Below are 447,365 nucleotides of genomic sequence, written 5' to 3' on the forward strand. Positions count from 1 at the left end.
TCTAACGAAACGATTGTTCGCGGTCCAAGCCCGAAGCCGGAGGACGCGCCGTCGGGCTCATCCACCAGTAGCGCGCGCAACTCGAACTCTTGCGTGCCCAGGCGGATCCTGTCGCCCACCGATAGCGCGAGCCGATCCACCAGAAGCGGCGCGATGACCGCGCCGGGCAGGTCGCGGACCTCCAACGCCTCGGATATCGGCATCGGCGGATCCAATCCGACCGTGCCATAGATCGGCCAGGCGGCGTCCACCCCGCGCACCTGCGTCAGGCCCCGCTCTACCTCGTCGCGGTCGACCACGACCATGGAGCGGAAATCGACCGTTTCCGAGACGACGTCGGCCATCGCCGCCATGAAGGCGCGCTCATCATCGTCGGCGAAACGGTAGGTGAAGGTGACCTCCGCGTCGCCGCCCAGGATCACCGCGCCCTCGCGCGCCAATCCTTCCTCGATCGATACGCGGACGGAGCCCACGGCCGCAATCGCCGCCACACCCAAAGCGAGGCAGGCCAGAAATACCCGAAAGCCACGCAGCCCGCCGCGCAGACCTGCGCGCATTTCTCGCCGTGCGATGCGCCAGGCGATCATGCGATGCGCCCGTCGCGCAGGCGGACCTCTCGGTCGCAGCGCGCGGCCAGTTCCGGGGAATGGGTGACGAGGATCAGTGTTGCGCCATGGCGGTCGCGCAGCGCCATCAGCAGATCCATGATCTGCGCGCCGGTGGACCCGTCCAGATTACCCGTCGGCTCATCGGCCAGAAGAATATCGGGGCGGGTTGCAGAGGCGCGGGCCAAGGCGACGCGCTGTTGCTCGCCGCCCGACATCTGCGCGGGGTAGTGCCCGGCGCGGGCAGCCAGGCCCATGGCGTCCAGCTCCGCCTCTGCGCGGTCAAAGGCATCGGCGACACCGGCCAGCTCCAACGGGGTGGCGACATTTTCCAGGGCGGTCATTGTCGGGATCAGGTGGAAGGATTGGAACACCACCCCCATATGCTGACGACGAAACCGGGCCAGCTGATCCTCGGACATCGCGGTCATGTCGCGGCCCATCGCCGTGACCGAGCCGCCACTGGCCCGTTCCAACCCGCCCATCACCATGAGGAGTGACGATTTGCCAGACCCGGACGGCCCCGTGAGCGCCAGCGTTTCACCGCGTTGCACCTCCAACGTGATCCCGTGCAGGATGTCGACACGGCCCGCGTTGCCGTCAAGCGACAGCGTCGCGTCGGAAAAAGATAGGAGTGCCGCCATGTCTAAACTCTTCCGTTCACTTCTAGGGTCATATGGGGCCTTGGCGCGCCTCGGCAAGGTGGCGCTGTTTGCCGGTTTCGCAGCCCCGGCGCTGGCGGACGAAACGACGATCCTGGCCCTTGGCGACAGTCTGACGGCGGGCTACGGCTTGGTGCAGGAAGAAGGCTTCGTGCCGCAGCTGGAGGGGTGGCTGGAAGGGCAGGGGCACGCCGTCACGTTGATCAACGCGGGCGTCTCTGGGGACACCACGGCGGGCGGTCTGGCGCGGGTGGAATGGAGCCTGACGCCCGAGGTCGACGCGATCATCGTGGCGCTTGGCGGCAACGATTTCCTGCGGGGGATTGACCCGGCGGTGAGCCGCGCGAACCTCGACGGCATCCTGCAGGTTGCCCGCGATGCGGATCTGGAGGTGTTGCTGGTGGGTATTGTGGCCTCGGGCAATTACGGGCCTGACTATCAGCAGGAATTCAACGGGATGTACCCGGACCTGGCGCAAACCTACGGGACTTTGTTGGAACGTGACTTCTTCAACGGCTTCCGCGCCTCGGTGGACGCGGGCGCGGACGTGTCCGAGTTTATGCAGCGCGACGGCATTCACCCGAATGCCGCCGGGGTTGCATTGATTGTCGAAGATTTAGGGCCTCAGGTAGCAGCGCTGATTGAGCGCGTCGGAAGCGAATAAAACCGAACGCAAAAATTGACAAAACGAACACGAGGTGAGAAGAGGCGCGCAGTCTGAGCGCGCAACAGGAACCGGATCATGGACGAGCCCTACGACCTTTTCGTGATTGGCGGCGGCATCAACGGATGCGGCATCGCCCGCGATGCGGCGGGGCGCGGCCTAAGCGTGGCCCTGGCCGAGATGGGGGACCTTGCCGGCGCCACTTCCAGCGCGTCGACAAAGCTTTTCCACGGCGGCCTGCGGTACCTGGAATACTTCGAGTTCAAGCTGGTGCGCCACGCCCTGGAAGAGCGTGAGACCTTGCTGCGCGCCATGCCCCATATCAGCTGGCCGATGCGCTTCGTGCTACCGCTCTCCAAGGACATGCGGTTCGACAATACGACACCGACCTCAAAAATCCTGGGCACGGTGATGCCCTGGATGAAGGGGCGGCGGCCCAACTGGCTGATCCGTCTGGGGCTGTTTTTGTACGACAATCTGGGTGGGCGGAAGATCCTGCCCGGCACGAAGGGTGTCAGCCTTGACGGCACGCCTGAGGGCGCGCCGCTGCAGGATCGCTTCACCAAGGCCTATGAGTACTCCGATTGCTGGGTCGAGGACGCGCGCCTTGTGGTGCTGAACGCCCGCGACGCCGAGATGCGCGGCGCCAAGGTGATGGTGCGCACACGCGTGGTCTCCGCGCAGCGGGACGGAGAGCAGTGGCGCATCGAGCTGGAGGGTGAAGGCGCGGGCACGATCTACGCGCGCGCCCTGGTAAACGCGGGCGGGCCCTGGGTTGCCGATATCGTGCGCAACGTGGCGCGGCAGAACTCCAGCGAGGGGGTGCGGCTGGTGCGTGGGTCGCACATCGTGACGCGCAAGCTTTACGATCACGACAAGTGCTACTTTTTTCAGGGCACCGACGGGCGGATCATCTTCGCGATCCCCTATGAGACGGACTATACCCTCATTGGCACCACCGACGCCGAGCACACCGCTGACCCGCGCGAGGCCGCCTGCACGCCGCAGGAACGGGACTACCTGCTGCGGTTTGCCAACGATTACTTCAAGGAAACCCTGACGGCCGAGGATGTTGTGTGGACCTACTCGGGCGTGCGGCCGCTCTATGACGACGGGGCAAAGTCAGCCACAGCGGCGACGCGCGACTATGTGCTGTCCCTTGATGACGCCGGCGCGCCGATGCTGAACGTCTTTGGCGGCAAGATCACCACCTACCGCGTGCTGGCCCAGGACGCCTGGGACAAGATCGCACGCTTCTTCCCGGAGGCTTCGGGCCATTGGACGGCGGGCGTGCCCTTGCCCGGCGGCAATTTCCCGGTGGATGGCGTGGACAAGCTGATCGCGGATCTCAAGACAGCCTATCCGTTCTTGGGCGACAGATGGGCCAAACGCCTGATCCGCGCCTACGGCACCGAGGCGTCCGACCTTCTGGGCATGGCAAAATCGCCCGAAGAACTGGGCCGCGACTTCGGGGCCACCTTGACGGAGGCCGAAGTGCGTTGGCTGATGGTCCACGAATATGCCCGGACAGCGGCAGATGTGGTCTGGCGCCGCTCGAAACTTGGCCTCAAACTGAGCGCTGATCAGATCGCGGAGATCGACGCCTTCATGGCCGCATCTTAGGGAGAGATGAGATGACACAAATCCTCGCCATTGACCAAGGCACCACCTCGACGCGCGCCATCGTGTTTGATGGGGATTTGCGGCCCAAGGCCAGCGCCCAGAAAGAGTTTACGCAACATTTCCCGGCGTCGGGCTGGGTGGAGCATGACCCGGAGGAGATCTGGGAGACGGTGCTGGAGACCTGCCGTGGGGCGCTGGACCAGGGCGGCGACGTCGCCGCCATCGGCATCACCAACCAGCGAGAGACGGTGGTGGTTTGGGACCGCGCGACCGGCGCGCCGGTCTATAACGCGATTGTCTGGCAGGATCGCCGCACCGCCGCGCTTTGTGCGGATCTCAAGGCAGCGGGCCATGAGGATATGGTGCGCGACAAGACGGGCCTGCTGCTCGACCCGTACTTCAGCGGCACGAAGCTGGCCTGGGTGTTGGATAACGTTGAGGGTGCCCGCGCGAAGGCGGAGGCCGGGGAACTGGCGTTTGGCACCATCGACAGCTTCCTGATCTGGCGCATGACCGAGGGCAAGCGCCACGTGACCGACGCCACAAACGCCGCGCGCACGTTGCTTTACAACATCCGCGAGGGGCGGTGGGATGAGGACATTCTCGCGCTCCTCAACATCCCCGCAAACATGCTGCCTGAGGTCCTCGATTGCGCCGCCGACTTTGGCGAGACGACGCTCTTTGGTGCGCCGCTGCCGATCCTCGGCGTGGCGGGTGACCAACAGGCTGCCACGGTCGGGCAGGCCTGCTTCCAGCCTGGCATGTTGAAATCCACCTACGGCACCGGGTGCTTTGCGCTGCTGAACACCGGCGACACGCTGGTGACCTCGCAAAACTGGATGTTGGGCACGATTGCCTATCAATTCGACGGCACGCCGACCTATGCGCTGGAAGGCTCCATCTTCATCGCCGGTGCGGTGGTGCAATGGCTGCGGGACGGGCTGAAGATCATTGACGACGCACCACAAAGCGCGGGGCTGGCAGAGGCGGCGGATCCGACCCAAAGCTTGTACCTCGTGCCTGCCTTCACGGGCCTCGGCGCGCCCTATTGGGACCCGGACGCGCGCGGGGCGATCTACGGGCTGACGCGGAACTCTGGCCCGGCGGAAATCGCAAAGGCCGCCTTGGAAAGCGTCGGTTTTCAGACGCGGGATCTGCTGGAGGCGATGGCTGCCGATTACCCCGGCGACACTGGCAACGTGCGGGTGGACGGTGGCATGACGGCCAGCGATTGGACGATGCAGTTCCTTTCCGACATCCTCGGCGCGCAGGTAGACCGCCCGCAGGTGCTGGAGACGACGGCGGTGGGGGCCGCTTGGATTGCCGGACAGCGGGCCGGGATCTACGCGGATCAGGCGGGTTTCGCGGCGTCTTGGGCCTTGGACAAGACCTATGCGCCGCAGATGGATGCCGCCACGCGCGATGCGCGCTATGCGGGCTGGAAGGACGCTGTCGCCCGGACATTGTCCGACCGTGGATAAGCCGCCGCTTGCCCCCTTGAGGCTCGCGATGGCGCAGATGTGCTCTGCCGATACCCATGCCGCCAACATCGCAACGGTGACGGCGCTGGCCGCGAATTCGGCGGGGCAGGGGGCCAAGGTGCTGGCCCTGCCTGAGGTGGCGGGCCTGATGAACGCCAACCGCAAGGTGGCGCTGACGCAGGTGGTGGATGCAGCCGATGACCCGTTCATCGCCGCCTGTCAGGAGATTGCGGCCAAGCATGGGCTATGGATTCACACCGGATCGACGCCCGTTCTGGCCCCGGACGGTCGGTTCCTGAACCATTCCACCTTGATTGACGCGGGCGGCGCCATCAGAGCCGAATACGACAAGGTCCACCTCTTCGATGTCCAGATCGAGGGGCAAGCCCCCATCGGCGAGTCCAAACGCTATGCGCCGGGCGACGCGCTGGTCCTGGCCGATACGCCGTGGGGCGGGTTCGGGATGACGATCTGTTATGACCTGCGGTTTCCCTATCTTTATCGGACCCTTGGGCAGGCGGGTGCGTCCGTGATCTTCATCCCGTCGGCCTTCACGGTCGCCACGGGGCGGGCCCATTGGGAAACGCTGTTGCGCGCCCGCGCGATTGAGACCGGGGCTTTCGTGATCGCGGCCGCTCAATCCGGCAGTCACGCCGATGGTCGCGAGACCTATGGCCATGGGCTGGTCGTCGACCCCTGGGGCCAGGTGTTGGCGGATATGGGTGAGGGGGCGCCGAAGATGGCGCTTGTCGATCTGGATCTTTCGCTGGTGGGCAAAGCCCGCGCGCAGATCCCGGCGCTGGCAACGGGGCGCGACGTGCCGCTTAAACGGATGTGATCAGCCCGGCCTCATGGGCCTTCAGGCTGAGCCGCGCGGAAACATAGCTTTCGCGGCCCTTTTCTGTCCCCAACTCTGGGAATGCGTGTAGCAGATCGCCAAAGATCTCCCGCGCTTCGCGGTTCTGCACCATATCGCCGGGCTGGAAGCTTTCGGTCCAGGCGTTGTCGACGCGGATCACCTCATGGGCGTCGCACATGAGGTGAATGTAAGTGACGCGCTCGCAGGTCTTGGCGACCTCGACGCCGGGCAGATGGGTAAGGTGTTTGGCACGGACCAGCACTTGATCCGTGGCAAAAAGCAACTCGGCCTGCACGCCCTCAAATAGCATCCGATGCTGGGGCGAGACCTCCATATCGCGGTTCGGCACGCCCTTGCCCAAGGCGCTCTTGCGGATGCGGATCGGGCGCAGATGTGGCGCTTTGGCAAGGTCCACCTGCGTCAGGGTCTTCTTGCCGATCCAGCGGATCGACTGGAGGCCATTATCACGGGTCTGGATCAGGTCGCCGACGCGCAGATCTTCCACCTTGAAGGTCCCCCGCTCGGTCGCGACACGGCTGCCGGGCGTGAAGCAGGGGATCACCGTTTCGATATTCGAGAAGGTCAGCGTGGTGCCGTCACTGAACGTGACGGTGCCGTTTTCGGGGTTCAGACCATCGTAGATGATGATCGCGCCTTCATCGCCCAGGAACAGCGTATCGTTGTCGTCGCCGCCCTCTCCGCCGTCGATCACATCGCCCGAGCCGCCGAAGATCCAGTCGGCATCTGCGCCGCCCACCAAAGTGTCGCTGCCCTGACCGCCGATCAGGCTGTCCTGGCCCGTGCCGCCCTGGATGCTGTCATCGCCTTCGCCGCCGAAAAGCGTGTCATTGTCGGCGCCACCGTCAAGGCTGTCGTTGCCCTCTTCGCCATAGATGACGTCCGCGCCTGCGCCGCCTTCGATGGTATCGTCGTTGCCGGTGTTGATGAACGTCGTGGGGTCGATGGTCAGGTCGTTGGTGGAGACGACGGCAAAATTGTCGAACGCGTAGCTTTCGTCCGTCGCTGCCTGGTCGAGGGTAGAGCCGAAGCCCAGGTCCAGCGTCTCGGGCGCGTTTTCCACCTCGATCCGCACGCGGAAGCTTTGGTCCGTGGTCCAGCTTTCGCCGCTCCAATACCCGTTCTGCGCGGCATCGCCCAGGGATGTGAGCGAGACCGTGTAGGTGACACCGCCAATCGTAACGGTGTTCGTGCCGCCCACGGCGGTGTTGGGAAAGAAAGCCTGGCTGAAGATCTCTTGCCCGTTGGCATAGATCTGGAATTCCTCGTTATCCCAGCTGTCGATGCGGTGGAAATCGAACTCGATCACCGCGTCGTCGTAGGTGGGGTCAAAGGTCAGTGTCCGCTGGGCCTCGATATCCGTGGCCGAGGACGTGCCTTGAATGCGCCCGAGGACCGAGCCGAAGAACGGGTCGGTGTTGTCCGTGGGCGCGCCACCCCAGCCGCCGTCATTGCCGCCGTCGAAATCATCGGCATAGACAAGCGCGCCGTTGGCAGGCGTGCCGGTGCCGCCGTCACCGAAAAGCGTATCCGCACCGCTGCCGCCGACGATGCTGTCCGCCCCGTCGTTGCCCACCAGCGTCTGATCCGCGCCCGAGGCGCCTGCGTCGATGGTGTCGTCCTGGGCCGTGCCATCCACCCGCTCGATATTGGTGAATTCGACGCTGTCGGCTGATCCGGTGTCCGAAACGTCGCCCTGTTCGTCGCCGTCAAACAGCACGTCGATGCCCGTTGACATCTGGCTGAAGTCGAGCGTGTCGAGGTCATCGCCGTCCTCGCCGCCGTCCACGGTGTCGGTGCCGAAGCCGTCGGTGAATTGGAACAGGTCCTCTTCCGCGCCGCCAGACAGGCTGTCGTCCCCCGCGCCGCCGTCGATGGTGTCTGCCCCGAAATCGCCCGAGATCGTGTCGTCGCCCAAGCCGCCAAACAGGCTGTCGGCGCCGGTGCTGGTGAAAACCTGCGTGCTCGCGTCGGCGGGTGCCTCATAGACCTGAAGGATATCGCCGGTGGCGGGATCCAGCAGAACCCAGTTGGTTTGGGTGGTCGACGGCGTGGTGAAATCGCTGCCCGCGGGGATCGTGATGACAGGCACGGCAACGCCGGAAGCGTCGATCTGCGCCAATTCTACCGCGTGGGGCGCGTCGTTCTGGAATGTGACAGAGGTCGCCGTGCCGCCGGTGCCCGAGGCGATATCGAGCGGGTCGACCGCCAGTTGGTCGCCAAAGATCTGATCATTGCCCGCACCGCCATCGATGGTGTCGCCGCCCTGGCCGCCATACAGGATATCGTCGTCCGTCTCAGACGCCGTGTAGTGGACGTCTGTCAGATAGACGACCTGCCCGGTGGTGCCGCCGTTCTCGTAGATCACCTCGAACCGGGTGATGGGACCTGCGATCTCCACCAGGACCGAGCCGCCGACCTCGTTGGGATTGTCATCGCCCGCGCCGGTCACGGTCTGTCCGCTGACCACGTCGCCGATTGTTTCGGGCGTCAGCGTCACGGGCACCAGATTGCCGTTCGCATCATAGGCGTTGACGGTCAGGATATCTTCCCAACCGCCCGCGTCCACATCGTTGATGCGGAAGGACACGTTGGTCAATTCGACGTCGGCGGCGAAATCCAGCGTCGCCACATCCGCGCCGCCACTACCCCCAAGCGCCAGCCCTGATGTGGCCGAGAACGGGTCCGCACCTTCCACATATTGCGTGGTATTCGTGATCGCGGATTGGTTCAGCGCGCCGTCATTGGTGATGGTGACGCTGATGTTGGCGACGCCCGTGTCCTGGGTCATCCCGCCCGAGATATCGGTGCCGTCGCCCTCTGCGATCCAGCTGAAATTCTCGGTGGCCGAGTTCAGGGGGCCACTGGGACCGCCGGTGATGCTGTCGTCAGCCTCACCGCCATAGACCGTGTCGTCGCCGAAGCCCGCCTCGATCACATCCTCATCGCCGGTCGTGCCCGCGGTGCCGTCGTTGTTGTCGACCTGTTCCAGGTTCGGATCGACGTAATTGGCGTCGATCAGATCGTTGCCGAGGGTGCCGTCCACCACGCCATCGGGGCCGCCGTTGACGGTCAGCGTCTCGATCCCGGTGAAGGTGGCGGTGGTGCCGTCGTTGAAGACGACCGTGCCGTTTTCCGGGTTCAGCGGGTCAAAGATGACCTCGGCCACGTCATTGACGATCAACTCGTCATTTGTGTCCGTGCCGCCCTCGCCCCCGATCACGACATCACCGCCGCCTGCGGTGATGATATCGTTGCCGTTGCCGCCGTTCAGCGTGTCGGCCCCTTCGCCGCCGATCAGGACGTCAAAGCCACTGCCGCCGTCCAGGCTGTCATCGCCCGCGCCACCCTCCAGCGTGTCGGCGCCGCTACCGCCCTCTAGCGTGTCGTTGCCGTCGCCGCCCTCCAGGCTGTCACGGCCCGCGCCGCCGTCAATGCTGTCCTGCCCATCGCCGCCGTCCAGCGTATCGCGGCCCGACCCGCCCAGAAGCGTGTCATTGCCCGAGCCGCCATCGAGCACGTCATTGTTGTTGCCGCCATCCAGCAGGTCATTGCCGAAACCGCCGGTGATCGTGTCGTTACCCGCTTCGCCGAACAGCTCGTCGTCGTCCGTGGGCACGGCGTCGAACTGGATGTCGCCCACCAATCCAAGTTGAGCGTCAGTCCCGGCGTTGGCGTAGATGATCTCGATATTCGCGACGGGGCCCGCGATTTCGACCAGCACAGAGCCCAGGGGATCGTTGTAGCCCGTGGCCCCGGGCCCGGCGGTCACGGTATTGCCATCCACGGTATCGTTGCCCGCGGTTGTCAGAACAACGGGGATCAGGTTGCCCGCGGCGTCATAGGCGTTGATCGTGAAGACGTCTTGCCAACCCGCTTGGTCGATGTCGTGCAGGCGGAAGGCGACATTCTCGACCTCATTGGCAAAGCCCGAGCCGCCGACGGCGGAGAAATCGATATCAACCGTCCAGACATCGGCGCTGCCGTCGCCGCGAATGGCCAGGTTTGAATTGGCGTTGAAGGTCTCGCCCGTGGCCAGATAGGTCGGATCGGTCTCGACCTGAGCGGTCGTGCCGCCGCCGTTATTGGTGAAGCTGACGGCCACATCGATGCCGCCGGTGTTCTGGGTGAAACCCCCGGCCAGATTGGTGCCATCGCCGCCCTGGGCGTTCCAGTTGAGGTCCAGCGCTGTGGGGGTCAGGGATGGTGCGCCACCGTCAATAGCATCGTTGCCACCGCCACCGGTAATGGTGTCGTTGCCCGCAAATCCGGTGATGTCATCGGCGCTGCCTGTGCCGGTCAGACCATTGTCTGTCCCGTCGCCGTTGATCGTTGCCATTACTTACCACTCGTCTCGGCTCTGCGGCCGATTGCTCTTACCCGGTCAATTTAGAGCGAATGCATGACGAAATTGAGGCAAAGAAGCGCAGAATGTGGCAGAAATGTGGCGCGGGAATAAAAGCCTTTGATCAATGGGTTACGCGGTGTTTCGGTTGTCCTCCAGGACAAGGTCCGAGGCCTTTTCGCCGATCATGATGGCAGGCGCGTTGGTGTTGCCGGACACAATCTCGGGCATGATCGAGCAATCGGCGATGCGCAGCCCGCTGATCCCATGGACCCGAAGACGCGCGTCCACGACGGCGTCCGCACCCTGGCCCATCTTGCAGGTGCCGGTGGGGTGGTAGATGGAGGCCGTGTTGTTGCGCGCCCAATCCAGCGTCGCCTCATAATCATCCATGTCGAGGCTGGCGTGGGGCCGAAACTCCTCGCTGATTTTGGAGGTCAGCGGCGCATGGCGCGCGATCTTGCGCGCGATGTTGACGCCCGCCACGACGGTCCGGCAATCAGTCTCGGTCGACAGGTAGTTGGGGATGATCTTCGGGTACTGCCGGGGGTCTTTACTGGCCAGGCGGATCTCACCCTTGCTTTCGGGGCGCAGCTGACACACGGACATGGTGAAGGCACTGAACTTGTCCGCGCCCTTGCCGGGGTTCTCGGCCGACAGCGGCTGGACGTGGAACTGGATATCGGGCGTTTCCAGATCATCGCGAGTGCGCATGAACCCAGTCGCCAGGCTGGCGGCCATGGTCATCGGACCAGCCCGGAACATCATGTATTTTAAGCCAATTCTGGCCTGACCGATGAGGCTGGAGACCTCATCATTCAACGTCGGCTCATTGCATTTGTAGACCAGCCGCGCCTGCAGGTGATCCTGCATGTTCTTGCCCACGCCGTGGAGGTCCTGGACCACCTCAATGCCGTGTTCGGACAGCTGCGCGGCCTCGCCGATGCCGGAGGTCATCAGCAGTTGCGGCGAGTTGATCGCGCCGCCGCACAGGATCACCTCACGGCCCGCCTTGACGATGACCTGGTTGCCAGAGCGGTCGGTATAGGCCACGCCGGTGGCTTTTTTACCGTCCAGCGTCACCCGGTCCACTTGTGCATGGGTGATGATCTTCAGGTTCTCGCGGGAGCGCGCCGGGTTCAGGTAGGCCACCGCTGAACTGCACCGACGCCCATTGCGCGAGGTCAGCTGGAAATAGCCCACCCCTTCCTGCGTTGCGCCGTTGTAATCGGGGTTGAACGGGTAGCCCGCGGCCTGCGCGGCGGCGACCCAGGCGTCGGTGATGGGCCGTTGGATGCGCATGTTGGAGACCGAGAGCGGGCCTTCGTCGCCATGGAATTCATCGGCGCCACGCTCGTTATGCTCGGCGCGTTTGAACAGGGGCAGCACGTCGTCCCAGCCCCATCCGGTGTTTCCCATCTGCCGCCAGCGGTCATAATCCTCGGCCTGACCGCGCACGTAAAGCAACCCGTTCAGCGAAGATGAGCCGCCCAACACCTTGCCGCGCGGCCATTCGATGGACCGGCCATTGAGGCCGGGATCAGGCTCGGTCTTGTAGCACCAATCAACCTTTGGATTATGAATGGTCTTGAAGTAACCTACGGGAATGTGGATCCATGGATTCCAGTCGCGACCCCCGGCTTCGAGCAAAATGACAGAGTTCCGCGAATCGGCTGATAGCCGATTTGCCAACACACAGCCGGCCGATCCGGCGCCGACAATCACGTAATCCGCTGATACTTCGGTCATAGTTGCACGTCCTTGGTCACTTTTTCAGCATTGGAAAGATTTCACTTGCCTCCTAGACCATAAGTTGACCAAGATTGAGACCACAAGTATCAATTTTGCGCATTATTGGGAGGTAAGCGAAAATGAAAATGAACGCATCCAAAGCCCTGGCACAGATCTCACGCCGAGATCTGATGAAGCTGACAGGCACGTATGGCGTTTCGTCCGTTGTTATGGGCGCCGCCACATTGACCGGTGCGGTCACCCTGCCGCGTTTGGCACATGCTGTGGAATCCACGTATGATCGCCGCTACGGCACCGAAGCTCAGTACGAGCTGAAGTTGGGCGCCGCTGGTTTCAACCAGCGCAACCTGCTGATCGAGCGTGCCGGTGTTCTTGAGTTCGCCCGCGACCTCGAAGAGCGTACCGATGGCGCGATCCGCATCGAGTTCATCGGCGACAACGCAATCTGTGGTCAGCTGAACTGCCTTGAGCGTGCTCAGCTGGGTGTTGTGGACTTCTATTCCGCATCCACACAGAACTCTGCCGGTTCCGCACCGTACCTGAACGTGCTGGACTACGCCTACATGTTCCGCTCGCGTGCGGACCAGTACCACTTCCTCTACAGCCCTGAGTCCCAGACGCTTCTGCGCGATCCGCTGGAGCGGATGCACGGCGTTAAGTTCCTGTTCAGCCACGCAGAACTGCGCGGCCTGCAGATGGGCTCCACCTTCGCAGAGCGTGACACGGTCACCCAACTGGAAGAGCTGTTCGGCACACGTAACCGTGTGACGGGGACGCAGCTTGGCCGTATCGCCATGAACCTGATGAACCTCAACCCGACGCCCATCGCGTGGGAAGAGACCCTCGACGGTCTGCGTCAGGGTCTTGTTGACGGTGCAGAAACCTGGGCCTCCGCTGTGGCATACGCCAACATGAGCCCGGTGGTCAGCCAGTCGGTCGACCTGAAGTTCTTCTGCGGTACCGAGCACACCGGCATGAACGCGGAACTCTTCGACAGCATGTCCGGCGAGTTGCAGGACGCGATCATGGAATCCGCGTATCTCACGCAGGTTCACGTGCAAGCGGCCAACGAAGCGGCCCTGGTCAACACCGTGGGCTTCACCGATCCGCCGATGCCCGGCACGATCTTCGCCGAGAACGACGTCCGTGTCGCCAAGCTCGCCGAAGACCAGATCCAGATCGCTCGTGAGATGTGTGCGCCTGAGTACAATCCTGAGCCCTGGGCCGAATGGCGCGAGCGTCTCAACAACTGGCAGGGTGGCGCAGACACCTACCAGGAGATCTACGACGTTGCACGTCAGATCCCTGCTGATACGCTGGCCGAGAACGTTGAGCCCCGTCGTTGGTGGCGCGGCTAATCCCTTTGGGATTTTAGGAAAACGGATGACGGCGGGCCTTCGGGCTCGCCGCATCTGCTCTGACAGGCGGGGCACGCGACTGACCTCGTCCAACATAACTTCATAAGCCGGGGAGGGGCCGATGGGAGAGATTTTCACCGGTATGGGTGCGATCCTTGCTGCGTTAGCCGATGGCGATGCATGGACGATCCGAAGTGCAGTCAACACAGAAGGCGCGTGGGGCTTGGCCCTAATTGCCATGTTGTTAGGCGGCTTCATCATCATGATGGTCTACCGCTATGTTCCATTCATTGAACGCAATCTTGAACCGACCGTCATGGTGGTCTCGTACCTGACCATTGGCGGCATTATCTTTTTTGGCGTGATCCAGCGGTTCGTGCCGGGCATGCTGGGGATGGACTTTTCCAATACGCCGCAGTGGCTTCAGCCCTGGCCTTGGACTACGACGCTTCCGCCCTTCCTGTTCCTGGTGATGACCTGGGTCGGGTGCAGCTATAACGTGAAGCTGCGCACGCACCTGTCGTTCAGCGAATTCCGCACCAACATGCCGCGCCCCGTTCAGATGGTCCTGCTCAGCGTCGATGCGCTACTGTGGATGGGCTTCTCTTGGGTCGTGCTTGTGACCGGCACGCGCCTGGCCGTGAACGCGGCCTCCAACTTCCAGATCGTGCCCGGCACCGATGGCCTCATGCAGTGGTGGTTCATCCTCGCGGTGCCCATGTCCTTCGTCTTCCTGATCGCCCGCGTGATGGAAAACTGGTCGCGCGACTTCAGCAATTTCCGCTCGGGCAACAAACTGATCGAGCAAGCCGTGATCGGAGGTGACACATGACCGACGGTACAATCATCACCCTCATCTCGCTTGGCGTGACAGGGTTGTTCATGCTGGGTGTCCCGGTGTTTCTTGTCATCGGCTACTGGGTCATCGGCATGTCCTTTGTCCTCGGCCTGCCGCTGGACAATATCGCCGCCGCGCTGAGCCGCGTCTTCACCGACGGTTTCGCCCTTCTGGCCATGCCGCTCTTCATCCTGACGGGGGACCTGATCAACCGATCCGGCATCGCCCGGCGCCTAACCGACTACGCCTATGCCTGTTTGGGCTGGATCCGGGGCGGCCTGGCCATGGCGGCCCTTGGCGCTTGCGGCCTCTTCGCGGCCATCTCGGGCTCCAACTCGGCCACGACAGCCACCATCGGCTCCATGCTCCACCCAGAGATGGTCAAAGGTGGCTTTGATGAACGCTTCTCGGCAGCCACCGCTGCTGCGGGTGGTACGGTGGGTATCATTATCCCGCCGTCGATCATCTTCATCGTCTACGGCTTCTTGATGAACCTGCCGATCTCGGACCTCTTCGTGGCGGGCATCATCCCCGGCTCGTTGATGGTGCTTGCGATGATGACCGCGTGTTTCATCGTCTGCTTCCGCAACAAATGGGGCTACATCATCGACCTCAATATCTTGCGGGTGATGAAAACCGGCGTCGGCGCCTGGCTTGGCTTCTTCGCCATCGGCCTTGTGCTTTGGGGCATCTACACCGGCAAGTTCTCTCCGACAGAGGCAGCTGGCGTGACCGTGGGCTTCTGTGTCTTCGTGGGCTTTGCCTGCCTTGCCATCACGAAGATCGTCAGCCTGTCCAACCCCGGGTTTGAGACCCGCGAAGATCGTCCGGTGGACGAGCGGAGCTTCGGTGGCATGTTGGTCGTCGGGGGCTTCAGCCCGATCGAACTGCCCTCCATCACAATGCGCTCGGCGCAGATCACCGGCATCCTTGCGCCGCTGATCGCCGTGTCCGTGGTGATGCAGCAGGTCCTCTCGGACCTCGGTGCCCAGGAAATCCTGACCGAGTTCGTGACCTCGATGGGCGGCTACTACGCGGTGCTCTTTACCGCCATGGCCATCGTGTTCGTCTTCGGTATGGTCCTGGAATCGCTTCCGGTTACGATCATTCTTGCGCCAATCTTGGCCCCCATCGCCCATGATGTGGGCGTAGAGCCGCTGCAATTCGCGGTGGTCTTCCTGGTGGGTGCCTCTATCGGGTTCATTACGCCACCCTACGGCTTGAACCTATACGTGGCGTCAGGGGTGACAGGGGTGCCATACTTCAAGCTCCTGCGATACACATGGGGTTACCTGTTCGCACTGATCTCGATCTGGATCATTGTGGCACTTGTGCCGTCGCTCTCGACGATGCTACTGCCGGATCTCTAAGGGAGGCCCCGATGGACGGAGACCGTCCACGCGACACAATACCGACCAACCTCCGGCTCCTGATGGTGCTGGAGGAGGTCGCACGTGTGGGGATCCCCGTTACGCCGACCGAGGTGAATGCCACCCTGGAACTGCCCAAACCCACGATCCACCGCCTCTTTGCGACGCTGGAGGAAGAGGGGTTTTTGCAACGCGACATGGACGGGCGGACCTATTCGCCCGGCCCCCGGATGCGGGTCCTTGCGGCCTCGACCCTGTCGTCGCTGCGCATCCGCACCGCCCGCCAGGCGATCCTGCGCCGCCTCAGCCGCGAGATCGGCGAGACCTGCAACATCGCCCTGCCGGACCGCGACAGCATGTTGTATCTGGAGCGCGTGGAAACCGAATGGCCCCTGCGCATTCAACTGCCCCAGGGCACCCGCGTGCCCTTCCACGCGACCGCGTCGGGCAAGATGTACCTCAGCACGCTGGCGCCCAACCATTTGCAACGCTACCTTAATGCGGCGTCGCTTACCGGGCACACGGAAAACACGATCACGGATCGCGCAATGTTGATGGCCGAGTTGGAAGAGGTGACCCGAAGCGGCTACGCCCTGGACCGGGAAGAGTTCATGTCCGACATGATCGCCCTTGCCGTGCCGATCATGGAGGCCAATGACCGCCTCATGGCGACGCTGTCGTTCCATGCGCCCACGCAGCGCTTCGACGTGGCGCGGGCGGTCACCTATGTCGACGCCCTCCGCGACGCATCGCGCGAGTTGTCGCTTCTGGTCGCCGCAGACGCGGGCGCCTGACGTTGCCTCAAAGCCCTGCCCAATCCTGACACTTATAGCCAACAGCACTGCGCGACTACGGAGACCCCTCAAACCTGGGGTTTGAGGCTTTGCCCGCGACGGGAGAGGAGCGCTCTCAAACGGCGCACCAAATATGACGGCCCCCGGATCAAGACGTAGACACCGCTCAGAGAGGCGGGCAGGGGCCAGGCCACGACGTCCTCCTGGCAGATCAAATGCGCCTTCAACGCCCATATCCCAGTCCACGGCGATGCATAGAGATGGCGCATTTCCAACATGTCGAAGATGAACCTCAGGTCGCCCCAGAACCGTTTGGGCTCAACCAGCGGGCGATCAATGCGCCCGACAGAGTAGCGATAAAGCGCCTGGGCTCGGGGCGACATCTCCGGGGCGTAGTCGGTTCCCAGGAACGTGTCGCAAAGCTTCAGGGCGGCGGTCACCGAATTGCGCTCGGGCGTGGTGGCGACCGCCTCCAGGATGCGCGCGCGCCTCTCAGGGCCAAGCTGGTGCAGGAACGCCGCCAATTCCGCCAGCCATTTCAACCGCATCCAATGGTGCGAGCTTCCATGCACACAGAGGTACAGCACCGTCTGCTCGTCGCCCATCGTTTGCATCTCGGTCGCGCCGACGACGGTGACGGTCTGGCGCTCAAGACGGCTCTCGATCCCGTTCAGCAAGGCCTTGGTATTCGTCAGGCGCCAATGCAGTTCCACCAGAGTGCCGGACGGCCCGATAAGCGACAGATCCTTGCAATAACGGATCACCGCGCGGGCCTGTTTCTGCGTGAACGGCAAGCCATCGCCGGATCTGCGATAGCCCTTCTCCTGAAGCGCGAAAATCGCCTGCACTGCCTCCGCTTCAACGACAAGAACGTCCAGGTCGCGGCTGAATTTCCGGGCGACGCTTCCAAAAGCGATCTGCCCCAGCACCGGACCCTTGATGTGCACCGGTGTGATCCCCGCCGCGACGAGCGTCTTGTCGACGGCGATGCATTCCTGGGTCAGCTGCAAGGCGTGCAACGTCTGCGCCTTCGCCATACCCGAGACCCACTCGCAAAACGCCTCGGGCACATTGCTCTGGCCCCGAACCGCCCCGTGGACCAAGGCGACGACACGGTGGCGCATCACGGCGTCGCGCACTTCGTCCCAATCCGCGACCCCTTCGGCCGCGTGGCGCACGGCTTCCCGGGCATCGGCATCGATGGGCCAGCGGCAGCAGGCCGCCACAAACCGGGTCGTGTCACGCATGGGATTTCCCTTTCACGCCAGACAAGCGCGGTGCCGAAACTTGGCTTAGCCGCTGGTTTTAAACGACATTCACCAAGCAGAATGATGTGCGCTATATGCTGTCGATGTTTTGCGCTCTATTCAAGCCGCCTCTACGACTTTCGCCCCAACGGTTGGAGAGGTTTCTGCGGTGGCCCAAGGTGCGCTCACGGGCGCGCCCACCAGCACCCGCATTTCGCCGCAATCGGCCTCCGTTTCAAGCCCAGGGTCTATCCTCCGACAGGCACGCATTCAACGCAGTGCCCTGCGGTCGCGACGGCCAACGCACCCATTCTGGAAGGGATTTCGCCCTCGGCCAGCTGCGCCCTTGTGCTGCGTCCAGAACTTTGTTAGCCGCAGCCGTCGTGAGGTTGCGGTTCACCCGCAGAAGCGCTCCAGGCGAATTAGGCATTACAGGACGCTGCTTTCTTTCGGCTTCAAAAGTATTGAGTGGTCACGATGCCCATCAAAAGTCAGCAAGTTGCACGCGCATCCAAGGGGCCAAGGGCCAAAGGGTCGAACGCCCGGCGGCTCGAAAGTGGCAAAGGGTAAGGCGATGTCGGACCTGCTCGTCGATTACAAACCAAATGATATCTTGAAAAGGGTAGGCTCTTGAAAGTCTTTAAATTGCTGAACATGTTTGGATTTGATGCCCGCAAAATGGGTAAATCCATTGCGGCCCTCCCAAGGTTCTATTCCGACTACAAGCATCTGAAGACTGCCCTGGCAGAGCAGGACGGCGGCCTCGAAATCGAGCGGTTCTACCCCGTCCTCATGGAAAGCGCCGAGCCCTCGGGGGAGGCGACGGGGCACTACTTCCATCAAGACCTCTTGGTCGCCCAGAAAGTGTTTGCGTCAGACGCCGCGCGGGTCGTTGACATCGGCTCGCGTGTGGATGGATTTGTGGCCCATGTGGCGGCATTTCGGAAGATCGAAGTCGTCGATTTCCGCGCGCTCGAATCCGGCCATGACAACATAGCCTTTCTGCAATGTGACGTGATGGAAGAGGGGGCGACGAGCCAACTCGGAGAGTCCGATCTTGTCACCTGCCTGCACGTGTTGGAGCATTTTGGACTGGGGCGCTACGGCGATCCGATTGCAGCCGACGGACACCTTCGCGGCCTGCGCAATCTGGAGCGTATGGTGGCGGACGGTGGCAGGCTTATCCTGAGCGTCCCCATTGGCCGCGAACGCATCGAGTTCAACGCCCACCGGATCTTCGCCAGCGGCACCATGCCGTCGCTGATCTCGGACGCCTTCACCTTGACCGACTTCTCCTATGTCGATGACCGGGGCGATCTGCACACCAGCGTGGACCTCGTCGCGCAAAAGGACAAGCTGGATGCGATGCACTTTGGCTGTGGCATCTACGATTTCCGAAAGGCCTAGCGACCAAAGCGCGCGACCGTTACCTCACGCACACCGGTACGCCCCATGATGGCCCACCCCGCAACGCCCTGAACGGCACATAGCAGTCAGAAAGATTTGATTAGGATGCTTCTCAAAACGCCAGACACCGCGCATGCAGGTGTGGCCCGTGGGCATTGCGCAGGGTTGGGTGGTATAGAACCGGAGCACGGCATCGCTCCCGCCAGGTCAGTGACCCCGCGCGCGGTGCGGCGCCGGATGAGCGATCAGGGTGGTGATCGTGGTTGATGCCAATGCGCGCCCGGATGCGATGACAGAGCTGCCGCAAACCGGGTCGTACCCCTATCATTGCCCTATTCTCAGTCGGCCTGATCTTGGCGTGCTGCGCGCTCCGGGGCCGGGGCTGGGGAACTTGCTTTTCCCAATCGCGCGCGCGTTGACGGGGCAACAGGAGCAAGGTGGGACATTCGTTTTCCCAACCATGCGGCAGATCAAGATCGGGACACTCCTCCGTTCTGAGCGCGACAAACGCACATACGGAGAGATCTTTCGCCGCCGAACCCTGCGCGAAGCCGCCCATTGGGCAAAATCGCAAACCCTGCCGAAAGCGGCTGAGGAAAGCGCATCGCCCACCGCCAAAGCCATCGGCTACACCGGGATGGCGCAACAGTTCCACAGCTTGCCCGACGATTGCACCGTCATCCGGGATTTCCTGATCCGCGCCTCGCGCCACCCCGTCACCGACGCGCGGTACGACATCGCCATTCACTTCCGGAAGGGCGACTTCCAGCCGCCCAAAGAGGGGCACGCCCGCCAAAGCGTGCAACTGCCCGTCAGCTGGTATCTTTCGGCGTACCGCAAGGCCTGCGACTGGCTGGGGAACGACCGGCCCAGTGTCATCTTGTTCACCGACGGTGACCCCCAGGCGACAGCGGCAGAATTGGGCATCGAAAACATCGCGTTCGAGCCGCCCGGCAATGCGCTGACGTCCCTTCTGGCGATGTCCCAGTCGCGCGTGTTGATCCCCTCGCGGTCCACGTTTTCGCTTTGGGCACAGTACCTGGGCCAAAGCACGACCTTCTGGCCCGAGGGGTTTGACCTGAAGGCGTTCAAGCGCGTCGATCCCGCCGCCGATCTCTGGGTCTGACCGATCATGGGGGGCCTGGTCACACGACTAACCGCGCCATTGCGGAAGTTCTCCGCCCGCTTTTCCTATTTTGGTGTCTTGTCGCTGGCCGAAAGCCTTGTGCTGGTGGTCAGCTACTTCGTGGCGCTTCGGATGCTCATCCAGCACTCCGGCATCGAATATGCGGGCCTCTGGTCCCTGACCATGGGTTTCGTGACGCTCATTCGGGTCCTGGACCTGACCGGTGCCACCGGTTTGGCGCGGATGGTAGCGCTGAAACGCGATGATCCGCGTCAGGCGGCAGAATACATCGATACGCTCAGCCTGATCGTCCTGGTGTTCTATTCTCTATTTGTGATTGCCAGCTATGTCCCGCTGCACCGCTTCTTTGAATCGTTTCTGGAACCCGCAATGCAGGCCGAAGGCCTGGCTGTCTTTGCCGTGGCGATGATCGCGCTGCCGATCAACCTGGTGAACGCGGCGCAGATCAGTGCCGTTGATGGGATTGGGCGGGCGGACATGCGCGCCATCATCAACATGGCATCGATGGTCTTGTTCCTGTTTCTGACGTGGATATTGCTGCCGCAATACGGGATCCTGGGGATGGCCTATGCGCAGATCTCGCAGTTTGCCGTGGCGCTTCTGGCCTCCCGGATCTTTCTGGCAAGGTCGGTGTCGGCACTCTCATTCCTGCCCTTGGCACTCTCCAAGACCGCCGCTGGCGAGACTCTGCGCTACGGCGCGAAACTGCAGCTGTCTGCCATTCCGATGGCGATTTTTGATCCGGTCGCGCGGGTGCTTTTGGGGCGTGTCGCAGGGCTCGAATTTCTGGCCCACTACGACATCGCCTACAAATTGGCGGGGTACACGCGCAACCTGGTCCGGGCCTACCTCACCCCGATGCTGCCCCAGTTTTCGCGCCTCTCCGTGACCGATGAAGAGGCGGGGCGGCAGTTGCTGTCTGAAACCAGCGTTTCCATCGCCCGCGTTGTCTCGGTCCTGTTCGTGGCGTTGATCGCGGCTAGCCCGCTCTTCAGCCTCTTCATGTTTTCCGAGATCTCGTATGAGTTCATTCTGTTCACCGCAGCCCTGTCGCTGGGTTGGGGATTGACCACATTCGGCCTTGTCACACAGCTTTACGCCCGCGCCTGCAACGTCCTGCGGTGGAGCATCATGGGCCAATGGGCCATGCTGGCGCTGTTCGTGCCCGCCATCTTCGCGACCTCCGCGTATCTGGACGACATCTACCTGCCAATCGCCCTGTCGATCGTCGTTTTGGCGGGCCACGCGTTCGCGTTTTTCGGTGAAGTGCGCAGCCTCAAGCTTGCGCCGTTTGCGTCGTCCAAATCCTTGCTGCCCTGGGCGGCAGGGTTTATCGGTATGGCTCTCGTTGTGATCGTGGTCACGTTGATGCAACTGGCGGACTGAGGGGCAGGCCCATGACAGATGCGCAGATCAATGACGCCGCCGCGACGCCTGCCGCCAGATCTGTCCACGTTCTGCAACCCGCTATCCCGACCTACCGCTACGACTTCTTCGACCGCCTGGCAGAGGCTTATGCGGGGCGCTTCTTTGTCCACGCGTCACAGCAAGACCTCGGCGCGCTGACGGAAAATGGGATTGAACGCGCTTGGGTGCGGCAACTCGGGCCGATCGGCCGGCTTCTGCCGGGCGTGACATGGCAGGCGGGGGCCGTTGGCCTGCCGCTCAAACGCCATGATGTGTTGATCCTGTCGGGCGCGCCGCGCACCCTCAGCAACATCGTGCTCATGCTGCGGGCCCGGATGATGGGGGTTCATGTCATCTGGTGGGGCCACTACCTGAGCCCGGGCAGCCCGTTCTGGCGAAGGACGCTGCGCATCGCCTTGATGCGGCTCGCCCACGGCGCGCTGTTCTACACCGATGATGAGATCACGGCCTATCGTCAAAGCCCGGCCGGGCGCCGCGATAGGCGGGCGATTCATGCCTTGAACAACGGGCTGAACACCGACCCCATCAACGCACACCGCCTTGCCTATGGCGCCGCCGACCGTCCCAAAGATCTGCTGTTCATCGGTCGCCTGACCGAGAAGTCGGGCATAAAACTGGCCATCGAGGCTCTGGCCAACCCGAGCCTTTCCGACGTGCGCCTTCAGGTCATCGGCTCCGGCGAGCTGGAGGCCTCCGCAAGGGAGCAGGCCGAAAGCCTGGGTCTTGGCGACAGGATCATATGGAACGGCGCGCTTGTGGACGAGGCGCAGATCGCCGCCATCGCGAACCAATGCCGGGCCTTCGTCTATCCCGGTGCCGTGGGCCTCAGCCTGATCCACGCCATGGCCTACGGGCTACCGTCGATTTTGCACGGCAACACCCTTGGCCACATGCCGGAAATCGCAGCTTTCAAAGACGGCGTGACCGGCCGGGCGTTTGATCCCGGTGATCCGGCCTCCCTTGCGTCAGTGACGGGCGATTTGATCAATGATGCCGCGCAGTTGGATCTTTTTGCGACATCGGCGCTGAGCATCATTGAACGCAGCCATAATTCGGCGGACATGGTGGCGCGGTTCAAGGATGCCGTTTCCGCCTTCCCCTGACCCGGACGTGCGATTGACGCAGGCTTAAGCCGCCGTGCTTTGCGACATCTTCGCAAATCGCTGTTGCCGTGCCTCGCGATCTTGGAACCGTGCCAGCGCGAAGGCGACCGCCGTCAAGGCAAACAATTTGTCCGCCCCCCAGATGCTGCCTGAAAACTGTGCCGCAATGAAGGCTTGGACAAACGCAGCCGACAACAAGATGTGCCGGTCCGAAAGCTTGGTGGCCAAAACAACAAACAGGTTGAAGAATATGTAAACGCACAGGGCCAAACCAAACACGCCCATCGCCATGCCTGCCTCGATGAAGACGTTGTGCGGCCAGAAGCCCATGCCGAATTCCGGATCAAGGAAATACTTCCCGATCAACGGCGCCTCCATCATGTCGTTGATGCCGGAAATCTGAAGCTGCAACCGGATTAGGACGGACGCATCCAGATCGCCTGTCACGCCTTGGAGCCGCTCAAACACCAGGTTGTCGCGTGGGATCATAAGGGCGGCCACCAGCATCACGGGCAACATCTGAGCCAGCCGTTTCTTGTTTGAAACCGTGATCCAGAGGACCCCGAAGATGAAGGCAACCAGGGGCCCGCGTGAGCCTGCATTCAGAAGAATGGGGATCGACAGGACAACGATCAACAACGCGGCAAACTTATAGCGCAGCCCCGATTGGCTCAGCGCCAGATAGATCCCGACAAGCGACGCTGTTGCAGCCAGGTGCCCCAGGGAAATTGGGTTCAAGGCGACCAAGGACGCTCTCTCACCAACTCCGGTGATGATCGCCCCCCTGGCGACCAATAGATAGTATCCGGCGACCAACCCCAAAGAGACCCAGTAAAGCCGCATTGCGAAGTCGCGCTCGGAAAACCGCTCGTCAATCGCAAGGGCCACCGCAAGCGTCGGGATCAGCGTAGCCAGTAAGAAGAAGGTCAGCGCTTGAGCTGCGTCGGGATGCAACGCGAACAGATGGTCGTAAAACAACCGGCATAGGTAAAGCGCGAGAAACACGCCGAGCGACAGGCGCAATGAGCCTCGAAGGGGCGATAACATGCCCGAGCAAATCAGGGAAACCGCGAGCAGCACGACAAATGCGCGGTAAGGTCCCGTGATGGCCGTGGAGTCCACGCCCGCAAAATTGACAAGCATGGCCGCGGCCGGGTAGCCCGCCAAGATCAACACCAGCAGCCACGTGACCGCCTTTGACCGTGCTGATCTGATCTGGATCTTCATCGCAATCCTCAACTGAACTCACCAGATGGCTGTTGAGGCCATGGGGCGCGCCGACAAACGGGCTTCCTCTGTACGGAAACTCGGCAGATCGGGCCACAAGGGGGTTTAAGCACTTCGGGTTGGGGCTGTCAAAAGGGCTCCACGAAGCATCGGGCATTACTCGTCAGGGTTTGCCATGGCATGGGTTGGCAGAGATGGCCCTCGGACCCCAGCGCGGCTTGGGTGGCTAAGGGTGAACCACGCACAGGCAAGACCGCTTGGGCGTCAAGATCCGCGTTAGATACGCCATGTCTTCCGGGTCATCCGAGGCCCCATGAGTAGTCTTGCGCCGACGCTTCAATTAGTCCGGTTCCGCTATTGCGCGCATTGGACCTCATGGCTAAACGTCTGTTCGGCAAATGACATAGTTTTATGAGCGGTTTTCCAACATGGCGACAGTACAAAAATACCTTCCCGAGGGTCTCTACAAACGCTTGCAGCGCGTAAAACACCTTCGCGAATGGGCGGGGCGGGGCTATTCCGAGCACGCGCCTCAGTTCGTCAAGGAAGGCCTGTTCATGCGCCACGGCGTGCCCAACGCCACCTGGATCGAGACCGGGACTTTTCTGGGCACAACGACCCGTTTCCTGTCCCAGCGCGCGCCCAAGGTTTACACGATTGAACCAAGCGATCTCTATTACCGTCGCGCGCTTGAGACGTTCAAAGGCCAGAACGTCGAGGTGATCAACGCCCCCAGCGAAGACGCGCTTCCCAAGCTGTTGCCAGAGCTGACGGGGCCGCTCAACTTCTGGCTCGATGGCCACTACTCGGCAGGCGAGACCTACAAGGGCGAAATCGAGTGCCCGGTGGAACCTGAACTGACGGCCATCGCGGCGAACCTTGATCATCTGGATGCCGTGTCGATCCTGATCGACGACGTGCGCCTCTTCTTCCGGGACGAGACGACGCACGAGGATTACCCCTCGCTGGATTACCTGGTCGACTGGTCGCGCGAGAACGGGTTCGAGTGGCGGATCGAGCATGATATCTTCATCATGAAGCGGATTGTTGGCTCTTCGAGCAATCAACAATAGGGCTGGCCCTCGTGAAGATCGCACTGATCACCGGTGACCTCAGCAACAAGGGCGCGGGCGTCAAGGAAGTTGTGGAAGGGCTTTCGTCGGCCCTGGCCGGCCATGGTCACACGGTCGAGGTTTTCGGCATTGCGACACCCGCCTGGGACGCCGGAGACGACAAGAAATGGACCGGTGCGAAAGCCAATGCCTTCCGCGTCATGGGCCCCACAAGCCTTGGCTACGTTCCCGACATGGCACAGCGCCTGCGAGCGTTTGATCCTGATGTCGTGCATGTTCACGGCATTTGGCAGTATCCCTCATACGTCGCCCTGAAATGGCACCGCGCCACGGATCGTCCGCTGTTTTCCAGCCCGCACGGTATGCTGCATCCGCGCGCCCTGGCGCAGGCGTCGTTGAAAAAAGCCCTGGTGCGCCGCCTTTATGTGGATGCTCTGCTCAGGGCCTCCTCCTCTGTGATCGCCGCCACGTCTGAGGAAGCCGCCCATTGTCGGGACTTCGGGGTGGCGGGCGCGGTGGTCGAATTCCCCAATGGGGTAATCCTGCCCGACACGAAAAACGTTCAAGCCCTGGACGCACCCTGGTCCGGGGCGCTTGATGCCCAGGATCCGGTGATGCTGTTTCTGGGGCGTTTCCATCCCACCAAGAACCTCGATACGCTTCTGGATGTCTGGAAAGACTTGCACGGCGCCGGACATTTGCAGGGCTGGCAGCTCGCCATTGCGGGCTGGGGCGACGACGCGGCAGAGGCCAACGTCCGGGCACGCGTGGACGCCTTCACCGCGGCGGGCGCGCGGGTCGCGTTTATCGGCCCCCTGTTTGGGGCCGCGAAACAAGCCGCGTTCCACCATGCCGCCGGGTTCATCCTGCCGTCCCTGAACGAGTCGTTCCCAATCACACCACTGGAGGCTTGGGGCGCACGCCGTCCCACCTTGCTAAGCACGGCCTGCAACCTGGATTTTGCGGTCTCCGAAGGGGCCGCTTTTGAGATTGGGACCACCCGGGAAGCGCTTGCCACCGACCTGCAACGGTTCTTCGCCCTGGGACGTGCAGAACACGGGGCGATGGGACAACGCGCCTTTGACCTGGTGCGCCGCGATTTCAGTTGGCCTGTCGTGGCAAAAATGTATGAAGACGCCTATGAGCAACCCCGGGCCCGAAGCCGCGCGGCGGGATCGGGCTCAGAACACGCTACGGAGCAAAATCAATGACTGTGATCCTCGGGCTGAACGCCTTTCATCCAGATGCCTCCGCTTGCCTTTTGATCGATGGCAAACTGGTGGGTGCTGTGGCGGAAGAACGCCTTGGCGCCCGCAACAAGCACACGATGGCCTTCCCCGAGAATGCGATCCGCTGGCTGTTGGAGCAGTCGAACGTGCGCCTGCGGGACGTGACCGATGTGGCCATTGCGCGCGATACCTCTGCCAACCGCGCGGCCAAGGCGGCGCACCTTTTGCGCAACGCCAAATCGGCGGTGTCGACGGTGCAAAGCTTCCTCAATCGCGGCGCGGATACCCGGAAGACGCTCAATAATCTGGCCGAGATCTGCGGCGAGGATCCCGCTCTGGTCCGTTACGAGGTGCATAACGTCGAACACCACCTCGCCCATATCGCCAGCGCCTACTACACCTCTCCGTTCGAGACTGAGACAGCGGGCCTCTCCTATGACGGCTCCGGCGATTTCGCCAGCCTGATGGCCGCGCGCTGCGAAGGGACCGACATCCAGGTCCTCGACCGGGTCACGCTTCCCAGCAGCCTGGGGCATTTTTATACCGCGATGTGCCAGTTCATCGGGTTTGAGCTGTTTGGCGAAGAATACAAGGTCATGGGCCTGGCCCCCTACGGCACTGATGCCTATTCGGACGAGCTGTCGAAGGTTATCGAGCTGGACCCCAGCGGCTGGTTCAGCCTCAACCCCAAGATGGTCGATGTGGCCAACGGCCTCTCGGGCGCGGATTTCTCCGACAACGGCGCGATGCGGATGGGGCGGATCTACACCGAGGCGATGGAACGCCTTCTGGGGCCGGCCCGGCAAAACGGCACGCCCGTCACACAACGCGAGATGGACATCGCGCGCTCCACCCAGGTGCGGTTCGAGCAAGCCGCAGGGCGCTGTATCGAAAAACTGGGCGAACTGGTGCCGCTCACCAATCTGGCGATGGCGGGCGGATGTGCCCTCAACGGGGTGATGAACGCCCGCATCCGGCGCGATTTCCCGGTGGAAAACGTGTATCTGCAATGCGCCGCCTCCGATGACGGCACCGCCATCGGCGCCGCGTTCCATTGCTGGCACGCCAAGCACAAGCGCACCGAGCGGTTCGAGATGAAGCACGGCTTCTGGGGCCCGGAATACGGCGATCACGACATTCAGGCCGCGTTGGAGCAATTCGGCCTATCCTACCGCAAATGCGCCTCCGAGAAGGAGCTGCTGGATGCGACGGCCGACTACATCGTCGGCGGCGCGGTGCTGGGGTGGTATCAAGGGCGCAGCGAATGGGGCCCCCGGGCGCTTGGCAACCGCTCGATCCTGGCAAATCCCGCGATTGCCGACATGAAGGACACGATCAACACCAAGATCAAAAAGCGCGAGTCGTTCCGCCCCTTCGCCCCCTCGCTCCTGCGCGAGGAGGTGGGCCGCTTCTTTGAACAGGACATCGAAAGCCCGTTCATGATGCATGTGGTCAAGTTCAAGGAGGAATGGCGCAAGACCTTCCCCGCCGTCACCCATGTCGACGGCACCGGGCGGCTTCAATCGGTCGAGGAAGAGAACAACCCGCTCTACTACCGCCTGCTCCATGCGCTCAAGGCGCGCACCGGCTACGGCATCGTGCTCAACACCAGCTTCAACGAGAATGAACCGGTCGTCGACCGCCCCGAACAGGCTATCGCCTGCTTCAACCGCACCGATATGGATGTGCTCGTGCTGGGCCGATACATCGTCACCAAGCCCGAGTTCGACGCCGCGGCCCTGCACACGCCCGCCGCGCAATGAAGATATCGGTCGTCATGGCAGCTTACAATTCGGAGGCCACGATTGCGCGGTCGGTCCAGTCCTTTCTGGACCAGGACCATCCCGACAAGGAATTGTTGGTGGCCGACGGCGCGTCCCGGGACCGCACCGTTGCCATCGTGTCGGACATGGCGGACGGCGCGGTGTCGGTTGTAAGTGAGCCGGACGCCGGCATCTACGACGCGATCAACAAGGGCATCGGACGGGCGACGGGCAACATCGTGGGCCTGCTTCACTCCAACGACGTGTTCTCCAACCGCAGCATCCTGTCGCGCATCGCCTCGGCGTTTGACGGCAGCGATCTGGACGCCGTCTATGCGGATGTCGAGTTCTTTCCGGCCAACGACTTTGGCAAAAGCATTCGCCGTTACCGCTCGGGCAAGTTCTCGCCCGGTGTTCTGGGCCATGGTGTCATGCCCGCCCATCCGACCCTGTTCCTGCGACGCAATGTGTTTGAGCGTTTCGGGATGTATGACACCAGCTACAAGATCGCCGGTGATTTCGAATTTGTCGCGCGCATCTTCAAGGACAACGATTTGAAGTATCAGTATTTCGATGAAGTATGGACCCGGATGCAGGCGGGCGGCGCCAGCACGGCGGGGATCCGCGCCAAGATCGCGCTGAACACGGAAACCCTGCGGGCCTGCCGCGATCTGGGCATCGACAGCAGCTTTTCCAAGCTGATGGTCAAATACCTGAGGAAACTGCCCGAGTTTCTTCCGGCGGGGCTGCGGTGATCCCATGACAGATATCTGCATCATCGGCGGCAGCGGCTTTATCGGCAGTGCCATATCCCATCGGTTGGAGGGCATGGGCACGCCGTTCTCCATCGTGGATCAGCGTCCCAGCCCGTTTTATCCTAACCATCACACGCTGGCCGACATCACCAAACCTGACACGATCGCGGGGCAGGTGAAGGGCTCCTGCATCATTCATCTTGCCGCCGTGCACCGTGATGATGTCAGGCCCTTGTCCCGCTATGACGAGGTCAACGTCGAAGGCACCCGCGCGCTCTGCCGCGAGGCAGAAGCCGCCGGGATCCAGCGGATCGTCTTCGCTAGCTCTGTCGCCGTGTACGGCTTTGCCGAACCCGGCACGGACGAAACCGGGGCCGTCGCCCCGTTCAACGATTATGGCCGCACCAAAGCCGAGGGCGAGGTCGTCCTGAAAGAGTGGCAGGCAGCCGACCCGGAACGTCGCAGCCTAACCATCATCCGGCCCACGGTCGTGTTCGGCCCGGGCAACCGCGGCAATGTCTACGGCCTCTTGCGCCAGATTGCGTCGGGGCGCTTTGTGATGATCGGCGCTGGCAAGAACCGGAAATCGATGGCCTATGTGGAAAACGTCGCCGACTTCTTCCTTTACTTTACCGACGCCGAACCCGGCGTGCGCATCTACAATTACATTGATGGCCCGGACATGCAGGTGGACGATCTTGTGCGCCTGACGCGCCGTGAGGTTCTGGGCCGCGACAATGTCGGGCTGCGGCTGCCCAAACCGGTCGGCGTGCTGGCAGGCTGGATGGCGGACGGTCTGCGCGCCGTGACCGGGATGCGCTTTCCCATCAGTCGGATTCGTGTGAAGAAGTTCACCGAAAACACCGCGTTCACGACAGCGCTGTCTAATGAGCACAATTTCGTACCCAAGGTCTCGCTCGCGGATGGTCTGAAGGCGACCATCGACGCGGAATTTCTTAATCCCAAACCGGATCAGGTGACATTCGAGACTGAATGAAAACCGAAGAGGCGTAACGTTGAAAAAAGCACTTATCACCGGCATCACCGGGCAAGACGGCAGCTATCTGGCGGAATTTCTGCTGGAAAAAGGGTATGAGGTTCACGGCATCAAGCGCCGGGCCTCGTCGTTCAATACCCAGCGCATTGACCACATCTATCAGGACCCGCACCACCCCAACCCCAAGATCCGGCTGCACTACGGGGATTTGACCGACAGCTCCAACCTCACCCGCATTCTGTCCGAGGTGGAGCCTGACGAGGTCTATAACCTGGGCGCGCAAAGCCATGTGGCCGTCAGCTTCGAGGCGCCGGAATACACGGCGGACGTCGATGCCATGGGCACCCTGCGCCTTCTGGAAGCGATCCGGTTTCTGGGGCTAGAGAAGAAGACCCGCTTCTACCAGGCCTCCACCTCCGAGCTTTACGGCAAAGTGGTCGAGATCCCGCAATCCGAGACGACGCCCTTCTACCCGCGCAGCCCCTATGCCGTCGCCAAGCTCTATGCCTATTGGATGTGCGTGAACTACCGCGAGGCCTACGGTATCTACGCCTGCAATGGGATCCTGTTTAACCACGAAAGCCCACGTCGGGGGGAAACCTTCGTGACGCGCAAGATTACACGCGGCATGGCCAACATCGCCCTGGGGCTCGAATCGTGTTTGTTCATGGGCAACATCGATGCCTTGCGCGATTGGGGCCATGCGAAAGACTACGTGCGGATGCAGTGGATGATGCTGCAACAAGACGCGCCCGAGGATTTCGTGATCGCCACCGGCGTCCAGTATTCGGTGCGCGAGTTCATCACCTGGTCCGCGCGCGAGTTGGGCATCGAGCTGGCGTTTTCCGGCGAGGGGGTGGAAGAGATCGCGACCGTGACCTCCGTCACCGGCGACACTGCGCCCAATGTCTCAGTCGGCGATGTGATCGTGCGGATCGACCCCCGTTATTTCCGCCCCACCGAGGTGGAGACGCTTTTGGGCGATCCCTCGAAAGCGAAGACGCAGCTCGGTTGGGTGCCCGAGATCACCGCGCAACAGATGTGTGCCGAAATGGTGTCCGAGGATCTCAACGCCGCCAAGCGTCACGCGCTGCTGAACAAGCATGGCCTGGGCCTTGCGGTGTCTGTCGAAGGATAACGCCATGACCCGGATCTACATCGCAGGACATCGGGGTATGGTCGGCGGCGCGATTGTGCGACGGCTGGAGGCGCGCCGCGACGCGGGCGAAGCCCTCAGCCTTCTGACGCGCACCCATGCGGAACTGGACCTGACCAATCAAAGCGCCGTGCACGCCTTCTTTCAGGCCGAAAAGCCAGACATTGTAATCCTCGCTGCAGCCAAGGTCGGCGGAATTCAGGCCAACAACACGCTGCCCGCTGACTTCATCTATGAAAATCTGATGATCGAATGCAACGTCATCCATCAGGCGTTCTCGGCGGGTGTCACGCGGCTTTTGCAGCTTGGATCGTCGTGCATCTACCCCCGCGCGGCACCGCAACCGATGGGCGAGGACGCGCTTCTGACGGGCGTGTTGGAGCCCACGAATGAGCCCTACGCCATCGCCAAGATCGCCGGCATCAAACTGTGCGAAAGCTACAACCGGCAGCATGGCACCGATTACCGCAGTGTCATGCCCACCAATCTTTATGGGCCCGGCGACAACTTCCACCCCGAACACAGCCACGTCCTGCCCGCCCTGATCCGCCGCTTCCACGAAGCTGCGGAAGAGGGACGCGAAGAGGTGGTGATCTGGGGCTCTGGCACGCCAAAGCGTGAGTTCCTGCATGTCGATGACATGGCAGAGGCCAGTCTTTTTGTGCTCGACCTGCCCTATGACACCTACGCGGCCAACACGGAACCGATGCTGAGCCATATCAACGTGGGCTCGGGCACAGACGTCTCGATCCTGGAGCTGGCGCAGATGGTGGCCGAGGCCACGGGCTACTCGGGCCGCATCTCGACCGACCCCTCCAAGCCCGACGGCACCCCGCGAAAACTGATGAATGTCGGCCGTTTGGACCGCATGGGATGGCGCGCGCGTATAGGCTTGCGTGACGGCATTGAGGATGCGTACCGTTGGTATTTGGCCAACCGTGACACGGCCCGCGTCTAACTCGTATTTGACTGGAGAACGCCTTGACACAAGACATCCACCCCCTTTTGTTGTGCGGCGGATCTGGCACCCGGCTCTGGCCGTTGTCGCGCAAGAGCTTCCCAAAGCAGTTCGCGCGTTTTGCCGGGGATCACAGTCTGTTCCAGGCCTCGGCGCTGCGCTTGGCGGGGCCGGGATTTGCGGCCCCCATGGTCATCACAGGCTCCGATTACCGCTTCGTTGTCACCGAACAGCTGGCCGGCGTCGAAATCGCGCCCGCCACCATCCTGATCGAGCCGGAAGCCCGCAACACCGCGCCTGCCATTTGCGCCGCAGCCGTCGCCCTGCACGAGCGCGCGCCAGACGCCTTGATGCTGGTCGCGCCGTCCGATCATGTGATCCCCGACACAGAGGCCTTCCGCGCCGCCATTGCCGCCGCCGCCCCCATGGCGACGGAGGGCCGGATCGTCACCTTCGGGATCCGCCCGGACCGCGCCGAGACGGGCTATGGCTGGTTGGAATTGTCGCAGGTCGTCGACGGCACGAGCGAGGCCCGCCCGCAACCGCTTGAGGCCTTCGTCGAAAAGCCAGACGCCGTCACGGTGCAAGAGCTGTTCAACAGCGGCAAACACCTCTGGAACGCGGGCATTTTCCTGTTCTCGACCAAAGCGATCCTGGCCGCGTTCGAGGCCCACGCGCCCGAGATGCTGGCCATTGTGCGCACCGCTTTGAAGGAGGGCACGCAAGACCTCGGCTTCACCCGTCTCGCGCCCGAGCCCTGGGCGACGATAAGTGACCTGTCGATTGACTACGCCGTGATGGAGAAGGCCGACAACCTCTCGGTCATGCCCTACAACGGCGCTTGGTCCGACCTGGGCGGCTGGGAGGCGGTCTGGCGCGAGTCCCAGCCCGACGCCAACGGGATCGCAAGCCAAGGGCCCGCGACGGCAATCGATTGCTCCAACGTGCTGTTGCGCGCGGAATCCGAGGATCAGCAGCTTGTCGCCATCGGCCTCGAAAACATCGTTGCCGTCGCCATGCCCGACGCCGTTCTGATCGCGGACAAAGACCGCGCCCAGGACGTGAAGCTCGCTGTCAGCACCCTCAAGGCCCAGGGCGTGTCCCAGGCCGAGACATTGCCGCGCGATTTCCGCCCCTGGGGCTGGTTCGAAAGCCTGGTGATCGGCACGCGGTTTCAGGTCAAACGCATCCACGTCAATCCCGGCGCCGCGCTCAGCCTGCAAAGCCACCACCACCGCTCCGAGCATTGGATTGTGGTGGAGGGGACCGCCCGCGTCACCATCGGCGAAACGGTGCAACTGGTGACCGAGAACCAATCCGTCTACGTCCCGCTGGGGGCCGTGCACCGCATGGAAAACCCCGGCAAGGTGCCCATGGTCCTGATCGAGGTTCAGACCGGCAGCTACCTCGGCGAAGACGACATTGTCCGTTACGAGGATATATACGCCCGTGGCTGAGCCAAAGCGCATCTTGTTGGTGGGCAGCACCGGGCATGTTGGGCGAATGGTGTTGCATCACTGGAAGGCCATGCCGCCCCCAGGGGTGGAGGTCATCGCACAACACCGCGACCCAAACCGCGACGATGGCCTGTTCTGGCCCCTGTCTGAGCCCACGGACAGCGCCCTCGCCGCCCAGGATTTCGACGCGATCATCTGCCTTGCGGGTGTGACACCGGGCCCCGGTGCCGACCTGTCGCAAAACGCTCGCCTGGCCGAGGTTGTCCTTGAAGCCGCGCATCAGGCTGGCATCCCCCGGGTGATCCTCGCCTCCTCCTCCGCTGTCTACGGGGCAGGCGATGGCACCCCTTTTGCCGAGACGGACGCCACCGCCCCGGTCAACGCCTATGGCGAGGCCAAGATCGCCATGGAAGCGGCCTGCACGCCGTGGCGCACTGCGGGGCTAGAGGTCTGCTGCCTGCGGATCGGCAACGTGGCGGGTGCCGATGCCCTGCTTCTCAACGTGGCGCGTGCCCAAGATGGCGCGCCGCTGGCAATCGATTGCTTTGAAGACGGGCGCGGCCCGGTCCGCTCCTACATCGGCGCTGGAACCCTCGCGCGCGTGCTGGCGGATCTGGCGACGCACCCCGCACCTCTCCCTCCCATTCTGAACGTGGCCGAGCCTGGATTTGTGTTCATGGAGGATCTGGCCCGCGCCGCCGATCATCCCTTCGCCTACCGGCCTGCGCAAAAGGGGGCTTTCCAGCGCATCACGCTGGAATGCAGCCGCCTTGAGGCCCTGCACGCCTTTGACCCGGCCCCCGCGGACGCCGCGCGGATGGTCGAACAATGGAAAGAAACATTGCCCCAATGACACCTGCCAAACGCCTTCTAGATCTGATCTGCGCCATCGGTTTGTCGATCATTCTCGCGCCGGTTGTCATCATTGTGGCCCTCTTGATCCTAGTGCTCGATGGGCGGCCGGTTTTCTATATCTCCGAACGCATGAAAACCCCGACTGAGGGTTTCAGGCTGGTCAAGTTTCGCACCATGAAAACCGTCGCGGAAGACAGCGGCGTGTCAGGCGGCGATAAATCCGACCGCATCACCCGCACCGGTGAGGCGCTGCGCCGAAGCCGGTTGGACGAGGTGCCGCAACTGTGGAACGTGCTACGCGGCGATATCAGCTTCATCGGCCCGCGCCCGCCCCTCCGTCAATATGTCGAACGGTTTCCTGAGATCTACGGCAAAGTACTGAAGTCGCGCCCCGGCGTCTCTGGCCTCGCGTCGATTTACTTCCACGCCCACGAGGAACATCTGTTGGCCCGGACCAGCAGCCGGGAAGAAACCGACAGGATCTATTCGCGCGCCTGCATCCCGCGCAAGGCGCGGATCGACTTGATTTACCAGGAAAGGCGGAACGTCTGCATGGATATCTCGCTGATGCTCAAGTCCGTTATCAAGCGGCTTCGGTAGCCTGCAGATGCGCTTTGGCAGCGGCATCCGTCCCGCGCGTCCAAATCATGGACCGGGGGCGGTGACGCCGATGCCCGCGAACATGACCGATGCCGCACTGACTGACCAAACTCTATAGGACCACGTGCCAACATGACCCTTACCTGCTTCAAAGCCTACGACGTCCGTGGCCGCCTTGGCATCGACCTTGATGAAGACATCGCCTACCGCATCGGTCGCGCGTTCGGGCAGGCCCTTGGCGCGCGCTCGGTGGTGCTGGGGCGAGACGTCCGCGCCTCGTCCGAGGTCTTGGCCGGACGCGTCGCGCAGGGTCTGGTCGATGAGGGCTGCGATGTCCTCGATCTGGGGCTGTCGGGCACGGAAGAGATGTATTTTGCCACAACCCATTTCGGCGCGGATGGGGGCATCTGTGTGACCGCCTCCCACAATCCGATGGATTACAACGGCATGAAGATGGTGCGCGCGGGCTCCGCGCCGCTCGATGCCGCCACGGGGCTCGCCAAGGTCAAGACGATTGCCGAGCGAAACGCCTTCGCGCCGGTGGCGGCGAAAGGCACCGTCAGCGATGTCGCGACGCAGGCCCGTGCGGCCTACGTGGAATGTATCGTGGGGTTTGCGGATATTGACGCGCTCAAGCCGTTGAAAATCCTCGTTAACGCAGGCCATGGCACGGCGGGGCCCACTTTTGATGCCATCGCGGCACGGCTCGACGCGGTCGGGGCGCCGCTCACGTTTGAAAGGCTGTTCCACACTCCCGATGGCACGTTCCCGCAAGGCATTCCCAACCCGCTCCTGCCCGAGAACCGCCCCGCAACCGCCGCAGCCGTCCTGGCCGCCGGCGCGGATTTCGGCGTCGCCTGGGACGGTGACTTCGATCGCTGTTTCTTCTTCGATCACACCGGCGCGTTTATCGACGGGGAATACGTCGTCGGCCTTCTGGCCGACGCCTTCCTGGCCAAGGACCCCGACGCCACGATCATCCATGACCCGCGGATCATCTGGAACACGCGCGATATCGTCGAAAAGGCAGGCGGGCGCGCCGTCCAGGCCCGCACCGGGCACGCGTTCATTAAACAAGCGATGCGCAACGAGAACGCCGTTTACGGTGGCGAGATGTCGGCCCATCACTACTTCCGCGATTTTGTCAGCTGCGACAGCGGCATGATCCCCTGGGTCCTGATGGCCGAGCTCGTCAGCCGCCACGGGTCCCTGGCCGATCTGATCGCCGACCGCAAAGCGGCGTTCCCGTCATCGGGCGAAATCAACTTCGTCCTCGACGACCCTCATGCCGCAATCTCTCGGGTCCGTTCGGTGTTCGAGCCTCAAGCGACAGCCATCGACGAAATGGACGGCCTGGGGTTCGACCTCGGCGAGTGGCGCTTCAACCTGCGAAGCTCCAACACCGAACCCGTCGTGCGCCTCAACGTCGAAGCCCGCGGCAACGCCGAGCTTGTGGCAACAGGCGTCGAGCAGGTGAAATTCCATCTGCTCGGATGAAGACCGCGTCCTAGGACCGCCACCATAAGAACACCGCTCATGTCGCCGCGAGCCCCCGGGGCGTGCCATCGAAGGCCTATGGCTCACGCGCCGAAAGACTTAGCCAGCGCAGAGAACCACAAAGACAAAGCCCCATCATAGGCGCGTCATCACTAAGGAAAACTGGCTGGGGTGGTAGCAGCCATATACTATTCCACAGTTTTCCAGGTCGTTCCTCGTAACCCTTGTTTTTAAAGGAGTATACTGCCACTCTATTCCATGGGTATCCACGGGGTTCCACCTGATAATGTGGGTCGGAATGTGGGATGAAATCTATGCTTAGGAGTGTCTGCCATGCCTGGTAAAGCGAAAGGCCAATCACACAAGGCCAACCAGCTTTCAGCTCAATTTGTGAAATCGGTAAAAGAGCCGGGGCGCTACACTGACGGGAACGGATTGTTCCTCCAAGTCGATGCCAGCGGTGCAAAGCGTTGGGCACAGCGCATCGTGGTGCGAGGCAAGCGCCGTGACATAGGCATGGGACCGTTTTCCGTTGATCCGACTAAAGCGCCCGGTATCACGCTTGCGCAGGCTCGAGAGCGTGCAGTCTCCAACAGGACCACAGCGCGCGCCGGGGGCGATCCGCTCGCCTACAAGAAGCGGCTCGACTGGACATTCGAAGTGGCGGCTGAATTTTTCGACAAAGAGAAGGCATCCGGCAGCCTCAACGAGAAGAACCGGAAGCAGTGGCGCGCCGCTCTGGAGCGCCATGCGATGCCGATAATTGGTGACCTGAACGTGCGCGATATTGAAACCTCAGACGTTGAGCGCGTCCTTCGCCCGATCTGGGAGAGTCACACCGAGACCGCATCGCGCTTGCGCGCGCGTATCGAGGCCATACTCGGCTATGCCAAAGCCAAGGGCGCCAGATCAGGCGAGAACCCGGCCCGCTGGAAAGAGAACCTTGAAGCCATGTTCTCCGCACCCGGCAAAGTGGCGAAGAAGGTAAACCGCCCAGCAGTCGCATTGACCGACATAGCCCGGTGGTGGTTTGCGCTGGGAGAGCGGGAGGGGACTGCTGCGCGCGCCCTCCAATTTCAGGCACTGACTGGCAGCCGTTCCGGCGAGGTCAGGGGCATGACGTGGGATGAGGTCGACGTGAAGTTGGGGCTCTGGACCGTGCCCGCCGATCGAATGAAAGCGAACCGGGAGCACCGCGTTCCGCTGTCCGCGCCAGCGCTTGCAATCCTTGAGAGCCTGCCGCGCATGTCGTCGCCCCACGTATTCCCGGCCCCACAAGGCGGGATGCTCTCCGATATGAGCCTCAGCGCGGTCATGCGACGTATGCAGCGGGCGGAGGAGAAGGCGGGGTTGGCCGGGTTCCTTGACCCCACAAGCAAGCGCCCAGCAGTCCCCCACGGACTGCGCTCGACCTTCCGCCAATGGACGGCCGAGCAGGGCTACGCGCGCGACATGGCGGAAATTGCGCTGGCCCACCGAGTCGGGAGCGACGTCGAGCGGGCCTATCAGCGGAGCGACATGCTTGAGCGTCGGCGTCGTATGATGGCCGATTGGGCGGCGTTTCTTCGCGGTGAAGTACGAGGGCAGGTTGTGCCATTGCGGGCCTGACAATACCGTCGTTTTGCATGTTGGTGCATGCTTGTGCATGATGATTTTTCTTGACAGCCAGTAAAACAACGGCCCATCGGCGGCTCAATACGGCACTTTATGGCATGTGGTGCATGGAGCGCGGCTGTGAAGCGACCCTAGCCTAATCTCACGTCCAATCCCGGGCGTTGAATTAGGAGTAATCAATATGGATAACCCCGAGCGACTTCTTCGCCGCCGTGAGGTTGAAGGTCTGATTGGCCTGAAGCGATCAAAACTCTATCAGATGATACGCGAAGGCCTGTTTCCAGCTCCGGTCAAATTGACCGAGCGAGCAGTTGCATGGCGCGCCTCTGACGTTTCCGCATGGATCAATTCACGCGAGGTCGCGTGATCCATGCTAGGAAATAGAAACGCCCCCAGCGTCGGTGAGAACGGCGCGTGGGGGCGGGGGTGCTTTCCTGTCGGGACCGGCATTCCCAATGTATCCGAAAACCGAAATCCTGCCAACGCTATCGCGCTCAATACAATCTCCGGCGAGACGCACTCGCTGTCAGGCCCGGCGGCGAAACTTGTGTGCTGGCTGGCGCAGGCTGGCCCGGAAAGACCGCAGCTAACCGGAGCCGATCTGGAGCTCGCTGAATTGCTGGCTGCTGATGCCATACCACTGCAATTCAGCCCGGTTGACGCTAAAAGCAGGGCGCATGCTTGGCTGGACCCCACGCGAATTGCCGAGGTACAAAATGGGACGTGACAAACGCAACGAGCGGGCGCAGGAGCATTGGACCAAGCTCGCGCGCCCGATGATGGAAACCGACGCTTGGCGCGCGCTTTCTCCCGTAGCTCAGGCCCTCTATCCGTGGCTAAAGCTTGAGTGGCGCGGCCCAAAGGCCAACAACAACGGCAAGATCCGCCTCAGCGTGAGGCAGGCTGCCGATGCGCTGGGAGTCACCCGAAATACCGCGGGGCGCGCTTTCCACGATCTTCAGGCCAAGGGCTTCATCGTTGTTCGAGAGCGCGCCCGCCTCGGAATAGGTGGCAATGCCTCAGGTCCATCCTACGAACTGACAGAACTGTCCACGCCGCACAGCAAAAAGGCAGACGGGCAGAAGCTCTACAAGCTCTGGAAGCCCGGCGATGACTATCCCATTCACAAGGGCGCAGTGCACAATCCAAGAGGGAAACGAAATCGTAATCCTGTCATTGAATTGGTGACGCCCTGTCACCAATACGGTGACGCATGACATGGACACTGTCACCAAAGTAGTGACGCCCTGTCACCAAGACGGTGACGCTTCAGGCCAGTTTGAAGTGTGCAACCGTCACCATAATAGTGACATCCTTACCTACCACCTATCCCCCGGATCAACGGCAACGAAGCAAAGCCCAGCTTCTACCAATCCAATGAAGTGAGAAGGCGACACGACTTGATCAGGCTTCGATGCCGTAGAAAATCGTTACGATCCGCTTGCCTAGGCTGACGCGCGTGTTGATTTCACCACCACCCTTCATGACTGTCGCTTTTTTACACCTTGTTTCTTTGCCGAGGCGTTTGAGAAAACTCTCGCTCGACTGTGCGAACCGTCGACCATTGCATAGGCATTGGGCTTGGCTGGTGGCATGTTAGTAGTGGCTCGGCGCCAATCTGGCTACGTATTACCGTACCCTAGGATCGTACTTTGTTCGGTATGGGTGGGAGTTTGAGTGGCGCTAGTGTTCGACATCCTACAAAAGAGCCCCGATGGAAGCAGTGTATCCAACAGGCGCCCAACATCGCAAAGTAAACTGCTAGATGACGGCTTGGAGCCCTTCTCCGATCTTCGTGTTTGGCGCAGCATTCGACACCAAGGGCGGGAAGCGGACATTCGCTGCAACGCCGCAGTATTAGTACCCCGAGCTGGCAAGCAGGCTTCGTTTCCAAAGAACGGGGCGGCCCGGTTCTCTTGATACTGAATTATCAGAGTTGGAACTGTCGTCCCTACTGATACCGTTACGATTGCTCTTGATGAGAACGTGAAGGACTGTTGCTACGCTAACCAAGGCACGGTCCAGAAAAGCAGGGTCTCGGCAGGTTTCCTCGGAACTGAAAGCGTACGACCTGCGTTTTGTTCTAATGAACAGGTCTTTCTCCTCCGCACGAATTGGCAACTTGGCGATCGTCGTCTTGGTTGTCCTGATGGTTTTTGTTATTCTGGACCAGGCGCAGGGGCTTTTTGCGCCGATCATCAGCGCGATTGTGCTGGGCATCGTCCTGGCCCCGTTTTGCAACATGCTGGAGCGATGGCGCATTCCGAGTGCCGCAGCCGCCATGATGATCATGGCGGTCTTTTTGTGTGCCGTCGCGCTGACCTATCTGATCGTGGAGCCAACGATCAGCGAGGCCATCCGCAACGCGCCGATCATATGGTCCGAGATGCGAACCCTGTTCGAAAGCCTGCGCGGGGCGGTGGAGGGCGTGCAGGAGCTGCAAGAGACCGTCGCGGATGCCCTCACAGACGGTGAGGATCCGGAGGCTGACTCGGCTGCGGTGCCGGTGCCGAACCTGCTCGATGCTTTGTCTTACGGTCCAACGGTGCTGGGTGGCGTGCTCATATTCATCGGTACGCTCTATTTCTTTCTTGCGACACGCCGCGATGTGTATGCGCGCGTCGCCCGCTTCATGCCGCTCATAACCGAGACACTTCTGCACGATGCGGAGGTCCGGGTGTCGCGTTATTTCCTGTCTATTGCGCTGGTGAACGCGGGCTTCGGTATTGCGGTGATGATCGTGATGTCACTGCTGGGAATGCCGCAGCCGATCATGTGGGGGCTGGCCGCATTCCTCTTGAACTTCGTCTTGTACCTCGGACCCGGCTTGATTGCGCTGTCCCTTTTGCTGGTTGGCGTGATCACGTTCGACGGCGCGATGTCCGTCGTGCCGATGGCGGCGTTCATCTTCCTTAACATGATCGAGTCGCAATTCGTGACGCCCACGTTTGTGGGCCGTCAAATGGCGCTGAACCCGTTGATGGTGTTCTTGTCGCTGGTCTTCTGGCTGTGGCTTTGGGGTCCGATTGGCGGGTTGGTCGCGATCCCCCTGTTGGTGTGGTTGCGCTTCATCGTGTCGGGCGGGAACGACGATAACGTGCCTGAACCCGCCCCCTTGGATGAGGCGGCCTAGCTGCATTGGGGCGCGCGCCGCTCTTGACGGTTGACCTTCGCCTGTATCCCGCGCCACCGACGCGTGACCTTGCCGAGGTGACAGGCATCAAAGCGTGCAACGAGCTGAGGCGTGCCCCTGCGAAACCCAAAGAATAGCATTCAGTCAATTGGGCAACCGTTCGGTCTTCTAAATGACGGCGCACGCTGCTCCATCATCATACAAAAAGGCCCCCATCCGCGCTTGGGATGGGGGCCAGATCTTTGTTTGCCTTTGGTCAGCGTCAGGCCGCCTCGTCCACCTTGTCATCGGACGTCAGCGTTTCCTTCACGCGTTTCTGCCCCTCGGCCACGGCTTCTTCGGCGGCTGCCTTGAGCTTGGCCTTCTCGGCCTGAAACACGCGGTCCGCTTCGTCAAAGAGGCGGTCACGATGGGCGCCGATGGTCCGATCTTCCACCTGCGTGCGCGGCAGCATCATGGCCAGCGCCGCACCGGCGGCCAAGGCGAGGCCACCGACGAGCAGTGGATTGTCATGCGCCGTAGTGCGGGCGACCTGGGCGGCACGCGCGGCCTCTGCCTCGGCGCGCGCGTGAACGGCGATCGCCGCTTCTCGGGCCTGGCGAATGCGGTCCTTGGCGCCATCGGGCAGGCCGTCCAGACCGTCTTCGATCCGGGCGCGCAGGCTGTCGGCGGTGTCATACAGCCGCTCTTTTGCGGCGTCCAAGCGGGGGGTGGTGTGGGTGTCGTCAGTCATGGAGAGGTCTCCTTTCAGAATGCTATGGGGTTGATCGGCCTTGATGGCATCATCTGCCGCCGCCACACGGGCGTCGAAGCCCGCCATCGGCGGCGTCGGTTGCCGCAGCCCACCGACCGTTGGGTGAATGGTGTCGTCGTAGGCGGCGCGCGGGCCAGCGCTGCGCGTGGCGGCTTTCAGCGCCATCCAGGCGAGGCCGGCACCGGTTACGGCCAGCGGACCGGGATTGCGCCGCGCTGTCTTTACGGCGCCTTCGCCGGCTTGGCCCAGAAGGCCGCTGGCGCGGGCAACCAGTTCTGCGGGGGCGAACTGCGCCTCCAACTGGGTCAGCTGTGCGCGCAGGGCGTCGCGTTCCGCTTGCAACTCAGTCTCGATTTGCTTGGGGCTAGGCATTGATCTGTTCCTTCATCAGGGCAACGTCTTGCTTGACGTTGGCGATGCTGCGACTGGGCATCAGGTGCTTTGGCTTCAGGTCGTGGATCCCTTTGGCCGCAAGGATTGCTGCGACCAGGGCGGTGCCAGCACCAACGGCCAGCGCAGCCCAATGAACCGCCCACCCAATTGAGACGAGCGCGGCAACGCCAGCAGCGGCAAGGGCACCCAAGCCAACGAGGCCAAGCACAACGGCACCGACGAGAAGGCCAATGGCTACCCCGGCGCGGGACAGGTTCTCGCCGACCTCGGCTTTGGCCAAAGCCGCCTCCTTGCGCAGAATGCGGCCAATCTGGCTGACTACATCGGTCACAAGCTGAGCCGTGTTCCGCCCCGTGTTCTGATCGGGGTACATTACGAGTACCCCCACCGGCGGGCGTTCTGGTCCGGATAGGCGGCCTGGTTTTCCGGAACGCTTGGGTAATTGTGCCGGTCCGGCGCGGTAGCAGTGGCGCCCGCGCGCTCAGACGCTTTCATGGCGCGTGCCGCGAGGAAGCCAAGGGCGGCGGCGCCACCAAAGAACACCAGCGGGTTGCGGCGCGCGAAGTGCGTCACGTCCTGCTGGATGTTGGACAGATCCATGTCGCGCACGGCGGAGGCGGCGTGGGCAAGATTGTCGCCCAAGTACTTCACGGCATCCGAGGCAAGGTCATTGCCCTCGAACGCGGTGCTTGCTTCGCGGAAATTGTCGGCCTGTTCGGCAACGCGGCTGGCGACCTTTTCCTTGGCCGCTTCCGCCTTGACGGACGCGTTCGCTTTGGCAGTTTCCGCCACCTCTTTTGCGGTGTCTTTGGCCGTCTCGGCCACCTTTGACGCTGTCGAGCGTGTCATTGTCAAACTCCTTCGGTTTCGCGGCAGACTGCGCGGGCTTTTTGGACAAAGGTCCCCCGGGCAGGTCCGGCGGGGCCGTACCTGCGACGCGTCTCATCTGCTTGTGCTTGCTTGTGGTAGGGCAACGGCTGGCGCGCCCGAAGGTTCCATCATTTCGCGCCTGGACACCGCTTTTTTCGGCTAGACCATTTCATCAGGGACAAACGGCAAGGGCTTGGCCAAACGCGCCTGCGCCTCGGGGTCGAAAGGTAGCAAAAAGTGGTGCCTGTCCTGAGGTGGCGTATCGCGGGCCTGCGTGAGCAGGCTGTTGATCTGGTCAACCACCACGCGCGGTTCTACCGTGAGATCAGGGGCATCGCCTCCAAGCCAATGTTTGAGCACCCGCGGCCAGAGCGGCGCAACATGTGCCGGGTTCGTCAAGTGCAAGCCCGCTTCGGTATCCCACCGAAAACTGCGTCCATTGAGATTGGCAGAGGACAGGATCGCCTCGTCTTGGCCAAAGAGGGACAGCTTGGAGTGGACGTAGATCAAGGGCGCGCCATGCACGACGGCTGCGTCCGGCTCATCGGTCGCGGGCCGGGTTTGCGCAGGGCAGGCCAGCGCCAGTCGGTCACCCAGACCATCGCGCAAGATCTCCAGGGCCTCCATCTGGACCTGTGCGCCGAATTGGGCGTCTTCGGCCTCGTTCCCCTCAAACGCCACATCTTCCGGCGCGGCGGGGAGGACAAGGATACAGGCCAGCGCGTCATGCTTTGCGGCCCCATCGACCAGCGTCTTGGCCAACGGCTTGTGGCGGAAGAATTGCGTTTCCAGGTAGATCAGGCCCTGGCACCGGGCGACGGCATCCAGATGAGCTTGCTCTAGCTCATTCACCAGGGGCTTGGGCGCGATGTGGGTCAAATCCTGCGCGCGCTTGGTCGACAGCGTGCGCAAGAAGCCCGGTGCCGGGGGTGGGGCCTCCTTTACCGCCTCGGTCACGGCCTGAAAGCTGGCCAGATGCGCGGCAGCGGCGCGGACGACCGGGCCGCGGGCGACGGCTTGAATGTCCTGCCAAGTGCCGATGGCGGGCTGATCGTGGTCGAGCGTATCGTAGCGGCGATCGTTCAGGTCCAGCCCACCGATGTAGAGCGTTTCATCATCAATGACCGCCAGCTTTTGGTGGTGTGTCGCCGGCACCATCGGCAGATCGTCTTTTGGCTCAACGCCGTGCAGGCCGGGTGTCAGCGGGTCAACTTCGGTCTGATCCAGGACCTCTGCCGTTTTGGAATGCAACACGCGCCTGGGCACATAGCCGACACGGGCGGGATGCATCGCGATGGTAAAGCGCAACTGCGCGCCGGTCGACAATTCGTCAAGCGCCGCCAACTGCCGTGCGCTCTGCCAGGATCGGCGGTGATCTTCGGTGGCGATGATCGGATCGAAGTCACTGACCGTTATGTCGATTTCCACGCCCCTGTTCAGAAGGTGCAATAAAAGGTCGAACCAGGTCGCGCCGATTGCCCGCGCCTCATCGCTGTGCAGGGTGGTTTTGGGGTCGAACACGCGGAAACATCCGCAAATCCGCTTCTTCGCCGACAGGCACAGCTTTTCGAAGGCCGGAAAGGCCTCGCTTGCCGTGAAGTGAACCTCTAACTCACTAATCGGGTTCGGATCGGAGTGCTGCGTTGGTTTCATGGCCCATCACGCTGTCGTTGCTGAAACGTCGTCGTCATCTGGGTGCGGTGCGGCGAAGGCGGTGAACGTGGCTTCGAACCGGAAATTCGCCTCATCCTGCGACACGTCCGCCACGCCGCCAAGTTGCGCCACGAAGGCTTCCACCAATCGGGCCCCCAAGCCCGTTCCGTCATTGGCGATCTCGTCCTGCACCGCGCGACCGAGCGTGTTCTCGACGATCAGGCTGATCTTGCGATCCTCGTCTGCCGTCAACCGTACCGAGATTTTGGGCGGTGTGCCGGTCTCAGGCGCGCCGAGGTATTTGATGGCGTTTGTTACCGTCTCATTGGCCAACAGCGCCAAGGGCACGGCCTGATCGGGATCAAGATTGACCGCATCAAGCTCCAACGATGTCACGACACCTTTGCCCTGAGGAATGCCCGCACTGAAGGAGGCCTGGACGACCTCACTCAGCAATTTGTCACCACGCACCTGCGCCATTGTCGTCCCGGTATAAAGCGCCTTGTGGATGGTCGACAGGCTCATCACGCGGTCCTGGACACGGCGCAGCACACGGCGCGCATCGCCATCTGGCACACTGCGGATCTGCATGTTCAGGATGGACGCGATCAGTTGCAGATTGTTTTTCACTCGGTGATGCACTTCGCGCAGCAAAAGCTCTTTCTCTTCGAGGCTTTCAGCAAGCTCAGCCCGATCACCCAACATCCGGTCGATCATCCGGTTGTAGGTCCCCGCGATCTGCTGGAACTCGGCTGGCGGGTTGTCGAGCATGGCGAACCCGGACCCCGGGTCATCGAAGGAGAATGCCCCCATCCGATGCCGAATTTCGCGTAGGTGTTGCAGCACCAGACGATCCAGCGCCAGAAAGCCGATCCCGAAGGCCACGATCCACATCAGAACCGGGAATAGCGGCGTGAGGGTGCCAAAGATAGGCACGGAATAATTCTGGATGGACCCATTCCAAAGGCCCACCACGTAGACGCGATCTTCGATCAACGGAACCAGCGCTGCCAACCGCTCCGATCCGTCTTGATGCAGAATGTTGAATGTCAGGCCGCGCGGCGAAAACGCCAGCGTTTCCGGTTCAAGGTTGAGGGCCTCAAAGATGCCGGCGTTGGCAATCCCAGTGCTGGCCGACAGGACCTGCCCAGTCTCGCTGATAAGGGCGAGGTCGACTTCCTCCACCTGCGAAGCCAGCAAAGTGTCCGTCAGGCTGTGCGGCAACGCAACCGACGCGGCGCCCAGAAATTCCTGTGTTTCAGGGTCAAAGATCGGCGACACGACGGTTAACATCGATTGCTCGCCCGTCTGTGCATCAAATCCAATTGTGACCGTCGGCGACGGCCGTTCGATGTAGTCCTGCCATATGGGGTCGTTGGAAAGATCCAACTGCTCACCTGTGGACGAACACAGCGTCAGGCCATCCGCGTTCATGAAGCTCGCAAGGGCATAGGCCTGGGCGCGGTCCACGAACCGCTGCATGATGCGTTCACATAGGGCGGGGTCGTCTGCGGCCTCAACCGCGCTTGCGCCCAAGGCTGACGCCGCACCGTGGGCGCGCCGCAGCAAAGCGCGCTCGGTGCTGGCCGCCTGTGCTGTCCGCGCGAGGATATTTTGCTGCTCAAGCGTTTGAGCGTCGCGGACAACGGCGGCTGTCTGAACAACGGCGATCAATCCAAGTGGCAAAATGGCGAGGCTAAGAAATAGCGCCAACCGCGCCTTGAGCGAGGTGACGCTACGCCATGCGCGTGCGATTGGCCTCATGCAGCAGCTGGTCCCGAGATGACCGCGACCGTCGCCGCATCTGTCAGCTCCAGGGCGTCATCTTCGTCAAGCTCAAGTATCTCGATCAAGCGTTTGCGGGCCCGGTTCACGCGGCTCTTGATCGTCCCCACGGCACAGTCACACATGTCCGCCGCCTCCTCGTAGGAAAAGCCGGATGCGCCGACCAGAAGGAGCGCTTCACGCTGTTCATCTTGCAACTCTGCGAAGGCCACGGCGAAGTCCTTCATCGCAAGCCGACCATCATGGGCCGGTTTTTCCGACAGCTGCGCCGTCATGGCGCCGTCGACGTCCGCGACCTCTCGCTTCACCTTGCGGCGCGAGGAATAGAACGTGTTGCGCAGGATGGTGAACAGCCAGGCCCGCATGTTGGTGCCGGCCTGAAACTTGTCGATGTTCGACCATGCTTTGACGACAGTGTCCTGTACCAGGTCATCGGCGGCCGCGTGATTGCGTGTGAGCGAACGGGCAAAAGCCCGCAGCGACGTGAGATGCTCAACAATCTCGTCGCGGGGATCATTTGCCATCTTTTGCGGTCCCTTCTTTTGCCTTGAGTTGGGCAATCAGATCGAGGAACCGATCGGGCAATTCGTCCTTCATCGCGTCGTCATAGACACGTTTGAGGTTTTCATCGATCTGCTGCTCCACTCTGGATTTCTTACTGTTTGAGGCCATGTCTCACCGGTACCGAAAAAATTGTCGTCTGGGTGGGAACCAATCAGTGCGGAAAAAGTTCCCAATAAAATGTGCACGAGGAGAAGTTAGCATGGGATCTACCGAAAACACGCGCGATCTGAGCACTGATTTGATGGAAGATCTGCCGTTCCTGCGCCGCTATGCGCGGGCGCTGACAGGGGCGCAAGACACGGGTGACCGTTATGCCATGGCCACGCTAGAGGCGATTGTTGCCGACCCGTCCAGCGTTGCGGATGATCCGACGTCGAAGATCGGCCTGTTTCGGATATTCCACGGTATTTGGTCCAGCTCGGGCGCGCCCAGTGCAGAGGATGGTGAGACGACCGATCTTTTGGAGGAACGCGCCCAAAGGCGGCTTGCGAAACTGACCGCCAACACGCGCGAGGCGCTTTTGTTGCACACGGTTGAGGGCTTCGGGTTTGAGGCCATCGCTCGGATCATGGACGCCTCACAGGCAGAGGCGGAAGAGCTGGTATCGCGCGCCATGGCCGAGATGGGCGATATGGTTGCCGGTGACGTTCTGATCATTGAGGATGAGGGCATCATCGCGATGGATCTGAAATCCATCGTCACCGACATGGGCCACACCGTCACCGACGTGGCACGCACCCGCGACGACGCGATTGCCAAAGGCAAAGCGAAGGTGCCCGATCTGATCCTCGCGGACATTCAACTGGCAGACAAATCCTCCGGTATTGACGCTGTGAATGCGTTGTTGGCAGATCTCGGGGACCGTCCCGTTATCTTCATCACCGCCTTCCCCGAGCGGCTTTTGACGGGCGAGCGTCCGGAACCTGCGTTCCTGATCACCAAACCATATTCCGAGGATCAGGTTCGCGCAGCCGTCAGCCAAGCCATGTTCTTCGCCACGACCGAACGCATGGGCGTGGACGCTTAAATTCCCCGCTGCTCATCATAAAAAAAGCCCCGGCCAATTGGTCGGGGCTTTTTTGTTTGTGGGTACCGTCCATCAATCGGCGGCGATGGCGCGTAACATCCAGGCGGCTTCCTCGTGGAACGCGCTGCGCTCGGTTGCCAAATCTTCCGTCACCGGGTCCTTGTGGCTTCCCGACAATTCGACCAGAGCATGCAGGCGATGGGCCAGCTTCTCGTGATCGCTTGCGAGATCTTCCATCATCTCCCGGGCGGATGGCATCTTGTCCAAATCCTCAACCCGCGAGCGCTTCATGATGTCGTTCATGCGCATCGGAGCCAGCTCGCCGAGGGCGCGGATACGCTCGGCCAGCTCGTCGGCGGCGGCAAACATGTTCTCGTAATGCTCGTCCGTCAGCTTGTGGATCGAGTAGAACGCAGGGCCGGTCACGTTCCAGTGGTAGGCGTGCGTTTTGAACGTCATGCGGTAGGTATCGGCCAGAACATCGGCAAGCCCTTCGGCAACGGCGACCTTGTCGCGCACGCCCGTGGAAACGGCGTCGGCTTTAGGGATGACTTTCAATGTGTCAGACATAATGGTCTCCTTTCTCTCCCCCACACAACCCGCCAAAGACACCAAGGTTCCGCAGATTTTTCGTGGAACCATAAGCGCTTCGTGCGCGTTTCCTGCGGAAGCAAAGGACACTACGATGCGCGAAGAGATGGCCGTTCGCGAGGCAACCCGCCTCAGTTCCAAACTGATCTACGAGGTGATCCGCCGCGACGGCGAGGAAGAGTTGGAGCGCCCGACGCGCTCACTGATCTGGTCCGGGGTCGCCGCAGGCATCCTGATCTCCTTCTCGGTTTTGGGGGAAGCGATTTTTCGAACCTACCTGCCGGACGCACCCTGGCGTTTCCTGGTAGAAAACCTCGGGTACAGCTTCGGGTTCCTCCTCGTGATCCTCGGCCGAATGCAGTTGTTCACCGAGAACACGATCACCACCATTCTGCCGCTTGTTGCGGAACGGTCCGGCACCTGTCTGGCCGCCGTTGCCCGGCTCTGGAGCATTGTTCTGGTGGCCAACATCATCGGTGGGTTTATCGCGGCGGCCTTCATGACCCAGACCAGTGGAATTGCGCCGGAACTTCTTGCAACCATCAATGATCTGTCGCACCACGCGACCGGTTTCGCGGCCTCCGAAGGCTTTCTGCGCGCCATCCCCGCCGGCATACTTGTCGCCTCTATCGTCTGGATGATGCCGGGGCAGAATGGCGGCGAAGTTCTGCTGATCGTGATCTTCACCTGGCTGATCGCGGCAGGCGATTTCACGCATATCATCGCAGGCTCGGTCGAGATGTGGGTCTTGGTCCTGCAAGGCGAACTCACGGCTCAACCGGCGGTGTTCGGCTTCTTCCTCCCGGTTTTGGCGGGCAACATTGTAGGCGGTACGCTGGTCTTCGCGCTGCTCGCGTGGGGACAAGTCAAAGCCGAGGTTGAAGAGGAAGAATAAGACGGCCGCTGAAGGAACGAGAAGCGGCGGCGGGCGTTAGACTTTTGAACCAGAAGGAGAAGACACATGTCCGCACCGGATACCAACCTTGACCGTCAAGCCCGCAGGCACAAACCATCGCTGTGGGGCATTGCCATGGCCGTTGGGGCAGCTGCCCTGTTCGCCATCACCGCGCTGCTTGTGGAGGGCGTTCCTGCCGACGAACAGGCGGCAGGAATCCCGGAAGCAAGCGCCACAACGCAATAGGCAATGCATGAAAAAAGGGCTGCCCCGAGATGTCGGAGCAGCCCTTCTTCACGTCTTCGCGGTGCCGGTCAGATCAACGGGCGTCGCGCGGGGCGGTCAATCTCGATCATCGCAAGCTCTTCCATCTTCTCGCGATCGTGGAGACCCAGTTTTCCGTCCTCAAGCGACAAGATCTGTTTGTCCCGCAGTTTCATCAACGTCTTGTTGGTATGGACGAGCGACAACCCCAACGCATCTGCCAGATCCTGCTGGCGAAACGGGAACGGGCAATGGTCGCCGTTGGTCAGCCCAAGGTCATCACACCGCGCGTAGAAGCGCAGCAATCCCCAACACATCCGCTCCATCGCGCTCATCTGGCCGACCGAGGCCAAGGCCTCCCCCAGAAAATGTTCGTCCATCGCGGATAGCCAGGTGAGGTCAAACGCCCGTTCGGGCTCGGATTTAAACAGGTTCCACAGCTCTGCCCGGTCAAAGACACACAGCACCATTGGTGTGGTCGCCTCTACCGAATGCTTCATCTCACCCATGACACCGGCCTGCAGGCCCAGAAATGCGCCGGGCAACGCGAAGTTCACAACCTGCCTTCGCCCGTTCGGCAAAAGCTTGTAGCGCAGGCCCATGCCTTTCAGAACGGTGAACAATTGCGGGCTATTGGAGCCTTCCATCAAAAGGGTCGTACCGGGATCGACCTTCAACTCGCCCACCTTGAAGCGGCGCATGAAGGTAATCTCGTCCCCGTTAAGCGTATCGTAGACATCCCGTTTACGAAGCGGGCAATTTGCACAATCAGTAACCATGTCTCTTTTCGTCGTTGCTATGTCCTAGTTTAATGCACGACACGTGAAATCGTTCCAAATGGCGCGATGGAGATTTGCCCCACCACACCCGACGAATTGCGCGATCCACCTTCGGGGCAGGCGAACGCGCCCTGCATCATCATCCACTCCAACGTGTTGGTGGCTGAGGATCTGCGCGACATTCTGATGAATGCGGGCGCCCAGAACGTGGTGGTGTACACTGATTTTGCGGACGTCACCGAAGATCGGGCCACGGTGGTCTTTGCCTCGGGCGGTCTTGAACGCACGCTGAGCGCACCGCAGTTCGACGCGTGGGCCCTGAACGGCACCCCGGTTGTGTTGCTCGACGACGGACATAGATCCGAAGCCGCGTCGCAGCATGGTCTGCACCTTCTCAATGAGCCCTTCCGGACCGAGGACGTTATCGCCCTGTTAACCGATTTGCGGGTTTTCTGAGATATTATTGGAACCGATTGCCGGAACAGGGGTTGTGGGTGTGTAACTGATAAGGAGACACGCCATGCTACGCTGGGCCGTCACATTTCTAGTCATTGCGCTGATCGCCGCGCTCTTCGGTTTCGGAGGGATCGCTGGTGCATCCGCAGGGATCGCACAGATCCTGTTCTTCGTGTTCATCGTCCTGTTCGTCATTTCGCTGTTGGCGCGGGCCGTAAGTGGCCGAAGCTGACGCCGTCTGCACCGCGCGGTGCGCTAAAAGGGGTGAACGGTCTGACCTCGTGACCGTTCACCCCTTTTCTTTATCCAATTGAATTTATTTGTAAAAAAACTCGGAACCCTCTGCGCGCCCGGCCGTTGAACGGACAGAAGCAAAGGAGATTGAGATATGAGAACCGGAACCATTTTCGCCGTCGCCATCGCTGCAATCGTCGCTGTTGTCGGCATCTACATGGTCGACATCGACCAGACCGAACAAGGCGCGTTGCCCGACGTGAGCGTTGAAGGCGGCAACCTGCCGGAATTCGAAGCCGAGGTCGGCTCGGTCGAAATCATCGAAGAGACCGTGACCGTACCGGGCATCGAAATCACCCCGCCCGAGAACGACGAAATCGCATCTAACTGACGCGACATTGCATCAAGCCACAGCCACACACCAAGGAGAGACGCTATGAACCGCGACCAAATCGAAGGCAAATGGACCGAAATCAAAGGCAAGCTCCGCGAAAGCTACGGAGACCTCACCGACGACGACCTGGAAGCCGCCAAGGGCGATCGGGAACAGATCGAAGGCGTCCTGCAGCAAAAGCTGGGCCAGTCGAAAGCCGAGGTGCGTGAGACGGTCGACAAGCTGCTGAGCAGCATCTGACAGTGCCAAGCCGTCAAAAGATTAAGGGTCCTCCTCGCGAGGGCCTTTTTTGCGTGCACGTTTGCAAGGGGATGGTTGCACAGAGGGCATGTTTACCTTCGGATCCGGGCACTTTGGTGTTGATCCGTGAAGGTAGTCCGTTAGCTGGCATCAATTACCCTTCATATCGGACGAAGAGCACTGGCTGAGAAAAGAGAGACGCCCGAAGTTACAGTGTCGAGGATCTTGGCAAGTCGGGTCTCTGCGCGGCCAAAGCCCGACAATTGCTAAAGCGGGGCGTCAGATCGACGTAAGTAAAGACCAAGCTTCCCTGAAACATGGCTAAGCGGCCGGCGATGAGTCTTCGAGTGGCCTCGGACACCGCGCGGGCAAGCCCCGCGCTAGGTTCATGTGACGCCCAAACGCGCCGCACCGAGCACCGCTCTTTTGGTCGAAGGCTTCGGCGAGATATATGACCCAAGGCCACTTAGCAGCCCGTCCCACTATCCCAATGGAATGAACTTGCAGTGCTGATGTGATGGGACATTTGGAACCCGACGTATGACCTGCCGTGTCAGGTGATAAGGCAATCTGGTCTCCCTTCATGCTGTTGCAAGGTTGCTCTATTCACATCACGAGTGCGGACTTCGCCGCAGCGACGATGGCTAACACTGCCGACGGCAAGCAGGTCATTGAATGGCTGGAAGAAGGTGAAAGCGAAGACGCCGTGATGGCAGCGAATGCCTCCTTTGACTCTCCGAACTGCAGCAAAGAGATCTCCAACGGGATGCCCGCAATGGGCCGCACTCGATCAGTCAGGGGACTGTCCCCGTCCGATACTGCGCCGTCGCCCAGGTCCCCCTAGAACCCACTGTACCCGCGCTTTACATCGCTGCGAGCCGTGCCTTGACGCGATCCGATAGCCACTTGCAATGATTGTTGGAGGCGGTAATTCTCCATCATGGTGGAACACGATGACAATATCTTAAACACGCTTCCCTCCCGGCTTAAGGACGCCCGCAAAGCCAAGGGCTTGTCGCTGGACGCTATTTCGAACCTCAGCGGCGTATCCCGTTCGATGATAAGCCAGATCGAGCGTGGCGAAAGCAGCCCTACAATTGCGACGCTCTGGAACCTTACCAAAGCCTTGAATGTTGATTTCGCGGGGCTGCTTGATGGAGCGGACACTGGCGACAAGATAGATATTCTGAAGGCCGCCGAAGTCCCGACCATTGATAACATGGGAGAAGGGTGCCGTATCGCGATCCTTTCGCCGCCGGAAGAGGCTGGTGGGCACGAGGTCTACGACATCTCCTTTGAGGCGTCGGGGGTGCTGGCCAGCCAACCGCATACACACGGCTCAATTGAGCAATTGACGGTTCTTGAGGGCCGTGTGCGGATCAAGTCCGGCTCTGCCCATTCGGAGGCGAATGCGGGCGATACTGCACGTTATGCAGCTGACGTGACCCATGAGATCGCGGCCATTGACGGACCCGCCCGCATTTTCCTCATAGTTAAGGCCTCCCCATGACGACTTAACGGACGCGCATTCGCTATAATGAAATTCATGATTGCGGAATGATTTCCGTTATGACAGATATGGGGTGCTCAAGGAGTCACCTCATGCCCAACACGTTTCTTACCGACATTTCGCAAACCCTGACCGACATTGAAGGCGAAGGCCTTTACAAACGGGAACGGCACATCACGTCACCGCAGTCTGGCACTGTGCGCGTACAGGACCGGGATCTGATCAATCTTTGCGCCAACAATTACCTAGGACTTGCGGACCATCCCGCCCTCATTAACGCGGCGAAAACGGCGATGGAGACCCAAGGGCTTGGTATGGCGAGCGTCCGTTTCATTTGCGGGACGCAAGTTGGGCACCGGGCCTTGGAGCAAAGGCTTGCGAGCTTCTTGGGCAAGGACGACAGCATCCTGTTTGCAGCCTGTTTTGACGCCAATGGCGGGTTGTTTGAACCGCTGCTGGGGCCCGACGATGCCATCATTTCTGACAGTCTAAACCATGCGTCGATCATCGACGGCATTCGGTTGTGTAAGGCGAAACGGTATCGCTACGCCAACAACGATATGACCGACCTTGAGGCGAAGCTGAAAGAGGCAAAAGCAAGCGGCGCGCGTCATGTGATGATTGCGACAGACGGTGTGTTTTCGATGGATGGCACTTTGGCCAATTTGGTGGCTGTCCGTAGTTTGGCAGATGCTTACGGCGCGGTTGTCATGGTCGATGATTGCCATGCAACCGGCTTCATGGGGCCGCGCGGGGCGGGCACGCCGGATCATTTCGGCGTCGATGTTGATATTCTGACGGGTACTTTGGGCAAGGCGCTTGGAGGTGCCATCGGTGGATATATCGCAGGGCCGCAACCTGTGATTGACTTGCTGCGGCAACGCGCGCGTCCCTACCTGTTCTCGAACTCTCTGCCGCCAGCGATCGTTGCTGCGGGCCTGGAGGCCATCTCACTGGTAGAAAATGGCCCGGACCTGCGCAAACAGCTGTTTGAAAATGCTGCATACTGGCGGGCCGGATTGACCAAACTCGGGTTTGACCTGCTGCCGGGGGAACACCCGATTGTTCCAATCATGCTCGGCGAGGCGCAATTGGCCCAAGACATGGCCGCGCGGCTGTTCGACGAAGGTGTCTTTGTTTCAGGGTTCTTCTTTCCGGTAGTGCCACATGGTCAGGCCCGCATTCGCACGCAGATGAATGCCGACCTTACGAAGGCCGATTTGGATTGTGCGCTCGCCACCTTTGGAACGGTCGGGCGTGAATTGGGGGTGATCCAATGACACCGAACACAATGAAAGCGCTGGCCAAAACGAAGCCGGAAGTAGGGCTGTGGCAGATAGATGCGCCCGTCCCGGAAATTGGACCCAACGACGTTCTGATCCGTGTCCGGACAACAGGGATTTGTGGCACGGACATTCATATTTGGAACTGGGATGAATGGGCGAAGGCAACGGTACCAGTACCCATAATCACGGGCCACGAGTTCGCCGGTGATATCGTCGACATGGGCCGCAATGTGACCGGCCTGACCCTCGGTCAACGGTGTTCGGGCGAAGGACATCTTGTCGAAACCGACAGCCGCCAATCCCGCTCTGGCAAGTTCCACCTTGATCCCGGGACGCGCGGCATCGGAGTGAATGAACAAGGCGCATTTGCGCAATACCTCAGGCTTCCTGCCTTTAACGTGGTGCCTTTGCCCGACGATATCCCCGATGAGATTGGCGCGATCCTCGATCCACTTGGAAACGCCGTGCATACAGCTCTCAGCTTCGATCTACTGGGTGAAGACGTGTTAATCACAGGGGCCGGGCCCATCGGCATCATGGCCGCCGCCGTGGCGCGACACGCGGGCGCGCGGAACGTTGTCGTAACGGATATCAACGCGGATCGACTGGCGCTGGCGGAATACGTCGTGCCATGCCTGCGCGCGGTGAATGTGGCCGATGAAGATTTGAACGACGTCGTCCATGAGCTTGGCTTGCGGGAAGGTTTCGACGTCGGGCTGGAAATGTCTGGCAGCCAAGCTGCCCTGGACCAAATGGTCGAAGCTCTCGTGATGGGCGGTAAGATCGCGCTTTTGGGCATCCCGCCGGGGCAGTCCCCCGTTGACTGGAGCCGCATCGTGTTCAAGGCGATCACCATCAAAGGCGTCTACGGACGCGAGATGTTTGAAACCTGGTACAAAATGATCGCCATGCTTCAAAACGGCCTCGACGTTTCTCGTGTCATTACCCATCGCTTCGATGTGAGAGACTTTGAAATGGGTTTTGCCGAAATGAAGTCGGGGCGTTCTGGGAAAGTCGTTTTGGATTGGACGTCGAGCCAAAGCGGCTGTTGAAGGCCAGCGGCTGGAGGTAAGCTTCGTCCCGCATTTCGGATCCCGAAGCTCTTTCAGATTTCGCGATCGCCGCGAACGGAGGCTTTGACGGGCTGCGCTGCAGCATCGAAGGAATGAGCTGAACGGCAGCTTTGGGCCGCAAGCGCCAGTTGGACTGGGCGGATCGAAGGTCCGGAAAGTCCCGCATAACTGCCACTTAAACCTTGGTCCGCGCAACCGGGGCGGACCAGAGGCAAAATGGGAGATATTCGTCAGGTGGCGAACAAAAGTGAGTGAGTCTCATATCGCTCGCGCACGTTCGGTATAGCCAAAGGGTCGCCTCATAGCTGTTTCGATTGGCGCTCTTTTTCGTCAGCAAGTTCTGAAATGCGATGCTTAATCCAACGCCATCTTTGTCGCTCTGCGTGCCAAGCGAGCCCAAAGGCAGTTCCTCCGGCTATCGCCCCCGCCTGGGCTACGGTCCACCCTGCCGCGGGTTCCAATACCGCAATCATGGTTGCCCGTACCGCTCCAAACCCCAATGCAACGCGTGAGTTATCGGGTTTTTCTCAGATTTGGGAATTCCAAGCAGAGCGGCCTCTTTGGTAGCTTGATCGTAGTAGTCAGTCGGGTTTACCTAAGTTTGTGGTGTATGCGATTTGGAGCCGACCTGCACAGTCCTAGGCTGACTAATATAGCGGGCACGACGGTTTCGGGCTTCGACGCGCTCAAGCTGGCTCAGGGCTAGTTCGAGCGACTCTATTTGTGAGGCCATGAACTCAGACTTGCCGTTTGTATTTCGTTCCGTCGCGTCCAACAGTTGTAAAGCGATGGGCGTCAAAAACGTTCGATCTATCGAGTTAAGGCGGCCATCGAAGTCTGAACTAAGCTTCAAAAAAAATTCTTCCAAACCTCACGCGGGCAAACGTGGAGTATGAACCGAGTCGCCCAATTTTTGCCCCCGCCCCCCCCTGCGACAGACCGCCCCCCCTATTTGGAGTGGGGATCTAGTTTCCGCATGGAGCCGGGGCAGTGTTGGCCACCTAGGCAGCACTGGGTCAGGACGGCTGCGGGCTCTACGCGTCATCGCCAACCAGCCAATCGGGGCTCTGGCCAGATGCTCGTGTGTAACGGAGGAAGGCTGCTGTTGACGCTCCATCGGTATCGAGGAACGGGCGCGGCGCTAAAGAGTTCGTGCTTGCCTCAAATTGAGACAGGCGAGTCTCAATCAGTTTCAGGTCAATCTCTATGGTGTTATCCGTCTGCTGTGTGACCACCTCGCAAAAGCGGGGCAGAGAAACATGGGCAGAAGGTCGCACCGGCAATGTGATGTGGGTGGGAGTGTGGGTTGCTTGAAAAGACAATCCGTTTTTCCGTTTTGCATCAACAGCTTGCGGTAAATATTTGGCTGGGGTGGTAGGATTCGAACCTACGATACACGGTACCAAAAACCGATGCCTTACCGCTTGGCTACACCCCAACTGTGTCGGAGGGGATACGACGCGCGACGGCAGGGATCAAGACCTCGTTTGCGTTTTTCCCTTCCGGTTTTCCGCTATTCTTGCGGGGCTTCCCGGCGCAGCAGGTCGTCGTCCGGCAGGGCCTCTCTCTCGGTGTCGATGATCTCCTGCAAGGCGGCCGCCTCGTCAGTGCCAACGTCCTGCACCTCCACCTGGGCGGCAGGCGCTGTCGCGGCGGCGGGGGCGGTTTGCAACGCCCCGGGCAGCTCGGTTCCCAACAGCCTATAGGTGGGTTCCGGCAGGGTGATCCCTGCCTCCTCCAGCCGCGCCTTGACCACGCGGATGGCCTCGCCCTTGGCCATGCCGATGCCCGTCTCGTGCTGCTGGATCCACCCGGCCGCCGTGATGTCGATAGTCGAGGCCCCCAACCCCTCCACCCAAACACCAGGCCCCGGCGTCTCCAAAAGGAACGGCAGTTCCTTCAACGCCGCCAGGGTGATCCGCTGCGCCTCGGCGATGTCAGCGGCAGGGTCGACACCCACAAGGAACGTGAACCGCCGCTCATCGTTGCGCGTGTAATTGGTGATCTTCGACTTGAAGACCGTCGCGTTGGGAATGCGAATGTGGTTGCCGTCCAGGCTCAACAGGATCGTGGCGCGGCTCGTCAGGCGGATCACATGGCCCAGATCCCCCTCGATCTCCACCAGGTCCTTGGGCCTAAACGGCTGCCGGATCGACAGCATGATCGACGAAATAAAGTTCTCCACCGTGTCGCGCACCGCAAAACCAATCGCCAGGCCGACGATCCCCGCCGCCCCCAGGATCGTCCCCAGAAGCGCCGTCGCGTTCAGAAGATCCAGCGCCAGCACGACGCCCAACACCACGAAAACCAGCCGCACGATCTGGCGGTAAATGTCGGCAATGAACGCGTTGGGCGCGATGCGATCCCAAGGCCAGGACCGGCGCGCCAGCCAGAAGCCGAACAGCCACATCAGCACGCCCGCGGTCAGCGCCACCAGGATCAGCGGCGAAAACGCAATCGCCTGCACCGCACGTTCCCGCATCCGCTCAATCGCGGGGTTCAGCCGCTCCACCACATCGGTGCTTTCCGCGACCGTGTTCTCGATCGCGACAACGCCTTCAACGCGCGCCACCAATTCGTTCAGCGCGGTGATCCGGCCCGCATCCACTACCGTGCCGCGCAGCGTCACGATGCCGTTGGACACCGTCGCGCGCACATCGTCATAGCCCTCCAACTGGCCCAGGATGTCCATGATCCGGTCGCGCGTCGCAAAATCCTGCGCCCGGTCGCTTTCCACCGCAATCGTGCCATCGGGCTGCCCGCCCTCGGTCTGCGCCACGACAGGCCCGCACAGGGCAACTGCGAGGAGCGCAGCGAGGAGGGGTTGAAAAAACCGCCCCCTCATAGGCGCACCGGGTGCGCTTTCGCGACGGCGTCCAGCGCCATCAACGTCGCCAGAACCCCGGCCATATCCTCCAGGCGGATCATGTTGGGCCCGTCAGAGGGCGCGTTGTCCGGGTCCTCGTGGGTCTCCAGAAACACCCCCGCCACGCCCACGGCCACTGCCGCGCGGGCCAAGACGGGCGCGAATTCCCGCTGCCCGCCCGAGGATCGGCCAAGCCCGCCAGGTTGTGCCACAGCGTGCGTGGCGTCCATGATCACCGGGTAGCCGGTCTTGGCCATTTCCGGCAGGGACCGCATGTCGGCCACCAGCGCATTGTACCCAAACGACACGCCGCGCTCCGTGAGCAACAACCGCTCGTTGCCCGTGCTCGCCACCTTCTGGGCCACATTCGCCATGTCCCAGGGCGCCAGAAACTGGCCCTTCTTCACGTTGATCGCGGCGCCAGTTTCGCCCGCCGCCAACAGCAGGTCGGTCTGGCGGCAGAGGAACGCGGGGATTTGCAGGACATCGACAGCCTCGGCCACCGGCGCGCAATGCTCGGGCGCGTGGACGTCGGTCAGCACCGGGCAGCCGAATTCCTCGCGGACGTGCGCCAATATCTCCAGCCCCGCTGCCATGCCAAGCCCCCGCTTGCCGCCCAAAGACGTGCGGTTGGCCTTGTCATAGCTGCCTTTGAAGATGAATTGCGCGCCCGCGTCGGCGCAGACCTGCGCCATGTGCCCCGCGATCATGCGCGCATGATCCAGGCTCTCCAACTGGCACGGCCCCGCGATCACCAGCAAGGGCGCGGTGTTCGCGACGCTTAGGTCCCCAATCTCAACCGTCTTCATCACGCACACTCCCCGGGGCCAAAGCCCCGAGGTGGCGCAAGGATCAGGAGCTTACCTGTTCCCGCAAGATCGAGGCGGTCATCGATATCAGAAGGTAGATGCCAGAAAAGACGACAAGTGCAAGCAGCGTCTTCTCAAACGCCTTCGGATAGGCCGCCTCGTCCGGGGCAATCGGGAACACGCCCATGGAGATGTAAAGCGATTGGCGGTTGGCCTCGGACCGCGCCGATTCCATGCCCTGCATCGCCTCGGTCAGCATCAACTGCCGGGTTTCCAGGTCCGCCTGGGCGATCACCAGTTCCGATTGGATCCGCGCCAGCGAGACCTCTCCGTCGCCCTCATTGGTCAGGGACGACCGCAGGTCCGAGATCAATTGCTCATACCGCGCGATGGTTTCCTCGGCGACTTGCACGCGCGTGGGGTTGGGCCGGGGCGAGGCCTGGATTTCCGCCAACCGCAGGCGCTGTTCCACCAGTTGCATCTCGAAGGTGGCGATCTGGTTGAAGACCTGGTTCACCTCGGCCTCCGCTGACAGAACCCCGCGTTGTTCCTGCAACTCCAGCACCCGCATCTGCGCGGCAAGGGATCGTTCTTCGGCCTCCTGAAACGCCTCCCGCGCGCCGGCCATCTGGTCTTCCTCCAGCCGGGACGACATCTGGTCCACGCGCTCTTCGGCATAGGTGATCAGCGCTTCCGAGAAGGCTTGCGACGTCGCGGAATCGGCTGCCAGAACCTCCATCCGGATCAGGCCCTCGGTCGGATCATAGCCGATGGTGAGGTTGCGCAGGTAGGTCTTGTACATCTGCTCATCCGTGGCGTCGGGTGCCAATCGGACCAGCGGATCAATGTCGTCGCCCGAGAAATGCTCCCGAAAGCCCAGTTCCTCATCCAGCCGCAGCATCGCCTCGCGGCTTTCCAGGTAGCTTTGCACCGTGATCGACTCCTGCACGGTGGCAAAGCTGGTGCCCCCCAGAAGTCCCCCAAGCCCACTGCTCCCGGCCGAGGCTTCGGCCTTCTGGATCACGAACTCGGTGTTGGTGGCATAAAGCGGCGTGGCGACGGCGTAATAGTAATAGCTGACCAGCATCGTGGGCAGCAGCACGAACAGCGCCAGGCGGGTGGCCAGTTGGATCAGCTTGCGACGGCGCCGGTTGGCGATGTCGCGCTGCACGTTCATGATTTCAGTGGCGCGCGATTCCGCGGTATGGGCCACGCCCGCCGGGGGCGGCGGGGCGGCGGCTTGGGTGGCGGGCACCTGGGCCGTGGCGGCGCGCACGGGCAATGTGTTTCCCGCGCCTGCGGCCCCAACGGCCGCGGCAGCAGCACCGGGAGGGGCGGTGGCGTCCTTGTTCTCGTTGACGACCAGCTCCAGCATGTTGGATTGGCCAAACGGGTCCAGCCCGCGTTTGCGCAACTGGCGCACCGCGTCAAAGTCTGACGCCGGGGACAGCCCGTGTTTCTGTGCGGCGCGGCGCGCCATGCGCAGCTGCCTGCCGGTCAGCCCTTCGGACCGGATCGCGGCCAGCTCTGCCTCTACGGAAGTCTCGCCCCCAGCAGGCGCACTGGCCTGCGCGCGATCTGCGGCGGCAGAGCCCGGCAGGGCCATATCGCCAAACCCATCCTCCGAGACATTGGGCAGGCTGGTGTCTTCGACCTCCGGTCCCCGCGCCTGCCTGGGTCCAGGGGGCACAGCGGCAGGGGCCGCCGAGGCCGCCGCGCGCGCCTCCACCGCCTGCGCACCGCGCGTTTCACCGGTGGGCGCCACGCCGTCACTGCGGCGGATGCGGAACTTCCTAGCCTTGGGTTTCATAGTCATAAAGCTGCTTTGCCTCTTCCAGCGTGTCGAACTGATACAGTTTGCCATCCCTCAGAACAGCGGCGCGACGCGCAAATTTCTCTAGCGTTGTGGCCTGGTGCGACACGATGATCACCGTCGCGTTTTTCAGCCGCTCTGCCAGGATCCCGCCCGCGCGCCGGTTGAACTCGGCGTCTGTGGAACTCGGCATCCCTTCGTCAATCAGATAGATATCAAATTCCAGCGCCAAAAGGAGCGAGAAGTTGAACCGGGACCGCATCCCGGCAGAATAGGTCCCCACGGGCATGTCGAAGTATTCCTCGATCCCGCAGACCCAGCGGCAGAACGCCTCCACATAATCGGGGTCCAACCCGTAAAGCTGCGCAATATAGCGCGCGTTTTCCATCGCCGAGAGCTTGGTGATGATCCCGCCCATGAACCCCAGCGGAAACGAGATCCGCGCATTGCGCGTCACAATGCCCTCATCGGGCTTTTCCAGCCCGCACATCATCTTGATCAGGGTGGTCTTGCCGGTGCCGTTGGGCGCCAGAATGCCCATCGAGTACCCGATGTCCACGCGGAACGAGGCCCGGTCCAGGATCACCTTGCGGCGCTCCCCGGTCCAAAAGCTCTTCGATACTCCCGAAAACTCCAACATCTCTTACGCCGCCCAAAATTGCCTGCCAGCGCACCCCGTCTTACACGCGAGATGTCACCATATTGGAAACATACTATCCCATTGGGGCAGTATTATGTCCATTTTCCTTGTCAGTCACAGGGAATTTTCGATCAAATGGCGCAACTTCCGGTCAGACCGCCGTGAAGCGCCTGCCTAAATCTGCTGCTTTTGCACTTTCGTCACCCGTCCGGTGATCACCGCGATCAGGGCCGCCGCAAATGACAATAGCGCGCCCATCCGCGCGGCATCCTGGATCGGGCCCGGCTCGAACGCGACCGAGGTCACGAAAAGCGACACGGTAAAGCCGATCGCCGCCACGATCCCGATCACCAAAAGATCTACCATCCGCATTCCCAGGGGCAGGCCCAGGCCTAGGGGCCGCGCCGCGATCCAGCCGAAGACGAAGATACCCAAAGGCTTGCCGATCAACAGGCCCGCCAGCACCAGCCAGGTGGCCTCTCCCATGGCCGAAAACGCGACGCCCGCGTTCATCAGGCCAAACAACCCCAACGTGATCGCCACAGGGAATTTCAGCGCCCGCCCCATGGTGTTGAGCAGATCGTGCAAATGCACCTCCGCCGCCGAGAAGATGCCGAAGGCGCGGTCTGCGTGGGGGATCGTCAGCACGATGGGCAACAGGCCCAGGGCCGGGTGCAACCCCGCCTCCTGAAAACCATACCAACAGGCGCAGCCCGCAAGCGCATAGGGCCAGAACGACAGTTTGCGCCGCACCCAGCTGGAGCGGCGGCGCAATTGATCGCCCCGGTCCAGGTAGCGCGGCAGCCAATTGGCCAGCACAAAGACCGCCACGGCGGCGCCCGCCGACAGCAACAGCCAGGACGGCGTCATCGCGGCCTCCGGGTAGAACACCGCCAGGATCAACAGGCCCGCCGCGTCATCGGCAATCGCCAGCAAAAGCAGGAACCGCACCGCCGGGTGCCCCGCGCCAAACACGATCCGCCCCACAACATAGGAAAACGCGATATCCGTGGCCGTGGGGATCGCCCATCCATTGGCGAGCGCGTCATAGGTGGAAGAGCCCAGAAAATACGCAAGGCCCAGGTAGACGGCGATGGGCCCCAGGATGCCCCCCAAGGTGGCAATCAGCGGCGTCGCGGCCTTCTTGCCCCGCAACGCGCCATTTTTCAGGATCACCGCCTCCCACACCTCTTTCGCGGCAATCGCGAAGAACAGGGCCATCAGAACGTCATTCACCAGATACTGCAGGGTCAGATCGCGCACCGCGCCCCCGGATCCATCGGCCACCAGCACGCCAATCGGCGCGTCCTGCCAGATCATGAACTCGGTGAAATACTGGTAGCTCTCGGCATCGACATTGGCCCAGACCACGGCAACAACCGCGCCCAGGACCAGAAGCACGGAATACCCGGTGATGAAATTCCAGACCGGATACATGGAAGCTCTCCCTTTGCCGTCCACCGGGTGATTACCCAATGGGCGGCAGGGCGTCCATGCCTCAGGCGATCACGCTCCAGACACTACCGGCAATGATCGCCCCTGCAAGGGCCAGGCCCAGGTACGCGACGAACACACGCGGCTTGACCAGCGCCCAGACCGCAACCGCGGCGGGGATCGAGCTGACGCCCCCGGCAATCATGAAGGACATGCCCGCGCCGGGGTTCATCCCCTGCTCGATCAGGCCGTTGACCAGGGGCACGGCGGCATAGCCGTTCAGATAGGCAGGCGCGCCGACAAGGGCACCGATGATGATCGGCCAAATCCCGTCGCCGCCGACAACCGTGGCGATCAGTGAGGCCGGCACATAGGCAATCAGCAGCGATTGCAGCAGATAGGCCAGCATCAACCACTTGGCGAGGAACACGAAGTTTTCCCAGGCGGCCTGCGCAAACAGGCTCCGACGCTCGGCCTCTTGCCAGAAGCGCCAGTTCAACGTGGCTTTCTTGGCCGAGCAGCAGCCCTTCGCGGCGGGCTTCTCGCGCAACGGGTCCGCGAAGACGGCGGATCTGGAGAACGCCATGACGGTGGCCCCGCCAAAGATGCCCAGGGCAATCGCCGCCACGGTCTTGGCGACAGCAAACTCAAAGCTGATCCCGCCCGAGGTGATGGCAAACATCGCCGGGTCCATCAACGGCGAGGCCAACCAGAACGCCATGACCGCGCTCAAGGGCGCACCTGCGGCCAGAAGGGCCGCGACGAAGGGGATCACTTCGCAGGAACAAAATGGCGACAAGCCGCCTGCCAGGGCGCCCACGACAATCATTCGCGCCTCGCGTCCGGCAAAGGCGCCGTCCAGCAGGCGCTCGGACCCGGTGGCTTTCATCACGCCGATGGCGGCAACGGCAAAGAGGATGAAGGGCAAGGTGCTGCTGAAGTGGTCCCAGGTTTCCGCCAGCGTGGGCGGCACCGCACTGCGATCAAAGAAGGCCAGGACGGCAAGGATCAGCACGAAGGTCAGGGCGACCTTGTCGACGCGCTGCCACAGTTGCGGGATCACACCCGGGGTCGGGGCAGGGGGCGGGGAAAGGGTTTGGTCAGCCATTTTAGTCTCCGGGGGCGCGGGCGTTTTCGCCGCTATTGCCGTTCTCGGCGGCATCGGCGCAGCATTCGGCCAGCAGGAAGCTGGACAGGTCTTCGATCATCGGGTGATTGACGTAGGACAGGATCCGCCGCCCCTCGCGTTTCTGGATCACCAGCCCCGCCGTCACCAATGGGCGCAGGTGATGGGTCAGGACCGATCCGGTCAGCCCAACGCGCTCACCCAAATCGCCCATCGCCAGCCCGCTCGGGCCCGCGCGCACCAGCGCCAGCACGATTGACAGGCGATGGGGCGAGCCGATGGCCGCAAAGGCGCTTGCGACGATGGGCACCTCTTCCTCCAGGGTCTGAGGCTCGTCGTAGTAGGTGTCGATGGGGGTGGGCTGTGCGTTCATGATGTTTCTATGTTTATAGAAATAACGAAATTGATGCAAGCCCTTTATTTCTTGGGTTTGCGGCGTATCTTGCGGGGCATGAGCACCCTGCGCAAGCTTGAGCAAGACCTTTCCGCCTGCCGGATCTGCGCCGACAGATTCGCCGCGACGGTGACCGGCCACATGCCCCGCCCGGTCACCTGGTTCGCCCCCGGCGCCCGCCTTTTGATCGCGGGCCAAGCCCCCGGCGCGAAGGTCCACGCCTCGGGCCAGCCCTTCACCGATCCCTCCGGCGACCGCCTGCGCGATTGGATGGGCGTGGACGGCGCGACCTTCTACGACCGCTCCCGCGTCGCGATCTTGCCGATGGCCTTCTGTTTTCCCGGCTACGATGCCAAGGGCTCGGATCTGCCGCCCCCCAAAATCTGCGCCCAGACCTGGCGCGCGCGGCTGATCGAGGCCCTGGGCGACGTCCGCCTGACCCTTCTGGTGGGCGGCTACGCCCAGGCCTGGCACCTGGGCGGCAAATCTACGGTCACAGACCGTGTCGCGGCCTGGCGCGACCATGCGCCCGCCGTCTTCCCCTTGCCTCACCCCTCCTGGCGCAATACCGCGTGGCTGAAACGAAACCCGTGGTTCGAGGAGGCACTTCTGCCCGTCCTGCGCGCCCGCGTGGCAGAGGTATTGGAAACGTGACCCCCCTGGACGAAGCCTTCACGGCGATGGAAAACGCCCCCGACGACGCGCAGGTTCGCCTGGCCTGGTTCGACCGCCTCGCAGCGTCTGAGATGTTTCTGCTGCTGGAGGGGGAGGCCGAGGGCGACCGGATCAAGCCCAAGATCTTCTCCGTCGATGGCGCGGATCTCGTGGTGGCCTTCGACCGCGAAGAACGCCTCGCCGCCTTCGCCGGTGACGTCGCGCCCTTCGTGGGCATGTCGGGCCGGGTGATGGCGGGGATGCTGTCGGATGCGGGGTTGGGTCTGGCGGTCAACCTGGGCACCGAGTTTGAAACGGTGCTGGAGCGTGAGGCCATCGGCTGGCTCTCCGGCACCCTCAGCCAGGCGCCCGAAACGGTCGAAGACCGCCCCGATGAAGTGCTGCCCCCCGACGGTCTGCCCGAGACGCTGCTGACCGCGCTCGACGCGCGCCTGGCGACAACCCACGGCCGCGCCTCGCTCGCCTATCTTTTGGCCACGCGTTTTGACGATGGCCGTCGCGGGCATCTTCTGGCTTTCGTCGAGGCGATGGATGGCACCGAGAGCGCGCTGGCGCAGCTGGTGGGCGACGCGCTGAGTTTCTCGGGCCTGGAGGCGGGGAGCCTCGATGTGGGATTTTTCCGCGCGTCCGACCCGATGTGCGCCACTTTTGCCAAGGTGGGGTTGCGGTTCGATCTGCCCCAGCTTGCCGATCCGATGGCGCCCGTGGCGCCGGGCAGTGACCCCGACAAGCCGCCGCGTTTGCGGTGAGGTCATGACTGAGGGGCCAGCCCCTCAGACACCCCGGGATATTTGAAGAACGGGGAAATAGGGGCTCTAGTAGCCCAAGGCCCGGTCGACGAGGTGGAGGAAGGGCGCGCCTGTCTCGCCGCGCCGGATGTTCTCGGCGATGACTTGCGAGGCCGTGTCGGGACGGGTTTCCGAGGCAATGTGCGGTGTCACGGTGACGCTTTTGTGGGCCCAGAAGGGGTGATCTTTGGGCAGGGGTTCCTGCCGGAAGACATCCAGGGTGGCGTGGGCGATGTGGCCCGTATCGAGCGCTTCGAGAAGCGCGTCGTCGTCGATCAGGGGGCCGCGACCGGGATTGATGATCACAGCACCTTTGGGGAGGTGCGCGAGGCTGCGCGCGTTCAGGATGTTTTCGGTGGCGGGCGTGTCGGGCAGCAGCAGGATCACGATCTGCGCGGTGGCGAGCGCATGGGGCAAGCCGTCTGTGCCATGGAACGTTTCAACGCCCGCAATCTCTTTGGCCGAGCGGGACCAGCCCGCCACCGGGAAACCGAGCCCTGTCAGCGCTAGGGCCACGGCCTCGCCCAAGGCGCCGAGGCCCAGGACCGTGATGCCGCGATGGCGCGCGAGCGGTGGCACCGCGCCGTTGCGCCAGATGCCGTCCTGGCCATGGATGTGGGCGTCCATGCCGAGGTGGTGGCGCATCGTGTGGCCGACGCACCATTCCACCATGCCTTCCGTCAGGCCCGCGTCCACCATGCGCGCGAGCGGGGCCTTGAGCGTTTCGTTATGTGTCACCTCCTCCACACCCGCCCAGAGGTTCAGGACCGCTTTCAGGCTTGTGTAGGGGGTGAAATCCTGCACGTCGGAATTGGGCGCGTAGACGATGTAGTCGACGTCGGCTGGATTGGCCTGGGTCGTGAGGCCCGCGTCGCTGACCCCTGCCTGGGCCAAGGCGCGGCGCAGGTGCGGCTCGTAGGTGACCCACCGCTCGGATTTGGCGGCGAAAAGGATCGTGGGGGCTGTCATGGGGGCTACCTAGCTCTGTGGACGTGGGCCGATTGCACCAGACCGAAGGCGGCCATCAGGACCAACATGGCCGACCCGCCGTAGCTGACCAGGGGCAAGGGCACGCCGACGACCGGGGCCAGGCCCATGACCATTGCCATGTTCAGTGCAAAGTAGAGGAAGAAGGTGACCGCCACGCCCATCACCAGAAGCGACGCGTAGCGGTCGCGAGCCATCATCGCGGTGGCGATGCAGAACACCAGGATCAACACGTAGAGCAGCAGCAGCGACGCCCCGCCGACAAAGCCGAATTCCTCGGCCAGGGTGGGGAAGATGAAGTCGGTGTGGCTTTCGGGCAGGAAGTCGCCCTGGATCTGGGTGCCCTGCATGAAGCCGCGCCCGGTCCAGCCGCCCGAGCCGAGGGCGATCTGGGACTGGGTGATGTGATAGCCGTCGCCAAGGGGGTCGGAGGACGGGTCGAGGAAGGTATCGATCCGCCCATATTGGTAGTCTGCCAGCAACTGCCACCCCGTGCCGCGGCTGACGAACACGGCGCTGATCGCGCCGATGCCCAGGCCGATAACGGACATGAAATAAAGCCAATGGGTGCCGGCCATGAACATGACCGCGCCGCCGCCCATGAGGATCAGGAGCGAGGTGCCGAGGTCTGGCTGGATGAAGGTCAGCCCCACGGGCAGGGCGATGATCAGGAGCGGAATGGCGACAAAGATCGGGTTGGATACCTTGCCCAGATCAAGCCAGTCGTAATAGGCCGCCAACATCATCACGACGGTGATTTTCGCCATCTCGGAGGGTTGCAACCGCATGAAACCCAGGTCGATCCAGCGCTGTGCGCCACCGCCGGTGGCGCCGAAAAACTCCACCCACAACAGCAGGATGATCGCCACGATATAGGCCAGCACCGACATGTTGCGCCAGAACCAGATCGGTACCATGGCGACGATCAGCATCAGCACGAAGCCCATGGCGAACCGCTGCATCTGGGTCTCGGCCCAGGGGCTGAAGGAACCGCCTGCCACCGAGTAGAGCATCAAGAACCCGACGGCGGCCACGGCGCAGATTAGCATCGCGAGCGCCCAGTTCAGCTGCAGGATCTTGCGCCACCCGGTGGGGGTGGATTTGACGTGGTATTCGAGAAAACTCATGCGCGCCGAGGCTCCCGGCCGGAAGGGACGGGGGGGGATTCGAGGATCGGCAGGCTTTCGTGCAGCCGTTGCATGTCGCGGCGCTGGCTGACGGGATAAAGCTCGGGCGGGGGCACGTCGCCCAGTTGGGCGCGCAAGAGCACGTCGCGGCCAATGGGCGCCGCCGCGACAGAGCCGCCGCCGCCATGTTCCACGATCACCGACACGGCGTAGCGCGGATTATCGTAGGGCGCGAAGCCGACAAAGAGCGCGTGGTCGCGCCGTTCCCAGGGTAGATCCGCGTTGCTGATCACGCCCGCCGCCCGTTCGGCGGCGGTGATGTTGCGCACCTGGCTGGTGCCGGTCTTACCCGCGATGGTGAACTCATCGCCCATGACGCGGCTGCGATAGGCGGTGCCGCGCGAATGGTTGTTGACCCGCCACATGCCATTGTGGATCAGCGCCAGATGGTCCGGATTGACGCCAAGATCAGGCGCGTCGCCGCGCCGTTGCGGCACGCCGTTGATCGACCGCACAAGCGATGGCTCCAGCGCCTTGCCCGAGGCAAGACGCGCGGTCATCACGGCGAGATGCAGGGGAGAGGAGAGCACGAAACCCTGCCCGATGGAGGCGTTCAGCGTGTCGCCGACGACCCAGTCCTGCTCGAACCGACGGCGCTTCCAGTCCATCGTGGGCGCAAGGCCCTGGGCGATGCTGGACAGGGGCAGATCGTGGCGCACGCCGCAGCCGAGGCGGATCGCCATGGCGGAGATATTCTCGATCCCGACCCTTTGGGCCAGCTCGTAATAATAGACGTCGCAGGATTGGCTGATGCTTTCGGCCAGGTTCATCCGCCCGTGCCCGCCCCGCCGCCAGCAGTGGAAGCGGCGGTTGCCGATCTCCATGTGGCCGGGGCAATTTACCGTCTCTTCCGGCGTGATGAAGCCGCCTTCGAGGGCGGCGAGGGCCACGACCATCTTGTAGGTCGATCCCGGCGGGTAGAGGCCCTGGGTCGATTTGTTGGCAAGCGGTCGGTAGGGGTCGTTCAGCAAGCCGTTGTAGATCGTGGACGACAAGGGCCGGGTGAAGATCGATGGGTCGTAGGTGGGGGCCGAGGCAAGCGCCAGGATCTCGCCGGTTTCGCAGTCCATTACCACCGCGCCCGCGCTTTCGCCCGTCAGCCGCGCCTCGACGTAGTTCTGCAGGCCCGCGTCGACGGTCAGCTGCACGTCGTCGCCCGCGATGGCGGGGTCGCGGTCCAGCTCGCGCATCACGCGGCCATTGGCGTTGACTTCGACCCGCTTGGTGCCGGCACGACCGCGCAGGTTATCCTCCAACCCTTCCTCGACGTTGAGAAGGCCGACTTGAAAGTCGGGGATGCTGAGGACCGGGTCACTATCGCCGGTGCGTTCGCGGTAGTTCTCGGGCACGTTGCGCACGTAGCCCACGACATGGGCGAAATCCGCGCCCATGGGATAGGCGCGCGACAGTCCGACCTCTGGGTTCACGCCGGGCAGGGCAGGGGCGTTGACGGCGACCGAGGACATTTCCTCCCAACTCATGCGGTCGGCGATGGTCACGGGCACCCAGGGGCGGACGGCAAAGATCTCTTCCCTGGTCCGCTCCAGCGCTGCCATGTCCAGCGTCACGATCTGGCTGAGGCGTTCCAGCACCGCGTCGACGTCGTCGGCATCTTCGCGCACGAAGGTGATCCGGTAGACCGGCTCATTGCCCGCCAGCAGCACGCCACCGCGGTCAAAGATCAGCCCGCGCTCGGGCGGGATCACGCGGATGGAGATGCGGTTGTCTTCGGCCAGCAGCCGGAAGTCATCGGCGCGTTCCACCTGCAGATACCGCATCCGCCCGGCCAATACCGCTGCCGTGCCCCCGAAGAGACCCCCGACAATCAGAGAGCGCCGCCCGATCTGGCGGGCGCTGTCTTCAATCTCTTTGGCGTTGCGTTTCATGGGCGGGGTGCAGACTCATAGGGCTTCAAGCTCGGTCGGGCCCAGTTTACGGACTCGGAACACGAATTTCGAGACGGCAACGACGACCGGATAGATCGCAATCGTCACAATCCCATGAGCCAAGGTAAGCCCGAGTGAATTGAGATCCACCAGCAGCATCCACAAGATCACCCTGTTGAGCAGGACCATGCCCATTATCAGGGCGGCAACCGTGCCCCATTCCACGAGAAACGGCAGCTCGGTCATCGTCAGGCGGCGGCGGCGCAGGCTTTCCGCGGCGATCAGCAGAAGCGCGGTCCAAAGGCCCGGCGGGCGCATGAACAGGAAATCGGCCAGAAGGAAGACGACCAGTAGCAGGCCAAGGGGCACCAGCGCGGGCTGACGGACCATCCAGGCGAAAGTCAGAAGGACCAGTAGATCGGGGCCGGGGATGCCGCCTGCGGCCAGGTTGAGGGGCAGCAGTTTCAGGGTGATCACACCGAGGCAGAGGCCCAGGAAGACCGCGCGATAGGTCCAGATATGGCGGGCGGACAGCGCGCTCATTCGGTTGCCACTGGGGCAGGTGCGCGGGCCGACTCCAGCGGGATCAGCCCGCCGTCCTCATCTAAACGCATGCCCTCAGGGGGCCAGGGAGGGCCGATCAGGTCTGCGGGGCTTTCCAGCGTGGTGCCGGGGTGGCTGCGCATCACCCGCATGAAGCTGAGGCGTTGCAGGTCGGCAGACAGCCGCCCCCGCATCCGCCCGTCCGAGGTGAAAACGACCTGGCCCACCAAGAGATCTGGCGGAAACAGGCCCCCGTCGCCGGAGGTCACGATGCGGTCGCCCGCCGCCACGTCCTGGGCGTCGTCGATGAAATCCAGCAGCGGCGTGCCGGTATTGTCGCCCATCAAAAGCGCCTGCTGCCCCGAGGGCAGGATCGTCACCGGTATGCGGCTGGCCGCATCGGTCAGGAGCAGGACGCGGCTGGTGCGGTCGCCCACGCCCGAGATCCGGCCCACGACGCCAAGCCCGTCCATCGTGGCCCATCCGTCAAGGATCCCGTCGCGCGCACCCACATTCAACAGGACCGAGCGGCGGAAGGGCGACCCGCTGTCGGCCAGCACGATGCCGGTCACAAACGTCAGCTCCGGGTCCAGCTGCACACGGTTCAGGTCCAAGAGGCGCGCGTTTTCCTGCTCCAACTGCAGCGCCGCCTCGCGCCAGGCGCGCATTTGCTGCAATTCTCGCCGAAGCTCCTGATTTTGCTCGAAAAGGCGCGCGTAGCTCTGGAAATCCTCGGCCATGCGGGCGATGCCGCTGACGGGCGCCATCACCCATTCCATATTGGGCACGTAACGGTCGATGACGGCGGCGCGGATACGCTCGACCCGGGGGTTGTCGATCCGCCAGACCAGCACAAGAGACAGCAAAAACAGCACGAGCACCGCCAACAGCAAGCGCCGGACGGGTCTGGAATAGCTGTCGTCGTAGTTGTCCCGTGCCATGTGGCACTCCCTGGGGCCCGTGCCTTCCGGCACAACGTGGGGGTTAGATTAGCTGTCGTAATCTATCGCATGGCGCAGGAGATTCTCATACTCCAATGCTTTGCCGGTGCCGAGCGCCACGCAGTTGAGGCTTTCGTCGGCCACGGAGATGGCGAGCCCGGTCTGTTCACGCAACGCCAGGTCCAGTTCCCCCAGCAGCGCGCCGCCCCCGGTAAGCATGACGCCCCGGTCCACGATGTCTGCCGCCAGATCAGGGGGCGTGGCTTCCAGCGCGCCCATGACGGCCTCGCAGATTTGCTGGACCGGCTCGGCCAGCGCTTCGGCCACCTGTGCCTGGGAAATCTCGGTTTCCTTGGGCACGCCGTTCAAAAGGTCACGGCCCCGGATGCGCATCGACGCGCCGCGCCCGTCATCGGGCATCCGCGCGGTGCCGATGGAGGTTTTGATCCGCTCCGCCGTGGCTTCCCCGATCAGCAGGTTATGCTGGCGGCGCAGATAGCTGATGATCGCGTCGTCCATCCGGTCACCACCCACGCGCACGGAGCGGGCGTAGACGATGTCGGCGAGCGACAGCACGGCCACCTCGGTCGTACCACCGCCGATGTCCACGACCATCGAGCCTGTGGGATCCGTGATCGGCATTCCCGCGCCGATGGCGGCTGCGATGGGCTCCGCGATCAGGCCCGCTTTGCGCGCACCCGCCCCCAGAACCGATTGGCGAATGGCGCGTTTCTCCACCGGCGTCGCACCATGGGGCACACAGACAATAATCTTGGGCTTGGTGAAGGTATGGCGAGAGTGGACCTTGGAGATGAAGTGTTTGATCATCTCTTCGGCGACATCAAAGTCTGCGATCACCCCGTCGCGCATGGGCCGGATGGCCTGAATGGAGCCGGGCGTCCGCCCGAGCATCAGCTTGGCATCTTCCCCGAACGCCAACGCTTTCTTGACGCCGTCCTTGACCTGATAGGCCACCACCGACGGCTCGTTCAGGATGACACCACGGCCCCGCACATAGACCAGCGTGTTCGCCGTCCCGAGGTCAATCGCCATGTCAGACGAGAAAAGGTTGCTAAAAAATCCGACCATGGGCGCGGTCCGTTCCATCGAAAATGTCGGAGCGCCCCCGTTGCGAGAGCGCCCACCAGAGACTCGGGGCATATAGCCCTTGCCCCCCCCGAGCCGCAAGGGGCCGGGCGCAGAGCCTTGGAAGGCTCTGCAAAGGGTTTTCGAAAACCCTTCCAGCGCAAGTCGTCAACTCACGTCCTTATAGCTGACCTCGCGCACGTCGCCGCCGGTCTTCTCGCGGCGCACGATCAGGCGGTTGAGCGCATTGACGTAGGCCTTCACGCTGGCCACGACCGTGTCGGTATCCGCCGACTGGCCCGTGGCAATCCGCCCGTCTTCCTCGACCCGCACCGTCACGGTCGCCTGGGCGTCCATGCCCTCGGTCACGGCGCTCACCTGGTAGAGCTGCAAGGCGGCCTCGTTGGGGTAGATCGCCTTCACGGCATTGAACGCGGCATCCACAGGGCCATCGCCCTGGGCGGTCGCCTGTTGGTCCGCGTCGCCCACGCGCAATGTCAGGTCTGCCGATTGCGGCGCCTCGGTCCCGCAGATCACCCGCAGGAATTTGACCTCCAGGTGCCCTTCGCCATCCGATCCCGCATCCGTCACCAGCGCGATCAGATCGTCATCGAAGACCTCTTTCTTGCGGTCCGCCAGCGCCTTGAACCGCACGAACAGGTCGTTGAGCTGATTGTCGGCCATGTCATAGCCCAGGTCTTTCAGCTTGCTCCGCAACGCCGCGCGGCCCGAGTGCTTGCCCATGACGATGTTCGTCTCGGACAGGCCCACATCTTCGGGCCGCATGATCTCGAACGTATCGGCGGATTTCAGCATGCCGTCCTGGTGTATGCCGGACTCATGGGCAAAGGCGTTCTTGCCCACGATGGCCTTGTTGGGCTGCACGTTGAAGCCCGAGACAGTCGCCACGCGGCGGCTGAGGTGCATGATCTTGGTCGAGTCGATCTGGGTGGTGTAGGGCATGATGTCATTGCGGACCTTCATGGCCATCACGACTTCTTCCAGCGCGGTGTTGCCCGCGCGTTCGCCCAAGCCGTTGATCGTGCACTCGATCTGCCGCGCGCCGCCTGCGACCGCAGCCAAAGAGTTCGCCGTCGCCATGCCCAGATCGTTGTGGCAATGGGTGGCAAAGATGATCTCATCGGCGCCGGGGACCTCGGCGATCAGGCGGCGGATCAGGTCTGCGCTTTCCACAGGCGCCGTGTAGCCGCAGGTGTCGGGGATGTTGATCGTCGTGGCGCCCGCCTTGATCGCGATTTCCACGGTGCGGGCCAGATACTCCCACTCCGTCCTTGTCGCATCCATCGGCGACCATTGGACGTTATCGCAGAGGTTGCGGGCATGGGTGACCGTCTCGTGGATGCGGTCGGCCATTTCGTCCATCGTCAGGTTCGGGATCGCCCGGTGCTGGGGCGAGGTGCCGATGAAGGTGTGGATGCGGGGGGATTTCGCGTGCTTCACGGCCTCCCACGCACGGTCGATGTCCTTGAAGTTGGCCCGCGCCAGCCCGCAGATCGTGGATTTCACGGCGTTCTTCGCGATCTCGCTCACCGCGGCGAAATCGCCTTCGGAAGCGATCGGGAAGCCTGCCTCGATGATATCCACGCCCATTTCATCGAGCAGCCCGGCGATCTCCAGCTTCTCATCATGGCTCATGGTCGCGCCCGGCGATTGCTCGCCATCGCGCAGGGTGGTGTCAAAAATCAATACACGGTTGTCAGAAGTCATATCGGGTGTCCTTAGCGTTGAGGTGTCTCCGGCGCGTTCTCTCCCCTGAGCGGTCGCGCCAAATGGCACGCTCAGAGGCGGCTAAGGAGGAGGAGACCAAGCAGCGCGGACGGCAGGCGTGCCGTCGAACATGCGATATGTGGGTGCGAGGTCATGGGGCATAAATGACCGAAGCGGACCCGTTTGAAAACCCCCAAATTGCGGCCGCACCGTTGACCGCGGCGGGCGCGCATCTACGTCGCCCTCCATGATTGAAGCATTGGTGATAGGCGCGTCCGGCGGGATCGGGCAGGCGATGGTGGCCGAGATGCGAGCGCGCGGCGGCAGTGTCACAGCGCTGTCTCGGTCCGGCGACGGGTTGGACGTGACCGATGCCGATTGCGTGGATCGCATCCTGGGCGGCCTAGACCGCACCTTCCAGACCGTTTTCGTTGCCACGGGTATCCTCGCCCCGCCCGGCGCGGTGCCGGAAAAGCAGCTTTCCGCCATCGACGCCCACACCATGGCCAATGTCTTCGCCGTCAACACCATGGGCACCGCCAATATCCTGCGCCACCTGCCGCGCCTGCTGCCGAAACAGGGCCGTTCAGTGACGGCGATCCTGACGGCGCGGGTCGGTTCCATCGGCGACAACCGGATCGGCGGCTGGCACAGCTACCGCGCCTCCAAGGCGGCGGCCAACATGCTGATCCGGGGCGCGTCGGTGGAACTCAAGCGCACCCACAAGGATGCCCTCGTCACCGCGATGCACCCCGGCACTGTCGCCACACCCTTCACGGCGGATTACGCCGCGACCCATAAGACCGTGCCCGCCTCGGACACTGCAAAAATGCTCTGTGACGTGATGGAGCGGCTGGATCACACCGGCGGATTTGTCGACTATTCAGGCGCGACGATCCCGTGGTGAAGCCTCGTATCGTCCTGATCCTGGGGGACCAGCTGTCGCCTGACATCGCCGCGCTGCGCGAGGCGGATAAAGCCCGTGACATCGTCCTGATGGCCGAGGTTGCGACGGAGGCGAGCTACGTCCCGCACCACCCCAAGAAGATCGCCTTCCTCTTCGCCGCCATGCGCAAATTCGCCGAGACCCTGCGCGCCGACGGATGGAACGTCCACTACACCAGGCTGGATGACGCGGAAAACGCGGGCTCCATCCCCGGCGAACTTCTGCGCCGCTGCGAGGAGGCGTCAGCCGAGGAGGTGCTGGCCACCGAGCCCGGCGAGTTCCGTCTGATCGCGGCGCTCGAAGACATGCCGATCCCCGTCCACCAATTCCCGGACGACCGGTTCCTCTGCTCCCACGCCGAGTTTGCCGACTGGGCCGAGGGCCGCAAAGAGCTGCGGATGGAGTGGTTCTACCGAGAGATGCGCCGCAAGACCGGCCTCTTGATGGACGGCGACAAGCCAGAGGGTGGCAAGTGGAACTACGACCACGACAACCGCAAGCCGCCGCCGGGCGGCGTGGACGCGGCGCCGATGCATTTTACGCCGGACGAGACGACGGAAGAGGTGCTGTCCCTCGTGGCGTCCCGGTTCGACAATAACTTCGGCGACCTGACGCCTTTCTGGTTCGCCACCGACAGCGGCCAAGCGCGCCGCGCGCTGGCCCATTGGGTCAAGACGGCCCTGCCGAATTTCGGCGATTTCCAGGATGCGATGATGAAGGGGGAACGCTTCCTCTATCACTCGATCATCTCCATGTACCTCAATGCCGGTCTTCTGGGCTGGCGCGAGGTTTGTGACGCGGCGGAACAGGCATACAAAAACGGCCACGCCCCGCTGAACGCCGTGGAGGGCTTCATCCGCCAGATCATCGGCTGGCGCGAATACATGCGCGGGATCTATTTCCTGGAGGGGCCGGAATACACGTCGCGCAACACGTTGGACCACACACGCAAGCTCCCGGATTTCTATTGGTCCGGCGACACGGACATGTTGTGCCTGTCCGAGGCCATCACCCAGACGCGGGAAGAGGCCTACGCCCACCACATTCAGCGCCTGATGGTCACGGGCAACTTCGCGCTTCTGGCGGGCATCGACCCGCATGAGGTGCACGAATGGTATCTGGCCGTCTATGCCGATGCCTACGAATGGGTCGAGGCGCCCAACGTCATCGGCATGAGCCAGTTTGCCGATGGCGGGGTGGTTGGCTCCAAGCCCTACGTCTCGGGCGGCAACTACATCAACAAGATGTCGGACTACTGCAAATCCTGCGCCTATTCGGTGAAGGAGAAAACCGGCGAGGGGGCCTGCCCGTTCAACGCGCTCTACTGGCATTTTCTGATGCGTCACGAGGATCGCTTTGCGAAGAACCCCCGCATGGCGCAGATGTACCGGACCTTTGCGCGGATGGATGAAGCCAAGCGCGCCGAAACGCTGGCGAGCGCCGAGGCCTTTCTGGAAAAGTTGGACAGCGGCGCGCGGGTCTAGGGCTCGGTTTCGAAAGACCCTGCAATCTGCTATGGGGGGATGGACTTCCGCATGGCGAAAAGGTCCAGCCCGTGGCGCAGAGTGAAAACAAAACACAGGCCACCGACGCCGATGTGACTGCCTTTCTGGAGGCCGTCGAACACCCGACGCGGCGCGCCGACGGCCTGGCCTTGGACGCGCTGTTCCAACGTGTGAGCGGGTTCAGACCGCGGATGTGGGGCCCGTCGTTGGTGGGTTACGGGCGGTACGACTACACCTATAAATCGGGTCGTCGTGGATCTTTTCTGGCCACGGGGTTCAGTCCGCGCAAGGCCAACCTGTCGATCCATATCATGCCGGGCTACGCGGACTATGGAGAGATGCTGGCGCGTTTGGGGAAGCACAAGAAAGCGGTCTCGTGCCTCTATGTGAACAAACTGGCGGATATTGATTTGGCGGTGCTGGAAGAGATCATCCGCTCTGGTTTGCGCGACCTGGATGTGCTTTGGCCGGTGCATCCGGAATAGGCTTCCTCCGTGACGGCGCCTTTCGTCCACCGGGCTGTCACCGATGCCAGTCCTTTTCGGCCCGGTCATCTAACCCGATACGCTCCCCGCGTCTTTCCCGCTGGCGCACGCTCCTTGCGCGCCCGACCCGACACTCCTAGACGGCCGTCACCGGCACCGCGCCGTCCATCGCCGCGCCGCGCGGGGCCAACCCGCTCATGCCACTTCCCAGGATGCTCCCGGGCAGCACGATCCGAAACCGCGCCCCCGGCATGTCGTCGTCCGCGTCGGCGGGCACGACTTCGAAGGTGCCGCCCCGGCTGTTGACCAGTTTCGCGATGGCGCTGAGCCCGAAGCCATGGACGCCCTTGCGCGCCTCGCCCTTCTTGGTCAGGTCCTGCAAGGTCATGCCGTCGGGCAGGCCGGGGCCATCATCGGCCACTTCGATCATCAGCATGCCGCGCGCGCGATCCTCGGACACCTGAACCGTGATGTGGTGCTCGCAAAACCGGGCCGCATTCGACATCAGGTTGCGTACCCCCATCTGCACCATCACCTCATCGCATTCGACATGGGTCTGGGGCAGATCAATCGCCAGATGCATTTCCGGGTCCACCATCGCGGCGATGTCGCCGCAGAGGCGCCCCAGGTCGATCGCTTTGCGCACCTCTTCCCCGGTCTCCAACGTGCGCGCGCGCTCCAGAGTGGCAGAGATCTGCGCCAGCGCCTCCGCGGCCGTGTTGGACACCAATTGCAACAGGTCCGCCTTACCGTCGCCCATATCCTCAAAATCCTCAAGGATCAGGTCAATCAGACTGGACACGGTGGCCAGGGGCCCGCGCGCATCATGGGCGGCCATCGTCGAGAACAGGCGCAATTCGTCAAACCGTTCCGTCATGTCGGCCAGCGCATTGGCGGCGGCAAATTCACGGTCCTTGGCTTCGGTAAGCGTCGAGGCGACCCCCAAAACGACGTTGCCATCGAAACCCGCGGGCTTCGACAGCGTGGTTTGCCACCAGGTTTCCCGCCCATCCAGCATCAGGCATTCTTCATACGAAAAGGGCGTGTCCGTCCGCAAACACTGGCGATAATTGGCGTCCAGTCGCTCGGCCATGCGGGTCGGAAAGATCTCTGTCGCGATGCGTCCGGGGAAGATCGAGGTCGGCATATCGGCGACGCGCCCGAGGGCTGCATTGGCATGCACATACTCCAGTCGGTCGTCAGGCAGCAGGATCAGCACGAACATCGGCAGGTCGATGCCGTCCGTCCAGCGGATCAACCGCTCCATGGCGCGGTCTGCTTCGGTACTCTGGATCATCGACATACTCGCTACATTGCAATTCAGCCCCACGGGCAGCTTTACGCGCGTAGCATTAACAAGGTGTTGCGATGGGTGATAAATGCGCGGGCGATTAGTCCCACCACTGGTCCACGGCGGCGATGTCGTCATCGGACCAGCCGAAATGATGGGCAAATTCATGCACCAACACATGGGTGACCAACTCGGCGAGGGTCACATTGCCCCGGTCCACCCATTCATCGAGGATCGCGCGCCGAAACAGCCAGATCGTGTCCGGCCGCTCAGGCATGTCCATCACCGATTTCTGGGTCATCGGGATGCCGTCATAAAGGCCGGTCAGCTCGTAAGGGTCCTCCATCCCCAGATCCGCCAACATCTCGGGCTCCGCCACATCCTCCACCCGGATCACGACGTCGCGCGCAGGCCCGGCCCAGGGGTCGCCCAGGGCGTCGCGCGCGGCATAGGCCAGGGCTTCCATCTCGGCCAGATCGGGGGCGGTTTTATCAGCGTGCATGCCCCCGATATGGACAAAAGCGGGCGCACATGAAAGAGGAAGAGCCGCTTCCCCTCGAAAGGCCTCGCCCCATGTCCGCGCCTACAAACGTCGTCACCCGCTTCGCCCCGTCGCCCACTGGTTTTCTGCACGTCGGCAACCTGCGCACGGCGTTGTTCAACTTTCTGATCGCCAAGAAGGCGGGCGGGCAGTTCATTCTGCGGCTCGACGACACGGACCCGGAACGCTCGACCCAGGAATTCGCCGATGCGATCCAGGAGGATATGGAATGGCTGGGTCTGACCTGGGCCCGGATCGAGCGTCAGTCCGACCGGTTTGACCGCTACGCCGCCGCTGCCGATGAGTTGCGCGCCAAGGGGCGGTTCTATGAGGCGTGGGAGACGCCGACCGAACTGGACCTGAAGCGCAAGAAACAGCTGAACATGCACCAACCGCCGGTCTACGACCGGGCGGCTTTGGCCTTGTCCGACGGCGAAAAGGCCAAGTTGCGCGCCGAGCGGGGGCAGGGCGTGTGGCGCTTCAAGCTGGATCATGCGCGGATCGAATGGACCGACGGCATTCTGGGCGATCTGTCGATTGACGCGGCCTCGGTCAGTGACCCGGTGCTGATCCGGGCCGACGGGCAGGTGCTTTATACCATCGCCTCCGTCGTCGATGACACGGATATGGGCGTGACCCATGTGGTGCGCGGGTCGGACCATGTGACCAATACGGCGACCCAGATCCAGATCATGGATGCCCTGGGCAAGGACGCGCCGTCCTTTGCGCACCACTCGCTTCTGACGGGACCGCAGGGCGAGGCGCTGTCCAAACGGCTTGGCACCCTGGCGCTGCGCGACCTGCGCGCGGCGGGGATGGAGCCGATGGCGCTGCTGTCGCATATGGCGCGGATCGGGTCTTCGCAGCCGGTGGAATTGGCGGGATCGGTCGAAGAGCTGGCCGAGGGGTTCGACCTGGGCCACTTCGGCTCTGCGCCAACGAAGTTCGATGTCGAAGACCTGTGGCCGCTGACCGCGAGCGTCTTGCACGCCACCCCCTATGACGCAGTGGCCGAGGAGGTCACGGCTTTGGGGGTCCCTGCGGGCATCGCGCCCGCGTTCTGGGAGGTCGCGCGCGCCAACATTGGCAAGCGCGCGGAGACTGCCGATTGGTGGGCCTTGTTCCGGGACGGGGCCGAGGCGTTGGTGGCCGATGAGGACCGGGACTTCGTGGCGGAAGCCTTCGCGATGCTGCCCGAGTTGCCCTACGACGAGACGACGTGGAGCGCCTGGACCTCTGCCGTGAAAGAGGCCACGGGCCGCAAGGGACGCGGGTTGTTCATGCCGTTGCGCAAGGCTGTGACGGGACGGGAAAAGGGGCCTGAAATGGCTGATGTCATGCGCCTGATGCAGGTGAAGCCGTCGCTCTGATCCCCGCCCGGGTGCGCACCTTCAGGCCTCGGGTGTTTCGCCGCGTCCTCGGCCTTTGGCCTGCGCGCGCACGCGACCAGGCGCCCTCGGCCAGGGCCGATGGCGCGGGTGTGCTTTGACTGCGAGGTGAAGCTGTTCTTCGGGCGGCGTGATCGGCGCGGGGTTTGCGGATTGCGCCTGCGGGCGGGATCGTGACAGTGTCTTGGGATGGCAAACTCGCAAGCGGTCTTCCTCGAAGGGTCCCTCTTCAAGCATATTTCGGTGATGTCGCTGACCTCGTCTGTCGGGCTGATGGCGGTGTTCCTGGTCGATTTTGTCGACATGATCTTCATCTCGATGCTCGGCAAAGAGGAGCTTGCGGCGGCCATCGGATATGCGGGCGCCATCCTGTTCTTCACCTCGTCTTTCGGGATCGGCATGGCGATTGCCGGCGGTGCCCTCGTGGCCCGCGCGTTGGGGGCGGGGGATGAGGCGCTGGCCCGTCGTCGTGCGGGCACGACGCTGTTTTACGGCATCCTCTTCGGCAGCATTTTCGCCGCTGTCGTCTGGTTCAATCTGCCTGCACTGGTGGCGCTGCTTGGCGCCAGTGACGCCACCCAGGACCTTGCGGTAAGCTACCTGCGGATCATCATCCCCTCTCTGCCGCTGCTTCTTGTGGGCATGGTCGGCGGCGCGATCCTGCGCGCCCATGGCGACGCGCGGCGCGCGATGATGGCGACTATCATCGGCGGGCTGGTCAATGCCGTGCTCGACCCGATCCTGATCTTCGGCCTGAACCTGGAGCTGACGGGTGCCGCCATCGCTTCGGTCTGTGCGCGGATGGCGATTGCGGCGGTCGCCCTGATCCCGATCTTCCGCCACCACGGCGGCCTGGCGCGGCCCGCCCTGCCGGATCTTCGGTTGGACCTGTCGCCCATCGTGGCGTTGGCCGCCCCCGCGATCCTCACCCAATTGGCGACCCCTGTGGGGCAAGCCTTCGTCACCCGCTCCATGGCTCAATACGGGGAAGAGGCCGTGGCGGGCATGGCGATCATCGGGCGTCTGACGCCCGTGGCTTTCGGGGTGCTCTTTGCGCTGTCGGGCGCCGTTGGCCCCATCGTCGGGCAGAACTTCGGGGCGGGCAAACAGGACCGGGTGAAACGCACGTATTATGAGGCGATGCTGTTTACCGGCCTTGTCGTCGTGATCGTCAGCGCGGTGCTGTTCTTCCTGCGCGAGCCCATCGCGGCGCTGTTCACCGCCACGGGGGATGCCCGCGCATTGGTTTTCCTGTTCTGCGGGCCGCTGGCGCTGGCGTTCTTTTTCAACGGTATGATCTTTGTGTCCAACGCCAGCTTCAACAACATCGGCTATCCCTACACCTCGACCTGGGTGAACTGGGGCCGCCATACGATTGGCACCATCGTGCCGGTCCTGATCTTCTCGGCTTGGTTGGGGGCAGAAGGCGTGCTGATCGGGCAGGCCGCAGGCGGTGTGGTCTTCGGCGTGCTGTCGTTCGTGCTGGTGCGCCGGATCATGGCAACCGCGGCAGCGGCACCGGCGGATGAGCCCTTCGCCCGCCACGCAAGGCTTATGGCCCTGTTCCACCGGCACAGATAAAAACTCGGAACCAAATGCGCCCTGGCTAGTTGTCTTTGCAACGCAACCACTCAGGGAGACCCCCAATGGAATATGGCATCTTCGGCCTGCTCGTTCTGATCGCGAACATCTACGCGATCTTCAAAACCTGGACCTCTGCCGCCTCGACGCTGGCGAAAGTGATCTGGACTGTCGTGATCCTCGTCTTGCCGATCCTGGGCTTCATCGCCTGGTTGGTCGCAGGCCCCAAGGGCGGCAACACGATCAACGTGTGACGCCCGCGCCCCTCGACACCAAAGGCCACCCCTCGGGGTGGCCTTTTTCGTTTAGTGGATGGCTTCATGGAGCGCCGGATCAGGCGTAGACCGTGCCCCAGCGCTCGATCAGAGCCTGTTGCATGCGCTTTGCAGCGCGGTTGTAGGTGCGCGTGCCGGTGGGGCGTTCTCGCTGATCCTCGGGGATCGCTTCGCGCCGGTCCAGATCGGCGCTGAAGATGGTGAAGGCCAGATCGCGCCCGGTCGGCGTGCGGGCAAAACCTGCGAGGGTCGAGACGAAATTCAACGTGCCGGTTTTGGCGACTACCTCGATGGGGTGGCCCTCGATCACATTGCCGTCGCGGTCGCGCATCGGGATGTCTTTCATCAGGTCGCGCAGCGCGCTGCCCGGCCCGGCGGCGACGAGGGCATGGGTCATGTCCTGCGGCCGGATGCGGCTGCCGACGCCAAGGCCGGAATGATCGACGAAGGTGGCGTTGCGCGCGCCCAGGGTCTCGGCCATCCACGCGGTCATCGCGGCCCCTGATTCGGGCAGGCTCGTGGCCCGCTCACCGGCGGCCTGGGTGGCCATGAGGCCCACGACTTCCGCCGTTAGGTTAGTCGACCAACGCATCATCCCGCGCAGGATTTCGTCCAGCGGATCGGAGACATTTTCGGCCAGAACCAGCGCCGTGTCCGGCGCGCTCAGCGCGTAGCTTGGCGAGGCCAGGCGCACGCCATGTTCGCCCATCAATGTCTGGAAGACCTCGGCCATGTAAGCGGCGGGGCGACGCACCGGAAGCCAGCGCGATCCGGCTTCGCCCAGGGCGCCGCGCGCGACGGTCCAGGCGTCGTGGCTGTCGGCATCAGAATAGGTGTAAACCGGTGTCGTCCGCTCGGCCACGCGCATCCGCGCGACCTGCACCGCAGGGCGCAAGGAGGCAGAGCGCGCGTCCATGGAAATCGTGTAATCCTCGCCCACCCGTTCCCATTCAAAATGGACGCGGTTGAAGTTGAGGTTCAGCGCAGAGATTGCCGGATTGTACCCCACATGGGGTAGCTGGCTGGGATCAATCTGCCAGATCTCGGGGAGGGCGCCTGTGGCCACCATGAACCGGCCTGTCACTTCGCGCAGGCCCATGTTGACCAGATCATCGGCCATTGCGGCCAGGGCGTCGGTGTCGAAAATCGGGTCGCCCGAGCCCACCAGCCAGAGGTCCCCATCAAGCCGTCCGTCGGCCAGAACCCCGTCCGAGACAAGCCGGGTGCGGAACCGGTAATTTGGCCCCAGACGGTCCAGCGCATAGGCGCAGCTGACCGCCTTGGCGACCGAGGCGGGGGGCAGGGGGTAGAGGGGGTTCACGACCTCCAACATCTCTCCGGTGACGGCGTCTGCGACGGCAAAGCCGATGCGCCCGCCCAGGCCTGCATCCCGGATAATCTCGGCGGCCTCGGGGATGGTGCGCAGCAGGAATCCCGTTGGCCGCAACAGCGGGCGCAACGACCGCTCTGGCGCCGCAGCCCACGCCCCGGGGGCGGTGCTTGCAAGAAGCCCGCTCAGGAAGATCCGTCTGGAAATCATGTCGTCATTTCACTTGGCAGCTGCGCACAGATTACCTTGAGGCAGGGGGGACGCTCAACCCCCCGTGGCGACACGATTTTGTGCAAGAGGGGGCAGGGTTTCCCTGCTTGACGAAGCAGGGTAGGCGGGACGGCGATGGACAAGAACACGCTTCGCGCATTGCCCCTGATGCTATTGGCCATGGCCCTGATCCCGGCGGGGGACACGGCAGGAAAACTGCTTACTTCCGGTCTGGATACGGGCGGACAGGGCGTCTCGCCCCTCTTTGTCGCGTGGAGCCGCTTTGCCCTCGGCGCGCTGATGATCGCGCCTTTCGTGTTTCGAATCGTCTCACCGCGCCTCTTCGCCGATTGGCGCATCTGGCTGCGTGCGCTGTTGCTGGTCGGCGGCATCACGTCGATCCTGACAGCACTCGCATCCGAGCCCATCGCCAACGTCTTCGCGGCCTTTTTTGTCGGGCCCATACTCTCTTGGCTCCTGTCTGTATGGCTCCTGCGCGAGCCGTTTTCGGCCCTGCGCTTCGGCCTGATCTGCCTCGGGTTCGTTGGGGTGATCCTTGTCGTCAAACCGGGCTTTGGCATGACCATGGGCATGGGATTTGCGGTGCTGGCGGGGCTTTTTTATGGCTGTTACCTGGTGATGAGCCGGTGGATCGCCAACGTGGCAAGGCCGCGGGCGATGTTGCTCTCGCAACTGGTCATCGGCGCGCTTGTCTTGGCACCTTTCGGGATCGCGGCGATGCCGCCGCTCAGCGCGCCCGTGGCCTCACTGGCCTCGGTGTCGGCTGCCTGTTCGATGTTGGGCAACCTGCTTTTGATCATTGCCTACCGCCGGGCGCATGCCAGCCGCATGGCTTCTTTCGTCTACACGCAATTGATCTGGGCCACGCTATTTGGCGCGCTGATCTTCGGCGCGTTTCCCGACGGCGTGGCACTTGCCGGTATTGCCTTGGTCCTGGTGTCTGGATTTGCGTCGCTTTGCGTTCGGGCACGCTAATGGACGCCTGACTAACCCCACTCGCCCCTGGCCCGGATCTCTGAACTCGACACATCCAGCATCGGCACGTTCAGGAAACACCACGCCGGTGCCTCGGCCCGCCCTAGTAGACGCGCGGCGCTTGCGGGCATCTTGGCGTTGCGAAACCTCTGCGCGGCCACCGAGGTGCGGGCCGAGATCCTCTGGCCCGGGCGCGCCAGAACACCCACGGGCACGTTCTCCATGATCCATTCCCAGCGCTGCCAATGGTGAAACTGCGCCAGGTTGTCGGCACCCATCAGCCAGACAAACCGCACGCCGGGGTAAAGCCTCTGTAGCCGCTCGATCGTCTGCGCGGTGTAGCGCGTGCCCAGATGCGCCTCGATATCGGTGACGTCGACCCGCGCGTGGCGGACCAATGCGCGCGCGGCCATCATCCGCCGCTCCAACGCCGCGGGGCCGCGCGTTTTCAGGGGGTTACCGGGGGACACCAACCACCAAACGCGGTCCAGCCCGAACCGTTTCAACGCTTCCCGGCTCACATGCACGTGGCCCCTGTGCGGTGGATCAAACGACCCCCCGAACAGGCCAATGGTTTGGCCCGGCAGTGCAAATGGCAGCCTGTGACGCAACGCCGTTCCTCCCTTGTTCGGGGCTTTGATGGGCGCGAGGGGGCGGTCTGTCAATCATACATCCCGCGCCTTGAACGCCCGCGCCAGCCCTGCGGATCGCGCCAAATTTAGCGAAATCCGCGCCATAAAACCCTGCGGGACAGCGCGCGCGTTAACCCGGCCTTGGCAGAGGGCAACTAGCCTTGCCGAGAGATAACAGGGCGGATGTGATGATGAGTATGACGGGGTCATTCCCCTCGGTTTTGGCATGGCTCGACCCGGCGGCTCTGACGGGCGTGCGCACGTTCCTGTTGATGGAGATCGCCCTGGCGATCTTGCTGATGCTGCTGATGGTCGTGCTGTGGGCCAAGACGCGCGCGTCCAAATCCGCGCTGGAAGCTTTGTCGGTTGCCCAAAAGAACCTTGAAGACGTCTCCGCCCAGGAAGCGATCCTGCGCGCGGTCGCCCAAAACGCCAACGATGGTTTGGTCTATCAGGACATGGAGGCACGGATCCTATGGGCCAACCCGGCCTATTGCCGGATCATGGGGCGTTCTTTGGAAGAAGTGCTGGGACGGCGCCCACAGGAGTTCTGCTTCCCGCCCGACATGAAGCCCCATGAGGATGACATTGCGAACTTCCGTTTCGATCCAGATAGTTATGAGTTCTACAACCTCGTGCGCCGTCCCAACATGCGCAAGAATGGAGAGCTGTTCTGGCACGAGTTCAACCTCTCCACTGTCGAACCCCGCAAGGGCGAGAAACGGGTGATCCTGGTGTCGCGCGACGTCACCAACCAGGTCAAACGGGAGGAAGAGTTGGAGCGTGCCCGCGCCGATCTGCACCACGCCGCCCACCACGATGCCCTGACGGGTCTTCACAATCGGACCGCTTTTCTGGCGGCCTGCGACGCCGTCTTGCGCCGACCCAACCCCGCAGACCGGGCTATCGGTCTGCTCTACATCGACCTTGATCACTTCAAGGCTGTAAACGACACCCATGGGCACTCGGCGGGGGATTGCATCCTGGTCCATGTGGCCGCCGCGATCCGCGCCTGTGCGCGGCAATCGGACCTGTCGTGCCGGATGGGGGGCGATGAATTCGTCGTGGCCTGCCCTGGCATCACGGATTTCGACCGGTTGCAACACATCGCCGACGGGCTGATAGAACGCATCTGCACCCCGCTCGATTGGGGCGATACGACCGTGGAATGCGGCGCCTCCATCGGTATCGCGTTAAGCGATGGGCAGGAAACCACGGCGGCTGACCTGATCCGCTCTGCCGACTTCGCCCTTTACGAGGCGAAAAGGCCAGGCTCGCCCCGCGTGGCCCGCTACGACGCAACGCTGCACAGTCGTCAGGAAGCTGAAAACGCCCTGATGGAAGAGTTTGTCGAAACCCTCGACACGGATGGGATCAATTTCGTCTATCAGCCCATCCTGGATGGTCGCTCGGGCAAGATTTACGCGTTCGAGACGCTGGCGCGATGGAACCGAACTTGTGGAGAGGTTGTCTCTCCCGATGTTTTCCTGCGCTACGCCTCGCGCCTCAACCGCATGGCCGACATCGACTTTGCCGCGATCCGCGCGACCACGTCGCTGGTCTCTGAGCTGCGCGGGCAGGATTTCACCATCCGCGGCGCGTTCAACACCTCATCCGAGGCGCTGGCGCATCCGGAGTTCATGCGCCGCCTGGATTATGAGGCGCATCTGGCCGGGCTCGACACGAAATCCCTCGTGGCAGAAGTGTTGGAGACGACGTTCTTTGGCGCCGATACCACCGACAGCGTCGCCGCCGCCCGCATTCAGGAACTGCGCGAAAAGGGTTTCGCCGTCTACCTCGATGACTTCGGCGTCGGCTATGCGGGCCTGTCGCACCTCAGCCAGTTGGAAGTCAGCGGCGTGAAACTGGACCGCTCGCTGATCGCAAATGTCACCCACGATCGTTCCGCGCGGATCATCACCACCTCGATCCTGCGCCTGTGCGACGAACTCGGGGTCAGCACCTTGGCAGAAGGTGTCGAAACGGCCGAACAGGCGGACTTCCTGCTGGACCATGGCTGCTTCCGCCTGCAGGGCTTCGGCGTCGCCCGCCCCATGGCGCGGGAGGCCCTGATCTCGATGATTGCCGAAGGCGCGCCCATCGTCATCCCGCCCGAGACCCAGGTTCGCGCGCTCAGCGCCTGACCCGGGCCCAACCCTTCGATTGCCGATCCCGCCGCGCCCCTCTAAAGAAGGGCGCAACAGCGATCTTTCAGACGGAGTGGACCCATGGCCGCCTATCAATACGTGTACCACATGGACGGTGTGTCCAAGACCTACCCCGGTGGCAAGAAGTGCTTCGAAAACATCCGCCTCAGCTTCCTGCCCGGCGTGAAAATCGGCGTCGTCGGCGTGAACGGCGCCGGTAAATCGACGCTGATGAAGATCATGGCGGGCCTCGACAAGGATTTCACCGGCGAGGCCTGGGCGGCTGAGGGGGCAAAGGTCGGCTACCTCCCGCAGGAGCCGCAGTTGGACGAAAGCCTGTCGGTGCGTGAAAACGTCATGCTCGGCGTGGCCGAGAAGAAGGGCAAGTTGGATCGTTTCAACGAGCTGGCGATGAACTATTCGGATGAGACCGCCGATGAGATGGCCGCGTTGCAGGACGAGATCGACGCCAACAACCTTTGGGACCTCGACAGCCAGATCGACGTCGCGATGGAAGCGCTCCGCTGCCCCCCCGATGACGCGCCGGTGGCGACCCTCTCGGGCGGCGAACGCCGCCGCGTGGCACTGTGCAAACTACTTCTCGAAGCGCCTGAAATGCTGCTCCTCGACGAGCCCACCAACCACCTGGATGCCGAGACCATCGCCTGGCTTCAGCAGCACTTGATCGACTACAAAGGCACCATCCTGATCGTCACCCACGACCGTTATTTCCTTGACGATATCACCTCCTGGATCCTGGAACTCGACCGCGGCCGCGGCATCCCCTACGAGGGCAATTACTCCGCCTGGCTGGAGCAGAAGGCCAAACGGCTGGAGCAGGAAGCCCGCGAAGACAAGACCCGCCAGAAGACGCTGGAACGGGAATTGGAGTGGATCCGCCAGGGCGCCAAAGCCCGTCAGGCCAAGCAAAAGGCCCGGATCAACGCCTATGAGGACCTCGCCGGGAAATCCGAGCGTGAGAAGCTGTCGCGTGCGACCATCATCATCCCCAATGGCGAACGCCTCGGCCAGAAGGTGATCGAGATTGAGAACCTCAAAAAGGGCTACGGCGACAAGCTGCTGATCGAAGACCTCTCCTTCGCACTGCCCCCCGGCGGCATCGTCGGCGTCATCGGCCCCAACGGCGCGGGCAAATCCACCTTCTTCCGCATGCTCACGGGCCAGGAACAGCCCGACGAGGGCACGCTCGAATACGGCGACACAGTGCAGCTGGCCTACGTCGACCAATCCCGCGACGCGCTGGAAGGCGACACGACGGTGTGGGAAGAGATTTCCGGCGGCGCCGAGATCATCGAACTGGGCGACGCGAGCATGAACTCCCGCGCCTACTGCTCGGCGTTCAACTTCAAGGGGGGCGACCAGCAAAAGAAGGTCGGCCAGCTCTCGGGCGGCGAACGCAACCGCGTCCATATGGCGAAGCTGTTGAAGTCGGGCGGCAATGTTCTTCTCTTGGACGAACCGACCAACGACCTCGACGTCGAAACCCTCCGCGCCCTGGAAGACGCGCTCACGGATTTTGCTGGCTGCGCCGTGGTGATCAGCCACGACCGCTTCTTCCTCGACCGCATCTGCACGCACATCCTGGCGTTCGAAGGCGAGGCCCATGTGGAATGGTTCGAAGGCGACTTCTCGGCCTATGAGGAGGACAAGAAGCGCAGGTTAGGGCCAGACGCGTTGGAGCCCAAGCGGTTGAAGCACAAGAAGTTTGTGCGGTGAAGCCAGTCGCGCGACAACGCTTTTCTGAAGGGGCGCGCGCACTTAAATTGGCGTCAAATGTCGATGGCTATGCTTGTCCCATATGCTTGATGGTCTTTGAGGAGGCGGCGTTGGCAAGCGGTTATCTTACGATTGACCACGTTCCTCCCAGAGCTTCGGGCGGCAGATTAGAAGTTCTTACCTGCAAAGTATGCAACAACTTTGCTGGGACTGCTTATGAAGCTGATCAGAATGAAGCGCGCAAGGCCGAGAATTTTCTCCGCACCTTCGGCGCGGGTGGCGAAACGGAACGGCGATCTGTTTCGCTAGTAAGCGAATGTGGAAAACTCAACGCGACGCTGCACAAATCCGCTGAAGGGGTAATCCATTTGGCCCCTTCATCTGGCCACAACCCGCACGGTCCCGACCAGATCGTAGAGTGGATTGACGAATCTTGCATGGCAGGAAAGCAAATCTCTATCGACATCCCGCTGAACTACCGTAAAGCGCGTGTGAAGCAAGCGGAGCTGAAAACCGTGTTTCTTCTTTTCTTTGCAAAGTTTGGATACACCTTTGTCGCGCATCCGTACTTCGATCACATCCGAAGTGTTCTACGGATGAAAGCGTCCGAAGAGACAGAGGTTCCTATTGCCTACTTGAATGCATCAGATGAACAGGTGCCTGATATCCTAGGCTATCTGGACAAATGTTGGGCTTTAGCGCCGGTGAACGGGCGAACGTGTATGATGCCATTGAGCAAAGACGCTTGGCGAAAAGCGGAGAATGTTGGCGCTGTAGAATTCGATGAAACATTCAGTTCATATTCCATGCCTAGGAGGATTGAGGCGTTGATGGATCATCATGCAAAGTCGCCGATGTTGAGCTATCGGCGAATCGACTCACGCCCGACTTCCCCTTGATTTCCACCCCCATCTGCGCCATATGCACCCTGCGACCGTTACCGCACCTCGTCCGCTGTCTCCTCTACCAAGGCCTCAGTCTCGATCTGCTACCCAACTGACGCCATACCGCCGCAGGCACGCGGGCGGGAATACATGACTTAGGAGACACACGATGGCCAATGGCACCGTGAAATGGTTCAACTCTACTAAAGGCTTCGGCTTTATCGCACCCGAGACGGGCGGCAAGGACGTGTTTGTGCACATCTCTGCTGTTGAGCGTTCTGGTCTGACCGGCCTCGCCGACAACCAGAAGGTGACCTACGACCTCGAAGCTGGCCGTGATGGCCGCGAGAGTGCCGTGAACCTGAAGGCAGTCTAAGAGACGCTTCAGCGATCTGCTGACAAGACGATGGCGCGCCCGGTTACGGACGCGCCTTTTTTTGTGGCCCGGTGAGAGGTCATGATTCTTGGGATGCCGGGTGGTATGTGATTGGACCCCCCGTGATCTTCCGAGGGCGATAGGAGGGCGGTTTGAGCTCCCCTGATCCGCACGTTTTGCACCCATCGGCCAAGTGCCGCCTATCTCAACACCCCCGGGGCGAATTTCCGCCAAGGCGCTGAAAAAGGGCGGGAAAGCCGGAAAGCTATCGGATATCAGCGCGGCGATTTTGTGTGACAGGGGGTGAAATGGCCACGTTGGGCTTACCCCGTCCCACGAAGCCCCAAAGGATAGACCATGACCCGCCCCGCCCAAACTCGCCGTCAACCCTCGCCCATTCCCGGCAAGCCCGCGCCCGCTCCATTTCGGTTCACTGATTGGGCGTCGATCTAAGCTGTCAAGACCGGGGACCATCCGCTGACGCGGGCCCCGGGAAGCAGTAGGGTCGAGGCATCACAGGAGAAAACAGATGCCCCCGCGCCAAGCCAAACACACCCAACGCAAGCCCCGCCCGCAGCCGTTTCGGTTTACCGATTGGGCCGCAATATAACGGGTTCGGCCCCTAAAGGTGCCGATCCGTGATCTTTCCCCGCGACCCCAACGTGGCCCCGGTCCATCTAGGGCGGGACCCCAACGCCTCGGGGTCAGAAACGGATGGAGATCACTAATGCCACGGCGGAAATCATCGCCATCCACAGTGTCGCGATCATCGCGATGCGGCCGAAGACCAGCCACTCGCGCACGTCTTCATCATCGGTCAACGCCTCGATTCTCGTGCCTTTGGCCATGGATTGAACCCGGTCGCGCATTTTGTCTTCAAAGCTTGCCATATCACCTCTCCACAAACGTCGTCCCTGAGGACATTAGCGTATCGGGCCGGGCATTCCACCGCTTTGCGCCTTATTTCGCGTTGCCAGCGGCGCATTCTCCACTAACCTCAGGGTCAATCGTCCTGAAAGGAGCTTTCTCCCCATGCGTTCAATCGTGACCAAACTGGCCTCTGTTTTCACCGCAACATGGGTGAGCCTGGCCTCCGCGGCGCAGGCGCAGGATGCGCGGGAAATGGAATTCGTGCAGGGGCTGATGGAGTCCATGAACCAGCTTTCGGTGCGTTTCAACCGCGAGGTTTGCGGGTTTGTCCTGCAGGATGCGGAGGGAAATTACTCCTCCACGAAGGCGTCCTGGGGCGGCGAGGCGAGCTGTGCGTCGATGCCGTTGGAGCCCGGTCAAAGAGCGGTCTCGTCCTGGCACACCCATGCGGCCTGGGGGCTGGGGTATGACGGCGAAGTGCCGTCCATTCAGGACGTGGAGGGCGACATGCGGTTCGGCGTGAATGGCTGGGTCGGCACGCCCGGCGGGCGGCTGTGGTTCGTGGATGGGACGACCGGCACGATGACCCAGGCCTGCGGGCGCGGGTGCTTGCCGGAGGACCCCAATTTCTTCCCGGAAGAACATGGGCCGGTGGCCGAGACCTATACGCTGGACGGGCTCTACACCCGCTTTGGGCGGTCGCGTTAGACCGCCTGCTCAAGCTTGAGCAAGGGCCTAAGCACCTGAAAACGCAACATAAAGCATTTTCATTAATGTTTCATTAACCACAAACAAGCCCCAAAACCCGGCCCCGCGGCCTCACTCTGCCGCTTCCATGTAATCATCCAGCGGCGGGCAGGTGCAGATCAGGTTTCTGTCGCCCGCCACATTGTCCACGCGGTTGACGGGCGGCCAGTATTTGTCGACCCGGAAGGCCCCCGGCGGGAAACACCCCTGTTCGCGCGTGTAGGCGCGGTCCCAATCGCGGACGAGGTCCTCCATCGTATGGGGGGCGTGGTGCAACGGGCTGTCGACAGCCGCGATCTGGCCACCTTCGACCTCCGCGATCTCGGCGCGGATCGCCTGCATGGCGGTGATGAAACGGTCCAACTCGGCCTTTGTCTCGGACTCCGTGGGCTCCACCATCAAGGTGCCGGCCACGGGCCAGCTCATGGTGGGGGCGTGGAAGCCGTGGTCCATCAGACGCTTGGCGATGTCATCCACGGTGATCCCGGCCTCTGCAAAGGGGCGGGTGTCTAGGATGCATTCGTGGGCCACGCGGCCCGTGCGGCCCTTGAAAAGCACGCCGTAGTCGCCCTCCAGCCGCTGCGCGATGTAGTTCGCGCCCAATATCGCCACCTTCGTGGCCTGGGTCAGGCCGGAGCCGCCCATCAGATGCACATAGGCGTAGGAAATCGGCAGGATCGAGGCCGAGCCGTAAGGCGCCGCCGAGACGGGGCCTTGGGTGCCGCCCGTTTCCGGGTGGCCGGGCAGATGCGGGGCCAAATGCGCGCGCACGCCAATCGGGCCCATGCCGGGGCCGCCGCCGCCGTGGGGGATGCAGAAGGTCTTGTGCAGGTTCAGGTGGCTGACGTCTGCGCCCAACTCGCCGGGTTTCGACAGGCCGACCATGGCGTTGAGGTTGGCGCCATCCAGATAGACCTGACCGCCGAACTCATGGGTGATTGCGCAGACCTCGCGCACCGATTCCTCGAACACGCCGTGGGTGGAGGGGTAGGTGATCATGCAGGCGGCCAGCTTGTCGCCGGCGGCCTCCGCCTTGGCGCGGAAATCGATCAGGTCGATATCTCCGTCCTCCTGGGATTTGACCACGACAACCTGCATGCCCGCCATCTGGGCAGAGGCCGGGTTGGTGCCATGGGCCGAGACGGGGATCAGGCAGATGTTGCGATCCTGCTCGTTCGCGCGGTGGTAGGCGGCGATGGTCAGAAGCCCCGCATATTCGCCCTGCGCGCCAGAGTTGGGCTGCATCGACATGGCGTCATAGCCGGTAATCTCGCACAGCTTGGCGGAGAGATCCTCCAACATCTCGGCATAGCCCTCGGCCTGATCGGCGGGGGCGAAGGGGTGCAGGTTGCCGAACTCGGGCCAGGTGACGGGCATCATCTCCACCGCCGCGTTCAGCTTCATGGTGCAGGACCCCAGCGGGATCATCGCGCGGTCGAGCGCCAGGTCGCGGTCCGAGAGGCGGCGCATGTAGCGCATCATCTCGGATTCGGCGCGGTTCATGTGGAAGATCGGGTGGGTGAGGTAATCCGACGTGCGCAGCAGATCCTCGGGGATCGCGGGGGTCCTGGGGACGGGCGCGACGAGCACGCCGAAGGCGCGGCAGACGGCTTCGATATGCGCCTCGGTCGTGACCTCATCGACGGCGATGCCGATGCGATCCGCGCCCACGTCGCGCAGATTGATGCCGCGCGCCACGGCGGCGGCCATGATGCGGGATTGCTTGTCGCCGACGTGGACGGTGAGGGTGTCGAAGAAGGTGTCGTTTTCAGGCGGGTAGCCGCCCGCGCTGAGGGAGGCGGCCAGGCGCACGGCGCGCAGGTGCACGCGTTCCGCGATGGCGCGCAGGCCCTGGGGGCCATGGAACACCGCGTAGAAGCTGGCCATGACGGCCAGCAGCGCCTGGGCGGTGCAGACGTTGGAGGTGGCCTTCTCACGCCGGATATGCTGCTCGCGCGTTTGCAGGGACAGCCGGTACGCGTTGTGGCCGTGGCTGTCGACGGAGACGCCGATGATGCGGCCCGGAAGCGCGCGCTTCAGCGCGTCGCGGCAGGCCATGAAAGCGGCATGGGGCCCGCCGTAGCCAAGGGGCACGCCAAAGCGTTGGGCCGAGCCGATGGCGATGTCCGCGCCCATGGCGCCGGGCTCCTTGATGAGGGTCAGGGCGAGTAGATCCGTGGCGACGACGGCGATGGCTTTGGCGTCGTGGAGCGCTTCGATCTGCGCGGTGGGGTCGTTCAGGCCCCCGAAGGTGCCGGGGTATTGGAAGATCGCGCCAAAGACGGTGTCGGCTTTGAGGGTGTCGGGCGCGCCGGTCAGGATCTCGATCCCCAGGGGCGCGGCGCGGGTCTGCATCACGGCGATCGTCTGGGGGTGACAGTTCTCATCGACGAAAAACGCGCGGGTCTTCGATTTGGAAGACCGCTGCGCCATGACCATCGCCTCGGCCGCCGCGGTGGCTTCATCGAGCAGGGAGGCATTGGCAACGGGTAGGCCGGTCAGGTCTGCGACCATGGTCTGGAAGTTCAGCAAAGCCTCGAGCCGGCCCTGGGCGATCTCGGGCTGATAGGGCGTGTAGGCGGTGTACCAGGCGGGGTTTTCCAACACGTTGCGCTGGATCGCGGGCGGCGTGTGGGTGCCGTGGTAGCCCTGGCCGATCATCGAGACCATCGGTTTGTTCTTGGCCGCGATGGCGCGCATGTGCTCCAGCAGCTCTGCCTCGGATAACGCAGGCCACTCCAGCGCGCCCGTTTGCCGGATCGACGCGGGAACCGTGTCGTCAATCAACGCATCAAGGCTGGACGCGCCGATGAATTCCAACATCTCGGCCATCTCTGCGGGCGAGGGGCCGATGTGGCGGCGGTTTGCGAAATCGGTGGGGTCGTAATCGGTGGTCGTCCAGGGCATGGGGGGCTCCATCGGCAGACCCGCGCGGGCCTTGCTCTTTCATCTTGCCAGAAAAACTCCCCCCGGAGGGCCGGTCTGCCGGGGGGGCGAAGGTTTGGGGTCCGGGGGCTATTCCTCCACCAGATCCTTGTACTCATCCTCGGACATGTACTCGTCCAACGCGTCCGCGCTTTCGACCTTGATCTTGAAGAACCAGGCCGCGCCCATGGCGTCTTCGTTGACCAGCGCGGGCTTGTCGGCGAGCGCGTCGTTGACCTCCACGATCTCACCATCGAGCGGCGCGATGATGTCGGAGGCAGCTTTGACGGATTCGATCACCACGATCTCATCCCCCTTGGAGACCTGGGTCTCCACCTCGGGCAGTTCGACGTAGACGACGTCGCCAAGCTGGGTGGCGGCGTGTTCGGTGATGCCAACGGTGATGATGTCGCCATCGGCGTCGAGCCATTCGTGGTCTTCGGTGAATTTCATCGGGGTCTCCGTCTTTTTTTCAATATCGGGGTTAGCGTTTGTAGCCGGGGGGCGTGAAGGGCAGTTTGACCTGGGTGACGGGCAGGCGCTTGCCGCGCACCTCGCCGTAGAGCGGCACGTCTTTGGGGGTGTCTGCCGCCACGAGGGCAAGGGCCATGGGGCCGCCCAGGGTGGGGCCAAAACCGCCGGAGGTGATGGTGCCGATGGGGTTTTCGGCCTCGGGGGAGGCGAAGATCTCAACGCCTGCGCGCATCGGCGCGCGGCCTTCGGGCAGAAGACCGACACGGCGGCGCGGGGCATTGCCGCCCAGTTGCGGCAGGATCACATCGGCGCCGGGAAAGCCGCCCGCGCGCGGCCCGCCGGGGCGGCGGACCTTGCCGATGGCCCAGGCCTGGCCGGCCTCCACGGGGCTGATGGTGGCGGACATCTCCTGGCCATAAAGCGGCAGCCCGGCCTCCAGCCGCAGGCTGTCGCGGGCGCCGAGGCCGATGGGCGCGACCCTGTCGTCGGCCAGAAGGGCGCGCGCGAAGGCCTCGGACCGCGCGTCCGGGATCGAGATCTCGAACCCGTCTTCGCCGGTGTAGCCGGAGCGGCTGATCCACAGCTCGACCCCGTCCCAGTCCAGCCGGGTGCTATCCATGAAACGCATCTCAGCCGCGCCGGGGACCAGGGCGGCCAGGGCGGCCTCGGCCTTTGGTCCTTGCAGGGCCAGCAACGCGCGGTCCTGAATGACTTCAACACCGCCCAGACGCGCGCGCAGATGGGCGATGTCGGCGTCTTTGCACCCGGCGTTGACCACGAGGAACAAGCCATCCGGCACGCGGGCGATCATCAGATCGTCGAGCACGCCGCCGTTCTCATTGGTGAAAAATCCGTAGCGCTGGCGGCCCTCGGCCAGGCCAAGCACATCCACCGGCACCAGCGCTTCCAGATCCGCGTCGGCGGGCAGCATGACCTGGCCCATGTGGCTGACGTCAAAAAGCCCCGCGCTTTCGCGGGTCCAGAGATGTTCCCCCATCACGCCGCGTGCATATTGCACGGGCATCGCGTAGCCCGCGAAACCCACGAACTTACCGCCCAATTCGGCGTGCAGATCGGCCAGTGCCAGTGTCTTGAGATCACCCTCAGCCATCATCGTCCCCTTGCACGGGACAAATGGCCCGGCATCACCCACACGCAGCTCAAGCGCTGCGCCCTATGATGCCCCCTCTGTCCTTCGGCCTGAGATCGTTATCCCTTCGGCGGAGGGTCATGGCCCTCACTCTCCAGAGTACTGTCGTGCCACCACAGGTCCGTTTGCCTGAGAGTTTACCGGGGCGGTTGCTCCTTCGGCCCAAAGCGACGTCGCGATGCGGCGTCGCCAAGAGTCTCCCTATGGTTGCATGCGAAAGAATACAGAGACGCGCGGTGCTTTCAAGAGGGGTTGATAGCTTTCGTCAATTGCCCCATTCGAGAGCCATGAATGATCCGTATTTCTTTGGCTACGGCAGCCTTGTGAACCGCAAAACCCATGCCTATCCGCAGGCCATTCAGGCCCATGTGACGGGCTGGCGACGGACCTGGAAGGGCACGGTTCTGCGCGAAGTGGCCTATCTGACGGCGGAACCTGATTCGGGCGGTGAGATTGCCGGGCTGATCGCCGCCGTGCCGGGCGCGGATTGGGCGGCGCTGGATGTGCGCGAGGCGGCGTATGCGCGCCACGGCGTGGGCGACATCCGCCATGGGCATGGGGACGGCCTCGATGTCCAGATCTACGCGGTGGAGCCGCAGCACGTGGACACCAAGCACCACCCGATCCTGTTGAGCTATCTCGATACCGTCATTCAGGGCTATCTGGCCGAATTCGGAGAGGCGGGCGCGCAGGCGTTTTTTGAGACAACGGGCGGCTGGCACCACCCGATCCGCGACGATCGCGCGGCGCCGATTTATCCGCGGGCGACCGAGTTGACGCGGGCGGAGCGGGCCTTCGTGGATAGAAACCTGGCGCGGGTAGGGGCCCGATAGAGCCCAAAACCTACGCCGCTTCGCGGCTAAACGGTGAAACCTACGCCGCTACGCGGCTATACGGTAAGATGCCGGGCGCGGGCACCGCGTTCAATGGCGGCGGCGTGGAGGCGGTCGATGGCGAAAACATCGCGCATCTCTTGCAGGAACCGCAGCTCGGCCTGGGCCAGTTTGCCGTCGGCGGCGGCCACGTCGCAGGCCAGCGCATAGGCGGTTTCAAACAGATGCTCGGGCAGGTTTTCCTTCACCAACCCAAAGAGCGCGTCCAAGCCGTCTTCCTCTTCAAAGAGGTCGAACACCACATTGGCCACGCGGCGCATCCGGTCCGCGTCGTAAGCCCCGAACACGGGCAGGTAGTTCACCATCTGCTCGATCGACAACAATTCCTCGGTCCGGATCGTCTCGTCGGAGACGGAAATCCCCACCATCACGGCCACAAGGCTGTCTTCGGGGCTGAAACTGTGGTCGGGCATTCTTGGATCTCCTGGGTTGGTGTTCCATTTATTGACGACCGTGCCGGTAAACAATAGGTGCGGGGCCGGGCAATTTGGCCCGTATTTCAAGGTGAGATGAGATGACCGACCTGCGCGACGCTGCAATGACCTCCAAGGCCTGGCCCTTTGAAGAGGCGCGGCGCGTGCTGAAACGCTATGAAAAGGCGCCGCCCGAGAAGGGATATGTGCTGTTCGAGACGGGCTATGGCCCGTCGGGCCTGCCCCATATCGGGACCTTCGGAGAGGTCTTGCGCACAACCATGGTGCGCCGTGCGTTCGAGGTGATCAGCGACATCCCGACGAAGCTGATTTGTTTTTCCGATGACCTCGATGGGATGCGCAAGGTGCCGGGCAATGTCCCCAACGCGGATAGCCTGACGGAGCATTTGCAGCGGCCCCTGACGAGTGTGCCTGATCCGTTTGGCACCCACGAGAGCTTTGGCCACCATAACAATGCGATGTTGCGGCGGTTCCTGGATACCTTCGGGTTTGAGTATGAGTTCATCAGCGCGACGGAGTTCTATGGCTCTGGCAAGTTTGACGAGATCCTCAAGCGCGCGGTGGAACGCTACGACGACATCATGAAGGTGATGCTGAAGTCCCTGCGCGAAGAGCGTCAGCAGACCTATTCGATTTTCCTGCCGATCCACCCGGAAACGGGCCGCGTGCTGTATGTGCCGATGAAAGAGGTGAACGCGGAAGACCACACGATCACTTTTGATGATGAGGAGGGGCGTGAGTGGACGCTGCCCGTGACGGGTGGCCGCGTGAAGCTGCAATGGAAGCCTGATTTCGGGGCCCGGTGGGCGGCGCTTGGCGTCGATTTCGAGATGTTCGGCAAAGACCATTCCACCAACGCCGAGATCTACGGCAGCATCTGCAAGATCCTTGGGACACCGGCGCCGATCAACTACACGTTCGAGCTGTTTCTGGATGAGAACGGGCAGAAGATCTCCAAAACATCCGGCAACGGGATCAGCATTGACGAATGGCTGACCTATGCGTCCTCTGAGAGCCTTGCGTATTTCATGTACGGCAAGCCGCGCACGGCCAAGCGGATGTATTTTGACGTGATCCCGAAGGCGGTGGATGAGTATCACCAACAGCTGCGCGCTTACGCGGGCCAGGACACGGGCGCGCGCTTGGCGAACCCGGTCTACCACATCCACGGTCACTACGTGCCCGCCAGCACGATGGTGGTGCCCTTCGCGATGCTGTTGAACCTGGCCAGCGTTTCCGGCGCGCAGGAGAAAGAGAAGCTGTGGGGCTTCATCAACCGCTATGCGCCTGAGGCGAGCCCGGAAAAGAACCCCGATCTGGATCAGGCGGCGGGTTTTGCGATCCGCTACTTTAATGATTTCGTGAAGCCGACGCGGGTGTTCCGCTTGGCCACGGATCAAGAGCGCCGGGCGATGGAAGAGCTGGTGGCCTGCCTCGGCGATGCCGACAAGGCGCTGGACGTGATCGCGCGCAAGAACGCGCAGGAGGGCAAGGATGTGCCGCTGCCCGAGGTCAACTGGAACGATGACGAGTTTCTGCAGTCCATCGTCTTTGCCATCGGCAAGACCCACGAGTTTGATCCGCTGCGCGCCTGGTTCTCGGGCCTTTACGAGGTGCTGTTGGGGGCGTCGCAGGGCCCGCGGTTCGGCGGGTTCATCGCGCTTTACGGCATCGCGGAGACGGTGCAGCTGATCGAGGACGGGTTGGCTGGCAAACTTGTGACCTGAAATCCGGCGCGGCGGCGCTAGGTTGCGGAGCATCGAATAAAGGAGATGCCCCATGATCCGCGCCGCCGTTTTGTCGTTTGCCCTCGCCTTTGCTGCCCTGCTGCCCGCGAGTGCCCAGGAAATGCTGGACCCCAACCCCGAGATCGAGGCCGTGATCGGCAGCCAGATCAACGCGTTCCGCGCCGAGGACGTGCTGGACGCCTGGCAATACGCCAGCCCCAACATCCAAGGCATGTTCGGCGATCCGCAGAACTTCGGGCGGATGGTCGAGCAGGGCTATCCGATGGTCTGGAACCCGGCAGAGGTCGATTTCATCGACCTGCAGACCTTTGGCGCGGTGATCGTGCAGCGGGTGGAGGTTGTCGATCAGGCGGGGAACCTGCATTACCTGGGCTACGCGATGATCGAAACCGAGGACGGCTGGCGGATCAACGGTGTTCAGGTCCTGCGGGCCCCCGCGCTGGGGGCTTGAGCGCGGCCGCCGTTTCGCGCTGCAACGGGCGCCGGACATTGAGGGGTTGCGCCGCCTGACGGCGTCGCCGGGGGCCTCGCGCACCTGCGGTGCGCTCGGCCTCGGTGCATGATGTCCAAGGCCGGGCCCAAACCACCTCACTTTTCTACGCTGCGTTAACGGTCTCTTAATCTCTATGGCCTAATCATGGCCTTGCAATCCGGGTAATCGGCCGTCCCAGTCGGCTGATCGCCCGGACGTTTTCAGACATTGCAAAACAACCGAGGTGACCGTTCAGGGCACCTCGGTTGCCCCTGTTCCGGTCGATGGATGATGCGGGGCCCCTTTGGTTGGGCGATAGCCCCGCGCGGAAAAGGGGTACGACATGAACCAGGTGATCACAGACGGCCTTATCTTGATGCCGCCCGCATTTGCCGATGGCCTGGGCGATTGGTCCCGGCAGGATGGCCGTCCAGGCAGCGATACATGGGCCACCGCGCCCAATGCCGCGATTGTCGCGGCAGACAGCGATTTCGGCGATTGCCTGGAAATCGTGAAGATCGATGCCACCACCAAACTGCGTTCCATGGGGCAGACGCCCGTCATTCCGGGGACCTACCTTCGGATCTCGGCGCGGGTCAAAGTGCTGTCGGGCAACCTGCCCGACGTGCGCATCGCGGCCTGGCCAGGCACCGGGTCAAACACCTATGTCTCGGGCCTGACCGAAACGGCCTCCTCGGTCGATATCCCGGGCTACGGCAGCATTGTGACGGTCAGCGCGATCCTGGGCTCGGGCGAGCGCGGCGGCGTCGACATGGCTTGGGGCACGGGCCCCAGCTATGCCCATGTGGGCCTTGACCTGACCGGCCCCAACGGCGGGCAGGTGCGGATCGAAAGCATCACGGTTGAGGACGTCACCTCGGTCTTCCACCGCAAGCTGATGGATTGGGTCGACGTGCGCGACTACGGTGCCGTGGGCGATGGCACCACCGACGACCGCGCCGCGTTCTTCGCCGCCGATGCCGCTGCCGCCGGGCGCGAGGTGCTGATCCCCGCCGGTGATTACTACGTCGGCAACAACCTGACCCTCACCAACCCCGCCCGCTTCGAGGGCCGCCTTGTGATGCCAGACGCGGCCCGCCTGTCGCTGAACGAGAACTTCGACCTCGACGGCTATACCGAGGCGTTCGGGGACGAGGTCACCGGCCTGAAGAAGGGCCTGCAACAGCTGTTCAACCAGTCCGAGTTCGAGGCGTTCGATCTGTGTGGTCGCCGCGTCGTGCTGGACGCGCCGCTGGATATTCAGGCCATCGTCGGCAACCGCAACACCTATGCCAACCGCCGCGTTTTGCGCAACGGGCAGTTCACAGCTGCCGCCTCCAGCGCGTGGAATGACACAGTCACCTCGCGCAGCGCCAATTGGTCGGCCAACAGCGCGTTTGAATTGTCGAACGTGTCCAACGCGGCCTCCATCGAGGTGGGCTCGCTGGTTACCGCACCCCAGGGCGTCGGGCGCGAGGTCTATGTGCGCGCCGTCAATGCCGCGCAGAACAAGGTCTTCCTGTCCTCGCCCCTGGGGGCGCCGCCGGCCAACCAGACCTATACCTTCACTCGCTTCAAGTTCATGCTCGACTTCATCGGCTGGCAGAACCTGCAACGGTTCATCGTGTCGGACATCGAGTTCCTTTGTGGTGGCCTCTGTTCGGCGATCAACCTGTCGCTCGATGGCCTGGTGTTCCAGATCCAGGATTGCTTCTTCACCGCCCCCAAGGACCGGGCGATTACCTCGGCGGACGAGGGGTGCCAGGGCATGCAGATCGACCGCTGCCAGTTCTTGTCGAACGAACAGGCGATCAACGTGCCGCAGCGCAAGACGATCTGCTTCAACATCAACTCCAGCGACTGCAAGATCCGCGACAACCGGGCCAACAAGTTCCTGCACTTCGGGGTGATTTCGGGTTCGGGCAACATCATCTCGGGCAACCACTTCTTCCAGGGCGACGGCATCGTGGAGGGCGTCCGCTCCCCCGGTTTGGTGATCGCGGAGGCCAACGCCAAGTGTACCTTCACCGGCAACTACGTCGACAATTGCTACATCGAGTGGACGAACGAGAAGGACCCGAGCCCCGATTTCTCGGGCGGGCTGTCGTTCCACGGGCTGACGGTTCAGGGCAACATCTTCTTTGCCACCAATACGGCGCCCTGGATGCGGTTCATCGCGATCAAACCCCATGGCTCGGACCACTTCATCAACGGCATGTCGGTGACGGGCAACCTGTTCAAGAAGACCAACGGCGCGCAGCTGGAGGCCGTGGACGGGGTGGATGATTCTATCGCCAATCTGGATCTGAACCGCACGGCGGACCTGGAATTCAAGGGCAACGTGTTCCACGGCATCGTGAAACGGACGGAAAACCCGATCTCGATCCGGTCGGTACAGGGGTCGGCGGTGCAGACCTGGAACGTGGACCTAAGCGATTGGCTGCCCTTCGGCGCGCCTGCGAAATACGCGCTGTCGGTGCTGCCCGATGGCCCGCTGCGGTCGGTTTCCAACGTGATCGTCTATTCCTCACCCTATGCGCAGGGGTTGCAAGGCGTGGGAGGGCAGACGTTGCGTGTGACCTGGTCCCAGGCCGTGCGCGGGGCGGCCTATGTTACGGCGCGCTGCGACAACTGACGCAGGTCACCTTGCGCGCGCGGCACGCGGTGGACGCGTGAGGTGATGGGGGACCCCCGGGCATGCGACGGCAGCCCGGGGGTCTTGCGTTTCGCGGCTTCTCCTTTCGGGCCGCGCGCGGTAGATGCGGCGGGATGGAGGAGGAAACCGTGCTGGCCGTTGAATCTGTGCAAGACTATCCGCGCCCGCCCGCGCTGGAGCCCGTGGCGCAGCGCCTGCGCGCGGTCTTCAAGGGCGTGCCCGTGGCCGATAGTGAGGCGGGTTTGCGGGTGTTGGAGACGCACCACGCGCCGACGTATTACATTCCGCCTGCTGATGTCCTGGGCTCTGCCCTCGTGCCCGTGGCCCATGAGACGTTCTGCGAATGGAAGGGGCGGGCGGTCTACTATGATCTGGTGATCAACGGGCGCCGGGCGCGCAAGGCCGCCTGGAGCTATCCCGCCCCCACGGCCCGGTTTGAGGCGCTGCGGGACTACGTGGCCTTTTATGCCACGTCCTTGGACGAGGCCTTTGTGGGCAGTGTCCGCGTGGTGCCCCAGCCCGGGGATTTCTATGGCGGATGGGTGACGCCGAACCTGACCGGCCGGATCAAGGGCGCGATGGGGACGCTACACTGGTAGCCCGCGAGCGGGCGGGGCACTGGAAGGCGGTTAGCCTGCCGCGCTGCGCACCATCCGCTCGGCGCTGATATAGCGCGTCAGCTCTTGCCAGGTGTCGGGATCCAACAGCGACAGCAGCCCCTCGGCCACGTTGTAGCCATAGCTCAGCCGGTCACCGCCCGGCGTGACGAAGGTCAGATGCGCGCCGTCGGTCTCGATATCCGCCTGCTTCTCGCAGGTCCAAAGGCTGGTGCCCTCGTTGCGCAGCGCCCAGATGCCGGTGAAGGTCTCTCCGGTTTCATCACTCGCGCTGAGGATCGTGTAGGCGTGATCGGCGGTGAAATCCCAGCCGTCGCCGGTATCATCCTCGCGCCAGGTGCCGACGGGGGTCGCGCCCTCGCCCATCACCCGCGTATAGCTGCGCCCGCCCCAGATCATCCGCGCGCCACCGTCCTCAAAGCTGAGCGGCTCATCGGGTTCGGCGATGTAATAGCTGCCATCCTCGGTGATCTCATAGGTCTGAGGTTGGCCGGGCAGCAGCCAGATGCCGATCAGGGTGGGGTCGAGAGAGGTCTGTGTCATGGGTCCAAGATGACATGGAATTTTCGCGGTGCCTAATGGTTAAGGCGGCATCGGCGGGAAATTGGGTCGATTAAAGCAGAAATTCATGAACTCGTATCACTCAACGCTGCCTGAAATCAAAGATTTCAACGCGTTGAGTGATGCGCGATGTTTCAGTTCGACTGAATTTCGCTATCAGGCCACAAGGTCAGCGGCGGTGAGGTGAAAGGCCTTGCCGAAGCCGCCATTCAGGAACGCGCCGGTGGGGGCGAATTGGGTCAGTTGGAAGTCGGTGAAGTCGTAGTAGAGCTGCGCCTTGGGGTAGAGCGACAGGTAGTGGCCCTTCAGGGCCGACTTGTCGGCGGGGGTGGCCACGGCCTGAAGGGTCAGGCGCGGGTGGGTCAGCGGATCCCCCTTGGGGCCGGGCTCGCCGATCAGCACCGAGCAGGCGGGGTTGGCCTTGAGCGCGGTGGTGTGGGTGGACAGCGTGGAGATCAGCGACAGGGGCCCGCCGTCCGTGCCGGGGACAAGGGCGATGCGGGTCACGACGGGGGTGCCGGTGTCGGGGTCCAGGACGGCGAGGGCGGCGAAGCGCGCGGTGTGGATCAGCGTTTGCGCCAGGGCGCGGGCGTCGTCGTCGGTGGGGCGGATGGGGTTGGTCATGGCGCGAGAATAACAGGCGAGGGGGCCGGGGGCGAGGGCAGAGGGGTGCGGTGCGCGTTAGAACTCCTGCCAGATCGACAGTGACATCCCGACCGCATCGCTGCCGGTCAACGCCCCCCGCGCGCCGAGGCGCAGGGAGGTGCCGTCGCGGATCTGGAAGACGAAAGACGGCGAGGCCGTCACCAGGGGATCGGCATCGGGCCAATCCTCGGCCTTCAGCGAGAACACCAGCGCGGCACGGTCTGAGAGGTTAAACCCGACGGTGCCCTCGGCCTGCAGGATCGGCTGGTCGATCTCCAGATCATAGAGCGCCACAAGATCCAGCGTGACCCAGCCGCCCTGGTGGCGCATCGGCATGTACCAGGCGTCGCCACCGCCGCCGAACCCGCGCCCGAGGGACGCGCCGAGGCGCAAAAGCCCATGGGGGTCCGCATCGCCCAATTGCCGCACGCCAAGGCCTGCATCGACGGCAAACTGCCAGGTCGCCTCAGGCGCGCTTAGGGAATAGCGCAGGAAGCCGACCGCCTGACGGCTCAGGTCCCCTTGGCCAAGGTCGATGCCAAGGGTCAGACTGTGGCCCAGACCCACCTCACCATAGAGGCTCAGGTAGGTTTCAGGCTCCCACAGGCCGGCCATCAGATCCGAGGGAGCTTCTTCCGCCGAGACCTGGAATGACACGAAAACATCGCCCGCATCGCGCGCCCACGGGCCAGCCGTGGCCGGCAGGGCACTTAGACCCACCACCACGCCAAGACCCCAAACCGTGACCCCCTTGCAACGCATAAGTGAGATAAAGGCCGCATAGAGTTAACAAATCCCTAACGCGCCTTGTTGCAACTGCGGGCAGACCGCCATGCTACGGCCTACACGCCACAGATTCGGGGGAATCGCTGTTTTGGCCACTGTGTGTTTGCTTAACGAATATCGCCTTACCGCTGGACCCTGCCAGCACGCGCCCCATGGTTGAGCTGTCGGGCAACATCCGAGCGGCCCTTGCCGCAGGCGCGACGATGCCCGGGGAAAAGCGTGCGTTTGGCCAACCCATGCGCCTGCGCTCGGGGCCTTTGGCGGGCAATGTCATGACAGTCTATCGCGGCGGGCGCGACCCAGAAGTGCAGGAATTGCTGGCGCGCCGTCACGACTCCTACATTGATTGCCTGCGCCTTGCGGGCGTGCGCGTGCCGGAAACGCACCTGCGCCTGATCGACGAGGCGGGGATGCAGCGTCCGGTCATCGTGCAGAAGGCGGTGCCCGACGACAGTATGTTGGTGCCCCTGATCCGAAAGGCCGGACCCAAGGCCGCCATTGGCCTGTTGGACCGGGTCGCCACCGATGTGGCCGAGTTCTGGCGCCGCGTCGCGCAGCGGCCCGAGCGGGTTGGCTTCCATGCCCTGATCGAGCGTTTCGGCATGGACGAGAACGGCCCCTTGTTCCTCGATACGTTCCCGCCGTTGATCTCCTACAGCCGTGACGAGATGGGGCAATTGATCCAGCGGTTTGCCGACAATGGCCTGGTGCGCGGGCTTGGCAAGGTTCTGCCCGGGCGTCTGCGCGACATGCAGGACCGCTGGTATACGCCCGCGGGATCTGTCCAGACGCTGATCGACGGCGCGTTGCACCTGCGCCCGGCGGATGCGGAAGAGATCCTGGATTGGGCCGACAGGTTTGCCGCCACCCGCCTGGAAGGGCCGTGGCGCAACGCCGTGCAGGCGCAACTGGCGCGGCACGCGCGGGCTGCGAAGATCAATGTCGGACGTTGGAGCAGCCTTGCCGGACGTGACCGGCCCCATGCCTGACGCCGCTTTGCGGCCTGGGGACTGTCGCGCCGACATGAAGGTCGTCTTGGTCCACCCGGAAATTCCCGGCAACACCGGCACCATCGGACGCACCTGCGTGGCGCTGGAGTTGGAGTTGATCCTGATCCACCCCTTGGGCTTTGATATCACGGAGAAATCCGTGCGGCGGGCGGGGCTTGATTATTGGAAGCACGTCCGGCTGAGCGAGTACGACAGCTGGCAGGCGTTCATGGCGGACCGCGCGCCGCGCGCCGACCAGCTGTTCCTGTTTGAAAACGGCGGAGAGGGCGGCTCTGTCTACGGGCCGGAGTATCCCGGCGACGCCTATCTGGTCTTCGGAAAAGAGACGAAGGGCCTGCCGCCCGAGGTGTTGGACGGCCGCGCGGATCGCACGTTCCATCTGCCCATGCGCTCGCCCCACATCCGCTCCCTGAACCTCGCCAATGCGGCCACGGCGGTGATCTACCAGGCCATGCGCGCTTATCTGACATAGCGCGGTTGGCCGGGTCGCCCTGGGCAGGGGCCTCACGATTTTCAAACCGGCGCCCGAAAAGTGCCGCAATCTTTGGGTGTTCTGGGTCGAAGTAATTCGTAATTGCCAGGCTGGAGTCCCAATAATGGCCCTCAATTTTAAGACTTTCCTCGCTGATGAGCGCGGTGCCATCAGCGTCGACTGGGTCGTCCTGACGGCGGCTTGTGTCGCCTTGGGTCTGCTGGCGATCACGATGATTTCGGGCTCGATCCGCGACAACGGGACCGAGGCCAGCGCGATCATGCAAACCTATGAAATCAATCACGAGTTTGACACTGAAGCCGAGATTGCGGCGCTTCAGGAGGCTGCAAACGATGCGTTGACGCCGGATCCTGAGCCCGAGCCGGTCAACTAAGACCGCCCCGACACAGGCCCCCGTTTTGGGAAAAGCTTTTCATGCCACCCGCGAATGAGTATTCGCAGGTGGCAAGATGCGTTTGCACGGCCCCCAAACCTGAAAGCCTCCGGTGATGTCTGACCCTGATTATGCACAAAAACCCGCTGCCACCGACGACAAACCGAGCCTGGAGGCCGAGGTGCGCGCGCTGCGAGAAGAGCTGACGTTCTTGCGCAAGCATCGGATGTTCCAGGTCTACCAATCGGTCCCCCGCGTGCTGTTCTTCCGGTTCGCGGTCGGCATGGCGGTGGGCCTTGGCACGGTGATCGGCGCAACGGTTCTGCTGTCGCTGATCATCTGGGCGCTGAGCCAGATCGAGTTCATTCCAATCATCGGCGAGTGGTCGGCGCAGATCGCGCAAGAGATCGAGGGAGCGGTCAACGGCGGGGATTGAACGCCCGACGCTTGAGATGTGCGCATTGCCGCTTACATGTTTTGGGACGGCGCAGATCTGACCCAAATGGAGAACGCTCATGCAATGCCCCATCGACGGAACCACCCTTGTGATGTCGGACCGCCAGGGTGTGGAGATCGATTACTGCCCCTCCTGCCGCGGCGTGTGGCTGGACCGAGGCGAATTGGACAAGATCATCGAACGCTCCGTCCCCAGCGCGGCCGCCCCGGCGCCTGAACCGCGCGAAAGCTACGAGGACGCGCGCGCGCCCCGCCGCAAGAAGCGCGGGTCTTTCCTGGATGATATCTTCGATTTCTGAAGTGCCGCCCTCAGCGCGCGGCCAACCGGCTGAACAGGTCAAAATACTGGGCGCCGACCTTCGCCCAAGTGTAGTGCCGCTGCGCGATTTCCTGTAGCGCGGCGCCCTGTCCGGCCTGGTGCGGCCCCTCCAGCGCGGCCTTGAGGTCTGTTTTGCCAGTGAAGTATTGCGCCGCGTCCTGGGTCGCGATCCGGTTGAAGGTGCAGTCAAACGCCAGGATCGGGTGGCCGATGTGCATCATCTCGACCAGCGCGGGATTGGTGCCACCGGCGGAATGGCCGTGAACATAGGCCCGCGCCCCCTGGCGCAGCGCAAAGAGCGGCCCGGGCGCATAGATCGGGTCCAGCAGGCGCAGGTTCGCCGTGCCCTGGAACCGGGCTTTCAGGCCCTGCCCATATGGGCTGTCGTCCCAGTTTCCCACGAAAACCAAGGGTTTACCCGTTTCCGTGAAGGCCTCAAGAATGGTCTGGACGTTGTTCTCGGGCTCAATCCGGCAGAGCGCCAGCGTATAGCCCTCGGGCAGGTTTTCCGGCGCGGCAGAGGGCGGTTGCGGCGGCGTCGTGGCGTGATCGCCGCCGTAGGCAATGACCTCGGCCTCGACCCCGTATTCCGCGCGCAGATGCTGCGCAATGGCGGGGCTATCGGCGATCACGGCGTCCGAATGGCGCACCGCCAGCTTTTCGGACCAGCGCAGGAACGCGCGGGCCGGGGCGGACCACTTACCGCGCCGCCATTCCAGCCCGTCCACATGGGTGACAACGCGTGTGCCTTTTCGCGCAAGGGCGGGCAGGGCGATGGCCCCGGACACGCCCAACAACAGCGCCACATCGGTGCCACGGGTGATTGCATCGCGCAGCGTGGTCGTGTCGTAGATCACGCTCGACGCCCCATTGGCGCGAAAACGCGAGTACCGAAGCTCTGCCTTGCCGAAGGTTTCGGGCTGATCGGGGTAGACGGGACGGCTGCAATAGACGCTCAGCGCTTCGGGGCGATCCGTGTCGGCATGAAAGCGCGCAAGATTATCTGCCAGCGTCTCAAATCCGCCATATCTCGCGGGGACCCCCACGGACCCCAGGATCGCGATCCGATGGCGGTTTATGTCTTTCATTTCAACCCTTTGGAAGGTTGGCACCTGCTTGGCACCCGTGATCCCTGGGGCACGCTATATGATCACGATCCGAATTGGAAAAGGCAAAGCCTAGGCGACACGCGATATTGTGTTCTAGACTCGCCTCTGTATTAACCTAATCTTTAATGTCATCAGGTTGATTACAGTTGATATTGAGCGGCGTGTTGGATTTGCGCCTGACGAAACATTGTTGGTATGCGGCCCTGTAATGGCCTGAGGAATGAGATGACGATCGTCCCGGACTTTGACCGCTCTGTCGCATTGCCGGTGCCAAACCGACGCCTGGGTGCACACAGACGGGCTGCGGGTGTCGGCGGCTCGGATGCCTACTGGCGGTTTCGGTCGGTCATTGACGTCGTCGGCGCGCTTTTTCTCTTGCCGATTGTCGCCTGCCTGGCGCTGATCCTTCTGGTGCTCAACCCGCTCTTCAATCCGGGGCCGCTGCTCTACCGTCAACAGCGCATGGGCCAGGGGTGCATGCCGTTTCTTGCGTTCAAATTCCGCACGATGACCTGCGGACCGCAGGAGCGGGGGGCCAATGACCCGGTAGAGGTTGACCGGATCACGCCGCTCGGCGGGATCCTGCGGCGTATGGGGTTGGATGAACTGCCCCAGGCCATAAACGTCCTGCGCCGAGAGATGAGCTTGATCGGCCCGCGCCCCGATTGCGTGCGTCATGCCGAGGAATTCCTGACCGAGATACCGGAATATGGCCGCCGCTTCGTCATTCGCCCGGGGATGAGCGGGTTAGCCCAGATCAAGCTTGGCTATGCCGTTGGCCGCGATGCGACGCGCGCCAAAGCATTGAGCGATATCGATTATATCCGCCATGCAGGGTTCGTGTTGGACCTTTGGATCACCTGGCGCACTCTGGTGACGGTGTTCACCGGACGCGGTGATTGAGCGACACAACGGGCCCGCAAGACGGCTCAGTTGCGGCGGGCCTTCCGTCTCCTAAACCACGCAAATCACCTATCCGCTGATGAAGGTCACGTCCCCTGACGGATCAATGCGCGCGGCTGTCATCGCCCCGCCATAGGCCGCGCCGGTGTCGACGGCGATCCGCCCGGCTTCCGCATAAGGCGCCTCAAAGACATGGTGGCCGAAGGCGACCCATTGGCCGTCGCGACGCTCTGTCTTCAGGAAGGATTCCTTGCCCCACATCAACGTCTTGGGCGACTGCGCCTCCATCGAGACCGCGGGATCGGCGCCTGCATGCACGACCCACAGCGTGCCCGACGACCAGGACAGAGGCAGGTTCGAGACCCAGTCCACAAGCTCCTGACCCATGGCCTCCATCAAATCACCGGCGGCGTCCAAAAGCTCTCCGGCGCCGCGGCTGTTGGTGCTCAGACCCGCCCCGACGCCAAAACTGGCCAGCGTCTGCAAGCCGCCATAGCGGATCCAACGCTTGGCTGATCCCGTCGGATCAGACAGAAAATCGAGCAGCATCCGCTCATGGTTGCCCATCAGGCCGATTAGCTTGTCGGGATAGGTGGTGGTCACATGGGCCATGAAGCGCAGCACGTCGGCGCTGGCTTCGCCCCGATCGATAAAATCCCCGACGAACACGACCTTGCTGTCGACGCCGGCATGGGCGGCAGTATCCGCGTCGATCCGGTTCAGCAGCGTCTCCAACTTGTCGATGCTGCCGTGGATATCCCCAACGACATAGACCACTTCTTCCGGCGCAGGGCCCGTCCATTCCGTCATGCTGCCCACGCCATCATGTTGTCCACCGTGCCATGGTCCGTCTTTCCGGGGCGGCAACGTCCCGCCCACTGCAATTCCGTTGTCGTCGATCAAAGGCCGTCTGTGGATGATGTGCAATCCGATAATTGTTTCACAAGGTCTTTGGGATCACGGCCCCGGACGACCGTGGCTTGGATGCATCGTGGTTTGGGAAAAGGGGGCGGTTTTTGCGGGGATGGCCGTGTGCGTTCGGCGCGAAGAGTGTATGTGAGAGGGGACAATTGGTGTGTCGGGAATCGCTGACCCACTAAATGGAGGATAAAAAGATGAAGCTACTACGCGCGGTGATGGCGGGCTTGGGGATGTTGGGCTTGTCGGCGTGTGGGTCGGCGTATGTGTCGCCGGATGTGTCGGAGTTTGGCGGTGAGGACGGGGTTCGGGTGGTTGAGTTGTCGCCGGCGGTGGTGACCCATGCGAACCGTTCGGCCTATCAGCCCCAGGATCTGCCGGCGGCGTTTTCCAGGATTGCCGGTGGCGGCAGCGGCCCGCGCGGCGGCGCGCGGTTGCCGGACCCGGTGTTTGACGCCCAGGCGCGCCCCGGCGCGTTGGAGCTGCGGGTGCCGCCCCAGGTCAACCCCGGCTCGTACCGGATCGGCGTGGGCGATGTGCTGCTGCTGGCCACGCCGCGCGGCGAATCGACCGTTGAAGAGCTGGCCGGGCTCGTGGCCGCCCAGAACCAGCGCCAGGGCTATACCGTGCAGGACGACGGCGACATCGCCATTCCCGATGTCGGCCGGATCACCGTAGGCGACATGACGCTGGCCGAGGCCGAGGACGCGATCTTCGAGCGTCTGATCGCCGCGCGCATCGACCCCTCGTTCAGCCTGGAAGTGGCCGAGTTCAACTCGCAGCGGATCTCGGTCGGCGGCGCGGTGCGCAGCCCGGGCGTGGTGCCCGTGGGCATGACGCCGGTCTATCTGGCCGAGGTTCTGGCCTCGGCGGGGGGCCTGGACATCAGCTCGGACGATTTCGCGGTGATCCGCATTTACCGCGACGGCAACCTCTACCAGATCCCGACCCAGGACCTCTATTCCAACCAGGGGCTGCAGCGGGTCCGGCTGATTGACGGCGACAGCCTGTTCGTCGACACCGCCTATGATTTCGAGCAGGCCCAGGCCTATTTCGAAGAGGTCATCGCGCGCGCCCAATACACCCAAAGCGCCCGGGCCAATGCCATCGCCGAGCTGCAGACCGAGGTCTCGATCCGCCGCGGCGCGCTGGACGAGAGCCGCCAGAACTTCCGCGACCGGCTGGAGTTCGGGGCCGAGGGCGGTGAGTACGTCTATATCGCGGGCGAAGTGACCTCGCCGGGCCGCTTCGAGTTGCCGTTCGAGAACCGCGCGGTTCTGGCCGATGCGCTCTTTGATGCGGGCGGCTGGAGTGCGAGCACCGGCAACCCGTCGCAGATCTACCTGATGCGCGCCCAGGAGAATTCGTCCTACGCCAGCTCGGTCACGGCCTATCAGCTGGACGGCTCGAACGCGGCCAACCTGGTGCTGGCCACCCGGCTGGAGCTGCGCCCGGGCGACGTGATTTTCGTGGCCGAACAGCCGGTGACGCGCTGGAACCGGGTGATCAACCAGATCACGCCGACGATCCTCAACCTCGGCGCGACGGCGGTGAACTGAGGCCACAAGCGCGGCCCCAAAAGTGGGCACCGGTTTTGGGACAAGCTGCGCGGTAAAAAAGGCCGCAGCCACCTGAAGCAAAAGCACACAAAAAAGCCCCGCCCGGATCACAACCCGGGCGGGGCTTTTTCAATTATACGGGCGCTGATCGCGCAGGCGCGGTCGCCGCTTAGTTACTGCCGTCGGAAGAAGACGCGACGGAGGCGATGATGGCTGCCGCCGCCAGAAGCGCGATCAGGATACCGTTCTCAGCTTCCAGGGTGCCGACGGTGACGTCAGTGGCCGGCGCATTGGTCACAGGCTGGATGCCCTGAGCCATCGCAGAGGTGCCAAGAGCGGCGATAAGAGCGGTCGTCAGAAGGGCCGTTTTCATGGGCATTCTCCAAATATGCAAAAAGACTAGCCTCCTTTTAACGCAGACTCAGCCCCATGACAACGCACAGGGATGAGACGGTCGAAACCAAGCCCCTTTCCGCAAATGCGGCCAAGCCAACAAGGCAAAATAGCGAAAGACAGGGCGGCAGGACCTGCGACGCTTACCGGAACAGCCGTTCGACGCGGAAATGGCCCAACGCTGGACCGGCCCATTGCTCGGACACCCAGGCAAAGCCCGAGCCGTCGACCCAATAGCGATTCTCAAACCCATGCTCGCCTGTGGGATCGCGGTAGCAGGTCTCTGTGACACGGGTCAGGGTCCGGGCCTGGCCAAAGATCGCGATCCGTTCCGAGCCTTCGCGCGCGATCTCGCAGCGGAAGGTGGTTTGGCGCTGCTCCAGATCGCCCTCGACATGGACGTAGAGCCGGGACACCACGCCGGAACGGCCGTGCACCAATGCTGCCCGTGTGTCGGCGATATCGGCGGCGTAAAGATCGGTCCCCGCCCCGCGCGTGGCGCGCAAAACGCCTTCTCGGCTTAGGGTGACCGTCGCCCCGCCATCGCCTTGCCAGGTCTCATTCGGGCCGTTGGTCGCCATGCGGACCATGGTCACGCCGGGGCCGCTGGCGGCGCGCTCCAGCAGGATCAGCGGCAGGCCCGCCTGATTGATGATGTCGCGGGTCAGTACCTGGCGCGGGTCAATCGCGGGCGGGGCCTCGGCCTCGCGCCCCAACACGCCGCCCACGGCCCCTTGGGCCAGGCCGCGCACGGCCCCCAGAAGCGGGTCATTGGCCGAGGTGCCACAGGCCGACAGGGTCGCGGCCGCAAGAAGTGCGGCCAAGCAGGCTCTTACCGCCATATCATCGCCTCCGTGTCTTCCAACCGCGGACGGGTGTAATCGATCACCAGATCATGCAAGCGGCCCTCCACTTCCACCCGTGCGCCGCCATCGCGCAGGACCGGCTGGATCAGCACCTCCGACGTGCGCTGGTTGGAGGTGCCCAGGAACCAGGCGAGGGGGATCGTAAGCTCGATCCCCTTGTCGAAAGAGCCTTCGCCGAAGCTTTCAAACGACACGTCCGTGAAGGTCGCATAGGCCCCCACCCGCCAGCCGTTATCAAACGTCCGGTCCAGCCGGAACGTCGCGCCCCAATCGCCGGCGAGGTAGCGGCCCGCATCGACCTGCAGGTCGAAATCATCGGTCAGACGGTAGTAGGCTGAGACATGGCCGCTGGTGACGTTGTAATCGCGCAGCCCGAAGCCGCCGTCGAATTCCCGCGCCCAGACGTGGTTCAACTCTACCCCCAGCCCCAGCCGCGAATGGGCCGGCTGCCATAGCAATTCGCCCGAAATGCCTGCGTACATCCGCTCCAGATAGCCGAAGCTGACGCGGCTGTAGAGGTTCTCGGCCGGGCGCCCGTAGTGCGCCAGGGTCAGCCGCTCCAGGTAGAAGTCCGACTGTTGGCGGTAGAGCGCGGCGTTGGTGCGCACCACCGGCGGCGGGTTGGGCAGGATGACATCGGCGTTCACGATTTGCGACTCGTCCAGGTTGCCGCCCAGGGCGGCGCGCACGCGGCCCTCGGCCACAAAGCCACCGCCAAAGCGGTATTCGGCCTGGGCCTGAATGCCGCCGTTCAGCAGGATCGGGTTGTCGGGGTCGAAGATCGAGCCTTCCAGATAGGGGCCGATGCCCCAGGTGAAGCGCGAGCGCGGCACCGTTACCTCCAGGCCCACGGGGTCGGCGACGGACCGCGCGTCCTCCACCTCGGCCACGGCGAGGGCCAGTTCAGCGCCACCAGGATCAAACTCCAGCAATTCAAGATCCGTGCGCGAAATCCGGACCCGCGTCGTGTCGATCCCTTCGACCACGAAGATCACTTCGAACACTTCCACCGAGGGCGGCAGCGCCGCGCTCATGGCGCGCAGAACCCGGCCCAAGGCCTGGGACGTGTGGTTGTACTGGCTGTTGCGCACCCGGATCGTGGCCCGGTGCGCATCCATCGTCAGGTTGTCCAGATGCAGGCCCTGATCCTCGAACAGCAATGCAAAGCTGTCGCGCAGGACCTCGGCGCCGCCCGGTTGGCTGACCCAATTGGTGTCATAGGGTGTGGCCTGGGGCGCCCGTACCGCAAGGGGCCTGGGCGCGGGATCGCCCGAGCTGGTGGGCACCGGCGGCCGGTGCGGGTTCAGGGTCATCGCCAGCGAAATGCCGAAGGTGTCACCGCCAAGCACATAAGCCCCGCCTCGGATCCCGTTGGAGATCTGGTAGGTGGCACCAAAGTTGAACGGAGAGCTGGCGTCAATCAACCCGTCCGCCGTCTCAATGGTGTAGGTGTCCGAGGAGTATTCCAGCTGCAACCGCAGCCGGTCCGTCGCTTGCCATTCAATCCCGCCAAACACCGCCGCGTCACCGCGGAAGAACTGGTCGAAGTTTACTGTGCCGCCGTTGCCGACGTCCCGGGCCGGGCGGGTCTCGAACCGGTCGTCAAAAACGCCAAGGGGGTTCGAGAAGCCGTCGCGTTCGCCCAGGCGGCCCCAGCCCAGGCCGGCCGTCACGGCCACCTGGTCACGCGCGCCGAAATGGCGTGTCGCAACGATATATTCGCCGCCGTAAACCCCCGTGCCCGCGATGTCCCGAATGCCGATCGCGACCGCCGGGGACCAGCCCCAGGTCTCTTCATCCAGCGCCTGCCAGTGGAGGTCGAAGCTGCGGTCAAAGAAAAGCTCTCGGTCGCCCGCGATTGCCAGATCAATTCCCGAATACCGAAAGGTCGCCGTCACATTCGGCAGCACCTGAAACGACAGCGTGCCGCGGTTGCCCGCCGCCGAGGTCGATACGGTGAAACCCAACTCGCCGTCCGGCATGGTGTTTGCCGTGGGCATGTCAATCAATCCAGGAAGGCCGTAGCTGTTCAGCGTCGGGCGGCCTGAAAGACTTTGCGCCTCATCGGCATGGCCCGGAACCGCGAACGCACACGCTGCCAAACCAACCCGAAAATAGAGGCGCATCCCAGTCATCAATCATCAGCTTCCTGAAGGGCAATTACTTGTATCAAGTCATACCCAAGCCAGGGGCAAACCAAAAGGACAACGCTCGGCTTGGGCGTATCCAAGCCGAGGCCGATGCAGACACGCCACGGAACAGGGGTATCTAGGTGACCGCGCAGGGAAGGTGAGCAGAGGCGGGAAGGGTGGCATAGGTGACGCCCGTGATGTTGTGGGCACCTGTTGATTTTCCATGCCTTTCAATGGCTTGGCGGATGGCTGCGTCGCTGAGGTAGGGGCGCAAAGCGTCCAGGTCCAGCAGTTTTCGGTTGGCAGATGTCGCTTGCGGAGGGGTAGGTGTGGTGTCCGGCCCATGATTTATCGCAGCATCTGGTTGCACCCCGTGCCGGATTGGTCCGTAAGGATTCGCGGGGTCCGGAACGGCGCGCAAAAGCGCCTCGGACAGGGCGGCGCGGGCGCGGGTCAGCGCGGCCTCCTGTTCCTTGAACGTGGCCTCCAGGCGGCGCAGATCCTCGCGCAAGCGGGCCGTTTTGCGCAGGCGGGCCTGCGCAATGTCGTTTTGGAGGGCCGCCAGATGATCAAGGGCTGACGCGGCGCGCGCCTGGGTGAGGGACGCGTCGCCGCAGAGCGCCTTGGCCCGGCGGCAGTAGGGACCGGCACGGGAGGCCAGCCGGGCGGTGGTGTCGAGCGGTTCGATCGGGGACATGTCATTGGGCATGTCCAAGGGTCGCGCGATTCCAGTTAACGGATGGTTACCAAAATCCGCTCAAACCGCCGGGGTTTGGCCGCAGGTGCGGAACGCCTCAACCTCGGAAGCTGCACCATCAAGCGACACACGCACAGTCAGCGCCCCGGAAGTGGCCGCGGCAGTCTCGTTGAACTGCAACCCGTCCAGGACGTTGCCGAACCCCCGGTCCGAGACGCTCAAGGTGTTGAGATCGGGGGACAAAACGTGGCGGTCCGTGCGGATGGTGTTGGGTCGGGGGCCGTCAAACGTCATGGTGAACTGGGGCGCAACGGGCCAGGGCTCGGCGCCCGAGACGGCAATGGTGTAAAGCGGCACGCTGCGGTCGTAGGTCAGCCGCATGGCCGTGTCGCCCTCGGTATGGGTCAAGGTGCAAAGACGCCCGTCAACGCCCGCCTCCCAGGCGGTGGCGGCGGGTGCATGAAGCAGCAGGGCAATGGACAGGACGATCCGGGACATGGGGCAAAGGGTGGTCCGGGCGGCCCAAAAAGCAAGGGGCGCGATGCAGGTCCACCCACGTACATCTCTCGCGCCGCCATTCAGAACTGGCGAAAATCTGGCCGGGCAGCAGCTCCGGGACCGCAAACCCACACACGCCCCCCCCCGTGCCGCAAAAATGCCATCTGCCGATGCCATCCTCGGCCCATGTCACCACACGGGCCGTTCCGATGCGCACTCCCTTCGTCTTGCTCCTGTTGTCCACCCTCTGCGGGGGAGCGTCCTATGTCCTCGGTGGCCCCACCCTTACGCTGCCCCTGGCCGTTTCGGGCCTGGCAGGTGTTGCCGCGTTTCTTCTGCTGCTCAAAGCGGGGCGGAGCGCCCGGAAAGCGCGCGCCGTGGTCGCGCCCAAGAAGGCCAGGAAGGCCAAGAAGGCATCGCGAGCGGCAAAGCGCACGCCGCGACGTCGCCGCGCCCGGCCTCAACACGTCGTTGTCGACGGCTCCAACGTGATGCACTGGAACGGCGAGGTGCCGCGCCTGGCGACCCTCAAGGAAGTCATCGCCGCGCTCAAACGCCAGGGATACCAACCCGGCGTCATCTTCGACGCCAACGCGGGCTACAAGCTCAGCGACCGCTACCTGGACGACCGCGACTTTGCGAAGCTCCTGAACCTGCCCGGCGACCGCGTTCTGGTGGTCGACAAGGGCGAGCCCGCCGACCCCACGATCCTCGCCGCCGCGCGCGAGTTGGGGGCGAAAGTCGTCACAAACGACCGGTTCCGACACTGGGTAAGGGATTTTCCCGAGGTCCTGGAGGAAGGCCACTTGCTGAAGGGCGGGTTCGAGGATGGCAAACTATGGTTCGACGCGGCGGCCTGAGGGGCGTGACCCTCCAGATCGCGCACCCGATCATGGCGTGCTCAAAGTCCCGTCAAAAAGTCTGTTGACGCAGCCCCCTGTGACACATCACCTTGAGGCTCTTTGTTTTTTCTAAAGAATTGGATTGGTGGCAATGGCCGAATTTACCTCAAAAGATGTCAACGACCCCATCGTTGACATTACGGCGAGCGACCCGTTTTTCAGGGGTTTTGATTTCGCCGGGACGGGCATGGTCCAGTGGCACTCCTTCATCGACATGGATAGCGGGGGGCTGATCGTCTCGAAATGGTCCAACAGCGAGCTGAACATCGCGATGGAGTTCAGGATCGACCCAGAGTCTATGGCAAACGCCCTTCTCGTACGGCAGTTCAGTAATCTGGACGGCCAACTCAACGTCGACCGCCATCTTTTTGTTTCCGTGAAGGGACATGGCGGCGTCTCCACGGGTTTTGGGGGCGGGGGCGGAAAGAATGCCAAGAACAAGGAAACGTGGGAGACGGTGCTGCAGTCGATGTCCGATATGATCGCCAGCGACGGCAAGGTCGACGAAAAGAAGTTCCAGAAACTCGCCGAGAAGGCGGCGAAGCTGGAAGGGCGGGAAAGCGGCGAGCCCAAAGGCCTCAAGCGCGCGTGGCTGTGGCTGATCGGGCGTCTGGAAGAAGACGGCTGCGTGGACCCGGACATCTTCAAGCAAGACGGCGGCATGGGGCGCGTTATGGTGCGCATCGATCTGCCCGCCGAGATGGCCAGCGGCCCCACGACGGAAGAGATGATGGGCCAGGCGATGGACCCCCGCTAAGGGCGAAACGCCGTCTATCGCCGCGCGCTCCCCCGCCGGGCCTTGCCGCCGCGCATACCGCCGCGTCCGGCGGTGCTGCGCCCGCTGGCTTTGCTCGCGTCCTCGACCGCCGCTTCCACCGCCGATTGCCGTGCCAGGGGGTCGTCGGCAATCGCCAGTTCCACGGTTTCCAGCCGCTTGACCTCGTCGCGCAGCCTTGCGGCTTCCTCGAACTCCAGGTTCTCGGCGGCCTTGCGCATCTTGTCGCGCAGGCCCTCCAGGTGGGCGTGCAGATTGGCACCGATCAAGGGCTTTTCGACCTTCGCCGTCACGCGGCTCATGTCGACGTCGCCCTGGTAGACGCCCATCAGAATGTCATCGACATTCTTCTTGATCGTCGCGGGCGTGATGCCGTGTTCTTCGTTATAGGCCAACTGCTTGGCCCGCCTGCGCTCGGTCTCGCGCATGGCGCGTTCCATCGAGCCGGTGATCTTGTCGGCATACATGATCACGCGCCCCTCGGCGTTGCGCGCGGCGCGCCCGATGGTCTGGATCAGCGATGTCTCAGAGCGCAGGAAGCCCTCCTTATCGGCGTCCAGAATGGCCACCAGTCCGCATTCGGGGATGTCCAGACCCTCGCGCAACAGGTTGATCCCGATCAGCACGTCAAACGCGCCCAATCGCAGGTCCCGCAGGATCTCGATCCGCTCCAGCGTGTCGATGTCGGAGTGCATGTAGCGCACGCGGATGCCCTGTTCGTGCATGTATTCCGTCAGATCCTCGGCCATGCGCTTGGTCAGCGTCGTGACCAGCGTACGGAAGCCGTCGGCGGCGACCTTGCGGACTTCGTCCAGCAGGTCATCGACCTGCATCTCGACGGGGCGAATTTCAATGACCGGGTCGATCAGGCCCGTGGGACGGATGACCTGTTCGGTGAACACACCGCCCGCCTGCTCCAGCTCCCACGCGGCGGGGGTGGCGCTGACGAAGACGGATTGGGGCCGCATCGCGTCCCATTCCTCGAACTTCAGGGGGCGGTTATCCATGCACGACGGCAGGCGGAAGCCGTGCTCGGCCAGGGTCATCTTGCGCCTGAAGTCGCCCCGGTACATGCCGCCGATCTGGGGGACGGAGACGTGGCTTTCGTCGGCGAATACAATCGCATTGTCGGGGATGTATTCGAAGAGCGTCGGGGGCGGCTCCCCCGGGGCGCGACCTGTGAGGTAGCGCGAATAGTTCTCGATCCCGTTGCAGACACCCGTGGCCTCCAACATCTCCAGATCGAAGTTCGTGCGCTGCTCAAGCCGTTGGGCTTCCAGCAGTTTTCCCTCGCCCACCAGTTGATCCAGCCGCACGCGCAGCTCTTCCTTGATGCCCTTCATCGCCTGCTGCATCGTGGGCCGCGGCGTCACGTAGTGAGAGTTCGCGTAGACGCGGATCTTCTCGAACGTGCCGGTCTTCTGGCCGGTGAGCGGATCAAACTCGGTGATGCTTTCCAGCTCTTCTCCGAAGAAGCTCAGCTTCCAGGCGCTGTCCTCCAGGTGGGCCGGCCAGACCTCCAGACTGTCGCCCCGGACCCGGAAGGTACCGCGCTGAAAGGCGGCGTCGTTGCGGCGGTATTGCTGCGCGACCAGATCCGCGATCACCTTGCGCTGGTCATACTCGCGGCCCGCGTGCAGGTCCTGGGTCATCGCGCCGTAGGTCTCGACGCTGCCGATACCGTAGATGCACGAGACCGACGCCACGATGATCACATCATCGCGCTCCAACAGCGCCCGGGTGGCAGAGTGGCGCATCCGGTCGATCTGCTCGTTGATCTGCGATTCTTTCTCGATATAGGTGTCGGACCGCGCGACATAGGCCTCGGGCTGGTAGTAGTCGTAGTAGCTGACGAAGTATTCGACCGCGTTGTCGGGGAAGAAGCTTTTGAACTCGCCATAGAGCTGCGCCGCCAACGTCTTGTTGGGCGCCAGGATGATCGCGGGGCGCTGGGTTTCCTCGATCATCTTGGCCATGGTGAAGGTCTTGCCGGTGCCCGTGGCGCCCAGAAGTACCTGATCGCGCTCGCCATTTCGGATGCCCTCGGACAGTTCGGCAATCGCCGTGGGCTGGTCGCCCGCCGCCTCGAACTCGGTCTGCAGCACGAAGGTCTTGCCGCCCTCCATCTTCAGGCGGGCGCGGATGTCATCCACCGCCCGTCCGGTGTCGGGCATCTGTTCGGGCGAGTTGTTATGCATCGTGAAGCCTCCGGGGTTGTCCCATAGAATGGAGCCTTCGCGCGCGGCTGCAAGGGGGCGTGGTGTCAGCTGGTGACAGCATGGTGTCAGGAGGCTGTCGGGGTGGGGGCGGGGCGCGTTAAGGATTTGGCAAGGAAGATGGGCCAATTGGTTAACAAAATAAGGGGAATTGTGCCGATTAAACCTTTGCGCGACTCGGGCGAAGAACGTAAGCAGAACAGGCAAGCAGCAGAAGCGGTTGCCGGCCCCGCGCCGTACCCACCCACCCCTCGCTCCCCACGGCCAGGGCTGGCAACCTCCTTCTCCTCCCCTCCCATCGCGATCCCCCAAACAGCGCAACCCGTGCTAAGCTGCCGCCATTCCTGATGGAGGCCCTTGCCATGCGCCTAGCCTGCGCCGCGCTTTTCGCGCTGTCCCTGCCGGTACTCGCCGATGCGGACCCGCCCCGCCCCTTCACAGAGGGTCCGGTGCAGATCAGCGGCCCGGCCGAGGTTGTCTTCGACTGGACAACCGACCGCTGCGAAGATCACCATTTCGCCGACCTGCCCGTGCGCGCCTTTCGCGACGCCCAGGGCATCAACCTGATCCTCGGCCATGACATCACCCGCCGAATGCGCGGCCCGGATTTCGACAGCCTGCAGGTGGAATGCGAGATCCTGCTGACCTCCACCCGCGCCCGGCACCCGGACCAATTCGCCGCCATCGAATGGATCGCCGCCCCCTACGCGCAGGGCGACACCATCCACGCGCTTATCCACAACGAATACCAGGGCAACCGTTACCCCGAATGCGAGACGGCGGATTACTTCAGCTGCTGGTACAACACGATCACCTACGCCCGCTCCGACGACGGCGGCGCCACCTTCGGCTACCCCATCGCGCCGCCCGCCCACCTCGTGGCCTCCATTCCTGAGCCCTACGCCCCGGATGAGGGCATCTTCGGCGCCTTCAGCCCCTCGAACATCATCGCCCACGACGGCCACTTCTATGCCTTCATCAAGGTCCAGACCTACCCACTCGGCACCCAGCATACCTGCCTGATGCGCACCGCGACGCTGGAGGACCCCGACAGCTGGCGCTACTTCGATGGCGTGGGCTTCAACGGCCGCTTCGCCGACCCCTACCGCGATGACCTGCGCGCGCTCCGCGCTACCACCTGCACGCCCATCGCCCTGCCACAGATCGCCCAGATGTATGAGGGCGTGAGCTGGAACACGACCCTCAATCGCTTCATCCTCATCGGCACCAGCTCCGACCCATCACGCGACCCCAACCCCTACGGCTTCTACTACGCCCTGTCCGACGACCTGATCACCTGGGACATGCGCGTGCCACTCCTGGAGGCGCGCCTACCCTGGCGCGCGACCGGGCGCGAAACGGTCTACCTCTACCCCACGCTGATCGACCACGACAGCGAGAGCGTGAATTTCGAGACGACGGGCACGACGGCGTACCTCTACTTCACGCGGTTGAATTTCGGCTCCGGGGACCTGGACCGGGATCTGATCCGGATGCCGGTGCGGATTGGCGCCGAGTGAGCGTTCACTTCGCATCGAAGGGCTGTTTCGGGCCCAATGCGGCAGGATGGCTAATGTCGGGTGTTGGGACGGTGGCCAAAATCGTGTCAGATCATATGAAGTTAAGCCAAGGGTTTGCAGCACAAGATTTTCAGCGATTTTGAAGATACTGGCTGCTGTGACAAAGAGGATCGGTCATTTTCACGTAGAGGTTTTCGTGGGGTTTAGTCGCCGGTTGTTCGTACCCGAACAGGTGAGGCGCATGGACATTAGAGCCACAGTGTTCGCGCAGAAATCAAGTGGCGCGTAGTTCCCACGTGGTTTTTGAGAGCTTAATTGCCATCGCTAACGATATCAGGAAGGGCCAAAGCAACAGTATCTTGTACCGTGTGCTCTCGCTTAGCTGAAGAGATTGGATTCTGCGCTGATATTGATGGTCATAGTACATGTTCACTTGGCCGGCAAAGTGGGCACCAGCTATCCAAACTCTTTGTTCGGTAGAACCTTCTTCTAGCTGGCGTTCTCGAAGAACGAACATTGTCTGGACAGCACCTAAAGCCCTACTCAAAAACGCCTCAAAATCTTGATTATTAATTAGATCATCAATGGTCGCATTGTTGTGTATCACTTGAGCTGTCAGGGACCGGTATGGGTCCACAACACTGAGAAAAGCTGCGCAGGTTTCTCTTGCAAGCGCTCTGCTGTCGGTTTCAAGCCCCGCGCTAACAACGGGTAGTGAGTTACAGCTTTGAGATACGTCTCCGATTGCAAAGCCGATTTCTATTATCTGATTCCTCTGTTCACTTCGTATGGTCGCCTCGGACCCCAAAAAAAGAGCGATTACGACTCCAGCCGAACCAATCACATAATAAGGATAGTCGAGGAGTTTGAGAAAAGTATTTGATGGCGGCTTTAAGCAGATCGCCCAAATCTGCCCACATACGATGGCTGCCGCCATGCAAAGCCCCAAAGACCGGATAGAAACTGCGCTATAATTGGCCCAGACGAGCCACGCGAAAACCGGCGTCGCCAAGACCGGAATGATCCATGCTCTAAACATCCCAAGGCTCCTTCAGGTTGCGGGCATCTTCACAGTTGTCGGGCAAAGAGTATCGAGAAGCAACGCGGCGCAGGCTCAATGCGGTCCTCGGAGGCATCCCTCGCCTAGAGGAGAAGAGCGTTTCAGCGTCTGGTTCCGAACATAACCGTTGAGTTCCGCCTAGGGTTTATGACCTCAGCGACAACCACCTTTTTTGACAGCTTCTGATTTCCGGAAGCGGCCATTGGCGCAGCAGCAGCGAAAGCCCCATTCATCGCGCATAGCGGACCTCCGACCGTCGCCGCGGCAATCGCTCCACCCCCTCCCATCCCGCGACAGCTTCGCAGATTGCAAAACGCCGCGCGGCTCCGCATAACACCTCCACCACAAGACCGGAGACCGCCCCATGAGCGCACGCATTTTCAAACCTGCCAAAACGGCCATGTCCTCGGGCACTGCCAAGACCAAGGAGTGGGTGCTGGAGTTCCTGCCCGCCCAGGCGCGCAAGATTGATCCGCTGATGGGCTGGACCTCGTCGTCGGACATGGACAGCCAGGTGCGCTTGCGGTTCGAGACGGCAGAGGCCGCCAAGGCCTATGCCAAGGACCACGGCATCGATGCCGTCGTGCTCAAGCCCAAGACCCGCAAGCCCAACATCCGCCAGGGCGGGTATGGCGAGAATTTTGCCACCGACCGGCGTGGCGCCTGGACCCACTAGGGGATGCAGACGCGCCTCTGTGCCCCCGATGATCCGGCGCTGGCACCGCTCATCGCGCGCCACCGGGCCCACGCGGCCGAGGATTATCCGGCAGAGAGCCAGCACAACATGGATGGCACGACGCTGGCCGCCCAGGGCGTGCGGCTCTTTGTGTCCTGGCTGGACGGGGCCGCCATTGCGATGGGCGGCTGGAAGCCGTTTGGGGCTACCTCTGCCGAGCTGAAATCCATGCACGTGCTGCCCGAGGCCCGCGGCCAGGGCGCGGGCCGTGCCATCGTGGACGCCATCCTCGGCGATGCGCGCGCGGCAGGGCGCCAGGAGATCTTCCTGGAGACCGGCAGCCTCTCACCCCACGCCGCCGCCCGCAGGCTCTACGAGCGCTCTGGCTTCGCCTACTGCCCGCCCTTTGGCGACTACACCGACGACCCCAATTCCGTCTTCATGCACCGCGCGCTCTGAGGCGCATCGGTGTACAGGTTGTGTACAGGGTGTGTACGGCCTGTGCCGGGGCAGAAATAGCGTGATCACCCCACCTAACTCCAAGTGGACGCCCCCGCCGCAAGCCGCTAAACCGCCCCCACGCGGGCCCATAGCTCAACTGGATAGAGCAGCCGACTTCTAATCGGCAGGTTGAGGGTTCGAGTCCTTCTGGGCCCGCCAGGTTTTTATTTTCGCTACCGCCCTTCGGGCTACTTGAGCGCGAGTATGCGCTACCGCCCTTGGGGCTACTTGAGCGCGGTTTGGGCTACCGCCTTTCGGGCTACGCGCTGGCGGGTTTGCCGCAGCACCTTGGGTGCTTTTCACGGGACCCCTCCACGTGACGCGCAGGACGAAAGCGGACCCGAATCGCCTGCTGGCAGACTCCTCAAAATGAACGGGGCGAAAGTGCAACATCCTGCATCAGTGGCGAAATCATGCTTGGAAACAGGTATTTGGCGACTTGTTGCACTAGAAAGTGTCGGCTTTAGAGTGTTCACCGCGCCGTGATGTGTTTATAGTGTCTGCCTATTGGCACTGCCACGCCACATACGATCCTGGGGGATGATCCATGATACGCTCCGAGCTGATTCAAAAGCTTTCCGACGAAAATCCGCACCTCTATCAGCGTGACGTCGAACGGATCGTGAATTCGATTTTCGAAGAAGTCATCGACGCGCTGGCCTCGGGCGACCGCGTTGAATTGCGCGGTTTTGGCGCGTTTTCGGTGAAGAAGCGCGACGCCCGCATCGGCCGCAATCCGCGGACGGGCGAAAGTGTCTCAGTCGAGGAAAAGCATGTGCCTTTCTTCAAGGCTGGGAAACTGCTACGCGACAGACTGAATGGTCACGAAGGCTAAACGGCTCGGTCCTTTGAGGCCGATAGGGCCTTAAATGGTGTCGAGGGGGATGCTTTGAAAATTCTGCGATTGGTCAAACTACTGTTCTTGGCGCTGGTCCTTGTGGCGCTGGTGTTCCTGTTTTTCGCCAACAATGAACCGGTCACGCTGAACCTGATGCCCGATGTCATGGCGGCTGCCACGGGCATGCAGAACGAATACACGCTGCCGCTGTTCATCGTGGTGACGGGCGCGCTGGTTCTGGGCATCATCGTGGGCTTCGTGCTGGAGTGGCTGCGCGAGCACCGCTTCCGGGCCGAGGCCAAGACCCAGCGCCGTGAAGCGAACCGCCTGAACCAGGAAGTGGCCGCGATGAAGGGCCGCAAGGGTGACAGCCAGGACGACGTATTAGCCATCCTGGATGACGCCGACGCCGCGCGCTGATCCGGTGTCTGACATCGCGATCAAGTTTTGCGGGCTGAGCCGATCTGAGGACGTGGCGGCAGCAGCGGAGGCGGGCGCCCGATACGTGGGTTTCGTGTTCTTTCCAAAGTCTCCGCGCAATGTCTCGCTCGCGCAGGCCCGCGCCCTGGCGCTGGAGGTGCCGCCCGGCATCGCCAAGGTCGCGCTTACCGTGAACGCAGATGACGCCCTGCTGGACGAGATCGTGGGCGAGGTGCCGCTGGATATGCTGCAACTTCACGGGGCCGAGACGCCCGAGCGGGTGGCCGAGGTTCGGGCGCGCTACGGCTTGCCGGTGATGAAGGCGATTGCGATTTCGCAGGCCTCGGACCTGGACGCGATTGACGCTTATTCCGCCGTCGCCGATCAGCTGTTGATCGACGCCAAGCGGCCCAAGGGGTCGGACCTGCCCGGGGGCAATGGCGTGACGTTTGACTGGACGCTTCTTGCGGAGCGCAAGTATTGGACGGTGCCCTGGATGCTGGCCGGTGGCCTGACCCAGGACAACGTGGCCGAGGCGATCCGCGTGACGGGGGCGCGGCAGGTGGACCTGTCCTCGGCCATTGAATCGGCGCCGGGCGTGAAAGACGCCGCAAAAATGCGGGCGTTTTCGCAGGCCTTAACCGATCAATAACCAGTTTGGGGCAGCATGACCCCATGGCGATGAACCTTCCCGATCACCTCACACCCGAGGTCTGGCTGAACCAAGTGCTGTCCTCTGGCGAGGCGCGCAAAGGCGGTGTGGTCAAGCGGCAGATCCGCGACGTGGAACGGCTCGTGGGGCGGGACGCCTTCCTCGCGGAAGTCGAACGGCGCGGGTTTCAGGCCGTGCAGAACGGGCGCCACTATGTGATCTTCTGCAACGGCTTGCCCCTCCGTCGCGCGCGGGCGGACAGCGGGCTTTCGAAAGACCGCCCTTAGGCCCGCGCACGCGGGCCTGTCACGCGGTTTGCAAACCGCGTGGAGCAAGGCCTTTCGAAAGGCCTTGCCCTTGCCCAACCCCTACCGTCGCGCTACCCCTCCTTCCAACGCGAAGGGGAGCAAGACCATGCCGGACGATCTTTTGAACAGCTTCATGACGGGCCCGGACGAAAAAGGCCGGTTCGGGGACTTTGGCGGGCGGTTTGTGTCCGAGACATTGATGCCGCTGATCCTGGAGCTGGAAAAGCAATACGAGCACGCGAAGACCGACGACAGCTTCTGGGCCGAGATGCATGACCTCTGGACCCACTATGTCGGCCGCCCCTCGCCGCTGTATTTCGCGGAACGGCTGACGGAACGTCTGGGCGGCGCGAAGATCTACCTCAAGCGCGATGAGCTGAACCACACCGGCGCCCACAAGATCAACAACGTGTTGGGCCAGATCATTCTGGCGCGGCGCATGGGCAAGAGCCGGATCATCGCCGAGACGGGCGCGGGGCAGCACGGGGTGGCGACGGCGACGGTCTGTGCGAAGTTCGGGTTGAAGTGCGTGGTTTACATGGGCGCGACGGATGTGGAGCGGCAGGCGCCGAACGTGTTCCGGATGAAGCTTTTGGGCGCGGAGGTGGTGCCGGTGACCTCGGGCCGCGGGACGTTGAAGGATGCGATGAACGATGCTTTGCGCGACTGGGTGACCAATGTGCGCGACACGTTCTATTGCATCGGAACGGTCGCGGGGCCGCATCCCTATCCGGCGATGGTGCGGGATTTCCAGGCGATCATCGGCAAGGAAGCCAAGGAACAGATGATGGCGGCAGAGGGCCGTCTGCCCGATACGCTGATCGCCGCGATTGGCGGCGGGTCGAACGCGATGGGGCTGTTCTTTCCGTTTCTTGACGACAAAGAGGTCAACATCATTGGGGTTGAGGCGGGGGGCCATGGCGTGGATCAGAAGATGGAGCATTGTGCCTCTTTGACCGGGGGGCGGCCTGGTGTGCTGCATGGGAACCGGACGTATCTGTTGCAGGATGACGACGGGCAGATCCTGGAAGGGCACTCGATCTCGGCGGGGCTGGATTATCCGGGCATCGGGCCGGAGCATGCCTGGTTGCACGAGATTGGCCGGGCAAAATATGTCTCGATCACCGATAAAGAGGCGCTCGACGCGTTTCAGTTGAGCTGTGAGACGGAGGGTATTATTCCGGCGCTGGAGCCGTCCCACGCGCTGGCCCATGTCGCGAAAATCGCGGGGGATCTGCCGAAGGATCACCTGATCTGCATGAATATGTGCGGACGGGGCGACAAGGATATATTTACCGTCGCCCGCGCCTTGGGGTGGGACATGGTGGGGGCCTGATTGTGACCTGCTCAAGCTTGAGCAAGCCTCTATCCCATTGATAAAAAACGAAAATGAGAAACGTTAACCTTTGAGCACCGGCTCTCGGCCGCCGATCAGGTGTCGGCGCCGATGGCGTGGCTTTCCAGCATTTCCATCGGAATGACCTCCAGCGCGCGTTTGTGGGTGGCTTCCAGGTTCACCAGGGGGGCGGCGCCCTCTTCGGCGGCTTGCATCCAGCGCGAGGCGCAGACGCACCAGCCGTCGCCGGGTTTGAGGCCGGGGAACCCGTATTCCGGGCGCGCTGTGGACAGGTCATTGCCGACATACTTGGAGAACGCCAGAAACTCTGCCGTCATCACGCAGCACACGGTGTGAGATCCGCGATCCTCTGCGCAGGTTTCGCATGCGCCGTCTCGGAAAAACCCGGTCAGAGGGTCTGAGGAGCACATTTGCAACGCCTCTCCGAACACATTGAGAGAGGGGTCTTTGGGAAACGTCATGGTCTGGGTGCCTCCGAGCGTGTGGAGGTCGTTCGCCTGTCAGCCTATGCCAGAAGCGGCCTCGGGCGAAAGCGCATTCTGCCAGTCTATCCAGGCCCCATGAAACTCAACGCGCGCCAAAGCGACCCGAAGCGGCGTGCCGCCGGTCCAGAGCGTTGCTGCAAGACCTGCGCCGGGAGTGGCGTCATCGGCCTCCATCGCCAGGTGCAGGAGCGGGGCGGCGGGCGTGGCGTTTGCCCCTTGGTGAGTGAGCGTGTCTGAGATTGCCGCCCGGGTTTGAGGCGGGAAATATTGCGCCGCGATGGTCGAATAGACGACGTGCAGGCCCTGCCAGGGCTGGGCGAGACGGGTGGCGAGCCAGGGGGCGGCGTCACCGGCATCTACCTTGGTGTCCGAGAGCGAGATGGCGGCGCGGGTGCGCGCCATCCGCTCGGGCTGGTCGGGCCAGATGTAGGCCTGCAGGCGCAGGGCATCGGCGGGGTCTTTGGGGTCCAGCGGCGTGAGGTCGACGCCCGCGCGGTCGGTCACGGTGAAGGGATGCGGCGTGGGGAAGGGGCCGGTCCACTTTGGGGCGAGGCGCACGGGGCTTTGGGGCGCGACGTGAAGGCCGCGGCCCATCGAGAGGGCGAAACGGTCCAGCGAGAGGTTGAGGCCGGCGCTGGCGCCGAGTTCCGAGAGCGTGACGGGGTGGGGACCCGTTTGACCGAGCGCCCACCAGATGCCTGCGATGATGGCGGCGGCGCGGCGTACCTCGTTGGTTTGGGGCGGGCGGTCGAGCCAGGCCATGATGCGGGGCGCGTGGGTGGTGAGGGTGGTTTCGATGGCCTGCCAGAGCGTGTCGTCGTCCACGGTGTGGGGCGGGTAGGCGGCGATGAGGGCGGGGGCGCTGCCGTCAAGGACCAACCCGTGGAGCGCGCCCGCCAGACGCAGCGGCACGGATTGGGCGGCGGCGCTGACGTCCCCTTCCCAGGCCAGGCAACGCGCGCCGACCGTGGTGCTGGCGTTAAGGCGGGTGCCGATCAGGGGCATCAGGCGGGCCATGAAGGGCGAGCCGAGTTTGGCGGTGACCTCGCCCTGGCGGGCGAAGGCGGCGCGCAGGCGGTCGCTCATCGGAACTTGTCGGCGAGCTTTTGCAGGGCGCTGCGGGTGTCTTGCGGTTCGGGCTTCGGCCTCTCTTCGTTGTCGCCCCCTTGGGGCGCCGCCTCCTCGCGAACGTCTCTGCGGGGCGGCCCCTCCTCGCTATCGCCCCTCTGGGGCGAACGCTCCTCGCAGCTGTCTTTTGCCTTCGGCTTGGAGGTGGAGGAGGGGGGCGGGGCGGTGCGCAGGGCGACCGCGTTGAGGAATTTGCCGCTGTCGCCCTTGGCCAGATGGGCGGCGCCGTCCGAGAGGCCGCGCAGGACATCGTCGAGCCAGCCCTGGTCCGCTTTGGCGAAGTCGTTGAGCACGTAGCCCGGCACCCGGTCCTTGTGGCCGGGGTGGCCGACGCCCAGGCGCACGCGGTCGTAGTGCGGCCCGATGTGCTGATGGACCGAGCGTAGACCATTGTGGCCCGCGTGCCCGCCGCCCGCCTTGACGCGGACCTTGGCGGGGGCGAGGTCAATCTCATCTTGGAAGACGGTGATGTCGGTGGGCTCAAGCTTGTAGAAGCGCATCGCCTCGCCGATGGACTGGCCGGAGAGGTTCATGAAGGTCGTGGGTTTGAGCAGCAGGACCTTCTCGCCGCCGAGGTTGCCTTCGGTGAGCATACCCTGGAACTTACTGCGCCAGGGCGCGAAGCCGTGGTCCTCGGCGATGCGGTCAACCGCCATCCAGCCGATGTTGTGGCGGTTGCCCGCATATTTCGCGCCCGGATTGCCCAGGCCCACCCAAAGCTGCATGTTCGCCTCCTGAAGACCCCTTCTGATAGGGCGCGGCGGGTCATTTGCCAAGGTGTCGGGGCCTGTGGCAGGCTGCGCGCAAAGGGGACATCCGATGGACGATTTACCGGACATGATGCGCGCGCTGGTCCTGCACGGGCCGGGCGAGCGCTTGGTCTATGACGAGGTGCCGCGCCCGAAGCCCGGCGTCGGAGAGGTACTGGTGCGGGTCGCGGCCTCGCCGATCAACCCGTCTGACCTGGCGATGTTGGCGGGCGAATACGGGCTGCGCTGGCCCTATCCGCTGATCCCGGGCCTGGAGGGTTCGGGTGTTGTGGTGGAGGCGGGCTCGGGCGTGTTGGGGCGCATGGCGGTGGGCAAGAACGTGGCCCTGGTGGGCGAGACCCAGGGGTTGTGGGCGGAATATGTGGTGGTGCCTGCGAACCGGGTGTTGCCGCTGCCCAAGGAGGTGTCGCTGGGCGTGGGGGCGAGCAGTTTCGTGAACCCGATGACCGCGCTGGCGCTGGTGAGCGAAGTGCGCAAGGCCAAGCAGTGGAGCGCGATTTCAACGGCGGCAGGCGGCGCGTTGGGGGCGATGATCCGCAGGCGCGGCAAGGAGAAGGGGGTCAAGATCATCAACATCGTGCGCAAGGCGGCGCAGGTCGAGGCGCTGAAGGACGAGGGCGCGCGGTTTGTGTTGGATGAGACGGCGGCGGATTTCGACGCGGAACTGGCGGAGTTGTGCAAGGATCTGCGGTGCAAGATGGCGTTTGACGCGGTGGGCGGCGCGTTGACCTACCGGGTCGGGCAGGCGCTGCGGGGCGGCGGGCAGATCCTGGTTTATGGCGGCCTGGCGGGGGAGGCGGCGCAGGTGCATCCGGGCACGATGATCTTCAAGGGGTTGACCGTGAAGGGGTTTTGGCTGTCGGAGTGGCTGTCGAGGAAGAAAGCGCCGGAGTTGTTGCTGATGACGCGAGAGGTGACGAAGGGCCTGAAATCGGGCTTTGCACAGACGAAGGTGGCGCGCCATGTGCCGCTGGAACTGGGAGCCTCGGCGCCCGAGGCTTATGCGGGCAACATGAGTGGCGGGAAGATCCTGATCTCGACCGGGGCCTATCCCCTGGGGCTTTGAGGGGGGTGACGTGGGTGCCCTGAAATTGTCTAAATCCGTGGGTAATGCGTGAGATATGACTGAGATGACCCCTCCTTCCGATGTCCTTTACCGCCTGAACGGCGTCGACCTGGGCCTGCCTGCGGGGCTGGCGAACGACTCGATTATCGAGAAGCTGGCCGATGGCAGCTATGAGGGGGATGAGGCGCGCTCGGTCGATCGCTGTGTGCGGCCGGGGTTTCGGGTGTTGGAGCTGGGGGCGGGGCTGGGCTATGTCGGCACGCTGGCGGCGCTGAAGACGGAGCCCGAGAATGTGCTGTCGGTGGAGGCGAACCCGGATCTGTTGCCGGTGATCCGGGCCAATCATGCGCGCAACGGGGTGGGCGATGTCAGCCTGATGCACGGCGCTGTTGTGGGCCATGCGGAAGACGGCGCGACGGCCAGTTTTCATATTGCTGGCGGGTTCACCGGCTCGCGCCTTGGGGCGAAGGGGGGGCGTCAGGTGGAGGTGCCGCTGATCGGGTTTCACGAGCTGATCCGCGCCCACAGGCCCCATGTGGTGCTGATGGATGTGGAGGGCGCGGAGGCCAGTTATTTCGACCGGCCCTGGAAATGTCCGCTGCGGTTTTGTGTGATGGAGATCCATCCCAAGCAGTATGAGGCGGCGGTGATCAAGAAGATTATCGACCGGATGAGTGCGATGGACATGACCTATGACCCGGTGACGTCGCGCGGCAAGATCCTGGGGTTTCGCAAGGTCTGGGGCGAGACGGCGTAAGCGCGGTTTCACGGGCGCGCGGCAAATGTCGCCGGGCGCGCCCGTGGCGGTCGTGGGATTGAGTTGTATTTAGCAAGATGAAGGAGCGGTCCGCGCGGTTGCGGTGACCGTCAGGCGCGGGTGACGAGGCCCGCGTAGCAGCCGTGGCCCGCGTTGTGGGCGTGGATGTAGCGGATCTTGTCGTTGCTGAGCATGTCGCGGATCGTGGCGTCGGCCTCGGTCCCCGGGACGACGCGGCCGTCTTCGATCTTGTCGGCGGCGTTGAAGCCGCGCAGCGACAGGAGGCGGCGGGTCATGACCTCGGGCACCTCGTCCACGGCGTCGTAGGTGTTGGTCGCGCCTTCGATCACGTAGATCGCATGGCTGGATTGGTAGGGCGAGTTTGCGGGCTGATGCTGGTGGTTCAGAAGCAGGAGCGTTTCGCCGACATCGGCGTCGCGCATCTCGATCCGGTCGGGGTAGGTGTTGGGGGCATGGGCCGTCACACGCTCGGCGCCGTGTTGGGCAAGCTCGGCATCTGACAGGCCGAAGAGGGGGGCGAAGGGGGCGGGCGAGAGCCCGGTGATGCGGTAGGACATGGGTAATACTCCGGTTGGTGTGCGGCCTGTTTTTGCCGCGCAACCGGCGTCCTTGCGACCCGGATGTTGCGGGTTACTCAACCCGGCATGATACCGGAGTGAGTTCGATGAAGAGCGCTCCGAAGCCGTCATTGCTGGCCGGTGTATCGAGCACGGGGCCGATGGTGGTGTCCGGCCAATCCTCCAGACGGGGCACGAAGGCGCGGGGAAGGCGTGTCAGGCCCTCAGAAATTGGCTCGAGCGACGAGATAGTTTGAACCTCCCAGCCACAGCAGGGCGCTGCGGGAAGTACGTGGAAATTTGCCACGATGTGAAGGTCCAGGGACCGCGCTGCATCGTAGAAGCTGCCGATCAGGGCATAGTCGCCGTAGGGGCCCCTGCAGCCCTGGCGCGGCCCGAATTCCGTGGCCTCAGTTATTTCGCCGTCGCACAGGAAAAACAAATCGAAGGCGACGTCGCTCGGCTGAAAAGTCTGCTGGCCCGTCTGATCTTGAAACACGACCGATGTGATCGGGCATTGCCCGAGGTCTTGCGCTTGAGCGCCGGTTGCCATGGCTGCGATGACCGTGAGATTGGCGAGGCTTGGTAAGTACCTGAAGGGCATGGGGCTATCTTTGCGGTCAAATTACACGGCGGGCATCTGTTGGGTGGCGCAGTGGATGCCGCCGCCGACCTCACCCAGGGGATCGACGTTGAGCATCACGACCTCGCGGTCGGGGTAGAGCGCCTCGAGCGTGCGCCGCGCGGCACGGTCGGTGCGGCGGTCGCCGAATTGGGCGGCGATCACGGCGCCGTTGCAGACGTAATAGTTCACGTAGGAGGCCACGAAATCATCGGAGGTGATGCGGGTGTCCCAGGCGTCTTCGATGACGGTCAGGCGCAGGCCTGCGGCCTCCAGTATGTCATGGGTCTCGAACGCCGAGACGGAGAAGGGATCGCGGGCGTCGGGCGCTTCGGGCAGTTGGATCAGCACGTGGCCGGGGGCGACGAAACGGGCCAGCGCGTCGATGTGGTAATCGGTGATATCCAAATCCCGCACGCCGGGGGCCCAGATCATCCGATCCGCGCCGATGGTTTCCAGAATGCCGGCCTCTACCTGGGCGCGGGTCATACCGGGGTTGCGGTTGTCGTTCACCCAGGAGCTTTCGTGGGCGATCACCAGGCCCGCACCGTCCTGTTCCAGCCCGCCCGCTTCGCCGACGACGGGGGAGGGGCGGTAGGGCAGGCCCATCCTCTCGGCCACGCGGGGGGCGATGGCCCCGTCATTGGCGTGGGTCTGCTTGCCGCCCCAGCCGTTGAAGTTGAAGCCGGTCACGGCGCGGTTGCCCGCCCCGTCGAGGACAAACACCGGCCCGCTGTCGCGCGCCCAGAGGTCATCGGTGGGGATATCCCAGACCTCGACATCGCGGGAGAGTTTGCGGGCGGCGGCGGCGCGCGCGGGGGCGGGCATGAGAAGGATCACAGGCTCGAACTCGGCGATGGTGTTGGCGATCTCGGCGATGGTGTCTTGCAGCATGTCGAGGAAGACGCCGTCGGGATGGACCTCGCGGCTGACGGGCCATTGCATGAACGTGGCCTCGTGGCGGTCTTCCTCGGCGGGCATGTGCCAGCGGGTGGGTTGGGCGGAGAGGCCTGTGGCCATCAGCCCGGCGCCCAGGGCGCCCAATGTGGTTCGTCGTGTCATGCGCATCGCCTGTCCCTTCCGTTTGGGGCAGCTTAAAGCAGAAATCCATAAACCTGAATCACTTAACGCTGCCTGAAATCCAAGATTTCAACGCGTTAAGTGATGCGCTGTCTTGCAGGTTAGATGAATTTCGCTCTAAACGAAAATGCGCCGCCCGGCATCCCGGACGGCGCATCGCTTGCGAAAATCGCGAAGGGTTTATTCTTCTTCGTCGCCTGCGGCGGGGACTTCATCGGCTGCCGGTGCGTCCTCATCCTCGGCTTCATTCTCGGCGCTGACGAGGCCGGAAGGCGCGGTCAGGTTGGCGATCACGAAGTCGCGGTCGATGGTGGCTTTGGCGCCTGCGGGCAGGTCCACCGAGGAAATCGTGACGGTGTCGCCGATTTCCAGACCGGTGAGGTCGATGGTGATCTGCTCGGGGATATCACCGGCGGTCACGCGAAGCTCCACCTCGGGGCGGACCATGGTGAGCACGCCGCCCTTCTTGAGGGCGGGGCAGTCATCTTCGCCGACAACTTCGACGGGGATGAACAGGCTGACCTTGGACGTGCGCTTGAGGCGCATGAAGTCCACGTGGGTCGGCAGGTCTTTCACCACGTCGCGCTGCACATTGCGGCAGATCACGCGGACGTCGTCCTGGCCTTCAACCTTCATGTTGAACAGCGTCGACAGGAAGCGCCCGTCCTTGAGGCGTTTGAACAGGACGTTGAAGGGGATGTTGATCGGCAGCGGATCGGTGCCGCCCCCGTAGACGATGCCAGGCACCATGCCATCACGGCGTGCTTGACGAGCGGCCCCCTTGCCTGTCCCCGTCCGTGCCTCAGCGATAAGATCAGGAATCTCACCAGCCATTGGAATTCTCCTAGAGTTATGAGCCGCCTCCAAGGGTGTCGGCTCTGGGTTATCAAGTCCGCGCGTATAGGGGAGGGGCGCGGTTTTGGAAAGCCCCCTCTTGCGCCTTGGTCGGCTCCGTGACAGCGGTGGCGGCCATGTCCGTTTTGTCCGCCCTGTCCCTGTCCCGCCGTCCGTTGGTTGCCTTCATGATCGTGGGCACCTTCTGGGGCAGTTTTGCCGCGCAAGTCCCTGTTTTGAAAGCGGGAATTGAAGCGGATGACGCGTTGTTCGGGTTGATCCTGTTGGGCACGGCGTTGGGGTTGGTGACGACGATGTGGCTGGCGCCGCTGTTTGACCGCTGGCTGGGGGCCTGGGCGATGCCGGTGGCGGGGAGCATCTTTGCCGCCGTGGCAATGGGCCCGGCGCTGGCGCCGTCGCCGGTGTGGTTTTTCGGGGCGATGGTCCTGGCGGGCTACTGCTCGGGCATCCTGGATGTGGTGATGAACGCCCGGGTGTCGGAGTTGGAGGCGCGCCATGGGCGCAGCCTGATGAACGCCAATCACGCCATGTTTTCAGTGGCCTATGCGATATCGGCTGTGTTCACGGGCTTCGCGCGGGAGGCCGGGTGGGACCCGGTGCAGATCTTCAGCGTCGTGGCCCTGTTGATCCTGGTGATGGCCTTGCCGCTACGGATGGCGGTGGAACAGGTGGATCACGAAGCGCGGCGCGCCAACCGATTCCCCTGGGGGCTGGTGGTGCTGTGCGGGGCCATCGTGCTGGTGGCCTTCTTTGTGGAGGCCACGGTGGAGGCCTGGTCGGCGTTGCATATCGAGCGGACGTTGGGCGGGCGCGCGGCGGAGGGGGCGTTCGGTCCGGCGGTGCTGGGCCTGACGATGGCGATTGGCCGATTCTCGGGCCAGGCCCTGACGGAACGGTTCAACGAGCATACGATCATCGTGGTGGGCACGGCGATGGCCAGCACCGGCGCGGTGATCGCGGCGACGGCGGGGTCGCCTGGGATGGCCTATGTGGGCTTTGGCGCCATGGGCTTGGGCATCGCGGCGGTGGGGCCGGTGGGCCTGGCGATTGTGGGCCGCATGGTGCGGCCCGAACACCGCACGGCGGCGGTGGCGCGGGCCGCGGTGATTGGCTTCATGGGGTTTGTGCTGGCGCCGTCGCTGATGGGGTTCGTGTCCGGCGCGGTGGGCTTGCGGTGGGCGTTTGGTGCCGTTGCGGCGGTGGCCCTCCTCGCTCCGCTCCTCGCAGCTTACCTGAGGCGGGCTTACTCCCAGTCGCCCTGAAATCCCTTCGGAATCAGCAGGTTGTCGCGGCTGAGGTTGGCGACGTCACGTTCCCCGCAGAGGCCCATAGAGGTCGAGAGTTCCTTCTGGATCACCTCCAGCGCGTCGGTGACGCCCTGTTGGCCGCGCGCGCCGAGACCGTAGACATAGGCTCGCCCGATCATCGTGCCCGTGGCCCCCATCGCCAGTGCTTTCAGCACGTCTTGGCCCGAGCGGATGCCGCTATCGAGGTGCACTTCGATCTTGTCGCCGACGGCGTCCATGATCGTGGGCAACATGCGGATCGAGGAGAGCGCGCCATCAAGCTGCCGCCCGCCGTGGTTGGAGACGACAATGGCGTCCGCCCCCACGTTGATGGCCTCTTTCGCGTCGTCGGCATCGAGGATGCCTTTCAGGATCACCGGGCCGTCCCACCAGCTGCGGAACTCGCGGATCCGGTCCCAGTCGAGGCTTTGATCAAAGGCCTGGGCCGTCCAGGAACTGAGGGACGAGGGATCATCGACGCCGTCGAGATGCCCCACGATATTGCCGAAGGTGCGCCGTTTCGTGCCCAACATCTCCAGCCCCCAGGGGATCTTGGTCATCATGTTGGCAATGGAAGCAGGCGTCAGTTTGGGCGGCGCAGAGAGGCCGTTCTTGATGTCCTTGTGGCGTTGCCCGAGCAATTGCAGATCGACGGTGATGACGAGTGCCGAGCACTTCGCGTCCTTCGCGCGGGCAAAAAGGCGCTTCATGAAATCATCGTCTTTCAGGGTATAGACCTGAAACCAGAAGGGTTTCTGGGTATGCTCGGCCACGTCTTCGATGGAGCAGATCGACATCGTCGACAGTGTATAGGGCACGCCAAACCGCTCCGCCGCGCGGGCGGCCTTTATCTCTCCATCCGCCGATTGCATGCCGGTCAGCCCAACGGGCGCGAGCGCCACGGGCATGGCGACGTCCTGGCCCACCATCTTGCCCGCCGTCGTGCGCCCGTCCATGTCGCGCGCGATGCGCTGGCGTAGGCGGATCAGGTCGAAATCGGAAGAATTCTCGCGGAACGTCTGCTCGGTCCAGCTGCCGGATTCCGCGTAATCGTAGAACATCTTCGGCACGCGGCGGCGGTAGATCCGCTTGAGGTCTTCGATCTCGGTGATGGGGGGCATGGGGGCGTCCTCGCGATGTGGTAAGTTTTCTTTACCAATACATCTTTGAGTTGTCCATGCGGTGATTGTGGTACGGGCAACCGATGCCTTCCAAGCTCGGTGACCCTTTCATTTGTGCCGCAGGGCATGGGCACTTTGAGGGACCGTGACCGACGCCCGTCAGTGAACGGCAAAATCGGACAGGGAATTGATGACGACGATCCCGGCGATGATCAGCGCCAAGCCAACGCTCGCGGCCAGATCCAGACGCTGCCCGAACACGAAAATCCCCGCCAAGGCGACCACGACAATGCCCAGACCGGATGCCAGGGCATAGGTGATGCCAAGCGGCATGTACCTGAGGGTTAGGGACAGGAAATAGAACGACCCGGCAAACCCTGCAATGACCAGAACGGAGGGCCAGAACTTGCTGAACTGTGCGCTCGCGTTCAGGGCGGAATAGCCCACGGCTTCGGCGATGACGGAAGCGGCGAGATAGAGGTAATGGGGGGGCAAGGGGCTCTCCTCGGTTGGGGGGGGTGGCACTTGGGGCCAGATTGGGGTGGCGACGGGTAGACCTGGGCGAGGTCGACGGTTTGACGGATGACGCGCCTGAACGCGGGTGGTCCGGGTTTCGTGGATATGGCGGATCGCAGAGGGCGCCCTGCGTTGCCGGTGTTCGGCCAGGCTGCTACGCTGTGGGAGCGCAGGGAATAAACGGGTCAGGCGTCAACGACATGGCAAAAGTCGCCAACGACACGGTCCTGGCAGAAACCATTGCAGAGGCGCGGGTTCTGGCGAAGAGCGGGAGGTTCTGGCTCGGGCTTCTGGGGGTCGGCTTCGTGATTGGTCTGACCGGTCCGTTCGGGACTTTTGACGCGCTGACGACAGTGCCCCGAACCGCGTATTGGATCATTGTCGCCGCGACGACGTTCTGGCTTGGCTATCTGATCTCTTACGCTGTGGCGACGGGCGCGGAAAACCGGGGGCTGGACGCCCGCCTGAGCCTGACCATCGGGGCGGTGGCAGCGAGCCTTCCGGTGACACTCTGGTTGGCGGGCCTTCATCTGATGTTTTTCGCAACGTCGTTCTGGAGCGGCGTTGCCGATCTGTTGCCCTATGTGACGGTGATCTGCATCGCCGTGGCTTTATTGTCCGAAGTCTTCACCCATCGCGAGGTTGCGCCGGTGCGGGACACGCAGCCGTCGCCCGCGCCTGCGTGGCTCGATCAGTTACCCGGTCATCTGGGCCGGGACCTGATCCTGCTTCAGGCACAGGATCACTATCTGCAGGCGGAAACGGAACTGGGGCAAACCCTGATCCGGACGACGCTTCAGGAAGCGGCGGATGAACTTGGCGACTACGGCCTGCGGCTGCACCGGTCCTGGTGGGTGGCGCGGCGGGCGATCAAAGCCTATCGGTACCGGGCTGGCGCGCCTGTGATTGTGTTGCAGGACGGGCGCGAACTTCCTGTGGGCCGAACCTATCGCCGTTCGGTGCGTGCGGCGCTCAGGTAATATGTGACCGTTTTGGGGGCCTTACCCCCGATGCGCGCCATCCGACAGAGTTTTCACAAACGCCAATACGTCTTCCACGCTGTCCCCGTTTGCGATCTTGGACACAATCGCAGAGCCCACGACGCAGCCGTCGGCGGTTCCGGCGATGGTTTCGGCCGCCTCGGGGGTGGTGATGCCGAAGCCCACGATGACGGGGATGTCTGTGGCGGATTTGATGCGGGCGACTTCGGGGGCCACGTCTGATGCCTGGGGGGCGGCGGCGCCGGTGATGCCGGTGATGGAGACGTAGTAGACGAAGCCCGATGTGTTGGTCAGCACCTTGGGCAGGCGCGCGTCGTCGGTTGTGGGGGTGGCCAGGCGGATGAAGTTGAGGCCGGCGGCCTGGGCGGGGATGCAAAGCTCGTCATCCTCTTCCGGCGGCAGGTCCACGACGATGAGGCCGTCGATGCCGGCGTCGGCCGCGTCGGTTAGGAAAGTCTCAACACCTCGGGAGTAGATCGGGTTGTAGTAGCCCATGAGGACGATGGGCGTGGTGGTGTCCTGGTCGCGGAAGTCGCGGGCCATTTGCAGGGTCTTTTCCAGCGTCATGCCGCCGTCGAGCGCGCGTTGGCCTGCGAGCTGGATGGTGGAGCCGTCGGCCATGGGGTCGGTGAAGGGCAGGCCCAACTCGATGATGTCGACGCCGGCGGCGGGCAGGCCGCGCATGATTTGCAGGGAGGTGTCGTAATCCGGGTCGCCCGCCATGGTGTAGGAGACGAAGGCCTTTTGGCCCGAGGCGTGCAAGCGCGCGAAGGTGTCGTCGATACGGGTCATGGCTGTGGGCTCTCGATTAGCTGCGTCGGCGTGGTTTGGCGCAAGGGCGTTTGGAAATCAATGGGGGGTCCTCACGGAGGGGAAAGCGCGCAGGGGTTTCCCAGGGGCTCTGGACGTGGCAGGCGCGCGTCCCCATGTAGGGGTCATGAATTATGTTCTCGCCATCTTGCTGCCGCCCTTGTCGATCTTCCTTGCCGGAAGGGTCATCCTGGGCATCGTCATCGCGCCGATCTGGATCCTGGCGTTGATCTTCTCGGGCGGGTTGACCCACCCGATGTTCATCCTGCTGGCCTGGTTCGTGATTTTCGAGCGGCGCGAAAAGCGCGGCTGACTCACGTGGCGGTCAGTTTCCAGAACCGCCAGGGAAGCCAGATCCCCGCAACCGCGAGGCCGAGGGTGTAGCCAAGCCATATCCCGACGGCGCCGAAGTCCAGCGTGATGCCGAGGATGTAGCTGGCGGGCAGTGCCAGCGGCCAATAGGCGATCAGCGTGATGGTTGTGGGGCGGGTCATGTCGGACATGCCGCGCAGCGCACCGAGTGATGTGCCCTGGATGCCGTCGGCGATCTGCATGGCGGCCATCAGCATGAACAGGCTGGTGGCGAGCCCAATGACGGCGGGGTCCGTGGACATCGCCTCGGCCATCAGGCGCCCGCCGAAGATGAACACCAGCGCGGCCAGCGCTTGCCACAGCACGACCATCTGGAAGGACGCCTTGAGGATCGGGCGCAAGCGGTCGCGCCTGTCCGCGCCCACGGCATTGCCGATCCGAATGGACACCGCCCCGGCCATGCCGAGCGGGATCACGTAGGCCACGCCGCCCAAGGCGTTGACGATCTGGTGCGCGGCCAGCGCCTCGGCCCCAAGCCAGCCGATCATCAGGCCGATCATCGCGTAGGCGCCGCCCTCGCCTGCGTACCCCAGGCAAATCGGCACACTGTCTTTCAGCTGCGCCCGAACGTCGGACCAGGCGACGGCGACTTTTTGGCGGTAGGCGGCCAGGCCGGGCGCGCGCGACACCACCAGCCAGGCGGCGAGCAGGGACAGGGATTGAGACAGCACAGAGGCCAGTCCCGCGCCAAGTATCCCCATGTCGAGGACATGGATGAAGGTGTAATTGGCCGGGATGTTGACCAGCACGCCGATGTAGCTGAGGCCGACGGCCGTCCACGGCCAATCCACGGCGTCGAACAGTGCCTTGAGGCCGAAGAAAAGCGTGAAGGGCACGATCCAGAAGGCCATCGCGCTCCAGTACGGCAGCAGGATGTCCAGGACCTCTTCGGGTTGGCCGAGGGGGCCCAGAAGCGGGTAGAGCGCCATCATCAGAAGGGCGGCGAGGATGCCGCCGATCAGGCAAAGGAGCAGGCCGGAGCGCAGGGCGACGGCGACGCGGGAAGGGTTTGCAGCACCTTCCGCCTGGCTGATCTCAACGGAGATCACCGTCAAAAGGCCCCCATAGGGCCGAGATCAGGATGATCAGCACGGCGGTTGTCACGCCCGCCGCCGCCAGCGGCACAGTGCCGAGCGGTGAGATCATCACCGTGTCGACGACGCCGATTAAAAGCGCTGCCGTCAGGCCCACCATCAGCGGCACGGCGAGGCGGATCAGGGGCGCAAGTTCAGATGTGGTGGCAGGAATAGGGAAGCGAGTGTCTGTCATGGAAATACCTTGCCGGTGAAAATCCGGCGTAACCGTCGCGGTCGATCAGAGAGGTCTCTGACGAGAAGGGGCGTTTATGCCTTCGACGGGTAATCCATGGGTCCAATCCTGCAAATGCCAGCGGCTCTGACCCCCGCAATAGTGAGAAATCCTCGGCAAGTCCAGTCCAGTGGCGCGCGCCTTGACCTTCCCCCCCCGCGCGACCTACATGCGCGCTGTCTTCAACGCTGGATCGGAGTGTGTCAGATGGGTTTCAAAATGGGCATCGTGGGCCTGCCGAATGTTGGCAAATCGACCCTGTTCAACGCGCTGACGCGCACCGCTGCCGCGCAGGCTGCCAACTTCCCGTTCTGCACGATCGAGCCCAATGTGGGCGATGTCGCCGTGCCCGACGCGCGGCTCGACAAGCTGGCGGCGATTGCGGCCTCCAAGCAGATCATCCCGACGCGGATGACCTTCGTGGACATCGCGGGGCTGGTGAAGGGCGCGTCCAAAGGCGAGGGGTTGGGGAACCAGTTTCTGGCCAACATCCGCGAGACTGACGCCATCGCCCATGTGCTGCGCTGTTTTGAGGACGGCGACGTGGTCCACGTCGATGGCCGGGTGGATCCGATTGCCGATGCAGAGACCATCGAGACGGAATTGATGCTGGCCGATCTGGAAAGCATCGAGAAGCGGATGGTCAACCTGGTGCGCAAGGTGCGCGGTGGCGACAAGGAAGCGGTGCAGCAGGAACGCTTGCTGAACGCGGCCAAGGCGGTGCTGGAAGACGGGCGCCCCGCGCGCGTGGTTGAGGTCGCGGACGAGGACGCCAAGGCTTGGAAAATGCTGCAACTTCTCAGCACGAAGCCGGTTCTTTATGTGTGCAACGTCGAGGAAGAGAACGCGGGCACGGGTAATTCGCAATCCGCGCGCGTGGCGGAGATGGCGGCGGCGCAGGGCAATTCCCACGTCGTGATTTCGGCCAAGATCGAGGAAGACATCAGCCAGCTGGACGCCGATGACGCGGAGATGTTCCTGGAGGAATTGGGGCTGGAAGAGCCCGGCCTCGATCGCTTGATCCGCGCGGGCTATGAGCTGTTGAACCTGCAGACCTATTTCACCGTCGGCCCCAAGGAAGCGCGCGCCTGGACCATCAAGGAGGGCACGCTGGCCCCCGCGGCGGCGGGCGTGATCCACGGGGATTTCGAGGCGAAGTTCATCCGGGCCGAGACGATTGCCTACGGCGACTATGTGGAGCTGGGCGGTGAGAACCCGGCCAAGGACGCGGGCAAAATGCGGGCTGAGGGCAAGGGTTATGTCGTCAAGGACGGCGACGTGCTGCACTTCCTGCATGGCGGCTAATTTGTGCACTCCGTGCACGGGGGTTGACTTGTGCACTCCGTGCACGGGGGCTGAACGCATCAGACCGCTCGGGTGAAATCCACTTGGGTGAGGGCGTGGCCGAAGGCGCGGCGGGGGTGGCGTGACGCCTCGGAGAAGCCCGCGCGGGCGTAGAGAGCGCAGGCGGCGGGGTGGATGGTGAAGGTGGAGACGTTAAGGCGGGCGAAGCCGAGGCTGCGCGCTGTTTGTAGGGCGGCCGCCAGCATCTCTCGCCCCAGGCCGCGTCCCTGGAGGCTGGGGTCCAGAAGGAACAAGCGGAGGCGGGCGGCGGCGGGGCCGTCTGGGGTGAGGAAAAGCGAGCCCTTGGGGGTGTTGTCCTGAATAACAACCCAGCCCTGTCTGGTGTTGCCGGCGATGGCGTGGTCGATGGCATCGAGGGCATCTGAGACGGCTTGCGCGAAGCTCTCATCAAAGGCGTGCGTTCTTGTATAATAAGTGATGTTGAGCTGTGCGACCGCCGCGCGGTCCGGAGGCGTGTAGGGGCGGATCTGGGTCACAGTTTCAGCGGCGCGACAGCCTCAGCGACGCTGCCAATGCGCTCGACCGCGCCGTCACGGATTTGCACCAGACGCAGGAACAAAAGGTCCAGCAGCATCAACTGCGCGTCGCGGGAGGTGATGGCGGAGGAGCGGACATGCTCTTCATCCGTGACGGTGCGCAGGGCGTTGTTGGCGAGGTCCGCGAGCGGGTTCGGGTGCAGGCCGGTGATGGTGATCAGCGGCGTGGCGCGCGCGACGGCGGCCTCGGCGATGCGCAGGGTCTCCAGGCTGGTGCCCGATTGCGAGAGCGAGACCAGAACGTCGGCGGGCGTCAGCGTGGCGGCATGGGCCATCTGGATGTGGCTGTCGGCATCGAACAGCACCGGCACCCCCAGCTTTTGCAGCTTGTAGGCGAAGTCGCGGGCCACCAGCGACGAGGCGCCGACGCCCGAAAGGTGAACGCGCGCGGCGCCGTTCAGGGCATCGCGGGCGGCGTCGAGTTGGGCCGGCGGATTGATGCTGAGCGTTTCCTGCAGGGCGTGGATCTTGCTGGTCAGCAGCTTCTGGGCCGTCATCGTAGCGTCGTCGCCCACGTCGATGGTGCTGTGGACGGCATCGAGAGGGGCGGTGCGGGTGGCGGCGGCGCGGGTGATTTCCAACCGCAGGTCCTTGTAGCCGGAAAACCCGAGTTTCTGGCAGAATTTCACGACGGAAGATTGGCTGCGCCCGGCGGCGCGGGCGAGATCACTGGAGGACAAACGCGCCATACTGTCAGGATCGCCGAGGATGGTGTCGGCGATCTGGCGCTCGCCCGCCGAGAGCGTGTCGCGTTGGGCTTGCATAAGGGTGAGAATGGACAAGGATTGGCCCTCGGATGGTCGCGTTGGAATAATCTACCACAAAAAAATTGACTCTGGCGAATATTAAATTCAACCTTTGCCCTAGGGGAAGGGGAGTCGCTGCCGTGTCTGCCGCCATCACATCTGATCTTGAGACGCTTGTGTCCGAGGCGCGTAACCCGCGCTCGGAAGCCATTGATCTGATGTCGAGCGCGGACATCGTGGCCTGCATGAACGCCGAGGATCGCGGGGTGGCCGAGGCCGTGGGCGCGGTGCTGCCTGCGGTTGCCGAGGTCGTGGACCGGATCGTGGCGGCGATCAGCCAGGGCGGGCGGTTGATCTACATCGGGGCGGGGACGAGCGGGCGATTGGGGGTGCTGGATGCCTCGGAATGTCCGCCGACATTCTCGGTCCCGCCGGAAACGGTTGTGGGCGTGATCGCGGGGGGCGAGCGGGCGCTGAGACATCCGGTGGAGGCCGCAGAGGACAATGACGCGCAGGGCGCGGCGGATCTGGCGGCGATGAATTTGAGCGCTGCGGATGTCGTCGTGGGCATCGCGGTCAGTGGCCGGACGCCCTACGTGATGGGCGCCCTGCGCTACGCCAAGGAGGTGGGCGCGGCGACGGCGGCAGTGACCTGCAACCCCGGATCGCCGCTGAGCGCACTGGCCGATACGGCGATCTCGCCCCGTGTGGGGGCGGAGGTTGTGACCGGCTCGACCCGGTTGAAATCGGGCACGGCGCAGAAGATGGTGCTGAATATGCTCAGCACCGCGAGCATGATCCGGCTGGGCAAGACCTGGGGCAACCGCATGGTGGATGTGACGATTTCCAACCAGAAACTGGCGGAGCGGGCCTTGTCGATGCTGGTGGAGGCTGTCGGATGCAGCCCGGCAGAGGCGCGTATTGCGCTGGAACAAAGCGGGGGCAGCGTGAAGCTGGCCATCCTGATGCAGATCACCGGCCTCGACGCCGACAGGGCGCGGGCAACACTGGAGGCCGAGCGGGGCTTCCTGCGCAACGCGATTGAACGAGCGGGAGATAACTCCGCCGCCTAAGACAACCATGGACCACGGGAGAAGATGAGATGACTGCACTTAGAACCACGGCGCTCGCGCTGTTGACCACCGCGATGGTGGCGCCCCTGTCGGCGCAAACGCTGGACCTTGCCTGGTCCCAGGACGCGACCGGCCTCGACCCCCACACGCAGCCCGGTTTCGCGACGATTCGCCTGCTGGAGCTGATGTATGAGCCGCTGGTGCGGCTGGACGAGAACCTGGAGTTGCAGCCCGCCGTGGCCGAAAGCTGGGCGTTCTCGGAGGACGGCATGTCGCTGACCTTCAACCTGGATCCCGACGCGATGTTCCATGACGGCACCGGCGTGACTTCGGCCGATGTGGCGGCGTCCTTCACCCGCATCCTGGACGAGGACACCGGCGCGATTGCGCGGGCGAATTACACGGCGATCACCGAAATCCAGACGCCCGATGATCATACCGTGACCTTCGTTCTGGACCGCGCCGATGCGCCGATCCTGAACGGCATGGCGACGGTCAACGCCGCTGTCATCTCGGCCGCGGCGATTGAGGCAGGGACCGTGGGGACCGAAGTGACGGGCTCGGGTCCCTTCACGCTGGAGGCTCGCACGCCGAACGCCAGCGCCAATCTTGTGGCATTCGATGCCTGGGCCGGCGGCGACGTCGCCTATGACAACATCGCCATCAGCGTGCTGCCCGATGAGACGGCTTTGCTGGCCGCATTGCGCGCCGGGCAGGCTGACTTCGCGCTGATCAATGACCCGCTGGTCGCCACACTGATCCCGCAGTCGCCGGGCCTCAGCCTGAACACGGCGCCGACTTTGTCCTACTATGTGCTGCAACTGAATGCCTCCCGCGAGCCGATGGACTCGCTGCCGCTGCGCCAGGCGATCAGCTGCGCGATTGACCGGCAGGACATCTTGGACGCCGCGCTTCTCGGCGAAGGCGAAGTGACCGGGCCGTTGACCTCGCCCAACTATCGCACCGACCCCAGCGGGCTGTTCTGCTATGAACAGGACCAGGACCGCGCGCGCGAATTGCTGGCCGAGGCGGGCCATGCCGACGGCTTCAGCGCGACCGTTATGGCCGCGACGGGCGAGCCGCCCACCGCATCCGCCGTGGCGCAGGTGATCCAGGCGCAGCTGGCCGAGGTCGGCATCGAGCTGGAGATCGAGATGCAGGAGCTTTCCGTCTACATCGACCGCTGGCTGGCGGCTGATTTCGACATGGCCGTCGCGCTGAACGGGGGCCGCGTGGACCCCTACACGATGTACAACCGCTACTGGACGCGGGACGGCAATCTGCAGGGCGTGGCGAACTACATCGACGACACGCTCGATAGCCTGATGAACGAGGGCCGCACGGAGACCGATGAGGCGCGCCGCGCCGAGATATTCGCGGAGTTCGAGATGCATCTGGCCGAGATGTCGCCCTGGGTCTGGCTGTTCACCGGCAACACCTACACGGCGCAGGTCGAGGGGGTTTCGGGCTTCGCGCCGTCGCCCACCGGCTCGCTGTTCGGGTTGGTTGATGTGACATTGGCTGAGTGATCTGAAGCGCGACCGGGGCCTCTGACATGAGCTATCTGCTTAGGCGACTGGCGGTGTTTCCGCTGGTCATGTTGGGGGTCTCTGTCTTCGTCTTTGTGGCGATCAGGCTGGTGCCCGGCGATGCCATCACGGCGATGCTGGGCACCGAGGGCGGCATGTTGACGCCCGCGCAGCGCGAGGCGCTGACGGCGTATTTCGGCCTGGATCAGAACTGGGCGGTGCAATACGGGCGTTGGCTGGCGGGGCTGTTTCGCGGTGATCTGGGGATATCGGTCACCTACGGGCAGCCGGTGCTGGACCTGATCCTGGAGCGGTTCCCGCTGACGCTGCAACTGGCGCTGATGTCGATGGTGATTGCTTTGGCAATCGGTCTTCCGGCAGGCGTCTTTGCGGCGGTGCGGGCGAACCGGGCGTCTGATCTGATCGTGCGCATCTTTGCGATGGTGGGCCAGTCGATGCCCAATTTCGTGGTGGCATTGCTGGCGATTTACCTGTTGTCGGTGGGCTTCGGCGTGCTGCCCACGATGGGCAGCTACGTGCGGTTCACCGAGGACCCCCTTGGCAACCTGGCGCAGATGATCCTGCCCGCCTTTGCGCTGGGAACGGCCTTTGCGGCAGCGGTCACGCGGATTACGCGGGCGGCGATGCTGGATATCTTGTCCGAGGATTACGTGCGCACGGCGCGGTCCCAGGGGTTTTCGCAGCGCTACGTGATCTGGCGCCACGCGTTGCCCAATGCGCTGATCCCGGTCCTGACGTTGAGCGGGGTGGAGTTCGGCTATTTGCTGGGCGGCGCCGTGATCGTGGAGCAGATTTTCGCGCTGCCGGGCCTGGGCCGCGTGGTGCTGGATGCGATCTTGGAGCGGGATTATGCGCTGGTGCAAGGCGTGATCCTGTTCATCGCCTTCAACTTCATGCTGGTGAACCTGCTGGTCGATCTGGCCTACGCGGCGCTGGACCCGCGCATTCGCTATGGGGGCAAGTCATGAGCGTTCTGGGCGCATTGTGGCGACACTCCGCGGGGCGGATCAGCCTTGTGATCATTGGCGTTCTGGGCCTCGCGGCGCTGTTGGGATTGTTGGGCGTGACACCCCACGATCCGCTGGCGCAAGACCGCTTGGCGCGGCTGCAAGCCCCGAGCGGCACCTATCTGTTGGGCACCGATCTGTTCGGGCGCGACATGCTGAGCCGGTTGATGGAGGGGATCGGGCGGTCGTTTGCCGTGGCGCTGTTGTCGGTATCATTGGCGGCGACACTGGGGACGATCCTGGGCCTCACGGCGGCGTGGTTCGGCGGGCTGTGGGACGGGGTTGCGATGCGCTCGATGGACGTGTTGCTGGCGTTTCCGGCGATCTTGCTGGCGCTTTTGATCGTGGCAATCCTGCAGCCGGGCCTCTGGACCAGCGTGCTGGCCATCGCCATCGTCTACACGCCGATTTTCACCCGCGTGGCGCGGGGCCCGGCCCTGTCGTTGAAGACCCGCAGCTTCGTGGATGCGGCGCGCACGTTTCGCAGTTCGCGCACGTACATCCTGTCGCGGCACCTCTTGGGCAACCTCGTGGCGCCCCTGACGGTGCAGTTCACGCTGGCGCTGGCCTGGGCGCTGTTGACGGAGGCGGCGCTGAGCTTCCTCAGCCTCGGCACGCAACCGCCGCACCCGTCCCTGGGCCTGATGCTATCGGACAGCCGCAACCTGATGGAACTAGCACCCTGGCTGCTGATCTACCCGGCGGCGGTGATCATGTTGGCGGTTCTGGGCTTCAACCTTCTGGGCGACGCGCTGCGCGACATCACGGATCCCAAGGCGCAGGGGGGGCGGGTATGACGCTGTTGTCGGTCAAGGACCTGCGCGTGGGGTTTGGCGCCATGGAGGTCGTGCATGGCGTCAGTTTCGACGTCGCTGCCGGAGAGACCCTGGCCATTGTGGGCGAGAGCGGGTCAGGGAAATCCGTCACCGCGATGTCGATCAATCGGTTGATTGATTACAGCGGTGGGGCGATCAACGGCGGGTCGATCACCTTGGACGGTGCGGTGGATCTGGTGGGCGCCTCAGAGGCCGAGTTGCAGCGCCTGCGCGGCCGCGAGATCGGGATGATCTTCCAGGAACCGATGACGTCGCTGAACCCGGTCCTGAAGGTCGGCACCCAGATTGGAGAGATCTTCGCCAAGCGCCACGGCATGTCGGGCCGTGCCGTGCGGCAGGCGGCGGTGCGCGCCCTGGACCGTGTGCGGATACCTGACGCGGAGCGTCGGCTGGATCAGGCACCGCACCAGATGTCGGGCGGGATGCTGCAACGGATCATGATCGCGATGGCGCTGGCCGGGGAGCCCCGGCTGTTGATCGCGGATGAGCCGACGACGGCGCTGGACGTGACCATCCAGGCGCAGATCCTGGCACTTCTGGCCGAGTTGAAGCGAGAAACGGGGACGGGGCTGATCTTCATCACCCACGACATCGGCGTCGTGGCGGGCATCGCCGACAAGGTCGTCGTGATGCAGGACGGCGCGGTGGTGGAAAGCGGCAGCGCGGGCGATATCATCGACCGGCCCCAGCACGCGTATACCCGACATCTGCTAAGCGCGGTTCCGCATTTCCGCCACGGCGCGGCGGCGCCTGAGGGGCGGGCAAAGGGGGCGGCAGCGCTGCGGGTGGAGGACCTCGCGGTGCGCTTCCCCGTCGGGGGCGGCTTCCTGCGCAGGCCCAGGGGCGTGGTTCATGCGGTGTCGGGCGTGTCGTTTGATTTGAAGCCCGGAGAGACGTTGGGGATCGTGGGCGAAAGCGGGTCCGGCAAGTCGACGATGGCCCGCGCGGTGCTGGGGTTGGTGGACCCGACCAAGGGCCGGATTGCCTGCGACGGCGACCGCGCCGTGCAGATGGTGTTCCAGAACCCCAACGCCTCGCTCAACGGGCGCATGAACGTGCGCACAGCCCTGGCCGAGCCGGTCATCGCGGCGGGGGGCCGTGTGGATGCGGCGTGTGTCGCGCGGATGCAGATGCTGCTCGACAAGGTCGATCTGCCGGCCGATGCGTTGGACCGCTACCCCCATGAATTCTCGGGCGGGCAGCGGCAGAGGGTGTGCATCGCGCGTGCGTTGATGCCGGAGCCGAAGATACTGGTGCTGGACGAGGCGGTATCGGCCCTCGACGTCTCGGTGCAGGCCAAGGTGTTGGATTTGCTGATGGATTTGCAGAAGGAATTCGGCCTCGCCTATCTGTTCGTGTCCCACGACATGGGCGTGGTGGAGCGGATCGCGCACCGAATTGCGGTGATTTACGCGGGGCAGATCGTGGAGATGGGGCCCTCGAAAGACGTCCTCTCAAACCCGCAGCACGCCTATACGCGCAAGCTGATGGCGGCGGTGCCATCGCTGGAAAAACGAGAGGTGGACTTCGCCCTGGACACCGATGAGGTCCCCTCAACCCTGCGCCCGGCAGGGTGGGAGCCCGCGCCTGTCATATGGCGAGAGCACGGCCCCGGGCACCGTTTTGCAGCGGAGGTCGGGTGATGGGGTTTGCGGCGGCATGGGAACGGGTGGCGGAGGCCGTGGAAGCCGGGCGCATTCCCGGCGCGGTCTTTGGATTACTCGATGAGACTGGGCGCCTAGGGGCCTATGCGGGGGCCGCCCAGGTGGTGCCCGAAGTCGTCCCGATGACGCGCGAGACCTTGTTTGACCTCGCGTCTTTGACCAAAACGGTGTTCACGGCAGAGCGCATCTTGGCGCAGGCCGCTGCGGGGCGGATCGACCTGGATGCGCCGTTGACCAGCGTGATCCCGGACTTCCGTCAGTACCACCCGGATTGCTGGGAGCGCGGGGTGACGTTCCGCCAATGCCTCGCCCACCAGACACCTTTCCCGGCGGTCGAGCCGATCTACACCTACGGAAATGACCCCGCCACGCTGCGCGCCTTCGTCTTGCAGCGACAGTGGGCGCGGCAGGGCACGCCGGTCTATTCCGACATCAACTACATCCTTCTGGGCATCGCGTTGGAACGCTTGGAGGGGTGCAGCATCCGCGACATGGATCCGGGTGCGGGGTTCACCTTCACACCTGATCCGGCGGCCTGCGCCGCGACGGAGGCCTGCACCTGGCGGGGCCGTGTGATGCGTGGCGAGGTCCATGACGAGAATTGTTTTGCGCTACAAGGCTCGGGCCACGCGGGGTTGTTCGGCACGATGGATGCGCTGCTGGATTTCGGCGCAGGGGTTCTGGCTCGCGGGCCGGGACTGGCCGGAGAGCGCGTGGCGGGCACGCGGACCCATGGCTGGGAAATCCGCCATGACGGGTGGCCCGGTGGGCCGCTTTGCGGCGCGGCGACGATAGGGCACACGGGGTTCACGGGGACGGGCCTTTGGATTGACCCGGACGCGGGCCGCGTCTGGGCACTTTTGACCAACCGGGTGCATCCGTCGCGGCACGCGGAGACGGGCATCGCGGCCCTGCGGATCGCTGTGGGGGAGGCGCTTTATGGCGGCTGAGATGCGCTGGTGCGTGGGGCTGATGACCGGGACGGTGCTGGACGGGAACATCGACGTCGCGCTGCTGCGCACCGATGGCGACCGGATCGAGGCGTTCGGGGTCTACGCGCTCTACCCCTACGACGCGGAAACCAACGACATGTTGGCGGCCTGCCTGGAGCAGGCGAAGGCCTGGGCGTTCGAGGGGCCGGAGCCCGAGATTTTCGCAAGGGCCGAGGCGCGGATCACTTTGGCGCAATCGGATGCGGTGGCGCGCTTGGTGGCAGAGGCTGGGTTGGCGCTGGCCGACATCGCCGCGGTGGGGTTCCACGGGCAGACGGTGCTGCACCGGGCGCCGGAAGCGGGGCGCTTGGGCCAGACGCGACAGTTGGGCGATGGCCCGGGCATGGCGCGTCGTCTGGGCGTGCCGGTGGTCTATGATTTCCGCAGCGGCGACATGGCGGCAGGCGGGCAGGGCGCGCCCTTATGCCCCGTCTACCACGGCGCGTTGCTGGCGCGGCTGGAAGGGGAGCGGGCGACGGCGATCCTGAACCTCGGTGGAGTGGCAAACGTCACGGCGCGCGACGGGCAGGGCGGTTTGGCGGCGTTTGACACCGGGCCCGCCAATGCGCCGATCAACGATTTCGTCGCCACGCGGGTCCTGGGAGAGATGGACCGGGACGGGCACTTGGCTGCCTCGGGTCGGGTGGACGAGGGGCTGCTGGCGCAGGCGCTAGAGCATCCGTACCTGCGTCGGGCCTATCCCAAATCCTTGGATCGGTTTGATTTTGGCCACGGTTGGGTGGCGGAGCTGTCTGACGCGGACGGGGCCGCGACCCTGACGGCGTTCACCGCAAGCGCCGTGGGCCTGGGCCTCGACCTTTTGCCTGAACGGCCCAAGCGCCTGATCGTCTGCGGCGGAGGGCGGCGCAACCCGACGCTCCTGACGATGATCGAGCGCTACGCCCGCGTTCAGGTCGACCGCGCCGAGGTGGCCGGATGGGAAGGCGACGCAACCGAGGCGCAATGCTTCGCCTTCCTGGCGATGCGCCGGTTGCACGGCCTGCCAGTGAGCTACCCGGGCACCACTGGGGTTGCTGTGCCGATGGCGGCGGGGCGGGTGGCTCTGGGCTGATTGGAGCGGACGGTCACGGATCTTGCGTGGCCGGATTGGCGTGTGGGCAGCGATGGGGAGGAACTTGGTGGTTTGGTGGTCGCGCGATGGTCTGGGCCGTTTCGCCGCAGGCCGTAGCAGCATATGTGGTCTTGCACGGCCATATTTTACGGAACCGTTCCAAAGTAATAGGGGGGAGAGGGGGTTGCGGAGCAGAGGGGACGCAGTTCGAGCAACCCGCCATGCGCTCAAGTAGCCGCAGGCGGTAGCGTAAATGAAGGAATGGCGGAGACGAAGGGATTCGAACCCTCGAACGAGTTTCCCCGTTACTCCCTTAGCAGGGGAGCGCCTTCGACCACTCGGCCACGTCTCCGCTGACCCGTCTAATGTCGGCGTCCCGGGAAAACAAGACAGAAATCCGACCGGTCACGCGGCGGCGCGGGACTGGCGGAAGAGGGCGATGGAATAGAGCACGAGGGCGGCCCAGATCATCGGGAAGGCGATCATGCGGGCGGGGCCGAAGGGCTCGTTGAAGAGGAACACGGCGACCAGGAAGATCAGGGTGGGGGCGATGTATTGCAGGATGCCAATCGTGCTGAGCCGCAGCAATTTGGCGCCGTTTACGTAGAGGATCAGCGGGATCGCCGTCACCAGGCCGCAGCCGATCAACAGCAAGGTGTCCCAGGGCACGCCCGCCATGAAGCTGCCGCGGCCCGTCGCCCCGAGCCATGCCAGATAGGCGAGCGCGGGCACGCAGAGGATTGCGACCTCCAGAAAGAAGCCCTGGTTGGGGCCGACGGGCAGTTTGCGTTTGCAAAACGCGTAGCCGCCCCAGCTGAGCATTAGGGCCAGGGCGACCCAGGGCAGGCGGCCGTCCTCGACCGTCAGGACGACCACGGCAAGGGCGGCCAGTGCGACGGCGGCCCACTGCAGGCGGCTCAGCCGCTCCCCCAGAAGCACGGCGCCCAGGAAGACGCTGAACAGTGGATTGATGTAATAGCCAAGCGCGCCGTCCAGCGCGCGGTCGTTGGCGATGGCCCAGATGTAGACGCCCCAGTTGACCGAGATGAACAGCGCCGTGAGCGCGGCCATGGCCAGCAGGCGCGGCGTGCGCAAGGCAGCCCTCAGGTCCGCCGTGCGACCGGTGATCCAGATCAGCGCGCCGATGATCGGCAAGGACCAGATCACCCGGTGCGCTACGACTTCGAGCGGAGAGACATGGGACAGCGCCTTGAGGTAGATCGGCAATCCGCCCCACAGCACGTAAGCGCTGACCGCATAGGCAAAGCCTGCGGGGGTGTCGTCGTTTTGCGGTTGTGCCATGGGGTGTCCCTACCTTCGGGCAAGGCTTAGGCCCCATAGCGTCGGACAACAAGGGCCCGATAATAAGGGGCCGACTCAGGGCAGCGGCACCTCTGGGAAGGTCAGGGTGATCTCTGTGCCCGTGGAACCCGACGCGACCTTGAGGCCTGCGCCCAAGGCCTCGGCCCGGCGGGTCATGTTGGAGATACCGTGCCCACGATCCGAGGCGCAATTGGCTTGCGCGTCGAAGCCGCGCCCATTGTCACTGATCGTGATCGTGCGCGCGTCGGTCGCCACCCGGATCACGCTGGCGTCGGCGTGCTTGATGACGTTGGTAATCGCCTCCTGCACGATCCGCGCCAGGTTCAGGTTGGGCGAGGGGCCTGAGACGGGCGCCACCGGCTCTTCCCCGATCTGCCAGTCGAAGGCGATGCCATTGTCGGCCAAAAGCCCCTCCAGCCGGGTGCGCATCATGCCCAGAAGCGTCACGAGGCTTTCCTGGCTTTCAACACTGTCGAGCATCATCGCAAGGTCGCGCAGGGCGTCCTCCAGCGCCCGCCGGATCGTGTCATCGCCCGACCCGGTGCGACGGATGTAGGCGAGTGTATTGACCAACTGGCCGCCCAAGCCGTCGTGCAGGTCCAACATGATGCGCGAGCGTTCCTGGGCAATCGCTTCGCGCTTTTCAGTCTCGGCCAGGCGCGTGAAACTTTGCTCCAACTCCGCCGTGCGCTGGCCGAGGGTCTGGTTCAGCGTATCGGTCAACTGCTCGTACCCGCGCAGGCTTTGCAGGAACTTCGACAGGATCAGGTAGACGCAGGCAAAGGACATGACCGTGGGCATGACCTGGAACAGCGGCAGGCTGCGCGGCGTGTGGGGGAGCGCGGTGATGATCAGGCTGTAGATGCCGAGGGTCACGGCTAGGGAGATGCAGACGAAGAAGACCGGGAAGTCGGGCCCCGGAAGGTCGGTGCGTCGCATCCACAGGATCACCAAAACCGCAACCGCCGACGGCGCGCTGAGCGTGTTGACCGTGACCGCCATCGCGAATGTGTAGCCGCCCGGAAGGATAAGGGCGGTGACAAGGCACAGGAGGATCATCCCGAGGTGTGCCTTTTCCAGAAGCAGCACGGGCAGGGACACCAGGTGGCGCAGGAATTTCAGGATCGTGAACACATAGACGGCGGCCGAGAAGGGCCAGAGGATCGTCCAGATCTTGTAGGACCCGATGGAGGTTCCGAAGGCATAGTGGGTGAGGATGAAAAGCGCGCTCAGGCAGGATGCGGCGAGCCAGAAATAGTGCATCTCGGCCCGGCGGTTCCACCAGATCAGCAGGAGCGCTGCGGCCAGCACCCCCATCAGACCCATGGAAAACCGCGCCACGCCTTGCCCAATCGCGAACCGTGTCGCGTGGCTTTGCGCCAGTACCGCGTGTGGCCCAACGTGAAATTGCCAGAGATCCAGCCCCTCCGGCCCGGGGCCCTCAAGCGTCAGGGTGACTGTGTTCTGGCCCGCGCGCAGCAGCGCGGGCGGGAGGGAGACCAACAGCGGTGTGCTCCAGAGGCGAACGTCGTCGCGGGGCTCAAAGAGTGTCACATCGTTGAGCGTAACCGTCACGGTATCGGCGAGCTTGGGTAAGTAGAGCGCCTGCACGGTGTCGGGCACGGTATCAAAAGTGATCTGGGCTATCAGGGTGCGGGTCAGCGTCCCTTCGTCAAACGGGCGCTCGGAATGGTAGGGCAGGGTAACGTCGGTGCAGGTTTCAGGCTGCTGCGGGTCGACGCAAAGGGTCGCCCTATCAATGAAGCGCGCACCGTCGACGGGAGTGATCCGGCCAATGTTGAGCGCAAAGAGCAGCGCCGTCAGAAGCGCCACCCAGGCCGTCATCGCGATCGAGATCCGAAGCAGCGGCGCGGTCACAACATGCCGGCCCGTGAGGCGATCGCCACCGCCTCGATGTTGGAAGAGACCTCCAGCTTGCGGTAGATGCTGGTGATGTGATTGCCCACCGTGCCTGCCGAGATCCCCAGTTGCGCGGCGATCTCGTGGCGTTTGTAGCCGCGGGCGACCGCGCGCAAGATCTCGGTCTCGCGGTTGGTGAGGGTGGAGGCGCCTTCCGGGGTGGGGCTGTCGCGCGGGTCGTTGAGCACCGCCAGAAGGTGGCGCGCGATGGCCGGGCTGATCGGGCTTCCACCATCCAGGACGGAGTGGATGTCCTCTCCGATATGGGCAAGATCGCCGCCCTTCAGCACGTAGCCCTTGGCGCCCGCGCGGATCGCCTCGATCACCCGCGCCTCGTCTCCGAAGATCGAAATAACCAAGGCGTCGACCTGCCAATCGACCTGTGAGACCGCGCGAATGGCGTCCACGCCGCTGCCGTCGGGAAGTCCGATATCGACCAGAAGGACCCGGGGGCGCACCTCGAACAGAAGCTGCAAGCCCCGGTCAAGGTCCCCCGCAACCGCCGCCACTTCAATGCCATCGGTCGCCATCACGGCGGCGCAAAGACTGTCGGCGATATCCGGGCGGTCCTCGATGATCAGGACAGAGTGGTCGGGCACGGGCGGGTTCCTTGCAGGCGTTGATTTCACCTTAAACGGTCGCGGTAATCGGGCAACATGTGTGAATCCACATATAGGCGTGTGGGGTGAAGGGGACGTAGGGTCAACGTCATTGGGGAAATCAAATCTTCTAGAACCAATGACCGCACGCCAGCGCTTTCAATCAAGCCATTGAAGGGAATGGGGCGGCGCACGTAAGAGTGTAAAGGCAATTACCGCCTTCGCGTGTGCCGCCCGCATTCTTGGCTGTTTCTTTGTGCCGAGCCCTCAAAGCTCTGTCCTTGCCGCGCGAAAGGCGATGTAGTCTTTTCCAAGCTGCTGATTGCTGCACGGATGCATGCCATGACCTCAATGGATCACAAGACGTTGGTTGCTGAGATGCCGCCCGATGTCCGGGCGGCGTTGACCACCTGTACCGATGCCCCTGGCGTCCGCCAGTTTGCAGGCCATATCGGCGCGATTGGGGTAGGGGCGGTCTTGATCCTGAGTGATGTGCCGATGATGGCCCTTCTGATGCTGGTGCAGGGCATCCTGATCAGCTTTCTGTTCACCGCCTTGCATGAGACGACCCACCGCACGCCTTTCAAGACCCTCGCGCTGAACATCTGGGTCGGTCGGATCTGCGGGGCCTTCGTTCTGATCGGGCCAGAGTGGTTTCGGTATTTCCATCTGGCCCATCACGGCCACACCCACGACCCCGACAACGATCCCGAGCTGGCGACGCCAAAGCCCGAAACCATTTGGCAATATGCGGTCTATCTGTCGGGCCTGCCCGATATCGCCAAGCGCCTGACCGTCCTGATCCGCAACGCGACAAGGCCCAACCGGGACGCCTATGTGCCAGAGGGCGCAAAGCCGCGCATCAAGACCGAAGCGCGGTGCCTTTTGGCGTTTTACGCTGGCATCGTGGCGGTCGGCTTATGGTTCTGGACCCCTGCCGCGCTCTTGGTCTGGCTACTGCCCCTGCTGATGGGCGGACCATTCCTGAGGGCTTATCTGTTGGCCGAACATGCCCGGTGCCCCCATGCGGCATCAATGCTGGACAACACGCGCACGACCCTGACCACGCGGCTGGTTCGCGCGTTGGCGTGGAACATGCCGTATCATGCGGAACACCATGCCTATCCCGCGGTCCCGTTCCACAAGCTGCCCGCGTTTCACGAACATGCCAAAGCCCATATCACCCACCTGCAACCCGGCTACGTCCGGTTCCACCGCAGTTTCGTGACCAAAGTGCTGTCCCATGAGAGCCCGCCATGATCACCTTCGACCTCGGCGCGCATAAGCGGCCCGTCTCAACCCGTTCGCCCGAGGCGCAGCATTGGTTCGATCAGGGCCTCAACTGGTGCTACGGGTTCAACCATGAGGAAGGCGTCGCGTGTTTCCAAAAGGCACTGGATCATGACCCCACGTGCATGATGGCCCATTGGGGCATCGCCTACGGCACCGGGCCGTTCTACAATAACGTCTGGCGGCAGTTCAGCCCGGCAGAGGCCGAGGCCGCCGCGCGTCTGTGTCATGCCCATGTCCAGGCCGCCCAGGCGCTGTCGGGCACGGCGGTGGAACGCGCCTTGGTGGCGGCACTGGCGCAGCGGTTCCAACAGCCCCACGGGGTGTCGCAAGAGACGTTTGACCGTTGGGATGATGATTATGCAGCGGCCATGCGGGCGGTCTATGCGGCGCATTCAGACGACGATGATGTCGCCGCCCTGACCGCCGAGGCGCTGATGACGCGCACCGCCTGGAAGCTGTGGGATGTGCGCACGGGCGCGCCCGCGCCGGGCTCTGACGTGCTGGAGGTGCTTGAGATCATCGAGGGTTCAATCGCCCGCAACGATGCGCGCGGGACGCCGCAGCACCCGGCGATCCTGCACCTGCACATCCACGCGACCGAGATGTCGGCAGCACCCGAACAGGCAATGCGCTCCGCGGATCTGCTGGGCGACATGTGCCCGGATGCGGGCCACATGAACCATATGCCCGGCCACACCTATGTCCTCTGCGGGGAGTATGAGAAGGCCAAACACGCCAGCGACAAGGCGATCCGCGCCGATGATCTTTACGTAGAACACGCGGGTGCGTTCAATTTCTATACAACCGCGCGGTGCCATGACCTGCACCTGATGATGTATGCCTGCATGTTCCTCGGCCAGTTGCAGCCTGCGCTAGCCGCCGCCAACAAGATGTGCGCGACCCTGTCAAAAGAGGTGTTGAGCGTCAAAGACCGGCCCCAGATGGCGATCACGATGGAGGGGTATTACGCGATGCGGATGCATGTGCTTGTCCGGTTTGGCCTGTGGCAGGACATCGTGGACGCTGCCATGCCCGACGATCCGGTGCTCTATTGCGTCTCCACCGCGATGCACCACTACGCCAAGGGCGTGGCGCAGGCCGCCTTGGGCGGCGCGAAGGCAGCGGAGGAAGAGCGTGTTAAGTTTCACGCCGCCTTGGCCCGCGTGCCCGAGAATCGGCGGTTCTTCAACAACGCCGCCAAGTCGATCCTCGCGGTAGGGGAGATGATGCTGGAGGGCGAGGTCGCCTACCATGCCGGGGACTACGCCAAGGCCTTCGATCATCTGCGCGAAGCGGTCCATCGCAGCGACACCCTGGAATACACAGAGCCCTGGGCCTGGATGCACCCGCCGCGCCACGCGCTCGCGGCTTTGCTGGCCGAGCAGGGGCATTATGCCGAGGCCGAGGACATCTACCGCTCCGATCTTGGCCTCAACGACAAGCTACATCGCTGCGCGCAGCACCATGACAACGTCTGGGCCCTGCACGGCCTTGTCGAATGCCTGCGGCTGCGCAAAGAGACGGTTGAATTGCCCGGGTTGGAGGAAAAACTTGCCCTCGCCTTGGCCAAAGCGGATGTCCCGATCACCTCGTCTTGCCTTTGCCGCGCCGCCGCGCAAGCCTGTTGCGCGCCCTAACGAAAGCCCGCCAATGATCGCCAGTCTGATGATGTACCAACGGCCAGAGTTGGCGGGCGCCCATGACAGGCTGTGGGCGGGCATTCGCATGCGTTTGCAGAGCGCCGGCATGGATGCGCCCCAGGCGCTGTCTCAGGACGCGGAAGAGTTTCTTGTCTGGCGCCACCCGGACCTGGTCCTCAGCCAGACCTGCGGGATGCCGTTCCGCCTGTGGCTGCACGATCACGTCGCACTGGTCGGCACGCCGGATTACGGGCTGGAGGGCTGCGCGCCGGGCTACTACCGCAGTGCCCTAGTCGTGCGCGCCGACGACCCGCGCGAGGGTGTTGCGGCATTCCATGACGCGCGGTTTGCCTACAATCAAAGCTTTTCTCAATCCGGGTTCGCGGCCCCCTATTGGCACACACAGCCACACGGCTTCTTCACAGAACGGCGCATTCAAACCGGCGGCCATCTCGCCTCTGCCCGTGCTGTGGCCGAGGGGCAGGCGGATATCGCCGCCATCGACGCCGTGACCTGGCGCAACATTCAGGCGTTTGAGCCATTTGCAAAGGCTCTTCGCGTGCTCGACTGGACGACACCAACGCCGGGCCTGCCGCTGATCGCGGCCAGGCACTGCGATCCCGACGTGATCTTTGACGCGGTGCAGGGGGCCTTGGAGAAGCTCAGCCCAGAGGATGCCGATGCCTTGGGGATCAAGGGCCTCGTGCGCATCCCGAAGGCGGCTTACCTGAGCGTCCGCAACCCCGACGACACGATCAGCCCGCCTTTTTGAGGGCGCGCTGGCACAGGATCCGGGCGGTTTGCACAAAACGGGCCTCGCGCGCGGCGGCGCCGGGCTCGGCGCGGCGGGGCATGATCCAGCCCACATAGGTCACGGCGCGCAGCGCCAGGAACAGATCGAGGGGGCCCGTGTCCAAGCTGCGCTGACGGGTGTAGCCCGCAACGAGTGCCTCCGTGAGGGCTTGGAAATCCGGCGCCGCGTGATGTTTCATCAACACCGTTGCAAGTTCGAACAGCCGATATCCGTAACCGCCGTCGTCGAAATCAATGAACGTGATGGCGTCGCCTGTGGTCAGCACGTTATCGGCCACCAGATCTGCATGGATCAGGCCCGTGTCGAGGCTCGGCCCTAGTGCCGCAAGCTCCTTGGCGGCCACCTCTCGGAACTCTATCAACAGCGCGCGGGTGTCGGGGTCGAGCGCGGGGTTCTCCCAGAACCGGCCCCAGACCGGGGCCTCCCCCAGCAGGCCGTCCGCGTTCCAGCTGTGTCTTGTGAAATCCGTTGGGGGCCTCCAGGCGTCACAGGCGTCGTGCAGCCGGGCGATGTCTGTGCCGAGGCGGTGGAAGGTCTTGGGCGAGGGCGCGATGGGCGTGCCCGCACACCAGCCAAGCATGTCCACGCGGTGGTCCTCTATCCGCTCCAGAAGCGCGCCCTTGCGTGAGGGGATGGGTTTGGGAACGTTGAGGCCCGCCGCATCCATGGCCGCCATCCATTGCAGTTCGGACCGAAGCTCTGCGTCGCTGCGGTAGCCTGGGCGCTTGAAGCGCAGGGCGTAGGTGTTTTCGCGCGTTTGCACCCGGTAGACGCGGTTCTCTCGCCCGGTGATGAATGTGGCTTTGGCCCCCGCCAACCCCCAAAGCGAAAGGGCCGCGTCGACCTGATCGGTCATGGCGCGACCTGCGTCAGGACCTCATCCAGGGCCGTCATCAGCATCTCAAGATGCGCTGTCCCAAACGTCATCGGGGGGCGGATCTTCAGGGTGTTCTTGTGCCGCCCGAGCTTCGACAACAGAAACCCGCGCTGGCGAAGGGCGTTGACGACGCGGTCGGCATAGTCGGACGCCGGGACCTTTGTCGCGCGGTCCAGGACGAATTCGCAGCCAAAGACCATGCCGCTTTGGCGCACATCGCCGATGACCTCATGACGGTCCGCCAGGGCGCGCAGGTGTCTCGCCGCCTGTTCCCCGACGCGCAAGGCGTTGGCTTGCAAGTCTTTGTCCGTGATCTCATCCAGCACGGCCATGGCGGCGGCGCAGGACACCGGGTTGCCGCCGAAGGTGTTGAAATAGCGGAAGGAATGGCGGAAGCGGGCCATGATGTCCGGCGTCGTGACAAGGCCTGCGACCGGGTGACCGTTGCCCATCGGTTTGCCCATAGTGACAATGTCTGGGGTCACGCCCTGTCGCTGATGGGCCCAGAAATGACTGCCAGAGCGTCCGAACCCCGATTGCACCTCGTCGCAGATCAGCAAGCCGCCCGCCGCCCGCACGACCTCGGCGGTGGGCTGCAGCCAACCCTCGGCCTGGGTCGGGAACCCCTCGTTCAGGAACAGGGGGCAGATGATCAGGGCGGCAAATCCCGTGCCGTCCGTTTCCAGCGCCTCGATCGCATTGGCCGTATGGGCGGCGAAGCGCGTGCCGTCGGGGTCGTCTATGCGGTAGCTGTCGGGCGCCTCCACGTGGCGCAGGTAGCGGTCCATTCCAAACCCCACCTCGGGGGCATTGCTGCGCGAGAGTTGGCTGACCAGCGTCGTGTTGCCGTGATAGGTGGCGTCCGTCGCGATGATGCCGCGCTTGCCGGTCATAGCCTCGGCCATGCGCAGGGCGATGTCATTGGCCTCGGACCCGGTGCAGGTGAGGATCGCGGTGGACAGGCTTTCATCAAAGGTGGCGGTCAGCCGCGCGACATAGTCCAGGATCCCCTCGTGCAGATAGCGCGTGTGGGTGTTCAGCGTCGCGGCCTGGGTGCGGATCGCGTCGACCACGCGGGGGTTGCAATGGCCGACATGGGCCACGTTGTTATAGCAATCGAGGTAGCGCTTGCCGTCCGCGTCCCAAAGCCACACATCCTCGCCGCGGGTAATATGCACCGGGCTGTCGTAGAAGGTGGATACGTTGGGGCCAAGTAGGGCGCGGCGGCGTGCCATGAGGTCGGTCATAGGTCGATCCTCAAGCCGTCGTGGCCGATGTGAAGCGGGCCGTCGTAGATGCCTTTGGCAGCCTCGCGCCATTCGGCTTGCGAAAAATTGGGATCGTCCGAGGGGATCAGGTGCGAGAAGGCCAGCGCTTTCACGCCCGCCTGCGCGGCGATGGCGGCGGCGTCCTGGGCGGGCGAATGGACCCGCAAGAGCCGCGCTTGCAACGTGCCCTCGGTGTCCCCGAGTTTCGCCATCAGGGCCGGTAGCGCCTCGACCAACATCGCCTCATGGATCAGCAGATCCGCACCCCGCGCGAATTCCGCAAGGGCGGCCAGGGGGGCGGTGTCGCCGGAGTAAACGACATGGGTGTGGGACGTTCGGAAGGAATAGGCAAAGCAATCCGCCATCGGCGGATGCTGCGTGCGTAGGGCGTGGACGGTTAGGCCATCGCGGGCCATGACCTCACCCGGTGCCACCGCGTGGAAGCGCACCAAGTCCCGTATGTCCCGGCGGCCATCATCCACGATGCGCAGGTCGATGTCGGCGCGCATCGCCTCAAGGAAATTTGCCCAATACGACGCCAGTCCGGGCGGCCCATACATGTCGATGGGCGTCTTCAGGCCCGAGGTCCAGGCGGTGTGGATCAGCGGCCCAAGTTCCAGATAGTGATCGGCGTGTAGATGGGTGATGAAGATCAGCGACAGATCGCGCAGCGCGATGCCCTGGCCAGTCAGCCCGTGGGTCACGCCCAGGCCGCAATCCACGACAATCGGCGTGCCGTCCAGCATGTAGAGGTTCGACGTCGGCTTGGACGAGTCCGGCCGCTGCGAGGGTCCGCCCTTGGTGCCCAACAGAACGATGTAGTCGCCGCTCACAGCGCCGCGAAGCCCTTGTCGAGCGCCGTCAGGATCGTGCCTGCGTCCTCTTCGGTCAGGATCAGGGGCGGCGACAGGATCAGGTTCGGACCCGAGACACGCACCATGGCGCCGTTTTGATAGGCGACTTCTTGGACCGTTGCACCAGACGTTGCGTCCGGGGCTTTGGTCGCGCGGTCGCTGACCATCTCAATCGCCGTCATCAACCCTTGCCCACCGCGCACATCGCCGATGACGTCGTATTTCTCCTTCAACGCAAGGCAGCCCTCGTAAAGCTGCGTGCCGCGCGCGCGAGCGTTCTCTACCACGTTCAGGCGTTGCGTTTCCGCCAGGCACGCCAGCGCCGCCGCCGCGCCTACGGGATGGCCCGAGTAGGTGTATCCATGGCCGATCTTGGCCGAGGCGTTGTTCTCGAACGTCTCGATCATCTTGTCGCCAAGCATCACCGCGCCAAACGGGAAGTAGCCGTTGGTGATCGCTTTTGCCGTCGCCATCATTTCGGGCTGGATGCCCCAGAGCCGCGCGCCAGACCACGCGCCCGTGCGTCCATAGGCGGTGATAACCTCATCGGTGATCAAGAGGATGCCGTTGCGGTCGCAGATTTCGCGCACCATCGGGGCGAAGGTTTCATGGGGCACGATCACGCCGCCCGCGCCCAGGATCGGCTCCATGATCATCGCGGCGATTGTGGTGGGGCCCTGAAAGGCGATCTCATCCTCCAGCGCCTGCGCGCAAAGCTGCGCCAGACGGGCCGGGTCGGTTTCGCCAAACGGGTTACGGTAGGTGTAGGGCGCGGGGATGTGATAGCAGCCGGGCAAAAGCGGCTCGTAGGCGGTGCGGAAATTGGCGTTTCCATTGACCGACGCGCCGCCCATGTGGGTGCCGTGATAGCCCTTCTTCAGCGACAGGAACTTCACCCGCCCCGGCTCTCCTCGCAGTTTGTGGTACTGGCGGGCGAGGCGCAGTGCGGTCTCCACAGAATCCGACCCGCCCGAAGTGAAGAACGCGCGGCTCAGCCCATCGGGGGCGAAGAACTGCGACAGCTCGTAAGACAGCTCAATCGCCGCATCGTTGGAGGTGCCCCGGAACGTCGAATAGTAGGGCAGCCGGTCCAACTGGCCCGCAATCGCGTCTTTCACCGGCTGGCAGGAATAGCCGAGGTTCACGTTCCACAGCCCGCCCACGGCATCGACAACCTCATGCCCGTCGATGTCCTTGATCCGTACGCCGTGGCTTTCGGTGATGATCTTGGGCGGCGTGTCGATGCTGTCCTGGGGCGAGGTCATCGGGTGCCACATCAGACGCCCGTTGTTCTCTTTGAGGAAGTTGGAGTCTTTCATGAGGCGATTTCCAATGTGTCTGACAAGGTGCGGGCCCAGGCGGCCTCGACAATGTGGGGCAAGGTGCCACCCCAGTTTCGGGTGATGTCTCGGGCGGCGGTCATCAGGTTTTGCTGCACGCGGGTGGTCAATTCGGGAGTGACGCGGGTCGCGACGCAGGCCACGGAGACGGCGCCTGCAAACAGGCCCGTCTGATCAAAGATCGGGGCCGAGATGGAGTATGTGTCCTCGCCATAATGGCGATCGGAATGGGCAAAGCCGGTCTCGCGTACCGCCGCGACGGCCCCCGCTACCTGCGCGGCAGAGCGGGGCGTGTTTGGTGTGAAGACCTCAAGGTCGTCCGTGACCTGGTCCATCAGTTCTGTGGGCCCGAATGCCAGCGCGCAGTGGCCCGAGGCCGTTGCGTGCAGCGGGAAGACACTCACGTCGATGATCACCCGCGTGGCGTGGCCGTGCGATTCGCATGAGGCCAGCGCGTAGATCGTGCCGCCCGAAAGAACCGTGACGTGGCTCGTCTCTCCGGTTGCTTCGGCCAGGCGCGTCAAAGCGGCTTCTGCGGCGGCCTTGCGGGGCACTGTGGCTTCCCGGGTCTGGGCCAGTTGCAGCACGGCGGGACCCAGGCGGTACATCTTGGACGCGGGATTTTGCTCCACAAAACCAACCTCTTCCAGCGCCTGAAGGTGCCGGTAGGTCGTCGCCTTGTCGCGCCCGGCAAGGCGGCACATCGCCGACAACCCGATCTCGGGCCGGGCGGTCGTGAAGTAGGCCAGCAGTTCCAGGGTCTTCGTCGCAGAGGACATCCAGACCATCCCTTCCCATCCAATTCTCAGAAAAAGTTTGACAGAGGATATTTCACAAGGCAACCTTTTTTCTGAAATGATGGTTCAAAATATGAACCGCTGCAGGGAGAAGACCTATGACCAAATTCACCACATCATTGACCGCGGTTGCCGTGGCCATGGCCGCACTTGCCGGGCCTGCGTTGGCTGAGTACCCGGAAGGCCCCGTCGAATTCGTTGTGCCGTGGCCTCCCGGTGATCTGGAAGACATCCTGACGCGCATGATCGCCGAGGATTTCCAGGAAGCCTACGGCGTGCCTGCCGCTGTCGTGAACCGCCCCGGCGGCGGCGGCGGTCCGTTCCCGGGCGCGATTGACGTGGCCAATGCGCCTGCCGATGGCTCTACCATCGGGTCGTTCATCATCGCCGTGCCCGTCGTTGGCCCCCAGATCGGCATTCCCGAGCTGAACCCCGACCCCTTCGTGCCCCTTGGCAATTTCCTGACCTACCCGTTCGTGATCGCGACGTCGGGCGATGCGCCGTACCAGACCATGGAAGAACTCGCTGCCCATGCCGCCGACAACGGCGTCGTCCTCGGACACTTTGGCGCCCCCTTGGTGCCGACGCAGGTGACATTGGGCCTCGCCAACCAGATGGGCTTTTCCTACGCCGCAGACGCGGCCTTCGATGCGCTGGATTGCAACACGCTCGCCTCGGGCGATGTGGATGTGATCAACACCACGCTGCAACTGATCCTGCCGTGCCTGGATGACGTGACCGTGCTGGCCTCCATCGGGTCCGAGCGGATCAGCCTGACGCCGGACGCCCCCACGGTGGCGGAACTGGCGCCCGAGTTGGACGTCGCCCTTTGGAACGGCCTTTTCGTGCACCGCGACACCCCGCAGGACATCCAGGACGCGATCATCGCCGTGGCCCGTGAAACGGTGATGTCCGACCGCGCCCAGGCCCTGGCCGCCGAGACGGGCGCGCTCGTCTACTGGCAGCCCGCCGATGAGGTCGTCACGCAGATCCAGACGGATATCGAGACGCTGGCAGGCATCGAGGCGATGCTGGCCGAATAAGCGCAATGGGTCGGGCGGCGCGCGCTGCCCGGCCTCGCCCTGCACCGGAGCCGCCCCATGTCCCGCGCGAAAACTCTGCAAGCCCTGTTCAAGCGCTATCGCCGCCCGGGTGACATCGTCTTTGCCTGGGTGCTGTTGATCTTCTCGATCTTCATGCTGTCGCAACTCTGGGGCCAAACCACCTGGCGCAACGGCAACGCATTGTTTGCGCAGCCTCGGTTCTGGCCCGGCGTCTCGCTGGCGGGCATGGCGCTGTTCTCGGCCCTTCACCTGCTGGGGTCCGCGCTATCGGAACGGATCGAGGGGCGCTGGTCCGAGGTTTGGCTTTGGCTCTCATCCCTGGAATACGCAGGCTGGTTCATCGTCTACGCGCTGGTGGTGCCCTACACGGGCTACCTTCCCACGACCGTGGTCTTTGCCGTCGCATTGGCCCTGCGTGCAGGCTACCGCAGTGGTGGCGCGCTACTGGCGGCGGCCGGCGCGGCGGTGGCCATCGTGGTCCTGTTCAAATCGCTTTTGCAGGTGCGTCTCCCCGCCGGAGAGATCTACCAATACCTGCCCGACGGCATCCGCCAATTCTTCCTCATTTACCTCTGACAGGGCGGCCTCCCCATGGAAAACCTACTCGCAGGCGCCCAGATGTTGGCCCGTTGGGACGTGGTCCTGGCCTTGTTCATCGGCTCCATCGGCGGCGTGATCATTGGCGCCATTCCGGGCGTTGGCCCCGCCGTGGCCATCGCGATCCTGTTGCCCGCAACCTTCGCCTTTGATCCCATCGTTGGTCTTACCGTGCTGCTCGGCATCTATGGCTCAAGCATGTACGGCGGCGCAATTCCCGCCGTCCTAATCAACACGCCCGGTACCGCTGTGAACGCGCTGACGTCTTACGACGGCTACCCGATGACCCAGAACGGCGAGGCGCACCGCGCCGTGTCGCTGGCCTATTCCGCGTCGTTTTGGGGCGGCATCTTCGGCATCCTTTGCCTGATCCTTCTGTCGCCCGTTCTGGCCATCATCGCGCCGATGTTCGGCAGCCGCGAGATCTTCCTTGCGGCGCTTCTGGGCATCATCCTCGTGATCCTCGCCCATCGCGGCCAGATCATGGCGGCGGGTCTTCTGGCGATGTTCGGCATCTTCCTGCAGACCGTGGGGCTCGATGCTGTCACCTACACGCCGCGCTACACCTTCGACCTCAGCTTCCTCAGCTCTGGTGTGAACCTGATCGTCGTCGTCCTCGGCCTCTTCGCGCTGTCCCAGGCGTTCTTCCTGCTGACCGCGCCGGACGAATCCCCCAACGCCAAGCCCGTCGCGGGCCGAATGTCAGCAGGCTTCCGCGAACTGCTCAAGCACAAGCGCGTGGCCTCCGTCGCCTCGGGCTTCGGCGTGATCCTCGGCATGATCCCCGGCACCGGCGAGTTCACCGCGCAGTTCATGTCCTACACCTACGCCCAGAAAACCTCCAAAACGCCGGAGGCTTTCGGCAAGGGATCGCCCGAGGGGCTGATCGCGTCGGAGGCCGCCAACAACGCCGTCCCCGCTGCCGCGATGATCCCGCTTCTGGCACTCGGCATCCCGGGGGAGGCGCTGACCGCGATGATGCTGTCGGTCTTCTACGTCCACAACGTCATCCCCGGCCCACAGCTGTTCCAAAACGATATCGATCTGGTCTACGGCCTCTACTTCGCGCTGATCCTGCTGAATGTCATCGTGATGGTGTTTCTGCTGTTTTCCACCAACCTACTGACAAAGATCATCAAAATCCCCACGCGGTTTCTCGGCGTGTTGATCCTTCTGCTGTCGTTCGTCGGCGTCTACTCCCTGCGCAATTCCCTGACCGATTGCATGATCGCGGCGGGCTTTGGCGTCCTCGGCCTGATCCTCAAGCGCCTCAATCTGCCGATTGTGCCGATCATTCTGGGCATGGTTCTGGGCGGCATCATGGAGGTGAAACTCCGCTCCGCCCTGCCGCGCCTGAACTCGCCGCTCGACATGATCGACCGGCCCATCGCGATGATCATCTTTGCGATGATCATCCTGGTGATCGCCCTTCACCTCTGGACGCTGATCAAGGAATTGCGCGCGCCGTCTTCCGGTGATCATGCCCTCCACGACACGCAACAGCGGTAGGACATCATGGATCAAGCCAGCATCGACGCCCTGCGCGCGCTTCCTGTCGCCCCATTAGGCCATCTGATCGATGGGCAAAACGTGCCCGCGTCGGACGGGGCCACGATGGACATTACGTCGCCCCTGAACGGCGAACGCCTCACCACCGTTGCGCGGGGCACCGCCCGGGATATGGAGGCGGCAATCGCCTCGGCCCGCGCCGCATTCGACGACAAGCGATGGGCGGGCCAGCCCCCTGCCGCGCGCAAAAAGGTCTTGCACAAATGGGCCGACCTGATCGAGGCCAACGCGCTAGAGCTGGCCGTCTTGGGCGTCCGCGACAATGGCACGGAAATCTCCATGGCGCTCAAGGCCGAGCCGGGATCGGCCGCCGCCACCATCCGCTACTACGCCGAGGCGCTCGACAAGGTGTATGGCGAAATTGCCCCCACCGACCCAGGCACTCTGGGCCTGATCCACAAAGAACCCGTGGGCGTCGTGGGCGCGATCATCCCCTGGAACTTCCCGCTGATGATCGGCGCGTGGAAGCTCGGGCCTGCCTTGGCCATGGGCAATTCCGTGGTGCTGAAGCCCGCCGAAACCGCGTCCCTCTCGCTGATGCGCATGGCCGATCTGGCGTTAGAGGCGGGATTGCCGCCCGGCGTGCTGAACGCGGTGACCGGCGAAGGCGCTGTGGTAGGCGAGGCGATGGGCCTCTCCATGGACGTCGATGTGCTGGTCTTCACCGGCTCCGGCGGGACGGGGCGGCGGCTACTGGAATACGCCGCCCGGTCCAACCTCAAACGCGTCTATCTGGAGTTGGGCGGCAAGTCCCCCAACGTGATCTTCGCCGATGCGCCCGATTTGGAGGAGGCCGCCAAGGTCGCCGCCGCGGGCATCTTCCGCAACGCGGGCCAGGTCTGCGTCGCGGGCTCCAGGCTGTTGGTCGAGGCGTCAATCCACGACGACTTCGTTGCCGCTGTCACCCGTGCGACCGAGGCGATGCGCGTCGGTGACCCGCTGAGCCTTGCCACCCAGATCGGCGCGGTGAACTCGGAAGCGCAACTGGCCCAGAACCTGGCGTTCGTGGATACCGCGCGCGGTGAAGGCGGCACCATCGTCACGGGCGGCACCCGCGTGCTGGAAGACACCGGCGGCAGTTTCATGGCCCCCACGATCGTCACCGACGTCACCCCCGATGCGACCCTTTCGCAGAAGGAAGTCTTTGGCCCCATCCTCGGCGTCACCCCGTTTGAGACGGATGACGAGGCCGTGCGCATCGCCAATTCAACGGTCTACGGGCTGGCGGGCGCGGTCTGGACCTCAAACCTCGGCCGCGCCCACCGCATGGTCCGCGACATCCGCACGGGCGTCATGCATGTGAACACCTATGGCGGCGCCGACGGCACCGTGCCCCTGGGTGGCGTCGGGCAATCGGGCAACGGGTCCGATAAGTCCCTGCACGCCCTGGATAAATACATCAACCTCAAGACGGCGTGGATCAAACTATGACCGACAAAACCATTCTCGTGATCGGCACCTATGACACCAAGGATGCGGAATTGGGGTTCCTGTCCGACGTGATCCGGGGGCAGGGGGGCAAGGTGCTCAGCATGGATGTGTCCGTCCTGGGCGCGCCGTCCGCGCCCTGCGATCTGTCCAAGCATGATGTGGCGGAGGAGGGCGGCAGCAGCATTGAGGCCGCCATAGCCTCGGGCGATGAGAACAAGGCGATGCAGATCATGGCCCACGGCGCGTCGCTTTTGGTGGCGCGGCTCTACGCCGAGGGGCGCTTTGACGGCATGGTCGTGCTTGGCGGCACCATGGGGACCGACCTGGCGCTCGATGTCTGCTCGGCGCTGCCCTTGGGTGTGCCGAAATACATCGTCTCAACCGTGTCCTTCTCCCCCCTGATCCCGCCCGAGCGGATCGCGGCGGACACCCAGATGATCCTCTGGGCGGGCGGTCTTTATGGATTGAACTCGGTCTGCAAGGCCTCGCTGTCCCAGGCCGCTGGCGCGGTCCTTGGCGCCGCCCGCGCGGTGCAAATGCCGGACCCTTCAAGGCCGCTGATCGGAATGATGTCGCTTGGCACCTCGGCGCTGAAATACGTCATCCCCCTGAAACCCGCGCTGGAAGAGCGTGGCTATGAGGTCGCCGTGTTCCACGCCACCGGCATGGGCGGGCGTGCGTTTGAAAGCCTTGCCGCCCAAGGGGCCTTTGCCTGCGTGTTTGACTTCTGCACGCAAGAGCTTGGCAACCACATCCACGGCTCCAACATCTCGGCCGGGGCCGATAGGCTGACCGGTGCAGGGACCCATGGCACGCCGCAGATCGTGGCGCCGGGGTGTTATGACCTCGTGGATATCGTGGGCTGGCAGCCGATCCCTGAAAAGTGGGCTCATCACCTCAGCCACGCGCACAACCGCCTGCTGACCTCCATCGTTCTCAACACGGACGAGCGGCGCGCGGTCGCCCGCGCCCATGCCGTGCAACTGGCCAAGGCTACCGGGCCCACGGCCATGATTCTGCCCCGCCACGGCCTCGGCGAATGGGACCGCGTCGGCGCGGATCTGCATGATCAGGCGGGCCTTGATGCGTTTCTGGCGGAACTCTCGGGGGCGCTGCCCGCCAACGTGCAAGCCCACCCCGTCGACGCCCACATCAACGACGCGCTCTTCGCCGACACCGCGCTGGCGATTTTTGATGCCTGGCGGGCTGAGGGGTTAGTCCCGTGACCCGGGGTCCAGTTTCGCCAGCAGATCCAGCAGCGTCTCATAGTCCTCATCCCCCAGCGACGCGCGAATATCGGCCACGATCCGAGCCGATTGCTCGGCGCGGTCGTCGATGATCTTCTGGCCGGCGGCGGTGATCTCGATGAAGTGTCGGCGGCGGTCGACCTCATCCCTCGTCTGGGTGATCAACCCCTTCTCGCGCATCTTGGTGGCGATCCGGGTGAGGCTTGGGAAAAGCAGACTGGCGCGGTCGGCGAGCGAGGTCGCATCCAGCGGGCCATTTTCGGACAACACCCGCAGCACCCGCCACTGCTGTTCAGTAATCCCGGTCTCCGACAGCATATCGCGGATCGGGGCCATCACCCCCTCGCGCGCGCGGATCAGCGCCATCGGCAAAGAGCGCGCGGTCGGGGGGAATTTGCGGGACATGGGGGGCTCGGGCATAGTGCGATTGGTCCTCCCCGTGCTGCCAAGTCAGGCTTGACAATACAAGGCAGATTTACTTAACTTCGCAACAATTAACATGTTAAGGGTCCCATGCCCCACTTTCACATCGACTATTCGGCCAACCTGGAAGACACCGTGGATATGGCCGCCCTCTGCGAGGCGATCCGGGCCGAGGCCGCTGCAATCGCGGCCTTCCCCACGCCCGGCATCCGCGTCCGCGCGACCCGCGTGGACCATTATGCCATCGCCGACGGCAACCCCAAGCACGGCTTTGTCGATATCTCGGTCCGCCTGCGCGCGGGTCGGCCGGACGATGTGAAACAAGACGCCATCACCCGCATTTTCGAGGCCGCCAAGGCCTGCCTGTCCGAGGCTATGGCGACCCATTCCATCGCCCTCTCTGCCGAGATGCGCGACATCGACGCCGCTCTGTCGCCGAAGACAGGCACCATCCGCGACCATCTGGAGGATCCCGCATGAACAAGCTGGACGAGAACCTGGCCAAACTGGACGGCTACCTGGCGCGGTTCCGCGACACAGGTATCCTCAACCGCATCGCGGGCGCGGATGTTGCCGGGGCAGGGGGTGTGTTTCAGACCATCTCTCCGATCGACAAGAGCGTCATTTGCGACGTGGCCCACGGCGCGGCGGCGGATATCGACGCCGCCGCCCAGGCCGCCCACGCGGCATTCGCCCCCTGGCGCGACCTTCCCGCGACGGAACGTAAGCGCATCCTGATCCGCATCGCCGAAGGGATCGAAGCACGGGCCGAAGAAATCGCCCTGTGCGAATGCTGGGACACGGGCCAGGCCTTCAAGTTCATGTCCAAAGCCGCCCTGCGCGGCGCGGAAAACTTCCGCTATTTCGCCGATCAGGTCGTCCAGGCCCGCGACGGCCAGCACCTCAAATCGCCTACCCTGATGAACGTGACCTCCCGCGTGCCGATCGGCCCCGTGGGCGTGATCACCCCTTGGAACACGCCGTTCATGCTGTCGACCTGGAAGATCGCGCCGGCCCTCGCGGCGGGCTGCACGGTCGTCCACAAACCGGCTGAAGCCTCGCCCCTGACCGCGCGCCTGTTGGTGGAAATCGCCGAGGAAGCGGGCCTGCCGCCCGGCGTGCTCAACACCGTCAACGGGTTCGGCGAGGGCGCGGGCAAAGCGCTCTGTGAACACCCCATGATCCGCGCGATTGCCTTTGTGGGGGAGTCGAAGACGGGCTCGCTGATCACTAAGCAAGGCGCTGATACGTTGAAGCGCAATCACCTGGAGTTGGGCGGCAAGAACCCCGTCATCGTCTTTGACGACGCCGATCTGGACCGCGCGCTCGATGCGGTCATTTTCATGATCTATTCGATCAACGGGGAACGCTGCACCTCGTCCTCGCGCCTTCTTATACATGAAAGCATCCGTGAGGCGTTCGAGGCCAAACTCACCGCGCGCGTCAACAACATCAAGGTTGGCCACCCCCTCGACCCCGCCACCGAAATCGGCCCCCTGATCAGCGAAGAACACTTCGCCAAGGTCACCAGCTATTTCGACATCGCTCGCGATGACGGCGCCACCATCGCGGCGGGGGGCGAGGCCATCGGCGACACCGGATACTTCGTGAAACCAACCCTCTTCACCGGGGCCACCAACGACATGCGCATCGCCCGGGAAGAGATATTCGGCCCCGTCCTCACCTCCATCCCATTCACCACCGAAGACGAAGCGCTGCAGATCGCCAACGACACGCCCTATGGCCTGACCGGCTATGTCTGGACCAACGATTTGACCCGCGCCCTGCGGTTCACCGAGCAACTTGAGGCAGGCATGATCTGGGTAAATTCCGAGAACGTCCGTCACCTGCCAACGCCTTTTGGCGGCGTGAAAAACAGCGGCATCGGGCGCGACGGCGGCGATTGGTCGTTCGAGTTCTACATGGAACAAAAGCACGTGGGCTTCGCGCTCGGCCCCCACAAAATCACCAAGTTAGGAGCGCTGTAGATGCCCGTCCCCGCCCCCAACCTTTACCCCGATTTCAACACCATTCGCCTCAGCCACGTCTGCCTGAACGTCTCTGATCTCGCGGCCTCCAAGGCGTTCTATGCCGACACCCTTGGCCTTCAGATCACGGATGAGACGCCAAGCCACGTCTACCTCCGCGCCATGGAAGAGCGGGGGCATCATTGCGTTATCCTGCAAGCCTCTGACCAGCCCGGCACGGTGGAAGTCCTGGGGTTCAAGACTTTCGATGACGCCGATCTGGACCGCGCGCAGGCCTATTTCCAGGCCCTGGGGCGCCCGACGTCTTGGGTCGACCGCCCCTATCAGGGCCGCACCCTGCTGACCTCGGACAACATGGGCATCCCCTTGGAATTCTACCACAAAATGGACCGCCTCGCGCCGATCCACCAGCACTACGCGCTCTACAAGGGTGTCAAACCGCTCCGCATCGACCACTTCAACTGCTTCTCCCACAACGTCGATGCCTCGGCGGCCTTCTATTCAGACTTCGGCTTCCGCGTGACGGAATATACCGAGGACGCGGACAGCGGCCGCCTGTGGGCCGCCTGGCTGCACCGCAAGGGCGGCGTCCACGACATGGCGTTCACCAATGGCACCGGGCCGCGCCTGCACCACGTCGCCTTCTGGGTGCCCACGCCGCTCAACATCATCGATCTGCTCGACCTGATGGCCACCACGGGCTACGTCGGCAACATCGAACGGGGACCGGGGCGGCACGGCATCTCCAACGCGTTCTTCCTCTATATCCTCGACCCTGACGGTCACCGGACAGAGATCTATTGCTCGGATTATCAAACGGTTGACCCAGATCTGGAGCCGATCAAGTGGGATCTGCAAGATCCCCAGCGCCAGACCCTCTGGGGGGCGCCCGCGCCAGAATCGTGGTTCAAGCACGGCTCGCCCTTCGTGGGCGTGGCGACCCAGGACAGCGACATCGCCGCCAGCCCGATTGTCGCGCCATGAACTGGGATGACTACGCCCAATGGGGCCGCCACATCGCCGATTGGGGCGCGGAGTATCACAAATCCCTGCGCGACCGCCCGGTGCGGGCGCAGACAGCCCCAGGTGCCATCGCCGCGCAACTGCCCGCCGCGCCGCCCGATGCGCCCGAGGCGATGGACGCTATCATGGCCGATTTCGACGCTATCGTGATGCCCGGCATGACCCATTGGCAACACCCGCGCTTCTTCGCCTATTTCGCCTCCAACGCCGCTCCGCCCTCCATGCTGGCTGAGCAGTTGGTCAATACCGTCGCCGCCCAATGCATGCTGTGGCAGACCTCCCCCGCCGCGACCGAGTTCGAAGGCGTCATGGTGGATTGGCTCCGCCAAGCCCTTGATTTACCAGCGCCTTACACCGGCGTCATCCAGGACAGCGCGTCCTCGGCCACGCTTTCTGCCGTGCTGACCATGCGCGAGCGGGCGACGGGCTACACCGGCAACCGTGAGGGTCTGGGCGGCAAGGGGCACCTGCGCGTCTATTGCTCGGAAGAGGTGCATTCCTCCATCGACCGAGCCGCCTGGGTCGCCGGCATCGGGCAGGACAACCTGATCAAACTGCCCACCAAAGGCCCGCGCTTTGCCATGGATGTGGACGCTTTGCGCGCCGCCATTACCGCCGACATCGCAGCGGGCCACACCCCTGCGGGCATCATCGCCATCACCGGCGGCACCGGGGTGGGCGCCTCAGATGACCTCGGCCCCATCCTCGCCGTGGCGAAAGAACACGACCTCTACACTCACCTCGATGCCGCTTGGGCCGGGGCGGCGATGATCTGCCCCGAGTTTCATGCCGCGTTCTGGGACGGTGTCGCGGGCTACGACTCCATCGTTTTCAACCCGCACAAATGGCTCGGTGCGCAGTTCGATTGCTCGGTCCAGTTCCTGCGTGACCCCACTCCGCAGCTCAACACCCTGAAGATCGAGCCCGAGTATCTGAAGACCTCAGGCGATGCGGTCACGAACTATTCCGAATGGACGATCCCCCTCGGGCGTCGTTTTCGGGCGCTGAAGCTCTGGTTCCTGATCCGGTCCTACGGCCTCGACGGCCTGCGCAGCCGCATCCGCAATCACGTGGCCTGGGCCGGAGAACTCGCCGGGGCGCTGCGCGACGCAGGGTTCGAGATCACGTCCGAGCCGATCCTCAGCCTGTTTTCCTTTCGCTGCCCCGGCAGCGACGACGACCAGCAGCGCCTAGTCGACGCGCTCAATGATGATGGCCGCATCTACCTGACCCAGGGCGCGTTCCAGGGCCGCAAGGTGATCCGCTTTCAGGTCGGGCAATTCGACTGCACCCGCGATGATGTGATGATGGCGCGCGATGTGATAGACGAGGTCTGGAAAAGCCTATGAAATACGCAAGTTACATCGCCCACGGGCAACCCTATTACGGCGCCGTCACCGACGAGGGCATGATCGCGCTCAGCCCCGATCTGCCGCAATGGCGGACCCTGCGCGAGGTGATCGTCGCAGGCACGTTCGACCAGTTGGCCGATCTGGCGCGGGGCAAATCCGTCACCCATACGCAGTTCACCTACGACATGGTGCTGCCCGACGCGCAGCGGATCCTTTGCGTTGGCGTCAACTTCCCCGACCGCAACGCGGAGTACAAAGACGGCAGCGACACACCCAAGTATATGTCGCTGTTTCCGCGCTTTGCCTCCGGTTTCACCGGCCACGACCAACCGCTGATCCGCCCGCCGGAAAGCCCGCAACTGGATTACGAGGGCGAGGTCGCCGTGGTCATCGGTAAACCCGGGCGCCGCATTGCCCAAGCCGATGCCTACGACCACATCGCGGCCCTGACGATCTGCAACGAAGGCACGATCCGCGACTGGGTGCGGCATGCGAAGTTCAACGTCACGCAAGGTAAAAACTGGGACCGCTCGGCAGCGCTTGGCCCCTGGCTGGTGCCCTTCACCGACCCGGGCCAGCTTGATGATGCCCGCATCATCACCCGCGTGAATGGAGAGGTCCGCCAGGACGACACGCTGAACCGAATGATGCATCCGATCCGGCGTCAGATCGAATACATCTCCACTTTCATGACCCTCCAGCCAGGCGACGTCATCGTCACCGGCACGCCCACAGGCGCGGGCGCGCGCCTCGATCCCCCGCGCTTTCTGACCCCCGGAGATCTTGTAGAAGTAGAGGTCAACACCATCGGCACGTTGCGCAACACCGTTGCGGATGAGGTGCTATGACCCCTGAAGACCACGCCCGCGCCGCCGAAGATCTGTTGCAGGCCGAGGCCACGGGTCAGCAGATCGGCCTTCTGACCCTCCGCCACCCCGAGATGGGGATGGACGACGCCTATGCGGTGCAGAAGGCGATCGCGGTGGCAAAGCAGGCCCAAGGACGGCGCGTGATCGGCTGGAAGATTGGCCTGACCTCGCGGGCGATGCAAAGCGCGCTCAACATCGACATTCCCGACAGCGGGATCCTCTTTGATGACATGGCCTTTGACGATGGCGCGACGGTGCCCAAAGGCCGCTTCATCCAGCCCCGGATCGAGGCAGAGATCGCCTTCGTCATGAAAGCACCCCTCGGCGGTGCCGACGTGATCCGCGACGATGTGCTGGCCGCGACTGATTACGTCGCGCCCTCGCTGGAGATCCTCGATACCCGGATCACCCGCGTCGACGCGGCCACCGGCCAGACTCGCAGCGTTTTCGACACTATCAGCGACAACGCCGCCAACGCGGGCGTGGTTCTGGGCCGCGCGCGCCACGCGCCCGAGGCCTTCGACCTGCGCTGGGTGGGGGCGATCACGCTTCGCAACGGCGTGGTGGAGGAAACCGGGCTGGGGGCAGGTGTGCTCAACGATCCGGTGGAAAGCGTCGTCTGGCTGGCGCGGCGCATGGCGCAATATGGGCAAAGCATCACGGCGGGGCAGATCATCCTGTCGGGCAGTTTCATCCGCCCGGTGGAATGCCCGCCTGGCACCCGCATCCACTCAGATTTCGGCCCCTTCGGCCATGTCGATCTGAGCTTTGACTGACGTGAGGTCAACGGCCAAGTGGATCGGCCATTCTCCTACGCGCCAATCCAGACGGCAAAGCTTCGCTCAATCAGCCGCCAGACCCGAATTTCCTGTATACAGGCGTAGACCGTTTCGCCTAAACCGTTTCAATTGCTAACATTACGACTCGGCGACGAGCCGTGGTACGGAGCGGACGTGACCCTTTCTGACGACCTCGCCTTCAAGATCTACCAGTCGCTGCTGGACGCGACCGGAGACGCCGTAAACCTCCAGGACTTCAACCGCTACCAGCCCTTTTTCCAGGTCCCCTCGGTCCTTGAGACCTTTGAAGGTCGCAAGTCGATGGATACGCCCGAGGCCTTGAAACTGGCCTTCGACAAAGTGCAGCAGGGCCTGCAAGAGATCGGCGCCACGCGCATGCTGCGCACCTGTAGCGTTGCGCAGTTCGACGGGCCCGAGACGATCCGCGGTGTCCATGACACCCGGTTGGTCGACGCCGAGGGCCGCGTGATCGAGGCCTATTGCGGCATGAGCACCCTGCGCCTGCATGAAGGCCATTGGCGCATCGCGCTCAGCCAGTTTGTGGAAGAGACGGTGTCGCTACCCTCCAAGACCCTGCGCGGCTTTGACCAAGGCCCCAACTCGGCGACGGCCGCCCAATAACGCCCACCAATAAACCCTAGTCGTCGCCCTTCGCGGCGGCTGCGGCGCCTCCCTTGCCCAAAGCGACGGTCCCGAACGGTCCGCCGTGGACCATCTGTGCGAGGTCCGTCGGGTCCCCTGCGCCTTCGCTTGCCAAAATCTCCTCGGCGAATTGCTCGGCGTTGTCCTGCGGTTTGTAGCCCAGAAACGCAGCCTTGGCATTGTCCACCGGGCTGCGGTCATTGTCCGAGACGCCGTAGATCACCGCAAAGCCGGTTGTGGGCGTGTCGATGGCCCGCTGCACCAGCCGCACCAGATCGCCATCGCTCAACCAGGTGCCCAAGGCGCGGGCGTTCTTCACCGGCGCACACGACAGGATGCGCAGGTGGACGCTTTCGATCCCGCGTTTCTCCCAGTACATCCGGCCCAGGTCTTCGGTGAAACACTTCGCCAGCCCGTAAAAGGTATCGGGGCGGTGCTCTGCGTCAATTCCTATATAAGATTGGCGGGGATGCATGCCGACGGCGTGGATCGAAGAGGCATAGACGATGCGTCGGGCCCCGGCCTTCTGGGCGCTTTCCCATACGTTGTACGAGCCCACGAAGTTCGGACCCAGCAGCTCCTCAAACGGACCCTCATCGACGATGGCACCGAAATGCACCACCATCTCTACCCCGTCCATCATCGCCGCAATTGCAGCGTAGTCGGCCAGATCGGCTTTCACATAGCTCTCATTCGCCGCCAGGGCATCGACGCTGTCGGCAATGTCCGAGCTGACAAGCTCTTCACACATCGCCGCCAGCGCGGGCCGCAGGAGAGAGCCACAGCGGCCAGCCGCCCCGGTCAGTACAATTTTCTTCAGCATATCAGGGGCCTTTCAGATTACGGCAGTCTCAAGAACCGGCGCGTCCTGCGCGATCCGGTTGACGGAAAAGGGGCTCATGTCGAGGGTTCGGAACGCGCCATGGGTCAGCCATTCGGCGCAGGCTCGGCCCATGGCGGGGGATTGCTGCAGCCCGTGGCCGGAAAAGCCGTTGAGGAACACGAAGTTCGGCACATCCGGGTGCGGCCCGATAATCGCGTTCTGATCCAACGTGTTGTAGGCATAATGCCCGGCCCATTCCGATTGCACGCGGATCGCCTCGAACGCCGGGATGCGGGTGGCGATCAGGGGCCAGACGTGGCTTTCCCAAAAGGCGTGATCCATGGAGAAGTCATCAAAAGCGACGCTTGGATCATGGTCCGGGTGCCCGCCCGCCAGATAGGTGCCGCCGCCGTTGTCGCGCACATGCACGCCCGAGGGGTCGATGGTCAGGGGCAGGGGGCGGTCCAGGGGCGTTTCCGCCTTGAAGATCCAGGTGAAGCGTTTGCGCGGCTCCACCGGCAGGTCCAACCCCGCCATCCGCGCCGTGACCGCCGCGCGCGGGCCCGAGGCGTTGACGACCTGGCCACAGCCCACAACCTCGCCCGATTTCAACGTGACCGCGGTGATCCCTGCAGGCCCCCGGGTCATCTCCACCACTTCATTGGCGACGTATTCAACGCCCCGCTCGCGTGCCTGGCGTTTCCACCAATCAAACAGGGTCGCGCCATCGAAATAGCCTTCGTTCACCGTGTTGATCGACCCCAACAGGATGTCGTCCACATTGTAAAACGGGTAGGCCGCCTTGATCTCATCCGCCGTCAGCAACCGCGTCGCGGCCCCGGCGGCGGCCTGAATTTTCTGGTTATCGCGCAGGGTGCCGGCAAAGGCTTCGCTGTCGGCCAGATAGAGGTAGCCGTAGGAATGGATCGGCAGATCAGGGATCCGCTCGTCCCCGCCCATATAATCGCGGGCGTTGCTGACGAAGTCGGCGGCAAACTGGCTGATGCGGATGTTCAACTCGGTCGAGAATTGCTGCCGCATGCAGGAATTCGTATGCGCGGTAGAGCACCATTCGTAGGACGGATCCCGTTCCACCACCAAGACGGTGCCGTCGAAATCCGGGTTGTCGGTGAGGAACCACGCGGTGGAGGACCCCATGATCGCGCCGCCGACAATCACCACGTCGTAGCTGGCACGTGTGGGCACGGTATCGAATGTCAGTTTGGCCATGGCACGTCCCCCTTTTTGAGAACGCTTACCCGAGCCGGAGACGAAGGCAAGCTCTGTGACCTAGGCCAGCGCGTTTTCGTCCTTCACCGCCTCCATCGAGACATGGGTCGACGTCGCGGCGACATGGGGCAGGCGGCTGATGACCTCGCCCAACACCCGGCGATAATCGGTGATATCGGTCGAGCGGACTTTGAGCAGGTAGTCGAACGCGCCCGCGATCATATGGCATTGTTCGATCTCGGCGACGGCGCGGGCGGCCTCGTTGAACGCGCGCAGGGCGGGCTCGCGGGTATCGCTCAGGCGGACCTCGACGAAGGCCACATGGGCCAGGCCCAGGCGCGCGGGGTCCAGAACGGCGCGAAACCCCTGGATATACCCCTGTTCCTGCAGGCGCTTCATCCGCGTTTGGCAGGGCGTCTTGGACAGGCCCACACGGCTCGCCAGCTCGGTCACCGGAATGCGTCCGTCACTGGCCAGAACGTTCAGGATTCGCAGATCGGCTGGGTCAAGTGAACTGTCCCTGGGCAGGTTCAAAGGCATAAGTTGATCTTTCCGGTCAAATTTCAGGCCATTTCCATAGCATGCAGCCCCTCCTCGGGCAACTTGCCCTCCTCGCATCTGCTATAATGAGGGCGTCATTTCCCCCTCGTGCCGGAGCCTCCGCCATGTCCAACCTCGCCACCCTCCGCTCTGCCATCGCTGCCGCTTATCACGAAGACGACGCCCGCGCCCTCGCGCGTCTGCGTGCCGCCCATCCCATCGATACCGCGACCCGCAAAGCCGCAAGCGCCCGCGCCACCCGCCTGGTCTCCGACATCCGCGCCCAGGATCGCGGCGGATTGATGGAGGTCTTCCTGGCCGAATACGGCCTGTCGACCGCCGAAGGCCTGGCCCTCATGCGTCTGGCCGAAGCGCTGTTGCGCGTGCCTGACGACGCGACCGTTGATGCGCTGATCGAAGACAAGATCGTGCCCGCCCAGTGGTCCAGCCATCGGGGCAAGTCGAAGTCCGGCCTGGTGAATGCCTCCACGCTGGCGCTGATGCTGACCGGCGCGGTGCTCTCGGACGAAGACACCGCAGGCATCGCGGGCACGCTGAAAGGCGCCGTCAAACGGTTGGGAGAGCCGGTGATCCGCAAAGCCACCCGCCGCGCGATGAAGGAGATGGGCAACCAGTTCGTCCTGGGCGAGACGATCGCCGAGGCCGTCAAACGCGGCCGTGACCGCGCGGCCCAGGGCTATACCTTCAGCTATGACATGTTGGGCGAGGCCGCCGTCACGGCTCAGGAGGCCGACACCTTCCACGCCGCCTACGCCCATTCCATCGCGCATCTGGCCAAGCACGCGACCCGCGACGACATTCGCGAGAACCCCGGCATTTCCGTCAAGCTCTCGGCCCTGCACCCGCGCTATGAGGAGGCCCAACGCGACCGTGTGATGGCCGAGCTGGTTCCGCGCGTGCTGGACCTCGCACAAGCTGCGAAGGCCGCGAAAATGGGCTTCAACATCGACGCGGAAGAGGCGGACCGCCTCGACCTGTCGCTCGATGTGATCGAGGCGGTGCTGGCCGACGCCTCGCTCCAAGGATGGGACGGTTTCGGCGTCGTCGTGCAGGCCTACGGCAAGCGCGCGGCCCCGGTCATCGACTGGCTCTACGCCCTGGCCAAGACCCATGACCGCCGCCTGATGGTGCGGCTGGTGAAGGGCGCCTATTGGGACACCGAGATCAAGCGCGCCCAGGTCGCTGGCTTGCCGGGCTTCCCGGTGTTCACCACCAAACCCGCCACCGATGTGTCCTACCTCAGCTGCGCGCGGCAACTGCTGGACCGCACTGACCGCCTCTACCCCCAGTTCGCCACCCACAACGCCCATACCGTCGCCGCCGTGATCGAGATGGCGGACGACCCGCAAGCCTTTGAGTTCCAACGGCTTCACGGCATGGGCGAAGAGCTGCATGATCAGATCCACCGCTCTAACGGCTCTCGCTGCCGGATCTACGCCCCCGTCGGCGCGCACCGGGATCTGTTGGCCTACCTCGTCCGCCGCCTGCTGGAAAACGGCGCGAATTCCTCTTTCGTCCACAAGATCATGGACGAGGCGACCCCGCCCGAAGCCGTTGCCGAAGACCCCTTTGTCACGCTTGAAAATCCCGCCACGCCGGTCACCGAACCCACCGCCCTCTACGCGCCGGAGCGTCCCAATTCCCATGGCATCGACCTGACCGATCCCGTGACGCTCGCCGCGCTCGAAACCTCCCGCGCGCCTTTCCGCACCGCCACGTGGCAGGCGGGCTGGGGCACCGGTGCGACCCTTCCAATCACCAACCCCGCTGATCCGGCGGACGTCGTCGGAAACGTGACCCTCTGCACCGCAGAGGATGCCGAGAAGGCCATCACCCAGGCTACCCTCTGGAACGATCCAAATCGTGCCGAAATCCTCAACCGCGCCGCCGACCTCTACGAGGCGCACACGGCCGAACTCTTCGCTCTGCTGGCCCGCGAAGCCGGAAAAACCCTCCCTGATTGTGAGGCTGAATTACGCGAAGCCGTTGATTTCCTGCGCTATTACGCCGCCCGGATCGCGGATCTGCAAGACCCCCCCCGGGGCCGCGTCACCTGCATCAGCCCTTGGAACTTCCCCCTGGCGATCTTCACGGGCCAAATCGCGGCGGCGCTCGCTGCGGGCAACGCCGTGCTCGCCAAGCCAGCCGAATCCACCCCGCTGATCGCCGCCCGCGCCGTTGCCCTCCTCCACGAGGCGGGCGTGCCGTCCACGGCCCTGCAACTCCTCCCCGGCGAAGGCGCGACCGTCGGTGCGGCCCTCACCAGCCATCCTAAAATCGACGGCGTGGCCTTCACCGGTTCCACCGCGACGGCCCAGGCCATCCACCGCGCCATGGCCGATCACCTGGCCCCCTCCGCGCCGCTCATCGCCGAGACCGGGGGCCTCAACGCGATGATCGTCGACAGCACAGCCTTGCCGGAACAGGCGGTGAAAGACGTGATCATGTCCGCCTTCCGCTCGGCCGGGCAACGCTGCTCGGCGCTGCGGTGCCTTTATGTGCAAGAGGATATCGCGCCCGCCTTCCTCACGGCGCTGTACGGCGCCATGGATGAGCTGTCCCTTGGCAGTGCCTGGCCCCTTGCGACCGACATCGGCCCGGTCATCGACACCCGCGCGCAAGCGGGCATCGCGGCCCATATCGCCCAGGCCCGGGACGAGGGTCGCGTGCTGTACCAAACCGACGCGCCCACCACCGGCACTTTCATCGCTCCGACCTCGATCCGCGTCAGTGCCATCACGGATCTTGCACAAGAAATCTTCGGCCCGGTCCTTCATATCGCGACCTTCAAGGCGCGCGATCTGGACAGGGTCATCGATGAGATCAACGCCACGGGCTACGGGCTGACCTTCGGCATCCACTCCCGCATCGATGACCGGATTGCGGACGTGACCGGGCGGATCAAGGCGGGCAACCTCTACGTGAACCGCAACCAGATCGGGGCCATCGTCGGCAGCCAACCCTTTGGCGGGCAGGGGCTTTCGGGCACCGGTCCCAAGGCGGGCGGGCCGTCTTATGTGCCCCGTTTCACCCGCGCGGCTCAAGGCCAGGGCGTGTCGGACAGCCCCGCCGATGTGTCCGCCGCCGCCCACGATCTGCGCGTCGCCACCCCCGCCGACCGCGCGCTTTCCATGCGCGATCTTCCCGGCCCGACCGGAGAGACCAACCGCCTCACAACGCACCCAAGGGGCCGCGTCATCTGCGCAGGCCCCGGAGAGGCGGCCGCCCGGGAACAGGCCAAATACGCCACTGCCACCGGCTGCGCGTCGGTCCTTGCGCCAGACCTTCCGGCAGAGGCGCTGGCGTCCCTGCCGCCGTTCGATGCGTTGATCTATTGGGGCACGGCGGCGGAGGCGCGCCCCTACCGGCAGGCCCTGGCGGCGATGGAGGGCCCGATCCTGCCCCTGATCACCGAGGCCGATCCCACGCCCCGCCTGATCCAGGAGCGTCATACCTGCATCGATACCACCGCCGCGGGCGGCAATGCGGCGCTACTGGCGGCTGTCGCTTGAAAACCAGGCAATGGCGGCGTCTGCGACGTCGCCGTGCCCCACGGCGTCCATGACCATGACCCCTTCCAGCACCGTCAAAAGCGCGCGTGCAGCGGTGTCGGGGTCCGTTGTGCCCTCAGGCAGGCGCGCCAGCACCCAGGCCACGAAACCGTCGATCATCGCGCCGCCGGTTGCCGCGTAGGCCCCTTCACCGCGGGCGGAGGCCGCCACGATATCCAGCCAGATCCGCGCATATCCCGCTGCCACCGGGTTGCGCATGACGGCCACGATGGCCCCCAACAGGGCGCCCCGGCTCGGAAACCGCCCCTCCGGGATCGCCGCGTCAAGCCCGCCCAGAAAGCCCTCGGCCAGATACGACAGGAGGGCGGCGATCACGCCGTCCTTGTCGCCGAAGTGGTAAATCAGCATCCGGTCCGATGTCCCCGCGGCCTTAGCCAAGGGCCGCAGCGAGGCCGTCGTCAGCCCGTGCTCCAACACATGGGCGGCCATCGCCTCCAGCCATCTTTGTGTCTTCGCATTGATATCGCTCATAAGTTCCCTGTTGTAGCGAGTGCTACATATCCGTATTGTAGCGCTCGCTACATTTCTCAAGGACACGCCTTAAATGACGCTCTTTCAAATCCTACCTGCCATTGCATTCGCCCTGACTGCAATCTTTGTGCTCACCCGCGTGACGGCAAGCGCGCCCGCCCGCCCGGGCCTTTGGCGCTTCCCGGCCGTGCTTTGCGCGCTGTTTACCGGTTGGACCCTCTACACCATCGTGACGGAGGGCGTGCTGCTGGTCTGGGTCAATCATTCGAGCAATGCCTGGGGCAATCAGGTCTGGTTTGACCTGCTGCTGGCGGTCTCCCTCTCCTTCGCAGCCCTGGTGCATCGGGCACGCAGCCTCGGGATGTCGCTGTTGCCCTGGGCCCTCTTCGTCATCGCCACGGCGTCGATCGGATTGCTCGCCATGCTGGCGCGGATCCTCTATCTGCAGGAGCGTCCGGCGGCCTAGCCTCACTGCTCCATCGCCGCGTCCCAGGCCGCCAGGAAACTCTCTCGGTTCAACCGATCCAGGTACACCATCAGGGCCGGTCCCAGGCGGATCGGCCCGAAGGGAGAGCCCGCCGCGTCCCCCCGCGATTGCAGCGGCGGCAGGACCGGCGCGGCTGCGCCCTCGCCCATCCCTTCGCGCAACAGCGCGTCCAACATCGCGCCCGCCGCCGCGTCTTCCGTGGCCGTGACCGGGATCAGCGCCGTGCGCAGCATCACGTTGGCGAAGTCCTCCACCGCCAGGATCGCCAGCCCTTCGTCCCGGTCCAACCTCTGCGCCGCGTAGGAGCCCAGGACGTTGTAGGCCAGCGCCAGATCCCCGCTCGCCACCGCGTCAATCATCTGGGCCGAGCAGCAGTAGAGCTGCGAGTCCAGCCGCCCCATCACCTCCGTCAGCCGCCAATAGGCGTCCGACGAGCGCGCCTCTTGCGTCGCAAACAGATACCCCAGGCCGGACCTGCGCAAATCGTACGTCCCCAACCGGCCCGCAAACCGCTCCGGGTTGTCGCGCAGAAGCGTGACGAGTTCGGCGCGGGTGCGGGGCAGGGGCAGGCCCGCAAACCGCGCCTCGTTGATCACGATCACCGCAGGCTCTGCGGTGAAGGCGAACAGCTGGTCGTTCCACCGCGCCCAATCGGGCAGCGTGTCGGTGACGCCGCTCGTGTAGCTCTGCGCATAGCCGTCATTGGCCAGCGTAAACTGCAGGTCCATGGCCGACGACAGGACCAGGTCAAACGCCGCCCCGCCCCGTATCGCCCGGTTCAACTCGGCTGAGGATGCGGCGACATAGTCGATCCCCACCTCCGGGTTATCCTCTTGAAAACGCAGCAGGAACGGCTCAAACACATCCAGATCCGCGGTGGAAATCACCCGCAACACAGCACCTCCGGTGCCGGGATATTCCCGCCGATCCTCAATCTCGAATTCCTGCCCCCAAGCCGCCGCTGCGAGGAGCGTAGCGAGGAGGGGTGGGACCACCCAACGACCAACGACAGCCCTCAGGCCGCTGGCAAAATCAACCGCACACATGCGCCGCCTCCTTCCGCAAAGCCCAGATCCAAGCGCCCGCCATGGGCGCGCAGCGCCTCTTCCGCGATGGTCAGCCCCAGGCCTGATCCGACGATGCCCTCCACCTTGTCACCGCGCTGAAACCGCTCCGTCAAATGCGCGGCGGACATGTCGCCGAACCCCGCGCCCTCGTCGCGCACGCTCACCAGCGCCTCGCCCCCGACCTGCGCCACGTCGACCTGCACCACGGTCTCGGCGGGTGAGTATTTGATCGCATTGTCCAACACATTGCGCAGCGCGTTCTGCAACAGGATCGCGTCGCCCTCCACCGCCACCTCGGCCAGGGACATCGCGATGTCGATGTCCTTCATCTCCGCCGTCGGGCGCAGGGCATCGGCCACCGCGCTGGCCAGCGCGGCCACGTCCACCCGCTCGCGCGCCAGATCGTCGGCGCGAAACGACACCATCGCGTGGTCCAGCAGCTGCGACGCCGACCTGGAGCTGTCGTCCACCGCCCGGATCACCCGGCGCAGCGTCTGCTTCTGCGCCTCTTCCTCGACCGAGCGGAGGGCGATCTCGGCTTGGGTCCGCACAATCGCCAGCGGCGTGCGCACGCGGTGCGCGGCCTCGGCGATGAAGTCCTCGGACCGCTGGATGGAGGCGCCCAAGCGCTCCATCAACCGGTTGAGCGCGCGCACCAGCGGCATCAACTCCGGTGGCCCCCGCCGGCGCAACGGCCGCAGGTCCGATGGCCCGCGGGTGGAGACGTTTTGCGCCATCGTGTTGAGCGGCCGCAGCGACGCGCGCACCGCATAGGCCGAAAGGCCCACCGCCAGAAGGAACACGCCAAGCGACAGCACCGCCGCCTGCCGCGACAGCCCCGCCGCGATGCCCTGCACCCCGTCGCGGGTCTGCGCCAGGGTCACGGTGATCGGCACCGCTTCGCCGTCGGACAGGATCACGCGCATCACCGATACGGCCCGCACGGTGGCGTCTCGGTAGTCCAGGGTGGCAAATCGCACCTCGCCCGGCGTCACCTCGGGCCCTTCCAGGTCGGCGTAGCCCGTCAGCACCTCCGCGCCCGTTGCGACCCGGTAGAACACCCGATCCTCACTGATCGCACCGAGCATCGAGAAGGCGGCATAGGGCAGCTCCAGCCGCACCTGCCCCGCTTCCGAGCGCAACGTTTCCGCGATGGAAGTGGCCGAGGCCGCAAGAATATTGTCCTGCGTTCGCCCCGCCGCTTCCCGCGCAAAGCTCGTGACCATGCCCCAGCTCACCAACGCCAAAAGCGCCACGATTGCCGCCAGAAACAGCGTCAGTTTCCGCGCGATCGACCAGCCGGGCTGCACGCTCATACGGACATCCGGTAACCCGCCCCGCGCACAGTTTCAATCTTCACACCCACTCCGTCGAGCTTGCGGCGCAGACGCCCCACATAGACCTCAATCGCGTTCTCCGTGACATCCGCATCGTGGCTGAACAGCCGGTCCATCAGTTGTGATTTACTCAGGATATGCCCCGGATTGCGCGCAAAAACCTCCAGCAGCCGGATCTCCCGGTTGCGCAATTCCACCACCGCGTCGCCCGCCCGTAACGTGCCCGCCGTCGGGTCAAACACGGCCTCCCCCAAAGCCACCTCATTCTTCGCCGCGCCGCCCCGCCTGCGCAGCACGGCGCGGCACCGCGCCTCCAGCTCGCTGAAGTCAAACGGCTTGGTAATGTAGTCATCCGCCCCCTGGTCCAACGCCCCCACCCGGTCACTGATCTGGCTGCGCGCAGTCAGCACGATCACAGGCGTCTCCAACCGGTCCCGCCACCGCTTTAGCCGGTCGCGCCCATCGCCATCGGGCAACATCACGTCCAGAAGAATCAGGTCATATTCCGCCACCGCCAGGCTGTCTTCCGCCTCCGCCAAAGTGCCCGCATGGTCCACCGCATGGCCATCCAGGCCCAGTCTTTGAACGACTGAATCCGCCAATTCTGCATTATCTTCAACGAGTAAGAACCGCATGAACACTCCCTTAAGTTGCATGTCAGGCTGCTGTCAGCTTCGAATGCAACGCTTAAGGAATGGGCGGCGGACGACCGCCTGTCAAATGGGAGGACTACCATGAAACTAACCCGTCGGGTTATGATGACCGCTGCTGCCGCAATGGTCGCATTTTCGGGTGCAGCACAGGCCGATGGCCACCAGGTGCTGGACGAAATTCACTTTCTGATCCCCGGCGGCGCCGGTGGTGGCTGGGACGGCACCGCGCGCGGCACGGGTGAGGCGCTGACCGGCGCAGGCCTTGTGGGCTCGGCCTCTTATGAGAACATGTCCGGGGGCGGCGGCGGTGTGGCGATTGCCCACATGATCGAGAACGCCGACAGCATGGGCAACACGATGATGGTGAATTCTACGCCCATCGTCATTCGCTCGCTGACGGGCGTGTTCCCGCAGAGCTTCCGGGATCTGACGCTGGTGGCTGGCACCATCGGCGACTATGCCGCTCTGGTTGTGCCCGCCGACAGCGAGCTGACCTCGATGGGTGATCTTGTGGCCGCCTACCAGGCGGACGCCACATCCTTCGCCATCGGCGGCGGCTCGGTGCCCGGCGGCATGGACCACCTCGTGGCGGCCATGGCGATGGAAGCGGCGGGCGAAGATCCCACCGGCTTCAACTACATCCCCTATGACGCGGGCGGCGCTGCCATGGCGGGCCTTCTGTCCGGCGAGATCCAGGCACTGTCGACCGGCTATTCCGAGGCCGTGACCCTGGCCGATCAGGGCGAAGTGCGCATTCTTGGCGTGACCGCGGCCGAGCGGATCGAGGGCTCTGACGCGCCCACGATGATGGAGCAGGGCATCGACGTGGAATTCGTCAACTGGCGCGGCTTCTTCGCAGCGCCCGGTCTGGATGAAGAGACCGTCTCGGCCATGCGTGCGGCCATCGCCGCCATGTATGACACGCCCGAATGGGAGACCATCCGCGCGCAAAATGGTTGGGTCAACATCCACAACCCCGGCGACGATTTCGAAGCCTTTCTGGAGAACCAGGAACAGCAAATCGGCGACCTGATGCGCACGTTGGGCTTCCTGTAAAGAACCCAACGGGGCCGACAGGGTATTTTCCGACGGAAAATGTCCCGAGAGGCACCCCGGTAGCCATTCCGGGCGCTTTGAGAATGGGCACGGCACACTTGTTGCCGTGCCCCACAACAAACCAGACATTCCTTGGGAGGGGACACCATGGCGCTCGATCGCTGGATCGCGCTGATATTCGTGGGCATGTGTTGCGCCTACGGCTACGCAGCCTTCTTCACGATGGACCAGTTGCTGCCGCCGTTCATGCAGCGCAATCCCGTCTGGCCCTCCACCTTCCCCAAGATCCTTGCCGTGGCAGGCATCGTTGTGGGTCTCGTCGTCGTGTTGGGCCTCGAAAAGCAGGACACGACGAAAGAGCCCTCTGCGACGGACATCAACTACCGCCGCCTGCAGGACTACAACACCGGCCAGGCGATTGGCCTTCTGATCCTCATGGTCGTCTATGCCTTAGCGCTGCGCCCCGCAGGCTTCATCGCCGCCACGACCCTGTTCCTCGTGGTCGGCAGCTTCATCCTGGGCGAGCGGAAGTTCCACATAATGATCCCCGTGGCAGGCCTTGCCACCTTCATCGTCTGGTATCTCGTGCAAGAGGTCCTTGGCATCTTCCTGCGGCCTTGGCCGTTCTTCCTGGCGTAAGGAGACGTTACGATGCTTGAAGGACTCATGATCGGCCTGCAAACGGCGATTAACCCATTCAACCTCGGCATGGTCGTGTTCGGCTGTATCATCGGGACGTTCATCGGCATGCTGCCGGGCCTGGGCCCGATGTCGATCATCGCCATCATGATCCCCGTGGCGATCACCCTGGGCGATCCCACCGCCGCCCTGATCCTGCTGGCGGGCGTCTATTATGGCGCCATCTTCGGCGGCTCCACCTCGTCGATCCTTTTGAACGCGCCGGGGGTCGCGGGCACGGTCGCCACGTCCTTCGACGGCTACCCGATGGCCCGAAAAGGCCAGGCCGGTAAAGCGCTGACCATTGCCGCGATCTCCAGCTTCATGGGCGGCACGATTGGCGCCATCCTCCTGATGATCTTCGCGCCGATGCTGTCGTCTGTCGCGCTGCTGTTCCACTCCGCCGAGTATTTCGCGTTGATGGTCGTGGGCCTCTCGGCCATCGCCGCCTTTGCCGGCACCGGTCAGGTCGGCAAAGCGGTGATGATGACGATCCTGGGCCTGATGATGGCCACGGTGGGCGAAGGCGCCTTGGCCGCCATGCCGCGCTTCACCGCTGGCATCCTCGACCTGCAATCGGGCTTTTCCTTCATCACCCTCGCCATGGCCATGTTCGCCCTGCCCGAGGCGCTGTTTCTGGTGATGAACCCGGCCCGCTCGGCCCAGGGCTCGGAAGAGGACAGTTCCGGCAAGATCGAGAACCTGCGCATCAACCGCCAGGAGGCCCGCGCCATTGCCCCCGTCATCGGGCGGCAGTCCGTCCAGGGCTTCTTCATCGGCGTGCTGCCGGGGGCAGGGGCCACGATCGCCTCGTTCCTGGGCTACGCGGTGGAACGGAACCTCGCCACCAAGGAAGAACAGGCCGAATTCGGCAAAGGCTCCATCAAGGGCCTGTCGGCGCCGGAAACGGCCAACAACGCGGCCTGCACCGGCTCTTTCGTGCCGCTGCTGACCCTGGGCATCCCCGGCTCCGGCACCACGGCGATCCTTCTGGGCGCACTGATCGCGCTTAATGTCACCCCAGGCCCGCGCCTGATGGTGGATGAGCCGCAGGTGTTCTGGGCCGTGATCATCTCCATGTATATCGGCAACCTGGTGCTTCTGGTGCTGAACCTGCCGCTGATCCCCTACATCGCCAAGATCCTCGCGATCCCGCGCAACTACCTGATCCCGTTCATCTTGTTCTTCACCCTGATGGGGGCCTACATCGGCCAGAACAACGCGACGGAACTGCTGATCCTCGTGGGCTTCGGCGTCATTGCCACGATCCTGCGGTTCGCGGATTACCCGCTTGCGCCGCTACTGATCGGGTTCATCCTGGGCACGATGCTGGAAGATAACTTCTCGCGCTCCATGCAGCTCTACCAAGGCCTGGGCTTCATTCTGGAGCGTCCGATGACCCTTGGCCTTCTGGTCCTTGCGGCGTTCCTGGTGGTCCTGCCCACGTTCCGCGCGGCGCGCGCGCGCAACCGCGCCAAGGGCGTGGCCGATGGCGACTGATCCCCTTGCGGGGATCCGGGTCCTGGACCTGACAAATGTGTTGGCAGGCCCCTTCGCCTGCCACCAATTGGCCCACCTGGGGGCCGAGGTGATCAAGGTCGAAAACCCCCGCGGGGGGGATCTGGCGCGCAACCTCGGCGTCTCGCCCGCGCTGTCGGCGCAGGGGATGGGCATCAGCTTTCTGGCCCAGAATGCGGGCAAGAAATCCATCACCCTGAACCTCAAGCACGCGACGGGGAAAGAGGCGCTGAGGCGTCTGGTGAAAACCGCTGACGTGCTGGTGGAAAACTTCCGCCCCGGGGTGATGGACCGCCTGGGCCTCGGCTACGACACCCTCAAAACCGGGAACCCCGCCCTGATCTATTGCGCGATTTCCGGCTTCGGCCAGGACGGGCCCTGGGCGGGCAACCCGGCCTATGACCAGATCATCCAGGGCGCCTCCGGCGTCATGTCGATCACCGGCAGCGGAGAGCCCACCCGCGTCGGCTACCCCCTGTCGGACACCGTCGGGGGCCTCACCGCCGCCATGGCGATCACCGCCGCGCTCAACGCGCAGCCGCGGGGTGCCTTCATCGACGTCAGTATGCTGGAGGCGACGCTGGCGACCATGGGCTGGGTCGTCTCCAACCACCTGATCGGCGGCACAGCCCCCCAGGCCAACGGCAATGAGAACCCCACCTCCGCCCCCTCGGGCACGTTTCAGGCCGCTGACGCGCCCCTCAACATCGCCGCCAACAAGGACGAGCAATGGCAGGCCCTCGCGCCCCTCCTCGGTCGTGCCGACCTCCTCGCAGACGCTCGGTTCTTGACGCGGGAAGACCGCAAGACCAACCGTCACGCGCTGCGGGCAGAGCTTGAAGTCGTCCTTACGTCCAAACCCGCCGCCCATTGGGTTGATCTGCTGAACGCCCACGGCATCCCCTCGGGTCCCGTCCTGAGCGTGCCGCAAATCCTCTCTCACCCCCAGGTGGCGGACCGGGGCCTGATCGCGCGCCATATTGCCCCCAGCCTTGCCACCGCCGTGGATGTCGTCTCCACCGGCTTTCAACTCGACGGCGAGCGTCCCTCCGTGCCAACCCCGCCGCCGGTGCTCGGCCAAGACACCCACGACATCCTTCTGCAATTAGACTACTGCGAGGAGGACATCCGCAGGATGACCGAGGAGGGGGTGATATGAGCGAAGCTAATACAGACGTTGCCGATTGGTGGCGCACGTCGATCATCGACATGGAACCGGGGCGCATCGCCCTGCGCGGCCAGCCGATCGAGGATCTCATCGGCTCCCAAAGCTTCGCCCAGATGATCTGGCTCCTGGTCATGGGCACGCCGCTGTCCCCGCCCCAGGCCGCCCTGTTCGAGGCCGCCCTTGTGGCCGCCGTCGACCACGGCCCCCAGGCGCCGTCCATCGCTGCCGCGCGCATGGCCGTGACCTGTGGCGTCGGCCTCAACAACGCCATGGCCACTGGGGTGAATATGCTGGGCGACGTCCACGGCGGGGCCGGGGAGCAGGCGGTTTCGCTTTATCACCACGTCCAGCGCGCGGGGCCCGAGAACCTCGCCCAGGCGCTCGACACCTGGCGCGCCGAGCATGGCCGGTTTCTGCCGGGCTTTGGCCACCGCTTCCACACGCCCACCGACCCCCGCGCGCCCCGGCTCCTGAGCCTCGTTGATGACACGGCGGAACTGGGCGCCGTCCCCGGCGCCTACGCCGCCATCGCCCGCGGCATCGAGGCCCATATCGCCGCCGAAAAAGGCAAGCCCGTGCCCCTGAACATCGACGGCGCCACCGCCGTCATCTACGCAGAGCTCGGTTGCCCCGCCCCCCTCGCGCGGGGGTTCTTCTGCCTGTCGCGCTCCGTCGGCATCCTTGCCCATTCCTGGGAACAGACCCTCCAGGGCGGGCGCAACAAAGGCCCCACGCCGCCCGCTTACCGCTGGCGCTACGACGGCACCTAGACACCAGACCGCACCCTGTTACCTTCCGCTCAATTCACAACCTTGAGGGGGACACATCATGGCGAAACTGGCATTCCTGGGACTTGGCGTCATGGGCTACCCCATGGCCGCGCATCTGGTGAACGCAGGCCACAGCGTCACCGTCTACAACCGCACCGCCGCCAAGGCCGAAAAGTGGTCCACTGACATCGGCGGATCCCACGCCGCGACCCCGCGCGAAGCCGCAGATGGCGCGGATTTCGTCATGGCCTGCGTCGGCAACGACGACGACCTGCGCAGCGTTGTGCTGGGCGAGGACGGTGCGCTGGCGGGCATGAAGGCGGGCGCGATCTTCGTCGATCACACCACCGTCTCGGCCCTCGTCACGCGGGAGCTTGCCGGGGTCGCGGCCAGCCAGGACATCGGCTGGGTCGACGCGCCCGTCTCCGGCGGCCAGGCGGGGGCCGAGAACGGCCAACTCGCCATCATGTGCGGCGGCGCAGACGATCACTTCACCGCAGCCAAACCGATCATCGCGGCCTATTCCAAGGGCACCGTGCATTTCGGCGACGTGGGCTCGGGCCAGCTGGTGAAAATGGTCAACCAGGTCTGCATCGCCGGCGCGATCCAGGCGGTGTCCGAGGGGCTCTACATGGCCATGCAAGCGGGCCTCGACGCCAAGAAGGTGGCCGATCTGGTGAGCCAAGGCGCGGGCGGCTCGTGGCAGCTGGCCAACCGCGCGGGCACCATGGTGGATAATGAGTTCAACCACGGCTTCGCCGTCGATTGGATGCGCAAGGACCTTGGGATCGCGCTCGCGCAAGGCAAGGAGATGGGCATCACCCTGCCGGTCACGGCCATGGTCGATCAGTTCTACGGCGACGTGCAGCAATTGGGCGGCGGCCGTTGGGACACGTCGTCGCTGATCCAGCGCTTCCGTAAAATGAACGGCGATATCTGAACCGGGTGCGCTCTGCCCGTTGACATCCGCGCCGCGCGCCACACGTCCTGCCGAGACCTCGGTAGGACGCTTCCCATGATCCCCAGCATCATCGCCCGCAACGGCACCTATCTGGGGCTGCTGGTGGCAAACACGCTTCTCGGCTCGGCGATGCCGATGATGATCATCCTCGGCGGGCTGGCGGGCCTGATGCTGGCCCCGTCCACGGCGCTGGCCACCTTGCCCGCCTCCCTCTCCACCCTCGCGGGGCTGCTCTGCGCGGCACCATTTTCGCTGCTGATGGGCAAATACGGGCGCAAGATCGGCTTCGTCGCCGGGGGCGCCTGCGCCATCCTCGGCGCACTCATGGGCGTCTGGGCGATCTTCCAGGACAGTTTCCTGCTGCTCTGCCTCGCCCACCTCGCACTCGGTGCCGCACTCGCCTGCTACCAGTACTTCCGCTTCGCCGCCGCCGAGACGGTCAGCGCCGATTGGCAGCCCGTCGCCATCTCCCTCATCCTGACCTCCGGGCTGATCGCCGCTTTCGTCGGCCCCCAGGTCTTCATCTGGACCAGCGACGCGCTGGCCCCCATCCCCCTCGCCGGAGCCTACGCCGCGCTCGCGGGCCTGTCGGTGATCGGCCTCCTGCCGCTGATCTTCACCAATCTGCCCAAACCCACGCAACAAGCGCCCCAAAGCCTGCGCCAACGCCTGGCCGCCCTGTCGGTGCTCAAACGCAAACCGGTGCGCCGCGCCGTCGGCCTCGGGGCTGTGTCCCAGGGCATCATGGTGTTTCTGATGGTGCCCACGCCCCTGGCGATGATCGGCTGCGGCTTCAGTGACGCGCTCGCGGGCGACGTGATCCGCTGGCACGTCGTGGCGATGTTTGCCCCCAGCTTCCTGACCGGGTTCCTGATCAAACGCTTCGGGGTGCAGCGCATCGCCCTTCTGGGCCTCGGGCTTCTCATGGCCGCCTCGGTGACCGCGATGAGCGGCCTGACCGCCCCCCATTTCTACGTCTCCTTGATCGTGCTGGGCATCGGCTGGAATTTCGGCTTCATCGCCGCCACCACCATGCTCGCCGCCGCCGTGGCGGAGGAGGAGAAGGCCCTGATCCAGGGCGCCAATGACACCGTCATCGCGCTGATCTCCACCATCGGCGCATTCGCCGCCGGCGCGCTTGTGGCGGGCTTTGGCTGGGTCGTGCTTGCGGGCGTATCCCTCGTGCTTCTGGTCCTGGCTGCCGTCTACTTCGTGGCAGAGGCCCGCGCGACGGCGTGACGTCCCCCGCCCTAGCCCACCCGCCGCGCGACAATCCCCTGGCTGGTGCGCGACGGCGGACCCGAGGGGAAGGCATAAACACGGTCAATCTCGAACCCGGCCCTGCGCAGAAGGCCACAGATCTCGCTTTCGCGGAACGTCCGGTGCCGCCATTGCAACCAGATGATCGCGTTGCACCAATGCGGCTTGGAGACCACAAGGTTCAATCTGCCGCCCGGACGCAGCAGAACCCGCATCTGCCCAAGCGCGGTTAACGGGTCAGGGCAGTGCTCGATGACATGGGCCGCCAGAACTTCATCAAAGGGCTCCAGCGCCACCTCTCCCAGCAGCGCTTCCACAAGCCTCGGGTTGACCCCGCGCCCCTGCAACGCCGCGCGGCCGCGTTCCAGCATCGCCCGACTTGGCTCAAGCAGCGTCAAGGAATGCGGCGGCCCGTTGATCGCCACCCAGGCCTCGGAAAAAGAGGCGGTGCCCGCGCCGACATCGATCACGCGCAAGTCGCCCTCGGGCCGCTGCTGCGGCGCGGACAGGAAGCCAAGGTAGCCGTCATAATACCCCAGCGTGCGCATCTTGTCGCCCCAGCGGGGCGCTGCCACGTCATACCGCGGTGTCGAGTGCGCAACTTTGTCTACCATCCCGAAAGGATGTCACCTCGGCCCGAATTGCACCAGTCGCTTTCTTTTCTTCACGGCGTCTGTTGCGGCAGTCGCCAAGCCGCCCCCGGCGCCCTCTACCTCACGCCAGATACGTCCGGAACCACGCCACCATGCGCTCCTCCGCCAGCGCTGCCGCCTCGGCATCAAAACGCGGCGTGGTGTCGTTGTGAAACCCGTGGTTCACGCCGGGGTAGATATGCGCTTCGTAGATATTGTCATTGGCCTCCATCGCGCGCTGAAAGGGCGGCCACATGGCGTTGATCCGTTGATCCAGCGCGGCCAGTTGCACCATCAGCGGCGCCTCGATGCCCGCCACCTGCTCGGCATCGGGGAATGAGCCATAGAACGGCACCCCCGCCGCCAGTTCCGGGTAGGCCGCCGCCAAGCGGCTGACCACGCCGCCGCCATAACAGAACCCCGTCGCGCCGACCTTGCCGTTGGTCCCTTCCAGTGCCTGAAGGTATTCGAACCCGGCGAAGAAGTCGTTCAGCAGCGCGCCCTGATCAAGCGTGCGCTGCATCGCGCGCCCCTCATCATCGGTGCCCGGATAGCCCCCGAGCGAGGATAACCCGTCCGGCCCCATGGCAATGAAACCTGCCTTTGCCAGGCGGCGGGTCACGTCGCGGATATAGGGGTTCAGGCCCCGGTTTTCATGGACCACCAGCACGGCGGCGGGCGGACGGTCGGGGTTCACGTTGGCGGGGCGCACGAGGTAGGCGGTGATCTCTCCGGTGCCATTGGGGCTGGCGTAGGTGATGTCCTCGCCAATGATATCCGCGTCATCTTCGGCCACTTGCTGCGCCAGGGCGTAATTCGGCGACAGCGCGCCCAGGATCGCCATGGCGGTCAGCCCGCCCACGGCCCATTTGCCCGCCCGGTCCAGAAACTCCCGTTTCGAGATATGGCCGTGCGCGTAGTAATCATAGAGGTCCAAAAGGTCCTGATCGAAGTCAGCAGCGGTCAGGCGGTGGGGTGGTGTCAGATCTTTCATGGCGGCAACTCCCTTGGCGATGAGGCGATATGGCGATATGGCGATGCGGAGAGGATAGCGCATTCCGGCAGGCCGATGATCAAAGCGGCGTGATCACCTGCGCTCAAGGGGGCTCAAAAGGTTAACATAGGGTTAACAAAAATTGGAAAATATAGCGATAACAGGGGCTTAACCCACATGCTCAAGCTTGAGCACAACCCCACCCGACCCGCCGCTTTGACCTCCCCCCCAATCTCCCCTAAGCCGCTCCCATGGCCTACACCCTCACCGATCTTCCCACCCTCCAGTCCGAGGGGTTTGACACCATCATCGACGTCCGCTCGCCCGCCGAGTATGCCGAGGATCACGTCCCCGGCGCCGTCAACATGCCGGTCCTGTCGAACGAAGAACGCGCCGAGGTCGGCACGATCTACACCCAGGAAAGCCCCTTCAAGGCCCGCAAAATCGGCGCCACCCGCGTGGCCCGAAATGCCGCCACCGCGATCGAAACCCACCTGCTGGATCACAAGGGCGGCTGGCGCCCGCTCGTCTATTGCTGGCGCGGCGGCCAGCGCTCGGGCAGCTTCACTTCGATCCTGAGCCAGATCGGCTGGCGCGCCCAGGTGCTGGAAGGCGGCTACCAGGCCTGGCGCCGCCACGTGGTCGCACAGCTCTACGAGGGCATGCTGCCCTTCAAGCTGATCCGCCTCGACGGCTACACCGGCACCGCCAAGACCAAGCTGATCAAACGCACCGCCGCCCTCGGCGTCCAGACGCTGGACCTCGAAGGCCTGGCGCGGCATCGCGGCTCCGTCCTGGGTGATATCGACGGCGAACAACCCGCCCAGAAGGGGTTTGAAACCCAACTCCTCGAAGCCCTGACGTCCCTCGACCGCGCCAAACCCCTGCTGGTGGAAGCCGAATCCGCACGCATCGGCACCCTCCGCCTGCCCCCCGCCCTCTGGGTCGCCATGAAGGACAGCCCCCGGATCCTCGTCGAAGCCACGCCGCACCACCGCGCCCGCTTCCTCGCCGACGCCTACGCCGACCTCTTCGCCAACGCCCCCGCCCTGACCGCGCGGCTCAACCACCTGCGGCCCCACGCGGGCCACGCCACGGTCGACCACTGGCTCACCCTCCTGCAAACCAACCAACCCCAGGCCCTCGCCCAGGCCCTGATCACCGATCACTACGACCCGGCCTACGCCCGGCTCACCAAATCCAAATCCGCCTCCCCCCTCGCCACGATCGACGCAGGCGACCTGACGGACGCGGCCCTCGACACCGCCGCCCGCGCCATCGCCGCCCGCCTCGCGTAACCCCCTCATTCCCCGTTCCAAAAATATCCCCCCCGGAGGGTCCCGAACCCGGCCCAGGCGCAAAACGCCCTTCACCTCTCCCTCCCCATCCGCTACTCCCCACCCCAAGCGAACAAAGGGTGAGACCCATGGAAAAGACCTTCAACGCCGCCGAGGCCGAGGCCCGCATCTACGCGGCCTGGGACCAATCCGGTGCCTTCAAGGCTGGTGCCAACGCCAAGCCGGGGGCCGAGCCGTTCTCCATCATGATCCCGCCCCCCAATGTCACGGGCGTCCTCCACGTGGGCCACGCCTTCAACAACACGCTGCAAGACGTTCTCGTCCGCTGGCACCGCATGCGCGGCTTCGACACGCTCTGGCAGCCCGGCACGGATCACGCGGGCATCGCCACGCAGATGGTTGTCGAACGCGAGCTGGCGAAATCCCAGATCAAGCGCAAGGACCTCAGCCGCGAAGACTTCCTCGCCCACGTCTGGGACTGGAAGGCCAAATCCGGCGGCACCATCCGTGAGCAACTCAAGCGTCTCGGCGCGTCCTGCGACTGGTCGCGCGAGGCCTTCACCATGTCCGGCGCGCCGGGTGCTCCTGAGGGCGAGGAAGGCAATTTCCACGACGCCGTCATCAAGGTCTTCGTGGAGATGTATAACAAGGGCTACATCTACCGCGGCAAGCGCTTGGTGAACTGGGACCCGCATTTCGAGACGGCGATTTCCGACCTCGAAGTCGAGAACATCGACCAGCCCGGCCACATGTGGCACTTCAAATACCCCCTCGCGGGCGGCGCGACCTATGAGTACGTCGAGACAGACGAAGACGGCAACGAGACCCTGCGCGAGACGCGGGACTACATCTCCATCGCCACCACGCGGCCTGAGACGATGCTCGGCGACGGCGCGGTCGCCGTCCACCCCGATGACGCGCGCTATGCACCCATCGTCGGCATGCTCTGCGAGATCCCCGTCGGCCCCAAGGAACACCGCCGCCTGATCCCGATCATCACCGACGAATACCCGGACATGACCTTCGGCTCGGGCGCCGTGAAGATCACCGGCGCCCATGATTTCAACGACTACGAGGTCGCCAAACGCGGCAACATCCCCTGCTACCGCCTGCTCGACACCAAAGGCGCGCTGCGCGAAGACGGCGCGCCCTACGCCGAGGCCGCCGAGATTGCGCAAGCGGTCGCCAACGGTGAGACGACACTGGGCGAGATGGAAGTCGACGCCCTCAACCTCGTTCCCGACCACCTGCGCGGCCTGGACCGGTTCATGGCCCGCGAGCGTGTGATTGAAGAGATCACCGCCGAGGGCCTTGCGGTCATGACCACCTCCGACGACCCGCGCTTGGGCAAGAAGCCGCAGAAGAAGGGCGAGGAGGAAGAGGAGATCACGCAGGTCCCCCTGGTGGAGGCCAAGCCCATCACCCAGCCCTTCGGCGACCGCTCCAAGGTCGTGATCGAGCCGATGCTGACGGACCAATGGTTCGTCGACACCGCCAAAATCGTCGAGCCTGCGCTGGAGGCGGTGCGCTCCGGCCGCACGAAGATCCTGCCCGAACAGCACCGCAAGGTGTACTTCCACTGGCTGGAGAATATCGAGCCCTGGACGATCTCTCGCCAACTCTGGTGGGGCCACCAGATCCCGGTTTGGTATGGGCCGAAGATTGACGACAATTTCATGGCCGATGTGTTCGGAGACAGGGCTGAGCGCCAAGGCGCAGTCCCACAGCGCACATTTAGCAACAATGAATCAGTTGCCTTCTGCGCGGCCTCTTTTGAAGACGCGGCAAACCAAGCACGCGCCTATTACGCTGAATTCTTTGGCGCTTTCGAGATTGGAGAATCCCAGACCTCAAGCGCCTTCAATGCCGAATTCTATGGGACGAATTCAGGTTCAGGTACTGCTGATAGGCCATTCCATGGAGACACTGTAGACATTTCGCTCTACCGCGACCCCGACGTCCTCGACACCTGGTTCTCCTCCGGCCTCTGGCCCATCGGCACCCTCGGCTGGCCGGAACAAACCCCGGAACTCGAAAAATACTTCCCCACCTCCACCCTCGTCTCCGGTTTCGACATCATCTTCTTCTGGGTCGCCCGGATGATGATGATGCAGCTGGCCGTCGTCGACGACATCCCCTTCCGCGACGTCTACGTCCACGCCCTCGTCCGCGACGAGAAGGGCCGGAAGATGTCGAAATCCATCGGCAATGTCCTCGACCCGCTGGAGCTGATCGACGAATACGGTGCCGACGCTGTCCGCTTCACGCTGACCGCCATGGCCGCCATGGGGCGGGACCTGAAGCTGTCCACCGACCGCATCCAGGGCTACCGCAACTTTGGCACCAAGCTCTGGAACGCCGCGCGGTTTGCGGAGATGAATGAGTGCAAGCCGGACGCCTCCTTCGACCCCGCGTCCCCCACCCAAACCGTCAACAAGTGGATCGTGACTGAGACCGCCAAGGCCCGCATGGCCCATGACGAGGCTCTGCAAAACTACCGCTTCAACGACGCGGCGGGGGGGCTCTACCAGTTCGTCTGGGGCAAGGTCTGCGACTGGTATCTGGAATTCGCCAAGCCCCTCTTCGCCAGCGGAGACGAGGCCGTCATCGCAGAAACCCGCGCGACGATGGCCTGGGTCATCGACCAATGCCTGATCCTGCTGCACCCCACCATGCCCTTCATCACCGAAGAGCTGTGGGGCGAGATCACCGCGCGCGACACGATGCTGGTTCACGCCGCATGGCCCACCTACGGGGCCGAGCTGGTCGACGCGGCGTCGGAAAAAGAAATGTCTTGGGTGATCACCCTGATCGAGTCGATCCGCTCTGCCCGCCAGCAGATGCACGTGCCCGCGGGCCTCAAGGTGCAGCTGCTGCAGACGGATCTGGATACGGTGGGCCAAACGGCCTTCGACAACAACGCGGCCATGATCACCCGCCTTGCGCGGCTCAGCGAAGTCACCCCCACCGACGCCTTCCCCAAAGGCACCGTCACGATCGCCGTGGATGGCGGTACGTTTGGCCTGCCCATCGCCGATCTGATCGACGTGGGCGAGGAAAAGGCGCGGTTGGAGAAGACCCTGGGCAAACTCGCCAAGGAATTGGGCGGGTTGCGCGGGCGGCTCAACAACCCCAAGTTCGCCGAAAGCGCCCCGCCCGAGGTGGTCGAAGAAACGGCCGCCAACCTCGCCGCGCGCGAAGAGGAAGAGGCGCGGATCAAACAGGCGCTGGCGCGGCTTAATGAGGTGGCATGAGCCATTGGTTTGAGAAACTCGCCGAAAGGCACATGCGAAAGGCCCAGGCCGAGGGGAAGCTTTCCGGCCTGGCGGGGGAAGGCAAACCGCTTCCCGATCACCCCGAGGCGGCGCATATCGACGCCGCCGAGGCCGTGGGCTTCCGCCTGATGGCCGAACACGGTGCTGTCCCTGAAGAAATCCGCCTTCGCCAGGCCCGCGACGCGGCGCGGGCGGCCTACCAGGACGCGCCCGAGGCCGACAAGAAAGCCGCCATGGCCCGGCTGGCCGAGGCCGAGATGAAGCTGTCTATCGTGACCGAGGCGCGGATGCGCGCGATGCGCAGCACGTAGGGGAAACCTCCATACGGAAACCCTCCATTGAGGCAAAGCCGCCGTTTGGGTGAGGTTAAGGGCATCAAAACCCCTTCACGAAACGGACCCCAAACCATGCGTACTCTGAAAACCCTCGCCCTCGCTGTTACCGCCGCCCTCTCCGTCACCTCCGTGGCATCTGCCCAAGGCTATGGCGGCAACGGCTACCACCCGGCCCCCACCGTGCAGACCTACTATGCCCCCGGCACGGGCTACACCGGCTACACGCCCACGAACGTCAACTACCATGGCCACGGCAACCAGGGCCACGGCTATGGCAACCAGGGTGGCCATGGCGGCCACGCGATCACCTACTACCGCGTTCACGGCGTGTCCCACCACGATCACCTGAACGTCCGCCACGGCCCCGGCGTGCGCAACCACGTCGTCTACCGCTTGCCCTACAACGCCCGTGGCATTCAGGTCGGCAACTGCGCCCAGATCTCCACGTCCCACGGCCCCGCAACCTGGTGCACCGTCGCCTACCAGGGCTACCAGCGCGGTTGGGTGAACGCCCGCTACCTGGCGCAGGACTGGCACTAACACCAGGCGCCTAGGGCAAGACCCGGTCCACGGCGCGCATCATCCCCAACCCCTTGTCATAGACAAGTGTCAGCACGCGCCGCGACCCGGCGCGTGCTGCAATCGTTGGAGCAAGGCGCGCGGCCGTAGCGGCGGCAAGCGACAGGGCGATGAATTGGCGGCGTGTCTGTGTCATGGGGGTCTTATGCCTGAACCTGCCCCTTGCAGGGCGGGGAAAAATCCGCAAACGCTGACGCCATGACAGATCCGCGCTACACCGACCTCGTGAAATCCCTCCCCGCAACCGTCCCTTTCGTGGGGCCAGAGACGCAAGAGCGTGCCATGGGGGCAGAGTTCAAGGCGCGCCTTGGGGCCAACGAAAGCGTCTTTGGCCCATCACCCCGCGCGCTGGCGGCCATCGCGCAAGCCGCGTCCGGCGCCTGGATGTACGGCGATCCAGAGGTTCATGACCTGCGACACGCCTTGGCCAGCCACCACGGCGTGGAGCCCGGCAATATCATCGTGGGCGAAGGGATCGACGGGCTTCTGGGCTACCTCGTGCGGCTTCTGGTTGGCCCCGGCGATGCGGTCGTGACCTCCGATGGGGCCTATCCGACCTTCAACTACCACGTCGCGGGCTTCGGCGGGGCGCTGCACAAAGTGCCTTATCGGGACGATCGCGAAGACCCCGACGCGCTGATCGCCAAGGCGAAGGAAGTCGGCGCAAAGCTGATTTACTTCGCCAACCCCGACAATCCGATGGGCTCCTGGCACGGGGCCGAGGCCATTCAGTCGATGATCGCGGCCATGCCCGAGGGCTGCGTGCTGGCCCTGGATGAGGCCTACGCCGACACCGCCCCGCCCGAGGCGATCCCGCATCTCGACGTCACCCACCCGCGCGTCATCCGTTTTCGCACGTTCTCAAAGGCTTACGGCCTGGCGGGGATGCGGGTGGGCTACGGGATCGCGGCGGAAGACTTCGTCACGTCCTTCGCCAAAATCCGTAACCACTTCGGCATGGGCCGCGTGGCCCAGGCCGCCGCGCTGGCCGCGTTGCAGGACCAGGCGCATCTTTCCCAAACCGTCGCCCAGATCGCCGCCGCGCGGGACCGCCTCTCAGACATCGCGCGCGCCAACGGGCTTGTGCCGTTGCCCTCGGCGACCAATTTCGTGACCATCGATTGCGGTAAAGACGGCGACTACGCGCGGGCCGTCGTGGCCAAGCTCATCGCGCTTGGCATCTTTGTCCGCATGCCCTTCGTCGCGCCGCAAGACCGCTGCATCCGCGTGTCTTGCGCGCCGTGTGCCGACCTTGACGCCTTCGCCGAGGCCTTGCCCCAAGCGCTTGGCTAAAAGCTCAGGTCGCTTCTGCCACCAGGCGCATCGCGGCCTCCAGCCCGGTCGGCCCATGTGGGATCTGCAACGCGGTCATGCCCGCCTGCAAGCCCGCCAGCACGCCCAGAACCATCTGGCCGTTGACGTGGCCCATATGCCCGATCCGCAGGAAATCGTCAGGATCATCAACACCTTCCAGCGGAATGCCAAGGGTCACGCCGTAGGAATTCTCCATCCAGTCGCGCAGTTTCAACCCGTTGCCCGGCCCGAAATTCACCAGCGTCACCGCATGGGACCGCTTCTGCGGCTCTGCGATGTTGGCGCGCACGGGGCCCGCCTGGCCCCAGATCTTCAGCGCGGCCCAGATCGCCTCGGCCAGCACCTTGTGGCGGTGCCAGACCGCCTCCAGCCCTTCCTCGTGCACGATCATGTCGAGCGCGGTGCGCAATCCGTAAAGGTGGTGGGTTGGCGCGGTGCCGAAGAAATACTTGTAGAAGTAGTCAGGCTCGACCCGCATCCGCCAATCCCAATAGGGCGTCACGAGGTCTGCGCGGTCACGGGCCGCGTCGGCGCGGTCGTTGAAGTAGACGAAGGCCATGCCCGGCGGGGTCATCAGGCCCTTTTGGCTGCCGGTCACCATCACATCGACGCCCCAGTCGTCCATGTGGAATTCATCGCACCCCAGGCACGCGATGTTGTCGGACAGTAGCAGGGCAGGGTGCCCCGCCGCGTCCAGCGCCCGGCGCAGGCCCAAGACGTCATTCTTGACCGAGGTCGAGGTATCAACCTGCACGATCAGCACGCCCTTGATGGCGTGCGCGGTATCGGCCGCCAACACCTCTGCCACGCGGGCCATGTCGACGTCGGACGACAGGCCGAAATCCAGCAATTGCGTGTCGATGCCAAGCGCCTTGGCGAGTTCGCCCCACCCGGTGCCGAAACGCCCCGTGCCCAGGACCAGAACCTTATCCCCGCGCGAGAAACAGTTCATCAGCGCCGCTTCCCAGGCGCCATGGCCGTTGCAGATGTACATGGCCACGTTGTGCTTGGTCCGGGCCACAGCCTTAAGGTCCGGCACGATGGTCGCGACCATGTCAGGCAGCTCTCCGCGGTAGATGTTGGGCGCGGCGCGGTGCATCGCCTGCAAGACCCGGTCAGGCATGACCGAGGGGCCGGGGATGGCAAGGTAATGGCGGCCGTTGGCAAGGGTCATGGCAGGCTCCGATCCGGGTGTTGCCCCACAGCTATCGCGGCCCATTTGGGGGGTCAACGTTGCGCGGCGGGCGCGCGATGATTAGCTGTGATTTGAGATATCAATGGAGGCGAATATGACCGGAGAACGGGCAGAAGACCGCACAGTGCTGCGCCTGTCGGGGGCGGACGCCCATGGCTTCCTGCAAGGCCTCGTGACCCACGATCCGGGCGCGGGCCTGACCTACGCGGCATTGCTGACGCCCCAGGGCAAGTACCTCGCCGATTTCTTCCTTCTGGATCGGGGCGATGATCTGTTGCTCGATGTGAAGACGGAGATTGCCCCCGCCGTGGCGCAGCGGCTGAGCATGTACCGCTTGCGCGCGGACGTGGTGATTGAGGAGGCCGAGATGCCTGTGACCCGTGGCCTCGGCGCGCCCCCCGAGGGCGCCTTTGCAGACCCGCGCGACCCGTCGCTTGGGTGGCGTGCCTACGGTGTCGAAGGCGGCGATCCGTCCGTGGATTGGGACGCGCTCCGCGTGGCCGCCTGCGTGCCCGAGACGGGGGTCGAGTTGGTGCCAAATGACACCTACATTTTGGAGGCAGGCTTTGACCGGCTTTCGGGTGTGGACCACCGCAAGGGCTGCTACGTGGGCCAGGAGGTCACCGCGCGGATGAAGCACAAGACGGAGCTGAAGAAGGGCTTTGTGACGGTCGACGTGGAAGGGCGCGCGCCCGTCGGCACCGAGATCTTTGCCGGTGAAAAGCCCGCAGGCACGCTCTATACGCAAGCGGGCGGCAAGGGCATCGCTTACCTGCGTTTTGACCGCGCGAAAGGGCCGCTGACCGCGGAAGATGCGCGGATTTCGTGGGAAGCTTAGGCTGTGGATAACTTGGGACGGATACGGGGATTGTGGTAGCTACCGGCCTAGATCAGCAGTCCCGCCGCCCCTTCATGTCGTAAAAGCCACACCTTTGTATCCACACCCCCGGGCGCTGAGAACCCGCCGAGGCCGGTGGCCGACAGGACCCGGTGACAGGGGATCAGGATCGGAATGCAGTTGCTGCCACAGGCCTGTCCGACGGCCTGCGCGGGCAGTCCAACCTCTTTGGCGATGTCGCCGTATTCTCGCGTCTCGCCCAAGGGGATTGCCAGCATGGCGTCCAGCACTTTGCCCGTCGCGTCGCTCCGCCCGTGGCGGATGGGCACCGTGAACTGCGCCAGCGCTCCGTCGAAATAGGCGCGCAATTCGGCCGCCGTCTCGCGCAACAGCGCGGTGTCGCCGGGTGCCTCGACGGCCCCCCATCCGGCGCAGGTGATCGCGCCGTCTGTCTCTTCAACCCAAACCGGGCCGGTGGGTGTGTCGATGGAAATCCTGCTCATACCGTAACTCTGGGCGTGAGGGGCCAAGGGATCAACCCGGATCCTGCGCAAGCCGGATCGGGCCGCGCGCGGTTTGGGGATCGACCACGACACCGCGCTGGGTTGCCACCAACGGCAAGCCCGCCGCAACCGCCCGGACCCTGGGCATCAACGGACGCCAATCGTCCGACAGCCCGCGCGCCACTTCTGAGGGGCAGAAGCTTTTCCCCGCCCCCCGCCGCGCGGCCAGGTCCAGCAGCGCGGCGGCGATGTCGCGGTCTTCAACCAATCTTGTCTTGGGTCTTGGTCAGGAAATCCTCCGCCGAGTGCCGTTCCCACAATTGCTCGTGGGGCTCTCCGGATGTCCGGTTGACCATCTTGCCCCGGGCAGCCCCCGGGCGCGCGGCGATGCGCTCGGCCCAGGCCAGCAGGTGGGTGTATTCGTGGACCGACAGGAACTCACCGGCGTTATAGCTCTCGCCCAGAACCGTGCGCCCATACCACGGCCAGATCGCCATATCGGCGATGGTGTATTCGCCGCCCACCATCCATTCGTTCTTCTCCAGATGCTTGTCCAGCACGTCCATCTGGCGCTTGGTTTCCATCGCGTAGCGGTTGATCGGGTATTCCATCGGGTAGGGGGCGTAGGCGTAGAAATGCCCGAAGCCGCCGCCCAGAAACGGCGCGCTGCCCATCTGCCACATCAGCCAGCTTAGCAGCTCTGCCCGCGCAGACGCCGGGCCTTGGAAGGCGTCGAACTTCTCGGCCAGATGCATCATGATCGCCACGCTCTCGAACACGCGCACCGGCTCGGGGCCGGAGCGGTCCCACATCGCGGGGATCTTGGAGTTCGGGTTGGCCTCCACAAAGCCCGACCCAAACTGGTCGCCATCGCCGATGCGGATCAACCAGGCGTCGTATTCGGCGTCGGAATAGCCCGCCTCCAACAGTTCCTCGAACAGGACCGTGACCTTCACACCGTTGGGCGTACCCAGGGAGTACAACTGAAACGGATGCTCCCCCACCGGCAATTCCTTGTCATGGGTCGCGCCCGCGATGGGGCGGTTCAGCGACGCCCAGGCGCCGCCGTTCTCGGCGTCCCAGGTCCAGACTTTCGGGGGGGTGTAGGTCTCGGTCATGGGGGCTCCTGCGCTTGAGTGTCCCGCCAAACATAGAGCCTGCCGCGAAAAACCCAAGGTGCCAGGGCCATTGACCTATTTCCGCATCCCGGTAGCCTCGCTCCTGCGTTGAACCAAGGAGATTTCATTCATGCGTTTCGTCCCTTCGACAAAGATCGGGTCCCTGTTGGTCAGCTCGATCCGCGAGGCTGCCAAGAAAACCAATGCCGATCCAGAGCTGACCCGCAAAGAGGTCAGCGCCGCGCTGGTCGCCGCCGAAGCCTATGAACACAACAAGATGACGAAGGGCGAATTCAAGACGCTGAACCACGACATGTCGGAATTGCTGTGCCAATGGGCCGAGGCGCTGGAGGCGGGCAACGACCAACTCGCCAACCAGCTTGAGGGGCAATTGAACACGCTCGCCGCAAACCACCCCTTCAGCTATGCCGACAGCATCCGCATCCTCGGGCGCCATATGCGCTGTTCCAGCACGGCCCATGCCCGCGCCGCCTACTACCGCGCGTGGGAGGGGAAGAACAAAGTGCCGGATTTCGCGAAGATCACGAACGAGGTCCCCGGCACCGGCAAGGTCGCTGTCATCGGCGATTGGGGCACCGGAGAGCCCGACGCCGACGCGCTTCTGCGCGCCGTCATGGCCCATTCGCCCGATGTGATCCTGCATTTGGGCGACGTCTACGAGGCCGGTCTGCCCGCCGAGATCGAGGAGCATTTCATTGCGCCGCTCGACCGCGTCTGCGGCACCAACCGCCCACCGGTCTTCACCATCCCCGGCAACCACGAGTACTTCTGTTGTGGAGAGGGTTTTTTCGAGCTTATCGATGTGCTAAACGGCGGGCCAAACTCCGACTGGAACCAGGAGGCGAGCTTCTTCTGCCTGCACAGCGCCGATAAGGAGTACCAGTTCCTGGGCGCGGACAGTGGCCTGGGATGTATCGATCATGCCTCTTCTCCGCCGCTGGACGACTGCGAAATCGAATGGCACCGCCACCACATTGAAACGTTCCCGGGCAAGACGATCTTCATGACCCACCATCAGCTCATCTCGGTGGACCATGAAATCAACGGCCACGCCCACGGCGATGCCAACGGCTACGGCTATTTCAATCGCCATTTCGTGGATGCCTTCAGCAAGCAGATCCCCGGGTCAACGGACACGTATTTCGACCGGATCGACCTTTGGCTTTGGGGACATGCCCATTGGTTCATCCCGTTCAGCCCGAACCGAAGCATCCCTGATCCGCGCCGCAGCACGTGGCCCACGCTCAAGCGCGGTCAATTGCTTGGCGGCTCGGCGCGCGAAAAGACCTACCGCGCTCCGCATCCCAGCTATGATCCCCACCCCGGCGTCGACGGGCAGGTCGCCGGGTGGATCGTGCCACGGTCAGAAATGGATCCGAAAGCGCCTCCGGGCGAGTTGCTGGTGCCCCACGCCACCAACCATGCGCACGCCTACGGCCACGAAAAGCTCTACAACCACACCTTCGCAATCCTCGATCTCGCGACCGGAGAGGCGGCCTACTACGAGGTGCCGTCGTGGACCGATGACACCCCGAAGCCGCCCGCTGACAAGCAGCTGAAGGACAAGCTTTGGTCGCATAAGATCTGAGCGAGGTATTGCGCCGCGAGGGGGATTTCCTCGCGGCGCTTTTCTTCACCCCAGCGCGTCGTTGCAGCGCCCGCAGACACCCGCATGGGCGTGGCTGCCCACGTCGGGCAGGATCTTCCAGCACCGCTGGCACTTCTCGCCCTCGGCCTTGGCGAAATCGACCGAGATGCCATCGACGTCGGCCAGGGTGAACGCCCCGCCGCTGCCGTCCTGCAGAACCACATCCGAGGTGATCGCGATGTCGTCAAACGGCACGCTTTGCAGCGCTGCCAACACCTCTGCGTCTGCGACATGGACCACGGGCGCTGCCTCCAGCGAGGCGCCGATGACCTTGTCGCGACGCTGGATTTCCAACGCCGCTGTCACCACGCGCCGGGCGCTGCGAACCTTGCCCCATTTCGCCGCCAGGGCCTCGTCGCGCCAGGTGGCGGGCGTCTCGGGGATGTCCTCCAGATGGATGGAGCTGTCGTCGCCGGGGAACCTTTCCAGCCAGACCTCTTCCATCGTGAACACCAACACCGGGGCGAGCCACGTCGTCAGGCGGTGGAACAGGATGTCCAGCACCGTGCGCGCCGCACGGCGGCGGTCGGTGTCGCCATCGCAGTAAAGCGCGTCCTTGCGGATGTCGAAGTAGAAGGCCGAAAGGTCCGTCGTGGCAAAGGTGAAGACCGCCTGGAACACGCCCTGGAAGTCGTACTTCCCGTAGCCCTCGCGCACCGTGGCGTCCAACTCGGACACCCGGTGCAGGACCCAACGTTCCAACTCGGGCATATCCGCCGCGTCCACCCGGTCGGCTTCCATGAAGTCGTTGAGCGAGCCCAACATGAACCGCATCGTGTTGCGCAGGCGGCGGTAGCTGTCGGCGGTGCCTTTCAGGATCTCCTGCCCGATCCGCTGGTCGGCGGTGTAGTCGGTCTGGGCCACCCAAAGGCGCAGGATATCGGCGCCGTATTGGTCGACGATCTGCTGCGGCGCGATGATGTTGCCGATGGATTTGGACATCTTCATGCCCTTCTCATCCAGCGTGAACCCGTGGGTCAGCACGCCCCGGTACGGCGCACGTCCTTGCGTGCCGCAGGACTGCAGCAGCGAGGACTGGAACCAGCCGCGGTGCTGGTCGGTGCCTTCCAGATAGAGATCCGCCAGGCCATCCTCGGACCCATCCTCCCTGTCGCGCAGCACGAAGGCGTGGGTGGAGCCGCTGTCAAACCACACGTCGAGCACGTCGAACACCTGTTCATAGGCATCATGATCGTAGTCATTGCCCAGGAAGCGCGCCTTGGCGCCCTCGGCATACCACGCATCCGCGCCCTCGGCCTCAAACGCCTCCAACACGCGGGCGTTCACCGCCGGATCCCGCAGCAGGAAGTCCTCATCCTGCGGCCCCGCACCCACCTTCACAAAGCACGTCAGCGGCACGCCCCAGGCGCGCTGGCGCGACAGGTTCCAGTCGGGCCGGCTTTCGACCATCGAATACAGGCGATTACGCCCCGTCTGCGGCGTCCAGGTCACCAGCTCATCAATCGAGCGCAAAGCCCGCTCGCGGATCGTCGTGCCATAGGTGTCATCGCCGCCGACAGCCTTGTCGATGGCCGCAAACCACTGGGGCCGGTTGAGCCGGATCACCGGCGCCTTGGACCGCCACGAATGCGCGTCCGAGATCGTGATCCGCTTACGCGCCAGCAGCCGCTTCACCCCCACCAACTTGTCGATGACGGCCTTGTTCGCCCCACCGGGCTTCTTGCCGTCACGCGACAGGATGAACTGCCCGCCAAAGAACGGCAGATCCGCGCGGAAGGAGCCATCGTCGAGGATGTTGTAGGTCATCTCCAACCCATGGCGGAGCCCGATCTGATAGTCGTCGTCCCCGTGGGACGGCGCCGTATGCACCAGCCCCGTGCCCGCATCATCGGTCACGTGGTCGCCCGGCAGCATGGGCACGTCATAGTCCCATTCGCCCTCCGCCCCTTCGGCCCCGCGCAGGGGGTGCGCAAGGCTCAAGCCCGCCAGCTCATCCACGGAAACGTCCCGCAGACGGCGCACCATGTTGGGGTCACTGGCGTCCAACCTTGCCGTGCCGAAGACCTCTTCCGCCATCGCATCGGCCACGATGTAGCGATGCCCGATCACGGCCCAACACTCCTCGGGCCGGCCGACACACTCATAAAGACCATAGCTGATCTTCGGCCCGAAACAGACCGCGCGGTTCTGCGGGATGGTCCAGGGTGTCGTCGTGAAGATCACGACGTGGGCGCCCGCAAGGTCGCCCACGGGCGACACTTTCCCGTCGCCGGTCGAGACGGCATCCGTCTCGGACAGCACCTCAAACGGCACCCAGATCGCGTCGGTCTGGCGGTCGTGGTATTCCACCTCCGCCTCGGCCAGCGCGGTCTTCTCTACCGGGGACCACATCACCGGCATCGAGCCGCGGAAAAGCGCGCCGTTCATCAGGAACTTCATGAATTCCTCGGCGATGACCCGCTCGGCGTGGAAATCCATCGTCAGGTACGGCTTGTCCCACGTCCCCGTGACGCCCAAGCGCTTGAATTCGTCGCGCTGCACGTCGATCCAGCCCTCGGCGAATTTCCGACATTCCTGTCGGAAATCAACGATATCCACCTCGTCCTTGTCGCGACCCTTCTGGCGGTACTGCTCTTCGATCTTCCACTCGATGGGCAGACCGTGGCAGTCCCACCCCGGGATATAGCGCGCGTCATGCCCCAGCATCTGCTGGCTGCGCACGACCATATCCTTGAGGATCTTGTTGAGCGCGTGCCCGATGTGCAGGTTGCCGTTGGCATAGGGCGGGCCGTCGTGCAGCGTGAACGGCGGGCGAGCCGTGTCCGTGCCTTTCTCAGCAGCGGCCTTATCCCGCAAACGGTTGTAGATGTTCATCTTTTCCCAGCGTGCCAGCCACTCTGGCTCGCGCTTGGGCAAGCCCGCGCGCATCGGGAAATCGGTTTTCGGCAGGTTCAGCGTGGCTTTGTAGTCCATGGGTTCATCGCCCGAGACGGGCGTGGTGTGGTCGGCGCACATCGCAGGCGCTCCTCATGTTCGAATGCTTGATAGGGGGTGTAGCAGGGCGGCGCGGAGGCTCAAGCCCCAACACGACGCGAAAATCCCGGCGTCTCTGCTCAGAGCGCCGGGGTGCTAATTCGAATGGAAGTGCCGAATTGCCGTGCCATGGGGGCCGTATACCCGCGCGGCACGCCAAGGTCAAAGGGGGGCGTGGGCCGCGTGCCCTAGCAGGGCCCGCCGACAATGCCCAGGCCGATGAGAACCAGCAAGATCCCCAGCATCGACGCGCCGCCTGACGCGATCAGGTTGATCATCCGCGTCTCGCCCAACCGTAGGGCCGAGACCTCGCCCAATCCGCCGACCAGGATCGCGAGGCCGCCGAAGATCACCTTGCCATAGTCGATGAAGCTGCAGGTATAGACCCCGCCCGACGTGCTGGTGCTGGTCATCTGAAAGCTGAGCACGCCGCCCGCGATGACGAGGCCGATGGCGAGTTTGGATAGGGTGGTGAGGTCTGAAAGTTTCATGGTGTGGGGTCCTGGGCATAAGGGGTGCGCCAAGGAACCACGGGGCGGGCGTCGCTTGCAATGCGGGTTTCCCGCCGTCAGGACGCCGGGTCGCATGGGCGCAACCGGGCGGCGCGCTAGGGTACAGGCCATGAAGATGACGATAGCGATTGCAGGGGCCGGGATCGGCGGGTTGGCCGCGGCGGCGCTGCTGGCCCGCGACGGCCACGCGGTAGTGGTGTTTGATCAATTCGACGCGCCGCGCCCCGTCGGGTCGGGCCTGGTGATCCAGCCGGTGGGCATGGAGGTCTTGCGCGCCTGCGCCGCCGATCAAGAGGTCACGGCGCGCGGCGCGCCAATCCTGCATATGTTCGGGGATGAGGCGGATCGCGGCAAGACGGTCCTCTCCGTCGCCTATGGCACAACGCCGGACCGGCAAGGCCTCGGCATCCACCGCGCGGCGCTGTTCCGGGCGCTTTTCGACGCTGCGCAAAAGGCGGGCGCGCAGATTGTCGCCTCCAGCCCGGTCACCGCGCGTGCCGGGCAGCGCCTTGTCGTGAACGGAAAACCCGAAGGCCCCTTCGACCTGATCGTCGATGCGCTTGGCGCGGGCTCACCCCTCTCTCCCCTCAAGGCACGCGCGCTGCCCTATGGCGCCGTCTGGGCCACCGTCCCCTGGCCCAAAGATGCGCCGTTCCCCCAGGATCGCCTGTCCCAGCGCTACCGCAAAGCCAACCGGATGCTAGGCATCCTGCCGGTTGGCACCATGGCCGATGCGCCGGACCAACGCCTTGCCGCGATCTTCTATTCCCTGCCGGTGGCCCAGATTGACGCGCATTTCAATCGTCCCTTCGCCGATTGGCGCGCCGAGGCCACCCAGCTTTGGCCCGAGTTCGCCGCCTATCTGCCCGACACGCTCAGCCACGCGGATTTCACCGCCGCGCGCTACACGCACGGTGCCCTGCGCACGCCCTATGACGACGGCCTCGTGCATATCGGAGACGCCGCCCACCGCGCCTCTCCGCAACTGGGCCAGGGCGCCAACATGGCCCTTCTGGACGCCCGCGCGCTCCAGCTGGCCCTGCGAGGAGCCCGCAGCGCGGGCGAGGAGGGGCTGCGGCGCTACGCCATGGCCCGCAAATATCACGTGAAGCTCTATCAGGCGTTCTCCGCCGCCTTCACGCCGCAATACCAATCCGACAGCGCTACCCTGCCGCTCCTGCGCGACCACATCCTCGCGCCCCTCAGCCGCACATGGCCGGTGCCCCCTATCCTGACCCGTCTGGTCTGCGGCGACATCATCCCCCCGATGGCCTCACTTGACGCGCGCGTGACGCATTCTGACCGTTCATAAAGGTTAACAAATCTGATTGTTGTTGTATATCAGGTGTTTAGGCCTCTGCTCAAGCTTGAGCACCCCGGCTCAACGCCCGTTCCCTGAACACGATATAGAGGCCCGAGGCGATGGTCACCGCGATCCCCAGGGCCGCCAACCCGTTGGGCAGGTCGCTGAACATCGCAAAGCCCACCAGAGTGGCCACCGGGATCTCCAGGTATTGCATGGGGGCCAGCGTGGCCGAGGGCGCGTAGCGCAGCGACCAGGTCATCAGCAGATGCCCGATGGAGCCGAAAACCCCGAGGGCGACAAGCAGCCAGATCTGCGCGCCCTCAGGCGTCACCCATCCCGCCAGGGGGGCGATTTCTGCGGTGGGAAAGAACAGGAATGGCACCACCAAAGGCAGCGCCACAAGGCCCGAGGCGCCTTGCAGGGCCAGCGGATCAATCTCGCGCGACATCGCGCGGGTCACCAGCATGAAGAAGGCGAAGGCAAAGGCGACCCCGATTGGCAGAAGGGCGGCCCACCCCACGGCAGCAAAGCTCGGTTGCACCACCATCAGCGTGCCCACAAAGCCCACCGCACAGGCGATCAGACGGCGCGGCCCGACCTCTTCGTCCAGGAAGAAACGGCCCAGAAGCAGCATCAAGAATGGCATGACGAAGGCGATGGCCACAGCATCGGCCAGGGGCAACACCCGAAGGGCAGAGAACATCAGCAAAAGCCCGGCAATCTGCAAGCCCGCGCGCAGAAGCGTCAGCCCCAGGACCCGGCCCGTGGGGAACAGAACCGCGCCCGCCATCAGGGCCATGGGCACGAACAGGATGGTCTGCGTCGCGAATCGCACGACCACCAGTTGCAACAAGGGAAAGTCTGTCCCCAACAGTTTGGCCAGCGCGTCCGAGAACGGGATCACGACACAAAAGCCGACCATCAAGAGGATGCCCAGAAGCGGCCTGTCAGCGGTGTCCGTTGGTGTGCCCATGGCGCAGGCATGACACGGGCAGGCGGCGGTGTCAGCCCTCGGCTTTGCTCACGATCCCGGTCAGGGCGCGGCGGATCAGGCCGGTGACGCTGGGGCGTCGCCCCTCGCCAAACGGCAGCGGGCGGCAGACCTCCATGGCCGCAAGGCCCACCCGCGCGGTCAAAGCCCCGTTCACCACGCCCTCTCCAAACCGCCGCGACACCTTCGACAGGACCGAGCCGCCAAGCGCCGAGCCCAACAGATCATCGCCAATCGCCACGGCGCCCGTGGCCACCAGATGCGTCATCACCGCCCGCGTCAGGCGCCAGCTTCCCAGGGTCCCGGCGCGCCCGCCGTAGACCTCGGCGATGCGCCGGATCATTCGCAGGTTGGCGGTCAGCGCGACGATCACATCGGCCATCGCCAGGGGTACCAGCGCCGTCACGGTCGCCACCTGCCGTGCGGCGGCCTCCACCTCGGCGCTGGCGGCCTGGTCCAGGGGCGCCATGAGCTCGGCCTCGGCCAGTGCGAAAAGCGAGGCCGCGTCGAACAATTCGTCGTTCTGGCGGTTCAGGGTCTCTCGCCCCAATCGCAACTCCGCGCGGCCCGCATAAAGCGCTGAGATCTGCGCCACAACACCGCGCGCGCCCTTCAGGTCCCCCGCCGCCAAAGCCGCCTCCGCCGCGCGGTGGATCCGGTCGAGCCGTCCAAGGCGCGAGAACGCCGCCAATTCGCGCAGGGCGATCAACAAAAGCGCCAGTAACACGGCAGCGATCAATCCGAATGCGACCCAACCCAGGATCGGGTTGGATGCCAAGAGCCCGGTCACGAAATTCCACGCCGCCAGCGAGGCGGCGAATCCGATCAGCCCCAGAAGCGCCGACCAGAAGAAACGCGCCAGGCGCGACGGGCGTTTCGCACCCAGGGTGGCCACCACCTGCATCGCGCGCCCATCGGCCAAGGCCGCGCCCACATCGGGCACCGGCGCCGCCGCCTCGGGCCCCGCCTCGGGTGCCGCGTCCAACTCGATCAATACCGGGCCCTTGCGCTCAACCATCGGATTTCCGCCCTTTCATCTTGCCCGGAAAACTCCGGGGGAGATGCGCATCTTGATGCGCAGCGGGCGCAGAGCCCCTTCTAACGACAGCATTCATCGCAGTTTATCTCCGATCAGGAACTCCGCCGCCCGGTCCAGGCGAATGTGCGGCGGGCCTTCGCCTGAGCGCAGCGACAGCGGCGCGGGCGCAAAGCGCATCACGCCAAACTCCCCGTCCAGCCAAGCCGCCGCCCCGTTGCGGGCCGGGGCCAGCAGAACGGACGGGTCGACCGGCAGATCGCCGGGATGCAGCGCCGCCTGGCGACCGTCCTCCAGAAGCGCACCGCGCACGACACCCAGGTCAGCCCCCTCCACCCGGCGCGTCTCTTCCACCGTGGCACGCAGCGCTGCAATCGCCATGGCGCCCGTCGCCGCGCCCGAGAAATCCGCGCGTCCCCGCGCGTCGGCCACCAAAGCCTCCATGATCGCCTGCAAGCGCCCGTGTTGTTCGTGGTGCAGATGATCCGCCTTGGTCGCGGCAAACAGGATCTTGTCGACGCGCTTGCCGAGGATCGAGGTCAGGAACGAATTCCGCCCAGGCCGAAACGTGCCAAGAATGCCCGACAGCGCTTGGCGCAAGTCTTCCACCGCCGGGGGGCCGTTGTGGATCGCACCGAGCGCATCCACCAAGACTACCTGCCGGTCGATCCGCGAAAAATGCGCGCGAAAAAAGGGCTTCACGACCTGCGATTTATAGGCCTCATAGCGCCGCGCAAACTCTCGCGCCAGGCTGCCGCGCGGGGCCGCGCCTGGGGTCAGAGGCGCAAAGGTCAGCGCTGGAGAGCCCTCCAGATCGCCGGGCAGCAGGAACCGCCCCGGAGTACAATCGGAATATCCCGCCTCGCGCGCCGCCGTCAGGTAGGCCGTCCAATCGCGTGCCAGCTCAGACGCCACCGCCTCATCCAGCCGGGCCTCCGCGTCCACCGATCCCAAGCGGCCCACGTAGGGTGCGCCTTCAGTGCGCACCGCCGCGCGCGCCAACGCAGCCTCCGACCATTGCGCGTAATCCTGATCCAGCAGGCCCAGATCCAGCAGCCACTCGCCGGGGTAATCGACGATATCCAGATGCACCGTGCGCGGCCCCGACAGGCCCGAAAGCAAGCCCTTGGGGCGCACCCGCAACGACACGCGCAACTCGGACACCGACCGAGTGCTGTCGGGCCAAAAGGGCTCTGGCCCCGTCATTGCCGCCAGATGGCTTTCAAACTCGAACCGCGGCACGGTGTCGTCGGGCTGCGGCTGCAAATACGCGGCCTCGATCCGGCCGGAGGATGCGGCCTCCAGCCCTGCCATTCGGCCGCGATCCAAAAGGTTGGCCACCAGCGAGGTGATGAACACCGTCTTGCCGGACCGCGCGAGGCCGGTGACACCCAGGCGGATCACCGGCTCAAAAAACGTCTCCGACACCGTGTCCGTCACGGTCTCGATCCCCCGGCCCAGGGTGTCTGCAATGGCTCCGATCACCAAGGGGGGCATCCTCTCGCGCTTGTGATGGCCCCAGACATATGCATTTCCGTCAAAGGTTTCGAGACCTCATGCCCGATGGATAGACGGGGAACCTTTCATGGGGTAGCCCCGTGACATGCCGCGCTACGCTTTCAAGATCGAATACGATGGCCGCCCGTTCAAAGGCTGGCAGCGCCAGACCGACCTGCCGTCCGTGCAGGGCGCGGTCGAGGCCGCGTTGGCAAAGTTGGAGGCAGGCGTGCCGACAATCGCCGCTGCCGGGCGCACGGACACGGGCGTGCATGCGCTGGGGCAGGTGGCCCATGCGGAGTTGCAGCGACCATGGGAGCCGTTCCGCCTGGCCGAGGCGTTGAACTATCACCTCAAGCCCGCCCCCGTCGCGATCACCGCCTGCGCGCAGACGCCCGAGGATTTCCACGCGCGCTTCTCGGCCATCTGGCGCAGCTATACCTACCGCATGATTTGCCGACGCGCGCCGCTGGTCCACGACAAGGGCTACGCCTGGGCCCTGCGCGGGCAGGTCGATGTGGATGCCATGGCCGCAGGCGCCCGGCACCTGCTTGGCAAACATGATTTCACCACGTTCCGCGCCACCCATTGTCAGGCGAAATCGCCGGTGAAGACGCTCGATGAGATCCGCGTCGAGGCGGTGCCTCTGCCAGCAGGGCAGGAGATCCGCTTTCACCTCAAGGCGCGCTCGTTCCTGCATAACCAAGTGCGCTCGATCGTGGGTTCGCTGGAACACGTGGGCTCGGGCAGTTGGACACCCGACAACATGCGCCGCGCCCTGGCGGCCCAGGACCGCGCGGAATGTGGCACCGTTGCCCCGCCGGAAGGGCTTTACATGACCGGCGTGGGCTACCCTGAGGACCCGTTTGCCAACGGCTGGAGAGACGCATGATCGAGGTCCCCATCGTCAAAGAATTGGTGTTTGTGGGCGGCGGCCACACCCATGCGCTGGTCCTGCGGCAATGGGGCATGAAGCCTGTGCCCGGCGTGCGCGTCACGGTCATCAACCCCGGCGCCACGGCCCCTTATTCGGGCATGTTGCCGGGCCATCTGGCGGGTCACTATGCGCGCGAAGATCTGGACATCGACCTCGTGCGTCTGGCCCGTTTTGCTGGCGCGCGGCTTTTGGTGGACCGTGCCGTGGCGATTGATCCGGCAGGCAAGATCATACGCTTGGCCTCGGGCCGGGCAGTGTCTTACGACATCATGTCGCTCGACGTGGGGATCACGTCCGAGATGCCTTTGCTGCCAGGGTTTGCGGACCACGGGATTGCGGCCAAACCTCTGGGCAAGTTCGCCGACCTTTGGGCGCAGACCTGCGCCGGAGAGGGGGCGATCAAGATCGCCGTCATTGGCGGCGGGGTGGCGGGGTGCGAAGTGGCCATGGCCGCCGTGCACCGGATGCGCGGGCTGTCGCGGGATGTCTGCGTCAGCGTGATCGACCGGGGTAAGGTCCTGTCCGCCGTCGTGCCCTCGGCCCGTAAAAGGTTGATGGCGGGCTTGGCCACCCACGGCGTGCGCCTGATCGAAGACGCAGAGATCGCGGCAGTGGAGGCCGGTGCGGTCGTTCTGAAAGACGGGCAGCGCGTCGCGTCAGACCTGACGATTGGCGCGGCGGGGGCAACGCCCCAGGCTTGGGTCGCTGAAAGCGGCTTGCCCTGCCGGGACGGGTTTCTGGAGGTCGACGCCTCCCTCCGCTCCCCTGCCGACCCCACGATCTACGCGGCGGGTGATTGTGCGCATCTGGTCCATGACCCGCGCCCAAAGGCGGGCGTTTACGCGGTGCGCGCGGCACCGGTGTTGGCCCATAACATTCGGGCGGATCTGTTGGGACTGCAGCGCCGCGCGTTCAACCCGCAGAAGGATTTCCTGAAGCTGGTGTCCCTCGGCGGGCAAGTGGCGGTGGCGGAGAAATCCGGGTTCTCCCTTTCCGGCCCGCGCATGTGGCAGCTGAAAGATCGCATTGATCAGGCGTTCATGGACAAGTTTCGAGACCTGCCCGAGATGCCGTTACCCCGCGCGCCGCGCGGTGCCGCCAAGGGTGTCGCGGCTGAGATGGCGGGCCCTGCCCCCTGCGGGGGCTGCGGTGCGAAGCTTGCCTCCGGCGCGCTTTCGGGCGTGCTGTCGAATGCCCACGGTGCGTCGCGCGACGACACCACTGCCGTGGCCGGGGATGACGCCGCCGTTCTGCACATGGGCGGCGCGCGGCAGGTGATCAGTACGGATCATCTGCGCGGCTTCGCGCTCGACCCGGCTTTGGTTGCCAAGGCGGCGGCGGTTCATGCGTTGGGCGACATCTGGGCGATGGGCGCGGTGCCGCAAGCGGCCCTTGCCCAGGTGATCCTGCCGCGGCTGGAGGCCCGGTTGCAGGGTAAATGGCTGGACGAGGTCATGCAGGCCGCCGGAGACATCTTTGAGGCCGAGGGTGTGGCGGTCGTCGGCGGGCATTCCTCGGGCGGGACCGAGCTGACCGTGGGGTTTACCGTCACCGGCTTGCTGGACCGTGACCCGATCACGCTGGAAGGTGCCCAACCGGGCGACGCGCTGATCCTGACAAAGCCGATCGGCACCGGCGTGATCCTGGCGGCAGAGATGCAGACCAAGGCCCATGGCGAGGATGTGCTTGCCTGTTGGCAGTCCATGACCGCGCCCTCGGGCGAGGCCGCCCGCGCGCTTGCCCCCCTGGCCCATGCGATGACGGATGTGACAGGTTTCGGCCTTGCGGGGCACCTGAGCAACATTTGCGCGGCCTCCGGCGTCGGGGCAGAGGTCACGCTGGACGCCGTGCCACTGCTGCACGGCGCACAGGCTTTGGCCAGCACCGGCATCCGCTCCAGCCTCTGGGCGCAGAACCGCGCCTCGGTCAGTTGCGAGGTCCCGGAGACGCCGCTGGTAGACCTGATGTTTGATCCGCAAACCGCCGGTGGCCTTCTGGCCTGCGTGCCATCCGACAAGGCCGAGGGCATTGCCGGGGCCACAAGGATCGGTACGATCACGGACCGGCCCGGCCTGCGGTTCACCTAAGCGCCACTGCCCCTAGACACCGCCGCCCCCACGCCTACAGTTCCCCAAAGCCATCCCCTTTTATGAAAGGCGCGCCAGATGTCGAAATTCGGCTCCAGCCAATCCGTGACCCGCTTTGAAGACACCCGTTTCCTGACCGGGGCGGGCGGATATGTGGATGACATCGCGCCTGAAGGCGCGCTGACGGGCTACGTCCTGCGCGCGCCCATGGCCCACGGGACGATTACCGAGCTGGATGTGGAAGACGCCCGCTCGGCCCCCGGTGTCCACGCGCTGCTGACAGCAGAGGATCTGTCGGCGGCAGGCGTGAAAAACGCGATGCGGTTTTTCCGGGCGGACAACCAGGACGGCACCAAAGGCAACGGCGCCCCGCGCCCGATCTTGGCCGAAGGTCGTGTGCGATTTGTCGGTGACGCGGTGGTGTTCATCGTGGCCGAAAGCCTGCAACAGGCCAAGGACGCAGCCGAGATGATCGTGTTGGACGTCGACGATTTGCCGGTGAAGCTCGACATTACCCCTGGCGGCCCGGTGATCCACGACAGCGCGCCCGACAACGTCGTCTACGACTTCGCCATGGGCGACGAGGCGGCAGCTGACGCGGCGCTGGCAGCCTCGGCCCGGGTCATCACGCTGACCAGTTACGACAACCGCATCATCGTGAACTCGATGGAGCCGCGCGGATGCTTCGCCGAGATGGACGGCGACCGCTTGCATGTCGCCTTCAACGGGCAGGGGGTGTGGGGCCTGAAGAAGGACATCGCCAAGCTTTTGGGGATGGATGTGGGCGAAATCCGCGTCACCAACCCCGATGTCGGGGGCGGCTTCGGCATGAAAGCAATGGGCTATCCAGAGTATCTTCTGGTTGCCCTGACCGCGAAGCAATTGGGCCGCCCGGTGCGGTGGATGTCTGAGCGGACGGAGGCGATGTTGTCGGACAACTCGGGCCGGGACCTTAGCGTGACCTGTACGCTCGGGTTCGATGCCGATCACAAGATCACCGCCTATAAGGTCGACAGCCTGTCGAACATGGGGGCCTATAACTCGGAATTTGGGCAAGGCATCCAATCGGCGCTGTTCTCCAAGGTCCTTGCAGGGGGCTACGACATCCAGACAACACATTTTCGCAACCGTGGCGTCTTCACCAACACAACCCAGGTCGATGCCTATCGTGGCGCCGGGCGGCCTGAGGCGATCTACGCGCTGGAGCGGGTCATGGATTTCGCCGCGCGTGAATTGGGTGTGGACCCGCTGGAGCTGCGCCGGAAGAACTTCATTCCGCCCGAGGCCTTCCCCTACACCTCGGCGGTCGGAGAGCTTTATGACGTGGGCGAATTCGCGCGCGTGATGGCGCGGGCCGAGGCAGAGGCCGATGTTGCAGGCTTTGCCGCGCGCCGCGCCGCCGATGAAGCGCAGGGCAAATTGCGCGGCCTTGGGGTGGCCTTCTACATCGAAAGCATCCTCGGCTCGCCCGAGGAGACCGCGACAGTGGAACTGCACGAGGGCGGAGCGACGCTTTACGTCGGCACGCAGTCGAACGGGCAGGGGCACGAGACGGTCTATCGCCAGATCCTGCACGACCAGACCGGCCTGCCGTTTGACCAAATCGAGGTCGTCCAAGGCGACAGCGACCGGATCGCCAATGGCGGCGGAACCGGTGGATCACGCTCGGTCACAACTCAGGGAACGGCGATGCGCGCGACGGCGGATGTGTTAATCTCGGGCCTCATAGGCTTCCTGGAGGAGGATATGGACGCCACCGAGATCAGCTTTGATGTAGAAGAAGGCGTGTTCCGCGCGCCGGGCTCCAACGTCGTGGTGACACTGCTGGAAGCCGCGGCGCGGGCAACGGCGGCGGGCCGGGCCGAGTTGGCCCGCGCGTCCGAGACGACGACACTGCCCGGACGCTCCTACCCCAACGGCTGCCATATCGCAGAGGTCGTGATCGACCGCGAGACCGGCGAGACGCAGGTCGATCGCTACACGGTGGCCGATGATTTCGGCATCCTGATGAACCCGATGCTGGCCGAGGGCCAGGTTCACGGCGGCGTGGCCCAGGGCATTGGCCAGGCGATCACCGAGCATACGGTCTATGACGAAGACGGCCAGCTTCTGACGGCGACCTTCATGGATTACGGCATGCCGCGCGCCGACGACATCCCGATGATCGGTTTCCATACCGAGGTGATCCCGTCCACTGCCAACCCCCTCGGCATGAAGGGCTGTGGCGAGGCGGGCACCGTCGGCGCGCTTGGCGCGGTGGCCAACGCGGTGCAGGACGCGCTCTGGCCCCTGGGCGTGCGGCAGGTGGACATGCCGTTCACGCCGTCGCGGGTCTGGAGCATGTTGCAGGGCGCCCATGGGACGGAGCCGGTTGCCGCAGAATAGGGGCATATGGGCGTGGCTGAATGGCTTCCGCCAAGCGCAAACGCCGCCGCCACCGCCGCAGGACGTCTGCACCCATGTGATCCTGCTGGACGGCACGATGTCGACCCTGAAGCCCGGGTGCGAAACCAACATCGGCCTGACCTACCGGCTGCTTGGCGATCTGCCGCCCGAGGCCCATGTGCATGTCTACTACGAGCCCGGCATCCAATGGCGGGGCCTGCGCCACGCCCATGAGGTGATGGCGGGCATCGGCATCAATCGTCAGATCCGCCGGGCCTATGCCTGGCTCTCGGCCGCCTACAGGCCCGGGGATCGGGTGATCCTGATGGGCTATTCGCGCGGAGCCTACGCGGTGCGCTCGCTCGGCGGGTTGATTGACCGGATGGGTCTTCTGCGGCCCGACGCGGTAAGCGAGGCGCGGGTAGAAGAGCTCTACGGTCTTTACCGCACCGCGCGTGAGAGCGCGGCGGCCAAGGCGATGACTGCCGCGCATTGCCTTGCCGATGTGCCGGTCAGTTTTCTGGGCGTCTATGACACCGTGCGGGCGCTTGGCATGCGCTATCCGTTGATCTGGCGGTTCCTGCCCTTGCCCCACCCCTACCATACACACACGCTCGGACCCCATATCGAGGTCGCGCGCCACGCCCTGGCGCTGGATGAGACGCGCGTGGCCTATCGGCCGGTTCTTTGGGACACATCCCGCGCCGTGCCGGGCCAGAGCGTGACGCAGATGTGGTTCAAGGGCAGCCACGGCGATATCGGTGGGCAGTTGAACGGCCACCACGAAGCGCGCCCTCGGGCCCATGTGCCTTTGGTCTGGATGTTGGCGGAGGCCGAAGCGGCGGGGCTGTGCCTGCCGCCCGACTGGCGCGCGCGGTTCCCGGCGGATGCAGAGGCGCCGTCGGTGGGAAATTTCAAAGGCTTCGGGAAGTTGTTCTGGGAGAGGCGTCGGCGGGTCGTGGGCAAGGACGCCTCGGAGGTCTTGCATCCCAGCGCCGAGGAATGGGCCAAAGCGCGGGGCGTGGCCCTCGCGGGTTATGAGACCGCGTTGGGCTGACGGGCTTGCGCTTTGCTTTCTAAATTGGAGCCACTTTAGGCTTTGCGCTTTGCTTCGCAAATCGCCCGGGCGCACGCTCGGCTTCGCCTCGCGTGCGGTGCCGCCTTCGGCGCGGGGGCGGCCCTACGTGCCGCGTGGTTTGACGCGCAGGGTCGGGTCGGCGGCGCGTGGGTCCTCGGGCCAAGGGTGGCGGGGGTAACGGGCGCGCATGTCCTTGCGGACATCGGCGTAGGAGCCGTCCCAAAAACCCGGCAAGTCCGTTGTGACCTGCACCGGACGCTGCGCCGGTGACAGAAGCGTCACTTTCAGGGGCAGCCGTTCCGGTCCAATGACCGGGTGCACCGTGACCCCGAACACCTCTTGCAGGCGCAGGGCGACCTCGGGCACGTCGCCGGAATAGTCAATGGCGATCCGGCGGTTCATCGGTGTGGTCCAGGTTTCGGGCGCCAGACGGGCGACGTCTTGCAGCGCGTCCCACCCCAGCCAGGCCTCCAGCGCCGGGGCCGGATCGAAGCGTGCCAGGTCGTCTGCACTGCGCACCCCTGCGAGGAAGGGGGCTGCCCATGCGGGCAGCGCGCTGAGGAGGGATGCGTCAGAGACATCCGCCACCCCGGAAAACGCCACCCGCGCCCGCAACAGCCGGGCGCGTTTGGACCAGCCGAGCGTGTTGATCCCCAGATCGCGGATGCCCTCCAGCACGGCGTCGGTCATGGCTTCTGGCGCAGCCTCGCGCCAGGCGCGATCCGCCAGGATCAGCGCGCCAAAGCGTTCCTGTTGGCGCGCCTCCACCCTGCGGTGGCGCTTGGACCAATGACACAGGTTCTGCCAGGTGATCTGATCGCCGTAGAGCCGCCGGATCTCCGCCTCGGACACTTCAACGCCCAGGCGCACGCGGGCTTCGCGCGGGTTGCCGTCCAGATCCGTCGCCACGATCAACCGCGCCCCGCTGAGACCATCGCCATCGGGCAAAACCGCGCCCTTACCGCCCGACAGAACGTAACGCGGCTGATCGCCCGGGCGGCGCAGGCCGATGCGGTCGGGGTAGGCCAAAGCGGCCTGGGCGCCGATGCTTTGCCGTTCGCCGCCCTCGAACCGCTTCAAGCGTTTCGCGTCCTGCCGCACCCGGGCCAACACGCCTTTGTCACCCTCGCCCGTCTCCAGCGCCCGCAACCGCAGGCCCAGATCCACGCCTTGACCCCGGAGCGGATCACGCTCGGCCATCAGCGCCGCCAGCCGGGCCGAGCCGGGCCCGCCCCGGGTCACCATATGCGCCAGTCTCGGGTGCAGCGGCAGGCGCGCCAAGCGGCGGCCGTGGGCCGTGATCGTGCCGCCCTCCAGCGCGCCCAAATCCTGCAACAACGTGCGCGCCTCTGCCATCGCGCCTTCCGGCGGAGGTGTCAGGAAAGCCAGCCCCTCCGCGCTGCCCCATAGGGCCAGCTCCAAGGCCAACGACGTCAGATCTGCCGCTTCGATCTCGGCGGGCGGGAAGGCCGGCAGGGCCCCCTCTGCGCCCTTGGTCCACATCCGATAACACACGCCCTCCGCCACCCGTCCCGCGCGGCCCTGGCGTTGCGCAGCCTCGGCCCGGCTGACCGGCTCTGTGACCAACCGCGTCATGCCCGAGCCGGGATCAAACCGCGCCCGCCGCGCGCGTCCGGCGTCCACGACCACGCGGATGTCTTCGATGGTCAGGGAGGTCTCTGCGATCGATGTCGCCAGCACCAGCTTGCGACCCTGCACCTCGGGCCGGATCGCCGCGCGTTGATCGGCCAGCTTCATGGCACCAAAGAGGGGCCGCACGGTTGTGTCCTCGGGCAACCTGCCCTGTAGCGCACGCTCGACCCGGCGGATCTCACCCTCTCCGGGCAGGAATACGAGGCATCCGCCTGAAACCTCCTCCATGGCTTGCACCACCAGATCCGCCACGGCTGTTTCGAACCGCACATCGCGATGGGGTGGTTTGGAAAGCCAGCGCGTCTCCACCGGGAAGGCCCGCCCCTCGGAAGAGACCAGCGGCGCATCGTCCAGCAACGCCGCAACGGGCGCGGCGTCCAAGGTGGCGGACATGACGACCAGCCAAAGGTCATCGCGCAAGGCGCCACGCACTTCCCAGGTGAGGGCCAGGCCAAGATCCGCATTCAACGAGCGTTCGTGGAATTCGTCAAAGATCACCGCGCCGACGCCGGGCAGTTCCGGGTCATCCTGCAGCATCCGCGTCAGAATACCCTCGGTCACGACCTCGATCCGCGTATCGGGCCCGACGGCACTGTCGCCGCGCACGCGGTAGCCGACGGTCGCCCCCACATCCTCGTCCAACGTTTGCGCCATGCGCTCTGCCGCTGCTCGGGCGGCAAGGCGGCGGGGCTCCAGCATCAGGATCCTGCCCTTGACCTCAGGCAACAGGGCCAGGGGTACCCGCGTGGTCTTGCCGGCCCCAGGCCGCGCTTGCAACACGGCCCGGCCCGCCGCGCGCAGGGCGGTGAGCAACTCGGGCAGGATGGTGTCGATGGGCAGCTGCATGCGTGTTGCGATAGGGGCCGGGCGGGGCAGCGTCAACGGCTGGACAGGGGGCCCATCGGTGGGTCATGTGGGGGCACGGAAAAGGAGCAGCCATGACCGACGATCTGGCAGAGCGGATAGCAAACGGCGAACGGCGGGCCCTGGCCCGCGCCGTGACGTTGGTGGAAAGCACGCGGGCCGATCATCAGGCCCAGGCGGCGGAGTTGTTGGAGCGCCTGCGGGGCTTGAACCGGCAAGCCTTGCGCATCGGCCTGTCGGGCACGCCTGGTGTCGGGAAATCGACGTTCATCGAGGCGTTCGGCATGGCGCTGGTCAAGGCGGGCCTTCGGGTGGCGGTGCTGGCGGTAGATCCCAGCTCGGCACGCTCGGGCGGCTCGATCCTGGGCGATAAGACGCGGATGGACCTGCTTTCTCGCGAGCCCGGCGCGTTCATCCGCCCGTCGCCGTCATCGGCGGCATTGGGCGGCGTCGCCCGCCGCACCCGCGAGGCCATCGCGCTTTGCGAGGCCGCTAGTTATGACGTTGTGTTGATCGAGACCGTGGGCGTCGGCCAGTCGGAAACGATGGTCGCCCAGATGTGCGACCTTTTCGTTTTGCTCCTGGCCCCGGCAGGCGGGGACGAGTTGCAGGGCGTCAAACGCGGCATCATGGAGATGGCCGACCTGATCCTGATCAACAAGGCCGACGGCGACCTGAAGGCCACGGCCACCCGAACCGTCGCTGATTACGCAGGCGCCTTGCGCCTGCTGCGCAAGCGGCCCCAGGACCCGGAGGATTTTCCGAAAGCGCTCGCAGTCTCAGCGGTTGAGGGCACGGGGTTGGCGCAGGCCTGGGACGAGATGCAGGCCCTCGCCGCCTGGCGGCGCGACACCGGCCATTGGGACAGAACGCGCGCGGGGCAGGCCGCCCATTGGTTCGAATATGAAGTGCGCGAGGGCCTCTTGGCGCGCTTGCGCGAGGATGAAGGCGTGAAGTCCGCCATGGCCGACTTGGCCCGTGACGTGGCCAAGGGCGAGGCAACGCCGACGGCCGCGGCGCGGTTGATCCTGGAGCGTCTGGCCTAGGCCGGTGCCAGCTCCCCCTGGTAGCGGATGATCAGGCCGAGGCCCCGGACCGCCGCGTGGACGTCGAAGGTGATCTTGCCGTCCTCGGTGACACCCTCGACCCCCTCGCAGCTCGTCAGGACCCAGGACGGCATCGGCAGGCCGAATGCGCGCAGGCCGGTGATGGGAATGTGGAGGGTCGGCCCACTGGCCCTCGGCTGCATCAGGAATTCGCTGGTGCCGACCGTCTCGGCGATCACCCCGTCGCTGTGGAGCCGTTGCAGGGACCGGGTCATGTGGCCGTCAAAGTTCCGCTCCCAGATCTCGGATGTGCCATCGCGGGTCGCGCGGAAACTGAACGGCATCTCGCCGGATTTTCCAGGCATACCGCCCGACTTTGCGATCATCCGCGTAAGCGCGTTGCCGTGGGTAACCGTCACGTGGCCCTTGTAAAACACCGTATTCTCGACGGCATGGAAGGTCTGCAAAGGCTCGGGCAGATCGAAGAACGCATTGCCCATCGCGCGCGGGTACAGCATCAGGCCACCCCGTCGAGGAACCGCGCCCGCAGGCCCGCGTCCGGCATCATGCAGGTGTCGTAACGGCCGAAGACGGCGTAGCGGTTCTTGGCGATGCGGTAGTAAAGGAAACTGCGCAACGGCTCGGGGATGAATCGGGTGACGGCCAGGGCCTTGTAGGGCCAGCCCACGGCGGTCATCGCGGCGGCGAATGCATCAAGGCGTTCGTAAATCATGCTGTCCACGATAACCAGATTGGTGTCAAAGTCATCCGTTGGCATGCCGAGGGCCGCGTAAATCCGCGCGCCAAGGTCCGATTGGGCGTGGGCGAAGTGGAACCGCTGAGTCTTGTCGGCGCGGACGATGAAACGGAAGAAGCCCGAGCAGAGCACGCATTCGCCGTCAAAGACGATCAGGTCGCGGCCTTGCAGGGTGTCTCGCACATCAGCGGGCAGATCGGCGGTGGTCTTCACCGAAAGATACTGTCGCCCTGCTGGTCGATCAGCATCTTGGCTTTGAACAGCGACGTCTCCGTCGCCTCGTCCATGGACTGGCATTTGTCGGCGCGGATCATCTGGTGGATCTTGGTCTCTCCATCCACGTCCTTCTCGATCCTGGCCTGGACCTGGAAGCCGCCCTGGGCCTGAGCAGGCTCGGGGAAAATGCGGTAGTCCTTGTGGAGAACAGGCTCGGCCTGGGGCTTGGGTTTGCCGCCGAAAAGCTTGGAGAGGATGGACATGGGACGCCTCCGGTCAAATAGGTCGGGAGGGAAGATAGAGCGGTTTGGCGATGAGGGGAAGGTGAGGGCGTGTGCTCAAGCTTGAGCAAGGGCGTAAGCTATTGTTTTAAATACATATCGCTGTTTACGTTAACTTTTGGGTAAGCAGTTTGCCCATACCCACGGCGCTGCGCCGACGCTAGGCATCCATCCGGTCGAGGTAATGGGCGACGCAATCCTGCACCCGGCGGAAGCGATCGCCGCCCAGGTGCGTGCCGCCAAACCAACGGGTCACGATGATGACGTGATCTTGCAGATTGGCGCGCTCCAGCATGCGGACGATCACCATTCCGGCGCCGGCCTCTCCATCATCGTTCTTGACCGGGCCATCGGCGGTGAGCAGCGCCCATGTGTTGTGGGTGGCTTTCGCGAATTTCTTCTGGCGTTTGAGGGCTTTGAGGAGGGTGAGGGCCTCGGCCTTCGACGTCGCAGGGCCGCCGGAGACGGCGTATTTGGAGCCTCGGTCGGTGAGGATGTTGTCGTGTGTGATGAGCATTTTACGTGTCTACGCGGCGGAAGGCTGGCCGCCAAGCGCTGAGCCGCGACAGCGTCAGGCCTCGGGCTGGCGATCCAACGTTGGTTCTAGGGCACTTTATGGTGGCCAAGTCTTCGTACAAAACGAGCGGCGCACCAAGCGGCAGCCAAATCGCCGGGCCGTGGGGAGGCCCGACGATGGCGGGGCGGCTTCGCCGCTGTTAACCCGCGTTCTCACTAGCAACGTTTTCGGGATTGTGCCACCGGATGGAGTTAATCGAGTGGCATATCGGCGCAACGCTGGCCTCGATAGAAATCAGAAGAATGAAGGCCGGAACAAGAAACCACGTCTTCGATAGTCCAAAGCGAAATCCAGGCCTCGGCAATGTCCCCCAATACCGATCTTCGGCACCTGATTGCTTTAGCTTCCCAAAGTAACTTCTAATCTCGGCAAGAGACGTTTCCTTCGAATTTTCCAAGCGCCGCATAATGAAGTTGGCGGTTCTTGTGTGGGCGTCAAAGAGCCTATTATGAAGAGCGATCAGCCGGACGTTCAGTAGGCAGAGCGCTATTGCCGAGACGTAGACGATGGAAAAGTCAGGATCTCGATCAGCACAGGTTGGCAAAAAAAGATCTGTCCGATTCCCCTCGTCCAGAGCCAAACCGAGTAGAACCCCCGCTGCGCCAGAGATGATCGCGGTGATTTGGCCCCGCAAATGCTCATGATCGCGTCCGTGTGCAAAGTGCTCATTGGCTGAAGCCAGCAGCAGTTCCCTCGTTTCGGGTTTCATTCACCCAATGACCCGAAGTTATTGATCCAAGAACGACCGCAACTTCCGCGACCGGCTGGGGTGCTTCAGCTTCCGCAGGGCCTTCGCCTCGATCTGGCGAATACGCTCGCGGGTCACGCTAAACTGTTGGCCCACTTCTTCCAGCGTGTGGTCGGTGTTCATGCCGATGCCAAACCGCATCCGCAACACGCGTTCTTCGCGGGGGGTGAGGCTCGCCAGCACACGGGTTGTGGTCTCTTTGAGGTTCTCCTGGATCGCAGAATCCAGCGGCAGGACCGCGTTCTTGTCCTCGATGAAATCGCCGAGCTGCGAGTCCTCCTCGTCGCCAATCGGCGTCTCAAGCGAAATCGGTTCCTTGGCGATTTTCATCACCTTGCGGACCTTCTCCAGCGGCATTTGCAGCTTTTCGGCCAATTCCTCGGGCGTCGGCTCGCGGCCGATTTCGTGGAGCATCTGGCGACCGGTGCGGACCAGTTTGTTGATCGTCTCGATCATATGGACCGGGATGCGGATCGTGCGGGCCTGGTCGGCAATACTCCGCGTGATCGCCTGGCGGATCCACCACGTCGCGTAGGTGGAGAACTTGTAGCCGCGCCGGTATTCGAACTTATCGACGGCCTTCATCAGGCCGATGTTGCCTTCCTGGATCAGGTCTAGGAATTGCAGGCCCCGGTTGGTGTATTTCTTCGCAATCGAGATGACCAGACGCAGGTTCGCCTCGACCATTTCCTTCTTGGCCTGGCGGGCTTCCTTCTCACCCTTCTGGACCTGGTTCACGATGCGGCGGAATTCGGGGATGTCGAGGCCGACGTATTGGCCGACCTGGGCCATGTCACCGCGCAGCTCTTCGATCTTGCCCGAGGAACGTTCCATGAGCGCGGTCCAACCGCGCCCGGATTTCTGGGTCATCCGCTCCATCCAGGTGGGATCAAGCTCTTGGCCGCGATATTCCTCGATGAACTCACGGCGGTTGATGCGGGCCTGGTCGGCCAGCTTCACCATGGCGCTGTCGATGGACATGATGCGGCGGTTGATGCCGTAAAGCTGGTCCACCAGCGCTTCGATGCGGTTGTTGTGCAGGTGCAGCTCGTTGACCAGTTCGACGATCTCGGAGCGCAGGTGCTGGTATTCGGCTTCCTCGGACTTGGTGAAGCTGTCGTCCTCATTCAGGGTTGCCGAAATCCGGCTGTCCTGCATTTCGGAGAGTTTGATGTAGTCGTTGGCGATCTGGTCGAGCGTGGCGAGGACCTGGGGCTTGAGGGCCATTTCCATGGCCGCGAGCGACATGTTGGCCTGCTCGTCCTCATCATCGTCGTCGTCCTTGGCAATCGGGTTGCCGTCGGCGTCGAGTTCTTCTTCCGGCTCTTCCTTCTTGGCCTCGGGCACGGGGGTGCCGGGCGGGGTGGAGCCCACGCCTGCGGGCACGACGGGGGTGTCGTTGTCGTCGCCCATGGTGCGCCCGAACGTGGTGTCGAGGTCGATGACATCGCGCAGCAGGATGTCTTCTTCCAGAAGTTCGTCGCGCCAGATGGTGATGGCCTGGAACGTCAGCGGGCTTTCGCAGAGGCCCGCGATCATGGTGTTGCGCCCGGCCTCGATCCGCTTGGCGATGGCAATCTCGCCCTCGCGGCTCAGCAGTTCGACGCTGCCCATTTCACGCAGGTACATGCGGACGGGGTCATCGGTGCGGTCGAGTTTCTCGGTCTCCGTGGCTGCGACCGCGACCTCGCGGGAGCCTTCGGTGGTGACGAGATCACCGGCGGGCTTTTCTTCACCCTCCTCTGCCTCATCGTCTTCGATGATGTTGATGCCCATCTCCGACAGCATCGACATGACGTCTTCGATCTGCTCAGACGAGACCTGCTCTGGCGGCAGGACGGTGTTGAGTTGGTCGTAGGTGATGTAGCCGCGAACCCGCGCCTCCGCGATCATCTTCTTGACGGCGGCTTGGCTCATGTCGAGGCCCATTTCGGGCTCGTCGCCGTCCTGCTTGCGATCGTCGGTGTCTTTGGCCATGTGCGTCACCCCCTTCGGGCTGGTCCGATCCGCATGCCGTGCCCGCACGCGAATCATTTCGTCTGAAAGCATACCTTAGTGCGAATCACTGATTCGGATAGGCCTACGTGCCTTTTTTCTTGCCCTGTCCGGCGGTCGAGAGCAACTGGTGGAACGCGGAGCGTGCCTGGGTCGTTTCGCCGAATTGTTCAGCGTTATCCTCGCCTTTTGGCCTTGCGGCGGCGTGTTTGCTGCGCAGGGCCTCGTTCATGCGGTAGGCCAGCGCGGGGTCTCCTTCATCGGGGACGTCGGCCATGTCGTGGCGGGCCTCGACCAGCTCTTCCTCGATGGCGCGCGCGGCGGCCAGCTTGGTGAATTCTTCCTCCAGGCATTCCTCGGCGCGCAGGGGGTCTCCTGCGCCCAGAAGGAACGGCGTGATCGCGAGATGGGAAAGCCCCAGCAGGCTTTCAAGGGCAGGGGCGAGGGGGGAGGCATTTATTTCGTCCAGAAGCGCGCCCGCGTCACGGGTCGAGGTGCGCAGTAGGTGGGCGCAGAGGCGGGCGTGGTCCGGGTCGCGGGGGGGGAGGCGGTCAAGCTGCGGCTCGAACACGTCGATGAGGTCGGGGAAGCGGATGCACGTGGCCACGATCAAGCCGGTGCGCAGGCTTTCACCGTTCAACGCGCCGACCTTGGCGCGCGTTTCGGCCAAAGGGGCCTGGGCTTCGGCGAAGCCGCGCCCCTTCCACTGGCCCTTCGGTTGCCATTTGCCCCGCCCGCCGGACGCTTGCCAGGCCGGGCGAAAGAGCGCGCGGCGCAACTCGGCCACGGCGTCCCCGTAGTGGCGGCGCAGGCCGGGGTCGGTGATCCGCTGCAGGGTCGCGCGCAGACGGCCATCGAGGGCCGCACGGCGTTCGGGGCTGTCGAACACCTGCCCCTCCGTCTCGCGCCGCCAGAGGAGCGTTACCATCGGCTCGGCCTTGTCCAGAAGCGCCTGCATCGCCCCAGCGCCCTGAGCGCGGATCAGGTCATCGGGGTCCTGGCCCTCGGGCAGCACGACGAAGCGCAGGCTTTTGCCGCCCTCAATCAACGGCAGGGCCAGATCGACCAAGCGCATCGCGGCGCGCAGGCCGGCCTTGTCGCCATCCAAAGCGATGATCGGCTCGTCGGTGATGCGCCACATCAGGCGCAGCTGATCTTCGGTGATGGCGGTGCCAAGCGGGGCCACGGCGGCGGTGAAACCGGCTTTGACCAGCGCGATGACGTCCATGTAGCCCTCGGCCACGATAAGGGGCTGGCCCTTGCCCGCCGCCTCGCGCGCCGGGCCGTGGTTGTAGAGGGCGCGGCCCTTGTCGAACAACGGCGTCTCACGCGAGTTGAGGTACTTGGCGCGCGCATCCGCCGCCATGGCGCGGCCGCCGAAGCCGATACACCGCCCGCGCGCATCGCGGATCGGGAAGATGATGCGATCGCGGAACGCATCATAGGGCGCGCCGCCGTCATCGGGCTTGGTGGAGAGGCCCGCGAGGGTCACATCCTCAGCCGTCATGCCTTTGCCGACCAGCGCCTGGTGGATGCCCTGGCGCGCGTTCGGGGCAAAGCCGATCTCGAACCGATCCAGCGTGGCGGGGTCCATCCCGCGGCCTTCGAGGTAGGCCCGCGCCTCGGACGCGGCCTGGGTCTTGAGTTGCAGGCGGAAGTGCTGGACGGCGGCCTCGGTTACTTTCGCCAATTCCATGTTCTTGTCGGCCTTCTCCTGCGCCCGGGGGTCGCGTTCGGGCATCGGCATTCCGGCCTCGCCCGCCAGGATCTGCACGGCTTCCATGAAGCCGACATTCTCGGTTTCCTGCACGAATTTGAACATGTCGCCTTTGGCCTGACAGCCGAAGCAATAGTAGAAGCCCTTGCGGTCATCGACGTGGAAAGAGGCGCTTTTTTCCTGGTGGAAGGGGCAGGGCGCCCACATGTCGCCCTTGCCCTGGTTGGACTTGCGCGTGTCCCACATGACTTTGCGGCCCACCACCTGCGCGATGGAGGTGCGATTGCGCAGCTCGTCAAGGAATCCGGGGGGCAAGGACATGGACGCAATATCGGTGCGCGGGGGGGCGAAGTCTAGGCCCGGATCACCCTGAATGGTTAACCCTATCGCAGGAATAGAGAATTAGTTTTGCCTCGTCAGGTGACGGCGTAGCGGGCCGCGACCCCGTCCATGGCGCGGGTCAGCTCGTGGGTGGCGGTGGCGGCCATGGAGCGGAAGACCATGATCTCAAACCGGTCCTTGGCGGGGTGCATCAGGACGCAATTCATGTGCCCCAGAAGCGTCCGCGCGCAGTGGCCCGTCTTGAAAGCCTGCGCGCGCAGATCAATTGGGACGAGCCGGGCGAGCACGTCGCGGGCGGTCGCGCCTTCCAGCGCGCAGCAGGCCCAGGCGCTGGTCTGGTCCGAGAATGCGGCGTCCTTGATGGGCTTGAGGGCGGGGCCAAGGACCATGGCCTGGCCCGGGCCGGTCCAGACGGCGGGGCCGCTGATTTTGCCGGGCTCCGGGAACGGTGCCTTGATCTGCTTTTCCAGCGCCTTGGAGACGGCGGCCATGCGGCCCTTGGCGGGCGCGATCCAGGTGATGGCTTCGGGGGTGAGTTCGGAGAGCGTCACCGTGCCCGAGGTGACGGGCAGCAGGCCGTCGAAAGCGGTCTTGGGGGTCAGACTAGCCACGGGCGCGCCCTCCATCCGGGTCAAAGAAGACGGGGTCGCAGATCTCCACCTCGGCGGTGAGGCCGCGCAGGTGATCGACGATTTTCATATGGTGGCCGATGCGGTTGGGGCCGTTCTTGAGGAACCCAAGCCCGATGAAATGCCCCAGCGTTGGAGAGAAGCCGACGGAGGTGACGTAGCCTTGGTCGTTCTCGCGGGTGGCGTCGTCTTCGGTGTTGAAGAAATGCGCCCCGGCGGTGAGTTCCTTGACCGCACCGATGGGTTTGAGGCCCACCAGACGCTCGCGGTCTTCCTCCAGAAGGCCCGTGCGGGAAGCAGCGGCCTTGCCGATGAAGTCCTTCTTTTTGCTGAGCATTCCCTGCATCCCGACATCGAAGGCGGTGACGCGGCCATGGATTTCGGAGTGGGTGATGAAGCCCTTCTCGATCCGCAGCACGTTGAGCGCCTCCAGCCCGTAAGCACCGCCACCAAGCGCCTCGGCACGGGCCACGAGGTCGCGGTAGAGGGCATCGCCGTAGGCCGAGGGCACGGCGATTTCATAGGCGTGCTCGCCCGAGAAGGAGATGCGGAAAAGGCGCGCTGGGGTGCCGTGGGCGGTGACGGCGCCGCATTGCATGAAGGGGAAGCTGTCGTTGTCGATGGGCTGATCGAGCACGCCGTTGATGAGCGTGCGGGAGTGGGGGCCCGCGACGGAGAACTGTGCCCATTGCTCCGTCACCGAGGTGAAGGCGACGTCAAGCTCGGGTTTGAGGACCTGGGCGGCGAATTCCATATGCGCCATGACCTGGCCCGCGGCGGCGGTTGTCGTGGTCATGACGTAGTGGTTTTCCGCCAGGCACGCGGTGGTGCCGTCGTCCATGACATGGCCATCCTCACGCAGCATCAGGCCATAGCGCGCGCGGCCTGGCTTCAGCAGGGCGAAGTTATTCGTGTATAAGAAGTCGAGGAAGGCGGCAGCGTCCTTTCCGAAGATCTCGATCTTGCCGAGGGTCGAGACGTCGACCACGCCGACGGTATTGCGGACCATGGTGACTTCGCGGTCGCAGGACTGACGCCAATGGGTTTCATCTGGCGCGGGGAAGTAGGAGGGGCGGTACCAGAGGCCCACGGCGATCATCGGCGCATTGCGCGCGCGGGCGGCCTTGTCGGACGTGGTGAAGCGTTCCGGCGCGAAGCCGTTACGCTCGGCGCCGGCGGCCAAGGTGCCAAGGGCTACGGGCGTGAAGGGCGGGCGGTAGGTGGTGGTGCCGGTCTCGGGGATGGCGCGGCCGGTGGTGTCGGCGAGAATGGCCAAAGCGTTGATGTTGGAGGATTTCCCCTGGTCGGGCGCCATGCCCTGGGTGGTGTAGCGCTTCATATGCTCGACCGATTTGAAGCCCTCGGCGGCGGATTGCTTGACGTCCTTGGTGGTGACGTCGTTGGCGAAATCGAGCCAGGCGCGGCCTTTTGCCGGGACGCTCCAGAGCGGCGTGGTGGCGCCTGCGGTGTCGTCGGACTGCGGCAGATCGGGCTTGCGGACGCGTTTCCCGAGCGCGCGCAGGGCCCCCTCCGCGGCCTGAAGGCCTTCTCGCAGGCACCCTGATGTATCCAGCGTGCCGTTGCAGGCACCGGCGGGGTGCAGGCCCGCGATGGCGCCGGGTTTGGGGACGAAGGCGTGGAGGTCGGCGTTCCAGACCGGCCGCGCGCCGAGGTGGCAGGTGAGGTGCAGCGCGGGATTCCAGCCGCCGGAAAGGCCGAGGGTATCGGCCGTGAGTTTAAACGTGTTGGAGCCTGCGCGGACGGTGACCTCCCGCAGGGCCTGGCGGCCCTTGGAGCCGACGACCTGGGCACCGCGGTGGAGGCGGTAGTCGCCGATGGCTTGCGCATCTTCGCGGCTGTCGATGACGGCGGCGACTTCGACGCCTGCGTCCTGCAGCTCCAGCGCGGTTTTGTGGGCGTCGTCGTTCGTGGCGAAGATCGCCACTTTCTCACCGGGCGTGACGCCGTAGCGGTTGATATAGGTGCGGATGGCGGAGGCCATCATGATGCCGGGGCGGTCGTTGTCGGGGAAGGCGATGGGGCGCTCCAGCGCGCCTGCGGCGAGCACCGCCTGGCCCGCGCGGATGCGCCAGAAGCATTCTTGCGGCAGGTTCGAGGCGGGGGGGAGATGGCTGCCGACGCGTTCCACCGCGCCGAAGGTGAGGCCGTCGTAGACGCCAGTCGCCGTCGTGCGGGTCATGATCCGCACGCTGCCTGTCTCGCGCAGTTTTTCGACCATCTCGGTCACCCAGATGTCGGCGGGCAGACCGTCGATGATGTCCCCGTCCGACAGCAAGCGCCCGCCCAGATCAGCGGTTTCCTCCAGCAGGATCACGTCGGCGCCCGACATCGCGGCGGTAAGCGCGGCCATAAGGCCGGTGGGGCCGCCGCCGATGACGAGGATGTCGCAGAAGGCGAAGGCGCGCTCGGCTTCGTGGGGATTGGCGGCGCGCGTCATACGGCCGAGGCCCGCGGCGCGGCGGATGGCGGGCTCGTAGACCTTTTCCCAGAAGGCGCGGGGCCACATGAAGGTCTTGTAGTAGAACCCGGCGCTGAGGAAGTTGGGGAAGAGGTCATTGACGCTGAGCAGATCGTAGGCCAGCGGGCCCATGTGGTTCTGCGACGACGTCTCTAGGCCCGGGAAGACCTCTTGCACCGTGGCGCGGACGTTGGGGAGCATGGCGTCGCCCTCGCCCACCTGGATCAGGGCGTTGGGCTCTTCCGAGCCTGCGGTGAAGACGCCGCGCGGGCGGTGGTATTTGAATGAGCGGCCCATCAACTTGACGCCGTTTGCCATGAGGGCCGAGGCGACGGTGTCGCCCTTGAAGCCGGTGTAGGGCTGGCCGTTGAAATGGAACCTGCTCAAGCTTGAGCGGTCCACTAAGCCTTTGTTATCTAATCTCATTTCGAAAACTCACTCGCCAGCCGTGCGCCAAACACCTCGTGCGTGGTGGTATCGCGGTCCACCACCAGCCAGGCGCCACAGCCGCCGCCGTGATACCACAGCTCTTCCGTGCGGCCTGCGGGGTTCTCGCGGTTGTGGATGAAGTCGTCCCACTCGTCTGACCAGACTTCACCCTCGGGTCGGATGGCGCCCTGGGCATGGCCCCGGACGGTGAATTCGCGCAGATCACGGTTGCCGCACAGGGGGCAGGGGATGTGCATAGTGGTGCCTCCTTAATGCAGGTTGTGCTGGCTGCCGGTCGCCTCTTCATCCATCAGGCCGCGGCCTGTGGCGAAGCGGTCGAGCCGGTGCTTGGTGGCGGCGGGGTGCGGGCGGTCGGTGGCCATGAGATGGGCGAAGCAATTGCCCGAGGCAGGCACGGCCTTGAAGCCGCCGTAACACCAGCCGCCGTTGAAATAGAGGCCGTCGATATGGGTCTTGTCGAGGATCGGAGAGCCGTCGGCGCTCATGTCCATGATCCCGCCCCAGGAGCGCAGCATCTTGGCCTTGCCGATCATCGGCATCAGGGTCAGCCCGGCCTCCACCACATGCTCGGCCATGGGCAGGTTGCCGCGCGCGGCATAAGAGGCGTAGAAATCCAGATCGCCGCCAAAGACCAGCCCGCCCTTGTCGGACTGGCTGATGTAGAAGTGGCCCATGCCGTAGGTGATGACATTGTCGATGACGGGCTTGAGACCTTCGGTCACGAAAGCCTGCAACACATGGGACTCGATGGGCAGGCGCATCCCGGCCATGGCGGCGACTTGGCTAGAGCGGCCTGCCACGACCATGCCGACTTTCTTGGCGCGGATCGCCCCGCGCGTGGTCTGAATGCCGCGCACGGCGCCGTTTTCGATATCGATGCCGGTCACTTCGCAGTTCTGGATCAGGTCGACGCCGCGCTGGTCCGCGCCGCGCGCGAAACCCCAGGCGACGGCGTCGTGCCGCGCGGTGCCGCCGCGTGGATGGTAGAGGCCGCCGAAGATCGGGAAGCGGGTTTGGTCGAAATCAAGGAACGGCGCATGTTTGCGCACGCCGTCACGGTCCAGCAGGATCGCATCGTCGCCCTGGTTGATCATTGCATTGCCGCGCCGCGCGTAGGCGTCGCGCTGGCCGTCGGAGTGGAAGAGGTTGATGATGCCGCGCTGGGAATGCATGGCGTTGTAGTTGAGGTCTTGCTCCAACCCTTCCCATAGTTTCAGGGAGTGGCTGTAAAATTCCGAGTTGCCGGGCAGGCCGTAGTTGGCGCGCACAATCGTGGTGTTGCGGCCCACGTTGCCGCCGCCCAGATAGCCCTTTTCGACCACCGCGATGTTGGTCAGCCCGTGTTCCTTGGCGAGGTAATAGGCGGTGGCAAGGCCGTGCCCGCCGCCGCCGATGATGATGATGTCATATTCCGGCTTCGGGTCGGGATCACGCCAGGCCGGTTTCCAGCCCTTGTTGCCCGTCAGGCCCTGCCAAAGCACCTGAAGCCCAGAATAACGCATGATCTCTCCGTTCGTGCGGGGGTGTTCAGGGCGAGGTTATGCGCAGGGCGGGGGAGAAGGAAGGTCTGGCGGCGACATGGGAAGGGGTGCGGGCGACGATGACGCAGGGGGGGCCGCAGGGGGGCTGTCAGCGGGGGTCGGCTTTGCTGGAGGACAATCGGATATGGCTTTGGGTCTCAGCCACTTCGGGCAGGGCGCGGATGCGGTCGAGAACGCTGTCGAGGCTGGAGAGCGAGGGGGTGCGGACCTCGGCCACGAGGTCGAAGTTGCCGCTGAGGGTGTGGATGTCGAGGATCGCTGAAATGCGGCGCAGGGACTGGATGGTGGCTTTGCCATCGTCGGCCTTCAGGCGGATCAGGGTAAAGGCGCTGACTTGCACGTCTTTCTCGCCCGCCGAGAGTTCAACGGTGAAGCGCGTGATCACGCCCTGGTGCTGCAGGCGATCAATGCGGTTCTGAACGGTGCCGCGCGAGACGCCGAGGCTTTGGGCAAGGGCCGTCGCCGGGGTGCGGGCGTCTTTGGTGAGAAGCTGCAGAAGCTGGTGGTCGAGGTCATCCATGCCGGGCGGTATGGCTGCGCCTTGGCGGAAAGTCAAAATCTTGGCGATATGCGTGCGTTTTTGCCGTTTTGATTGGCGGTGCGGTGGCGTCTGATCGGGCCAGGCAACCCGCGAAGGATAAGCGATATGAAGAAGATAGGGGTATTGGGCTTGGGCAAGGTCGGCACGTTGGCGGCAGAATTGCTGCACCTGTCGGGCTTTGAGGTCACCGGCATCGATGTGCGGGCGCGGGGCGATCTGCCGTTCCCGGTAAATACGCTGGATCTGTCCGACACCGGCGGCATCGACGCGCTGTGCGCGGGTCAGGACGCGATCCTGTCGTGTCTGCCGTTTCCTCTGAACACACCCTTGGCCGAGGCCGCCCACCGCGCCGGCATCCATTACTTCGATCTGACCGAGGATGTGCCGACGACCAACCGCATCATCGAGCTGAGCAAGACGTCCAACGGGCTGATGGCGCCGCAATGCGGGCTTGCGCCGGGGTTCATCGGGATCGTCGGCGCCTCGCTGATCGCGCAGATGGAGGCGTGTCGGTCGTGCAAGATGCGCGTGGGGGCCTTGCCGCAGAACCCGACAGGGCTGATGGGCTATTCGTTCAACTGGTCGCCGGAGGGTGTGGTGAACGAATACCTCAACGATTGCGAAGTGATCGAGGACGGGGCGCGAAAGCTGGTCTCATCCATGGAATGGATGGAGGATATCTACATCGATGGCATGAAGCTGGAGGCCTTCACCACCTCGGGCGGGTTGGGGACGATGTGCGAGACCTATCACGGGCGGGTCGCGAACATCGATTACAAGACCATGCGTTACCCGGGGCACGCGAAGCTGATGAACTTCTTCTTCCACGAGTTGCTGATGCGCGATCGCCGTGCGGAGGCGGGGGAAATCCTCGTCAACGCCAAGCCGCCGGTGGAAGACGATATCGTCTACGTCCATGCCGCGGCCGAGGGCATGATTGCGGGACAGTTGCAGCGGCGCGAGTTTGTGCGGGGGTATCGGCCCGTCGACGTGGCGGGCAAGCGGCGCACGGCGATTTCGTGGACAACGGCGGGGTCCGTTGTCGCGATCATCGAAATGGTGCGCGACGGGGCGCTGCCGAAAAAGGGGTTCCTGAAGCAGGAAGAGATCGACCTGGAGGCCTTCCTGGCGACGGCGACGGGCGGCCTTTACGCGGCAGAATAGGGCAGGGCGGACCGCCCGTGCCGGGCAGGCAGGGCGCAGCGCCGGACAATCGCCGCTTAACTCGTGGACGGCGGCGTCATCTCTTCGTCGTAGGGGACCTGGCCCGCGTAGCGGGGGCGGGTGAGGGTGAAGTTGTCGAAGGTCAGGTCGTTGAGACCCACGTTGAAGGCGGGGTCGTAATCGACGAAGGATTCCACTAGCACCACACGCTCGCCACTGGCCATGTCGGGCAGGCGATCTGCCAGGCCGGTGAGGCTGGCGGTGAACAGCTCGGCCCTTGTGCCCGTCGCGTGGCTCCAGTCGACGACATAATCGCCGTCGGTGTTGCGCAGGATTTGGGTCACGCGCATCTCGACACCGTTGGTGTCGCGGATCATCGCGTCCAGCATCCGGGCCATGCCCTCGATATCATAGCCGTAGACCGTGGAGGTCTGGCGAGAGATCAGGTCCGCAATCGTGAAGGTCGCTTTGATCGACGTGTTGTAGACGCGGTAGGCATCGAAGAACGCAAAAGTGCCGACCCAGGCCCAGGTGAGGATGGGGAAGATGATCACCGTCTCGAAGGACACGGCGGCGGAGGTGTCGCGCAGGAAGTTTTGGAACAGGCGTTTCATGGCGTTCGTCCCTCAATCCGGTTCGTTCACGAAGATCGTGGAGGCCATCATGTGCATGTCCCCATCATCGTCGCGGGTCAGGTTCAGGCCAAAGCCCGAGAATGGTAGGATCCGCTCCACCACAAGGCAGGTCCGGATCAGCAGGAAGTCGTTGTCGGCGCCGACCTCAAATTCATTGTCCGGCGCGATCACGATGCCATTGCCGCGCCCGGCGCAGACCTGATCGTTGGACGGCATGTCGTAGACGGTGCGGTCGATGATCTGCAGGTCGATGGTCAGCAGCGTCTCACAATTGGGCAAGAGGTTGGTGTTGGAGCACATCGTGTCCCGCACCGTACTGGCGTCGGTGATCACGCCCTGGGCCAGGCGCAGCACCCGCGTGGACATGTCCAGCGAGCGTTCCAGCATGATCTGACGGGTCAGGATCAAGGCCGTTTCGAACGCGGCGATATAGACGATCATCAGAAGCGGGAAGACGATGACGAATTCCAGCGTCGCCGTCGCGGCTTCGTCCTTCCAAAACGCTCGGATCCTGTGGCGGAGATGAAACGTCATTGGATCAAACGCAATTGGTTGATGGTCCGCGCGATGGAGGCGAAGGCCTGGGAAATCTCGATCCCGTCGACGTCGTAGTAATGGGCATCGGAAGAGGCGCAGTAGCGCATCACGTCCTGGCCCCGCTGGGGCGCTTCGAACCCGATGGCGAAGACGATGATGCCTGCGGCATTGGCGGCGTCACAGATCGCCATCAGATTGGTGTCGGCCTGACTTTGCCCCAGGGTGCCATCGGGGCGCGCGCCATCGGCGTCCCAGCCGATGTAGTTGTGGCTGGGGTTGTCCGCGATGTCGTCGTGCCAGCCCCAATCGTCGGGATCGTTGGCGCGGGCGGCTTCCTCGATCCATTCCTCCACAAAGTTCTCGGCGGTGATCGTGCCCCACATGTCGACCCAGGAGATCAGGGTTCCCGTCAAGGCGGCGCCGTTGTTGGTGCGGGTGGGATCGAAGGCGTTGACGCGCAGCGTGTCCCATTCATCGATGACAGAGCCGTCGGGATCGGCCATGCCGTAGGCCGCCCATCCGCCATAGGGCGCGTTGGACCAATAGCCATTGGACGAGCGCGGGTCCCCGGTGGGGATCCAGAACTGGCCGTTTGTGCCGCGATCTTCCCACCAGATCGAGAAGCGGTCATCGTCAAACCGCCAGCGGTCGCTGGAAATATAGCCGTTGGACAAGACGCCATTGGATCCGGCATGGCGGAACACCGGGGTATAGCCCATGCGGTAGCCACGGTAGCGGCCCTCGTCGTCGTAGACGTCGCGCAGGTCCAACTGCTCGGTGTTGTCACCGTCGGTCATCAGGACGACGACCTTGATCGTCTCATCATCGATTGTCGTCGCGGGGTCGCCATCGCGATAAGGCGCGGGGCGGTCGTCGAATTCCGCGTGCACGTTGCCGGAGGCGACAAGCCCGTCCAGGGCGGGAGCGGCGGCGGGGTCCAGAAGGCCCACACCCCAGTTCATGCCAACATCGATGGCGGTCCAGCCGCCGGTTCCGAGGCTGTTGATATGGGTGTGCAGCACCGATTCCCGATATTCCCAAGGAACAATCGCGCCGTATTGGTCTGTCTGACAATGGGCGCTTTGAAACAGCTCGTCATCGCCTTCATTGTCTTCATCCCAGTGCGCGATCCGGCGCAGGGGCGTGCTGGGGTTGATGGCGGTGGTGGTGAAATCAGCCTCGCTGAAGCGGGCGCAATTCGATTCGTCGTGCAGGTCGTCGAAGGTGAAGACGCTTTCGATCAGGTCGCCGCCGTTGACGCGCCCGTTGTAGGGCACGATGGAGACGGACACGAGAAGCTCGTTATCGACGTTGTTGTTGGCGTTCAGAACCTCGGTCACGAATTCCCGCGCGGCGGGGCGCATGTTCGTCATCCGGTTGTTGTCGCCCATGGAGCCCGAAATATCGAGGACCATCGAAACCTCGATCCGGCGCACCCGTTCCTCGGCGGCGCCAATCGCCGGAGAGGTCATGACACGCACGCCGAACATCTGCATGAAGAGTGAGCGCACTTCGAGTTCGGCATAGGCATGGACGCGACGGAAGTTGAGGCCTTCCTCCACCCGCACATCCAGGCGGTAGTCTTCGATGCCCGCAATCGAGAAGTAGTCGCGCACGACGCCTTCGGGGTCATAGGGCTGGGTCAGCGAGGCCGCCGCCAGAACGGCGCGGTCCAAGGTATACTGCAGCTGCGTGCGCTGGGTTTCATAGCGCATCACGTCAATGGCGATGCCCGACGCGCCGACCATCAACACAAACAGCATCACGGCGAAGGCCGTAACCGTCCCGTCCTCGCGCTTCATGAAGCGGCGCGGTGCCAGGCGTGCGGCCATGGCACACGTCATGGCGTTGGCGGAACTCTGCATCTTGTGGAAGAGGCCAAACATGCCTTCTCTCCTACTGATAAACCCAATCGACCAGGGACCTGTCGCGGCGACAGACCCATGGCTCCGAGCCTTGTTGTGATCGCCAAGCAAGGCAGAAATGCGGCGCGGGCGTGGAGGAAACACGATCTTTACAGAGCTGTGGGCCCATGGCGTGGCCGATGTTTATGCACGCCAAGGTTGCACGATGCCCCGCGCTGTGGCCTTGTGAGGTTGGGCGCGCGCGGCCCCGCGGCGCCTGGGCCTGCTTGTTTAGTTGCGAACAAGGGGCAAACGCGAAGGGAGACGCGCCATGACGACCAACCGGGCAGAGCCCAGTTTCCGAGAATCTGTAGATTTGATGTTCAACCGGGCTGCCGCCCTTTTGGACCTGCCGCCCGGGTTGGAAGAAAAGATCCGCGTCTGTAACTCGACCTACACGGTGCGGTTCGGCGTCAAGTTGCGCGGCGAAGTGCGCACGTTCACCGGCTACCGCTCGGTCCATTCCGAACATACGGAGCCGGTGAAGGGCGGGATCCGCTACTCGCTTGGTGTGAACCAGGATGAGGTGGAGGCGCTGGCCGCCCTGATGACCTACAAATGCGCGCTGGTGGAGGCGCCTTTTGGCGGCTCTAAGGGGGGGCTGTGCATTGACCCGCGCGAATACGACCAGGATGAGATCGAGAAGATCACCCGCCGCTTCGCCTATGAGTTGATCAAGCGCGATCTCATTGATCCGGCGCAAAACGTGCCCGCCCCCGACATGGGCACCGGAGAGCGTGAGATGGCCATCATGGCCGATCAATATGCGCGCATGAACACGACAGACATCAACGCGCGCGCCTGCGTGACCGGCAAACCGCCCCATGCCGGCGGCATCCAGGGCCGGGTGGAGGCCACGGGCAGGGGCGTGCAATACGCCCTGCAAGAGTTCTTCCGCCACCCCGAGGACATCGCGAAAGCAGGCATGAGCGGGTCACTCGACGGCAAACGCGTCATCGTGCAGGGCCTGGGCAACGTGGGCTACCATGCGGCGAAGTTCCTGAGCGAAGAGGACGGCAGCATCGTCACCCATGTGATCGAACGCGACGGCGTGATCCACGACGCGAGCGGGATCAACATCGACAACCTGCGCGACTGGATCGCCCACCACGGCGGCGTGAAAGGCTACCCCAACGCGCAATACCTGGAGGACGGAACCGCGGCGCTGGAGGAGGAATGCGATATCCTTATCCCCGCCGCCCTGGAAGGGGTGATCAACCTTGGCAACGCCGCGCGGGTCAAAGCGCCGCTGATCATCGAGGCCGCCAACGGGCCGATCACGGCGGGTGCCAACGATATCCTGATGGAAAAGGGCACGGTGATCATCCCCGACCTCTACGCCAACGCTGGCGGTGTGACGGTGTCGTATTTCGAGTGGGTGAAGAACCTGAGCCACATCCGCTTCGGTCGCATGCAGCGCCGCCAAGAGGAATCGCGTCACCAGTTGATCGTGGACGAGTTGGAGCGGATCTCGAAAGACAGCTCGATCAACTGGACCCTGTCACCGGGGTTCAAGACCAAATACCTGCGCGGCGCCGGAGAGCTGGAGCTTGTCCGCTCGGGCCTCGATGACACGATGCGCGAGGCCTATGCGGCGATGCGCAAGGTCTGGCACGAGCGCGACGACGTGCATGACCTGCGCACGGCGGGGTTCCTGGTGTCGATCAACCGGGTCGCGTCGAGCTATCAGGCAAAGGGGATCTAGGGGGCTCTGCCCCCTCCTGCGTCTTTTTCCGAGGAAAAAGACGCAGACTCCCCCGGAGTTTTCCTGGCAAGATGAAAGGGAGCCGCTGCGAGGAGGGCCGGTGCCGCAGGCGCCGGGCCGAGGAGGGGCGTGCTTAGACGTCTTCGCCGCGCTCGAGCATCATCACGATCATCATGTCGGCCACGTTCTTGCCGTCCTGGCGCGCCGTGACACCGCCGATGGCCAGGGTCCGGCCCCAGCGCCACCAGACGCCGGGCGCGTAAACGCCCGGACCCTCGGGCGCTTTCAAGCGCACCAGGAAGCCGCCCGCGGGTTTGAACGCAAAGGCGCCGCGATCCACGCGCGCTACGTTGTCCATGCGGCACAGCACGCGGCCGTCGACTTCTCGCAGCTCTGACCGGGTCAGCTCAATCTCGCGCGCCGAAGCGTGCCACATGCCGTAGGCCAGCCAGAAGCATCCCGCGCCAAAGAAGACCAGCATCAGCATGTAGGCAAAGCTCTCGGGCGGGCGGAGCGCAGCGACCGTCCAGACGATCACGGCCAGGGCAACGATCATCCCCACCGCCACCACCCGGCGCGCCGGGCGCGGGTGAATGCTGGCCAAATGCTCATTGGGGTCGATCTTCTTCTTCCGCGCCATTGCACACCTTTCGTGCCGCCGTGCAGAGGTGACGGAAGCCTGCCCCGGTCCTACCTAGGGGAAAACGACACCGCAAGGAGACAGACCCATGTCACTTCGTCCCATTCTAGAAACCCGCCCGGCGCAAGCCACCATGGAGGGCGCGGGCGTTCACCTTCACCGCGCCTTCGGCTTTGCCGATCCGTCCGAGTTGGACCCGTTCCTGCTGTTCGACGATTTCCGCAACGACGACCCGGCCTTCTACGCCAAGGGCTTCCCCTGGCATCCGCACCGGGGAATCGAGACGATTACCTATGTGCTGGAAGGCACCGTCGAGCATTCCGACAGCCTGGGTAACAGCGGTAAGCTGGGGCCGGGATCGGTGCAGTGGATGACCGCAGGCTCGGGCATCCTTCACCAGGAGATGCCCTATGGAAACGCAAAGGGCCAGATGCACGGCTTCCAGCTGTGGGGCAACCTGCCTGCCGCCGACAAGATGACCGCGCCGCGGTACCAGGACATCGCGGGCGGCGAGATCCCCGAGGTGGTGGATGATGACGGCACCCGCGTGCGGGTGATCACCGGGGAGTTCTGGGGCAAGCGCGGGCCCGTCGACGGTATCGCCGCCGACCCGCAATACCTGGACGTCACCGTTCCTGCGGGGGTGCAGAAGACCTTCCGCATCGACACTTACCGCCGCGCCTTTGCCTACGTCTTTGAAGGGGCGGGGGCGTTCGCGGACGCCTCGGCGCCGTCGGGCGTGTTGCTGGAAAAAGAGGTGATGGGCGAAGAGGTCAACATCCGCGACCTCTCGGGCAACCGGACGCTGATCCGCTTCGGCACCGGTGACGAGGTCACCGTTCAGGCAGGCGAAGAGGGCGTGCGTTTCCTGCTGATCTCAGGCGCGCCGATTGAAGAGCCTGTGGCCTGGCACGGGCCGATCGTGATGAACACGCAGGAAGAGCTGCGCGTTGCGATGCGAGAGCTGAACAACGGGACGTTCATCAAGCCGGCACACTAGAGGGGTTTCGCCGCGCTTGCGCGCACGCGACGGGGGCGAGGGGGGAAGCCCCCCCTCGCACTCCCCCAAGGTGCCTTTGGCGCGTGTTCAGACAGGGCCCTGCCATTGCACGAACGCGAGGCCGGCGCCGATCACCACAAGGGCCCGGAAGCCAATTTCCGCGGCCAGAAGGCTACGGCGCTGGCCAGCCAGGGCGCCGGGCCGGTGGCGGGCGAGCGTGGCACGGATTGTTTCGGCCGCACGCAGGGCTGTCGCGGGGTCGGTACGGGCGGCCAGTTTGGGATGGCTCAGGCGCGGCTCCAGATCAATGAGTTCTTGCGCCGCAGCGCGGGCGGGCGCGGGAAGCAGCCGACCGGCCCGGCGCACGGCGCGGGGGAAGCTGCGGGCCCGCACGGACAGACGCTCGGCGATCAGGCCGCGAAGCTCTTCCGTAACCGCCTGGTAATGCGCGTGATCCATCGAATCGACCCTCGTCGTTTGCAACTGCGCGAAGGTATGCCTTGGGCACGGGCCGCTCAACCCTCTGCGCTGCGCTGGATTTCCGGCGGCATCCCGCGTAACCGTTGGGCCATGTTGGAGACCTACACCTTTGGCGCCGAGAACGCCGCCCCCCCGATCCTGATCGCCCACGGCCTCTTTGGGTCTGCGCGCAACTGGAACGTGATCGCGAAACGGTTGGCGGAGCGGCGCTTCGTCGTCAGCGTGGACATGCGGAACCACGGGGCGAGCCCCTGGTCCGCGCCCCATTCGTATGAGGCGATGGCGGAGGATTTGGCGGAGGTCATCGCGCGGTTCGGCGTGGCGGATGTGGTGGGGCATTCGATGGGGGGCAAGGCGGCGATGGTGCTGGCCTGCGCGCGGCCTGATCTGGTGCGGCGGCTGGTCGTGGCGGACATCGCGCCGGTGGCATACGGGCACACGCAGCAGGGGATGATTGATGCGATGCGGGTGGTGGACCTGTCTGCCGTCGAGACGCGGGGGGATGCGGATCGGCAGCTGGCGGCGGTCGTGGAGGATGCGGGCGTGCGGGCGTTCCTGTTGCAGTCCTTGGACGTGAAGGGGCGACGGTGGCGGTTCAATCTGGATCAGCTGGAGGCGGATATGGAGGCGGTGATCGGGTTCCCGGAGGTCTCGGGCGCTTTCGAGGGGGAGGTCCTGATGCTGTCGGGCGGGGCGTCGGATTATGTGTTGCCGGAGCATCGGGGGCGGGTGAAGGCTCTGTTTCCGAAGGCCCGGTTTGCGAGAATTCCGGGGGCGGGGCACTGGCTGCATGCGGAGAAGCCCCGGGAGTTCGAGGCGGCTGTGGGGGCGTTTTTGGGGTGAAGAGCGGTCCGGCCTGGGCCGGGTCGAGACGTCCAGTGGACGTTTCGAAGCGATGAATGCGGGATCGCCCGCGATCTTGCCGGGAGGGGGTGAGCAGGGGTGCTCAAGCTTGAGCAGGGTGTTAAGGTATTGGTTTTGTGGGGTTTTGGAATGTTGTATAAGAATAAGATTATGTGTTTTTCGGCGCTTTCTACGCGGGGTAGAGAAGCCGGTGACGGGCAGTGTACTGAGGTCGCCACGACAGTTAGGGGCCGTGCGGTCAGTGAGACAGAAATAAAGGCTCGGCGGAATCACTAGCCGCATGTCGGCATTTCTATGCTACGTAGAAAGAAAAAAGGGCGGCCTCGCAATCGAGACCGCCAGTCGCAGGGAGAGTCGTTTGTCTCGCTCAGAAACGCAGCGCATTGGAAGCCATGGTCAGATCCTCCACACGTGCACTTGCTGCCTCTCTCTTGATCACGCTAATTGCATGTTCAGCCCCAGATTTGTTGATGTAGCCTTCCGACTGACACATCGGTTCGTTGTTGGGCGCTTTGAACCGCCAGTAATACTGGTTGTTCGCCGAGCTCTTGAAGATTTCAAAGCGATAAGATGCCATGGTATACTCCTATTGGCAGTAGATATGCGAAGCACGTGTATCGTGATCGCTATACTTGTGCTAATATAGTTAAAGCTATACGTCAAGTGTAGCGATCAGAAATCAGTGGAGAAATCGATTGTCGTCAAATTTTGGAAGGAAAATTAAGGAGTTACGACTTTCTCGGGGAGTAACTTTGGATGATCTGGCGTCGAGGGTTGGCTCGACGAAGGCTTACGTTTGGCAGTTGGAAAATAAAACGCCGGCTCGGCCTTCCGGAAAGTTGCTACTGGACCTCGCAAATGCCTTGTGCGTAGCACCAGATTTTCTCATTGACGACGAACAAGCAGAGCCAACGGTCGATCAGATCACCGATGGGTTTTTGCGGAGCATTAGAGATAAACAACTTACGAAACAGGAGTTAGAGCAACTCCTAAGCATCGCGGATACTTTGGCCAAAAAATGACTCCAATTAGGGCCGCAAACAAAATTTTGTTGCTGTGGCAGCAACATGGGCCCGACGCCTACCCAGTTGATCTGCAGCAGGTAGTTGATGGGGTAATTAATCAATCGTCGAGTCCAGATCGGCTGAACCTGTCCTATGAGCATCTGCAATCAACCGAAGGTGCAATGCTGCAAGCGACCGTCGATCCACATTCATTCGCGGCAATTGTAAATCTTGGAATAAAGAACAGTGGAAGGCGCCGATTCACTCTAGCGCATGAGATCGGCCACTTTGTGCTGCACAGATCTCTAAAAATGAACTTTCAATGCTCCCGTGAAATGCTTGAAGACTTTAAAACGTTAGGGGTCGAGCGAGAGGCAAACCAATTCGCGTCTCAACTGCTTATTCCTCCGAACCGCGTCCGTGAGTACGACGAAAAACCTTGGAACCTAGACACACTGAAAGAAATCTCGGCTCGATTTGAAGTTTCGCTCCAAGCGGCGGGCTTGCGCGCTACTCAGCTATCACAGAAAAGACGAGCGTTTGTAGTTTCCGTCAGCGATTTCGTTGAGTGGGGAAGCTCGTCCGAAAGACTCTACAAGCAGGGCTGCTTTTTTCGGCAGATGATGGAAGTTCCCGTGGGAAGCACCGCATTTGGGGCGGAATTCTCTGCGGACCGATTAGACGAGGTTTGTGTGCAATCAGATTTCTGGGGAGTAACACGACGATTCAAAGAGGAGTCCATGTTGGGTTACGACGGGCGAATCTACACCTGCATTGATGCTGATTAGTCACCTATCCATTTGCAGCGCTGAAATAAATGCTGACTGACGGCGTTGCATACCCTAGTTGCTGTGTGGGCCGGCTAGTTTTTGCAAGCAAAAACCGCTTTCGCCCACCGTTCGAAATTCCCGGTTGCGCTCTAAGTCTGGCCGCCCAGCGGCGGGACAAGTCCCGCCCTACGCGTGGGGGTGCACAATGAATGTGCACCCTACGGGTTAGCTGTCCATCTTCAGGGCGCTGATGAAGGCCGACTGAGGGATCTCCACCTTCCCAAACTGCCTCATCTTCTTCTTACCCGCCTTCTGCTTATCCAGCAACTTCCGCTTCCTCGACGCATCCCCCCCATAACACTTCGCCGTCACGTCCTTGCGCATGGCGGATAGCGTTTCGCGGGCGATCACGCGGCCGCCGATCGCCGCCTGGATCGGGATTTTGAACATGTGGCGGGGGATGAGGTCCTTGAGTTTTTCGACCATGGCGCGGCCGCGGGTCTCGGCGCGGTCGCGGTGGACCATGATGGAGAGGGCGTCGACGGGCTCGTCGTTGACCAGCACCTGCATCTTGACCAGGGCGTCCTCGCGGTAGCCGATCATTTGATAATCAAAGGACGCATACCCTTTGGTAACGCTTTTGAGCCTATCGTAGAAATCAAACACCACCTCGTTGAGCGGCAGGTCGTAGACGACCATGGCGCGGGTGCCGGCGTAGGTGAGGTCGATCTGGATGCCGCGGCGGTCCTGGCAGAGTTTCAGGACGTCGCCCAGGTATTCGTCGGGGACGAGGATGGTGGCCTTGATCCGAGGCTCCTCGATCCGGTCGATGGTGGCGGGGTCGGGCATGTCGGCGGGGTTGTGAAGCTCGGTCATCGTGTCGTCGCGCTGGTAGACGTGGTAGATCACGCTGGGAGCGGTGGTGATGAGGTCGATGTCGTATTCCCGCTCCAGTCGGTCGCGGATCACTTCGAGGTGGAGGAGGCCCAGGAAGCCACAGCGGAAGCCGAAGCCGAGGGCGGCGGAGGTCTCCATCTCGTGGGAGAAGGAGGCGTCGTTGAGGGCGAGTTTCTCGATGGCGTCGCGCAGGTCCTCGAACTGGTTGGTGTCCACGGGGAAGAGGCCGCAGAAGACCACGGGTTGGGAGGGTTTGAAGCCTGGAAGCGGCTCGGTCGCGCCGTGTTTGTCGTGGGTGATTGTGTCGCCGACACGGGTGTCACGGACCTGCTTGATGGAGGCGGTGAGGAAGCCCATCTCGCCGGGGCCAAGCTCCGCGATGTCCTCCATCTTCGGGCGGAAGACGCCGAGGCGGTCGACGGGATATTGCCCGCCGGTGCGCATCATCTTGATCTTGTCGCCCTTCTTGATCGTGCCGTCGATGACGCGGATCAGGACGACGACGCCGAGATAGGGGTCGTAGTAGCTGTCGACCAGCATGGCCTTGAGGGGCGCGTCGGGATCGCCCTTGGGGGCAGGCAGGCGGGTGACGATGGCCTCCAGCACATCCGGGATGCCCACGCCGGTTTTGGCGGAGATTTCAACGGCTTCACTGGCGTCGATGCCGATGACGTCTTCGATCTGTTCGCGGACCCGGTCGGGCTCGGCGGCGGGGAGGTCGACCTTGTTGAGGACGGGGACGATGTCATGATCCGCGTCGATGGCCTGGTAGACGTTGGCGAGCGTCTGGGCCTCCACGCCCTGCGAGGCGTCCACCACGAGCAGCGAGCCTTCGACGGCCTGCATGGAGCGGGAGACCTCATAGGCGAAGTCGACGTGGCCCGGCGTGTCGATGAGGTTGAGGATGTAGGTGTGGCCGTCGTTCGCGGGGTATTCGATGCGGACGGTGTTGGCCTTGATGGTGATCCCCCGCTCGCGCTCGATATCCATCTGGTCGAGGAGTTGGGCCTGCATGTCCCGCGCGGCCACGGTGCCGGTCAGCTGGATGAGGCGGTCCGCAAGGGTCGACTTGCCGTGGTCGATATGGGCCACGATGGAGAAGTTGCGGATGCGGTTGAGGTCGGTCATGTGGGCGGCCCTTGCGTGCGAAGGTTTGAAGGGGATGTAGCGTGTGAGGGAGGGGGAGGGAAGGGGGCTGGAACACCTTGTCTCTTTCGTTGAATTGATTCACACTTTCAAAGTCTTGGGGGTTAGCGGCCGTGGAAGAGGAAAAAAACAGCGATTTCGAGTCTTGGTTGCGGGAACAAGACGATAGTGTTCTGCCAGTATTGGCATACAGATGTGCTATGCGAGTGCTTCCAATCGTTTTTTTCGTGTCGTCAGCCGACGAAAAGTTCGGCAAAATGGCAATCTGGACTGTTAGAGTTTTGTTAACGATCGCAGTAAACAACAACCGTCCAAACCAAGCCTTTCAAAAAATTCTTGCGTCTCTCTCTTCAGCTGGCCCTTCATACGCCATGTCGTTTGTGCGAGACTACGATGCCCGAATGCCCGCTAGCGTAATGCGCGCCGTAGCTACGGCGGCTCTCGGAAGTACTAAGCGAAATGGAAAACCAGAAAAATGGAGTAATGTAAGAACTGTTATCGACACAACTCAATTCGCTTACCATGCGATTGGTCGAGGAGACGATCTGAGAGCCTCATCTGCTGTTTTTGAAACTGCGCTGGTTTATGATGTTGAACGGTTTTCCGACAACCTTCACACCGCTCCTGTGCCGACACCTGTAGAATTGGATCAAGCTATCGATCATTACAGGGAGGACCTAATTGATCTCACGAAGATCGATTCCGTGTGGGTTTTTTGGACTAATTGGTACACCCGCGCGATGTCTGGGAACCCCATCAGCTGGGACCTACAAGAAAAGGTAGCATTGCTTCCGAATGAGGTTTGGGAAGCAGGGCCAGAATCCGTGGCAGACGCGATCGTACAGGTTGAAGCCAATCAGAAAACTCCAGACGCCAGCCGTCCGGAAAATGTTCCCGCCATCGAAAAGGCGACCTTTCAGGAATTGATAAAGGGGCTGCTTTCTACACCAGATGTAACCTATGAATTTGCGGTATCGTCCGCCGAGACTATCAACCGCGCAATACACGAATACCTCAACGCGACGGGTGAAAACTTCCTACCTGACGAATTTGCTGCAATGGAGGCCTTACCTGCGCACTTTCGTCGTATTGCAAGATTGGCAGAAGATTCTGCCGAAAGCTTGAATCGTGAGCAAGATCTAAAATTGGAAATTGAAACGCTCAACGGACGGGTCGCTCAGCTTGAAGGTGAGCTGAAGGTTGCGTTGGAGAAAACGCTCGACGGACGCTTTAAAGTCGCCGCGATTGAAGGATTAGCTAAGACTGTGACCAGTCCTTGGGCAATTGGCGCGCTGGGGTATGCGACGTGTCATTTCTTTGGATGGACCCCGAGCGCAATGACGTTCACGAACCTGCGCAGCTATGGCGAGGCGCTTTACAAGGCGTCTCCATTGATCGGGCGATAGGCAGTGGCTGTGGCTGTGAACGGTGAAGCGAAACCTATTCAAAAGTTTGCGTGGGTTGAAATGTGCGATGAAATGTGTATTTTGATGGGCATTCAGGAGCGCGCGCCATGACACGTCTACTCACCACCGAAATCGCCTCAATGACAGAAATGCGGGAGCCGCAGAAGGTTCTTAACCGTGCAAACGGGAAGCCTGTAGCGATCCTGAAGAACTCCAAGCCTGTGGCGTACTTGGTGCCTGCGGAGGCGTGCAGCGATCCGGGGGAGCACCGGGGCGCGACGATGGACGAGGTGATGGAGATCCTTGGGCAGCGGCGCGTGATGGATCAGCCGGTGCTGGATTACCTCAAGGACAAATGAGCTATCGGCTCTTCCCGGCGGAGGTTGTGATTGCCATCCATGATGCCGTGCTGAACCCCGGCGAGTTGCAGGGTTTTGCGCGTGACAAGTCGTTGGAGGGTGCGTTGGCGCGGGTGGAAAACCGGGTTGCCTTTGGGATGATCGACGATGCCTTTGACTTGGCGGCGGCCTACGCGGAGGCGATCGGTCAAGGCCATTGCTTCAATGACGCCAATAAGCGGACGGCGTTTCAGGTAATGGCCGTGTGTTTGCACGTAAATGGGATCGTTATGGAATTCACGCCCGATGACGTCGGCCCCAGGATTATCGATTTGGCCCAGGGGCGTGCAGGGGCTGAGGACATGGCGCGGTGGTTGCGGGTTGTCGCGGCGCAATAGGGCTATGCCTGCGGGTGGGGCGTGGATAGGATTTGTAGGAGCACCGAGACAAGGACCGCCCCATGAACCCTATCCCTCTGCGTATCGCTGACATCTACGTGCCTGGGCCGCGCAAGAAGACGTTGGAGCCTGAGAAGGTGGACGCTCTCGCCAATGATATTCTGGAGAACGGGCAGGTGACGCCGATACGGGTTCGCGAGGGGAAGGGGCGGTATGTGTTGCTGGAGGGCCTGCATCGGTTGGAGGCCTTGAGGGCGCTGGGCGAAGAGAAGGTCGTGGTTTATGTGACGCAGGCGCGGCTCCATTAGAACAGCCTTCGAAAGCGTGAATTGACCGGGGCGGGGGGCGTCTGGCATATTGCGCGTCAGAGCAGATCCGGGCGCAAAGACCCGTTCCAACCCTGAGGCATTCATTATGCGATTGATATACCCCGTTCTTGCGGCTGCATTTCTGGCCGTGCCGACCTCTGCCAACGCCAACCCGATCCAGCGGGCCTGTATGGCCTCGGACCGCGATGCGTCGCGTGCGCTTTGTTCGTGCATCGGCGATGCGGCGGGCGATACGCTGACGCGCAGCCAGATGCGCGAGGGGGCGCGGTGGTTCGATGATCCGCAGCGCGCCCAGGATACGCGGCAATCGGACCGTGCCTCGGATGAGGAGATGTGGGCCGCGTGGCGCACGTTCTCGTCGCTTGCGCAGCAGCGCTGCGGGTAGATTGGCGCGCAGCAGCGCTGCGGGTAGGGTGGCGCGCTAGCGCGCTGCGGGTAGGGTGGCGCGCTAGCGCGCTGCGGCTGGCGATCACGGAACTGTCAGGACAGGGATGGCGCGGGGTCGGATAGGCTCGGCCCAAATCGGGAGGGCGGGTGATGATCCGAGTTTTGATGCTGTGCATGGGCTTGGCGGCGATGCCCGCTGGCGCGACGGTGCTGGGGGGAGAGATCCTGCAGCAGACAGGCGGCGGCACTTTCGTGAAGCTCGACACCGCCGAGCCCTTCGCGGTCGGGGCCGATACGTTCAACACCGACCACCTCTATGCCTTTGACGAGGATCAGAATATTCTGCTGATCGAGCCTATTCGCGTGGACATCGGCGGGGGCGATCTGGGGGCGATCCCGGCGGGCACCGTGGTGGCGAGCCACTACGTGTTTTTCGACAGCATCAACGGCACGCAATACGGCTACGTCGATTTCGACGCGCCGATCCTGGGGATCGCGGCGCTGCAGGAGAGCATGGCGGCGACGGATTTTCTGGCGAATACGCGTGTGACCTACCTGAGCCTGGAGCTGCGCGGGTTGGAGCGGGGCGATCAGGTGTGGATCGACGAGGATGACCCGTTCCGGCTGTGGGTCTACTGGGCGGGTTCGTCGCCGGGGGATTACATCCGGGTGTTCACGGCACGCTCGGCGGCGGCGATGATGTGACCGGCCCCGCTGGTCTGGGGGAGGCCTGTGGTGTGTTGGCTTTCGGTGCCGGGGCCGGAGATTTGTGTCCTGAGACCTGTGTGTAAGGGCGATGGATGCGCAAATGGCTTCTATCAATGCGGGTGGCATGTGGGCTCACACGTCCTGTCAGCAGGGATTTGGACTTCAGATAGCTCTCAGGAGCCAGTGTCAGGGAGCTTGCGTAAACGGCTGCAAGGGGTCGAGTGGCACTTGGCTACGTCTTGTTTGGGGGGCGCCCACGCTACATTGGCGCAGCGTGGGGCCATATCGGGGTCAGCCGTCGGTGCGGTGGCCCGCGTGGTCGTGCTCTTCCGAGCCATGGCCGCTGTGGTCGCCGTGACCGCCATGGGCGCCCGCTTCGGGCTGGCGTTCGTTGTCGATAGTGATTGTGTGGGTCACCGGATCTGAGGTTTCGAAGGTGAAGGTGATCTCAATCTCTTCGCCCTGGACCAACGGATTGGTCAGGCCCAGAAGCATCACGTGCATGCCGCCGCGTTCCAGCGCGATGGTCTCTCCGGCGGCGATGGGGAAGCCTTCTTCCACCTCGACCATGCGCATGACGCCGTTGTCTTCCATGATGTGGGTGTGAAGCTCCAACCGCTCGGCGGCGTCGGAACTCACGCCGATCAGGCGGTCGTCGAAGTCATTGTGGTTGAAGATGGTCATGAAAGCCGCGCCGGATTGGGCGACGGGGCTGGAGGCGCGGGCGTAGGCGTCCTCGATCACCATATGGGCGTGCGCCAAGGCGGGGAGCACCGCGAAGGCGGTGGCGAGAAGCGTTGTTTTGAAGGGCATGTCGGTCTCTCTTCCTGTGTCGTTGGGGTGGGGTGCGGCTCAGGCCAGGTCCGGTGGGGCACGGGCCTGGGCGCTCAATAGGACGACAGGGAGAGGGAGGGGGGCGGGCGTCAGCGGGTCCGCTTGGCGGATCAGAAGAAGGGGCGTTGTGGCCGCTGGAGGTGTGGGCGCGAGGGCCGCAAAGGCAAGCAGGCAGGCGGGGCATTCGGGCGCTGCGATGGCTTGGCCGTCGGCGTCCAGAAGCGGCAGGCCCGAGGCATCGAGCAACAGGTCCGGCGCGCCGGTGCCGCAATAGCCGCCCGCCGCCGCCATGCGCGTCTCTGCCACGACGGCGGTGAGGCCGCTGAGCACGAGGGCGAGGGCCAGAAGCATATGAAGGAGCGCGCGGCGGATCATGTGCTTACGTGTAGCGTGCAGTGAAACGGATCACCAAGCGACAAAAACGCCATCGCCCCGCGCGGGGGGTTCCCGGCGGGGCGATGGGCAAACACTTGCAAAAAGAGGTGCGGCTTAGGCCGAGGCTGCGGCGGCCTGGGCTTTCGCGATCTCTTTCTTGATCTTCAGCGCGCGCTCGGACAGCTCCGAGTCCTTGGCTTTCGCCATGAACGCGTCCAGACCGCCGCGGTGATCCACCGTGCGCAGCGCGGCGTTGGAGATGCGCAGCTTGAAGCGGCGATCCAGGGTGTCCGAACCGAGCGTCACATCGCTCAGGTTCGGGAGGAAGCGGCGCTTGGTCTTGTTATTGGCGTGGCTTACGTTGTTGCCCGTCATCGGGCCTTTGCCGGTCAGTTCGCAGACGCGCGACATGGGGTGTCCTTCTCATATCTCAACCAGGGCTGGGCGCGGGGCCGGGCCTCTGAAACCAATAGGGCGCCGAGGAAGCTCGGACGCCCGGAAAATCTGGATTGGGGAGTACGGAGGCAGCGACAGGGTGTCAAGGCGTTTGTGGGCCGTTTCTTGGGTGGATTGGGGGATTCACGCCAGCCGGGAATGGGCGTAGCGTGGCGCGCGATGAAAGAGACCGATCTATATCCGCCCGTGAAGGCCTTTCTGGAGGCGCAGGGCTTTGAGGTGAAGGGCGAGGTGGGTCCGGCGGATGTCGTGGGCCTGCGCCCGGGGGGCGCGGGCGACGACATGGTGGTGGTCGAGCTGAAGAAGGGGTTTTCCCTGACGTTGTTCCACCAGGGGATCGCGCGGCTGGCGCTGTGCGATTGCGTCTATGTGGCCGTGGCGAAAGGGAAAGGTCGGCCCTGGCTGAAGGCACTGCGCGAAAACGTGCGCATGGCGCGGCGGTTGGGCCTGGGGGTGATCGGCGTCGATGTGGCGGCGGGCGCGGTGAAGGTCTACGCAGAGCCGGGCCCTTACGCGCCGCGCAAAGTCGCGCGCAAGAAGCGCGCCATCGTGGCCGAGTTCGAGAAACGCGAGGGCGATCCGAACCTGGGCGGCCTGCAGGGCGCGCGGGTGACGGCATACCGGCAGGAGGCGTTGTTGTGCGCCGAGTTCCTGGCGCTTGCAGGCGAAGCCAAGGGCGCGGAGGTGGCGAAATCCACCGGCGTGGCGCGGGCGACGCTGATCATGCGCAACAACCACTATGGCTGGTTCGAGAAGGTGGCCGTGGGCGTCTATGCGTTGACTGACACGGGCCGAGCCGTGGCGGAAGGCGGCTGATGAAAGTGGGCGCGATGCAAACGGATTTCGAGATCACCACGCGCGGTCCGGGGCTGTACGAGTTCACCGCCGAGGTCGCGCGGTGGCTGGCGGGGGCGGGCAGCGGGGTGCTGACCCTGATGGTGCGCCATACCTCGGCCTCGCTGTTGATCCAGGAAAACGCGGACCCGGACGTGCAAGACGACCTGATGGTCTACCTCGACCGGCTGGCGCCCCGCGCCGATGACCCGTCCATGGCCTGGATGCGCCATGTGGCCGAAGGCCCCGATGATATGCCCGCCCATATCAAGGCCGCCCTCCTGCCCGTGTCCTTGCAGGTGCCGGTACAATCCGGGCGGATGCGGCTGGGCACCTGGCAGGGCATTTACCTGGTTGAACATCGCGATGCCCCGCACCGTCGCCTTGTCGCGGCCCACTTCGCGTGATGGCGCGACTGCAACAGGTCACCTGCGCTACATGGTGTGGGGACGATTAGGGCCTACACAAGGCATGCGCGCCTCCCTATAGTGCCTGTGGATAAGCGGGCATAAGCCCCAAGGATTGAGGTAGGCGCGGCGAGAGTTCTCCATGCGCGATAGGGACAGGAGGCTGCGCCATGCGTTGCCCATTTTGCGGAAATATTGACACCCAGGTGAAGGACTCGCGTCCTGCTGAAGATCATGTGGCGATCCGGCGGCGGCGGTTTTGCCCGGCCTGCGCGGGCCGTTTCACGACCTACGAGCGCGTGCAATTGCGCGATCTGGTGGTGATCAAATCCAGCGGCAAGCGCGAGGATTTTGACCGGACGAAGCTGGAACGCTCGATCCGGATGGCGCTGCAAAAGCGCCCGATTGAGCCCGAGCGCGTGGATCAGATGATCTCGGGCATGGTGCGGCGGCTGGAAAGCCTGGGCGAGACGGACGTGCAATCCAAGGTCATCGGCGAGATCGTGATGGAACGCCTGGCGGCGATTGATACTGTCGCCTACGTGCGTTTTGCGAGTGTTTACAAGAACTTCCAGGCCACGGACGACTTCGAGGATTTCCTGGCCGAACTGCGTCCACCTGCGCAACAGACCGAGAGCTGACGTGCCCCCCTTGGTTGGGGAGGCTGACGCACGCTGGATGGCTCTGGCGCTGTCGCTTGGCGCGCGGGGCCTTGGGCGCGTGTGGCCGAACCCGGCGGTGGGCTGCGTTCTGGTACGGGAAGGCCGGGTGGTCGGGCGCGGCTGGACAGCGCCCGGTGGGCGGCCCCATGCCGAGGTCGTGGCACTGGGACAGGCGGGCGTTAAGGCCGCGGGCGCCTGCGCTTACGTCTCGCTAGAGCCCTGCAATCATGTTGGACAGACGGGGCCCTGTGCCCAGGCGCTGATTGACGCCGGTGTTACGCGCGTCGTCGTGGCCTGTACGGACCCGGACCCTCGGGTTGCGGGCGGCGGGATCGCGCGGCTGCGCGCGGCGGGGGTCGAGGTGGTTGTTGGCGTGAGGGCGGCAGAGGCCGAGCGGGCGCATCTTGGGTTCTTCACGCGGGTGCGTTCGGGGCGTCCGATGGTGACGCTGAAACTGGCGACGTCCGTGGATGGGCGGATCGCCACGGCGAGCGGTGAGAGTCAGTGGATTACCGGGCCGGACGCGCGGCGGCGGGTGCATGGGATGCGGCTGACGCACGATGCGGTGATGGTCGGCGCGGGCACGGCGCGGGCCGATGATCCGTCCTTGACAGTGCGCGGTTTCGGCGACGTGCCCCAGCCCGTGCGCGTTGTCGTCTCGCGGCGCCTGGACGTGCCGGTGGTCTCCAACCTGGGGCGCACGGCGCGAAAGGTTCCGGTGTGGTTGGTCCACGGCCCCGACGCGCCCGTCGCGGCGAGGGAGGCCTGGCTTGGTGCGGGCGCGCAACTGCTGGAAGCGGGGCTGGAGGAAGGCGGCCAGATGGACCTTGCGGCGGTTCTCTCGGCGCTGGGCGAGGCCGGGCTGACGCGCGTGTTCTGCGAAGGCGGCGGGGCGCTTGCGGCGTCACTTTTGGCGTCAGATCTGGTGGACGACCTGGCCGTTTTCTCGGGCGGTCTGGTGATCGGCGCGGAGGGAACGCCCTCGGTCGGCGCGATGGGATTGGGGGCGCTGTCAGGGGCGCCTCGGTTCGCGCTGGATAGGGTTGAGGGTGTCGGACCGGACGCTTTGAGTATCTGGACGCGGCCCGCTGAATAGTTCGAAATTAGACGGATATCTGTGGATAAACCTGTGAATAATGCTCCACGCGGGTGGATTTCTGCTATCTAGAGCGTCCCGCCTTTAACCTGAGACATCAGATAAAGGCGGGGCGCGCGCAACGATCAAGCGTTGCACTGCGCTCCCCCAAAAGCTGTTACTCAGGTTTTTGGCGGAACGCTTTAGCGACGCCAAAGCCAGCTTTGGCCCGCAAGCCAGCCCTGCAGTTTGGCCAGGGCCCGGAGGCTTGGTTTGCGCGGGACACCGTCGCCTGATGCAAGGCGCTCGACCGCGATTTCAACGGGGCAGGGCAGGCCGGTGACGGGATCCATGTAGCGCGGGTAGGTGATGAGCGCGGCGTGGACCAAAGCGGCAAGCGAGGGCTGCGCGCAGCGGCGCGATGGCACGTCGCCCAGGTCCGTGGTCAGGCCCCAACCGGCATAGAAGGGCGCGCCTAACGTCGTTACGGGAAGGCCGCGGACCAGCGCCTCAAACCCCATGGCCGAGGTCATGGTGACGACGCGGTTTGCGACGGCCAAAAGCGCCTCGGCCCCGGTTTGATCGGCGATGTGATCGGCGAGCGGGTGGGCGTCGTCGGGCAACGCTCCGATGCGCAATCCGGCCTCCACATCGGGGTGGGGTTTGTAGATCAGGTAGGCATCGGGATGCAGACGCCGGGCCTCGGCCAGAAGAGCGGCGTTGGTGTTGATCGTACCGGTGCCGAGACGGATGGAGGCATCATCTTCGACCTGCCCGGGCACAAGAATGACCTCGCGGTCAGGGGGCAGGCCCGGAAGCGACCCGCCGGTGATGTTGTACTTCGTCAGGCCCGCGCGGCGGAGCGTCTGGATCAACCGCTCGGCGCGGTCGAGGCGCGGCAAAGGCAGCGCGGCCGCCTCAGTGATCAGCCGCTCCAGACGGCTTTCGCGGGTGGGGTCGTAGTAGATCCCGAGGTCATCAAGGACCAGCGACAGGGGCGGGACCAGCTCGGCCCCAAGGCCCCGGGACCGCAGGAACCCGTCTTCCATCCGCAACAGCCTGTCCGAGGCCGCCGCGATCTCGGGCGTCTCGCGGCCTGCCCAGACGATCGTGGGGCGGCCGGGCACCGGCGCATCGGCGAAATCCAAGGCCCCGTGCTGACCGAAGCCCGCCTTCAGATGCCCTTTTTTCCAGCTGCGCATACCGAGGGCGACGTAACCTGCGCGGTCCTCTCGCCAGCTACGCGCCTGGGCTTCGAGCGCGCCGAGGACGTCTTCGACCTGGCCCAAGGCGTCGCGGTACGGGTCGTACCAGGTGGGGTAGAGCAGTAGTGCGCCTGCCACCAGTTGCGCGCGGGTCAGTACCCGTTGGCGGCGGGCGGGGACCGGGCGGCGGTCATCTGTCAGGCCCCATCCGGCGTAGAAGGGCACGCCGAAGGTGACGGGCTTGTGGCCCGCCAATATGGCCTCGAACCCGGCTTGGGAGGTCACGGTGTAGACGGCACGCGCGCCCTCAAACATGCGCCAGAGCGAGATCGGGCGGTCATCGAGGGAGACATTGGGGGGCAGCGTGTCGGCGCTGAAGTGGCCGGGGCGGTGGCCATCGCGCGTCTCGGGGTGGGTCTTGATGACGATATGGGCATCGGGGTGGTCTTCGCGGGCCCAAGTCAGCGCCTCGGCGAAATTGTCGGCGGTGGCCTGGCCCAGGGTGATCGACGCGTCGCCCTTTGTCTGGTCGATCAACAGGACGTAGCCGGGGGCGGGCGGTTCCAGAGCCGGGTCGTGGGCGGAATACTTTGACAGGTGCCCCTCGGCCATGCGGGCCATGACATCGCGGGCACGGTTCAAAAGCGCCGTGTCGTCAAAGGGATGGGTGGCGAGGATATGTTCCAGATCCGAGGCGCGGGTGGCGTCGAAGTAGATGCCGCGCCGGTCGATCACCAGGCCCAGGGGCGGCTCCCCCGAGCGGCCGGGGTGGAGGGAGCGGAGGAAGGCGTCTTCCACTCGGACCAGATGCGCGCCCGTGGCCTCCACCACCGCTTCACCGCGCGGGGCGTAGGGGGAATGGCCCCAGACCACGACGTCATCGGTCGCGTCGGGTTTGCCAAGCTTCAGGTCGTAGCCCGCGAGGGTCAGAATGCGGCGCACGCGCGCGTTGGTCAGGAAGCCTGCATTAAAATGATAGGCGCGGCGGTGGGGCGAGGTCTTTGAGCCCCCCGCCCCGCTATCGCCAAAGGGCGTCATGGATCAGTTGGTGCCGCCAAGCGCATCCGAGACGCCCGTCACGCCGGTCAAGGTGCCGGTCAGCGCCGAGATCGCGGTGTTGAACTGGGTGATCGGCGCGGAGGTCACATAGACCGTGTCGCCATCACGAATGACGAAATCGCGCGCCTCAAACATGCCGGTGGGCGCGGTGAGGTCGAGCACGTAGATCATCCGCTGGGTGCCGATCAGGTCATCACGGGCCAGGACCAGATTGGCCAGTTCCTCGGGCTCGTTACGCAGGACGAAGACGCCCGTGGGGTCCGCGAGCGAGGGGTTGAGGCCGCCGACGGAGGCGATGGCATCGATGGCGGAAATCACCTGGCTGTCGAAATCCACGACAGTCTGGGCACCGGTCGCGCCAAGGGCGGTGAACCGGCGGGTGTCGCCTTCGACGATGATCCGATCATCGGCGCGAAGCGAAATGTCGACGTTGGGATCCCGGAAGATATCCTCGTACCAGACGGTGCCGGTATGGCCGCCGCGTACCAGGGTAACGCGGGTGATTTCAGCGTCATTGGTGGTGCCGCCTGCCGCCGACAACATGCCCGAGAGGGTCCGCGTCGGACGTTCGATCGGGAAGATGCCCTGGCCGTTGACGTCGCCCGAGATCACGACGGTCGCGCCGTCGCCCGCTTCGCGCGAGACGATGACCTGGGGGTCGGGGGTTTGTTCGTCGAGGTTGCGGGTGATCACCTCTCGCAGCTGCTCGGGCGTGTTGCCCGCCGCGCGGATGCGGCCTGCGTAGGGGATGAAGATGAAGCCGGAGCTGTCGACCTGCAGCGTGGAAAGCTGCGCGGCGTTGGAGCCTTCGCCCGCCAGGAGGCCATCGGTCACGTTCTCGAAAATGGTCAGGGTCAGCGTGTCGCCGGGGCGGATCAGGTCGGTGTCGGCCACGCCTGCGTTCAACAGCGCCTGCGGGAAGCCCAGGGTCGGGACCAGCGAGGTCGCGGCGGTGACGCGTTGGTTGACCTCGACCACGAAAGCGTCGCCTTCGTTCTGGACGGAGCCTGCGAAGATCTGGTTGCGGGTGGGACCGGCGGACGGAAGCACGCGGGTGAGCACGTCACACGCAGTTATCGACACCACACAGGTGCAAAGCGCGGCGATGCGCGCGAAACGGGGAACCCTCGATGTCACGGGGATGGCTCCTTTAGCCTGAACTGCCTCAGATATTTTATTCTCGTTTTTTGGTAAGATATCCAAAAAGGCTTCACCGGGGAAGCCCCTTGCAAGCAATACCTTATTTCACCAACGAAAGGTGTTGCCTTGGTGCCGGTCTGCCCGCGTCCAGCGCGTCATAGGCATCCTCGGATGACAGCATCATATCGACCACCTGGCGCAAAAGCTGTCGGCGTCCGCGGGCGGAATAATAGCTGCCCGAGATCTGCGAGGTTTCCAACAGATAATGGCGATAATCGCGGTAGGCGCGGCTGTCGGGGCGGGTGGGGTTCTGGAAAAAGGCGGGCAGGGATTGGTCCGAGACGAACTCGGGCTTGAGGTAGACGGCTTGGCCAAAGGCCTTGAGCGGAAGTCCGCGCCAGAGCGCCTGTTGCGCGGCGGTGGAATTCACGGTGACGGCAGAACGCGCGTCGTTCAGAAGCCGCGCCAGCTTGCCGCCGCGCACGTAATGCACGCGGTCCGAGACGCCGTGGAGGGCCGCGAGGCGGCGGATATCGGCGCGGATCGGTGTGCGGCCATCTTCCAGCGGGTGGGCCTTAAAAACCAGGTGGTGGTGCGACGGCGCGCCGTCGGCGAAGCCCGCGATCAGCACCTCCAGGAATTCGGCCATATCCTCGAACGGTCCATGGTCGCGGAAGCTGGCGTCATGGGCCAGTTGCAGCAGCGCCAGGTGGTAGGGGAAGCCGCCGGTCTTGATCCGGTAGGTGGCCTGCACCCGGTCCATCCAGAGGAAGGGCATCAGGGCCAGGCGGCGCAGATACAGGCGAAATTCATCGCGCACCGTCAGGGCACGGTGCGGTCGGAAGGCGGCATAGGCGCGGTTAGCGAGCAAGACGAAGCCATGGTAGGCGGCGCCGTAGAAGACATGCTGGCGCATGTCGCCCCATTTGGCCGGCGCATCGGGCAGGTCGAGGTCGAGGTCCTTGAGCGCATTGCGCATCTGCTGCACCGAAGTGTCCATCAGGCGCGAATGCCCGTTGGCGCCGCCGCGCTCATAAGTCACCCAATAGGGGCGCAGGTAGCCTTCCTCAAACACATGGACGGTGATGCCCTTGGCGCGCGCATGCTCAATCGCCTGGGCATGAATGGGCCGCGTGTCGCCATAAAGCACGAGATCGGTGATGCCCTTTTCGTCCAGAAGGTGCGCGATGTGGTCGGGCCAGCCCTTTGACGGCTGGGTGAAGGGCAGGTAGGTGGATTTATCGGGCCAGAACGCTTGATCACCCCGGTTGAAGCCCACCCGCCAGACCTTCGCGCCCGCGTTTGCCATCATCTCGGCCAGGCGCGCGAAGAAGGGCCCGTGGGGGCCTTGCAGGAACAGGAAGGCGCGGTGGGTGTGGCTGGGCGCCATGGGGGCAGGATCCTCTGGTCTTGGGGCTGTCTAGCCGGATTTCCTTAACAAGAGCAAAAGGGAAGGGCGCGGTCTGGGCTGAATTGTGGCATCTGCGTGGCTACTGCGACCCTGGGGCCACGCAGGCGCAACGCTGGACGGCGGCGGTTTTTGCGCGATATCAGGGGGCAGCAGCGGAGCCAAAGGGAAGTCACGCAGATGTTCACAGGAATAGTCACCGATCTGGGCGAGGTCCGCGCGCTGGAGCACCGCGGCGACCTGCGCGCCCGCATCGGCACGGGGTATGACATGGACACGGTGGACCTGGGCGCCTCGATCGCGTGCGACGGGGTTTGCCTGACCGTGGTGGCGATGGGCGCGGATTGGTTCGATGTCGATATCTCGGCCGAGAGCGTCTCGAAAACCAACATCGGGACCTGGGAGGTGGGAAGCCGCCTGAACCTGGAGCGCGCGCTGAAGGTGGGTGATGAGTTGGGCGGGCACATCGTCTCGGGCCATGTGGACGGGGTGGCGGAGATTATCGGCATGGTTGAGGAGGGGGACAGCACCCGGTTCACCTTCCGGGTGCCCGGTGATCTGGGCCGGTTCGTGGCCCCCAAGGGCTCGGTCGCGCTGAACGGCACATCGCTGACGGTTAATGAGGTCGCGGGCTCCGAGTTTGGGGTGAATATCATTCCCCACACCAAGGAGGTGACGACCTGGGGCACCGCAAAGGTGGGTGACGCAGTGAATTTCGAGATCGATACGCTGGCGCGCTATGTGGCGCGGCTGGCGGAGTGGAAAACCTGAGGCCAGCGCGGGCGGCAGGGTTGGGATTGAGTTGTATTTGGCAAGATGAAGGGGGGAGCGGGCGTGAAGCCATTGGTCGTGCGGTCGATAGAGGATTGGTCCGGGCAGCGCTGCGTGGATGTGCGGCGCGAGGTCGATGGGCTGTTTTCCTGGGCAGAGTGCCGGCGCGACCCCGAAGACGCCCATGGCTGGCGCTTTCTGGGGATTGGCGCCGGCGGATTTTCCGGGGAAGCTGAGGCGGAAGTGGACGCGAGGCGGTCGGTGGAATGGATGGAGGACGCGCAATGACGGGGATGGGGCACAACAAGGGACCCAGCATGGAGGCCGGTGCGGGATTTCGCCGTGTCGCCTGGACCAAGGCGCGGGCCGCGTTGTTACCGAGCCTGCCGTTGGAAGTGGTCCGGTTGCGGGTGAAACGGGCGGAGCGGTTGGGCCTGCCTTACAAGAGCTACGCCACGGTGCGCGCCGTTACCGGGCGCGACATCGTGGGCTTTTTGTTTTCCGACAATGCCTTGAGCATGGGGCGGGGCGCCCAGGTGCCAGAGCCGGAGCGGGCGCGGTTGATCGCGCTGGAGGGCGCGGCAAAGCGGTTGGTGGCCATCCATGCGCCCCGTGATCCTGAGGCGGCGATCGAGGCGGGGATAATTGATGGCGCGGGCCGCGCGCCGGGTCTGGCCACCCCATGGCGGGCCGCGCGCGACGGATTGCGGGCGATGGCGCAAGACGCCTCGGTTCCGTTTGATGGCTTGGTCGTCGTGGCCGCCACGGCGCTGGAGACCGAATGGAGCGGCACCGCCGGTCTGGGCGGCACGATCCCCCGTGACGTGATGTTCCCCGCCTGAACACCCGGTGTGCGCGCGCCTCCCTTTCCAATACCGGCGCGTTGGACTATCTGGCCCCATGAAGCCGTGCAGAGGGGACGCCGCGCCATGACCGAAGCCTTTGAAACCCCCGGTCCCGTGGAACGGGACTGGTCGGATGCGATCTCGTCCATCGAGGAAATCCTGGAGGACGCGCGCAATGGCCGGATGTTCATTCTGGTGGACCACGAGGACCGCGAGAATGAGGGCGATCTGGTGATCCCGGCGCAGATGGCCACGCCCGAGGCGATCAATTTCATGGCCACTTACGGGCGCGGGCTGATCTGCTTGTCCCTGCCCGGCGAGCGGATCGACGCGCTGGGCCTGAGCCTGATGAGCACCAATAATTCCTCGCGCCACGAGACGGCGTTCACCATTTCCATCGAGGCGCGCGAGGGCGTCTCCACGGGTATCAGCGCCCATGACCGGGCGCGGACCGTGGCAGTGGCGATTGACAGCGGCAAGGGTGCTCAGGATATCGCGACGCCGGGCCATGTGTTCCCATTGCGCGCGCGCGACGGTGGCGTGTTGGTCCGCGCGGGCCATACCGAGGCGGCAGTGGATATTTCGCGGCTGGCGGGGCTCAATCCTTCAGGCGTGATCTGTGAGATCATGAATGACGACGGGTCCATGGCACGGCTGCCGGATCTGATCGCCTTTGCGCAACGCCACGGTCTCAAAATCGGCACGATCAGCGATCTGATCGCCTACCGCCGCCGCCACGACAACCTGGTGCGGGTGCAGCAGGAAGAGGTCATCACCTCGGAGTTCGGCGGTGAATGGAAGATGCGGATCTACACCGACCAGACCCAGGGCGCCGAGCATATCGTGCTGATCAAGGGCGACATCAGCGGCGACGACCCGGTGCTGGTGCGGATGCACGCGATGGACCCGCTGCTGGATGTGGTGGGGATCGGCCCGGCGGGCCGCGCCGGTGAGTTCAACGATGCGATGAGGCTCATAGCCGAAGAGGGGCGCGGTGTCCTGGTGCTGTTGCGGGACCTGACGATGAAGCTGGTCGCCGATGATGAGGTCAGCCCGCAGACCCTGCGGCAGTACGGCCTTGGCGCGCAGATCCTGTCGTCGCTGGAGCTGAGCGACATGATCCTTCTGACAAATTCACCTCAACCCAAGGTCGTGGGGCTCGATGCCTACGGCCTGTCGATTGTGGGCACACGCAAAATCTCGGAGCTTGGATAATGGCGGGACATTCAGACAACGACCTTGGGCTGCCGAGCTTTGACAAGTCGGTGAAAGTGGCGATCGTGATCGCGCCTTACTACACCAGCATTTCCGAGGCGCAGCTGGCGGCGGCGCGGGGTGTGCTGGACGCCGCCGGTGTGGCCCATGAGACCATCGAGGTGCCCGGATCGCTGGAGGTACCCACCGCCATCGGCATCGCGCACCGGATGAGTAACTTTGACGGCTTTGTCGCGCTGGGCTGCGTGATCCGAGGGGCGACGTCGCATTACGACGTGGTGGTCAACGAGTCCTCGCGCGCGCTGACGATGCTAGGCCTGCAGGGCATCTGCATCGGCAACGGCATCATCACCGTGGAGAACCGTGATCAGGCCGAGGAACGCGCGGATGGCGCGCGGCTGAACACCGCCGGTGGCGCGGCAGAGGCGGCGCTGCACCTGATCGCGTTGACGCGCAAGTATGGCGCGCCTAAGGGGAACCTCGGGTTCAAACCCAAGGGGTTTTCCGGCGACACCATCGAGATCGCGGACGGATCAAGCACGGCATGAGCGAGAAGAAACCAAAGGGTCCCAATCGGGACGAAAAGCGCCAGATGCGCTCTGCCGCGCGGCTTTATGCCGTGCAGGCGCTGTTCCAGATGGAGCATTCCAACCAGACGCTCGACGCGGTGCGACAGGAGTTTGAGACGCACCGTTTCGGCGCTGTCTACGAGGGTGAAGAGATGGCGGAAGGCGATACCACGCTGTTTCGCAAGACCCTGGAAGACGCCCTGGGCCGCCAGGCCGTGATCGACCAGATGACGGACCGGGCGTTGGTGGAAAAATGGCCGATTGACCGCATCGATCCCACCTTGCGGGCGCTGTTTCGTGCAGCGGGGGCCGAGCTGGTCGCGGGCAACGCGCCGCCGAAGGTGGTGATCACGGAATTCGTGGACGTCGCGCGCGCCTTCTTCCCCGAGGGCCGCGAGGCGAAGTTCGTCAACGCGGTGCTCGATCACATGGCGCGCGAGGCCAAGCCCGAGGCTTTCTAGGTCTCAGGTCCTAGTCGCGCGGTTTGGGTTTGGCCGCGAAGCTGACTGCCAGCCGGTTCCAGGCGTTCATCTGCGCGATGACCAGCGTCAGATCGACAACCTCAGCGTCCGAGAAATGGTCGAAGAGCGCGTCATAAAGCGGCTGCGGCGCGCCTTGGGTCGCGACCTGCGTGACCGCCTCCGCCCAGGCCAGCGCTGCGCGTTCACGCGCGTCGAAGAACTGCGCTTCGCGCCAGACCGGCAGACAGTCGAGCCGTTGTTGCGTCTCTCCGGCGCTGCGGGCATCCATGGTGTGGACATCGACGCAATAAGCGCAGCCGTTGATCTGCGAGACGCGGACCTCCACCAGCGCTTTCAGCTTATGCTCGATCTTGGTCACATCGGATTTGGCCTTGAACATGCTCGCGATGGCGGGACCGTTGATGGCGATGTAGTTCAGGCGTTCAGACATTTTGGCCTCCAGATGGGCGATGGGCAGTGGGGCGCGCGGATGCGCTCAGGCATCATCCGGCGCGGAAACCATGCGATATTCCACCAATTCCTCGGGGAGCAACACATAAATCGCATCGGGCGGGGTGGTCAGCGCATGTTGCATCACGCGGACGTCCACACCCATGGCGTCGAGATGGGCCATGACCTCGCCCTGGCCGAACTGGATGTCTTCGATGGCGAGAAAGGCGGGCAGGGCGGTGTTCTCGCCGAAGTAGTGCTGGTGAACGCCGACCATCGCGCCCTCGGGGATCTCGCGGGTCGTGCCGCCCGCCAGCACGTAGGGGCAGGCGGACAGGCAGATGTCGCCCGGCTCCATCATCGTCGCCAGGTCCGCGTCGCGGATCGCCTGGCCGATCGCCAGCGCGTCCTGAACGGAGCCGCCCGGGGAATGCAGCCGGATGGCTTCAAAGGTCGCGTCGGCCTCCAGCCATTCCGCGAACCGCGCGCTGTCGCCGGGTGCGATCTGGCCGGTCAGAAGCGCCACGTCGCCCTCGACCGAGAAGCGCAGTCGGGTGGGCATATCGCCGGGGTCGGGGATCGGCGTTTGCCGCGCGGGGTCCGTGCGGTCGCGCGCCGGAAGATCGCCGGGGCGGTAGCGGCGGACCTGATCGCCGGGGGCCACGGGCGCGTCGAGATTGGGCGCGGAGGTCCCGGCCAGCAGGCGCGGCAGGGCCGAGATCAAGTCCGAGCCCGCCAGGACCACCGCCATGGCGATCTGGAACGCGAGGATCGCGGTGATCGCGCGTTTGACGGTGAAGCCGCGCGGAGCCTCCTCTGTCTCAATCATTGGAGCGGACCGGCTGCGGCGCCAGGGGCTTCACGTTTTCAGGCGGCGGCGCCTGGGCCGCAGGGGGATGATCCAACGCCTCCATCTCGCGCATCGCATGCAGCGCGGCGCGCAGCTCGGCCAGCGTCAGCGTGTCCTCGGCCGGCAGATCGCCGCGCCCTGCGCGGATCGCGCCCTGGGTGACCATCAGGATCAGGACCAGCACGGCGGGCAGAAGGTCAATAGCAATCGCCCCGGCCCAGGAGGGTACGAAGTTGCCTGCATAAAGGATGACGGCATCGGCGGAAGAGATCGGCGTATACGTCACCTGGGCCGTGTCGGGCCGTGCGATGACCAATTCGGCGGCGTCCTCCAGCGACGCAGCGCGCAGGGCCAGCACTTGCAGAACGGAGGTGATGGTAGAGGCCTGCGCCTCTTGCCCGCCCGCGCCCGAGGCATCGAGTTCCGGCAGAACCACGGAGGCCGACAGGTCCTCTGCCGCGCGGTCCACCAGCGGCGCCACGGACAATTGCCGCAGGGACGACACAAGGCCCGCCAGGCGCACGGCATCCTCGGAGAACGCGACGGAGCGGGCCTCGACCGCGCCGGGCTCCACGATCAGCGCCCGCATCCGCGACAGAATCACGTTGCCTTCTTCAAATGCCGCCTCGATCAGGGGCGATTGCGCCTGGATCTGAACCTCCAGCGCGGCGAGTTCCTCGGCCTTCTGGCGCAGCACCCGGAACACCGCGCCGCGCCCGGCGAGGCCGGAGAGGTTGCCGTCGGCCTCCTGCTCGGACAGATCCTCGAACGACTGACGCACGCGGGTCACGTCACGCTCCAAGGCCTGGGCGCTGACGGCGGTGTCATGAGCCTGCTCCAGCGCCTCCTGGTATTCCTGCACGGTCTGCGCCAGGTGCTGTTCCACCGCCGCTGATCCCGCCAGCGCCGCCGCGTTCAGCCAGGACGACATGGCGATGATCGCCAGAGACCCCAAGGCCATCGCCCCCATCAGCTTCAGCTTGGCCGCCGTGGTGCGCATCGCGGGCATCAGCCGCAACAGGTAGGACCAGAACACGAAGATGCCGACGGAAACGGCAATGGAATAGGCGGAGGCCGCAAAGAAAGACAAGGCGCCGGTGTCATCCAGCAACGACGACACGCCGAGGTACGTATAGATGCCGGAGGCCGTCGCCAGCACTGCCAAAGCGGTGCCTGAGAAGCTTTCCAGCCAGGTCAGATGGCCCTGAAGCTCTCGGGCATGGGCCAACCCATGGGGGTTGGCGTTGCGGGTCGGGCTGTTGGGCATCTTGCGCCTCCTGCTGTGGGCTCGAAGCAGGAATATAGACGCTGTTGCGCCCGTGCCCAAGGTGCAGGGCTTGTAGCGGCGAAAATCCTCCCCATTTGCGCTGCACCGATGCCGGGGCGGGCGGTCTGATCCCCAGGATCGGTGGAGATTTCACCTTGGATTACCTGCTTGTTGTATCGGGCTTGGCGCTGCTTGTGGCGGGCGGAGAAATTCTTGTGCGCGGGGCACTTGGCCTGTCGGTACGATTCGGGATCACGCCCGCTATCGTGGGCGCCGTGGTCATGGGGTTCGGCACCTCGACCCCGGAACTGGCGGCATCGGTCACGGCGGCCCTGTCGGGCGCGCCGGGGATCGCGTTGGGCAACGTCATCGGCTCCAACATCGCCAACGTGGCGCTGATCCTGGGTGCGACCGCCCTGATTACACCCATCGTCGCGCGGCTGGGCTGGGTAGAGGCCGTGGGCGTCGCCGTGGCGACGGCGGCGATGATCGGCGTGCTGCTTCTGGGGGGCATCGGTGTCGCAGTGGGCACGCTGTTTCTGGGGGCGCTTGCGGCTTTCCTTCTGGCCAGCCTCTGGGTTGGCCAGTCGGGTGGCGGACCCGATGCACCGGGTTTCGGCCTGCCCCTCAGCCTTCTATGCGTGGGCCTTGGCCTGGTGCTTCTGATCGGCGGTGCCCAAGCGCTGGTGGGTGGTGCCGTAGGCATCGCCGGGGATTTCGGCGTGCCGCCCTCGGTGATCGGTCTGACGGTGGTTGCCCTTGGCACGTCCTTGCCGGAGTTGTCCGCAAGCCTTTCTGCTGCGCTGCGCGGGCAAAGCGCGATGGCCCTGGGCAATATCGTAGGCTCTAACATCTTCAACGTATTGGGCATCCTCGGGATCACCGCGCTGGTGCAGCCGATTGCCGTGCCGCCGTCGTTGCATATGGCTGAGGTTTGGGGCCTGGCCCTGACGGCTGCTGCGCTTCTGGCGCTTGGCCTTTGGGGGCGGGTGGGCCGTATCGCGGGGGCGATAGGGCTTGCGGGATACGCGGCTTACGTCGTCACCGTGCTGACCTGAGGCGGCGTGTGGCCGCCGAAGAGCACCCTCAAAAAGAGTGGAACGTGGGGCGAGGGCTGCTATCTTTGGGGCAGCAAAGGAGTCGCGCCATGCCTGACTACATCAAGATGATCCTGCGCCATGCCGCTTACGGCGGCGTCATCGCACTTGCCTTCGTTGCGACGATCCTGTGGTTCAACGTGGCGAACCTCTGGCATCTGGTGACCCATACGTCCGAGGGGCCCCTGGCCCTGATCGTGATGACGGTTCTGTGCTGGATCACCTTTGGCTCGGTCCAGATCGGCATTCGCATCATGATGATGGAAAGCGACGACGACCAGGAAGGCGGCAAGCGCGCGCCCGAGCCGCTTGCGATCCCGATCCCGGTCCGCGTGCAGGACACGCGCGGCCGGTAAAGTGGCGGGGACCACCGCTTCCGTAGAGGCGTATATTCCCGAGGACCTGTATATACAGGTGGGCGCCAGATAGCAGGGCCACGGCCAAGCCAGAGCCAGCTCCCTCGGATTTGCTTAAGGCCACTGGAATGTTGCCACAGGTACGAGAAGGGTAGATCCGCCACGTCGGTAGGTAGGCGGCGGCGGGGCATCCGGCAAGGGGCAGGTGCTAATTGGCTGAAATTGCTTCGCGCAGGGACAACAGGTGCTTGTCCCATCCCCCGTCAAAGGCGGTCAGCAGGCCGAACGCCTCGGCGCCCGTGGGGATGCCGTCGTGGCGCAGATGCAGACGAGTGCCGGCCTCCACCGCGGTCAGGGTCCATGTCACCTCGGTCATCAGCCCGCCCATGGGTCGTGCGGTGAAGCTGTAGGACAGGTGCGTGGGGGTCGTGGCCTCGCGCACCTCGCCCCAGACCAGCGGCGCGCCGTCTTCCCCGGGCATGGAGAATGCGCCGGGCGTTGTCAGGGCGCGCTCAGGGCGGTGGAACCAGATCGCCAGCTTGTCGGGATCGGTCAGGAAAGCCCAGACCTCGGCGGGCGGGGCGGAAAGGATCAGGGTCTTCTCGATCGTATGGCTGGTCATTTGGTTTCCTTTTCGACGGCTGTTTTGAGGGCAGAAAGGCGATCATCCCAGAACCGGTCAAAGAAGCTGAGCCAGGACTCAACCGCACGGAATCCGTCCGGGTTGATCGCATTGATCCGCTCGCGCCCCTTGGCGGTGACGGTGATCAGATGCCCCTCTTCCAACACGCGAAGGTGCTTCTTGATCGCGGGGCGGGTCATGTCGAAATGCTCTGCGACCTCGCCAATGCTCAGATGCTGCGCGCTCAAGAGCCCGAGGATGTCGCGGCGGGTGGGGTCGGCGAGGGCGCGGAAGGTGGCATGGGGATCTGTGTGCATGTCATAATACCATTTGGTCTTCATTAGATATGAAACCAAATGGTATCATGTCAAGTCGCTTGATTTTTGTTCACCTATTGTTCATGCTTCCACTATGCGAGACGAAGCGACAGACATTACCCTGATGCCCGGCCAATTGCTGGCACGCGGCGTGTGCCGCCATTTGCGCAGCCATGATTTCGTGACCCTGGAAGAATTCACACCGGAACGCGGCAAACGGCTCGACGTGATGGCGATGGGGCCCAAGGGCGAGTTGTGGGTGATCGAGTGCAAATCCTCCCGGGTGGATTTCACCTCCGACGCCAAGTGGGAGGGGTACCTGGAATGGGGAGACCGCTATTTTTGGGCGGTAGATGAGGCGTTTCCGACTGAGCTTCTGCCCGATGACACCGGCCTGATCATCGCCGACGGCTACGACGCCGAGATCCTGCGGATGGGGCCAGAGACAAAGCTGGCGGGCGCAAGGCGCAAGGCGGTGACCCAGAAATTCGCCCGCGGCGCGGCCCTGCGCCTGCAGGTCCTGCGGGATCCCGCCGCCGGGGTGATGGGCTGACCGGCCTAGCCCATGATGTCCGTCGTCAAGGCCACCAGCATGAAGCCGTTCGCCAGCACAAGCGCGATCCACCAGGCGTTGCGCCACCGCAGGGCGGGCACGAGGCAGGCCACCAGCCAAACCGGCAGGGCGATGAGGGTTGAGACCAGCCCATAGCCCATGGCGTAGCCGACGGGCTCCTGAAGTCCTGCGCCGCCCGTCTCGGCAGCGGGCAGGGTTCCTGCCGCCCAAAGCGACAGCAGCGATGCCCCGGTGCTGAGGAGGAAGCCGATCACCAGGTAGCCTGAAAGCTCAAGCCCCTTGAGAAGCATGAAGATCAGGTCTTTCATGCGTGCGACCCCCGGGGCATGGCGCTACTTGCCCTTCTTGCCGACCTTGCGCGCGGTCGCCGCCGCAGCGCGCAGTTCTTCGGCGATGTCTTCGGCCTCGTCGGGGTCAAAATCCATCGGCAGATCGATGCCCTCGCCCACAAGGTAGATCCGCACCATGCCCAGGTTCGTCGGCCCGATCTGAAGATCGGCGGCCAGGTCGTTTTCGCTGTTGATCCCCATGGGAGCCTCCGGGTCTGTTTTGCGATGATCTGCTGTATTGGGCGTAGCGCAGGCGCGCGGGTGGTGGCAAGGGAGCGGCGCGATGTGGTTTCACGCATTTGAGCCTCTTGCAATCGGAAGGGGCCAGCGCTATGCCGCCTGCGTGCAGGTGATGCACGATGGATGCCGGCGTAGCTCAGTTGGTTAGAGCGCCTGATTGTGGATCAGGAGGTCCCCCGTTCGAGCCGGGGCGCTGGTACCATTAATCCCTTTTATTGTCCTACCGCATGATCTTCATGGTCCTACCGCGCTTCGCGCTACTTGAGGACATTATTCATGGTCCTACCGCCCTGCGGGCTACTTGAGGACATTATCCATGGTCCTAACGCCCCGCGGGCTACTTGAGGACGGGAGCAAGCGCCAAGTCCCTGCGGGCTCCTTGAGGGCGGAACCCCGTCCCAACACTCTGCGCGCTAAGTCGAGTCGGCCCCTCCGCGCGGGCTTTGCCCGCTTCTCGCAGCCGTCACTGGGGCAGCATCATCTCTTCCACCAGGTCCTGCGTATCACTCGCGAAGACGCGGATGATGCCGTCGTCGCCGATGATCACCGTATACCCGTTGATCACGCTATAGCCGACGGTGCCCACACCCGGTGGGATCTCGAAGACGTCGGGGTGGACCAGAACCGGGCCGCGCACGTCATTCAGTCGGATGACAAGCAGCAAGATGACCGTTAAGACGCCGAGGATCATCACGCCGGTCAGCACCGTCACCAACACGCGCAGGAAGCGCAGGTTGGGGGGCAGGGGGCCGTCACCTTCGGGAATGTCATCCGCCATGTCTAGCCCTACGCGTCTTGTTTCAGTTGTCATCGGCCCCAATCCGGGTCCGCGCCTTGATAAGGCACTGGCGCGCGCCGTGCCAGAGGGCGAAGCGATCAGCCGGACGCGGTTGGCGAAACTGATCCCGGCGGGCGCCGTGACCGTGAACGGCGCGGTGCTGACCGACCCCAAGGCGCGCGTGGTGGAGGGCGACGCGGTCACGATCACCGTGGAAGAGGCGGTCGATGTCGAGACTGTGGCCGAGGATATCGCGCTCGACGTCCTCCATGAGGATGACGACCTGATCGTGGTGAACAAGCCTGCGGGCATGGTGGTGCATCCGGCGCCGGGCTCGCCATCCGGAACATTGGTCAACGCGTTGTTGCATCATTTCGGCGGTAAGCTGTCCGGTGTCGGCGGAGAGAAGCGTCCCGGCATCGTGCACCGGATCGACAAGGATACCTCGGGGCTCTTGGTCGTGGCCAAGTCCGACCGGGCGCATCACGGGTTGGCCGCGCAGTTCGCCGATCACTCGATGGAGCGGGAGTATCTGGCGCTGTGCCACGGCGTGCCGGACGGGGCCGACCCGCGCCTGCGCGGGGTAAAAGGCGTCAGCTTCGAGGGGGCGATGGTGAAGATCACCACCCAGCTGGCGCGCCACAAGACCGACCGTCAGCGCCAGGCGGTCCTGTTCACCGGCGGCCGGCATGCGGTGACCCGCGTGCGCGTGCTGGAGGCCCACGGCCCGGTCGCGCTGGTGGCCTGCAGGCTGGAGACCGGGCGCACCCATCAGATCCGGGTGCATATGTCCCACGCGGGCCACGCGCTGATCGGCGATCAGACCTATGGCGGGCGAAGGCGGGTCAGCGCCAAGGTGGCGGGCCACGAGATGCTGAACAGCTTCCCGCGCCAGGCGCTCCACGCCGCCACCCTGGGGTTCGTGCATCCCGTCAGCGCAGAGACCCTGCGGTTTGAGGCACCTTTGCCCGAGGATTTCCGTGCGTTGCTGGCGGCGCTGGCCTAAGCGCCTATTCCACAGGATAGCCCTGTAACATGTGCACAAATGCACGTGATCGTGCGTCGATGGATATTGCTGTTCGTATTCGCAAGGTGCATAACCCCCATCCGAAATGTGAATACGGCCTCTTGAAGTTAAGTTAATCGTATTTACATATCCTTCATACCGGACGTGCATCAACGCATCCGGCCCGCAAAACCGGGACCAAACGCAATAGGGGGACCAGACATGGCCAATTATGCAAATCTTCCCGCCCCGACACCTGAGGGCGGACTGAACCGTTACCTTCAGGAAATCCGCAAGTTCCCGATGCTGGAGCCGGAGGAAGAATACATGCTCGCCAAGCGTTGGGTCGAGGATGAGGACACCGATGCCGCGCATCAGATGGTGACCTCGCACCTGCGCCTCGCGGCCAAGATCGCCATGGGCTATCGCGGCTACGGCCTGCCCCAGGCCGAGGTGATTTCCGAGGCCAACGTGGGTCTGATGCAGGCGGTCAAGAAGTTTGACCCCGAAAAGGGCTTCCGCCTGGCCACTTATGCGATGTGGTGGATCCGCGCCGCGATCCAGGAATATGTCCTGCGGTCCTGGTCGATGGTGAAACTGGGCACGACGTCCGCCCAGAAGAAGCTGTTCTTCAACCTGCGCAAAGCCAAGGCCCGTATCGGCGCGCTGGAGGAAGGCGACCTGCGTCCTGAAAACGTCGCTCGCATTGCCAACGACCTAGGCGTTACGGAAACCGAAGTGATCTCGATGAACCGCCGGATGTCCGGGGGGGATGCCTCTCTGAACGCGACGGTCGGGTCCGAGGATGACGGCACCGCGCAGTGGCAGGATTGGCTGGAGGATGAGGATGCCGATCAGGCGACGGATTACGCGGAGCGGGACGAGTACCAAAGCCGCATGGCCCTGATGGCTGAGGCGATGGAAGTGCTCAATGATCGGGAGAAAGACATCCTGACCCAGCGCCGCTTGCAGGAGAAGGCGGTGACGCTGGAAGACCTCTCGGCGGTCTATGACGTCAGCCGCGAGCGGATCCGCCAGATCGAGGTGCGCGCGTTCGAGAAGCTGCAAAAGCGCATGCGCGAGATGGCCCGTCAGCAGGGCATGCTGACGTCTGCGTAAAGGAAACAGCAGGGCATGGCGATGCCCGCATAATACACGGGCGCCGCCACCCAAGACGGCGCCCGCACGATAAAGGCCCACACCGCTTGCGCGGTGTGGGCCTTTTCTTTGCGCAAAAGCACAGTCGCAGGTAGGGAAACCCTCCCTTTCGGGCGCGGCGGGCAGGGCGCATGTTGCGCCCAAGACATCGCCCCTTCATCACCGGACCCGCCCCCATGCTTCGCCGCCTCCTGAGCCTCAAACCCGCAGCCCCTCATCCGCCCGCCCCGGCGGACGTCTTCGCAGCGCTCCGCAGCTTGCCGCAGTTCAGCCTCGCGCGGGCGGCCCAAGACCTGCCGCGCGAAGGGGCGTGAGATGTATGTGACCCCCACCCAAATCGCCCTCGTCCATGCCACCCTGCCGCGTCTGACCCGTCGGCCCGCCCAATCTGCGATGGCGTTCGAGATGCATCTGGCCCGCTACGCCCCGGCGCTGGCCCGGCGCATGCCGCTCTCCCCGGTCGCTCTGCTCGCCGATGCCGTGGCGCTGATCGACACCCCCGCCGCGCTGCTTCGCCATGTCGCGCCGCTGGCCCATACCCTGCGCGCACACGCCATGTCCCCCCGGGGCTACATGGCGCTTCATGCCGCACTGATGGATATGGTGTCCGAGCATCTGGGCCATGACCACCAGCTGGAAGAGGCCTGGTCCGACGTGATCGGCCTGATCCTCGCGACGATGCTGGCCGAGGCCCACGGCCCGCGCATCAAAGCGATGCCTCTGGCGGCCTAGGGCAGGGCGCGCTACCAAACCCCCATGAAAACGCATTTGACCTGGGGGATCCTGGGCGCCGCCGGTTTTGCCCGCAAAACCATGGCCCCCGCGATCCATGCCGCCCGCCGAACCCATCTGAAATCGGTTGCCACCCGTGATCCGGCGCGCGCCATTCCGTTCTCGGACCTGGTTCCGGGCCTTAGGGTCGAACGCAGCTATGACGCGATCCTGGATGACCCCGAGATTGACGCGGTCTACATTCCGTTGCCCAACGCGCTGCATACGGAATGGAGCGCCAGGGCCGCGACCGCCGGCAAACACGTGCTCTGCGAAAAGCCCATCGGGCTCAGCATCGCTGACCTCGACCACCTGATCACCACGCGTGAGGCGACATCGCGCCTGATCGCCGAGGCCTGGATGCCCGCCCACCATCCGCAGTGGCAGCGCACCCGCGCGCTCTTGGCAGAAGGCGCGATCGGCACCCTGCGCAGTGTCAGCGGCGCCTTCACCTATGCGCTGGCCGACCCGTCGAACATTCGCCTCTCCGCTGATCTGGGCGGCGGCGCCCTGCGCGATGTGGGCGTCTACCCCCTTGGCGGTTTCCGCCTCGCCACGGGGCTGGAGCCCGTGCCGACCCATGTCGATTGGGTCCTGGAAAACGGCGTCGATACCTCCGCCTGGGTCGCGGCAACTGCGGGCGAGGTCCGGTTCAATTTCCACGTCTCCATGCGCGCCGCGCGTCACCAACAGATGATGTTCCACGGCACCCAAGGCACGCTGACCCTGCCTGCGCCGTTCAACCCCGGCTCTTACGGCGAGGCGCAGATCATCATCGCGCGCGACGGCGCGGACGTGCAGGTGATCCGCTTCCCTGGCGTCGATCAATACGTGGCCCAGGTGGAGGCCGTGGCCGCTCACGTCCTGGAGGCCACGCCCTTTGCCTGCCCGCTGGAATTCTCGCGCGGGACCGAGGCCGCCCTCGATCAGATCTTCGCCAAAGGATGCGTATAGAAAGTGCCGGACGCGCCCGTTATGATGCGCGTGATCCGTTCCAAAAGGACATGACCCATGGCCCGAAATGACGATGCAAACCTCGACGGTCGCGTGAACGGCGAACAGCCCGAGACCGTGCGCGACGCCCTATTGCAGCGGCTGCTTTACGTGGTGCTGATCGCGATCATGTTGAGTTTCGCGAGCACGGTTTTGACCGCGATCACGGTGATCCAGTTCATCGTCATGGTGGTCTCCAAGGGGGAGCCGAACGAGCGTCTCGCTGATTTCGGCACCGACCTGGGGATCTGGATGGCCAAAGCCGCCCGCTACCAGGCGGCGGCCTCCAACGTGAAGCCCTGGCCCTGGACCGATCTGGATTGACCTCAGCGGCCCATGGGCCATGTTAGGTGTCACCCCGCCAGCTCAGGAGCCAGCCCCATGTCCACGCCAAAAATCGCCCAAACCGCCCCCTATCCGGTGGAGGTCGAGGCCGGAAAATCCTATTTCTGGTGCTCCTGCGGGCAATCGGCCAATCAGCCGTTTTGTGACGGCTCCCACAAGGGCTCCGATTTCACGCCGGTGAAATTCACCGCCGAGAAAGACGGCAAAGCCTTCTTCTGCGGCTGCAAGGCCTCGGCCAACCAGCCGATGTGCGACGGGTCCCATTCCAAACTCTGAGTGCGCCCCAAATCCGGCCCGCTGCGAGGAGCGCCGGGAGGCGCGAGGAGGGGCGGTCGCGCCGGACGGCGCGAGGCGGGAAGCGCGCGCAGCGCGTCTACTCCAACCGCGCCCGCAACACGCGCAGCATGTTGCCCCCCATCACCGCGCGCACCTGATCCTCGGTCGCGCCCGCGCGCAACAGCGCGTCGGTCAGCGCGGCCAGCTCTGACGTATCAAACCCCACCGTCACCGACCCGTCGTAATCCGAGCCCAGGGACACGTGATCAACGCCAAGCGCGTCAATCGCCGCCATGATCACCCGCGCCACCCCGTCAGGGCTGTCATCGCAGGTCACATCGGCCCAGTAGCCGATCCCGATCACACCCCCGCCCTGATCCGCACCATTGGCCACAATCGCGCGCATCAGGTCATCGGGGAAGTTGCGATGGGCCTCACAGGCCGAGTTCAATCCGGTATGGCTGACGATCAGCGGAATATCCGTGGCCGCAATAACATCGCGCGCCACCTGCGGTGAGGAATGCGCCAGATCCAGCACCATGCCACGCGCCACAACCTCGGCCACGACCTCCTGTCCGAACTCTGTCAGGCCCTGATTGCCCACCCCGTGCAGGGATCCGCCCACTTCATTATCGAAGAAGTGGTGCAGCCCGACCAGCCGATACCCGGCCTGTTCCAGCCGGTCCAGATTGGCCATGTCCCCTTCAAGCGCATGGGCGCCCTCAATGCCCAACAGGCCGCCCACAACCTGAACCCCTTGCGCGCGGGCTTCCAGCAGCGCGTCCAACTCGACCTCCGAGGTGATCACCCGCAACCCGTCGGAGGTCTCCGCGAACCCATGCAGCCGCTCGGCTTGATACAGGGCGCGTTCCACCAGCGAATTCCAGGTGCGCGGCGGCCACATCTGGCCCATAGCCAGAAGCGTGATGTTGTCCCGCGCATCCGGGTCGTTCTGGTGATAATTCTGCCCCGCAGGCGATTTCGTGACCGCGGCAAAAACCTGCAGCGCCACATTGCCCTCCAGCAGCCGCGGGACATCGACATGCCCCCGCGTGCCCCGCTCGGTCAGATCGCGCGCCCACAACAGGCTATCGGCGTGCCAATCGCCAATCGTCAGCGTGCCATGCAACGCCGCCGCCCTGTCCGAGACGGGATAGGGCCCCTGCCAATTGATGCCGTTACGCTCGGCCTCAACATACCCCGGCGCAAAGGTCAAAAACGCGGCGAGGCCCACGACCAGAAGCAACAAAGCCCGTCCCAGTAGTTTCCGCAGCAGGCGCATCATGGCCTCCCAATCCTATCGGTTAGCCAGCACCGTAACCCTTGCCACAAGCCGCAACGCTCACTCCATCGCCTCCAACTCATCGATGAAGCCCTCGATCATGCTCAAGCCCTTGTCCCAGAACGCCGGGTCGCTGGCATCGAGCCCAAACGGCTCCAACAGCTCCTTATGGTGCTTCGATCCGCCCGCCTTCAGCATGTCGAAATACTTCTCTTCAAAGCCCTCGTTGCCCTCCGCATAGACGGCATACAACGCGTTCACCAAGCCGTCGCCGAAGGCATAGGCATAGACGTAAAACGGCGAATGGACGAAGTGCGGGATATAGGCCCAGAACGTCTCATACCCGTCCATGAACTCGAACACCGGCCCCAGGCTCTCGCCCTGCACAGACATCCACAGCGCGTTGATATCATCGACCGTCAATTCACCACCGCGCCGCGCCTCATGCAGCTTGCACTCGAAATCATAGAAGGCGGTCTGGCGCACGACCGTGTTGATCATGTCCTCGACCTTGCCCGCCAGCATCACCTTTTTCTCGGCGTCATCCTTGGCGCCCTCCAGCATCTTGCGGAACGTCAGCATCTCACCAAACACGCTTGCCGTCTCGGCCAGGGTCAACGGAGTAGACGACAACATCTCCCCCTGACCCGCCGCCAGGCGCTGATGCACCCCGTGGCCCAATTCGTGCGCCAAGGTCATGACATCACGCGGTTTTCCCAGGTAGTTGAGCATCACGTAAGGGTGCACATCCGTCACCGTGGGATGGGCAAAGGCGCCGGGCGCCTTGCCCTCCGTCACGCCCGCATCAATCCAACCGTCGGTAAAGAACGGCTCCGCCAGCTCCGCCATGCGGGGATCGAACTCGGCGTAGGCCTCCGAGACAACACGGCACGCCTCGTCCCAGCCCACGATCCGGTCTTCACTCATCGGCAGCGGCGCATTGCGGTCCCAGACCTGCAACGTCTCCAGCCCCAGCCACTTGGCCTTCAGCTTGTAGTACCGATGCGACAGACGCGGATAGGCCGCCACCACCGCATTGCGCAGCGCCTCCACCACCTCGGGCTCCACATGGTTCGCCAAATGCCGCCCGGCCTGGGGCGAGGGCAACCCGCGCCACCGGTCGCCAATCTCCTTTTCCTTGGCCAGCGTGTTATGCACCCGCGCAAAGAGCGGCGCCGTCTCGCTGAACTTCTCCGCCAAAGCCCGGGCCCCCGCCTCGCGCTTCGCGCGGTCGGTCTCCGTCAACAGGTTCAGCGTCGCTTCAATGCCAAGCGTCTCGCCCTCCACCTCAAAACTTAGCCCCGCAATCTGTTCGTCAAAGAGCTTGTTCCACGCCGAAGAGCCCACGACAGAGGCATCGTGCAGATACTTCTCCAACTCATCGCTCAACTGGTAGGGCTTCATCGCGCGCATCCGGTCGAAGACCGGCTTGTAACGCGCCAGATCGTCATTCGCGCCCATCATCGCGTCATAGGCGTCATCCTCGATCCGGTTGAATTCCAGCGAGAAAAACACCAAGGGCGTCGTATAGGTGGTGATCTTGTCCTGCATGTCGGACATGAACTTCGTCCGCGCGCCATCGGTCGTCTTCTGGTAGTACCGCAGCCCCGCAAACGACATGATCCGCCCCGCGATCATGTCGATCTTCTCGTAGCGCAACGTGCACTCCAGCAGCCCGTCGGCGTCCAGAGCGGCCAGCTTGCCCTCGTAATCCGCCGCGAACGACCGGCAGGCCTCTTCCAGCCAATCCAGATCCCGCTTCAACGCGGCCGCATCCTGCCCCTCATAAAGATCGTCGAGGTTCCACTCCGGCAGACCCTCAAGGGGCCCGCCTCCGGTCTCAGTTGCAGCATCACGAACGGGAAAAGGCAGGCGCATCAGGGATCCTCGGGCTTGAAAACGTTCAGACAGATATGCGCCCGACGCGGCCCACTCTCAACCCGCCTCCCTTTCATCTTGCCAAAAAAACTCAAACACAAGCGCCTGCCAACCAGCCCCACCCTCACCAATGAGGCGCCGCCGCGCGCGGGCGTCAGCCCGCGCGCGGCCCCCCGGCGACGGCGAAGCCGGCGCAATCCCTGCTTACAACACCCCTTTTACAATTCGACGTCGCCGCCTTCGCCGATCTCCGGAACAAACTCCGGCGCATCGGGGGAGCGGCGGATGATGATATCGCCATTGGGCAGCCGCTCCGGCAATTCGTAGGACGTCACATCGTCCATCAACTCGCCCATCCGGTTGAGAAACGGCAAGACCTCATCCTCGAAATAAGGCCGCGCCTCCTCGATCATCGGGCGCATCTCTTCCATCAATCCTTCAAGGATCATCCGAGTGCCTTCGCCCAGAAGCCCAAGGCCCTCCGAGACATCACCGTCGTCCTGCGCAGCCGCGGGCGCCGCAATCGCTAGCGCGCCGGCCACAAGTCCTGCGGAAAGTACATGTTTCATGGGATTAAGATGGGGGCTCGGGGGGGCTCAGATCAAGTCCCCGAAACTGGCCCCTCTCTTAGGCCAAGTCCAGACTGACCGGGAAATGATCGGACGCGGTCAGCAGCGCCTCCCTCAGGTCCGTGCGGCCCCAGCAGTCCGGGTCGTCAAACGGATGCCAGATCCGCCAGCGACCGGCGCGGGGCCGCAGGCCGGGCGAGACCATCACGTAGTCCAGCAAGGCCTGCAGATACCGATTTTCATGGCGTTTGAAGAACCGCGCCGTCGTGGGCGTGGCCGACAGCTTGGACACCAGGGCCTGAGCCGCGTGGGGGTCAAACAGCCGCCGCTCGGCCGCGCCCGCACTGCCCAACACAATCTCCAGACCCGAGCGTCCGAACAAAGCCTCGTACTCATCCAATCCGGGTCCGTCGTTCAGATCACCCGCCACGATCAGCGCCTCGCCCGCCTCCAGATGCGCCTCGACCCTGCGCCGCAGCCAGATGCATTGCGCCAGCTGCTTGCGGCGGTTGGCAATCGCCATCCGCATCACATCCGCATCACTCTTCGCCCCATGGGGCGCCTTGGATTTCACATGCGCACCAATCAGGCGGATCGGGCCCACCGGCGTCTCCAAGGCCGCCTCCAGGGGCGGCTTGGAGAACCGCACCAGGTCCTCCGTCGCGTCGATATCCAGATCAATCGCGAACTCCCCGTCAAACCGCGGCGCGCCCGCCTGCAACGGATCATGGCGCGCAGTGATCACATCCGGATCATACAGCAGCATCAGCTCCTGGCGCGTGTCATTGGCAAAGCCCACCAGCACCTCGCGCGCGCGCAAGCCCGCCTGGGTGGCAAACCCGCGCAAGGCCACCGCCCCGTCGCGGCCCCGGCTGGTGTCAGGGGCCTCCACCACCAGCACGGCGTCCGCATCCATCGCCTGGAACACCCGTGTCAGCGCGTCGATCTGGGCCGCGCGCGTGACATTCCACCGCCCCGACCAGCCGTCATCGCGCAACAAATTGCCCGCATCATCGAACAACTTGTAAAACCACTCCACGTTATACGTGGCGATCCGCATCTCAGGCAGGTTCCCGGCGGCTGTCCTGGATCTCTTCCCAGGCCTGGTTGATCGCCTGCATCCGCTGCTCGGCCAGTTTCACCGCTTCCTCCGGCACGCCCCGCGCGACCATCTGGTCGGGGTGGGTCTGGCGCACCTCGGCCCGGTAAGCGGCGCGAATGTCGTCCAAAGGCGCATCGGGCGAGACCCCCAGCACGGTATAGGGATCGGGGGCCGCATCCGGCACATGGCGCGCGCGCAGCCTGCGAAAGCCCGCGTCGTCCATCCCGAAGATCTCAGCCACCCGCGACAGGAACGCATCCTCCGCCGGGTGGTACTCGCCATCGGCGGCGGCGATGTGAAAGAGCCCCTCCATCAGGTCACACAGCACCGAGTCCGCGCCGCACGGCTTGCCGTCGACCCGGAACATCCGCGCGATCCGGTCGGCATATTGCTCAAACCCCGCCACATCCGCGCGCGCCATGTTGAAGACCCGCGCGGCGGCGGGCTCATCGGCGGCGGGGATGTGGAACACGCGGCGGAACGCCGTGACCTCATCACGCGTCACCAGCCCGTCAGCCTTGGCCATCTTGGCCGACAGCGCGATCACGGCAATGGTGAAGGCCACCGTCCGCTCCGGTGGCGTGCGCAGGCGGCCAAAGACCTCCGACAGGCTTTCGCCCTGGCGCAGCGCCTCCAGCGCCTCTGATATGCGAGTCCAAAGCGACATGGCCAAAGCTTACCCCGAGGCTGCCGGGAACGTCAGGGGGAAACGCACCTCACAACAGCTTTTGCAAAGCTCCGCATCTCTTTCAGAGATGCTTTTGCATTAAGACAAGGTCCAGATACCGCCCGAACTTATGCCCCACCTGCGGCAAATGCCCCACCGTCTCAAACCCCATCGCGCGATGAAACGCGATGCCGCCCGCGTTTTCGCCCGAGATCCCGGCAATCAGACTGTGGTTCCCAGCCTCTCGCGCATGGTCCTCCACCGCCACCAGGAGCGCCCGCCCGATCCCCCGCCCGCGCGCGCGCTCGGTCAAATAAATCGCGTGCTCCTGGGTCAGCCGATACCCATCGCCCCCGCGAAACTGCGCATAGGTGGCAAACCCCAGCGTCTGCGCGCCGTCCCGCGCCAGGAACACCGGCTGACGCGCCACCAGCTCTGCAATCGCCTCGCGCGTTTTGGGGGCCGAGGTAAAGGTGATCGTCGTCTCCGCAATCACCTCGTTCCACAGCGCCAAGATCGCAGGTACATCGTCAGCCCCCGCCCCCGAAATCACAACACCACCTCCCCACCGGGCGTGCTCAGCACCGCCTCAATCCGCACTGTGTCAGCTGCGAGGAGAATGACGCGTGCGTCATCGAGGAGGGGCTGAAGCGCCGCCCCAAGCGCCTCCACCTGGGGCGAAAACAACCGCAATTCCTTCAACCGCACGCCCGTATCCTGCAATCGGGGCGCCGGATGCGCCGCGCCATGCCACTGGATCAACGCCGGAAACAGCCCGCCAAAGGGCAGCTTCCCGTCGCGCGGCACCGCCATGGTCCAGCGCAGATCCGCCCGCTGCAGGCGCCACGGCATGCCAATCCCCTCAGGCGCCGCCGCAATCGCGGCCTCTATATCGGGGCAACGGCAGATCCAGTTCGTCACCCGCGCAGGCCCCTCAAACTCATCCAGGTTGAACCAGCGCGGCTGATCCGGGCCGGGGGCCTCGGGGTCAATCGCAATCAGCTCGAAATATTCCTCCGGCCCGAACGACAGCAGACGATTGTGGGTGCCCATGTCCGGGTGTGCGCCACCCGGCAACAAAGGTTGGCCCAGGGCTGCTTCCACGTCCCGCGCGCCGGGCTCCAACGCCTCGGCCGAGACGGCGATATGATCAAACGTCAGCATGCCCCCGTCGTAACCGAAGGCGCGCAGGTCGGAAAGCTCCTAGCGCGCTGGCCGTAAACCCGGCCTATTACGCCCATGAACACAGACCCCAAAGCCACCGCCCGCAAAGCCGCTTTCGCGGCCCGCAAGGCGGCCCACGCGCAAGCCACCAGCAAGACCCCGGCGGCGACCATGCACCTGATCGCCGCCATAGGCCCCGCCGCGGGTCGCACCATCGCGGGCTACATGCCGATCCGCACGGAAATCTCTCCACTGCCCGCCATGGAGGCCCTCCACGCCGCCGGCGCCCGCCTCTGCGTGCCGGTCATCAAAGCGGCGGGCCAGCCGCTCGACTTCCGCGAATGGACGCCGGGCGTGCGCCTCGAAGACGGCCCCTTCGGCGCTCAAATCCCTGCGAGCGGCGACTGGCTGACCCCCGACACCCTGATCGTCCCCCTCGTGGCCTTCGACGCGCACCTCAACCGCCTGGGCTACGGCGGCGGCTTCTATGACCGCACGCTGGAACGCCTGCGCGCCACCGCCCCCACAAGGGCCATCGGCTACGCCTATGCCGCGCAGGAGCTGCCCCAAGTTCCCCAAGAGCCGACCGATCAGCCCCTCGATGCGCTGATCACCGAAAACGGCCCCCTTGCCGCCACCCCAAAGCCCGCCTAAGCCCCTCCCATGCGTATTCTCTTTCTAGGCGATGTCATGGGCCGCGCGGGACGTGCGGCGATCACACAACGGCTCCCCGGCCTCCGGGCCGATTGGAAGCTCGATTTCGTGGTGGTGAACGGCGAAAACGCCACCTCCGGCATGGGCCTCTCGGGCGCCCACGCAAAGACCCTTCTGGACGCGGGCGTTGATTGCCTGACCCTCGGTGATCACGCCTTCGATCAAAAGGACATGCTCCAGTTCATCGAGACAGAGCCGCGCATCCTCCGCCCTCTCAACTTCTCCAAATCCGCGCCGGGCAAGGGCGCGCGCCTCTTTGACGTGAAGGGTCGCAAGGTTCTGGTGGCGCAAGCGCTGGGCCAGGTCTTCATGAAGCGCCCCTATGATGATCCGTTCTCGGCCCTCGAGGGCGCGCTCAAGACCCTCGGCGGGCAGGCCAAGGTGCACCTCATCGATATCCATGCCGAGGCCACGTCCGAGAAAATGGCCGTGGGCCACTTCTGCGATGGCCGCGCCAGCCTTGTCGTCGGCACCCACACCCATGTGCCCACGGGTGACGCGATGATCCTGCCCGGCGGCACCGCCTATATGACCGACGCGGGCATGTGCGGCGATTACAACTCCGTCATCGGGATGGAAAAGACCGAGCCGCTGCGCCGTTTCATTACCGGCATGCCGAAGGAGCGTTTCACTCCCGCCACAGGTGAGGCGACGCTTTCGGGCGTGTTGATCGAGACCGATGACCAGACCGGCCAGGCCAAATCCGTCACGCCCATCCGCGAGGGCGGACGCCTGCAAAGCGCCACCCCTTGACTAAGGCGCTGCCGCTTGTCCTGCTGATCGGCATGGGGGCGTTGTGGGGCATCACCCAGCCGCTCTCGAAGATCGCCGTGAACGCGGGCCACCGCGATATCGGCATCATTTTCTGGCAGTTCGCCATCGGTGCGGCGCTTCTGGGCGTGTTCAGCGTGATCCGCCGCAAGCCCCTGCCGCTGCACCCCCGGGCGCTGGCCTTCTACCTGTTGATCGCCATGATCGGAACGATCCTGCCCAACTCCGCCAGCTTCACGGCGGCCGTCCATCTGCCCTCGGGCATCCTGTCGATCGTTCTGGCCACCGTGCCGATGTTCGCCTTTCCCATCGCCCTGGCGGTCGGGATGGACCGCTTCTCGGCCCTGCGCCTCTTCGGCCTGCTGCTGGGCTTTACCGCGATCATCCTGATCGCCCTGCCGGGCACCAGCCTGCCGGATCCCGCGATGGCGATCTGGCTGCCCGTCGCGGTGATCGCGCCGTTCCTTTATGCGGTAGAGGGTAATATCGTCGCCAAATGGGGCACTGTGGGCCTGGATGCGGTGCAGGTGCTTTTCGGCTCCTCGGTTGTGGGCATGATCCTGTCCGCGCCGCTGGCCGTCGGCACGGGTGAATGGATCAGCCCCTTCGTGCCCTGGGACGCCGGGATCTGGGCCATCGTCGGCATCGCCATCGCCCATACCACGGCCTACACCACCTACGTCTGGCTTGTGGGCCGCACCGGCGCGGTCTTCGCGTCCCAAGTGGGCTATCTGGTGACGGGCTTTGGCATCCTCTGGGCCAAGCTGATCCTGGGAGAAAGCTATTCGCCCTGGGTCTGGGGCGCACTGGCGCTGATGCTTCTGGGCGTGTTCCTCGTTCAGCCGCGACGGATCTCACCTTGAGTTTCTTGGGTTCGTTGACCTTACGGAAATCCCGCCCTGTTCGGATCACCTAACAGCCCCTATACCAGTGTCATCGGTACCCAAGTGCCGTGGTCGGAACCCCTTCGGCCTATATTCCGTTCAAACACTTAGGATTTTCTCATGTTTACGTCTTTCAAAGCCCCCATCCTCGCCCTGGCCCTCGCGGCCACCGCCGTGCCGGCCATGGCTCAGCAATCGGTCGAGCTGGTCACCGGCATCGGCTTCGGCAACTCCCAGGTGGAGGCCACGCAGAACTCGGTCCGCGCCTGGATCATCGAGGGCACGCGCCTTTACGGCACCGCCGATTGGAACACCGCGCTGCGCGGCAACATCCAGTGCAACCAGACGCCCCAGACCGGCGGTGGCGGCGGTGCCACGACCATGGGCATCGGCGTTGAAGGTGACGCGACGGGCTCCTGGGCCTGCACCGTGACCGGCCTGCCGCTGAGCGCGATCAGCAACTGATCCCAGCGCCGCTTCCTTTTGCACCAAGTGCCCCGCTGACGTGTGTTCAGCGGGGCATTTGTGTTGCAGGGCCCAGGTCCCTGCGACAAAGATAGGCCCCGGGGCATCCCGCCCGAACCGGAGTTCCATGGTCGATCTACCCCTATCCGCGACCGGAGAGGGCCTTCTGACCCTCGCCATTCTGGCCGTCATGTTCGCCATGTTCCTGTGGGAGCGGTGGCCCACAGAGGTCGTCGCCATCGGCGGTTGCGCCACGCTGCTGATCCTGGGCCTTCTGCCCTACGCGCGGGCCGTTGACGTGTTGTCGAACCCCGCCCCCTGGACGATTGCCGCGATGTTCATCGTCATGGGCGCGCTGGTGCGTACCGGCGCGCTCGACGGGCTGACCAAGTTTGCCGAGGCCAATGCCAAGGCCCGCCCCGCGCTCGCCGTGATCAGCCTTTTGGCCTTCGTCGCCGTGGGCTCGGCCTTCATGAACAACACGCCGATTGTGGTGATCATGATCCCGGTCTTCGTGCAGATCGCCAAGATCCTCGGGCAATCGCCCTCCAAACTGCTGATCCCGCTGTCCTATGCGGCCATCATGGGCGGCACGCTGACCCTCATCGGCACCTCCACCAACCTGCTGGTCGACGGCGTCGCCCGCGCCCAGGGCCTGGCGCCATTCACCATATTCGAGGTCACGCCCATCGGCCTTGTCGTCGTCGCCTGGGGGATGATCTACCTGATGTTCGTCGGGCGTTTCCTGCTGCCCGACCGCGCCTCCATGGCGTCTTTGCTGGGGGGCGGGCGGTCGCGGCCGAAGTTCTTCACCGAAGTCGCGGTGCCCGAGGGCTCATCCCTGATCGGGCAAGCGGTGCGCGAGGTGGATCTGTTCAAACGCGATGGCGTGCGCCTGATCGACGTGCTGCGCGGCGATGCGTCCCTGCGCCGCGATCTGGCGGCGGTGGCCCTGCAGGAGGGCGACCGTGTCGTGCTGCGCACTGACATGGCCGAGGTGCTGGGCCTCCAGGCCTCCAAAGAGCTGAAGACCGTGGACAAGCTGAGCCAGGTGGCGACGGCCACGGTCGAAGTGCTGATCACGCCCGGCAGCAAGATGATCGGGCGCTCGCTTGGCAACCTGCGCCTGCGGCGGCGCTACGGCGTCTATCCGCTGGCGGTGCATCGGCGGAACCAGAACATCGGCACGCAGCTGGATGATCTGGTGGTGCGCATCGGCGATACGCTGCTGTTGGAGGGTGACCCGGCAGACATCGCGCGGCTCGCCGCCGACATGGGGCTGACCGATGTCTCGCACCCGTCCGAGCGCGCCTATCGGCGCGGGAAATCCCCCATCGCAATTGCCGCGATGGCGGGCATCGTGATCCTTGCCGCCTTCAACGTCGCGCCGATCCTGGCCCTCGCCGTGGTGGCCGTCGCCGTGGTCCTGCTGACCGGCTGCATCGACGCCGATGAGGCTTTCGGCTTCATCGATGGGCGGCTTTTGGCGCTAATCTTCGCCATGCTCGCTGTGGGCGCGGCGCTGGATCATACCGGTGCGATCACCCTGATCGTGGGTCAGGCCGCCCCCTGGCTGGAAGGCGCGCCCACCTGGGTGCTTCTCTTCGCCGTCTACTACATCACCACGGTGCTGACCGAGCTGGTCTCCAACAACGCCATCGCGGTGATCATGGCGCCCATCGCGATTGCCCTGGCCCAGGCCACGGGCGTCGACCCGCGGCCCCTGGTGATCGCCGTGATGATCGCGGCCTCGGCCTGTTTTGCCACGCCCATCGGCTATCAGACCAACATGTTGGTCTACGGGCCGGGGGGCTATGCGTTCAGCGATTTCATGAAGGTCGGCGTGCCGTTGAACCTGTCATTGGGCGTGGTCGTGTGTTTGACCATTCCGTTGATCTGGCCGCTCTGACCAGAAGGAGCCTTCGGCACATTGTCTATTTTTTTGGATGGGGGCTTTGCCCCCAAACCCCCAGGATATTTGGAGAACGGGGAAATGGGGGGCGGCGCGATTTTTGCGGTGGGGATTACAATGGCCAGACGAGGAGGATCGTGGGGATGGAGACGGCGACCACGATGACCTCCAGCGGCAGGCCCATGCGCCAGTAATCGCCAAAGCCGTAGCCGCCGGGGCCCAGGATCAGCGTGTTGTTCTTGTGGCCAATCGGCGTGAGGAAGGCGGCGGAGGCGGCGATGGCGACCGCCATCAGGAATGGATCGGGCGAGACGCCGAGGGACCCGGCCATGGTGATGCCCACGGGCGCCGCGACGATGGCGGTGGCGGTGTTGTTGAGCACGTCGGACATGGTCATGGTGACGACCATGAGGACCGTCAGGATCGCCCAGGCGGGCAGGCCGTCGGTCAGGGACACGAGCGAATTGGCGATGAGTTCCGTGCCGCCCGAACTGTCCAGCGCCGCGCCGAGCGGGATCATCGAGCCCAGAAGGACCACGACGGGCCATTCGATATGGTCATAGATCTCGGCGAGCGGCAGGATTTTCAACAGCACATAGCCTACAGCGACGATGCCGAGCGCGATGGGCAGGTAGACGATCCCTAGGGAGGCCGCGATCACGGCGGCGGCGAAAAGGCCGATGGCCGCCCAGGTCTTGGTGTCATTGGTCACCGTCAGGCCTCGGTCGGCCAGGGTCAGCCCGCCGAGCCATGTAACCACGTCGTCGGCACTGTCGGAAGGCGCCAGGAGCAGCAGGATATCGCCCGGCTCCACCACCGTTTTGCGCAGGCGTTTGGTGATCCGCGTGCCCTTGCGCGCGATGCCCATCAGCGTCGTGCGTTGCCGCCAGGCCAGCCCGACGCTTTCGGCGGTCTTGCCCACGATGCGCGCCTCATCGGGGACGACCATCTCGACGAAGGTGACGCCGTCGCCCGTGGCGTTATCGGCGGCATTGCCGGAGCCGTTGGTCTCCAGGCTCTGGCCCACCCGGAACTCGTCCAGCGCCTCGGGGGAGGCCTCCAGGACCAGCACATCGCCGTCGCGTAGTGTCAGGTTGCGACCCGTGCCGAAGCGCCGTTTGCCGTCGCGCAGGATGCCAAGGATCGCGACGTCGGCCTCTTCAGCGGCAGTTTGCAGATCGCGCAGGCGGGTGTTGGCCAGTTTGGAGCCCTCGGGCAAGCGCAGCTCTGCGATGTAGGGGGCGAGTTTGTCGAGTTGTTCCCCCACGCCGCTGTCGCGGTTGGGGATCAGGCGCCAGCCGATGAGCGCCACGAAGGCCAGCCCCGCGATGGCGGCAACCCCGCCCACGGGCGCGAAGTCGAACATGCGGAACGGCGCGCCCAATTGATCCTCGCGGATCGTGGCGATGATGATGTTGGGCGGCGTACCGATCAGGGTGACCATGCCGCCCAGGATCGTGCAAAAGGACAAAGGCATCAGGGACATGGCGGGCGAGCGACCCGCCTTTCGGGCCGTCGCGATGTCGACGGGCATCAGCAGCGCAAGCGCGGCGACGTTGTTCATGAAGGCCGACAACACGCCGCCGATGGCGCCCATGATCGAGATATGGGCGCCCAGCGAACGGGAGGCATCGACAAGCGTGCGGGTGATCAGGAACACCGCGCCGGACCGCACGAGGCCCGCCGAGACGACGAGGACCAGCGCCACGACCAGCGTGGCGGGGTGGCCGAAGCCCGCAAAGGCCTCGGACGCCGGGACAACGCCCAGAACGGTGCCGAGCATCAGGGCCGAGAACGCCACGAGGTCGTAACGGAACCGGCCCCAAAGGAGCAGAGCGAAGACGGCGCCGAAAAGTGAGAACAGGATGATTTGATCGGTACTCATGACGTCCTTGCATAGAAGCGCGCCGGAGGTGTGGGAAGGGAATAATGCGGGCCCGGACCGATAGACTTGGTCGGGGACCGCGTGCGTGGTAGGCTTCGCCCATGCTGCGTTACCTTGTCCCCGCCCTATGTCTGGGCACCGCCCTTGCGGCCCAAACGGAGCTTTCGCCCCCGACCGGGATCGAGGCCGTCCCGGGCGCGGGCGATCAGTGCTTCGGTTTTTGCTGCGTGATAGAGGGGCGGTTGATCTGCAACCCCGAAGTCCCCTCCCAACCCGCAAGCCCCCTGGGCCCGGTGATCATGCACAACGGCCAACAGCTGAACCTGGAAGACATCCGCCAACAGCTGGAGATGCAGGTGCAAGAATAGATGGTGATCTTCGACCCCGACCAATGGGACGTGCTTCTGCGCCATTTCGAGACGGCGCTGCTCTACGGCATCGTCCCCATCGTGGCCATCGCCCTGATCGTGGCCCTCCTCTGCGGTGTCACCGGATCCTGGCGCCTGATGCGCTTTGCCTTCTTCTTCGCCGTCCTGGGCGCGGGCTTCGGCCTTCTCCTGGGCGCCAGCCGCGCGCCCGCCGTCAACGCCTTCCTGCCCGCGCTCATCACCCTCATCGGCGGCCTGGTGATCTACGCCTTCCCCAAGGAAAACCCCGCCATGTCCCTCTTGGCTGACCCCGGAGAGACGCCTGAACCCCAAATCGTCCGCCAATTCGTGCTCGTGGCCCTCGCCTCGCTCGTGATGTCGTCGGTCGCAGGCGCCAACTTCGGCAGTTCCGTACGCGCCGACCATGAGGCGTTCCTGCGCGAAGAGGCCCGCGACCTGCTCCTCTACGAGACCATCGAGCTGCCCATCGAACTGGAACAAATCCGCCGTGCGCTCAACCTCAGCGATTAGATCGCCGCTTGCCCAGGCACCCCGGTTTGACTAAGGACACGGGGCACATCCAGAAGCGAGGGAGAGACCCATGGCAGGCCATTCAAAATGGGCAAACATCCAACACCGCAAGGGACGCCAGGACAAACTGCGCGCCAAGGTGTTCTCGAAGATGTCCAAGGAAATCACCGTCGCCGCCAAAATGGGCGACCCCGACCCCGACAAGAACCCCCGCCTGCGCCTCGCCGTGAAAGAGGCGAAATCCGTCTCCGTCCCCAAGGACGTGATCGAGCGCGCCATCTCCAAGGCCACCGGCGGCGACGCCGAGAACTATGACGAGATCCGCTACGAGGGCTACGGCCCCAACGGCGTCGCGGTGATCGTGGAGACGATGACCGACAACAAGAACCGCACCGCCTCCACCGTCCGCTCCACGTTTACCAAGAACGGCGGCAACCTGGGCGAAACCGGCTCCGTCGGCTTCATGTTCGACCGCAAGGGCCAGGTGACCTACCCGCTGTCGGCCGGCGACGCCGACACCATCATGATGGCCGCCATCGAGGCCGGTGCCGAAGACGTCGAAACCAACGAGGGCGACGGCGACGAGGACCCCGGCAACCACGTCATCTGGTGCGCCGACACCGACCTGAACGACGTCTCCAACGCCCTGGAGGCCGAACTGGGTGAATCCGAATCCACCAAACTCGTCTGGCGCCCCACCACGACGACCGAACTGGGCCTGGAAGACGCCCAAAAGCTGATGAAGCTGATCGAGGCCCTGGAAGAGGACGACGACGTCCAGACCGTGACGGCGAACTTCGAGATCTCCGACGAGGTCATGGCGCAGTTGGGGGCGGAGTAGGGGGGCATTCGGCCCCTTGCGGACATCTGATCCAAACGCAAAGGATCGCACGGCTTAGCTCGAAGCAGACATTAGCAAAGGCCACGAGAATGATAGGGCGACGACGCTACTGCTCACATTTGATCAACGGCTAGATATTCGCGGCGTTTAAGCACTCGCCGCAATCAAAGAAATAGCCTCCTCGACAGCTACCCTTGACTTCTCAGTTCCAAATTCCGTTTTTATACTAATATCCAGTGCTGAAAGCGTTTGTACGATTCCTAAGCACTGCATGGAAAGACGCTGACGTTCACCATCAGTGAGTACTTTTCGGTTATTGTAGCAAAAAACCCTTATATCTTCCAGCACTCGAATTGCATGTACTCTGTGATCTGGTGCCGAAAGCATATTATGCACCTTATCTATAAGATCGAACAAAACTTCAGTGTCGCCTGGAAACCCATCTTCACCTGCGGGCGCTTGAAGGATTAGTTTCAGATAGTTCGTATCCAGTTGATAAGTTAGAAAACCTTCGGTCGTCGCTGCTCTTTGATATGCTGTTTCTAGGTGCTTTCGCGCCATGTTGTAGTTGCCCACGTCCTGCATAAATATGCTGTATTGCAGCCAAAAAAGCGGCTCATCATTTATTATGATGTTGTCTCTCAGTGTTTCATAAAGGTCAGTTATTGATTTTTGTGTCTCGCCGTCACGGTCTCTGCCAAGCAAAGACGATACTCTCCCATATTGGAGGAGAGCACCAAGAGCCTTGCGAGCTTCCCGATTTCGCTGGGAGCTCAGGTTCGTGCCATTTTTCTTGCGTTTGGCAGCCTCTAGCGCCAGCCTGCAAATAACACTTGCAATGCCGTGCGAGCCGACATGTTCCCTCAAGAAGTACTCGCTAAAGACCGCTGAGTGCAATGCAAGCGCTTCTGGCGTCAAAGCACCGAACTCAAAGGCTGCGACTTCATTCTTCAACAGAATATCAAACGGATCACCACCTGTAATCGCACGGATGAAATCAGTCCCAACGTGAATTGAGAATGATCTCATCACACAAGCAGTCGCAATCACCTTCATTGCTTCCGTGTCGTCTAGCAAGGGTTTGATCGCAAGTCTCAAACGCTCTTTGATGTATGGGCTGTTTAACAAGTCTACCAGATGATCGCGCAACTCAGTCCGGCCACTGCCCGAGAGTTCAAGCCCTTCTGATGGAATACCTGAACGCGATAGAAGTTCTCTAAAGTTTTGTCGATCCCTTCTCTCAAATGGATTTAGATCCAACCTACCGATTGGGTTTGGTAGGAAGCTGTGTACCTCGCTTCGCCGAACTTGATCGGTGCCGGTGTTAATCTCGACTATGAAAGTCGCATTCGCCTTTAATTCGGCAATCTCGTCGGACACGGCCACGACGTCGTCATAGGTTCTAAAAAAAACAATAAGGTCATTTACTTGAGAAAGAAACTCAATCTCTGACGGGGGGATGTCACTGTGACTTGTGTAGCGCACACAGCTCTTGCCAGCGGCCGACAGTTCGAGGCTGAGCATATCAGCAAAGATGCTCTTTCCATTCGCGGTTCGGGAATGAAGCAACAGCGTCTTTGAGTCTGAGATTGCCTCCTTAGCCTCTTGCATCTTCGACTCTCTCGGTATCGCGAACTCGGCCTTTGGATAGGTTGAGGACAAGGATCGAAAATTGTAGTTGCCTCGCGTCAGGAAGTTCTCAATCTCAACTGGAGTTGGCCTAGCGATCGCTTTGTTGTCTTTGTAAGGGTCAATCAGCCGGAAGGCACGCAGTTGCTGAAAATCGCTGATTGGGTCCCCTGTTTTGGCATTGGAACATGATTCAGCGAAGCCAGAAGTCGCAATCGGATCTACTGAGCCGTATCCTTCTAACCTATCAAGCATGTAGTCGCTAACGGGATCACGCAGTATAAACCTGGTTTTCCCGGAAATGCCCGGATCTTTCGTTAGGTACTTGGCAACAACAAAGTCGTTCAAGTTGTATCCAACAAAAAATATCCATTGAGCACCTTGAATGTCTCTTTCAAACTGATCCCACCATGGGCTGCCCAACGCCGCCTGCTCTGCGTATGAGCGGTGATCTAGCACAAGCTGTGAAAGAACGTTTTTCCTGTCACACGCATGAATGTAACCATGCAAGTGCACCACAGAGTTTGAAGGAAATTTGCGAGGCCTCTCGTCATCTATCGAAAAGCTTGACCTGCGACTCTTCTTTGGGATGTCTTTTTCAAAGAATTCAACAGCATCATCGTAATTTGTTGTATAGATTCTTCTCCACCGCTTACCCAAAATAGTCTTTTGGTCGTCATTCAATTCTGTAATGATAAAAAGCTCGTGCAACAAGCCATACAAGTCTACCCCTCGATTAGCGGCATAAGAGGCTGCATCCTTAAGGTCGATATCTGCATTGTCTTCATCAATCTCGGACATAATAGTTTGCTGAAGGCCGTTGCCAACTGGCGGATGACCGGATCGCTTATTTGTGGCGGCTGCTGAAAAGCCGGAACCCAAGAAAAGCACGCATCGTTCTGTATCATATTCGAGTGGGAAATCCATACTCGCTCCGGTTTAAATCTATCAATTCCGTCTGACAAATACTGATGGAGTTTGTGGCATTTTTCAACACCGGGTTGGCCGGGCATATTCGGCTCCCCGAGTCTATGGAAAGTCCGCACACTGCGCAAAGCCGCCCCCATCCGTGAACGATGTGAATGGCCGCTTCCCGCCCATTCATGCATCTATCAGAAGTCGGCTCATTCTGCCGCATCCGCATAGAGCCTCCTCCAGAACAAACACCCCAAAAAAATCCCTAACAAAACGTTAACAAAATCCACAAAATCACACAATTTCAACTACATAACCCCTGTGCTCAAGCTTGAGCATCCCTGCGCACCCCCCAAATCCCAGCCCCCACCACCCCCGCTTATCCCCTTGCGGCCCCGCCGCCCCGGTGGTCATCTGGCAGGACATGGAAACCCCAGCCCCTCCCATCGTCGCGCCCGCCTCCCGCCCCGGGTGGGGCATCTTCTGGATGCTTCTCACGGGCCTCTGTTTCGTGGCTGTCACCGCGACCGTGAAGATGGTGGGCACCGACGTCCCCGCGATCCAGTCCGGGTTCCTGCGCTACGCGCTGGGCCTCGTTTTCCTGATCCCCATGCTCCCCTCCGTCCGCCGCGCGGCCATTGATCGGCCCCTCGCGGGCCTCTTCCTCGCGCGGGGTGTTGCCCATGCCTTCGCCGTCTCGCTCTGGTTTTTCGCCATGACCCGCATTCCCATCGCCGACGTCACGGCGCTGAACTACCTCAACCCGGTCTACGTCATCATCCTTGCCGTAATCTTTCTGGGCGAGCGTCTCGGCCCCTACCGGATCGCCGCCGTGGCCGTGGCCTTCGCGGGCACTTTCGTGATCATCCGCCCCGGCTTTCGCGAGATCGATCTGGGCCACATCACCATGCTCTTCACCGCCGTTTTCATGGCGGGCAGCTACTTCCTCGCCAAGATCGCCTCGCAGCGGACAGCGCCCGAGGTGGTGGTTTTCTACCTGTCGTTGATCGTGCCGGCGCTGCTGGCGCCGCTGGCGTGGTACGTCTGGGTGCCGGTCGGGTGGGAGGATTTGGGCTGGCTTTTCCTCTGCGCCTTCTTCGCCACAATCGGCCACTACTCGATGACGCTGGCGTTCCGCGCCGCGCCGCTCGCCGTCACCCAGCCGGTCACCTTCCTGCAACTGGTCTGGGCGACGGCTTTGGGCGTTTTCGTCTTCGGCGAGCCCGCGGACGGCTTCGTCATCGCGGGCGGCGCGATGATCATTGCGGCGATCAGCTTCATCACCTGGCGCGAGGCGGTGCTGGCCCGCCGTCGCCGCGCCGCCGTTTAGGCGGTCTCCTCGCCGGTCCCCTCAAGCCGCGCCTGGAAGCGTTCGAAGAACTGATCAGCCATCTTGGTGGCAAAGCTGTTGACCAGCCGCGAGCCCAGTTGCGCGATCTTGCCGCCGACCTTGGCGTCGACGTCATAGGTCAGCTCGGTCCCGCCCTCAGGGTGATCGGCGAGCCGGACCTGTGCCGCGCCTTTGGCAAACCCGGCGACGCCGCCTTTGCCCTCGCCCGAGATCGTGTAGCTTTCGCCCGGCACGATATCGGACAGGGTCACGCCGCCTTTGAACGTGGCTTTGACGGGGCCGACCTTCTGCTTGACGGTGGCCTCAAAGCCTTCCTCGGGCGAGCCGGTGAGTTCTTCACAGCCGGGGATGCAGGCCTTGAGGACCTCGGCCTCGTTGAGCGCTTCCCAGACGGCCTGGCGGTCGGCGGCGATATGTCGGCTGGCGTGTAGTTCCATGATTTCCCCCCTGTTTCTCGGTAGCTTACGACGCTTGGCCGAATTGGCAATGATCTATTGCGCGACCTGGTAGGGCAGGGTGCCGCGTCGGTTTGGGTCGACCAGAAGCTGGCGCTCCAGCGGCGGGACGGCGCGCTGGTGGCAATTGGGACGCTCACAGATGCGGCAGGAAATGCCGATGGGCTGAAACGCCGTGTCGCGGTCCAGATCGAGGCCATCGGCATAGACCAGCGAGGCCGCGTGGCGCACCTCGCACCCCAGCGACACCGCATAGCGGCGGGTCGGACGGCCCCAGGCGCCGCCGGATTTCGACACGTCGCGGGCCAGGATGACATAGCGGGCGCCGTCGGGCGTCTCGGCCAACTGCCTCAGAAACTGGCCGGGTGTCTCGAACGCCTGATGCACATTCCACAGGGGACAGGCGCCGCCGAACCGGGCGAATTGCAGCCGCGTGGCAGAGTGGCGCTTGGTGACCGTGCCCGCCTGATCAACGCGGGCGAAGAAGAAAGGAATGCCCTTGGCGCCGGGGCGCTGGAGGGTGGAGAGACGGTGGGCGATTTGTTCGATGGACGCGCCGAAGGTAATCGCCATCCGCTCCAGATCATGGCGGGTGTCGCGTGCGGCCTCGGAAAAACGGACATAGGGCATCAAGACGGCGCCCGCGAAGTAATTGGCCATGCCGATGCTGGCGATTTCGCGTGCGGTCTCGGACTGGAAACGGGCGAGATCCAGGGTCGCCTCGATCAACTTCTGTTGGCCGAGAAGCGCGTATTGATGCAGCAGTTGGAACCGCTGCGTCTCAGGAGCGGCTTGGGGTGAGAGGGTCAGGACCTTCGTCTCGGGCACGTAGGACCGGACGCCCTCGCCCGCGGCCATGCGGATCGTGACGCCCATGTCGCTGAGCACGGCTTGGGTGTGGGCTGCCAGATCGCCCGTGGCGCGGGTCGCAAAACGCTCGGCCGCGCGGTCCACGGCGTCGATGTAATTGTCAGTGTAGTGGAAGAAATCGCGCACCTCTTCCCAGGGCGACGGGGTGGCGCTGCTTTGCTGACCCAAGGCCTCATCGAGGGAGGCCAGGCGTTCGTGGGTCTGGCGATAGGCGCGGTGCAGTTCCAGAAAGGCGCGGGCCAGCGTGGGCGCGTTGGAGGCGGCAAGCCGAAGATCGGCGAGGGCAGGGGTGGTTTCGGCAAAGAGCGGATCGGCCAGGGCCTCGCGCATGTCCGACACGATGCGGTCGGCGTCGGAGGCCGAGAGTTCGGTCACATCGATGCCGAAGTCCTGGGCCAGGCCCATCAACACGGCGGTGGAGAGCGGGCGGTTATTGTTCTCCATCTGGTTGAGGTAGGGCAGGGAGATCCCCAACTTCGCCGCGAAATCCTTCTGGGTCAGGCCCACGCCCGTGCGGATAGCGCGCAGCTTGGCGCCGACATAGAGCTTTTGCGTGGCCATGGATGCCCCCTTTGCAACGCGAGGTTAGCGGATTTGCAATTGTGGGAGCAAGGGGCCGGGGGAGACGCTGCCTCGCGATCTTTTGCACGGCAAAAGACGCAAGCCTCGCCCCTCCCGCCGTCCCGCAGGCGCCGCGCTAGGGGTTGGGGTCGGCGCTGACCTGGGCCTCTCTTCGGATGGTGTAGAGGATCGACACGACCGCCAGCACCGCCGTGGCGAACATGATCCACAAGAGCGGTAACTCGCCCCGATCCCCCGTCAGCAAGGCGGCGGCCAGCAGCGACATCGCGCCGCCGCCTGCCAGCATGATCGCGCCGCCGAGGCCCGAGGCGCTGCCCGCCAGATGCGGGCGGACCGACAACATGCCCGATGTCGCGTTGGGCAGGACCATGCCGTTGCCGAGGCCCACGAAGGTCATGAAGGCGAAGAAGGTGAACGCCGTCTGTCCGCCCGCAAGCGACAGCCCGAGCGAGATCCCCATGCCCACTGCCGAGGCGATGGACCCCCAAAGGATCATGCCGTTGATGCCCACCTGCATCGAATATCGGCCCGAAATCCAGTTGCCGAAGAAATACCCCACCGCCGGTGCGCCGAAGTAAAGGCCCACTTCTGCCGCCGACAGACCGAACACTTCCGAGCCCACGTAGGGCGCGCCGCCGAGGTAGGAGAAGAAGGCCCCCGATGCGAAGGACGCGGCCATGCAATAGCCCCAGAACCGGCGTGAGGCCAGAAGCTCGGGGTATTCCCGGACCTGTTCGCGCAGGCTGGAGGTTTGGGCCTTCGCCGTCTCGCCCAGATCCAGCCAGACCAGCAGATGGATCGCGGCACCCAGCGCCAGCAGGAGCCAGAAGTTCGCTTGCCAGCCGAAAGTTTCCTCCAGCGCGCCGCCGATGCCCGGGCCGATCATTGGCACCACGGCCATTCCCATGGTGACGTAGCCGATTTGCGAGGCGGCCTCGGCCTCTTCATGCATGTCGCGCACCACCGCGCGGCCCAGGACCAGTCCGGTGACGATCACCGCCTGCATCATGCGGAAGATCAGGAAAACCTCGATGCTTTGCGCCATCAGGCAGCCGATGGTTGCGAGCATGAACAACACGCCCCCGCCAAGGATCACCGGGCGACGCCCAAGCCGGTCCGAGATCGGGCCGATGATCACCTGCAGGCCCGCGTTCACGAACAGATAGAGCGAGACCGACAGCTGCATCAGGCGGTAGTCGGCCTCAAAAAACGCGGCCATCGCGGGCAGGGACGGCAGGAAGATGTTCATCGACAGCGCGCCGAGGCCCGTGACGACGATCAGGGTGAAGATATGCGGAGGGGAGGAGCGGTCCAGAAACCGCGCCGGGGATTGGGAGGTCATGACCCTGAGCTACGCCTGATCGTGCGGCGCGTCCAGAGGGCGGGTTTGCAGCGGGTGAGATATGCAAGTTTGCAAAATGAGAGGCGTGATCGCTAAGTAATTTGCAAATATACATGTTCGCTCTGGTTGCCTGGCCCGCTTGCGCCTATTTTGCGGCCCAAGCCGAAAGGGAGAGACCATGACCGATATTCTGGAACAGCTTGAGACGCGGCGCGCCCAGGCGCGCGCGGGAGGCGGCGAAAAGCGCGTCGCTGCGCAGCATTCCAAGGGCAAATTGACCGCGCGGGAGCGGGTTGAACTGCTGCTCGATGAGGGATCGTTCGAAGAATATGACATGTTCGTCGCCCACCGCGCGACCGAGTTCGGCATGGCCGCCAATCGCCCGCCGGGCGATGGTGTGATCACCGGGTGGGGCACGGTCAATGGCCGCCAGGTCTATGTCTACAGCCAGGATTTTACCGTTTTGGGCGGCTCGGTGTCCGAGACCCATGGCCAGAAGATCTGCAAGATCATGGACATGGCGATGCAGAACGGCGCGCCGGTGGTGGGTATTGCGGACTCTGGCGGGGCGCGCATTCAGGAAGGCGTCGACTCGCTGGCTGCCTATGGCGAGGTCTTCCAGCGCAACATTGAAGCTTCCGGCGTGGTCCCCCAGATCTCGATGATCATGGGGCCCTGTGCCGGCGGCGCGGTCTATTCGCCCGCCATGACGGACTTTATCTTCATGGTCAAAGACAGCTCTTACATGTTCGTCACCGGCCCTGACGTGGTGAAAACCGTGACGAATGAGGTGGTTACCGCCGAAGAGCTTGGCGGTGCGTCCACCCATACCAAGAAATCCTCCGTCGCCGATGGCGCGTTTGAAAACGATGTGGAGGCCTTGGGCGAAGTCCGCCGCCTGATCGATTTCCTGCCGCTATCCAACCGCGAAAAGCCCCCGGTCCGCCCGTTTTTCGACAGCCCCGAGCGGGTGGAGACGAGCCTCGACACGCTGGTCCCCGACAATCCCAATCAGCCCTATGACATGAAAGAGCTGATCACCAAGCTGGCCGATGAAGGGGATTTCTACGAGATCCAGGAAGACTTCGCGGGCAACATCCTGACGGGTTTCATCCGCCTTGAAGGCCAGACCGTGGGCGTGGTGGCGAACCAGCCGATGGTGCTGGCGGGTGTTCTGGACATCGACTCGGCCCGCAAGGGCGCGCGCTTCGTGCGGTTCTGCGACTGCTTCAAGATCCCGATCCTGTCGCTCGTGGACGTTCCGGGCTTCCTGCCCGGCGTGTCCCAGGAATACGGCGGCGTCATCAAGCACGGCGCCAAACTGCTGTTCGCTTATGGCGAGGCGACGGTGCCGAAAGTCACCGTCATCACCCGCAAGGCCTACGGCGGCGCCTATGTCGTGATGGCCTCCAAACACCTGCGGGCAGATGTGAACTATGCCTGGCCCACGTCCGAGATTGCGGTCATGGGCGCGAAAGGCGCGGTGGAGATCCTGCACCGAGCAGACCTGGGCGACGCCGAGAAGACCGCCGCGCATACCAAGGAATATGAGGACCGTTTCGCCAATCCCTTCGTAGCCGCCGAGCGCGGGCATATCGATGAGGTCATCGCCCCCCGCTCCACCCGCCGCCGCGTCTGCCGCGCCTTCGCTGCCCTGCGGCGCAAGGACAAGAAGATGCCGTGGAAAAAGCACGACAACATTCCGCTGTAATGGGCCGGGGTGCTTGGCATACCGCGCGGGACGGCGACACGTTAACCCTGTCACGCAAGCGCACGGCCCGGTTTGACCTGGCCGAAGTCACGTTTCTTCCGGGCGAGGATCTGGTGCGCTCGCTGATTGCCCATCAGATCCGCCAGGACATGTGGCGCAGGTTGCAACGCTTGCGCGGCTTTTGCCCCGCCGTGCGGGTGACGACGCAGCCGGGCGGGGTCGCGATCCTTGCGGGTGGTGCTGTGGAAGGCGCCGTCACCGACCGGGCGCGGGCGACCATCGCCGATTTGCTCAACGACCCGGTCCTGCGTACCCGCTGGATCACCAACGCGAGGCGGCGCTGATGCTTCGTGTGGTTCTGATCGTACTGACCGTCGCGGTCGCAGGCTCCGCCGCGTTCCTGTTGTTGCGCGGCCCCGGCAGGCCGCCGATCTGCACGACCGACGAGGTGCTGCAAGCCCCGTCGGGCCACGACCTGCAGCTCTGCGATGTGGCGTTTGAAGAGCAACCCTCTGGCGAGGCTTGGGTGATTGTCCGAGTGCTGGATGCCGCTTTGGGCGATGCCACCCGCGCGGGGCACGGCGATCACGACTGGGCCTGCGAGACCTGGGGGCTGCCCGCGATGGACAAGGAACCGCGTCCCACGCGCATTATCGTGCAGATCATGGCCGAGCCCTTTGTGCGCGGTGAACCCGCGCCGGGGATAACCCAATCCATCGAGGCGTACTCGGAAGAAAGTGCCACCTGCATGTGGGAGCTTTTGTGATGCGTCCCCAACATCTTGCAGCGCGACGTTCATGTGAACCCTTTGGTGATGCATTCGAGTCACACGCAGAGCTTTCTTGTGGAAAACTCTGTGGAGAAGCCCGCGTCCCATGTAACGTCCCGCCTAGCTGCTCCAACGCAGCTGTACCTCGGATCGTGCCCGGGTCTACGGGCATCGCGCCAATAGGCCCGGTCACACCGCGAGGCAATAAGAAGAAGAAAACGGCTGTTACGGGATTGCAGACACCGTCACAGTCGAAACGGCAAGTCCTACGGTGCAATCCCCCAGAGCACCCGAGCAGGACATCCCCTCTAACCGGACGGGGCTTCGGTCTCGTCCGGTATATCTCCCCCAATAAATCGGGGGTCTCCCCATGCTGAAACACCGCGGTTTCCCCGGGCGTCTTCCGTCCAGCGAGCATCAATTCGTGATCCGTCGCGACAACAAATCCGGCGCCACCAAGCTGATCGCGCGTGAGCGCTATGCCGACCGCCGCCCCCCCGACCGGCGCGCCGACAGTGGCTTCATGGAGGCGCTTTGGCTTTACTTCGGGGAAGAACCGTTCGAGCGGGGCAACCTGGATGCAGGCCGCCTCAGTTGGCTGTTCGGGCGCGAGGTTGTGCCCGCCGAAGACCCGTTTGACCCCGAAAGCTACGAGGCGCTTCTGAAAATCGACGTCCCGCGCGCCCGCGCCTCGTTTCCCGAGGCTTTTGACGGCACCGGCGTCTGGGAAGGGGCCCCCACAAAGGGAAAGTCGGCATGATCCCGCGCGCCGTTAACCAAAACAAGCGGCCAGCCGCGCAGAACCGCCTGCACCTGCCTGCCTATCTTTCGCAGGCAAAAATTCCTGCCATGGTGGGTGGGTCGGCCACTGTCCCCAGTTGTATGTACCCGGCCGACACCCACAAGACGTGTTACCCTTCCCCTATAGGGCGGTCCGCCGTTTCAACGGTGCGACCGCCTTTTTTTTCCAGTGCAGCCCGGTTTTCCGCCGATCTGCCGTCTGCGCAAAACTTTCGCTCGTCTCCTCTGTCAAACCGCGTAGGCTATCGCCACATAGGCATATCGACAGGAGACGCAGCAAAATGCGCACCAAATTCACCCTTACCGCCCTTTTCGCGGCGACCCTTGCTGTTAGCGGATGCGTCACATCCGATCTTGAACGCGCGGGCGTCGGCGCCGTTGCGGGCGGTGTCACGGCGGCGGCCCTGGGCGGCAGCGTTGCCACGGGCGTTGCCGCAGGCGCGGTCATCGGCGCGGTTTGCGACGAAGTCACCAACATCTGCCGTTAACACATCCGCGGGTCTGACCCGCCGGACATCATTCAAATGCGACCATCCGGGCCAAGCGGCGCGGGTGGTCTTTCTAGTTGTGCGGGCGCTCAAGACCCGCCGGGAAGGGACGACATGTTCAAGAAACTCCTGATCGCCAACCGGGGCGAGATCGCCTGCCGCGTCATCAAGACGGCGAAGCGCATGGGCATCCCCACCGTCGCCGTCTATTCCGACGCCGACCGCAACGCGCTGCACGTGAAGATGGCCGATGAGGCGGTGAACATCGGCCCACCGCCCGCCGCCGAGAGCTACATCGTGATCGACAAGATCATGCAGGCGATCCGCGACACCGGCGCTGATGCGGTCCATCCGGGCTACGGGTTCCTGTCGGAAAACATGCTGTTCGCCCAGGCGTTGGAAGCCGAAGGCGTAGCTTTCGTGGGCCCGCCCGCCAATGCTATTGAGCAGATGGGCGACAAGATCACCTCCAAGAAACTGGCAGCAGAGGCGGGGGTTTCCACCGTCCCCGGCCACATGGGCCTGATCGAGGACGCGGCCGAGGCGATCAAGATCTCGGGCGAAATCGGCTATCCGGTGATGCTGAAGGCCTCCGCCGGGGGCGGCGGTAAGGGCATGCGGATTGCGTGGAGTGAGGATGAGGTGGCCGAAGGGTTCCAGGCGTCCAAGAACGAGGCCGCCAGTAGCTTCGGCGATGACCGCATGTTCATCGAGAAGTTCGTGACGCAACCCCGCCATATCGAGATTCAGGTGCTCGCCGACCAACACGGCAACGCGATTTACCTGGGCGAGCGCGAGTGCTCGATCCAGCGCCGCAACCAGAAGGTCATCGAAGAAGCGCCCTCGCCGTTCCTTGATGAGGCGACCCGCAAGGCGATGGGCGAACAGGCCGTGGCCCTCGCCCAAGCCGTGGGCTACACCAGCGCGGGCACCGTGGAGTTCATCGTCGATGGGGAGCGGAACTTCTACTTTCTGGAGATGAATACCCGCCTGCAAGTGGAACACCCGGTGACGGAGCTGATCACCGGCGTCGATCTGGTGGAACAGATGATCCGCGTCGCCGCGGGGCAGCCGCTGGAGATGGCGCAGGATGACGTCACGCTGACCGGTTGGGCGATGGAATCCCGCCTCTATGCCGAAGATCCTTACCGCAACTTCCTGCCCTCCATCGGGCGTCTCACCCGTTACCGCCCGCCCGCCGAGGTGGCCGCCGGCCCGCTGCTGACCTCCGGCAAATGGCAGGGGGAGGCCGAGGCAGGCTCTACCGCCGTGCGCAATGACACGGGCGTTTACGAGGGCGGCGAAATCTCGATGTACTACGACCCGATGATTGCCAAGCTCTGCACCTGGGGCCCGGACAGGCCCACGTCGATTGAGGCGATGCGCGTGGCGCTCGACAGTTTCGAGATGGAGGGGATCGGCCACAACCTGCCGTTCCTGTCCGCCGTCATGGACCACCCAAAATTTGCCTCCGGTGACATCACCACCGCTTTCATCGCCGAAGAATATCCTGACGGGTTCGAAGGCGTCACCCTGCCAGAAGACGCCTTGATCCGCGTCGCCGCCGCTGCCGCCGCCATGCACCGCGTGGCCGAGATCCGGCGCACGCGCGTGTCGGGCCGAATGGACAACCACGAACGCCGTGTCGGGGCCGATTGGGTCGTCTCCCTGCAGGGGCAATCATTTGAAGCGGCGATTGATGCCGACCATCAGGGAGCCACGGTCACCATCAATGGCACCGCCCTGCGCGTGGCGTCCGATTGGACGCCCGGCGATCAACTGGCGCGCCTTTCGGTGGATGACACGCCACTGGTTCTGAAGGTCGGCAAGCGCCCCGGCGGCTTCCGCCTGCGCACCCGGGGGGCGGATCTTCAGGTCTTCGTGCGCACCCCGCGTCAGGCAGAGCTGGCGGGCCTGATGCCCGAAAAGGTCGCGCCCGATACGTCGAAACTGCTGCTCTGCCCGATGCCGGGCCTCGTGGTGAAGATCGACGTCTCAGAAGGCGACGAGGTGCAGGAGGGGCAGGCCCTTTGCACCGTCGAGGCGATGAAGATGGAGAATATCCTGCGCGCCGAGCGCAGGGGCACCGTCTGCAAGATCAACGCGGGTCCCGGCGACAGCCTCGCCGTGGACGAGATCATCATGGAGTTCGAATAGCCCCGATGATCTTCCTACGCGCCAAAGGGTTCCAGACGGAAACTCAGCCCCCGCGGCTGAGCTCCTCTTGGCGCAGCTGGAAGTTGTCGATGGCGCGCACGATCTCGCGCACGTCGCGCAAGGCCGGGCGCCGCAGACCCACGGTGCCGTCCTTGGCCAGCACCACAAGCGAGAACCCCCGGGGCCGCAGCGCCGTCCGGATCTCGGACCGCGCGGCGGGGTCGGTGTCCACGATGATGACCACGTCACGCTCCAGCAACGCGGCGGGCCGCTCGGCCAGAAGCGCCAATTGCTCGGCCACGCGCGGGTCGGCGGGGGTGTCGGCGAATATGATGATGGGCCGGGCGACCCACAGGAATTCGTCCAGCGTCAGCCCGGCGGCATCGCGGGGGGCAAGGGGGTCAATCTCTGCCTCAACGGCGGCGTCTGTTGTCCCCTGGGCCAATGCGCCAAGGGGTGCGAGGCCCATCAGGGCAATCAGTAGAATGCGGTGCAAAGTCATCACGTCTCCAGTTTCGACAGATATAGTGAGCTTCGCGCGCAATGCTAAGGTTTTTGCTATTCGGCCCGGGATGTTGACCGGATATTCATCCAATTGGACGACCGAGGGGGGGCACTTTCACGTTTCCGCCCGAAAGGTCCTGCCCATGGATGTCGTTCTTCACATCGGTGCTCACCGCACTGCCTCTACCTCGTTGCAGCATCACCTGTCGCTCAACCGCGCCGAGATGGCCGATGCAGGCGTTGTCTATTGGGGCCCCAAGATCGCGCGCGGCGGGTTGTTTCGCGGTGCCATCGGCGGCGTCGAAGGCGTCATGGCCTGGCAGGAACGCCGCTTTGCGGGACGTTGCGCGATGCGGGCCGAAGCGGTGCGCCAGACCGGGGCAACCCACCTGATCATCAGTGATGAGAACATGATCGGCTCGCTTCGCGGCGCGCTGGAGCACACAAGCCTTTATGCGGACGCGGGCCGACGCATCGCGGCCTATGCCCATGGGTTTGACCGCCACCGCCTGACCATCGCGCTCTGCGTGCGCGACTATGCCGATTGGTGGACCTCGGCCATGGCGTTTAGCCTGCTGCGCGGTGGGCCGCTGCCGCGCACGGACCTGCGCGAACACCTCGTCACCCAGCCCCGCCGCTGGCGCCATATCATCGAGGAAATCGCCCGCGTGTTGCCCGACGCCCGCCTCGTCGTCTGGGATTATGAGGCCTCCGCCCTTCTCCCCCACCTCCTGCTGGAGGAATTGACCGGCCACGCCACCCCCGCCTCGGACGCGCCCGCGCGCAACCCGCGCCCGACCGCCGCGATGCTGCATGAGGTGATGGTCGATTGTGACATCGACCCGTCCCAATTCAACTGGCCGGGGGGCCGTTTCATGCCCTTCACTGCGCACGAGACCGAGGCGCTTGACGCCCAATACCAAGAAGACCTCGCCTGGCTGCGCGCCGGGGCAGGGGGCTTCGCCGACACCATTGATGCGACTTTGGCAAAGACCGAAGCGCAGACAGCCTTAGAAAGAGGAACCCCCGATGACGGAGACCACCGAAAATTGGCGTAAGCTGGCCGAAAAGGAACTGCGCGGTCGGGACGTTGATGACCTGACTTGGCAAACCCTGGAAGGGATTGACGTCAAACCGCTCTACACCGCCGCCGACACCGAGGGTCTGGCGCATATGGGTGCCATCCCCGGGGAGGCGCCGTTCACCCGCGGCGTCAAAGCGACGATGTACGCGGGCCGCCCCTGGACCATCCGCCAATATGCGGGCTTTTCCACCGCCGAAGAGAGCAACGCGTTCTACCGCCAAGGCCTTGCCGCCGGGCAGCAGGGCGTCTCGGTCGCCTTCGATCTGGCCACTCACCGGGGCTATGACAGCGACCATCCCCGCGTCGTGGGCGATGTGGGCAAGGCGGGCGTCACCATCGACTCGGTCGAGGATATGAAGATCCTCTTCGACGGTATCCCCTTGGATAAAGTCAGCGTTTCCATGACGATGAACGGCGCGGTGATCCCGGTTCTCGCGAGTTTCATCGTGGCAGGCGAAGAGCAGGGCCATGACAAGGCGCTGCTCTCTGGAACGATCCAGAACGACATCCTGAAAGAGTTCATGGTCCGCAACACCTACATCTACCCGCCCGAGCCTTCGATGCGGATCATCGCGGATATAATCAGCTATACCTCTGATAACATGCCGAAATTCAACTCGATTTCGATTTCCGGCTACCACATGCAGGAAGCGGGCGCCAATCTGGTGCAGGAGCTTGCCTATACCATCGCCGACGGGCGCGAGTACGTCCGCGCCGCGATGGAGGCCGGGATGGACGTCGACAAATTCGCCGGACGCCTGTCGTTCTTCTTCGCCATCGGCATGAACTTCTTCATGGAGGCCGCCAAGCTGCGCGCCGCCCGCACGCTTTGGCACCGGGTGATGACCGACATGGGCGCGCAGTCCGAGCGCTCCAAAATGCTGCGCACCCATTGCCAGACCTCCGGCGTGTCGCTCCAGGAACAGGACCCCTACAACAACGTCGTGCGCACCGCGTTTGAAGCGATGAGCGCGGTTCTGGGCGGCACCCAGTCGCTGCATACGAACAGCTTTGACGAGGCCATCGCGCTGCCCACCGAATTCTCTGCCCGGATCGCGCGCAACACGCAGTTGATTTTGCAGGAAGAAACCGGGGTCATCAATGTCGTGGATCCGCTGGCGGGCTCTTATTATGTGGAGGCGCTGACCGCTGAGTTGATCGAAAAAGCCACCGAACTGATGGACGAGGTGGAGGAAATGGGCGGCATGACCAAGGCCGTCGCCTCCGGCCTGCCGAAGCTGCGGATCGAGGAATCCGCCGCCCGCAGGCAGGCCATGATCGACCGCGGCGAAGAGGTCATCGTCGGCGTCAACAAGTACCGCAAGGACACCGAGGACCCGATCGATATCCGCGATATCGACAACGACGCGGTCCGCGAATCTCAGGTCGCCCGTCTCAAATCCATCCGCGACAGCCGCGATGACAGCGCCTGCACCGCAGCGCTGGACGAGCTGCAGCGGTGCGCCCGCGAGGGCGGAAATCTTCTGGCCGCCGCCGTCGAGGCCGCCCGCGCCCGCGCCACCGTAGGGGAAATCAGCATGGCAATGGAAAACGAATTTGGCCGCCACCGCGCGGAAGTGAAGACCCTCGCGGGCGTCTATGGCTCGGCCTATGAAGGCGACGAGGACTTCGCCGCGATCCAGGCCGATGTCGAGAAATTCGCCGAAACGGAAGGCCGCCGCCCGCGCATGTTGGTGGTGAAAATGGGCCAGGACGGGCACGACCGGGGCGCTAAGGTGATCGCCACGGCCTTCGCCGACATCGGCTTTGATGTCGACGTCGGGCCGCTGTTCCAAACCCCGGAAGAGGCGGCGCAAGACGCCATCGACAATGACGTCCACGTCATCGGCATCTCGTCCCAGGCGGCGGGCCACAAGACCCTCGCGCCGAAACTGATCGAGGCGTTGAAGGCAGAAGGCGCGGGCGAGATCATCGTCATCTGCGGCGGCGTCATTCCGCAGCAGGACTATGATTTCCTGATGAACGCGGGCGTCGCCGCCATCTTTGGCCCCGGCACCCATATTCCGACGGCGGCGAAAGACATCCTGCGCCTGATCGGTGAAGCGCGGGGGTAAGCCGCTTGCATGCGGTTTCGAAACCGCATGGTAAAGGCGTTTCGAAACGCCTTTACCGCTCCCTCACACCCCTGGCTCTTCGATGATGTAGTCCTCCCAGTCCTCTTCATCGACCTCGAATTCCGGCACCGTGATGCCGCGCACGGATACACCCGCCTCATGGACCGTCTCGGGATCGCCGGAAACCAAAGGGTGCCAATATTTCAACGGCTTACCCTCGTGGATCAAGCGATACGCGCAGGTCTCGGGCATGAAGTAAGCGACGTCCTTCATGGTGCCGGGCGTCAGTTGAATGCACTCCGGCACCAGGGTCTTGCGGATCTCATACTGCCCGCAGAGGCACGTGTGGTCGTCCAACAGCCGACACGCCACCCGCGTCAGCGCGACCTCCTGCGTATCCTCATCTTCCAGCTTGTTTAGGCAGCATTTCCCGCAACCATCACAGAGCGCTTCCCACTCCTCCGCCGTCATTTTTGACGGCGGCACACGCTCCCAAAACCTGTCCCTCATCCGCGCAGGGCCGCGCGCGCGGCCACGCCGTCGGCGTCCATCTGCACGATCAGCCCGTCCAGGCTGTCAAACTTCGCCTCCCCGCGCAGGTAGGCCACAAGTCCGACAGACAGATGTGTGCCATATAGATCGCCTGAGAAATCAAAGAGGTAGGTCTCCAGGTTCGGCTGTTCCAGCTCGAACATCGGGCGGAAACCCAGGTTGGCGACCCCGCCATAGGTGCCCGCATGGGGCCCGTCGCGCACGTCGACGGTGACGGCATAAACGCCAGGCTTGGGCACATGCAGGCCCGTCAGCCCCATGTTCGCGGTTGGATATCCCAGCTCTCGCCCGCGCTTTTCGCCATGCAAAACAGGGCCTTCGATGCGGTGCCAGTGCCCCAGCATGGCCGCGGCGTCCGCAGGCCGCCCGTCGCTCAAAGCGCCTCGGATCGCCGTCGAAGACACCGCGCCCGCGTCGCCCTCCAGCAGATCGGCGATTGTCACGTCGAACCCCAGCGCCGCGCCCATCTCGCGCAACGTCGCCGCGTTTCCCGTGCGCCCCTTGCCGTAACAGAAATCCGCGCCCACGACCGCGTGGCTGATCCCCAGGCTGTCGACGAGCACATCGCGCACGAAGGCCTCATCCGACAGGCCCGACAGGCGGGCGTCAAAGGGCAGTTCGACCAGCAGATTAACGCCCAACTTGCGCAAACGATTGGCGCGGGCTTCGGCATTCATCAGTCGAAACGGCGGGGCGTCGGGGGCAAAGACCTCACGCGGGTGCGGCTCGAACGTGACCACGCCAAGCGGCGCATCCAGCCGTTTGGCCAGGTTCAGCACATGTTGATGGCCGCGGTGCACGCCGTCGAAATTGCCAATCGCAACCGAGGCGCCTTTGTCGGCCAGGGCCGTATACTGATGATCACGCAGAAGTTTCATGGCCCGCAGTTAGGCCATCGCAACCGCCTGTTGCAAGGTGAGGCTCAGTCGAATTTGCCCGAGGGCGCCAGCACGGTCGCTTCGCCCTTCAAAACGACCGTCTCGCCCACGCGCGCTTCTGTCTTCAGCTGCACCCGGCGGCGGGAATAGTCGATGGACAGGACCTCTACCACCGCTTCCACCATGTCGCCGGGGCGCACGGGGGCCATGAATTTCAGGCTTTGGCCCAGGTAGACCGTGCCGTGGCCGGGCAATTGCTCTCCGATCACGGCCGAGATCAGGCCCGCCGTCAGCATGCCGTGGGCGATACGGCCCTCGAAAATGGTGTCCTGGGCGTATTGGTCGTCCAGATGCACCGGATTGCGATCGGTGGAGACCTCGGCAAACATCTCAATATCCTGATCCGTCACAATTTTTTGCAACGACCGGACCATGCCGACCTCAAGATCTTCGATAACGATGGTGCCAGTGGCGATATTGTCGAGCATGTCGCGTCCCTCCATGGCCCTCTCATAGGGCAAGCGGGGGGCATTCTGCAATGTCCGAGTGTAACAAAAGATGAATTTTTTGCCGCTACCCGCAACTTTGTTGCGTGGCCGTTACCGCAGCATCCCGATGGAGTACGTCGGCTCCAACTGCACATCGGTCAGAAACCGCGCCAGTTTCGACGGGTCGGGCTGCCGATCCGTCCCCGTCTCGGCCCGCGCCAGCCCGCCGGTGATGAACAGCGTGTCGATGTTCTCGCCAATGCCACCGGGGATGTCGGTGACGATGCCGTCGCCAATCGCAAGGATGCGGTCATCGGGCGTGGGTTTGGCCATCTGCACCAGGCGCCGCCGCGCCAGATCATAGATCGGCGGGTGCGGCTTGCCGAAGTAGAGGCTCTCGCCCCCCATCTCGGTATAAAGCTGCGCCAAGGCGCCCGCGCACCACTCCCGGCTGTCGCCGCGATCCACGACGATATCGGGGTTTGCGCACAGCAGTTTCAGGCCCCGCGTCTTGGCCAAAAGGAACTCTGGCCGCATCGTGGCGGGGTCGGCCTTGGGGTCAAACGGGCCGGTGCAAACGATCCCTTCGGCCTCTTCCAGGGGCACGCGGGTGATGTCGACGGCGTCGCCCACCAGGTCCATCGGCGCAAAGAACGGCGCATCATGGGCCTCGCCAATATGCCAGACCTTCGCGCCGACCGCGCCGGTCAGCATTGCCGCGCGCGCGCTATCGCCCGAGGTCGCGATCACGTCCCAGCTGTCGCGGGGCACGCCGATGCGGTCCAACTGCATGGCCACACTCGCGCGCGGGCGCGGCGCATTGGTCAACAGCAGCACCGTGCCGCCGCCGGCCTTGAACGCGCGGAGCGCCGAAACGGCTTCCTCAAAGGCATGGATCCCATCGTGAACACAGCCCCAAAGGTCGCAAAAGACCGCGTCATAGCGGTCGGAAATCTCGGCGAGGCTGTCGATAATGCGGGTCATGGGGGGCTCCGGTAATGGCTCGGCGCAGGCTTATGCCATGTGCCCGCAGGTCGCCAGACCTCGCGGCGGTTTAGCGGAAAATGCAGGTGGCCCCTGACCAGATTCCCAGAACGCGCGCGCCATCCTCGGACAGCAGGCCAAACAAATCCCCGGCGCCAAACTCGGTGCCAATGCTGCCGTCATAGAACTCCACCGCACCCTCAGTGGCCAACGCCGCGCGGGGGCTGCCGATGCCTAACCCGGATCCGGTGCGCAGGCTGCTGTCGCCGATCATCATCCAGCCCGCAAGCTGATCCTCTTGAAATACAAGGTTAATCCGGCCCGGCACATGGACCGAAACCAAGGGCCCTGCGCCGCATTCCTGCGGGAAGGCCACGGTCAAGTCGTGGCCGAAGATCGCCACAAGGGTGTGCATCGTGGTGTGAAACGGGGTGCCGAAGGGCAGGCCTTCGCGCAACGTGCCGTCGGCGCTGGTCAGGTGCAGACCGGTGGCATGGGGCGTGACAATATCGTCAGGGCCGGGCCAATAGGTGTCGGCCAGGGCGGCCTGCGCCATGGCGGCAAGGACCAGGATCGTGGAAAGGATGCGCATGGGAACCTCCGGCGGCGTGAAAAGGCAGCATCGCACCGGGCCGGGCGGCAAGCAAGGCGAGGGAAACCCGCCTTGCCCCCAGGCCTTAGACCGCCAGGTTCGGGATGATCTGCTTTTTGCGGCTGACAACGCCGGGCAGAACCAGCAGGTCGCCGTCGCCCGCGACGGTGGAAAAGCTCTTCTCGGCCACGGATTTCACCAGGTCGTTGGGCACCAGCAGCGTGGCCTCCTCGTTGAGGATGTCGATCACGAATAACAGCACCTGGTCGGCGCCGTCCTCAGTCGCGACCGTCGGCATCGTCTCCATCAGGCTGTCCTTGCGCGACAGCACCGTGGCGGGGGAGGTCGTCTCGAGGACCGACACGCGGAAGGTTTTGCCGCCGACCTCATAGGTCTTGCTGTCCATGCGCAGAAGTTCCGCGTCCGTGAAGCTGGAAACATCGGACTTCGCGGCGAACATCTCAGCCGCGTAATCGGCGATGTCGATGCCCAGGTCCGCCGCCAGTGCTTCGGCCACCGCGCGGTCCTCATCCGTTGTGGTGGGTGAGCGGAACTCCAACGTGTCCGACACGATGCAGCTCAGCATCGCGCCCTTGATCGCCGTGGGCGCCTTGCCCAGATCACTGCCGATCATCTTGTGCATGATCGTGGCGGTACAGGCCAAGGGCTCCATCCGGATCTCGATGGGGCCTTTCGTTTCCAGCCCGCCGACCAGTTTGTGGTGGTCGATGATTGCTTGAATATCGGCGTCATTGATCGTGTCGGGCAGCTCGGACGGGTTGTTTGTGTCAACGATGACAACGGGTTGCCCGGCATCGACCGCGTCGATGATGCGGGGCTTGGGCAGGTCCCAACGTTCCAGCACGAAAGCGGCTTCGGTGTTGGGCTCGCCCAACAAAACCGCCTCGGCGGGCGTGCCTTTGATCTCGCTCAGATACCACGCCCAGATGAGCGGTGAGCCGGTGGAATCTGTGTCAGGGGACTTGTGGCCGAAAACCAATGTGGTCATGGGGCATACCTTGCAAGTTATGGGCGGGAAGGTTTGAATTTGCCGTCCTTCTAGCTCTGCGCCTGGGCGTTGTCACGGGGCCGGGGGCGGTTTTCCGGGGCGTGCGGAAATCGCCGAAGGGAAGAAGGCGGGGTTGCACCTTGACTCGGCTCGCGGGCCTGCCTATCTCCGCGTCGTTGGCACTCGCACCAGGTGAGTGCCAATACAACAGAGAGACAGTCCCTAACCGGATAGAGGAGAGGCCAAAAATGGCATTGAAACCGCTGCAAGACCGCGTGTTGGTTCGCCGAGTTGAATCCGAGGAAAAGACCGCTGGCGGTCTGATCATCCCTGAAAGCGCGAAAGAAAAGCCCTCTGAGGGCGAAGTTGTTGCCTGCGGCGACGGCGCCCGTAAGGACTCCGGCGAGCTGATCGAGATGACCGTGAAAACCGGCGACCGCATCCTGTTCGGCAAATGGTCCGGCACGGAAGTGACGCTCGACGGCGAAGAGCTTCTGATGATGAAGGAATCGGACATCCTGGGCATCATCACCTGATCCCGCCGATCCCTGATAATTCCCTCTAATTTTAAGGAGACGCCATCATGGCAAAAGACGTCCGTTTTGATACCGACGCCCGCAATCGTATGCTGAAGGGTGTGAACACCCTCGCCGATGCGGTCAAAGTCACGCTTGGCCCCAAAGGCCGTAACGTTGTCATCGACAAGTCCTTCGGCGCCCCGCGCATCACCAAGGACGGTGTGTCTGTCGCCAAAGAGATCGAGCTTGAGGACAAGTTCGAGAACATGGGCGCACAGATGGTGAAGGAAGTTGCTTCCCGCACCAATGACGAAGCCGGCGACGGCACCACCACCGCGACCGTTCTGGCCCAGGCCATCGTCAAAGAGGGCATGAAGTCCGTCGCGGCTGGCATGAACCCCATGGACCTCAAGCGCGGCATCGACATGGCCGTGTCCAAGGTGATCGAAGACATCCAGGCCTCTGCCCGTGAAGTCGCAGACAGCGACGAAGTCGCCCAGGTCGGCACCATCTCCGCCAACGGCGAAGCTGAAATCGGCCGCCAGATCGCGGATGCGATGCAGAAAGTCGGCAACGACGGTGTGATCACTGTCGAAGAGAACAAAGGCCTCGAGACCGAGACCGATGTTGTCGAAGGCATGCAGTTCGACCGCGGCTACCTGTCGCCCTACTTCGTGACCAACCCCGACAAGATGATCGCCGAGCTGGAGGACTGCATGGTCCTGCTGCACGAGAAGAAGCTCTCGTCGCTGCAGCCGATGGTTCCGCTGCTCGAAACTGTCATCCAGTCCGGCAAGCCGCTTCTGATCATCGCCGAAGACGTCGAAGGTGAGGCTCTGGCCACGCTCGTCGTCAACAAGCTGCGCGGTGGCCTGAAGATCGCTGCCGTCAAGGCGCCTGGCTTCGGTGATCGTCGCAAGGCGATGCTGCAGGACATCGCGATCCTGACCGGCGGTCAGGTCATCGCAGAAGACCTCGGCATGAAGCTGGAGTCGGTGACGATGGATATGCTCGGCACCGCCAAGCGCATCACCATCACCAAGGACGAGACCACCGTCATCGACGGCGCGGGCAACAAGTCCGAGATCGAAGCGCGCGTCGCCCAGATCCGTCAGCAGATCGAAGAATCCACCTCCGATTACGACCGTGAGAAGCTGCAAGAGCGTGTTGCCAAGCTGGCAGGCGGTGTTGCCGTGATCAAGGTCGGCGGCATGTCCGAGATCGAAGTGAAAGAGCGCAAGGACCGCGTCGACGACGCGCTCAACGCAACCCGCGCCGCTGTCCAAGAGGGCATCGTTGTGGGCGGTGGTGTTGCGCTGGTCCAAGGCGGCAAGGCCCTGGAAGGCATGACCGGCGTGAACGCGGATCAGAACGCGGGTATCGCCATCGTGCGCCGCGCGCTGGAAGCCCCGCTGCGCCAGATCGCCGAGAACTCCGGCGTCGACGGCTCGGTCGTGGCCGGCAAGATCCGCGAATCCGACGACAAGTCGTTCGGCTTCAACGCGCAGACCGAAGAATATGGCGACATGTTCAAGTTCGGCGTGATTGACCCCGCGAAGGTTGTCCGCACCGCTCTGCAGGACGCGGCCTCGGTCGCTGGCCTGCTGATCACCACGGAAGCCATGGTTGCCGACAAGCCCGCCAAAGAAGGCGCACCCGCCGGTGGCGGCATGCCCGACATGGGCGGCATGGGCGGCATGATGTAAGCAACGAATTTCTTTCGGAAATTCGTGCGAAGACGGAAGTGCAAAGGCCCCCTAGTGGGGCCTTTGTCACGAGAGGTTAAGCCAGCAGCAAATTCGCTTATGCGAATTTGCGCGAGCCCGACAGGGTCTTTTCTGAAAGAAAAGGTCTCGAGAGGGTCAACCGCAAAGAACACGCAAAGGCCCCCACGCGGGGCCTTTGTCATCTCCAACCCCCGTCAAGGCGGGGAATCGAGACTTGACGGGGCAGCACGCCTCCATAGCATCCAACCCCTGTTGCGATAGGAGAATGCTATGCACATGACATCATCCGCGGCGCGCCTCGGCCTGACCGCCTGTGTCTTATCCCTGTTCCTCGCCATTCCCGCCCTGGCCTGCCCCATCGCCAAAGCGGTGGAGATTGAGTGGAACGGCTCGGACTTTCCCGGCGTGGTCCTGGAAGGCCCGGACGCCCAGGGGCACTGCCTCGTCAGCTATGACGGCTGGGACGAGACCTGGAACGAATGGGTCGCGCCCTCGCGCATCGCCAATATCGTCGCAGCGACGCCTGTGCCCTCGGCCTGCCCCACCGGCGCCTCGCGTCAGATCGAATGGAACGGCAGCCTCTGGGCGGGCACGATCCTGGAAGGCCCCAATGCCGAGGGCGCCTGTTTCGTGACCTATGACGGCTGGGACGCCAGCTGGAACGAGTGGGTCGCCCCGGATCGCATCGCCCCCGTTGAAGTCGCGGCACCTGCAAGCGCCAGCTGCCCGGTCGGCGCGGTGCTGGAGATCCAGTGGAACGACAGCTGGTGGGACGGCGCGGTCCTTGAAGGCCCCAACGCGGCAGGCGAATGCCTGGTGACCTATGAGGGCTGGGACGCCAGCTGGAACGAATGGGTCGCGCCCGCCCGCCTGCGCGGCGCAAACTAGGCCCGGCGCGCCAGCGGGGGCGGGCTGCGGTCCGCCCTTTTCTTTCGGCCCCTCGCCTGACACCTTCCGGCCCATGTCTGCCCCCTTGGCCCTCCACTTTGCTGGCGCAAAGATCCTCACCGATGCCGGGCTCGTGCCCGGTGATCTGTGTTTTGACGGACCGCGCCTTATGCAAAACGCGCCGCGCCGCATCGACGCCTCCGGCTACCTCATCCTGCCTGGCATCATCGACCTGCACGGCGACGGGTTCGAGCATCACATGGCACCGCGTCGGGGCGCGCAGACGGACCCGGACCTTGGCCTGCGCGCGGTCGAGGCCGAGCTGGCCGCCAATGGCATCACCACCGCGATGCTGGCCCAGTTCTTTTCCTGGGAAGGCGGCATGCGCGGCCCCGATTTCGCCGAGGCCTTGGCGGCGGCCGTAAACGCCTATGACGCGGCCGCGGATCTTCACATCCAACTGCGGTTGGAGGTGTCGCTGGCCGATCAATTCGACCGGGCCAAGGCGCTGATCACGCGGGAGAATATGCGCTACGTCGTGCTGAATGATCACCTGCCCCACGCAGCCCTCGCCGCCGGGAAGCGCCCGCCGCGCCTGACGGGGCAAGCGTTGAAATCCGGGCGCTCCCCCGACGCGCACCACGCGCTTCTAAAGCGCCTGCACGCCGACATGCCCGCCGCCCATCAGGCGCTGGCAGTGCTGACCAAAGACCTCCGCGCACAAGGCGTGCGCCTTGGCAGCCACGATGATCAAACCGCCGACCACCGTGCCCGCCACCGGGCCCTTGGCGCGGACATCGCGGAATTCCCCGAGACCCACGCCGCCGCCCATGCGGCCCATACGGCGGGCGAGGCGGTGATCATGGGCGCGCCCAACGTCGTGCGCGGCGGATCCCACGACAAGAAAGTCTCGGCGGCAGCACTGATCTCGGACGGTCTCGTCAGTGCTCTGGTGTCAGACTACCACTACCCGTCGCCGCACCGCGCGGCGCTGAAGCTCTGGGACGGTGGCATGGATTTGCCCCGCGCCTGGGGCCTGATCTCGTCGGGTCCCGCAGATGTGATGGGCTGGCAGGACCGGGGCCGGTTGCGCCCGGGTTTGCGGGCTGATCTGGTGGTGATGTCGGAGGCCACGCGCCGGATCGAGGGCGTGTTTTGCGCCGGTCGCGTCACCCATCTGACAGGCACATTTGCCGAGAGGATGGTGGGATAGCATGCGGTTTGTGTTTCTGGTCTGCGTCGTGCTGGTGGCCTTCGCGTCGAACTCGATCCTCAACCGCATGGCCGTCGGCGGCGAACAGATTGATGCGATCCTTTTTGCCTTCGTGCGCGCCGTCGCAGGCGCCGTCATGCTGGCCGCCTTGGTTCTGGCGCGGCGCCGGGGTTTGCCGCTTCTGGCGCCCGCAAGGATTGTCGGGGCGGGCAGCCTGACGGTCTATTTGATCGGGTTCTCAATTGCTTACGTGCAAATGGATGCAGGCCTTGGCGCGTTGATCCTGTTTGGCGGCGTGCAGGTGACGATGTTTGCAGGGTCTCTCTGGGGCGGAGAGCGTCCGCCGCTTAGACGCTGGATCGGGGCGGGCATGGCCCTTTTGGGTCTGGCCTGGCTCAGCTGGCCCACCGGGCCCGCCGCGCTGCCGATGATCGCGGTCCTCGCCATGCTGGCGGCGGCGGTGGGTTGGGGCATCTACTCCCTCGCCGGGCGCGCGGCGACCGATCCGCTGGCCGAGACCGGGGCGAATTTCGTCTGGTCGGTGCCGCCGCTTTTGCTTCTGACGATGGCGCGGCCGGTTCAGACCGACGGGGTGGAAACGACGGCCCTGGGGATCGTCTTGGCGGTTGTGGCCGGGGCGATTACCTCGGGCCTCGGCTACGCGCTGTGGTACGCGGTCCTGCCGCGCCTGGGCGGGACGACATCGGCGCTGTTGCAGCTGACCGTGCCGATCATCGCGATGGCGGCCGGGGTGGCTTTGCTGAACGAGGTGATCACCTGGCGCATGATCGGGGCAGGGGCCGTGACACTGGGCGGGATTGCCTACGGGTTGGGCCTGTTCCACCGCCGTGCTGCATAAGCGTTTTCAGCGCAGCGTCGGCTCCAGCACGTCATAGAAAATCCCGCCGTCCCAGGCGATCCGCTCCAGACTGTCGGGCTTCACACGGATGCGCGCCATCTCCTCGCGGGCCACAAGTCGGCGTTTGGTGACAATGCCCTCGGGGTCGGTCCAGTCCTGCAGCGGGTCGCCTGCAATAAGCGTGACGCGGAAATAGACGTCGACCTGGTGGAAATCGCGCTTGGGATCGTGGAACTCGTTGATCAGGCAGGGCGCGCCGACGGCGATGTCGAGGCCGGTTTCCTCATGAAATTCCCGCTTGAGGTTATCTTCAAGCGAGCTGTGTGGCTCTGCCCCGCCGCCGGGCGCGCACATCAGATCAGATTTGGCTTCGGGCCAGGCGTTCACCAACAAAAGGCGGTTTTCGACCATCAGGATGCCGCGGACGGCGGTGCGGATCGGGCGGCCCGATGAATTGGATTTGGGATTGGACATGGGCCGAACCTGACGTTACGGCGCGGCGCTGGCAAGGCCCTCGTCTGAGGGCCGCCGATCGCCTATCTATGGTCCATGCGATTTTTCATGACCTGTTTGATTTTTGTGATTGTGGCCGCCCCGGTACGGGCCGATTGCGTGGTGCTGCTGCACGGCTTGGCGCGCAGCGATGCGTCGCTTTATCTGATGGAAGAGCGGCTAGAGGCCCTGGGCTATCAGGTGGAGAATGAGACCTATCCCTCGACCGTGGCCACCATCGCCAACCTCGCCGACGAAACGATCCCGCCCGCGCTGGCGCGCTGCGGGTTGCAGCGGGTGCATTTCGTCACCCACTCCATGGGCGGCATCCTGGCGCGCTATTGGTTGGGCGAGCATCCGACGCCGTTCCTGGGCCGGGTGGTGATGATGGCGCCACCCAATGGCGGGTCAGAGCTAGTGGATGTGTTCGAATCGCTGGAGCCGTTCGAGTGGCTCAACGGCCCGGCGGGGTTGCAGTTGGGCACGGATCCCAGCGATCTGGTGAACCGCTTGGGCGACGTTGATTTTGATCTGGGGGTGATCGCGGGCAACCGGACGCTGAACCCGTTTTACTCCGCCCTGATCCCGGGGCCCGATGACGGCAAGGTCGGCGTGGACCGCACGGTGGTGGAGGGGATGGCCGATCACATCGTGCTGCCCGTCACCCATACGTTCATGATGAACAGCCCGCTGGTCATGGCGCAGGTGGAGGCGTTCCTGGAGCGCGGCGCGTTTGATCACGACCTGAGCGTGATCGAAGCGATTGGGGATTTGATCGAGTAGGGATTGGGATTGCGCCGTGCGCTTCGCGCCCGTCAGCCGCTTTTAGTGTTTGCGCCGTGCGCTGCGCGCCCGTCGCGGGGGCGAGGGGGGCACCCCCCCCTCGCGCTCCCCCCGGTGATGGATACGGCGGTGACCTTTTTGGCGGCGTCTGTGCGTTTGGCTGGGGCGGGATTGAGTTGTATTTGGCAAGATGAAAGGGAGCCGGGCCGGGGAGAGGGGCCTCTAGGGCGTGCCTGTGACGCGGTTGATATGGCCCATTTTGCGGCCCGGGCGGGTCTCGGATTTGCCGTAGAGGTGGACCTGCACGCCTGGCTCGGCTGCCAGGGCGGGGGCGCGGTGGAACGCGTCGCCGATCAGGTTTTCCATCGTGACATTTGCGTGCCTGCTGCCATCGCCCAAGGGCCAGCCGGTGACGGCGCGGATGTGTTGCTCGAACTGGTCCACGGCGCAGCCCGCCTGGGTCCAATGGCCAGAGTTGTGCACCCGCGGCGCGATCTCGTTGACGATCAGGCCCAGGGGCGTGACGAACAGCTCGACGCCGAGGACACCAACGTAATCCAGCGCATTCAAAATCTGTGATGCGATGAGGACCGCATCGGTCCGAAGAGGGGCGGGGACCTGGGCCGGCACGGTCGTTGTATCGAGGATACCGTCCTTATGGACGTTTTGCCCGGGATCGAAGGCGGCGACCGAGCCGTCTTGCCCGCGCGCCGCGATCACGCTGATTTCCATCGAGAAATCAACGAACCCCTCCGCGATGGCAGGCGCGCCTTGCAGCGCCGCCAAGGCGCCTTCCGCCTCGGACAGGTCCCTCACGCGGGCCTGGCCCTTGCCGTCATAGCCAAAGCGCCGGGTCTTGAGGATCGCGGGCACGCCGCTGGTGGCCAGCACCTCTTGGATGTCGCCGTTGACCGGCGCATAGGGCGCGGTTTTCAGGCCCAGGTCGCGCAGGAAGGCCTTTTCGATCAGGCGGTCCTGGCTGGTCTCCAGCGCCCGGCGGTCGGGGAAAAGCGGTGTGGTCGCCGCGATTACGTCGAGCGCGTCGGCGGGGATATTCTCGAACTCAAACGTGATCACATCGCAGGCCTCTGCAAATGCCCGCAGCGCGTCCAGATCGTCGTAGCCTGCCTGCGTCCAGGCTGCCGCGACATCGGCGGCGGGGGCGGCGCCGGGCTCGAAGATATGGGTTTTGTAGCCCAGGTTTGCCGCGGCCATGGCCAGCATCCGGCCCAATTGGCCGCCGCCCAGGATGCCCACGGTGCTGCCCGCCGGAAGGGGATTAGTCATCAGTGGGCACCTCGGGGATCGACGCGGTCAGATCCGCGCGCCATTGCTCCAGCCGGGCGGCCAGAGCGGGGTCTTCATTGGCCAGGATCGCGGCGGCCATCAGGCCCGCATTCGCCGCACCCGCCGCCCCGATGGCCATCGTGGCGACGGGGTAGCCCTTGGGCATCTGCACGATGGAATAGAGGCTGTCGACGCCCGAAAGCGCCTTGGTCTGCACCGGCACGCCGATCACCGGCACGCGGGTCTTTGACGCCACCATGCCGGGCAAATGTGCCGCGCCGCCTGCGCCTGCGATGATCGCTTTCAGCCCCGCGTCGACCGCGCCTTTGCCGAAATCCCACAGACGGTCCGGCGTGCGATGGGCCGAGACGATCTTGGCCTCATAGGCCACCCCCAGGGCGTCGAGGATATCCGCTGCCTCGCGCAGGGTGGGCCAATCGGATTGAGAGCCCATGATGATTGCGACTTGAACCATGATTTCTCCGCCGTTGGCCCTGAAGGAAGGCGCACTATACGTGTGTGCGACCCGGCCTCAAGCGATGATATCAGGGGTCAGCTCATCCTCGATGCGGGCAATAGCGTCTTTCAGCTTCAACTTTTGGGTCTTGAGCCGCTTGAGGGTCAGTTGATCGGGGTTCACGGCCTCTTGCAGGGCGTCGATGGCGGCATCCAGATCGCGGTGCTCGCGTTTCAAGACCTCTAGCTTCACCCGCAGGACGTCTTCGTGGCTCATCTCTGATGGCGCATTCATTGGCGGTAGGTCCCCGATTCCAGCGCCCCTAGCCTAGCGCCATTGCCGGGGCACTCCAAGCCTCCAAGCCTTGCAGACCAGCGCCCGCGCCCCCATATTTCACTCACGAGGCCCTGCCGAATGCGGGGGGCTTTGCGTAACCTGCAGATCGCTTGCCCTAAGGATGTGCCGCCGATGACGAAACTGACCCTTGCCTCGCACCCCTATCTTCTGGGTTTTGACCAGCTGGAACGGCTGGTGGAGCGCACCGCCAAATCTGGAAATGAGGGCTACCCGCCCTATAACATCGAACAGCGGGGCGACAACGCCTACCGCATCACGCTGGCCGTGGCTGGCTTTGCCGAGGATGATCTGTCGATCACCGTAGAGGACCGCCAGTTGGTGATCCGAGGCAAGCAGGGCGACGCGGGCGCAGACCGTGTGTTCCTGCATCGCGGGATCGCGACGCGGCAGTTCCAGCGCTCGTTCGTGCTGGCCGACGGGGTGGATGTGGCAGGTGCCGAGATGGAGAATGGCCTTCTCCACGTCGATCTGACCCGTGTGGTGCCCGACAGTGTCGTGCAGACCATCAAGATCCAGAGCGGCCCGGCGAAATCGGGCAAGATCCAGACCGACGCTGTCCCCGCAGCGCACCCGCAAACCGGAGGTGAAAGCACATGACGCAGTCCAATTCAGACGCCACTTTCAAGCCAGACACGGCGCCGCACTCGGCGGAGCAGAAGATCGTCTATATCCGCAAGGTTGCGGTCGATGATCTGCCCAAAGAGGTGCAGGCCCAGGCGCAGGGCCTGACGACGCTTTATGCCATCGGTGGCGAGGACGGCCAGCAACTGGCCCTTGTGCGCGACCGGGAACTGGCCTTTGTCGTGGCGCGCCAGAACGACATGCAGCCCCTCAGCGTCCACTGACGCCTCGGCTTTAGCCTTTAACCCGCGTCCGGCTCTGGCCGGGGGCGGCCCTCGCGGATCGCGTCCATGTCGGCGCGCACATCGTTCACCAGATCGTCCCGGATCTCCGCCACCTTGGCCATGTATTCCGGGTTCTCATGGGGCGCGACGCCCATCTTGTGAACCGACGCCACGGCGATCATCGCGCGGCGGTCATGCGCGTTGAAGGCATCCACCATCTCCTGCGCCGCCTCGGGCTCCAGACCCAGGGCTTGGAACGCCGAGCGGCCCATGCGCAGCGTGCTGTCATAGGTCTCCCGGATGATGTCTCGGCAGCCGTGGAACCAGAGGTCGTAGACGTGGTCCCGGTCCGTGGCGCGGGCGATGATGTGCAGGTTCGGGTAGGTCTTGTGGGCGTATTCCACGATCTGGCTGATGCTCTCGCGGTCATCAATCGCCACGATCAGCACCTTCGCCTCTCCCAGCCCCGCGGCGGCCAGAAGATCGGGCCGGGTGGCGTCGCCGAAGTAGTTCTTCACCCCGAATTTCGCCATGATATCCAACCGGCGCGAGTTATAGTCGATCACCGTCGTCTCGTGGCCCGCCGCGCGCAGGATGCGGTCAATCAACCCGCCCACACGGCCCGCGCCCGCGATGATGATCTTGGCGTCGTCGGGCAAATCATCGGCGTCCCGCGCCTCGGCCGCCGTGTAGCGCGGCGCGATGAACCGGTCGTAGACGATGAACAGCGCGGGCGTCAGCAGCATCGATAGCGCCACGACCAGCAACAGCAGATCCGACAGCGCCGGGGGCAGCACGTTATTGGCAACGGTGAACGACAGCAGCACGAAGCCAAACTCGCCCGCCTGCGCCAGGCTCAGCGCCATCAACCATTTGTCGGCGCCCTTGATGTGGAACACATAGGCCAGCCCGATCAGGATCACCGCCTTGAGCGCCATGAGGCCCAGGGTCATCGCCAGCACCATGGCGAGGTTCTCGCCAAGCAGCGTGAAGTTCACGCCCGCCCCCACCGTCATGAAGAAGAGGCCAAGCAGTAGGCCCCGGAACGGGTCTATGTCCGACTCCAGCTCGTGCCGGTAGGCAGAGTTCGCCAGAACAACCCCCGCCAGGAAGGTGCCAAGCGCCGGCGACAGGCCCACCAGCGACATCAAAAGCGCGATGCCGATGACCATCATCAGGGCGGTGGCGGTAAACAACTCGCGCAGGTTGGCGGCCGCGATGAAGCGAAAGAGCGGCCCGGTCAGAAGCGAGCCGCCGACAACCACGAAACCCACCGCGCCCAGGGTCACCAGCGCGGTCTGCCACCCGTTCAGACCCGCCGTCAGGCTCATGGCCTCGCCATGGCCCCCGCCATGATCGCCCCCGTGATCACCCGCGTCCTCGTCGCCATGTGCCGCCTCCGCGCCGCCACCATGGCCGTCGTCCAAGATCTCCTCGGCGTGGGTGCCCGTGCCATGGGCCGCCTCCACCCCCACGTCCGCCATGTCCGGCGCCATCGCCAGCAACGGCAGAAGCGCTAGCATCGGGATCACCGCGATGTCCTGGCTCAACAGGACCGAGAAGCTGCCTTGCCCGCCATCGGACTTCAAAAGTCCTTTCTCACCAAGGGTTTGCAGCACGATCGCCGTAGACGACAGCGCGAAAACCATGCCGATGGCCAGGCTGACCTGCCAGCTTGGGCCCAACACCATCGCCACGGCCATGACCGCAAGCGCGGTCAGGGCAACCTGCCCGCCGCCAAGCCCGATCAGCTGCCCGCGCATGTCCCACAGGGACTTGGGCTGCAGCTCCAATCCCACCAGGAACAGCATCATCACCACGCCGAACTCGGCGAAATGCTGGATCGAGATCACATCGACCCCCAGCACCGCCAGCAGCGGCGAAATCGCGATGCCCGCGATGAGGTAGCCCAGGACCGAGCCCAGGCCCAACCGGCTCGCAATCGGCACGGCGATCACGCCTGCGATCAGGAAGATGAAGGAGAGGAGGAGGAAATCTGTCATGGCGCCGGTCCCGGGTCGTGTCTGACTTCAGGGAACGCGTTTGTGCGACGAAGCGCAAGGGGGCGCGTCAGAACACGGCTCTTAACAAACCGGCAGCAGGATCTCTTCCAACGCCACCGTCACGCCGCGCGCGCGCAACTGCGCGATGACCTGCGTTTGCGCCGGGCCAATGTCGGGCGAGGTCGTGCTCAGCGCGACCTCCCGCAGGTTCGGCAGCGCCAACAAAGGCGCCAGTTCCAACCCGTCCGACGCGCGCAATTCCACTATGCGCAGACCCGGATGGCGGCCAAGGGCGGCCAGATCCATGTCAGCGGTGGAATTGACCACCAAAAGCCGCTGCAGCCCCGGCATGTCCGCCACGAAAGACAGATCGTCGAAGGTCGAAGACCCCACCGCCAGCTCTCGCAACCCCTGCAACTGCGCGATCGGCGCGTGGCTCTGGTCGGGCAAGAATTGCGCGTGCAACAGACGCAGATCCGGGAATGCGGCCAACCCGCCCAGATCACGCACCTGGGTGGAGCCCATGTGCAGCTCCTCCAACTGCCCCAGGCCCGCAATATCGCTCAGATCGTCGAAGGTGGTGTAGCTGAGCATCAGCGACGTCACATGGGACAGCCCGTTGATCTGCCCATAATCGCGCAACCCCATCCCATCCAGGTTCAGCGTCTCGCAAGCCTGCGCCACGCAAGTCTCCAACATCTCCTGCCCCTGAACCGCTCCAACGGGCGCGGACACTTGACACGCCGAAAGCGCCGCCACGAAAAGCGAGGGAAGAATAACAGAGGACAATCGAATGGGCATGGCAAAGTCGCCTTGAATGCGAAAAAGAAACGTTACAAACAACCTACCCCCGCCGCCCGCAGCCTGAAAATACAGGTTTCCCCGCCCAAGCACGCTCCCGCGCAAAGGTCAAAGAGAACCCCCGCTCCCCCCAAGCCCGCGCCCCTATTTCCCCGTTCCAAAAATATCCCGGGGAGTGTGAGGGGCTGGCCCCTCACTCCAACATTCACCACGCGCGCCGCCAAAAGCCCTCTCGCTCCACCCTAAGCCACAGGCGCAAAAAACCGCGCTACCCCCCGTCCCGCCACCGGTTCGCCACCGGATACCGCCGATCCAGCCAGAACGCCTTCTGCGTCAAGCGCGCCCCCGGCGCGGCCTGGAAGCGCTTGTATTCGCTCAGGTAAATCAACCGCTCGATCTTGCGGACCCAATCGGGGCTGAAGCCTTCCGCCACCACCTCGGCCACGGACAGATCGCGATCAATCAGCATCTCCAGCATCACGTCCAGCTCCGCATAGGGCGGCAGGCTGTCTTCGTCCTTCTGACCCTCTCGCAACTCGGCGGTGGGGGGCTTGTCGATGACGCGCGGCGGGATCACCTCTCCGGCGGGGGCCAGCATCCAGTCGCGGTGCTCGCGGTTGCGCCAGCGGCAGGTCTCGAACACGCGGGTCTTGTAGAGGTCCTTGATCGGGTTATAGCCCCCCGCCATGTCGCCGTAGATCGTGGCATAACCCACCGCGACCTCAGATTTATTGCCTGTTGTCAGCAGCATAGAGCCAAACTTATTGCTCAGCGCCATCAGCATGACGCCCCTCAGGCGCGACTGGATATTCTCTTCCGTCACGTCCTCGGCGTAGCCCTCAAAGATCGGCCCGAGCGAGGCGCTGACCGCCTCGCGGGCGGGGGTGATCGGGATATTGTCCAGCCGCACGCCCAGGCGCGCGGCGACGTCGCGGGCATCTTCCAACGACACCTCCGAGGTGAAGCGCGAGGGCAGCATGACGCAATGGACGTTCTCGGGCCCGATGGCATCGGCGGCGATACAGGCGACAAGGGCGGAATCGATGCCGCCCGACAGGCCCAGAACCACCTGCTTGAAGCCGGTCTTGCGCAGATAATCGCTCAGCGCCATGACCATGACGCGGTAGTCGGCCTCATACTCTGCGGGCAGTCGCGCCTTGGTGCCGTCTTGGGCAACCCAGCCGTCCAGCCCGCGCGTGAAATCCACCTCTTCCAGCATCTCCTCGAACTGCGGCATCTGCACCGCCAAGGCGCCGCCGCGGTTGAGCACAAACGACCCGCCGTCAAAGACCTGGTCATCCTGCCCGCCGACAAGGTTCAGATAGGCCATCGGCAGCCCGGTCTCGACCACCCGCGCCACGACGACAGACTGGCGGATCTCCATCTTGCCGCGATGGTAGGGCGAGCCGTTGGGGGTGATCAGGATCTCGGCGCCGCTCTCCTCCAGGGTCTCGCAGACGTCCTCAAACCAGGCGTCCTCGCAGATCGGGAAGCCCAGGCGCACGCCCTTGATGTTCACCGGGCCCTGCGGATCAGCGCTGTGGTAGTAGCGCACCTCGTCAAAGACGGCGTAATTGGGCAAATGGTGCTTCAGGATCGTCGCCACCACGCGCCCGCCCTCGCAGATGTAATAGGCGTTATAGGGCTTGTCGCCGCCCCACATCGGCCCGCCGATGCCGAACGCCGGCCCATCGGCCAGCTCTTCGGCCAGCCCCGCAATCACCCGCTGCACGTCCTCGGCAAAGGCCTGCTTCATCACCAGATCCAGCAGCTGGTAGCCGGTGATGAACATCTCCGGGAAGGCCAGGAAATCGCTGCCCTCGGCCTTGGCCTCCGCGAAGGCCGCGCGGACCAGTTCGGCATTGCCCTTCAAGTCGCCAAGGGTGGGGTTGAGCTGTGCCAAAGTCAGGCGAAAGGTGTCGGCCATGGGGTCCCTCAAGCGTTAATGCCGCCTTCTTATCAGGTTAGCGCGCGCGTCCAAGCGCCAAGCCACCCGGTGCAATGGTTAAAGACGTTGCGTGACGCCCCGTCGTCACCTAGCTTTGCGCTTGAAATGAACAACACCTCCGGTTGAGGGGCCCGAAAAGGGAACACGAGCAATGACGTCACGGATTTTGGCTACAGCGACAGCGATTTTCATCGCAGGCGCGGCCTTCGCGCAAACCGCGGATGAGACAACCACGGACATCCAGCAATACGACAACGGCGGGATTTATGAGGGGGAGTTCCGCAACGGCGTCCAGCACGGCACCGGCACCTACCGCCTGCCCAACGGCTATGAATACACCGGCGCGTGGGTCGATGGTGAGATCCGCGGCCAGGGCCGCGCCGTCTTCCCCGACCAGTCGATCTATGAAGGCGCGTTCGTCGCAGGCCGCCCCCAGGGCACCGGGACCATCACCTTCGCCGATGGCTCCACCTATGAAGGCGCCTGGGTCGAGGGCCGGATCGAAGGGCAGGGCACCGCCGTCTATTCCAACGGCGTCACCTATGTGGGCACCTTCCGCAACGCGCTCCACCACGGCACCGGGCTGATGACCGGGCCGAATGGTTATCGGTATGAGGGCGAATGGTCCGACGGCGTGAAACAAGGCACCGGCACCATCACCTACCCCGACGGTGCCACGTACACCGGCCAGTTCCAGGGCGGCGTCCGCTCCGGCACCGGACGGCTGGAGATGGCCGATGGCGTCATCTACGATGGCCAATGGGCCGAGGGGCAGATCAACGGCCAGGGCACGCTCACCCAGCCCAACGGCGATGTCTACGTCGGCACGCTCGTGAACGGCCAACGCCAGGGCACCGGCCGCGTCACCTACGAGAACGGCGATGTCTATGAAGGCGCCTTCGCCGCCGACCGCCGCCATGGGCAAGGCACCTTCACCGGCACCGACGGCTACGTCTACGTCGGCGCCTGGGCCGAGGGCCGGATCGAAGGCGAAGGCCGCGTCACCTACCCCGACGGCTCGGTCTACGTGGGCATGTTCCGCAACGACCTCGCCCACGGCCAGGGCACCATCACCTACCCCGACGGCGCGTCCTACGTGGGCGCCTGGGTCGACGGCGTCATCCAGGGCGCGGGCGTGGCGACCTACGCCAACGGCCTCGTCTACGACGGCGCCTTCCTCAACGCCCGCCAACACGGCCAAGGCACCATGAGCCATCCCGACGGCTACCAATACCAGGGCCAATGGGAAGACGGCCTCCGCCACGGCCAAGGCCGCGCCACCTACGCCGACGGCACGATCTACGAGGGCACTTTCGCCGCCGGCCAACGCGAGGGCCAAGGCACATTAACCATGCCCGACGGCTTCACCTACACAGGGTCCTGGGACGACGGCGAGATCAACGGCCAAGGCACCGCCACCTACTCCAACGGCGACGTCTACGTCGGCACCTTCGTCAACGGCCGCCGCCAAGGCGCAGGCACTATGACCTACGCCACGGGCGAAGTGCTAGAGGGCCAATGGGAAAACGGCCTGCCGTCCTCCGGCGAAGGGCCAACGCCCGCCGAGACGCCAGATGTCGGTGAGGTTGCGCCGGGTGCTGAGGATCCGACGGATACGGATGAGTGAGGCCATGGGTGCGAACGGCGGTTAAGCGGACAAAGCCGACTTCGGCGCAATGTCCGCTTTCAGTTTATTTGAGTGATTGCGCGTATTCCTCAAGCTGAGTAGCGACCGTGCCCCACCCATCATAGAAGCCCATGTCCTCATGGCTTTGACGGGCTTCGGGCGAACGATGTCTGGCAGTCGCAGTGTAGGTCGTGCCACCATTCCCATCGTCGGCGAACTCGATGATCGCCGTCATGAACGGATCGGCGGCGGGCTTCCATCCTTCGCTATAGGTGTCAGTGAAGACCAGGCGTTCGCCTTCGACGACTTCGAGATAGACGCCTTCGTTTTCCATCTTGTTGCCTTCGACGTTCATCGTCGTGTTGAACTTGCCGCCGACCCGAAGGTCGATCTCGCAGGTGTCGATCCCGTGCGGCTTGGGCACAAAGAAGTGCTTGATGTGCTCCGGTGTTGTCCAGCATTCCCACAGAAGCGCACGCGGTGCGTTGATTGTGCGAGTGAAGGTCAGGTCAGTTTCCGGGTTGAGTTTCATTTGCTGCGCTCCTGCATGAGGTTCTTGATGTAATCGTCAAAGCGGTCGAGCCGTCCTTCCCAGATTGCATTTTGTTCGGTCAGCCAGTCCTTCGCAGGCGTGAAGGCATCAGGGGCCAATTCGCATATCCGCGTCCGCCCTTCCTTTTTCGACGTGACGAGGCTCGCCGCTTCCAGCTTCTTCAGATGCTCCATGAACGACGGCAGCGCCATGTCATGGGGCTCCGCCAGTTCGCTCACAGTCGCCTCGCCGCGAGCAAGACGTTGAAGGATCATACGCCGTGTCGGATCACCGAGCGCTGAGAAACAGAGATCGAGGTCCGAATCATACTTAGACATATCCCTAAGTAACGCTTCGGGAGTGCACGATCAAGATATTTAGGGAAAAGCCTAAGTGAAGGAATAGCTGCCATTCGTCATCATGCAGAATTCGGTCACTTTGGGCTCAAACCTGCCCTTCGCCACACCTCCACCCCCGGGCCGCTACCCCGTCCGCCAGCGCACCGCATAGGCCGTGTCGTCGGCGTGGTCGTGACCCGCGCCCTCATAGATCGGCACCTCGATCATCCGCAGGTCTACGATCCGCCCCCGCGCCTCTAGGTCACGGATCACGGGCTCGAACCCGGCCCGCGCGAAAAACGCTGCGTTCACGCCAATCACAAACAACGCCCCGGGTTTGGCGATCGCCAGAAGCGGCTCCAGCCGGTCCGGCCCCAGGTGCCCGTTCGTGAACGTCCCCGCCGAGAGGACTGCGCCGTAGTCGTTCTGGATCCGCCCGATATCACCCGTCAGGTCAGCCTGGATCGTGGTGCGATAAAGGCCCTTGCTGCGCGCCACCGCCAGCATCTCGGCTGAGATATCGACCCCGTCGATCTCGCCCGCACCCTTTCCCAAAGCCTCTGCCACAAGCCCCGTGCCACAGCCGATATCGGCAATCGGGTGGTCTTCCGCCGAGGCCTGATCACGGTAGATCGCAGCAATCGCCTGCGGGTAGCGGTATCCGAGCGCATCGGCGAAATCTTCGTCGTAACTTGCCGCGAAGGCCGCGTAATAGGCCGCGTTGTCGTCCGGTGTCGCCAACCTGTAGGCGTTCTCCAGAAGCGATTGCCCCTTGCTCTTGTCGCTCACCAGGCACCCTCCGTGCAGTCTGCATGCCGCCCCCTGCGGTGCGGTGGTAACAGCCTAGCACGTTGCGCCTTGGAATGCGCATCCGGCGCGAGCGTTGGGCGGCGAAAATGGACCGCTCAAAGGTTAACAAAACTCATTCTATATTATTATCATAGGCTTAAGCGGATGCTCAAGCTTGAGCACCCGCCCGCCGGTCCTTCAGGTCAGGCCTTGATCAGCCCCATCGACTCCAGCTTCAGCAGCACCTGCTGCGCGCAATAATCGACATCCATGCCCTCGGTATCCACCACCAGCTCGGCATTTTCAGGCGCCTCATAGGGGTCCGAAATCCCGGTGAACTCTTTGATCTTCCCTTCGCGGGCCAGCTTGTAAAGACCCTTCCGATCCCGCCGCTCACACTCCTCCAGCGACGTCGCCACATGGGTCTCCACGAAGGCGCCGAACTGCTCGATCTCCTCCCGAACCGCCCGCCGTGTCGCCGTATAAGGCGCGATCGGCGCGCAGATCGCGATGCCGCCGTTCTTGGTGATTTCCGAGGCCACATAGCCAATCCGCCGGATGTTCAGATCCCGGTGCTCCTTGCTGAACCCCAGTTCCGAGCTCAGGTTCTTCCGCACCACATCGCCGTCCAGCAACGTCACCGGACGCCCGCCTTGTTCCATCAGTTTCACCATGATCGCGTTGGCAATCGTGGACTTCCCCGAGCCGCTGAGCCCCGTGAAAAACACCGTGAACCCCTGCTGAGACCGGGGCGGAGAGGTCCGCCGAAGCTCCTTCACCACCTGCGGGAAAGAGAACCATTCCGGGATCTCCAACCCCTCCCGCAGACGCCGCCGCAGCTCGGTGCCCGAGATGTTCAGGATCGTCACGTCGTCCTTGTCCATGATCTCATCGGCGGGCTCATATTGGGCGCGCTCCTGCACATAGACCATGTGTTTGAAGTCGACCATTTCGATGCCCATCTCCTCCTGATGCTCGCGGAACAGGTCCTGCGCATCGTAAGGGCCGTAGAAATCTTCCCCCGCCGAGTTCTTGCCCGGCCCCGCATGATCGCGGCCCACAATGAAGTGGGTGCAGCCGTGGTTCTTGCGGATCAGACCGTGCCACACGGCCTCCCGCGGCCCCGCCATACGCATCGCCAGGTTCAGAAGGCTCATCGTCGTGGTCGCCGCCGGGTACTGGTCCAGCACCGCCTCATAGCAGCGAACCCGCGTGAAGTGGTCCACGTCGCCGGGCTTCGTCAGGCCCACGACAGGGTGGATCAGCAGGTTCGCCTGCGCTTCCTTCGCGGCGCGGAAGGTCAGTTCCTGATGCGCGCGGTGGAGGGGGTTGCGGGTCTGGAAGGCCACGATCTTGCGCCAGCCGAGCTTGCGGAAATAGGCGCGCAGCTCGTTCGGCGTGTCGCGGCGGGCGCGGAAATCGTAATGCACGGGCTGCTGGATGCCGGTGATCGCGCCGCCCAGGTAGATCGGGCCCGCCACGTTATGCAGGTAGTTCACCGCCGGGTGCGCGATGTCATCGGCACCGTAGACCTTGGCCGCTTCCACGCCCTTGTTCGGCTGCCACTTGTCGCTGATCGACAGGATCGCGAGGATCACGCCCTCCGCATCCCGCAAGGCGATATCCTGCCCGGGCTCCACGTCGCCCGCAAAGGCCTCCGACACGTCCAGGGTGATCGGCATCGGCCAGAGCGTGCCGTCTTCCAAACGCATGTTCTCGACGACGTTGTCGTAATCGGCCTCGCCCATGAAGCCCTTGAGCGGGTTGAAGCCGCCGTTCATCAACAGCTCCAGGTCGCAGACCTGGCGCGCGGTCAGGTCCCAGGACGGCAGATCCGCCGCCTCCATCTTCAGTTTCTGGGCGCTGTCGTAAGAGACGTAAAGCTCCGGGATCGGAGCGTGGAGGGGGGCTGCCATGGTCGTGGTCCTGTGTTTCATCAGTGTGGGGGAAAGCGCGCGGCCGGTCAGTTCGGCGTGGAGCGCGTTGTATTCATCGAATTTGCGGGCAAGAAACTGATCCGCCAGCTTGGATTTATGGGCGGCGCCGCGCGGCGTCAGCGCGTAGCTGACCCTTTGGCGCCGGTCGGGGCCGTTCTTGTCGGCGATCTGAACCAGCCCCGCGTCGCGCGCGCTGCGCAGCAACGCGTTGAGCCGACCGAGGCTGACGCCAATCGCCCCGGCCGTGGCCCGCTGCGCGCCCTCGGGCGCGACATCGATCTGGCGCAAGAGACGGAAGAGCAGGTCATCTTCCGGCAAGGTTGGCGGGGCAGGGGCGGGCATCGGGGAGGGTCCAAATTGCGTTCACGGATGAACGTATGTCACAGCGGGGCGCCTTGGGGAAGGGGTTCGTTCAAGTTTGAACGAACTGTTGCCCAAAGCTCTCCAATCGTCAAAAAAGCCTTTGAAATCAGGTCATCGGGACCAGCTCTTCGCCGGTGGTCTGGTCCTCGAAGAACTCCACTTCGGACACGCCTGGGTGCCCTTGGGTGTTTGCAGTAAACCCGCCGCGATTGACGGCCACGCTGCTGGTGCCGCCGCCGACCGACCCCGCGTTGCCGCCGGCCAGGTCGTTGGCCGTGAACGAGGATTGATCGACCAACTCGCCATCCACATAAAGCGCAAGGCCGCCGTTGGCGTTCATCGAGCCTTCGATGGTGTAGGAGCCTTCGGTCACGGCCCAGGCGGCCTCTCCTCGGCTGGAGGACGGGCCGGTGCCGTTGCCGGTGCCCGCCTGCAGATAGAGCATCCCATTGGTTTGATAGAGGATAAATCCGCGCCCGGTGCCGCCCGCCTCGAAGATGATACCTTCGTCGGTGGTCATGAAGTCTACCACGGATGAGAACGACAATTCTTCCACATTTCGGAATTCCGTCGACGACACGGTGGGATCATCCCAGACCGATGTCACATTCATCGCGGCGGTGGCGGCGGTGAAGGCAGAGCCGAAGAAGCTGGAAATCCCCTGGCCGGTCAGCGCGCCCGCAATGTCGTTGGACGCGCCACTGACACCCCCGGACACGACGGAGGTCGTCGCCAGGCCAAGCCCAACGAGGCCTGCGGTCATGACGACCCAATCAACGGTAACGGCGCCGTCTTCCGACGCGAAAAATGCTTTGAGTTTCATGCTCAAAATTCCACACACACAAGGTACTTTGGACCGCGTATGCCGAAACAATGGGGCATGAATGTGCCCAAAGTACCCCGTTTCTTTGAATTCTGAGCGGGTCTTGCGGTGCTATTCGGCCACGGGGGCGGCGTAAGCGGCGGCTTCGGGCACCTCTTCGCCCTCCATCTCGGCCAGGAACTTTTCCGCATCCAGCGCGGCCATGCAGCCCATGCCCGCCGAGGTGACGGCCTGGCGGTAGACGTGATCTGTCAAGTCGCCCGCGGCGAACACGCCGGGAATGGAGGTCTTGGTCGTGCCCGCCTGCACCTTCACATAGCCGCCGTTGTGCATCTCCAACTGGTCCTTGACCAGTTCCGTCGCGGGGGCGTGGCCGATGGCGACGAAGAAGCCCTTGCAGGGGATCTCGGTGATCTCGCCCGTCTTCACGTGCTTGGCGCGGACGCCTTCCACGCCGCGCGGGGCGTCCGAGCCGATAACCTCTTCCACGGAATGATCCCACAACACCTCGACTTTGGGGTTCTTGAACAACCGCTCCTGCATGATCTTCTCGGCGCGCAGGCTGTCGCGGCGGTGGATCAGGGTGACCTTGCTGGCGAAGTTGGTCAGAAACAGCGCCTCTTCCACCGCCGTGTTGCCGCCGCCGATCACCACAATCTCCATGCCGCGATAGAAGAAGCCGTCGCAGGTGGCGCAGGCGCTGACGCCGAAGCCCTTGAAATGTTCCTCGGACGGCAGGCCCAACCACTTGGCCTGGGCGCCCGTGGCCAGCACCACCGCGTCCGCCGTATAGGTCGTGCCGGTGTCGCCCTGCGCCGTGAAAGGCCGCTTGGACAGGTCCAGCGACTGGATGTGGTCGCTGATGATTTCGGTCCCCATTTCCTTGGCGTGGGCCTCCATCCGCACCATCAGATCCGGCCCCATGACGCTGGCGTCGCCGGGCCAGTTTTCCACGTCCGTGGTGATCGTCAGCTGCCCGCCGGGCTGGATGCCCTGCACCAGAATGGGTGCCAGCATCGCACGGCTGGCATAGACGCCCGCCGTGTAGCCAGCAGGGCCGGAGCCGATGATCAGAAGACGGGTGTGGCGGGTCTCGGACATGTGCGGGCCTCGGGGCAGCAGGGGACAGGTTCACCGGATATATCCCTGCGCGCGGGGCGATGAAACCCCCGCAAAAGCGCTTTCACCTGCAAGTGACCTATTCCATTTCTTGCGCATCCGTGAAATATAATTGCGCATGGGACGTAAGATGCGGTTCATCTGAAAATCGCACATGCAGGGAACGACGCCAATGCCGCAGACGAAACTCGACCCGATCGACCGGAAGATTCTGGCCGAATTGCAGGGGGACGGGCGCATGACCAATGTGGAATTGGCCAAACGCGTCGGCATCTCGGCGCCGCCCTGTCTGCGCCGGGTGCGCACGCTGGAGGACGCGGGCTATATCAAGGGCTACCACGCCGATGTGGATGCGCGCCAATTGGGGTTCGAGGTGCAGGTCTTCGCGATGATCTCGCTCGCCAGCCAGGCCGAGGCCGACCTGACCGCCTTTGAAGAGCGGTGTAACGACTGGCCCCTAGTCCGCGAATGCCACATGCTGAACGGCGAAATTGACTTTATTCTCAAGTGCGTGGCCCCCGACCTGTCGTCTTTCCAGAGCTTCCTGACCGGAGAGTTGACCTCGGCCCCCAACGTGGCCTCTGTGCGCACGTCGCTGGTGATCCGGGGCGCCAAGGATGCGCCGGGCGTGCCGTTTGACGTGATGGAAGACCGCCTCGCGCAGACCGCCTGAGCCATGGCCACGGTGGATCTGGGCGCCCTTTACCGCGAGGGCCTGGCGGCGCAGCAGGCGGGCGAAACCGATGCGGCGCTGGCGATTTATGACCGCATCCTGTCCCTGAGCCCGGCCATCCCCGAAGTCCTGTTTCAACGCGCCCGCTGCCTGGCGGATCGCGATCCGAAGCGGGCCGAGGCTGATTTCCGCAAGGCGCTGAAAGGCAAGCCGAAGGAACCGGCGATTTGGCAGGGCCTGCACAGCGTGCTGCGCGGCGGCGCCCGCGTGAAGTTGGAGAAAGAGGCGCAGCGCGCCAAGGTGCCGCTCGGCTCGGAGGCGGACGCGAAGCCGATCCTGGCCGCGCTCAAGGCGGGCCGGGCCGATCAGGCCGAGGCGGGCGCGGTGTCCCTTGGCAAGCTCGCCCCCGCCGCCTTCTGGCCCGCCTATGTCTTGGGCGAGGCGCGGCTGGCCCTCTCGAAACCCGCCGTCGCCCCGCTGGAGGCCGCCACGGCCCGCGATCCGTCCTATGTTCCCGCCCGTATCGCCCTGGCGCGCGCCTACGCCGCCGCCGGTCGGCCCGGAAAGGCAGAGGCCACGTTGGACACCCTCGACAGCCCCGAGGCGACGCTGATCCGCGCGCGACTGCTGCGCGACACCGCCCGCCCGGAGGAAGCGATAAAAGCGCTGCAAGCGCGCCCCGCCAAGTCCGCCCGGTGGTCGGCGGAACTGGCATTGGCGCTGGCGCAAACCGGGCAGGGCGCCGCCGCCTTGGAGGCCGCGACCACCGCGATCAAGGCAGGCGCCGCGCGCGTGCCGCTCCTGCGCACCACGGCCCTTGCGGCAGAAGAGGCCGGTGACATCGCGGGCGCTGAGGCGCTGATCGACCACGCCCTCACCACCCCCACGCCAGACCTCCTGACCCACCGCGCGCAATTGCACCAATCCGCTGGCGATTTCCCCGCCGCCGAGGCCGCCCTGACGGCCGCCATAGACGCCAATCCGACGGGGGGAGAGGCGTTTCGCGCCTATATGAACGGGCGCAAAATCACCTTGGATGACCCGCTTCTGCCGCGCCTTGATGCGGCGCTCAAGCGCCCGGATCTCAAGCCCCATGACCGCGCCGCGCTGCACTTCGCCGCCGCCAAGGCGCGCGGTGATCTGGGCGAGCACGAGGCCGTCTTCCCACATCTGGAAACCGCCAACCGCCTGATCGCAAAGGCCTATCCCTACAGCTTCGACGCGGATCTGGCCGAGGCCCAAAGGCTCGTCGCCGAATGGGAGACCCTCAAAGACCTCCCCACTGACGGCCCGCCTTATCCGGTGATCTTCGTCACCGGCCTGCCGCGCTCGGGCACCACGTTGATCGAAACGATCCTGGCGGCGCACGGCGACGTCGCTGCGGGCGGCGAGATGCCGTTCCTCTCCCGCGCCCTCGCCCCGGTGCTGGAGGCGCTGCGCCACGACACGCTGACGCCTGAGGCGCTCGCCACCGCAGGCACCCGCTATCTCACCGCCGCTCGCCGCCGCACCGGCGCCGCACCGGTGATCGCCGACAAAGCCATCGCCACCTTCTCGCGCATCGGCCATGCCGCCCGCGCGCTACCCGGCGCGCATTTCGTGCTGGTCAAACGCGATCCGCGCGACGTCGGCCTCTCGCTTTTCCGCAACATGTTCCCCGAAGGCCTGCACCGCTACGCCTATGATCTGGCCGCCATGGGCCGCTACATCCGCCTCCACGACGCGGTCACCACGTTCTGGCAACAGGCGCTGCCCGACCGGGTGCATGTGGTGGCATATGAGGCGCTAACCGCAGAGCCCGAGCCGCAGATCCGCGCGCTGCTGTCGGCCACCGGTCTGCCGTGGGATGACGCCTGCCTGGCGCCCGAGGCCGCGGGGCGGCGTATCCAGACGCTCAGCTTCGCCCAGGCCCGCCAACCCATCGGCACCGCAGCCGTGGCCGGATGGCGCCGCTATGACGCCGCATTGCAACCGCTCATCGATGCGCTCAAGATCGATATCGACCTCACGCCACAAAACTGAACTTCACAAACCTCGCCCCCTCACCGCTGCCTGAAATCAAAGACTTCAACACACCAACCGATGGATGTGCAGGCCGAACGACCCTCGTCCCAATCACCCGTCGCGCCCCACAGCCCCATGACCCACCCATACGAATTGACGCGCGCCGCTCCCCCCTTCATCTTGCCAAATACAACTCAATCCCACCCCCGACGCAGGCGCGCCCCCAAGATATGAAGCGCACCCTCTGCGGCCGCCCATCCCGCCCTCCCAAACGAACGAAGGACGGCCATTCTAGCCGTCCTCTTGCAAGCGTTCTTTAGGTTTTGGGGCCCGGGGTCTTTTGCTTAATGGCGTTATTCCGGGGTCTGCCGCGTTATTCCGCAGCGGTGAGCATTTGCGGCTTCTCCGCACGCCGGGCTGCGCGCAATTTGCGCGACCACGGCAGGTCGATCTGCTCTTTTTTCGCTTCGTTCAAGACCGTTTCCATCCAGCGACGCGTTTTCATTTGCCTGTTCCTTGTGCCGAGCGCTCAGTTCTGCGCTGTCTTTGTTTCGTTGCAGCTAATCTGGCTCGGCTTTGGGTCAGTCTTGAGGCAAAATCGCTAAGAAGCGGTAAATCTTCTGGGCCATTTTGAGGCAGGATTCGGCGTGTTATCGCGTTGTTTCATTAGGCTTTTCGGCAAAACCGGTTCAAATTGTGGACATCGCGAGGCACAGCCTGCCGCGATTGTGTCTAATTCGGAACCAATCCGCCGCGTTACAGCCTGATCGTCGCAATCAACCGCCCGTAGTCCGCCTCACCCCGGTGCGTGGCCCGCCGGTAGGAGTAGAACCGTGCCGCGTCGGCATAGGTGCAATGCCCGGTCCACTCCGCCTCTCCCACCCCCGCCGCGCGCAGGCGCGTCAGGCCAAAGCCCACCAGGTCGAACTGATACTTGCCGTCCACCCCGTTCACGAAGAACCGCCCATAGGCAGGGTCCTCATCGATGAACCGTTCCAGAAATTCCTGGCCCACCTCGTAGGATTTCTGGCTGATCGACGGCCCGATGACGGCTTTCACCCGGCCCCGCACGGCACCCAGCCCCTCCATCGCGTCCAAAGTCGCCTCCAACACGCCGTCGAGCGCGCCTTTCCAGCCCGCGTGCGCCGCGCCCACCACGCCCGCCTCCGGGTCCGCGAACAGGACCGGCTGGCAATCGGCGGTCAGGATGCTGAGCGCCACGCCGGGCCGGTCCGTCACCAGCGCGTCGGCCCTGGGCTTCGCGCCCACGTCCGCCACGACCACATCGGCCGAGTGGATCTGGTGGACACCGGCCAGCTCTGCCACCCCCATCGCCTCGGCCACCCGCGCGCGGTTCATCGCCACGACCTCCGCCTGATCCGACGATCCATTGCCGCAGTTCAACCCGGCGTAGACCCCGGTCGAGGCGCCGCCCTCGCGGGTGAAGAACCCATGGGTCACGCCGTCCAGAAGGGGCGAGGTGATCGGGGCGAGGGTCATGCAGGATGCTCCAGGGCTGGGGGCGGGGTGGTATCGGGAGGGGTGAGGGCGAGCACCTTGAACAGGGTCCCCATTTCATCCGGGTGCGTCAACCGCCGATGGGCCGCGATATGCGCCTCCAGCGCCGCCCCGCTGAGGTTCTTCGCCAAGGCCCGCGCCCGCGCCGTGATGCCCAGGCGTTCCAGAAACACGCCCTGAGGCGTGAATTTGGAAGCGCGGATACCCTGGCCATGCCCTGCGGCTTCTGACGCCGCCTTGGCAATCGGCTCGAACGCCACATGGGCCGTCAGGTCGGCCTCTCCCGGCGCGGCAAGCGGGTCCGCAAAGGCGTGACCCGAAAGGGCCTGAAATGTGTCGCCCGTGCTTTGCCAGTCGCCGTAATCCACGATCAACGCCGCACCGCCATGGGCCAGCCTGCGGCCAATCTCGCCCGCAATCGCCTGCGCCGGCGCGCAGGTTTCCACGATCATACCCGGCACAAAGCCGTCGCGGACCTCCAACGGGGCAGGGGGCGCGAGGCCCCAGATCAGCGCGTCGCCCGCCGCGCCGATCTGGCGCTCCTGCCAATCGCCCGCGTCGTTCATCTGAAACTGGCGGATCGGCAGCGCGTCGAAGAACTCATTGGCCACCAACAGAATGTGCCCCTCCGGCAGGTCGGCCAAACTGTCATGGAACGTTGGCGCGTAGCCCTCCAGCGCCTTCGCCTGTGCCGCCCTCAACACCGGGGACGCCTCCACCAAATGCACCGTGACGGCGTCATGGAACCCCGGCACGCCGCGCGTCGCGCGCAGGATATCGGCCATCAAGGTGCCCCGTCCGGGCCCCAGCTCCACCAGCATGCAGGGCGCGCCGCCGCCGTCCTGCCAGACCTGTGCCAGCCACAGGCCCACCAACTCTCCGAACATCTGAGAGATCTCGGGTGCCGTGGTGAAATCCCCGCCCGCGCCCAAGGGATCGCGGGTGGCATAATAGCCATAGGTCGGGTCGTGCAGGCACTCGGCCATGTAATCGGCAAGGCTCATCGGCCCCAACCGCGCGATCCGGGCCAACATACGGGCCTTAAGCGACATGGGCTTTCCAGATCCCGTTTGCCCTCAGGACCAACCAGAACCCTGCAATCACCATCGGCACGCAGAGGATCTGCCCCATCGTCAGGCCCACATCCGGCGACAGCGCAATCGCGTAGCCCACCGGGTTGTCCGGCCCCACAAACTGCGCGTCGGGCTGGCGGAAGAACTCCACGAAGTAGCGCGACGCGCCATAGATCAGCAGGAACATCCCCGTAATCGCGCCGGGCCGCTTCAGCCATCCGGCCTTGAAGCCCAGGTAGAGCACGACCACCAGCAGCAGCACCCCTTCCAGCGCCGCTTCATAGAGCTGCGAGGGGTGCCGGGCGCAGACCGTCGCGCCCAGGTAGTCGACCAAGCCCTCCGGCCCCGCGCAATCCTGTGCCGCCGCGCCCGGGAAGATCACCGCCCAGGGCGCGTCCGACGCGCGGCCCCACAGCTCGGCATTGATGAAGTTCGCCAAGCGGCCGAGCAGGAGGCCGAAGCCCACGACCATGGCCATCGCGTCGGCGACTTGCAGCGGCGGGATCTTGTTGATCCGGCAGAAGATCAGCGCCGCCACCGTCACCCCCAACAGACCGCCGTGAAACGACATGCCGCCCTGCCAGACCTGCAGGATCAGGCCGGGGTTCTCCAGGTAGAAGCCCGGTTGATAGAAGGCCACGTAGCCCAGGCGCCCGCCCAGGATCACCCCCAGAACCACGGCCGTCAGCAACCCCTCGACCTTCGCGGGCGCCATCGGGGCCACGTCGCCCGGCCACAACTCGGGCCGCGCGCAGGCCCGCATGATCACCCACCAGCCCAGGCCCAGACCCACAAGGTAGGCCATCGCGTACCAGCGCAACGCGAAGGTGAAGCTGCCCAAAGAGATCGTGAAGATCTCGGGCGACAGGGGCGGGAAGGGGATCGCGGCGCTCAGCATTTTGGGGGTCCTATAGGCCTCAATTTCCCCTTGGTTGAGGGGGGGATGCGGCGATGTCAACCTTGATCCCCGCCGCGCCCATGCCCATATCTGGCTCAACAGAGATAGGAGCCAGATGATGCAGACCCGGAACAAAGTGATGGACGACCTCAGCCAGTTGATGACCAATGCCATGGGCGTGGCCCAGGGCGCCAAGGATGAGGCCGAGACGGCGATGAACTCCATGATGGACCGCTGGCTGGCGAACCGGATCCTGGTGACGCGCGAAGAATTCGACGCCGTCCGCGCCATGGCCCAGAAGGCTCGCGAAGAGAACGAGGCGCTGAAAGCGCGGCTGGACGCGCTGGAAGGCAAGTAAGACCGCGCCACTTGGTTCAAACCGCTCCCGTCCCGGGGGGCGGTTTTTTCGTGTCCGGGCCTTTGTTGCCCCACTTTTGCCAAGACCTTCTGGCATGCAGGGGCCATGGACCTTGCTGCGCTTCTCCAAACCATCCCTGCGTCCCCCGCCCTCTGGGGCGCCGTTGCGCTGCTCCTTCTTCTATCCCTGCTCACGGGCAAACGTCGCCGCCGCGCGCCGTCTCTGCGGCGCAGGCTCAAGGTCATCCGCAGCGCGAACCTCACGCCGCGCCCGGTCCTCAACCAATCCGAGCGTCGGGTCCACCGACAGCTAGCGCAGATCGTCGGGGGCAGTCCGACCCACAGTCTTCTGACACAGGTGTCCATGGGTGAATTCCTGCACGTCGCGGGCGGGCGCACAGGGCGCGCGCAGCGGCAAAGCGTGTTCAATGCCTTCAACGCCAAGCGGGTGGATTTCTTGATCGTCGACGCCGATTGGCTGCCCGTCGTGGTCCTCGAATACCAGGGCTCGGGCCACTACCAAGGCAACGCCCGCGCCCGTGACGCGATCAAGCGCGCGGTGTGTGAGACGGCGGGCATCGCGTTCATGGAGGTCGCCAGTGGCGGCTTGACCCCCGCCCAGGTCCGTGATTTGCGCCGCCAGGTGACGACGCAGTCGAGCGTCGCCGCCGAATAACGCGCGTCGCTTATTCACAACTTCTCCCCCGCCTCTCCACAAATATCTGTGGATAACTCAGCCTCTTGTGGATGGTCTTGACAAAATCGCAATATGTTGTGGGTATCCGCGAAATTCACGACTCGCCCCGGTTTCCTCAACAAAAATACTTCTTTACAGCGAGTCCCCAAAGGACCACCATATTTCGTAGGGGTTGAGGCAGAGCAGCCAAGCCCTAGGAAAGACACCCAGCCCATGTGGGAGTCTTGGGATTTAACCACCAAGACCGCGCGGGGCTGCCGACCTGAGGGGTTTGGGGCTATGTCGCACGCTGAAGAATATTTCGATATCGAGGATCTGCATCCCATCGACATCGTCGAGACGCTCGCCGCGCATCACGCGTGGGATTTCGACCGGATCGCCGATGACCAGATCGCCATGGCGATCGAAGGCCAATGGCGCACCTATTCGATCACGCTGGCCTGGTCCGCCTATGACGAGACGTTGCGGATGATCTGCACCTTCGACATGGAGCCGCCCGAAGGCACCGCGCCGAAGCTCTACGAGGCGCTCAACCTTGTGAACGACCGCTGTTGGGCCGGGGCCTTCACCTACTGGGAATCGCAAAAGCTGATGGTCTACCGCTACGGGTTGGTGCTGGCGGGCGAACAGCTGGCCTCGGCTGATCAGATCGCCTGCATGGTGGAAACCGCCGTCATCGCCTCCGAGCGGTACTACCCGGCGTTCCAACTGACACTCTGGTCCGACAACACGCCCGAACAGGCGATGAGCGTCGCGATTGCCGAAGGCTACGGTCGCGCCTAGGGGCGCAACCTTAACGCTGAGGGCTACGGCCGCGCCTTAAGGCGCAACCCGCCCCCACCGAGCAGCTGCGAGGAGCGTCCGCCCCAAAGGGGCGAGAGCGAGGAGGGGCCGAAGAACCGCCCCGCCAAAGCCGAACAGATCGGCAACACCTCCCAACCGAAAACGCCGCCCGCCTCTTCCCCTCCCGCCCCCACACTGCCACTTTATCCACTGCGGAAGACGCAGCCGCTAGAGCCTTGGGGGGCCTTCGATGGATATGACGCAGGTGAACAGCCGCGGGTTGGTCTTGCTGGGATGCGGCAAGATGGGCTCGGCGATGTTGCAAGGCTGGTTGGCAGAAGGCCTGTCGCCCGGCGCCGTCTATATCATCGACCCAAACCCCTCAGACTGGCTGCAATCTACCGGCGTGTCGATCAACGGCGATCTGCCCGCAGATCCCGCCGTCCTGATGATCGCCGTGAAGCCCCAGATGATGCAAGAGGCGCTGCCCCAGGTCGAAGGCTTCGGCGGCGGTGGCACGCTGATCCTGTCGGTCGCCGCTGGCACGCCGATCCAAACCTATGAGCAAGCCTTTGGCCCCGGCACCCGGGTGGTGCGCTCCATGCCCAACACGCCCGCCGCCGTCGGCAAGGCGATCACCGCGATTGTCGGCAATGCCGAGGCGACCGAGGCGGATCTTGATCTGGCCGAGGGGATGCTTCTGGCGATTGGCCAGGTCGTGCGCCTGACAAGCGAGGCGCAGATCGATGCGGTCACGGGGATCTCCGGCTCGGGCCCCGCCTACATCTTCTACATGATTGACGCGCTTGCCGCTGCCGCCCGCGCCGAGGGGCTGCCGGAGGACATGGCGATGCACCTGGCCAAAGCCACCGTTGCGGGCGCGGGCGCGCTGGCGGAACAGGCCTCCGAGACGCCAGAGCAGCTGCGCATCAATGTGACGTCGCCCAATGGCACGACCCAGGCGGGGCTGGAGGTCTTGATGGGCGAGGGCGGGCTCGCGCCCCTGATGCGCCGGACCGTCGCCGCCGCCACCCACCGTTCGCGAGAGTTGCGCAAGTAACCCCAGCCGCCGGAGATACTCCATGTCCGAGATTACCTTCGACGATTTCATGGCCGTCGACATCCGCGTCGGCACGATCACCCGCGCCGAAGACTTCCCCGAGGCGCGCAAACGCGCGATCAAGCTATGGGTCGATTTCGGGCCTGAGATTGGCGAAAAGAAATCCTCGGCCCAGATCACCGCGCATTACGCGCCCGAAAGCCTTGTCGGCAAGCAGGTAATGGGCGTCGTCAATTTTCCGCCGCGCCAGATTGGGCCGGTGCGCTCGGAAGTGTTGATCCTCGGGCTACATGATCCCGACGGCGGCATCGTTCTGGTCGCCCCCGATCAATCTGTGCCGAATGGAGAGCGCCTATGCTAAGCCTTCTGATATCTCGCCGGTTGCCCGACAGCGTCATGGCAGCGGCAGAGGCACGCTTCGATGTCACCTGCCGCACCACGACGCAGCCGATGGACCACGCAGAATGCGTCGCGGCCCTGCAGGATTACGACCTGGTGTTGCCGTCCCTGGGCGATGCCTTCACCGCCAGCGCCTTCGACGACGCGGGCAAACCTCGGGCCAAGGTGCTGGCGAATTTCGGGGTCGGCTACAACCACATCGACGTGGACGCGGCGCAAGCGGCGGGGGTCGTGGTGTCGAATACACCCGGTGCCGTGACCGACGCGACGGCGGACATCGCGCTGATGCTGATGCTGATGACCGCCCGGCGCGCCGGAGAGGGCGAGCGCATGGTGCGCGCGGGCACATGGGACGGCTGGCACCCAGTGCAGATGCTGGGTATGCATTTTTCCGGCAAAACGGTCTGTGTCATCGGCATGGGCCGCATCGGGCAAGCGATTGCACGGCGCTGCCACTTCGGGTTCGGCTGCCGGATCGTCTACGTGAACCGCTCCGCCAAGAAGATGGATTTCCCGGCGGAACAATTGCCGTTGGAGACCGCTCTGGCGGGAGCAGACGTCGTGGTTCTGGCAACCCCGGGCGGGGCGGAGACGCACCATCTGATGGGATCGGATCAGTTCGCGGCGATGAAACGCTCGGCGATCTTCGTCAATATCTCGCGCGGGGACGTGGTGGACGAGGCGGCGCTGGTTGCGGCGCTGACCGTCGGTCGGATCGCCGGGGCGGGCCTTGATGTCTATGAGTTCGAGCCGCTGGTGCCCGATGAATTGAAGGCGATGGAAAACGTGACGCTGCTGCCGCATCTGGGCACGGCGGCCCTGGAAGTCCGCGAGGATATGGGGCGTATGGCTTTGGATAATGTCATCGCTGTGGCCGAGGGGCGGGCGCCGCCCAACGCGGTCTAGGGGAACATCTCAGCCCCTCCTCGCTATCTCCCCTTCGGCGCGAACGCTCCTCGCAGCGGTCGTTTGGGGCGCGGGCAGGCGAAGACCCCTGGCCAGTTGGTCAAGGTACGCGGTCTCTGCCGCATTGGGCGCCTCGCCGATGACGGCGGCTGAGATGTCAAACACCTCCTGCGTGAAGGCTTTATCGTTGCGTGGCACGCGTTTGAGGAATGCCTTCAACGTCGGCGGATCCTCCAACTGTGCGGTGAGATGGGCACGCAGGTCGGCGGGGGCATCCTCGGGCAGGTCGGAAAGGATCGCGGCGCGCTCAGCCTCGGTCAGGGCGTCATCGGCATGGGCGGCCAGCGCCGCGGCGGTCAGACGCAGCTCGGTCTTGAAGACCTCATAGTAGCCCAGTGCGTGCTGACGGGTCTGGGCCAGCGCCGCGCCAACACCCCCCGCAAGCGCGACCGTGCGCCCGGGCTCGGCGATGAGGCGGAAGATGGCGCGCCCCTGCTGCGCGCTTTCCAACGTCTGATTACCGCCGCGAAAAGCGCGCTTTGTCTGGGGGCAGGCGTCGGCGTCAGGCTTGGGCATGTCGAAGGTGGACCATTGATCCGCGACGCCCATCGCCTCCAAGTCCCGCCGCTCTTGGCGGCCTTGGAAGAAGCCTTGGACGTTGGTGATGAGATAGCTGAAAGGGTTGGACATGGGCCAAACATGGCGCGGTTCTGGGAAGGGCGGTAGTGCGGGATTCCACCAGAGCTATCGCAACCCATCTGTCGGTCCTATTGGTCTGGGCAGGTGCGGCGCGGGCGAAGGAATAGGATACCGGATGTCCGCCCCCTCCTCGCTATCGCCCCTTCGGAGCGCGCGCTCCTCGCAGCGGTCTCAGGTGGGCAGGGAGTGGGTCATCTGGGTTGATCTGGAAAACCCGAAGAGCCAGCGGAAGGGGAAGATGTCTTCCTCCTTTTGGGCGACGAAGCCCCGGCGCTCGTAGAGCGCTTTGGCCCGGGGGTTGGTGTCGATCACGTCGAGGCGCACGCGGGTGCAGCCTTGGGCGCGAGCCTCCGACACAATGCCTTCCAGCAACCGGGTGCCGATGCCAAGGCCACGGGCCTCAGGCGTTACAGCGATCCCGTCCATCAGGAGGGTGCCGGTTTCGACCTTGCGTTCCAGCAGTGACAAAAGCGGCGCGCGCCAGAGGGTGCCGGGCAGGCCATAGACGCGGTTCAGGTCCTTGAGACCACCGCCGACAAAGGCGCCGCCCGCGGTCTTGAACCCGGCGATGCCGACGAGCTGGCCCCGTACAGTGCAAATACTAAGGCAGTGGGTCGGGTCCAGAACCGGTTCCAGAAAGGCCAGCGCACGCGCCTCGGGGCCCATCAGCTTGGAGAGTTTGCTGCCGAAGGCCTGCCAGAACAGGACGGCGGCGGCGGCACGTTGATCTTGGGGGAAGCCCTTTTGGGCAGGCATAAGGTCCATGCCACCGATATAGGAACGCGGCGCGCGTGCCAAAAGGCCTCAGGCCGGCGTATCCCCCACGGCTTCACGGAAATGCCTTCGACACAGGCTGATGTAGCGGTCGTTGCCGCCGACCTCGATCTGGGCGCCTTCGGCGACGGCTTTCCCCTCGGCGTCCACGCGGATCACCATATTGGCCTTCTTGCCGCAGTGGCAGATCGTGCGGACCTCTCGCATCTCATCCGCGAGCGCCAGGAGCGCGGCAGAGCCGGGGAACAGCTCGCCCCGGAAATCCACCCGCAGCCCGTAGGTCATTACCGGCACGCCCAGATCATCGACGGCGCGGGCCAATTGCCAGACCTGCTCGCGGGTCATCCACTGGGCCTCATCGACCAGCACGCAGGCGCAGGGGCCCTCCGCCAAACGTGCCTCGATCTTGGCGTAGAGATCGTCGGTCTGGGTGTAGGTATCGGCCTCGGCCTCGATCCCGATGCGGCTGCCGATCTTGCCCATGCCTGCGCGGTCATCGAAGTTGGCGGTCAGCAGATAGGTCTGCATCCCGCGCTCGATGTAATTGTAGGAGGCTTGCAACAGCAGGGTCGATTTGCCCGCATTCATGGTGGAGTAGTTGAAATAAAGCTTGGCCATGGCCCTTGGTTTGGCCCAATAGAACAGCGCTGGCAAGGCGTTGACGGAGCCGTGCAAAGCGGTTTTGCTGGCGCAACCTAAAGGGACGATTGCGATGAGTACGGACGGGACCACGGCGCGCGGCTACCTCAAGCGCCACACAGAGCGGCTGATCAAGGACGTAGGCTATGCGGCGGCCTGCGAGTTGACGGGACGCTCCAAGGCGACGCTGGGGCGCTATTTCTCGGAAGCCGATGAACATGCGGACCGGTTCATGCCCGTGGATGCCGTGGCGGCCCTGGAGGCGGCGTCAAGCTTCCCCCATGTGACGGCGGCGCTGGCCGAGTTGAACGGCGGTCAGATGTCCTACGGCTCTGACAAACGCAACGCAGTGCGCGGTGACAATCAGGGCAGCGTGAACACCAACGTCATTGCGCTGAGCCAAAAGTTCGCTGTGCTGATGGCGGAATATCACCAGTCGATCGAAGACGGGGTGATCTCGGTCAATGAAACGCGGCGGCTTCTGGAAGAAACCCTGGAACTTCAGAAGGTTCTGGTGGAGATGAAACTGCGGCTGGAGGCCGACAGCCGCAGCTAGGACGCGTGCGACCGGGTGGATAAGGCCTGGAACAACAGCTGATAATCCAGCGGCTTGGCCCGATCCAGGGTGCCGTTTTCCACGTCTTCCGCCGACCAGATCAGCGATTCCGCCGGGTCGTGCAGCATCGCCCATTTGCCGAACAACCGCTCGGCAATCGGCCCGTCGGACCGCAGGACAATCTCGACATGGCGGTCGTCCTTGCGGATCCGCATGTAGGTTGCCTGGATCGTCGACTGGGGACCTTCAAGATACTGCATGAACACATCGCGCCGACAGATCAGCGCCCCTGTCACGTCGTCGCGAAGGTTGGCGTCGCGCGCGTCCAGCAGAATACCGTTGAGGTCGGCGGGATCGTAACCGAAGGGCACAGAGGTGTAGATCAGGTGGGAGAGGCGCGGCATGGGGCAGACTCCGACTGGGATGGGCTGACCCTACGCCTGCGAGGCGGGGATGTCTTGTTGCAAATTCAAAGGGCTCTGTCCGGGGGTATCGCGCGGCCCTTGCGGCGCGCGTCAGGCGGTCTTCTCCAGGATCACCGACCCAACCGAATAGCCCGCCCCGAAGGAACAGATCAGCCCGGTGTCGCCGGGGGTCATGTCATTGGAATATTTGGCAAATGCGATGATTGACCCGGCGGAGGAGGTATTGGCGTAATCCTGCAGAATATTGGGCTGTTCGCCCGGCTCCGGCACCCGGCCCAGGACCTTTTTGCCGATGTAGTCGTTCATCGTCTTGTTGGCCTGATGCAGCCACAGGCGCTTCAGATCAGCCGCCGTGACGCCGGTGTCCGCCATATGCTCGGCGATATGTTTGGAGACCAGGGGCAGCACTTCCTTGAACACCTTGCGGCCGTTTTGCATGAACAGCATGTCGCGGCGGTCGTCCATGTGGCCGTCCCGCGTGCGGCGCAGGAAGCCGTTGTTGTTGCGGATGTTGTTGGAGAATTGCGTGGCGCAGCGGGTGGATTTGATCAGGAATTTCTCGCCGCTCGCCAGATCCGCGCGCTCGATCAGGACGGCGGTGGCGACGTCGCCGAAGATGAAATGGCAATCCCGGTCGCGCCATTCCAGGTGGGCCGAGCAGATCTCGGGGTTCACCACCAAAGCCCGTTTGATGGAGCCGGAACGCACCATGTCGGCCGCCGCCTGAATGCCGAAGGTGGCCGAGGAACAGGCGACATTCATATCAAACGCAAACCCGCCGGTTCCCAGAAGCTCTTGAATTTCAATGGCAATCGCGGGGTAGGCGCGCTCATGGTTCGACGCGGCACAAATCACCGCATCCACATCCGCTGCCGCCACGCCCGCCATCTCAAGCGCCTTCTGGCAGGCGTCCACGCCCATCTCGGCCATGAAACCGGGTTGGTCCATGCCGCGCTCCGGCAACCAGGGGTGCATCACCTCGGGATCCAGAAGGCCCGATTTATCCAGGACATAGCGGCTTTCGATGCCAGAGGCCGCGACGATGAACTCGGACGACGAATGGGCCATCGCCTGCGCGTCGCCCGCGTCGATGGCGGCTGCATTCTCGGCGTTCCAGCGGTCGGCATAGGCGTTGAAGGCCACGACCAACTCGTCGTTGGAAATGCTGAGGGCAGGGGTGAAAACCCCTGATCCGGTAATGGCTGGTTCAAACATGCGGCTCTCCCGGTGCGCGGTGCGGTTTCTTGCGCGCGAAAGGGCGTGGCCGTCAAGGGAATGCTGGACATGAACTCGCGTCCGGGCGAGCCTAGGATGATGGAGCAGATAAGTCTTTCGTCCGTCTTAATCGACCGCAACATCGACCCTTCGGCGACAAAGCTATACCGCCATTCATACGGAGTGTCCGAGGTTTGGGAACAAGGAGCGACCGCTTTCCTGCTGTTTTCTTCTCTGCAGAGCGTAGGGGTCTTTGGGCCGAAGCTACGTTTTCTTGCGCACTTCTTGCCTGAACAAACTAAGAGCGGTCGCCATGCTGCGCGGTTCTTGGGCGTGACCCAAATTCTTTCAGAACCTCGTCTTTACGACGGACTCACGCCGCCGCTGAAAGAAATTGCGGCGGTGGATCCATTCCTTGATATGTCCAAGGCACCTCAAATCGTTGAACAAAAGTGGCAACCCGCTCCTGAAGATGACCCGTTAAGCGAGGTACTACTGATCGACATGGGCACACCGCGGAGGCCGATTTGGGCAGAGCGGAACATATCCGTACTGGCCGGTGCGCCAGAGGCCGCAGATGCCATATCCCTTGGATACGTCGAAAGCCGCAGCTTACGCCTTCATATCGGCTTCGAGCGTCGTGCTATGCCAGCTGAATTGGTTAAGGCGGCGCGCGGATTTACCTGCGAGGGATGCGATCTGGATGCCGAAACGCGATACGGTAAGCGCCTCGCGTCTCGTGTAATTGAAGCACATCATCGACGCCCAATTGCTGAGCTTTCGGAAGGCACCCGACGGGTGTCAGTCGATGATTTCTTTGTTCTCTGCGCCACATGCCATCGGCTCATACACGGCCTGCCAGACGTGAGCGACCTCCAAGCGTTGCGCGACGCTGTCGCCGGTAAGTTTCGCCCGGCCGACTAACCAGTCGTGTGGCAGACCGCTTCGATATTGTTGCCGTCAAGGTCGCGCACGAAGGCACCGTAGTAGTCGGGGTGGTAGTGGGGGCGCAGGCCGGGTGCGCCGTTGTCGGTGCCGCCTGCTTCCAGTGCGGCGGTGTAGAACGCGTCGACCTGGGCGCGGGTTTGGGCGGCAAAGGCGAAATGCACGGGCGGGGTCTGCGCGCCCCCTTCGTTGATCCAGAATCGCGGGCGGTCCTGGCCAAAGCCGCCGACAGCCTCGCCGCCGGTATGCTCGGGCGGGACTGTGAAAAGGTAGCTGAAGCCGAGCGGCGCGAGGGCCGCGGTATAGAACGCCTTCGCCGCCTCGAAATCCGAGACGCTGAGGCCGGAATGGTCAATCATGGCGCCAACTTACCTGTGCTGGTCGATCAGGATGACGTTGCCATCGGGATCGCGGGTGACAAAGCTGCCGGGGCCGCTAGCCTCGCCCTGTTCCTGCTCCACCGAATAGCCCGCCGCCGCGACCGCGTCCTTGATCGCGCGAACGTCGTCGAAGTCATCCAGGTTCTCGGCGTTCTGGTTCCAGCCGGGATTGAAGGTCAACAAATTGCCCTCGAACATGCCCTGGAACAGCCCCACCAACGCGTCGCCGTTCTTCATGATCAGGAAGCCGTGCTCGGGATCGCCGCCCATTTGGCTGAACCCCAAGGTCTCATAGAAAGCCTTCGATTTCGCCAGATCCTGGACCGCGAGAGAGATGGAGAATGCACCGAGTTTCATGGGAAAACCTCCGTTGATTGGTGCGCAGGGTAGGCCAAAAGCGGATCTGCGCAAAGAAAAACCGGCGGCAGGGAGGGCCCCGCCGCCGGCTCTGGTCAGTGCTGGCGGGTTAGGCTGCGAAGCCGAGCTTATGGACGTGGATCTCGAAGATCGGGTGCGTTTCCGCGCCCACCACGTTGTCGGTCGCATGGCGGTAGATCGAGCGCCAGAAGGGCTGGATCACCACCCCTTCGTCGATCATGATCTGCTGGATCTGCGCCATCACCTCGGACCGCTGGGTTGCATCCGCGATGGCGGAGGCATCGGCCAGGAGGCTGTCAAATTCCTCATTGGCAAAGGCCGTCTCGTTCCAGGCCGCCCCCGAGGTATAGGCCAGCTGCAGGTTCTGGACACCTAGGGGACGGTGGCCCCAATCGGTTGAGCTGAAAGGATAATTCGCCCAATCGTTCCAGAAGGTGGAGCCCGGAATGACCGTCCGCGTGACGCTGAAACCGGCATCGCGCAGCTGTGCGGCCAGCGCGTCCGTCGTCGGGCGACGCCAGCTGTCGTCGATGGAAATCAACTCGTGCTCAAAATCGCTGGCACCGGCTTCTTCCATCAACGCTTGCGCCGCTGCCACGTCTTGGACGGCGGGGCCGATATCGGCATATTCGGGGTGAATCGGGCAGACGTGGTGGTTTTCGGCCACCGTGCCCAGACCGTTCACACCCAACTCCATCAGCACCCTATTGTCCGTGGCCAGGGCCAGCGCGCGGCGCACGCGCACGTCGTCGTAGGGCGGGTTGAGCTGGTTGGTGCGCAGCACTAGGGAGTTGGCCGAGATCGCCTCGGATTTCGCCCATCCGATGGCGTCCATGATGTCGATGAAATCGCCAAGCGTCTCGTAGAGCATGTCGATCTCACCGGCCTCAGCGGCGGCGATATGGGCGGCCTGGTCCTGGCCCAGATCGATGTATTCGATCCGGTCGAGGAACGCGCCGGTGCCCTCGCCCCACCAGGTGTGATCGGTGTTCCGCTCAACCACGGCAGAGACGCCGACTTCGATGGACACCAGCCGGTAAGGCCCTGTTCCCACGGTATTATCCGACGGGTTGCCCGAGAAGCCGTTTTGCACGATGGCCGCCGCATAGTCAGACATGGTGGGCAGAATGGTGATGTCCGGGCGGGACAGGTTGAGGCGCACGGTATGGTCGTCCACCACCTCGATCGCGCCTTCGCGCGCCGCGTCCCCTTCCATGAGCGAGGCCATGCGGGAGGCCATTGAGTTGCCCTCCATCGAGGCATCGCACCAGCGGGTGAAGTTGTAGGCCACATCCGCCGATGTGAAGGGCGTACCGTCGTTCCACTGCACGCCCTGGCGCAGGTTCAGCACGTATTGCGTAGCGTCTTCGTTGACCTCCCACGAGGTCAGCAGACGCGGCTCGAACACGCCGTCGGCGTTGTATTGCACCAGGTATTCCAGCCACCCGCGCGAGACATTGGCCATCTGCGGCCAATCGTAAGTGGGCGGATCTTTCAGCGCGCGCACGTCCTGCTGGATGCGCAGCGTGCCGCCGGGGGCGATGTGGCCATCGGCGCGCGCCGGTGTCGCGCCGATCAGCGCGTAGGCACCGGCGGCGGTCACACCAAGCGCGGTTGCGCGGGTCAGGAACTCGCGCCGGTCCATGGTGCTGTCCGCCACTTCCTGGGCATAGGCGCGGGCGGCGGGGTGAATGTCGTGGGCATTGTAAAGCGTCACGGTTGTGATCTCCCTGTTGGACCTTTTGCTGAGACGGCGCCGCATGGTCCATTTGCGACATCATCGATTAAAAGCGACATCCCCACCCGGAGCAACTGCCAATCCCCATAACAATGAGGCCAACACCAACTCGTGTTAGGCCAACCGGGGTGCTGCGCGGTTGACTTGGGGGCCGGAATGGCCACCTTGAGCGCAAAGACAAAAAGGTTGAGCAGCATGGCCTCCGCACCCCCGCCCCCCACGCCCTTTGCCCGGTTCGAGTTCCTCATCGCCTGGCGCTATCTGCGCGCGCGGCGCAGCGATGGCGGCGTGTCGGCGATGACCTGGATCAGCTTCATCGGCATCACGCTGGCCGTGATGGCGCTGATCGCGACGCTCGCCGTGCGCGCGGGGTTCCGACACGAGTTTGTCGGCATCATCCTGGGCGCGAACCCGCACGTCGCGGTCTACGACATCGCGGAGTTGAACGACGCGGGCCGGTTGGAGCGCACGCTGGAGGATTACGCCGAGGTCGCCGCCGCCGTGCGCGCGGTGGAAGGCGTGGAACAGGCCGCCGCCGTGATCCGGGGGCAGGTGCTGTCGAGCTACCGGGGGCGCAATTCCGCCGTTGAAGTGACGGGGATTTCGCCCGAGGATCTGGCCGCCGTGCCCTTGGTGGCCGATCCCGAATGGCAGCAGGGGCGCCTCAGCGATTTTGGCGTCGAGACAGAGTTCATGCCGGATATGGAAGGCGCGTTGCCCGTGCCGGGCGGGCCGGGGATTGCCATCGGGTCAGGCGTGGCGCGCGAATTGGGGGCCAGCGTGGGCGACAGGATCCGGTTGATCTCGCCCGATGGGGCGCGGACGCCGTTCGGCACCTCGCCGCGGGTCAGCACTTACGAGGTTGTCTATATCTTCCAGGTGGGCCGCTGGGACATCGACCGCACGCGGGTCTATTTGCCGTTTGAAGAGGCGCAGACCTACTTCAACCGCGACGGCGTGGCCGACGAAGTGCAGGTGACGGTGCGCAATCCGGAAGAGATCTCGCAATACGTGCTGCCCCTGCTGCAGGCCGGCGGCGACGTGCAGATCTGGACCTGGGAGGATTCGTCTGGCGCCTACCTGAGGGCGTTGCAGATGGAGGACAACATCATGTTCATCATCCTGTCGATCCTGGTGCTGATCGCGACGATGAACATCGTTTCGGGCCTGATCATGCTGGTGAAAAACAAGTCGCGCGACATCGGGATTTTACGGACGGTGGGGCTTTCGGAGGGGAGCATCCTGCGGGTCTTTTTCATCTGCGGCTCGGCCATTGGCGTGGCGGGGACCCTGGCGGGCGTGGCACTTGGCTGCGCCTTCGCGATCTGGATCGATCCGATTTTCAGCTTCGTGAATTACCTGGCGGGCGGCGGTGTCTGGGACCCGTCGGTGCGGATGATCTCGGCGCTTCCGGCGCGGCTGGAGGGCGGCGACGTGTTGACCGCCGTGGCCCTATCGTTGGGGCTGTCGTTTGTCGTGACGATCTTCCCGGCGCGGCGCGCAGCGCGGATGAATCCGGTGGAGGCGCTGCGTTATGAGTGACGTGACATCCCCCGGGGCAGAGCCCGCCCCCGCGCTGGTCCTTGAGGGCATCGAGAAGTCCTACAACCCCGGCAAACCCAATGAGATCAACGTGCTGCGCGGCGCCTCGGCCCGGATTGAGCGCGGAGAGATCGTGGGCCTGATCGCGCCCTCGGGCGCGGGCAAGTCCACGCTGCTGCAGATCGCGGGGCTGCTCGACACAGCCGATGCGGGCAAGGTGGAGATCGGCGGGGAGGTGGTGACGGGCGCGTCAGATCGCGCGCGCACCACGGCACGGCGCGCGAAGGTGGGGTTTGTCTACCAGTTCCACCATCTGCTGCCCGAATTCTCGGCCGTAGAGAACATCGTGCTGCCGCAGCTGGCCCACGGCGTGAGCGCTGCGGACGCCGAGGCCCGCGCGCTGGATCTTCTCGGGCGCGTCGGCATGGGTGCGCGCGCCACCCACCGGCCCGGAGAGCTGTCGGGCGGAGAGCAGCAGCGCGTCGCCTTTTGCCGCGCCCTGGCCAATGCCCCCGCGCTGATGCTGGCCGATGAGCCGACGGGAAACCTGGACCCGACGACATCAGATACGGTGTTCGATGTGCTGATGGACCTGGTGCGCGGCACCGGGTTGTCGGCTTTGATCGCGACCCACAACCATGAGCTGGCCGCAAGAATGGACCGGGTGTTGCGGTTGGATGAGGGCGTTCTCATTCCGGCTTAGCGGAATTCTTTTGTTTGGTGGGAGGGCCCGCCCTCCCACCCCTATTGGGGGCTCTGCCCCCTTGCCCCCCGGGATATTTGGAGAACGGGGAATGGGGGAGTTGCCCGGAGCCCTGGGACGGGCGGCGGGGGAGCGTGTTGCTGGAGAGGGTGCTCGGCGTGGTGATGACCTGGGAGGCGGTCGCGTCACGGTAGGTAAGCGGCGCCGCTTGAGTACGGCAGCAGAGGCCCCTCCGGCGTCACCCGGAAGGCAGATCGATGCGCAAAGGTCTGGTCCGTGCCACCTGCGCCCAATGAGGGGGCGGTCTGGGGCGGCGTGGACCTGTGCCGGTGCTTGTGCCCGTGGCCTTGGGGCCACGCGCGGTGATAGCTATCGGGGAGAGTGTATAGCGCGGCTTTGGGGGGTGTTGCGTATTTGGGCGATGGTGCGCGCGGTGCCCTGAGGGCGCTGTCAGCCTACCGCTTTTTCGAAGAGGGTCAGGATCGCCTGAAGCGTTGGCGCGCGGCGATCCTCGGATTCCATCAAAACCTCGTGTTCGCCGCCCTCGATGCTGAGGTAGCTGCCGCGCGGCCAGCTGGCCATGCGGGTCTTGATGGCGTCGATGTCGACCACGCGCTCTCCGGTGCCGACGACCGAGAGGGTGGGCAGATCAAGCGGCGCCATGTCCATCAGCTCGGAGGTCTCGGCGAGGGCGGCTTTGACCCAGGTGACCGAGGGGCCGCCGAGGGCAAGTTCGGGGTGTTCGCCGGTCTGGCGCGACATGTAGTCGAACTGGTCGCGGTCGGTGGTCAGCGTGTTGTTCTCAAACGTCAGCGGCGCCCAGGGGCCTGTCGTGGGTGCGAAGGTCTTGCCGAAGCCGAGCGGTCCGGCGAGGGTCATCATCAGCGGAGAGAAGGTCTTGAGCAGCGGCGCCATTTGCAGGCCCCACATCGGGCCGGTGAAGGCCGCCGCCACGACGGGCAGGCCATCGTAAAGCGCGCGCAGGCCGATGCAGCCGCCCATGGAATGGCCGATGAGGAACCACGGTTTGGGCAGGTTCATCGGCTCCATCGCCGCGAGGAAGGCGGCGACATCCTGGCGGTATTCATCGAAGCTGAGCACATGGCCCATATCGCGCCGGTGCGCGGGCCGGTCGGCCAGGCCCTGGCCGCGCCAGTCAAACGCGACCATGCCGTAGCCATGGGCCGCGAAGTCACTGGCAACACGGCCATATTTCTCGACATATTCCGTGCGACCCGGGAACATCAGCACCGTGCCCTTGGCGCCGTTCGGCCACACGGCCATGCGCAGGCGCGTGCCGTCCTGGGCGCGGACCCAGGTGGCCGCCACATTCGACGGCCCCTCGGCCACCTCTGCAAAAAACGGCGCAGGCTCGGTGATGTCTGCCGTCATGAGCATCAGCTGAGTGCGGACCCAAGCTTCATCGCGGTGCCCATATCGCCGTCCACCGACAGCTTGCCGGACATGAACGCCGACGTGGGGTTCAGATCGCCTGCCATGATTTCCTGGAAGACGTCGGCGTCGGCCGTCATCGTCACCTCGGCGGTGTCATCGTCGCCCGCGGCGCGCACGCCGGTGCCGTCCACGATCACGGCGCCTTCGCCTTCGATCACGAATTTGGCCGAGCCGTCGAAGTCCGCCCCGGCCATCTTTTCGGTTAACGCCGTGACGGCGGCGTCGATAACGTCATTGCTCATGAATTCTGATCCCCTTGTTATGCCGTATCCCTGCACGATCTCGTCTTCTTGATCTAGTATCTGCCGCAAGGAATGCTACGTTTTGACCATGACGATTCACAAAGCCATCATCAACGCTCTCCTCGCGGCAGTCTTGTGCGGGATTCCCGTAGTTGCATTCGCGCAATCGACCGTCGACGACTTCCTGGATCGCCTGGCCGACCCCGAATTGCGCAATTGGGACGTGGTGGAAGCCGATATTTACCAACGCTGGCAGATCTCGGGCTCGGCGACGGCGGATTACCTGTTGCGCCGCGGGTTGGCGGCACTTGAGGACGAGGATTTTGAGGCCGCCTACGATCATCTTACCGCCTTGACCGATCATGCGCCGGATTTCGCCGAAGGCTGGAACGCGCGGGCCACGCTGTTTTTCGAGCAGCAGATGTTTGGCCCCGCGATTGCCGATATCCAGCGGGTCCTGGCCCTGGAGCCGCGCCATTTCGGGGCGCTGACGGGCCTGGGCGTGATGTTGCAGGACATGGGAAACACCGATGGCGCGCTGGCAGCGTTTGAAGCCGCCCACGCGATCCACCCCAATCAACCCGACATTCAGCGGCTTCTTGACGGGCTGCGCGTGGAGCTTGAGGGCGAGGCGCTTTAAGCCGCACTCGGGAGGTGCCCCATGGACGGACGGCGTCCCCCCACCCGCGTGGCGGCCATTCTTGGCCCCACGAACACGGGTAAGACCCATTACGCGATTGAACGGATGCTGGCGCATCGCACCGGTGTCATCGGCCTGCCGCTGCGCCTTCTGGCGCGCGAGGTTTACGACAAGGTCGTGGCGCTGAAGGGCCCCTCGATCGTGGCGCTGGTCACCGGGGAAGAGCGGATCGTGCCGCCGCGCGCCGCCTATTGGGTCTGCACCGTGGAGGCGATGCCAACCTCGCTGGGGGCGGATTTTCTGGCCGTGGATGAGATCCAGCTGTGTGCCGACCCCGAGCGGGGCCATGTTTTCACCGACCGTCTGCTGCGCGCCCGCGGGTTGCACGAGACGCTGTTCATGGGCTCGGGCACGATGCGCAATGCCATCGCGGAATTGGTCCCGCAGTGTGAATTCATGCATCGGGAACGTTTTTCACAGCTTGTGTATGCAGGATCGAAAAAGACAAGCCGGATGCCTGGAAGGTCCGCAATCGTGGGGTTTTCGGTTGAAAACCTCTATGCGACGGCGGAATTGTTGCGGCGCCAGAAGGGCGGCGCGGCGGTGGTGATGGGGGCTTTGTCACCGCGGACGCGCAATGCTCAGGTGGAGCTGTACCAGAACGGCGACGTGGATGTGTTGGTGGCGACGGACGCCATCGGGATGGGCCTGAATCTCGACATCAAGCATGTCGCCTTCAGCGGTCTGCGCAAGTTCGACGGCCGCAAGATGCGCGATCTTTGGCCCAATGAACTGGCGCAGATCGCGGGCCGGGCGGGGCGGCACACGCAGGACGGCAGCTTCGGGGTGACAGGCGAGGCGCCGCCGCTGGATGAAGGGCTCGCCGACGCGATCATGAACCATCGCTTCGCGCCGGTGCGCAAACTGATGTGGCGCAATTCAGACCTGGAGTTCGGCAGCGCCGAACGGCTCGTCGCCTCCCTTGAGGAACGCACTGACGATGAATGGCTGACCCGCGCGCGCGAGGCCGATGATGTCCAGGCGCTGAAAGCGCTGATCGCGCGGCCCGAGATCGCGGACCGATTGGGCGACGCGCGCGCTGTGAAATTGCTCTGGGATGTCTGCAACATCCCCGATTTTCGCGGCATCAGCCACGCCGAACACGCCGAGCTTCTGGGCAAGATCTTTGGCTTCCTCCATGAAATCCGGCGCGTCCCCGACGATTGGCTCGCCCGTCAGGTCAAACGCATTGACCGCGCCGAGGGCGACATCGACACGCTGTCCAAGCGGCTGGCCTATATCCGCACCTGGACCTATGTCGCGCAGCGCACGGGATGGGTCGATGACGAAAGCCATTGGCGCGGGGCGACGCGTGCCGTAGAAGACCGCCTGTCAGATGCGCTACACCAGGCGCTGACGTTAAGATTTGTCGATCGGCGGACGAGCGTGCTCCTCCGGCGATTGAAGCAGAGGGAGAGCCTTGTGGCCGAAGTGAACGAGAACGGGGAAGTCAGCGTCGAGGGCCAGGTGCTTGGCCGGATCGAGGGCTTTCGTTTCCGCATGGATGAGACCGCCAGCGCCGATGAGGCGAAGACGCTGCAATCTGCGGCCATGGCGGCGCTGCGGCCCGAGTTCCACCTGCGCGCGGATCGCATGTATAATGCGCCCGACACCGAGTTCGACCTGACAGAACAGGGCGGGTTGATGTGGGGCGACATGGCCGTGGGCAAGCTGGTGAAGGGCGCGGAAGCGCTCAAGCCCGTGGCCGAGGCGTTTGTTGATGAGGACGCGGGCGCCGAGGTGGTCCAGAAGGTGCAGCGCCGCTTGCAGCATTTCATTGACCGCCGCGTCGCCGCCCAGTTCGAGCCGCTTCTGGCCATGTCCCGCGATGAGGCTGTGACCGGCCTGGCGCGCGGCGTCGCCTTCCAGCTTCTGGAAGGCTTCGGCATCGTGCCCCGCGCCGAGATTGCCGATGACATCAAGGCCTTGGACCAGGAAGCGCGCGGGCTTCTGCGCAAGCACGGCGTGCGTTTCGGCCAGTACACGATCTTCCTGCCGCTGCTGCTGAAGCCCGCGCCGACGCGCCTGCGTCTGGTTCTTTGGGGCTTGGCCCAGGATTTCGACACCTTCCCCGACAGCCCGCCGCCGGGCCTCGTCACCATCCCTTGCGATCCTCAGGCCCCCGCCGGCCATGCCACGATGGCGGGCTACCGCGAAGCCGGAACCCGCGCGATCCGCGTGGATATGCTGGAACGCCTCGCCGATATGCTGCGCAATGAGAACAGCCGCGCCGGGTTTGAGGCCAATCCTGATATGCTCTCGATCTCGGGCCTGACCCTGGAGCAATTCGCCGATCTCATGGGCGGTTTGGGCTACAAGGGCGAGCGCGCGGAGCGCGCCAAGGTGAAAGCCGCGCCAGCGGCGCCCGCATCCGAGGCGGCAGCCGAGGATGCTACCAGCAGCGCCGTCGAGGCGACAGCCGAGGCCGCGGCCCCCGCTGAGGAGGCGCCAGCCGAGGAAGCCGCAACGGATGTGTCGGCGGAAACCCCAGCGGAGGCCGCGAGCGAAGCGAGCGCCCCTGAGGCTGAGACTGAGGCTGAGGCTGCGCCAGAGGCGCCCGCGGAAATGGAAGTCTACTACACCTTCACCTGGGCCCCCCGGGGCCGGGGCAATGCGCGGCCGCGTCGGCCTGAGGGTGAAACCAATCGCCGGTCGGAGGGTGAGCAGGGCAAACGCTCTGAGAAGGGCGGCAAGCGTCCCTCGGGCAAAGGCGCGCCCGGCAAGCATCGCGGCCAGGGCAAGGGCGGCAACCGCCCGGCCCGGCCCGGTCAAGGAAACGACAAGCCCAAGACCTATTCCGCTCGGCCCGAGAAAAGCACCAAGGTCGACCCCGACAACCCCTTCGCGGTCCTTGCGGCCCTGAAAGACAAGTCATAGCGGACGAGGCCCACTCCCCTCCGGCGCCCAAGGCGCGCCTGGATAAATGGCTGTGGCAGGCTCGGTTCTTCAAGACCCGCAGCCTCGCCGCCCGTCAGGTGTCTGACGGCCACGTCCGCGTGAACGCCGCCAAAGTAACCAAGACCGCCACCCAGATCAGCGCGGGCGACGTGCTGACCTTCGCCCAGGGCCGCCAGATTCGCGTGATCAGGATCGAGGCGCTGGCCAAACGTCGCGGCCCCGCGACGGAGGCGCAAACCCTCTACACCGATCTTACGCCCGAGGCAGAGCCGACAGCCCCGCGCGTCGGCCCCCGGCCCACCAAGAAAGACCGCCGCGACATGGAGGCGTTCCGCGATGACGACGTTTAAACGGGCCTGACCGGCGCGGCATGTCCCTGCCATCTTGGCAAAGTGTCAAGTTTACCTTACATCTTCAAACAACCCCGTGAAGTGGCATCCCGCCGCGTTGCATCCCCCGAACCGCTGCCGTAGCAGACCGCAGATAAACGCTTGCTCTAAACGCCGAAAGCCCGCCCATGACCTACATCGTGAACGATGCCTGCATCGCCTGCAAATACACCGATTGCGTTGAAGTTTGCCCGGTGGATTGCTTCTACGAGGGGGAGAATATGCTCGTGATCCACCCCGACGAATGCATCGACTGCGGCGTGTGCGAACCCGAATGCCCCGCCGATGCGATCCGCCCCGACACCGAGCCGGATATGGACAAATGGGTGGAGTTCAACCGCAAGTATTCCGAGATGTGGCCGGTGATCATCACCAAGAAGGACCCGCTGCCCACCGCCGATGAGATGGACGGTAAACCGGGCAAGATGGAACTGTTCTCGGAGGCCGCGGGCGAGGGGGGATAACCCCCCGATTCGCCTCTGTTTTACGATGGGTGAGGGGTGCTGACCCAGTCGGCCACCCCCGCGAACCCCTCAATTTTTAAGGGCTTTCTTAACGCTGCGGTGCGGCGCGCTTCCAAAAGGGGGCGATTCGTGCTATGGTCTCAACCAATGAGAAGACGTGTCTGACACTTTTGGGGGCGCATAGGCCCGCCGTTTCTCCAAACGGAACCCGCATCCACTGACGGAAAACGCGCCCGCGTCTTCCGCCAGAATTTTTGACGACTACCGCCGCCCGATGGGGCATTGAGTAAGGAATATCGCATGACAAAAGCCCGTAAAACGCTCGACTTCAGCCCCAACGATTTCGTCGTCTACCCCGCCCACGGCGTGGGTCGGATCATCAAGATCGAAGAGCAGGAAGTCGCGGGGCTTAATCTGGAGCTGTTCGTGATCTCGTTCGAGAAGGACAAGATGACATTGCGCGTCCCGACCAACAAGGCGACCGAAGTGGGCATGCGCCCGCTAAGTGATCCGGCGGTCGTGTCCAAAGCGCTGGACACCCTCAAGGGCAAGGCCCGCGTGAAGCGCGCGATGTGGTCGCGCCGCGCCCAGGAATACGAGCAGAAGATCAACTCCGGCGATCTGATCGCGATTGCCGAGGTCGTGCGCGACCTGCACCGCGCCGATGATCAGCGCGAGCAATCCTATTCCGAGCGTCAGCTGTATGAAGCCGCGCTGGAGCGTCTGACCCGCGAATTGGCCGTGGTCAAAGGCATTGATGAGGCGGGCGCCGGCGCCCAACTGGTCGAGGTCCTGTCCAAGCGCGTCGCGGCAGCCTGACCGCTGAAGGGACGGGCGGAACCCCGCTCAGATCAGCGCTATGGAAATCCTGACCTGTCGCGGCCTCGCGGCAGGTTTTTTATTGTGCTAAGCCTGTGTTAGGGAAACGTGGACGCCATTACCCCTGAGCCAGGACGGCTCAAGTCTTGAAAGGAAGACCCCTTATGAAAAAAGTTATCGCCCCCGTGCTGCTGGTCGCAGCTACTGCCATCACCGCATGTCAGCCGCTGTCGCCCCAGGACCGTTCCAACCTTGGTCTCGTCGGCGGTGCCGGTGCCGGCCTGCTGGTCGCCAGCGCATTTGACGCCAACCCGACCTGGACCGTTCTGTCGACCGTCGCCGGTGCCGCCATCGGCACGCAGGTCGCGCGCAACACCCAGACCGGCCAATGCGCCTACTCGCTGGGCAACGGCACCTATGAAGTGCGCCCCTGCTAAAGTGGCTTAAGAAAGAAGCGCGGCGCAGGCGGTCAGGGCAGCAAGCTCGGACACCACCTGCGCCGCCCCCAACACGTCCCCGGTCTGTCCGCCGATCTTGGCGCGGGCGACCATGGCGACCACAAGCGTTGCCGCCGCCGCGGCCAGCGCGGCCAGCGCCCCGGCGCTGATACCCACCGCCAGCACGGCCCCCACCACCGCAACACCCGCCCCAAGCCCCGCCGTCCAGGCCGGAGGCCTGCCCACATGGGACGCAAGGCCGCCCTCGCGCGCAAACACCAGGCGCGCCATCACCACCGCCATCGCCGCCCGACTGATCATCGCGGCTGCGAGGAGCGTAAGCGGAGCTGAAGCGAGGAGGGCCGCGAACAGCGCCCACCGCAGGCCCATCGTCACGATCAACGCGAGGACGCCGTAGGCGCCGATGCGGCTATCTTTCAGGATCTCCAGCCGCCGCTCTCGCGTCATCCCGCCCCAGAAGCCATCGGTGCAATCGGCCAGCCCGTCCTCGTGCAACCCGCCGGTGATCAGCAGCCCCGCCGCAATCGCCAGCCCCGCCGCGACGCTTGCCGGTAGGCCCAAAGCGAGGCCCGCCAGACCCACCAGGATTTGCGCCGCCGCCACGGCCAAACCGACCACCGGCCAGGCCCAGGCGGCAGCCGCCCCGCGCGCGCCGTCGCCGCCCGGAACCGGCAGGCGGGTCAGCAATTGCGCCGCCCGGATCACATCGCGGCCCTCAGGGAACGCCCGTGCCTTCGCGGTGTCGGTTTCCGGCATGAAAAGGACCTTTCTGCCGCAGGTCGCGCGCGGCGGTTTCCGCTACATATCAAGCGGACCGCGTCACGCAAGGGAACCTGATTTATGACCACACCCACGACCCTCTCTGATTTCCGCGCCGCCCTTTCCGCCGCGACGGGCCCCGATGCCGAGGCCCGCGCGGGCGCCGAGGCGCGCAACGGGCAGTTGACCAAGCCCCCCGGCGCATTGGGACGGTTAGAGGATCTGGCGATCTGGTACGCCGCCTGGCGCGGCGAGGCGCAGCCCCGGATCGCCGCACCCCAGGTGATCATTTTCGCAGGAAATCATGGGGTTGCCGCACGCGGCGTCAGTGCCTTCCCGCCCGAGGTGACGGTGCAGATGGTGGCGAATTTCGCCCACGGCGGCGCGGCGATCAACCAACTCTGCACGCTGGCGGGCGCCAAAATGTCGGTGCATCCGATTGACCTCGACACGCCCACGGCGGATTTCACCCAAGGCCCGGCGATGTCCGAGGCCGAGGTGATGGCGGCAATCAAAGTGGGGTGGGAGGCGGTCGACCCGGCCTCTGACCTCTTGGTCGTGGGCGAGATGGGCATCGGCAACACCACCTCTGCCGCCGCCATCGCCCATGCGCTTTTTGGCGGCGAAGCGGACGCGTGGACCGGGCGCGGCACGGGCGTGGATGACGCCGGGCTGACGTTGAAATCCAAGGTCGTGGCCGAGGGGCTGGCGGCGAACCCGGAGGCGGCGGAAGACCCGTTGCAAGCCTTGCGGTGCCTCGGCGGGCGCGAGTTGGCGGCCATGGCAGGTGCCATTGCCCATGCCCGCGTCCTGCATGTTCCGGTCATTCTGGATGGGTTCATCTGCACCGCCGCTGCCGCCGCCCTGGCGCAAGCGGTGCCGGGCGCGTTGGATCATGCGGTGGCGGGCCATGTCTCGGACGAGCAGGCCCATGGGACGATGTTGGACCACCTGGGTAAAGCGCCGCTGTTGCAATTGGGGTTGCGGCTTGGCGAAGGCTCGGGCGGGGCGCTGGCGATCCAGGTCCTGCGCGGTGCGATTGCCTGCCATTCCGGCATGGCGACATTCGCCGAGGCCGGGGTCGCGGGCGGGTAGACCGCGCAGTCCTAGCGCGACCCCTTTAACGCGACGGCGAGCCGCCGGGGCGGCGGGGGGGCTTGGCGGGCTTGCGGCTGATCCCCTTCAGCGCCCCCACATCGCCGCGGGTGCGTTTGGGCGTATCGGCACCGCTGGCCTCGTCCTCCATCTCATCAAGCTGGGTCAGGATCGCGCTTTCCAGGTTGTCCGTCATCTGGCGCGTCAGGGTCATATATTCTGCGTTTTCGGTGACCGGTACGCCCGGTTTCCAGACCTCCGCCAGGGCGCGCAGGTTCTGGCGGTCGTGGCGGTAGAAGGCGGTTTCCATCGCGTGGGCCTCGTAATCCGACAGGCCCATGTCCTCCAGCACATAGCGCGCGGCGCGCAGAGAGCTGTCGAAGACCTCGCGGATGATGTGATCGGCCCCCGCCTCGTACAATTCATAGACGTGGAGCAGGTCGTGGGCGCGGGCCACGACCGAGATCTCGGGGTGGTTGCGTTTGGCGTAGCGCACCAGTTTGATGGCGGAGTGTTTGTCATCGACGCAAACCACCAGCACCCGCGCCTTGTCGAGGCCTGCGGCCTTCAGAAGTTCGGGCCGCGTGGGATCGCCGAAGAAGCTTTTCAGCCCGAACCGGCGCATCAGTTGGATCGTCTCCAGGTTCGAATCGAGCACCACGGTTTTGAAGCCCGAGGCCATGACCATCCGGTTCACCGACTGGCCGAACCGCCCGATGCCCGCGATGATGATCGGGGCCTGCTCGTCGATCTCGTCATGTTCAGGCGCCTCTTCCCCGCCGTCTGAGAGCCGCGCGCCGATCTTCTCGTAGAGGATGAAGCTGAGTGGGGTCAGCAGCATCGAGAGCGCGACGACCAGCAGAAGGATCTCGGCCACACGGGTGGGAAACACCGACTGGGCGACGCCGAAGGCCACCAGCACAAAGCCGAACTCGCCCGCCTGGGCCAGACCCAGCGTGAACAGCCAACGGTCGCGCCCCTGCATCCGCGTGACCCGAGCGATGCCATAAAGCACCACGCCCTTCATCAGCATGATCGCCAGGGTGAGGCCGACGATCAGGAACGGATTGGCGAAGAGGGTGTTGAAGTTGATGCCCGCCCCCACGGTGATGAAAAAGAGGCCGAGGAGCAGGCCTTTGAAGGGCTCGATGTCGGCTTCCAGTTCGTGCTTGAACTCGGAATTGGCCAGCACAACACCCGCCAGGAAGGCACCGAGCGCGGGGGAGAGGCCGACGAGGATCATCAGAACGGCGATGGAAACGACGAAACCAAGGGCCGCGACGGTATAGAGCTCTTTCAGTTTGGCGTTGTGGATGACCCGGAACACGATGGGCGAGAGGTAGCGCCCGGCCAGGATCACCGTGGCCACCGCCGCCAGGGTGACCAGCGTCACGCCCCAGGCCGGCAGACCGTCGACGAGGGACAGGGAATGATGGGCATCCTCGGACACCCGTTCGATGGCGCCGTTCTCCGTAAAGCGGACGGCCGAGGCGGTAGCGAGAAGTGGCAGGAAGGCCAGCGCCGGGATGACGGCGATGTCCTGGGTCAAGAGCACGGAGAACGCGCCGCGCCCGCCATTGGTGCGCATCAGGCCCTTTTCCGTCAGCGTGGTCAGCACGATCGCGGTCGAGCTGAGCGCCAGGGTGATGCCGATGGCCAGCGCCAGGGGACCGGCGAGGCCCAGAAGCATCGCGCCGCCCGTCAGGATCAGGGTCGACAGCAGGATCTGGCTGCCGCCCAGGCCCAGAAGCCTGCGGCGCATGTCCCAAAGCGCGCGCGGATCAAGCTCCAGCCCGATGAGGAAGAGCATCAGCACGACGCCGAATTCGGCGTAGTGTTGAAGGTCCTGCGTCTCGGACCCGACGAGGCCCAGGACCGGGCCGATGGCCACCCCCGCCAGCAGGTAGCCCAGAACCGAGCCCAGGCCGAAGCGGATGGAAATGGGGACGGCAATCAGCATCGCACCGAGGTAGATGGTGATCTGAAGCAGGGTTTCGTCCATGGGCCCGTCGCGTTTTGGGGTGGTTGGGCAAACTGTAGCGGTTAGCGCGCTGGGGCGCGAGGAGGGTTTGCGTCCTTTGGGGGGCGGGCGCGTTGTTGGAGGGTTTGCGCCCTGTTCCGCTCTCCGTTTTGGGGTGCGAGATGCGGGCCCATCTAATAGAGGGATTGCGCCCTTTCCCGCTTCCCCTTCGGGGATGCGGGATGCGGGCGCGGGGGCCCTCGCCTTCGGCTCGGGCGGGGGCGGCGCTGCGCGCCGCGCCTCCGGCGGGGATATTTTTGGAACGGGGAAGTTGGTTTCGGTGAGTTTCGCCGCCGCGTGGTCTTGTGTCTGCGGTGGGAGTGGGCACATTGACAAGGGAACAAGGGGGACGCGCGATGAAACGATCACAGATCAACGAGATTATGGCGGAAGCCGAGGCGTTCATGCGGTCCTTCGGCTTCGTGTTGCCGCCCTTTGCCTATTGGACGCCCGAGGAGATGCGCGCGAATGCCGGCACGGCGCGGGCCGTGATCGAGGGGCGCTTGGGCTGGGACATCACCGACTATGGGCAGGGCAAATACGATGAATTGGGGTTGTTCCTGTTCACCCTGCGCAATGGCCGCTTGAGCGATCTGCAAGCCGGGGGCGGCATGTGTTATGCCGAGAAGCTGTTGATTTCAAAGCAGGATCAGATCAGCCCGATGCATCGGCATATGCTGAAGGCCGAGGATATCATCAACCGGGGCGGGGCCACGATGGCGATTGAGCTGAACGGCTCGGCGCCCGATGGCTCGTTCGATCCGGACGCGGGCGGCGTGGTGATGTGTGACGGGATTGAGCGGCGGTTTGGACCCGGTGAAGTGCTGTTGTTCGCGCCGGGCGAGAGCGTGACGCTGATGCCCGGAGATTGGCACAAGTTCTGGGGCGAGGGCGGGGACGTGTTGATTGGCGAGGTCTCGACCGTCAACGATGATGAGACGGACAATTGGTTCCGCGAGCCGATTGGGCGCTTTGCGGCGGTCGAAGAGGACGTCGCGCCGACGCGTCTGCTGGTCTCGGATTACGGGACGTGGTTGTAGGGCGAGGTTAACCCCGCCGCATGCGCCGGACGGCCTCAAGGTGCCCGAAGGGCGGTAGGCCAAGCAAAGATTCCCTCAAGGTGCCCGAAGGGCGGTCGCGCAGAAATCATAACGCCCGCCAACCGATGTCCTTGCGGAAAAACCCCTCGGGCCAGTCGATCTGTTCGGCCATGGCGTAGGCCTGATCACGGGCCTCTTGCAGAGTGGCGCCCCGGGCCGTGACGTTGAGCACACGCCCGCCGGTCGCGGTGACCTTGCCGTCCTTTGCGGTCGTCCCTGCGTGAAACACCATCTGGGACGACGTCTCGGGCAGGCCGTCCAAGCCATTGATCACGCTGCCTTTCTGGAAGCTGCCGGGATAGCCTTCGGCGGCCATGACCACGGTCATCGCGTGGTCGTCGGCCCAGTTCACCTGGGCGTCCGCCAGCCGCCCCTCAGCGCAAGCGAGCATCAGGTCCAGGGCCTGGCCGCCCAGGCGCATCATCAGGACCTGGCATTCGGGGTCGCCGAAGCGGGCATTGTATTCCACGAGGCGCGGCTGGCCGTCCTCGATCATCAGCCCGGCGTAGAGCACGCCGGTGTAGGGTGTGCCGCGCCGGGTCATCTCGGCCATCGTGGGGGTGATGATCTCGTCCAGCGCTTTCTGGGCGACGGCGTCCGTCAACACGGGCGCGGGGGAATAGGCGCCCATGCCGCCGGTGTTGGGGCCCTTGTCGCCGTCGAAGGCGCGCTTGTGGTCCTGGGCGGTGCCGATGGGCAGGCAGGTCTCGCCGTCGCAGAGCACGAAGAAGGAGGCTTCTTCGCCGCCCATGAACTCTTCAATCACCACCTCCGCGCCCGCAGCGCCGAAAGCGCCGTCGAACATGTGGTCGATGGCCGACAACGCCTCGGCCTCGGTCATGGCGACGACGACACCTTTGCCAGCGGCCAGGCCGTCGGCCTTCACGACGATGGGGGCGCCCTGGGCGCGGATGTAGTTCTTGGCAGGCGCCGCTTCGGTGAACTGGGCCCAGGCAGCTGTGGGGGCCCCAGCGGCGTCGCAGACTTCCTTGGTGAAGGTCTTGGACGCCTCCAGTTGGGCGGCGGCTTGTGTTGGGCCGAATACCAGAATTCCGGCATTCCTCAACATATCCACAACCCCTGCAGCGAGGGGAGCTTCGGGGCCCACAATCACGAAATCAATGGAGTTTTCGACCGCAAACTCGCAAACGGCGCTGGGGTTATCCACATCCAGGCTTGCACAATCCGCGATCTGGTCGATCCCGGCATTGCCCGGCGCCACGATCAGGCGGTCGCATTTGGGGTTCTGCAGAACCGCCCAGGCCAGGCTGTGTTCGCGGCCACCGGAGCCGAGGATAAGGATGTTCAACGTCGTGCCCCTTCTGCTAACTTGCGCGTAGGCATAAAGAGCGGGCGAGGGCGACACAACCATGCGCGATCCCGCGCGGGGCGCAGGGAAACCGCAAGCGAGTGGACGCGAGAGCATGGATGATCTGATCGACGACGACGGCGCGGCGGGGAACTCTCCGGAATTCACCGTTTCCGAGATTTCGGGGGCGGTAAAGCGCACGGTGGAGGGGGCTTTCGCCCATGTTCGCGTGCGCGGTGAGGTGGGGCGGCTGTCGCTGCCCCGCTCGGGCCACATCTATCTCGATCTGAAAGATGATCGCAGCGTGTTGGCCTCGGTCGTGTGGAAGGGTGTCGCGGCGCGGCTGACGCATCGCCCGGAAGAGGGGATGGAGGTGATCGCCACGGGGCGGTTAACCACGTTCCCCGGCCAATCAAAGTACCAGCTGGTGATCGACGATCTGCAACCCGCCGGTGCGGGCGCGTTGATGGCGATGCTGGAGAAGCGTCGCAAGGCCTTGGCGGCGGAGGGGCTGTTTGACGAAGACCGCAAGCAGCGGCTTCCGTTCCTGCCCGAGGTGATTGGGGTCGTGACCTCGCCCTCGGGCGCGGTGATCCGCGACATCCTTCACCGTTTGCGCGACCGCTTCCCGCGCAAGGTGTTGATCTGGCCTGTGGCAGTGCAGGGCGCGAAATGCGCGCCCGAGGTGGCCCATGCGATCCGGGGCTTCAACGCGATGACGCCCGGCGGCGCGCTTCCGCGGCCGGACCTGTTGATCGTGGCGCGGGGCGGCGGATCCCTGGAGGATCTGTGGGGGTTCAATGAAGAGGCCGTGGTGCGCGCGGCGGCGGATAGCGCGATCCCCCTGATCTCCGCCGTGGGGCACGAGACGGATACGACGCTGATCGACTACGCCAGCGATTACCGCGCGCCGACGCCCACGGGGGCGGCGGAAAAGGCCGTTCCCGTCCGCCTCGACATGCTGAACTGGTTGCGTCAGCAGGAGGGCATTCTGACCCGGGCGATCGCCGGTGGCCTGCAGGCGCGGGGGCAGCGGCTGACGGACCTGGGCCGCGCGTTGCCCCGGCCTGAGGCGCTGATGGAGCCCGCTCGCCAGCGGCTAGACCTGGCGAGCCTGCGCCTGGCGCCTGCGCTGGCGAGCCGCACCAAGGATGCTCGCGCACAGCTGGACCGGCTTTCGGCGCGCCTTGATCCGGCGCTGGACCGCGCGGTGGCGCGCAAGCGGTTGGCTTTGGGCGAGCGGGCCGCAGGGCTGACCCCGGCACGGCTGGCCAATGTCGCCCGGCAAGGCCGCCGCGATCTGGACCGTTTGACCCAGCGCCTTGACCCGAAAAGGTTAGCTGCGAGGGTCAGCGGGATGGAGGAGGGGCTGACCCGCACCAGCGCGCGCTTTGCGCAAGCGGCCAGCGCGTCCGTACACCGCCGCCGCGAGGCGCTGGACGCACTCGACCGTCTGCGCCGCACCTTGGGCTATACCGAGACGCTGACGCGCGGTTATGCCGTGATCCGTGCGGGCGAGGCGGTGCTGACCAGTAAGGAAGCCGCCATGCCCCATGCGGCGCTGGAGATCGAGTTTTCCGATGGACGCCTGGGGGTCACGCCAACCGGGGCCACGCCCAAGGCCGTCAAGAAACCCGCCAAGCCCAAGCCCCCCGGCGATCAGGGGACGCTTTTCTAGCGACCCCGAATGCGCGGATCCAGCGCGTCTCGCAAGCCGTCGCCGATGTAGTTCACCGACAGCACCGTGAGCGAGATGAAGAGGCCCGGCCAGATCACCCGCTCAGGGTTCTGGGAGAGCCAATCGGTGGCGTCAAACAGCAGGCGGCCCCAGGTGGGGAAGTCCGACGGGAAGCCAAGACCGAGGAAGCTCAGCGCCGATTCCGTGATGATCGCATTGGCGATGCCAAGCGTGGCCGAGACCATGATCGACGACATCACGTTGGGCAGCACGTGGCGCAGGATCAACCGCCAGGGCGGCGTCCCGATGGAGCGCGCGGCCAGCACGAACTCGCGCTCTTTCAGGGCCAACACGTCGCCCCGCACCACGCGTGCGGTCTGCATCCAGGACGTCAGGCCAATGACCACAACGATCAGCACGAAGATCCCGCCCTCGGGCCCGAAGGCGTTCCGCAGGCTGTCGCGGAACAGCATGATGATGACCAGCAACAGCGGCAGCAGGGGCATGGCGAGGAACAGGTCCGTTAGCCGCATCAGCGGCCCGTCGGCCTTTTTGAAGTAGCCCGCCAGCACGCCTACGAGCGTGCCGAAAAACAGCGCCAGAAGCATCGCGGTCAGGCCCACGGCAATCGAGGTTTGCCCCCCCACCATCATCCGCGCCAGGGTGTCGCGGCCCAATTGGTCCGCGCCCAGGGGATGGGCCCAGGACACCTTCAGCCCATAGATCGGGTTAGCGCGGCTGAAGGCCTCTGGCGCGGCGAAACAGGCCGGCATATCGCGGAACCACGCCATCCAGCCGTCGATCGAGAACCAGCCGCCGCCCACGCCGAGGCAGGCGATGATGTGGTTGGTGTTGCGCGCCAGGATGTCGATGTACTGACTGTCCACGGTCCAGAACAGCGGCCCGACATAGACGAACAGCAGCGAAAAGATGAAGAACCCCAGGCCAAAGAGCGCGCCCTTGTGGGTGCGGAACTGATCCCAGACGTCCCACCATTGGTTGCGCGGCGCCGCCATCTTTTGAACGGTGTCGGTTTGGATATCCGATGCGGTCTCAGTCATGGCGCCACTCAATCATATCTAATCCGGGGGTCCAGAACGCCGTAAAGAACATCGGCGATCAGGTTAAAGAGCACGATCAGCACCGCGAAGATGAAGCTGACGGTTTGCACGACGGGCACGTCACCGGCCTGGATGGCGATGATCAGAAGCTGGCCGATGCCGTTCACCTTGAACACCTGCTCGGTGATGATCGCGCCGCCGAAAACGGCGGGCACGTTCAGGGCAATCACCGTCACCACCGGGATCATCGAGTTGCGCAGCACGTGGATCAGCACCACCACGCTTTCGCCCAGGCCCTTGGCCCGCGCCGTGCGCACGTAGTCTTGGTTGAGGTTGTCGAGCATCGAGGCGCGCATGTAGCGCGAGATCTGCGAGGCGTTGAACAGGCCCAGGACCATGACGGGCATGATCATCTGGCGGATCTGGGCCCAGAACGTCTCCCAATCCTCGACGACCAGCGTGGTGTCGTAGACCGAGGGGAACCAGCCGAGGTTCACCGCAAAGATCACGATGAACAACACGCCGGTGAAGAAGGTGGGGACCGAGAAGCCGATCATCGAGATGAAGGTGCCGATCTGGTCGAACCAGGAATACTGCTTGTAGGCCGAGATCACGCCCAGGGGCACCGCGATCAGGATGCCGACGATATAGGACGTGCCCACCACCCACAGGGTCTGCGGCATCCGCTGCATGATCAGGTCCATCACCGGTGAGCGGGTCTGGTACGAGATCACGCGGGAATACTCATCTACGATGCAGGAGTTGTAGCCGCCATCGGGGAACATCTCGCCCCTTGTGCCGAGGTCGAGGTGCGGCGGATGCGGGCAGATGCCCGCGGCGAACAGGCGATCTTCCAGGCGGAAGATCCAGCCGTCGTCGTTGGAGAAGAACATGATCGGCTCGGTCCAAACGGTCTGTTTGAGCCATTTGAAGTACTGCACGAACACTGGATCGTTCACGCCCAGGCTTTCGCGGATCGCCTCGCGCACCTCTGGCGGGATCGTCAGCGGCAGGCCCGCCGTGGGGTCCGAGGGCGACAGCTTCACGATCAGGAAGATGATGAAGCTGATGAAGATCAGCGTCGGCACCGCAAGGATCAGGCGTCGGATGGTGAAGGTCAGCATGGGCGGGCCTTTTGGCGGAGGGGGGCGGCGATCATGATGCGGGCCCCGCTTGGCAAGTGGCAAAGATTTGGTTGGCCGCGTCGGGCGCGTCCGGGGCGCCGAAGGCAAGGCGCGCGCGCATCGGCGTTTCCGCCGCGAAGACTTGCAGGGCGACGCGCAGATCAGGCTGGTTGAAGAAGTAAACGGCCGCACCTTCACTGGTGCCACCGCGCTGCAACGCCTCGGTCCGGGGCAGGGTGTCGTCCTCGAAAGTCACATGGGCCGTGCTTGCATCAAAACGGACGTCGAAGTCCATCGACAGGCCCGCCGCATCGCGGCACGCCGTTCCGGCGCAAGCGCGGTCCGGCACGCAGGTCATCACCTGCATTGCGGCGGCAGCCGGGGAGGCGAGGGCGACAAGGGCAACAAGACAATGGCAGAGCATGCGCATATCAGGCGGCCTCTCTGGCGGTGCAGTTTCCGCGATAGGAGGTGTCGCCCCCCGGCAGATAGGTCAGGGTGATCCGGCCCTCGCGAAACGCGAGCAACAGGGCGGCCTGACCGTCCCCCCGGTAGCTGAGCACGCCGGACATGGCGTCCGCGTCGAAGGAATTGCCCACGACCTCCTGGCGCTGCGGCTCTGCGGCGTCGAGCGCGACGATGATCGCCTCGTCCGGCCAGTCGAAGTCGAGGGTGATATTGGTGATGCCGTCGGTGCAGCCGACATTGGCGGTACAGATCTCCGTTCCGATACAGTCCATGGCCTCAAACGCCCAGAGCCCCGATGGGGCAACTGCGAGGAGCGTAGCGAGGAGGGGTTTGGACAACATGGGAACGAAGTGACCTTGCGTTGCGGAGGAAGGCCCGCCCCCCGGAAAGGGGACGGGCCAAGATCACATCACTCGGGGATGCGGTGCCATTCGGCGATGTTCCACAGCTCCGAATCCCAGTCGGACATGCGGATGCCGCCGAGCGAGTTCGCGTGCGCAGACACGCCGCCCCTGTGGATCAGCGGGATGATGGAGTACGACTGCATGATCATGTCGTTCATCGCCATCGCCAGACGGCCCCGCTCGGCCAGATCAGCCGTCACGGCCATCTCGTCGACCAGTGCGTCATACTCTTCCGAGCAGAAGCGCTGGATGTTGGCGCCCTGCCACTGGGTGTCGGGACCCGGAATGTCCGAACAGCGCCAGTTGGCCATATACGCCTGAGGGTCAACGCCCGAGAAGTTGTTGGTGTACATCTCGATGTCGGCATAGAACTTCTGGAACGTATCGGGCGACGCAGGGTCGCCGCCGAAAAACACCGACGCGTCGATGTTGCGCAGCTCGGCGTCGATGCCGATCTCGGCCCACCATTGCTTCACCAGCGCTTGGGTGTCCTGGCGGACGGCGTTGGTGGAGGTCTGGTAGAGAACGCTTAGCGGCACACCTTCGTACTCGCGGATGCCGTCGCCGTCAGTGTCGACGATGCCAGCTTCATCCAGCAGGGCGATGGCGCCGGGGATGTCCTGCACGAGGCAGCCATCATTGGCGGTCGAGGCATAGGCCTCGGGTGCCGGCAGAACGTTACAGGTCGGCTGACCGCCGGCCCCGTAGCCCACTTCCACCAGCAACGCGCGGTCGATGGCCATGGACATGGCCTGGCCGATGATCGGGTTGGTCAGGAACGGGTGCGGTCCGCCCTCGACGGTGGAGCGCAGGTCGCCAAGCGCCGGGTCAGGGTTGGTCTGGTTGAGGTGCAGACGCTCAACAGACGTACCGAAAGCGGTCACGACCGTGCCGTTGCCCTGCGCTTCCATCTGCGCCAGGATCGTCGGGTCGATCTGCAGGTTCCAGGCGTAGTCGAACTCGCCGGTTTCCAGCACGGAACGTGCCGCTGCCGTCGCATCGCCGCCACCTTTGAAGGTCACAGAGGCGAAATGCGGCTGATCGGGCACGCGGTAGTTGTCGTTGGCGGCGAACTCGATCACGTCATTGGGGCGGAAGTCCGTCACAACGAAGGGGCCGGTGCCGATGGGGCCGAAGTTGGCCTCGGTGCACTCAGGCGCGCGGGCGCCCAGGCAATCGGCAAACTGTGCCGCCTGGATGATCGGGCTCTCGGAGCCGACCAATGCGGTGTAGGGGAAGGGCGTGGGCTGGTTGAACGTGATCTGGATCGTCGTGTCATCCACGGCCACGATGCTTTCCACGCCGTCGAAGTAGGACGCCTGGGCGCAACCGCCTTCAGGGTGGGTGCAGTATTCCCAGGTGAAGACCGCGTCAGCGGCCGTCAGGGCCGTGCCGTCGGACCACAGAACACCGTCCTGCAGTTCCCAGGTGATCTGGGTCAGGTCCTCGGAGATGCCGCCGTTCTCGACGGTCGGGATGCTGGCGGCAAGCCAAGGCACCATTTCGCCGGTGTCGTCGAAACGCGCGAGGCTTTCCAGAACCAGCGAGGCGGATTCAACTTCCTTCGTGCCGCCCGACAGATACGGGTTCAGTGTGGAAGGCGCTTGCCAATAGATGATGTTGAGGTGGCCCGAGCCGCCGCGGGCAAGGTGCCCGTCGGCCAGCGCGGCCATGGGCGCGCAGGCCATCGCGGCGGCGCACCCGAGAAGAATGGATGTTCGTTTCATCTTGGTTTCTCTCTCTCCTTGTTGGTCTCGGTCGTTCGTTTTGGTTGCTCGTGTCGCCTGGGCGGCGATCTTCTTGGTATTCAGTCGTAGAGGTGGCAGGCGACGAAACGGCCCGGGCGCACCTCTTGCATTTCGGGGTCCTCGACACGGCAGATATCGATGACCGAGGGGCAGCGGGTGCAGAAGTTGCACCCCTGCGGCGGGTTCGAGGGTGAGGGGACATCGCCTTGCAGGATCACCCGTTCTGCCACGTCGTGGGAGGCGGGATCAGGCTCGGGCACGGCGCTGAGCAGCGCTTTGGTGTAGGGATGCAGCGGGTCGGCGAACAGTTCATCGCGCGGCCCCAGTTCGGCGATTTTGCCCAGGTACATCACCGCCACCCGGTCGGCGATATGGCGCACCATCGACAGGTCGTGGGAGATGAACAGATAGGTCAGGCCCAGTTTTTCCTGCAGGTCCTCCAGCAGGTTCACCACCTGCGCCTGGATCGACACATCGAGCGCGGCAATCGGCTCGTCGCAGACGATGAACTTGGGGTTGAGCGCAAGCGCGCGGGCGATGCCGATGCGCTGACGCTGGCCGCCCGAGAACTCGTGCGGGTAGCGGTTGGCGAAATCGCGGTTCAGGCCCACGGCATCGAGCAGTTCATAGACCCGCGCGTTGCGCTCGGAGGTCGACATCTTGGTGTGCTCGCTCAACGGTTCTCCGATGATGGCGGCCACGGTCATGCGGGGGTTGAGCGAGGCTTGCGGGTCCTGGAACACCATCTGCATCGTCGGGCGCAAGCGCCGCAGGTCCTGCTCGCTCGGGGCGAAATCCGCCATCGAGATGCCCGCCTTCTGCGAGGCCATGCCCCGATAGAGGATCTTGGGGACCATATAGGCAAGCACCAGCCAGCCGAGAACCGCCGCGATGATCAGCGCTGCTGCCCAGGGGGCAAAAAGGAACGCGGCCAGGATCGCGGGAAAGGCCAAGGCCCCGACGATTGCGGTGATGACGAGCGCGATCAACAGGCACAGGTTCGCGACCTTCTCGGACTTTCGCGCAATGTCGCGCGCGGTTGGATTGCCCCAGGCGAGTTCTTTGTCGTCCAGAAGAATGGAGCCGTCCGTGGGCTCATAAAGGCGCAGGACGGCCCGTCCGCAGGTGGATTTGCCGCATCCGGATTCGCCCACCAGCCCCAGCGTCTCACCCTCGAAGATGTCGAAGTTGACCCCGTCCACGGCCTTCACATCACCGGTGTGCTTGCGCCAAAGCCCTGTAAAGATGGGAAAATACATCCGCAGATTGCGGACCTGAACCAACTTGCGCGCTGCGGGTGACGTGTCATCCAGCATTCGCATCCTCCCCGGACCAGAAACAGGCCGCATGGTGCCCGGCTTCGCCCACCTCGTGCAGCGGCGGGTTCTCGCGGGCGCATTGTGAGAAGGCGTGGGGGCAGCGGTCGCGGAAGGAGCAGGCACTGGGCGGCGCGCCCAACATCGGCGGCTGGCCCTGGATCACCCGAAGCCGGTCCGCGCGTTCGCCCGAGATGCTGGGAACCGTTTCCAGCAACATCCGCGTGTAGGGGTGGCGGGGGCTGTCGAACAAGGTCCGCACCGGCCCCTCTTCCACGACCTGGCCGCCGTACATCACCATCACCCGGTCGGCGATGCCCGCGATCACGCCCAGATCATGGGTGATCCAGACAATCGCCATGCCAAGCTTCTGGCGGAGTTCTTTTACCAGTTCCAGGATCTGCGCCTGAATGGTCACATCAAGCGCTGTCGTCGGCTCATCCGCGATCAGGACTTCCGGGTCGCAGGCCAGGGCGATGGCGATCATCACCCGTTGGCGCATGCCGCCGGAAAACTGGTGCGGGAAATCCTTCAGGCGCCGCTCGGCATCGGGGATGCCGACCAGCTCCAGCAATTCGACCGACCGCGCGCGGGCGGCGGTTTTGTCCATGCCCATATGTTTGCGCAGGGGCTCCATCAGCTGGTAGCCGACGTTGAACACAGGGTTCAGCGATGTCATCGGGTCCTGGAACACCATGCCGATGCGCGCGCCGCGGATCGCGCGCAACTCATCCTCGGAGATCTGCATCAGATCGCGGTCGCCAAAGTCGACGGTGCCGGCGCGGATCTCGGCGGGGGGCATCGGCAGCAGCCGGATCAGCGACATCATCGTCACCGATTTGCCCGAGCCGGATTCCCCCACAACCCCAAGTAATTCCCCGGCTTTCAGGCGAAAGCTGACATCGTTGACGGCATGAACCTCACCTCGGCGGGTGCGGAACACTGTCTTCAGATCACGGACGTCCAAGACGTATGGACCCGCCTCTTCAGGCATCTGAGAATCGGCCCCATCGGGCATATGTGGAGGTCCCCCTGACCTGTCGGATACGGCATCCCTTTGTTCGATCTCTCGAAACGGGCGCTCTATGCCGTTGACGCTACCACGAAATTTTCATCTCGCAAGGGCCATCGTGCCTGACGTTGCGTGGAGATTAATCGCGCGCCCATTCTTTGGGCATCTCGAAAAGCAGGTGGCCTTGACGCCCTCGCCACGCGCGCTCAGGGTTGGCACGCCTGCGCCCCCATCATTGGATGCCCCCATGACCCAAGTCCTGTCCCCTCGCGATCTTCTATCCAAACTTGTGGCCTTCCCCACCGTTAGCCGCGACAGCAATCTGGAGCTGGTGGATTGGGTGGCAGAGTATCTGGCGGGGCACGGCATCGACACGGCGCGGGATCTGGACGCAACGGGCAAGAAAGCCTCGCTCTTTGCCCATGTGGGGCCAGAGGTGGACGGTGGCATCGTCTTGTCGGGCCACACGGATGTGGTCCCGGTGGACGGCCAGGCCTGGGACACGGACCCGTTCTGGGTGACCGAGAAAGATGGCAAGCTCTACGGGCGCGGCACCTGCGACATGAAGGGGTTTGATGCGCTGGCGATCTGGGGCGTGGTGGAGGCCAAGCGGCGCGGCGTGTCGCGGCCCCTGCAATTGGGCCTGTCGCGTGACGAGGAAATCGGCTGCGTCGGCGCGCCGCCCATGATCGAGGCGATGGCCGCCGCAGGCCTGCCCAAAGCGTCGATGGCGATCATCGGAGAGCCCACGGATATGGGCATCATCAATGGCCACAAGGGCGGATCGGGGTTTGAAATCCACGTTCGCGGGTTCGAGGTTCATTCCTCCCTGCAGGATCGCGGCGTCTCGGCCATTCACGAGGCCGCCCGCCTGATCCAATGGTGCAATGAGCAGAACGAGGCCTCTGCCGCCGCCGCTGACCCGAACTCTCCCTTCGATCCGCCCTACAGCACGCTGCACGTGGGCACGATTGAGGGCGGCACCGCCAACAACATCACCGCCAAGGATTGCTTCCTGATCCTGGGCCTGCGGGCCTTGCCCACAGAGTCGGTGCCGGAATGGCACCAGAAGATCCGCGATGAGATTGCGCGGATCGAGGCGGGGATGAAGGCCGTAGTACCCAGCACCGAAATCCGCGTGATGCCGAAGTACGGCGTGCCGGGCCTGCGCGCCGAGGACGGGGGCGAGGCGGAAGCCATGGTGCGCAAGCTGACTGGCCTGAACTCCAGCGGTGTCGTCAGTTTCGGGACGGAAGCGGGGCAGTTCCAGGCGGCGGGCTATTCGGCGGTGGTCTGCGGGCCGGGCTCCATCGAGCAGGCGCACCAGCCCAATGAATTCATCACCGTCGACCAGTTCCAGCAGGGCCAAGCCTTCATCGAGAAGCTCTTGTCCGAGGTTGCATGACGTTTCCTTTCCGGGCGACGCGGCCCGTTCAGTTCAACGATGATCTGCCCCAAGCCGTAGACCTTGCCGTGATTGGCGGCGGCGTCCTGGGCATCTGCACGGCGCTTTATGCCGCGCGGGCGGGGCTGTCTGTCGTGGTGCTGGAAAAGGGCCGCGTGGCCGCCGAGCAATCGGGCCGCAACTGGGGCTGGATCCGCGTTCAGGGCCGCGATGAGGCCGAGATCCCGATTGCGCTGGAGGCGCAACGCCTGTGGCAAGACCTCGACGTGGAAGCGCAGGGAAGGCTTGGCGTGCGGCAGTTGGGCGTGACGTATTTTGCCCGCGATATGAAGCAATTGGCGGTGTATCAGAAGTGGATCGAGATGGCGCGCCCCTACGGCGTGTCGTCCCACATCATGACGCGGCAAAAGCTGATGGAGGTCCTGGGCCATCCGAACGGTCTCTGGGTCGGCGGGCTGCACACGCCCACCGACATGAAGGCCGAGCCCTGGGTCGCGGTGCCGGAACTGGCGCGGATGGCGCAGGCCGAGGGCGCGTTGGTGCGCGAGAACTGCGCCGTGCGGACGCTGGACGTGGAGGCGGGCCGGGTGACGGGCGTGGTGACGGAAGCGGGCCGTGTGAAGGCGGGGCAGGTGGTGCTGACGGGCGGGTCCTGGTCGTCGCTGTTTCTGCGCCGCCACGGCGTCGACATCCCGCAACTGTCCGTCCGTTCCACCGCGATGGCCACGCAGCCGCTGCCGCAGGTGCTGAACACGGCGGCCGTGGATGATCGCCTCGCCATGCGCCCGCGTGCCGATGGCGGCTATACGCTCGCGCCCGCTGCATATGGAGAGCTTTTTACCGGCCCCGATGCGCTGCGCCATATCCGCCGCTACCTGCCGCTCGCCCTGACCGGAGACTTTGAGATCTTTCTGCGCGGTCCCGCGCCGCGCGACTACCCCGACGCGATCCGCACCGCCCGCATCTGGCACGCCGATGAGCGCACGCCGTTTGAGCGTCTGCGCGTGCTCGACCCGCGGCCTAACGTGGCCAAGGTCTCGGAGATCAAGCGCCGTTTCGCCCAGGCTTATCCGCAGGTGGGAGAGGTCCAGACCATGGCCGCCTGGGCCGGAATGATCGACGTGCTGCCCGATGTCGTGCCCGTTGTGGACCACGTGGCAAAGCTGCCCGGCCTGATCGTGGCAACGGGCATGTGCGGGCACGGCTTCGGCATTGGCCCGGGCTTTGGGCGGATCCTGGCCGATATGGCGCAGGGCAACGCGCCGGGCCACGACCTCTCGCGGTTTTGCATGGCGCGGTTTTCCGATGGCTCTAAGCTGCGTCCAGGACCAAATCTCTAATCGCTTGAAGGGGACCCGCCTCGGTGTCACCCTTCGGCCAACATCGAATATGGGAAATGACCAATGCCAGTGAAAAACCGCTTCGCCGAATTGCTGCCCGAAATCACCGAATGGCGCCGGGATCTGCATGAACACCCCGAGATCCTTTTCGAGACGCATCGGACCTCGGCCATCGTGGCTGAGAAGCTGAAAGAGTTTGGCTGTGATGAGATTGTCACCGGCCTGGGCCGCACCGGCGTCGTGGGCGTGATCAAGGGCAAGACGAACACGTCGGGCAAGACCCTGGGTCTGCGCGCCGACATGGACGCGCTGCCGATCTTTGAGGATACCGGGTTGGAATATGCCTCCAAAACGCCGGGCGCGATGCATGCTTGCGGCCACGATGGCCACACGGCGATGCTTCTAGGCGCCGCGAAATACCTGGCCGAGACGCGGAACTTCGACGGCACCGTCGCGGTGATCTTCCAACCCGCCGAGGAGGGGGGCGGCGGCGGTAAGGAGATGTGCGACGACGGCATGATGGACCGTTTCGGCATCGATGAGGTCTACGGCATGCACAATTGGCCCGGCAAACCCGTGGGTTCCTTCGGTATCCGCGCAGGCGCGTTCTTTGCGGCCACGGACACGTTCGAGGTGCAGTTCAAAGGCAAAGGCGGGCACGCGGCCAAGCCCAACACGACGATTGATACCACCGTCATGGCCGCCCAGGCGGTCGTCGCGCTGCAATCCATCGTGGCGCGCAATGCCGACCCGGTCAGCCAGATCGTCGTCTCGGTCACCTCGCTGGAGACCGAGAGCAAAGCCTTCAACGTGATCCCCGAAACGGTCACCATGCGCGGCACCGTGCGCACGATGTCCGAGGAAAACCGGGATCTGGCCAACAAACGCGTGCCCGAGATCTGCGAAGGCGCCGCCGCGATGATGGGCGGGCGCGCCGAAGTGAATTACGTGCGCGGCTACCCGGTGATGGTGAACTCCGAAGAGCAAACCGCCTTCGCCGCCGAGGTCGCCACCAGCGTCTCGGGCGGTTGCGATGACGTGCCCCTGGTGATGGGCGGCGAGGACTTCGCCTTCATGCTGGAAGAACGCCCCGGCGCCTATATCCTGGTCGGCAACGGCGATACGGCGATGGTCCACCACCCCAAGTACAACTTCAACGACGAGGCGATCCCGGCGGGATGTTCGTGGTGGGCAGAGATCGTGGAGAAGCGGATGCCGGCGGCTTGATCGCGGGGCTGCTCAAGCTTGAGCAGGGGGCTAAGCATCTGAAATAATGTGTTAAAGTGTTTTTTCAGTTTGCGAGTGGCGTCCAGGCCGTGTGGCATCGGGCAATTGCGTGATCAGCGCCTGAATGGCACGACCCGGAGCATGGCACGCAACGGCGGTGTTGAAGTTGGCGCACAACTCCGCCTGGTCGACCTGACCTTTTTCACCCGTGCCCGGAACGCCCGCGATCTGCGTTGCGGGAGGACGACCTGTCGCAAGGTTGGGCCTTTGCCGGTCACAGACGCGACCATTCACCTGAGCTTCGGGTCCGGCACCTTCCGCAACTGACAGACGACCGGCGGTGCCGCGTCGTTTCAGCCATCCATGATCAGCCGGAAGCTCACGCCTGCGGTCTTCGCGCGGCGTAGCTCTTTGGTGAAGGCGTCCAGCTGCTCGACCAGATAGGCGGGGTTTGCACCACCGTCGGGCCAGTCTTCCCACGCGGCACGCAAACTCTCGGCCCAGGTCAGGCCCACGTATGGATCCTGCCAATTCGCCATGTTTTCCCGCCAGGCTGTGCGTGCCTCGGGCGGGCGCCGGGCGGCCATGGCGTCGTGGGTGATCTTGTCGATGCCAAACATGTCGCGGACCGAGGGAATTTCCAGCTGATCAAACAGGTCGTCCCAATCGCCATTGGCGAAATCGGACAGGTCGAAGAACTCTTCCCCTCCCTGAAAGCTGTCTGAGGGGGGATGAAATTCCGCGAAAATCTCGGGCATGTCAGCCGCCCGTGTGGCTCATGTGGCGCGACATCTGGCCGTCGGCGACCTGGCGCGAATAGTCGAAATCATGGCCCTTGGGCTTGCGCCCAATGGCCGCTCGGATCGCGTCTTCCAGCAGGTCGTTGTCGGGGCTCGCCCGCAGCGGCGCGCGCAGGTCGGCCATGTCTTCCTGGCCCAGGCACATGTAGAGCTGCCCCGTGCAGGTCAGGCGCACGCGGTTGCAGGACTCACAAAAGTTGTGGGTCAGCGGCGTGATGAAGCCGATTTTCTGGCCCGTCTCGGTCAGTTGCACGTATCGGGCGGGGCCGCCGGTGCGCTCGGCCAGGTCGATCAGGGTGAACTTCTCGGCCAGTCGCGCGCGCAGGTCCTTGAGGGACCAATATTGGTCAAGCCGGTCCTCGTTGCCCAGATCGCCCATGGGCATGACCTCGATAAACGTCAGGTCCATTCCGCGCGCGAGGCACCACTCCTGAAGCGTGAACAGCTCATCCTCGTTGAAGCCCTTGAGCGCCACCGCGTTGATCTTCACCTTCAGGCCCGCGGCCAGCGCCGCATCGACGCCTTCCAGCACCTGTTTCAGGCGACCCCAGCGGGTGATCTCGGCGAATTTCGCCTCATCAATCGTGTCGAGCGAGATGTTGATCCGTTTGACACCTGCCGCCACCAAAGGCTCCGCGAAACGGGCGAGTTGGCTGCCATTGGTGGTCAGCGTCAGTTCCTCCAGCGCGCCGCTGTCCAGGTGCCGTTTCATGCCTTGGAAAAACGTCATGATATCGCGCCGCACGAGGGGTTCGCCCCCGGTGATGCGCAGCTTGCGCACGCCCAGGCCGATGAAGGTGGAGCACATGCGATCCAGCTCTTCCAGCGTCAGAAGCTCCTTCTTGGGCAGGAACTGCATGTTCTCGGACATGCAATAGACGCAGCGAAAATCGCAGCGGTCGGTGACGCTGACGCGCAGGTAGGTGATCGCGCGGGCGAAGGGATCGATGAGGGGGGCGGCCTGTGTCATGGGCGGACAGTAGGAGGCCGCCGGGGGCCGCGCAAGCCAGCAGTTGATCACGGATGGGTGGGGGCCTAGGCTGGCGCAAAACGTGTTGAGAGGTGCGAGAATGACACGAGCGGTTTCGATTTTGGCGGTGCTAGCCCTGGCAGGCTGCGCCAACGGCGGGATTGGCGGGTTTGGGGGCTTGTTAAGCGGCAATGGCCCCGGAAGCGGCTTTGGCCGTGACGCGCCCGTGGAAGCGTCGGGCGAGGTGATCACCGAAGCGGTCACCGGAGAGGCCGCGGCCGAAGACATTGCGCCTGCAGACAGTGAAACCCGCGCCGCTGCCGTAGCGGCGGGCGACACCGCGACGGGCGATTCCGTGCGCGGGTTTACCGTCGCGAGCCTGGGGGATGCGACCCAGCCCGGCCTCTGGATCGAGACGCCCCTGGTGGACCGAGAGCGTGTGGTCACCGTCGTGGCCCCCAATGGCACCACCGTTGAGGTCACCGGGCGGCCCTCGGGCGGCGAGCGGGGATCAGGCTCCCGCCTGTCGCTGGCGGCGTTTCAGGCGTTGGGGTTGAGCCTGACGTCGTTGCCCACGGTAACAGTGATTGCCGAGTGATCGGCTGATCCCCAAGTTCGGCCCCTGGGCGCAGATGCGCGCGGGGTTCGCCTGGGATATTCCTTCGCAGCTCAACATCGCCGAGGTCTGCTGTGATCGGTGGGCCCGGGCCGAACCCGACAGGGTCGCCGTGCGCCACATCGGCCCGCCCGATGAGGTCTGGACCTACGGGCAGCTGCAAGCCGCCTCTGAAAGTCTCGCCGCCGTTCTGGCGTCGCGCGGCGTGGGGCGGGGCGACCGGGTGGCGATCCTGATGGCGCAAAACCCGCGGGTTTTGGTGGCGCATCTGGCGGCGCACAAGCTGGGGGCGGTGTCGCTGCCGCTGTTTACCTTGTTCGGCGAGGACGCCCTGCGTTACCGCCTGGCCGACAGCGGGGCCAAGGCGGTGACTGTCGACGGCGCGGTGGAGGACAAATTGCGCGCGGTCTCGGACGCGCCCGTGATCTTGTCGACGCGGAAACGCGGGGCAGAGATGTCGCTCGATGAGGCGATGGTGCAGGCGCCCCGGAATTTCCGCAGGGCCGGCACCGACGCCGATGATCCGGCGGTGATGATCTACACCTCCGGCACCACGGGCGATCCCAAGGGCGTGCTGCACGCGCACCGCTTCCTTTACGGCCATCTGCCGTGCATGGAACTGTCCCAGGGCGGCTTCCCGCAGGCAGGCGACGTGGGCTGGACCCCGGCGGATTGGGCGTGGATTGGTGGGTTGATGGACATGGCGCTGCCCTGCCTTTTCTACGGCGTCCCGCTGATCTCGCACCGCTTTGCCAAGTTCGAACCGGACGCCGCCTTCGCCCTGATGGCGCGGGAGGGGGTCACGAACAGCTTCCTGCCGCCCACGGCCCTGCGCATGATGCAGCACGTTCGCCCCCCGCACGACCTGCGCCTGCGCGCCATCGGCTCCGGCGGAGAGGCGCTCGGGCCCGACCTTCTGGACTGGGGCCGCACCACGCTCGGCTGCCCGATCAATGAGTTCTACGGCCAGACCGAAGCCAACCTGGTGATCGCCGCCTGCGATGGACCGACGCAACGCCACCTCGGCGAAGACCCATTTACGGAACGCACCTCCGGCGAAGACCTATTTATGAAACGCGCCTCTGGCGAAGACCAATTTATTGAACGCGCCTCCGGCGCGATGGGCCTGCCCGTCCCCGGCCACGACGTCGCCCTTCTAGGTCCAGGCGACAGACCGGTCGCGCAAGGCGAGGTGGGCGAGATCTGCGTCAAAGCCCCCGATCCGGTGATGATGCTGCGCTATTGGAACAAGCCCGAGGCCACAGCCAACAAGATCCGCAACGGATGGCTGCGCACCGGCGATCTCGCCACGCAAACGCCGGACGATCAGTTCATTTTCCACGCCCGCGATGACGATGTCATCACCTCGGCAGGCTACCGCATCGGCCCGGTCGAGATCGAGCAGGCGCTCTGCACCCACCCCGACGTCACCCTCGCCGCCGTGGTCGGGGTGCCCGATCCGCTCCGCACGCAAGCCATCGTCGCCCACGTGGTCCTGCGCCCCGGCGCCGATCCCTCCAACATCGAAGACACCCTCAAAACCCTCGTCCGCACCAAAGCCTCCGCCCATATGGTGCCGCGCCAGATCATCCTCGCCGAAAGCCTGCCGATGACCACCACCGGCAAAATCCTCCGCCGCGCCCTCCGCTAGCCACCAAGCACCACAGCCCCCATTTCCCCGTTCCGTAAATATCCCGGGGGGTCTGGGGGGCTGGCCCCCCAGCGTGAGTCGTGGTCTGGACGGTGCCAGTTCGAGCCGCCGTCCGAGGGTCCAGCCCCCAGCGCTGTCGCCGACACCGTCGGCGAAACCCCTACTTCTCGATGGAGCGCCGGATCGCGCGCAACGCCAGCCACACGACGGTGACCACCGGCACGACAGCCAGTGCCGTTAGAATGCGGCTCTCGACCCCGAGGGGCTCGGCCAGGGGTGCCAGCAAATACCCCACCAGGGACACGGCGTAATAACTGATCGCCACAATCGATAGGCCCTCAACGGTCTTCTGCAACCGCAGCTGAAGATCGGACCGCGCGTCCATCGATTCCAGCAACTGCTGGTTCTGGGCCGAGCGGTCCACATCGACCCGGGTGCGCAGCAGATCCCCGGCGCGGATCGCGCGGTCGGTCATGCTTTGCAGCCGCCGCTCCGTCGCCTTGACCGTGCGCATGGCCGGATCAAACCGGCGCATCATGAACTCGCCAAAGGTCTGGCGGCCCTGGAACCGCTCTTCGCGCAATACCTCAATGCGCTGGTTCACCAGCGCCTCATAGGCGCGCGTCGCCCCGAAGCGGAAGGAGCTTTCGGTCTGCAATTGCTCCAATTCCGCCGCCGCCCCCAGAAGCGCATTCAGCGTCTCGTCGGGCTTGGCCAGATCGCCCGTCAGGTCACTGATCAGGCTGGAGAGTTGCGCGTCGATCTCTCCCATCCGTTGCGAGATGGCGCGTGCGCGGGGCAGGCCCAACATCGACATGGCCTTATAGGTCTCGATCTCGCAAATCCGCTGCACGATCCGCCCGATGCGCCGGTTGCCGGTGTTTTCATTGGTGAAGACGGCAAACCGCATGTGCCCGGCGCTGTCGATGCGGAAATCTCCGGCGACGATGGCGGTCTTGTCGATGACGTGCGACGCGGCCAGGCTTTCCGGGACGAACCATTCGTTCAGCTGATCGGCGATCTCGCCCTTGAAATCTGAGGCATCGGCAAAGCGGATATGGGCCGAGGTGATCCGCACGCCCGGCCCATCATCCAACCAATCCTCTGGAAAGACGTCCCAGGCGGCGGGATCGAAGGGGCGGTCCACCGAATTCTCCATGAACGCCGTATAGGTCACGAACTCGGTATGGCTTTCCCATTTCAGGTGAAAGCGCCCGAGCTTGGCGAAATAATGGGTTGCGTCGGGGCTGGGGTGCTGCGCGCCGAACCGGTCCAGAAGCGCCAGCAAGTGGTCGCGGTCCTGATCCCGGTCGCGCTTGGCAGAGGCGACCGGCTGCTTGATCGCCAGATAGACGGCCTGTCCCGGGCTGACGAGGGTGGGGAACGGGCGGGCGTGCAGTTCATTGGCAAGCTGGTAGCGGAGCGGATGATCTTTCAGCGGCATGGCGCGCGGCGTCCCCTTGGTGCGTTAGCGCAGATGTAGTGGCATCTGCGCCCATGTAAACCCGGAAAATTCAATGATTTTAGAGGGTTGCTGGGGTGCAATTGTATACCGAACCGGCCAAGCACCGGAATTAGCGCGATAAATTGCAGCTTCAGGACACCTGTCCGCCCGCAATCTGGATCGCCTGGCCATTCACACTGCGGGCCGCTGATGAACAAAGCCAAAGCGCCGTGGCCGTCACCTCGTCGGTGCCAAGCAGCCGTTTGTGGCGATTGCCACGCGCCAGTAGATCCCGCGCGTCGGCCTCGGACATGTCCTGGCTTTCGGAGATCTGGGCCGCGTTGCGGTCCACGATGGGCGTATCCACGTAGCCCGGGCAGATGGCGTTGAAGGTGATGTTGGAGCCCAGGTATTCCTCGGACAGCGTCCGCACGAGCCCGATCACCCCGTGTTTGGAGGCGGTGTAGGCCGAGGCGCCTTTCAGGCCGCGCAGACCCGCGATGGACGAAATCGCGATCATCCGGCCCCAGGCGTCCCGCTCCAGCGTCGCCAGCGCTGCCTGGAACGTCAGGAACACACCGTCAAGGTTGGTCGTCAGCGTGGTGCGCCAATGGTCGAGCGTTTCGTTGCGGAAGGCGGCGGGCTCGGCAATGCCCGCGTTGGCGACGCAGACCGAGATCTGGCCGTGCAACTCGGCCGCTTCCTGGATGCCGTCGCGGACCGAGCCTTCGTTGGCCACATTCATCTGCATCGGGTGCAGGCGCGGGTGCATGGAGGCGACAGACTCCAGCCGGTCCTTGTTGCGCCCGGTGATCGTGACGTTGGCGCCCAACCCCGCGAGGCCCAGGGCAATTCCCAGACCAATGCCCGTGCCGCCCCCTGTCACGAGTGCATGGTGTCCTGTGTGATCCATCTGCTGCGCCCTCTGGTTGAGTGCCCACAACCTGACGCAACGATGTGTCCCTGTATACCAAAGAATGCGCAAGAAATGTACGCGGTGCGGGCGTCTACCCGTTGTCCCGCCCGCAACGCCTTGGTAATGGGCACTCTGGTGGCCTTCGGGCCGTGGGGATGAAAACAACTGGCCAACTGGGGGAAGTGCGATGAAAATCGGAGCTCCGAAAGAGATTGAGGCGGGTGAAGCGCGGGTGGCGATGACGCCAGACTCGGCATTGCAGCTGCAAAAGCTTGGATACGATTGTGTGATCGAGGCAGGCGCAGGCGCGCAGGCCGGGTTCTCGGACGCCGCCTACAAGGACGCAGGCGTTGAGGTTGTGAAAACCGGCGCGGCGCTTTGGAAAGCCGCCGACATCGTGGCCAAGGTTCGCCCCCCCACCACGGCGGAAAGCAAGAAGCTGCGCCAGGGCCAGTTGCTGATCAGCTTTTTCTACCCCGGTCAGAACGAAAAGGGCATGGAGGCAGCCCGCAAGCAGGGTGCCAATGTCATTGCCATGGATATGGTGCCACGGATTTCTCGCGCCCAGAAGATGGACGCGCTGAGCTCTATGGCCAATATCGCGGGCTACCGCGCGGTGATCGAGGCGGGCAACAACTTTGGCCGCTTCTTCACCGGTCAGATCACGGCGGCGGGTAAAGTCCCGCCCGCCAAGGTTCTTGTTGTCGGTGCGGGTGTTGCGGGCCTGGCGGCCATCGGCACCTCCACGTCCTTGGGTGCGATCACTTACGCTTTTGACGTGCGCCCCGAAGTGGCCGAACAGGTCGAGTCGATGGGCGCAGAGTTCGTCTTCCTCGATTTCGAGGAAGAGCAGCAGGACGGCGCAGCGACCGGGGGCTATGCCGCCGTGTCCTCGCCCGAATTCGCCGCCGCGCAGTTGGCCAAGTTCCGCGAGTTGGCGCCCGACATCGACATCGTCATCACCACGGCCCTGATCCCGGGCCGCGACGCGCCGGAGTTGTGGACCGAAGATATGGTCGCGGCGATGAAGCCGGGCAGCGTTATCGTGGACCTCGCGGCAGAGCGGGGCGGCAACTGCAAGCTGACCGTCAAGGACGAGAAGATCGTCACCGACAACGGCGTCACGATCATCGGCTACACGGATTTCCCGAGCCGCATGGCCGCGCAAAGCTCCACGCTTTATGCCACAAACATCCGCCACATGATGGCTGACCTGACGCCCGAGAAGGACGGTGAGGTCAACCACGACATGGAGGATGACGTGATCCGCGGTGCGACCGCCGTCTATGCCGAAGAAATCACCTTCCCGCCGCCGCCGCCCAAGGTGGCCGCAATCGCGGCCAAGCCCAAGGCGCCTGCCGCCAAAGAGCTGACGGCTGAGGAAAAACGCGCGCAGGAAGTGGCCGAGTTCAAGGCGCAGACCAAACAGCAGGTGATCCTGTTGGCGGTCGGTGCGGCGCTGGTTCTGGGGGTGGGCACTATCGCGCCCGCCTCCTTCATGCAGCACTTCATCGTGTTCATCCTGTCGGTCTTCATCGGCTTCCAGGTGATCTGGAACGTCGCCCATTCGCTGCACACGCCGCTGATGGCGGTGACCAATGCGATCTCAAGCATCGTGATCCTGGGCGCGCTGATCCAGGTGGGCTCCAGCAGCATCTTGATCACGATCCTCGCGGGTCTGGGTATCCTCATGGCGTCGGTGAATATCTTCGGCGGCTTCCTCGTGACACGGCGCATGCTCGCCATGTTCCAGAAATCTTAAAGGGAGGCTGAGCACATGGATTTCGGTTTCACCATCGCGGCTTACGCAGTCGCAGGCGTCCTTTTCATCCTGTCCCTCGGGGGCCTCTCCGGGCAGGAAAGCGCGAAACGCGCGGTGTGGTACGGCATCGCGGGCATGGCGATTGCGGTTGTCGCAACGCTGATGGGCCCAGGCGCAGGCCTGTGGCTGATGTCGCTGATCCTGATCGCCGCCGGTGCGGCGGTCGGCTACCAGCTGGCCACCAAAGTGCAGATGACGCAGATGCCCGAGCTGGTGGCGATCATGCACTCGCTTGTGGGTCTCGCTGCCGTCTTCGTCGGCTTCAACGCGGATATCGAGTTGTCTCGTGTGGCGGGCATGTTTGCCGGGGCGGATATGCCGTTCCCGCAACCGGAAGGCCCCTTGAGCGCTGCCGTCTACGAGATGACCAGCGGCATGTCGTCCTTCGCGGCACTTCTGGCCAAGAAAACCGCCGTCGAAGTCGGCATCCTGCGCGTCGAGCTGGTGCTCGGCATCTGGATCGGTGCGCTGACCTTCACGGGCTCTGTCATCGCCTATGGCAAGCTTGCAGGCCGCGTAGATACCTCGGCCAAGCAATTGCCCGGCGGGCATATGTTGAACGCGGGCGCGGTTGCGGCCTCCCTGATCCTGGCGGCAATGTACCTGGGCGGCTCGGGCAGCTGGACCCTGGTCCTGCTGACGCTTCTGGCGCTTTTCATCGGCTACCATCTGATCATGGGCATCGGCGGCGCGGACATGCCTGTCGTCGTCTCGATGCTGAACAGCTACTCCGGTTGGGCGGCGGCGGCGATCGGTTTCTCGCTTGGCAATGATCTGTTGATCATGGTCGGCGCGCTGGTCGGATCCTCGGGCGCGATCCTTTCCTACATCATGTGCAAGGCGATGAACCGCAGCTTCGTGTCAGTGATCCTGGGCGGCTTCGGTGGCGCCACGGGCGAGCAGATGGCTGTGGAGGGCGAGCAAGTTGCCATCGACGCCGATGGCGTGGCGACGGCCCTGAATGAGGCCGACAGCATCATCATCATTCCCGGCTACGGCATGGCGGTCGCGCAGGCGCAGCAGGCGGTCAGCGAGCTGACCAAGAAGCTGCGCGCCAAGGGAAAGAACGTCCGCTTCGCGATCCACCCGGTGGCGGGCCGTTTGCCCGGCCACATGAACGTGCTGCTGGCCGAGGCCAAGGTGCCCTATGACATCGTGCTGGAGATGGACGAGATCAACGAGGACTTCCCCGATACGGACGTCGCCATCGTGATCGGCTCCAACGACATCGTGAACCCTGCGGCCCAGGATGACCCCAACAGCCCCATCGCCGGCATGCCGGTGCTGGAATGCTGGAAGGCCAAGCAGGTCTTCGTGTCCAAGCGCGGGCAGGGCACGGGGTATTCCGGCATCGAGAACCCGCTGTTCTTCAAGGACAACACGCGGATGTTCTATGGCGATGCGAAAGCCTCGCTCGATGCGCTTCTGCCGAAGATCGACTGAGCCTTCGGCTTGTCAGGCAAACGCGCGCGCCCCGGGGGACCGGGGCGCGCGTTTTTTGTGGTGCGGGGGTGTTTGCGGCCTAGGTGACAAGCCAAGCAACACGAAGGGGCCTGCCATGCGTTTGATCTTCACCTGTCTGACGATAGGAGCGCTCAGCGCGCCTGCCGCCGCCGATGTGCTCGTGCGGTTCCAAGAGGGCGCGCCGACGGATCGGTTTATCTTTGAGGCCACGGGGTCCTGCCCAATTGAGGCCGCGCGCCTGACGCTGGACCTCTCGGGGTCGGACGCGGGGCTGGTCTTCGACGTCACAGCCCAGGGCGCGGGGGTGGAGGTGTTCCAACCCTTCACGCTGGTGTCGGGCGCGGATCTGGTGACCGGCACATCCGGGGTGACGGACGGGGACCAGCGGTTGAGCCTCGACGTGGCCCGTCTCGACCCCGGCGCGCGGATCGCCTTCACCATCGACATCGACGACACGCTGGAGGGCAGCCAGATCACCGTGTCGGGGGCCGAGATCGCGGGCGCGCAGGCGATCCTGCAGATGGGGGCTGAGGTCTTTGCCGCCCCGTTCCGCGCAGATGCAACGGCCCGCATCCCCCTCGCGGCCTGCCTGTCCTAGGCCGCCCGCGAAGAAATCACTTCTGGCAAAGGGGGCAGCGGGTGTAGGGTTCTGCCATTCAATCCGACCCTATTTCCATGAGGCCCCTAATGATCCGCTCCCTTCTTGCCGCCACCGCCCTTGCGCTCACGACAGCCACAGCCTCCCTCGCGCCCTTGCCTGCACAGGCAACAGGCCACGGCTGCCAGCAGGTCCGCTTCCCCAGCGGCGCCTATGCCCACACGGTCCACGGTCACGCCAACCCGCATCAATCCCAGTGCTACTACCTGCCCGTGCGCCACGGTCAGCAGGCGCGGGTGCGGATCACTTACGGGCCGGTGTTCTTCTCGACAACGCATACCAACGGCACCTACCAGGACGTGCAGTTTCGCACCGTGAACGGGCAGCTCTACGTCTACGTCCACACCGACTACGCCGGAAGCCAGCCCTACGGCATTGAATTCGTGTTCGTTTAAGCCGCCCTTTGTATCGCGCAACGTCCCGGGCGGGTGACACGCGCACCCGGCCCGATGCGGCCTTTCCTCGAGCGGTCAAAGTCGTCAGGGTGGCGCGATGAATACGCCTGCCCATCTGATCTTTGGCGCGGCTGCCTTTGGGCGGCCGCAGTACCGTTGGACGCTGCTTGCCGCGCTTGCCGGCGGGCTCGCCCCCGACCTGTCGCTCTATCTCATGGTCGGCTGGCACCTGCTGATCCTTGGCACCGATGCCCGTGTGGTGTTCGGAGAGCTCTACTATTCTGACACCTGGCAGGCCGTCTTCGCCGTCGACAATTCGTTCCTGCTGTGGGGCGTGATCCTGGCCCTCGCGCTTTGGCGCGGCTGGCGCCCGCTGGTGGCCTTCACCGGCGCGGCGCTTCTGCATATCGCGCTCGATTTTCCGCTTCACGCAGGCGACGGGCGGCCGCATTTCTGGCCGCTGAGCGATTGGGTCTTCGACAGCCCGGTCAGCTATTGGGACCGCAGCCACTACGCGGGCATCGTCGGCCCGCTGGAGCTGGCGCTTTGCGTGCTGCTTGTTGTGGCGCTGTGGCGGCGGGTGCCGTCGTGGCCTTGGCGGCTCGCCTTCGCGCTCCTGCTGCTGGCCGAGGCCGGGGCCAACAACGTTTGGGCCTTTGTGTTCTAGCAATCCCTTGCAAAGGGGCAGCGGATGAATTACCTGAGTAATATACTCAGGAACATCTGCCATGCCTCTCCTTGCCCACGGTCTTCCAAATCCTGCATTTGATCCCGCGCCGGCTGCGACGGAAGACCTGACGCATCTGGCGATCCTGCGTCTGCACTGGGCGCGCAGCCGCTGCCTGCCACGCTATGACCTGATGGCAACCCGCGCCCAAGCCGCGCCATCGGTGGAGGCCGCGACGCTGGAGCTTCTTCAGGCCCTCGATTGCGCAGAGGCGCTTGGGGGGTTGCACCTATTTGAACCCGGCGCGCAGCAGCTGAGTTTTGATGAGAAATGGCTGTTGGCCTGTCTCGCCGCCGCCACGGCGAAAGACACCGACAGCCTGACGTTCCTGCTTCACAGCCGCCTGAAGCGCTGCGTTCGCCGCCAGATCGGGGCGCGGGTTCTGGGCCTCGCAGAACTGCTGCGAAAATAGTTTAGAATTGTTCTAGACAATCGTCGGGCAGGCTCTACTTTACTTCTGTAGCCAGCCTGGCCCTTCGGCCTGCCAGCCATGTTTATCCACATTTTCAGAAGGGATCCCCATGCAACCTGCTGCTGATCTTAGCCCCAATGCGCAAACCGCCATCTGCGAGGCGCTGAACCAAGGCGTGGCGGAAACCGCCGTCACGACGATGCTGGCGCAGAACTTTCATTGGAACGTGACCGGCATGGGCTTTGGCCCCCTGCATGCGCTTTTTCAGGAGGTCTATGAGGATCACTTCGTCGCCCAAGACGACTTGGCCGAGCGGATCAAGGCGCTCGACGGGCACGCAGAGGGGACGCTTGCGGGCATGATCGCGCGCTCGAAGGTGGATGAGCATGACGGCCACGCCGATGACCGCACGATGATCGCGGCCCTGCAAAAGGCGCAGGAGACCCTGGCGGCGACCCTCGGCGCGGCGGGTGCTTTGGCGTCCGAGCATGGCGATACGTTGACGGAGGATCTGTGCATTGCACGGGGGCAGGTCCACGAAAAGTTCGCCTGGATCCTGCGCTCACACCTGCGCTAAGAGGCCTTGGCTTGCGCGTCCGGGGCCAGTGGCACCGGGGGCGTCACGCCCTTCTTCAGGCATTTCTTGGCGTACTTCGGGGACCAATGGGAATACTTTCCCATCACATCCTGCTGCGCCACCAGCATCTCGACAAAGCCCGCCTGATGCGCGGGCTTTTTCAGGTTTTTGAACAGCGACTTCTGCGCCTTGGTCATCGAGCAACCGATGCAATGGCCACCGCGGCGAAACTTGCACACATCGATGCAAGGGCTGGGAACTTTGGAGCTGGGACGTTTCTTCGACATGCCTGGCCTGTGTCTTGCGGCTATTTGGTCAGGATCAGCTTGCCTGCGCGCGTGATGCGAAGCGTGTAGGCCTTGTCGTCCAACACGATTGTCGCGGTGCCTTCGGTCCCGACCAGACGCTGCGCGTCGTAGGTGGGGTTTGCCATGGGGCGTACGGGCGGTGGGGTGCGGTCTGGATCGGTCATTCGGGCTTGATACGTCATGGTCTGTTCCCTTCGGTTCGGGGCGATGTCTTAAACCTGACTAAATAAGTCACCTATGTCAATCCTGAGTCTTTCACTCAGAACAAGCCACGCACGGTGAGCGTCTTGATGCCGTCCAAGACCTCTGGGCGAACCGGGCCGGGCCGGGGGGCATCGCGCAGGGTGGTGAACCAAGGCTCGGGCGGGTTGCGGCCCGCGCGCGCGCCCTCCCATTTCAAGGCGCGCAACACCGCCTCGGCCGGGGCGGGGACGCGGTCTGGGACCGGGTGGCCGTTCAGCGTGGCCCAGACACCCGTCCACAACCGGCCCACGGACCAGGGGTTATAGCCGCCGCCGCCCAGAACCAGCAGGCGTGGCGCATTCAGCGCCATCAAGGCGCGCAAAACGGCCCAATGGGCGTTGTTGGACAGGGTCAGGCGGCTGAGCGGGTCTTCCGTCACCGCATCGGCGCCGCATTGCAGGACAATCGCATCGGGGCGGAATGCAGCAACGGCGGGCAGGATCAAGTCATCGCGGATCACCGCCATCTCAGAATCATTGAAGTCGCGCGGGACCGGCAGGTTGAGGCAATTGGCCACGCCGCCCGAGGTCGCGCCGTCATCCTCCAGCGCGCCGGTGAAGGGCCAGCGCCGATCCTCGTGGATCGAGATCAGGAGCGTGTCGGGATCGCCTGCAAAACCTTCCTCCACCCCGTCGCAATGGTGGGCGTCGATGTCGACATAGGCGATGCGCTCTGCGCCATTACGGCGCAGCGACAGCATCGCCAGGACCGGATCGTTGAGGTAGCAAAACCCGCCCGCGCGGTCGCGCATCCCGTGGTGGGTGCCACCGCCGGGGTGGTAGATCACGCCGCCATTCTTCAGCAGCTCTCCGGCCAGAAGCGACGCGCCCGCCGCCGTGGCGGGGCGGCGAAACATCTCGGGGTAGATGGGGTTGGACACGGTGCCGAGCCCATGGCGCGCGCGCACGGCGTCGCTGACGGCCTGATCGGCCTCGGCCTGTTGCAGCGCGGCGATGTATTCAGGGGTGTGCCAGACGGAAAGCGCCGCGGGTTTTGCGCGGGGCGAGTTGCGGTACTGATCGGCCCCCAGCCATCCCATCGCGCGGCTCAGATCCATGACCGTCGAGACGCGCGGCACCCGCAGGGGATGCCAGTGCCCGTAGCTGGAGCCGCGGTAAATCTCGGAGCCCAGAAAAAGCGGTGTCACGCAGTGAGCAGCCCGTTGATCGCGTTGCGGATGCGTCGGCCCATCGGATCGGGACCCGCGCCCCAGGTGGCCACCGGGCGGCCTGAACCATCCAGCAGCACCTTGTTGAAGTTCCACTGCGGGACAAAGCCATGATCGCGCGCCATCCACCGGTAGAAGGGATGGGCACGGGGCCCGCGCACGGGCTGGATCGTGGTCATCGGCAGGGTCAGGCCGAAGTGCATCTCGCAAAACTCTGCCACTTCGGCGTTGCTGCCAAGCTCCTGCGCGAAATCATCTGACGGCACGGCCAGCACACGGGCGCGCCCGGCGTAGGCCTCGTGCAGGGCTTGCAGGCCCGCGTATTGGTCCGTGAACCCGCAGAGCGAGGCGGTATTGACCACCAGCAGCGGCTGCCCGCCCCAACGCGTCAGCTCATAGGTTCCGCCATCGATGGAGGGGAACGTGAATGGCAACGCCGCAAGGGAGGGGCGCGAGGCCAAGGTCGCGGCGGCGGCGGTCAGGAACAGGCGACGGTCCATGGAAAATCCTTTTGATCCGCAAGAGGTATCGCGCGGGCGCAACAGGTCAACCGGGCCCGCGCGACACAGGTGATTGCGTCGCGCGGGCCCCCATGCAAATACGCGCCATGGCTGACACGTCGCAACCCAATGCCCAACGGCCCCTGCGCATTCGCGCGGATACCAAGCGCGACCCGCGAACCCAGTTCGCGGGCCTGCCATTTCGTGTGATCAAGGGCAAATCGGGCAAACGGGTGGAGGTGCTTCTGGTCACCTCGCGCGAGACGCGGCGTTGGATCATCCCCAAAGGCTGGCCGATGGATGGGATGACCCCGGCCGAGGCCGCCGCCCAGGAAGTCTGGGAAGAGGCGGGCGCGCGTGGCAAGGCCTATGACACCTGCCTGGGCCTTTATTCGTATCGCAAATGGATCAGCGCGGACGCGCATCTGCCGGTGATCGTGGCGGTTTTCCCCATCAAGGTGCGGGAGTTGGCGAAGGATTACCCCGAAGCGTCCGAGCGGAAGCGCAAGTGGTTCAGCCTGAAAAAAGCCGCCTCCAAGATCGAGGAGCGGGACCTGAGGCAGCTGATCGTGGCCTTCACCCCGGAACGTCTGACGTAAAGCGTTCCGCCTTTTACCTGGGACATCGGATAAAGGCGGGGCGCGTGCAACGATCAAGCCGTGCACGGCGCTCTTCCAAAAGCTGTTACTCAGGTTTTTGGCGGAACGCTTTCAATCAAACGCTTGAAGCGCGTGGGAATTCGCATAGGTCTAGGGGGCAATGATCAGATACACCCTGAAATGTGGCGAGGGCCACGGCTTTGAAAGCTGGTTCCAATCGGCAGAGGCCTTCGATGGCCTGGCCGGGAGGGGGCTTTTGAGTTGCGCGGTGTGTGGTGGAAGTGACGTGTCCAAAGCGCTGATGGCGCCGCGCGTCACCGTGGATGCTCCGCCCGAGGCCGACGCGCCCGAGCGGCCCCTGTCAACGCCCACGCACCCGGCGGAGGCCGCCCTGCGCGAGATGCGCGCCCATGTGGAGAAGACGGCGACATATGTTGGCGGCAATTTCGCCCGCGAGGCCCGCGCCATGCATGTGGGCGATGTGCCCGACAAGCCGATCTATGGCCAGGCGCGCCCGGAAGAGGCGCGCGCGTTGATCGAGGATGGCGTGCCGATCCTGCCCTTGCCGGGCGTGCCGGGGGACAAGGCCAACTAAGCCTCAAGGGGCTCAGCCCCAATCGCCGTAATCCGGCGAGATGCCCCGCGCCAGCAGCTCCTTCGCATCGGCGGCATCGCGGCGCGCTTCTATTTTGCCAACGGATTTGGCGACGGCGCGCGCGATGTGCAGATCCTCGACCCCGTCGGCCTGCATCTTGGCGACAATCTCTTTGCCTTGGGGGGCGAGGGGCTGGGGAAACAGGACATCATCGAGCGCCTCAAAGGGCGTGGCGGAGGCCTCCGCCAAGGCGGCCATGTCGGCGTCGTAGGTCGGGCCCGCACGCAGCGCCTCGCGGGTGGCGGCGTGCCAATCCATCGCGCGAGCATAAAGCGCGGCGAGGTCAGGATCTGAGAGGTATTCTGCCACACGGGTCTGCGTGGCCGTGGCGCAGCGGTCGAGGCCCGGCTGCGGCGTCTCGTTCCGGTCGAAGATCGCATAGTACGTCGCGTTGTACTTGTCGGGCTTGGCGTTGACATTGCCCCGCGCGGCGCGGCGCAAGTAGGCCTCCTGGCTTTGGGTGGCGAAATGGGCGATTTCGGCATGGGCATACCCCAGCGTCGCCAGGGAGGAGCGCCACATCCCCTCCATGAACCCATGCGTCATCGGCTTGGCGGAGCCATTGACCCAGGCCCGTCCGTGCAGCGCCGATTTGTCAGGGCCTTTCACGGTGGGGCGGTGGATGCCAAGCTTCATGCCGTCGAAGGGTTTGAACAGGGTCTTCACGCCCCAGCCCTTGCGATACAGGTCTGGCGCGCCGCGCGGGTACGCCTCGGGCACCGGCGCGTGCGTCCATTCCCGCAGGCCATTACCGCCGCGCATCCGCCAGGTCAGCGCGAAGCCGTCGGCTTCGGGCGCTGTGGCCAGCAGGTCGTCCAGACGCCCCGCGCCCACCTTGATCTGCACATATTCATCAACGTCGAGCGCGATCAGCCATTCGCTGTCGGTGACCGCCTCCAGCTTCATCGCGCGGCGCAGGGCGAGGGGTTGCGGCTTACCGCCCGGCGGCACCTTGTTGCGCTGGTGAATGACCTCTCCCATCGCTTCCAGACGGTCGAGCATCGCGTCCGTGCCATCGCTGCAGTCGTTGGTGAAAACGACGATGCGGTCAAAGCCGATCAGGCGGTGATGGGCGATCCAATGCAGCAGGAAGGGCGCCTCGTCCTTCATCATCGACACGATGGTGCGCCCGGTCATGGCCCTAGTGCCCCCGGGCCATCAGGCGCGGCCGAAGAAACGCTCGGGGATACGGACGGGTAACCCGTGTTCCATATTACGCGGGTCGCGGGACGGGCGCGGGCGCTTGGCCGGGCCGCCGTCTTTTGGCTCGATCGGGAATTCCGCCATGCCGATGGCGCGGGCCTCTTCCCAGTCGATGGGCTCTGCCGTGGCGGTGTCTTCAATCGCGGCGATGCGGTCGGTCTGGTGGCCCACGAAACTGCGGTGCTGCGTCGTGCCGCCGCGCGCCTCCATCCGTTCCTGCACGATACCCGCATCGGCCAAGGCCAGGTGAAACATGTAGAAATGCGGCGAGATCACAACCGGCCGGTTCAAAAGCCTATGCGCGCCGCCTGCCCAGTTGTTCCAGCGGCTGATCACGAAGGGTTTGGTGTAGCGGTCGGCAATGTAACCCGCGCGGCGTTGGCCCAGGATCGGTTGGGCGCGGTCCACGGGCGTCGTCTCATCGGGGCCCTGGACCACGTCACAGCCAAGCGCAAAAATGTATCCCGCCTCCACCTGCTCGGTGGCCAGCGCCGTTTCCCAATCGAGGTTTGAGGCCGGGTCGATCAGCACATATTCATCCACATCGCAGCGCACCACGTTCTCGTAGCGCTTGCGCAATTGGTTGGAGAATTTGGACATGTGGCTGGCCATGAACCGGTCGTTCTTGATCCGGCGGCGCGGGGCCTCCAGCACGACCTCGGCGTTGACGCCGGTCAGGTCGACCTGCGGTTCCCAATCGTCGCCGTCCATAACCACGTAAAGATGCTCACGCCCGCCCACGATAGGGGCGTAATGCGCGATCCATTTCTCAAGAAAGAAATGCTCATGGCGGACATGGGTCACGGCGCAGATGGGGTGCTTTGCCACGGCCTAACCCTCCAACTCGTGGTGAACGAGGGGGGCTTTGACCCGCTCGGCCATGGCCGCGACCGCCTCGGCGATCTTGGCCTTCGAGGGGTTCGTCCATTTCGTGCCAGCGGGCAGGAAGCCACCCTTTACAAGGTCCGCGCAGACGGTCGGAAAATCCAGCGTCGCGTGGGTTTCGCGCTTCACCACGCGGCGGCCTTCGGGGAAGAAGAAGCCGGTGACGGCCTCGATCCGCGTCGGCGCATGGCCCTGCCAGCGGGTGAACTGGGCCAGGTAATCCTCGATATTGCTGGAGGGGCCGCGATTGATGATCGCAACCTTCGTATCCGCGCGCACCAGCATGGCCGCCATATGCAGCGACGAGGCATCGAGCGAGACGATGCGTTTGGCCGATTTATAGGCCGCGATCTGCTCTTCAATGCCGTGGTTCTGCGGATGAAAGACGGTGTAGCCCGCCTTCTCCATCTTCTGCTCGATCAGGTCCTCCAGAATGACCGACCCGCGTTTGGACGGCAATTTGCTGCGCGAAATATAGAGGTCCTTGGCGCCGTCGGCGGGGATCGCATGGCCGAGGGTGTTTTGCATGTAATGGCGGTAGTTGGGGCGCGCCTCGATCATCTCGCCGATGCCGAAAGCGGGCTCGGGCGTGGCGAGTTGGTCGATGATGACAGGCTGTTGCGGTACGCGGATCTGGATCTTGTCCGCGCCAAGCCCCATGGCCGCGAAAAACGGCAGCTGGTGGCGGTAATGGCGCCGCTCATGGGCAAGCTGGTTCTTGGGGTAGAAGACGATGCCTGCGATGGGACCAAGCTGGTCCAGCGCCCACAGCCGGGAGGTGCTTTCGCACAGGAAGTGGCCGAAGTGGCCGTAGAAGAGCCCCCCGAACAGCCAACGGCCCGCCAGCCGCTCGGGCGCGGGGGCGTCCGTGGGGGGGACAGGTTCAAACGTGATCGGCGTGTGGTGATAGCGCCAGCAATGGCCTTCCGGCATGTAGGCCCCATGCGCGTCAAACAGCCCCGCCGCGCGCAGGGATCTGCGATCTCCGGTCTCGCTCCAGGGCACTAGGGTCACGTCCGAGTGCCAGGTCGGCGTCCAGTTAATCGGGCGCTCGGGGTCGAAATCGAGCGCGGGGGTGGGCGCGGGCGCGTTGATCATCGGCTATTCCAGCGCGTCTTCGGGGGTGATCCCCACCTCCTGGCACATGCGCCAGGCGTAGGAATTCTCCAGCGGCGCATTCTTGCGCCACCACGGCTTGGTGCCGTTGGTGTAGAGGTGGACCGAGACGGTATCGTCGCTGAACCAGCCTTCCACGCGGCCATGGGGATCGTAGAAAATATCGTTGAGCTGGAACGGCACGGGGTAGAGCACGTCCGAGGTCATGGCCTTGTCGATATCGCCCGTTTGCCGCGCAAAATGGGTGAAGGCTTGAGGGCCAAAGGCCGTCCGCTCGGTCTTGTAGATCCGCACGGCCAGCGGCAGGTTGCTGTCCTGGCGGTCCATCCGCTTGCGCTGGCGCGGGTTCCACCAGGGTGGGTAGTCGGGCAGGTTGTCGTAGTAATCCAGGAGCTGATCCATCAGCTCGCCCTGCTGCGGGATGCCCACGACGCCGCAATTGAGCGCCCCGCGCATGCCGTGGCCGGCGTAAATATGCTCCCACTCATCGGGGAAGGGGGCGTGGCAGAAGGCGTCACAATCGATCCAGATCGCACCCGTCTGCTGGATCATCTTGTAGCGGAAGACGTTGCTGAGGAAGCTGGCCGAGGTCGCCTCCACGATATCCATGGGGATATCCATGATATCCGTCGCGGGCTTCACGATGACGCCCTCGGGGGCGTTGGTGACCTTGTCGGTGCAGTAAAGCGTCACCGGATGGCCGTGCTTGAGGTGCGATTTCAGGCAGAGCTGGTTGAGATATTGCAGGCTCTCGCCGATCCAGAGAGAGGCGACGGGGCGACGGTTGAGGTCCATGGGCTGGCCTTTTTTGTTGCTCGATGGGGCGGCGGATTTGTCCGCGCTTGCTTGGGGGTCTTTTTGGACGGTTTTGGGCTGTGAGGCAAAGGGTTTCGGGGAGGATTGGTTAAGGTGTTGCGGGGCTGCATGGGCGGGATGCGCAGGGGTGCTCAAGCTTGAGCACGCGAGTAAGGTATTGGTTTTGTTTGTAAATCAATCTGGCATTAAGGGTTTGTTAAGGTTTTGCGCAAGCGCGCTGGCGGAGGCCCGTCGGTGCGAGCGCGACGCGTGGTGTTGGTTGCGCGCTAAGCTGGCGCGCGGGGTCGTTATGCTCGACAGGGCAGATACCTTGGAAATGGCATATGTTTGAGCGTCTGTATGGGACGTCACGTCGAGATTGATGCGGGTGATGTGGCGGTGGGAGATTTGGGGATCGAAGCGATATCCTATGGGCCGCCTGCGATGTCGAATTATCCCCTTCGCCATTATCTGGGCCGCAAGGGGGAGGGCGCGACGCTGGAGTGTGCATGTCTGCTGGCGCGGCACGCAGACTGGTCGGAGCGCGCCGTAGCGCCGGAAACGCCCAAGCCGTCGCGAGCGTGACGGGATATCGGCAAAATCTCTTGAAAAGAAACAGAAAATTTCGCAGTTTTTAGGGGCACCAAGATACTAAGGATGAATAATTCAATGACCATCGGCACCGAATTCGTTCCACAAACGATCAACCCATCCGATTACCCGCAATTCCCTAGCACGACACCACAGCTGTATAAGGCGGTTCCAGCGAATTATGACGCGCTACAGGCGATTGTGAATCACGGCGACCATCCAACGCTGACATGGGCAAAGGAATACTCCTTTCCGATCCCCACCAGCCCGTTCCAGTCCATCCCGTCGGACTTGCAGGCCGTCAGCTATAGCTACTGGTCGTGCATCTTGGCCGAGGAGTCCAACGTTACCAGTTTCAACTTCAATACGTCCGTCACCCAAACGGTCAGCAAAGAAACGACCGAGACGCTCAGCGGTACACTTGGCATCAAAGCAAAGGGTTTTGAGGCGAGTGTCACCGGCACCTACAGCGTGGAGCACACCGTGACATCAACGAAGGACACGGAGATTGATCAGAGCTACAAGTTCACAGAACCCGCGAACCGTATCTACGTTGTTTGGCAGTTGCGCATGCGCATGGGGATCACGGGGGCAGACAAGGAAACACTGTTTGCCTACGACGGTATCATCAAGGAGAATTCGCCCGGGTTCCCCAACAAATTTCACGGCGATGGCGCAAGGGCGATCAGCTTCAACGCGGCCCGCAACTGGATTGATCTGCCTGTCGATCGCCCGGCGCTCATGGTTTATGACAGCTCTGGCAAAGCACTGAACCGGCCCGAAAGTTAAGCGCGGCGACTTAAGCCGACCCGCATTAACCTTGGCTTCTCAGGGTGGGTTTCGCCCACCCTGAGGGCGCATCCCAGTTTAAAGCAGAAATTCACAAACCTGACTCACTTAACGCTGCCTGAAATCAAAGATTTCAACGCGTTAAGTGATGCGTCGTGTTGCAGGTCAGACGAATTTCGCTCTAGACGATCTGCGTTGTGATGTCCGCGTCGCCCGCGACGCCGTGGATGTCCAAGATCGTCAGGCCACAGCGGAGCCTTGTCCCGTATTGCGTCCGCGTGACACTCGGCGTCGCGGGCCAATCGGAGAGGTCATAGCGCTGCGCGGCGTGCCACCTGTGGATCACCGTGACGCCGCCGTAAGCGGGTTTGATGACCTTGGCGCCCGCCTCTGGCGTGATGTGGGTGAGGCCGGAGCCTGTGGCGATTTCGTGATCACCTTCACCGATGTGGAGCTCGTTCTGGCCCGGCCCGGTGTCAATCGTTGAGGCGCCTTCGCCGTCGTAGATGACGTCGTTGCCGTGGCCGCCGAAGATGTGGTTTCGGCCTGAGTTTCCGTGGATCTCGTCGTCTCCGGTGCCGCCGTCGAGCGTGTCGCGGCCGGGGCCGCCGTGGAGGGTGTCGTTGCCTTCCTCGCCGTAGAAGCCGTGGCGGCGGTTGCCCTGTTTGGCCTTGGCGATCATCGTGTCGTTGCCGCGGCCGCCGTAGAACGTGGCGGAGCCGTGTTTGGGGCCGATCATGATGTCATCGCCGCTCGATCCGGTGACGTCGACCTCGACGCGTTCGGAGGTTTCGAACTCGATGGGGCTGTCGGGGTGGGCGACGATGCGGATGCGTTTGCCTTCGGGCTGGGGGCCTTTTCCGGCGCCTTCCTCCTTGCGGGAGACGACGGTGGCGATGCGGATTTTCTCTATGTTGGCAGGCACATGGAGGATATAATCGTCAGGCCCTGCCATGTACCAGAGCGTATCGGTGCCGCCGTCTTTTTCCTCTTTAATCTTCTCGGCGTCGGCGCCGTAGGCCCAATAGTCGTTGTCGGCGCGACCGCCTGCGAGGACGACGGAGCCGTCGACGGCCATCATCGCGTTGACGCCTTGGGCAGGGTTTTCGAACCCGCGCAGGTCGAGGCCGAGGTCCAGCGCGCCTCGGGTCAGCTCGTCACGGAGGGTTTCCAGGGGGGCGCTTTCGGCGAGGTTTTGGGTCTCGCCGGGGTCGTCTTCCAGGTCGTAGACGTGTTCCTCGCCGTTGGGGTAGCGGAAGTAGCGGTATTGGCTGAGGCCCTCGATGGAGGGGCGCACGGAGAGGGTGCCGAAGACGCAGGTGATCGGCGATTTGGTCGCGTCATAGGTGCCGAAACTGTCGTCGATCAGCGGCAGGAGGGATTGGCCCGAGGTCCAGTCGGGGCGGGGCGGCAGGCCTGCGAGCTCCATGATGGTTTTGGGGATGTTGTGGAGGGAGACGGGGAGGGCTTCGACACGGGGTTCCAGGTCCGCGTGCCAGAGGCCAAGGGGGATATGCGCGGCGCTATCCCATTGAGACATCTTGTGAAAACTGTCGTGGTTGCCAAGGTTGAAGCCGTTGTCCGACAGGAAAATGACGGTGGTATTGGCGGTCAGCGGCGAGGCGCGGAGGGCGTCCATGAAGCGGCCGATCTCGTGATCGACATGGGAGATGCAGGCGAAGTAGGCGCGCACGACCTGGCGCCAGGCGTCGTCGCCGGCCTTCTCGGGCGTCCAGACGCCGTTGGCGATATAGGCGGCCTCATAGACGGCGAAACCGGGCTGGGGGCCGAAGTAATCCTCGGGCGCGGCGATGGAGGGCCAGACGATGTCGGCGGGGTCGTATTGGGCGTAGAAGCGGTCGGGGGCGACAAGGTTGTAGTGGGGGTGTTTGAAGCCCAGTTGGATCAGGTGGCGTCGGGACGGGTCGGCGCGGGCCAGGTGGTCGATGGCGTTCTGGGCGACGTTGTGGTCGAAGAACGTGTGGTCGTATTCGCCCTGATCATCGGGGTGATTGACGCCTTTGATGCCGGGGCCGCGGTCGAGGTAGGCGTGGACGCCTCGGCGCTTGCCGCCGTCTTGGGCCAGGGCATCCTCATGGAAGAGGATGCGGCGGTATTCTTCGGGCATCGGTTTGTAATTGCTGTCAACTTTGCCGGTGGTGAAGTTGTAGAACCCGGCGCGGCGCAGGTCGTAGGCCCAGGCTTTTTCGGGTGGGTATACGTCACGCCAGAAGCGGTTGAGGTCGACGAGGCCGGAGCGGAAGGGCGAGATGCCGGTGGCCAGTTCGGCGCGGCAGGGCGCGCAGAGCGGCACGGTGGCGTAGGCGTTGGAGAAGCGCACGCCTTCGGCCATCAGGCGGTCGAGATGCGGGGTCTGGATTTCCAACCCGAACGTCGTGCGCCAGGTGAAGACGTCGATCATGTCGTCAACCCAGATGACGCAGATGTTGCCGTCCTGGATGGTGTCGCGGGTGAAGCTCATGCGGCGGCCCAGAGGTGATGGCGCTTGAGGGCTTTGAGGGCGCGGGTGTCGGCGGGGGCGTCGGAGTGCAGGAGCGCGCGGCCGGGGAACAGCCAGACGTCAAGGATCAGCGCGGAGCCGAGGGTTTTGAGAAGGCGGGGGCGTTGGTTGCGGCAGCCGATGAAGAGGCTCGCGGTGCCCTGGAGGATGCCCTCCTTGGCCTGGGTGTCGATGCGGTTCGGGCCGAGGGCGAGGGCCAGTTGGTCGCCGAAAAGCGACACGACGGCCAGGCGCGGGGCGTCCTGGTCGGGGCAGGGCAGATCGACGCTGGCGCGGCCCTGGTCGTCCTTGGCGGTGAGCACGCCCGCGGTCTCGGACAGGAAAACGTAGTTGCCCACGCGCTGGGCGTTGAGGGCGAAGAGCGTGCGCGCGTCTTCGCCGGGTGGGGTGTAAAAGCGCACGGCGATTGTCGCGGTGGTGGCGTCGGGGGCGGCGTCTTCGGCCACGACGCCGCAATGGGTGCCCGCGCGGCACTGCAGGCCGGTCAGCGTGTCGACCTCTCCGATCTGGCCGTTGCCTTTGTTGGGCTCCGTCGGCTCGGCGGGCGGGCCGCCGTCATAGGCGCGCCACAGGGAAACCGCGCCGGTGGCGGGGTCTTGCTCCATCTGCGGCTCGGACCCGTGCCACCAATGGGCGCCTTTCAAGGCAGCGGAAACGGCGCCGGGATGGGCAGCGCAGAGCGCGCCGGGGGGCAGGTTGGCGGGTAGCTCAAGCATGGCGGCCCCCGGTGATCGGCAGATGGGCGGGCAAGGCCCACCGGTGCAGGGTCACGCCGGTGGCGCTGTCGAGGTGCCAATCATCGCGCAGCGCGCCGGGGCCGTGGGTGGCATAGGCGAGTTTGGGCGCGGGGCCTTTGGGGGCTTTGGAAAGCGTAAGGAGGAGGGTTTGAGGATCGTCGGGAGCGATCTGGATGTCCGTGATCTCAGCGGCGTTGTCGCAACCGGTGAGGGTGAAGCCCATACCGGGGCCTGCGCCAAAGGGGTCACTTTCGTCGAGCACCAACGGGCCTGCGGCGCGGGTGGCGACGCGCAGGGTGGTGCCTTCAAGCTCTGCGAGATGCAAGGTGGGGCACTTCCAGGTGGCGGCGTCCGCAATGGCCGAAGCGGTCATCTCGGCCTGTTGCTGGCGGGCGTCTTCGGTGGGCCGATCATAGGCGTCGCGCGCAAACATATAGGCGGGGGCGGAATGGAGCAGGCGGTGGTCGCCGTGCGACCAGCTGAGCTCCCACTGGCCGTCCAGCGCGGGGGCAGGGGCCAGGTCCGGCAGGGCGGATTCGAACCGCGACACGAAGAGGGGGCGGTCGAAGCCAAGCTGCCAAAGCCCCTCGCTGATCGCCTCCATCGTGGCGAGCATACCGTCGCGATAGGCGCTTGCGGTTTCCGAATGATCCTCTAGCGCGAAATCCAGCGAAACGGCCAGGATCTTGGACTTTTTCTGCATTAACTCACAAGCGGCACGGAGGTTGCGGGCGGCGGCCAGAAGGTTCTCCACAGCTTTTCCACAGGCCAGATCTGCGGCTGTCGTCGACCCGTCGGTCTCGACCCGGGTGAAGAACAGGGGCAAGGGGCCGTAATCCGCCATGCGCCAGTCGAGCACGGTTTGGGCCACCAGCGCCTCGTGCGTCATCTCTCGCAGATGCTCCAGCCGGTCCATCGGCTTGGCCGCCTCCAGCCCGGCGTGGCCCACCGCGCCGATGTCATCGGCGGGGGCCACGATGTGTTGCGGGTAGCGGGCGGGCTGCCGCGTGGCCAGCGCAGCGCGGGCACCGCCGATGCCTAGGATTCCCAGAACCGGGCCGTTGGTTTCGGCGATGATATCGCCGCCGTCGACATGGGCGCGGAATCCGCGCACGCCTTGGTCGCCGGGCAGGCGCGCGGTGAAGGTGATCCAATTGCCGTCGGCCCGCGCGTCCCAGGCATCGATGCCCTCGGGCAGATCAACGGCCGCCGCTTTGGGCGCAGTGACAGCCGCCGCGCCCCGGTCCGGCAAGCGAAGCGCCAGGTCTTCCACGACTCTGTCGGCCAGTCGCAGGACCAGCCCCGAGGGATCATAGCGGATCACGTCACCGTTCTTGGCCCGCAACACGACGCCGTGGCCCTCGATCAGGTCGTCTTCGTCTGAGTGATCTGCCACCATTTGCCCCTTCGTTCCGGGTCACGTTATGCCAGCGCGGACCCGCTCGCCAAGCCCAATGCTTTACCCCAACGTGTTACAGCGTGCCATTGAATTGCAGCGAGCCCGAGGCGGCGCGCTCGGGATCCTCCGTAAAGCCCTTGTCGGCCAGGATCGGCGCGTAATCGGCGCGGTAGGCCTCGGCCTGATCGTCGGAGATCACGGGCAGGATGACGCGCTTCACACCGCTGAGGTCCTGGCCTGCGAGGCGGGGGGCAGGCAGATCCGCCGCGCGGCCGATGCGGAGCGCTACGGGTTTGAAATCCTTGAGATAAGCGGCAAGGCCAGAGGCCTCTTCTGGGCCATCGGAGGGGAAGATCAGCGGCCCGTCGGTGAACTTCAGGCGGTCGCTGGCCACGTCCGCGCGTTCCGCCAATTGCCGCCCGTAGGCCACCAGCGGCGCGCGGCTGTCCTGGGCCATGTAGATCAGCCCCTCGCTCATCTTCACGGTGCGCATGGCGATGAAACCGACGCCCGCGCCGATTTCCAGCACACGGGGGCAATGGGCGAGGTATCCGGCGATATTGCGGGCGTGGCGGCGTTCAAACCGGCCCAGAATGATCACGTCGAGGCTTTCGGGCGAGAAGACGCGCGGGTCGGCGGGCAGGTCGATGCCGTGGTTTTCCACCCATTCCAACCCGATATCGCCGGAGGTGTCGATGTCGCCTTCCACGTAAGGGTCGCCGTCGGTGGCAGCCCATCCGGCGACGTTGTCGTTGCGGCGTTCCTCGATGGGTTTGGCGGCGACATCCTTTTCGACGCGGGACATGAGCGCGGCGATCTTGGCGGGGTCACGGGCCTGGGGTGGCTTGGCTTCGATCTTGGTGATGGGGACTTTTCCGGCCTCGATCAGACCTTCGCGGAGTTCGATGTAGGCGTCGGTCTGGCGGTATTCATCCAGGCGTTTTTCGACGCGGTCGAGGGCGGCGAAGTGGAGGTCGTGGAGGACGGGGTCCTTCAGCAGCTCTGCCATGATCTCGGCGCGCTTTTCGGCGTGCAGGAGGGCCGTGGTGTCTTCGACTTCGTTGCGGTCCTGAAGGGACCAGTAGTCGTTGTTATATTTGTCTTTTTTGTTGTTCACGTTGCCGCGGAACTTGCGGACGGCGTAGCTGTCGACGGATTTGACGGCGTAGTGGTTCATCTGCGCCCAGTCGTAGCCCACGGTGCGGCGGATGGAGCGCCATCCACGGAACTTGAAGTAGTCCTCCATCGGGCGGCCCGAGCCGTTGAGCCATTTGACGCTGTCGGGGAAATCGGTTTCCAGCCATTTGTTCTTGATCGACGGGCGGTGGATGCCGAGTTTCCAGTGCTGGTGGTCGAATTTGAACAGCGTCTTCACGCCCCAGCCCTTGTTCCAAAGGGGCGGGGCGGCGCGGGTATATTGCTCGGTCACCGGATCGCGGGACCATTCCACGACGCCGCCCGAGCCATAGATGCGCCAAGTGATGACGATGCCGTTGGCGTCTTGCGCTGTGGCGTCGTCAATCATGCCTTCGACGGAATGGGAGGGGTGTTTGATGCAGAGGAATTCGTCGGCATCGAAGACCAGCACCCAATCGGCCTGGCGCACGATGGGCTCGGCCTGGGCGTGTTTCAGGGCGGAGGGTTGCGGCTTGATGCCTTCGGCGATGACATTCTCACGGTGGTGGCCGAGGCCCAATTCCTCCAGCCTTTTCAGCATGGTATCGGTGCCGTCGGAGCAATCGTTGGTATAGACGAGGACGTTGGTGAAGCCCACGGCGAGGTGGTGGGCGAACCATTCCAGAAGGAACGGCGCCTCGTCCTTCATCATCGACACGGCAAGCACTTGCCCGTGTTTGGAGGTGTTCTTGAGGTGCTGCACGTGCCCAAAGTCCCGGTTGGCCGGTGTCGTTGGGTCAAGCGATATCACGAAGGGGGGATGTGTTGAACCACTAGGTTTTGCGGGACCGAAGATACCGCAGAATTTCTTCCGCATTGGCGGCGGGGTCGGTCACGGGATGAAACACCGCCTCGATCCTGCCGTTTGTGATCACAAGGGCCATGCGGGTCAGAAGGACCATGCCGGCGGCCTCGAACGTGGGCAGGTTTAGGGCGGTTTGCAGGGCACCATCGGCGTCGGACAGAAGCGGGAACGGAAGGTGCAGCCGGGAGGCGGCTTCGGCTTGGTAGGCTGTGTCCTGGACCGAGAGGCCGAAGACGGCAGCGGCGCCTGCGGCTTGCAATTCGCTGAAATGATCGCGGAAGCCGCAGCTTTGTGGGGTGCAGCCCTTGGCGCCGGGGATCTCGGCCCAACCAGGGAGGGACGTGCCGTCGGGCGGCGAGGTGCGCGGGTAGATATAGACCACGCTGGTGCCCTGGGCGCGGGACAGGTCCACGGCGCTGCCATCAGTGGCGGGAAGTGACAGGGACGGCCAGGCTGCCCCCGTCAAACGCTTGGCGAGCAAGCTCACAAGGGCACGACCGTGGCGGTGCCGTTGGCGACAGCGACCTGCACGATGGCCTCGGACACGGCGAGGTCTTGCAGGCCGACGCCGGTGCCGTCAAAAAGCGTGATCTCCTCTGCGCTGGAGCGGCCCTTGTGGGTGCCGTTGATCACCGCGCCGATCTGGGTGATCGCGGCGGGGTCGAGCGTGCCGTCGGCCACGGCATGCTGCGCCTCGCCGATGGAGGTGGATTGCGCGACCTCATCACAGAAGACGGTGGCGCGGGCGAGCAGCGCGGCCTCGACCTCTTGCTTGCCTTTGGTGTCGGTGCCCATGCAGGCGACGTGGGTGCCGGGGCTGACATGCTCGGCCATGAGCGTCGGCGCGAAAGACGAGGTGATGGTGATGATCACGTCGGCCTCTTGCAGGCCGGGCAGGTCGACCGCTTCGAACGGAAGGCCCGCTTCCTCGGCCACCTTGGCGAGGTTTGGCAGCATCTCAGGGTGGTAGTTCCAGCCGATGACCTTCTCGAAGCTATGCGTCTCAAGTGCGGCGCGGAGTTGGAACTGCGCCTGATGGCCTGCGCCGACCATGCCGAGCACCTTGGCGTCCTTGCGCGCCAGGTGCCTGATCGAGACGGAAGAGGCCGCTGCGGTGCGCAGCGCGGTGAGGTAGTTGCCGCCCACCATAGCCTTCACGCGGCCCGTGTCCGGGTCGAAGAGGAACACAGTGGATTGGTGGTTGATGATGCCCTTCTTGTCGAGGTTGTTGGGCCAATAGCCGCCCGCTTTCAGGCCAAGCACGCCGCCGGTCCGATCAAAACCGCCCTTGAAGCCGTAAAGCGCATCTTCATGGCCGATGGCCTCGCGCACGACGGGGAAGTTGTAGGCATCGCCCGCCGCCATGGCCGCGAAAACCTTTTCAACGGCGGTGAAGGAGGCGATGCGTGTCAGAAGGTCTGGGATCAGACCCTCTGGCACGATGGTTAACGTATGTGCGCTCATCAGTAGGCGCGTCCACGGGCCGAGACGGGCCAGACGGTTTCCACGACGCCGTTGCGCACGCCGACGTACCAGTCGTGCACGTTGCAGGTGGGGTCGCAGTGGCCGGGCACGAGGTGCAGCTTGTCGTTGACCTTGAGCACGCCGTCGGGGTCGGCGACGACGCCATGCTCGTCCGAGCACTTGACGTATTCGACGTCGGTGCGTCCGAAGATCACCGGCAGGCCGGAGTCCACGGATTGGGCCTTCAAGCCTGCGTCCACAATCGCCTTGTCGGCCTTGGCGTGGGACATGACGGAGGTGAGGATGAACAGCGCGTTCTCCCATTCGCCCTTGTCGATGCGGTTGCCGTTCTCGTCCAGGATGCGGCCATAGTCCGCGTCCATGAAGGCGTAGGAGCCGCACTGCAACTCGTTGAAAACGTTGGAGTTGCTCTCGAAATAGTAAGAGCCGGTGCCGCCGCCGCCGACGATGTCGCAGGTCAGGCCTTCGGCCTTCAGCGTGTCCACGGCGTCTACGACCATGTCGATGGCGATCTGGGTTTTCCCTTTGCGCTCTTCATAGGAGTCGAGGTGCTGCATGGCGCCCTGGTAGGCCTGGATGCCGGCGAACTTGAGGCCCTCGGCCGCGTCGATGGCCTTGGCGATTTCGACGACCTGGGGCGTGGAGGTCACGCCGCAGCGGCCCGCGCCGCAGTCGATTTCCACGAGGCACTCGATCTCGGTGCCGTGCTTCTGGGCGGCCTCAGACAGATCGGAGACATTGGCCAGATCATCGACACAGCAGATGGTGCGCGCGCCGAGTTTGGGCATGCGCGCGAGGCGGTCGATCTTCTGGGGATCGCGCACCTGGTTGGAGACGAGGACGTCCTTGATGCCGCCGCGGGCGAAGACCTCGGCCTCACTCACCTTCTGGCAGCAGACGCCGCAGGCGCCGCCCAGTTCGACCTGCAATAGCGCCACGTCGACGGATTTGTGCATTTTGCCGTGGACCCGGTGGCGCATGCCGTGGGCCTTGGCGTAATCGCCCATCTTCTTGATGTTGCGCTCCAGCGCGTCGAGGTCGAGGACGAGGGCGGGGGTCTGCACCTCAGCCGCTTTCATGCCGGGCTTGGCGGGGATGTCGAAGCCGACTTCGTAGTCGGCGAATTGGGCCATGTCTTTCATTGTCGTGTCTCCCAGGTTGGGTAAGTCGCGGTGCACAATGAATGTGCACCCTACGGGTGAGGTGTAGGGTGCGCATTCATTGCGCACCGGTGCGGTCACTGCATCCAGGGCAGCTTATCGAGGTCGACGTTGCCGCCGGTGATGACGACACCGACGCGGCGGCCTTTGAAGACCTCTGGGTTCTTGAGGATCGTGGCGAGCGGCACGGCACAGGAGGGCTCCATGACGATTTTCATCCGCGCCCAGGTGATCTTCATCGCGTCGATGATTTCTTCTTCCGAGGCGGTGAGGATATCCGTCACGTGGTTGCTGACGAAGTGCCAGGTGTTCTCTTTCAGCGGCACCTTGAGGCCGTCGGCGATGGTCACGGGCGCGTCGTCGGCGATGATGTGACCTGCCTTGAAGCTTCGGTAAGCGTCGTCGGCCTGCTCGGGCTCGGCGGCGAAGATGTCGACGTCGGGCGCGATGTTCGACAGCGTCAGGCAGCAGCCCGAGATCATGCCGCCGCCGCCGATGGGGGCGATGACGGAGTCGAGGCCTTCGACCTGCTCCATCAGTTCCCGCGAGCAGGTGGCTTGGCCCGCGATGACGCGGGGGTCGTTGTAGGGGTGGACGAAATCGGCACCGGTTTGCGCGTGGACCTCGGCGAATACCGCCTCACGAGAGGTGGTGGAGGGCTCACATTCGGTGATGATGCCGCCGTAGCCTTTGACGGCGTCCTTCTTGGCCTGGGGTGCGGTTTTCGGCATCACCACGTGGCAGGGGATGCCCCGGCGGCCCGCCGCGTAGCTGAGCGACAGGGCGTGGTTGCCCGAGGAATGGGTGGCAACGCCTTTGGCGGCGTCTGCGTCGGAAAGGCCGAAGACCGCGTTGGACGCGCCGCGTACCTTGAAGGCGCCGGCCTTTTGGAAGTTCTCACACTTGAAGAAAAGCTCCGCCCCCGTCAGCTCATTGAGGTAAGTGGAGGTCAGGACCGGCGTGCGGTGGATGTAGGGGCGGATGCGGTCGTGGGCCGCGATGACGTCGTCAAACGTCGGCAGGTGGGGCACATCTTTCATAAGATCGGTTTCCTATTCAGCAGCGATCGCCATGGCGGCGGCGGACTGGCGGTAGACTTCCTGGGCGGCGGCGACGCCGGAGCCCAGTTGGATGTCGAGGCCCAGATCGACCATCACCATTTCAGCGGTCGCGATACCAGATAGCGCCATGACGTCCGTCAGCATCCCCAAATGGCCGATGCGGAAGACTTTTCCGGCGACATCGCCGAGGCCCGCACCGAAGGCGACGCCGTAACGGGTCGCGGCGTGGGACACGATGGTGCCTGCGTCGAAGCCCTCGGGCGTTTTGATCGCCGAGACGGTGTTGGAGTAGAGGTCGGGCGAGACGGCGCACAGCTCCAGCCCCCAGGCCTTCACGGCGGCGCGCACGCCTTCGGCGATACGGGCGTGGCGGGCGAAGACATTCTCCAGCCCCTCGGCCTCGATCATGTCGCAGGCGGTTTTGAGGCCGTTCAACAGGCCCACCGACGGCGTGTAGGGGTAGGCGCTGGCGGCGTAGCCCGCCTTCATATCGCGGATGTCCAGGAAGGTGCGGGGCAGGTCGGCAGCGTCAATGGCGGCCATGGCCTTGGGCGAGACTCCGATGATGGCGAGGCCTGCGGGCAGCATGAACCCCTTCTGGGATCCGGTCACGGCGATGTCCACGCCCCAGCCGTCAAACTCGAACGGCATGGAGCCGATGGAGGACACGCCGTCCACGAAGAAGAGCGCCGGGTGGTTGGTCGCGTCGAGGGCTTTGCGCACGCCAGCGACGTCGGAGACGACGCCGGTGGCGGTCTCATTATGCGTTGCCAGGACGGCCTTGATCTTGTGCTCGGTATCGGCGGCCAGCGCCTCGGCGAAGGCGCCGGTGGGCAGGCCCTCACCCCAGGGGACGTCGATCTGGATGACGTTGAGGCCGTGGCGGTTGCACATGTCGATCCACTTGTGGCTGAACATGCCGTTGCGTGCGGCCAACACGGTGTCACCCGCCGAAAGCGTGTTGCAGATCGCGGCTTCCCACCCGGCGGTGCCGGTGGCGGGGAAGACGAAAACCTCGGCCACGTCGGACCTTAGCACCTTCTTCACGCCCGCAAGGGCGGGGTGCAGGATCTCGGGGAATGCGGCAGAGCGGTGGTCCATCGTGGGGATGTCGCAGGCGCGGCGCAGGGCCTCGGGCATATTGGTGGGCCCGGGGATGAACACGGGGTTCTGGGTGGACATGGGTGCCGTCTCCTCTTCAGCTGGCCTCTGTCTAAATGTCGCAGCCAGCACTCGCAATTTTTTTGAAATCGTTTTTCAAAAGTGCATCACCCAAGAATTAAGACACCTTTACAGTGGCTTGGTATTTTTCATATGGTGAAATCAAATTTCAACTTTGACGAGAGTCGCCATGTCTCCTCCAGATCCGGGCCCCGAATCCACCCCGCCCCGCCGTGCCCGGGGTCGTCCCAGGGACTGGGATGACAAGACGGCGCAGAACACGATCAAGTCCCTTGATCGCGCGATGGAGGTGCTGGAACACCTGAGCGACACGCCCGGCGTGACACTTTCGGGCCTCGCCGAGGACCTGAGCCAATCGCCCGCCACGGTCTACCGCATTCTGGTGACGCTGGAGGGGCGGGGGTTGGTGGAGTTCGACCCCGCCGCACAGCATTGGCACATCGGGGCGCGGGCTTTTGTCATCGGCGCGCGGTATCTGCGGCGCACGACGCTGGTGGACCGGGCGCGGCCGATCATGCGGCGGCTGATGGAGATGACGGGCGAGACGGCGAACCTTGGCATTGCGCGCGATGCCCATGTGCTGTTCGTGAGCCAGGTCGAAACCCACGCTTCTATCCGCGCGTTCTTTCCGCCCGGCACGCTGTCGCCGATGCACGCCAGCGGCATCGGCAAGGCGCTTCTGGCGCAGATGAGCGATGACCGCCTGTCACGCCTGATCGCCACGGCGCCGCTGGACCAATTCACCGGGCGCACCCTGACTGAGCCCGCGACCCTGCGCGCCGACTTGGAAGCCACGCGGGAGCGCGGCTTTGCGATTGATGATGAGGAGAAGAACGAAGGGATGCGCTGCATAGCCGCCCCGGTCTTTGACCTGAGCGGAGAGGCCGTGGCGGGCATCAGCGTGTCCGGCCCGGTTAGCCGGGTCAGCGTGGTCCAGACCCATGTGATTGCCGAGGCGGTGATGACGGCAGCCGATGATCTGTCGGCGGCCATGGGGGGCGAGCGCAAGCGCAGCTAGGCTTGCGAGGGGGCGCCCGAATCTGTTACATCTGCAACTGCATGTGGTCTCATGATCGCACGCCCCGCGGGCCGGGATTTTGTTGCTGCGTGAAGGGCACGTTCCACGCAGCTTTCAAAACAGGAGAACCGCCATGGGACCTTTCCCGCATGACGCCCCGAAAGCCGTAATCGACGCCTCCAACGTGGCCGGAACCGATGGGTTCGAATTCGTTGAATTCGCCCATCCCAACCCCGCCAAGCTGGAGGCGCTGTTCCAGGCCATGGGCTACGTGGAGGTCGCGCGGCACAAGAGCCGCGACATCAGCCTCTACCGCCAAGGCGATATCAACTACATCATCAATCGCGAGCGCGACAGCCACGCCGGCCGCTTTGTCGACGCCCACGGCCCCTGCGCGCCCGCGATGGCCTGGCGCTGTGTCGATGCCGCCCACGCGCTGAAATGCGCGGTGGGCTACGGGGCCGAGGAATACAAAGGCGCCGACAAGACGCTGGATGTACCTGCGGTCGTGGGGATCGGCGGGTCGCTTTTGTACTTCATCGACACCTACGGTGACGAGAGCCCCTATGCGGCGGAGTTTGACTGGCTGGGGGAGGTGGACCCGAAGCCGTTCGGCGCGGGGTTCTACTACCTCGATCACCTGACCCACAACGTGGCGCGGGGCAACATGTCCACCTGGTACGACTTCTACGCCAAGGCGTTCAACTTCAAGGAAATCCGCTTCTTCGATATCGAGGGCAAGCAGACCGGGTTGTTCTCTCGCGCGCTGACCTCGCCCTGTGGCAAGATCCGGATCCCGATCAACGAGAGCAAGGATGAGACGTCTCAGATCGAGGAATATCTGAACGAATACAAGGGCGAGGGGATCCAGCATATCGCGGTGGCGACGGAGAGCATCTACGACAGTGTGGATCAGATTGCAGCGAATGGCATCGCCTTCATGCCGCCCCCGCCCGAGACCTATTATGCGATGTCCCACGCCCGGGTGAAGGGCCATGAAGAGCCGTTGGAGCGGATGAAACGGCACGGCATTCTGATCGACGGCGAAGGGGTCGTGGACGGCGGCATGACGCGGGTGCTGTTGCAGATCTTTTCCAAGACCGTGATCGGGCCGATCTTCTTCGAGTTCATCCAGCGCAAGGGGGATGACGGGTTCGGCGAGGGCAACTTCAAGGCGCTGTTCGAGAGCATTGAAGAGGATCAGATCCAGCGTGGGGTGATTTAAGTCTTCATCGCCTCGTGGACGGATTTCAGCGCCGGGTAGAGCGCGCGATAGCCTGCAAGGCGCGGGGCGAGGGCTTCGGCCCGTGCCGGGTTCGGCGTGAACCAGCGCTGGACCTCGGGCTTCGTGGCGACGTCCTGCGCGTCCGCGCCCAAGGCGATCTGCCCCAGGCGGGCGGCACCGAGGGCGGGGCCGACCTCGGCGGCGTCACTGCGACCGAGCGGCACCTGCATCACGTCGGCGATCATCTGCAAAAGGAAATCGCTTCGGGTGCCGCCGCCGATGGCCAAAAGCCTTTCGGGCCGCGTGCCGCCTGCGGCCATGGCGGCCTGGGCGTCGGCGAAGGTGAAGGCAATGGCCTCCACCACTGCGCGCATCATTGTGCCGTGGGTCGTCGTCTCGGACAGGCCCCAGAAGCCCGCGCGGATGTCGGCGTCGCCGTGGGGCGTGCGCTCTCCGCTGAGGTAGGGGAGGAAGAGGGGGCCCGGCTCTGCGTCCTCCGCCGCTGCGAGGAGGTCGCCTATCGGGCGGCCGAGGAGGGAGGCGAGCCAAGCCATAGGGCGCGCGCCGTTGAGCATCGCGGCCATCTGGAACCACAGATCCGGCAGGGTGTGGGCATAGGCATGCAGGCGCTGGTCGGGGTTGGGCAGGCAGGTGGCGGTCGTCACAAAGAGCTGGCCGGAGGTGCCCAGAGAGATGAAGCCGTCCCCCGGCGCGATGGCGCCGATGCCCACCGCTCCCGCTGCGCCATCGCCTGCGCCGGTGGCCACCGGAACGCCGGAGGGCAGGCCAAGGGCCTGGGCGGCTTGCGGCGTGAGGTGCCCGGCGATGGCGGTGCCGGGCAGGACTTTGGGTAGCCAGGAAATATCGGTGGCCGAGGCAGCGCAGAGGGACGGGGACCACTGGCCGGTATGTTGATCAAACCAGGAGGTGCCTGCGGCGTCAGATGGGTCTGTCGCCAGGCCGCCGTGCAGGTAGAGGCCAAGGTAGTCCTTGGGCAAAATGACATGGGCGATCTTCGCGTGGACCTCTGGCGCGTGGCGGGACAGCCAAAGCAGTTTCGGCGCGGTGAAACCGGGCATCGGCGGCACCCCGGTGATGTGCCCGATCCGGGGCACGGCGGTGGTCATGTCGGCGCATTCCGCGACGGCGCGGCCATCGTTCCAGAGGATCGCGGGGTGGAGCGGCTTGCGGTCCTGACCGAGGACCACCGCGCCATGCATCTGACCCGAGAGGCCGATCACTTGGACCTGCGCGCGCCGCTCCTCCGGCAGAGCTGCCATCGCCTCCGCCAGGGCGATGATCCAGGCGTCAGGGTCCTGCTCGCTGGCGCCGGGGAACGGATGCTGCGCGCTCAAGGGCGCCTCGGCGGTGGCGACGACGGCACCGCTTGCGTCCGTGACGCAGAGTTTGACGGCGGATGTGCCAAGATCGATCCCAAGATGTGCCACGGGCGTCTCCTTCTTGCGGGTCGGGCAACGGTAGACCCGCCCGGGGCGCGGTTTGCAATGGTCCGTTTCCCCTGCGTGCTTCGATGGCCTATCACGGGCGCGAAAGGGAGGGTGTGACATGGGGCGCAAAATCGCAGTGACCGGGGTCGCAAGCGGGATCGGGGCGGAATTGGCCGAGGTCCTGACGGGGCAGGGCCATGAGGTGATCGGGTTTGATCTGCAAGAGACGACGCGCAATGTCGCGCGGTTTGTCCGGTTGGACCTCGGCGACCCGGGCGCGATCGCGGCTGCGGCAGACGCCGTGGATGGGCCTTTGGACGGCCTTTGCAACAACGCGGGCCTGCCGCCGAGGGAGGGCCTTGAGGCCGCGCTGTTGCAGGTCAACTTCCTGGGCACCCGTCAGTTCACCGAAGCCCTCGCTCCGAAGCTGTCGCCCGGCGCGTCCGTCGTGAACGTGGCCTCGCGCGCCGGGGCGCAGTGGCGACAGAACCTGGCGCAGGTCCTGCGGTTGGGCGCACTGGCACCGGGCGAGGCGGCGGATTTCGTGGCCGCAGAGGGCCTGGATGCGACGCGGGCCTACAATTTGTCGAAGGAAGCGGTGATCGCCTGGAGCGCCGCCCTGACCGAAGAGATGATCGGCGTGGGGGTGCGGGTGAACTCGGTCAGCCCCGGCGCGGTGGCAACGGGCATTCTGGAGGATTTCGCCCGTGCCTTTGGCCCCCAGATGGCGCGCAACGTGGCGCGGGCAGGCCGCGCGGGAACGCCCCGGGAAGTCGCGCAGGTCGTGGCTTTCCTGCTGTCGCCCGATGCGGAATGGATCAAGGGCGCGGACATTCCGGTGGACGGCGGCATGGGCGGGTTCAACATGGCCGACGCGCTGGGTCTTTCGGCGATGAAGGGCTGAGCGAAACAAACAAAAGGGGCGGCGCGAGGTGTCCCGCACCGCCCCCAGAGCGTCCCGTGAAAGGACCGCCTATTCGATCACGCCGGCCTCACGGTAGTAGCGCGCGGCGCCGGGGTGCAGCTGCATCTGGCCCCGCTGAGATGCGGCGAAGGCGACGTCCAGCGCCTCGGCCCAGGGGGCGTCGGACGTGACCTGATCGAGGTTCTCCCAGAACGCGGCCGTCATCTGATAGACCAGTTCCTCATCAATATCGCCACGGATGGCGATGCCCACAGCGGTGTCCATCGACATCACCGGTGCGTCGTTCATCTGACCATCGTAAAGGCCATTGGGGATCTCCGTCAGGTAGCGCCATTGGCCGAGGAACTCGTCGACGGCCTCTCCTTCATGGCTGTCGGGGCCGAGGAACCGAATTTCCTCGGTCTCGGTCACTTGAAGGAACTGTTGGCAGGGATCGAGACAGCCGTTGGTGTACATGTCGATGGACCCATCGAGGAACGCCTGAAACCCGGTCTGCCAGTTGGCGGTGATCGCCTCGTAGTCTTCGCCCGCGACAAGGCCCGTCGTGGCCTCAATCCAACCGCGCGCCGCGTTATAGGCGCCGCCGCCCTGGGGGCCGAGAAAGACGGTCGCGCCTTCGATGTCATCAAGCAGCGTGATGTCGCTGTCGGCGCGCACCGCGAAGTGGTAGCCGCCGTAGGGGAACCACATCAGCAGGGCCACGTTTTCCGAGGCCTCTGCCGCGTCGGCCTCGTTCGCATACATCGCGCGGCCCGCGGCCATCAGGTTGTAGATGACCGGCGAGGTCATCGCCATTTCCAGGTTACCGCGTCCGATTTCGAGCTGGTGCAGTGTTGCCGCGCCACCGCCTGCAACCTCGATCGAGATGCCGTCGACGTTGTCGTTTACGATGTTGGCAAAGGTCGCCATGGTGATCGCCTGGCCGAGGCTGGGGGCGATGGTGGCCATGCGCAGGGTCTGGTCCTGGGCCATGGCGGGGGCCGCGACCAGGGTGGCGGCCAGAGCGGTGCTCCAAAGGCAGTGTTTCATAGTATCTCCTCCATTGAGTGTGGGCAGCGGTTAGGCCGCTGTCGGTATTGTGTGGGTTGGATGTTTGAACCGGTGGTAGGCGAGAAGGGCTGTGGCAAGGGCCGTGGCGGCCCCGGCGAGGGGCAGGTTGGGGACCAGAATGGCGAGGCCCGCGAGCCCGCGCAAGACACGCTCGGGCGCGGAAAGCGGCCCACGCTCATGACCCGCGAGGGCTGAGGACAGAAGCCACATCGCTACAGCGAAAGCGGCGATGATCCAGAAGAACGCGGCCCAGGAGACCTCGGCCGGGTTGATCATCGCAGAAGACCGCGAAACCTCGGACCCGAACCAGACGAAGGCCACTTGCAGCTTGTAGAGCACGGCCGGGTGATAGGCGAAGACGAAGGGGATCAGGAAGCCCGCCAGCCCGATCTTGGCGGCTGCAAAGCCGGTTTTGATCGGGTCCGCGCCTGCGATGGGGGCGGCGGCGAAGGCGGCGAGCGCCACGGGGGGCGTGACGGTGGACATGACCGCGAAGAAGACCACGAAGAGGTGCAGGGTCAGCTCCGGAATGCCGACAGCCTCAATCCCCGAGGACAGGGCGATGACGATGATGAAGTAGGTGGCCCCCGGCGGCAGGCCCATGCCGAGGACGATGGAGCCAAGTGCGACCACGATCAGCACGATGAACAACGGCCCGTCGGCCAATTGTGCTAGAAGAAGGGACAGGCGTCCGGCGAAGCCCGACAGCTGGATCAGCCCCACGATCAGGCCGATGGCCGCCACGATCACGATGATCGAGGCGGACATGCGGCCTGCGTCGACGAAGGCCTGCCACAGCTTGGAGCGCGAGCGGAATTCGGGGAACAGCGCAAGCGCCGTCGTGATCGCCGCAAGGAAGCCGTAGAACCCGGCCTTGGGCACTGACGGCTGGATAAACAGGAACGTGGACAGCACGCCGAGGGGGATGATGAACACCAGGCATTGGCGGTATTCGCGCCCGTTCAGGCCCGGGCGTTGTTCCATCGGCAGGGCGCCGACGCCTGCGCGGCGGGCCTCAAAATAGACGGCCATGAAGGTGCCGAGGTAGTACATGAAGGCGGGTAGGATCGCAGCGACGACGATGTAGCGATACTCCAGCCCGATCTGGCCCGCGACGAAGAAGGCCACGACCCCCATGACGGGCGGCATGACCTGGCCCCCGGTGGAGGCGGCGGCTTCCACGGCACCCGCGAATGCCGGACGGAAGCCCGCCTTCTTGATCACCGGGATCGTCATGACGCCGGTGGACACGACGTTGGAGATCGCGGCACCAGAGAGCGTGCCGAACAGGGCCGAGGAGGCGACCGAGGCATGTGCCGCGCCTCCAACAAAGCCGCCGGTGAGGCGGTTGGCGATCTTCATCAGCAGATCCCCCGCGCCCGAGGCCATCAGGACCGCGCCAAAGACGATGAAGATCAGCACGTTGCCCGCCACGACCTGAATGGGCTGGCCGAACATGCCCCCGGTCTGGGCCCAGAAGTTCTGCACCATCGCGCGCAGGTTCTGGTCAAACGGCGCATCCACGCCCTGCAGGATACCGGCCCAGGCAGGCAGGTCGCCCCGGATGAACAGGTAGATCACCCAGAACGCGCAGAACCCGGCGATGAAGCCGCCGAACATCCGCCACGTCAGGTAAAGCGCCATCAGGGCGGCGGCGGGGAAGGCAATGAAATCAATCGTATCCGCCGAGGGCAAGAGGCCTGCGTCGGTGGCGAAAATGCCTACGATCCAGGAGGTGAGGGTTGTGATAGCGATGGTCACCAGCACCCAGTTGACCCACCGAAGCCGCCCTGCGTGCAGGGTGAGCGAGCTGATCACCAGGCCGAAGAGGATGGGCAGGCCCAGGATCAACCCGGTGGCTTGCAGCACGTTGCTTTGCACCACGCGCCAGGATGCGCCGAGCCAATGCTCACGCATCAACACCCGCTGTTCGCGGCGCGACAGGTCTTCGAAGGCGGGGGTCGTCGTCTCGATGATCCAGCGCACGAGGTCGGTGATCGGGCCGCCTGCCGCGTAGAACAGGATGACGAAAGACAGGACCACGCTAAGGATATCCGCTAGCCGCCGTTCCAGAGTGACGTCAGCCATGGCGGTCGTCCTCGGGGGGCATTGGGGGGATGTGATTTTGGGAAACCGGCCCGCGGTACTTCTGGGTCAACTCCGCTGGCGCCTCTGTCCCGTCCTTGAGGAATGGCAGGATCCCGCGCCGGGCCGAGCGTCCGCGCATCGCGTCGATATCGGCATCGGACCGCGTCACCCTCTGTGACATCCGCCGGCCCCATTGCCCCAGATAGTCATAGAGCCGGGCCAGCGCGTCGGTGTGGGCATCGCCTTTGGCGAGGTCATGGAACTCGTCGGGGTCAGCCTCCAGATCGAACAGCATTGGGCGGAAGCCGCCTTCGGCGTGGATCAGTTTGTAGCGGCCATCGAACACCATGAAGAGCCGCGCGTCGCGCGAGCTGACGCCAAGGGTCTCGCGCATCGGGGTGACGGAATAGTCGTATTCGCTGACCGCATAGGCGCGCCACTCCGGCACCTCGCCGTGCAACCATGGCCTCAGGCTTCGGCCTTCCAGGATGTGATCGGCGTCGTCCCCGCCTGCCGCGTCAAGGAACGTCGGCGCCAGATCGATAGCTTCCACCAGCGCGTCGCAGGTGGTGCCGCGGGTGCTGTCGGCCTGTGCGCGCGGGTCATAGATGATCATCGGGATCTTGACCGAGGGGTTGTGGAACAGGTCCTTCTCGCCCATCCAATGATCGCCCAAGTAATCCCCGTGGTCCGAGGTCAGCACGATCATCGTGTCACGGATCGCGCCGGTCTCTTCCAGGTGGTCGAGGATGCGCCCCAACTGATCATCGCATTGCTTGATCAGGCCCATGTAGGCGGGGATGACCTTTTGGCGGACCTCTTCCTGCTGAAAGGCGGCGGCGATCTTGTTGCCCATGAAGGCGGCGTAAACGGGCTGCGGATCGTCGCGCTCCACCTCTGCGCGGGTGGCGGCGGGCACGTGGTTGGCGCCGTACATGTTGTGGTAGGGCGCGGGCACGATGTAGGGCCAGTGGGGCTTGATGTAGGAGACATGGGCGCACCAGGGCGCCGTCGCCTGTTCCATGAACTTCAACGTCTCGGAGGTCAGCCAGGGCGTTTCGCTGTCTTCCTCGCGGATATTGGCGGGCTTGTCAGCGTTGTCGAACATCCAGCCCGAGGCCTTCTCGCCACCCCCAACGCCCCCATTGGCCCCGGCTGAAAGGCCGGAATTCGCGTAGTCGGACCAGGGGTTTTCCCCGTCATACCCCTTTGATTTCAGGTATTCATTGTAGGGAGAGCGCTTTTCATCATAGAAGCCGTCCGGCCCGTATCCCCACAGGCCATCATCGCGCACCCAGACGTCAAAGCCGCATTCCGACTGGCGCGCGCCGATAACGCTGTCGGGCGCCAGGCCTAAGCGTTCCATTCCTTCGGTGTCGGCCTTCATGTGGGTCTTGCCGATCAGCCAGGCATCCATGCCCGCCTTGCGCAGATGGTCGCCAAGCGTGTGCTCGCCCACGCGCAGGGGAAAGCCGTTCCACTGCGCCCCGTGAGAGGACGCATAGCGCCCGGTATAAAAGCTCATCCGGCTAGAGCCGCAGACCGGCGACTGGCAGAAGGCATTGGTGAAACGCACGCCCATCGCCGCGACGCGGTCGAAATTGGGCGTGTGCAAATGCGGATGACCGGCACAGGACAGATAGTCGAAGCGCAGCTGATCATACATGATGAACAGGATGTTCATGCACTTATCCCTCCCCCCGGCAGCCGCCTCCCATGCGGCTGGGGGAACGGTAGGGTTGCAGCCCCTTCGCCGCAAGCGCCCAGTTCTTAGACCCATAAGGTTTGGTTATGTGTCGCCCAGGCTCAGATCTCCGGCGATGGTCTGGACCAGATCCTCGAACGCCAGGGCCGCAATCGTCGGCACCCGGCCCGCCTCCGCCGTCAGCGCCAGCGCGATATCGGGGTGGCCGGAGGGCACGGCGGCCTCGGCCAAGGCCCACCGTTTCGAAAGGCTCGGCACCAGCTGCGATGGAAAGGAGCACAGGAAATCTGAGCCCTCGATCATCGACAGAATGGTCAGGATCGAGTCCGAGCAGATCACCGGCGCCGGATAGGACAGCCCGTGGGCATCGAAGTACTGCTTATACAGGGGCACCCGCTTGCGCGGGCCAATCATCAGCCACAACGCCTGTTGCAGAGCGCGGGGCTCTGTTTCGTGTAGGTAGCGCGAGGTCTTTCCGGTGACAAAGCTGATCCCGGTGCGCGCAATCGGTTTTGAGCGCAGCCCTGTGGCTTCATGGGCCTTTGGGGCCGGGCCAAGAACGTAATCCGCGCTGCGATCGTGGAGCTTTTGGAACGCCTCCGTGTGCTGCCCGCTGATCACCTGTACCTGCACATCGGGAAACTGACGGCGGTAGCGGTTCAGCAGATGAGGCATGATCCGCACCGCCGAGAGCGGCGAGACGACAAGGTTCAACGTCCCGCTCATATCGCCGCCAATCTGGGCGATATCCTCGGACAAGAGGCCCAGATCGCGCTGGATCATCCGGCACCGCGCCACCACCCGACGGCCCTCCACGGTCGGGACGACGCCCGTGGGGCTGCGCTGGAAGATTTGACAGCCGATATCGGCCTCCGCCGACTGCAACGCCTTCGAGATCGCGGGCTGCGACCGGTTCAACACTAGCGCCGCCGCCCCCAGGCTGCCCGCTTCTGCGACGACAGCAATCAACTCGACATGTTTGGCATTCATCGAAGTGTCGGTTTTTTTTGCACGTTGCAGCCCTCGCGTCTGTGCGATCACCTTCCAAAGGAACGCGCGCCTTGTCTAGAAGCGATGGGGGGTTGCGTGGAGGTCACGCCATGTTGCAGGGCGCGGAAGGGGCAGGGGGGAAAGCGCTGGAGGCGAGTACCGGAATCGAACCGGTGTACACGGATTTGCAATCCGCTGCGTAACCACTCCGCCAACTCGCCTCGAAGCGTCATCTCAAGTATGGGCAATGGTGCGGGGCGTCAAGCGGTTCCGGGCAGGCGGCGGGTGGCGAGGATCCGCGTCAGTTTGGCACCAACCGGCAAAGGGACGTTGCGTGGCGCGGAGTGATATGCGACACCGATTTTGAGAAACTAGACGGAATGGTTCAGTTCATGGCCGACTTTACCCAACGCCGCGTCACCATGGTCGACACTCAGGTGCGCCCGTCCGATGTGACGCAATTCCCTGTCCTGGAAGCGATGTTGAGCGTCCCGAGAGAGGCCTACGCCCCCGATGCCGCGCGCGATACGGCCTATGCCGACACGCCGATGGATCTGGGCGGCGGGCGTCAGTTACTGGACCCCCGGGCGACCGCGAAACTGTTGCAGGCCCTGTCGCCGACGCCCAGTGACCTGGTGCTCGAACTGGGGGCCTCCACCGGGTATACGACGGCGCTTCTGGCCCATATGGCCGAGGCTGTCGTGGCCATTGAGGAAGACGAAGATCTGGCCCGCGACGCGGAAGCCGCGTTGAGCGAGCAGGGCGTGGATAACGCCGCCCTGATCCAGGGGCCTTTGACCGAGGGCAGCGCCAAGCACGGGCCGTTTGATGCGATTGCGATCCTGGGCGGGGTGGAAGAAATCCCCGCAGCGATCCTCGATCAACTCAAGGACGGCGGGCGCATCGCGGCCATTTTCATGGACGGGGCGCTTGGCGAAACCCGCGTGGGCGTCAAATCCGGTGGGCGGATGTCGTGGCGGATGGCATTCAATGCAACCGCGCCAGTCTTGCCAGGCTTCGCGCGCGCCCCAAGTTTCGCATTCTAACGCCCTGAACCGGGGGCTTCGTATAAGAACAAACGTGAGTGAGGACATCGGGATGGCATTTGGGTTGATAAAGCGCGCTGTGCTGGCCTCTTCTGTTGCCATGCTGACGGTCTTGCCGGTGCAGGCCGACAACCTGCGCCAGGCCATGGTCGATGCCTACCGCCACTCCAACCTTCTGGAACAGAACCGTTACCTGCTGCGCATCCAGGATGAAGGCGTAGCCCAGGCCATCGCGCAACTGCGCCCGGTGATCAGCTTCGTGGCCTCGATGAACCGCGATATCGTCAACAACACCTCCACCGCGTCGGCCTCGCTGGTCGCAGAATATCTGCTCTATGATGGCGGCGCCCGGCGCTTCGCCTATGAAGCGGCGGAAGAGACGGTTTTGGCCACCCGCCAGCAACTCGTGGCCCTAGAACAGCAGGTGCTGTTCGACGCGGTGACGGCCTACATGAACGTCTGGCGCGACATGCAGGTGGTGGGGGTGCGCGAGCGCAACGTCCGGGTGATCACCCAGCAGCTTCGCGCGGCCCAGGACCGCTTCGAGGTCGGCGAAGACACCCGCACCGACGTGGCCCAGGCCGAGGCGCAACTGGCCACGGCCCGGTCGCAACTGGCCGGCGCGCAGGGCGCGCTCGACATCAGCCGCGAGCTGTTCAACCTGGCGGTAGGGCGCTATCCCAATGGCCTGAGCGGGCCCGGCGGCATTCCGAATGTGCCGCGCACGGAAGCGGCGGCGCAGGCGTTGGCGCGGCAGCAACACCCCTCTATTCGTGCCTTGCAGCATGAGGTTACGGCGGCAGAACTGGGCATCGAGCAGGCGAGGGCCGGGATCCGGCCCCAGATCGCCCTTGAAGGCCGCGCCACGGAAGTGTTCGAGAATACCGCCAACCCACTGGCGGAGGGCGGCTCTGCCACCATCGGCCTGACCCTGACCCAACCCCTCTACCGCGGCGGGCAGCTGCTGTCGCTGGAGCGGCAATCGCGCGCCCAAGCCTCGGCCGTGCGGTTTTCGCTGAACCAGCAGGTGCGTTTGAACCTGCAAAGCGTGGGCAACGCCTGGGCACTTATGAACATCGCCACGGCGCAGATTCAGGCGGCGGATCAACGGATTGCGGCAGCGGAACTGGCCTTCGCGGGCGTGCAGGAAGAGGCGTCGTTGGGCGCGCGCACAACTCTTGATGTGCTGGACGCCGAACAGGATGTGCTGGACGCACGGATCAGCCGGATTGAGGCCCAGACCGATCTTTACACCTCTTGCTACCAACTGTTAGCCGCCTCCGGTCTGCTGACGGTTGAGGCCCTGGGGCTTCACGTGCCCGAATACGACCCCGCCGCCTACGCGGATCTTTTCTCTCCGGCGCCGTCGCTGATCAACAGCCCGCGCGGCGCGCAGCTTGATTCTGTGCTGGAGCGCATTGGCCGCGACTAACGCCGCCCCCCGCATGGCGCGGTGGCGACCCGCTGCAGCGCAACATATGGGCTTTGAGCTAAATCCTTCGGGTGTCGCGCACAGGAATTGTTGTGTGAAATGGCGCTTTTGGGTATCCTGCGTGCGAAGTGATCAACAGAACGGCCCGAATAAGGGCTGCTATTGAGGTGCGCCGGGGCAATTCAGCGCCACCTCTGAGGAGAGCATGAATGTCCGATCCCGCGAAAACGCCGGAAGAGATCGAAGATGTCTTGGCATCTGTCCGCAGGCTGGTGTCCGACCATGCGCCCAAGAACGACAGCGTGGCCCCGCAGGCCGACGCCCCGTCCGCCGAGGCGCCCGCTCCGTCCGAGGCTCTCGTGTTGACGCCGTCGTTCCGGGTGACGGACCCCGAGGATCCCTGGGTCCCGGTCACCAGTTCGCCCGAGCCCGAAGACGCCGCCCCGGAAGATATCACTGCTGATGCGCCCGCCACGGAGGAGGTTTCTGCCCCCGAGGACCTGATCGCAGAGATCGTCACCGCCGATGCTGCCGTGCCCGCCGATGACCTCACCGATATCGCGCCTGAAACGGACGACGCAGAGTGGCGGCCCGACGACCGGCTGGCCCATTACGACGCCGTCGGAGGCGCGGAAGATGCCGCCGACACGCCGCAGGAATGGGTCGATGACCACAGCGACGCCGCGTCGGAAGACGACATCGCTGACCTGATCCGCCTGGATGGTGCAGACGTGCCGGTTGCGGATTTCGAATCCGAGACGGGCGATGACAATTGGCCCGAGGGCGGCGCCGAAGCTGCCCTTCTGACCCTGGTCGCCCGCCGCGATCCGGTGCCGGAGGCGGAGGACGAAGTCTCACCAGATGAGGCAGCAGACGAGACGCACGCTGACAGCGAAGAGGCCGCGGATGCGGCTCTGATCGAAGAGGCCCCGGATCCGCAGCCAGAGGATGAGATCGCCGAAGAAGAGCCGTCCGACGCCATCGAGGCCGCGGAAGAACAGGCCGAAGACACCGCTCCTGAGTATTCCAGCGACAGCGGCGAGACGGAGGAACCTCTCGAAACGCCCTTCGTTGAGGACCCCGACGCGACCACGGTGGAAGAGGCCGTCGAAGCAGAAGCAGCGCAGGCCGACGCCACGGTGTCCGATGACATCCCCGCGTCCGATGAACCGATGGCGGAGACCCCTGTGGAAGATCTTGGCGACACGCAATCCCCCTTCACCTTCCCCGAAACCGATGAGGGGATCTTGGACGAAGACACCCTGCGTGAGATCATCGTCGAGGTGGTCCGTGAAGAGCTTCAGGGCGTGCTCGGACAACGCATCACCCGCAACGTGCGCAAGATGGTCCGGCGCGAAATCCGCCTCGCCCTGGCGGCGGAAGACCTCGAATAATCGCGTGCCAATCGGGGGCTTTCACGGCCCCATGGGCCTGGGTGGCCGCCGCTGCCCTGGTGCGGGCCGGCAGCGCCCCGGGCCCGGCTTTGGCTTGACCTTGCCGCCCGGACGCCCAACCTAACCCCCATGTTCCCGATCCGAGACCATAATCCGTCCGAGCGGACGCCGTTCGTCACCTGGGCCCTCATCGTGATCAACGTGGTGGTGTTCCTGCTGTATTTTCCGTCCATGGGCGGGAGCGAGGCGCAGCTGATGGCCTTCTACACCGAATGGGGGCTGGTGCCGCAAATGGCCCTGAGGGACGGCGCGTTTGATACCGTGTTCACCTCGATGTTTCTGCACGGCGGCTGGATGCACCTGATCGGCAACATGGTGTTCCTGTGGATCTTTGGCGACAACCTGGAAGACCAGATGGGCCACCTGGGCTTTGCGCTGTTCTACCTGGCCAGCGGGGCGGCTGCGGCGGGCGGGCAGATCCTCTCGGATCCCGCCTCCACCATCCCGATGGTGGGCGCATCGGGTGCCATTGCGGGCGTGATGGGCGGCTATCTGCTGATGTTTCCCCGCGCGCGGATCGACGTGCTGGTCATCCTGGTGGTGTTCATCAAGATCTTCACCATTCCCGCCTGGCTGATGTTGGGCCTTTGGTTCGCGCTGCAATTGGTCAGCGGGTTGTCGATGGATCTGGTCGGCGGCGGCGTCGCCTATTGGGCCCATGCGGGCGGCTTTATCGCCGGGGTCGTGCTGACATTGCCGCTGTTTCTGCGACGGGGCGGGGGCGCCTATTGGACGGCCTTTGACGGCAAGCCGCCCCATGCCGAGGTGGAATACCGCGTGGAAAAACGCCGCCGCTCCCCGATCCCGGCCATTCGCCGGGTGCGCAGCCCCCAGGGCGTGGACCGACCCCTGGCCGATCTGGGCCGCGTGCCGCGGTCTGGCACGCGCCGGGTGCAGCCCGGGCCTTGGTCAGGCCGGCGTTAGGCCCGCTCGGAGTAGTCCATTGTTTCGGTATTGACGACAATGTCTTCGTCCTGGCCCACAAAGGGTGGGACCATGACCTTGACGCCATTGTCCAAAATCGCCGGCTTGAACGAATTTGCCGCCGTCTGCCCCTTCACCACGGGCTCGGTCTCGACGACCTTGCACACGACCTTCTGGGGCAGCGACGCGTTCAGCGCTTCTTCCTCGTGGAACTCGACCACGATGGTCATGCCGTCTTGCAGGAACGGCCGACGCTCGCCGAGCAATTCGGCAGGAAGCTCGATCTGCTCATAGGTTTCGGCATCCATGAACACCAGCATCCCGTCTGATTCATACAGGAATTGCTGGTCTTTTTGCTCCAGACGCACGCGTTCGACTTTGTCGGCGGATCTAAACCGTTCGTTCAGCTTTGACCCGTTACGAAGGTTTCTCAACTCGACCTGCGCAAACGCGCCGCCTTTGCCGGGTTTCACATGATCAACCTTAACGGCGGCCCAAAGCCCGCCATTATGCTCGAGGACATTGCCCGGTCTGATCTCGTTTCCGTTAATTTTCGGCATGTGGCAAAACCTTGGCAAAACCTTGAGAAAAAGTTGACGCAACCTATATCTGGGCTCTGGAGGGGTGTCCATACACTGGAAACTGTACACAAAAGGGACGAGCCATGCGCTCAGCGAATACCACCTTTGTGATATTTGCATCCCTGTAGCGCACAGAATCTGGGCATAACGAGCGGCACGCCGAAAATGCAAGAGCAATAAAAGGAAGCGAAATGCGGGATTTCGTTGACGGAACCGCCTTCAACTTTGAACAGGGCACACGGGCGCGGAAGCTTTTCGCCGCCGTCGTCTTGGCAGCGTTGGATGATGCGATCGCCGATGACAAGAAATATGGGAACGGGCCAGAGCAGATCGCTCGTTGGGCACGGTCTCGGGACGGACGGGAAGTCCTGTCCTGCGCGGGCATTGACCCGAACGAGCGGGTCGTGAACGGCCTGATGGCCTTCGTGGCCAATGGGGTTCGTACCTCTGTGGCGCTGAGCCGCGAAGAAAGCGAACGCCGCAATCAGGCCGAAGCCGCCTGATCCACGATACACAAGCTGCCGGCTTCGAAGACGCGCCCCACTGCAGGGCGCGTTTTTCGTTTTGGGGGAAGGACTTGCATTTTTGCGCGCCGGTGCCTTGATGGAGCGGCAACAGGGAGAGCGTTGATGGCACTTGCAGATATCGGATTGATCGGGCTCGGGACGATGGGCTCGGCCCTGGCGCTCAACATTGCGGAAAAGGGGTTCTCCGTCGCGGTCTGGAACCGGACCGCCGCCAAGACCGACGCCTTCGTGGAGGAGGCGGGTGATTTGCGGTCGAACATCACGGCGACCGAGACCTTGGAAGATTTGACCAAAGCCCTTAAAGGCCCGCGCGCCATCATCCTGATGGTGCCCGCTGGCGCGCCCGTCGATGACCAGATCGCCGCCCTCGACCCCTATCTTGGGCCCGACGACATGATCATCGACGCAGGCAACGCGAACTTTCGTGACACGATGCGGCGGATGGAGGCGCTGGACCGCCCCTTCCTCGGCATCGGCGTTTCGGGTGGAGAGGACGGCGCGCGCCACGGCCCGGCGATCATGGGCGGCGGCGATCCGGCCCATTGGGACCGGGTCGCGCCGATCCTGACCGCCATCGCGGCCAAATATGAAGGCACCCCCTGCGCCAACCTGATGGGCGAAAATGGCGCGGGTCATTTCGTGAAAGCCGTCCACAACGGCATCGAATACGCGGACATGCAGCTAATCGCTGAGGTCTATGGCCTGATGCGCGACGGACTGGGGCTGGGGGCGCCACAAGCGGGGGAGGTGTTTGCGACATGGAACGAAGGGCGGCTCAGCTCTTTCCTGATCGAGACGTCTGCCGCCGTGGCCAAGGCCCATGATGAGGCCAGCGACGGCCCGCTTCTGGATGTGATCGTCGACGCGGCGGGCCAGAAGGGCACCGGCCGCTGGACCGCGATTGAGGCGCAGCATCTCGGCACCCCGATCCCGGTGATCGAGGCCGCCGTGGCCGCCCGCAACATGTCGGCGCAGCGCGATCTGCGCGCTAAACTGTCCCAGGACTTCGGCGGCATCACCGAAATTGATATACCCATTGATACCCTTGAGGCCGCGCTGACCTGCGGCAAAATCCTGTGCTACGCTCAGGGCTTCGACATGCTGCGCGCTGCCGCCGCGGCGTTTGACTGGTCCCTGAAACCCGAAGTGATCGCGCGCAACTGGCGCGCGGGCTGCATCATCCGCTCGGCCATGCTGGATGACATGGCCGAGGCGTTTGAGGCGGCGCCGGACACAACGCTGATGTCCGTGCCCCACTTCGCCGCCCTCTTGTCCGAGACGATTGGCGCGCTGCGCCAGACGGTGATCGCGGCCAATCAGGCGGGCCTCCCGGTGCCTGCCATGTCCGCGGCGCTCGCCTATTTCGACACGATGCGCCAGGCGCGCGGAACGGCGAACATGATCCAGGGTCAGCGTGATTACTTCGGGTTGCATGGGTTCGTGCGGCGGGACACGGGCGAGAAGGACCAGCACGGGCCTTGGGCGGACGACTGAAGCGCCCGCGCGTGCCCATCACTTGATCTGTGTCAATGCAAGTTGACACCCACTGCGTAGGGTAGGGCAAACGCGCGCAGGGGAAGATCATGGAAAGACGCAAGACAAGATGTGCCGCCACGATTGTGGAGGGCTGTTGATGGATCCGGTTCTCAAACGATATGCCTCGCGCGCGACGCCGCGCTACACCAGCTACCCCACGGCGCCGCATTTCCAGACGGGTTTCACCGACGCCGACTATCGCGCCTGGCTCGCGAAGCTGGACCCAGTGACGCCGATTTCACTGTATCTCCATGTGCCGTTTTGCCGCCAGATGTGCTGGTACTGCGGCTGCAACATGAAGCTGGCCTCCAAATACGGGCCCGTTGGCGCCTATGCACAGACCCTGCGCGAAGAGATCGCGCTGACGGCGGACGCCTTGCCGGACCGGATGACGATCTCGCACCTGCATTGGGGCGGCGGCACGCCCACGGCGCTCAGCTCCGATGATCTGGAGGCGCTGATGGACGGCGTCCGCTCCCGCTGGGATTTCGCGCCGGACGCCGAGATCGCCATTGAAAGCGACCCGCGTACGTTGACTGATGAGATGGCCGCCCGCATCGGCGCCATGGGCTTCACCCGTGCCAGCTTTGGCGTTCAGGAGTTCGACCCGGCGGTGCAGAAGGCGATCAACCGCGTGCAACCGCCCGAAATGGTGCGCAACAGCGTCCATCAACTGCGCGCGGGCGGCGTGTCCGGGATCAACTTCGACCTTATCTACGGGCTGCCGCTCCAGACCGTCGCCAGCATCGTGGAGACGGTGAAGATCTGCGCCGAGATGCGGCCCGACCGCGTCGCGCTCTTTGGTTATGCCCATGTGCCCTGGATGGCCAAGAACCAGCGCATGATCCCCGATGACACCCTTCCCAACGCCGCCGAGCGCAGCGCCCAGGCCGAGGCCGCCGCCGAGGCGCTGCTGGCCGAAGGCTACGTCGCCATTGGCCTCGACCACTTCGCGCTGCCGGACAATGACCTTGCGATTGCGGCGCGCAGCGGCACGTTGCGCCGGAATTTCCAGGGCTACACCACCGACCAGGCCGAGACGATGATCGGCCTCGGCGCCACCTCCATTGGGCGCACGCCGTCGGGATATGTGCAGAACATTGCCGAAACGCGCGCCTGGGCCCGCGCGGTTGAGGCGGGGCAATTGCCCGCCGCCAAGGGGCTCCCCTTCACCGGTGAGGACCGCCTGCGCGCAGAAGTGATCGAGCGTCTGATGTGCGACAATCGGGTGGATGCGGCGGCCATTGGCAAGCGCCACGGCGCGCCGGACGGCTGGTGGAGGGATGCCTTGGACGCCCTGCGCGACATGGAAACCGACGGTCTGCTGACGCTGTCAGACGGTAAGGTCATGATGACGCCCCGGGGCCGCCCGTTGGTGCGCATTGCCGCCGCCGCCTTTGACGCGTATCTGCAAGGCAGCACTGCCCGACATTCCGTCGCCGTCTGACCCTTTGGGCCGGATTGGGGGCCAACCGAAAGGACCCCCATGCGCCTCAGCATCGACGTCGCATTGAACAGCACCCTAAGCGCCCATGATGCGGCGCTTTTGATGGTGGATGTGGTCTCGGGCGACGGGCAAGTGGTTGTGACCTCTGACCTGGCCGTGGACCAGGGGACGCTGACACGGGTGGGGGACACCGGCATGGTCTGGGCACGCGTGCCCGGCACCGCCCTGGCCCTGCGCTACCGGGCCGAGATCGACATCACCCGGCGCGCAACGGGCCTAGAGGGGCTGCAAGCCTCCCCGCCCGAAACCCTCCTTGCAGAGGTCCTGCCGTACCTGCGCCCGTCGCGCTATTGCCCCTCTGACATGTTCGCCGATTTCACCGCGCAGCAGTTCGGCACGCTTGCGGGCGGCGCAAAGATCGCGGCGATCCGCGATTGGGTTGCGGGTAACCTCTCCTATATCCCGGGCAGCTCCAACGGAACGACCACGGCGGCCGAGACCTTCTGCACCCGACAGGGCGTCTGCCGCGATTTCACCCATATGCTCTGCACCCTTGCGCGCGCGGCCCAGATCCCCTCGCGCTATGCGTCGGCTTACGGTGCCGAGGTTGCGCCGCAGGATTTCCACGCCATCGCGCAGGTTTGGCTGGAAGGTGCGTGGCACCCCGTCGACGCAACGAACATGGGCGCGCCCCACGAGATGGCGGTAATCGCCACGGGCCGCGACGCCGCAGATGTGGCGTTCATGGAGACGGCCCACTGGGCGCAGTTGGACTTTTTGAGGGTTGCGGTTAGCCGGGGGGCTTAGGAGCCGAAAAGCACGGGCGCCTCGCCGTCCAGCCAGGGTGTGTATTTCTGCATGATGTTCTCGAACAAAGGCCCCTCGGTGAAGCCCTGAAGCCAAAGGATCAACGCAGGCCAAGGTTGCGCCAGGAACCAGGTGCGGTCGGTGTTGGCGAACTGGCGCACGAAGGGCCAGATCGCGTGGTCGGCTAGTGTCGGGCGGTCCCCGCATAGGGCCCCATGGTTTTCCAGCCGTGTGTTGAGCGCCAAGAGAAACTCAGTTGCCGCCGCCCGCTCGGCCACGGGGTCGAGGTCGGGGTATCGGACCGCGTATTTCGTGTGGTCAAGCGCCGCTTTGAACGGGCCGTCGTTGGTCTCGATCAAGTGCCAGCCGTCGCCGGGCATATCCAGTAGGCCGTTCGAGTCGTTCTGCCGAAGCGCCCAGACCATGATGTCGAGGCTTTCGTCCAGAACCCGGTCGGGCAGGCGCAGCGCCGGGACCGTCGCAGACGGCGAGGTCTGAAGGAACGCTTGCGGCTTGTCGCGCAGCACGATCTCTCGCAATTCAACGGTCAGGCGAGCCGACAGTATCGCGCCCCTTGCCCGCATGGCATAGGGGCAGCGGCGGAAACTCCAGAGGATCGGGGGTTGGGTCATAGGGTTGGCTTGGGTTGTCGTGTTCTCGTGAGATCTGGGTATGTTGTCGTAGGCTTAGAGGGGGGCGCTGTGGCGTTGCCGAACTCCCCCGGCTTCAAGTAGCCCAAAGGGCGGTAGGCCAAGTAAAAACTGGTGCACCGGAGGGGACAAACCTAGAACCCTCAGAGTGCGGATTGATCCTGTCAGAACTGGAGGAATGGACAAGCATTCTCCGGGCTGAACCGGAAGTTATCCACAAGCTTGCTGTGCTGGCGGATCAGGGGGATGAGGCGTCTGAGCCGCATGACGGGTTGGAAGGAGATCGCCCGTCAGCAGTGTCGCCTCCGGAATGGGAGCCGTCGCCATGAGTGTGGTGTCGGAAGAGTTCCAGGGCGTCTCGGCACCGGCAACGATAGCGGACAACAAGCGGCCTGCCCCGCGCACAGCAATTTCACCACTGACACTCAGGCTGACGAAAGAAGAACGGACCCGGCTTGAAGAGTTGGCGGCGGGGATGACGTTGAGCGCCTATATCAGGGCCTGCGTGTTTGCCGAAGATGTGAAACTTAGGAAGCACCGGCCCTCGGATGCGCAGGCGGATAAGAAGGCGGCGGCTGAAGCCTTGGCCCTGCTCGGACAGTCTCGGATGGCCAGCAATCTGAACCAACTCGCCCACCATGCCAATCTCGGCATCTTGGGCGTCGGCGAGTCCGAAAGGGTTCAGATTGAAGAGGCCTACGAGCATGTCCTCGCGATCCGCGCCTTGTTGATGGAAGCGCTCGGGAAACGGCCACGGTCTAAGGATGCCGGATGATCCTAGAAGGCAACGAACGGGCCTATGGGGCGGAGCTGGCACATCATCTGATGAACCCGCGCGACAACGACCACGTGCGTTTGCATGGCATTGACGGCTTTGTCGCGGATGATCTGTTTGGGGCCTTTGCCGAGGCCGAGGCAATTTCAGGCGCCACCAAATGCGACAAATATCTGTTCTCGCTGTCGCTGAACCCGCCGCCGTCGGAAAGCGTGTCGGTCGATCAGTTCGAGGCAGCCATTGCCCAGGTCGAAAAGCGTCTCGGCCTCGAAGGTCAGCCCCGCGCCGTTGTGTTCCACGAGAAGGACGGGCGACGGCATGCCCATGCGGTCTGGTCGAAGATCGACGTGGGGCAGATGAAGGCAATTAATCTGTCCCACTACAAACGCAAGCTCATGGGGCTGAGCCGGGAGATTTTCCTGGAGCATGGTTGGGATTTGCCGGACGGCTTCCGCAAACATGAAGACCGGGATCCGCTGAACACCAGCCGCTTTGAGAGCCAGCAGGCCAAGCGGTTGAAGCGGGATCGTGCCGCCACAAAGGCGATGTTCCGGGCCTGCTGGGAAGGCTCGGATAGCGGTGCGGCGTTTGCAGCGGCTCTCAAAGAGCAAGGCTTTGTGCTCGCCCGTGGGGATCGTCGCGGTTTTGTTGCGGTGGATGCGAATGGCAAGGTCTGGTCGCTCTCGCGTTGGTGCGGGGTAAAGGCGCGGGAGATGCGGCGGCGATTGGGACCGGAGGCGGAGCTGCCGTCTGTCGAGGAAGCTCGGGCGCGTGCCCAAGACTTACCACGTCCGGAAAAGCTCCAACCAAACCCACAGCATGCGTTGAAGCGCGAAGAGATGATCGCAAGGCAACGAGCCGCGCGTGAGGACTTGTTGAGAACCCAAGACACACGGCGGGCGTTGGAGACGCAGGCTCAGATGCCGAAGGGCATGCGGTCTGTGTTCCTGCGGGTGACAGGACAATGGCCTAAGACCGTTGCCGCGGCAGAATTGGCCGCGAAGATCGCAGAACAACGCGACCGGCAAGAACAACAGACGCTAATCGACGCGCATCTGGCGGAGCGCCGGGCGCTGGATCAGGCCATCGGCCCACAGTACCGGAAGCCCAAAGCGCCGCTGGTCGAGGAACCGGTCCGCGCATCCCTCTCAAAGCGCCAGATCGAGCAACGACCCGATCTCATCCTTGCTGAAATCTCCAAAACCAAGGCGACTTTCAAACGCACGGATGTGCTACGGGAACTGGCCAAGCACATTGATGATCCCAAGGAACTGACAGGCCTTGCGGATCGTGCGCTCACATCTGCCGAAGCCGTGCGGCTCTCCAGTGACCGCGTTCCCCACTATACGACGCGCAACTTCCAGAATGCAGAGCAATCGCTCGCCAGATTATCAGCGCAAATGGCGTCTTCTCGAGGCCATGGCGTTGCGTCAGAGCATGTGAGCGCCGCGATGAAAGCCACGAACTCCAAGATGAAACGCGCGTTTGATGGGACACTGAGCGATGAACAACAAACGGCGCTCCGACATGTTCTGAGCGACCGGCAAATGGCCTCTGTCGTTGGGCTGGCGGGTGCGGGCAAAAGCACGATGCTGGAGGCGGCTGCGGATGCGTGGCAACGGCAGGGCATCAAGGTCCATGGTGCAGCCCTAGCTGGAAAAGCGGCAGACGGGTTGCAGAGCTCTTCGGACATTCAAAGCCGAACTTTGGCATCGCTTGAGATGTCTTGGGAGAACGGTAATGCACCCATCAACAAGGATGATGTGCTGATCATCGACGAGGCTGGCATGATCGGAACGCGGCAGATGGCGCGGATCACGGAAAAGATCAATGAGATTGGCGCCAAGCTTGTGCTGGTGGGGGATCCAGATCAGTTGCAGCCGATTGAGGCCGGAACGCCGTTCCGCGATGTGGTCGCAACCCATGGCGCGGCCGAACTCAAAGAAATCTACCGGCAAACGCAGGATTGGCAAAAGGTGGCATCGAGGGAACTGGCGGCAGGGAATATCCACGAGGCCATCGAGCGATATGACAGGCATGGCTGCGTCTCACGCACTCAAGTCCGAGATGACGCTATCGACGCGCTGGTGGAAAGCTATGTGATGGATGCCGCCGCCAAGCCGGACCAATCCCGACTCGCCTTCGCCCATCGCCGCAAAGACGTGCACGCGCTCAACCAATCAATCCGCAGTGCGTTACGTGGTTCGGATGCGCCACCTGAGGTCACGCTCCAAACCGCAACTGGCCCGCGCGACTTTGCGGCGGGCGATCGCATGGTCTTCGGCCAAAACAACAAAGACCTTGGCGTGAAAAACGGAATGCTTGGCTCGGTGTTCTCTGCGTCGGAAAACGAAGTCACCATCGCGCTTGACGGCGATGAGAAACGGCACGTCACATTCAACCCCACCAAATACACCAAGTTTGACCACGGCTACGCCGTCACCATCCACAAATCCCAAGGCGCCACCGTCGATCAGGCCTATGTCTTGGGCTCCCGGTCGATGGACCGTCACCTGGCCTATGTCGCCATGACGCGACATCGAGAGAACCTGCGCGTGTTTGTCAGCCGACAAGACCAACCGCGATGGGGACATAAGCAGCATCACACGCGCGAACAGACCAGAAGACCTGACCACAGCGGGCCATCGATGGGGTGATTGAGCACGGAAGCGGACAAATAGGCAAAGCGCGGCTAAGGTCGGCTTGGAGCCCAAACTTACCAAATTGCTGCACCGAGGCGAACGTCGGCTGTGGAGTGCCCCCCGCCACTAGGATGGCGGGGGGCTGTGCTTTTCTAGAGAGCCTTGCGGAAAATCACCTTGTCATCTCCGTCCGCCCAGAAGTCGCGAATGCGCGCCTCTTCTTCGTAGCCATTTTTGGCATAGAACTTGCGCGTGAGTGCAAAGTCATCTGTGCCAGACGTGTCTACGATCAAGATCCGCTGCTCCTTGTCTCTCAGGTGCTGTTCGGCAGCGCTCACGAGTGCAGCGCCTAGCCGTTGGCCTTGCAGGTCCGGGCGCACTGCGAGGGCGAGCATGTTCCATGTGCCATCGGCCAGTTCCTCGGGCACCGTGTAGCACAGACCAACAGCTTCTCCGTCGCTGTGGCAGGTCAGCCAAAAGGCTTCTGTCTCGCCCGCCAATGAGGGAGCCAACATGTCTGGAAGCATCTCGCTCGGGAAGAGTTCTGTGCCATCGAGCACGGCCTGAAGCGCTGCAATGTCGTCCGTTGAAGTGGCTTTGATAATTGGGTTTGTCATTGTCTCGATATCCCTATCGGTTGTCGTATTGAGGGTTCACAGAGCGAATTCCGAGCCTCGAAGCTCGGTAGGGTCGTCCGTTTACAGATTTGATGAACCGCCCTTTCTTCAGGCGATCAAAGGGCTTCAACGAGCAATCAGCCAGAACGTGGCCGTCGCGTGTGAAGCATGAAACTTCGCGCATCTTGCCGTTCGTCATGCGCTCAAAATGGATGGCTCCACCTTGCGCCAGAACGTGCAAAACACGCCGTTCGTGTCTTGAGATATTCAACGGTTTGTCTCTTGATTTTAAGTCAGACGAAAAGGCTTCCGGCATCTCGCGCGGAAGTCTTTTGCTTTAGATCGGTCCTATCAGGTGGACCTTAGCGGCGGGCCGCAATCGTAGACATAAAATCTCCATCGCCCTGCGTCCGTGGAGCGCGTAGCGATTGGGTAGTGTGGTCAGTATCACTTGGCAAGCAGACATTTGGAAAACGAAAGCCAAAGGCAACAATGTCCCGCAGATTGCGAGTTCTGTTCGTTCAAGATTTTGCACTCGCAGCGAATGGCGGCTCTGACGGGCCGCGGCGCAGCATCTTAACCCAATGGCCAAGGTCCGGAATGGGCCGCTAACGGACTTGATCACCTAGGCGGAGACTGATGTGTGATGCAAAAAACACTCCGAGCCACGGGATTCACTGCTAGTTGGTGGCGACGATGGTGGCACTAGGGCAGTATGTCTATCGATAGTTCCAATTGTTGGAGCTTCGAAGTTGGGCGCCAAAGGCACCCGTTCGTTTCGTTCAGCACTTTGAATAGGTCAGATTCGGCCATCGGCCTCCCAAAATAGAACCCCTGCAAAATATCACAGCCCAAATCGCGAACGAGCTGCGCCTGGGCTTCAGTTTCCACCCCTTCAGCGACCACTTTCAGTCCGAGGCTCTTACCAATGCCTATGAGCGATTCGATCAGCGCTCGGGCACGTTCGCTTTCTGCAGCAGGCTGAACGAACTGACGATCAATCTTCAGAACGTCGGGATTGATCTGAAGAAGTCCTTGGACTGAAGCGTGACCGGTTCCGAAATCGTCTACCGCAATCTCGACGCCGAGTTCACGCAGTTCTTCCAATGTCCAACTGGTGGCACCATGGATCTGCTCCAAGTACACTGACTCAAGAATCTCAATAGTTAGTCGTTTCGGGTCGATCCCCGAAACTCTAATATCGTGCAAGAGTGCCGTATCGGAGAGCCGACCAGCAGAAACGTTGATCGCAAACCTAGAGAGCTCTGTATGCGCTCTATCAAGATATGCCACCGCCTCGCCAAGGCGGCTAAACAAGATCGCGTCAATCTCCGCTAGGATTCCCATTTGTGCCGCGACATCTAAGAAATCCGTTGGCGGCATTAGGCCCCTTGTCGGATGTGACCATCTGACAAGGACTTCAACACTCGTAATTCGCCCTGTCGACGCATCGACCAGCGGTTGGAAATAGGGAACGAACTCTTTCTGTTCGCATGCAACTAGCAGCTCTGCCGCCAGATGTCTGGTCGCCACGGACTGAGCATGCATCTCTGCTGTAAAGAATGACCAACGTCCCCGGCCGGTAGACTTGGCGTGGTAAAGTGCCGTGTCTGCATCTCCGACGACTTCTTCGGGGTTTTTGGTACTCTCATCAGCGATGGCCAATCCGACGCTGGCACTACACGAAACCGATTTTCCGCCATATTCAAATGGTTTGGACATCTCCCGCATGATTTCATCCGCTAGACCGCTTATTTCGAGAGCGCTCTCTCCAAGAGGCCTCAAAATAACAAACTCGTCACCCCCTAACCGAGCGACCAAATCCGAAACGGAGGTAATCCGTTTCAACATAGATGCGACAGCGACAAGCAAACCATCACCCGTTTCATGACCGAGCGTGTCATTAATTGCCTTAAAGCGATCTAAATCGATATAGAGTATTGCAAAAGCGCTACCTCCATTTCTCAAATTGGAAATCCAAACACTTGCGTTTGCCTCGAAGTGCCTTCGGTTAGATAAGCCAGTCAACGGATCTTCGTTTGAATCTCGCGTGACAGCTTTAGCAATTGAGCGCAGGCGTCTATTCTCGCTCTCTAAGTACGCGACTTGTTCTGTATGTTTTGCCAATAGGTCGTTTGCAGATGACTCGTATTTAAATTCAAGAACGTTGCTAATTTTTGCTGAGTGCGGTTGAAGCTTGATTAGGGAACATAGCCACCAGCGATTGCCGTTCTCTGGGTCCGTTAGTGGTGTCCATGTCATCGTAACCCAGACAGGCTCACCATTTTTTTTGGTAAGCCGAACTTTGATTGAAAAGTGCTCCCAACGCATCAACTTGTCGATGGTGTGAAGGTGGGCGTTTTGGTCCATATCTGGACTCACAAAGATCGTTGCCCGTTGGCCTATGACATCTGCCTCTTCGAAGCCCATCACCTGAAAAAACGGCTTATTGCACCAATGGAACACCATCACTGCAC

445 protein-coding genes, 5 tRNA genes, 1 other RNA gene and 1 riboswitch (2 of these 452 only partly in view) are annotated in these 447,365 nt (G+C 64.0%); of the genes, 234 read left to right on the forward strand and 217 right to left on the reverse strand.

Annotated features, from left to right (window positions below):
• On the reverse strand, positions 1-587 hold the start of the coding sequence (locus tag AC6I9R_RS04975) for an ABC transporter permease (RefSeq protein ID WP_461427720.1). It extends 1,942 nt beyond the left edge of the window; only the first 587 of its 2,529 coding nucleotides appear in the window; it begins with the start codon at positions 585-587; its stop codon lies off the left edge, out of view.
• A complete protein-coding gene (locus AC6I9R_RS04980; protein ID WP_461427721.1) occupies positions 584-1,249 on the reverse strand; it encodes an ABC transporter ATP-binding protein in 666 nt (221 codons plus the stop codon). Before AC6I9R_RS04980 ends, AC6I9R_RS04975 begins: the two co-directional genes overlap by 4 nt.
• On the opposite strand from AC6I9R_RS04980, the gene AC6I9R_RS04985 reads away from it, so the two are divergent.
• From AC6I9R_RS04985 to AC6I9R_RS05000, 4 genes are all read left to right on the forward strand, one after another.
• A complete protein-coding gene (locus AC6I9R_RS04985; protein ID WP_461427722.1) occupies positions 1,248-1,931 on the forward strand; it encodes an arylesterase in 684 nt (227 codons plus the stop codon). The genes AC6I9R_RS04980 and AC6I9R_RS04985 overlap by 2 nt on opposite strands.
• Before the next feature lie 78 nt (positions 1,932-2,009).
• Complete coding sequence (gene glpD / locus AC6I9R_RS04990) at positions 2,010-3,554, forward strand: glycerol-3-phosphate dehydrogenase (RefSeq protein WP_461427723.1); 1,545 nt, start codon at positions 2,010-2,012, stop codon at positions 3,552-3,554.
• 11 nt (positions 3,555-3,565) lie between these two features.
• A complete protein-coding gene (glpK, locus tag AC6I9R_RS04995) occupies positions 3,566-5,035 on the forward strand; it encodes a glycerol kinase GlpK (RefSeq protein WP_461427724.1) in 1,470 nt (489 codons plus the stop codon).
• A gap of 28 nt (positions 5,036-5,063) precedes the next feature.
• On the forward strand, positions 5,064-5,873 hold the full coding sequence (locus AC6I9R_RS05000; protein WP_461427725.1) for a carbon-nitrogen hydrolase family protein: 810 nt from the start codon (positions 5,064-5,066) through the stop codon (positions 5,871-5,873).
• Here the strand turns inward: AC6I9R_RS05000 and AC6I9R_RS05005 are convergent.
• A complete protein-coding gene (locus AC6I9R_RS05005; protein ID WP_461427726.1) occupies positions 5,860-10,251 on the reverse strand; it encodes a Hint domain-containing protein in 4,392 nt (1,463 codons plus the stop codon). The genes AC6I9R_RS05000 and AC6I9R_RS05005 overlap by 14 nt on opposite strands.
• A 138-nt stretch (positions 10,252-10,389) precedes the next feature.
• Positions 10,390-12,006 carry a GMC family oxidoreductase gene (locus tag AC6I9R_RS05010; protein WP_461427727.1) on the reverse strand — a complete coding sequence of 539 codons (1,617 nt, stop codon included), beginning with the start codon at positions 12,004-12,006 and terminating at the stop codon, positions 10,390-10,392.
• A 128-nt stretch (positions 12,007-12,134) separates the two neighbouring features.
• Here AC6I9R_RS05010 and AC6I9R_RS05015 point away from each other — a divergent pair, with 128 nt between their 5' ends.
• The 4 genes from AC6I9R_RS05015 to AC6I9R_RS05030 all read left to right on the forward strand — a co-directional run bounded on the left by AC6I9R_RS05015 (position 12,135) and on the right by AC6I9R_RS05030 (position 16,369).
• Entirely contained in the window at positions 12,135-13,367 is a 1,233-nt protein-coding gene (locus AC6I9R_RS05015) for a TRAP transporter substrate-binding protein (RefSeq protein WP_461427824.1), read from the forward strand.
• A gap of 121 nt (positions 13,368-13,488) precedes the next feature.
• Positions 13,489-14,199: a TRAP transporter small permease gene (locus AC6I9R_RS05020; RefSeq protein WP_461427728.1), complete on the forward strand. Its 711-nt coding sequence runs from the start codon at positions 13,489-13,491 to the stop codon at positions 14,197-14,199.
• Complete coding sequence (locus AC6I9R_RS05025) at positions 14,196-15,575, forward strand: TRAP transporter large permease (RefSeq protein WP_461427729.1); 1,380 nt, start codon at positions 14,196-14,198, stop codon at positions 15,573-15,575. The genes AC6I9R_RS05020 and AC6I9R_RS05025 overlap by 4 nt, the downstream gene beginning before the upstream one ends.
• Positions 15,576-15,586: 11 nt before the next feature.
• Positions 15,587-16,369, forward strand: coding sequence for an IclR family transcriptional regulator (locus AC6I9R_RS05030; RefSeq protein WP_461427730.1), 783 nt, complete (start codon positions 15,587-15,589; stop codon positions 16,367-16,369).
• 68 nt (positions 16,370-16,437) lie between these two features.
• Here AC6I9R_RS05030 and AC6I9R_RS05035 read toward each other — a convergent pair whose 3' ends face one another.
• Positions 16,438-17,616, reverse strand: coding sequence for a nucleotidyltransferase family protein (locus AC6I9R_RS05035; RefSeq protein ID WP_461427731.1), 1,179 nt, complete (start codon positions 17,614-17,616; stop codon positions 16,438-16,440).
• 654 nt (positions 17,617-18,270) lie between these two features.
• Between AC6I9R_RS05035 and AC6I9R_RS05040 the strand changes: the two genes are divergently transcribed.
• From AC6I9R_RS05040 to AC6I9R_RS05055, 4 genes are all read left to right on the forward strand, one after another.
• Complete coding sequence (locus tag AC6I9R_RS05040) at positions 18,271-19,023, forward strand: DUF268 domain-containing protein (RefSeq protein WP_461427732.1); 753 nt, start codon at positions 18,271-18,273, stop codon at positions 19,021-19,023.
• A 460-nt stretch (positions 19,024-19,483) separates the two neighbouring features.
• On the forward strand, positions 19,484-20,149 hold the full coding sequence (locus AC6I9R_RS05045) for an O-fucosyltransferase family protein (RefSeq protein WP_461427733.1): 666 nt from the start codon (positions 19,484-19,486) through the stop codon (positions 20,147-20,149).
• Positions 20,150-20,155: 6 nt separating this feature from the next.
• Complete coding sequence (locus AC6I9R_RS05050; RefSeq protein WP_461427734.1) at positions 20,156-21,556, forward strand: oligosaccharide flippase family protein; 1,401 nt, start codon at positions 20,156-20,158, stop codon at positions 21,554-21,556.
• 11 nt (positions 21,557-21,567) lie between these two features.
• The gene (locus AC6I9R_RS05055; RefSeq protein WP_461427735.1) at positions 21,568-22,701 is read left to right on the forward strand and encodes a glycosyltransferase; all 1,134 of its coding nucleotides are present in this window, start codon (positions 21,568-21,570) and stop codon (positions 22,699-22,701) included.
• 24 nt (positions 22,702-22,725) lie between these two features.
• Here AC6I9R_RS05055 and AC6I9R_RS05060 read toward each other — a convergent pair whose 3' ends face one another.
• Positions 22,726-23,928 carry an O-antigen ligase family protein gene (locus tag AC6I9R_RS05060; protein ID WP_461427736.1) on the reverse strand — a complete coding sequence of 401 codons (1,203 nt, stop codon included), beginning with the start codon at positions 23,926-23,928 and terminating at the stop codon, positions 22,726-22,728.
• Positions 23,929-24,356: 428 nt separating this feature from the next.
• On the opposite strand from AC6I9R_RS05060, the gene AC6I9R_RS05065 reads away from it, so the two are divergent.
• The 15 genes from AC6I9R_RS05065 (at position 24,357) to AC6I9R_RS05135 (ending at position 41,015) form a co-directional block, all read left to right on the forward strand.
• Positions 24,357-25,001 (forward strand): hypothetical protein, encoded by a 645-nt coding sequence (locus AC6I9R_RS05065; protein ID WP_461427737.1) that lies wholly within the window; start codon positions 24,357-24,359, stop codon positions 24,999-25,001.
• A gap of 11 nt (positions 25,002-25,012) precedes the next feature.
• On the forward strand, positions 25,013-26,212 hold the full coding sequence (locus AC6I9R_RS05070) for a glycosyltransferase (RefSeq protein WP_461427738.1): 1,200 nt from the start codon (positions 25,013-25,015) through the stop codon (positions 26,210-26,212).
• Positions 26,209-27,993 carry a carbamoyltransferase family protein gene (locus AC6I9R_RS05075; protein WP_461427739.1) on the forward strand — a complete coding sequence of 595 codons (1,785 nt, stop codon included), beginning with the start codon at positions 26,209-26,211 and terminating at the stop codon, positions 27,991-27,993. Before AC6I9R_RS05070 ends, AC6I9R_RS05075 begins: the two co-directional genes overlap by 4 nt.
• Before the next feature lie 14 nt (positions 27,994-28,007).
• Positions 28,008-28,748 (forward strand): glycosyltransferase family 2 protein, encoded by a 741-nt coding sequence (locus tag AC6I9R_RS05080; RefSeq protein ID WP_461427740.1) that lies wholly within the window; start codon positions 28,008-28,010, stop codon positions 28,746-28,748.
• 4 nt (positions 28,749-28,752) lie between these two features.
• Positions 28,753-29,745, forward strand: coding sequence for an NAD-dependent epimerase/dehydratase family protein (locus AC6I9R_RS05085; protein WP_461427741.1), 993 nt, complete (start codon positions 28,753-28,755; stop codon positions 29,743-29,745).
• A gap of 19 nt (positions 29,746-29,764) precedes the next feature.
• On the forward strand, positions 29,765-30,883 hold the full coding sequence (gene gmd / locus AC6I9R_RS05090; RefSeq protein WP_461427742.1) for a GDP-mannose 4,6-dehydratase: 1,119 nt from the start codon (positions 29,765-29,767) through the stop codon (positions 30,881-30,883).
• 4 nt (positions 30,884-30,887) lie between these two features.
• Positions 30,888-31,859, forward strand: coding sequence for a GDP-L-fucose synthase (gene fcl / locus AC6I9R_RS05095; RefSeq protein ID WP_461427743.1), 972 nt, complete (start codon positions 30,888-30,890; stop codon positions 31,857-31,859).
• A 23-nt stretch (positions 31,860-31,882) separates the two neighbouring features.
• A complete protein-coding gene (locus tag AC6I9R_RS05100; RefSeq protein ID WP_461427744.1) occupies positions 31,883-33,316 on the forward strand; it encodes a mannose-1-phosphate guanylyltransferase/mannose-6-phosphate isomerase in 1,434 nt (477 codons plus the stop codon).
• Positions 33,309-34,169 (forward strand): NAD-dependent epimerase/dehydratase family protein, encoded by an 861-nt coding sequence (locus tag AC6I9R_RS05105; RefSeq protein WP_461427745.1) that lies wholly within the window; start codon positions 33,309-33,311, stop codon positions 34,167-34,169. Before AC6I9R_RS05100 ends, AC6I9R_RS05105 begins: the two co-directional genes overlap by 8 nt.
• Positions 34,166-34,771, forward strand: a complete 606-nt coding sequence (locus AC6I9R_RS05110; protein ID WP_461427746.1) for a sugar transferase — start codon at positions 34,166-34,168, stop codon at positions 34,769-34,771. Before AC6I9R_RS05105 ends, AC6I9R_RS05110 begins: the two co-directional genes overlap by 4 nt.
• Positions 34,772-34,903: 132 nt before the next feature.
• Positions 34,904-36,268 carry a phosphohexomutase domain-containing protein gene (locus AC6I9R_RS05115; RefSeq protein ID WP_461427747.1) on the forward strand — a complete coding sequence of 455 codons (1,365 nt, stop codon included), beginning with the start codon at positions 34,904-34,906 and terminating at the stop codon, positions 36,266-36,268.
• Positions 36,269-36,601: 333 nt separating this feature from the next.
• Complete coding sequence (locus AC6I9R_RS05120; protein ID WP_461427748.1) at positions 36,602-37,876, forward strand: tyrosine-type recombinase/integrase; 1,275 nt, start codon at positions 36,602-36,604, stop codon at positions 37,874-37,876.
• A 187-nt stretch (positions 37,877-38,063) separates the two neighbouring features.
• Positions 38,064-38,249 carry a helix-turn-helix transcriptional regulator gene (locus AC6I9R_RS05125; RefSeq protein ID WP_461427749.1) on the forward strand — a complete coding sequence of 62 codons (186 nt, stop codon included), beginning with the start codon at positions 38,064-38,066 and terminating at the stop codon, positions 38,247-38,249.
• Between the two features lie 349 nt (positions 38,250-38,598).
• Positions 38,599-39,099: a hypothetical protein gene (locus tag AC6I9R_RS05130; protein ID WP_461427750.1), complete on the forward strand. Its 501-nt coding sequence runs from the start codon at positions 38,599-38,601 to the stop codon at positions 39,097-39,099.
• Positions 39,100-39,968: 869 nt separating this feature from the next.
• Positions 39,969-41,015 (forward strand): AI-2E family transporter, encoded by a 1,047-nt coding sequence (locus AC6I9R_RS05135; protein WP_497863067.1) that lies wholly within the window; start codon positions 39,969-39,971, stop codon positions 41,013-41,015.
• Between the two features lie 262 nt (positions 41,016-41,277).
• Here the strand turns inward: AC6I9R_RS05135 and AC6I9R_RS05140 are convergent, their stop codons facing one another.
• The 7 genes from AC6I9R_RS05140 to AC6I9R_RS05170 all read right to left on the reverse strand — a co-directional run bounded on the left by AC6I9R_RS05140 (position 41,278) and on the right by AC6I9R_RS05170 (position 47,115).
• Entirely contained in the window at positions 41,278-42,141 is an 864-nt protein-coding gene (locus tag AC6I9R_RS05140) for a hypothetical protein (RefSeq protein ID WP_461427752.1), read from the reverse strand.
• On the reverse strand, positions 42,134-42,535 hold the full coding sequence (locus tag AC6I9R_RS05145; RefSeq protein WP_461427753.1) for a phage holin family protein: 402 nt from the start codon (positions 42,533-42,535) through the stop codon (positions 42,134-42,136). Before AC6I9R_RS05145 ends, AC6I9R_RS05140 begins: the two co-directional genes overlap by 8 nt.
• Positions 42,535-43,011: a hypothetical protein gene (locus tag AC6I9R_RS05150; RefSeq protein ID WP_461427754.1), complete on the reverse strand. Its 477-nt coding sequence runs from the start codon at positions 43,009-43,011 to the stop codon at positions 42,535-42,537. The genes AC6I9R_RS05145 and AC6I9R_RS05150 overlap by 1 nt, the downstream gene beginning before the upstream one ends.
• Before the next feature lie 180 nt (positions 43,012-43,191).
• Positions 43,192-44,685 carry a phospholipase D family protein gene (locus AC6I9R_RS05155; protein ID WP_461427755.1) on the reverse strand — a complete coding sequence of 498 codons (1,494 nt, stop codon included), beginning with the start codon at positions 44,683-44,685 and terminating at the stop codon, positions 43,192-43,194.
• Positions 44,686-44,691: 6 nt separating this feature from the next.
• On the reverse strand, positions 44,692-46,359 hold the full coding sequence (locus AC6I9R_RS05160) for a sensor histidine kinase (protein ID WP_461427756.1): 1,668 nt from the start codon (positions 46,357-46,359) through the stop codon (positions 44,692-44,694).
• Positions 46,360-46,445: 86 nt separating this feature from the next.
• Entirely contained in the window at positions 46,446-46,994 is a 549-nt protein-coding gene (locus tag AC6I9R_RS05165; RefSeq protein ID WP_461427757.1) for an RNA polymerase sigma factor, read from the reverse strand.
• Positions 46,984-47,115 carry a NepR family anti-sigma factor gene (locus AC6I9R_RS05170; protein WP_461427758.1) on the reverse strand — a complete coding sequence of 44 codons (132 nt, stop codon included), beginning with the start codon at positions 47,113-47,115 and terminating at the stop codon, positions 46,984-46,986. The genes AC6I9R_RS05165 and AC6I9R_RS05170 overlap by 11 nt, the downstream gene beginning before the upstream one ends.
• Positions 47,116-47,233: 118 nt before the next feature.
• Between AC6I9R_RS05170 and AC6I9R_RS05175 the strand changes: the two genes are divergently transcribed.
• Positions 47,234-48,061, forward strand: a complete 828-nt coding sequence (locus tag AC6I9R_RS05175) for a response regulator (protein WP_461427759.1) — start codon at positions 47,234-47,236, stop codon at positions 48,059-48,061.
• Between the two features lie 72 nt (positions 48,062-48,133).
• Here the strand turns inward: AC6I9R_RS05175 and AC6I9R_RS05180 are convergent, their stop codons facing one another.
• Entirely contained in the window at positions 48,134-48,631 is a 498-nt protein-coding gene (locus tag AC6I9R_RS05180; protein WP_461427760.1) for a Dps family protein, read from the reverse strand.
• 115 nt (positions 48,632-48,746) lie between these two features.
• Between AC6I9R_RS05180 and AC6I9R_RS05185 the strand changes: the two genes are divergently transcribed.
• Together AC6I9R_RS05185 and AC6I9R_RS05190 are read left to right on the forward strand one after the other, a co-directional pair.
• Complete coding sequence (locus tag AC6I9R_RS05185) at positions 48,747-49,547, forward strand: formate/nitrite transporter family protein (RefSeq protein WP_461427761.1); 801 nt, start codon at positions 48,747-48,749, stop codon at positions 49,545-49,547.
• Positions 49,548-49,613: 66 nt separating this feature from the next.
• The gene (locus AC6I9R_RS05190; RefSeq protein WP_461427762.1) at positions 49,614-49,793 is read left to right on the forward strand and encodes a hypothetical protein; all 180 of its coding nucleotides are present in this window, start codon (positions 49,614-49,616) and stop codon (positions 49,791-49,793) included.
• Positions 49,794-49,861: 68 nt separating this feature from the next.
• Here the strand turns inward: AC6I9R_RS05190 and AC6I9R_RS05195 are convergent, their stop codons facing one another.
• On the reverse strand, positions 49,862-50,590 hold the full coding sequence (locus AC6I9R_RS05195; protein ID WP_461427763.1) for a Crp/Fnr family transcriptional regulator: 729 nt from the start codon (positions 50,588-50,590) through the stop codon (positions 49,862-49,864).
• Between the two features lie 96 nt (positions 50,591-50,686).
• Here AC6I9R_RS05195 and AC6I9R_RS05200 point away from each other — a divergent pair, with 96 nt between their 5' ends.
• From AC6I9R_RS05200 to tdh, 7 genes are all read left to right on the forward strand, one after another.
• Positions 50,687-51,046 carry a hypothetical protein gene (locus AC6I9R_RS05200; RefSeq protein ID WP_497863068.1) on the forward strand — a complete coding sequence of 120 codons (360 nt, stop codon included), beginning with the start codon at positions 50,687-50,689 and terminating at the stop codon, positions 51,044-51,046.
• A gap of 64 nt (positions 51,047-51,110) precedes the next feature.
• Entirely contained in the window at positions 51,111-51,278 is a 168-nt protein-coding gene (locus tag AC6I9R_RS05205) for a DUF1328 domain-containing protein (protein WP_461427765.1), read from the forward strand.
• 156 nt (positions 51,279-51,434) lie between these two features.
• A complete protein-coding gene (locus AC6I9R_RS05210) occupies positions 51,435-51,671 on the forward strand; it encodes a hypothetical protein (RefSeq protein WP_461427766.1) in 237 nt (78 codons plus the stop codon).
• Positions 51,672-51,716: 45 nt separating this feature from the next.
• Complete coding sequence (locus AC6I9R_RS05215; RefSeq protein WP_461427767.1) at positions 51,717-51,914, forward strand: CsbD family protein; 198 nt, start codon at positions 51,717-51,719, stop codon at positions 51,912-51,914.
• A 940-nt stretch (positions 51,915-52,854) separates the two neighbouring features.
• Positions 52,855-53,424 (forward strand): helix-turn-helix domain-containing protein, encoded by a 570-nt coding sequence (locus AC6I9R_RS05220; protein WP_461427768.1) that lies wholly within the window; start codon positions 52,855-52,857, stop codon positions 53,422-53,424.
• A 92-nt stretch (positions 53,425-53,516) separates the two neighbouring features.
• Positions 53,517-54,704: a glycine C-acetyltransferase gene (locus AC6I9R_RS05225; RefSeq protein WP_461427769.1), complete on the forward strand. Its 1,188-nt coding sequence runs from the start codon at positions 53,517-53,519 to the stop codon at positions 54,702-54,704.
• Positions 54,705-54,715: 11 nt separating this feature from the next.
• The gene (gene tdh, locus AC6I9R_RS05230) at positions 54,716-55,762 is read left to right on the forward strand and encodes an L-threonine 3-dehydrogenase (protein WP_461427770.1); all 1,047 of its coding nucleotides are present in this window, start codon (positions 54,716-54,718) and stop codon (positions 55,760-55,762) included.
• A 1,384-nt stretch (positions 55,763-57,146) separates the two neighbouring features.
• Here tdh and AC6I9R_RS05235 read toward each other — a convergent pair.
• The 8 genes from AC6I9R_RS05235 to AC6I9R_RS05270 all read right to left on the reverse strand — a co-directional run bounded on the left by AC6I9R_RS05235 (position 57,147) and on the right by AC6I9R_RS05270 (position 64,844).
• Positions 57,147-57,221: transfer RNA gene (locus tag AC6I9R_RS05235), tRNA-Gln, on the reverse strand.
• Between the two features lie 75 nt (positions 57,222-57,296).
• A complete protein-coding gene (locus AC6I9R_RS05240; RefSeq protein WP_461427771.1) occupies positions 57,297-58,562 on the reverse strand; it encodes a mechanosensitive ion channel domain-containing protein in 1,266 nt (421 codons plus the stop codon).
• 62 nt (positions 58,563-58,624) lie between these two features.
• Complete coding sequence (kdsA, locus tag AC6I9R_RS05245; protein WP_461427772.1) at positions 58,625-59,458, reverse strand: 3-deoxy-8-phosphooctulonate synthase; 834 nt, start codon at positions 59,456-59,458, stop codon at positions 58,625-58,627.
• A 43-nt stretch (positions 59,459-59,501) separates the two neighbouring features.
• Positions 59,502-61,268, reverse strand: a complete 1,767-nt coding sequence (locus tag AC6I9R_RS05250; protein ID WP_461427773.1) for a KpsE/RkpR family capsule polysaccharide export protein — start codon at positions 61,266-61,268, stop codon at positions 59,502-59,504.
• Complete coding sequence (locus AC6I9R_RS05255) at positions 61,252-61,911, reverse strand: ABC transporter ATP-binding protein (protein WP_461427774.1); 660 nt, start codon at positions 61,909-61,911, stop codon at positions 61,252-61,254. The genes AC6I9R_RS05250 and AC6I9R_RS05255 overlap by 17 nt, the downstream gene beginning before the upstream one ends.
• Before the next feature lie 174 nt (positions 61,912-62,085).
• A complete protein-coding gene (locus tag AC6I9R_RS05260; RefSeq protein WP_461427775.1) occupies positions 62,086-63,348 on the reverse strand; it encodes a Na+/H+ antiporter NhaA in 1,263 nt (420 codons plus the stop codon).
• 61 nt (positions 63,349-63,409) lie between these two features.
• On the reverse strand, positions 63,410-64,453 hold the full coding sequence (locus AC6I9R_RS05265; RefSeq protein ID WP_461427776.1) for a permease: 1,044 nt from the start codon (positions 64,451-64,453) through the stop codon (positions 63,410-63,412).
• A 1-nt stretch (position 64,454) separates the two neighbouring features.
• The gene (locus AC6I9R_RS05270) at positions 64,455-64,844 is read right to left on the reverse strand and encodes an ArsR/SmtB family transcription factor (RefSeq protein WP_461427777.1); all 390 of its coding nucleotides are present in this window, start codon (positions 64,842-64,844) and stop codon (positions 64,455-64,457) included.
• Between the two features lie 78 nt (positions 64,845-64,922).
• On the opposite strand from AC6I9R_RS05270, the gene AC6I9R_RS05275 reads away from it, so the two are divergent.
• Together AC6I9R_RS05275 and AC6I9R_RS05280 are read left to right on the forward strand one after the other, a co-directional pair.
• Positions 64,923-65,519, forward strand: a complete 597-nt coding sequence (locus AC6I9R_RS05275; protein ID WP_461427778.1) for a uracil-DNA glycosylase family protein — start codon at positions 64,923-64,925, stop codon at positions 65,517-65,519.
• Positions 65,507-66,289 carry an SseB family protein gene (locus AC6I9R_RS05280; RefSeq protein WP_461427825.1) on the forward strand — a complete coding sequence of 261 codons (783 nt, stop codon included), beginning with the start codon at positions 65,507-65,509 and terminating at the stop codon, positions 66,287-66,289. The genes AC6I9R_RS05275 and AC6I9R_RS05280 overlap by 13 nt, the downstream gene beginning before the upstream one ends.
• Before the next feature lie 66 nt (positions 66,290-66,355).
• Here the strand turns inward: AC6I9R_RS05280 and AC6I9R_RS05285 are convergent, their stop codons facing one another.
• From AC6I9R_RS05285 to AC6I9R_RS05315, 7 genes are all read right to left on the reverse strand, one after another.
• Complete coding sequence (locus AC6I9R_RS05285; protein WP_461427779.1) at positions 66,356-67,297, reverse strand: 2-hydroxyacid dehydrogenase; 942 nt, start codon at positions 67,295-67,297, stop codon at positions 66,356-66,358.
• 5 nt (positions 67,298-67,302) lie between these two features.
• Positions 67,303-68,442 (reverse strand): rod shape-determining protein RodA, encoded by a 1,140-nt coding sequence (gene rodA / locus AC6I9R_RS05290; protein WP_461427780.1) that lies wholly within the window; start codon positions 68,440-68,442, stop codon positions 67,303-67,305.
• A complete protein-coding gene (gene mrdA / locus AC6I9R_RS05295) occupies positions 68,439-70,388 on the reverse strand; it encodes a penicillin-binding protein 2 (RefSeq protein ID WP_461427781.1) in 1,950 nt (649 codons plus the stop codon). Before mrdA ends, rodA begins: the two co-directional genes overlap by 4 nt.
• 15 nt (positions 70,389-70,403) lie before the next feature.
• A complete protein-coding gene (locus AC6I9R_RS05300) occupies positions 70,404-70,931 on the reverse strand; it encodes a rod shape-determining protein MreD (RefSeq protein WP_461427782.1) in 528 nt (175 codons plus the stop codon).
• Positions 70,928-71,872: a rod shape-determining protein MreC gene (gene mreC / locus AC6I9R_RS05305; RefSeq protein WP_461427783.1), complete on the reverse strand. Its 945-nt coding sequence runs from the start codon at positions 71,870-71,872 to the stop codon at positions 70,928-70,930. The genes AC6I9R_RS05300 and mreC overlap by 4 nt, the downstream gene beginning before the upstream one ends.
• A gap of 48 nt (positions 71,873-71,920) precedes the next feature.
• Entirely contained in the window at positions 71,921-72,961 is a 1,041-nt protein-coding gene (locus tag AC6I9R_RS05310; RefSeq protein ID WP_068359039.1) for a rod shape-determining protein, read from the reverse strand.
• A 165-nt stretch (positions 72,962-73,126) separates the two neighbouring features.
• Entirely contained in the window at positions 73,127-74,686 is a 1,560-nt protein-coding gene (locus AC6I9R_RS05315; protein ID WP_461427784.1) for a 2-isopropylmalate synthase, read from the reverse strand.
• Positions 74,687-74,933: 247 nt separating this feature from the next.
• On the opposite strand from AC6I9R_RS05315, the gene AC6I9R_RS05320 reads away from it, so the two are divergent.
• The 3 genes from AC6I9R_RS05320 to AC6I9R_RS05330 all read left to right on the forward strand — a co-directional run bounded on the left by AC6I9R_RS05320 (position 74,934) and on the right by AC6I9R_RS05330 (position 77,622).
• Positions 74,934-75,593: an SDR family NAD(P)-dependent oxidoreductase gene (locus tag AC6I9R_RS05320; protein ID WP_461427785.1), complete on the forward strand. Its 660-nt coding sequence runs from the start codon at positions 74,934-74,936 to the stop codon at positions 75,591-75,593.
• A complete protein-coding gene (locus AC6I9R_RS05325) occupies positions 75,590-77,116 on the forward strand; it encodes a cryptochrome/photolyase family protein (RefSeq protein ID WP_461427826.1) in 1,527 nt (508 codons plus the stop codon). Before AC6I9R_RS05320 ends, AC6I9R_RS05325 begins: the two co-directional genes overlap by 4 nt.
• Positions 77,117-77,187: 71 nt before the next feature.
• The gene (locus AC6I9R_RS05330; RefSeq protein ID WP_461427786.1) at positions 77,188-77,622 is read left to right on the forward strand and encodes a DUF1801 domain-containing protein; all 435 of its coding nucleotides are present in this window, start codon (positions 77,188-77,190) and stop codon (positions 77,620-77,622) included.
• Positions 77,623-77,758: 136 nt separating this feature from the next.
• On the opposite strand, the gene AC6I9R_RS05335 is transcribed toward AC6I9R_RS05330, so the two are convergent.
• Positions 77,759-78,919: a sensor histidine kinase gene (locus tag AC6I9R_RS05335; protein ID WP_461427787.1), complete on the reverse strand. Its 1,161-nt coding sequence runs from the start codon at positions 78,917-78,919 to the stop codon at positions 77,759-77,761.
• 94 nt (positions 78,920-79,013) lie between these two features.
• Complete coding sequence (locus tag AC6I9R_RS05340; protein WP_461427788.1) at positions 79,014-79,415, reverse strand: metallopeptidase family protein; 402 nt, start codon at positions 79,413-79,415, stop codon at positions 79,014-79,016.
• A 71-nt stretch (positions 79,416-79,486) separates the two neighbouring features.
• Between AC6I9R_RS05340 and gltX the strand changes: the two genes are divergently transcribed.
• The 3 genes from gltX (at position 79,487) to AC6I9R_RS05355 (ending at position 82,677) form a co-directional block, all read left to right on the forward strand.
• Positions 79,487-80,824, forward strand: a complete 1,338-nt coding sequence (gene gltX, locus AC6I9R_RS05345) for a glutamate--tRNA ligase (RefSeq protein WP_461427789.1) — start codon at positions 79,487-79,489, stop codon at positions 80,822-80,824.
• A 207-nt stretch (positions 80,825-81,031) separates the two neighbouring features.
• Positions 81,032-82,423, forward strand: coding sequence for an MATE family efflux transporter (locus AC6I9R_RS05350; protein ID WP_461427790.1), 1,392 nt, complete (start codon positions 81,032-81,034; stop codon positions 82,421-82,423).
• A 65-nt stretch (positions 82,424-82,488) separates the two neighbouring features.
• Positions 82,489-82,677 (forward strand): PLD nuclease N-terminal domain-containing protein, encoded by a 189-nt coding sequence (locus AC6I9R_RS05355; RefSeq protein WP_461427791.1) that lies wholly within the window; start codon positions 82,489-82,491, stop codon positions 82,675-82,677.
• A 79-nt stretch (positions 82,678-82,756) separates the two neighbouring features.
• Here the strand turns inward: AC6I9R_RS05355 and dacB are convergent, their stop codons facing one another.
• Entirely contained in the window at positions 82,757-84,238 is a 1,482-nt protein-coding gene (dacB, locus tag AC6I9R_RS05360) for a D-alanyl-D-alanine carboxypeptidase/D-alanyl-D-alanine endopeptidase (RefSeq protein ID WP_461427792.1), read from the reverse strand.
• Between the two features lie 135 nt (positions 84,239-84,373).
• On the opposite strand from dacB, the gene AC6I9R_RS05365 reads away from it, so the two are divergent.
• Entirely contained in the window at positions 84,374-85,234 is an 861-nt protein-coding gene (locus AC6I9R_RS05365; protein WP_461427793.1) for a DMT family transporter, read from the forward strand.
• A gap of 11 nt (positions 85,235-85,245) precedes the next feature.
• On the opposite strand, the gene AC6I9R_RS05370 is transcribed toward AC6I9R_RS05365, so the two are convergent.
• Positions 85,246-85,845, reverse strand: coding sequence for a nicotinate-nucleotide adenylyltransferase (locus AC6I9R_RS05370; protein WP_461427827.1), 600 nt, complete (start codon positions 85,843-85,845; stop codon positions 85,246-85,248).
• A gap of 218 nt (positions 85,846-86,063) precedes the next feature.
• Here AC6I9R_RS05370 and AC6I9R_RS05375 point away from each other — a divergent pair, with 218 nt between their 5' ends.
• The 4 genes from AC6I9R_RS05375 (at position 86,064) to AC6I9R_RS05390 (ending at position 91,010) form a co-directional block, all read left to right on the forward strand.
• A complete protein-coding gene (locus AC6I9R_RS05375; protein ID WP_461427794.1) occupies positions 86,064-88,010 on the forward strand; it encodes a putative bifunctional diguanylate cyclase/phosphodiesterase in 1,947 nt (648 codons plus the stop codon).
• An 84-nt stretch (positions 88,011-88,094) separates the two neighbouring features.
• Positions 88,095-89,750 (forward strand): energy-dependent translational throttle protein EttA, encoded by a 1,656-nt coding sequence (ettA, locus tag AC6I9R_RS05380; protein WP_461427795.1) that lies wholly within the window; start codon positions 88,095-88,097, stop codon positions 89,748-89,750.
• Positions 89,747-90,649: an HNH endonuclease gene (locus AC6I9R_RS05385; RefSeq protein WP_461427796.1), complete on the forward strand. Its 903-nt coding sequence runs from the start codon at positions 89,747-89,749 to the stop codon at positions 90,647-90,649. The genes ettA and AC6I9R_RS05385 overlap by 4 nt, the downstream gene beginning before the upstream one ends.
• 154 nt (positions 90,650-90,803) lie before the next feature.
• Positions 90,804-91,010, forward strand: coding sequence for a cold-shock protein (locus tag AC6I9R_RS05390; RefSeq protein WP_011456742.1), 207 nt, complete (start codon positions 90,804-90,806; stop codon positions 91,008-91,010).
• A gap of 704 nt (positions 91,011-91,714) precedes the next feature.
• Here the strand turns inward: AC6I9R_RS05390 and AC6I9R_RS05395 are convergent.
• Positions 91,715-91,900, reverse strand: coding sequence for a hypothetical protein (locus AC6I9R_RS05395; RefSeq protein WP_461427797.1), 186 nt, complete (start codon positions 91,898-91,900; stop codon positions 91,715-91,717).
• Between the two features lie 142 nt (positions 91,901-92,042).
• On the opposite strand from AC6I9R_RS05395, the gene AC6I9R_RS05400 reads away from it, so the two are divergent.
• Entirely contained in the window at positions 92,043-92,588 is a 546-nt protein-coding gene (locus tag AC6I9R_RS05400; RefSeq protein ID WP_461427798.1) for a DUF4329 domain-containing protein, read from the forward strand.
• 111 nt (positions 92,589-92,699) lie between these two features.
• Here AC6I9R_RS05400 and gcvP read toward each other — a convergent pair whose 3' ends face one another.
• The 3 genes from gcvP to gcvT all read right to left on the reverse strand — a co-directional run bounded on the left by gcvP (position 92,700) and on the right by gcvT (position 97,137).
• On the reverse strand, positions 92,700-95,534 hold the full coding sequence (gene gcvP / locus AC6I9R_RS05405; RefSeq protein ID WP_461427799.1) for an aminomethyl-transferring glycine dehydrogenase: 2,835 nt from the start codon (positions 95,532-95,534) through the stop codon (positions 92,700-92,702).
• Between the two features lie 108 nt (positions 95,535-95,642).
• A complete protein-coding gene (gene gcvH, locus AC6I9R_RS05410; RefSeq protein ID WP_461427800.1) occupies positions 95,643-96,005 on the reverse strand; it encodes a glycine cleavage system protein GcvH in 363 nt (120 codons plus the stop codon).
• Positions 96,006-96,036: 31 nt separating this feature from the next.
• Positions 96,037-97,137, reverse strand: coding sequence for a glycine cleavage system aminomethyltransferase GcvT (gcvT, locus tag AC6I9R_RS05415; RefSeq protein ID WP_461427801.1), 1,101 nt, complete (start codon positions 97,135-97,137; stop codon positions 96,037-96,039).
• Positions 97,138-97,283: 146 nt separating this feature from the next.
• Positions 97,284-97,389, reverse strand: a riboswitch (glycine riboswitch).
• Between the two features lie 74 nt (positions 97,390-97,463).
• On the opposite strand from gcvT, the gene AC6I9R_RS05420 reads away from it, so the two are divergent.
• On the forward strand, positions 97,464-98,009 hold the full coding sequence (locus AC6I9R_RS05420; protein ID WP_461427802.1) for a gamma-glutamylcyclotransferase family protein: 546 nt from the start codon (positions 97,464-97,466) through the stop codon (positions 98,007-98,009).
• A gap of 56 nt (positions 98,010-98,065) precedes the next feature.
• Here the strand turns inward: AC6I9R_RS05420 and AC6I9R_RS05425 are convergent, their stop codons facing one another.
• Positions 98,066-98,482: a tellurite resistance TerB family protein gene (locus AC6I9R_RS05425; RefSeq protein WP_461427803.1), complete on the reverse strand. Its 417-nt coding sequence runs from the start codon at positions 98,480-98,482 to the stop codon at positions 98,066-98,068.
• A 101-nt stretch (positions 98,483-98,583) separates the two neighbouring features.
• Between AC6I9R_RS05425 and AC6I9R_RS05430 the strand changes: the two genes are divergently transcribed.
• The 4 genes from AC6I9R_RS05430 (at position 98,584) to AC6I9R_RS05445 (ending at position 103,978) form a co-directional block, all read left to right on the forward strand.
• Positions 98,584-100,230, forward strand: a complete 1,647-nt coding sequence (locus AC6I9R_RS05430; RefSeq protein WP_461427804.1) for a lysine--tRNA ligase — start codon at positions 98,584-98,586, stop codon at positions 100,228-100,230.
• 52 nt (positions 100,231-100,282) lie between these two features.
• A complete protein-coding gene (locus AC6I9R_RS05435; protein WP_461427805.1) occupies positions 100,283-100,702 on the forward strand; it encodes a DUF4864 domain-containing protein in 420 nt (139 codons plus the stop codon).
• A 364-nt stretch (positions 100,703-101,066) separates the two neighbouring features.
• On the forward strand, positions 101,067-103,358 hold the full coding sequence (locus tag AC6I9R_RS05440) for a glycosyl hydrolase family 28-related protein (protein ID WP_461427806.1): 2,292 nt from the start codon (positions 101,067-101,069) through the stop codon (positions 103,356-103,358).
• Between the two features lie 134 nt (positions 103,359-103,492).
• Positions 103,493-103,978: a DUF427 domain-containing protein gene (locus AC6I9R_RS05445; RefSeq protein WP_497863069.1), complete on the forward strand. Its 486-nt coding sequence runs from the start codon at positions 103,493-103,495 to the stop codon at positions 103,976-103,978.
• Positions 103,979-104,008: 30 nt separating this feature from the next.
• On the opposite strand, the gene AC6I9R_RS05450 is transcribed toward AC6I9R_RS05445, so the two are convergent.
• The 3 genes from AC6I9R_RS05450 to AC6I9R_RS05460 all read right to left on the reverse strand — a co-directional run bounded on the left by AC6I9R_RS05450 (position 104,009) and on the right by AC6I9R_RS05460 (position 105,964).
• A complete protein-coding gene (locus AC6I9R_RS05450; protein WP_461427808.1) occupies positions 104,009-104,539 on the reverse strand; it encodes a hypothetical protein in 531 nt (176 codons plus the stop codon).
• Positions 104,540-104,713: 174 nt separating this feature from the next.
• Positions 104,714-105,181, reverse strand: coding sequence for a HugZ family pyridoxamine 5'-phosphate oxidase (locus tag AC6I9R_RS05455; protein ID WP_461427809.1), 468 nt, complete (start codon positions 105,179-105,181; stop codon positions 104,714-104,716).
• Between the two features lie 57 nt (positions 105,182-105,238).
• Positions 105,239-105,964, reverse strand: a complete 726-nt coding sequence (locus AC6I9R_RS05460) for a hypothetical protein (protein ID WP_497863070.1) — start codon at positions 105,962-105,964, stop codon at positions 105,239-105,241.
• Positions 105,965-106,140: 176 nt separating this feature from the next.
• Between AC6I9R_RS05460 and AC6I9R_RS05465 the strand changes: the two genes are divergently transcribed.
• The 5 genes from AC6I9R_RS05465 to AC6I9R_RS05485 all read left to right on the forward strand — a co-directional run bounded on the left by AC6I9R_RS05465 (position 106,141) and on the right by AC6I9R_RS05485 (position 108,619).
• Entirely contained in the window at positions 106,141-106,977 is an 837-nt protein-coding gene (locus AC6I9R_RS05465; protein WP_461427811.1) for a DUF6206 family protein, read from the forward strand.
• Complete coding sequence (locus tag AC6I9R_RS05470; protein WP_461427812.1) at positions 106,970-107,470, forward strand: tRNA (cytidine(34)-2'-O)-methyltransferase; 501 nt, start codon at positions 106,970-106,972, stop codon at positions 107,468-107,470. The genes AC6I9R_RS05465 and AC6I9R_RS05470 overlap by 8 nt, the downstream gene beginning before the upstream one ends.
• 124 nt (positions 107,471-107,594) lie before the next feature.
• Complete coding sequence (locus tag AC6I9R_RS05475) at positions 107,595-107,864, forward strand: hypothetical protein (protein ID WP_461427813.1); 270 nt, start codon at positions 107,595-107,597, stop codon at positions 107,862-107,864.
• 115 nt (positions 107,865-107,979) lie between these two features.
• Positions 107,980-108,300: a DUF5665 domain-containing protein gene (locus tag AC6I9R_RS05480; protein WP_461427814.1), complete on the forward strand. Its 321-nt coding sequence runs from the start codon at positions 107,980-107,982 to the stop codon at positions 108,298-108,300.
• A 79-nt stretch (positions 108,301-108,379) separates the two neighbouring features.
• Positions 108,380-108,619 (forward strand): TFIIB-type zinc ribbon-containing protein, encoded by a 240-nt coding sequence (locus AC6I9R_RS05485; protein WP_461427815.1) that lies wholly within the window; start codon positions 108,380-108,382, stop codon positions 108,617-108,619.
• A 10-nt stretch (positions 108,620-108,629) separates the two neighbouring features.
• On the opposite strand, the gene AC6I9R_RS05490 is transcribed toward AC6I9R_RS05485, so the two are convergent.
• Positions 108,630-109,727 (reverse strand): DUF1972 domain-containing protein, encoded by a 1,098-nt coding sequence (locus AC6I9R_RS05490; protein ID WP_461427816.1) that lies wholly within the window; start codon positions 109,725-109,727, stop codon positions 108,630-108,632.
• Between the two features lie 246 nt (positions 109,728-109,973).
• Between AC6I9R_RS05490 and AC6I9R_RS05495 the strand changes: the two genes are divergently transcribed.
• On the forward strand, positions 109,974-110,651 hold the full coding sequence (locus AC6I9R_RS05495) for a sugar transferase (protein ID WP_461427817.1): 678 nt from the start codon (positions 109,974-109,976) through the stop codon (positions 110,649-110,651).
• A 69-nt stretch (positions 110,652-110,720) separates the two neighbouring features.
• On the opposite strand, the gene AC6I9R_RS05500 is transcribed toward AC6I9R_RS05495, so the two are convergent.
• Complete coding sequence (locus tag AC6I9R_RS05500) at positions 110,721-111,461, reverse strand: metallophosphoesterase (RefSeq protein ID WP_461427818.1); 741 nt, start codon at positions 111,459-111,461, stop codon at positions 110,721-110,723.
• 305 nt (positions 111,462-111,766) lie between these two features.
• Between AC6I9R_RS05500 and AC6I9R_RS05505 the strand changes: the two genes are divergently transcribed.
• Positions 111,767-113,128 carry a polysaccharide biosynthesis/export family protein gene (locus AC6I9R_RS05505; RefSeq protein ID WP_497863071.1) on the forward strand — a complete coding sequence of 454 codons (1,362 nt, stop codon included), beginning with the start codon at positions 111,767-111,769 and terminating at the stop codon, positions 113,126-113,128.
• 169 nt (positions 113,129-113,297) lie between these two features.
• On the opposite strand, the gene AC6I9R_RS05510 is transcribed toward AC6I9R_RS05505, so the two are convergent.
• The 5 genes from AC6I9R_RS05510 to AC6I9R_RS05530 all read right to left on the reverse strand — a co-directional run bounded on the left by AC6I9R_RS05510 (position 113,298) and on the right by AC6I9R_RS05530 (position 117,714).
• Positions 113,298-113,501 carry a hypothetical protein gene (locus AC6I9R_RS05510; protein WP_461427828.1) on the reverse strand — a complete coding sequence of 68 codons (204 nt, stop codon included), beginning with the start codon at positions 113,499-113,501 and terminating at the stop codon, positions 113,298-113,300.
• A gap of 163 nt (positions 113,502-113,664) precedes the next feature.
• The gene (locus AC6I9R_RS05515) at positions 113,665-114,363 is read right to left on the reverse strand and encodes a YjbF family lipoprotein (protein WP_461427829.1); all 699 of its coding nucleotides are present in this window, start codon (positions 114,361-114,363) and stop codon (positions 113,665-113,667) included.
• Entirely contained in the window at positions 114,354-116,513 is a 2,160-nt protein-coding gene (locus AC6I9R_RS05520) for a YjbH domain-containing protein (protein ID WP_497863072.1), read from the reverse strand. The genes AC6I9R_RS05515 and AC6I9R_RS05520 overlap by 10 nt, the downstream gene beginning before the upstream one ends.
• A 142-nt stretch (positions 116,514-116,655) precedes the next feature.
• Complete coding sequence (locus AC6I9R_RS05525; protein ID WP_461427830.1) at positions 116,656-117,216, reverse strand: hypothetical protein; 561 nt, start codon at positions 117,214-117,216, stop codon at positions 116,656-116,658.
• A 60-nt stretch (positions 117,217-117,276) separates the two neighbouring features.
• Positions 117,277-117,714: a hypothetical protein gene (locus tag AC6I9R_RS05530; RefSeq protein ID WP_461427831.1), complete on the reverse strand. Its 438-nt coding sequence runs from the start codon at positions 117,712-117,714 to the stop codon at positions 117,277-117,279.
• A 170-nt stretch (positions 117,715-117,884) separates the two neighbouring features.
• Between AC6I9R_RS05530 and AC6I9R_RS05535 the strand changes: the two genes are divergently transcribed.
• Positions 117,885-118,574 (forward strand): NYN domain-containing protein, encoded by a 690-nt coding sequence (locus tag AC6I9R_RS05535; RefSeq protein ID WP_497863073.1) that lies wholly within the window; start codon positions 117,885-117,887, stop codon positions 118,572-118,574.
• A gap of 133 nt (positions 118,575-118,707) precedes the next feature.
• The gene (locus tag AC6I9R_RS05540) at positions 118,708-119,373 is read left to right on the forward strand and encodes a hypothetical protein (protein ID WP_461427833.1); all 666 of its coding nucleotides are present in this window, start codon (positions 118,708-118,710) and stop codon (positions 119,371-119,373) included.
• A 14-nt stretch (positions 119,374-119,387) separates the two neighbouring features.
• Here the strand turns inward: AC6I9R_RS05540 and uvrB are convergent, their stop codons facing one another.
• On the reverse strand, positions 119,388-121,589 hold the full coding sequence (gene uvrB / locus AC6I9R_RS05545) for an excinuclease ABC subunit UvrB (protein ID WP_461427834.1): 2,202 nt from the start codon (positions 121,587-121,589) through the stop codon (positions 119,388-119,390).
• 380 nt (positions 121,590-121,969) lie between these two features.
• Here uvrB and AC6I9R_RS05550 point away from each other — a divergent pair, with 380 nt between their 5' ends.
• Positions 121,970-123,127 (forward strand): hypothetical protein, encoded by a 1,158-nt coding sequence (locus tag AC6I9R_RS05550; protein ID WP_461427835.1) that lies wholly within the window; start codon positions 121,970-121,972, stop codon positions 123,125-123,127.
• Positions 123,128-123,401: 274 nt separating this feature from the next.
• Here AC6I9R_RS05550 and AC6I9R_RS05555 read toward each other — a convergent pair whose 3' ends face one another.
• Positions 123,402-124,166 carry a hypothetical protein gene (locus AC6I9R_RS05555; protein WP_461427836.1) on the reverse strand — a complete coding sequence of 255 codons (765 nt, stop codon included), beginning with the start codon at positions 124,164-124,166 and terminating at the stop codon, positions 123,402-123,404.
• A 385-nt stretch (positions 124,167-124,551) separates the two neighbouring features.
• Here AC6I9R_RS05555 and AC6I9R_RS05560 point away from each other — a divergent pair, with 385 nt between their 5' ends.
• The 8 genes from AC6I9R_RS05560 to trpB all read left to right on the forward strand — a co-directional run bounded on the left by AC6I9R_RS05560 (position 124,552) and on the right by trpB (position 128,918).
• Positions 124,552-124,863, forward strand: a complete 312-nt coding sequence (locus AC6I9R_RS05560) for an ETC complex I subunit (protein ID WP_461427837.1) — start codon at positions 124,552-124,554, stop codon at positions 124,861-124,863.
• Positions 124,864-124,866: 3 nt separating this feature from the next.
• Complete coding sequence (locus AC6I9R_RS05565) at positions 124,867-125,322, forward strand: GNAT family N-acetyltransferase (RefSeq protein WP_461427838.1); 456 nt, start codon at positions 124,867-124,869, stop codon at positions 125,320-125,322.
• 124 nt (positions 125,323-125,446) lie between these two features.
• Positions 125,447-125,523 (forward strand) — tRNA-Arg (locus tag AC6I9R_RS05570).
• 388 nt (positions 125,524-125,911) lie between these two features.
• Positions 125,912-126,199: an integration host factor subunit beta gene (gene ihfB / locus AC6I9R_RS05575; RefSeq protein WP_068363340.1), complete on the forward strand. Its 288-nt coding sequence runs from the start codon at positions 125,912-125,914 to the stop codon at positions 126,197-126,199.
• A gap of 69 nt (positions 126,200-126,268) precedes the next feature.
• Positions 126,269-126,622 (forward strand): LapA family protein, encoded by a 354-nt coding sequence (locus AC6I9R_RS05580; protein ID WP_461427839.1) that lies wholly within the window; start codon positions 126,269-126,271, stop codon positions 126,620-126,622.
• Positions 126,600-127,274 carry a phosphoribosylanthranilate isomerase gene (locus AC6I9R_RS05585; protein ID WP_461427840.1) on the forward strand — a complete coding sequence of 225 codons (675 nt, stop codon included), beginning with the start codon at positions 126,600-126,602 and terminating at the stop codon, positions 127,272-127,274. Before AC6I9R_RS05580 ends, AC6I9R_RS05585 begins: the two co-directional genes overlap by 23 nt.
• Positions 127,275-127,297: 23 nt before the next feature.
• Complete coding sequence (locus AC6I9R_RS05590; protein WP_461427841.1) at positions 127,298-127,561, forward strand: N-(5'-phosphoribosyl)anthranilate isomerase; 264 nt, start codon at positions 127,298-127,300, stop codon at positions 127,559-127,561.
• A 127-nt stretch (positions 127,562-127,688) separates the two neighbouring features.
• The gene (gene trpB, locus AC6I9R_RS05595) at positions 127,689-128,918 is read left to right on the forward strand and encodes a tryptophan synthase subunit beta (RefSeq protein ID WP_461427842.1); all 1,230 of its coding nucleotides are present in this window, start codon (positions 127,689-127,691) and stop codon (positions 128,916-128,918) included.
• A gap of 95 nt (positions 128,919-129,013) precedes the next feature.
• Here trpB and AC6I9R_RS05600 read toward each other — a convergent pair whose 3' ends face one another.
• The 3 genes from AC6I9R_RS05600 to pth are packed head-to-tail and all read right to left on the reverse strand — an operon-like array spanning position 129,014 to position 131,277.
• Complete coding sequence (locus AC6I9R_RS05600; RefSeq protein ID WP_461427843.1) at positions 129,014-129,400, reverse strand: DUF2237 family protein; 387 nt, start codon at positions 129,398-129,400, stop codon at positions 129,014-129,016.
• Positions 129,401-129,439: 39 nt separating this feature from the next.
• A complete protein-coding gene (locus tag AC6I9R_RS05605) occupies positions 129,440-130,510 on the reverse strand; it encodes a DUF2332 domain-containing protein (RefSeq protein WP_461427844.1) in 1,071 nt (356 codons plus the stop codon).
• Complete coding sequence (pth, locus tag AC6I9R_RS05610; RefSeq protein ID WP_461427845.1) at positions 130,507-131,277, reverse strand: aminoacyl-tRNA hydrolase; 771 nt, start codon at positions 131,275-131,277, stop codon at positions 130,507-130,509. Before pth ends, AC6I9R_RS05605 begins: the two co-directional genes overlap by 4 nt.
• A 94-nt stretch (positions 131,278-131,371) precedes the next feature.
• Between pth and AC6I9R_RS05615 the strand changes: the two genes are divergently transcribed.
• Positions 131,372-132,388 carry an alcohol dehydrogenase catalytic domain-containing protein gene (locus AC6I9R_RS05615; protein ID WP_461427846.1) on the forward strand — a complete coding sequence of 339 codons (1,017 nt, stop codon included), beginning with the start codon at positions 131,372-131,374 and terminating at the stop codon, positions 132,386-132,388.
• A gap of 55 nt (positions 132,389-132,443) precedes the next feature.
• On the forward strand, positions 132,444-133,145 hold the full coding sequence (locus tag AC6I9R_RS05620; protein ID WP_461427847.1) for an FkbM family methyltransferase: 702 nt from the start codon (positions 132,444-132,446) through the stop codon (positions 133,143-133,145).
• A gap of 110 nt (positions 133,146-133,255) precedes the next feature.
• On the opposite strand, the gene AC6I9R_RS05625 is transcribed toward AC6I9R_RS05620, so the two are convergent.
• The 4 genes from AC6I9R_RS05625 to AC6I9R_RS05640 form a co-directional block, all read right to left on the reverse strand.
• Complete coding sequence (locus tag AC6I9R_RS05625; RefSeq protein WP_461427848.1) at positions 133,256-133,723, reverse strand: DUF1203 domain-containing protein; 468 nt, start codon at positions 133,721-133,723, stop codon at positions 133,256-133,258.
• A 73-nt stretch (positions 133,724-133,796) separates the two neighbouring features.
• The gene (locus AC6I9R_RS05630; RefSeq protein WP_461427849.1) at positions 133,797-134,327 is read right to left on the reverse strand and encodes a hypothetical protein; all 531 of its coding nucleotides are present in this window, start codon (positions 134,325-134,327) and stop codon (positions 133,797-133,799) included.
• Positions 134,328-134,348: 21 nt separating this feature from the next.
• The gene (locus AC6I9R_RS05635) at positions 134,349-135,407 is read right to left on the reverse strand and encodes an agmatine deiminase family protein (protein WP_461427850.1); all 1,059 of its coding nucleotides are present in this window, start codon (positions 135,405-135,407) and stop codon (positions 134,349-134,351) included.
• 198 nt (positions 135,408-135,605) lie between these two features.
• A complete protein-coding gene (locus AC6I9R_RS05640; RefSeq protein ID WP_461427851.1) occupies positions 135,606-136,259 on the reverse strand; it encodes a 50S ribosomal protein L25/general stress protein Ctc in 654 nt (217 codons plus the stop codon).
• A 137-nt stretch (positions 136,260-136,396) separates the two neighbouring features.
• Between AC6I9R_RS05640 and AC6I9R_RS05645 the strand changes: the two genes are divergently transcribed.
• A complete protein-coding gene (locus AC6I9R_RS05645) occupies positions 136,397-137,542 on the forward strand; it encodes an MFS transporter (RefSeq protein ID WP_497863074.1) in 1,146 nt (381 codons plus the stop codon).
• Here the strand turns inward: AC6I9R_RS05645 and AC6I9R_RS05650 are convergent.
• Together AC6I9R_RS05650 and AC6I9R_RS05655 are read right to left on the reverse strand one after the other, a co-directional pair.
• Complete coding sequence (locus AC6I9R_RS05650; RefSeq protein WP_461427853.1) at positions 137,524-138,687, reverse strand: alpha-hydroxy acid oxidase; 1,164 nt, start codon at positions 138,685-138,687, stop codon at positions 137,524-137,526. The genes AC6I9R_RS05645 and AC6I9R_RS05650 overlap by 19 nt on opposite strands.
• Before the next feature lie 159 nt (positions 138,688-138,846).
• Positions 138,847-139,182: a DMT family transporter gene (locus AC6I9R_RS05655; protein ID WP_461427854.1), complete on the reverse strand. Its 336-nt coding sequence runs from the start codon at positions 139,180-139,182 to the stop codon at positions 138,847-138,849.
• Positions 139,183-139,403: 221 nt separating this feature from the next.
• Here AC6I9R_RS05655 and AC6I9R_RS05660 point away from each other — a divergent pair, with 221 nt between their 5' ends.
• Positions 139,404-140,183: a LytTR family DNA-binding domain-containing protein gene (locus tag AC6I9R_RS05660; RefSeq protein ID WP_461427855.1), complete on the forward strand. Its 780-nt coding sequence runs from the start codon at positions 139,404-139,406 to the stop codon at positions 140,181-140,183.
• Positions 140,184-140,204: 21 nt separating this feature from the next.
• Here the strand turns inward: AC6I9R_RS05660 and trpA are convergent, their stop codons facing one another.
• Entirely contained in the window at positions 140,205-140,996 is a 792-nt protein-coding gene (trpA, locus tag AC6I9R_RS05665; RefSeq protein ID WP_461427856.1) for a tryptophan synthase subunit alpha, read from the reverse strand.
• A 145-nt stretch (positions 140,997-141,141) separates the two neighbouring features.
• On the opposite strand from trpA, the gene AC6I9R_RS05670 reads away from it, so the two are divergent.
• The gene (locus AC6I9R_RS05670) at positions 141,142-141,327 is read left to right on the forward strand and encodes a hypothetical protein (RefSeq protein ID WP_461427857.1); all 186 of its coding nucleotides are present in this window, start codon (positions 141,142-141,144) and stop codon (positions 141,325-141,327) included.
• A gap of 1 nt (position 141,328) precedes the next feature.
• On the opposite strand, the gene AC6I9R_RS05675 is transcribed toward AC6I9R_RS05670, so the two are convergent.
• On the reverse strand, positions 141,329-142,435 hold the full coding sequence (locus AC6I9R_RS05675) for an MATE family efflux transporter (protein ID WP_497863110.1): 1,107 nt from the start codon (positions 142,433-142,435) through the stop codon (positions 141,329-141,331).
• Positions 142,422-142,655, reverse strand: coding sequence for a hypothetical protein (locus tag AC6I9R_RS05680; RefSeq protein ID WP_497863075.1), 234 nt, complete (start codon positions 142,653-142,655; stop codon positions 142,422-142,424). Before AC6I9R_RS05680 ends, AC6I9R_RS05675 begins: the two co-directional genes overlap by 14 nt.
• 246 nt (positions 142,656-142,901) lie before the next feature.
• Between AC6I9R_RS05680 and ychF the strand changes: the two genes are divergently transcribed.
• On the forward strand, positions 142,902-143,999 hold the full coding sequence (ychF, locus tag AC6I9R_RS05685) for a redox-regulated ATPase YchF (RefSeq protein WP_461427859.1): 1,098 nt from the start codon (positions 142,902-142,904) through the stop codon (positions 143,997-143,999).
• Positions 144,000-144,058: 59 nt separating this feature from the next.
• Here the strand turns inward: ychF and AC6I9R_RS05690 are convergent, their stop codons facing one another.
• Together AC6I9R_RS05690 and AC6I9R_RS05695 are read right to left on the reverse strand one after the other, a co-directional pair.
• A complete protein-coding gene (locus AC6I9R_RS05690; RefSeq protein WP_461427860.1) occupies positions 144,059-144,535 on the reverse strand; it encodes a GNAT family N-acetyltransferase in 477 nt (158 codons plus the stop codon).
• On the reverse strand, positions 144,532-145,359 hold the full coding sequence (locus tag AC6I9R_RS05695; protein ID WP_497863076.1) for a MurR/RpiR family transcriptional regulator: 828 nt from the start codon (positions 145,357-145,359) through the stop codon (positions 144,532-144,534). Before AC6I9R_RS05695 ends, AC6I9R_RS05690 begins: the two co-directional genes overlap by 4 nt.
• 122 nt (positions 145,360-145,481) lie before the next feature.
• Here AC6I9R_RS05695 and murQ point away from each other — a divergent pair, with 122 nt between their 5' ends.
• Genes murQ through AC6I9R_RS05730 form a run of 7 tightly spaced genes read left to right on the forward strand, consistent with a single transcriptional unit; the run spans position 145,482 to position 153,535 of the window.
• The gene (gene murQ, locus AC6I9R_RS05700; protein ID WP_461427862.1) at positions 145,482-146,414 is read left to right on the forward strand and encodes an N-acetylmuramic acid 6-phosphate etherase; all 933 of its coding nucleotides are present in this window, start codon (positions 145,482-145,484) and stop codon (positions 146,412-146,414) included.
• 29 nt (positions 146,415-146,443) lie between these two features.
• Positions 146,444-147,943 carry an ABC transporter substrate-binding protein gene (locus tag AC6I9R_RS05705; RefSeq protein ID WP_461427863.1) on the forward strand — a complete coding sequence of 500 codons (1,500 nt, stop codon included), beginning with the start codon at positions 146,444-146,446 and terminating at the stop codon, positions 147,941-147,943.
• A 26-nt stretch (positions 147,944-147,969) separates the two neighbouring features.
• On the forward strand, positions 147,970-148,932 hold the full coding sequence (locus tag AC6I9R_RS05710; protein ID WP_461427864.1) for an ABC transporter permease: 963 nt from the start codon (positions 147,970-147,972) through the stop codon (positions 148,930-148,932).
• Positions 148,929-149,768, forward strand: a complete 840-nt coding sequence (locus tag AC6I9R_RS05715) for an ABC transporter permease (protein WP_461427865.1) — start codon at positions 148,929-148,931, stop codon at positions 149,766-149,768. The genes AC6I9R_RS05710 and AC6I9R_RS05715 overlap by 4 nt, the downstream gene beginning before the upstream one ends.
• A complete protein-coding gene (locus tag AC6I9R_RS05720; RefSeq protein WP_461427866.1) occupies positions 149,765-151,450 on the forward strand; it encodes an ABC transporter ATP-binding protein in 1,686 nt (561 codons plus the stop codon). The genes AC6I9R_RS05715 and AC6I9R_RS05720 overlap by 4 nt, the downstream gene beginning before the upstream one ends.
• Positions 151,450-152,421, forward strand: a complete 972-nt coding sequence (locus AC6I9R_RS05725) for a serine hydrolase domain-containing protein (RefSeq protein WP_461427867.1) — start codon at positions 151,450-151,452, stop codon at positions 152,419-152,421. The genes AC6I9R_RS05720 and AC6I9R_RS05725 overlap by 1 nt, the downstream gene beginning before the upstream one ends.
• On the forward strand, positions 152,411-153,535 hold the full coding sequence (locus tag AC6I9R_RS05730) for an anhydro-N-acetylmuramic acid kinase (protein ID WP_461427868.1): 1,125 nt from the start codon (positions 152,411-152,413) through the stop codon (positions 153,533-153,535). The genes AC6I9R_RS05725 and AC6I9R_RS05730 overlap by 11 nt, the downstream gene beginning before the upstream one ends.
• A 262-nt stretch (positions 153,536-153,797) precedes the next feature.
• Here AC6I9R_RS05730 and AC6I9R_RS05735 read toward each other — a convergent pair.
• The 4 genes from AC6I9R_RS05735 to AC6I9R_RS05750 all read right to left on the reverse strand — a co-directional run bounded on the left by AC6I9R_RS05735 (position 153,798) and on the right by AC6I9R_RS05750 (position 157,377).
• Positions 153,798-153,887 (reverse strand) — tRNA-Ser (locus AC6I9R_RS05735).
• A gap of 53 nt (positions 153,888-153,940) precedes the next feature.
• On the reverse strand, positions 153,941-154,837 hold the full coding sequence (rarD, locus tag AC6I9R_RS05740) for an EamA family transporter RarD (RefSeq protein WP_461427869.1): 897 nt from the start codon (positions 154,835-154,837) through the stop codon (positions 153,941-153,943).
• Between the two features lie 75 nt (positions 154,838-154,912).
• Positions 154,913-156,736 carry a sensor histidine kinase gene (locus AC6I9R_RS05745; protein ID WP_461427870.1) on the reverse strand — a complete coding sequence of 608 codons (1,824 nt, stop codon included), beginning with the start codon at positions 156,734-156,736 and terminating at the stop codon, positions 154,913-154,915.
• Entirely contained in the window at positions 156,733-157,377 is a 645-nt protein-coding gene (locus AC6I9R_RS05750) for a LuxR C-terminal-related transcriptional regulator (RefSeq protein ID WP_461427871.1), read from the reverse strand. Before AC6I9R_RS05750 ends, AC6I9R_RS05745 begins: the two co-directional genes overlap by 4 nt.
• A gap of 342 nt (positions 157,378-157,719) precedes the next feature.
• Here AC6I9R_RS05750 and AC6I9R_RS05755 point away from each other — a divergent pair, with 342 nt between their 5' ends.
• Genes AC6I9R_RS05755 through AC6I9R_RS05765 form a run of 3 tightly spaced genes read left to right on the forward strand, consistent with a single transcriptional unit; the run spans position 157,720 to position 161,082 of the window.
• Complete coding sequence (locus tag AC6I9R_RS05755; protein WP_461427872.1) at positions 157,720-158,637, forward strand: fatty acid desaturase; 918 nt, start codon at positions 157,720-157,722, stop codon at positions 158,635-158,637.
• A complete protein-coding gene (locus tag AC6I9R_RS05760) occupies positions 158,634-160,307 on the forward strand; it encodes a tetratricopeptide repeat protein (RefSeq protein ID WP_461427873.1) in 1,674 nt (557 codons plus the stop codon). Before AC6I9R_RS05755 ends, AC6I9R_RS05760 begins: the two co-directional genes overlap by 4 nt.
• 13 nt (positions 160,308-160,320) lie before the next feature.
• The gene (locus AC6I9R_RS05765) at positions 160,321-161,082 is read left to right on the forward strand and encodes a phosphate/phosphite/phosphonate ABC transporter substrate-binding protein (RefSeq protein WP_461427874.1); all 762 of its coding nucleotides are present in this window, start codon (positions 160,321-160,323) and stop codon (positions 161,080-161,082) included.
• On the opposite strand, the gene AC6I9R_RS05770 is transcribed toward AC6I9R_RS05765, so the two are convergent.
• From AC6I9R_RS05770 to AC6I9R_RS05790, 5 genes are read right to left on the reverse strand one after another with little or no spacing between them, the layout of a single operon-like run.
• Entirely contained in the window at positions 161,066-161,980 is a 915-nt protein-coding gene (locus AC6I9R_RS05770; RefSeq protein WP_461427875.1) for a phosphotransferase enzyme family protein, read from the reverse strand. The genes AC6I9R_RS05765 and AC6I9R_RS05770 overlap by 17 nt on opposite strands.
• Entirely contained in the window at positions 161,977-163,248 is a 1,272-nt protein-coding gene (locus tag AC6I9R_RS05775; protein ID WP_461427876.1) for an aspartate aminotransferase family protein, read from the reverse strand. Before AC6I9R_RS05775 ends, AC6I9R_RS05770 begins: the two co-directional genes overlap by 4 nt.
• On the reverse strand, positions 163,245-164,102 hold the full coding sequence (locus AC6I9R_RS05780) for an MBL fold metallo-hydrolase (RefSeq protein WP_461427877.1): 858 nt from the start codon (positions 164,100-164,102) through the stop codon (positions 163,245-163,247). The genes AC6I9R_RS05775 and AC6I9R_RS05780 overlap by 4 nt, the downstream gene beginning before the upstream one ends.
• Entirely contained in the window at positions 164,099-165,442 is a 1,344-nt protein-coding gene (locus tag AC6I9R_RS05785; RefSeq protein ID WP_461427878.1) for an aspartate aminotransferase family protein, read from the reverse strand. Before AC6I9R_RS05785 ends, AC6I9R_RS05780 begins: the two co-directional genes overlap by 4 nt.
• Entirely contained in the window at positions 165,439-166,242 is an 804-nt protein-coding gene (locus tag AC6I9R_RS05790) for an IclR family transcriptional regulator (RefSeq protein WP_461427879.1), read from the reverse strand. Before AC6I9R_RS05790 ends, AC6I9R_RS05785 begins: the two co-directional genes overlap by 4 nt.
• 116 nt (positions 166,243-166,358) lie before the next feature.
• Here AC6I9R_RS05790 and AC6I9R_RS05795 point away from each other — a divergent pair, with 116 nt between their 5' ends.
• From AC6I9R_RS05795 to AC6I9R_RS05815, 5 genes are read left to right on the forward strand one after another with little or no spacing between them, the layout of a single operon-like run.
• Positions 166,359-167,303: a tripartite tricarboxylate transporter substrate-binding protein gene (locus tag AC6I9R_RS05795; protein WP_461427880.1), complete on the forward strand. Its 945-nt coding sequence runs from the start codon at positions 166,359-166,361 to the stop codon at positions 167,301-167,303.
• Positions 167,304-167,360: 57 nt separating this feature from the next.
• The gene (locus AC6I9R_RS05800; protein ID WP_461427881.1) at positions 167,361-167,900 is read left to right on the forward strand and encodes a tripartite tricarboxylate transporter TctB family protein; all 540 of its coding nucleotides are present in this window, start codon (positions 167,361-167,363) and stop codon (positions 167,898-167,900) included.
• Between the two features lie 15 nt (positions 167,901-167,915).
• On the forward strand, positions 167,916-169,430 hold the full coding sequence (locus AC6I9R_RS05805) for a tripartite tricarboxylate transporter permease (RefSeq protein WP_461427882.1): 1,515 nt from the start codon (positions 167,916-167,918) through the stop codon (positions 169,428-169,430).
• Positions 169,431-169,436: 6 nt separating this feature from the next.
• Positions 169,437-170,921, forward strand: coding sequence for an aldehyde dehydrogenase family protein (locus AC6I9R_RS05810; RefSeq protein WP_461427883.1), 1,485 nt, complete (start codon positions 169,437-169,439; stop codon positions 170,919-170,921).
• Positions 170,918-172,147 (forward strand): Tm-1-like ATP-binding domain-containing protein, encoded by a 1,230-nt coding sequence (locus AC6I9R_RS05815; RefSeq protein WP_461427884.1) that lies wholly within the window; start codon positions 170,918-170,920, stop codon positions 172,145-172,147. The genes AC6I9R_RS05810 and AC6I9R_RS05815 overlap by 4 nt, the downstream gene beginning before the upstream one ends.
• Here the strand turns inward: AC6I9R_RS05815 and hpaR are convergent.
• Positions 172,136-172,573, reverse strand: a complete 438-nt coding sequence (gene hpaR, locus AC6I9R_RS05820; RefSeq protein ID WP_461427885.1) for a homoprotocatechuate degradation operon regulator HpaR — start codon at positions 172,571-172,573, stop codon at positions 172,136-172,138. The genes AC6I9R_RS05815 and hpaR overlap by 12 nt on opposite strands.
• Before the next feature lie 108 nt (positions 172,574-172,681).
• Here hpaR and AC6I9R_RS05825 point away from each other — a divergent pair, with 108 nt between their 5' ends.
• The 7 genes from AC6I9R_RS05825 to AC6I9R_RS05855 all read left to right on the forward strand — a co-directional run bounded on the left by AC6I9R_RS05825 (position 172,682) and on the right by AC6I9R_RS05855 (position 179,244).
• Positions 172,682-173,071, forward strand: coding sequence for a 5-carboxymethyl-2-hydroxymuconate Delta-isomerase (locus AC6I9R_RS05825; RefSeq protein WP_461427886.1), 390 nt, complete (start codon positions 172,682-172,684; stop codon positions 173,069-173,071).
• Positions 173,068-174,579, forward strand: coding sequence for a 5-carboxymethyl-2-hydroxymuconate semialdehyde dehydrogenase (gene hpaE, locus AC6I9R_RS05830; RefSeq protein WP_461427887.1), 1,512 nt, complete (start codon positions 173,068-173,070; stop codon positions 174,577-174,579). The genes AC6I9R_RS05825 and hpaE overlap by 4 nt, the downstream gene beginning before the upstream one ends.
• Complete coding sequence (gene hpaD / locus AC6I9R_RS05835; protein WP_461427888.1) at positions 174,580-175,563, forward strand: 3,4-dihydroxyphenylacetate 2,3-dioxygenase; 984 nt, start codon at positions 174,580-174,582, stop codon at positions 175,561-175,563. It begins immediately after the preceding gene.
• A complete protein-coding gene (locus tag AC6I9R_RS05840; protein ID WP_461427889.1) occupies positions 175,560-176,951 on the forward strand; it encodes a pyridoxal phosphate-dependent decarboxylase family protein in 1,392 nt (463 codons plus the stop codon). The genes hpaD and AC6I9R_RS05840 overlap by 4 nt, the downstream gene beginning before the upstream one ends.
• Complete coding sequence (locus AC6I9R_RS05845) at positions 176,948-177,802, forward strand: fumarylacetoacetate hydrolase family protein (protein ID WP_461427890.1); 855 nt, start codon at positions 176,948-176,950, stop codon at positions 177,800-177,802. The genes AC6I9R_RS05840 and AC6I9R_RS05845 overlap by 4 nt, the downstream gene beginning before the upstream one ends.
• Positions 177,799-178,599, forward strand: coding sequence for a 2-oxo-hept-4-ene-1,7-dioate hydratase (hpaH, locus tag AC6I9R_RS05850; protein ID WP_461427891.1), 801 nt, complete (start codon positions 177,799-177,801; stop codon positions 178,597-178,599). The genes AC6I9R_RS05845 and hpaH overlap by 4 nt, the downstream gene beginning before the upstream one ends.
• 177 nt (positions 178,600-178,776) lie before the next feature.
• Positions 178,777-179,244: a hypothetical protein gene (locus tag AC6I9R_RS05855; protein WP_461427892.1), complete on the forward strand. Its 468-nt coding sequence runs from the start codon at positions 178,777-178,779 to the stop codon at positions 179,242-179,244.
• A gap of 16 nt (positions 179,245-179,260) precedes the next feature.
• Here AC6I9R_RS05855 and AC6I9R_RS05860 read toward each other — a convergent pair whose 3' ends face one another.
• From AC6I9R_RS05860 to AC6I9R_RS05870, 3 genes are read right to left on the reverse strand one after another with little or no spacing between them, the layout of a single operon-like run.
• Positions 179,261-180,088 (reverse strand): NAD-dependent epimerase/dehydratase family protein, encoded by an 828-nt coding sequence (locus AC6I9R_RS05860; protein WP_461427893.1) that lies wholly within the window; start codon positions 180,086-180,088, stop codon positions 179,261-179,263.
• A 12-nt stretch (positions 180,089-180,100) separates the two neighbouring features.
• Complete coding sequence (locus AC6I9R_RS05865; RefSeq protein ID WP_461427894.1) at positions 180,101-181,318, reverse strand: NAD(P)/FAD-dependent oxidoreductase; 1,218 nt, start codon at positions 181,316-181,318, stop codon at positions 180,101-180,103.
• Positions 181,319-181,378: 60 nt separating this feature from the next.
• The gene (locus AC6I9R_RS05870) at positions 181,379-181,858 is read right to left on the reverse strand and encodes an Lrp/AsnC family transcriptional regulator (RefSeq protein WP_461427895.1); all 480 of its coding nucleotides are present in this window, start codon (positions 181,856-181,858) and stop codon (positions 181,379-181,381) included.
• Between the two features lie 125 nt (positions 181,859-181,983).
• On the opposite strand from AC6I9R_RS05870, the gene putA reads away from it, so the two are divergent.
• Positions 181,984-185,391 (forward strand): bifunctional proline dehydrogenase/L-glutamate gamma-semialdehyde dehydrogenase PutA, encoded by a 3,408-nt coding sequence (putA, locus tag AC6I9R_RS05875; RefSeq protein ID WP_461427896.1) that lies wholly within the window; start codon positions 181,984-181,986, stop codon positions 185,389-185,391.
• On the opposite strand, the gene AC6I9R_RS05880 is transcribed toward putA, so the two are convergent.
• Positions 185,371-185,922 carry a TetR/AcrR family transcriptional regulator gene (locus AC6I9R_RS05880; protein WP_461427897.1) on the reverse strand — a complete coding sequence of 184 codons (552 nt, stop codon included), beginning with the start codon at positions 185,920-185,922 and terminating at the stop codon, positions 185,371-185,373. The genes putA and AC6I9R_RS05880 overlap by 21 nt on opposite strands.
• Before the next feature lie 73 nt (positions 185,923-185,995).
• On the opposite strand from AC6I9R_RS05880, the gene AC6I9R_RS05885 reads away from it, so the two are divergent.
• The gene (locus tag AC6I9R_RS05885; protein ID WP_461427898.1) at positions 185,996-186,388 is read left to right on the forward strand and encodes a hypothetical protein; all 393 of its coding nucleotides are present in this window, start codon (positions 185,996-185,998) and stop codon (positions 186,386-186,388) included.
• Between the two features lie 2 nt (positions 186,389-186,390).
• Here AC6I9R_RS05885 and AC6I9R_RS05890 read toward each other — a convergent pair whose 3' ends face one another.
• From AC6I9R_RS05890 to AC6I9R_RS05900, 3 genes are read right to left on the reverse strand one after another with little or no spacing between them, the layout of a single operon-like run.
• Positions 186,391-187,455 carry an ABC transporter substrate-binding protein gene (locus AC6I9R_RS05890; RefSeq protein WP_461427899.1) on the reverse strand — a complete coding sequence of 355 codons (1,065 nt, stop codon included), beginning with the start codon at positions 187,453-187,455 and terminating at the stop codon, positions 186,391-186,393.
• Positions 187,425-188,792, reverse strand: a complete 1,368-nt coding sequence (locus tag AC6I9R_RS05895) for a sensor histidine kinase (protein ID WP_461427900.1) — start codon at positions 188,790-188,792, stop codon at positions 187,425-187,427. The genes AC6I9R_RS05890 and AC6I9R_RS05895 overlap by 31 nt, the downstream gene beginning before the upstream one ends.
• Complete coding sequence (locus tag AC6I9R_RS05900) at positions 188,789-189,448, reverse strand: response regulator transcription factor (RefSeq protein WP_461427901.1); 660 nt, start codon at positions 189,446-189,448, stop codon at positions 188,789-188,791. The genes AC6I9R_RS05895 and AC6I9R_RS05900 overlap by 4 nt, the downstream gene beginning before the upstream one ends.
• Positions 189,449-189,547: 99 nt before the next feature.
• Between AC6I9R_RS05900 and AC6I9R_RS05905 the strand changes: the two genes are divergently transcribed.
• The 7 genes from AC6I9R_RS05905 to AC6I9R_RS05935 all read left to right on the forward strand — a co-directional run bounded on the left by AC6I9R_RS05905 (position 189,548) and on the right by AC6I9R_RS05935 (position 196,856).
• Complete coding sequence (locus tag AC6I9R_RS05905) at positions 189,548-190,522, forward strand: tripartite tricarboxylate transporter substrate binding protein (RefSeq protein WP_461427902.1); 975 nt, start codon at positions 189,548-189,550, stop codon at positions 190,520-190,522.
• Between the two features lie 147 nt (positions 190,523-190,669).
• Entirely contained in the window at positions 190,670-191,161 is a 492-nt protein-coding gene (locus AC6I9R_RS05910) for a tripartite tricarboxylate transporter TctB family protein (RefSeq protein ID WP_461427903.1), read from the forward strand.
• Positions 191,162-191,173: 12 nt separating this feature from the next.
• A complete protein-coding gene (locus AC6I9R_RS05915) occupies positions 191,174-192,700 on the forward strand; it encodes a tripartite tricarboxylate transporter permease (RefSeq protein WP_461427904.1) in 1,527 nt (508 codons plus the stop codon).
• The gene (locus AC6I9R_RS05920; RefSeq protein ID WP_461427905.1) at positions 192,690-193,877 is read left to right on the forward strand and encodes a CaiB/BaiF CoA transferase family protein; all 1,188 of its coding nucleotides are present in this window, start codon (positions 192,690-192,692) and stop codon (positions 193,875-193,877) included. The genes AC6I9R_RS05915 and AC6I9R_RS05920 overlap by 11 nt, the downstream gene beginning before the upstream one ends.
• Positions 193,874-194,656: a citryl-CoA lyase gene (locus tag AC6I9R_RS05925; RefSeq protein ID WP_461427906.1), complete on the forward strand. Its 783-nt coding sequence runs from the start codon at positions 193,874-193,876 to the stop codon at positions 194,654-194,656. Before AC6I9R_RS05920 ends, AC6I9R_RS05925 begins: the two co-directional genes overlap by 4 nt.
• Before the next feature lie 58 nt (positions 194,657-194,714).
• Entirely contained in the window at positions 194,715-195,596 is an 882-nt protein-coding gene (locus AC6I9R_RS05930) for an NAD(P)-dependent oxidoreductase (RefSeq protein ID WP_461427907.1), read from the forward strand.
• A 75-nt stretch (positions 195,597-195,671) separates the two neighbouring features.
• Positions 195,672-196,856, forward strand: a complete 1,185-nt coding sequence (locus AC6I9R_RS05935) for an MFS transporter (RefSeq protein WP_461427908.1) — start codon at positions 195,672-195,674, stop codon at positions 196,854-196,856.
• 11 nt (positions 196,857-196,867) lie between these two features.
• On the opposite strand, the gene AC6I9R_RS05940 is transcribed toward AC6I9R_RS05935, so the two are convergent.
• Positions 196,868-197,452 carry a class I SAM-dependent methyltransferase gene (locus AC6I9R_RS05940; protein WP_461427909.1) on the reverse strand — a complete coding sequence of 195 codons (585 nt, stop codon included), beginning with the start codon at positions 197,450-197,452 and terminating at the stop codon, positions 196,868-196,870.
• A 139-nt stretch (positions 197,453-197,591) separates the two neighbouring features.
• A complete protein-coding gene (yghX, locus tag AC6I9R_RS05945) occupies positions 197,592-198,503 on the reverse strand; it encodes a YghX family hydrolase (protein ID WP_461427910.1) in 912 nt (303 codons plus the stop codon).
• 251 nt (positions 198,504-198,754) lie between these two features.
• Here yghX and mnmH point away from each other — a divergent pair, with 251 nt between their 5' ends.
• From mnmH to AC6I9R_RS05965, 4 genes are all read left to right on the forward strand, one after another.
• Positions 198,755-199,801 (forward strand): tRNA 2-selenouridine(34) synthase MnmH, encoded by a 1,047-nt coding sequence (gene mnmH, locus AC6I9R_RS05950; protein WP_461427911.1) that lies wholly within the window; start codon positions 198,755-198,757, stop codon positions 199,799-199,801.
• 128 nt (positions 199,802-199,929) lie between these two features.
• The gene (locus AC6I9R_RS05955) at positions 199,930-203,055 is read left to right on the forward strand and encodes a valine--tRNA ligase (RefSeq protein ID WP_461427912.1); all 3,126 of its coding nucleotides are present in this window, start codon (positions 199,930-199,932) and stop codon (positions 203,053-203,055) included.
• A complete protein-coding gene (locus AC6I9R_RS05960; protein ID WP_461427913.1) occupies positions 203,052-203,387 on the forward strand; it encodes a DnaJ family domain-containing protein in 336 nt (111 codons plus the stop codon). Before AC6I9R_RS05955 ends, AC6I9R_RS05960 begins: the two co-directional genes overlap by 4 nt.
• Before the next feature lie 96 nt (positions 203,388-203,483).
• Positions 203,484-203,951: an SH3 domain-containing protein gene (locus AC6I9R_RS05965; RefSeq protein ID WP_461427914.1), complete on the forward strand. Its 468-nt coding sequence runs from the start codon at positions 203,484-203,486 to the stop codon at positions 203,949-203,951.
• A 10-nt stretch (positions 203,952-203,961) separates the two neighbouring features.
• On the opposite strand, the gene AC6I9R_RS05970 is transcribed toward AC6I9R_RS05965, so the two are convergent.
• Positions 203,962-204,126 (reverse strand): Tat pathway signal protein, encoded by a 165-nt coding sequence (locus tag AC6I9R_RS05970; protein WP_461427915.1) that lies wholly within the window; start codon positions 204,124-204,126, stop codon positions 203,962-203,964.
• 62 nt (positions 204,127-204,188) lie between these two features.
• On the opposite strand from AC6I9R_RS05970, the gene AC6I9R_RS05975 reads away from it, so the two are divergent.
• On the forward strand, positions 204,189-205,283 hold the full coding sequence (locus tag AC6I9R_RS05975) for a pyridoxal phosphate-dependent aminotransferase (protein WP_461427916.1): 1,095 nt from the start codon (positions 204,189-204,191) through the stop codon (positions 205,281-205,283).
• Positions 205,284-205,287: 4 nt separating this feature from the next.
• Here the strand turns inward: AC6I9R_RS05975 and AC6I9R_RS05980 are convergent, their stop codons facing one another.
• A complete protein-coding gene (locus tag AC6I9R_RS05980) occupies positions 205,288-206,478 on the reverse strand; it encodes a pyridoxal-phosphate-dependent aminotransferase family protein (protein WP_461427917.1) in 1,191 nt (396 codons plus the stop codon).
• 115 nt (positions 206,479-206,593) lie between these two features.
• On the opposite strand from AC6I9R_RS05980, the gene ygfZ reads away from it, so the two are divergent.
• A complete protein-coding gene (gene ygfZ, locus AC6I9R_RS05985) occupies positions 206,594-207,337 on the forward strand; it encodes a CAF17-like 4Fe-4S cluster assembly/insertion protein YgfZ (RefSeq protein ID WP_461427918.1) in 744 nt (247 codons plus the stop codon).
• 47 nt (positions 207,338-207,384) lie between these two features.
• On the opposite strand, the gene AC6I9R_RS05990 is transcribed toward ygfZ, so the two are convergent.
• The 3 genes from AC6I9R_RS05990 to yghU are packed head-to-tail and all read right to left on the reverse strand — an operon-like array spanning position 207,385 to position 208,958.
• Positions 207,385-207,840: a methylated-DNA--[protein]-cysteine S-methyltransferase gene (locus tag AC6I9R_RS05990; protein WP_461427919.1), complete on the reverse strand. Its 456-nt coding sequence runs from the start codon at positions 207,838-207,840 to the stop codon at positions 207,385-207,387.
• A 31-nt stretch (positions 207,841-207,871) separates the two neighbouring features.
• Positions 207,872-208,108: a DUF3253 domain-containing protein gene (locus AC6I9R_RS05995; RefSeq protein ID WP_461427920.1), complete on the reverse strand. Its 237-nt coding sequence runs from the start codon at positions 208,106-208,108 to the stop codon at positions 207,872-207,874.
• Positions 208,101-208,958, reverse strand: coding sequence for a glutathione-dependent disulfide-bond oxidoreductase (gene yghU / locus AC6I9R_RS06000; protein WP_461427921.1), 858 nt, complete (start codon positions 208,956-208,958; stop codon positions 208,101-208,103). Before yghU ends, AC6I9R_RS05995 begins: the two co-directional genes overlap by 8 nt.
• Positions 208,959-209,088: 130 nt before the next feature.
• On the opposite strand from yghU, the gene AC6I9R_RS06005 reads away from it, so the two are divergent.
• Complete coding sequence (locus AC6I9R_RS06005) at positions 209,089-210,567, forward strand: metallophosphoesterase family protein (RefSeq protein WP_461427922.1); 1,479 nt, start codon at positions 209,089-209,091, stop codon at positions 210,565-210,567.
• Between the two features lie 45 nt (positions 210,568-210,612).
• On the opposite strand, the gene ileS is transcribed toward AC6I9R_RS06005, so the two are convergent.
• Positions 210,613-213,603 carry an isoleucine--tRNA ligase gene (gene ileS / locus AC6I9R_RS06010; RefSeq protein ID WP_461427923.1) on the reverse strand — a complete coding sequence of 997 codons (2,991 nt, stop codon included), beginning with the start codon at positions 213,601-213,603 and terminating at the stop codon, positions 210,613-210,615.
• 206 nt (positions 213,604-213,809) lie between these two features.
• Positions 213,810-214,112 carry a hypothetical protein gene (locus AC6I9R_RS06015; protein ID WP_461427924.1) on the reverse strand — a complete coding sequence of 101 codons (303 nt, stop codon included), beginning with the start codon at positions 214,110-214,112 and terminating at the stop codon, positions 213,810-213,812.
• 130 nt (positions 214,113-214,242) lie between these two features.
• Here AC6I9R_RS06015 and AC6I9R_RS06020 point away from each other — a divergent pair, with 130 nt between their 5' ends.
• Positions 214,243-215,445, forward strand: a complete 1,203-nt coding sequence (locus AC6I9R_RS06020; RefSeq protein ID WP_461427925.1) for an FAD-dependent oxidoreductase — start codon at positions 214,243-214,245, stop codon at positions 215,443-215,445.
• 49 nt (positions 215,446-215,494) lie between these two features.
• Here AC6I9R_RS06020 and AC6I9R_RS06025 read toward each other — a convergent pair whose 3' ends face one another.
• The 3 genes from AC6I9R_RS06025 to AC6I9R_RS06035 all read right to left on the reverse strand — a co-directional run bounded on the left by AC6I9R_RS06025 (position 215,495) and on the right by AC6I9R_RS06035 (position 218,954).
• Positions 215,495-216,412, reverse strand: coding sequence for a DMT family transporter (locus AC6I9R_RS06025; protein WP_461427926.1), 918 nt, complete (start codon positions 216,410-216,412; stop codon positions 215,495-215,497).
• Between the two features lie 31 nt (positions 216,413-216,443).
• On the reverse strand, positions 216,444-217,448 hold the full coding sequence (locus AC6I9R_RS06030) for a YcjF family protein (RefSeq protein WP_461427927.1): 1,005 nt from the start codon (positions 217,446-217,448) through the stop codon (positions 216,444-216,446).
• A gap of 93 nt (positions 217,449-217,541) precedes the next feature.
• Positions 217,542-218,954 (reverse strand): YcjX family GTP-binding protein, encoded by a 1,413-nt coding sequence (locus AC6I9R_RS06035; protein ID WP_461428179.1) that lies wholly within the window; start codon positions 218,952-218,954, stop codon positions 217,542-217,544.
• A 115-nt stretch (positions 218,955-219,069) separates the two neighbouring features.
• On the opposite strand from AC6I9R_RS06035, the gene truA reads away from it, so the two are divergent.
• The 4 genes from truA (at position 219,070) to AC6I9R_RS06055 (ending at position 225,429) form a co-directional block, all read left to right on the forward strand.
• The gene (gene truA / locus AC6I9R_RS06040) at positions 219,070-219,855 is read left to right on the forward strand and encodes a tRNA pseudouridine(38-40) synthase TruA (protein ID WP_461427928.1); all 786 of its coding nucleotides are present in this window, start codon (positions 219,070-219,072) and stop codon (positions 219,853-219,855) included.
• A complete protein-coding gene (gene selD, locus AC6I9R_RS06045; protein ID WP_461427929.1) occupies positions 219,852-221,987 on the forward strand; it encodes a selenide, water dikinase SelD in 2,136 nt (711 codons plus the stop codon). The genes truA and selD overlap by 4 nt, the downstream gene beginning before the upstream one ends.
• Positions 221,988-222,065: 78 nt before the next feature.
• Entirely contained in the window at positions 222,066-224,372 is a 2,307-nt protein-coding gene (locus AC6I9R_RS06050; protein ID WP_461427930.1) for a xanthine dehydrogenase family protein molybdopterin-binding subunit, read from the forward strand.
• Positions 224,359-225,429: a T6SS phospholipase effector Tle1-like catalytic domain-containing protein gene (locus AC6I9R_RS06055; RefSeq protein WP_461427931.1), complete on the forward strand. Its 1,071-nt coding sequence runs from the start codon at positions 224,359-224,361 to the stop codon at positions 225,427-225,429. Before AC6I9R_RS06050 ends, AC6I9R_RS06055 begins: the two co-directional genes overlap by 14 nt.
• Positions 225,430-225,552: 123 nt before the next feature.
• Here the strand turns inward: AC6I9R_RS06055 and hrpB are convergent, their stop codons facing one another.
• On the reverse strand, positions 225,553-227,949 hold the full coding sequence (hrpB, locus tag AC6I9R_RS06060) for an ATP-dependent helicase HrpB (protein ID WP_461427932.1): 2,397 nt from the start codon (positions 227,947-227,949) through the stop codon (positions 225,553-225,555).
• A 92-nt stretch (positions 227,950-228,041) separates the two neighbouring features.
• Between hrpB and meaB the strand changes: the two genes are divergently transcribed.
• The gene (meaB, locus tag AC6I9R_RS06065; RefSeq protein WP_461427933.1) at positions 228,042-229,013 is read left to right on the forward strand and encodes a methylmalonyl Co-A mutase-associated GTPase MeaB; all 972 of its coding nucleotides are present in this window, start codon (positions 228,042-228,044) and stop codon (positions 229,011-229,013) included.
• Here meaB and AC6I9R_RS06070 read toward each other — a convergent pair.
• The 12 genes from AC6I9R_RS06070 to AC6I9R_RS06125 form a co-directional block, all read right to left on the reverse strand.
• Entirely contained in the window at positions 229,010-229,531 is a 522-nt protein-coding gene (locus tag AC6I9R_RS06070; protein WP_461427934.1) for a DUF4166 domain-containing protein, read from the reverse strand. The two genes, meaB and AC6I9R_RS06070, sit on opposite strands and share 4 nt — an antisense overlap.
• Positions 229,531-229,983 (reverse strand): thiol-disulfide oxidoreductase DCC family protein, encoded by a 453-nt coding sequence (locus AC6I9R_RS06075; RefSeq protein ID WP_461427935.1) that lies wholly within the window; start codon positions 229,981-229,983, stop codon positions 229,531-229,533. Before AC6I9R_RS06075 ends, AC6I9R_RS06070 begins: the two co-directional genes overlap by 1 nt.
• Positions 229,980-230,249 carry an HlyU family transcriptional regulator gene (locus AC6I9R_RS06080; RefSeq protein ID WP_461427936.1) on the reverse strand — a complete coding sequence of 90 codons (270 nt, stop codon included), beginning with the start codon at positions 230,247-230,249 and terminating at the stop codon, positions 229,980-229,982. The genes AC6I9R_RS06075 and AC6I9R_RS06080 overlap by 4 nt, the downstream gene beginning before the upstream one ends.
• 178 nt (positions 230,250-230,427) lie before the next feature.
• A complete protein-coding gene (locus tag AC6I9R_RS06085) occupies positions 230,428-230,784 on the reverse strand; it encodes a YigZ family protein (RefSeq protein ID WP_461427937.1) in 357 nt (118 codons plus the stop codon).
• 199 nt (positions 230,785-230,983) lie between these two features.
• Positions 230,984-231,553, reverse strand: a complete 570-nt coding sequence (locus AC6I9R_RS06090) for a hypothetical protein (RefSeq protein ID WP_461427938.1) — start codon at positions 231,551-231,553, stop codon at positions 230,984-230,986.
• 18 nt (positions 231,554-231,571) lie between these two features.
• Positions 231,572-233,569: an RNA polymerase sigma factor RpoD gene (gene rpoD / locus AC6I9R_RS06095; RefSeq protein WP_461427939.1), complete on the reverse strand. Its 1,998-nt coding sequence runs from the start codon at positions 233,567-233,569 to the stop codon at positions 231,572-231,574.
• Between the two features lie 103 nt (positions 233,570-233,672).
• Positions 233,673-235,625 (reverse strand): DNA primase, encoded by a 1,953-nt coding sequence (gene dnaG / locus AC6I9R_RS06100; RefSeq protein ID WP_461427940.1) that lies wholly within the window; start codon positions 235,623-235,625, stop codon positions 233,673-233,675.
• Positions 235,626-235,720: 95 nt separating this feature from the next.
• Positions 235,721-236,257 carry a sarcosine oxidase subunit gamma gene (locus AC6I9R_RS06105; protein ID WP_461427941.1) on the reverse strand — a complete coding sequence of 179 codons (537 nt, stop codon included), beginning with the start codon at positions 236,255-236,257 and terminating at the stop codon, positions 235,721-235,723.
• Positions 236,250-239,180 carry a sarcosine oxidase subunit alpha family protein gene (locus AC6I9R_RS06110; protein ID WP_461427942.1) on the reverse strand — a complete coding sequence of 977 codons (2,931 nt, stop codon included), beginning with the start codon at positions 239,178-239,180 and terminating at the stop codon, positions 236,250-236,252. The genes AC6I9R_RS06105 and AC6I9R_RS06110 overlap by 8 nt, the downstream gene beginning before the upstream one ends.
• Positions 239,177-239,440, reverse strand: a complete 264-nt coding sequence (locus tag AC6I9R_RS06115) for a sarcosine oxidase subunit delta (protein WP_461427943.1) — start codon at positions 239,438-239,440, stop codon at positions 239,177-239,179. The genes AC6I9R_RS06110 and AC6I9R_RS06115 overlap by 4 nt, the downstream gene beginning before the upstream one ends.
• Positions 239,441-239,452: 12 nt before the next feature.
• Positions 239,453-240,706 carry a sarcosine oxidase subunit beta family protein gene (locus AC6I9R_RS06120; RefSeq protein WP_461427944.1) on the reverse strand — a complete coding sequence of 418 codons (1,254 nt, stop codon included), beginning with the start codon at positions 240,704-240,706 and terminating at the stop codon, positions 239,453-239,455.
• Positions 240,707-240,833: 127 nt separating this feature from the next.
• Entirely contained in the window at positions 240,834-241,265 is a 432-nt protein-coding gene (locus tag AC6I9R_RS06125) for an Lrp/AsnC family transcriptional regulator (protein WP_461427945.1), read from the reverse strand.
• 126 nt (positions 241,266-241,391) lie between these two features.
• Here AC6I9R_RS06125 and AC6I9R_RS06130 point away from each other — a divergent pair, with 126 nt between their 5' ends.
• Complete coding sequence (locus AC6I9R_RS06130; protein WP_461427946.1) at positions 241,392-242,450, forward strand: saccharopine dehydrogenase family protein; 1,059 nt, start codon at positions 241,392-241,394, stop codon at positions 242,448-242,450.
• A 56-nt stretch (positions 242,451-242,506) separates the two neighbouring features.
• Here AC6I9R_RS06130 and AC6I9R_RS06135 read toward each other — a convergent pair whose 3' ends face one another.
• Genes AC6I9R_RS06135 through AC6I9R_RS06145 form a run of 3 tightly spaced genes read right to left on the reverse strand, consistent with a single transcriptional unit; the run spans position 242,507 to position 245,508 of the window.
• A complete protein-coding gene (locus AC6I9R_RS06135; RefSeq protein ID WP_461427947.1) occupies positions 242,507-243,064 on the reverse strand; it encodes a TadE/TadG family type IV pilus assembly protein in 558 nt (185 codons plus the stop codon).
• 12 nt (positions 243,065-243,076) lie between these two features.
• Positions 243,077-243,619: a TadE/TadG family type IV pilus assembly protein gene (locus tag AC6I9R_RS06140; protein WP_461427948.1), complete on the reverse strand. Its 543-nt coding sequence runs from the start codon at positions 243,617-243,619 to the stop codon at positions 243,077-243,079.
• Positions 243,616-245,508, reverse strand: a complete 1,893-nt coding sequence (locus tag AC6I9R_RS06145) for a pilus assembly protein TadG-related protein (protein ID WP_461427949.1) — start codon at positions 245,506-245,508, stop codon at positions 243,616-243,618. The genes AC6I9R_RS06140 and AC6I9R_RS06145 overlap by 4 nt, the downstream gene beginning before the upstream one ends.
• 289 nt (positions 245,509-245,797) lie before the next feature.
• Here AC6I9R_RS06145 and AC6I9R_RS06150 point away from each other — a divergent pair, with 289 nt between their 5' ends.
• Positions 245,798-247,231 (forward strand): Glu/Leu/Phe/Val family dehydrogenase, encoded by a 1,434-nt coding sequence (locus AC6I9R_RS06150; protein ID WP_461427950.1) that lies wholly within the window; start codon positions 245,798-245,800, stop codon positions 247,229-247,231.
• Between the two features lie 133 nt (positions 247,232-247,364).
• On the opposite strand, the gene AC6I9R_RS06155 is transcribed toward AC6I9R_RS06150, so the two are convergent.
• Entirely contained in the window at positions 247,365-247,871 is a 507-nt protein-coding gene (locus AC6I9R_RS06155; RefSeq protein WP_461427951.1) for a hypothetical protein, read from the reverse strand.
• A gap of 88 nt (positions 247,872-247,959) precedes the next feature.
• On the opposite strand from AC6I9R_RS06155, the gene AC6I9R_RS06160 reads away from it, so the two are divergent.
• Positions 247,960-248,871 carry a pirin family protein gene (locus tag AC6I9R_RS06160; protein ID WP_461427952.1) on the forward strand — a complete coding sequence of 304 codons (912 nt, stop codon included), beginning with the start codon at positions 247,960-247,962 and terminating at the stop codon, positions 248,869-248,871.
• A gap of 87 nt (positions 248,872-248,958) precedes the next feature.
• On the opposite strand, the gene AC6I9R_RS06165 is transcribed toward AC6I9R_RS06160, so the two are convergent.
• The gene (locus AC6I9R_RS06165; RefSeq protein ID WP_461427953.1) at positions 248,959-249,354 is read right to left on the reverse strand and encodes a hypothetical protein; all 396 of its coding nucleotides are present in this window, start codon (positions 249,352-249,354) and stop codon (positions 248,959-248,961) included.
• An 87-nt stretch (positions 249,355-249,441) separates the two neighbouring features.
• On the opposite strand from AC6I9R_RS06165, the gene AC6I9R_RS06170 reads away from it, so the two are divergent.
• Positions 249,442-250,194: an alpha/beta fold hydrolase gene (locus AC6I9R_RS06170; RefSeq protein WP_461428180.1), complete on the forward strand. Its 753-nt coding sequence runs from the start codon at positions 249,442-249,444 to the stop codon at positions 250,192-250,194.
• Between the two features lie 388 nt (positions 250,195-250,582).
• Here the strand turns inward: AC6I9R_RS06170 and AC6I9R_RS06175 are convergent, their stop codons facing one another.
• Complete coding sequence (locus AC6I9R_RS06175) at positions 250,583-250,792, reverse strand: YegP family protein (protein ID WP_461427954.1); 210 nt, start codon at positions 250,790-250,792, stop codon at positions 250,583-250,585.
• A gap of 118 nt (positions 250,793-250,910) precedes the next feature.
• Here AC6I9R_RS06175 and AC6I9R_RS06180 point away from each other — a divergent pair, with 118 nt between their 5' ends.
• Together AC6I9R_RS06180 and AC6I9R_RS06185 are read left to right on the forward strand one after the other, a co-directional pair.
• Complete coding sequence (locus AC6I9R_RS06180) at positions 250,911-251,237, forward strand: helix-turn-helix domain-containing protein (RefSeq protein WP_461427955.1); 327 nt, start codon at positions 250,911-250,913, stop codon at positions 251,235-251,237.
• Positions 251,234-252,007: an ImmA/IrrE family metallo-endopeptidase gene (locus AC6I9R_RS06185; protein ID WP_461427956.1), complete on the forward strand. Its 774-nt coding sequence runs from the start codon at positions 251,234-251,236 to the stop codon at positions 252,005-252,007. The genes AC6I9R_RS06180 and AC6I9R_RS06185 overlap by 4 nt, the downstream gene beginning before the upstream one ends.
• Before the next feature lie 207 nt (positions 252,008-252,214).
• Here the strand turns inward: AC6I9R_RS06185 and lepA are convergent, their stop codons facing one another.
• Entirely contained in the window at positions 252,215-254,014 is a 1,800-nt protein-coding gene (gene lepA, locus AC6I9R_RS06190) for a translation elongation factor 4 (RefSeq protein WP_461427957.1), read from the reverse strand.
• A gap of 131 nt (positions 254,015-254,145) precedes the next feature.
• Between lepA and AC6I9R_RS06195 the strand changes: the two genes are divergently transcribed.
• The 6 genes from AC6I9R_RS06195 to AC6I9R_RS06220 all read left to right on the forward strand — a co-directional run bounded on the left by AC6I9R_RS06195 (position 254,146) and on the right by AC6I9R_RS06220 (position 257,595).
• Positions 254,146-255,438 carry a hypothetical protein gene (locus AC6I9R_RS06195; protein ID WP_461427958.1) on the forward strand — a complete coding sequence of 431 codons (1,293 nt, stop codon included), beginning with the start codon at positions 254,146-254,148 and terminating at the stop codon, positions 255,436-255,438.
• A 107-nt stretch (positions 255,439-255,545) separates the two neighbouring features.
• Entirely contained in the window at positions 255,546-255,797 is a 252-nt protein-coding gene (locus AC6I9R_RS06200; protein WP_461427959.1) for a hypothetical protein, read from the forward strand.
• Positions 255,794-256,174: a type II toxin-antitoxin system death-on-curing family toxin gene (locus AC6I9R_RS06205; RefSeq protein WP_461427960.1), complete on the forward strand. Its 381-nt coding sequence runs from the start codon at positions 255,794-255,796 to the stop codon at positions 256,172-256,174. Before AC6I9R_RS06200 ends, AC6I9R_RS06205 begins: the two co-directional genes overlap by 4 nt.
• 62 nt (positions 256,175-256,236) lie before the next feature.
• The gene (locus tag AC6I9R_RS06210) at positions 256,237-256,482 is read left to right on the forward strand and encodes a ParB N-terminal domain-containing protein (protein ID WP_461427961.1); all 246 of its coding nucleotides are present in this window, start codon (positions 256,237-256,239) and stop codon (positions 256,480-256,482) included.
• 106 nt (positions 256,483-256,588) lie between these two features.
• Positions 256,589-256,888 carry a hypothetical protein gene (locus AC6I9R_RS06215; RefSeq protein ID WP_497863077.1) on the forward strand — a complete coding sequence of 100 codons (300 nt, stop codon included), beginning with the start codon at positions 256,589-256,591 and terminating at the stop codon, positions 256,886-256,888.
• A gap of 152 nt (positions 256,889-257,040) precedes the next feature.
• Complete coding sequence (locus AC6I9R_RS06220) at positions 257,041-257,595, forward strand: hypothetical protein (RefSeq protein ID WP_461427963.1); 555 nt, start codon at positions 257,041-257,043, stop codon at positions 257,593-257,595.
• 294 nt (positions 257,596-257,889) lie between these two features.
• Here AC6I9R_RS06220 and AC6I9R_RS06225 read toward each other — a convergent pair whose 3' ends face one another.
• The 3 genes from AC6I9R_RS06225 to rpmB form a co-directional block, all read right to left on the reverse strand.
• The gene (locus AC6I9R_RS06225) at positions 257,890-258,411 is read right to left on the reverse strand and encodes a copper chaperone PCu(A)C (protein ID WP_461427964.1); all 522 of its coding nucleotides are present in this window, start codon (positions 258,409-258,411) and stop codon (positions 257,890-257,892) included.
• A 39-nt stretch (positions 258,412-258,450) separates the two neighbouring features.
• On the reverse strand, positions 258,451-258,807 hold the full coding sequence (locus tag AC6I9R_RS06230; protein ID WP_461427965.1) for a DUF2946 family protein: 357 nt from the start codon (positions 258,805-258,807) through the stop codon (positions 258,451-258,453).
• Between the two features lie 114 nt (positions 258,808-258,921).
• The gene (gene rpmB, locus AC6I9R_RS06235; protein ID WP_461427966.1) at positions 258,922-259,218 is read right to left on the reverse strand and encodes a 50S ribosomal protein L28; all 297 of its coding nucleotides are present in this window, start codon (positions 259,216-259,218) and stop codon (positions 258,922-258,924) included.
• A gap of 204 nt (positions 259,219-259,422) precedes the next feature.
• Here rpmB and AC6I9R_RS06240 point away from each other — a divergent pair, with 204 nt between their 5' ends.
• From AC6I9R_RS06240 to ribD, 4 genes are all read left to right on the forward strand, one after another.
• Positions 259,423-260,079: a DUF2161 domain-containing phosphodiesterase gene (locus AC6I9R_RS06240; RefSeq protein ID WP_461427967.1), complete on the forward strand. Its 657-nt coding sequence runs from the start codon at positions 259,423-259,425 to the stop codon at positions 260,077-260,079.
• 14 nt (positions 260,080-260,093) lie between these two features.
• Positions 260,094-260,504: a secondary thiamine-phosphate synthase enzyme YjbQ gene (locus AC6I9R_RS06245; RefSeq protein WP_461428181.1), complete on the forward strand. Its 411-nt coding sequence runs from the start codon at positions 260,094-260,096 to the stop codon at positions 260,502-260,504.
• 170 nt (positions 260,505-260,674) lie between these two features.
• On the forward strand, positions 260,675-261,145 hold the full coding sequence (gene nrdR, locus AC6I9R_RS06250; protein WP_461427968.1) for a transcriptional regulator NrdR: 471 nt from the start codon (positions 260,675-260,677) through the stop codon (positions 261,143-261,145).
• A 10-nt stretch (positions 261,146-261,155) separates the two neighbouring features.
• Positions 261,156-262,262: a bifunctional diaminohydroxyphosphoribosylaminopyrimidine deaminase/5-amino-6-(5-phosphoribosylamino)uracil reductase RibD gene (gene ribD, locus AC6I9R_RS06255; protein ID WP_461428182.1), complete on the forward strand. Its 1,107-nt coding sequence runs from the start codon at positions 261,156-261,158 to the stop codon at positions 262,260-262,262.
• 182 nt (positions 262,263-262,444) lie between these two features.
• Here the strand turns inward: ribD and AC6I9R_RS06260 are convergent, their stop codons facing one another.
• From AC6I9R_RS06260 to AC6I9R_RS06270, 3 genes are all read right to left on the reverse strand, one after another.
• Positions 262,445-264,484, reverse strand: a complete 2,040-nt coding sequence (locus AC6I9R_RS06260) for a capsule polysaccharide biogenesis protein (protein ID WP_461427969.1) — start codon at positions 264,482-264,484, stop codon at positions 262,445-262,447.
• A 3-nt stretch (positions 264,485-264,487) separates the two neighbouring features.
• Entirely contained in the window at positions 264,488-265,642 is a 1,155-nt protein-coding gene (locus AC6I9R_RS06265; protein ID WP_461427970.1) for a polysaccharide biosynthesis/export family protein, read from the reverse strand.
• 103 nt (positions 265,643-265,745) lie between these two features.
• A complete protein-coding gene (locus tag AC6I9R_RS06270; protein ID WP_461427971.1) occupies positions 265,746-267,035 on the reverse strand; it encodes a capsule polysaccharide biogenesis protein in 1,290 nt (429 codons plus the stop codon).
• Positions 267,036-267,233: 198 nt separating this feature from the next.
• Between AC6I9R_RS06270 and AC6I9R_RS06275 the strand changes: the two genes are divergently transcribed.
• The 6 genes from AC6I9R_RS06275 to nusB all read left to right on the forward strand — a co-directional run bounded on the left by AC6I9R_RS06275 (position 267,234) and on the right by nusB (position 270,914).
• Positions 267,234-267,824 (forward strand): riboflavin synthase, encoded by a 591-nt coding sequence (locus AC6I9R_RS06275; protein ID WP_461427972.1) that lies wholly within the window; start codon positions 267,234-267,236, stop codon positions 267,822-267,824.
• Positions 267,825-267,887: 63 nt separating this feature from the next.
• Entirely contained in the window at positions 267,888-268,112 is a 225-nt protein-coding gene (locus AC6I9R_RS06280; protein ID WP_461427973.1) for a hypothetical protein, read from the forward strand.
• Positions 268,091-268,666, forward strand: coding sequence for a hypothetical protein (locus tag AC6I9R_RS06285; RefSeq protein ID WP_461427974.1), 576 nt, complete (start codon positions 268,091-268,093; stop codon positions 268,664-268,666). Before AC6I9R_RS06280 ends, AC6I9R_RS06285 begins: the two co-directional genes overlap by 22 nt.
• Before the next feature lie 87 nt (positions 268,667-268,753).
• Positions 268,754-269,884, forward strand: coding sequence for a 3,4-dihydroxy-2-butanone-4-phosphate synthase (gene ribB / locus AC6I9R_RS06290; protein ID WP_461427975.1), 1,131 nt, complete (start codon positions 268,754-268,756; stop codon positions 269,882-269,884).
• Positions 269,884-270,432, forward strand: coding sequence for a 6,7-dimethyl-8-ribityllumazine synthase (locus tag AC6I9R_RS06295; protein ID WP_461427976.1), 549 nt, complete (start codon positions 269,884-269,886; stop codon positions 270,430-270,432). The genes ribB and AC6I9R_RS06295 overlap by 1 nt, the downstream gene beginning before the upstream one ends.
• Positions 270,429-270,914, forward strand: a complete 486-nt coding sequence (gene nusB, locus AC6I9R_RS06300) for a transcription antitermination factor NusB (RefSeq protein WP_461427977.1) — start codon at positions 270,429-270,431, stop codon at positions 270,912-270,914. The genes AC6I9R_RS06295 and nusB overlap by 4 nt, the downstream gene beginning before the upstream one ends.
• Positions 270,915-270,924: 10 nt before the next feature.
• On the opposite strand, the gene AC6I9R_RS06305 is transcribed toward nusB, so the two are convergent.
• Genes AC6I9R_RS06305 through AC6I9R_RS06315 form a run of 3 tightly spaced genes read right to left on the reverse strand, consistent with a single transcriptional unit; the run spans position 270,925 to position 273,481 of the window.
• A complete protein-coding gene (locus AC6I9R_RS06305; protein WP_461427978.1) occupies positions 270,925-271,365 on the reverse strand; it encodes a carboxymuconolactone decarboxylase family protein in 441 nt (146 codons plus the stop codon).
• Between the two features lie 45 nt (positions 271,366-271,410).
• A complete protein-coding gene (locus AC6I9R_RS06310) occupies positions 271,411-272,193 on the reverse strand; it encodes a COG3904 family protein (protein ID WP_461427979.1) in 783 nt (260 codons plus the stop codon).
• Positions 272,186-273,481, reverse strand: a complete 1,296-nt coding sequence (locus tag AC6I9R_RS06315; protein ID WP_461427980.1) for a hypothetical protein — start codon at positions 273,479-273,481, stop codon at positions 272,186-272,188. The genes AC6I9R_RS06310 and AC6I9R_RS06315 overlap by 8 nt, the downstream gene beginning before the upstream one ends.
• A gap of 155 nt (positions 273,482-273,636) precedes the next feature.
• Between AC6I9R_RS06315 and AC6I9R_RS06320 the strand changes: the two genes are divergently transcribed.
• Both AC6I9R_RS06320 and AC6I9R_RS06325 read left to right on the forward strand, forming a co-directional pair.
• Complete coding sequence (locus tag AC6I9R_RS06320) at positions 273,637-274,539, forward strand: sodium:calcium antiporter (RefSeq protein ID WP_461427981.1); 903 nt, start codon at positions 273,637-273,639, stop codon at positions 274,537-274,539.
• A gap of 89 nt (positions 274,540-274,628) precedes the next feature.
• Positions 274,629-274,934, forward strand: a complete 306-nt coding sequence (locus tag AC6I9R_RS06325; RefSeq protein WP_461427982.1) for a hypothetical protein — start codon at positions 274,629-274,631, stop codon at positions 274,932-274,934.
• 4 nt (positions 274,935-274,938) lie between these two features.
• On the opposite strand, the gene ssrS is transcribed toward AC6I9R_RS06325, so the two are convergent.
• From ssrS to AC6I9R_RS06340, 3 genes are all read right to left on the reverse strand, one after another.
• Positions 274,939-275,095: non-coding RNA, 6S RNA (gene ssrS, locus AC6I9R_RS06330), on the reverse strand.
• A gap of 47 nt (positions 275,096-275,142) precedes the next feature.
• Positions 275,143-275,556, reverse strand: a complete 414-nt coding sequence (locus AC6I9R_RS06335) for an SRPBCC family protein (RefSeq protein ID WP_461427983.1) — start codon at positions 275,554-275,556, stop codon at positions 275,143-275,145.
• Positions 275,553-275,897: an ArsR/SmtB family transcription factor gene (locus tag AC6I9R_RS06340; RefSeq protein WP_461427984.1), complete on the reverse strand. Its 345-nt coding sequence runs from the start codon at positions 275,895-275,897 to the stop codon at positions 275,553-275,555. The genes AC6I9R_RS06335 and AC6I9R_RS06340 overlap by 4 nt, the downstream gene beginning before the upstream one ends.
• A gap of 70 nt (positions 275,898-275,967) precedes the next feature.
• Here AC6I9R_RS06340 and AC6I9R_RS06345 point away from each other — a divergent pair, with 70 nt between their 5' ends.
• Positions 275,968-276,426 (forward strand): MmcB family DNA repair protein, encoded by a 459-nt coding sequence (locus AC6I9R_RS06345; RefSeq protein WP_461427985.1) that lies wholly within the window; start codon positions 275,968-275,970, stop codon positions 276,424-276,426.
• Positions 276,427-276,431: 5 nt separating this feature from the next.
• Here the strand turns inward: AC6I9R_RS06345 and AC6I9R_RS06350 are convergent, their stop codons facing one another.
• Both AC6I9R_RS06350 and AC6I9R_RS06355 read right to left on the reverse strand, forming a co-directional pair.
• Entirely contained in the window at positions 276,432-276,755 is a 324-nt protein-coding gene (locus AC6I9R_RS06350) for a hypothetical protein (protein WP_461427986.1), read from the reverse strand.
• Positions 276,756-276,779: 24 nt separating this feature from the next.
• The gene (locus AC6I9R_RS06355; protein ID WP_461427987.1) at positions 276,780-276,977 is read right to left on the reverse strand and encodes a DUF6324 family protein; all 198 of its coding nucleotides are present in this window, start codon (positions 276,975-276,977) and stop codon (positions 276,780-276,782) included.
• A 164-nt stretch (positions 276,978-277,141) separates the two neighbouring features.
• Between AC6I9R_RS06355 and AC6I9R_RS06360 the strand changes: the two genes are divergently transcribed.
• Positions 277,142-277,218: transfer RNA gene (locus AC6I9R_RS06360), tRNA-His, on the forward strand.
• A gap of 261 nt (positions 277,219-277,479) precedes the next feature.
• Here the strand turns inward: AC6I9R_RS06360 and AC6I9R_RS06365 are convergent.
• Positions 277,480-277,794, reverse strand: coding sequence for a DUF6476 family protein (locus AC6I9R_RS06365; RefSeq protein WP_461427988.1), 315 nt, complete (start codon positions 277,792-277,794; stop codon positions 277,480-277,482).
• On the opposite strand from AC6I9R_RS06365, the gene AC6I9R_RS06370 reads away from it, so the two are divergent.
• The 7 genes from AC6I9R_RS06370 to AC6I9R_RS06400 all read left to right on the forward strand — a co-directional run bounded on the left by AC6I9R_RS06370 (position 277,793) and on the right by AC6I9R_RS06400 (position 282,343).
• Positions 277,793-278,800: an RluA family pseudouridine synthase gene (locus tag AC6I9R_RS06370; RefSeq protein WP_461427989.1), complete on the forward strand. Its 1,008-nt coding sequence runs from the start codon at positions 277,793-277,795 to the stop codon at positions 278,798-278,800. The two genes, AC6I9R_RS06365 and AC6I9R_RS06370, sit on opposite strands and share 2 nt — an antisense overlap.
• Before the next feature lie 222 nt (positions 278,801-279,022).
• Entirely contained in the window at positions 279,023-279,919 is an 897-nt protein-coding gene (rpoH, locus tag AC6I9R_RS06375) for an RNA polymerase sigma factor RpoH (protein WP_461427990.1), read from the forward strand.
• Positions 279,920-280,134: 215 nt separating this feature from the next.
• Positions 280,135-280,272: a hypothetical protein gene (locus tag AC6I9R_RS06380; protein ID WP_461427991.1), complete on the forward strand. Its 138-nt coding sequence runs from the start codon at positions 280,135-280,137 to the stop codon at positions 280,270-280,272.
• 1 nt (position 280,273) lies between these two features.
• The gene (locus AC6I9R_RS06385; RefSeq protein WP_461427992.1) at positions 280,274-280,690 is read left to right on the forward strand and encodes a globin domain-containing protein; all 417 of its coding nucleotides are present in this window, start codon (positions 280,274-280,276) and stop codon (positions 280,688-280,690) included.
• A 24-nt stretch (positions 280,691-280,714) separates the two neighbouring features.
• On the forward strand, positions 280,715-281,683 hold the full coding sequence (locus tag AC6I9R_RS06390; RefSeq protein ID WP_461427993.1) for a Gfo/Idh/MocA family protein: 969 nt from the start codon (positions 280,715-280,717) through the stop codon (positions 281,681-281,683).
• A gap of 57 nt (positions 281,684-281,740) precedes the next feature.
• Entirely contained in the window at positions 281,741-282,046 is a 306-nt protein-coding gene (locus tag AC6I9R_RS06395) for a DUF4389 domain-containing protein (RefSeq protein WP_461427994.1), read from the forward strand.
• A 57-nt stretch (positions 282,047-282,103) separates the two neighbouring features.
• Positions 282,104-282,343 carry a CDGSH iron-sulfur domain-containing protein gene (locus AC6I9R_RS06400; protein ID WP_461427995.1) on the forward strand — a complete coding sequence of 80 codons (240 nt, stop codon included), beginning with the start codon at positions 282,104-282,106 and terminating at the stop codon, positions 282,341-282,343.
• A gap of 97 nt (positions 282,344-282,440) precedes the next feature.
• On the opposite strand, the gene AC6I9R_RS06405 is transcribed toward AC6I9R_RS06400, so the two are convergent.
• The 7 genes from AC6I9R_RS06405 to AC6I9R_RS06435 all read right to left on the reverse strand — a co-directional run bounded on the left by AC6I9R_RS06405 (position 282,441) and on the right by AC6I9R_RS06435 (position 289,005).
• Positions 282,441-283,625, reverse strand: coding sequence for a dipeptidase (locus tag AC6I9R_RS06405; RefSeq protein ID WP_461428183.1), 1,185 nt, complete (start codon positions 283,623-283,625; stop codon positions 282,441-282,443).
• Positions 283,626-283,685: 60 nt separating this feature from the next.
• On the reverse strand, positions 283,686-285,503 hold the full coding sequence (locus AC6I9R_RS06410) for a M3 family oligoendopeptidase (protein WP_461427996.1): 1,818 nt from the start codon (positions 285,501-285,503) through the stop codon (positions 283,686-283,688).
• Between the two features lie 218 nt (positions 285,504-285,721).
• Positions 285,722-286,072, reverse strand: coding sequence for an AAA+ family ATPase (locus tag AC6I9R_RS06415; protein ID WP_461427997.1), 351 nt, complete (start codon positions 286,070-286,072; stop codon positions 285,722-285,724).
• 58 nt (positions 286,073-286,130) lie between these two features.
• Positions 286,131-287,132, reverse strand: coding sequence for an endonuclease/exonuclease/phosphatase family protein (locus AC6I9R_RS06420; RefSeq protein WP_461427998.1), 1,002 nt, complete (start codon positions 287,130-287,132; stop codon positions 286,131-286,133).
• A gap of 1 nt (position 287,133) precedes the next feature.
• A complete protein-coding gene (locus AC6I9R_RS06425) occupies positions 287,134-287,841 on the reverse strand; it encodes a TerB family tellurite resistance protein (RefSeq protein WP_461427999.1) in 708 nt (235 codons plus the stop codon).
• Between the two features lie 82 nt (positions 287,842-287,923).
• Complete coding sequence (locus AC6I9R_RS06430; RefSeq protein WP_461428000.1) at positions 287,924-288,394, reverse strand: GNAT family N-acetyltransferase; 471 nt, start codon at positions 288,392-288,394, stop codon at positions 287,924-287,926.
• Complete coding sequence (locus AC6I9R_RS06435; protein WP_461428001.1) at positions 288,391-289,005, reverse strand: VOC family protein; 615 nt, start codon at positions 289,003-289,005, stop codon at positions 288,391-288,393. Before AC6I9R_RS06435 ends, AC6I9R_RS06430 begins: the two co-directional genes overlap by 4 nt.
• 75 nt (positions 289,006-289,080) lie before the next feature.
• On the opposite strand from AC6I9R_RS06435, the gene AC6I9R_RS06440 reads away from it, so the two are divergent.
• The 5 genes from AC6I9R_RS06440 to AC6I9R_RS06460 all read left to right on the forward strand — a co-directional run bounded on the left by AC6I9R_RS06440 (position 289,081) and on the right by AC6I9R_RS06460 (position 293,748).
• Entirely contained in the window at positions 289,081-289,659 is a 579-nt protein-coding gene (locus AC6I9R_RS06440; RefSeq protein ID WP_461428002.1) for a 5-formyltetrahydrofolate cyclo-ligase, read from the forward strand.
• Between the two features lie 9 nt (positions 289,660-289,668).
• The gene (locus tag AC6I9R_RS06445) at positions 289,669-290,472 is read left to right on the forward strand and encodes a TIGR00282 family metallophosphoesterase (protein ID WP_461428003.1); all 804 of its coding nucleotides are present in this window, start codon (positions 289,669-289,671) and stop codon (positions 290,470-290,472) included.
• A complete protein-coding gene (locus AC6I9R_RS06450; RefSeq protein ID WP_461428004.1) occupies positions 290,469-291,353 on the forward strand; it encodes a DMT family transporter in 885 nt (294 codons plus the stop codon). The genes AC6I9R_RS06445 and AC6I9R_RS06450 overlap by 4 nt, the downstream gene beginning before the upstream one ends.
• A 141-nt stretch (positions 291,354-291,494) precedes the next feature.
• On the forward strand, positions 291,495-291,839 hold the full coding sequence (locus tag AC6I9R_RS06455; RefSeq protein WP_461428005.1) for a hypothetical protein: 345 nt from the start codon (positions 291,495-291,497) through the stop codon (positions 291,837-291,839).
• A gap of 127 nt (positions 291,840-291,966) precedes the next feature.
• Positions 291,967-293,748, forward strand: coding sequence for an SLC13 family permease (locus AC6I9R_RS06460; RefSeq protein WP_461428006.1), 1,782 nt, complete (start codon positions 291,967-291,969; stop codon positions 293,746-293,748).
• Positions 293,749-293,863: 115 nt separating this feature from the next.
• Here AC6I9R_RS06460 and AC6I9R_RS06465 read toward each other — a convergent pair whose 3' ends face one another.
• Positions 293,864-295,636 carry an SLC13 family permease gene (locus AC6I9R_RS06465; RefSeq protein ID WP_461428007.1) on the reverse strand — a complete coding sequence of 591 codons (1,773 nt, stop codon included), beginning with the start codon at positions 295,634-295,636 and terminating at the stop codon, positions 293,864-293,866.
• Positions 295,637-295,737: 101 nt separating this feature from the next.
• On the opposite strand from AC6I9R_RS06465, the gene AC6I9R_RS06470 reads away from it, so the two are divergent.
• The 3 genes from AC6I9R_RS06470 (at position 295,738) to AC6I9R_RS06480 (ending at position 297,376) form a co-directional block, all read left to right on the forward strand.
• Positions 295,738-296,004: a hypothetical protein gene (locus tag AC6I9R_RS06470; RefSeq protein ID WP_461428008.1), complete on the forward strand. Its 267-nt coding sequence runs from the start codon at positions 295,738-295,740 to the stop codon at positions 296,002-296,004.
• A complete protein-coding gene (locus AC6I9R_RS06475) occupies positions 296,005-296,535 on the forward strand; it encodes a hypothetical protein (RefSeq protein ID WP_461428009.1) in 531 nt (176 codons plus the stop codon).
• Between the two features lie 70 nt (positions 296,536-296,605).
• Complete coding sequence (locus tag AC6I9R_RS06480) at positions 296,606-297,376, forward strand: YebC/PmpR family DNA-binding transcriptional regulator (protein ID WP_461428010.1); 771 nt, start codon at positions 296,606-296,608, stop codon at positions 297,374-297,376.
• Between the two features lie 147 nt (positions 297,377-297,523).
• Here AC6I9R_RS06480 and AC6I9R_RS06485 read toward each other — a convergent pair whose 3' ends face one another.
• Complete coding sequence (locus AC6I9R_RS06485; RefSeq protein WP_461428011.1) at positions 297,524-299,932, reverse strand: SIR2 family protein; 2,409 nt, start codon at positions 299,930-299,932, stop codon at positions 297,524-297,526.
• A gap of 412 nt (positions 299,933-300,344) precedes the next feature.
• Here AC6I9R_RS06485 and AC6I9R_RS06490 point away from each other — a divergent pair, with 412 nt between their 5' ends.
• Positions 300,345-301,250, forward strand: a complete 906-nt coding sequence (locus tag AC6I9R_RS06490; RefSeq protein WP_461428012.1) for a DMT family transporter — start codon at positions 300,345-300,347, stop codon at positions 301,248-301,250.
• On the opposite strand, the gene AC6I9R_RS06495 is transcribed toward AC6I9R_RS06490, so the two are convergent.
• The 3 genes from AC6I9R_RS06495 to AC6I9R_RS06505 all read right to left on the reverse strand — a co-directional run bounded on the left by AC6I9R_RS06495 (position 301,247) and on the right by AC6I9R_RS06505 (position 304,520).
• Positions 301,247-301,708 (reverse strand): SRPBCC family protein, encoded by a 462-nt coding sequence (locus AC6I9R_RS06495; RefSeq protein ID WP_461428013.1) that lies wholly within the window; start codon positions 301,706-301,708, stop codon positions 301,247-301,249. The two genes, AC6I9R_RS06490 and AC6I9R_RS06495, sit on opposite strands and share 4 nt — an antisense overlap.
• A gap of 54 nt (positions 301,709-301,762) precedes the next feature.
• A complete protein-coding gene (locus AC6I9R_RS06500; protein WP_461428014.1) occupies positions 301,763-303,157 on the reverse strand; it encodes a helix-turn-helix domain-containing protein in 1,395 nt (464 codons plus the stop codon).
• Positions 303,158-303,293: 136 nt separating this feature from the next.
• A complete protein-coding gene (locus AC6I9R_RS06505; RefSeq protein WP_461428015.1) occupies positions 303,294-304,520 on the reverse strand; it encodes a multidrug effflux MFS transporter in 1,227 nt (408 codons plus the stop codon).
• 178 nt (positions 304,521-304,698) lie between these two features.
• Between AC6I9R_RS06505 and AC6I9R_RS06510 the strand changes: the two genes are divergently transcribed.
• The 6 genes from AC6I9R_RS06510 to AC6I9R_RS06535 all read left to right on the forward strand — a co-directional run bounded on the left by AC6I9R_RS06510 (position 304,699) and on the right by AC6I9R_RS06535 (position 310,446).
• A complete protein-coding gene (locus tag AC6I9R_RS06510; protein WP_461428016.1) occupies positions 304,699-306,231 on the forward strand; it encodes an acyl-CoA carboxylase subunit beta in 1,533 nt (510 codons plus the stop codon).
• Entirely contained in the window at positions 306,231-306,575 is a 345-nt protein-coding gene (locus AC6I9R_RS06515; RefSeq protein ID WP_461428017.1) for a glycosyltransferase family protein, read from the forward strand. Before AC6I9R_RS06510 ends, AC6I9R_RS06515 begins: the two co-directional genes overlap by 1 nt.
• The gene (locus AC6I9R_RS06520) at positions 306,575-306,997 is read left to right on the forward strand and encodes a DUF6497 family protein (RefSeq protein ID WP_461428018.1); all 423 of its coding nucleotides are present in this window, start codon (positions 306,575-306,577) and stop codon (positions 306,995-306,997) included. Before AC6I9R_RS06515 ends, AC6I9R_RS06520 begins: the two co-directional genes overlap by 1 nt.
• 373 nt (positions 306,998-307,370) lie before the next feature.
• Entirely contained in the window at positions 307,371-307,760 is a 390-nt protein-coding gene (locus AC6I9R_RS06525; protein ID WP_461428019.1) for a hypothetical protein, read from the forward strand.
• Between the two features lie 322 nt (positions 307,761-308,082).
• Positions 308,083-308,289, forward strand: coding sequence for a YMGG-like glycine zipper-containing protein (locus tag AC6I9R_RS06530; protein ID WP_461428020.1), 207 nt, complete (start codon positions 308,083-308,085; stop codon positions 308,287-308,289).
• A gap of 114 nt (positions 308,290-308,403) precedes the next feature.
• A complete protein-coding gene (locus AC6I9R_RS06535; protein WP_461428021.1) occupies positions 308,404-310,446 on the forward strand; it encodes an acetyl-CoA carboxylase biotin carboxylase subunit in 2,043 nt (680 codons plus the stop codon).
• 43 nt (positions 310,447-310,489) lie between these two features.
• Here AC6I9R_RS06535 and AC6I9R_RS06540 read toward each other — a convergent pair whose 3' ends face one another.
• Entirely contained in the window at positions 310,490-310,948 is a 459-nt protein-coding gene (locus AC6I9R_RS06540) for a DUF4174 domain-containing protein (RefSeq protein ID WP_461428022.1), read from the reverse strand.
• Between the two features lie 145 nt (positions 310,949-311,093).
• Here AC6I9R_RS06540 and AC6I9R_RS06545 point away from each other — a divergent pair, with 145 nt between their 5' ends.
• Positions 311,094-312,008, forward strand: a complete 915-nt coding sequence (locus AC6I9R_RS06545; RefSeq protein WP_461428023.1) for a hypothetical protein — start codon at positions 311,094-311,096, stop codon at positions 312,006-312,008.
• Complete coding sequence (gene scpA / locus AC6I9R_RS06550; protein ID WP_461428024.1) at positions 311,980-314,109, forward strand: methylmalonyl-CoA mutase; 2,130 nt, start codon at positions 311,980-311,982, stop codon at positions 314,107-314,109. The genes AC6I9R_RS06545 and scpA overlap by 29 nt, the downstream gene beginning before the upstream one ends.
• Positions 314,110-314,172: 63 nt before the next feature.
• Here the strand turns inward: scpA and AC6I9R_RS06555 are convergent, their stop codons facing one another.
• From AC6I9R_RS06555 to AC6I9R_RS06580, 6 genes are all read right to left on the reverse strand, one after another.
• Positions 314,173-314,619 (reverse strand): YcgN family cysteine cluster protein, encoded by a 447-nt coding sequence (locus AC6I9R_RS06555; RefSeq protein WP_461428025.1) that lies wholly within the window; start codon positions 314,617-314,619, stop codon positions 314,173-314,175.
• A complete protein-coding gene (locus tag AC6I9R_RS06560) occupies positions 314,616-315,539 on the reverse strand; it encodes a bifunctional riboflavin kinase/FAD synthetase (RefSeq protein ID WP_461428026.1) in 924 nt (307 codons plus the stop codon). Before AC6I9R_RS06560 ends, AC6I9R_RS06555 begins: the two co-directional genes overlap by 4 nt.
• A gap of 44 nt (positions 315,540-315,583) precedes the next feature.
• A complete protein-coding gene (locus AC6I9R_RS06565; RefSeq protein ID WP_461428184.1) occupies positions 315,584-316,027 on the reverse strand; it encodes a MaoC family dehydratase in 444 nt (147 codons plus the stop codon).
• A 111-nt stretch (positions 316,028-316,138) separates the two neighbouring features.
• Positions 316,139-317,011 carry a TIGR01459 family HAD-type hydrolase gene (locus AC6I9R_RS06570; protein WP_461428027.1) on the reverse strand — a complete coding sequence of 291 codons (873 nt, stop codon included), beginning with the start codon at positions 317,009-317,011 and terminating at the stop codon, positions 316,139-316,141.
• Positions 317,012-317,081: 70 nt separating this feature from the next.
• The gene (locus AC6I9R_RS06575) at positions 317,082-317,603 is read right to left on the reverse strand and encodes a hypothetical protein (protein ID WP_461428028.1); all 522 of its coding nucleotides are present in this window, start codon (positions 317,601-317,603) and stop codon (positions 317,082-317,084) included.
• Positions 317,604-317,688: 85 nt separating this feature from the next.
• Positions 317,689-318,612, reverse strand: a complete 924-nt coding sequence (locus tag AC6I9R_RS06580) for a manganese-dependent inorganic pyrophosphatase (protein WP_461428029.1) — start codon at positions 318,610-318,612, stop codon at positions 317,689-317,691.
• A 248-nt stretch (positions 318,613-318,860) separates the two neighbouring features.
• Here AC6I9R_RS06580 and groES point away from each other — a divergent pair, with 248 nt between their 5' ends.
• The 5 genes from groES (at position 318,861) to AC6I9R_RS06605 (ending at position 323,817) form a co-directional block, all read left to right on the forward strand.
• Positions 318,861-319,148 carry a co-chaperone GroES gene (gene groES, locus AC6I9R_RS06585; protein ID WP_219004130.1) on the forward strand — a complete coding sequence of 96 codons (288 nt, stop codon included), beginning with the start codon at positions 318,861-318,863 and terminating at the stop codon, positions 319,146-319,148.
• A gap of 44 nt (positions 319,149-319,192) precedes the next feature.
• On the forward strand, positions 319,193-320,836 hold the full coding sequence (gene groL / locus AC6I9R_RS06590) for a chaperonin GroEL (RefSeq protein ID WP_461428185.1): 1,644 nt from the start codon (positions 319,193-319,195) through the stop codon (positions 320,834-320,836).
• Positions 320,837-321,133: 297 nt separating this feature from the next.
• Positions 321,134-321,745 carry an MBT domain-containing protein gene (locus tag AC6I9R_RS06595; RefSeq protein ID WP_461428030.1) on the forward strand — a complete coding sequence of 204 codons (612 nt, stop codon included), beginning with the start codon at positions 321,134-321,136 and terminating at the stop codon, positions 321,743-321,745.
• A 73-nt stretch (positions 321,746-321,818) separates the two neighbouring features.
• Positions 321,819-322,958 (forward strand): alpha-D-ribose 1-methylphosphonate 5-triphosphate diphosphatase, encoded by a 1,140-nt coding sequence (locus AC6I9R_RS06600; protein WP_461428031.1) that lies wholly within the window; start codon positions 321,819-321,821, stop codon positions 322,956-322,958.
• 1 nt (position 322,959) lies between these two features.
• Complete coding sequence (locus AC6I9R_RS06605; RefSeq protein WP_461428032.1) at positions 322,960-323,817, forward strand: DMT family transporter; 858 nt, start codon at positions 322,960-322,962, stop codon at positions 323,815-323,817.
• Between the two features lie 6 nt (positions 323,818-323,823).
• Here AC6I9R_RS06605 and AC6I9R_RS06610 read toward each other — a convergent pair whose 3' ends face one another.
• A complete protein-coding gene (locus tag AC6I9R_RS06610; protein WP_461428033.1) occupies positions 323,824-324,291 on the reverse strand; it encodes an NUDIX domain-containing protein in 468 nt (155 codons plus the stop codon).
• 75 nt (positions 324,292-324,366) lie between these two features.
• Between AC6I9R_RS06610 and AC6I9R_RS06615 the strand changes: the two genes are divergently transcribed.
• Complete coding sequence (locus AC6I9R_RS06615) at positions 324,367-325,092, forward strand: alpha/beta hydrolase (RefSeq protein ID WP_461428034.1); 726 nt, start codon at positions 324,367-324,369, stop codon at positions 325,090-325,092.
• 222 nt (positions 325,093-325,314) lie between these two features.
• On the opposite strand, the gene AC6I9R_RS06620 is transcribed toward AC6I9R_RS06615, so the two are convergent.
• The 3 genes from AC6I9R_RS06620 to AC6I9R_RS06630 are packed head-to-tail and all read right to left on the reverse strand — an operon-like array spanning position 325,315 to position 327,130.
• Positions 325,315-326,379: a 5-(carboxyamino)imidazole ribonucleotide synthase gene (locus AC6I9R_RS06620; protein WP_461428035.1), complete on the reverse strand. Its 1,065-nt coding sequence runs from the start codon at positions 326,377-326,379 to the stop codon at positions 325,315-325,317.
• Positions 326,372-326,854, reverse strand: a complete 483-nt coding sequence (gene purE / locus AC6I9R_RS06625; protein WP_461428036.1) for a 5-(carboxyamino)imidazole ribonucleotide mutase — start codon at positions 326,852-326,854, stop codon at positions 326,372-326,374. The genes AC6I9R_RS06620 and purE overlap by 8 nt, the downstream gene beginning before the upstream one ends.
• Before the next feature lie 57 nt (positions 326,855-326,911).
• A complete protein-coding gene (locus AC6I9R_RS06630; protein WP_461428037.1) occupies positions 326,912-327,130 on the reverse strand; it encodes a YdcH family protein in 219 nt (72 codons plus the stop codon).
• 174 nt (positions 327,131-327,304) lie between these two features.
• Here AC6I9R_RS06630 and AC6I9R_RS06635 point away from each other — a divergent pair, with 174 nt between their 5' ends.
• Positions 327,305-327,790, forward strand: a complete 486-nt coding sequence (locus AC6I9R_RS06635; protein WP_461428038.1) for an Hsp20 family protein — start codon at positions 327,305-327,307, stop codon at positions 327,788-327,790.
• The gene (locus AC6I9R_RS06640) at positions 327,787-328,038 is read left to right on the forward strand and encodes a DUF1150 family protein (RefSeq protein WP_461428039.1); all 252 of its coding nucleotides are present in this window, start codon (positions 327,787-327,789) and stop codon (positions 328,036-328,038) included. The genes AC6I9R_RS06635 and AC6I9R_RS06640 overlap by 4 nt, the downstream gene beginning before the upstream one ends.
• Positions 328,039-328,055: 17 nt before the next feature.
• On the opposite strand, the gene AC6I9R_RS06645 is transcribed toward AC6I9R_RS06640, so the two are convergent.
• The 3 genes from AC6I9R_RS06645 to AC6I9R_RS06655 all read right to left on the reverse strand — a co-directional run bounded on the left by AC6I9R_RS06645 (position 328,056) and on the right by AC6I9R_RS06655 (position 332,769).
• Entirely contained in the window at positions 328,056-330,041 is a 1,986-nt protein-coding gene (locus AC6I9R_RS06645; protein ID WP_461428040.1) for a cation:proton antiporter domain-containing protein, read from the reverse strand.
• Between the two features lie 81 nt (positions 330,042-330,122).
• Entirely contained in the window at positions 330,123-330,830 is a 708-nt protein-coding gene (locus AC6I9R_RS06650) for a hypothetical protein (RefSeq protein ID WP_497863078.1), read from the reverse strand.
• Positions 330,831-331,110: 280 nt separating this feature from the next.
• Complete coding sequence (locus AC6I9R_RS06655) at positions 331,111-332,769, reverse strand: NAD+ synthase (protein WP_461428042.1); 1,659 nt, start codon at positions 332,767-332,769, stop codon at positions 331,111-331,113.
• Positions 332,770-332,941: 172 nt separating this feature from the next.
• On the opposite strand from AC6I9R_RS06655, the gene AC6I9R_RS06660 reads away from it, so the two are divergent.
• Positions 332,942-334,417, forward strand: coding sequence for an MORN repeat-containing protein (locus tag AC6I9R_RS06660; RefSeq protein WP_461428043.1), 1,476 nt, complete (start codon positions 332,942-332,944; stop codon positions 334,415-334,417).
• A 64-nt stretch (positions 334,418-334,481) separates the two neighbouring features.
• Here AC6I9R_RS06660 and AC6I9R_RS06665 read toward each other — a convergent pair whose 3' ends face one another.
• The 6 genes from AC6I9R_RS06665 to trxB all read right to left on the reverse strand — a co-directional run bounded on the left by AC6I9R_RS06665 (position 334,482) and on the right by trxB (position 340,300).
• On the reverse strand, positions 334,482-334,949 hold the full coding sequence (locus AC6I9R_RS06665; RefSeq protein WP_461428044.1) for an SRPBCC family protein: 468 nt from the start codon (positions 334,947-334,949) through the stop codon (positions 334,482-334,484).
• On the reverse strand, positions 334,946-335,287 hold the full coding sequence (locus AC6I9R_RS06670; protein ID WP_461428045.1) for an ArsR/SmtB family transcription factor: 342 nt from the start codon (positions 335,285-335,287) through the stop codon (positions 334,946-334,948). Before AC6I9R_RS06670 ends, AC6I9R_RS06665 begins: the two co-directional genes overlap by 4 nt.
• Before the next feature lie 144 nt (positions 335,288-335,431).
• Entirely contained in the window at positions 335,432-336,076 is a 645-nt protein-coding gene (locus tag AC6I9R_RS06675) for a class I SAM-dependent DNA methyltransferase (protein WP_461428046.1), read from the reverse strand.
• A gap of 203 nt (positions 336,077-336,279) precedes the next feature.
• Complete coding sequence (locus AC6I9R_RS06680; protein ID WP_461428047.1) at positions 336,280-338,355, reverse strand: bifunctional sulfate adenylyltransferase/adenylylsulfate kinase; 2,076 nt, start codon at positions 338,353-338,355, stop codon at positions 336,280-336,282.
• 127 nt (positions 338,356-338,482) lie between these two features.
• The gene (locus AC6I9R_RS06685) at positions 338,483-339,199 is read right to left on the reverse strand and encodes a hypothetical protein (protein WP_461428048.1); all 717 of its coding nucleotides are present in this window, start codon (positions 339,197-339,199) and stop codon (positions 338,483-338,485) included.
• Positions 339,200-339,310: 111 nt separating this feature from the next.
• Complete coding sequence (gene trxB / locus AC6I9R_RS06690) at positions 339,311-340,300, reverse strand: thioredoxin-disulfide reductase (protein WP_461428049.1); 990 nt, start codon at positions 340,298-340,300, stop codon at positions 339,311-339,313.
• A gap of 190 nt (positions 340,301-340,490) precedes the next feature.
• Here trxB and AC6I9R_RS06695 point away from each other — a divergent pair, with 190 nt between their 5' ends.
• Positions 340,491-340,991 (forward strand): Lrp/AsnC family transcriptional regulator, encoded by a 501-nt coding sequence (locus AC6I9R_RS06695; protein WP_461428050.1) that lies wholly within the window; start codon positions 340,491-340,493, stop codon positions 340,989-340,991.
• Between the two features lie 3 nt (positions 340,992-340,994).
• The gene (locus AC6I9R_RS06700) at positions 340,995-343,013 is read left to right on the forward strand and encodes a tetratricopeptide repeat-containing sulfotransferase family protein (protein ID WP_461428051.1); all 2,019 of its coding nucleotides are present in this window, start codon (positions 340,995-340,997) and stop codon (positions 343,011-343,013) included.
• A 355-nt stretch (positions 343,014-343,368) separates the two neighbouring features.
• On the opposite strand, the gene AC6I9R_RS06705 is transcribed toward AC6I9R_RS06700, so the two are convergent.
• The 4 genes from AC6I9R_RS06705 to lgt all read right to left on the reverse strand — a co-directional run bounded on the left by AC6I9R_RS06705 (position 343,369) and on the right by lgt (position 346,481).
• Complete coding sequence (locus AC6I9R_RS06705; RefSeq protein WP_461428052.1) at positions 343,369-343,500, reverse strand: hypothetical protein; 132 nt, start codon at positions 343,498-343,500, stop codon at positions 343,369-343,371.
• A 251-nt stretch (positions 343,501-343,751) separates the two neighbouring features.
• Entirely contained in the window at positions 343,752-344,495 is a 744-nt protein-coding gene (gene pgeF / locus AC6I9R_RS06710) for a peptidoglycan editing factor PgeF (RefSeq protein WP_461428053.1), read from the reverse strand.
• Positions 344,492-345,565, reverse strand: a complete 1,074-nt coding sequence (locus AC6I9R_RS06715; protein ID WP_461428054.1) for a class I SAM-dependent methyltransferase — start codon at positions 345,563-345,565, stop codon at positions 344,492-344,494. Before AC6I9R_RS06715 ends, pgeF begins: the two co-directional genes overlap by 4 nt.
• Positions 345,555-346,481 (reverse strand): prolipoprotein diacylglyceryl transferase, encoded by a 927-nt coding sequence (gene lgt, locus AC6I9R_RS06720; protein ID WP_461428186.1) that lies wholly within the window; start codon positions 346,479-346,481, stop codon positions 345,555-345,557. The genes AC6I9R_RS06715 and lgt overlap by 11 nt, the downstream gene beginning before the upstream one ends.
• A gap of 121 nt (positions 346,482-346,602) precedes the next feature.
• On the opposite strand from lgt, the gene AC6I9R_RS06725 reads away from it, so the two are divergent.
• From AC6I9R_RS06725 to AC6I9R_RS06750, 6 genes are all read left to right on the forward strand, one after another.
• A complete protein-coding gene (locus AC6I9R_RS06725) occupies positions 346,603-346,842 on the forward strand; it encodes an accessory factor UbiK family protein (protein ID WP_461428055.1) in 240 nt (79 codons plus the stop codon).
• A gap of 105 nt (positions 346,843-346,947) precedes the next feature.
• Positions 346,948-347,517, forward strand: coding sequence for a DUF2726 domain-containing protein (locus AC6I9R_RS06730; protein WP_461428056.1), 570 nt, complete (start codon positions 346,948-346,950; stop codon positions 347,515-347,517).
• Positions 347,518-347,817: 300 nt separating this feature from the next.
• On the forward strand, positions 347,818-348,321 hold the full coding sequence (locus AC6I9R_RS06735; protein ID WP_461428057.1) for a type III secretion system chaperone family protein: 504 nt from the start codon (positions 347,818-347,820) through the stop codon (positions 348,319-348,321).
• A gap of 250 nt (positions 348,322-348,571) precedes the next feature.
• A complete protein-coding gene (proC, locus tag AC6I9R_RS06740) occupies positions 348,572-349,381 on the forward strand; it encodes a pyrroline-5-carboxylate reductase (RefSeq protein ID WP_461428058.1) in 810 nt (269 codons plus the stop codon).
• A gap of 22 nt (positions 349,382-349,403) precedes the next feature.
• On the forward strand, positions 349,404-349,742 hold the full coding sequence (locus AC6I9R_RS06745) for a tRNA-binding protein (RefSeq protein ID WP_461428059.1): 339 nt from the start codon (positions 349,404-349,406) through the stop codon (positions 349,740-349,742).
• Positions 349,736-350,686: a 2-hydroxyacid dehydrogenase gene (locus tag AC6I9R_RS06750; protein WP_461428060.1), complete on the forward strand. Its 951-nt coding sequence runs from the start codon at positions 349,736-349,738 to the stop codon at positions 350,684-350,686. The genes AC6I9R_RS06745 and AC6I9R_RS06750 overlap by 7 nt, the downstream gene beginning before the upstream one ends.
• Before the next feature lie 9 nt (positions 350,687-350,695).
• On the opposite strand, the gene AC6I9R_RS06755 is transcribed toward AC6I9R_RS06750, so the two are convergent.
• The 3 genes from AC6I9R_RS06755 to AC6I9R_RS06765 all read right to left on the reverse strand — a co-directional run bounded on the left by AC6I9R_RS06755 (position 350,696) and on the right by AC6I9R_RS06765 (position 352,777).
• The gene (locus AC6I9R_RS06755; protein ID WP_461428061.1) at positions 350,696-351,376 is read right to left on the reverse strand and encodes a DUF533 domain-containing protein; all 681 of its coding nucleotides are present in this window, start codon (positions 351,374-351,376) and stop codon (positions 350,696-350,698) included.
• Between the two features lie 180 nt (positions 351,377-351,556).
• The gene (locus AC6I9R_RS06760; RefSeq protein ID WP_461428062.1) at positions 351,557-352,150 is read right to left on the reverse strand and encodes a GNAT family N-acetyltransferase; all 594 of its coding nucleotides are present in this window, start codon (positions 352,148-352,150) and stop codon (positions 351,557-351,559) included.
• Between the two features lie 39 nt (positions 352,151-352,189).
• Positions 352,190-352,777 (reverse strand): thymidine kinase, encoded by a 588-nt coding sequence (locus AC6I9R_RS06765; RefSeq protein ID WP_461428063.1) that lies wholly within the window; start codon positions 352,775-352,777, stop codon positions 352,190-352,192.
• A gap of 94 nt (positions 352,778-352,871) precedes the next feature.
• Here AC6I9R_RS06765 and AC6I9R_RS06770 point away from each other — a divergent pair, with 94 nt between their 5' ends.
• Complete coding sequence (locus tag AC6I9R_RS06770; protein ID WP_461428064.1) at positions 352,872-353,354, forward strand: hypothetical protein; 483 nt, start codon at positions 352,872-352,874, stop codon at positions 353,352-353,354.
• Here AC6I9R_RS06770 and AC6I9R_RS06775 read toward each other — a convergent pair.
• Both AC6I9R_RS06775 and AC6I9R_RS06780 read right to left on the reverse strand, forming a co-directional pair.
• Entirely contained in the window at positions 353,351-353,758 is a 408-nt protein-coding gene (locus tag AC6I9R_RS06775) for a BLUF domain-containing protein (RefSeq protein ID WP_461428065.1), read from the reverse strand. The genes AC6I9R_RS06770 and AC6I9R_RS06775 overlap by 4 nt on opposite strands.
• Before the next feature lie 111 nt (positions 353,759-353,869).
• Positions 353,870-354,994: a beta-ketoacyl-ACP synthase III gene (locus AC6I9R_RS06780; RefSeq protein WP_461428066.1), complete on the reverse strand. Its 1,125-nt coding sequence runs from the start codon at positions 354,992-354,994 to the stop codon at positions 353,870-353,872.
• A gap of 60 nt (positions 354,995-355,054) precedes the next feature.
• On the opposite strand from AC6I9R_RS06780, the gene AC6I9R_RS06785 reads away from it, so the two are divergent.
• Positions 355,055-355,918 (forward strand): HNH endonuclease signature motif containing protein, encoded by an 864-nt coding sequence (locus AC6I9R_RS06785; protein WP_497863079.1) that lies wholly within the window; start codon positions 355,055-355,057, stop codon positions 355,916-355,918.
• Here AC6I9R_RS06785 and AC6I9R_RS06790 read toward each other — a convergent pair.
• The 3 genes from AC6I9R_RS06790 to AC6I9R_RS06800 form a co-directional block, all read right to left on the reverse strand.
• The gene (locus AC6I9R_RS06790; protein WP_461428068.1) at positions 355,915-356,298 is read right to left on the reverse strand and encodes a VOC family protein; all 384 of its coding nucleotides are present in this window, start codon (positions 356,296-356,298) and stop codon (positions 355,915-355,917) included. The two genes, AC6I9R_RS06785 and AC6I9R_RS06790, sit on opposite strands and share 4 nt — an antisense overlap.
• Before the next feature lie 9 nt (positions 356,299-356,307).
• Entirely contained in the window at positions 356,308-356,676 is a 369-nt protein-coding gene (locus AC6I9R_RS06795) for a VOC family protein (RefSeq protein WP_461428069.1), read from the reverse strand.
• A 109-nt stretch (positions 356,677-356,785) separates the two neighbouring features.
• Positions 356,786-358,342, reverse strand: coding sequence for an ABC transporter substrate-binding protein (locus AC6I9R_RS06800; protein WP_461428187.1), 1,557 nt, complete (start codon positions 358,340-358,342; stop codon positions 356,786-356,788).
• Positions 358,343-358,630: 288 nt separating this feature from the next.
• On the opposite strand from AC6I9R_RS06800, the gene AC6I9R_RS06805 reads away from it, so the two are divergent.
• Entirely contained in the window at positions 358,631-359,977 is a 1,347-nt protein-coding gene (locus tag AC6I9R_RS06805; RefSeq protein ID WP_461428070.1) for an ABC transporter permease, read from the forward strand.
• Positions 359,970-360,680 carry an ABC transporter ATP-binding protein gene (locus AC6I9R_RS06810; protein ID WP_461428071.1) on the forward strand — a complete coding sequence of 237 codons (711 nt, stop codon included), beginning with the start codon at positions 359,970-359,972 and terminating at the stop codon, positions 360,678-360,680. The genes AC6I9R_RS06805 and AC6I9R_RS06810 overlap by 8 nt, the downstream gene beginning before the upstream one ends.
• A gap of 450 nt (positions 360,681-361,130) precedes the next feature.
• Here the strand turns inward: AC6I9R_RS06810 and AC6I9R_RS06815 are convergent, their stop codons facing one another.
• The gene (locus AC6I9R_RS06815) at positions 361,131-362,078 is read right to left on the reverse strand and encodes an alpha/beta fold hydrolase (protein WP_461428072.1); all 948 of its coding nucleotides are present in this window, start codon (positions 362,076-362,078) and stop codon (positions 361,131-361,133) included.
• Positions 362,078-362,377 (reverse strand): SCP2 sterol-binding domain-containing protein, encoded by a 300-nt coding sequence (locus tag AC6I9R_RS06820; RefSeq protein WP_461428073.1) that lies wholly within the window; start codon positions 362,375-362,377, stop codon positions 362,078-362,080. Before AC6I9R_RS06820 ends, AC6I9R_RS06815 begins: the two co-directional genes overlap by 1 nt.
• An 88-nt stretch (positions 362,378-362,465) precedes the next feature.
• Between AC6I9R_RS06820 and AC6I9R_RS06825 the strand changes: the two genes are divergently transcribed.
• From AC6I9R_RS06825 to AC6I9R_RS06850, 6 genes are all read left to right on the forward strand, one after another.
• Positions 362,466-363,017, forward strand: coding sequence for a tetratricopeptide repeat protein (locus tag AC6I9R_RS06825; protein ID WP_461428074.1), 552 nt, complete (start codon positions 362,466-362,468; stop codon positions 363,015-363,017).
• Positions 363,018-363,038: 21 nt separating this feature from the next.
• Positions 363,039-365,954 carry a helicase-related protein gene (locus AC6I9R_RS06830; protein ID WP_461428075.1) on the forward strand — a complete coding sequence of 972 codons (2,916 nt, stop codon included), beginning with the start codon at positions 363,039-363,041 and terminating at the stop codon, positions 365,952-365,954.
• 38 nt (positions 365,955-365,992) lie between these two features.
• The gene (locus AC6I9R_RS06835; protein ID WP_461428188.1) at positions 365,993-366,325 is read left to right on the forward strand and encodes an RNA-binding S4 domain-containing protein; all 333 of its coding nucleotides are present in this window, start codon (positions 365,993-365,995) and stop codon (positions 366,323-366,325) included.
• Positions 366,326-366,492: 167 nt separating this feature from the next.
• Positions 366,493-366,828 (forward strand): ferredoxin FdxA, encoded by a 336-nt coding sequence (fdxA, locus tag AC6I9R_RS06840; RefSeq protein WP_461428076.1) that lies wholly within the window; start codon positions 366,493-366,495, stop codon positions 366,826-366,828.
• Between the two features lie 300 nt (positions 366,829-367,128).
• Complete coding sequence (locus tag AC6I9R_RS06845; protein ID WP_461428077.1) at positions 367,129-367,647, forward strand: CarD family transcriptional regulator; 519 nt, start codon at positions 367,129-367,131, stop codon at positions 367,645-367,647.
• Positions 367,648-367,811: 164 nt separating this feature from the next.
• Entirely contained in the window at positions 367,812-368,084 is a 273-nt protein-coding gene (locus AC6I9R_RS06850) for a glycine zipper 2TM domain-containing protein (protein WP_461428078.1), read from the forward strand.
• Between the two features lie 6 nt (positions 368,085-368,090).
• Here AC6I9R_RS06850 and AC6I9R_RS06855 read toward each other — a convergent pair whose 3' ends face one another.
• Complete coding sequence (locus AC6I9R_RS06855) at positions 368,091-368,861, reverse strand: adenosylcobinamide-GDP ribazoletransferase (protein WP_461428079.1); 771 nt, start codon at positions 368,859-368,861, stop codon at positions 368,091-368,093.
• A gap of 84 nt (positions 368,862-368,945) precedes the next feature.
• Between AC6I9R_RS06855 and cobT the strand changes: the two genes are divergently transcribed.
• The gene (gene cobT, locus AC6I9R_RS06860) at positions 368,946-369,959 is read left to right on the forward strand and encodes a nicotinate-nucleotide--dimethylbenzimidazole phosphoribosyltransferase (protein ID WP_461428080.1); all 1,014 of its coding nucleotides are present in this window, start codon (positions 368,946-368,948) and stop codon (positions 369,957-369,959) included.
• Positions 369,960-369,984: 25 nt separating this feature from the next.
• Here the strand turns inward: cobT and AC6I9R_RS06865 are convergent, their stop codons facing one another.
• Positions 369,985-371,961, reverse strand: a complete 1,977-nt coding sequence (locus AC6I9R_RS06865) for a cation:proton antiporter domain-containing protein (RefSeq protein ID WP_461428081.1) — start codon at positions 371,959-371,961, stop codon at positions 369,985-369,987.
• Positions 371,962-372,335: 374 nt separating this feature from the next.
• Here AC6I9R_RS06865 and AC6I9R_RS06870 point away from each other — a divergent pair, with 374 nt between their 5' ends.
• Positions 372,336-373,019 (forward strand): D-lyxose/D-mannose family sugar isomerase, encoded by a 684-nt coding sequence (locus tag AC6I9R_RS06870; protein ID WP_461428082.1) that lies wholly within the window; start codon positions 372,336-372,338, stop codon positions 373,017-373,019.
• A gap of 106 nt (positions 373,020-373,125) precedes the next feature.
• Here the strand turns inward: AC6I9R_RS06870 and purD are convergent, their stop codons facing one another.
• On the reverse strand, positions 373,126-374,388 hold the full coding sequence (gene purD, locus AC6I9R_RS06875) for a phosphoribosylamine--glycine ligase (protein ID WP_461428083.1): 1,263 nt from the start codon (positions 374,386-374,388) through the stop codon (positions 373,126-373,128).
• 115 nt (positions 374,389-374,503) lie between these two features.
• Here purD and xseA point away from each other — a divergent pair, with 115 nt between their 5' ends.
• The gene (xseA, locus tag AC6I9R_RS06880) at positions 374,504-376,066 is read left to right on the forward strand and encodes an exodeoxyribonuclease VII large subunit (RefSeq protein WP_461428084.1); all 1,563 of its coding nucleotides are present in this window, start codon (positions 374,504-374,506) and stop codon (positions 376,064-376,066) included.
• Here the strand turns inward: xseA and AC6I9R_RS06885 are convergent.
• The 7 genes from AC6I9R_RS06885 to AC6I9R_RS06915 form a co-directional block, all read right to left on the reverse strand.
• Positions 376,063-377,127: an ABC transporter permease gene (locus AC6I9R_RS06885; RefSeq protein WP_461428085.1), complete on the reverse strand. Its 1,065-nt coding sequence runs from the start codon at positions 377,125-377,127 to the stop codon at positions 376,063-376,065. The two genes, xseA and AC6I9R_RS06885, sit on opposite strands and share 4 nt — an antisense overlap.
• A gap of 8 nt (positions 377,128-377,135) precedes the next feature.
• Positions 377,136-378,251, reverse strand: a complete 1,116-nt coding sequence (locus AC6I9R_RS06890; RefSeq protein WP_461428086.1) for an ABC transporter permease — start codon at positions 378,249-378,251, stop codon at positions 377,136-377,138.
• A gap of 31 nt (positions 378,252-378,282) precedes the next feature.
• Positions 378,283-378,681 (reverse strand): hypothetical protein, encoded by a 399-nt coding sequence (locus AC6I9R_RS06895; RefSeq protein WP_497863080.1) that lies wholly within the window; start codon positions 378,679-378,681, stop codon positions 378,283-378,285.
• 1 nt (position 378,682) lies between these two features.
• Positions 378,683-379,060, reverse strand: coding sequence for a hypothetical protein (locus AC6I9R_RS06900; RefSeq protein ID WP_461428088.1), 378 nt, complete (start codon positions 379,058-379,060; stop codon positions 378,683-378,685).
• A 68-nt stretch (positions 379,061-379,128) separates the two neighbouring features.
• On the reverse strand, positions 379,129-380,850 hold the full coding sequence (locus AC6I9R_RS06905) for a peptide ABC transporter substrate-binding protein (RefSeq protein WP_461428089.1): 1,722 nt from the start codon (positions 380,848-380,850) through the stop codon (positions 379,129-379,131).
• A gap of 80 nt (positions 380,851-380,930) precedes the next feature.
• Positions 380,931-382,187: an ABC transporter ATP-binding protein gene (locus AC6I9R_RS06910; protein ID WP_461428090.1), complete on the reverse strand. Its 1,257-nt coding sequence runs from the start codon at positions 382,185-382,187 to the stop codon at positions 380,931-380,933.
• Positions 382,177-383,181 carry an ABC transporter ATP-binding protein gene (locus AC6I9R_RS06915; protein ID WP_461428189.1) on the reverse strand — a complete coding sequence of 335 codons (1,005 nt, stop codon included), beginning with the start codon at positions 383,179-383,181 and terminating at the stop codon, positions 382,177-382,179. Before AC6I9R_RS06915 ends, AC6I9R_RS06910 begins: the two co-directional genes overlap by 11 nt.
• Before the next feature lie 265 nt (positions 383,182-383,446).
• Between AC6I9R_RS06915 and argE the strand changes: the two genes are divergently transcribed.
• The 4 genes from argE to AC6I9R_RS06935 all read left to right on the forward strand — a co-directional run bounded on the left by argE (position 383,447) and on the right by AC6I9R_RS06935 (position 387,498).
• Complete coding sequence (gene argE / locus AC6I9R_RS06920; protein WP_461428091.1) at positions 383,447-384,604, forward strand: acetylornithine deacetylase; 1,158 nt, start codon at positions 383,447-383,449, stop codon at positions 384,602-384,604.
• Positions 384,601-385,944 (forward strand): NAD(P)/FAD-dependent oxidoreductase, encoded by a 1,344-nt coding sequence (locus tag AC6I9R_RS06925; protein ID WP_461428092.1) that lies wholly within the window; start codon positions 384,601-384,603, stop codon positions 385,942-385,944. Before argE ends, AC6I9R_RS06925 begins: the two co-directional genes overlap by 4 nt.
• Positions 385,945-386,007: 63 nt before the next feature.
• Positions 386,008-387,171, forward strand: a complete 1,164-nt coding sequence (locus AC6I9R_RS06930; protein ID WP_461428093.1) for a M20 aminoacylase family protein — start codon at positions 386,008-386,010, stop codon at positions 387,169-387,171.
• A 141-nt stretch (positions 387,172-387,312) separates the two neighbouring features.
• On the forward strand, positions 387,313-387,498 hold the full coding sequence (locus tag AC6I9R_RS06935; RefSeq protein ID WP_461428094.1) for a hypothetical protein: 186 nt from the start codon (positions 387,313-387,315) through the stop codon (positions 387,496-387,498).
• A gap of 26 nt (positions 387,499-387,524) precedes the next feature.
• Here AC6I9R_RS06935 and AC6I9R_RS06940 read toward each other — a convergent pair whose 3' ends face one another.
• The gene (locus AC6I9R_RS06940) at positions 387,525-387,929 is read right to left on the reverse strand and encodes a hypothetical protein (RefSeq protein ID WP_461428095.1); all 405 of its coding nucleotides are present in this window, start codon (positions 387,927-387,929) and stop codon (positions 387,525-387,527) included.
• A gap of 1 nt (position 387,930) precedes the next feature.
• Positions 387,931-388,941, reverse strand: a complete 1,011-nt coding sequence (gene moaA / locus AC6I9R_RS06945; protein WP_461428096.1) for a GTP 3',8-cyclase MoaA — start codon at positions 388,939-388,941, stop codon at positions 387,931-387,933.
• A gap of 100 nt (positions 388,942-389,041) precedes the next feature.
• Between moaA and AC6I9R_RS06950 the strand changes: the two genes are divergently transcribed.
• The gene (locus AC6I9R_RS06950; RefSeq protein WP_461428097.1) at positions 389,042-389,539 is read left to right on the forward strand and encodes a hypothetical protein; all 498 of its coding nucleotides are present in this window, start codon (positions 389,042-389,044) and stop codon (positions 389,537-389,539) included.
• A gap of 34 nt (positions 389,540-389,573) precedes the next feature.
• Positions 389,574-391,208 carry an AMP-binding protein gene (locus tag AC6I9R_RS06955; protein WP_461428190.1) on the forward strand — a complete coding sequence of 545 codons (1,635 nt, stop codon included), beginning with the start codon at positions 389,574-389,576 and terminating at the stop codon, positions 391,206-391,208.
• Between the two features lie 160 nt (positions 391,209-391,368).
• On the opposite strand, the gene AC6I9R_RS06960 is transcribed toward AC6I9R_RS06955, so the two are convergent.
• Entirely contained in the window at positions 391,369-392,652 is a 1,284-nt protein-coding gene (locus AC6I9R_RS06960) for a DUF3422 family protein (protein WP_461428098.1), read from the reverse strand.
• Positions 392,653-392,803: 151 nt separating this feature from the next.
• Positions 392,804-393,565 (reverse strand): SDR family NAD(P)-dependent oxidoreductase, encoded by a 762-nt coding sequence (locus tag AC6I9R_RS06965; RefSeq protein WP_461428099.1) that lies wholly within the window; start codon positions 393,563-393,565, stop codon positions 392,804-392,806.
• Positions 393,566-393,755: 190 nt separating this feature from the next.
• Here AC6I9R_RS06965 and AC6I9R_RS06970 point away from each other — a divergent pair, with 190 nt between their 5' ends.
• The 7 genes from AC6I9R_RS06970 to AC6I9R_RS07000 all read left to right on the forward strand — a co-directional run bounded on the left by AC6I9R_RS06970 (position 393,756) and on the right by AC6I9R_RS07000 (position 399,623).
• A complete protein-coding gene (locus AC6I9R_RS06970) occupies positions 393,756-395,330 on the forward strand; it encodes a Re/Si-specific NAD(P)(+) transhydrogenase subunit alpha (protein ID WP_461428100.1) in 1,575 nt (524 codons plus the stop codon).
• 15 nt (positions 395,331-395,345) lie between these two features.
• Entirely contained in the window at positions 395,346-396,833 is a 1,488-nt protein-coding gene (locus AC6I9R_RS06975; RefSeq protein ID WP_461428101.1) for an NAD(P)(+) transhydrogenase (Re/Si-specific) subunit beta, read from the forward strand.
• Positions 396,834-396,948: 115 nt separating this feature from the next.
• Positions 396,949-397,452 carry an aggregation factor core gene (locus AC6I9R_RS06980; RefSeq protein ID WP_461428102.1) on the forward strand — a complete coding sequence of 168 codons (504 nt, stop codon included), beginning with the start codon at positions 396,949-396,951 and terminating at the stop codon, positions 397,450-397,452.
• An 89-nt stretch (positions 397,453-397,541) separates the two neighbouring features.
• Positions 397,542-397,907, forward strand: coding sequence for a hypothetical protein (locus tag AC6I9R_RS06985; protein WP_461428103.1), 366 nt, complete (start codon positions 397,542-397,544; stop codon positions 397,905-397,907).
• A 97-nt stretch (positions 397,908-398,004) separates the two neighbouring features.
• Complete coding sequence (locus tag AC6I9R_RS06990; RefSeq protein ID WP_461428104.1) at positions 398,005-398,574, forward strand: cobalamin biosynthesis protein CobQ; 570 nt, start codon at positions 398,005-398,007, stop codon at positions 398,572-398,574.
• A 61-nt stretch (positions 398,575-398,635) separates the two neighbouring features.
• Positions 398,636-399,046, forward strand: a complete 411-nt coding sequence (locus AC6I9R_RS06995; RefSeq protein ID WP_461428105.1) for a hypothetical protein — start codon at positions 398,636-398,638, stop codon at positions 399,044-399,046.
• Between the two features lie 109 nt (positions 399,047-399,155).
• Positions 399,156-399,623: a Dps family protein gene (locus AC6I9R_RS07000; RefSeq protein WP_461428106.1), complete on the forward strand. Its 468-nt coding sequence runs from the start codon at positions 399,156-399,158 to the stop codon at positions 399,621-399,623.
• On the opposite strand, the gene AC6I9R_RS07005 is transcribed toward AC6I9R_RS07000, so the two are convergent.
• The 4 genes from AC6I9R_RS07005 to AC6I9R_RS07020 form a co-directional block, all read right to left on the reverse strand.
• Positions 399,620-399,910 carry a DUF1289 domain-containing protein gene (locus tag AC6I9R_RS07005; RefSeq protein WP_461428107.1) on the reverse strand — a complete coding sequence of 97 codons (291 nt, stop codon included), beginning with the start codon at positions 399,908-399,910 and terminating at the stop codon, positions 399,620-399,622. The genes AC6I9R_RS07000 and AC6I9R_RS07005 overlap by 4 nt on opposite strands.
• Before the next feature lie 20 nt (positions 399,911-399,930).
• Complete coding sequence (hemP, locus tag AC6I9R_RS07010; protein WP_461428108.1) at positions 399,931-400,113, reverse strand: hemin uptake protein HemP; 183 nt, start codon at positions 400,111-400,113, stop codon at positions 399,931-399,933.
• 77 nt (positions 400,114-400,190) lie between these two features.
• Positions 400,191-401,321 carry an acetoin utilization protein AcuC gene (locus AC6I9R_RS07015; protein WP_461428109.1) on the reverse strand — a complete coding sequence of 377 codons (1,131 nt, stop codon included), beginning with the start codon at positions 401,319-401,321 and terminating at the stop codon, positions 400,191-400,193.
• The gene (locus AC6I9R_RS07020) at positions 401,318-401,842 is read right to left on the reverse strand and encodes a glutathione peroxidase (RefSeq protein ID WP_461428110.1); all 525 of its coding nucleotides are present in this window, start codon (positions 401,840-401,842) and stop codon (positions 401,318-401,320) included. The genes AC6I9R_RS07015 and AC6I9R_RS07020 overlap by 4 nt, the downstream gene beginning before the upstream one ends.
• Before the next feature lie 107 nt (positions 401,843-401,949).
• On the opposite strand from AC6I9R_RS07020, the gene AC6I9R_RS07025 reads away from it, so the two are divergent.
• Both AC6I9R_RS07025 and AC6I9R_RS07030 read left to right on the forward strand, forming a co-directional pair.
• On the forward strand, positions 401,950-402,441 hold the full coding sequence (locus tag AC6I9R_RS07025) for an NUDIX hydrolase (protein ID WP_461428111.1): 492 nt from the start codon (positions 401,950-401,952) through the stop codon (positions 402,439-402,441).
• A 160-nt stretch (positions 402,442-402,601) separates the two neighbouring features.
• Positions 402,602-403,036 (forward strand): DUF1178 family protein, encoded by a 435-nt coding sequence (locus AC6I9R_RS07030; protein WP_461428112.1) that lies wholly within the window; start codon positions 402,602-402,604, stop codon positions 403,034-403,036.
• A gap of 12 nt (positions 403,037-403,048) precedes the next feature.
• Here AC6I9R_RS07030 and AC6I9R_RS07035 read toward each other — a convergent pair whose 3' ends face one another.
• The 4 genes from AC6I9R_RS07035 to AC6I9R_RS07050 are packed head-to-tail and all read right to left on the reverse strand — an operon-like array spanning position 403,049 to position 407,095.
• Complete coding sequence (locus AC6I9R_RS07035; RefSeq protein WP_461428113.1) at positions 403,049-404,233, reverse strand: glycosyltransferase family 2 protein; 1,185 nt, start codon at positions 404,231-404,233, stop codon at positions 403,049-403,051.
• A 21-nt stretch (positions 404,234-404,254) separates the two neighbouring features.
• Positions 404,255-405,127 (reverse strand): glycosyltransferase family protein, encoded by an 873-nt coding sequence (locus AC6I9R_RS07040; protein ID WP_461428114.1) that lies wholly within the window; start codon positions 405,125-405,127, stop codon positions 404,255-404,257.
• A gap of 3 nt (positions 405,128-405,130) precedes the next feature.
• Entirely contained in the window at positions 405,131-406,282 is a 1,152-nt protein-coding gene (locus AC6I9R_RS07045) for a glycosyltransferase family 61 protein (protein WP_461428115.1), read from the reverse strand.
• Between the two features lie 3 nt (positions 406,283-406,285).
• The gene (locus tag AC6I9R_RS07050; RefSeq protein WP_461428116.1) at positions 406,286-407,095 is read right to left on the reverse strand and encodes a hypothetical protein; all 810 of its coding nucleotides are present in this window, start codon (positions 407,093-407,095) and stop codon (positions 406,286-406,288) included.
• A 360-nt stretch (positions 407,096-407,455) separates the two neighbouring features.
• Between AC6I9R_RS07050 and AC6I9R_RS07055 the strand changes: the two genes are divergently transcribed.
• Positions 407,456-407,680 carry a hypothetical protein gene (locus AC6I9R_RS07055; protein WP_461428117.1) on the forward strand — a complete coding sequence of 75 codons (225 nt, stop codon included), beginning with the start codon at positions 407,456-407,458 and terminating at the stop codon, positions 407,678-407,680.
• Positions 407,681-407,764: 84 nt separating this feature from the next.
• Positions 407,765-408,475 (forward strand): hypothetical protein, encoded by a 711-nt coding sequence (locus tag AC6I9R_RS07060; protein WP_461428118.1) that lies wholly within the window; start codon positions 407,765-407,767, stop codon positions 408,473-408,475.
• A 181-nt stretch (positions 408,476-408,656) separates the two neighbouring features.
• On the opposite strand, the gene AC6I9R_RS07065 is transcribed toward AC6I9R_RS07060, so the two are convergent.
• From AC6I9R_RS07065 to bhcA, 9 genes are all read right to left on the reverse strand, one after another.
• Positions 408,657-410,957 (reverse strand): sulfatase-like hydrolase/transferase, encoded by a 2,301-nt coding sequence (locus AC6I9R_RS07065; RefSeq protein WP_461428119.1) that lies wholly within the window; start codon positions 410,955-410,957, stop codon positions 408,657-408,659.
• Positions 410,954-411,712: a hypothetical protein gene (locus tag AC6I9R_RS07070; RefSeq protein ID WP_461428120.1), complete on the reverse strand. Its 759-nt coding sequence runs from the start codon at positions 411,710-411,712 to the stop codon at positions 410,954-410,956. Before AC6I9R_RS07070 ends, AC6I9R_RS07065 begins: the two co-directional genes overlap by 4 nt.
• A complete protein-coding gene (locus AC6I9R_RS07075) occupies positions 411,705-413,129 on the reverse strand; it encodes a hypothetical protein (protein ID WP_461428121.1) in 1,425 nt (474 codons plus the stop codon). The genes AC6I9R_RS07070 and AC6I9R_RS07075 overlap by 8 nt, the downstream gene beginning before the upstream one ends.
• 76 nt (positions 413,130-413,205) lie before the next feature.
• Positions 413,206-415,011 carry a glycosyltransferase family 2 protein gene (locus tag AC6I9R_RS07080; protein ID WP_461428122.1) on the reverse strand — a complete coding sequence of 602 codons (1,806 nt, stop codon included), beginning with the start codon at positions 415,009-415,011 and terminating at the stop codon, positions 413,206-413,208.
• A 70-nt stretch (positions 415,012-415,081) separates the two neighbouring features.
• Entirely contained in the window at positions 415,082-415,600 is a 519-nt protein-coding gene (locus tag AC6I9R_RS07085; RefSeq protein WP_461428123.1) for a peroxiredoxin, read from the reverse strand.
• Positions 415,597-416,577: an iminosuccinate reductase BhcD gene (gene bhcD, locus AC6I9R_RS07090; RefSeq protein ID WP_461428124.1), complete on the reverse strand. Its 981-nt coding sequence runs from the start codon at positions 416,575-416,577 to the stop codon at positions 415,597-415,599. The genes AC6I9R_RS07085 and bhcD overlap by 4 nt, the downstream gene beginning before the upstream one ends.
• On the reverse strand, positions 416,577-417,740 hold the full coding sequence (bhcC, locus tag AC6I9R_RS07095) for a 3-hydroxy-D-aspartate aldolase BhcC (RefSeq protein WP_461428125.1): 1,164 nt from the start codon (positions 417,738-417,740) through the stop codon (positions 416,577-416,579). Before bhcC ends, bhcD begins: the two co-directional genes overlap by 1 nt.
• 95 nt (positions 417,741-417,835) lie before the next feature.
• Positions 417,836-418,798 (reverse strand): beta-hydroxyaspartate dehydratase BhcB, encoded by a 963-nt coding sequence (gene bhcB / locus AC6I9R_RS07100; protein WP_461428126.1) that lies wholly within the window; start codon positions 418,796-418,798, stop codon positions 417,836-417,838.
• Between the two features lie 12 nt (positions 418,799-418,810).
• Positions 418,811-420,001, reverse strand: coding sequence for an L-aspartate--glyoxylate aminotransferase BhcA (gene bhcA, locus AC6I9R_RS07105; RefSeq protein WP_461428127.1), 1,191 nt, complete (start codon positions 419,999-420,001; stop codon positions 418,811-418,813).
• A gap of 169 nt (positions 420,002-420,170) precedes the next feature.
• On the opposite strand from bhcA, the gene bhcR reads away from it, so the two are divergent.
• Both bhcR and hppD read left to right on the forward strand, forming a co-directional pair.
• Positions 420,171-421,019 carry an HTH-type transcriptional regulator BhcR gene (gene bhcR / locus AC6I9R_RS07110; protein ID WP_461428128.1) on the forward strand — a complete coding sequence of 283 codons (849 nt, stop codon included), beginning with the start codon at positions 420,171-420,173 and terminating at the stop codon, positions 421,017-421,019.
• A gap of 133 nt (positions 421,020-421,152) precedes the next feature.
• Positions 421,153-422,244, forward strand: a complete 1,092-nt coding sequence (gene hppD, locus AC6I9R_RS07115; protein ID WP_461428129.1) for a 4-hydroxyphenylpyruvate dioxygenase — start codon at positions 421,153-421,155, stop codon at positions 422,242-422,244.
• Here the strand turns inward: hppD and xylB are convergent.
• Positions 422,241-423,692, reverse strand: a complete 1,452-nt coding sequence (gene xylB, locus AC6I9R_RS07120; RefSeq protein WP_461428130.1) for a xylulokinase — start codon at positions 423,690-423,692, stop codon at positions 422,241-422,243. The genes hppD and xylB overlap by 4 nt on opposite strands.
• 118 nt (positions 423,693-423,810) lie before the next feature.
• Here xylB and AC6I9R_RS07125 point away from each other — a divergent pair, with 118 nt between their 5' ends.
• Entirely contained in the window at positions 423,811-424,596 is a 786-nt protein-coding gene (locus AC6I9R_RS07125) for a coniferyl-alcohol dehydrogenase (RefSeq protein WP_461428131.1), read from the forward strand.
• 69 nt (positions 424,597-424,665) lie between these two features.
• On the opposite strand, the gene AC6I9R_RS07130 is transcribed toward AC6I9R_RS07125, so the two are convergent.
• The 5 genes from AC6I9R_RS07130 to AC6I9R_RS07150 all read right to left on the reverse strand — a co-directional run bounded on the left by AC6I9R_RS07130 (position 424,666) and on the right by AC6I9R_RS07150 (position 430,671).
• Positions 424,666-425,646: a TAXI family TRAP transporter solute-binding subunit gene (locus AC6I9R_RS07130; RefSeq protein ID WP_461428132.1), complete on the reverse strand. Its 981-nt coding sequence runs from the start codon at positions 425,644-425,646 to the stop codon at positions 424,666-424,668.
• A gap of 30 nt (positions 425,647-425,676) precedes the next feature.
• Positions 425,677-427,755 (reverse strand): TRAP transporter permease, encoded by a 2,079-nt coding sequence (locus tag AC6I9R_RS07135; protein ID WP_461428133.1) that lies wholly within the window; start codon positions 427,753-427,755, stop codon positions 425,677-425,679.
• On the reverse strand, positions 427,748-429,439 hold the full coding sequence (locus tag AC6I9R_RS07140) for a sulfatase-like hydrolase/transferase (RefSeq protein WP_461428134.1): 1,692 nt from the start codon (positions 429,437-429,439) through the stop codon (positions 427,748-427,750). Before AC6I9R_RS07140 ends, AC6I9R_RS07135 begins: the two co-directional genes overlap by 8 nt.
• A gap of 105 nt (positions 429,440-429,544) precedes the next feature.
• Positions 429,545-430,450, reverse strand: a complete 906-nt coding sequence (locus AC6I9R_RS07145) for a LysR family transcriptional regulator (RefSeq protein WP_461428135.1) — start codon at positions 430,448-430,450, stop codon at positions 429,545-429,547.
• A 147-nt stretch (positions 430,451-430,597) separates the two neighbouring features.
• Positions 430,598-430,671 (reverse strand) — tRNA-Cys (locus tag AC6I9R_RS07150).
• A 171-nt stretch (positions 430,672-430,842) separates the two neighbouring features.
• On the opposite strand from AC6I9R_RS07150, the gene AC6I9R_RS07155 reads away from it, so the two are divergent.
• From AC6I9R_RS07155 to AC6I9R_RS07170, 4 genes are all read left to right on the forward strand, one after another.
• The gene (locus tag AC6I9R_RS07155; RefSeq protein WP_461428136.1) at positions 430,843-431,496 is read left to right on the forward strand and encodes a protein-L-isoaspartate O-methyltransferase family protein; all 654 of its coding nucleotides are present in this window, start codon (positions 430,843-430,845) and stop codon (positions 431,494-431,496) included.
• Between the two features lie 100 nt (positions 431,497-431,596).
• Positions 431,597-432,928, forward strand: coding sequence for a TolC family outer membrane protein (locus tag AC6I9R_RS07160; RefSeq protein WP_461428137.1), 1,332 nt, complete (start codon positions 431,597-431,599; stop codon positions 432,926-432,928).
• A gap of 209 nt (positions 432,929-433,137) precedes the next feature.
• Positions 433,138-434,322: a hypothetical protein gene (locus AC6I9R_RS07165; protein WP_461428138.1), complete on the forward strand. Its 1,185-nt coding sequence runs from the start codon at positions 433,138-433,140 to the stop codon at positions 434,320-434,322.
• A gap of 129 nt (positions 434,323-434,451) precedes the next feature.
• The gene (locus AC6I9R_RS07170) at positions 434,452-435,306 is read left to right on the forward strand and encodes a rhomboid family intramembrane serine protease (protein WP_461428139.1); all 855 of its coding nucleotides are present in this window, start codon (positions 434,452-434,454) and stop codon (positions 435,304-435,306) included.
• On the opposite strand, the gene efp is transcribed toward AC6I9R_RS07170, so the two are convergent.
• Complete coding sequence (efp, locus tag AC6I9R_RS07175) at positions 435,303-435,866, reverse strand: elongation factor P (RefSeq protein ID WP_461428140.1); 564 nt, start codon at positions 435,864-435,866, stop codon at positions 435,303-435,305. The two genes, AC6I9R_RS07170 and efp, sit on opposite strands and share 4 nt — an antisense overlap.
• Before the next feature lie 212 nt (positions 435,867-436,078).
• Here efp and AC6I9R_RS07180 point away from each other — a divergent pair, with 212 nt between their 5' ends.
• The 4 genes from AC6I9R_RS07180 (at position 436,079) to AC6I9R_RS07195 (ending at position 440,204) form a co-directional block, all read left to right on the forward strand.
• Positions 436,079-436,390, forward strand: coding sequence for a DUF6280 family protein (locus AC6I9R_RS07180; RefSeq protein WP_068354230.1), 312 nt, complete (start codon positions 436,079-436,081; stop codon positions 436,388-436,390).
• Between the two features lie 126 nt (positions 436,391-436,516).
• Positions 436,517-437,908, forward strand: a complete 1,392-nt coding sequence (gnd, locus tag AC6I9R_RS07185) for an NADP-dependent phosphogluconate dehydrogenase (RefSeq protein ID WP_461428141.1) — start codon at positions 436,517-436,519, stop codon at positions 437,906-437,908.
• Positions 437,909-438,047: 139 nt separating this feature from the next.
• Positions 438,048-439,397: an oxygen-independent coproporphyrinogen III oxidase gene (hemN, locus tag AC6I9R_RS07190; RefSeq protein WP_461428142.1), complete on the forward strand. Its 1,350-nt coding sequence runs from the start codon at positions 438,048-438,050 to the stop codon at positions 439,395-439,397.
• Positions 439,398-439,436: 39 nt separating this feature from the next.
• Positions 439,437-440,204, forward strand: coding sequence for a transglutaminase-like domain-containing protein (locus AC6I9R_RS07195; protein WP_461428143.1), 768 nt, complete (start codon positions 439,437-439,439; stop codon positions 440,202-440,204).
• Here AC6I9R_RS07195 and AC6I9R_RS07200 read toward each other — a convergent pair.
• Positions 440,201-440,836 (reverse strand): glutathione S-transferase, encoded by a 636-nt coding sequence (locus AC6I9R_RS07200; protein WP_461428144.1) that lies wholly within the window; start codon positions 440,834-440,836, stop codon positions 440,201-440,203. The two genes, AC6I9R_RS07195 and AC6I9R_RS07200, sit on opposite strands and share 4 nt — an antisense overlap.
• Positions 440,837-441,179: 343 nt before the next feature.
• Here AC6I9R_RS07200 and AC6I9R_RS07205 point away from each other — a divergent pair, with 343 nt between their 5' ends.
• Complete coding sequence (locus AC6I9R_RS07205) at positions 441,180-441,629, forward strand: plasmid mobilization protein (RefSeq protein ID WP_461428145.1); 450 nt, start codon at positions 441,180-441,182, stop codon at positions 441,627-441,629.
• Positions 441,630-441,679: 50 nt separating this feature from the next.
• The gene (locus AC6I9R_RS07210) at positions 441,680-444,286 is read left to right on the forward strand and encodes an AAA family ATPase (protein ID WP_461428191.1); all 2,607 of its coding nucleotides are present in this window, start codon (positions 441,680-441,682) and stop codon (positions 444,284-444,286) included.
• Positions 444,287-444,423: 137 nt separating this feature from the next.
• Here AC6I9R_RS07210 and AC6I9R_RS07215 read toward each other — a convergent pair whose 3' ends face one another.
• From AC6I9R_RS07215 to AC6I9R_RS07225, 3 genes are all read right to left on the reverse strand, one after another.
• Complete coding sequence (locus AC6I9R_RS07215) at positions 444,424-444,888, reverse strand: GNAT family N-acetyltransferase (RefSeq protein ID WP_461428146.1); 465 nt, start codon at positions 444,886-444,888, stop codon at positions 444,424-444,426.
• 13 nt (positions 444,889-444,901) lie between these two features.
• Positions 444,902-445,204 carry a YjhX family toxin gene (locus AC6I9R_RS07220; protein ID WP_461428147.1) on the reverse strand — a complete coding sequence of 101 codons (303 nt, stop codon included), beginning with the start codon at positions 445,202-445,204 and terminating at the stop codon, positions 444,902-444,904.
• A gap of 389 nt (positions 445,205-445,593) precedes the next feature.
• Positions 445,594-447,365, reverse strand: the 3' portion of a protein-coding gene (locus AC6I9R_RS07225; RefSeq protein WP_461428148.1) for an EAL domain-containing protein. The gene runs 31 nt beyond the window's last position; 1,772 of the gene's 1,803 nt are visible here — the last part of the coding sequence; its start codon lies beyond the right edge, outside the window — the gene reads right to left on this strand; it ends in the stop codon at positions 445,594-445,596.

The organism is Gymnodinialimonas sp., from assembly GCF_059726805.1.

Coding starts and splice junctions, on each gene's coding strand:
- AC6I9R_RS05225 (WP_461427769.1), top strand. CDS start 53,517: ATGCCCAACACGTTTCTTACCGACATTTCGCAAACCCTGACCGACATT.
- AC6I9R_RS05365 (WP_461427793.1), top strand. CDS start 84,374: ATGGACAAGAACACGCTTCGCGCATTGCCCCTGATGCTATTGGCCATG.
- AC6I9R_RS06600 (WP_461428031.1), top strand. CDS start 321,819: ATGTCTGCCCCCTTGGCCCTCCACTTTGCTGGCGCAAAGATCCTCACC.
- AC6I9R_RS05130 (WP_461427750.1), top strand. CDS start 38,599: ATGGGACGTGACAAACGCAACGAGCGGGCGCAGGAGCATTGGACCAAG.
- AC6I9R_RS05770 (WP_461427875.1), bottom strand. CDS start 161,980: ATGACCGATCAGGTCGACGCGGCCCTTTCGCTTTGGGGGTTGGCGGGG.
- AC6I9R_RS07200 (WP_461428144.1), bottom strand. CDS start 440,836: ATGACCCAACCCCCGATCCTCTGGAGTTTCCGCCGCTGCCCCTATGCC.
- AC6I9R_RS06630 (WP_461428037.1), bottom strand. CDS start 327,130: ATGAATGCGCCATCAGAGATGAGCCACGAAGACGTCCTGCGGGTGAAG.
- AC6I9R_RS06645 (WP_461428040.1), bottom strand. CDS start 330,041: ATGACAGATTTCCTCCTCCTCTCCTTCATCTTCCTGATCGCAGGCGTG.
- AC6I9R_RS07140 (WP_461428134.1), bottom strand. CDS start 429,439: ATGAACATCCTGTTCATCATGTATGATCAGCTGCGCTTCGACTATCTG.
- AC6I9R_RS05255 (WP_461427774.1), bottom strand. CDS start 61,911: ATGTTGGAGTTTTCGGGAGTATCGAAGAGCTTTTGGACCGGGGAGCGC.
- AC6I9R_RS06170 (WP_461428180.1), top strand. CDS start 249,442: ATGTTGGAGACCTACACCTTTGGCGCCGAGAACGCCGCCCCCCCGATC.
- AC6I9R_RS05680 (WP_497863075.1), bottom strand. CDS start 142,655: ATGACAGACACTCGCTTCCCTATTCCTGCCACCACATCTGAACTTGCG.
- AC6I9R_RS05125 (WP_461427749.1), top strand. CDS start 38,064: ATGGATAACCCCGAGCGACTTCTTCGCCGCCGTGAGGTTGAAGGTCTG.
- AC6I9R_RS05055 (WP_461427735.1), top strand. CDS start 21,568: ATGACAGATGCGCAGATCAATGACGCCGCCGCGACGCCTGCCGCCAGA.
- AC6I9R_RS05710 (WP_461427864.1), top strand. CDS start 147,970: ATGAGCTATCTGCTTAGGCGACTGGCGGTGTTTCCGCTGGTCATGTTG.
- AC6I9R_RS06940 (WP_461428095.1), bottom strand. CDS start 387,929: ATGCCCGAGATTTTCGCGGAATTTCATCCCCCCTCAGACAGCTTTCAG.
- AC6I9R_RS06005 (WP_461427922.1), top strand. CDS start 209,089: ATGCGTTTCGTCCCTTCGACAAAGATCGGGTCCCTGTTGGTCAGCTCG.
- nrdR (WP_461427968.1), top strand. CDS start 260,675: ATGCGTTGCCCATTTTGCGGAAATATTGACACCCAGGTGAAGGACTCG.
- AC6I9R_RS06220 (WP_461427963.1), top strand. CDS start 257,041: ATGATCCGAGTTTTGATGCTGTGCATGGGCTTGGCGGCGATGCCCGCT.
- AC6I9R_RS07060 (WP_461428118.1), top strand. CDS start 407,765: ATGACCATCGGCACCGAATTCGTTCCACAAACGATCAACCCATCCGAT.
- AC6I9R_RS06400 (WP_461427995.1), top strand. CDS start 282,104: ATGTCCACGCCAAAAATCGCCCAAACCGCCCCCTATCCGGTGGAGGTC.
- hppD (WP_461428129.1), top strand. CDS start 421,153: ATGGGACCTTTCCCGCATGACGCCCCGAAAGCCGTAATCGACGCCTCC.
- AC6I9R_RS06485 (WP_461428011.1), bottom strand. CDS start 299,932: ATGGATTTCCCACTCGAATATGATACAGAACGATGCGTGCTTTTCTTG.
- AC6I9R_RS06515 (WP_461428017.1), top strand. CDS start 306,231: ATGGGCCGGGGTGCTTGGCATACCGCGCGGGACGGCGACACGTTAACC.
- AC6I9R_RS06120 (WP_461427944.1), bottom strand. CDS start 240,706: ATGCGTTATTCTGGGCTTCAGGTGCTTTGGCAGGGCCTGACGGGCAAC.
- AC6I9R_RS05600 (WP_461427843.1), bottom strand. CDS start 129,400: ATGACGTTTCCCAAAGACCCCTCTCTCAATGTGTTCGGAGAGGCGTTG.
- AC6I9R_RS07165 (WP_461428138.1), top strand. CDS start 433,138: ATGTCCGATCCCGCGAAAACGCCGGAAGAGATCGAAGATGTCTTGGCA.
- AC6I9R_RS06865 (WP_461428081.1), bottom strand. CDS start 371,961: ATGGACGAAACCCTGCTTCAGATCACCATCTACCTCGGTGCGATGCTG.
- trpA (WP_461427856.1), bottom strand. CDS start 140,996: ATGACCCGTATCGACGACACCTTCGCGCGCTTGCACGCCTCGGGCCAA.
- AC6I9R_RS05535 (WP_497863073.1), top strand. CDS start 117,885: ATGCCATCCTCGGCCCATGTCACCACACGGGCCGTTCCGATGCGCACT.
- AC6I9R_RS05470 (WP_461427812.1), top strand. CDS start 106,970: ATGCCTGACGCCGCTTTGCGGCCTGGGGACTGTCGCGCCGACATGAAG.
- AC6I9R_RS06965 (WP_461428099.1), bottom strand. CDS start 393,565: ATGGATCACACAGGACACCATGCACTCGTGACAGGGGGCGGCACGGGC.
- AC6I9R_RS05635 (WP_461427850.1), bottom strand. CDS start 135,407: ATGACACGACGAACCACATTGGGCGCCCTGGGCGCCGGGCTGATGGCC.
- AC6I9R_RS05075 (WP_461427739.1), top strand. CDS start 26,209: ATGACTGTGATCCTCGGGCTGAACGCCTTTCATCCAGATGCCTCCGCT.
- fdxA (WP_461428076.1), top strand. CDS start 366,493: ATGACCTACATCGTGAACGATGCCTGCATCGCCTGCAAATACACCGAT.
- trpB (WP_461427842.1), top strand. CDS start 127,689: ATGCCGGACGATCTTTTGAACAGCTTCATGACGGGCCCGGACGAAAAA.
- cobT (WP_461428080.1), top strand. CDS start 368,946: ATGACCACACCCACGACCCTCTCTGATTTCCGCGCCGCCCTTTCCGCC.
- AC6I9R_RS06355 (WP_461427987.1), bottom strand. CDS start 276,977: ATGGGGATCAACAGCGAAAACGACCTGGCCGCCGATCTTCAGATCGGG.
- AC6I9R_RS05350 (WP_461427790.1), top strand. CDS start 81,032: ATGGCAAACTCGCAAGCGGTCTTCCTCGAAGGGTCCCTCTTCAAGCAT.
- AC6I9R_RS05540 (WP_461427833.1), top strand. CDS start 118,708: ATGGCCGAATTTACCTCAAAAGATGTCAACGACCCCATCGTTGACATT.
- rpoD (WP_461427939.1), bottom strand. CDS start 233,569: ATGGCCAAAGACACCGACGATCGCAAGCAGGACGGCGACGAGCCCGAA.
- putA (WP_461427896.1), top strand. CDS start 181,984: ATGTCCAACCTCGCCACCCTCCGCTCTGCCATCGCTGCCGCTTATCAC.
- hrpB (WP_461427932.1), bottom strand. CDS start 227,949: ATGCAGCTGCCCATCGACACCATCCTGCCCGAGTTGCTCACCGCCCTG.
- AC6I9R_RS06755 (WP_461428061.1), bottom strand. CDS start 351,376: ATGTCCAACCCTTTCAGCTATCTCATCACCAACGTCCAAGGCTTCTTC.
- AC6I9R_RS06200 (WP_461427959.1), top strand. CDS start 255,546: ATGACACGTCTACTCACCACCGAAATCGCCTCAATGACAGAAATGCGG.
- AC6I9R_RS05515 (WP_461427829.1), bottom strand. CDS start 114,363: ATGGCGGTAAGAGCCTGCTTGGCCGCACTTCTTGCGGCCGCGACCCTG.
- AC6I9R_RS06980 (WP_461428102.1), top strand. CDS start 396,949: ATGCGTTTGATCTTCACCTGTCTGACGATAGGAGCGCTCAGCGCGCCT.
- AC6I9R_RS06150 (WP_461427950.1), top strand. CDS start 245,798: ATGACGACCAACCGGGCAGAGCCCAGTTTCCGAGAATCTGTAGATTTG.
- AC6I9R_RS06655 (WP_461428042.1), bottom strand. CDS start 332,769: ATGGCCGACACCTTTCGCCTGACTTTGGCACAGCTCAACCCCACCCTT.
- AC6I9R_RS05630 (WP_461427849.1), bottom strand. CDS start 134,327: ATGCCCTTCAGGTACTTACCAAGCCTCGCCAATCTCACGGTCATCGCA.
- ileS (WP_461427923.1), bottom strand. CDS start 213,603: ATGTGCGCCGACCACACCACGCCCGTCTCGGGCGATGAACCCATGGAC.
- AC6I9R_RS05965 (WP_461427914.1), top strand. CDS start 203,484: ATGCGTACTCTGAAAACCCTCGCCCTCGCTGTTACCGCCGCCCTCTCC.
- AC6I9R_RS06575 (WP_461428028.1), bottom strand. CDS start 317,603: ATGCGCATCCTTTCCACGATCCTGGTCCTTGCCGCCATGGCGCAGGCC.
- AC6I9R_RS05615 (WP_461427846.1), top strand. CDS start 131,372: ATGGACGATTTACCGGACATGATGCGCGCGCTGGTCCTGCACGGGCCG.
- AC6I9R_RS06525 (WP_461428019.1), top strand. CDS start 307,371: ATGCTGAAACACCGCGGTTTCCCCGGGCGTCTTCCGTCCAGCGAGCAT.
- AC6I9R_RS05825 (WP_461427886.1), top strand. CDS start 172,682: ATGCCCCACTTTCACATCGACTATTCGGCCAACCTGGAAGACACCGTG.
- ygfZ (WP_461427918.1), top strand. CDS start 206,594: ATGACCGGAGAACGGGCAGAAGACCGCACAGTGCTGCGCCTGTCGGGG.
- glpK (WP_461427724.1), top strand. CDS start 3,566: ATGACACAAATCCTCGCCATTGACCAAGGCACCACCTCGACGCGCGCC.
- AC6I9R_RS05465 (WP_461427811.1), top strand. CDS start 106,141: ATGGTTGAGCTGTCGGGCAACATCCGAGCGGCCCTTGCCGCAGGCGCG.
- AC6I9R_RS07055 (WP_461428117.1), top strand. CDS start 407,456: ATGGGACGTCACGTCGAGATTGATGCGGGTGATGTGGCGGTGGGAGAT.
- AC6I9R_RS05025 (WP_461427729.1), top strand. CDS start 14,196: ATGACCGACGGTACAATCATCACCCTCATCTCGCTTGGCGTGACAGGG.
- AC6I9R_RS06285 (WP_461427974.1), top strand. CDS start 268,091: ATGGATGGAGGACGCGCAATGACGGGGATGGGGCACAACAAGGGACCC.
- AC6I9R_RS06425 (WP_461427999.1), bottom strand. CDS start 287,841: ATGTCGCTTTGGACTCGCATATCAGAGGCGCTGGAGGCGCTGCGCCAG.
- pth (WP_461427845.1), bottom strand. CDS start 131,277: ATGCAGCTTTGGGTGGGCCTGGGCAATCCGGGCGCGAAATATGCGGGC.
- AC6I9R_RS05645 (WP_497863074.1), top strand. CDS start 136,397: ATGTCCGTTTTGTCCGCCCTGTCCCTGTCCCGCCGTCCGTTGGTTGCC.
- AC6I9R_RS06890 (WP_461428086.1), bottom strand. CDS start 378,251: ATGCTGACCTTCACCATCCGACGCCTGATCCTTGCGGTGCCGACGCTG.
- AC6I9R_RS07205 (WP_461428145.1), top strand. CDS start 441,180: ATGAGTGTGGTGTCGGAAGAGTTCCAGGGCGTCTCGGCACCGGCAACG.
- AC6I9R_RS06125 (WP_461427945.1), bottom strand. CDS start 241,265: ATGGATGACCTCGACCACCAGCTTCTGCAGCTTCTCACCAAAGACGCC.
- AC6I9R_RS07145 (WP_461428135.1), bottom strand. CDS start 430,450: ATGAATGCCAAACATGTCGAGTTGATTGCTGTCGTCGCAGAAGCGGGC.
- rpoH (WP_461427990.1), top strand. CDS start 279,023: ATGGCCAATTATGCAAATCTTCCCGCCCCGACACCTGAGGGCGGACTG.
- AC6I9R_RS06640 (WP_461428039.1), top strand. CDS start 327,787: ATGACGCAGTCCAATTCAGACGCCACTTTCAAGCCAGACACGGCGCCG.
- AC6I9R_RS06845 (WP_461428077.1), top strand. CDS start 367,129: ATGACAAAAGCCCGTAAAACGCTCGACTTCAGCCCCAACGATTTCGTC.
- AC6I9R_RS06605 (WP_461428032.1), top strand. CDS start 322,960: ATGCGGTTTGTGTTTCTGGTCTGCGTCGTGCTGGTGGCCTTCGCGTCG.
- AC6I9R_RS05975 (WP_461427916.1), top strand. CDS start 204,189: ATGACAGATCCGCGCTACACCGACCTCGTGAAATCCCTCCCCGCAACC.
- AC6I9R_RS05500 (WP_461427818.1), bottom strand. CDS start 111,461: ATGACGGAATGGACGGGCCCTGCGCCGGAAGAAGTGGTCTATGTCGTT.
- hpaD (WP_461427888.1), top strand. CDS start 174,580: ATGCCCGTCCCCGCCCCCAACCTTTACCCCGATTTCAACACCATTCGC.
- ribB (WP_461427975.1), top strand. CDS start 268,754: ATGACCGAAGCCTTTGAAACCCCCGGTCCCGTGGAACGGGACTGGTCG.
- AC6I9R_RS06270 (WP_461427971.1), bottom strand. CDS start 267,035: ATGGCGCCCAGCCACACCCACCGCGCCTTCCTGTTCCTGCAAGGCCCC.
- AC6I9R_RS06500 (WP_461428014.1), bottom strand. CDS start 303,157: ATGGCCACGCAAAAGCTCTATGTCGGCGCCAAGCTGCGCGCTATCCGC.
- AC6I9R_RS07050 (WP_461428116.1), bottom strand. CDS start 407,095: ATGGACCTCAACCGTCGCCCCGTCGCCTCTCTCTGGATCGGCGAGAGC.
- AC6I9R_RS05900 (WP_461427901.1), bottom strand. CDS start 189,448: ATGCGGTTCTTACTCGTTGAAGATAATGCAGAATTGGCGGATTCAGTC.
- AC6I9R_RS06205 (WP_461427960.1), top strand. CDS start 255,794: ATGAGCTATCGGCTCTTCCCGGCGGAGGTTGTGATTGCCATCCATGAT.
- AC6I9R_RS07030 (WP_461428112.1), top strand. CDS start 402,602: ATGATCAGATACACCCTGAAATGTGGCGAGGGCCACGGCTTTGAAAGC.
- AC6I9R_RS05460 (WP_497863070.1), bottom strand. CDS start 105,964: ATGCGTTGCAAGGGGGTCACGGTTTGGGGTCTTGGCGTGGTGGTGGGT.
- AC6I9R_RS05785 (WP_461427878.1), bottom strand. CDS start 165,442: ATGAAAGACTCCAACTTCCTCAAAGAGAACAACGGGCGTCTGATGTGG.
- AC6I9R_RS06015 (WP_461427924.1), bottom strand. CDS start 214,112: ATGAAACTTTCAGACCTCACCACCCTATCCAAACTCGCCATCGGCCTC.
- argE (WP_461428091.1), top strand. CDS start 383,447: ATGACCCAAGTCCTGTCCCCTCGCGATCTTCTATCCAAACTTGTGGCC.
- AC6I9R_RS05195 (WP_461427763.1), bottom strand. CDS start 50,590: ATGGTTACTGATTGTGCAAATTGCCCGCTTCGTAAACGGGATGTCTAC.
- AC6I9R_RS07125 (WP_461428131.1), top strand. CDS start 423,811: ATGGGGCGCAAAATCGCAGTGACCGGGGTCGCAAGCGGGATCGGGGCG.
- scpA (WP_461428024.1), top strand. CDS start 311,980: ATGACGGAGACCACCGAAAATTGGCGTAAGCTGGCCGAAAAGGAACTG.
- AC6I9R_RS07195 (WP_461428143.1), top strand. CDS start 439,437: ATGCGCCTCAGCATCGACGTCGCATTGAACAGCACCCTAAGCGCCCAT.
- bhcD (WP_461428124.1), bottom strand. CDS start 416,577: ATGAGCGCACATACGTTAACCATCGTGCCAGAGGGTCTGATCCCAGAC.
- AC6I9R_RS05180 (WP_461427760.1), bottom strand. CDS start 48,631: ATGTCTGACACATTGAAAGTCATCCCTAAAGCCGACGCCGTTTCCACG.
- rpmB (WP_461427966.1), bottom strand. CDS start 259,218: ATGTCGCGCGTCTGCGAACTGACCGGCAAAGGCCCGATGACGGGCAAC.
- AC6I9R_RS06730 (WP_461428056.1), top strand. CDS start 346,948: ATGGACCTTGCTGCGCTTCTCCAAACCATCCCTGCGTCCCCCGCCCTC.
- AC6I9R_RS05695 (WP_497863076.1), bottom strand. CDS start 145,359: ATGCAAGCCCAACGCGACACGCTCTCGGCGGGCGAGCGCCAGATCGCC.
- AC6I9R_RS05620 (WP_461427847.1), top strand. CDS start 132,444: ATGACTGAGATGACCCCTCCTTCCGATGTCCTTTACCGCCTGAACGGC.
- AC6I9R_RS06395 (WP_461427994.1), top strand. CDS start 281,741: ATGGCCCGAAATGACGATGCAAACCTCGACGGTCGCGTGAACGGCGAA.
- AC6I9R_RS06475 (WP_461428009.1), top strand. CDS start 296,005: ATGGTGATCTTCGACCCCGACCAATGGGACGTGCTTCTGCGCCATTTC.
- AC6I9R_RS06470 (WP_461428008.1), top strand. CDS start 295,738: ATGCTGCGTTACCTTGTCCCCGCCCTATGTCTGGGCACCGCCCTTGCG.
- AC6I9R_RS06185 (WP_461427956.1), top strand. CDS start 251,234: ATGACTCCAATTAGGGCCGCAAACAAAATTTTGTTGCTGTGGCAGCAA.
- AC6I9R_RS05795 (WP_461427880.1), top strand. CDS start 166,359: ATGACCAAATTCACCACATCATTGACCGCGGTTGCCGTGGCCATGGCC.
- AC6I9R_RS06985 (WP_461428103.1), top strand. CDS start 397,542: ATGATCCGCTCCCTTCTTGCCGCCACCGCCCTTGCGCTCACGACAGCC.
- AC6I9R_RS05955 (WP_461427912.1), top strand. CDS start 199,930: ATGGAAAAGACCTTCAACGCCGCCGAGGCCGAGGCCCGCATCTACGCG.
- AC6I9R_RS06955 (WP_461428190.1), top strand. CDS start 389,574: ATGCGCGCGGGGTTCGCCTGGGATATTCCTTCGCAGCTCAACATCGCC.
- AC6I9R_RS05920 (WP_461427905.1), top strand. CDS start 192,690: ATGGCGACTGATCCCCTTGCGGGGATCCGGGTCCTGGACCTGACAAAT.
- AC6I9R_RS06215 (WP_497863077.1), top strand. CDS start 256,589: ATGCGATTGATATACCCCGTTCTTGCGGCTGCATTTCTGGCCGTGCCG.
- glpD (WP_461427723.1), top strand. CDS start 2,010: ATGGACGAGCCCTACGACCTTTTCGTGATTGGCGGCGGCATCAACGGA.
- mnmH (WP_461427911.1), top strand. CDS start 198,755: ATGGCCTACACCCTCACCGATCTTCCCACCCTCCAGTCCGAGGGGTTT.
- AC6I9R_RS06705 (WP_461428052.1), bottom strand. CDS start 343,500: ATGAAAACGCGTCGCTGGATGGAAACGGTCTTGAACGAAGCGAAAAAA.
- AC6I9R_RS05190 (WP_461427762.1), top strand. CDS start 49,614: ATGTCCGCACCGGATACCAACCTTGACCGTCAAGCCCGCAGGCACAAA.
- AC6I9R_RS05565 (WP_461427838.1), top strand. CDS start 124,867: ATGCAGACGCGCCTCTGTGCCCCCGATGATCCGGCGCTGGCACCGCTC.
- yghU (WP_461427921.1), bottom strand. CDS start 208,958: ATGACCGAGACCTACACCCCCCCGAAAGTCTGGACCTGGGACGCCGAG.
- AC6I9R_RS06925 (WP_461428092.1), top strand. CDS start 384,601: ATGACGTTTCCTTTCCGGGCGACGCGGCCCGTTCAGTTCAACGATGAT.
- AC6I9R_RS06900 (WP_461428088.1), bottom strand. CDS start 379,060: ATGTTGTCCAAACCCCTCCTCGCTACGCTCCTCGCAGTTGCCCCATCG.
- AC6I9R_RS06175 (WP_461427954.1), bottom strand. CDS start 250,792: ATGGCATCTTATCGCTTTGAAATCTTCAAGAGCTCGGCGAACAACCAG.
- AC6I9R_RS06340 (WP_461427984.1), bottom strand. CDS start 275,897: ATGAAGACCAAATGGTATTATGACATGCACACAGATCCCCATGCCACC.
- AC6I9R_RS05485 (WP_461427815.1), top strand. CDS start 108,380: ATGCAATGCCCCATCGACGGAACCACCCTTGTGATGTCGGACCGCCAG.
- AC6I9R_RS05790 (WP_461427879.1), bottom strand. CDS start 166,242: ATGTCCTCTGCGACGAAGACCCTGGAACTGCTGGCCTACTTCACGACC.
- AC6I9R_RS05890 (WP_461427899.1), bottom strand. CDS start 187,455: ATGTGTGCGGTTGATTTTGCCAGCGGCCTGAGGGCTGTCGTTGGTCGT.
- AC6I9R_RS05505 (WP_497863071.1), top strand. CDS start 111,767: ATGAAGCTACTACGCGCGGTGATGGCGGGCTTGGGGATGTTGGGCTTG.
- fcl (WP_461427743.1), top strand. CDS start 30,888: ATGACCCGGATCTACATCGCAGGACATCGGGGTATGGTCGGCGGCGCG.
- AC6I9R_RS06970 (WP_461428100.1), top strand. CDS start 393,756: ATGAAAATCGGAGCTCCGAAAGAGATTGAGGCGGGTGAAGCGCGGGTG.
- AC6I9R_RS05625 (WP_461427848.1), bottom strand. CDS start 133,723: ATGTCCTACCGCATCACCGGGCTCTCGCCCGCCCCCTTCGCCCCCCTC.
- AC6I9R_RS05560 (WP_461427837.1), top strand. CDS start 124,552: ATGAGCGCACGCATTTTCAAACCTGCCAAAACGGCCATGTCCTCGGGC.
- AC6I9R_RS07005 (WP_461428107.1), bottom strand. CDS start 399,910: ATGTCGAAGAAACGTCCCAGCTCCAAAGTTCCCAGCCCTTGCATCGAT.
- ihfB (WP_068363340.1), top strand. CDS start 125,912: ATGATACGCTCCGAGCTGATTCAAAAGCTTTCCGACGAAAATCCGCAC.
- rodA (WP_461427780.1), bottom strand. CDS start 68,442: ATGAGTTTTCTCGAATACCACGTCAAATCCACCCCCACCGGGTGGCGC.
- proC (WP_461428058.1), top strand. CDS start 348,572: ATGGATATGACGCAGGTGAACAGCCGCGGGTTGGTCTTGCTGGGATGC.
- AC6I9R_RS06715 (WP_461428054.1), bottom strand. CDS start 345,565: ATGTCGCTTAAGGCCCGTATGTTGGCCCGGATCGCGCGGTTGGGGCCG.
- AC6I9R_RS06750 (WP_461428060.1), top strand. CDS start 349,736: ATGCTAAGCCTTCTGATATCTCGCCGGTTGCCCGACAGCGTCATGGCA.
- AC6I9R_RS07170 (WP_461428139.1), top strand. CDS start 434,452: ATGTTCCCGATCCGAGACCATAATCCGTCCGAGCGGACGCCGTTCGTC.
- AC6I9R_RS05585 (WP_461427840.1), top strand. CDS start 126,600: ATGACGCCGACGCCGCGCGCTGATCCGGTGTCTGACATCGCGATCAAG.
- AC6I9R_RS06905 (WP_461428089.1), bottom strand. CDS start 380,850: ATGAAACGAACATCCATTCTTCTCGGGTGCGCCGCCGCGATGGCCTGC.
- AC6I9R_RS05080 (WP_461427740.1), top strand. CDS start 28,008: ATGGCAGCTTACAATTCGGAGGCCACGATTGCGCGGTCGGTCCAGTCC.
- AC6I9R_RS06995 (WP_461428105.1), top strand. CDS start 398,636: ATGCCTCTCCTTGCCCACGGTCTTCCAAATCCTGCATTTGATCCCGCG.
- AC6I9R_RS05215 (WP_461427767.1), top strand. CDS start 51,717: ATGAACCGCGACCAAATCGAAGGCAAATGGACCGAAATCAAAGGCAAG.
- AC6I9R_RS06850 (WP_461428078.1), top strand. CDS start 367,812: ATGAAAAAAGTTATCGCCCCCGTGCTGCTGGTCGCAGCTACTGCCATC.
- AC6I9R_RS05910 (WP_461427903.1), top strand. CDS start 190,670: ATGGCGCTCGATCGCTGGATCGCGCTGATATTCGTGGGCATGTGTTGC.
- AC6I9R_RS05275 (WP_461427778.1), top strand. CDS start 64,923: ATGAGCACCCTGCGCAAGCTTGAGCAAGACCTTTCCGCCTGCCGGATC.
- AC6I9R_RS05755 (WP_461427872.1), top strand. CDS start 157,720: ATGACCTCAATGGATCACAAGACGTTGGTTGCTGAGATGCCGCCCGAT.
- AC6I9R_RS06820 (WP_461428073.1), bottom strand. CDS start 362,377: ATGAGCAATGACGTTATCGACGCCGCCGTCACGGCGTTAACCGAAAAG.
- AC6I9R_RS06620 (WP_461428035.1), bottom strand. CDS start 326,379: ATGACTAATCCCCTTCCGGCGGGCAGCACCGTGGGCATCCTGGGCGGC.
- AC6I9R_RS06230 (WP_461427965.1), bottom strand. CDS start 258,807: ATGATCCGCCGCGCGCTCCTTCATATGCTTCTGGCCCTCGCCCTCGTG.
- AC6I9R_RS05040 (WP_461427732.1), top strand. CDS start 18,271: ATGTTTGGATTTGATGCCCGCAAAATGGGTAAATCCATTGCGGCCCTC.
- AC6I9R_RS05800 (WP_461427881.1), top strand. CDS start 167,361: ATGTCCCGCGCGAAAACTCTGCAAGCCCTGTTCAAGCGCTATCGCCGC.
- AC6I9R_RS05285 (WP_461427779.1), bottom strand. CDS start 67,297: ATGACAGCCCCCACGATCCTTTTCGCCGCCAAATCCGAGCGGTGGGTC.
- nusB (WP_461427977.1), top strand. CDS start 270,429: ATGAGCGAGAAGAAACCAAAGGGTCCCAATCGGGACGAAAAGCGCCAG.
- AC6I9R_RS06210 (WP_461427961.1), top strand. CDS start 256,237: ATGAACCCTATCCCTCTGCGTATCGCTGACATCTACGTGCCTGGGCCG.
- AC6I9R_RS05915 (WP_461427904.1), top strand. CDS start 191,174: ATGCTTGAAGGACTCATGATCGGCCTGCAAACGGCGATTAACCCATTC.
- AC6I9R_RS06555 (WP_461428025.1), bottom strand. CDS start 314,619: ATGAGGGACAGGTTTTGGGAGCGTGTGCCGCCGTCAAAAATGACGGCG.
- gcvP (WP_461427799.1), bottom strand. CDS start 95,534: ATGCCCTGGACGACCACCGATTACGACCCCACCGATTTCGCAAACCGC.
- bhcA (WP_461428127.1), bottom strand. CDS start 420,001: ATGTCCACCCAGAACCCCGTGTTCATCCCCGGGCCCACCAATATGCCC.
- groES (WP_219004130.1), top strand. CDS start 318,861: ATGGCATTGAAACCGCTGCAAGACCGCGTGTTGGTTCGCCGAGTTGAA.
- AC6I9R_RS05185 (WP_461427761.1), top strand. CDS start 48,747: ATGCGCGAAGAGATGGCCGTTCGCGAGGCAACCCGCCTCAGTTCCAAA.
- AC6I9R_RS05865 (WP_461427894.1), bottom strand. CDS start 181,318: ATGGCCAAACTGACATTCGATACCGTGCCCACACGTGCCAGCTACGAC.
- AC6I9R_RS05375 (WP_461427794.1), top strand. CDS start 86,064: ATGACGGGGTCATTCCCCTCGGTTTTGGCATGGCTCGACCCGGCGGCT.
- AC6I9R_RS05490 (WP_461427816.1), bottom strand. CDS start 109,727: ATGAAAGACATAAACCGCCATCGGATCGCGATCCTGGGGTCCGTGGGG.
- AC6I9R_RS06685 (WP_461428048.1), bottom strand. CDS start 339,199: ATGAAACTCAAAGCATTTTTCGCGTCGGAAGACGGCGCCGTTACCGTT.
- AC6I9R_RS05705 (WP_461427863.1), top strand. CDS start 146,444: ATGACTGCACTTAGAACCACGGCGCTCGCGCTGTTGACCACCGCGATG.
- AC6I9R_RS06885 (WP_461428085.1), bottom strand. CDS start 377,127: ATGACTGAGACCGCATCGGATATCCAAACCGACACCGTTCAAAAGATG.
- AC6I9R_RS05250 (WP_461427773.1), bottom strand. CDS start 61,268: ATGAAACCCAAGGCTAGGAAGTTCCGCATCCGCCGCAGTGACGGCGTG.
- AC6I9R_RS05000 (WP_461427725.1), top strand. CDS start 5,064: ATGGCGCAGATGTGCTCTGCCGATACCCATGCCGCCAACATCGCAACG.
- AC6I9R_RS05315 (WP_461427784.1), bottom strand. CDS start 74,686: ATGACTTCTGACAACCGTGTATTGATTTTTGACACCACCCTGCGCGAT.
- AC6I9R_RS06020 (WP_461427925.1), top strand. CDS start 214,243: ATGAAGATGACGATAGCGATTGCAGGGGCCGGGATCGGCGGGTTGGCC.
- AC6I9R_RS05430 (WP_461427804.1), top strand. CDS start 98,584: ATGACCGACCTGCGCGACGCTGCAATGACCTCCAAGGCCTGGCCCTTT.
- trxB (WP_461428049.1), bottom strand. CDS start 340,300: ATGTCCGAGACCCGCCACACCCGTCTTCTGATCATCGGCTCCGGCCCT.
- AC6I9R_RS05670 (WP_461427857.1), top strand. CDS start 141,142: ATGAATTATGTTCTCGCCATCTTGCTGCCGCCCTTGTCGATCTTCCTT.
- AC6I9R_RS05065 (WP_461427737.1), top strand. CDS start 24,357: ATGGCGACAGTACAAAAATACCTTCCCGAGGGTCTCTACAAACGCTTG.
- AC6I9R_RS05110 (WP_461427746.1), top strand. CDS start 34,166: ATGACACCTGCCAAACGCCTTCTAGATCTGATCTGCGCCATCGGTTTG.
- AC6I9R_RS05015 (WP_461427824.1), top strand. CDS start 12,135: ATGAACGCATCCAAAGCCCTGGCACAGATCTCACGCCGAGATCTGATG.
- ychF (WP_461427859.1), top strand. CDS start 142,902: ATGGGTTTCAAAATGGGCATCGTGGGCCTGCCGAATGTTGGCAAATCG.
- AC6I9R_RS06930 (WP_461428093.1), top strand. CDS start 386,008: ATGCCAGTGAAAAACCGCTTCGCCGAATTGCTGCCCGAAATCACCGAA.
- AC6I9R_RS05650 (WP_461427853.1), bottom strand. CDS start 138,687: ATGCCCCCCATCACCGAGATCGAAGACCTCAAGCGGATCTACCGCCGC.
- bhcC (WP_461428125.1), bottom strand. CDS start 417,740: ATGAAAGACATGGCCCAATTCGCCGACTACGAAGTCGGCTTCGACATC.
- AC6I9R_RS05935 (WP_461427908.1), top strand. CDS start 195,672: ATGATCCCCAGCATCATCGCCCGCAACGGCACCTATCTGGGGCTGCTG.
- AC6I9R_RS06085 (WP_461427937.1), bottom strand. CDS start 230,784: ATGCTCATCACACACGACAACATCCTCACCGACCGAGGCTCCAAATAC.
- AC6I9R_RS06435 (WP_461428001.1), bottom strand. CDS start 289,005: ATGCTGACGTTTGATCATATCGCCGTCTCGGCCGAGGCGTTGGAGCCC.
- AC6I9R_RS05390 (WP_011456742.1), top strand. CDS start 90,804: ATGGCCAATGGCACCGTGAAATGGTTCAACTCTACTAAAGGCTTCGGC.
- AC6I9R_RS06700 (WP_461428051.1), top strand. CDS start 340,995: ATGGCCACGGTGGATCTGGGCGCCCTTTACCGCGAGGGCCTGGCGGCG.
- AC6I9R_RS06830 (WP_461428075.1), top strand. CDS start 363,039: ATGGACGGACGGCGTCCCCCCACCCGCGTGGCGGCCATTCTTGGCCCC.
- hemN (WP_461428142.1), top strand. CDS start 438,048: ATGGATCCGGTTCTCAAACGATATGCCTCGCGCGCGACGCCGCGCTAC.
- rarD (WP_461427869.1), bottom strand. CDS start 154,837: ATGGCACAACCGCAAAACGACGACACCCCCGCAGGCTTTGCCTATGCG.
- AC6I9R_RS05270 (WP_461427777.1), bottom strand. CDS start 64,844: ATGAACGCACAGCCCACCCCCATCGACACCTACTACGACGAGCCTCAG.
- AC6I9R_RS06325 (WP_461427982.1), top strand. CDS start 274,629: ATGCCTGACTACATCAAGATGATCCTGCGCCATGCCGCTTACGGCGGC.
- AC6I9R_RS06080 (WP_461427936.1), bottom strand. CDS start 230,249: ATGTCCATCCTCTCCAAGCTTTTCGGCGGCAAACCCAAGCCCCAGGCC.
- AC6I9R_RS06050 (WP_461427930.1), top strand. CDS start 222,066: ATGTCGAAATTCGGCTCCAGCCAATCCGTGACCCGCTTTGAAGACACC.
- AC6I9R_RS05145 (WP_461427753.1), bottom strand. CDS start 42,535: ATGTACCCCGATCAGAACACGGGGCGGAACACGGCTCAGCTTGTGACC.
- mreC (WP_461427783.1), bottom strand. CDS start 71,872: ATGGCACGGGACAACTACGACGACAGCTATTCCAGACCCGTCCGGCGC.
- AC6I9R_RS05660 (WP_461427855.1), top strand. CDS start 139,404: ATGGCAAAAGTCGCCAACGACACGGTCCTGGCAGAAACCATTGCAGAG.
- AC6I9R_RS06780 (WP_461428066.1), bottom strand. CDS start 354,994: ATGTTTGAACCAGCCATTACCGGATCAGGGGTTTTCACCCCTGCCCTC.
- AC6I9R_RS05925 (WP_461427906.1), top strand. CDS start 193,874: ATGAGCGAAGCTAATACAGACGTTGCCGATTGGTGGCGCACGTCGATC.
- AC6I9R_RS06695 (WP_461428050.1), top strand. CDS start 340,491: ATGCCGCAGACGAAACTCGACCCGATCGACCGGAAGATTCTGGCCGAA.
- AC6I9R_RS05445 (WP_497863069.1), top strand. CDS start 103,493: ATGGAGGAGGAAACCGTGCTGGCCGTTGAATCTGTGCAAGACTATCCG.
- AC6I9R_RS06910 (WP_461428090.1), bottom strand. CDS start 382,187: ATGCTGGATGACACGTCACCCGCAGCGCGCAAGTTGGTTCAGGTCCGC.
- AC6I9R_RS05930 (WP_461427907.1), top strand. CDS start 194,715: ATGGCGAAACTGGCATTCCTGGGACTTGGCGTCATGGGCTACCCCATG.
- AC6I9R_RS06615 (WP_461428034.1), top strand. CDS start 324,367: ATGCGATTTTTCATGACCTGTTTGATTTTTGTGATTGTGGCCGCCCCG.
- AC6I9R_RS05810 (WP_461427883.1), top strand. CDS start 169,437: ATGGATCAAGCCAGCATCGACGCCCTGCGCGCGCTTCCTGTCGCCCCA.
- AC6I9R_RS06160 (WP_461427952.1), top strand. CDS start 247,960: ATGTCACTTCGTCCCATTCTAGAAACCCGCCCGGCGCAAGCCACCATG.
- AC6I9R_RS06130 (WP_461427946.1), top strand. CDS start 241,392: ATGAAGAAGATAGGGGTATTGGGCTTGGGCAAGGTCGGCACGTTGGCG.
- AC6I9R_RS06135 (WP_461427947.1), bottom strand. CDS start 243,064: ATGAAACGCCTGTTCCAAAACTTCCTGCGCGACACCTCCGCCGCCGTG.
- AC6I9R_RS06725 (WP_461428055.1), top strand. CDS start 346,603: ATGCAGACCCGGAACAAAGTGATGGACGACCTCAGCCAGTTGATGACC.
- AC6I9R_RS05605 (WP_461427844.1), bottom strand. CDS start 130,510: ATGAGCGACCGCCTGCGCGCCGCCTTCGCCCGCCAGGGCGAGGTCACC.
- AC6I9R_RS05400 (WP_461427798.1), top strand. CDS start 92,043: ATGCGTTCAATCGTGACCAAACTGGCCTCTGTTTTCACCGCAACATGG.
- AC6I9R_RS05265 (WP_461427776.1), bottom strand. CDS start 64,453: ATGGCTGACCAAACCCTTTCCCCGCCCCCTGCCCCGACCCCGGGTGTG.
- AC6I9R_RS06465 (WP_461428007.1), bottom strand. CDS start 295,636: ATGAGTACCGATCAAATCATCCTGTTCTCACTTTTCGGCGCCGTCTTC.
- AC6I9R_RS05335 (WP_461427787.1), bottom strand. CDS start 78,919: ATGATCCAGAGTACCGAAGCAGACCGCGCCATGGAGCGGTTGATCCGC.
- AC6I9R_RS06680 (WP_461428047.1), bottom strand. CDS start 338,355: ATGCCCGCCCCTGCCCCGCCAACCTTGCCGGAAGATGACCTGCTCTTC.
- AC6I9R_RS07160 (WP_461428137.1), top strand. CDS start 431,597: ATGCTGACGGTCTTGCCGGTGCAGGCCGACAACCTGCGCCAGGCCATG.
- AC6I9R_RS06800 (WP_461428187.1), bottom strand. CDS start 358,342: ATGGACCGGCGCGAGTTCCTGACCCGCGCAACCGCGCTTGGTGTGACC.
- hemP (WP_461428108.1), bottom strand. CDS start 400,113: ATGACGTATCAAGCCCGAATGACCGATCCAGACCGCACCCCACCGCCC.
- bhcR (WP_461428128.1), top strand. CDS start 420,171: ATGTCTCCTCCAGATCCGGGCCCCGAATCCACCCCGCCCCGCCGTGCC.
- AC6I9R_RS05435 (WP_461427805.1), top strand. CDS start 100,283: ATGATCCGCGCCGCCGTTTTGTCGTTTGCCCTCGCCTTTGCTGCCCTG.
- AC6I9R_RS05520 (WP_497863072.1), bottom strand. CDS start 116,513: ATGCGCCTCTATTTTCGGGTTGGTTTGGCAGCGTGTGCGTTCGCGGTT.
- AC6I9R_RS05720 (WP_461427866.1), top strand. CDS start 149,765: ATGACGCTGTTGTCGGTCAAGGACCTGCGCGTGGGGTTTGGCGCCATG.
- selD (WP_461427929.1), top strand. CDS start 219,852: ATGATCGAGGTCCCCATCGTCAAAGAATTGGTGTTTGTGGGCGGCGGC.
- AC6I9R_RS05775 (WP_461427876.1), bottom strand. CDS start 163,248: ATGACCGACCTCATGGCACGCCGCCGCGCCCTACTTGGCCCCAACGTA.
- gltX (WP_461427789.1), top strand. CDS start 79,487: ATGTCCGCGCCTACAAACGTCGTCACCCGCTTCGCCCCGTCGCCCACT.
- AC6I9R_RS05045 (WP_461427733.1), top strand. CDS start 19,484: ATGCGGCAGATCAAGATCGGGACACTCCTCCGTTCTGAGCGCGACAAA.
- AC6I9R_RS05730 (WP_461427868.1), top strand. CDS start 152,411: ATGGCGGCTGAGATGCGCTGGTGCGTGGGGCTGATGACCGGGACGGTG.
- AC6I9R_RS07180 (WP_068354230.1), top strand. CDS start 436,079: ATGCGGGATTTCGTTGACGGAACCGCCTTCAACTTTGAACAGGGCACA.
- AC6I9R_RS07065 (WP_461428119.1), bottom strand. CDS start 410,957: ATGAGCTTCACCCGCGACACCATCCAGGACGGCAACATCTGCGTCATC.
- AC6I9R_RS06510 (WP_461428016.1), top strand. CDS start 304,699: ATGACCGATATTCTGGAACAGCTTGAGACGCGGCGCGCCCAGGCGCGC.
- AC6I9R_RS07215 (WP_461428146.1), bottom strand. CDS start 444,888: ATGACAAACCCAATTATCAAAGCCACTTCAACGGACGACATTGCAGCG.
- AC6I9R_RS06275 (WP_461427972.1), top strand. CDS start 267,234: ATGTTCACAGGAATAGTCACCGATCTGGGCGAGGTCCGCGCGCTGGAG.
- AC6I9R_RS06390 (WP_461427993.1), top strand. CDS start 280,715: ATGAAAACGCATTTGACCTGGGGGATCCTGGGCGCCGCCGGTTTTGCC.
- AC6I9R_RS06225 (WP_461427964.1), bottom strand. CDS start 258,411: ATGCCCTTCAAAACAACGCTTCTCGCCACCGCCTTCGCGGTGCTCCCC.
- AC6I9R_RS06895 (WP_497863080.1), bottom strand. CDS start 378,681: ATGCGCATGCTCTGCCATTGTCTTGTTGCCCTTGTCGCCCTCGCCTCC.
- AC6I9R_RS05210 (WP_461427766.1), top strand. CDS start 51,435: ATGAGAACCGGAACCATTTTCGCCGTCGCCATCGCTGCAATCGTCGCT.
- dacB (WP_461427792.1), bottom strand. CDS start 84,238: ATGATTTCCAGACGGATCTTCCTGAGCGGGCTTCTTGCAAGCACCGCC.
- AC6I9R_RS06960 (WP_461428098.1), bottom strand. CDS start 392,652: ATGCCGCTGAAAGATCATCCGCTCCGCTACCAGCTTGCCAATGAACTG.
- AC6I9R_RS06825 (WP_461428074.1), top strand. CDS start 362,466: ATGACGATTCACAAAGCCATCATCAACGCTCTCCTCGCGGCAGTCTTG.
- AC6I9R_RS06440 (WP_461428002.1), top strand. CDS start 289,081: ATGAACACAGACCCCAAAGCCACCGCCCGCAAAGCCGCTTTCGCGGCC.
- AC6I9R_RS05495 (WP_461427817.1), top strand. CDS start 109,974: ATGACGATCGTCCCGGACTTTGACCGCTCTGTCGCATTGCCGGTGCCA.
- AC6I9R_RS05395 (WP_461427797.1), bottom strand. CDS start 91,900: ATGGCAAGCTTTGAAGACAAAATGCGCGACCGGGTTCAATCCATGGCC.
- AC6I9R_RS07070 (WP_461428120.1), bottom strand. CDS start 411,712: ATGCTTGAGCTACCCGCCAACCTGCCCCCCGGCGCGCTCTGCGCTGCC.
- AC6I9R_RS05845 (WP_461427890.1), top strand. CDS start 176,948: ATGAAATACGCAAGTTACATCGCCCACGGGCAACCCTATTACGGCGCC.
- AC6I9R_RS06815 (WP_461428072.1), bottom strand. CDS start 362,078: ATGCTCATGACGGCAGACATCACCGAGCCTGCGCCGTTTTTTGCAGAG.
- AC6I9R_RS05960 (WP_461427913.1), top strand. CDS start 203,052: ATGAGCCATTGGTTTGAGAAACTCGCCGAAAGGCACATGCGAAAGGCC.
- AC6I9R_RS05550 (WP_461427835.1), top strand. CDS start 121,970: ATGCGCCTAGCCTGCGCCGCGCTTTTCGCGCTGTCCCTGCCGGTACTC.
- AC6I9R_RS06310 (WP_461427979.1), bottom strand. CDS start 272,193: ATGATTGAGACAGAGGAGGCTCCGCGCGGCTTCACCGTCAAACGCGCG.
- AC6I9R_RS06785 (WP_497863079.1), top strand. CDS start 355,055: ATGCTGGACATGAACTCGCGTCCGGGCGAGCCTAGGATGATGGAGCAG.
- AC6I9R_RS06345 (WP_461427985.1), top strand. CDS start 275,968: ATGCGAGACGAAGCGACAGACATTACCCTGATGCCCGGCCAATTGCTG.
- AC6I9R_RS06380 (WP_461427991.1), top strand. CDS start 280,135: ATGCTTCGCCGCCTCCTGAGCCTCAAACCCGCAGCCCCTCATCCGCCC.
- AC6I9R_RS07035 (WP_461428113.1), bottom strand. CDS start 404,233: ATGACCGGGCGCACCATCGTGTCGATGATGAAGGACGAGGCGCCCTTC.
- AC6I9R_RS04985 (WP_461427722.1), top strand. CDS start 1,248: ATGTCTAAACTCTTCCGTTCACTTCTAGGGTCATATGGGGCCTTGGCG.
- AC6I9R_RS06410 (WP_461427996.1), bottom strand. CDS start 285,503: ATGCGCCTGCCTTTTCCCGTTCGTGATGCTGCAACTGAGACCGGAGGC.
- AC6I9R_RS06070 (WP_461427934.1), bottom strand. CDS start 229,531: ATGCTGTACCCGCGCGCGATGGGCAATGCGTTCTTCGATCTGCCCGAG.
- purE (WP_461428036.1), bottom strand. CDS start 326,854: ATGGTTCAAGTCGCAATCATCATGGGCTCTCAATCCGATTGGCCCACC.
- AC6I9R_RS05300 (WP_461427782.1), bottom strand. CDS start 70,931: ATGAGCGCGCTGTCCGCCCGCCATATCTGGACCTATCGCGCGGTCTTC.
- AC6I9R_RS05805 (WP_461427882.1), top strand. CDS start 167,916: ATGGAAAACCTACTCGCAGGCGCCCAGATGTTGGCCCGTTGGGACGTG.
- AC6I9R_RS07210 (WP_461428191.1), top strand. CDS start 441,680: ATGAACCCGCGCGACAACGACCACGTGCGTTTGCATGGCATTGACGGC.
- AC6I9R_RS06810 (WP_461428071.1), top strand. CDS start 359,970: ATGAGTGACGTGACATCCCCCGGGGCAGAGCCCGCCCCCGCGCTGGTC.
- AC6I9R_RS05060 (WP_461427736.1), bottom strand. CDS start 23,928: ATGAAGATCCAGATCAGATCAGCACGGTCAAAGGCGGTCACGTGGCTG.
- AC6I9R_RS05030 (WP_461427730.1), top strand. CDS start 15,587: ATGGACGGAGACCGTCCACGCGACACAATACCGACCAACCTCCGGCTC.
- AC6I9R_RS05990 (WP_461427919.1), bottom strand. CDS start 207,840: ATGAGCAGGATTTCCATCGACACACCCACCGGCCCGGTTTGGGTTGAA.
- hpaR (WP_461427885.1), bottom strand. CDS start 172,573: ATGTCCCGCAAATTCCCCCCGACCGCGCGCTCTTTGCCGATGGCGCTG.
- AC6I9R_RS06110 (WP_461427942.1), bottom strand. CDS start 239,180: ATGAGATTAGATAACAAAGGCTTAGTGGACCGCTCAAGCTTGAGCAGG.
- AC6I9R_RS06915 (WP_461428189.1), bottom strand. CDS start 383,181: ATGCCTGAAGAGGCGGGTCCATACGTCTTGGACGTCCGTGATCTGAAG.
- AC6I9R_RS05260 (WP_461427775.1), bottom strand. CDS start 63,348: ATGTATCCGGTCTGGAATTTCATCACCGGGTATTCCGTGCTTCTGGTC.
- AC6I9R_RS05155 (WP_461427755.1), bottom strand. CDS start 44,685: ATGAAACCAACGCAGCACTCCGATCCGAACCCGATTAGTGAGTTAGAG.
- AC6I9R_RS07135 (WP_461428133.1), bottom strand. CDS start 427,755: ATGGCTGACGTCACTCTGGAACGGCGGCTAGCGGATATCCTTAGCGTG.
- AC6I9R_RS06030 (WP_461427927.1), bottom strand. CDS start 217,448: ATGGTTGAGCGCAAGGGCCCGGTATTGATCGAGTTGGACGCGGCACCC.
- AC6I9R_RS06490 (WP_461428012.1), top strand. CDS start 300,345: ATGGAAACCCCAGCCCCTCCCATCGTCGCGCCCGCCTCCCGCCCCGGG.
- AC6I9R_RS06855 (WP_461428079.1), bottom strand. CDS start 368,861: ATGCCGGAAACCGACACCGCGAAGGCACGGGCGTTCCCTGAGGGCCGC.
- AC6I9R_RS05355 (WP_461427791.1), top strand. CDS start 82,489: ATGGAATATGGCATCTTCGGCCTGCTCGTTCTGATCGCGAACATCTAC.
- AC6I9R_RS05815 (WP_461427884.1), top strand. CDS start 170,918: ATGACCGACAAAACCATTCTCGTGATCGGCACCTATGACACCAAGGAT.
- AC6I9R_RS06295 (WP_461427976.1), top strand. CDS start 269,884: ATGGCGGGACATTCAGACAACGACCTTGGGCTGCCGAGCTTTGACAAG.
- AC6I9R_RS05455 (WP_461427809.1), bottom strand. CDS start 105,181: ATGACCAACCCCATCCGCCCCACCGACGACGACGCCCGCGCCCTGGCG.
- AC6I9R_RS06775 (WP_461428065.1), bottom strand. CDS start 353,758: ATGCCGCGCCTCTCCCACCTGATCTACACCTCTGTGCCCTTCGGTTAC.
- lepA (WP_461427957.1), bottom strand. CDS start 254,014: ATGACCGACCTCAACCGCATCCGCAACTTCTCCATCGTGGCCCATATC.
- AC6I9R_RS06540 (WP_461428022.1), bottom strand. CDS start 310,948: ATGACTTTGCACCGCATTCTACTGATTGCCCTGATGGGCCTCGCACCC.
- AC6I9R_RS05005 (WP_461427726.1), bottom strand. CDS start 10,251: ATGGCAACGATCAACGGCGACGGGACAGACAATGGTCTGACCGGCACA.
- gnd (WP_461428141.1), top strand. CDS start 436,517: ATGGCACTTGCAGATATCGGATTGATCGGGCTCGGGACGATGGGCTCG.
- AC6I9R_RS05085 (WP_461427741.1), top strand. CDS start 28,753: ATGACAGATATCTGCATCATCGGCGGCAGCGGCTTTATCGGCAGTGCC.
- AC6I9R_RS06595 (WP_461428030.1), top strand. CDS start 321,134: ATGACATCATCCGCGGCGCGCCTCGGCCTGACCGCCTGTGTCTTATCC.
- AC6I9R_RS06305 (WP_461427978.1), bottom strand. CDS start 271,365: ATGTCTGAACGCCTGAACTACATCGCCATCAACGGTCCCGCCATCGCG.
- AC6I9R_RS06140 (WP_461427948.1), bottom strand. CDS start 243,619: ATGACGTTTCATCTCCGCCACAGGATCCGAGCGTTTTGGAAGGACGAA.
- hpaH (WP_461427891.1), top strand. CDS start 177,799: ATGACCCCTGAAGACCACGCCCGCGCCGCCGAAGATCTGTTGCAGGCC.
- AC6I9R_RS05340 (WP_461427788.1), bottom strand. CDS start 79,415: ATGCACGCTGATAAAACCGCCCCCGATCTGGCCGAGATGGAAGCCCTG.
- AC6I9R_RS06760 (WP_461428062.1), bottom strand. CDS start 352,150: ATGGACCTTATGCCTGCCCAAAAGGGCTTCCCCCAAGATCAACGTGCC.
- AC6I9R_RS06115 (WP_461427943.1), bottom strand. CDS start 239,440: ATGCACATCCCCTGCCCCCTGTGCGGCAACCGTGATCTGCGCGAATTC.
- AC6I9R_RS05035 (WP_461427731.1), bottom strand. CDS start 17,616: ATGCGTGACACGACCCGGTTTGTGGCGGCCTGCTGCCGCTGGCCCATC.
- AC6I9R_RS06635 (WP_461428038.1), top strand. CDS start 327,305: ATGACGAAACTGACCCTTGCCTCGCACCCCTATCTTCTGGGTTTTGAC.
- AC6I9R_RS06145 (WP_461427949.1), bottom strand. CDS start 245,508: ATGTTTGGCCTCTTCCACAAGATGCAGAGTTCCGCCAACGCCATGACG.
- pgeF (WP_461428053.1), bottom strand. CDS start 344,495: ATGACCCTCGCCCCGATCACCTCGCCCCTTCTGGACGGCGTGACCCAT.
- AC6I9R_RS07130 (WP_461428132.1), bottom strand. CDS start 425,646: ATGAAACACTGCCTTTGGAGCACCGCTCTGGCCGCCACCCTGGTCGCG.
- AC6I9R_RS06350 (WP_461427986.1), bottom strand. CDS start 276,755: ATGAAAGACCTGATCTTCATGCTTCTCAAGGGGCTTGAGCTTTCAGGC.
- AC6I9R_RS06245 (WP_461428181.1), top strand. CDS start 260,094: ATGCAAACGGATTTCGAGATCACCACGCGCGGTCCGGGGCTGTACGAG.
- AC6I9R_RS05175 (WP_461427759.1), top strand. CDS start 47,234: ATGGGATCTACCGAAAACACGCGCGATCTGAGCACTGATTTGATGGAA.
- truA (WP_461427928.1), top strand. CDS start 219,070: ATGCCGCGCTACGCTTTCAAGATCGAATACGATGGCCGCCCGTTCAAA.
- AC6I9R_RS06370 (WP_461427989.1), top strand. CDS start 277,793: ATGTCTAGCCCTACGCGTCTTGTTTCAGTTGTCATCGGCCCCAATCCG.
- AC6I9R_RS07000 (WP_461428106.1), top strand. CDS start 399,156: ATGCAACCTGCTGCTGATCTTAGCCCCAATGCGCAAACCGCCATCTGC.
- AC6I9R_RS05880 (WP_461427897.1), bottom strand. CDS start 185,922: ATGAGCGATATCAATGCGAAGACACAAAGATGGCTGGAGGCGATGGCC.
- AC6I9R_RS06745 (WP_461428059.1), top strand. CDS start 349,404: ATGTCCGAGATTACCTTCGACGATTTCATGGCCGTCGACATCCGCGTC.
- tdh (WP_461427770.1), top strand. CDS start 54,716: ATGAAAGCGCTGGCCAAAACGAAGCCGGAAGTAGGGCTGTGGCAGATA.
- AC6I9R_RS05440 (WP_461427806.1), top strand. CDS start 101,067: ATGAACCAGGTGATCACAGACGGCCTTATCTTGATGCCGCCCGCATTT.
- efp (WP_461428140.1), bottom strand. CDS start 435,866: ATGCCGAAAATTAACGGAAACGAGATCAGACCGGGCAATGTCCTCGAG.
- AC6I9R_RS05320 (WP_461427785.1), top strand. CDS start 74,934: ATGATTGAAGCATTGGTGATAGGCGCGTCCGGCGGGATCGGGCAGGCG.
- AC6I9R_RS06765 (WP_461428063.1), bottom strand. CDS start 352,777: ATGGCCAAGCTTTATTTCAACTACTCCACCATGAATGCGGGCAAATCG.
- uvrB (WP_461427834.1), bottom strand. CDS start 121,589: ATGCATAACAACTCGCCCGAACAGATGCCCGACACCGGACGGGCGGTG.
- AC6I9R_RS05010 (WP_461427727.1), bottom strand. CDS start 12,006: ATGACCGAAGTATCAGCGGATTACGTGATTGTCGGCGCCGGATCGGCC.
- bhcB (WP_461428126.1), bottom strand. CDS start 418,798: ATGAAAGATGTGCCCCACCTGCCGACGTTTGACGACGTCATCGCGGCC.
- hpaE (WP_461427887.1), top strand. CDS start 173,068: ATGAACAAGCTGGACGAGAACCTGGCCAAACTGGACGGCTACCTGGCG.
- AC6I9R_RS06025 (WP_461427926.1), bottom strand. CDS start 216,412: ATGGGCACACCAACGGACACCGCTGACAGGCCGCTTCTGGGCATCCTC.
- AC6I9R_RS06565 (WP_461428184.1), bottom strand. CDS start 316,027: ATGCTCGACAATATCGCCACTGGCACCATCGTTATCGAAGATCTTGAG.
- AC6I9R_RS06950 (WP_461428097.1), top strand. CDS start 389,042: ATGACACGAGCGGTTTCGATTTTGGCGGTGCTAGCCCTGGCAGGCTGC.
- AC6I9R_RS05205 (WP_461427765.1), top strand. CDS start 51,111: ATGCTACGCTGGGCCGTCACATTTCTAGTCATTGCGCTGATCGCCGCG.
- AC6I9R_RS06870 (WP_461428082.1), top strand. CDS start 372,336: ATGAAACGATCACAGATCAACGAGATTATGGCGGAAGCCGAGGCGTTC.
- AC6I9R_RS06580 (WP_461428029.1), bottom strand. CDS start 318,612: ATGACCACATTGGTTTTCGGCCACAAGTCCCCTGACACAGATTCCACC.
- AC6I9R_RS06660 (WP_461428043.1), top strand. CDS start 332,942: ATGACGTCACGGATTTTGGCTACAGCGACAGCGATTTTCATCGCAGGC.
- AC6I9R_RS06735 (WP_461428057.1), top strand. CDS start 347,818: ATGTCGCACGCTGAAGAATATTTCGATATCGAGGATCTGCATCCCATC.
- AC6I9R_RS06520 (WP_461428018.1), top strand. CDS start 306,575: ATGCTTCGTGTGGTTCTGATCGTACTGACCGTCGCGGTCGCAGGCTCC.
- AC6I9R_RS05450 (WP_461427808.1), bottom strand. CDS start 104,539: ATGACACAGACCTCTCTCGACCCCACCCTGATCGGCATCTGGCTGCTG.
- xseA (WP_461428084.1), top strand. CDS start 374,504: ATGGATGATCTGATCGACGACGACGGCGCGGCGGGGAACTCTCCGGAA.
- gcvH (WP_461427800.1), bottom strand. CDS start 96,005: ATGAAATTCACCGAAGACCACGAATGGCTCGACGCCGATGGCGACATC.
- AC6I9R_RS06990 (WP_461428104.1), top strand. CDS start 398,005: ATGAATACGCCTGCCCATCTGATCTTTGGCGCGGCTGCCTTTGGGCGG.
- AC6I9R_RS07045 (WP_461428115.1), bottom strand. CDS start 406,282: ATGATCAACGCGCCCGCGCCCACCCCCGCGCTCGATTTCGACCCCGAG.
- AC6I9R_RS06610 (WP_461428033.1), bottom strand. CDS start 324,291: ATGTCCAATCCCAAATCCAATTCATCGGGCCGCCCGATCCGCACCGCC.
- AC6I9R_RS05050 (WP_461427734.1), top strand. CDS start 20,156: ATGGGGGGCCTGGTCACACGACTAACCGCGCCATTGCGGAAGTTCTCC.
- AC6I9R_RS05510 (WP_461427828.1), bottom strand. CDS start 113,501: ATGAAAACGGCCCTTCTGACGACCGCTCTTATCGCCGCTCTTGGCACC.
- AC6I9R_RS06365 (WP_461427988.1), bottom strand. CDS start 277,794: ATGGCGGATGACATTCCCGAAGGTGACGGCCCCCTGCCCCCCAACCTG.
- AC6I9R_RS05165 (WP_461427757.1), bottom strand. CDS start 46,994: ATGGCAAATGATCCCCGCGACGAGATTGTTGAGCATCTCACGTCGCTG.
- AC6I9R_RS07020 (WP_461428110.1), bottom strand. CDS start 401,842: ATGGACCGTCGCCTGTTCCTGACCGCCGCCGCCGCGACCTTGGCCTCG.
- AC6I9R_RS05760 (WP_461427873.1), top strand. CDS start 158,634: ATGATCACCTTCGACCTCGGCGCGCATAAGCGGCCCGTCTCAACCCGT.
- AC6I9R_RS06560 (WP_461428026.1), bottom strand. CDS start 315,539: ATGAAACTTCTGCGTGATCATCAGTATACGGCCCTGGCCGACAAAGGC.
- AC6I9R_RS06795 (WP_461428069.1), bottom strand. CDS start 356,676: ATGAAACTCGGTGCATTCTCCATCTCTCTCGCGGTCCAGGATCTGGCG.
- AC6I9R_RS06385 (WP_461427992.1), top strand. CDS start 280,274: ATGTATGTGACCCCCACCCAAATCGCCCTCGTCCATGCCACCCTGCCG.
- AC6I9R_RS06495 (WP_461428013.1), bottom strand. CDS start 301,708: ATGGAACTACACGCCAGCCGACATATCGCCGCCGACCGCCAGGCCGTC.
- AC6I9R_RS06935 (WP_461428094.1), top strand. CDS start 387,313: ATGGCACGCAACGGCGGTGTTGAAGTTGGCGCACAACTCCGCCTGGTC.
- AC6I9R_RS05555 (WP_461427836.1), bottom strand. CDS start 124,166: ATGTTTAGAGCATGGATCATTCCGGTCTTGGCGACGCCGGTTTTCGCG.
- AC6I9R_RS05870 (WP_461427895.1), bottom strand. CDS start 181,858: ATGCCTTTGAACCTGCCCAGGGACAGTTCACTTGACCCAGCCGATCTG.
- AC6I9R_RS05420 (WP_461427802.1), top strand. CDS start 97,464: ATGAATGATCCGTATTTCTTTGGCTACGGCAGCCTTGTGAACCGCAAA.
- AC6I9R_RS07155 (WP_461428136.1), top strand. CDS start 430,843: ATGGCCGACTTTACCCAACGCCGCGTCACCATGGTCGACACTCAGGTG.
- AC6I9R_RS06445 (WP_461428003.1), top strand. CDS start 289,669: ATGCGTATTCTCTTTCTAGGCGATGTCATGGGCCGCGCGGGACGTGCG.
- AC6I9R_RS05715 (WP_461427865.1), top strand. CDS start 148,929: ATGAGCGTTCTGGGCGCATTGTGGCGACACTCCGCGGGGCGGATCAGC.
- AC6I9R_RS06415 (WP_461427997.1), bottom strand. CDS start 286,072: ATGAAACATGTACTTTCCGCAGGACTTGTGGCCGGCGCGCTAGCGATT.
- mrdA (WP_461427781.1), bottom strand. CDS start 70,388: ATGAAACGCAACGCCAAAGAGATTGAAGACAGCGCCCGCCAGATCGGG.
- AC6I9R_RS06530 (WP_461428020.1), top strand. CDS start 308,083: ATGCGCACCAAATTCACCCTTACCGCCCTTTTCGCGGCGACCCTTGCT.
- AC6I9R_RS05590 (WP_461427841.1), top strand. CDS start 127,298: ATGGCGATGAACCTTCCCGATCACCTCACACCCGAGGTCTGGCTGAAC.
- AC6I9R_RS06335 (WP_461427983.1), bottom strand. CDS start 275,556: ATGACCAGCCATACGATCGAGAAGACCCTGATCCTTTCCGCCCCGCCC.
- AC6I9R_RS05980 (WP_461427917.1), bottom strand. CDS start 206,478: ATGACCCTTGCCAACGGCCGCCATTACCTTGCCATCCCCGGCCCCTCG.
- AC6I9R_RS05480 (WP_461427814.1), top strand. CDS start 107,980: ATGTCTGACCCTGATTATGCACAAAAACCCGCTGCCACCGACGACAAA.
- AC6I9R_RS05970 (WP_461427915.1), bottom strand. CDS start 204,126: ATGACACAGACACGCCGCCAATTCATCGCCCTGTCGCTTGCCGCCGCT.
- AC6I9R_RS06770 (WP_461428064.1), top strand. CDS start 352,872: ATGAGTACGGACGGGACCACGGCGCGCGGCTACCTCAAGCGCCACACA.
- AC6I9R_RS06805 (WP_461428070.1), top strand. CDS start 358,631: ATGGCCTCCGCACCCCCGCCCCCCACGCCCTTTGCCCGGTTCGAGTTC.
- AC6I9R_RS07220 (WP_461428147.1), bottom strand. CDS start 445,204: ATGCCGGAAGCCTTTTCGTCTGACTTAAAATCAAGAGACAAACCGTTG.
- AC6I9R_RS05905 (WP_461427902.1), top strand. CDS start 189,548: ATGAAACTAACCCGTCGGGTTATGATGACCGCTGCTGCCGCAATGGTC.
- AC6I9R_RS06405 (WP_461428183.1), bottom strand. CDS start 283,625: ATGCGCCTGCTGCGGAAACTACTGGGACGGGCTTTGTTGCTTCTGGTC.
- AC6I9R_RS06240 (WP_461427967.1), top strand. CDS start 259,423: ATGAAAGAGACCGATCTATATCCGCCCGTGAAGGCCTTTCTGGAGGCG.
- AC6I9R_RS05310 (WP_068359039.1), bottom strand. CDS start 72,961: ATGGTCGGATTTTTTAGCAACCTTTTCTCGTCTGACATGGCGATTGAC.
- AC6I9R_RS06455 (WP_461428005.1), top strand. CDS start 291,495: ATGTTTACGTCTTTCAAAGCCCCCATCCTCGCCCTGGCCCTCGCGGCC.
- AC6I9R_RS05725 (WP_461427867.1), top strand. CDS start 151,450: ATGGGGTTTGCGGCGGCATGGGAACGGGTGGCGGAGGCCGTGGAAGCC.
- AC6I9R_RS06420 (WP_461427998.1), bottom strand. CDS start 287,132: ATGCGGATCGCCACGTATAACGTGGAGTGGTTTTACAAGTTGTTCGAT.
- AC6I9R_RS06505 (WP_461428015.1), bottom strand. CDS start 304,520: ATGACCTCCCAATCCCCGGCGCGGTTTCTGGACCGCTCCTCCCCTCCG.
- yghX (WP_461427910.1), bottom strand. CDS start 198,503: ATGAAAGATCTGACACCACCCCACCGCCTGACCGCTGCTGACTTCGAT.
- AC6I9R_RS06790 (WP_461428068.1), bottom strand. CDS start 356,298: ATGATTGACCATTCCGGCCTCAGCGTCTCGGATTTCGAGGCGGCGAAG.
- AC6I9R_RS06460 (WP_461428006.1), top strand. CDS start 291,967: ATGGTCGATCTACCCCTATCCGCGACCGGAGAGGGCCTTCTGACCCTC.
- AC6I9R_RS06155 (WP_461427951.1), bottom strand. CDS start 247,871: ATGGCGCGGAAGAAGAAGATCGACCCCAATGAGCATTTGGCCAGCATT.
- AC6I9R_RS05765 (WP_461427874.1), top strand. CDS start 160,321: ATGATCGCCAGTCTGATGATGTACCAACGGCCAGAGTTGGCGGGCGCC.
- dnaG (WP_461427940.1), bottom strand. CDS start 235,625: ATGTCCTTGCCCCCCGGATTCCTTGACGAGCTGCGCAATCGCACCTCC.
- AC6I9R_RS05020 (WP_461427728.1), top strand. CDS start 13,489: ATGGGAGAGATTTTCACCGGTATGGGTGCGATCCTTGCTGCGTTAGCC.
- AC6I9R_RS06090 (WP_461427938.1), bottom strand. CDS start 231,553: ATGAAACCCGAAACGAGGGAACTGCTGCTGGCTTCAGCCAATGAGCAC.
- AC6I9R_RS04980 (WP_461427721.1), bottom strand. CDS start 1,249: ATGGCGGCACTCCTATCTTTTTCCGACGCGACGCTGTCGCTTGACGGC.
- AC6I9R_RS05530 (WP_461427831.1), bottom strand. CDS start 117,714: ATGTCCCGGATCGTCCTGTCCATTGCCCTGCTGCTTCATGCACCCGCC.
- AC6I9R_RS05115 (WP_461427747.1), top strand. CDS start 34,904: ATGACCCTTACCTGCTTCAAAGCCTACGACGTCCGTGGCCGCCTTGGC.
- moaA (WP_461428096.1), bottom strand. CDS start 388,941: ATGACACAGGCCGCCCCCCTCATCGATCCCTTCGCCCGCGCGATCACC.
- AC6I9R_RS06260 (WP_461427969.1), bottom strand. CDS start 264,484: ATGACGCCCTTTGGCGATAGCGGGGCGGGGGGCTCAAAGACCTCGCCC.
- AC6I9R_RS06480 (WP_461428010.1), top strand. CDS start 296,606: ATGGCAGGCCATTCAAAATGGGCAAACATCCAACACCGCAAGGGACGC.
- AC6I9R_RS05895 (WP_461427900.1), bottom strand. CDS start 188,792: ATGAGCGTGCAGCCCGGCTGGTCGATCGCGCGGAAACTGACGCTGTTT.
- AC6I9R_RS05475 (WP_461427813.1), top strand. CDS start 107,595: ATGGCCCTCAATTTTAAGACTTTCCTCGCTGATGAGCGCGGTGCCATC.
- AC6I9R_RS05140 (WP_461427752.1), bottom strand. CDS start 42,141: ATGCCTAGCCCCAAGCAAATCGAGACTGAGTTGCAAGCGGAACGCGAC.
- AC6I9R_RS05840 (WP_461427889.1), top strand. CDS start 175,560: ATGAACTGGGATGACTACGCCCAATGGGGCCGCCACATCGCCGATTGG.
- AC6I9R_RS06315 (WP_461427980.1), bottom strand. CDS start 273,481: ATGCCCAACAGCCCGACCCGCAACGCCAACCCCCATGGGTTGGCCCAT.
- AC6I9R_RS05135 (WP_497863067.1), top strand. CDS start 39,969: ATGAACAGGTCTTTCTCCTCCGCACGAATTGGCAACTTGGCGATCGTC.
- AC6I9R_RS06570 (WP_461428027.1), bottom strand. CDS start 317,011: ATGACCCGCATTATCGACAGCCTCGCCGAGATTTCCGACCGCTATGAC.
- AC6I9R_RS05860 (WP_461427893.1), bottom strand. CDS start 180,088: ATGCTGAAGAAAATTGTACTGACCGGGGCGGCTGGCCGCTGTGGCTCT.
- gcvT (WP_461427801.1), bottom strand. CDS start 97,137: ATGGCTGAGGGTGATCTCAAGACACTGGCACTGGCCGATCTGCACGCC.
- ettA (WP_461427795.1), top strand. CDS start 88,095: ATGGCCGCCTATCAATACGTGTACCACATGGACGGTGTGTCCAAGACC.
- meaB (WP_461427933.1), top strand. CDS start 228,042: ATGACCGACGATCTGGCAGAGCGGATAGCAAACGGCGAACGGCGGGCC.
- AC6I9R_RS05120 (WP_461427748.1), top strand. CDS start 36,602: ATGCCTGGTAAAGCGAAAGGCCAATCACACAAGGCCAACCAGCTTTCA.
- AC6I9R_RS06545 (WP_461428023.1), top strand. CDS start 311,094: ATGGATGTCGTTCTTCACATCGGTGCTCACCGCACTGCCTCTACCTCG.
- AC6I9R_RS06535 (WP_461428021.1), top strand. CDS start 308,404: ATGTTCAAGAAACTCCTGATCGCCAACCGGGGCGAGATCGCCTGCCGC.
- kdsA (WP_461427772.1), bottom strand. CDS start 59,458: ATGAAGACGGTTGAGATTGGGGACCTAAGCGTCGCGAACACCGCGCCC.
- AC6I9R_RS07025 (WP_461428111.1), top strand. CDS start 401,950: ATGGCTGACACGTCGCAACCCAATGCCCAACGGCCCCTGCGCATTCGC.
- AC6I9R_RS06665 (WP_461428044.1), bottom strand. CDS start 334,949: ATGAAACTCAACCCGGAAACTGACCTGACCTTCACTCGCACAATCAAC.
- AC6I9R_RS06670 (WP_461428045.1), bottom strand. CDS start 335,287: ATGTCTAAGTATGATTCGGACCTCGATCTCTGTTTCTCAGCGCTCGGT.
- AC6I9R_RS05525 (WP_461427830.1), bottom strand. CDS start 117,216: ATGTCCCCGATCGAACCGCTCGACACCACCGCCCGGCTGGCCTCCCGT.
- AC6I9R_RS06975 (WP_461428101.1), top strand. CDS start 395,346: ATGGATTTCGGTTTCACCATCGCGGCTTACGCAGTCGCAGGCGTCCTT.
- AC6I9R_RS05640 (WP_461427851.1), bottom strand. CDS start 136,259: ATGGCTGGTGAGATTCCTGATCTTATCGCTGAGGCACGGACGGGGACA.
- AC6I9R_RS05885 (WP_461427898.1), top strand. CDS start 185,996: ATGACGCTCTTTCAAATCCTACCTGCCATTGCATTCGCCCTGACTGCA.
- AC6I9R_RS05425 (WP_461427803.1), bottom strand. CDS start 98,482: ATGCCCGACCACAGTTTCAGCCCCGAAGACAGCCTTGTGGCCGTGATG.
- AC6I9R_RS05220 (WP_461427768.1), top strand. CDS start 52,855: ATGGTGGAACACGATGACAATATCTTAAACACGCTTCCCTCCCGGCTT.
- AC6I9R_RS05150 (WP_461427754.1), bottom strand. CDS start 43,011: ATGACACGCTCGACAGCGTCAAAGGTGGCCGAGACGGCCAAAGACACC.